The organism is Synechococcus sp. NB0720_010, assembly GCF_023078835.1.
GTDB lineage: Bacteria > Cyanobacteriota > Cyanobacteriia > PCC-6307 > Cyanobiaceae > Vulcanococcus.
Genome location: NZ_CP090898.1, coordinates 547125 through 998333 on the forward strand (window position 1 = coordinate 547125; position 451209 = coordinate 998333).

Here is a 451209-nt window from a genome sequence, read left to right on the forward strand (position 1 = left end):
CACCGCCTCCAGCAGCACTCCCATCAAATCTTGGTGCTGCAGGATCCAGCCGACGGGCTGATCGCCCCCAAGCCAAGGGAGATCAGCTGCTGTGAAGGGAACCTGCAGGTGCGTGGCCCGATCACAGAGTTCCAGGCGGCGAAAGGGCGCCAGGGCCGGCAGCAAGGCATCCCAGAGTCCAAGCCGTTGCAACAAGCTCTGGCTGGAATGGGTCAGGGCGTAGGCCCGATTCCGTTCCCGCAGTGCCGCAGCTGTGAGGGGATCGCAGAGCTCCACCTGCCAGCCCGCATCCGCCAGGGCCAAGGCGCTCAGCGTCCCGGTCGGGCCGGCGCCATTCACCCGAGCGCGCAGGGTTTGAGGCGATGTGGTGCTGCGCTGGGGCACGGAAGAAACGGCACAAAAAAACCGCAGCACGATTCTGTGCTGCGGCCTCGTTGAGATGAATTAGGGAGCGATCAGCCCAGACCCAGCAGACCGTGGGTGAAGGACTCACCACCGAGGGCAATCTCAGTAGCCAGCAGGGCGATAAAGCCGAGCATGGCCATACGGCCGTTCAGCTTCTCGGCGCGGTCATGGAAACCCCAGCCGCTCTCGACGTCCACCACTTCCATGCGGGGCTCGGTGGCGAAGGCGTTCAGACGACCGCCGTCCTCTTCGGTCACGGTGGCGCCGCGGATCACTGCGGGGGCGGAAGGATTGGCCTGGGTCATTGCGCTTCTCATCTGGACGTAACAGAACTGTAACGCAATATTGCGCGATGTAACAAGCCCCCGTTTGCCTGGCCTCAGCGCAGGCGCATCAGGCAGAGCTCCTCAAAGGCCGGACGCAGCAGAAAGGGGTACTCACCAACCCAAAGCTTCAGTTGGGGCAGCCAGGCATCACTGAGGGCACCCACCCGAGAAAAGTCCTTGCGCTCACTCAGCACCAGACAACGAACGACCGCGCCACGGCGAATCTGCTTGTGCTTTTTGTCGTAGGGGAAGCGGATGCTGCCGAGGTAACCGTCCTCGTCCTCCAGCTCCAGGCAGAGCCAGGTGCGGCGGTTCTCAACGGTTTCCAGGCGCCCTTGCTTGTCGGTGGTCTCCTGGCGACCCTCCACCAATTCCTTGGTGTACAGGTCAGCCACCTCCCCCTCGAAGATGGCGGCAGCTGGGTAGCGGCGGAGCGTCGCGTTCTTGCGGCTGGCCTCAACGATCGGCCCCCACAGCACATAGAGAAGGAAGATGAACCCCACCAACAGCAGGATCGGTGAGGCCTGGCTGTTGATGGCCACTCCTTGGCTGATCAACAGGCTGATCACCCCGCCGATCACCGAGATAAAGACCCGCTGCAGCAGCTTCTGGGGACTGCCACTGCAGAAGTTGAACTGAGGGCCAGTGGCCACCGCGGGGATCAGACGCGGCAGCTCACCGGGGCGAAGCGGGATGAGCATGGCGTCAGTGTCTGCTGCTGGAGGGATTAGAGCAAGCGCTCCAGCCCGTAAACCAGGCCATCGAGCTGCCGGACCTTGCGGGCCGTCAGCAGGACGCCGGGCATGTAGGCCGACCGATCGATCGTGTCGTGGCGCAACGTATAGGTCTCGCCGGCCGCGCCAAACATCACCTCTTGATGGGCCACAAGGCCGGGTAGACGGATGGAGTGCAGCCGCAGGCCACTCTCCCGCTGACCGCCCCGGCAACCGGAGAGTGTTTCGTGCTCTTCCACCTGAAGCGGGTTGAAGCTCTTGCCGAGCTCCTCCATGAGCTCGGCGGTCTTGATGCAGGTGCCGCTCGGCGCATCAGCCTTGCGGTTGTGGTGCAGCTCGGTGAGCTCCGCAAAGTCATAGAAGCGGGCTGCCGCAGCTGCGGCCTGCTGCAGCAGCACCATGCCCACAGAAAAGTTGGGGATGACGGCACCGCCGACGGAGGCCTTGGCGGCGAATTGGGCCAGCTCGCCCAGCTGCTCAGGGCTGAGGCCCGTGGTGCCAATCACGGGATGGACGCCGTAGGCGATGGCGGCACGGGTGTGCTCGTAAACCACCGAAGGGTGCGTGAAATCCACCAAAACCGCCCCCTGACCCGGCCCGTCATTGCGGACGGCCTGACTCGCTTGGCAGAGGGTTCCTTCGAAATCAGAGGTGATCGCGACCTCCAGTTCACCGAGGCCGAGCTCCAGACCCACATCGGCCCCTTCCTTGCCTGGGGTGGTGTCCACCGCACCCACCAATTGGCAGTCGGGCGCCGCCACGACGGTCTTGATCACCTCCGCTCCCATCCGGCCCAAGGCGCCGGCCACCACAACGGAGATGGGCTTGCTGGCGGCAGCCTGGGTCATGGGGGAGCGCAAGACGATCGCCCGAGCCTATGTCGCCCCTTAACACGAGTCGCAGAGTCCAGAGAACCCCCCGAGACTCCTGTTACAGGAGGGAAGAACCCTCGCGCAGACAGCGCACTCCTTCGTAGGCTTCTTCACAATGCTCAATCAGCGCGAATGTTCACGCAGGTCCGCTCCGCCTCCCGCCGCGTCAGCCCTGCGGAGGTGAACGGACGTGCCGTGATGAAGGCCGTCTACGTGGTGCTGGAGCCGCAGTACCAAAACGCGCTGACCCAGGCCGCCACCTCCCTGAACGACCAGAACGGTCCCCTGGCGGTTGATCTCAGCGGCTACTTGATTGAAGAACTGCGCGATCCCCAGAACTATGCGGACTTCTGCGCGGACATCGCTGAAGCCGACGTTTTCATCGCCTCGCTGATCTTCATTGAGGATCTCGCCCAGAAGGTCGTCGATGCCGTCGCACCGCACCGCGACCGGCTCAAGGCGGCTGTGGTCTTCCCCTCCATGCCGGAGGTGATGCGCCTGAACAAGCTGGGCAGCTTCTCCATGGCCCAGCTTGGCCAGAGCAAGTCGGCCATCGCCGGCTTCATGAAAAAGCGCAAGGAGGCCGGCGGCGCTGGCTTCCAGGACGCGATGTTGAAGCTGCTCAACACCCTCCCGACGGTGTTGAAGTACCTGCCGGTGGAGAAGGCCCAGGACGCCCGCTCCTTCATGCTCAGCTTCCAGTACTGGCTGGGCGGAACCCCGGACAATCTCCGGAACTTCCTGTTGATGCTGGCGGACAAGTACGTCTTCCCCCGCAGCAGCGACAACCGCCCCGAGATCCAGGTGGCCGACCCCGAGGTCTTCCCCGATCTGGGCATCTGGCACCCCCTGGCCCCCTCGATGTTCGAGGACCTCAAGGAGTACCTCAACTGGAATGCCAGCCGCCAGGACCTGAGCGAGAAAGCGCGCAAGGGCCCCGTCATTGGCCTGGTGCTGCAACGCAGCCACATCGTCACCGGTGATGAGGCCCACTACGTGGCGGTCATCCAGGAGATGGAGTACCGCGGCGCGACGGTCATCCCCGTCTTCTGCGGCGGCCTGGACTTCACCAAACCGGTCAACGCCTTCTTCTATGACCCACTGAATCCCGACCAGCCTCTGGTGGACGGCGTGGTCTCCCTGACCGGTTTCGCCCTGGTGGGCGGCCCGGCCCGTCAGGACCACCCCAAGGCCATTGAGGTGCTCAAGAAGCTCAATCGCCCCTACATGGTGGCGCTGCCTTTGGTCTTCCAAACCACCCAGGAGTGGGAAGAGAGCGACCTGGGTCTGCACCCGGTTCAGGTGGCCCTGCAGATCGCCATCCCCGAACTCGATGGCGCGATCGAGCCGATCGTGCTCTCCGGCCGCGACGACGCCACCGGCAAGGCCCACACCCTGCAGGACCGGGTGGATGCCATCGCTGAGCGGGCCATCCGTTGGGCTTCCCTGCGGGTCAAGCCGCGCCCTGAGAAGAAGCTGGCGATCACTGTCTTCAGCTTCCCCCCCGACAAGGGCAACGTCGGCACGGCGGCCTACCTCGATGTCTTCGGCTCCATCCACCGCGTGATGGAGGAGATGCGCGCGAAGGGCTACGACGTCAGTGGCCTGCCCCGCACCTCCAAGGAGTTGATGGAAGCGGTGCTCCAGGACCCCGAGGCCCTCGAGGGTGCACCGGAGCTGGCCATCGCCCACCGCATGAGCGTCGAGGAGTACGAGCGCCTCACCCCCTATTCCGAACGGCTGGAGGAGAACTGGGGCAAGCCCCCCGGCAACCTCAACAGCGACGGCACCAACCTCCTGATCTTTGGTCGCCACTTCGGCAACGTCTTTGTCGGCGTTCAGCCCACCTTTGGCTACGAAGGTGATCCGATGCGGCTGCTCTACTCCCGTAGTGCCAGCCCCCACCACGGCTTTGCCGCTTACTACACCTATCTCGAAAAGGTCTGGGGCGCCGACGCCGTCCTGCACTTCGGCACCCACGGCTCCCTGGAGTTCATGCCCGGAAAGCAGATGGGCATGAGCGAGACCTGTTACCCCGACTCGCTGATCGGCGCCCTGCCGAACCTCTACTACTACGCCGCCAACAACCCCTCGGAAGCCACCATCGCCAAACGGCGCGGCTACGCCGAGACCATCTCCTACCTGACCCCCCCTGCGGAGAACGCCGGCCTCTACAAGGGCCTCAAGGAGCTGGGTGAACTGGTGGGCTCCTACCAGCAGCTACGCGAAAGCTCCCGGGGTATCCAAATCGTCAACGCCGTTGTTGAGACCGCCCGTCAGTGCAACCTCGACAAGGACGTCGAGCTGCCCGAGGTGGATGCCTCTGAGCTGGACCTCGACGGACGCGATGGCGTGGTTGGCGCGGTCTACCGCCAGCTGATGGAGATCGAGAGCCGTCTGCTGCCCTGCGGTCTGCACACCATCGGCAAGCCCCCCACCGCCGAAGAAGCGATCGCCACCTTGGTGAACATCGCTGCACTGGAGCGCGAGGAAGAGGGCATTCGCTCCCTGCCTGGCCTGCTGGCCGAGAGCAAGGGCCGCACGATCGCCGAGGTCTACCAGGGCAACGACGACGGTGTGCTCGCCGATGTGGAGCTCAACCGCGTCATCACCGAGACCTCCCGTGCCGCCATCGGCGCCATGGTCAAGGCCGTGACCGGCAGCGACGGGCGAGTCACCCTGCGCCGCAACTTCGACTGGTTCTTCAACCTGCTGGAGCAATTCGGCTTCAAGCTCCCCAGCCCTTGGCTGAGTGCCTGCCGCAGCGCCGGATTCCCCGACGTAGACCAGGCCGAACTCGAGACCCTGTTCAAGTACCTGCAGTTCTGCCTCGAGCAGGTCTGCGCCGACCTTGAAATGGAGAGCCTGCTGAAGGCCCTCGACGGCGAGTACGTCCTGCCAGGACCCGGCGGCGATCCGATCCGCAACCCCAATGTGCTGCCCAGCGGCAAGAACCTGCACGCCCTCGACCCCCAGGCCATTCCCACCCGGGCAGCCGTCGCGGCAGCCAAGGTGGTCGTGGATCGCCTGATCGAGCGCCAGAAGGAAGAGCAAGGCACCTGGCCCGAAACCATCGCCTGCGTGCTCTGGGGCACCGACAACATCAAGACCTACGGCGAGTCCCTGGCCCAGATCCTCTGGTTCATTGGTGCCCGTCCTGTGCCCGATTCCCTGGGCCGGGTGAACAAGCTGGAGCTGATTCCGCTGGAAGACCTGGGCCGTCCCCGCGTCGATGTGGTGGTGAACTGCAGTGGCGTCTTCCGCGACCTGTTCATCAACCAAATGGCCTTGATTGACCAGGGCGTGAAGATGGCAGCCGAGGCCGATGAGCCCCTGGAGATGAACTTCGTGCGCAAGCACGCCCAGGAGCAAGCGGAAAAAGAAGGCATCTCCCTGCGGGATGCGGCCACCCGGGTGTTCTCGAATGCCAGCGGCAGCTACAGCTCCAACGTCAACCTGGCGGTTGAGAACAGCACCTGGGAAGAGGAGAACGAGCTGCAGGAGATGTACCTCTCCCGTAAGACCTTCGCCTTCAACGCCGACAACCCCGGCGAGATGAACCAGAAGCGTGAAGTGTTCGAGTCGGTGATGAAGACCGCCGATGTCACCTTCCAGAATCTGGATTCAGCGGAGATCTCCCTGACCGATGTCAGCCACTACTTCGATAGTGACCCCACCAAGCTGATCCAAGGCCTGCGGGACGACGGCAAGGCTCCCTCGAGCTACATCGCCGACACCACCACCGCCAATGCCCAGGTCCGCTCCTTGAGCGAGACGATCCGCCTGGATTCGCGCACGAAGCTGCTCAATCCCAAGTGGTACGAGGGCATGCTCGACTCCGGCTACGAGGGCGTGCGCGAGGTGGCCAAGCGCCTCAACTTCACCCTGGGCTGGAGTGCCACCAGTGGTTCCGTTGACAACTTCGTCTACGAGGAAGCCAACGAGACCTTCATTAACGATCCGGAGATGCGCAAGCGTCTGATGGATCTCAACCCCCACAGCTTCCGCCGCATCGTCGGAACGCTGCTGGAGGTGAATGGCCGGGGCTACTGGGAGACCTCCGACGAGAACATCGAGCAACTCCAGGAGATCTACCAGCAGATCGAGGACCGCATCGAAGGCGTCACCGAGTAATCCAGACGTCCAACGGATCTCTCAAAGGCTGGTGGCCTCCACCAGCCTTTTTTGTGAATACGTTGGGTGGAAAGGATAGAGGAACGAATTTGAGCTCTGCAGGCGTCATGAGTTTGAAATTCATCCTCAAGGATGATCCGCTGCTCCAAAAAGAGGTGAAGCAGTGCCAGAACCCTGCAGCAATCTGCGAGATGGCAAGAAAACTGGGGATCAAGCTGACGCAGGCTGACTTACTTCGCATCGAAGCCCAGACCACACTGTGTTTGACCGATGAAGAACTCGAACGGTGGTTTGAAACCCCATATCACGAGCGCTTCTTAATCAGCCTGGAAGTCAAGCAACTGAATTTGGCGGCGAGATAAACGGGAATCAGCCGTACTCACTGGCAACTGGAACAGGATCGAAGGGCTCTGCCATATCAGGAGGCATGAGTTCGTCAAAGGTCAGATCGAGGGCGGCGATCAGGTCAGCAGCATCGGCATTGCCCTGATCATCAATCTGGATGTCGACAGGCGAATCGGGATCGAGATCGTTGATCTGCTCAGAGAGCAAGTTGAAGACCTCCTGCTCGATCGCACCGTACTCATCAGCGGAAAGAGCATTGGCATTGAGGTAGTCGTTGACCGCAAGGTCAAGGCCACTGGCAAATTCCGATTGCGAGAGGTCCCCATTGCCGTCGAGGTCGCCGGCGCTGTGCATACTCTCGAGGTAGCTGCTCACCAAATCCTCGACGGAGCTGACCGCGGACGAGTCAACCGCGATGGGCTCCACCACAATTTCGGCCCGATCAACAGAAGCGACAGCAAAGGCCACGTCCTCCGCCAGGCCTGTGGTGCCGTCGTCATAGGTCACAGTCATCTGGCCATAAACCTGAACGTCGCCATCGGCGGCTGCATAGGAAGCGCTATCGGCGTCGTACTCCAGGGCAATGGATTCGATGCCCCAGTGATCAAGGCCGTAGAACTCGCCCTCTTGCTGAATACCGTCGATGTTCAGGTCCTGCCAAACACCGAAATACTCCCAGGCATCATCACTGGCATCCAAGAAGCCGTCACCAGTGCTGTCGAAGTAAGCGGCAAGAGCCTGCATATCACTCAGGACAGCAGGATCATCACCCCACATCGTGAAGACAAATTCCTTGGGCTCTGCGATTAAGCCATCTGCGTTGTAGTCGTAAACGAGCAGGCCGTCTGCTGGGGTAACCCAAGCAGCCAACTGGAAGATGCCTAAGGAGAAAGGTTCAGCGCTGGACTCAAGATGCAGATACTCAACCGTCGAATCTCGGTTGAGGTCAAGAACAACAGGGCCAACGGAGACGTCCAGCTCGTCGGACGTACCATCGGTGCCTTCCAGGACAACCGTTAGGGTCTCTGTAGCAGTGTCACCATCAGAGTCGATAGGCACGATATTGACAGCGAAGGTGAGACCATCGGCATTCTGCTCATAAGAGTTAAATGCTGCATTAGTCAGATTGAGCCCGCCCTTTTCACCGATGTATTGAATATCCACTTCTCTATAGAGGAGGGAGTAGTCAGTCACTGTGTGGCCTGCGCCTGTCACGATCACGGGAGGTGGGTCACCCGGATCAGGGTTGATGGCAACAAGACCGGTATCGCCAATAGTGATTGTGGCACCCTCAAGAAGGCCAGAAACAATCCAGAAGCCTACAGATCCATCAGAATAGAACACCTCAACGGCAAGCCTGGTCGAGGAAATACCGCCGGTATACTTAGAGGTTTGAAACTCGAAGTCAGTGACAAACTCTGACGTAGGCGGATCAACAAGTCCATAGTCCGAGAAATAGCTAAAGACAATAGACTCTCCAGGATTAATGTTTTGATTCCCTCCAACAGCCCAGCCATTGGAACTGTTGTTAACATGACCGCTACCAGTAACGACCAAATCCAGGCCCGCGGAGTTGATATCGATATACTCATAAACAGGCTGGGGACCGCCAGCAGCAGGCGTCAAAGAGTCAACGTCAACCAGAACCTTCTCAGTAGGCAACGAATAGACCTCGATTGAATCAGGCCCGTCCGCATCCAAATAAACAGAAGAAACCAACGAGGGTGCTATTCCATTGTCGTAGTAGACATCAAAGGAGAAATCGTAGTCGCCTTCGTAGATGATGTTGGAGACAGAGAAAGCGGTTGATGTGCCACTAGTCAAAGAAACATCAATTGAAGCAGCGGACAAAAGGGGCGATACAAGATCAGCACCATAACTCCAGTCATAAAATTGATATCCGTCCCATAGAACAGGAGTCGAAGAGCTGTTGTATGGTGCAGTCAAGGTGACAGTACCAACAGGATTTGGCAAAGGTCCGTCATCTCCAAACTTGACGTTCCCTCCTAAATCCAACGTCGCACTCGATCCGCTCGATACATCTCCTTCCGAATCACTCGTCGCTGACACACTCGCTCTCAGCTCCACAAGATCATTCGCAAGCACTGCTAGATCTTCGATATACGCTCCGTCATACGTATCCATCTGGCTGTGGTCGATCGCCATCGACTGCGTCAGCGTCACTACTCCGCTCGTGCTATTCACCTCAATCGTGAACGCCGTATTCCCTGCTGTAATGCCACCTTCTGTCGTCGAGGTCGATCCCGTGATCACTCCTCCTTCCTCATACAGACGGATCGCAACACCTCCACTCTCCAATCCAGATGCAGAGCCCTCCGGATAGGCACTGTCCAGGCTCAGCTCATAACTCACACTGCTTCCCACTCCAGCTCCGTCCGCTCCGTAATCACTCAGATTCCCGGTCGTAAACGCTCCCGAATAATCAACACTCGCAATCAACGCACTCGCATTCGTGTCGCCAGCTCCCTGATCGCCGACGAAATTGCCATCGCTTAAGCCGCCGTCAAACGTCAGCAGCACTGGCTCCGTTCCGCTCACAGTCACACTTGGATTACCTGGTCCGTCATCTCCAAACTTGACGTTCCCTCCTAAATCCAACGTCGCACTCGATCCGCTCGATACATCTCCTTCCGAATCACTCGTCGCTGACACACTCGCTCTCAGCTCCACAAGATCATTCGCAAGCACTGCTAGATCTTCGATATACGCTCCGTCATACGTATCCATCTGGCTGTGGTCGATCGCCATCGACTGCGTCAGCGTCACTACTCCGCTCGTGCTATTCACCTCAATCGTGAACGCCGTATTCCCTGCTGTAATGCCACCTTCTGTCGTCGAGGTCGATCCCGTGATCACTCCTCCTTCCTCATACAGACGGATCGCAACACCTCCACTCTCCAATCCAGATGCAGAGCCCTCCGGATAGGCACTGTCCAGGCTCAGCTCATAACTCACACTGCTTCCCACTCCAGCTCCGTCCGCTCCGTAATCACTCAGATTCCCGGTCGTAAACGCTCCCGAATAATCAACACTCGCAATCAACGCACTCGCATTCGTGTCGCCAGCTCCCTGATCGCCGACGAAATTGCCATCGCTTAAGCCGCCGTCAAACGTCAGCAGCACTGGCTCCGTTCCGCTCACAGTCACACTTGGATTACCTGGTCCGTCATCTCCAAACTTGACGTTCCCTCCTAAATCCAACGTCGCACTCGATCCGCTCGATACATCTCCTTCCGAATCACTCGTCGCTGACACACTCGCTCTCAGCTCCACAAGATCATTCGCAAGCACTGCTAGATCTTCGATATACGCTCCGTCATACGTATCCATCTGGCTGTGGTCGATCGCCATCGACTGCGTCAGCGTCACTACTCCGCTCGTGCTATTCACCTCAATCGTGAACGCCGTATTCCCTGCTGTAATGCCACCTTCTGTCGTCGAGGTCGATCCCGTGATCACTCCTCCTTCCTCATACAGACGGATCGCAACACCTCCACTCTCCAATCCAGATGCAGAGCCCTCCGGATAGGCACTGTCCAGGCTCAGCTCATAACTCACACTGCTTCCCACTCCAGCTCCGTCCGCTCCGTAATCACTCAGATTCCCGGTCGTAAACGCTCCCGAATAATCAACACTCGCAATCAACGCACTCGCATTCGTGTCGCCAGCTCCCTGATCGCCGACGAAATTGCCATCGCTTAAGCCGCCGTCAAACGTCAGCAGCACTGGCTCCGTTCCGCTCACAGTCACACTTGGATTACCTGGTCCGTCATCTCCAAACTTGACGTTCCCTCCTAAATCCAACGTCGCACTCGATCCGCTCGATACATCTCCTTCCGAATCACTCGTCGCTGACACACTCGCTCTCAGCTCCACAAGATCATTCGCAAGCACTGCTAGATCTTCGATATACGCTCCGTCATACGTATCCATCTGGCTGTGGTCGATCGCCATCGACTGCGTCAGCGTCACTACTCCGCTCGTGCTATTCACCTCAATCGTGAACGCCGTATTCCCTGCTGTAATGCCACCTTCTGTCGTCGAGGTCGATCCCGTGATCACTCCTCCTTCCTCATACAGACGGATCGCAACACCTCCACTCTCCAATCCAGATGCAGAGCCCTCCGGATAGGCACTGTCCAGGCTCAGCTCATAACTCACACTGCTTCCCACTCCAGCTCCGTCCGCTCCGTAATCACTCAGATTCCCGGTCGTAAACGCTCCCGAATAATCAACACTCGCAATCAACGCACTCGCATTCGTGTCGCCAGCTCCCTGATCGCCGACGAAATTGCCATCGCTTAAGCCGCCGTCAAACGTCAGCAGCACTGGCTCCGTTCCGCTCACAGTCACACTTGGATTACCTGGTCCGTCATCTCCAAACTTGACGTTCCCTCCTAAATCCAACGTCGCACTCGATCCGCTCGATACATCTCCTTCCGAATCACTCGTCGCTGACACACTCGCTCTCAGCTCCACAAGATCATTCGCAAGCACTGCTAGATCTTCGATATACGCTCCGTCATACGTATCCATCTGGCTGTGGTCGATCGCCATCGACTGCGTCAGCGTCACTACTCCGCTCGTGCTATTCACCTCAATCGTGAACGCCGTATTCCCTGCTGTAATGCCACCTTCTGTCGTCGAGGTCGATCCCGTGATCACTCCTCCTTCCTCATACAGACGGATCGCAACACCTCCACTCTCCAATCCAGATGCAGAGCCCTCCGGATAGGCACTGTCCAGGCTCAGCTCATAACTCACACTGCTTCCCACTCCAGCTCCGTCCGCTCCGTAATCACTCAGATTCCCGGTCGTAAACGCTCCCGAATAATCAACACTCGCAATCAACGCACTCGCATTCGTGTCGCCAGCTCCCTGATCGCCGACGAAATTGCCATCGCTTAAGCCGCCGTCAAACGTCAGCAGCACTGGCTCCGTTCCGCTCACAGTCACACTTGGATTACCTGGTCCGTCATCTCCAAACTTGACGTTCCCTCCTAAATCCAACGTCGCACTCGATCCGCTCGATACATCTCCTTCCGAATCACTCGTCGCTGACACACTCGCTCTCAGCTCCACAAGATCATTCGCAAGCACTGCTAGATCTTCGATATACGCTCCGTCATACGTATCCATCTGGCTGTGGTCGATCGCCATCGACTGCGTCAGCGTCACTACTCCGCTCGTGCTATTCACCTCAATCGTGAACGCCGTATTCCCTGCTGTAATGCCACCTTCTGTCGTCGAGGTCGATCCCGTGATCACTCCTCCTTCCTCATACAGACGGATCGCAACACCTCCACTCTCCAATCCAGATGCAGAGCCCTCCGGATAGGCACTGTCCAGGCTCAGCTCATAACTCACACTGCTTCCCACTCCAGCTCCGTCCGCTCCGTAATCACTCAGATTCCCGGTCGTAAACGCTCCCGAATAATCAACACTCGCAATCAACGCACTCGCATTCGTGTCGCCAGCTCCCTGATCGCCGACGAAATTGCCATCGCTTAAGCCGCCGTCAAACGTCAGCAGCACTGGCTCCGTTCCGCTCACAGTCACACTTGGATTACCTGGTCCGTCATCTCCAAACTTGACGTTCCCTCCTAAATCCAACGTCGCACTCGATCCGCTCGATACATCTCCTTCCGAATCACTCGTCGCTGACACACTCGCTCTCAGCTCCACAAGATCATTCGCAAGCACTGCTAGATCTTCGATATACGCTCCGTCATACGTATCCATCTGGCTGTGGTCGATCGCCATCGACTGCGTCAGCGTCACTACTCCGCTCGTGCTATTCACCTCAATCGTGAACGCCGTATTCCCTGCTGTAATGCCACCTTCTGTCGTCGAGGTCGATCCCGTGATCACTCCTCCTTCCTCATACAGACGGATCGCAACACCTCCACTCTCCAATCCAGATGCAGAGCCCTCCGGATAGGCACTGTCCAGGCTCAGCTCATAACTCACACTGCTTCCCACTCCAGCTCCGTCCGCTCCGTAATCACTCAGATTCCCGGTCGTAAACGCTCCCGAATAATCAACACTCGCAATCAACGCACTCGCATTCGTGTCGCCAGCTCCCTGATCGCCGACGAAATTGCCATCGCTTAAGCCGCCGTCAAACGTCAGCAGCACTGGCTCCGTTCCGCTCACAGTCACACTTGGATTACCTGGTCCGTCATCTCCAAACTTGACGTTCCCTCCTAAATCCAACGTCGCACTCGATCCGCTCGATACATCTCCTTCCGAATCACTCGTCGCTGACACACTCGCTCTCAGCTCCACAAGATCATTCGCAAGCACTGCTAGATCTTCGATATACGCTCCGTCATACGTATCCATCTGGCTGTGGTCGATCGCCATCGACTGCGTCAGCGTCACTACTCCGCTCGTGCTATTCACCTCAATCGTGAACGCCGTATTCCCTGCTGTAATGCCACCTTCTGTCGTCGAGGTCGATCCCGTGATCACTCCTCCTTCCTCATACAGACGGATCGCAACACCTCCACTCTCCAATCCAGATGCAGAGCCCTCCGGATAGGCACTGTCCAGGCTCAGCTCATAACTCACACTGCTTCCCACTCCAGCTCCGTCCGCTCCGTAATCACTCAGATTCCCGGTCGTAAACGCTCCCGAATAATCAACACTCGCAATCAACGCACTCGCATTCGTGTCGCCAGCTCCCTGATCGCCGACGAAATTGCCATCGCTTAAGCCGCCGTCAAACGTCAGCAGCACTGGCTCCGTTCCGCTCACAGTCACACTTGGATTACCTGGTCCGTCATCTCCAAACTTGACGTTCCCTCCTAAATCCAACGTCGCACTCGATCCGCTCGATACATCTCCTTCCGAATCACTCGTCGCTGACACACTCGCTCTCAGCTCCACAAGATCATTCGCAAGCACTGCTAGATCTTCGATATACGCTCCGTCATACGTATCCATCTGGCTGTGGTCGATCGCCATCGACTGCGTCAGCGTCACTACTCCGCTCGTGCTATTCACCTCAATCGTGAACGCCGTATTCCCTGCTGTAATGCCACCTTCTGTCGTCGAGGTCGATCCCGTGATCACTCCTCCTTCCTCATACAGACGGATCGCAACACCTCCACTCTCCAATCCAGATGCAGAGCCCTCCGGATAGGCACTGTCCAGGCTCAGCTCATAACTCACACTGCTTCCCACTCCAGCTCCGTCCGCTCCGTAATCACTCAGATTCCCGGTCGTAAACGCTCCCGAATAATCAACACTCGCAATCAACGCACTCGCATTCGTGTCGCCAGCTCCCTGATCGCCGACGAAATTGCCATCGCTTAAGCCGCCGTCAAACGTCAGCAGCACTGGCTCCGTTCCGCTCACAGTCACACTTGGATTACCTGGTCCGTCATCTCCAAACTTGACGTTCCCTCCTAAATCCAACGTCGCACTCGATCCGCTCGATACATCTCCTTCCGAATCACTCGTCGCTGACACACTCGCTCTCAGCTCCACAAGATCATTCGCAAGCACTGCTAGATCTTCGATATACGCTCCGTCATACGTATCCATCTGGCTGTGGTCGATCGCCATCGACTGCGTCAGCGTCACTACTCCGCTCGTGCTATTCACCTCAATCGTGAACGCCGTATTCCCTGCTGTAATGCCACCTTCTGTCGTCGAGGTCGATCCCGTGATCACTCCTCCTTCCTCATACAGACGGATCGCAACACCTCCACTCTCCAATCCAGATGCAGAGCCCTCCGGATAGGCACTGTCCAGGCTCAGCTCATAACTCACACTGCTTCCCACTCCAGCTCCGTCCGCTCCGTAATCACTCAGATTCCCGGTCGTAAACGCTCCCGAATAATCAACACTCGCAATCAACGCACTCGCATTCGTGTCGCCAGCTCCCTGATCGCCGACGAAATTGCCATCGCTTAAGCCGCCGTCAAACGTCAGCAGCACTGGCTCCGTTCCGCTCACAGTCACACTTGGATTACCTGGTCCGTCATCTCCAAACTTGACGTTCCCTCCTAAATCCAACGTCGCACTCGATCCGCTCGATACATCTCCTTCCGAATCACTCGTCGCTGACACACTCGCTCTCAGCTCCACAAGATCATTCGCAAGCACTGCTAGATCTTCGATATACGCTCCGTCATACGTATCCATCTGGCTGTGGTCGATCGCCATCGACTGCGTCAGCGTCACTACTCCGCTCGTGCTATTCACCTCAATCGTGAACGCCGTATTCCCTGCTGTAATGCCACCTTCTGTCGTCGAGGTCGATCCCGTGATCACTCCTCCTTCCTCATACAGACGGATCGCAACACCTCCACTCTCCAATCCAGATGCAGAGCCCTCCGGATAGGCACTGTCCAGGCTCAGCTCATAACTCACACTGCTTCCCACTCCAGCTCCGTCCGCTCCGTAATCACTCAGATTCCCGGTCGTAAACGCTCCCGAATAATCAACACTCGCAATCAACGCACTCGCATTCGTGTCGCCAGCTCCCTGATCGCCGACGAAATTGCCATCGCTTAAGCCGCCGTCAAACGTCAGCAGCACTGGCTCCGTTCCGCTCACAGTCACACTTGGATTACCTGGTCCGTCATCTCCAAACTTGACGTTCCCTCCTAAATCCAACGTCGCACTCGATCCGCTCGATACATCTCCTTCCGAATCACTCGTCGCTGACACACTCGCTCTCAGCTCCACAAGATCATTCGCAAGCACTGCTAGATCTTCGATATACGCTCCGTCATACGTATCCATCTGGCTGTGGTCGATCGCCATCGACTGCGTCAGCGTCACTACTCCGCTCGTGCTATTCACCTCAATCGTGAACGCCGTATTCCCTGCTGTAATGCCACCTTCTGTCGTCGAGGTCGATCCCGTGATCACTCCTCCTTCCTCATACAGACGGATCGCAACACCTCCACTCTCCAATCCAGATGCAGAGCCCTCCGGATAGGCACTGTCCAGGCTCAGCTCATAACTCACACTGCTTCCCACTCCAGCTCCGTCCGCTCCGTAATCACTCAGATTCCCGGTCGTAAACGCTCCCGAATAATCAACACTCGCAATCAACGCACTCGCATTCGTGTCGCCAGCTCCCTGATCGCCGACGAAATTGCCATCGCTTAAGCCGCCGTCAAACGTCAGCAGCACTGGCTCCGTTCCGCTCACAGTCACACTTGGATTACCTGGTCCGTCATCTCCAAACTTGACGTTCCCTCCTAAATCCAACGTCGCACTCGATCCGCTCGATACATCTCCTTCCGAATCACTCGTCGCTGACACACTCGCTCTCAGCTCCACAAGATCATTCGCAAGCACTGCTAGATCTTCGATATACGCTCCGTCATACGTATCCATCTGGCTGTGGTCGATCGCCATCGACTGCGTCAGCGTCACTACTCCGCTCGTGCTATTCACCTCAATCGTGAACGCCGTATTCCCTGCTGTAATGCCACCTTCTGTCGTCGAGGTCGATCCCGTGATCACTCCTCCTTCCTCATACAGACGGATCGCAACACCTCCACTCTCCAATCCAGATGCAGAGCCCTCCGGATAGGCACTGTCCAGGCTCAGCTCATAACTCACACTGCTTCCCACTCCAGCTCCGTCCGCTCCGTAATCACTCAGATTCCCGGTCGTAAACGCTCCCGAATAATCAACACTCGCAATCAACGCACTCGCATTCGTGTCGCCAGCTCCCTGATCGCCGACGAAATTGCCATCGCTTAAGCCGCCGTCAAACGTCAGCAGCACTGGCTCCGTTCCGCTCACAGTCACACTTGGATTACCTGGTCCGTCATCTCCAAACTTGACGTTCCCTCCTAAATCCAACGTCGCACTCGATCCGCTCGATACATCTCCTTCCGAATCACTCGTCGCTGACACACTCGCTCTCAGCTCCACAAGATCATTCGCAAGCACTGCTAGATCTTCGATATACGCTCCGTCATACGTATCCATCTGGCTGTGGTCGATCGCCATCGACTGCGTCAGCGTCACTACTCCGCTCGTGCTATTCACCTCAATCGTGAACGCCGTATTCCCTGCTGTAATGCCACCTTCTGTCGTCGAGGTCGATCCCGTGATCACTCCTCCTTCCTCATACAGACGGATCGCAACACCTCCACTCTCCAATCCAGATGCAGAGCCCTCCGGATAGGCACTGTCCAGGCTCAGCTCATAACTCACACTGCTTCCCACTCCAGCTCCGTCCGCTCCGTAATCACTCAGATTCCCGGTCGTAAACGCTCCCGAATAATCAACACTCGCAATCAACGCACTCGCATTCGTGTCGCCAGCTCCCTGATCGCCGACGAAATTGCCATCGCTTAAGCCGCCGTCAAACGTCAGCAGCACTGGCTCCGTTCCGCTCACAGTCACACTTGGATTACCTGGTCCGTCATCTCCAAACTTGACGTTCCCTCCTAAATCCAACGTCGCACTCGATCCGCTCGATACATCTCCTTCCGAATCACTCGTCGCTGACACACTCGCTCTCAGCTCCACAAGATCATTCGCAAGCACTGCTAGATCTTCGATATACGCTCCGTCATACGTATCCATCTGGCTGTGGTCGATCGCCATCGACTGCGTCAGCGTCACTACTCCGCTCGTGCTATTCACCTCAATCGTGAACGCCGTATTCCCTGCTGTAATGCCACCTTCTGTCGTCGAGGTCGATCCCGTGATCACTCCTCCTTCCTCATACAGACGGATCGCAACACCTCCACTCTCCAATCCAGATGCAGAGCCCTCCGGATAGGCACTGTCCAGGCTCAGCTCATAACTCACACTGCTTCCCACTCCAGCTCCGTCCGCTCCGTAATCACTCAGATTCCCGGTCGTAAACGCTCCCGAATAATCAACACTCGCAATCAACGCACTCGCATTCGTGTCGCCAGCTCCCTGATCGCCGACGAAATTGCCATCGCTTAAGCCGCCGTCAAACGTCAGCAGCACTGGCTCCGTTCCGCTCACAGTCACACTTGGATTACCTGGTCCGTCATCTCCAAACTTGACGTTCCCTCCTAAATCCAACGTCGCACTCGATCCGCTCGATACATCTCCTTCCGAATCACTCGTCGCTGACACACTCGCTCTCAGCTCCACAAGATCATTCGCAAGCACTGCTAGATCTTCGATATACGCTCCGTCATACGTATCCATCTGGCTGTGGTCGATCGCCATCGACTGCGTCAGCGTCACTACTCCGCTCGTGCTATTCACCTCAATCGTGAACGCCGTATTCCCTGCTGTAATGCCACCTTCTGTCGTCGAGGTCGATCCCGTGATCACTCCTCCTTCCTCATACAGACGGATCGCAACACCTCCACTCTCCAATCCAGATGCAGAGCCCTCCGGATAGGCACTGTCCAGGCTCAGCTCATAACTCACACTGCTTCCCACTCCAGCTCCGTCCGCTCCGTAATCACTCAGATTCCCGGTCGTAAACGCTCCCGAATAATCAACACTCGCAATCAACGCACTCGCATTCGTGTCGCCAGCTCCCTGATCGCCGACGAAATTGCCATCGCTTAAGCCGCCGTCAAACGTCAGCAGCACTGGCTCCGTTCCGCTCACAGTCACACTTGGATTACCTGGTCCGTCATCTCCAAACTTGACGTTCCCTCCTAAATCCAACGTCGCACTCGATCCGCTCGATACATCTCCTTCCGAATCACTCGTCGCTGACACACTCGCTCTCAGCTCCACAAGATCATTCGCAAGCACTGCTAGATCTTCGATATACGCTCCGTCATACGTATCCATCTGGCTGTGGTCGATCGCCATCGACTGCGTCAGCGTCACTACTCCGCTCGTGCTATTCACCTCAATCGTGAACGCCGTATTCCCTGCTGTAATGCCACCTTCTGTCGTCGAGGTCGATCCCGTGATCACTCCTCCTTCCTCATACAGACGGATCGCAACACCTCCACTCTCCAATCCAGATGCAGAGCCCTCCGGATAGGCACTGTCCAGGCTCAGCTCATAACTCACACTGCTTCCCACTCCAGCTCCGTCCGCTCCGTAATCACTCAGATTCCCGGTCGTAAACGCTCCCGAATAATCAACACTCGCAATCAACGCACTCGCATTCGTGTCGCCAGCTCCCTGATCGCCGACGAAATTGCCATCGCTTAAGCCGCCGTCAAACGTCAGCAGCACTGGCTCCGTTCCGCTCACAGTCACACTTGGATTACCTGGTCCGTCATCTCCAAACTTGACGTTCCCTCCTAAATCCAACGTCGCACTCGATCCGCTCGATACATCTCCTTCCGAATCACTCGTCGCTGACACACTCGCTCTCAGCTCCACAAGATCATTCGCAAGCACTGCTAGATCTTCGATATACGCTCCGTCATACGTATCCATCTGGCTGTGGTCGATCGCCATCGACTGCGTCAGCGTCACTACTCCGCTCGTGCTATTCACCTCAATCGTGAACGCCGTATTCCCTGCTGTAATGCCACCTTCTGTCGTCGAGGTCGATCCCGTGATCACTCCTCCTTCCTCATACAGACGGATCGCAACACCTCCACTCTCCAATCCAGATGCAGAGCCCTCCGGATAGGCACTGTCCAGGCTCAGCTCATAACTCACACTGCTTCCCACTCCAGCTCCGTCCGCTCCGTAATCACTCAGATTCCCGGTCGTAAACGCTCCCGAATAATCAACACTCGCAATCAACGCACTCGCATTCGTGTCGCCAGCTCCCTGATCGCCGACGAAATTGCCATCGCTTAAGCCGCCGTCAAACGTCAGCAGCACTGGCTCCGTTCCGCTCACAGTCACACTTGGATTACCTGGTCCGTCATCTCCAAACTTGACGTTCCCTCCTAAATCAATGGATGCCGTAGCGGATCGAACAATTCCCGATCCATAGTCATCGGTAACACTGACCAGGAGTTCCACTTGGCCATTAGCCAACAACGCCAAGTCCTCGATATAGGCTCCGTCATAGATATCCGTCTGGCTATGGTCGATCGGCTGCGACTGCGTCAGCATCAACACACCGCTGCTGCTACTGATCTCAATCGTGAATGTCGTATTACCCGCATTCACTCCACCTTCCGTCAATGACGTCGAACCCGTAATCACACCTCCTATCTCATAAAGACGGATCGGCACTCCAGCACTCGTCAATCCAGATGGTGATCCTTCCGTATACGCACCATCCAATCCAAGCGCATAGACAATTGTTCGTGTAGCACCAGGTCCTGGCGCCGTAATCGTGAAATTGGCGGCAAAATCAACACTGGCAACAACTGGACTGGCATTCGTATCACCAGCTCCCTGATCGCCGACGAAATTGCCGTCGCTTAAGCCGCCGTCAAACGTCAGCGCTTCACCCAAGTCAGAAGCATCGATGGTCGGCGGATTGGGATCAACTGGAGGATCGAGTGGAGGATCGGATGATGGAGCCGCCTCAACCGCATCGGCGGCAGCAGCTAAAGGCTGAAACGGTGTCGCTGCAACCCCCGTCGGTGGCTGACCAGGCGGCTGCTGCGGGACTAATGCCGGTTGGGACTCCTCAGTGGTGGTCGTGAGGAACAACGGGATGCCCCCACTGCTGCCCTGCGGTGCATACTGCGGACCAGGGATCGTGGGCTTGGCCACAACCTCTGGCGGTGGCGGCTGGTCCACCGTTTCCGGAATCCCTTCGTAGGGAATGTTCTGAAACGCCTCGGCCCCGCCTGGCAGAACAAACTCACCGTGTGGATCGGGCACCTTCCGGTCCTGGACATTGCCCGCCATGTCCCGATCGGTTTCTGCCGCCTGCGCGTCGCCACCGGGATTGAGAGCAAAACCGAGTCCTTCTTCTGCTGGCATCGATCCCTACGCCGAAGCGCACATCTATTGCCAAGGTATTGACGTCGGTTGCCGCCGGAAGGGAAAGCAGTAGCGCAGGTGGTTAAGAATCAAGGCGAATCTAAAGGAGATGAAAAGAGGACTGCCAGATCCCGCATGTAGGGCGGGATCTGAAGGAAGATGATCAAACGAGACAAGCAGAAGAGAGGTCTTTAGCGACTCTCCCGTAGTGCTGAATCCATCGTCCGAGTGAACGGCTGGAAGAGATAACGCAGGACGCTGCGGCGTTGCCCCTGGATATCCGCAACCAGAGGCATCCCCGCTTGAATCGGAAATGTCTTGCGGCGCTGATCCACAAACTGCCGGTCCAGCTCCACCCGTGCCAGGTAGTAGTAGGCACGGGTATCCGGATCTTGCACCGTGGTGCCTGCCAAACTCAGCACCTTGCCGGGCACAGAGCCATAAATGGTGGAATCAAACGGCTGGAGCTTCACGTCCACCCGCTGCCCCACCTTCACAAAGCCAATGTCTTTGGATGGCACCCGCACCTCCACCAACTTCTTACTGCCAGTCGGAACGACCTGCAGAACCACAGCACCTGGACCCACCACAGCACCCGGGGCCTTGTAGCGCAGGTCGCTGATCACCCCACTGACCGGGGCCGTGACCTTGGTGCGCTCGAGCTGGTTGCGCACTTTTTTGATGTTTTCTGCCACCACAGCCTCTTCGCTCACCAACTCTGCGATTTGTGAGTTGTTCTCGAAATGCAGGCCGGATTCCACGCCCTTCAGGTTGGCTTGGGCCTGGCTCAAGGCCTTGCGCGCTTCATTCCGCGCCCCCTTCATCTCCGCCAGCTGCGTCTTGGTATGGAGCAACTGCAACCTTGAGGCCCCGCCGGACTCCTGAAGCGACGCCCACATCGCAACCTGCTGGGTTTGGAGATTGATCTGCTCGTTCAACCCCTCGACTTCCGCCTGCTTCTGCTGCACCGTGGCCCGAGCAGCGGCCAGCTGATCAGCTCGATTGGCAAGGCGGCTGGTCAACAGCTGTTGCTGGGCAGCACTGACCTTGTTGCCCTGCTCGATCCCCTGGAGATCGCCAACCGAGAGGGTTGCGTCACCACGAATCGCCGCCTGTAGTTGCTTTTGCTGCAGCAACAGGTTCTTGAGCTTCTGCTCAGCTGCGTCATATTCGCTGCCCACCAACTTGGGGCTGAGCTCCAGCAACACCTGTCCCTCTTTGACCTCCTGGCCATCGCGGACATCCACCTTGGAGACAATCCCTCCCTCCAAGTGCTGGACCACATTCACCGCTCCCTCTGGCACGACCTCACCGGAAGCCTGAACGACCTGAGTCAACGGAGTCAGGGCCGCCCAGGGGACAAACAAAGCTGCTGCACCACCGAGGAAGTACAAGGACAGGCGCAGGTGACGGTTGTCCGGCTTTTGCTCGAGATCAAGGGCCTGGGATAAGCGCTGATGTCCAACCAACGCCGCCACGTCGGATTGATCCAAACCAGGAAGCTTGGCGAACCAGCCGGCAGAGGGGGGGGAGGATGCGCCCTCATCCTTGCTTGGCTCAGGGTTGGCGTTGACAGAGGAGGAAGTCATGGCATGAAGAGAAAATGGTGAACGGTGGATTGGATCTAGGGCCTGTTTTGAAGCCGTTGGCGTAACTCCTCGGGAGTGCCCTGGAAGGTGGTCACCCCTTTGTCGAGAATGCAGAGCTGATCGACCTTCTCAAGTAACAAGCGGTTGTCGGTGGCGATGACAACACTGCGCGGGTGGCCGCTGAAGAACGACACCCGAAAAGAGGGAAGGGCCTCGAGAAAGATTTGGAATTGATCCGGAGATAACCCCTGACTGAGGTCGTCGATCAACAGGATTGGGGTGTCTTTAATCAGGGCCTGCGCCAGGGAGAACAAACGCAATACCCCATGGGGCAGCTGATAAACAAATGCCTCATCCAGGGAGGTGTCGAGCCCGTCAGGCAATGATTCCAGATAGTCCAAGATCCCGATGCGTTCGCAAATCGAGCGCACGTGGGGTGGCGTCACGTCGGGATTCATCGCCATCAGGTTGGAGAGCACCGTCCCAGGCAGCAGCTCTGAGCGCTCCATCACGAAAGCGATGTTGCTTTGAATCAGATCAGGACTGAACTGGCGATAGTCAACACCGTCAAAGAGCAATGAGCCATTGGAGAGCGGATACAGCTGATCAATCACCCGCAACACCGCACTTTTGCCGCAACCGGCTTTCCCCGTCAGAGCCAGGATTTGGCCGGGTTCCACCGAGAGGGAGACCCGCGTCAAAGCCAAACTGCTGTCACGACCCAATCGACAGGTGCCGGAATCCAAGAGGACCGAGCCATAGAGCCGATGATGCGGTGATTCAGCCGCCATCCGGGTGGATTGACGAAGCTTGAAAAACTGATCCAGTTGAGCGAACTGCTTGCGCATCGAACTCAAACGCAACATCGCGTTCATCAACTGCTGGAAGGGTGTAAAGACCCTCCAGACGAAGAACATTGCGGCAATCAGAGTGCCCATGGCAGCGGCACCCTCTTCGCTGTTCGAAGCGAGCCAAACGCCAAACGCCAGAGTCAACACCCCGGCCAGCTGAGAGGCGGTACTGACAACCACCTGCAGGCGCCCCAATTGGCGGTTGATCGTCAGTGCGCTACTGGTGCTCTGAGCCGAGAGACCACGCAAACGCTGCAGCCAGACCCACTCCAAACTGGATTGCTTCACCTCCAAAAAGCGGCTCACCAACTCCTGCTGCGCCTGAGCAATTCCGATTTCACTGGAGAGGCTGAGATCAGCAGCGACGCCGTAATAACGAGACATCACCAGGACCAAGATGGCGGTGATGCCCATCAAGACCAAGGGGATCAAGACCAAGGGGCCTGCGATCAGTGCAATCGCACCCAGATAGAGCAGGACAAAGGGAAAGTCCAGCAGGGCCAGGGCAAGTGGTCCTTGCAAATAGACCAATAGCGCATCGAGGTTGCGCTGCCGATTGCGGTAGCTGCGAGTCCCTAAGGTTTCAGTCTGGTTGGAGTCCAGTCCGATCGTCTTCTCAATCAGCTTCACGCCCAATAAGGCATCAAGGCGTGCCGCCAGCTGCGCCAACTGACTGCTTCTCCATTGACGTAGGGTCCAATCCAGACCAAACAACAACAAGACGCCAAGGAACAGCCAGGCTCCCGTGAAGAGGTTTTCACTGGGAATCACGACGTTATAAACGGCCCGGATGTAAAAGGGCACGACCAGTGCCAATAGAGCAAGCGCAAAGCTGATTCCATAGAGCAGCGAAATGCGGTGACGGAAGCGATACAGAACCTGCTGCACCAAGGCCACGCGATCGCTGGGAGGCGCTTCGTAAAAAACAACCAGGCTGCCGCCGACCGGCACATCTGCAAGACCAACGCGACCGTCAGGATTGGCAGCCAACAGGAGACCTTGCCCGTCCCGCGACAACACATAGGGGTGCTGCTCTGGTGTCAGATAAAGCGCAGGTAGGCCGTAACCCTGTAACTGATCCCAGCTCTGAAGACGCTCCTGGGTGCTGCCGTAGCCCAACCGCAACAGCAGGTTCCGGGCTTCCACCAGGTCCATCTGACGGGGATCAGGACCAAACAGCTCAAACAGCTGCTCTGACCGTCCCATCCACATCAACTGCTGCAACAACAGTCGCAGGCAAAAGGCCAACGGAGCTTCGGGACTGAGCGTCAGGTCGCGAATCAACTGAGCGGGACTGCTGGATTCAGAGCCATTGCGGGACAAAGTCATGACCTGGCCTCCTGCAGGGCGGATTGGAGATCAAGTTGTTGATCAGCAAGCCCGGAGAGCACCAACCCCCGACCCGCAATCAACACGGTTAAGTGGCCGTGACAGCGGTGAAGGGCCCGTGTGAGTCCATCGATAAAAGCCTTCCCGTAGGAACAATCACTGAGATCAAGAAGCAGGAGGTGAGGATTACGAGTCAGAGCCGTCACCAGGTGCGCAAGGGCTTGAGCGTCACGCGAGAGGCCCGTTGGAAGCGTTCCACCCATGGCTGTTCCATAGCCGTGGGGCAAGGCACGAACCTGGTGATCCAAGCCAGTCAGGAAGGACCAGAACAAGGCTTTTCGCCTCAGGCGACTGGGCTGAAAACAGGTGATGTTCTCCAGCAACGTCCCCTGGAAAAAAGCGCGGGATGGATCGACGTAAGCAATGTCATCCCGTAGCTCAACGCGTCGATAGGACGCGATGGGCTCACCATCCAGGGACAACTCAGGGTTAGGGCTGACCTGAATTAACTCCAGAAACAACTGCCGTACATCAACGCCAAAACGCTGGTCCCGAAGCAACACAACAGAGCCTTTCTTCGCCTCGACCAATGGAGAACCGTGCCGCGAAATGGTAAGCAGACCCCCAGATGGAAGCTGCCGGCTGCCCCCAGGACCTTCGACAGGCAAGGCCATCAGTGCGTCGTATTCATCCCTCGAAAGGCTCAAGCGGCGATAGCTGTTCCATAGCCCCATCGCTTGCTGCCAAGGGGCGAGGATCTTGCCAAGCAACAGCAGAGCAGCCGCAAGGGCACCGACGAGTAGACGATCGTTCACGACCAACAGCGCACCCCAGGTGACGCCAGCGGCAAACGTGATCTGTCCCATCAAGGAACCAAAAGCCTGGTACTGCCCAGCGAAGGTGTTGTGCAGCATCCGGTCATAGGCCTGCTCTTCTTGAAAGCGCTCACTAGCCACCAAGAACTTCGAACCGAGGCCATTGGATTTGATCAAATCCATGGCATCGACCAACTTGTCTTGATAGGTGCGGGTCTCAAGCTCGGTTTGATCCCGACGTCGTGAGAGCCGCTCGTAGTCCCGAGCGAAGGCCAGAGCGCGAAAGAGGTAGACAATGATCGCGAGAACAGCGACCACTCCAACGCTGCCAGCGATCAAGAACAAGACGACCACAAACAACAGCGAGAAAAGCAAATCAATGGCAGTGGTCAGCGCCTGCAAAGCACTCTCATCGCGCAGAAGATTGATGCTGTTCAAACGCTGCAAATGCCGACCTGGGGATAGTGCCAAGAAATCCGGCAGTCCCAACTGCAAGAAATGGGACACAGCCTCGACCCGCTTCTGATGCTCGACGCGAGCTCCATCAGCACCGGTCAACACCAGACGCACACTTTTGAGCCAGCCCCCCAAGATCATCAACAGCACAACACCCACGCTCAAGACCACCAAGCTCGACATCGAGCCAGATGGGAGGACTGAAGTGAAGACGATATTGATGTAGAGCGGGGAAGCAAGCTCGAGAATATTGATCAGCACTGAAGCCACCAAGATGGGCTTGAGCTGGTAATCCGACCACTGAACATATCGCAAGGACTGGAAGAAGCGATGGGACATCGCTTCTTCCAAGAGGTCAAGTGCAGCATTCAGCGACTGTTTGCAGCGACGAATCGATGCCGAGAGAACATGCCGGAAGCTCTTGCGCGAAAGGACCGCCTCATCAAGGCTCGAAACCATGTGCCCCCAAAATTGCCTGCCAAAAACATATGCAGCTCCAAGCCCGCTGAAGGCGCCAGGGGAACTCTTAACAAAGGGAATCGTTTCGCGTCGCTTTTCGAAATATAAGCATCAAGCAACCTTCATCAGCCGGCGACAGGATTCAATCTGATTAGTCTTCGGGACAACCAAGCAAAGCGGTGAGGACCAGCTCGTGTTTCGTTTTCAGCTATCCACTGAGCGCAATCAAGTGGAATTGATCGCCAATGGACAAGGACAATCCATACCCTTTCAGGTGATCGGTCCGGCGACCGAGATAGCTTTTGTTGAGGAGTTAGTCGAACAGCACTTTGGCTCATTGTGTGTCAAGCCAGGGGATCTACTGGACTTTCTCCAGAATGACCCCTGGATTCAAGAAACCTTTCAGAGCCCAACTGTGATCGAAGGAGAACTCGAAGCAGCCCTACTCGATGCTGAGGCCGAGAAAGACTTCTTTCAGACGAAGCCCCTTGGCCAAAAGTTGGTCAGTGCAGGAGTGATCAATCTGGACGAACTCGAGCAACTCCTATTGGATTATCAACCATTTGCTGCCAACCAGCGTTTGGGTGAATTCCTCAGGTTGAATCTTAAAGTCTCTGGACCGATGCTGGAATTACTAATTAATCCGTCGCTCTATGCCGATCGAGGCTTCAATGACCAGCGCCTCGGAGAACGCCTGAAAGAGCTAGAGCTCATCAGCGAGGACAGACTCAATCAAGCCCTGGCCAGCCAGCGGATGAATGGCAAGCGACTTGGAGAGATCCTGGCCAACCAAGGGGTGATTTCAGAGCAGATGGCCAAGTTCTTTAGTGAGGCTCAACTCACACCAGCCGGCGAGATTGAATTCGCGAGTTAGGCCCAAAGCGCATCCGCCATGCGTGCCACCTGGACAATGGCCGCTCCATCGTGAACACGGACCACATCCACACCAGCCGCGACGCAACGGGCAACGACAGCTGCAGTACCCCAGAGTCGAGCCTTAGGGCGGGGCTCATCCAAAACAGCTCCGATAAAGCGCTTGCGCGAAGGCCCAACGAGAAGCGGGATGCCATCCGCCTTGAGCTGCTCAAGTCCCTTGAGCAGCTCAAGATTCTGTTCAGTGGTTTTGGCAAACCCCAAGCCTGGATCCCAAATCAAGCGCTCCATGCGAACACCCGCAGCAAGAGCGCGCTCGGTGGCATGCCGCAGCTCCCTGAGAACGACAGTAATCACACCCTCAGGGCCGTAGTCCGTCAACGAATCCATGGAGTGGCTGTCCCCTCTGGAGTGCATCAGCACATAGGGGCAGTCCGCTGCGGCGACAACAGCCAACAAATCGGGATCCCGAACGCCGCCGCTGATGTCGTTAATCCAATCCGCTCCAGCTTCAATGGCTCGCTGAGCGACGCAGGCCCGATACGTGTCCACCGAGATCAGCGGCTGACCCAATCCCGGCGGGAAGGCTGATCGAATCGCCTGGAGACTGGGGAGGAGGCGATTGAGCTCCTCTACACCGCCGACATCCTCTGCACCAGGACGGGTGCTTTGGGCGCCAAGATCCAAAACCCCCACACCTGCTTTGACCAATGTCTTGGCCTGCCGCAAGGCCTGGTCTGGAGAGCGAAAGCGACCACCGTCACTGAAGGAATCGGGGGTGAGATTGATCACCCCCATCACCTGGGTTGGTTGGCCCAAGGGCCTTGCCATCAGACCGGCTGGTAGTTCGCAATGCGAGCGAAGCCCTCTGGATCCAGGGAAGCCCCACCCACGAGAACGCCGTCGATATCGCTCTGGGCCATCAACTGGTCAATCGTTCCTGGATTCACAGAACCGCCGTACTGCACCACCACGTCGGAATAACCAACCCAGTCTCGAATCAGTCCGCAGATCCGATTGGCTTCAGCCGCTTCACAGGTTTTGCCCGTGCCAATGGCCCAAATCGGTTCGTAGGCAATGATCAATCGGCTGTGATCCAAGCCATCCACCCCTTGCTGCACCTGGCGGCGGATCACCTTCTCTGCTTCCCCTGCCTCCCGCTGCGAATCGCTCTCGCCAACGCACAGGATCGGGGTGATGCCGTGCTTCTGGGCACTACGGGCCCGAAGATTGATTTGCTCGTCAGTCTCGCTGTAGTACTTGCGTGGCTCACTGTGGCCAACAATGGCGTGACTCACTCCATGCTCGAGGAGCATGCCGGCAGAGACCATCCCCGTAAAGGCGCCCTTCTCTTGCCAGTGGATGTTCTGAGCCGCAATCCGTATCCCACTGCCCGCCAGGGAACTGCTCAAGCTGGCGATGGCCGTAAAAGGAGGCGCCAGAACCACCTCACGATCGCTAGGAAGGCCGGCCACCAGAGGCTTGAAGCTCTCAGCAAAGGCCTGCGCTTCAGCGCAGGTCATATGCATCTTCCAATTGCCCGCGATGACAGCCTTCCGCACTGCGTTCATAGGTCGACTAGCGATCCAACCTAAGGTCTGGGGTCCTCAGCGAAGGTCGAGCTGCTGAGGTACGAGAACTGTCTGACCAGCGAACTCGACCCGGTCGCCGGCTTTCAGCTTCCGACCACGCTGGGTCTCCTGGAAGCCATTGACCCGGACCTCCCCGCCCTGAATGCGCTGCTTGGCTTCACCGCCTGTGAAGACCAAGCCTTGCCATTTCAGAAATTGATCCAGGCGAATGGGCTCGGAGGTCCCCAGGGGTGTGGTCACGCTGTCAACTCATGCCAGTTGCATTGTCCAACCCTGAGTCCCCGCCTCTTTTGGTGGAACCAGGTTGTTTCCACCATTGCCTTTAGCCGCATAGAGACCCACGTCTGCAGCAGCCAAGAGCTCATCGATGTTGCAGACCCGTGCCAAACGTGAATCCGCCATGCCGATCGACAATGTGAACTGGACAAGAGACCCGTCATTCAGCCGCCAGGAACGGGCTGCAACCTGACGGCGTAAGGACTCCAGAACAGCAGCCGCTTCTTCAGCGGACTCCAGCATCAGAACAGCAAATTCATCGCCTCCGAGGCGACCAATCAGATCGCCAGAGGGAATCACGTCACGAAAGAGTGTGGATAACTGACAGATCACTTCGTCCCCGGCGGGGTGACCATAGGTATCGTTAATCGATTTAAAACGATCGATATCAATCAAAGCGACAACACATAGGCAGTGATTTTGGTTGAACTGTCCAATCTGCTGGGTAGCCATCTCAAAAAAGGAACGACGATTAAAAACGCCAGACAAAGAATCGACTTGAGCCAATCCCAATAACTCAGGCAAAAGGCGGCGACGCAAAAAGAACACCAGCGCCGTTTCCGTCAGAAAGAGTGGTGCAAAGCCTGCAAGAAAAACGAGCGCAATCCACCGGGACCAGCGCTGAGTCACTGGAGACAGATCAAGCTCGAGCACCAATAGCCCACGGGTCCCGAGATCAGGCCGCCCCTCAATCGCCAAGGGAGTCGGAGCAATGTGGACCAGTCGCTCACCACCGAAGGCCGGGATGAATCCTAGAAACTGATTAACCGGTTGAACAGAATGGCAAGCGGCAGCCGCATCTGCTGGACGAAGGCACGTCAACAAATCACTCGAGTTTTCTCCAAGCCTTATCCACCAGCTGAGGCCAAAGACTGAACTACCCAGCATCGTGTTGTCATTCGCGGCAATGACTCTTCCACCTGGACCGAGAAGAACAGCCGAGTGCAAGCCTCTAGAAGCGGCTTTGAGCTGGAGCTCTCGCTGGACTTCCTCGACGGGTTGATAACTGGTGACGCTACGAGCAAGGTCGTGCTCAATGGAGCGTGCCTGGAGTTCTGCCTCTCTCATAGCGGCATGCACAACCAGAAATCCGCTAACCCCAACCAAAAGGCAAGATCCCAAAGCGGTCACAAGTAGGGACAGGAAGATCAATTCCTGATTCACCCGTTGATGCAGAAGACCCTTGGTTGAGGGAACCAGTCGCTGGACTGATCGGAGGTGACTCATTGTGCCGCTTCTACATACGTAGAAGTCACCTTCGGTATGATCGAGCCTCGCGGAATGAGCTGCAGTTTCTCTTGCAAGTCACGCACCGCTTCAATATTGCGAGCGACCCGTCCCTCAGGCTGTAGCATTTCGACCTGATCAGACAAGCTGAAATAACGCAGACCCTGTTCCGCTGCACGAAACTCATCGACGCTCAGGCGTTCCCGTTCAGCCAGTAGTGGAAGGGCTCTCTGAGGCCGTAGCCTGGCTTCAGCATGGGCTGCAGACCAAGACCTCAACAGGGAAACAACGCTGTTTTGGTTGAGTTTGAGAAAGTTTTTTTCAACCACCAAGACAGTCAGGATCTCCCCCGGAATGACTGCACTATTGAAGAGTGGGCGTAAGGGAGCGCCTCTTAAAATGACACGGCTGGAGGGAGAGGGAAGTACTGCTGCATCGACAGAGCCAGTGAACAAGGCTTTTGGCATCAACCCAAGTTCCATCTTGCGCATCTTGATCTCACTGAGCGATAAACCATGAAGCTGAAGTGCCCGACCGAGGACAAACGGTCCAAAGTTGGAGCGCGAAACGGCAATCGACTTCCCCTTTAGATCTCGAATTGAGAGCAGTGACGGTACAGAAATAATCTGATCAGCCTCGACTGACTCATCCAGAACCAAGATGACAACCGGGCATCGCTCAGGCACTCGAGCACAAAGCTCAACCAACTCGATAGTGGTTAATTGTGCTATCGGAAGTTCTGCCCTGAGATAAGCATGAACAATGGATTGAGGGTCCGGATACTGCCGAGGAAAGATCTCAATACCCTCGACCCGATCAAACCCCAACTCGTGAGCCAAATAAAAGTACTCATAACCAGGCCAACTCGAAACAGGGACATCAATCGAGGGGCGACGTGAAGCGCAAGATCCGACGAACCAAACAAAGCAGGAAGCCAGCAGTAGGCCAGGAAGGGATCTCCGAGACATCCAAAGGGGCAGCCTGAGGCCAAGTTCAACCTAGTGACCAAGCCTGAGAAAAAAGCCTTTCACTCGAAGCAGATCTCACTCAGATCTGTGACTAGGGTTGAGCTGAAGAGTTGGTCCGTAGTGCCTTCTGTCCAAAGCAGTCAGTGATCCAGAGGCCATTCTTCAGCTGCTACTGAATGCCGAGTACCACCTCAAACTTGGCTCCTGGCTCCAGAAGCATGGTGGCGATGGGTCGATGCTCTGGTCGCCGCAGCTCTGTCAGATTCTTCGCTCGGAGGAAGGAGGTGGGCAGACCATGGACCAGTTACTCGCTGTCGTCGCCAAAGAAGATCGAGAGCGAGTCCGAACGGAACTCCAGCAATCGCAATTGAGCGGACAAGCCGGCCGAATCAGGCATCGACTTCGCTTGAAGGATGGCGATGAGTGCTTCGTCGATCATCGCTGCTTTACAAGCTATGACAACAAAGGACGCCCTCTCTACTCCATCGGGACCCTGCAGGAGTGCCCAGGAGTTCAAAGCACCAAAGGCGAAAGATTCGATCCAAACCAAACAGACAGGCTGACCTGTCTACCCAATCGCGCAGCAACAGACATCTACATCAGTGAGCTCATCCGTGACGTCATCAGTGGAGTCAGCAAAAACACCAGGATCACAGTCACCTGCCTAGACATCGATCACTTCCAAGAGATCAATGACACGTTTGGAATCGCCAATGGAAACAGACTTTTAGTCTGGATAGCGAGACATCTTCGCGATCAGATCACCCCGGAAGACTGGCTGGCAAGGCTCGAAAGCGACAGCTTTGTCATCATTCAGACAGACGGAATCCAGAGCACTCAGGACGCCATCCAGCATGGCAAACGGTTACAGAAGGGGCTTCGATTAACTTCGAGGAGCCTAGAAAAGCTGCCATCAATACACCTCAGTGCCTGCATTGGGATCAGCACTTGGCCTGGCATCACAACAGCCGATGACGATCCGATTCAATCCGCCAGAACAGCGCTTGCCGCTGCCCAACGACGCGGGCCAGGAAAAGTTCAGGTGTATTCAGAATCCCTCAGCGCGACGATTCGCGAGGCCCTTGACCTCGAGCAAAAGCTCTCGACTGCCATTGAAAGGAATGAACTCGAACTTCACTATCAGCTGCAGTTTGATCAGAGAGGCAGCCTCATGGGAGCAGAAGCACTGCTTCGGTGGGACCGTCACGGGGAAGCCTTTATTCCATGTAAACGATTTATCCCTGTCGCCGAGCAGAGTGGATTAATCGAAGACATTGGTAGCTGGGCTCTAAAGAATGCGGTTCAACAATTCGCCGAGTGGCAGCGCAACAACATCAACATCCCAAAACTATCAATCAACGTTTCAGCCGAACAACTCAACCCCGATGCTGAGCCGCTCGATGAGTTAATAACCGAAATCTGTCACCTGGAAGGGCTTTCCCCCAGTCACATCGAGCTGGAACTCACAGAAACTGCATTGCTCAAAAATCCCAATGACGCAGCAATGCGCCTTCAAAGGCTTCAAAAGCTAGGGGTTTGTCTTTGGGTTGATGATTTTGGCACAGGTTTTTCCAATCTGAAATCGTTGCAGAGACTGCCACTCAAGGGATTCAAGATCGACAAGAGCTTTGTGAGAGATATGGAGCAAGACCCTAATGATTATTCAATTGTTCGGGCCACAACCCAACTCGCCCATGGACTCGGATTGAAATCCCTAGCCGAAGGAGTTGAGTCGATCCAACAACTCCAGCAACTCAAGCGACTGGGATGTGATGGCTTTCAGGGCTTTCTTTTGGCAAAGCCGAAGAATGCCGAAGAGATGGCCAGAGAGCTCAACGACACCCTCAGCCATGCGAAGCGACTGTGCATGGCAGACGAGCCGGAATGAGTTGAGCCAGCCAGATCAAGAACCAATCGTGCAAGGCCCTAGGCCAGCAGCTCGACCAGCTTGCGTCGATACAACGACCAGCGACCCTTTCTTCCAACGGCAGTCGTTTTAAAAAGCGCTGATAGCTTGCCCCGATGCTTGCACCCTCATCGGCCGGCTTCCGGCGCCTGCTGCCGCTGCTGAAGCCCCACCGTCCCGCGCTGATCGCGGGTGGGGCCTGCATGCTCGTCTTTGTGGTCTGCTGGCCGCTCCTGGCCTGGTTGGCCGGTCAGCTGATTCCCGCGATCGGAGCCGGTGACTTCAACCGGGTGCTGCAGGTCATCGGCCTGGCCCTGACGGTCTTCATGCTGCAGAAGATCGCACAGTTTGGTCAGGACACCCTGCTGGCGGGACCGGCTCTGCAGGTCAGCCAGGAACTGCGCCGCCGGCTGTTCGCGCGGCTCCAACGTCTGGATTTCGGAGTGCTCGAGAAGCTCTCTGCTGGCGACCTGACCTACCGCCTGACAGAAGACGCCGATCGGGTGGGCGAGGTCATCTACAAGACGATCCAGGACACCACCCCCTCGGTGCTGCAGCTGGTGGTGGTCTTCGGCTACATGGTCTGGCTGGACTGGAAGCTCTCCATCGGCACCCTGCTGCTGGCCCCCTTGGTGGCCGTGCTGGTGAGCGTCTTTGGCGCCAAGGTCATGGGCGCCGCAGAAAAGAGTCAAAAACAGGTCAGCGAATTGGCCTCCCTGCTGGGAGAAGCGATCTCCGGACTCCCCCTGGTGCGGGCCTTTGCCGCTGAGCCCTGGCTGCAGCAGCGCTTTGAAGTTGAGATCGATCTGCATCGCAAGGCCCGCTACCGCACCCAGAAGCTGCTGGCCCTGCAGTACCCCGTCGTGGGCTTCCTGGAGGCCGCGGGCATCCTGGCGGTGCTGCTCATGGGCGCCGCCCGCATCCAAAGCGGTGACCTTGATGGACAGGGCTTCAGCAGCTACGTCGCCGCCCTGCTGATGCTGATCGACCCGATCAGCCACCTGACCACCAACTTCAACGAGTTCCAACAGGGCCAGGCCTCCCTCAAGCGCCTGCGGGAGATCGAGCGGGAAGCGGTCGAGCAACCCGATCGCCCGGACGCCCAACCCCTGGGGCGCGTCGCTGGCGAGCTGCTGCTCGAGCAGGTGAGTTTTGGCTACGACCCGCAGCAGCCCGTTCTGAAGAACCTCTCGCTCCAGGTCAAACCTGGCCAGGTCGTGGCCCTGGTCGGTCCCTCGGGGGCAGGCAAGAGCACCCTCTTTTCCCTACTGCTGCGCTTCAACACCGCCCAGGGCGGTCAGGTGCTGCTGGATGGGCGCAACCTGGCTGACCTCAAGGCCGCTGAGCTGCGCACGGCCGTGGCGCTGGTGCCTCAACAGAGCGCTGTCTTCTCTGGCACGGTCGCCGAAGCGATCGCCTTTGGCCGGCCGGCCACCCGGGAGCAGATCCAAGCGGCCGCACGCCTCGCCAATGCCGACGGTTTCATCGAGGCCCTTCCCGGCGGCTACGACGCCCGCGTCGAAGAGCGGGGCAGCAACTTCTCCGGCGGCCAACTGCAACGGCTGGCCATTGCCCGGGCGGTGCTCGGCAACCCGGCGGTGCTGCTGCTGGATGAGGCCACCAGCGCACTCGATGCCGAGGCAGAAGAAGCCGTGCAGAGGGGCCTCGATCAGGCCATGCAGGGCCGCACGGTTCTGGTGATTGCCCACCGCCTCTCCACCGTGCAGGAGGCCGATTCGATCCTGGTGCTCGAGAACGGCAAGATCGTCGATCAGGGCAACCACGACCTGCTGATCAGCCGCCCTGGTCGCTATCGCGACCTCTGCGAGCGCCAGCTGATTCGCGGTGCTTAACCTGGTCCCATGACGGACCAGGGCCCCACCGCCAAGCCACTCGGTGAGATGCCCGTCTGGGAATACCGGGTCATCCACATCAATGTGGACAACAACAATCCCCCGGCGCCCCCAGACCCAAAGGTGGCCAGTGAGCGGATGGGCGGGAAGCTCAGCCCGGAGTTCATCAGCCGGGAGTTCCCCCAGCAGTACGGACCGGAGCAGCAGGCCAAGGCCAAGGCCGCCCCGAAGCACCCCGCTGAGCAACTGCAGCACTTCCTGAACCTGCTGGGGAAGGAGGGCTGGGAGCTCACCACCACCACCCAGGTCGGGCAGCTGCTGATGTTCTTTTTCAAGCGACCGCTGCGGCCCCTGCCCAAGCAAATTGCAGCGGCAGAGAGCAAGAAAGACCCGTAAGGTGACCCGGTCTACCGCCTTGTGTCGTGACCGACTCCGCCGCCCAGATCCCCCCCGTCCTGACCTTTGAGGGGAAGCGCTACGACCTCAACACCCTGCCTGAGGAGGTCAAGGAGCTGGTGCGCGGCATGCAGGTGGCCGATGCCCAACTGCGCATGCACGAGGACACCCTCAAGGTCCTGGCCGTTGGCCGTCAGTCCATGGCCATGCAGCTCAACGACCGGCTGCAGGGCGTCACACCGATGGCGGACTGATCAGGCGATCGGCAGACCGCGCTCGTTGAAGATCCCCTCGAACAGGACCGAGCTGAGATAGCGCTCACCGGAGTCCGGGAGGACCACAACGATCGTCTTGCCGGCATGGGCTGGATCCTTGGCCAGGCGCAGGGCTGCCACCGCGGCGGCCCCGCAGCTGATGCCGGCCAGGATCCCCTCTTCTTTGGCGAGGCGCCGGGCCATCTCGACGGCCTCCTCATCGCTGACCTGCTCGACGGCATCGACCATGGCCAGATCCAGGTTGCCGGGAACAAAACCAGCACCGATCCCCTGAATCTTGTGGGGGCCGGGTTGCAGGGCATGGCCCCCCTTGGTCTGGCTGATCACCGGGCTGTTGATCGGCTCGACCGCCACCGTGTGCAGAGGCTTGGCCAGGGTGTTTTTGATGTAGCGGCTCACCCCGGTCAGGGTGCCGCCGGTGCCAACACCGGAGACGAAGACGTCGACGTTGCCGTCGGTATCGCTCCAGATCTCAGGGCCGGTGGTGTCGTGGTGGATCTGAGGATTCGCCGGATTCACGAACTGCTGCAGCAGCACGTAGCGATCGGGATCACTTGCGGCGATCTCCTTGGCACGGTTCACGGCCCCCGTCATGCCCAGCCGGCCCTCGGTGAGCTCGAGGTGGGCCCCAAAGGCCGTCAGCAGCTTGCGCCGCTCCAGGCTCATCGTTTCGGGCATGGTCAAGGTGAGCTTGATGCCCTTGCTGGCGGCCACAAACGCCAGGGCAATCCCGGTGTTGCCACTGGTGGGCTCAATCAGCTCCTTGCCGGGGCCAAGCAGACCGTCCCGTTCGGCGGCCGCCACCATCGCCGCACCGATCCGGCACTTCACCGAATAGGCAGGATTGCGGCCCTCGATCTTGGCCAGCACGCGCGCTCCGCAGCCCTCGGTGATGCGGTTGAGCTGAACCAGTGGGGTGCGCCCGATCGTGAGGCTGTTATCGCTAAAGATCGCGGCCATGGGGCTCGGAGCTGCACACATAACGGTGGCCGCACCCTAAGAACTGGGCAGGCAAATAGGGAAAACGTTTCTAGGGTTCGGATGATTTCGTAGTCCTGCTGTGGACCCCAAAAACCAGCGCCGCATCGCCGCCGTTCTGCTGGCTCTAGCGGGTGCGACCTCGATCGCACTGCCCTTCATTTCGGCCACGGCCCTGACCTTGAGCATCGGGGTGATCGCGGCGGTGGCTGGGGTCAGCCAACTGCTGCGCATCGGCCAAGCCGAGGACACCAAGGGCAAGGTCTTTCGCGGGCTCTCGGGTCTCTTCTATGTCGTAGCGGGCATCTGGGTCGTGGCCTACCCGGTTGAGAGTGAAATCAGCCTGACCCTCTTTGCCGGACTGCTGCTGATCTTTGAGGGGGTGATGGAGCTGGCCTCGGCCGCCGCCAGCCAAGCCCAGGCCCGCGGCCTGGTGCTCGCCGATGGCCTGATCACCGCCCTGCTGGGGGGGCTGCTCGTGGCGGAATGGCCCAGCGACAGCCTCTGGGCCGTGGGCACCCTCTTCGGGATCTCCCTGTTCTTCACTGGGTTCAGGCTGCTGACGGCTGAGTGACCCTCCCGCCCCGGTTCATCGTTGTTGGAGCGGGGCCCGCTGGATTGAGCCTGGCGCTCCAGCTCGCCGAAGGCGGAGCGCAGGTCGAGCTGATCGAAGCCAGTGAACGCTTTAGCCGGCAGTTCCGCGGCGATGCCCTGATGCCCAGTGGTCAGGAGGCCCTGGCCCGAATGGGACTGCTGCCGCTGCTGGAGCACCTGCCGCAGCGGCCCCTGGAGGGATGGAGCGTCTGGCTCGAGCGCCAGCGCCTCTTCCAGGTGGCAGAACCCCTGGGGTCGCTGCAACCCTGCCGGCTCGTACCTCAGCAGAGCCTGCTGGAGGCACTGCTCGAGCGAGCCCTGCGCTGCCCGACGCTGCGCTGGAGGCCAGGCCAGGCTGTCCGCCGGCTCCTCCGGTGCGATGGGCGCATCAGCGGCGTCGAGCTCAGCAACGGCGAGGCGCTGCAGGCGGATCTGGTCATCGGCTGCGATGGCCGCGGTTCACTGCTGCGTCAACAGGCCGGGATTCCACTGCGCCACTCGGGCAGTCCACTGGAGTTGCTCTGGTTTGCGCTGCCTGGACCGATCCCCAGCGACTGCGTCTGGGGTTTCCAGACCCTCGTGGCCGGCGGCCGCATCGGCAGTGCCTGCCTCAATGCCTCAGGGGATCTGCAACTGGCCTGGTTGCTCGAGCCCCAGGACAGCGCAGAGTCCCTCACCCCGCAGGAGTGGGCAGAGCGGTTGGCGGCGCTGGCACCGGAGCCCCTGGCCCATCTGCTGCAGGAGCGGGGGGAGAGGCTGAGCGCCCCCGTGCGGTTCAAGGTCCAGGTGGGCATGGCGGAGCGTTGGCAGCAACCGGGTTTGCTGCTGCTTGGGGATGCCGCCCACCCGATGAGTCCGGTTCGTGCCCAAGGCATCAACCTGGCGTTGCGGGACAGCTTGGTGGCGGCTGAGTTGCTGCTGGAGCGCTCCAGTGACCTCGATGGAGCAGCACAGGCCATTGAGAAACGCCGGCGGGCAGAGGTCAGCCAGATGCAGCAGCTTCAGCAGGCGGAAGCGAGGCAGGGCCATTGGCTTGGCCATCAGCGCATCCTCCGCACGGGACTGATAGGAGGACGCGCCATCACCGGGCCCTTGGCGCAACGGGTGTGGACCAACAGGCAAGGACCACTACGGGACGGTCGCTGGAACGCCTTGGCCGGGGCAAACCTTCAGCCCTAAGGATCAAGACAGGCCAGCGTCGCGCGATCTGCCTGGCCAAGCCCGGGGGTTGGAGCCAGAGTGTGATCAGCCGTCAGGAGATGGACGACCTGGGATGTCCGACAACCTCCAAGACGAACGTTGGATCGAGATCTGCCCCCATTACGGCGGGCCGAACTGCAACGAGCACTGTGCGGCCCGGCTTCGGGAGGTGTTTAAGCACTACGACGTCAATATCCCCACCGTTGATCAGTTCTGCCCCCTGAAAGGGGAACCAACAACCTCACCGCCAGAGAAGCCGCGGGATCGCTTTGAAGTGATGCACGAGCAGCCGAGCGATTGATCAACCCAAGGTGGCTGGGGACGGTCGCTCCATGGGATCCAACCACTCGGCACAATGCGTCACCGGAATCATCAACAGCATTGGCAAGGCGCAAACCGCCAGCTGCGAGCCACTCAGCGGGCTTGTGCCGAAGAAGGCATTCATCCAACCGGCCTGACTGAAGAGCCCTTGCAGGGCGAACGTGGCCATCACTCCCAGGGGGACGGCAGGTGCCTGGCGCAGATCCTGCAAGCGGAACGGCCAGACCTGGCGCCAATGGCTAATGGCCACGAGATACACCAAGTGCGACAGCACCAAACCCTGCACCGCCATCGTCCGGGCCAACGGAAGATCACCGAACTGATGCTGAGCCCAGAAGAACAGCCCGAAGATCACACACCAATTGAAGAGGGAGACCAGGATCACGCGTCGGATTAATGCCGGGTTCAAGAGGGGCTCTTCCGGCTGTCGCGGCGCCTGGTTCATCAACGCGGGGCTCAGCGGTTCAAAGGCCAGGGCGATGGACATGGTCAGTGAACAAACCATGTTCAGCCAAAGCACCTGCAATGCACTGACGGGCAAGGGGGTCCCAAGCAGACCCGCCATCAGGATCGTCATGGAGGCGCCGCCATTCACCGGAAGGACAAAGGCCAGGGTCTTCCTCAAGTTGAGGTAGACCCCGCGACCCTCTTCCACGGCCGCCTCGATCGTGGCGAAGTTGTCATCGGTCAGCAGCATGTCGGCGGCCTGACGGGCCACCTCCGTCCCACTGCGTCCCATGGCGATGCCGATGTCCGCTTGCTTCAGAGCGGGAGCATCGTTGACGCCATCGCCGGTCATGGCCACCACTTCGCCGTTGGCCTGCAGTGCCTCAACCAGCTGAAGTTTCTGGGCTGGGGCAACACGGGCAAAGACATCAACGGAATCCACCACCTCCGCCAGGGCGTCGGAGCTCAGGGCTGCCAAGGCCGATCCATCCATGGCCTGAACCTCTCCAGGGGAGCCAATTCCCATCAACCGAGCAATGGCGATGGCCGTTTGAATGTGATCGCCGGTGATCAACTTCACCTTGACCCCAGCGGCCCTGCAGGCGGCAACCGCTTGGATCGCCTCCGGTCGCGGCGGGTCCTGCATTCCTTGGAGCCCAAGAAAGGTGAAATCGCCGTTGAGGTGGTGGTGCTCAAGCCGCTGCTGCTGTGCACCCAGACCAATGGCAAACGCCAAAACCCGCTCGCCTTGGCCCGCCATGGCGGAGACCGCCGCCTGAATCGCCTCGGCATTGAGCACGCAACGCTGCCCCTGCGCGTCCAACGCATGACTGCAGCGCTGCAGAACAGCCTCCACGGATCCCTTCAGCAAGATGCGCTCGCTGCCGTGCAGGGTCGCCATGTATTGCCGTTCGGACTCGAACGGCAATACATCGCGCCGCGGGTGCTGGTCATGGGCTGAGCGATGGTTCATCCCAACGGAATGTGCGGCCGCCAGCAGAGCCGTTTCGGTGGGATCGCCTACCCATTGGTCATCGCTACCGGCCTGTGCGTCGTTGCACAACAAGCCGGCCAGCAGGGTCTCCTGAAGAGCGAGATTGACTCCCTTGCCCGCATCGTCCATGGGCCAGAGGTCCCGCAGTGGCTGGAGAACTCCGGCGGCATAGACATGCTCGACCGTCATCCGGTTCTGGGTGAGCGTCCCTGTCTTGTCTGAGCAGATCACGGTTGTACTGCCGAGCGTCTCCACGGCAGGCAACTTGCGGATGATCGCGCTGCGTTTGGCCATCCGATGAACGCCAATGGCCAGGATGATCGTGACAATCGCCGGGAGTTCCTCTGGGATGGCACCCACGGCGAGGGCCACGGCGCCATCGAACATCTCGGCCCAATCTCGTCCCTTCGCCAGACCCACGACAAAGGTGAAGATCGCGAGCAGAACGATCAGTCGCAGCAGCGTGCGACTGAAGCCCACCAACTTGCGGGTTAAGGGGGTGGAGAGGCTGACCGCCTGATTCAGGGCCACCGAGATCTGCCCCACCTCCGTGGCATCGCCAGTGGTCACCACAACACCTGTGCCCTGCCCTGCGGTGACAAAACTCCCGGCGTAGGCCATGCAACTGCGCTCAGCGAGGGGAACCTCTAGCTGCAACGCTCCGGTGGATTTCTCGACGGGCACTGACTCCCCAGTCAGGGCAGATTCATCGGTGCGCAAGGAGCGGACCTGCAGCAGCCGCAGATCCGCTGGAACCTTGCAGCCAGCCTCGAGCTGCACGACATCACCAGGCACCAACGCCTCGGAATCCAGCTGCAGGGCAGCGCCATCTCGGAGCACCAAGACATCGGTGCGGACGCTGTCGGCTAAAGCCGCAATCGCGCTCTCGGCTTTGCCTTCCTGAACGGTGCCGATCACCGCATTGATCACGGTGACGCTGATGATCACCAAGGCATCCTGCGGATCACCCATCGCGAGCTTGACGGCCCCGACGATCAGCAGGGTGATCAGTAGGGGATTGTCGAACTGCTGAAGGAACCGAAGCCACAACGGCTTCAGCGGTTCTGGGCTCAGGCGATTCGTTCCGACTTGATGGACGCGCCGTTGCACTTCCGCAGGGGAGAGCCCCCGTTTCGCGTCGGTCTCGAGTGCAGCAACAACCTCACCCCCGCTTGAGACGTAAGCAGGGGTGAGAAGCGGCTGCATCGCAGGGGCATCGAGCTAGCCCTAGCGATAGCTCAAATCAGCGGACGAAGAGCATCTCCTGGTAGGTGGGCAGCGGCCAGGCGGTGTCATCCACCAGACCCTCCAGGGCATCGGCGGCCTCCCGCAGTTCACCCATGCGGACCATCAGCTGGTCGGCACAGTGACGCATGTGGGCCTCGGAGCCGTGGGGCGCATTGCCCAGAGCGGTCTCCAGGGCGGCGGCACGGTCCAGCAGCTGCTGATTCAGGCCAGCGATTTGCTGGGCGAGCGCCTTGGAAGGATTCAGGCCGATGGCCTCCTGCTCCTGCAGCGATCCAGCCAGCTCGCCGAGGTAGGCGCTGACGGCGGGATAGAGCTGGGTGCGGGCGATCCGCACGGCCAGGCGGGCCTCCACCTCAATCGCCAGGCAGTACTGCTCGGAGTAGACCTCGTAGCGGCTCTCCAGCTCAACGGGGCTGAGCACGTTGTGGCGGGAGAACAGGTCGCGAATGGCCGGGCGCTGCAGCACCGGCAGGGCATCGGCGGTGGTGCGCAGGTTCTCCAGACCTCGCTCCTTGACGGCCAGCTCATGCCACTCGCTGGAGTAGCCGTCGCCGCCAAAGATCACGTTGCCGTTCTCCTGGGTGATCTGCTGCAGCACAGCCATGCTGGCCTTCTCGACGCTCTCGCCCTTGGCCGTGCGGGCCTCCAGCTGATCGGCAATCCAGGCCAGGGAATCGGCCAGCACCGTGTTGAGGACCACCAAGGGACCAGCCACGGACTGGCCGGAGCCCACGGCGCGGAACTCGAAGCGGTTGCCGGTAAAGGCGAAGGGTGAGGTGCGGTTACGGTCGCCGGCGTCCTTGGGGAACTCCGGCAGGCTGTCGATGCCCAGACGCATCATTCCGCCGGTGGCCGAGCTCTTGAGCTGGCCGCCCTTGATCTGGTTGAAGACGTCCTCGAGCTGGCTGCCGAGGTAAACGGAGATGATCGCCGGAGGTGCTTCGTTGGCGCCCAGGCGGTGGTCATTGCTGGCGGTTGCAATCGCCGCACGCATCAGCGGGCCGTACTGGTGCACGCCGCGGATCACAGCCCCGCAGAACAGCAGGAACTGCATGTTCTCGTGGGGGGTGCTGCCGGGATCCAGCAGGTTGCCCTGGGTGCTGTTGCCGATCGACCAGTTGACGTGCTTGCCGCTGCCGTTGACGCCGGCGAAGGGCTTCTCGTGCAGCAGGCAGGTGAAGCCGTGCTTCTTCGCCGTGCTCTTGAGCACGGTCATGATCAGCTGCTGGTGATCGGTGGCGACGTTGGCCGCCTCGTGCACCGGAGCGATCTCGAACTGGCCGGGAGCCACCTCGTTGTGACGGGTCTTGGCAGGAACGCCCAGGCGGTAGAGCTGGTCCTCCACGTCCTGCATGAACACCTGAACCCGCTCGGGGATGGCGCCGAAGTAGTGGTCATCGAACTGCTGACCCTTGGCCGGGGGAGCACCAAAGAGGCTGCGGCCCGAGAGCTGCAGGTCCGGGCGGAGCGCCATCAGGGCGTTATCCACCAGGAAGTACTCCTGCTCAGCGCCGCAGCTGGAGTTGATCGGGGCGATCTCGGTCTCGCCCAGCAGTTGCAGCACCCGCTTGGCCTGGCGGTTGACCGCGGCATTGGAGCGCAGCAGCGGCGTCTTCTTGTCCAGGGCCTCACCGGTCCAAGAGACAAAGACCGTCGGGATGCAGAGGGTGACGCCGTTGGGCGTGCGCATCAGCCAGGCGGGGCTGGTGGCATCCCAGGCGGTGTAGCCGCGGGCCTCGAAGGTGGAGCGCAGGCCACCGTTGGGGAAGGAGGAACCGTCGGGCTCACCCTGCACCAGCAACTTGCCGGTGAAGGCGGTGATGGCACGGCCATCACTCTTGGGGGTGATGAAGCCGTCGTGCTTCTCCGCGGTCAGGTTGGTGAGCGGGTAGAAGACGTGGGAGTAGTAGAGGGCGCCGCGGCTGGTCGCCCAGTCCTTCATGGCATTCGCCACGGAGTCGGCGATGGACGGGTCGATCGCACCACCTTCACGGATGGTTTTCTGAAGCGACTTGAACACCTGGCGAGGCAGGGCCTCCTTCATCCGAGCCAGGGTGAAGACGTCATCGGCCCAGATCTCATGCAGGGCCGAAGGCTTGGTCACCGCAGCGGGCTTACGCCGCTGAATGGTCTGCAGGGCAGCAAAACGCTCAGCGCTTGGCATGGCCACTTCGGTATCAGAGTGACACCATCATCGGGGACAGCAGGTCCGCTAACGCAGGGTGCGCCAGTCGCCACTGGGAGTCCGGCGCTCCAGGCCAATGAACTGAGTGATCAGTTGATCCTGCAGTTCTGAGGGGATCGCAGGATCGATCAGCCCTTGATGGACCAGCCAGGTCAGGGCCGCACTTTGGGCGAGCTCAAGGCTCTCAAAGCAGTCATCGAGGACTGGATGGGGTTCACCGCCACGGTCCGTCAAGCGGAATTCCACGGGGAAGGAATGGAGGAGTGTCATCAGCCCAAGCCTGGCGGCAACGGCGCAGCCGTGCGGCAGCGCAGGACACAGCTTCCGGTAGTCCGCTAGCTCAGCTCAAACAGCAGCAGATCCACCCCATCGGCTCCAGCCTGAGCAGAAGCCGGAGCCTCGCCGGCAGCCAGTCCCAGGCCATCACCCCGGGCCAAGGGCTGGGGCAGGGCCAAGCCACCCGTGATGATCTGCAGCCAACTGGCGCAGCGATCGGAGGCCGGCCAGGCCAGCTCGGTCCCCGCTGGGACCTGGGCGCGCCAGAGCCGCACGGAGCGATGAATCGCCATAGCCCCGTCTGCGGCCTGGGGGTCGATCAGGGGCGTCCAGCCCTCGGCCAAGGCGAAGGGCTTCTGTTCGTAGTCAGGCGGGATCCCCGCTGAGGCGGGTTCAATCCAGATCTGCAGCAGGCGGCAGGGGGCCTGGCCGCCATTGACCTCGCTGTGGACCACACCGGTGCCAGCGCTCATCCGCTGCACCTCCCCAGCCCGCAGCACCTCGGCATGGCCCATGGAATCGCGGTGGTGCAACTCCCCCTCGACCATCACCGTGATGATCTCCATGTCCCGGTGCGGGTGCATGCCAAAGCCCTTGCCGGCGGCAATGACGTCGTCATTGATGACCCGCAGCGGACCGAAGCCCATCCAGGCCGGGTCGTAATGACTGGAGAAGGAAAAGCTGTGCCAGCTGTCGAGCCAATCGAGCTGGCTATGGAAACGCTCAGCTGCGGGACGCAACAGCGGGGGCATTACTCGGGAGCTTGAAGCCGCTGCAGTCTGGCGAGCAGGTCCGCGATGCTGTCGTCCTTGGCCGGATGGCTGCCGTTGCTCACCAGCTGACGACCCACGACATGGGCGCCCAAGTGCGCCAATTGCAGCCGCAGGGCGGTCATCACCGTGTAGCCACCGCCGCCCGAGTGGGTCGCGATCACAACGGGCCGGCCATTGAAGAGGGCCCGGAAGTCGCTGCCCTGCACCGACAGCCAGGCGATGGCGCTGGTCAGCACCGGCGGGATCGAGCCGTTGTATTCCGGAGCACAGATCACCCAGCGGGGCGTGTCCATCAGCTTCTGCTGCAGCCCGGCGAGAGCGGCCGGGGGGCCCTGCTCCTGGGCGCGGGGCGTGAAGAGCGGCAGGTCAACGGCGGTGAGATCCAGCACCTCAGCACTGCTGCCTTGGCTCTGGGCGGCCGCCGCAAAGCGGTCGGCCAGCTTGAGGTTTTCGCCATTGCTGGCGCTCAGGACGAGAACGTCAGCCATTACTTCACACCAGGGATAAAACGACGCTCGTGGTCACCGCCTTTGAGCATCCGGTTCCAATAGACCCAGGGCAGCACCACGCTCTTCATGATCCACATGCTCCAGCGCTCCTTGGTGGGATCCAGGGGGAAGGAGGGGGTGGGCTGCTGCTCGTAGTTGAACTCGGCCATGATCGTCTTTCCGTAGCCGGTGATCAGCGGGCAGCAGCTGTAGCCGTCGTAGGACCCCTGACCCTGGCCGCCCTCAAGCTGAGCCAGCAGGTTGGTCACCAGGACCGGGGCCTGACCGCGCACCGCGGCGGCGGTCTTGGAGTTGGGCATGCCGCCCACATCACCGATGGCAAAGACGTTGGGGAAGCGCACGTGCTGGAGGTTGTGCATGCCCACCTCGACAAAGCCACTAGCGGCAGCCAAGGGGCTCTGAGCCACGACGTCCGGGGCCGCCATCGGCGGGGTGACGTGCAGAAGCTCGTAGTTGATGACCTCCTCGCGGGGCTCCTCGCCCTCTTTGCTGACCTTGAAGACCGCCTCTTTGCTCGCCGGCCTGACCTCGATCAGGGTGTGGGAGTAGCGGGCATCGATGCCCTTGCGGGCCACCACCTCCCGCAGGGGCGCGGCATAGGTGGGGACGCCAAAGATTCCAGGGGTGGCCGTGGCGTAGATGACCTTGCTCTTGGCCGCTATCGCGGGATCGCGCTTGATCGCGTCATCGGCCAGGTAGGCGATCTTTTGCGGCGCACCGGGGCACTTGATCGGCATGGGCGCGCAGGTGAAGACCGCGTTGCCGCCCTTGAAGTTCTGGATGCATTCCCAGGTGTAAGCAGCAAAATCCTTGGAGTAGTTGCTGCAGACCCCGCCTTTGCCCAGGGCCTCGGGCAGGCCCTTGATGGCCTCCCAGTTGAGCTTCATCCCGGTGGCCACCACCAGGGCGTCGTAGGTCAGGGTTTGACCAGCGCTGGTGCTGACGCTGTTGCTCTCGGGGGTGAAGCCCGCAGCGGACTCACGGATCCAGGTGACACCCGCGGGAATCAGGCTGGCCTCGTTGCGGCGGGTCTGCTCCAGGCTGAAGACCCCGCCACCGACCAGCGTCCAACCCGGTTGGTAGTAGTGGTCGCTCGAGGGCTCAAGGATCGCGATGTCCAAGGCCGGACGGGCCTTCTTCAGGCGAGCCGCCACCGTGATTCCAGCGGCGCCGCCGCCCACGATCAATACCTGGTGATGGCCCATGGCCGCTGAATCAAGACGCGCTTACCCCAGATCTAACCAGAAGGGGACCAACCCGGCAGCCCCGCCGCAGGATTCCAGACGGCAATGGACAAATAAAGAAGGACTCGGCCGCAATGAGGCCTAAGCAGAAATACTCAAAACCTATCCCGTACTCATAACGACTACGACTTAGCCCTTATGCTGGCCGCAGTTGATGCGAGTCGATGAACACCAGCAATCCCGGCACCCTCCAGAACCTCGAGGCGGCTTTTGGCGGCGAGAGCATGGCCAACCGCAAGTACTTGTTTTTCGCCGATCTGGCCAAGCAACTCGGCCATGGCGAACTGGCGCGGCTGTTCCGGGAGACCGCCCAGCAGGAAACCGAGCACGCCTTTGCCCACTTCCGCCTGCTGCACCCCGAATTAGTAGTGGAGAACCCTGAGGCCCTGAGCCAGGACGCCAAGGACGCACTACTGGCGCGCTGCCTCGAGCTGGCCATCGAAGGGGAGACCTACGAGTTCGAGGTGATGTACCCCGAGTTCGCCGCCCAGGCGCAGCGAGACCGCGACCAGGGAGCCGTGGCGGAATTCAACGAGCAGATCGATGAATCCAAGGAGCACGCCGGCGTCTTCAGAACCGCCGCCCGCAACTTCGGACTGCTGGCCCCCGTGGAGCAGCACCACGCCGGCCGCTACAGCCAGGCCCTGCAGTCCCTCACCGGCGCCGGCAGTGGAGGCAACAGGGCAACGCCCACCGCAGGGCGCTGGATCTGCAAGGTCTGCGGTGTGATCTACGACCCCGCCCAAGGGGACCCCGATTCAGGCATCGCCGCCGGCACACCCTTTGAGGCGATTCCCGAGGACTGGAGCTGCCCCATCTGCGGGACCCGCAAGGGGAACTTTGTGCCTTACCAGGGCTAGGGCTAGTCGTTCGGAGAAATCTCGATCACCCAGCTTCCGAGATAACCGGACACAGGACTATCTCCAGGGGCCTGACCGAGGGCATTGAACTGGTACATCCCCGCATCGGGGTTGAAGATCTGCAGGTGCAGACCAATGGTGCCGCCCACCGGAACGGGCCTTTGGGGGAACACCTCAATCGCAGAGCCATAGCCGGTCACCTCCACCGCAGCAGGAATCACCTCAAGGCAACGGGTCTTTCTGAGGGAGCCACCACGCTCCATCACGCAGAGCTCCACGTTTTCTGGCTTGATTTCAGCGTTGAAATAGTCAGGCACGGAGACCGCCAACTTGATCAAAGCGGTCTTGCGGTCTTTGGGGCCCAGAACCAGGTAGTAATCGGCACGGCCCGAAGCGCGGCCTGAAGAGGCGTAGTAATAGAGCTTGCGAAAATCGCTGTTGTTGTCCCAGCGAAACTCAAAGCCGGAGCTGCTCGAACCCTGAGCCAGCGCTGGACGCAGACCCATCGGAGAACTGAAGACGCCCAGAGCCGATGCCAGCCCGACGGCACTCCACTTCAGTGCAGACTTCATCCAAGCGAATTTTTTCATCACTAGATTTTAGTAGGCAAGATCATCAACGCCTGCCAGCACTGCTTTTCAGGAGCCTGAGCGAGATAACAGCACCCAATCTCCAAGCGCAATTAAGAACAGGTTAAGAGCACCTAAAGAATGAGTTATGCCCTATATATCCTCATTCAGCTACATAGTGCTGCAGCACACATAGCGATGAAATGAATCACACAAAGTGGTAGGTTTTTGCTGGTTAGTGTTTAGCCAGCCCGTTTGGGCTTCTCTCCTCTTTCGGTGTGAGGACCAATGAAACTGTTCCAGAAGCTTCTTCTGGCGCCTGCAGCTCTGGGCCTTCTGGCTCCTGTTGCTGCAAACGCCGCTGATGTCAACATCGCTGGCCTGAGCGCTTACAGCACCCAGGACCAGGTCACCTCGATCACCCAGTTCTCTGATGTGCAGCCCACCGATTGGGCCTATCAAGCACTGAGCAACCTGATCGAGCGCTACGGCTGCGTCGCTGGCTACCCCAACGGCACCTTCCGTGGGAACCGTGCGATGACCCGCTATGAAGCGGCCGCACTCCTGAACGCTTGCCTCGACCGGATCACTGAGGTGACCGACGAGCTCAAGCGCCTGATGAAGGAATTCGAGCGTGAGCTCGCCATCCTCAAGGGCCGCGTCGATGGCCTTGAGGCCCGCGTGGGCGAACTGGAAGCCACCCAGTTCTCCACCACCACCAAGCTCCAGGGTGACTACTACTGGGCGATCGGTGCCGTGGTTCCAACCGCTGGCACCAGCAACGCCGCCGGTACCGGCAGCGCTGACTGGTACAAGAAGAACTACAGCGCCACCAACTTTGTCTACGACGCTCGTCTGAACCTCAAGACCAGCTTCACCGGCAAGGACCTGCTTTACACCCGCCTGCGCGCCGGCAACTTCGGCAGCAGCCCCTTCGGCGGCAAGGGCTACAACATCACCTACCTCGACCGCGCCGAGTCCTCGGACGGCGTCGTCAAGATCAACCGCCTCTACTACCGCTTCCCCCTCGGCAAGGGCTTCTCAGTCCAAACCGGTCCCATCTCACGTAACACCGAGTTCCTGGCCGTCAAACCCTTCTATTACGGCGACGACTTCAAGGGTCTGGACTTCTTCCAGCTGGGCGGTGCACCCGCGGTCTACAACAAGGCCACCGGCAGCATGCTGGGCTTCAAGTGGAAGCAAAAGGTCAAGAAGGGTCAGCCCTACTTCGCCGCGTCCACCAGCTACGTCGCACCGGACGGCAACACCGGCAACCCTGAAGACGGTGGCATCTTCACCAGCGGCAGCAAGGCCAGCTGGCTGACCCAACTGGGCTATCAAGCCCAGCAGTGGAAGGGCACCTTCGGCTGGAACTACGAACAGTGCGGCAGCAAGATGTCCCGCCGAGGCACTGAAGCTGCTGGCCGGGTCCAGAGCCAAGCCTGTGACTACAACGGCGTGAAGACCGGCGGTGAGCGCAACTCCTTCGCTGTGGCTCTGGCCCGTCGTCCCAAGAACGGCGGCACCCTGATGCCCGCTGTGAGCCTTGGCTGGGGTTATCAGGCTGTCTCCTACGACAACCTCAACTACACCAGCTCTAGCCGTAACCAGACCGGCGCCGCTCTGACCAGCGATGGCGCAACCCAGATCGCTGGCAACCTCAAAGACGAAAACATCGCCGCCACCCAGTCCTGGACCGTCGCCCTCAAGTGGGATGACGCCTTCGTCAAGGGCAACAAGGCAGGCATGTCCGTGGGTCAGCCCACCTTCGTCACCAGCACCCGCAACGGCACCACCCCGTTCGACGCTGGTTACGTCTGGGAGTGGTGGTATCAGTTCCAGGTCAGCGACAACATCGCTGTGACCCCGATGCTGTTCTATTCCAGCAACCCCAGCTCCGCTGGCGCTGGCTACAGCCAGACCAGCACCCAGGGCGACAACCCCGGCGTGTTCGGCGGCATCCTGGCCACCCGCTTCAAGTTCTGATCTTCAGAACCACTCCTCACGCACGAGACCAACGGCCCCCTGCTTCGGCAGGGGGTTTTTTCTTGCGCTTACCAACCACCAAGTGAACGCCGCCGCTTTAGTGTGGGTTTCAGAACAAACCGACGGCATGGGGCCCGACAGCATCAGCCAGGACAGCCAGCAGCGCTCAGCCTCCAACACCAGCCTCAAATGGGGCAGCGATGGCGAGCTCTCTCCGGTGGATCTGCAGAAGGTGCTCGAGCGGCTGACCAACCCTGATCTCACCCAGTGCGAGCTCGAGCAGCAAAACCAGAGCTGATCCCGACAAGAAGGTGTCCTGGGCTACAGGGTCCGGCCGAGAGAATGGGCCCATGACCACGCCCTCACCAGCCAGCAACGCCGCGCGTCTGTTGGTGGTCGAAGACGACGACACCATCCGCGAAACCGTCTGCGAAGCGCTGGAGCTCGAGGGCTTTTCCGTCACCCCAGCCACCAACGGCCAGAGCGCCTGGGATCGGCTGAAACGGGACCCCTTCGAACTGATCGTTCTCGATGTGATGCTCCCTGGCATCAACGGGCTGGATCTCTGCCGCAAGTTGATTGATCTGCCGCAACGGCCCCTGGTGCTGATGGTGAGCGCCCGGGACACCGAAACCGATCGGGTGCTCGGCCTCGAGCTCGGGGCCGATGACTACCTGGTGAAACCCTTTGGCATCCGCGAACTCGTGGCCCGCTGCCGGGCGCTCCTGCGCCGCCACCAAGCCAGCGATCAACAGCCCAGCGAACTCAAAGCGGACAACCTCAGCCTCTTCCCGGCTGAATGCCGCGTCTGCCTCGATGGTCTTGAGCTGAAGCTCTCCCCCAAGGAGTTCAAGTTGCTCGAGCTCTTCATGCAAAACCCCAAACGCGTCTGGAGCCGCGAGCAACTAATTGAGCAGGTCTGGGGCTTCGACTACATCGGCGACAACAAAACCGTGGATGTGCACATCCGTTGGTTGCGCGAAAAGATTGAAGAGGACCCCTCCAACCCGAGCAAACTGGTAACGGTGCGGGGATTCGGCTATCGCTTCGGCTAGGCGATGACGATGCAGACCGCCCTACAGCTGGCCCTGGGTTTTGGGCTCGGCGCCCTCAGTGTGGGTCTCTGGCGCGAAGGGAATCGCAAAAAGAAGGTCATGGCCACCCGCCTGCGGCGGCGCCAACCGATCCCTGAACTGCAGTTGCGCGAATGGATCAGCGCCGCACCGCAGGGCTGGCTGGTGCTCGATGCCCAAAACCGAATCGAGATCATCAATGAGCGGGCTGAGTCCCTCTTGGTCAAAGAGAGTTCGCTCGCTCCCCAGCTCCAACACCTCAATGACCTGGAGCCCAGCGCCGAGCTGCTGCACCTGCTGGAGCTCAGCCGCAACACCCGCCTGGCCCAACGCGGGGAATGGAGCCTCGGGCGCAATGACCTCTCGGTGCGGGTGATGCCCGGCGAGAGGGGCTGGCTGGCCCTTCAGATCGACGGCAGCAATCCCCTGAAAAATCAGCTCAAGCAGCAGGAGCAGTGGGTCAGTGATGTGGCCCATGAGCTCAAAACCCCGATCACGGCCCTGCGGCTGGTCAGTGAGAGCCTGGCCCTCAGGGCCGAGGGCCGCCAGGCGGTCCTGGTGGAGCGACTGGAGAAGGAACTCGAGCGGTTGCAGCGGTTGGTGGGGGATCTGCTGGATCTCTCCAGACTCGACAACACCCTGGTGAGCCGCCGCAAGCGACCCGCCTGCATCGACCCAAGGGATGTCGTTGGCCAGGCCTGGTCCACCCTGCAGGAACTGGCTCAGCCCCGGGGCATTGGCCTCAGCGTTCAGCCGACGCGCGATCAGGCCAGACAGGTGGCCGTCGATCCGGCTCGCCTGCACCAGGCCCTGTTCAATCTGATCGACAACGCCCTGCGCTACAGCCCCGATGGCAGCAGCATTGAGCTCTCGATCGAGGAGCGGGACCGCTGGTGTCTGATTGCCGTGCGCGACCAGGGCCCGGGGCTCAGCGAAGAGGACCTCGAGCGGATGTTCGAGCGCTTCTACAGAGGGGATCCAGCCCGGGCCAGAGGCCCAAGACACGGAAGCGGACTGGGGCTTGCCATCGTTCGCCAGATCGCCCTCAGCCAAGGGGGACTGGTGCGGGCCCGAAACCACCCGGAGGGAGGAGCGGTGATTGAGCTGCTCCTCCCCAAGGCCTAAGCCTTAGGCGGCTGCGCTGATCGGCAGGTTGCTAATCACCAGCTGCCGCTGGCTGCTGAGCTTCAGCCAACCCTCCTCCTTCAGCAGACCCAAGACCCGAGTCACCGTGACGCGGGTGGTGCTCAGGGCACCGGCAATGTCCTGGTGGGTCAGGCGCAGGTTCAGGCGTAGGCCGTCGTCGCAGGGTTGGCCATACTCTTCCGCCAGCAACTCCAGAAAGCCCCGGACCCGGTCTTCGACGCGGCGCAGACCCAACAGGGAAATGAGCGCCTCGGACTGACGGGTCCGGCTGATCAGCGCCAGCATCAAGGTGCTGGCCAGGTGGGGGGTCTGCTGGATCTCGTCCATCGAGAGGCAGAGCAGATCGCAATCGCTCAGCGTCGTGGCTTCGTAGAGATCCAGGTTGCTGAGCGGTTCACCGAAGGGTTCATTCGGTCCCGCCAGGCCCAGGAGAACATCTTCGCCCTGCTCATTCATCGAGCTCAGCTTGACCATCCCGCGGGCCACCAGCCAGACGTGGTGGCGAAGCATGGGCACGCGACTGCCAGCCGTCAGGCTGACCAGATCGCGGCGCTGGAAGGTGTGTTCGAGGCTGCCGCGAAGACTTAAGGGCGGACTCGATGTCAAAGATATGGACGTCATTGCATCAAGAGTGATTGGGAGTCTGTCAAGAACAATGCGTGCATTCAGATCAGAAAAAGGGCAGATCAGACCTGCCCTTGAACCATCTGGATCACACTGAACTAACGAGAGATTTTGTTCACTGCAGCACGTGCCTTATTCAAGATTGAACCATTCAGAGGGACGAAGCCAAGGGCATCAGCCCTGGCCTGAGCCTGATCGCTCAGCATGTAATTGAAGGTCTTCTTGATGGTGTCGGTGTTGGCACCATTGCCCTTCTGATAAGCCAAAACCCAGGTCAGGGTCGCGATCGGGTAAGCACCCTTGGCGGTGGGGTTGGGGTTCGAGCCAGCCAGGTTCTGATCGAGCTTGATGCCGTTCAGGGCCTTGGCACCGGAGGTGTGGCTGGGCTTGATGAATTCACCCGACTTGTTCTGCAGCGCAGCGGCCTTGACAGCACCGCGGATGTACGACTGGTTGACGTAACCGATCGCACCCTGCTTGTTTTTAATCACACCAGCAACACCAGAGTTACCTTTAGCTCCAATTGAATTTGAGCCCGGCCAGCGGACGGATTTACCAGTCCCGAGCTTCCACTGTGGAGAAAAAGAAGCCAGGGATTCGGTGAAGGCTTTGGTGGTTCCAGAACCGTCCGAGCGGTGCACCCAGGTGATTGGACCAGCGGCGCAACCCAGGTCCTTCCAGTTGGTGATCTTGCCGATCGCCACTTGGACAGCCTGCTGCTGGGTGAGCTTCAGGTTGCAGCCGGGCTTGTTGTAACCGAAGGCGATGGTGCCGCCCACCATGGGGATCTGCACCAGACCGCGGGTCACCTTGGCGATGTCCTTGGCCTTCATCGGATCATCCGATGCACCGAAGTTGACGGTCTGGTCGATGAACGCCTTACGGCCAGAACCTGAGCCAACGGCTTGGTAGTTGACCTGGGGGCCACCGGCCTTCGCCAGATCAGCGAACCAACGCTGATAGATCTTGGCGGGGAAGGTTGCGCCAGCAGCACTGAGGCGATCTGCGGCGGAGGCGGACATGCCGGTGCCGACGGCCAGCAGGGAGCCGATCAGGAGGGCCTTCTTCGCGAAGGTCATGGATAAAACCTTGTGGTTCCCATCCATCTACGCAAGTGATGATCCGTCCTGCGTTAGGGGCTGGTTAAGGCCTCGTGAACGTTGCGTGAATCAGCAGCAGGACTGGGCTTTGAGGGGCCTACTGGTCTGCAAACGCTGAAGCCAATCACTCAATTCGGCCAGGGCCTGAGGGCTCAGGCGGTAGTAGACCCAGCGCCCCTGAACCCGGGACTCCAGCAGGCCCGCCTCGCGCATCACCTTGAGGTGAAAGGAGAGCTTGGACTGGGCCAGGCCCATCTGCTCGGTCAGCTCACAGACGCAGCGCTCACCCCCCGCCAGCGCCAGGGCCACCTCCAGGCGATGGGGATCCGCCAGGGCCTTGAACAACGCGCTGAGGGCTTTGGACACAGCTCGGAGCAGGCCTAACCGCACCTTAACCAATCAAGAAACCTTGATGCATCAAACTTTGTTGATCAGTTGATGGGGTTGGTCATGCGGATTGGCATCAACGGCTTCGGACGCATCGGACGACTGGTCTGCCGCGCCCTCTGGGGACGGCCAGGCATTGAGATCGTTCAGATCAACGACAACCAGGCCACGGCTGAATCAGCCGCCCACCTGCTCTGCTTTGACTCAGTCCATGGTCGCTGGGATCGCCAGGCCGAGGCCCTCAGCGAGAGCGAGCTGCTGATCGATGGGCGGCGCCTGAACTTCAGCCGCAACGGCACCCCCGCCGAGGTGACCTGGTCTGCCGCAGGTGTGGAGATGGTGCTCGAGTGCAGTGGCCGCTTCAAGACCACCGAGGCCCTCGAGCCCTACTTCAGCCAAGGCGGCATCCAGCGCGTGGTCGTGGGCTGCCCCGTCAAAGACGCACTGAACATCGTCTACGGGATCAACCATGACCTCTATGACCCCAACCAGCACCGGCTGGTGACCGCGGCGTCCTGCACCACCAACTGCCTGGCCCCGATCGTGAAGGTCGTGCATGAGCAGTTCGGCATCCGCCATGGCTCGATCACGACCCTGCATGACGTCACCAACACCCAGGTGGTGGTCGACGCCTTCAAAAGCGACCTGCGGCGCTCCCGCTCCTGCCTGCAATCGCTGATCCCCACCACCACCGGATCAGCCAAGGCCATCGCCATGATCTTCCCGGAGCTCGAGGGCAAGCTCAACGGCCATGCCGTTCGTATCCCCCTGCTGAATGCCTCCTTGACCGATGCGGTCTTTGAGCTCGAGCGACCCACCAGCGCAGAGGCAGTCAACCAGGCCTTCCAGCAGGCTGCGCAGGGGCCCCTCCAGGGAATCCTGGGCTACGAAACCCGGCCGCTGGTCTCCATCGACTACGTCAACGACAACCGCAGCGTGGTCATCGATGCCCTCTCAACGATGGTGGTCGACGGGACCCAGCTGAAGGTCTACGGCTGGTACGACAACGAGTGGGGCTACAGCTCCCGCATGGCCGATCTGGTCAGCCATCTCGTCCAGCTGGAGTCCCAAGGATGAGCGGACTCTCCGCCCTACAGCAGTACCAGCGGGTCACCGCCAATTACTGGGCCTTCACCCTCACCGATGGGGCCCTGCGGATGCTGGTGGTCTTCCACTTCCATCAGCTGGGCTACACCAGCCTGGAGATTGCCTTTCTCTTTCTCTTCTATGAGTTCTTTGGGATCCTGACCAACCTCTACGGCGGATGGCTTGGGGCCCGCTTTGGCCTGCGGCTGACGCTTTGGCTCGGCACCTGGATGCAGATCGGCGCCCTGCTGATGCTGATTCCGGTGGCGGACTCCTGGCCGAAGTGGTGGAGCGTTGCCTACGTCATGGCCGCCCAGGCCCTGAGCGGGATCGCCAAGGATCTCAACAAGATGAGCGCCAAAAGCGCGATCAAAACCGTCGTCAAGAGCCATGACGGTGACCAGCAACTCTTCCGCTGGGTGGCGATCCTGACCGGCTCCAAAAATGCCCTCAAGGGCGTTGGTTTTTTCCTGGGGGGCGTCCTCTTGACCGCCCTGGGCTTTAACGCGTCGGTGGGCGTGATGGCGGCGGGTTTGACCTTGGCCTTTCTGGTCACCCTGGGGCTGCCGGCCGACATGGGACAGATGAAACGCAAGCCCAAAGTCCACTCCCTGTTCTCCAAAAGCGAGGGCATCAACGTGCTCTCACTGGCACGGATGTTCCTCTTTGGGGCTCGGGATGTCTGGTTTGTGGTCGCTTTACCGGTCTTCCTGGAGACGACCCTGAACTGGCGCTTCTGGGAAGTGGGCAGCTTCATGGGCCTCTGGGTGATTGGCTACGGAATCGTTCAGGGATCCGCTCCGGCCCTGCGGCGCAGCTGGGGGCAAACCAGGTCCCCTGGCGCATCGGCCGTGCAGTTTTGGAGCGCCCTGCTGACGGCGATTCCCGCCTTGATTGCCATTGCCCTATGGCGACAGGTCGCCGATCCAGGTCTGGTGGTGGTGGCAGGTCTAACCGCCTTCGGGGTGGTCTTTGCGATGAACTCCTCGATTCACAGCTACATGGTTCTCGCCTACAGCGACGGCGAAGCAGTGAGCCTGGACGTGGGCTTCTATTACATGGCCAATGCCGCAGGACGGCTGCTTGGCACCCTGCTCTCGGGAGCGATCTTTCTGATCGGCGGGCTCCAGGCCTGTCTCTGGTGCTCGGCGTTGATGGTGGGACTGGCCTGGCTGTTCAGCCTGAAGCTGCCGCCAGTGCGAAGCGCCTAGCGCTGAAACAGCGCACGGATCTGCGGGCTGCGCTCCGGGCAGAGCATCGGCGTGTAATAGCGAACGGCGGCAGTTTCCACCTCCTCAGGCAGGATCCCGGCAAAGGACACCCCCTCCCGCTCAAAGGCCTCGCTGAGGCGCTGTTGCTGGGCCAAGAGCAGCGCGGGCTGATCAAACGAGTCGCAGAGCAGCTGGGCATAGAGCCGCGCTGCACAGCCGGTGTGGCCAAAGCGCCGCACGCAATCGCCCACAAGCTCTGGAGGCTGCGGCTGCGCCCAACCAGCACAGGGCCAAGCCAGCAGCAGCAAGGAGATCGCCTCCCCCAGGGGGGCACGCAGGCGGAATGCCATTAACGCTGGCGCTCCGCTGAGCAGGCCAGAAAGCGCTCCAACTCCTTGGTATCCAGGCTCGGTGGCTTGGCCTTGGTCAACAGGGCTGGATGAATCGTGCGCAGTTGATCCGCAAGCTGATCGCGCTCGGTCACCGCTGCCTCCTGGCGCTGTTGCAGGGCCTCCTGCCAGACCAGCCGGCGCTTGGCTTCACTGCGCCGCCACTCCGCCACGGCCTGCTCGTACTGCTCCTGCTCGGTCTGCTGGTCGTAGATCGTCAGTAGACGTTGCTCTTCGGGGTCCAGGGGCAGGGGCGCCAATGCTGAGGTGAACGACTCTTCCTCAAGCGCCTTCAACCGCGACTCGGTCTCGCGGTAGCGCTCCACCAGCGGCGGCAGGCTCTCGCGATAGCGCCGGCATTGCACTAGGGCCTGGCGCTGCGCCTCGCTGTCCTGCTGAGGAGCGTTCTTGCTTGCGGGCCCTGAACAACCGGCCAACAGCAGCAACACAAGTACCGCGGCCCCTAGCCGAGGGTGAGGCATCCGAACCATCCGGACGAGTGCGCCCATGCTCGCAGGACTCGAGCGACAACGACCCCATTTGGGGGTATCGAGGGACACGCGGCCAGATCTAGCTGTACACCGCAGCAAAGACCAGCTCTTGGACAGCATCGACGCCCACATCGCCCTGGACCGCAGCGAGCTGGAGAAAGCCCGCAACGAAGGCGACAAACCCAAGGCCGCTCACCTTGAAGCCGAACTCAAGGACCTCGAGACCTACAAGGCTCACCACCCCGGCGAGAGCAAAGACCCCAGCCCCATGGAGGTCTACTGCGACCTGAATCCTGAGGCGCCCGGCTGCCTCGTCTATGACGACTAGTGCGATGACCGCTACCGCGCCCCAACCACCCAGCATCACCATTGGTGAACTGGAGGCCAACTATCAGCTCTACTGCAAGGCACTGAAGATGCTGATTGCAGAGAAGCGCACCCTCAACAAGATCCAAAAAACCGTGTGTTGGGGAAAATTGGCCACCCTCCACCACTGTCTTCCTAGGCAGTACAAATCACCCGATTACCTGTACGCCCAACTGCTCAAAGCACAGTCCACACCTAAAGAGTGAGACCGGCTTTGTGTTCGATCTTGCGACAGAGGTCAATCACTCAATCCCGCACAAAAGCGCTGTGCGGGATTTTTTTGTTGAGCGCGCGATTGGATTAGACACGAAATAAGTCGAATTCACAGGATCCAACCGGCGGGGCCACCGCAGGTCGATGATGGATGCACCGCTCGGAGTGAGTGATGGATCTCACCCCCTATCTGGAGACGCTGCAAGGAAGCAACCTTGATGAGGTCCTGCTCTCGGTTGCCGTCAGCGGGAAGGTTGCGCTGGCGATGAAAGGGCGCTTTTTTCTGCGCTGCCTCTGCGAGAGCTTCCGTGAGACCGAGCTCATCGGCTGCGCCGTCACCGATGAAGCGAGCTGCCTGAACTATCTGAGCCAAGAGCCCTACGAGCTGCTGATCTGCACCGACTTTCTTGAAAGCGGCAGCGGCTTCGATCTCGCCCGCAAGGCCAAGGCACTACAACCCCAGCTCAAGGTGGTGATGCTCGCCTTGGGGGATGCGATTCCGGTGGAACATGCCGAGGCGTCCTGGCTGGAGGCGGTCGTGGCCGAGGCGGACTTCATCGAAGACCAAAAACCGCTGGAGGCTGCTGTCCTGGCGGTGATGGGCCATCACGCCTACCGCAGTCCCTCCCTGCGCTCTGGCCAGTTGCCGTACCTGAGCTGCCCGCGCCTGACCCCAAGGGAATATGAAGTCCTGGACCTTTTGGCCAGCGGCCTGACGGACCGTGAAATTGCTGAACAACTGGTGGTCAGCGAGGAGACCGCGCGCACCTACACCAAGCGGCTTCTGAAAACCCTGGAGGTCAACAACCGGGTTCAGGCGGTCCTGAAGGGAATGCGTTGCGGGATGGTGAAGATCTAGGCCAAAGCGTGGCTAGAACCCAACTATCTGATCGCGCCGCCTGCCATGGCCAGCCACACCATCACGCTTGAGGCGGCTGGCTCCTTTCCCTGCAACAGCGAGCAGTACATCCTTGATGCGGCGGAGGCTGCCGGCATCGACCTGCCCTTCTCCTGCCGGGCAGGCGCCTGCAGCACCTGTGCTGCCCAAGTCCTGCAAGGGACAGTGGATCAAGCCGATCAGAGCTTCCTCGATGGGCCACAAATCGAGCAGGGCTATGCCTTGCTCTGCGTCAGCTATCCACGCAGCGACTGCCTCCTGCGCACGGACGTAGCCGCCGAGCTGAATTAACACCAAGATGCGCCAAGCCATCCCGGGGAGTACGGCCATGGGCACCGCTCGCATTCTTCTATCTGCAGCACTGCTTGCCGGGGCAGTTCCGATGCATCCGCTTCAGGCCGCCGAGAGCCGTTGCCCGAGCAGTAGCGGACGCTTCGCCGTCTGGGGAGCTGGCGTGGTCACCACCAGCAAGACCCCAACCGCTCGCCTCATGGAGGAGCGCTGGTTGCCCGGGGGGCAAGTCGAGGGCCTACTGGTGGAACGACTGGGCAGCGAAGAACGTCGCAGTGCCTATCGGGGCCAGCGCAGGATCACGAACAACTGCGTGGCGGTGATCGAACGGCAACTGCCTTGGGGCATCGACCGCAGCGAGGTGGTGCTCGATGGTCGCGGTCGTCCGGTCTATGGCTTGATCCGCACCGAAGGCCGAGTGATCAGCAGCAGTTGGCTGCCCATGGCCACCGGGCGCTGCAACAGCGCCAACCTCAACGGCCTGGTGGTCAGCCGGCAGATGGGGCTCAGCCAAGTCCAAGGCGGCTGGAGTCCCAATGCCGTCGTGCAGCGCGAGCAGTGGAAAGACGGTCGGGTGGAGGGGCTGGCCCTCTCCAGCTATGGCGCTGACAGCGAAACCGCGCGCTACAGCGGCCAGCTCAGCCTCAACCCCAAGAGCTGCTGGGGCACCATCCAGGAAACCGACGAAAAGGGACGGGCCTACAACTACAGCGCCTTGATCGTGAATGGCCGCCGCAGCAATGGGGCCCGCGGCTACCTCTACCTCCAGCGCGATCCCGGGGACCTCACGGTCGGTTGGCTGGTGCGCGACTAAGCGATCAGCACCCTGGCGATCACCGCGGCCTGCGCAAAGCCCAACTGCCCCAGATGCTCCAGGGCTTCCTCAGCGCGGGAAGCCGGCAGAGCAGCCAACAGCGGACCGCAGGTCTGCGGGTCGATCCAGAGCTGCTGATCGACGGCGGAGGCTGGGGCGCTCAGACGCACCCCACCCCCGGGATCCAGCTGGGCCAGGGCCCTGGCGTTGGAGGGGGCCAAGGTGCTGGCCTGTCCCTGTTCCAACAGGGTGCGGGCACCGGCCAGAGCAGGAATGGCCCCCGGGTCTAACTCCACCTCTTGGCCGGCGCCGAGCATTTCACCGAGGTGGCCGAGCAGACCAAAGCCAGTGATGTCGGTGCAGGCACTGCAGCCGTAGTGCTGCAACAACTCCACCAGGGGAGCCTGGCTTTGCTGCATCGTCTCCAGGGCCGCGTCAATCCACTGGGGTTTAGCAACCCCGGCCATGGCCGCCGCGAAGAGCACCCCGGTGCCGATGGGCCGGGTCAAGAGCAACACCTGATCGCTCTGCAGGGGCCCCTTGGGCCAATGCCGCTGCGGATCAACCGATCCATTCACGCTCAGGCTCAAGGCCAAGCCCGCGCCATCGCGCCCCTCCAGGGTGTGACCACCCAGCAAGGGCACCCCCAGGGGATCAAGCACCGAACGCACCCCCGCCAGGGTCTGAAAGAGCAGCTCCTGTTGCAGCGGCGCGGCGGCCTCCGGCAGGGTCACCAGGGCCTGAACGCTCTGCAGCTGGGCGCCGCAGGCCCAGATGTCGCTGCTGGCATGCAGGGTGGTCAGCCGGGCATTGAGCCAGGGGTCATCCAGCAACGCTGGAAACCCATCGAGGCTTTGCAGCAACAACCCGCCGGTTGACGTGGCGGCCAGGACCGCGGCGTCCTCCGGCGGTGGGCAGTCCCCCCCCGGCTGCAGGCGGGCCAGTGCAGCCTCCAGCGGGTCGGCCGCAAGCTTGGCGGCGCAGCCACGGCAGGCCATCGCGGCCCCAGCGACCATGGCTCCGGTGCGGGCGAATCCGGCCATGAAGCGTCGGTCAATCGCCTCTTTCCAGCGCCAGAGCCAGCGGGAGGGACCCAAGGACCAGGGCCCGTAGAAGGCCACCGCCCGCCTGCGGCCATCGCCCAGCAACTGCAGGGCCCTGGCCTGGGGACGCCAAGGCCTCAGGGCTCGCTTGGGCTGCTCCAGGCTGCGTTTGAGGTTGATCGCCAGCAGCGGCGCCGCACGCACAGCCCAGACCCCGGAAGCCGGCCGAGGATCCCGGCGAATCAGCCCGCAGTCGCCGCTGGCAAAGATCCGGGGATGGCCCTCCACCGCCAGACTCGGCTCCGTCCAGATCCGCCCGGTCTGGGGATCGCAGGGCAGACCACTGGCCGCCAGCCAGGGCGGCGCCTCACTGCCGGTGCAGGCCAGATCCGCAGGCCGCTCGGGACCGACGCCGCGGTCCAGGGGGATGCCGGCCTCCGCCAACAGGCGCTCTCCGGCGCGGTTCGCCGCTGGCGATCCCAAGTGCAGCTGCTCACCGCGCAGCAGCAGCTCGGGCTGATGCCCCTGGGCCCGCAGGGCCAGGGCCACCTCCACCGCAGCGGCACCGCCCCCGCGGATGGTTAGCGACGGCGGTGCCTGCTTGAGCCACTGCAGGAAGGGCTCCAGCGGCTTCACCCCGAGTTGCCCCTCGGCGTGTTGGGTCTGACAGCCCAGATCCAGGCTGAGGCGATCGAACTGCAGCGGCGGCCGCCCGGCCAGCAGCAACTGGGAGCGCGGCAGGTCGAGTCCCGTGATCTCAGCGCGCACGAAGGCCACGCCCGCCCGCTGGCAGAGATCGCGCAGATCAATGGCGCAGTCCTCTTGGCTGTAAAGACCGGCCACCAGCCCCGGCACCATGCCGGAATACAGGGCGGTGCTGGCCCGATTGACCAGCACCACGGCGGTGCGTTTGGGCTTGAGCTGCGGCCGCATCAACCAGCGCCGCAGCAGCAGGGCATGGCTGTGGCCACCCCCCGCCAGCAGCAGCAGCTGATCGGGACCGCTCAAGGTCGCCCCTGGGCCGAGGCGCCCAGATCCATGCCCTTCGTTTCGCTGTAGGCCTGAACCTGGCGCGGTTGAGGGCTCTCCATTTAGGCAATCTGGCTCAGGAATTGCCGGGTGCGCTCGTGTTGCGGCGCAGTGAAGAATTGCTCGGGCGGTGCCATCTCCACCACCTCCCCCTCGGCCATCAAGACCACCCGACTGGCCACCTGCCGGGCAAAGCGCACCTCATGGGTGACGACCACCATCGTCATCCCCTCGCGGGCCAACTCCTGCATCACCTCGAGCACCTCCTGCACCATCTCGGGATCGAGGGCACTGGTGGGTTCATCGAAGAGCAGCACCCGCGGTTCCATGCAGAGGGAGCGGGCAATCGCCACCCGTTGCTGCTGACCGCCGGAGAGCTGCCCGGGGTACTTGTGGGCCTGCTCGCGGATGTTGACCCGCTCGAGGAGCGCCAAGGCCTCCTGCTCCACCTCCGCCTTCTTCCGCTTGCGCACCAGCACCGGAGCGAGACAGAGGTTCTCCAGCACCGTGAGGTGGGGGAAGAGGTTGAACTGTTGGAAGACCATCCCCACCTCCCGGCGGATCGCATCGATGTTGCGCACGTCATCGGAGAGGGTCATCCCATCGACGACGATCGATCCCCCCTGGATGTCCTCCAGGGCATTGAAGGTGCGAATGAAGGTGCTCTTGCCGGAGCCGGAGGGCCCCATGATCACCACCACCTCACCGCGGTAGACGTTCAGATCCACACCCCGCAGAGCGTGGTAGCCATTGGGGTACCACTTCTCGACCCCGCGGGCCTCGATCATCAGGTCACGATCCGTCATGGGGGACTCAGGCGGGTTGAGGGTTGGAGTTCAAGCGGGTTTCCAGGGCGCGGCTCCCCAAACCCAAGGCAGCGCAGCAGCACCAAAACAGCACCGCCAACACGAGATAGACCTCGGCGTCCTTGCCGAGGAACGCGGGATTGGCCATCACCGCCCGGGCCGTGCCCAGCAGCTCAAACAGACCAATCAGCGAGAGCAAAGTGGTGTCCTGCAGCAGGTTGATGAATTGCCCGACCATCGCCGGAAGGGCGACCCGGAGGGCCTGGGGCAGCACCACCTTGAGCATCGCCTGATGGACCGGCAAGCCCAGGGCGCGGGCTGCCTCCATCTGCCCCGGCGGCAACGCCACCAGACCAGAGCGGACGGCCTCGGCCACATAGGCCGCCGCAAAGAAGGTCAGCACCCAGGCCGCCCGCCAGACTCGATCCGGCGAGAAGCCACCGGGCAAGAGCAAGCCCAGGATGTTCTGCCCAAGGAACAGCAGGGTGATCAGCGGTGCCCCGCGGATGAACTCGATGTAGAGCACCGAGAGCCAACGCAAGAGCGGCAAACGGCTGCGCCGCCCCAGGGCCAGCAACACCCCCAGGGGGAAGCAGAGCAGGATCGCGAAACTGGCCTCGATCAAGGTCAAGAGCAGCCCCCCCCAGCGAGAGGGGGAGACCACCGGGAGACCCAATCCCCCCGCAATCAGGGTCATCCCCAGCAGGTACAGCAGCGGCCAGATCACGGGCCAGCCGCGGCGGACGGCAGCGGGAAGAGCCGGGCCAACGCGCCCGGCCCACCAGCGGCAGGCCAACAGCAGCGCCGTGATCCCCCACCAACGCTGGCTGATGGCAGCACTGAGCTGAAGAAACAGGGGCAGGAGCAACGCCAAGCCGGCGAGCACTGCAGCGGCCAGGCGGTCGTTCGCCGGCCAAAGCAGTGCCCGGCGATCGGGGCGAGGGAAGGCCCGCAGCCATCCCCAGCTCAACCCCGTGGCTGCCGCCAGAAGAACGCTCAGTAGCCAGAGACGCCACTGCTGATCCAGGGGATAGCGGCCGATGGCGAACAGGGTGCTGTTGGCCTGAATCACCGCCCACTGGGCCTTGAAGACCAACCAGTGCAGCAGGGCCTGGCCGCCGGCCAGCAAGGCCGCCAGCAGCACCACAGTGATCAGCCCATCGAGGCGAGAGGCGAACAGGGCGGCCCGTAGCCGTTGCAGAGAAGAGGAGTGCTCCATCAACGGCTCCTCAGCTGCACGGCGCGGTTCAGCGCATTCATCAGGGCAGAGATCACCAGGTCCATGGCCAGGTAGGCCCCCAGCAGGATCACCATTACCTCCACCGCCCGTCCGGTTTGGTTGAGGGTGGTCTCCGCCACCGAATAGAGATCGGCGTAGCCGCAGGCGATGGCGAGCGAGGAACTCTTCGCCAGGGAGATGTACTGGTTGTTCAAACCGGGAACGATCACCGGCAGGGCCTGGGGCAGGACCACCCGGCGCAGGGTTTGCAGGGGGCTGAAGCCCAGGGCACGGGCGGCCTCCCACTGCCCCTTGGGCACCGAAGCAATCCCGCCGCGCACCACCTCCGAGATGAAGGCCGAGATGTAGACGATCAGACCGGTCAGCAGGGCCGCGAACTCAACACTCAGGCGAATCGGTGCCTGCCAGACCCCATTCACCAACTCAGGCATCCCCAGGTAGAGGCCCGATTGGGCGAGGACGACGCCGGGCCACTGGATTGCCTGGGCACCACCCGGCAAGGAGAGGAAGACGACGAAATACCAAAACACCAACTGCAAGAGCAGAGGGATGTTGCGGATCAGCTCGACGTAGACCCGCGCCAGGCCGCGCAGCAGAGCGTTGCCACTAAAGGAGGCCACGCCGACGGCGGTGCCGACGATCGAGGCGCCAATCAGACCGATGACGACAACCCGCAGGGTGTTGACCAGTCCCGCCAGCAGCGCCCACCAGTAGGGCTGATCGGCGCTGAAGGGCAACCAACTGCCGGCGATGTCAAAACCGGCGGGGTTGCCGATCCAGCGCCAGGTCAGCAGCAACCCGGCCGCCGCCAGGTTCTGCACCAGGTTCCCCAGCAGGAAAGCCACCAGAACCAGCACCAGCAGACCGACCGCGGCCTGCAGCAACCAGGGGATCAGGCGGCGGTTGCGCCACCAAGGGGTGACAGGCGGAGCCATCAGCGGAAGGGCGGCGAATAGATCAGGCCGCCATCGGTCCACTGGCGATTGGTGCCCCGCTCCAGGTTGATGCGGGTGTTCACGCCCAGGTTGCGCTCAAAGATCTCGCCGTAGTTGCCGACGGCCTTGATCACTTGAACGACAAAGTCAGCCGGCAATCCCAGCTGCTGCCCCAGCTGGCCATCGACCCCCAGGAAGCGCCGCAGATCCGCCTGGTTGCTGTCGGCCTGGGCCTCAGCGAGCTTGGCCTCGACGTTGGCCTGGGTGATGCCGGACTCTTCCGCCTGCATCAGGGCATAGGCGATCCAACGCACCGCATCGGCCCAGGACGGATCGCCGTTGACCGTGCCCATGGCCAAGGGTTCTTTACTCAGGTCACCGGCGAGCAGGACATGGGCCTTGGGATCGGGAAAGCTGCTGCGCTTGGCGGCCAGCAGCGCCCGGTCACTGGTGACCGCCACGCAACGGCCCTGGAGGTAGGCCCCATAGGTCTGACCATCGTTTTGGAACTTCAGCGGCATGTAGGCGGCGTTGAGCTCCCGCATCCGATCCGCCAGGTTCAGCTCGGTCGTGGTCCCAGTGGTCACACAGATCGGCTTACCGGCTAACTGCTTCAAGGAGGTGATGCCGCTGCCCGCGTTCACCATCACGGCCTGACCGCCATAGAAGTGAATCGGCGCAAAGCTGAGGGCATTGCCCCCTGCCGCATCGCGGCTGAGGGTCATGGTGGTGCTGCGGGAGAGCAGATCCACTTCACCGCTATTGACCGCCGCAAAGCGCTCGCTGGCGCTCAGGTCGCGGAACTCCACATTGGCGGGATCTGAGAGCACCCCAGCGGCGACCGCACGGCAGAGGTCCACCTCAAAGCCCTGGTAGCGGCCATCGGGAGCGACAAAACTGAAGCCCGGCAACTTGCCATCAACGCCGCAGACCAATTGCCCGCGGGCTTTCACCGCGGCCAGTTTTTGGCTTTGGGGCCCCGAGCCCTCCACAGCGCAACCGGTGAGGACGAGGCCAGCCAGCAGAGGAAGCGCTCGAAGGACCTTGCGGGGGGAAAAGGGCATCAACCAGGGCTCATTTCGCGAATTGTGCCATCGGTTTTTAGGGCTGGGCCATCGCCAATGAGGCCATGAAGCCCCCGATCGGAGCATCAAAACGCCGACGCGCTCTGCCTAGGGTCACCCCACCTATCGCTGAACGCAACGCGTCGATGAGCTCCATCAAGCGCTTGAGCTGGGCCATTGAGAACGTCTTTGAGCGCTGGCTCTGGAAATTCCGTTTGATCGCGATCGTGCCCGTGGTGATGAGCCTGCTCGGCAGCGGGGCGACCTTCATCAGCGGCACCTCCGAGATCTGGCACTCGATGGGGCTGCTCCTCGATGCCTCGCCCGATGACAGCCGCACGGTGGCCCTACTGCTGGGTGAACTGGTCGGCGGCGTCGATCTCTACTTGATCGGGATCGCCCTGATGATCTTTGGCTACGGCGTCTATGAGCTGCTGATCTCCGACATCGAAGCGGCGCGAAGCCCCGGAGCTGGTGGCAATGGGCTTCTGGACATCCGCAGCTTGGATGTGCTCAAGGAAAAGTTGGTGAAGGTGATCCTGGTGGCCTTGATCGTGGCTGCCTTCAAGTCGATGTTGATCTTCCCGATCGACAACACCACCAACCTGCTGGTCTTCTCAGGCTCGGTGCTGCTCTTGGCCCTCTCGGCCTATCTGGTCTCCGGCGGTCCCAACCGCTCCACCTGGAATCAGCCCCGGGAAACCCCCTTTGAGTAGGGCTCGCGCATTGTGTAAAACGAAGGGATGAGCAGCACCCTCACGATCCGCACCCCGGATGACTGGCATCTCCACCTGCGCGATGGGGAGATGCTGCAGGCCGTGGTTGGACACACGGCGCGGCAGTTCGCCCGGGCGATCGTGATGCCCAACCTCAAACCGCCGGTGACGACGGTGGAGCAGGCACGGGCCTATCGAGAACGGATCACGGCCGCCCTGACAGCAAGCCAAGGGCCTGATGCCGCCGCGGCCTTCACGCCGCTGATGACGGCGTACCTGACCGAAACGATCGAGCCAGCCGAGCTGGAGCGCGGCTTCAGCGAAGGGGTCTTCAGCGCCGCCAAGCTCTATCCCGCCGGTGCGACCACCAACTCCGACGCCGGCGTGCGCGATCTCGCCCACATCAGCGCCGTGCTCGCCTGCATGGAGCGGATTGGCATGCCGCTGCTGATCCATGGCGAGGTCACCGATCCCGCCGTCGACATCTTTGATCGCGAGGCGGTCTTCATCGAACGGCAGTTGATCCCTCTGCTCCAGCGTCATCCGGCCCTGAAGGTGGTGCTGGAGCACATCACGACCGCCGACGCCGCCCAGTTCGTGGCGGAGGGTCCAGCCAACCTGGCGGCGACGATCACCCCCCACCACCTCCACATCAACCGCAACGCCCTCTTCCAGGGGGGTCTGCGGCCGGACTTCTATTGCTTGCCCATCGCCAAGCGGGAGCGCCATCGCCTGGCCCTACGGGCCGCGGCCACCAGCAGCAGCACCAAATTTTTCCTGGGGACCGACTCCGCTCCCCACCCCAGGGGCTCCAAGGAATCGGCCTGCGGCTGCGCCGGGATCTACAACGCCCCCTTCGCCATTGAGAGCTACGCCCAGGTTTTTGAAGAGGAGGGCGTTCTCGATCGCCTGGAGAACTTCGCCAGCGTGCATGGGCCCAACTTCTACGGGCTGCCGCTCAACACTGGAACGATCCAACTGGAGCGCAGCAGCGACAGAGACTTCATCCCAGGGTTAATGGAACTGGAGAACGGCAGCAGCTCGCCGACAACCCTGGTGCCCTTTCACGCCGGGGAAACCCTGAATTGGCGCCTGAAGCAGGCGCAATGGCGCGCGTCAGCAGCGTAAAGAGCTCGCAATCTTTCAACGACGGCTCAAAAGAATCCGCCTAATTTCCACGCGGCTGCGTGAATCACGCGCTTCTTCCATAGTCCGCCCGATCCACATGTCTCTTGTCATGGCGCCCGCTCTGGGTATCGAGAGGTTTGCAAACGGTCAGAACAAAGAACACAGGCAGCAGGCCTCCGATAGCGATAAGAGCACCATCATTCGTGCCGTCTACCAGCAGGTTCTGGGCGGTCAGCATGTGATGAAGAGCGATCGACTCGAAGGGACCGAGTCGCTCTTCCGCAACGGCTACCTGAACGTGCGCGAGTTCGTGCGCTTGGTGGCCAAGAGTGCCCAATACCGCGCTCGCTTCTTTGAGAGCTGCAACCCCTACCGCTTCATCGAGCTCAACCACAAACATCTGCTGGGCCGCGCTCCTCACAACAAAGAGGAGATGCTGCACCACTTCACGATCCTGCAGGAGCAGGGCTACGACGCGGAGATCGACTCCTACATCGATAGCGACGAATACAGCCGCAACTTCGGCAATGACCGCGTTCCCCACATGCATGGTTGGAGCTATTCGGTTGGCCACGAAGGGCGTCAGTTTTCCTATCTGATGCAACTGGCCCGGGGCGCCGCCGCCTCGGTCAAGGGCGACCGCAACGGCAGCCAGTTCAAGCTGGGCCAAGCCCTGCACCAAAACCGCGCCATCCCGGTGCCCGGTGCTGGCGCTGCGGTCAGCGTGGCCCGCTACGCCCACATCAGCACCGATGGTCCCTTCAAGGCCTCGATGTCCAGCGGGAGCGATCTGCCCAGCGGTGATCTGCCCAGCGCCCGCCGCATCGACGGCAGCCCCGCCTACGGCTTCCGCAGCAACGAGTTGCTGGTCTCAGCACCGAACAGCGGTGCGGCAGAAGGCAGCCGGGTGGTCACGATCACCGCGACGGGCATCGCCAACAACCGCTTCATCCGCCACGGCGCCTACACCACCCGCGTGCCCTACAGCCGGATGAACGAGGCCCTGCAACGGGTCCTGCGCCAGGGCGGCCGCGTCGTCAGCGTCGTCGTCAGTGGCGACAGCGACATCTCCTCGGCACCCGCCCCCGCGCCGACTCCTGCTGCCGACGAGCAACCCAAGGCCAAAGCCAAGGGCCGTGGCCGCTCCAAGGGCTGATTAAACCCTTCTCCATGACCTCTGCCCCTGGCCAAACGGCCGGGGGCTTTTTATTGCCAGTCCCCGCCAAGATGGGTCGACCTCTGCGTGAGCCACGGTGATCCTGCGGGGCCTTGCCACTGGATCGCTAACGCTCCTGCTCAGCCTGCTGCTTGGCGGCAACGGCTGGGCAAGCGAAGACAGCACAACACGCCCGAGCGAACAACCCCAACAGGCCTTCAGCCTGCAAGAGGCGCTGAAGCTGCCCGATTGGTTGTTGTTCTCGATCAGCTACACCGCCGAGCCCATGGCGAACCCCCTGGGAGGGGCTGCTCAAAGCTCGGCCTGGATCCAGGACACATCGCTTGATCTCCAACTGGGGACAGGTCTGAGCCGTGAGATCCAGGACTGGAGTGAGCCGGATCACTGGCACATCAACGCCAACATCAATCACGTCGCGGGCGATGTGAGCTATGGCACTCGCATTGGCGCGTTCTTATTCCCGCAAACCCTCGCGTACCCCGCTGGTTTCTATCCGACGGAACTGTCCTTGGAGCGCAGCGCCGGAGAGGGTTGGATCGGTGTCCGCGCTGGTGTGATTCCGATCAATGGTGATTTCGATGGAACGCTGCTGAGTGCGCCGATCCTCAACAACTACGTGCACTCGGCGTTGAACAACACCTACAACATCTTTGCCGGCAACCTACCGATCTCACCCTTTTCAAGCCTGGCCGCAAGGCTCGACATCCATCCCAACAAGGATGTTGACGTCTACTACGGCTGGTTTGATCTCACGACCGCCATCCCGATCATCCAAGCCTTCGGCGCGCCGGTCAACATCACGCCCACCAAGGTCGGAGACGCCCACATCCTGCAGCTGAACTACAGCCCTAAGCGCAGCCAGCCCGCAGGCAGCGTCCTACCCGGTGAGCTGTTCTCCATCGGCGGCTTCACCACGGACTACCAAGGCGAAGGACTGTTCGGCAGTGCGACCTGGAAAAGCGGTCTCCCCCTGGGCCTCGATGACCGGGTCTGGATCGGCGGGGCCTACTCGCCGGAGTTTGATCTCAACCAGGCACCAAGCTTCCTCGGCGGCGGCCTGGTGATCCAAGGGGTCTTCCCCAAGCGCCCCCAGGACCTGCTGATCCTCGGTGGCGGGCACGCTGGTCTGAGCGCCGCGGCCCCACCGGGCTACCCCAACCAGCCCTACGAGGGCGTTCTGGAGCTGGGCTATCGCCTGCAGCTCAACCCCAATCTGAATCTGCAGCCCACCCTGCAGTGGATCTTTAACCCCAGTGGCCGAGACATCCCCACACCGGGAATCCTGACCACCAGCGTCCAGATCAGTCTGAGCTTGTAAGCCGGCCGGAGGCCATGGCCTGCAGCAGCGCCCGATGGTCCTCTTCCACCTGATCGCTGTAGCCCAGGGCAAAGTTGGCCATGGCCCGATCAAAGCCCTTGTCATCCCCGAGGGCGCCATGGAGGGTTTGACGCTGACCACTGCGGGCGTGGGCCCGTGCCAAGACCATGGCGCAGAGCTTGGCGTAGGCCTTCAGGGAGGGGGGCTTCATCGAGGCGAGGGAGACCGAGGCCTTCCAGTCCCGCAGCTGCCGCCAGACCATCGGAATGCCTTTGGGCGTTGAGGTCCAGCCCAAGAAGGGATCGCAGACGCACTGGATCAAACGCTGGCCTTCGACAACCCGCTGTCCCTGATGCCCCGCCTCATTCCCCAGTTGCTGGTCGATGCAGGACGGCAGGGCCTGCTTGCTTTGCAGCAACAACCAGTCCTCCGGATGGGGCCCCTTCATCAGGCCAATGGCACAGCGGGTGCCAACCGAACCCACGCCAACGGCTTTGAGGGCGGTGTCGACCAAGGCAAAGTCCTGCAATTGGTAGCGGCGGTGGGGTGGCAAGCTCTCGCGATACCCCGCCAGTAGGAAGGCGATCGCTTCGCTGTGGCTGGGGATGGACGCAGGATCCAGATCCGGCTCTGAGGCCCACAGGGCGGTGGGATCCAACAGGGCATGGCGCCAGACCAAGGGCGGCTGATGACGAATCTGAGCGGTTCCATCCGGCAGGAACTCACAGTGCTTCTGAATGGCCTGGCGTCCCGAGCGCCGCAGGGCTTGGGCCACCGCCGCCTCAAGGTGGGAGCGGAAGGCCGTGGCCGGCAGCTCCTCCACGAACCGCTCGACATGGAGCAGGCAGTTCCAGAGTTTCAGGGTGGGGAGGTTGGCGTACTCCGCCATCGCCTTGCGATAGGCCGCGGCCACCTTGCGGGCGAGGCGGAACTGCTCCTCGCGATCCAGTTGCCACTGGCGTGCCACCAAGACGGCGCTGACCAGGAGGCGTTTGACATCCCACTCAAACGGTCCGGGTGCGGTCTCATCAAAGTCATTGATGTCAAAGACCAGGCTGCGCTCCGGCGAGGCATAAAAACCGAAATTCAGCAGGTGGGCATCACCACACAGCTGCACCCAATGGGGACTACGGGGCAAGGGCGCCAGATCGGCCGCCATCTGGGCCGCCGTTCCCCGGAACCAGGCGAAGGGACTCTCGGCCATGCGCCGATGCCGCTCGGCGATCAACCAGGGCAAGCGGGTGCTGTTCTGTTCCTCGATTCGGCTGATCGGATCCCGCCGATCAAGCAGCGGTTGCCAGAGCGAGAGGTCCTCCCATCCAGCCGCGTTGGGGTCGCTCGCACGCAACGGTCCTGGGAGGTGCACCTCCTACTGACTTAGCGAGCCGCCGGGCAAAACGGAAGAATCTCGCAAACATGGAGACAAGCGCCTCGCCCTATGGCCCTCTCCTTTCGGGAACTCCAGGCTCAACTGCAGCCGGGCTGGGGCTGCGAGCACAGCGGCAAGGGCGGCCAGTTCGACGTGCTGGTGGTGCCCTCCCTGAGCATGGACAGGGCGCTGATGGCCCTGGTCACCGGTGCGCACCATTACGAGGAGCGGCAGCTGTTTTCGCTGATTCGGCTTCGGGATCCCGGGGTCAGGGCGATCTATGTCACCAGCAAGTTGCTGCCGGAGCTGGTGGTCGATGCGGTCCTCGAGCTTCTGCCCGGTGTCCCCACCTCCCATGCCCGCCGGCGTCTCCAGCTCTTCGACACCGACGACGCCTCCAACCGGCCCCTGACCGAAAAGTTGCTGGAGCGCCCCGCCCTGCTGGCCCGCATCAAAGAGCAACTGCGCCCGGGCCGCAGCTTCATCAGTTGCTTTGTCGTGACCGAGCTCGAGAAACGTCTCTCCGAAGCGCTGCAGATTCCGCTACTTGGCACCGACCCCGCCCTGGGCCACTGGGGCAGCAAAGCCGGCAGCCGTGAGCTCTTTGCCCGTTGCGGGGTGCCGCACCCACCTGGGAGTGATCTGGTCCACAACCTCGAGGACCTAGCCGAAGTCACCGCCACGCTCTGGGAAACGCACCCTGAGCTCAGGCGCTGCGTGGTCAAGCTCAACGAGGGGATCAGCGGTGAGGGTAATGCCGCCCTGGATCTCGCCCCGTTGCAACTGCGGGAGCTCTCTGCCGCTGCCCGGCGCCAGCGGCTGCGGCAAGAACTGGAGCGCCTGCCCATGCCCGCCCAAGGCTGGCTCACCCTGCTGGCGGAGCAGGGTGCCCTGGTGGAGGCTTGGCTGGAGGGGGGCGATCAACTCAGCTCCCCAAGCGTGCAAGGAACCATCCACCCCGGGGGGCGCGTTGAGGTGCTCTCCACCCACGAACAGATCCTGGGGGGCAGCAATGGGCAGACCTATCACGGCTGCCGCTTCCCAGCGGACAAGGACTATCGCCTCACACTGATGCGCCATGGCCAGGCCATTGGCGAGGCCCTGGGAGCCGAAGGGGCCCTGGAGCGCTACGCCGTCGACTTCATTGCCCGCCTGATCGATGGGCAATGGGATCTACAGGCGATCGAGGTCAACCTCAGGCAAGGCGGCACCACCCACCCCTACATGGCCCTACGGGCCATCACCACCGGCAAGCTCGATCAGGGAACGGGTGAGTTTCTCTCCCCCACCGGTCAGGCCCTGCACTACATGGCCACCGATAACCTCACGCATCCCAACCTGCGGGGGCTGCTGCCGGCGGACCTGATCGACATCGTCGCCGAAGCCGATCTGCACTACGACCCGGCACGTCTACGGGGCAGCGTCTTTCACCTGCTGGGATGTCTCTCGGAGTACGGAAAGCTGGGGATGACCTGCGTGGGTCGCAGCGCCGCGGAAGCCAAGCAGGTCTACGGGGCCACGGCGGGGCAACTGATCCAACAGGCCACCAGCGTCCAGGGCGGGGGCTAGTCCTGCCCGCGGCCGGGATAGACCAAGACCGGCAACTCCGCGTGGGTCAGCACCCGTTGGGTTTCACTGCCGAGCACCAGGCCCGCCAAGCCGCGGCGGCCATGGGAGGCCATGAAGATCAGATCGCACTGGTGATCGCTGGCGGCCTCAAGGATCGCCTCATAAATCACGGCATTCACCGAGGTCGCCCCATCCGCCTCCACCCCCTTGGCACTGGCCTTGGCCTTGGCCGCCCCCAGTACCGATTCGGCGTAGTCCGCATTGGCCTTGCTGAACTGCTCGGTCATCAGCGGATCCAGGACCAAACCCTCGCCGTAGAGGGCTACATCGGGGCGACCGTAGTAGCTCGGTTGCACATGGAAAAAGGTGATCTTGGCGTCGATCTCACTGGCCATCTGCACCGCCTGATCCACCGCCAACTGGGACAGCTCCGAGCCATCGGTTGGCACCAGAAGATGACGAAACATCGGCTGCAGTCCTTTGCTCTACCCGAAAGCTAGTCAGGACGGCCCAATCCAACCGGCCAGCCGTGAGGCCGCCTGGGAGCGAGCCAAAGCCCGAGCCGCGGGCAGGGCCGGCTCCAGCTTTGCTGAGCTGAAGGGCGGCAGTTGGCGACTGCGCAACCAAGCCCCCCAGCGGAACTCATGAAAGGGAATCAAAGGCGCCGAGGTGATCACCTTCTCCCGCTTCAACTTCCAGACCAGGCTGCGGTAGGGATCGTCCTGGGTTCCCAGCAGCGTGGGGGGCAAGACCGACGGATGCTGGGGCCCCAGGCCGCGACCGTCATAGAGGTAGAGCCATCCCCGGCGCTGCAATTCAGCCAGCACCACCGCAGGATCGGCGCTGTCCACCTCCAGCGCCACATAGCCGAAGGCCGTGGCCTGGGGATCCAGCTCAAGCAGGGCGCGCAGGCGATGGTGACGATCCACCATCCAGAGCTCACCGGCGGCTGAGCGCACCAGCGGCGTGGGTTTGCGCTTTAAGTACTGACGCTGCTCTTTGGGGTCATCCTCAGCAAAATCCCTTTGGCGGCTGACGATCTCCGCCATGCCCACGCAGAGCTGAGTCGGATGCAGATCCTGAATCGGAACCTCGAGCAGCGCGTTCTTTCCGCCCTTCGGGGGCGGCAAGGGATGAAACGGAGGCAAACGCAGGGCCATGGACCGAACCTAAACCGGGTTTTTCAACTGCTGCTGTCACTCTTGGCCGTTTTTTGTGTCGGCGTGAACAGTGCCTGGGCTGCGGATTCAACCAGCTGCCACACCCTCACGGATCCCCAAGTAGCCGCTCTATTTGACCGCTGGAATGCGGCCCTGGCCACTGGGGATCCCGCCCAGGTCAGCGCCCTCTACCGCCCGGATGCGCTGCTGCTGCCCACCCTCTCGAACCAGGCACGCACCACGACGGCGGGAATCGAGGACTATTTCAAGGGTTTCCTGAGCAAACACCCCACCGGCCGCATTGATGAGCGGGTGATCCAAAGCGACTGCAACGTGGCCATCGACGCCGGCAACTACAGCTTTGAACTGGACGGTCAGGGCTGGGTTCGGGCCCGTTACACCTTTGTCTATGCCTACCAGGATGGAGCCTGGAGCATCGAGCACCACCACTCCTCGTTGCTTCCCTAGGCCGCGGCCTTGAGCATGTGCCGCAGTTCGCCCTTGGGGAATTCCGTCAGAGCGGAGGGCGAGGGGACCGGGGTGGACTTCAGCCGTGCTCCCTCTTGGTGCTCACGGATGGTGAGGCCATAAATCTCGAGGAAGAAATCGCGATCAGCCACCGAGCCCGTCAAACCACAAAGGCGGTAGAGCTCACGCAGAGGAGTCCAGGGCCGGTCCAGGACGAGGCTGTTGAGTTGATGCAGACGAAAACGTCTGAGGGCCTTGAGCGGTGGTTCACCGCAATGGCTATGGAAGAGGTTCTGCAGGGTGCGAACACTGACGTGAACATGGGACGCCAGATCCGGCATCCGCAGATCGCTGGCGTAATGCTCAGCGACATACAAGGCCAATGCGCGCATCACCGCCGCGTCGGCTGGATCCATCGCTCGCTGTTGAACAGAGCGCTCCAACCGAGGGGGAGTAAAAACTGCGAGAGGAAGTTAAGGGAGCCGGCTATCCCAAGAGGGCGAATGTCACGGAATCCAGCGCACCATGCAAAACCTGCATAACGCTCAGCGGGAACGGCCTCGAGCGGCGACGGTCCTCGGGGCCAACAGGCAGTGGGGTGCGCCGCGCCAGCGCCGCTGGCGGCGGCGCTGCAGCCAGGTCAACAGCAGCCGCAGGGCAATGAAGCCGTAGAGGCCAAGCAACACCAAGCTCGCGGCATCTTTGGAGCTCGCCATGACCAGGGTCAACGCGCAACCCCGTCATCCAAGCGGCGCCTGATCACCCGTCAATCGGCATTTGTGCCGAGGCTCAGGCGACCTTGACCCCCTTCCAGAACGCCACCCGTTCGCTGATTTCTGCGGCGGCGGGCTTGGGGGTCTCATAGCTCCAGGCGCAGTTGGCATTGACCTCACCATTGACCACCACATCCCAGTAGCGGGCGGTGCCCTTCCAACCGCAGCTGCTGGTGTGGCTGCTGTCGCGGAAGAACTCCTGCTTCAAAGCCGCCCGGGGGAAATAAGGGTTGCCCTCCACCACGACGATGTCGTCGCTCTCGGCGATGACGGTTCCGTTCCAGCTGGCTTGCATGCTTGAGGGGATGCCACTGCCGCCATGATCTCGCCTGAGCCAAGCAAGTCGGGGCCCCGCTGGTTTGTCAGCGGAGATCTGGATGGGTTTCTCGGCCTGAGCCTGGACAACCTGATCCAAATCCTGCTGATCCTGGGGCTCTGCCGCGGGGTGCTGGGTTACCCCGATGCCCTGGTCTTTGGAACCATCCTTCCTGCCACCGGCATCAGCCTGTTGATCGGCAATTGGGCCTACGCCCTGCAGGCCTACCGGCTGGCGCAACGGGAGGGACGCAGCGACCGGACGGCCCTGCCCTACGGCATCAACACCGTCAGCCTCTTCGCCTACATCTTTCTGGTGATGCTGCCGGTGAAACTCACCGCCCTGGGCCAGGGGCTGGATGAGGCCAGCGCCGTCCGCCTCTCCTGGCAGGCGGGCCTGGTGGCCTGCCTGGGCTCGGGCTTGATCGAGGCCTGCGGCGCCTTCTGCGCAGGCTGGCTGCGGCGTTGGCTGCCCCGGGCCGCCCTGCTCTCCACCCTGGCGGGGATTGCCTTGGGCTACATCGCCCTGGGCTTTTTGCTGCGCACCTATGCCCAACCGCTGGTGGGTCTGGCGGTGCTGGCGGTGATCCTGGCGACTTACTACGGCAAGGTCCGCTTCCCGATTCCAGGCGGCCTGCTGGCGGTGCTGGTGGGCAGCGCCCTGGCCTGGAGCAGTGGACTGATTGACGCCAACCCGGAGCGCTGGGCCCAGGAGGCCGCCCAGATCGGTTGGCGCTCGCCCCAGCTGCAGCTCGGGAGCCTCTGGGATGCCCGCGGCCAACTGCTGCCCTGGCTCGGGGTGATTGTTCCGATGGGGCTGTTCAACGTGCTCGGTTCACTGCAGAACATCGAGAGCGCGGAGGCCGCCGGCGATCGCTACCCCGTACGCAGCTCACTGTTGATCAATGGCCTGGGAACCATGGTCGCCGCTGGCCTGGGCTCCTGCTTTCCCACCACGATCTACATCGGCCATCCCGGCTGGAAGGGGATGGGGGCCCGCATTGGCTACTCCTGGCTGAACGGCCTGCTGATGGGCGCGGCCTGCCTCTTGGGGCTGTTTGGCGTGGTGGGCCAGATCGTGCCGATCGAAGCCGGGATGGCGATCGTGCTCTACATCGGCCTGGTGATCACGGCCCAGGCCTTTGAGGCCACACCCCGCGCCCATGCGCCAGCGGTCGCCCTGGGGCTGATGCCGGGCCTGGCGGGATGGGGGGCCCTGCTGATCAAGGCGGGGCTGCGGGCCGGTGGAGCCGGCAGTGCCGAGACCCCCTTTGGCCCTGGCTTGCTAGAGGGGCTGCAACAGGCCGATGTCTGGGCTGCGGGTGCCTTCGCCCTGGAGCAGGGCCAGATCATCACGGCCATGCTCCTAGCGGCGATGGTCGTCTACGCGATCGAGCAGCGCTTCAAGGCCGCCTGCCTGGCGGCCCTGGTGGCCGCCGCCTGCTCCTGGTTTGGCGTGATCCACGCCTGGCAATTCAGCGCCAGCGACACCACCCTGCAATTGGGCTGGGGCGTGGGCGCAGCCTGGGCCCAGGGTTATCTGGCAATGGCCGCGGTCTTCGCCGCCGCCAGCCTCAAGGGCCGCCTCACCAGAAACGGCTCATGATCTCCAGCCGCGCGACCCCCAGCGGTGCCGGCACCGGGTTGGGGCCAGCGGGCAGAGCCTGCACCGCAAAGACATAGGTGTCAGCCCAGGTGGGATTCAGCGGCGGGCGCAGGGCCAGGGTCACCTCCTGACCGGGTTGCGGCGGCTCCGGGAAGACCGCCCGCAGCGTGCGCGTGGCCTGATCAAAGGTGGCCTCCACTGGCACGGCAGCACCCTCCCGGCGGGGGCGACCGATGAAGGCATGGGCACGCTGGGGCGCCAAGGAGAAGTTGCGATCGACCCCGCGGATCTGGGTGATCACCAAGCCCCCCAGTCCGGCCCCGGCGTTCTCCGCCAGGGTGACGGTGAAGTAGTACTCCCCCTGGGCCTGGTTGACGTACCAGTAGTAGTTGGTGAAATCCACCTTCCAGGGTGGATTGGTGAAATAGGTCTGGCCCCGCAGCTCCAGGGCCGCCGCGGGCTCAGGCCGGATGCCGTCGGCCGCTGCACCAAGCAACAAACCAAGCGCCGTGCAGGCGGCGGCCGATGACGCTCTCCAGGCGGCCATAGCTGCATTGGTGTGGATGGTTGAACGCTAGCCAGCGTTTTTGAGAGCAGTTGATATCTTCAAAGCACTGCAGCGCACCTCGATGAACCGGGCTGAACTCGATGCCATCGAACTGATGCTGCGGGACCTCAACACCCGCCACGAAGAGATCCGCCACAGGGCGGCCTTCCGCGGCTGCACCCGCGAACTGGTCACCCTCCAGCAGGAACTGGTGCAGTACCTGATGGCCAAGAAGGCCCAGATCAGCGGCCGCTAATTCCGCCTAGGCCTCAACGAGAAAGGGAACGGGGTTCTGATCGCGGCGGTGCTGCACCGGCAGCGCTTCCGCTTGGGCGTTGCCATCGAGGGCGGCGGTGGTCTCCAGGGCGGCGCGCAGCAGGCGGCCGGCATGCAGGGACATGTCCCGCGGCACCGAGATCCGATCGCGCAGGTAACGCAGACCCGCGGCCGTGCCGGCGGGTGGAGTGATCGCGCCGTTGGCCGGCTTCAACAGCAGGGTCAGGGCCGCGCGCAGTGCCTGATCAAAAGCCGCTGAGGGGGCGGGATTGATCGCCAGCAAGCGCTCGCGGTGGCGCAGCACCCGGGCCACGGCCTCAAGGGCGGCCCCCTCGGGCGCCGGCTGGCGGGTCTCGATCACGGCCGGATCCTCCACGGGCCAGGGACCCTGGTCGATCAGCTCAGCGACGCGGCGTTGCTCGGCCGTGCCGCTGGCCAAGCAGCAACCCATCTGCGGCGGCAGGTCATGGGCATGGGTGTGGAAATCGCTCTGGGTACCCAGGTAGGTGCGGCGCTGCTCCAGCGCCGTGAACCAGCGGTCGATGGCCGGGTGCTGCTGGCGAATCCCGTAGCCCTTGTAGTAGGCGAGGGAGGCGTTCATCCGCTCGAGGTAGGGGATGAAGATCACATCGGCACTGCTGAAGCGCTCGAGGAAAAACGGACCAGGGGTGGCCTCCAGGGCCTCCTCCACCAGGGTCGCGATCCGGGCGAAGTGCTGTTCAGCCGGAGCGCTGTGCGCCCCTTGGCCCTCGCAGTAGCAGAGCCATTGGCACCAGGCGCGAAACAGGCGGCGCTCCAACTGCCGCAGGGGGAAGACATCGGGATCACTCAGGCCAGCCTCCAGCGGCCCAAAGGCATCCTCCAGGGCCTGAAGGATCACATCGCTCTCGGTGTAGAGACGCCCGTCGAGCTCCAGGGCCGGCAGCATTCCCGAGGGGACAACCTGCTTGTACCAGCGCTCCTTCTCGCCGTAGCAGAACATCGTCACCTTGCGGATCCGGTAGGGGATCCGCTTCTCCTCCAGCCAGAGCCAGACCTTCTGGCAATAGGGACACCAGGCGTGGTGATCGCGATAGAGGGTGACGCGCACCTCCGATTCCGGCCGGCCGAACAGCCTCAGCCGCGCCTGGGCGTTGGTGGGACCCTCCTGACGCAGCTGCAGCAGTTGCTCTTCGCTCTGCAGGGGCAGCAGCTCAGCCAGGTCCTCCCAGCTCAATGCTTGCGGGCCCGGGGAGCTGAACATCAACGGGAGGGCGGGACGGCCTTCTGTTTTAGGGAATCAAAGCGGCAGCGCGGGTGCCTCTAGGCAACACTTGGGGCAAGCAAGGGCGAGGGCATGAGCGACCACTTCGATCTGATCGTGATCGGCGCAGGCTCAGGCGGACTGGCCGCCGCCAAGCGCGCCGCCTCCTATGGCGCCCGCGTGGCCATCGTTGAAGGGGATCGGGTCGGCGGCACCTGCGTGATCCGCGGCTGCGTTCCCAAAAAGCTGATGGTCTACGGATCCGCCGTTCGCCACCAACTCAGCGATGCCGCCAGCTACGGCTGGAGCCTGGGCGAGGTGAGTCATGACAGCAGCGTCCTGCTGAGCAAGGTGCGCGCCGAGGTGGATCGCCTCAACCAACTGCACATTGGCTTCCTGGAGAAGGCTGGCGTTGAGCTGGTGCGCGGCTGGGGCCGTCTCGCCGACGATCGCAGCGTCAGCGTCCAGGACAGCAGCGGGAAGGAGACCCGGCGGCTGAGCGCCGAGCGAATCCTGATCGCCGTGGGGGGACGCCCCCATCGCCCGCAGATCCCGGGCGCCGAGCTGGGCTGGATCTCGGACGACCTGTTTGAACTCGAGCAGTTCCCCAAGCAGGTGGTCGTGGTCGGCGCCGGCTTCATCGCCTGTGAGTTCGCCTGCATCCTCAATGGCCTGGGGGTCCAGGTGACCCAACTGGTGCGCGGCGATCACCTGCTGCGGGGCTTCGATCGGGAGTGCGGCCAGGCCGTGCTGGAGGCGATGGAGGCCGAGGGCATCACGGTGCGCCTCGCCCACAGCCCCGCCGCCATCGAAGGCGAACCGGGGGCACTGACGGTGGTCACCCAAAGCGGCGAGCGCATCGCCTGCAACGGCGTGCTGCTGGCCACGGGCCGCCGCCCCTTCCTGGCGGGCCTCAACCTCGAAGGCGCTGGGGTGGCGATGGAAGGCCATCGAATTCCAGTCGACGCGGATCAGCGCACCAACGTGCCCCACATCTACGCCGTGGGAGACGTCACCGACCGGGTCAACCTCACCCCGGTCGCCATTGATGAGGGCCGGGCCCTGGCCGACAGCATCTGGGGGAACAAGCCGCGCCAGGTGGACCATGACCTGGTGGCGGCTGCGGTCTTCTCCCAGCCAGAGCTCTCCAGCGTTGGCCTCAGCGAAGAGGCCGCGGTCGAGCGCTACGGCAAGGACGGCATCAAGGTCCATCGGGCCCGCTTTCGTCCGATGAGCCAGGCCCTACCGGCCCGTGATCCCAAGGTGCTGCTCAAGCTGGTGCTCGAGGCCGGCAGCGGCAAGGTGCTGGGCTGCCACATGGTGGGCGAGCACGCGGCCGAGATCATTCAGATGGCGGCCATCGCCATCGGGATGGGAGCGACCAAGGCGGATTTCGATCGCACCATGGCGCTGCATCCGACGATCTCGGAGGAGTTCGTCACGCTGCCCAACTAAGGCCATGCGCACACTCTTGATCAGCGGCGCCAGCCGCGGCATCGGCAGGGCGATGGCCGAGCGGCTCCTCAGCGATGGCCATCGCCTGAGCCTGGGCCTGCGCAACCCAGGCGACCTCAAGGGCAGCCCCCTCGACCCCGAGCAGGCCGGCGCCGAGCGCGTGCTGCTGCATTCCTATGAGGCGGGCGAACCCACGAGCGCCGAGGCCTGGGTGCAGGCGACGCTGGAGCACTTCGGAGCGCTCGACAGCGTGATCCACTGCGCTGGGATCTTCTCGCGGGTGCCGCTGGTGTTTGAGAGCGGCCAGGAGCAGGAGATCCAGCGGCTGTTCGACGTCAACGTGATGGGGCCCTGGTGGCTGACCCGGGCCGCCTGGCCGCAGCTCCAAGCCCATGGCGCCGGGCGCGTCGTCGTGCTGGTCTCCATGAGCGGCAAACGCACCAAGGGCCGCCTGGCGGCCTACAGCACCAGCAAGTTCGCCTTGATGGGGCTCTGCCAGACCATGCGCAATGAGGGCTGGGAGAGCGGCATCCGCGTCACGGCGGTCTGCCCGAGTTGGGTCAACACCGACATGGCCGCCGCGGTGAAGGCCCTGCCCCCTGAGCAGATGACCCAGAGCGAAGACCTGGCCGCCCTCACCAGCCAGCTGCTGGAGCAACCCAACAGCTGCGTGCCCTTTGAGCTGGCGGTGAACTGCAACCTCGAGGCCTAGCGCTCGAACTTGTACTGACGGGTCAGCTGGAACACCGTGCCGCTCAGCAGCAGCAGGGAGATCAGGTTGGGGATCGCCATCAGGCCGTTGAGGATGTCGGCGACGGTCCAGATCAGATCAAAGCTGGCCACTGAGCCCAAGACCACCACGGCAACCCAGACCAGACGGAAGGGCTTGATGCCCTTCACACCCACCAGGAATTCGAGGCAACGCTCGCTGTAGTAGCCCCAGCCCAGGATGGTCGTGGCGGTGAAGAAGACCGTGCCGAAGGTCACCAGCCAGGCACCACCGGGCAGACCCCAGTCAAAGGCGGCCATGGTCAAGGCAACGCCCTGGGGAGCCGTTGCCCCTTCCATGGGCAGCCAGGCACCGCTGATGACGATCACCAGGGCGGTCATCGTGCAAACAATGATCGTGTCGATAAAGGTGCCGAGCATCGCGACGGAGCCCTGCAGCACCGGATCACCGGGCTTGGCCGCCGCCTGGGCGATCGGCGCGGTCCCCAGGCCTGCTTCGTTAGAGAACACGCCGCGGGCGATCCCCTTCTGGATCATCACGCCGATGGCACCACCGGCCACGGCCTGGGCCGAGAAGGCGTCTTGGATGATCAGCGCCAGGGCCGCGGGAATCTCACCCAGGTGAGCCAAGAGAATCGTCAGGGCGCCGCCGACGTAGACGATGGCCATGAACGGCACGACCGCCGAGGCCACCCGTCCAATCCGTTCGATGCCGCCGATGATCACAGCAAAGGTGATCGCAGCAAAGACCACACCGGTCACCAGAGGCGGGATCCCAAGACTCACGTTCAAGGCCTTGGCCAGCTCATGGGCCTGAACGCCATTGCCGATGCCAAAGCCGGCGAGGGTGCCAAAGAGCGCAAACAGAACGGCCAGCCAACCCCAGCCGCGGCCAAGGCCATTGCGGATCACGTACATCGGACCGCCAACGTGCTCGCCCAGCTCATCCACCTCGCGGTGATGCACCGCCAGCAGCGACTCGGCGTACTTGGTGGCCATGCCCACCAGGGCAATCAGCCACATCCAGAAGACCGCGCCCGGACCACCAACGCCAATGGCACCGGCGACACCGGCAACGTTTCCGGTGCCGATCGTCGCTGCCAGGGCTGTCATCAACGACTGGAAGGCCGTGACGTCACCTTCGCCGTCGGACTGACGAATCGAGGCCCAGGTCTGCCGCACGGCATAGCCGATCCGGCGGAGGGGCATGAAGCCAAGGCCCACCATCAGGTAGAGCCCCGTCAGGCCGATCAACCAGAGGGTGTAGGGCCCCCACACCACTGAGTTGATCTGATTGAGCAGATCCTGCATCCGATCCCGCCGGTCAAACCTGGCGGGATCGTGTCACATCTGCTGGCGTTCAGCTATTGGCGTTGAGGGCTTCGAAACGGAAGACCTGACGGCCGGCAGGGGTGTCACCGAAGGCCTCGGTTTCCACCACGCGCTCGCTCAGCACCCATGGGCCTTCACCGGCCAGCGGAACAAAGGTGTCGGTGAAACGACTCTTGCCGCCACGGGCCTCGCCGCTGGCGGGATCGGCGTACTGGCTGGTGTAGCTGTGGCTGAGGTAGCCGCTGCCGGTGTCGGTGGTGCTCTCGGTGAAGATCGTCACCACGGTGCCGTGGATGTGGCGGTGCACCATCGTCACCACGTCGTCCTTGATCCGGTAGCGGTCGCCGGCGTTCTTACCGCCGACGATCACCTCGGTCCCAACCGCATCGGTCTCGCCGGCGGTGAAGGTGTTCTCGCCGTGGGTCTGCTCGAAGCTGCGGCGCACGCGGTGGATGCAGACCTCCCAGAGCTGGGAGGCGATCGCCTTGTGGATCTCCTCGTTCTCGATGCCCTCCACCTGGGCCTTCAGGTCAGCGCCCACCTTGAAGCTGCCTTCGACGCGCTGGTCCTCCTGCTCCCAGATACAGCGGCCGCTGTAGCCGCCAAAGCCCGGGGCCCAGGTGTAGCGGTTCTCATAGGCCGCCCGGAAGGCAGCCGTGCAGTCGGAACCAGAGCTAACCGGGGCAGAGCTAGGGGCGACGGTCACGGATACGCATTCAGCAAGGAACCAGCGTAGGGGGATGAAGCGATCGGTGATTTCACGGACGACTTAGCTCAACGCAGCCCATAGCGTGGAAGTCATGGGAGCAGGAACCAATGCTTCTGCGGAACAGAACTAAGATGAACTGGTGATCCGCTCGTTTCGATGCGCAGACACCGAGCGACTAGCGCAGGGATGGCCGATCCCCCGCTTTCAGGCCTTCGAACGGGTGGCCCGGCGCAAGCTTCGCCAGCTGGACATTGCCTCGCGCCTGGAGGATCTGCGCATTCCCCCCGGCAATCGACTGGAAGCACTGCGCGGCGACCGAGCTGGAGAACACAGCATCCGGATCAACGACCAATTCCGCCTTTGCTTTGTTTGGTCAGATTCCGGCCCTGAAGCCGTTGAGATCGTTGATTACCACTGATGACTGCCACACATCGCCTAAGCCCCATTACCCCAGGTGAACTGCTCGTTGAGGAGTTTCTGGTTCCGCTTGGGGTCAGCCAGTACCGACTGTCGAAGGCCATCAAGGTGCCGGCATCCAGGATCAGCGAAATCGTCTCCGGTCAGCGATCGATCAGTGCTGATACAGACCTGCGACTCTGCCGCTTCCTGGGCCTCAGTCCCGGGTACTGGCTTCGTGCTCAAGCCGCCTACGACACAGAGATTGCCGGAGCGGAGCTCGCTGAGGAGATCGCCAAGATTCAGCCCTTGGTGAGCAGCTGAGTCCCTACCCGTGGATGTCCTGCAGGGCGCGCACCTGCATCTCCTGGGCCTGTAGAGCGGCGATGCCCTCAACTGCGGCACGGGCACCGGCCAGGGTGGTGACGGTCGTGACGGCGTAGTCGATGGCCGCGCGGCGCAGGTACTTGTCGTCGTGGGCGGCCTGACGACCGACCGGGGTGTTGATCACCAACTGGATCTCACCGGAGCGGATCGCATCCTCGATATTCGGGCGGCCCTCGTGCACCTTCAGGACGGTCTCAACCTTGAGGCCGGCCTCCGCCAGCGCACTGGCGGTGCCTTCGGTGGCCACCAAACGGAAGCCCATCTGATCAAGGCGCTGGGCGACGGGCAGCAGGGCTGACTTGTCGCGGTTATGGGTGGAGAGGAAGACCGTGCCGCTGGTGGGCAGGGCCTCACTGGCACCCAACTCCGCCTTGGCGTAGGCCAGGCCGAAGCTGGTGGCCGTGCCCATCACCTCACCGGTGCTGCGCATCTCCGGACCCAGGATCGAGTCGGCGCCGGGGAAGCGCTTGAAGGGCAGAACCGCCTCCTTGACCGCCTGCAGGGGCGGCTTGGGCTCGCTGGTCAGACCGATCTGATCGAGGGTCTTGCCCGACATGATCCGGCTGGCGATCTTCGCCAGGGGCGCACCGGTGGCCTTGGCCACGAAGGGCACGGTGCGGGAGGCCCGGGGGTTGGCCTCAATGATGTAGACGAGTCCGTCCTTGATGGCGAACTGCAGGTTGATCAGGCCGTTGACCTGAAGGGCCAGGGCCAGGGCTTCAGACCACTGGCGAATCGTGGCCAGGGCCTCCTGCTCCAGGCTGACTGAGGGCAGCGCGCAGGCCGAGTCACCGGAGTGCACGCCGGCCGGTTCGATGTGCTCCATCAGGCCGCCGATGACGACCTTGCCGGTGGCATCACAGAGGGCATCGACATCGACCTCGGTGGCGTTCTCGAGGTACTGGTCAATCAGCACCGGGTGATCCGGCTCGACATTCACCGCCTCGTTCATATAGCGGTTCAGCTCGTCCTCGCCGTAGACCACCTCCATCGCCCGGCCGCCCAGGACGTAACTGGGGCGCACCACCACGGGATAACCAACACGCTCGGCCACCACGCGGGCCTCCGCTTCGCTGCGGGCCAGGCCATTGCGGGGCTGACGGATGTCCAGGCGACGCAGGATCGCTTCGAACTGCTCGCGGTCTTCCGCCGTGTCGATCGATTCGGGCGAGGTGCCCCAGATGCGGGTACCCGTGGCCTGACCGGCGGGGGACTGCAGCCAGTTCAGCAGGGGAATCGCCAGCTTGAGGGGGGTCTGGCCGCCGAACTGAACAATCACCCCCTCAGGCTTCTCGGCCTCGATCACGTTGAGCACGTCCTCAAAGGTGAGGGGCTCGAAGTAGAGGCGATCGGAGGTGTCGTAGTCGGTGGAGACCGTCTCGGGGTTGGAGTTCACCATCACCGTTGCGAACCCCTCCTCCTGCAGCGCAAAGGAGGCGTGGACGCAGCAGTAGTCAAACTCGATGCCCTGGCCGATCCGGTTGGGACCGCCGCCCAGGATCATCACCTTGCGCCTGGACTCCGGCTGAACCTCGGACTCCGGAGCGATCAATTCCAGGCTGCCGTCGGCGAGCAGACGCTCCATCGGCCGCTCATAGGTTGCGTAGTGATAGGGCGTGCTGGAGGCGAACTCCGCGGCACAGGTGTCCACGGTTTTGAACACCGCATTGACGCCCAGGTTCTGGCGATGGGCGCGCACCTCCAGTTCCTTGCTGCCGGTGGCCCAGGCGATCTGACGATCGGAGAAGCCCAGCTGCTTGAGCTCCAGCAGGGCGGCGGCATCCAGGGCGGTCAGGTTCTGGCCCTTGAGCAGACGCTGCTCGCTCTCGATGATCCGGCGCAGCTTCGCCAGGAACCAAGGATCGATGGCTGAGATCCGATGGATGTCGGCATCGCTGTAGCCGTTCACCATCGCCGTGCGGACCGCAAAGATCCGATCGGGTGCAGGGGTGCGCAGTTCCCGGTCGAGGTCCGAGCGCTCGGGGCTGGGGTCCGGGCGATCGCAACCCCAGCCGGCGTGTCCGGTCTCCAGGGAACGCAGGGCCTTTTGGAAGGACTCCTCAAAATTGCGGCCGATGGCCATGGCCTCGCCCACCGACTTCATCGCGGTGGTCAGCACGGCGGGGCTGCCGCGGAACTTCTCGAAGGCAAAGCGGGGGACCTTCGTCACCACGTAATCAATCGTGGGCTCGAAGCAGGCCGGAGTCTTGCCTGTGATGTCGTTGATGATCTCGTCGAGGGTGTATCCGACGGCCAGACGCGCAGCGATCTTGGCGATCGGGAAACCCGTGGCTTTCGAGGCCAGGGCCGAACTCCGCGAGACGCGCGGATTCATCTCGATCACGATCACGTCGCCATTGGCGGGATTGATCGCGAACTGAATGTTGCTGCCGCCGGTGTCCACACCGATCTCGCGGATGATCGCGATCGACTGATCCCGCAGGCGCTGGTACTCGCGGTCCGTCAGGGTCTGGGCCGGGGCCACGGTGATCGAGTCACCGGTGTGCACTCCCATCGGATCGAGGTTTTCGATCGAGCAGACGATCACCACGTTGTCGGCGGTGTCGCGCATCACCTCCAGCTCGAATTCCTTCCAACCGAGCAGGGACTGCTCAATCAGGATCTGATTCACCGGGCTGGCGTCCAGGCCGCTCAGGCAGATCGCCCGGAACTCCTCGGGGTTGTAAGCGATGCCGCCGCCGCTGCCCCCCAGGGTGAAGGCCGGGCGAATGATCCGCGGATAGCTGCCGATCTGATCCCCGACAGCCTCGGCCTCCTCCAGGGTCGTCGCGATGCCGGAGGGGCAGACACCCACCCCAATGCGACCCATGGCCTGTTTGAACAGGTCCCGGTCTTCCGCCTTTTCAATCGCCTCGAGGTTGGCGCCGATCAGCTCCACCCCGTACTTCTCCAGGGTGCCGTCCTTGGAGAGGGCCACCGCCAGGTTCAGGGCGGTCTGTCCGCCCATGGTCGGCAGCAGGGCGTCCGGACGCTCCAGCTCGATCACCCGGCGCACCACATCAGGGGTGAGAGGTTCGATATAAGTGCGATCCGCCATGTCCGGATCGGTCATGATCGAGGCGGGGTTGCTGTTCACCAGCACCACCTCAAAACCCTCGGCCCGCAAGGCTTTACACGCCTGGGTTCCCGAGTAATCAAATTCGCAGGCTTGTCCGATCACAATCGGGCCTGACCCCAGCAGCAGGATGCGACGCAGATCCGTGCGACGGGGCATAGCAGGGGGCCGGCAGCCAAACCCATCCAGCCTCTCACGTGGCTGAAACCCCTTGCTGTTAAGCCAGACCCAGCCAACGATCCCGTCGTAGCTAGTGTTGTCTTCAACACGGCCGAAGCGTCCTCATGAGCGAACTCCAGCGCCTGAAGGGGCTGCTGCCTCCCGAGATGCAGAGCTGGGTGTTTGTGGAAGCAGCGGCCTCAGCAGACCCGCCGCTGATCACCATCGAGGAGATCGGCCGCGATGAGGTGGAGGTTCAGCTGGATCTCCAGAAGTGGGATGCCCTGGCGATCGACCACCGCAACCTGCTCTTCTGGCATGAGGTCGGCCGCATCCAGAACGACTCCGTCCCCCGGGACGGATGGGAGATGGCGGCCCTGGCCATCGGCCTGGGTGGCGCCATCGGTGAACTCTGGGTTCAGGACGGCCTGCTGCTGCTGATGGCCATGGGCCTATCCGGCTTTGCCGGCTACCGCCTCTATCTCAAGAACAACTCCGAGAAGCGTCTGCAGGACGCCATCGCCGCCGATGAGCGGGCGATTGATCTGGCCTGCCGCTTCGGCTACACCCTGCCCAATGCCTACAAGAGCCTCGGCGGGGCCCTCAAGGAGCTGGTGGAGCAGACCCGCAAGAAGAAAAAGCGCAGCTTCTACGAGGACCGCCTGGAGGCGCTGCGCAAGAGTGCAGGGAAAGCCCGGGCTGAGATGGCCCAGCAACAGGGCTCCCGACACTCCGTGAGCAGCGAGAACGTTTATGGCTGAGGCCCAAGCCGCCAAGCCCAGTCCCGACCCCAACCGACCCCGGCTCGACCTCGACGACAGCAAAGCCCTGGCGCTGCTGGCCGCCGATGCCTGTGACGACCGCAAAGCCACCGACATCGTTCTGATTCGGGTGGAGGAGATCTCCTCGATCGCCGACTGGTTCGTGATCGCCAGTGGCTTCACCGATGTCCAGGTGCGCGCCATGGGCCGCTCCGTTGAGGACAAGCTCGAGGAGCACACCGGCCGCCTGCCCCTGCGCAAGGAAGGGCAGAACGAGGGGCGCTGGGTGCTGCTGGATTACGGCGAGGTGATCGTGCACTGCCTCACCCCGGACGAGCGCAGCTACTACGACCTGGAGTCCTTCTGGGGCCACGGTGAGGTGGAGAGCTTCGTAGGCTCGGCCGAGGCTCCACCGGCCTGAGCCGGACACGCAATGGCTGCTAGCGATCCTTCGCCGGGGCTCAGCAACAGCACGCCCTGTCCGGTCCCGCCAGAGCAGCGCCCGCTGGAGCAATACAAGGAACTGCAGGACTCCCTGTTTTTTGCCTGGGCCCAGCAGAACATCGCCCAGCCCTTGATCCAGAGCTGGCTGATTGCGATGCCGCTGACGCTCTACCTGGCGACCGGCAGCTTTGCCCTACGCCACGACCCCGCAGCCCTCACCGCCGCCGGAGCCGCCGGCGCCTGCGTTGTGCCACTGCTGATGCTGACGCGCCAGTGGCTGGGCTGGAGAACCGTGCTGCGGCGCCTGACCTCCACCCAGGTGGAGTACGAAGAATCCGGTTGGTACGACGGGCAGGTCTGGGAAAAGCCTCTCGCCTGGAGACAGCAGGATCTGCTGGTGGCCACCCACGAAGTCAAGCCCGTCCTGCGCAAGATCCAACTCGCCCTGGCCGCGACCGGCGGACTGCTCTTGCTCTCGACGGGACTCTGTCAGGCTCTCTGACATGACCTTCTCCAGCAGCTTCGGTAGCCGTCCTGGGGTGCCCCCCCTGGAGGTGCGCCTCACCCGCAACGGGATCGGCGAATCGCTGCACCGCGTCCATGCCGTGGTCTGTGACCAACGCGGCCGGATCCTGATGCGCGCTGGTGATCCGCAGCAGCTGAGCTTCATCCGCTCCGCGCTCAAGCCCTTCCAGGCCCAGATCTTCGTCAGCAGTGGAGCGGCCGATCTGGGGCAACACGACGACCGCGCCCTCGCCATTGCCTGCGCCTCCCACGCCGGGGAGGCGGGCCAGGCCCGCGAGGCCTTCAAGATCCTCTGGAAGGCCGACCTCGAAAGCGAGCAGCTGCAGTGCCCCACCCCCGCCGGCAGGCAGAGCCCGCTGGAGCACAACTGCTCGGGCAAGCACGCCGCCTTTCTCGCCACCTGCCGCAAGATGCACTGGCCGCTGGAGACCTATCTCCAGATCGAGCACCCGCTGCAGCAGCAGGTCCTCAAGCGCGTCGCCGAACTGCTGGGGATGCCCGCCGCGGAACTGATCACGGCCCGCGATGACTGCGGCGCACCGACACTGCAACTGCAGCTGGCTCAGATGGCGCTGCTCTTTGCCCATCTCGGAGCCGGACAGAACCCCGAACTCGAGCGCCTCTGCCGCTCGATGCTCGCCCACCCCGACCTGGTGGCCGGCGAGGGGCGCTTTGACACCGCCGTGATGCGCAGCAGCCACGGCCAGGTGCTGAGCAAGGGGGGCGCCGAGGGGATCCAATGCCTCAGCCGAGTCGGCGAGGGGTTGGGATTGGCGATCAAGGTGGAGGACGGAGCCCGCCGCGCCAAGCAGGCCGTCGCCCTGCACCTGATGGAGCAGCTCGAGTGGCTCACGCCGATGACCCTCGAAGAACTCAGCACTCAGTTCCTGGTGCCCAACACCGCGGTCAAGCTCGAGGTCAGCGGCGAACTGCGCTTCGACAACGGCAACTAGAGGGCATCGCGCTCGAACTGGGCCGCCGCGGCCTCGGTGGCCTCAACGCTGAAGAGCGCCTGGGCGATCGCAGGGCTGATGGTGAAGGTGTTCAGGCCCTCGGCCGCCAGGCGCGGCAGATCTGACGCACTGCGCAGGCTGGCCACCAGCAGGCGCAGGGTCGAACCCAAGGCATCGATGCAGCGCTGCATCGCGATCAGCTCCCCATGGCCATCGCGGCCCAGGTCACTGATGCGCCCGAGGTAGGGGGCGATGTAGTCCACCCCCAGGGCTGCCGCCAGCAGCACCTGCTGGGGTTCGTAGCAGGCGGTGAAGGTGATCCGGCAGCCCTGCTGCTGCAGCTCCCGGGCAGCCTCCAGGCCAGGGCGGGTGATGGGCAGCTTCACCCAGATGCGATCGGGCGCGATCGCCGCCAGGGCAGCTCCGCAGCCCACCAGGTCCGCACCCCAGGCCTGCAGATGCAACTCCTGCACACCCATCGCCAGGGCCCGCTCGCTCAAGGCCCGGAGGTTCTCCAGGGTGCAGGACTGGCCCGCACGTTTCAGCAGCGTCGGGTTGGTCGTCACCCCGCCGAAGAGCCCCGTGGGCAGCCACTGCTCCCAGGCGCTGGGGTCGGCCGAGTCCAGCAGCAGATGCAGTGCCATAGGAGTCAGGGGCTGAGTCCATCCTGGCTCCATTGCCGGAGGGATCCGCTGTGCTGTAAGGTTTCTGGGTCGCCGCGGGGTAGAGCAGTCTGGTAGCTCGTCGGGCTCATAACCCGAAGGTCGGTGGTTCAAATCCGCCCCCCGCCACCAACTCCAAAAGCCCCGGCCTTCTCTGAAGTGCCGGGGCTTTTTTGATGGCTGAAACCCTGATGGCTGCTAGCAACCCTGACGCAATCGTCGTCGGCTCCGGGGCCACCGGCGGGGTGGCAGCCATGGCCCTCGCCCAGGCGGGCCTGCGGGTTCTGGTGCTGGAGGCTGGCCCGGAGCTCAGCGCCAAGCGGGCCTTTGGCAGCGAACCCCTCAACAGCCTCAAACGCCTGGCCAACATCAGCAGCGGCCGGCAGCGGATCGCCGCGAATCACCCGGGCTACTGGAAGGCCAACCCGGAGCTGTTCGTCGATGAGCAGCGCAACCCCTACTCCACCCCCGACGATCGCCCCTTCCTCTGGACCCGGGGGAGACAAGTGGGTGGCAAAAGCCTCACCTGGGGAGGCATCACCCTGCGGCTCTCCGACTACGAGCTCAAGGGGGCCAGCCGGGATGGCCATGGCCAGGACTGGCCGATCGCCCATGACGACCTGGCCCCCTGGTACAGCCAGCTCGAGACGCTGCTGGCCGTGAAGGGCCAGCGGGATGGCCTACCGCAGCTGCCCGATGGGGAGTTCCAGGAGCCAATGCCCCTGACCCCCGCCGAGGAGCACCTGGGCCGCTCGATTCGCCGGGACCTGGAGCTGCCCTTGATCCACTCCCGTGGCTTCGAGCTCAGCAAGAGCGCCCAGACCCCCTGGCCCCGTTCCTGCTCCCAGGGCGGAGCCCTGGCCATTGCCCTGGCCAGCGGCCGGGTGGAGCTGCGCAGCAACAGCGTGGTCAGCCACGTGCTGATCGACCGCGCCAGCGGCCGCGCCGAGGGCGTCGAGGCCATTGATCGCCAGAGCGGCGAGCACTTCTGCGCCAAGGCCCCCCTGGTGGTGCTCTGCGCCAGCACGATTGAGAGCCTCAGGCTGCTGCTGCACTCCCAGCAGCAGAGCGGCCTGGAGGACGTCAGCGGGAAGCTCGGGCAGGGGCTGATGGACCACATCTCCCGCAGCTGCTTCTTCTCGATCCCCGATCAACCGGCCGCGGGGAGCAGCGAACTCTCCGGTGCGGGCAGCTGCTTCATTCCCAACACCCTGGAATCACGGGACTTCAAACGGGGCTATGGCCTCTGGTGCGGCATCCAACGCTTTGATCCGCCCCAACTGCTGCAGCGCGAGCGCGGCAGCGCCGTGGGCTTCCTGATCGGCCATGGCGAGGTCCTCAGCCAAAGCCACAACCAGGTCAGCCTGCACCCCGAGCGCAGGGATGCCTGGGGGATTCCCATCGCCCATATCGACTGCCGCTGGGGCGAGAACGAGCAGGCCATGGTCAACCACATGGGCCAGCGGATGAAGGCGGTCGTGCACGCCGCCGGCGGCCAGATCAAACCGCTCGCCGACCTCTTTGTGATGCCCCTGATCGAGCCGCTTGTTCAAGGCAGCCTGGCCCTCTCGCCTGGGGCTGCCCCACCGGGCTACTACATCCATGAACTCGGGGGAGCGCCCATGGCGGAACGCGAGGAGCTGGGCGTTCTCAACCGCTGGAACCAGCTCTGGCGCACCCCCAACCTGCTGGTGACCGACGGCAGCTGCTGGCCCAGCGCCGGCTGGCAGAGCCCCACCCTCACAGAAATGGCCCTCACCTGGAGGGCCTGTGACCACGCTGCGGCCGCGATGAAGCGCGGGGAACTCTGAGGCGGGACTCAGGAGTCAGCTGCGCTGACGAACAGACCGTTGAGGTAGTGCTGGGTGACGGACTGATCGCTGCAGCCGTTCTGGAACAGGAAACCAGCCAGGGCTGAGGTGATCACCCGGTACTGATCCCAATCAGGTCGATTGCTCAAGAAGGACTTCATCCCATCAAAGAGGGCCTCCGGCACCTCGGCCTCAAGGCTGATTCGAGGCGCCCCCAGGGGCTGATCGCTCGCCGGCTCCGACTGCTCCAGGCAGCGGTTCAGATGCGCCCGCTCCGGGTCCTCACCAAACAAGGGGTGATCGGAAACCTCTCGCTCTTGCAGGCCTTCAACACCCTGGTGGTTCAAGCGGCTGGGCTCCAACAATTCACTCCTGCGACGCCAACCAGCAAGCCACAAAGCGACGGCCGCCGTCAAAGCGTGTTGCATCCACGACACCGTGGGAGAGACAGGCTGAGACAGCAGTCGCTGACTGGGGTCTTGAACTGATTCCCAGACCGCTCAGGGCGTCACCTAGCCAGGGTCACCCCCCTGTCAAGCGACCTGCGGACGAAAGCGCGCATTCCCCAGGAATGCCCTTACCGCGCGCAAGCAGGTCGCGCAAGTTGTGGAAAAGATCAATCCCCCCTGGGGAAAAGCTCAGCCCCCTGGGGAAAGCCGGAAAAGATAAGCAGGGCTTATGCGGACCAGTCTCGTGGGACGCGCCTGGATTCGAGACGGATGAGCGGGGTTATTCCGAGGGGTTTTCTTCCGATTTGGGACGCGGTTTGTAAAGGGTCTTCGGACCGAGGGGGTGCTCGGCGTGGGGATAGGGGGTGTGGGTATGCCCGTGATCGTGGCTGTGGTCATGGCTGTGACCGTGCTCGTGGGAATGGTCGTGGTCGTGATGGTGGTGGTGGCCCAGGGGAATCGGGATGCCATCGGGCTGACAGGCACCGGTGCACTCGAGCTCGCAGAGGGTGCAGCCCTCGATCAGGCCCTCGACGTGGTGGTGGTGGCTCTGCTGGGGAGCCCCGACCTCGGTCTCAAAGCCCAGGACCTGAGCCCGGTACTTGCAGAGCGAGCAGTTCATCTGGGTCTCGCCGCGCACGACCTCCTCAACCCGCTCCTTAAAGGTGTCGATCACCAGGGGGTGATCCCCTAAGTAGGAGGCTTCGACAAACTCCACCTCGGGATGGTCGGCGGCCACCAGCTGGGTGTGCTGGCGGATGCGACTGACCAGAACCCCAGAGAAGAGGAAATAGGGGAAGACGATCATCCGCTTGAAACCCAGGCGCACCACATGGCGCAGGCCGGGCTCCACCAGGGGGAAGGTCACACCGGAATAGACGGTCTCGCCCCAGCCGAAGCCAAACCCCTCGACGAGCATCCGCGTCACCTTGGAGACGTTGGAGTTGGCATCGGGGTCGGAGGAGCCCCGGCCCACCACCACCAGCAGGGTCTCGGCCAGGGGCACCTCGGCCTGGGCGTTCGCCCGATCGAGGGCTTCGCGGATCCGGGCGCCGGCGGCCTGGATCATCTTGAGGTCGACCCCCAGCTCGCGGCCGTAATCAATGCGCAGGCCGGTCTCAGCGGCGTAACTATTGAGAACCGAGGGGATGTCGTTTTTGGCGTGCCCCGCGGCAAAGAGCATCCCGGGTACCGCTAGAACCCGCTGGACCCCCTGGGAGCGCAGGCTGTCGAGGCCATCCCGCAGGATCGGGCGGGCAAATTCCAGATAGCCGTATTCGACCGGTACATCCGGCAGCTGGCGGCGCAGGCCCTGGGCCAACTGGGCGAATTCGGTGACGGCCTGTTTGTTGCGACTGCCGTGGCCGCAGATCATGACCCCGATCGGACCGCCGTCGACCGCCTGAAGATCCAGTTGCTGCGAGGGGTCTGTCATGGGAAGGCCTGCCTGCCTTGACCCTATCGGCCTAGGGTGACCCAAAGCCAAGCGTCAAAGCGTGCAGACGAGCGAGAACCACCGGTCCGGCGAGCTGAAGGAACTGGGCTGGAGCCCCGAAGACTGCCGTAAATACGAAGAGCTCTGGGAATACCGCCACCGCTGGGGCGCGATCAACCTGGAGCGCGAGGACCGGATCTTCCTGCGCAAGGCTGAGGCCGCCCTGCCCAAGATCGTCACCGGCAAGGCCGAGAAGAAAAAGCTCCAGGACAAGTCCTATTACCGCTGGCTCGCCTTCTACCGCGATGCCATGGCCAGCAGCGACAGCGCCGCTGGCCTGGGTGAGAGCGAAGTGGCCGCCTGGCCGATCCTGCTGCAGGAGGAACTGCGGGCGATCGACTACTACCAGCCCGTGCTGGGTCTGCCCGACACCCTCAAGGCCAAGGGACTAATCGCCGTGCGCGAGCAGCTCGCCAGCAAGGCGGCCGCCGCCGGCCGAGTCGCCCAGTTCGGTTTCGTCGATGTGCTCGAGGAACTCAAGCGCAACGAGAAGACCAGCTGGAAACCCCTACGCGGGGATGGCAACAGCGAGACCAGCTATCCGGTCCTGCCGGCCGATGCCGCTGAGGCCTTCCGCCAGGAAGCCCGCACCACCTTGACCGCAGCGATCCGCGAGCTCTTCCCTTCCCTGAAGGACAGCGACAAGGAACCCCCGGCTGCCGACTGGCAGCCCTGAGCGGGCGCCCCACGCTCCAGACAGCAAAAAGCCCCCGGTGCAGTGCACCGGGGGCTTTCGTTTGCCGATGTCTTCGGCGATCAGCCGAGGCCGATCTGGGTCAGGATGCCCTGGCCGGTCAGCAGTTCGGTGCCCAGGCCGATCACGAAGCCCATCATGGCCAGGCGGCCATTCCAGGTCTCAGCGAAAGCGACGAAGCCGAAACGGGTGTTGGAGTCAGCCATTGGAAGGCGTCGTTACGAAACGTGTAGGAACTGTAAAGCCTTGTGAAGCGACCTGGGGGTATTGGGGGGCGACGGTTTCCCGTGCTTTTCAAGCGGCACTCCCTGGCCTCAGGACTTGTCCTTGCGTAGCTCAATGCCCTCGACCCAGTGGCGGTAGACCGTCCGGCGGGTGCCATCCATCTCCTGGAAGCGCAGCCAGGCATTCCAGACCCCCGCCAAGGCGGCGCTCTTCCACGGCAACTGCCGGGCCGCCGGAAGACTTTTCAGCGGCTGGGGCACCAACAAGGTGAGGTTGGGCTGGAGCACGTTCCAGGACGCCCCCTGCTGCGCCGTGACCAAAACCGCATCCAGCCGGCCCTCCTGCAGCGCCTTCAGCAATGCATCGGTCCCCTGGGAGCTGATGAATTTGGCCTGGGGTAACCAGCCGGCAACGAGGCGCAGCAGGAACGGGGCTTCAAACCCCAGGCCCACCCGCAGGCCTTGGACCTCCACCAGATCACTCCACTGGCGCTTGCTGCTCAGGGCTGAGCCCTTGATCAGCAGGGCAACGCCGTAGGTCAGGTGCGCATCGGTGAAGCGAGTGCGGGCCGCCTGCATCGGCGCCATGACGTCACTGGAGAGCTTGAGGTCGCAGTAGCCCCGCTCCAGGGCCTGCAGCCCATCAGGGCGGGGGTCGTTCTCGTTGCCGATCCGGTCGATCAGGACGTAACTGGCCTTGAGGCCCATCTGCTTGGCAAAGAGCATTCCCATCTCCACATCGGCTCCCACCAGCTCGCCATCCGCATTGCGATAGGCCATCGGATAGTCCTGCTCATGGACGCAGTAGCGAATCGCCCGGGCCCGGCGAATCGCCTGCCAATCCCCCGGCTGATCCACGGGCGACCAGCCCTGCACCACAGGGGCGCGGCCCTTGGCCAGGGCAAAGTCCTGGTGCATCAACTGGTCGCGGGCGCTGTTGACCGGCTTGGGCAGCAGCTGGAAGCCCACACGGCTCAAGAGAACAAATCCCGGAAAGACCGCCAGGGCGGTCGCCGCTGGCACCAGGCGCGTGAAGCGCTTGGGGAACCCCTCAAGCGACACCCAGGTGCCGATGATCACCAGGGCGATGACGCTCATGCAGGCCAGCAGGGTGCCCAGACGCGCCACCGCCAGTTGATCAATGGCGATGTAGAGCTGCACCAGATCGCTCGGCAGGCCCATGCGATCCAGCAGAAAGGTCATCGCCAAAATCCCCTCAAGGAAGGCACTGGCCAGACCCGTCAGCAGGAAGCCCGGCATCTCCTGCAGGCTGATGGAGTTGCCCGTCAGCCAACCGGCAAAGGGCACAAAGGCGAGGGAGAGCAGGCGCCCCATGTCCGGAAAGACCAGGGCCAGCGGCGCCAGCACCTCAACGGGGAGGTCCACCTGATCCTTGAGCTCCTGCTCGCTCACCCCTGGAGCCAGGTGCGCCCCACGGGCCTCGTAGAGGAGCTTTTTGGAGAGCTCCACCAAGATCGGCAGCACCACGAGCATGTTCGCGGTGGCAAAGGCGATGGTCAGTGGCGTGCGGAAGCTGCGCAGCAACTGGCGCACCGGAATCGGCGTCACCCCGGCAATCACCAGGGGCAAAAACAAGCCGGCCAGCAGCAGCGCGATCCCGCCCTGCAGCACGACATAGACCGCCAGTCGCGGCAGCTGGGAGCTCTCGATCGAGGCGCTGGCTGTCGCCAGGATCGCGAACACCCCAAGCGGGGTGAAACGGGCCACAAAAGCGGAGATGCCGAGTAGGGCCTCGGCGATCCGGTCAAAGACGTCGATCAACGGTTGCCGTTTGGGAACGGCGATCAGGGCAATGCCAAGCGCTAGGGAGAACAGCACCACCGCCGGGATCTGGGTCTCCGCGAAGGCCGCAAAGGGGTTCACCGGAATGAAGAGCTCGGTGAGGTCCAGGGGCTTGGGGGCCTGCAGCAGGCTCGGCTTGAAGAACGAGGCGTCATGCCAGCTGGGGAAGCCCAAGGGCACCAGCAACACCGCCAGCAGCACCACCAGCCAAAAGCCGATCAGCACCAGGGCCGAGCGGCCCAGCAAGCGGCTGGCCTGAGCGAACTGCAGGCGCCCCACCCCGGCGATCAAGGACACGCTCAAAAAGGGCAGGACCGGCATCTGAAAGAGCCGAATGAAGCCATCCCCAAGGCCACTCAACGGCGCCAGGGCCGAGGCGGGCAGCAGCCGGCCCACCAGGATCCCGGCCACCAGGCCCTCCAGGATCTGAATGGCCAGGTTCTGGCGCAGAAACAGCCGCGCCGGAGCAAGCCAGGTGGCCCCTCGATCGATCCTCACCACACCCAAGTCCTGCCCTGCCTGCAGGATGCGCAGAGGCCGCGAGATCGCCAACCGCAGCCTCGCAACTGTTTAAAGAGCTGGTCTCTGGCTAGTTGGTGGATGTGGAACAGTCACCAACTAGGGAACGGCGAACGTCCTTCGTCGTGTTGCTGCTCGGTGCGGGCACGCTGATCGGCTTGCACGCCACGAACCTCCTGCCCTGGCTGCTGGAGGGAAGCGTCCTTCCACTGCTGCTGGGTCTAGCTGGGCTTGGAGGGGTCATCCTGCTGCTCGCCCTGCGGGTGGTCCATTACGCCGATGCCCTGGCGATTCGGCTGGGGGAACCGTTTGGAACGCTGATCCTGACCGGTTCAGCCGTGGTGGTGGAACTCGCCCTGATTGCCAGCACCATGGGCAGCGGAGAGGCCAACCCAACCCTGGCCCGCGATTCGATGTTCGCGGTGCTGATGATCGCCCTGACTGGAATCAAGGGCATCAGCGTCTTTGAGGCCGCTCGAGAACAGGAGAAAACGCTGCGGGAGCCCCTGCAAGACAGTGATCTGGCGGCCATGAACATCGGCGGGAGCATCACCTACGTGAACCTGATTACGACCATCAGTGTTCTGGCGCTCATCGTTCCGAACTTCACCACCCAAACCACAGAAGCCAACTTCAACGGCCCCGGAAATGTGGTTCTGATTGGTGCGGCTCTTGGGCTCTTCAGCGTCTTTATCGCCTTTCAAACCGGTAGCTACCGCGGGCTGTTCACCGAAAGCCGCGAGCAACGCCAATGGCTCGGGGCAGCGGATGGCGGCCATGAGGGCATCCCAGAGGTTGCCCCGGCGGTGGCTTGGCTCGCTGCTGGGCTGTTGATTCTCGTGATCAACGCGGAGTCCATGGGCGAGCTGATTGAGGCCAGCCTGAATGGACTCGGGTTGCGCAGCGCCATTGGCGGCACGCTGGTTGGCCTCTTGGTGCTGGCCCCTGAAGCACTCAACGCCCTCAGAGCCGCCTCAAGGGGACAAGTGCAGCGCTCCCTCAACACCCTCTATGGCTCGGTGCTCTCCACGCTCTGCCTGACCGTGCCTGCGGTCCTACTGATTGGGGAACTCACCGGAACCAAGGTGATCCTTGGACTTGATCCCCTCGAGATGGTCCTGCTGGGACTGACGCTGCTCTTGATCAGGCCAACCCTTGGCAAGTTCACCCAACTGGATGGCCTGATGCTTCTGGTGGTCTTCGTGTTCTGGATCGCGCTGCAGGTGATCTAAGGAGCCGGCTTGGACTGACTGCCCAGGGCTAAACCAGCCAGCACGCTCAGACCATGGTTGACCGCGGCATCAATCCGGCCATTGGGACGTCTGCAGGGCTCCAGGGGAACCGAGCGATGCAGTTGCACCCAGGTCAGGGCGGTGCAATTGAGCAGATCAAAGGCCAGAGCGAAGCCCTGGAAGCTCAAGATCCCAGCAGAGATCCAGACGACTAAACGGCGTGAGTCCATCGGTGTTCCGTGACTGAACACCGGAGGGTTCCGGGGCCCTGCTGATTCAGGTACTTCGGCTCATCGCTCCTGGCCACCGAGTTGAGCCATGACTGTTGTGTGCCTTGGCAAGCACAGGGAGAACAAAGCCGGACTGGTGACCGGCTTTTTTCATTGCGCCTCCCCGGAGAGTGGCAGTCAGAGCTCCGCACACAGGCGACTTGCCTCCGGCTGCTCGGGCGGGATAGTTCTGTTGTGTGAGGAGTGAGGAACTCCAATCCGGAGTCGAAACGAGGACAGACGCCCGGATCGTTCCTGACCCCTAGCCCTGCCTTCGGCGGGGCTTTTTTCTTGCCTACGGCTCGGCATAGACGCCCCAGGCGGGGCGCGTCTTGAGCCAACCCTGGGCCATCAAGCCTTCCCAGAGGACCCGGGCATCGGCGCGACGCAGGTGATAGCGCTCCTTGAGGAGCGGCAGGTGGTCAGGCATGGCCTTACCCGTGTCCACAAACACCCAGGTCTCACGGCCCCAGGTGCGCTGATCCTTGTGAAAGCGAACCTGCCAACCGGCCCTGGGATCCCGCAGCCAAGCCTCCTCCATCAATCCACCACAAGCAGAGTACAGGTGTACTACAGCAGGATGGGTTTTGCAAGGGACCAGGCGCAGGGATCAGCGGCTCACCATTCGCCCACAGGTCGCCTGATCGGCTTGGGCATCAGGCAATTGCGCTTCGTGGTGCTGGGTCGCTCATTGCGCCGGAGCACCTCCTCGGCGTTCCACAGGCCTTCGACGGATTGGCAGTGCCCCTGCGGGTCGCAGACCCTGAAGAAGTTCCCCCCCAACGAATCCAGGGTTGAACCCTTCGCCGTGTGCGCGATGCGTGATTCCGGCATCCGGAGCTGGCAGCTATCCCCGCCCTAACTCCCCCTGGGCGACAGAACAAGGGCAAACCAAGGGCGCTGACCGGCTCCACTGGCCAGCCGTGAGGCCACCACCGCGTTTGCGGCGGACCTTATGAAAAACAAACGATCAGTTGCCGCCGTTGCAGTAGCGGACGGCCTGGGCGTTGGTTTTGCCCTCGGCCACCACCTCTTCCACACATCCGTTGAAAAGCTTGCTCTGTTGCTTCAGCGCGCAGACGCCAACGGCGATCGAGGCCAGGGCGATAGCGGAGACGACCGTGGCCGAGATCTGAGCCACGCCGTAGACGAGCATCGCCTTCTTTTTGCCGCCGCAGTTCTGCTGGCTGTCGTTCGCTTCGCTCATCGCTCGGGTGTGACTGGCGCAACCCTATGGATCCGAAATCTGCTGGCGCGAGGCGGCCAGGACGAGATAACCGCCCAGGCGACATCCGCTCTCACTTCAGCTGAAACGGCCGAACCAACCTCGCCTTGAGACGCTGCAGAACTGTCGCTCCAGCCACCGTCTGGGCATCCAGACAGCTCGAGCAGAGCACCTGACCTTTGACGCTGCGGTAGTGCTGGGTGGAGCGCTCGATAAAGGTCCCGCAACGGCGGCAGGGAAAGATCGGACTCATGGCGCTGCGCTCGCTCGGACCATGCTGCAGGGCTGGGAGGGATCGCGTCTGCAACATCGATAGCCATGGGAGCCGGAACCCTTTGGGGTCCTTGCACCCCCTCGCCATGGAGATCAGCGCCGCCGGATTGGACCTGCTCAAACGCCTCGAGGGCTGCCGGCTCGAGGCCTACCCGGATCCCGGCAGCGGCGCAGAGCCCTGGACCATTGGCTACGGCCACACCGGAGCCGAGGTCCGGCCTGGTCTGGTCATCAGCCAGGCGCAGGCCGAACGCTGGCTGCTGGACGATCTACAGGACCGCGGGCGGGCCCTGAAGACGCTGCTGGCGGGCGTGCCCCTGAACCAGGGGCAATTTGATGCGCTGCTGAGCTTCTGCTTCAACGTCGGAGCTGGAGCCCTGGGGCGCTCGACCCTGCGCAGACGACTGCTGGCCGGGGAGCCCGCAGGGCGGGTGATCCGCGAAGAACTGCCCCGCTGGATTCATCCCCTGCCAGGCTTGATCCAGCGCCGCGCCGCCGAGATCCGACACGCTGAACGCCACAGCGCCACTGCCCTGGCGGTGCCCTACTGCTGCCAGAACAACAGCGCCACTGCGCACGGCCCGCGGATGTGCTTCAGCTCCAGCTGCGCCATGGTGGTGGAGTTTCTGCGGCCGGGCTGCTTCAGCGGTAGCGGCCAGATCGACGACCAGTACCTCGCGATCGTCCAGCGCTATGGCGAAAGCACGGAGGCCTCTGCCCAACTGCTGGCGATCGAGGCCTGCGGGCTGGCGGCCCGCTTCCGCCAAGACGGAACCATTCAGGACCTCATTGACCAGCTGGAACGCGGTATCCCGGCACCGGTGGGTTGGCTGCACCTCGGGCCAGTGGAGCAACCCACGGGCGTGGGCCACTGGAGTGTGGTCGTGGGCTGGGAGCCCAGCAGCCGCACCTTCTTGATGCACGACCCCAACGGCGAGGCGAATCTCGTGGGCGGCGGCTACGTCAAAACCGCCCTCGGCAGCGGAAAGGCCCAGCGTTATTCCGAGCGCAACTGGGGACGGCGTTGGCTGGTCGAGGGTCCGGGCAGCGGCTGGTGGATGGAATTTAACCAGCAATGAACTGCGACTTCTGCCTGCAGAGCGGGGAGCTGCACTACCGGATCCGCACGCAGGCCAGTGGCAGCTGGCGCTTCGCCTGTCCGGCCTGTTGGCAACGCCAGAGCCAAGAGCCCGGCTATCAGTACGGCGGCACCCGCAAGGCCAACCGACGCGAGCGGGACAAACGCAAACGGCGCTAGCTGCGGTAGGCGTCGATGAAGCTCGCACGCACGGATGCGATCAACGTCTCAGGCAGCTCCAGTCCCGCCCCCTGGAGGTACTGATCCAGTGCTGGCCCGAGCTGATCCTGCAAGGCCAGGCACTGGGCCGCCGAAAGGGCTAAGGCTTGTTGATAGAGCTCTTTGTTCGTCTTGCCGAGATGGAACAAGCGACAACCCTCATCGATGACCGCCGTCAGTTGCGGATCCCTGAGGCACTCGCTCTCGCTGCCGGCATAGGGAAGGCTGCGGTTGCGGATGACAGAACGAACCAGAGCAAAGGAGCGATGGGCCAATTCCGGGCCGACTCGATCCTCCGCTTCGCGGCGCTCCTTGATCTGGATCAAGGCATTGACCAACTCGGCAGCTTTGAAGAGCGCCAGACAGTGGCGTTGCTTTGGAGAGAGGGCCTCGAGTTGAACGAGAGAGTCCGCGACGGCCGCCAGAAAAGCCTCGTCTTTGTCAGCCAGGGCTGGGCAGGACCGCCAACGCTCCATCGCCCCTGCCACCGCTCATGCTGACCGTAGCCAGAGGGTGCCGCGATGACCGTTGAACGCCTGCAGATCCCAACACAACGCCCCTTTCAGTGCATCGCTCTCACCGAAGCCCTGGAGCACTTCATCGCCAAGCAAGGGGAGAAGGACGGAACGGTGCTGATCAGCGGGCAGCACACCACAACGGCCGTGATCATCAACGAGAGGGAGGAGCGTCTGATCTGGGACCTCGAGGCCTGGCTTGCTGAGATCGCCCCTGCCCAGCGCCCCTGGAAACACAACGACCTCGAGCTTCGACCCAACATCCCTGCCGATGAACCCCGCAATGCCCACGCCCACCTGCAGGCGCTGCTGCTCGGCAACCAGGTGATGGTGGCCGTCCAAGACGGGACGCCGGTGCTGGGGACTTATCAAGACGTGATCCTGGTGGAGCTGGACGGGCCGCGTCAGCGAACGGTCGCCCTGCAGTGGATTGCCTAGGGTCTGCGCCCAACGACATCCAGCCATGCCCAGCCGCGAACAGATCCTGGCCGCCTCCGCCGGCTGGGTGGCGGTGCTCTTGAACGTGGTGCCGGGCCTGGGGGCGGGCTACCTCTACCAACGGCGCTGGAAGGCCTACTGGATCACCTCGGCCCTGGCCACCGCTTGGTTTGTCGCCGGAGCGGTGCTCGGCCAGGACGCCGAACCCGCCGCCGAAGCCCAGAACCAGCTGGTGGGGCTGATCGGCCTGCTGCTGCTGGCCGGCGGCACTGCCACCGAAGCCGGTCTGGCGGTCAAGAAGGTGCGCGCCGGGCTGGAGTAGGTCCTCAGGTCTGCAGGGGGGCGAGCTCGCAGCGGCCCTCCTTGTCGACGGGCCGCACGGGCCGATCCGAGACCATCCGCAGCTGGGACGTCAGGCTCTTGAGGTTGAAGGTCTCATCGCTGCCCACCGGGGGATCCACGGCCTGCCAGCTGGAGGCGTCACCCTCACGGCTGAACTCACCCACCCGCGTCTCAATCCGCAGCTCATCACCCCGCAGGGAAGAGGCGGTCTGCACCGAGAAGCGCAGCTCGGGCGTCGGCCGGTAGGCGTTCAGGGGCTCAATGAATGCATAGAGGCGGCCGCTGCGCGCATCAAAGACGACCTCCTGGCGGCCGGGTCCACTGCAGACCAGGCGCTTCAAAGAGGGAGAGGGGGTGCACCCCCAGACCAGAAGCAAGGCCAGGGGAAGCAGGCCGCTCAGACGTTGCATCAGCCCTAGCCGAAGGTGCTGCCGTTCCAGCCCCAGCTGCTGGCTTTGACATCCTCGAAGGCCACATAGATGCGATTGGCCGGGATACCCGTTCGCGCTTCGATCAGATCGCAGAAGGCCGCAGTCATCGCCGGGGGCTTGAGGGCACCAATCGACTTGATCTCGACGTAGGCGCAGGGATCACTACTGCCGGCGAAGGTCATCGGCACCGCCGTCTCCAGCAGGGTCATCACGTAGGACTCCGGCTTGCCGGTCTGCTGGGCCAGAGCCGCCGAGAGTTCCTTGAGCAACCCAGCGGCATCGGCCAGCTCAGGCAACGAGGTACGCACGTTGATCAGGGGCATCGCAGCTCAGGGCAGTGCTTCAAATCTGCCACGACGATTTGGTGTGGCACCAACGCCAGCTCTCGACGTTGATCAGTAACCCCAGCACCAACATCACTGCCATCAGCAGCACCTGATCGGAGCGCGAATCAGGGATCAGGATGTCAACGACGAAATGGGCAGTGTTGGTCAGGGTGTAGACGACACTCAGACCGAACTGAAACCAGCGCCAGCGCCGCCAGCCCGGGGCACTGGAGGCGTAGCTGCTCAGGACATAGGCCCCAAGCGGAACGAGGAAGTAGAGCAACATCGCCCAGAAGACCAGGGGCAGACGTTCGGTGGCGACATGGCTCTCGATCTCAGGGGAGAGGCCATGGAAAAGCGGCATCAATCCCAGATCGGTGTGAAACAGCAGGCACAGAAACCAGGCTGTCCAGAGGCTCCGCACGCGCTGTGCGTGATCGATGGTCAGCGGCCTACGGGGTACAGGGGCCATCGGTCTTCACCTCCACCTGATCGCCGAGTTGCACCGAGGCGAGCATCGCCTTGAGGGTGGGTTCAGAGACGTTCAGGCAGCCGCCGGTGACCTGCTCGCCGATGCGCTGTTCGTTGTTGCTGCCGTGGATGGCGAAGCTGTACCAGCGGAATTTGCCGTCGTAGGTGTTGAAGGCAAAGGGCTGCTTGACGCTGTCGATCGGCTCCAGGCTGATGTAGCCGATTCCGTATTCACCGACCTCACCATCGCCCTTGAAGTCGATGGCGTTCATGTTCTTGAAGAGCGTCTCCTTGAGCTCCGCCTTGCTCTTGCCGGACTGGGCGATCAGCTTGGGATCCATCTCAAAGCGGTCCTTGCTGAGGATCGCGTTGACCTTGAAGGAACCCAGGGGGGTGTAGCCCTCCTCGAAACGGGTCTTGGCACAGGTCACCCCAAGCCGGCCAAAGCCCACCTGAAAAGTGGTGCGCTCATCACCGCGCACCATCACCCCTTGGCTCTTGGCGGGGATGTTCTGATCCAGCTCAATCGTGATCGGAGCCGTGATGGCCGGCGCGCCACTGGCCGTGGTCTTGGGAGAGCTGCCGCCGCAACCGCTCAGGGCCAGAGCCAGGCTGATCCCGGCCAGCGAGGGTAGACGTCGCATCCAAGACCAACCGCACTCACTCCATGTTGGCGAGGACGCCTGGATTTGCATGCAGCAACCCTGGACGGCCGGGGCCGCTGGATTCACCATGAGGGCAGGCACCCTGAACCGATGGACGACGCACTGCTGGCCCTCGTGGAAGATCTGGGATCGGGGAACGTGCTTGATGCCGAGACCCTTGAGGGCTGCACGGTCGAGCCCCATGAGCTCGATGAGATGGATGAGGACCAGGCGGCGATCGTCGCGGCCCATGTGTTTGAGCAGCTCTTTGACCACGACGTCTCCCAACAGCGCGGGGAGTCAGCCGACCCCGAGGAAGGGGTCTGGAGCGGCACGGTCGATTCCTTCAAGTTCACGATCGAGCGCGATGACGCCGGTGATCTGGTGCTGAACTTCAGCAGCGGGGACTAGGGCGATGGCACAGGCGACCTGGGCAGTGAAGCTGATCGATAAGGGCCGCACCCTGCAGGTTCAAGTGCAGGCCCACACCCAAGCCGAAGCACGGACCATCGCTGAACACCAGTACCCGGGCTACAAGGCCATGAGTGCCCAGCGGGCCTAGATCAGGAGGCTTCACGATGAACACTCCCGCCCCCGACTGGATGCCGGATGCCGCGAAAGGCACCTACCCGGGCTGGGTGCAGCGCAAGGCGGTGACGTTGTCCAAGCGAGACCAGAAACGCGGTGGCGTGGGCAACGTGCAGCAGTACCGCCTGGCGATCCACGAGGCGGTGCTGGCCTCAGAAGGCCGCGACCACTGGACCGGCGAATGGCTCGCCTGGGAGCTGATCGGCACCTACGACAACCGCGATGCGGCCACGGGCAAAGGTGAGAGCAAGAAGCGCTACGCGATGCTCCCCACCCTTGATCAACCCTCCAAGCAACCGGAACCCAACTTCGTGATCTGCGCCTGGCGCACCAATGACGCCAAGCACGACATGACGCCGCAGGAGCTGCTGGAGTTCTGCACTGCTGTGATCAAGCACAGCCCGAACTGGGGTGGCTCAGGCACAGCTGACGAGTAATCAATGCTTTCGGCAATAAAAGACCGCCGGTACTCCTACCGGCGGCGCTACATCCCGTACCCATGACCTGCGTTCCACAAGTTCTGGCTACGAACGCACGCTAGGGACCAGGAACAACACGTCCATCGGCCTTAGCAGTTCGTAGGACGCTATTGCGGTGAGGCAATCGCGAGCTTGCGCTTGAGGTCTTCGTTTTCATCTTCCAAAGCCTGAATCCGGGCCTTGAGCTGATCAACCTCTGAGGCTTTCTCGCTCAGGGTTGTGATCTTGGCGTGATAGGTCGAGGGGATTTCCTGAATCCAAGAATCAAGATCGCTGCGTTGCATGGTTCAACGTTCTTGCTGACCGCAAGCTAGGGCGGCTGCATGCCGATCACCAGGGGGCAGGCTCAGACCAACTGATGCCGGCTGCTCACCAGTTCACCGGTGCACTCCACCGGCAGAAGCTTGGAGCGTCCCTTGCCGTACCAAAGCTCCACTAAGGCCGCGCTCTTGATCTGGGGGTTTGCCCCAGCCAGCAGCCAGAGCTCGTCATGCAGCACCTGGGTCTGATCCGGCATTCCCACGTACCAAGGGGCCTCCGGATCCGCTGAGAGCTCCTCATGGAGCAGCAGCAGAGCCTCGAGAACGTCAGCAGCCAGTTCAGGCGTCATGCCTCCATCCAGGCACAGCGCCGGGGCCTAAAGCAAGCCGCAGAAGGACCTAGCGCACGGGAACGCCCTCACTGGGATTGAGCGTGCGCTGCAGCGCAGCCGGATGGCAGTGGGGATGGCGCATCACCTCCTCACGCCAGCTCCAGATGGCCTGCTGCACCGCAGGGCGATCGTGTTGGGAAGCAGGACGTGGGGACGCAGGCATGAGCGGTTGTCGGGGATGGTCTATTCAGCGTTGGCAGCGCAACAGCAGCGATCTGTCCGCTTTGAACACCTCTTGAAAAACAGGTAGAAGTGCGCACCGAGAAAGAGCGCAACTGCTGACGACTTTCCCCATCCGTAGCAACGACAACCGGATTCTGTGAACGGGGTTCAGATTGAACAAACCCAAAGGTCCATCGGGGGAGACAGTCACCTCACAACCACCACCTCACCCCCCTGCCATGGAAATCCTTGCCGTCATCGCCATCGTCGGTGCAGCCTTCGGCGGAGCCGCTGCCCTGACCAAGAAGTGAGCGACTGACGCTCCAGAGGAAACCGCAACCCCTGGGCTCGTTTGGGTCCAGGGGTTTTTGCTGGGCTATAGCAGGGACAACCGGCCCAGGAGCCATGCGCCGCTCAGCCCTGCCGCTCTTGACCCTGATCGGGATCGCCGCCCTGAGCCAGCTGCCTCCGGCCCGCGCCGACAACACGGTCGCCTACTGCCAGCTCAGCCGCCACGACCACACCATTGCCCTGGAGTCCGGTCCCTGCGCGTTCTCCCAACGCCAGGGGAACGTCAACGTTCAGATGGGCAAGCGCTGGGCCTTTCACTTCCCGGCCGATCAACAAGGACAGAGCTATCAGCGCAGCAACAGCGAGCAGGGCCTGCGCTTTACCCGCGAGGGGGACTACACCTTGAGCGTCTTCTGGCGGCACTCCCTGCAGTGCGCCGGCAGGAGCGAACCAGTCTCGGTGGCCTACACACCAACAGGGGCAGATCTGGCCATCGGCGATCAACACATCGCTCTAACCGGCAGCGGCGCCCGCTACACGGCGCCAGGCATTGAACTCTGGGAGCATCAAGGCACGACCCGGATCGATTGGTTGGGCCAAGTGATCAGCTGTCGATAAAGGCAAGAAGTGCAACAAGTGCGGCATTCGGCCGCACTTCTGAGGCGTATCCCTGGCATCAACCATCGATTGAACAGATGGATTGTGTTGACTAGCAATAGATCCAATTGGCCTAGCCCAATGAAAGCTCTATCAAGGCGTGATTTGCTAAAACATCGCCTGAATGCCGCCGTAAAACACAGCAAGAGCTTGACCTTGCTCACCGATGAACTGGCGCTGTCCATTGAAGCCATCCACAATGAGCTGATGGGCATTCATGGCTGGAGTGACGAAGACGCCGCCCTGTCACTGGTCGATACGTTGCGTGGCATTGAACACAGCCTGATGGAAGCACTCGTCCTTGTGGATGGATCCGAGGGCTAGTTCAATTCTGAATGAACCCAGACAGGTTCCCCTGACTCGGAGGAACTTGTCCGTCTCTAGAACTTGGTTTTCAACGCTGCAGCAGACGTGCTTGAGAACCCATGCATCAACCGGAGCAGTGCCTCGGCTCAATCAAAACCGAGGGCTGCATTGAAAACATCTGGCACGGTGATTAACAAGGCCGCCAGCACGGTTTCCTTTGCTGTATTGATCTGCGCATCCAGTTCTGAATCTGCAAGAGCTGCACGAATCAGGCGTGCCTCTTGATGGGTCAACCGCTCTTGCACCACATGCTCGATGGCCAGGGCCACCAGCAAACCAATCAGCTCATCGACCTGATCGCTTGAGACGCTCTCCATCAGCGCAACCGCTCCAACAGCGCCCGAGAGATCACCAGTGCGTCACGCATCAGCAATGGCACCATCGTCTCCAGTGCCGCATCCTCTGGCTCGGACTTCAGTACATCCCTCAATCGACTCAGGGCCTGCAGCATCACGCCGGCTCGAAACTCAGGCTTCTGCTCCAGCTCCAGCAGAAACCCTTGCAAGTCACCTTGATATCCACCCTGGCCGCAAAGGCAATCCCAGGCTGAACCGTCCTGATCCAATAGGAAGCGCCCCGGCAAGGCAGCGACTGGCTCGTCCCGTCTCGTCAGCGGATGACTCCCGCCGAGGAACGAATCGGCTGCGTCATGGGCTCCATCTGCAGACAGGCTCTGGTCCAGCTCCTCTCCATGGGACCTCGACCAGGTCAGCCGTGCTGGGGGCTCAGACGTTGGCGGAAGCTTTGGCGCACCTCCAGCACCAACTAAAAAAGAACCAGAGACACTCCAATCATCCATTGACCCACATTCATTCACCCCTCAACCTTCAGCAGTATCGAAGGCGTTGGCGTTCAATGCTGCACATCCACAGCAACATGAATCGCCCAACGGTCATCCTGCTGTTCTAGAGAAACAAAGGCCGATTGGATTCACCGCCAACTCAGCATCAAAGCTGCGTTCAGAGGAAGTGGTTCTCACTACTTTGAAGAGAGAGTGCAGTGACCGAAGTGAAAGCAATCCGTTCTCCAGCACTCCAGTTAGTCCTCCCGTTTGAGCAGGTTGGCCTCGAAGCCATCTCACTTGTAGGCGGCAAGAATGCGTCTCTCGGCGAGATGATCCGAGAGCTCTCAAACCAAGGCATCAAGGTCCCCTCGGGCTTTGCAACGACCGCTCACGCCTACCGAGTTCTCCTCGATTCCGCCCATCTCAGCCAAGGACTGCATGACTGCCTCGATGGTCTCGACGCAGAGCAGCTCCCCGCACTTCAACAAGCTGGAGCCGCCGCTCGCGACCTGCTTCTCAAGGCACCCCTGCCGATCGAGCTTGAGGAGCAACTGCTGCTCCACTACCGGGAGCTGGGATCACCTGCAGTGGCTGTGCGTTCCAGCGCCACTGCTGAAGATCTGCCACAGGCATCCTTTGCCGGTCAGCAGGAGACCTATCTCAATGTGGAGGGCGAGGCAGCACTGCTAGAGGCCTGCCGGCGTTGCTATGCCTCACTGTTCACCGACCGGGCCATTTCCTACCGGCAACTGAACGGCTTTGATCACTTCGATGTGGCCCTTTCGATCGGCATTCAGCGCATGGTGCGCTCCGATCTGGCCTGCTCGGGGGTGATGTTCAGCCTCGATACCGAGTCGGGGTTTCGTGATGTGGTTCTTCTCACGGCGGCCTACGGCTTGGGCGAGAACGTGGTGCAAGGAGCCGTCAATCCTGATGAATACCTGATTTTCAAACCGACCCTTCTCGAGGGTTTTGCACCGATCGTCAGCCAACGGCTGGGAGAGAAGGCCATTCGCATGGTCTACGCGCAAGCGGGATCAACCCGGAACGAATCGGTGCCGGCCTGCGATCGGCAACGCTTTGCCCTCGATCAAGCGGAGGTCCTGCAATTGGCCCGCTGGGCTTGCCAGATCGAGGCCCACTACAGCGAGCGACACGGGCAAGCCACACCGATGGATATTGAGTGGGCCAAGGACGGCAAGACCGGAGAACTCTTCATCCTTCAGGCCAGACCTGAAACGGTGAAATCTCGCCGAGACGTCAACGTGCTGCGGAGCTGGCATCTCGACCCCCATGACGCGGCGTTGCTTTGCAGAGGACGCGCCATCGGGACATCGGTCAGTAGTGGCGCAGCACGGATCCTGCATCACCCCAGTGAGATTCACCGTTTTCAAAGCGGTGACCTGCTGGTGACCGATCGCACCGATCCCGACTGGGAACCGGTGCTCAAGCGGGCCAGCGGGGTGGTGACCAACCGAGGCAGCCGCACCTGTCATGCGGCGATCATTGCTCGGGAAATGGGCATCACGGCCGTCGTCGGCGCGGACCAGGCGACAGAGCGCATCCTGGATGGAGAAACCATCACGCTGAGCTGTTGCGAAGGTGATGAGGGGCGCGTCTATCGCGGTGCCCTGCCCTTCCGGGTGGAGGAGAGCGCCGTGGGGGATCTGCCCGCGACTCGAACCCAGATCCTCATGAATGTGGGGAACCCGGAGGAGGCCTTCAACCTTGCGGCCATTCCATGCGATGGCGTGGGCCTGGCCCGGCTGGAGTTCATCATCGCCAACCAGATCCGTGTGCATCCGATGGCGTTGCTCCACCTCAACCGGGTGGTGAGCCAGGACGAGCAGCAGGCGATCCTCCAGCTCACGGCCGGCTACGCCAACCCCGCCGACTACTACGTCGATCGACTGGCGCAGGGAATTGGACGGCTGGCCGCAGCCTTTTACCCAAGGCCTGTGGTCCTGCGTTTCTCCGACTTCAAAAGCAACGAGTACGCCAAGCTGCTGGGGGGCAGCGGATTTGAGCCCGTCGAGGCGAACCCGATGCTCGGCTGGCGTGGTGCATCGCGCTACACCTCACCGGCCTTTCGTGAGGCGTTCGCCTTGGAATGCAAGGCCCTCATCGCTGTTCGCCAGCACATGGGGCTGAGCAATGTCATCCCAATGGTGCCCTTCTGCCGCACCCCGGAAGAGGGGGATCGGGTGCTGGAGGAGATGGCTCTCCATGGTCTGGTGCGAGGAGAGCAGGGTCTTGAGGTTTACGTGATGTGTGAACTGCCAAGCAACGTCATGGCGGCCGAAGCCTTTGCCCAGCGTTTCGATGGCTTCTCCATCGGCTCCAATGACCTCACCCAGCTCACCTTGGGCCTGGACCGGGATTCCGCTCTGGTGGCCGAGCTCTTTGATGAACGTCACCCAGCAGTGCTGGAGATGGTGCGCTTGGCCATTCGGACCGCGAAGCAATGCGGTTGCAAGATCGGAATCTGCGGACAGGCCCCGAGTGACTATCCAGAGTTCGCGGAGTTCCTGGTCAAGGAAGGCATCGACTCCATCAGCCTCAATCCCGATGCTGTGATCAAGACACGACTGGCCATTGCCAGCATTGAGCAGCAGCTCTGCTGAGGTTGCCGTTCGCCAGTCATCTCCTCAATACCTTGCGGAGATGAGCGAGCTGGGGCGATGTCGCCTGTTTTTGATGCGTTAGATCCAGTTCTGAGGCGTCACGGCTACCAAGCCGAGGCCCTGCTGGAGGTGCTCGCCGCCGCTCAACAGATCTATGGCCACCTCAGCCCCAGCCTGCTGCGCCATGTCGCCGGTCTCCTGCGATTGCCTTTGAGCCGCGTGCAGGGCACGGCGAGTTTCTATCACCTCTTTCGCCTCAGTCCTCCTCCTCGGCATCAGTGCCTGGTTTGCACCGGCACGGCTTGCCATGTCCAGGGCGCAGGCATCCTGTTCAAGGCACTCCAGACGACCCTCAAGCAGCCCTGGTGCGAGCTGGGCTCGGTGCGCTGCATCGGCAGCTGCAGTGGAGGACCACTGCTGGTTGTCGATGGCGACATCTGGACTCACCAGACCAGTGCCACAGCCCTTGCTGGTCTTCGAAAGCTGGAGCCATGAGAAGCGGCCTTCGTTTCTGCACGTCCACCAGCTGCCGCAGCCGAGGGAGTGAGGGCTTGCTGCAGCACTGCGCTGCCGTCGCCAGCCAGGATGAAGCAGGCCTATCGGTCAAAGGGGTCGGCTGCCTGGGCCCCTGCAGCGAGGGGCCGTTGATGGTCATCGATACCGAGGCTGGATCCCGGTTGATGGCTCTTGAGCACTCTGCGCTGGAGTCCCTCCCGACGGAGCTTGAGACAACCTTCAGTCGCGGTGCCCTGATCGGATGGCAACCCTCCGGGAGTCGAGAGATCCTGCCTGAGGAACCCTTCCTCGCCCTGCAGCGGCGCCTGGTGCTGGCGCAGTGCGGGCGCATTGACCCCGAGTCATTGGAGGAGGCCGAGGCAGCCGGTGCCTACCTCCAGCTGCGGTGGGTTCTGCAGGAGAACGATCCCCTGGCCATCATCGAGCGCGTCAGGCGCAGCGGGCTACGGGGTCGCGGAGGCGCCGGCTATCCCACGGGTTTGAAATGGGCCGCCGTCGCCGCCATGCCGGGGGACTCCAAGGTCGTGGTCTGCAACGCCGATGAGGGCGATCCCGGTGCCTTTATGGATCGCACGGTGATGGAGGGAGACCCCCACACCCTGCTTGAGGGGATGGTGATTGCAGCCTTCGCTGTGGGGGCAGAGCGGGGATGGATCTATGTCCGCGGTGAATACCCCCTGGCGATTGAGCGGTTGCGGCGGGGAATCGAGCAGGCCAGGCAGAGCGGTTGGCTTGGTGGCTCGGTGGGCGCTAGCGGCTTCCGTTTTGATCTGGAGCTTCGCGTGGGAGCCGGCGCCTATGTCTGCGGAGAGGAAACCGCCTTAATCCATTCGATCGAGGGACGGCGGGGTGTGCCCAGACCCCGTCCGCCCTTTCCGGCAGAGCAAGGGGTCCATGGATTCCCCACACTGATTAACAACGTCGAAACCTTCGCCAACATCCCTGCGTTGTTGCGTCTGGGACTGGAGGCCTACGGCCAAGGCACCAAGGTCTTCTCCCTGACAGGCCACGTGCAACGCAGTGGAGTCGTCGAAGTGCCCATGGGCACGAGCCTGCGCACGATTGTGGAGACGATGGCCGGTGGCCCAAAGAACGGCCATCAGATCAAGGCGGTCCAGACCGGAGGGCCATCGGGGGGCTGTGTTCCCGCCAGCCACCTGGACACCCCTGTGGATTACGAGAGCCTGCGTGAGCTCGGCACGATCATGGGCTCGGGCGGGATGGTGGTGATGGATGACACCACCGACATGGTGGATCTGGCTGCCTTCTTTATGGCCTTCTGCCGAGAAGAGTCCTGCGGCAAATGCATCCCCTGCCGCTGCGGCACGGTCCAGCTGGAGATGCTGCTGCGCAAGCTGCTGGCCGGCCATGGGACAAGCTCCGACCTAAGCCAGTTGGAGAGCCTCTGCCACACCGTTAAAGAGGCCAGTTTGTGTGGATTGGGCCAAAACGCGCCCAATCCAGTGCTGAGCAGCCTGCGTCATTACCGGGGCGACTTTCTCGCCTTGCTGCAGAGGGACCGGCGCCCATGAGCATCGTCACCCTGCGCATTGACGACCGCGATGTAGCGGTCTCATCCGGAACGACTCTCTTGGCGGCCATCCGCTCCGAGGGCCTCTCCGTTCCCACCCTTTGCGCTCTCGAGGGGGTGTCAGCGGTGGCGGCCTGCCGTCTCTGCCTGGTGGCGCTGGAAGGAACAGAGAAGCTGCAGGCCGCTTGTGTCACCAGTGTGCAGGAGGGGATGAGGGTCAAGACCAACACCCCGCAATTGGAGGAGATCCGACGTTCGGTGATCGAAATGCTGTTCACCGAGGGGAACCATGTCTGTGCGATCTGTGTCGCCAATGGGGATTGTGAACTTCAGGACCTGGCGGTGCAGGTGGGCATGGATCACAGCCGCCTCCCCTATCGATTTCCAGAGCGGTCAGTGGATCTTTCCCACGCGCGATTTGGCTTGGATCACAACCGCTGCATTCTCTGCACCCGTTGCGTTCGGGTATGCGATGAAGTGGAGGGCGCCCACGTCTGGGATGTGGGCTGGCGGGGCGAGCAGTGCCAGATCATCTCCGGCCTGGCTGAGCCCTGGGGGGAGGTCCAGGCCTGCACCGATTGCGGCAAGTGCGTGGAGGTCTGCCCCACCGGTGCCCTCTTCCACAAGGGGGACAACAGCGCAGAAAAGCACGGTCATCCAGAGCGGCTCCAGGCCCTGGTCGAGGCACGCACCCATCAGCACTGGCAGCCATGAGCACCTCCTCCCCCCGCAAGCGTCTGGCCACGGTTTGGTTGGCGGGTTGTTCGGGCTGCCATATGTCGTTTCTCGATCTCGATGAATGGCTCCTGGAGCTCGCCGAGCAAGCCGACATCGTCTACAGCCCGGTGGGATCGGACCAGAAGCTCTATCCCACAAATGTCGACATCGCCCTCGTGGAGGGAGGGGTCGCCAACGAGGACAACCTGGAACTGCTGCTGCAGGTGAGGGCCAACTCACAAATCCTGGTGAGCTTTGGCGATTGCGCCATCACGGCCAACGTCCCAGGGATGCGCAACATGCTCCAGGGCGCCGATCCCGTGCTCCGGCGCGGCTACCTGGATCTAGCCGACAGCAGCGCCCAACGCCCCCATGCACCAGGTCTCATCCCTGAGCTCCTCGATCGGGTCCTGCCAGTCCATGAGTTGGTCGCCGTGGAGATGTTCCTGCCGGGATGTCCGCCCAGTGCGGCGCAGATCCGATCAGCGCTAGAGGCACTGCTGCAGGATCAGCGGCCTCCGCTCCAGGCCAACCGGGAGATCCGTTTTGGCTGAAGCGAGCCAGCAACGGCGCCGGATTCAGATCGATCCAGTGACCCGAATCGAAGGTCACGCCAAGATCTCGATCCAGCTCGATGCCTCGGGGGCGGTGGAGACGGCCCGCTTCCACGTCACTGAATACCGCGGTTTTGAGACGTTCTGCGAGGGCAGACCCTTCACCGAGATGGCCGCCATCACGGCCCGGATCTGCGGGATCTGTCCGGTCAGTCATCTGCTGACCGCAGCCAAAACCGGAGACAAGATCCTCGGGGTCTCGATCCCCCCTACGGCGGAGAAGCTGCGCCGCCTCATGAACTTGGCGCAGATCACCCAATCGCACGCCCTGTCCTTCTTTCACCTCAGCAGTCCCGATTTCCTCTTGGGCTGGAACAGTGATCCGGCACGACGCAACATCTTTGGTCTGATCGCGGCGAACCCTGATCTGGCCCGCAGTGGAATCCGCCTACGTCAATTCGGCCAGGGCGTCATCGAGGCCTTGGGGGGGCGCAAAATCCATGCCGCCTGGGCCGTCCCGGGGGGAGTACGCAGCCCGTTAGCGATCGAGACCCGCGATCAAATCCGAGCCGGACTGCCCGAGGCCTTCGCCGTTGTCGAGCAGGGGCTGAGGGTGTTCAAAGAGTTGCTCGATCGTCAACTGCGTGAAGAACTCGAGGTCTTTGGCCACTTTCCCTCGCTCTTTGTGGGGTTGATCGGCCATGGCGATCGCTGGGAGCACACCAGTGGATCCCTCTGCCAGGGCATCCGGGTCATCGATAGCCAAGGTGGCGTGCTTGCCGATGGCTTGCGGGAAGACGACTACGCCTCCTTCATCGCCGAAGCGGTGGAACCTTGGAGCTACCTCAAATTCCCCTACTACCGGCCCTTAGGCCTGGAGGCCGGGAGTTATCGCGTCGGCCCCCTGGCCCGGCTGAACCTCTGCACGCGGATTGGCACGGAACGGGCCGATCGCGAGTTGCTGGAGTTCCGCCAACGGGGGGGGCGCGTGGTGACGGCCTCGTTCCTCTATCACCTGGCTCGCTTGGTGGAGATCCTGGCCTGCCTTGAGCAGATGGAGCAGCTGATGGATGATCCCGAGCTGTGCTCCCCCCACGTGCGCGCCCGAGCAGAGGTCAACTGCCTGGAGGCCGTGGGCGTGAGTGAGGCACCCCGCGGCACCCTGCTGCACCACTACCGGGTGGATGCCAATGGGCTGATTGAGAAGGTGAATCTGATCATTGCCACCGGCCAGAACAACGGGGCGATGAATCGCACGGTGACCCAGATCGCCAGGCATTACCTCACCCCAACGCAGACCCAGGCGGCCCAGCTCAACGAGGCACTGCTCAACCGCATCGAAGCGGGGATTCGTTGCTTCGATCCGTGCCTGTCCTGCAGCACACATGCCGCAGGAGCCATGCCCCTGCAGGTGCAGCTGTTGAGTGCAGAGGGAGATCTACTCCAGGAGCTGACACGCGAATGAGCACTGCGCTGAAGCCCCTTGTGATTGGCATCGGCAACCTGCAGAGGGGTGATGACAGCGCCGGCTATCGCATCGCTGCTGCCCTGCAGGACGAGTTAGCGGTGCCCTGCCGGGTGATTGCGAGCCACCAGCTCATGCCGGAGTTTGCGGAGCCGATTGCCACCGCAAGTCGGGTGTTGTTCATCGACTCCACCATCGATCCCGAACGATGTTCGCGCTGGTCCTCTCCCCAACTCGAGCCCCTGGGGTGCCTCCCCCTGACGAAGACGTCCTTGAGCCATCAGGGCACCCCCCACGATCTCTTGGCCCTGGCTGAGGCCTTGTACAGCTCGCGACCACCGGCCTGGCAGCTACTGATCCCCTCCCTGCATTGGGAGCATGGAATGGAACTCTCCCCCTTGACCTCAACAGCAGCGGCCATGGCCGTGCCCCTGGTCCGCGCCTGGGGATCAGGTCATGCATGAGTTAGCGCTGATCGATGAGCTCTGCCGCATCGCCCAACAGGCGGCCAGGGATCAGGGAGCCAGCACGATCCATTCGCTCCTGTTGCGAATCGGCAACCTCTCCGGCGTGGATGCGGAAGCGTTGCGTCAGGCCTTTGCCGTGGTGGCGACAGCCCCCCCCTGGAGCAGCACTCGTCTTGAGCTGGAGGTGGTGAGAACCCGTTGTTTCTGCGCTCACTGCCGCGAGGCCTTTCGGCCAACGGATCTGATTCATCAGTGCAGCCGCTGCGGTGCGCTCTCCATCGACGTTCTCGAGGGCCGCGAGCTTGAGCTGGTTTCGATGGAGGTCTCCTGATGTGTGGCCAGTGCGGCTGTGAGCAGGGTGCTCCACTCACACCAGAGCCAACGCGGATCGTTCTCCAACGCAACCTGCTGGAGCGCAATGAGCAACAGGCCTTGCACAACCGAATCCACTTCGAGCGACACGGTTTGCTCGCGGTGAATCTGGTCTCCGCACCGGGATCAGGCAAGACCGCCTTGCTCGAGCAGCTGGCGCGCCAGTGGCCGCGACCACCCATCGGGGTGATCGTTGGCGATTTGGCCACCGATAACGACGCCCAGCGTCTGAAGAGTGCAGGGGCACGCTCTGTGCAGATCCAGACAGGCGATCTCTGCCATCTGGAGGCTGATCTGGTGGCTCGCGCCTTTGATCAGCTGGAGACCAGGGGGATGGATCTCTTGATGATCGAGAACGTCGGCAATCTCGTCTGCCCCACGGCTTTTGCGTTGGGGGAACACCTGCGGATCGCCTTGATCTCGGTCACCGAGGGTGAGGACAAACCCCTGAAATACCCGACCCTCTTCAAAAGTGTCGATGCAGTGCTGATCAACAAGATCGACCTGGAGGAGGTGGTGGGCTTTGATCGCCGCGCCGCCCTCGCCAATCTCAGGGACACGGCTCCCCAGGCAGAGGTCTTTGCCATCTCTGCTCGATCGGGAGTCGGGGTAGAGGCTGTCATGGCCTGGCTGCAGGATGAGCAGCGGAACTGAGTGGGCGCTGCAGCTGCAGCTCAGTGGGCGGGTGCAGGGCATTGGGTTTCGCCCGGCCATCCATCGCAGGGCCACACGACTGGGGCTGGGTGGCTGGGTCGCTAACAACACAAGCGGCGTGATCCTGGAGCTGCATGGCTCGAGGCCTCAACTCGAGGTGTTTCTCAAACAGCTGCTGAGGGATCCCCCAACACACAGTCGGATGGACCAGGTGCAGCCGGGTTGGCGGCAGATCCCCTGCGGCAAGCGACCGTTCCGGATTGTGCCCTCCCAGCCGTCACCGGGTTCCTCGGCACTGATCGCACCAGATCTGGCCCTCTGCAGGGCATGCCTGGCCGAGCTTCTGGATCCGAGCAACCGACGCTTCGGCTATCCCTTCATCAGTTGCGCCCAGTGCGGACCGCGCTACAGCCTCCTGCAGACGTTGCCGTTTGAGCGGGACAACACCAGCTTCTCCGCCTTCCCGCCGTGCCCCACCTGCGCTGCGGAATACGCCAATCCCGAGGACCGCCGCTTTCATGCTCAGACGATTAGCTGCCCGGCCTGCGGACCAAGCCTGAGCTGGAACCAAAGGATTGCGGACTACGGGGAAGGCCTGCAGGCCGCGACGCAGCTACTGCGGGCAGGCGGCATCCTCGCCCTGCAGGGGGTCGGTGGCTTTCAACTCCTGGCTGATCCAACCCACGGCCAAGCGTTGGCCAGGCTGCGGAGCAGAAAGGGGCGGCCTGAAAAACCCCTGGCCCTACTGAGCAGCAGAGTAGCGCTCGAGGAGATCTGTCGACCATCAGAGCCTGAACTGGAGCTCTGGCAGTCCCCTCTCGCCCCGATCGTGCTGATGCGCCGTAGCCCTGATGCTGGTGTGGATGCACGGGTGGCGGGATCAAGTCCCTGGTTGGGGGTGATGCGCCCGGCCAGTGGCTTGCAACAGCTCTTGCTCGAGCACGTTGATTCCCCCTTGGTCTGCACCAGCGCCAATCGTTCCGGGGAGCCGATTGCGGCCGATGTCAACGCCGATGAGGCCTTGCTCGCCTCCCTGGCGGATGGTGTGCTGAGTCATGGATTGCGCATCGTCAACCGCATCGACGACAGCGTGATGCGCTGGGCCGCCGGTGCCCCCCTAGTGCTGCGGCTCGGGCGTGGTCTCGCGCCCCTCGCCCTTCCAACCCAAGCCCAGCCATGCTCCGCTCCGGTGCAACTGGCCGTGGGTGCACAAGTCAAAGGTGCTTTTGCGCTACAGCTGAAGACGCATCGGGTGTTGAGCCCCGATCTTGGTGATCTCTCCAGTCGCTGCGGTGCCGAGCATTTCGAGAGCACTAGCCGCACCTGGATGCGGCGCCACGCCGTCACTCCAAGGTGGATTGTGAGTGATCGCCACCGGAGCTACAGCTCCAGTGCCTACGCCGAACACCTCAGCCAGTCCCTTCCAGCGAGGCGACTGCAGGTGCAGCATCACCAGGCCCATCTGCTGGCGGTGATGGCCGAACACGGCCTGAGCGGAGCGCAATGCGGACTGGCCTGGGATGGATCTGGACTTGGAGATGACGGCACGATCTGGGGCGGGGAAGCCCTGGAGCTTGAAGGCGACGGCTACCGGCGGGTCGCCACCCTTCGCTCATTCCCATTGCCAGGAGGCGAGCGCGCCCTACGGGAACCGCGAAGGGCGGCCCTGGGGATGCTGCTGGAGGCCTATGGACCCAACTGGCGAGCCAGGCTGCAGCCACTGGAGACGCCCTGGTGGTCCGCATTCCCTGAGGCGGATCGTGCGCTACTGGAACAGAGCCTGGTCTGCGGTGTGAATCGCCATCGCTGCTCCAGCATGGGGCGGCTGTTTGATGGCTTCGCGGCCTTGCTTGGGGTGCAGCAAACCTGCAGCTTCGAGGCCCAGGCGGCGATGGCACTCGAGGGGTTGGCGACCCAGGCACTGGAGAGGGGAGAGGCCTCGCCGACTTACCCCCTGCCGCTGGAGTGGTCTGCCGCTGAAGGGATCTGGGTGTGGAACTGGGCGCCACTGCTCGAGGCCGTTCTGAATGGCTTGGGGGAGCACATCTCCCCGGCCGCGCTCTCACTGGCGTTTCACCAAAGCCTGGCCCAGGCGGTCGTGAACCTGGCGCAGTCCCAGGGCGTTGATCAACTGCTTCTGGCGGGGGGCTGCTTCCAGAACAAGTTGCTCTTGGAACGTTGCGTTCTGGGCCTGCAACAGGTCGGTGTCCGTGCGCTTTGGTGTCAGCAACTGCCCTGCAATGACGCCAGCCTCCCGATCGGTCAGCTGCTGGCTGTGCCGCAGATCTGAGGCAGCGGCCAACGGGCGCCAAAACCCCATATAGAACGAGCTGAACGCCACTAGGAAGGCATGTGCCTGGCCGTCGCTGGTGAGTTAGTCAGCAGCAATCACCACCCCGACCCCCTCTGGCGTGTGGGGGATGTTTCCTTTGCAGGGGTCCTGCGCCAGGTCAGCCTGGCCTGCGTCCCGACGGCTCAGATCGGGGACCAGCTGCTGGTGCATGTCGGGGTGGCTCTGAAGGTGATGGAGCCGGAGCGATGAGGCTGCAGCTGGGCAGATGAGTGAATGCGTCGCTTTGCTCGAGCAAATACGGGGCTGCTGCAGCCAGCGCTGGACAGTGATGGAGGTCTGCGGCGGTCAGACCCATGCCCTACTGCGCCATGGGCTGGATCGGCTGCTGGAGGACTCGATCGAGCTGATCCACGGGCCTGGCTGCCCGGTCTGTGTGACAGACAGCGAACGCATTGATCAGGCCATTGCTTTGGTCAAAAAGCCTGAGGTCACGCTCTGCTCCTACGGCGACATGCTTCGAGTGCCTGGTAGCGATGGGAGCAATCTGCTGGGGTGCCGATCGGAAGGTGCCGATGTACGCGTGATCTACTCCCCCCTTGATGTGCTGGAGATCGCAAGGCGGGAAACGGATCGTCAGGTGGTGTTTCTGGCGGTGGGCTTTGAGACCACGGCCCCCGCGACGGGCCTACTGGTTCAACAGGCCCATAAGCAGAGGCTCACGAATCTTCGACTGTTGATGGCCCATGTCCGGGTTGCGCCAGCACTGGATCAATTGCTCGGGGACCCGGCCTGCACTGTGCAGGGCTTACTGGCTGCTGGACACGTCTGTGCGGTCATGGGAGAGGCTGAGTACGTGGATCTGGCGGCGCAACACAGACGCCCGATCGTGATGACTGGGTTCAGCCCGGAGGCATTGCTACGAGGGATTTTGTGCTGCATCAAGCAGCTGGAGGAAGGACGCCATGACCTCAGGAATGCCTACGAGGCGGTCGTCGATCAGGGGGGGAACAGGGACGCTCGCCGGTTGATTGAGACCGTCTTTGAACCCGTCGACAGGGTGTGGCGAGGTCTCGGGGTCATCGGCAAAGGCGGATATCGGTTGCGTGACCCTTATTCAGCTCTGGCGATGGAGCCGGAGGAGCTGGACGGACAGCCCTACGGCAATGGGCAATGCCCAAGTGGTCAGGTTCTCAGGGGCTTGATGCGGCCAGGCGAGTGTCCAAGCTTTGGAGACGCCTGCACTCCCGCTCACCCATTGGGGGCACCGATGGTCTCAAGCGAGGGGGCCTGTGCCGCCTATTTCAGGTTTCATCACTGAGCGATGCAGCCACCCGACGGAAGAATCCAGATGGGGCATGGGGGTGGCGGCCGCCTAATGCGGGAGCTGATCACCGAGTTGGTGGTGCCAAAGCTCGGCCACCAGAAGAACGTCCTGCATGATGCGGCACTCCTCTACACACCCGGCCCGCAACTGGCGTTCAGCACAGACTCCTATGTGGTGAGGCCCTTGTTCTTCCCCGGGGGAGACATCGGACGACTTGCGGTCTATGGAAGCGTGAACGACCTGGCCATGGCGGGGGCAAGACCACTCGCCCTGAGCCTGTCGCTGATCATCGAGGAGGGTCTTGAAGTCGACTGTCTGGCTCGGGTGATCGATTCAGTGGGCGAGGCCTGCCGAGGCATCGGCGTGGAGGTGATCACCGGAGACACAAAGGTGGTGGAACGGGGAAAGGGTGATGGGTTGTTCATCAACAGCACAGCCATTGGAGTGGTGGAACACCCGCTGAACATCAGTCCAAGCGCCATCAGGCCAGGTGATGCCGTCATCGTCAGTGGCGACCTTGGGCGCCACGGAGTAGCCGTGCTGTCGGCGCGCGCTGAGTTGGGTTTGAGGAGCCCAATCGAGAGTGATCTGGCCTGCCTGCTGGAGCCGGTGATGGAGCTACTGGCAGCCGGAGTGGAGCTGCACTGCCTTCGTGATCTGACGAGGGGGGGCTTGGCGAGTGCAAGCGATGAGATCGCAAGAAGTGGTCAGTGCACCCTGCAGCTCGAGCAGCAGCGCATTCCAGTGCATCCAAGCGTGAACGCGGCCTGCGAGGTCCTTGGGCTCGATCCAATAGCAATGGCGAACGAGGGTCGGATGCTGGTGATCTGCCCTGCCGGGCAGGTGGGTCTTGCCTTGACGGTGCTTCAGCGATATCAACCAGAAGCAGCAAGGGTTGGCACGGTTGGAAAGAGATGGGCCGATGGATCATCTCTAGACGTGCGCTATCCGGTCAGCTTGATCAGCGAGCTGGGGGTGAATTGCCCAGTGGTTCTCGCTGAAGGGGAGCAGATACCGAGAATCTGTTGAGCGCAGAGGGACGTGAAACGGAGAGATCGGCTGCAGATGCAATGCAGATGTGATCAAAAACGAAAAGAGCAAAGAATCAAAGTCACACTTGAGTGATGCTTGAAGGACCTCGTGGACAGACCGATCACAGTGCAGCTCAACAAACAGGAAGCGCGACTACTCTTCAACACAATCCAGGCGAGATCACGTTATCGGCCAATAAAGCACCCCTACGGCCGGGTGGTATGGCAACCGTGGATGGGGGTGCTGCTAAAGAAACTCAGCCAGGCATTGGCCGAGGAAGGAGTCGTAGACGCAGCGTAGAAAGAAGCGTGGTGCCAACCAACATCAAAGAAGAAGTGAAAAGCTGACCACAAGCGAGCAGAAGGTAACGCTCAACGCCGCAATGATGCCGCGATTCCGGAAGGAAATAGGCGAGGCGAAGAATGAAACCAAGAAACAGAAGAACGCGTGCAAGACTGCCCGGGCTGGGCCAGGCAAAAGCACGTCCGAAGGCCAAGAAGACGAAGGTGCAGCAAATCAGATTCGATGGCGCGGGAGATCGGATACAGGGGAGGAGAAAGAGGGCGGTCAATGACTAGAAAGAAGTCGAGAGAGGATCGCTCATGTACAGAACGAACCTGTGCGACTACCACCATCACGTCACAAAGACAGGCCATAGCATTCACCACCGCGGCTACATAGAGTCCTTCCTAGTCAAGACAAACGGGCAACAAGGAAGCAGTGTCGACTTGAAATGGAGAAGGTCAAAGACGGCCCCGATCGGCCTCAATGACGAAAACCACAGAGCCCGTGGGACACAAACAGGGGCGCTCCAAACAGGGCGTCCAGGAAGACGCTGATCACCAAGAACCGTTGCGGTGCGATCGAACTCAAGGAAAGGCAGCGACGTCAGGGGAGCCTGCCGTGGCGGCAGGTCCCGCGGTGGTGCAGATTGGATGTAGACGCACCCAAGGGATGCCATGTCTGCGGCAGGGCTACGGGGAACAGCTAAAAACGGCTGGGGAATAACAGGGGTTCTTCTTGGCACATCGGTACTGGTACACACCCAGGTCGACAGCCGTTACCTGAGTGACTTCGCTCTGCGATCACCGCCATGGGCGTTCTTGGTAGCAGTTGCAGGGATATTGGTGCTGAACCATTGGCAGGAAAGCCTTCTCCTGATTGCGTCCATGGGCATGCAAGGATCGTTCCTGATCACTCAGGAAATCGACCTAACGCAAAACGAATGGACTCTGTTGGTCCTGCGCCGGCTTGTATTGGACGCGGTGTGCATCTGGGCTGCATATTTGAGAAGCCAACTGGAGCAGAAGCACTCCGAGCAGGTGAAGCAGCAAGGCCGCCTGCAATCAAAGCTGGAGCAAAGCCTGAGAGCCTCAATACTTGCTCATGAAATACGGCAACCGCTGAGTCACGTAATTATTGAGTGCAAATTACTGTGCTTCCGCACAGCACAGAAATCTGATTTACCAACAAAAGTCAGAACAGAGATCAGACAAATCCAGCAAAGCGCCGAGGAGGTCGATCAGCTGGTGGGAACAGTCACACGCCTATTGCGAGAGGACAAGAAGAGTTTCGAAACAGTCGACGTAACAAGTTTGGTTGAAAACCGCTTAAAAAGGTGGAAGCACAAAGAAGAGAATACCAAGATCGATATTGAGTTCAAACGCAGCATGAACCATCAATGTGTACACGGGGACAAGGATCAGCTCCTAATAGCGGTCGATAATCTACTGAAGAATGCAAGCGATGCCGCCAATAAGAACTACAGACGAAAACGTAGGATTCAAGTCTCGGTTACTCGAAAGAGAGGCAATGTCCTGTTGCAGGTCGCCGATAGCGGGAAGGGACTGCCAAGCAAGAGAAGTCAGGAACTACTCCTTGAGAGCAAGGGCGACAGTGGGATGGGCGTTGGAATTTTGTGTGTAGAGACAATTGCTTTAGGGCACAGCGGGGAGCTCATCCTGGGCAGCTCCAAACAACTTGGCGGTGCACAGATATGCCTGAGTCTTCCAGCTAATCCATGTGCCCCCAGCGCCAACAACGATAAAGCGTGGCAATCCGAACAAGTTCAGAACCACTGATTCCGAGCTTAGAAGCAACACCTTTACGATAAGTCTCAACGGTAGCCAATGACAGATTGAGCTCTACTGCTATTTCCTTATTAAGGAGGCCTCGGCCGAGGGCCTCGATGACACGCTGCTCCCTGGGGCTCAAGGTAGTGATCGCCCTAAGATGCTGCTCGCATCCCGGCAAAGGCAAATAGAGATCATCCGTTCGGTGGCGCCACCATGACTGGAGAACCTCGAGCATGGAGTCCCAAGCCTGTGACTTATTGACAATGCCGATTGTGAAAGGCTGTAGATCCGTTGGCGCCAGAAACTCTTCGGCCAGGGCAGTCACAAAAAGGAGCGCCGCGTTGGGATTAAGCTGAAGCAAGAGGTCCGCAGCGGGGCGGTAGGAATCGCCACCAAGCTGGACATCAATAACAAGAAGATCTGGAGGAGAGGCGCGAATCAGATCGCAGGCAGTATCAACGGTACAGCTAACCCCGAGAACATTAAAGCCAGCGACCTCTGAAAGGATCCCAGCTATGGCCTGACCAACCATCTGGTGGTCATCGAGAACAATAACGTCCAAGATTGGGGTGCACTTCGGTATCAGATAACACCATCAGGCGCCAGATGTCATGTCCCAATAGTGGGATGATTTACGGAGACGAGGAGAATGGCACAATTGAGTGAGAACAGAGAGATCACGGGGCAGTAGGCAGCCCATCACCCAAAAAGATTTGCAGCAGTCTGCTGCGAGGGGGGTCCCAATACAGGTGGCCCTGAATTGGGACCTTGAACAGGAAATATCAACAAAGCCAGACTAAAGAAAGTCTTAAGGAGGTGCAGATGGCGATCTATGCCGAGCACCAACGCCTAATGTTTCGATCGAGTCAACGGCTGACAATCACCGTGGCTCACTCGACACTCGAAGCACTTGTTGATCGCAGCCAGCAGGAGGGACGCTCCCTCAGCAACCTGGCTGCATACTTACTCGAGAATGCACTCGAAGATCACGAGAATTGATCGAGGCCAGACGACCCGTGGCTATTTCCAACTCAAGCGTTGAACCAACGCAAGAGAAAGTAAGGGAACGACAACATCTGATGGCAACAGAATTCCTTGTAGAGCTGCCATCGGGGATCGCGACTAAGCGAACGTTCCAAAAGGAATGGGGAAAGACGTAAATCGTCGATGGCTCGGCTGAGCAAACAAACTCGAGAAGCCAGCTGCACACATGAACCTGAGGCATCGATCATTCAAGGGTCGTCCTGCTCGAGTTCTGAGTAGATGGCCCAAAGAGATCGGTAAAGGGGCTTCATCTGATCCTGCAAGGTTTCGAGGCGATCAGGAGCACAGTGCTGGAGACGAGCTTCCTCGAGAAGTTGAATCAGCTGCCCCTGAAGAGAAGAGATCCGGAGGGAATAGCAGGATGTCGTGACAGGCAGTGAGGTCATTCCTAGACAAAAGAATTTGATGGTGAATAGGGGATGACAAAGCGGTAGGTAGATGGAGCCAACGTGCTATGAGCTGAAAGTCAAAGAGAAGGGACGATCAGCGAGAGGTACTAAGACTCCAACCAGGCTCACCATCAGGTTCGTGCACCATGCAACGTTCGCCATCGCGAAGACCATTACAGTCAGTGACACCCTTGAGGTAGCCTGCGAGAAACCAAAGCGTTGAAGCGGCTTGGTCGTTTTTGAGGAGCTCATCAAAGTCAAGCCCCCTAAATCCAACTTCCCAATCGGTATTGTCCATCGTTCAAGCAGATTTGGTATTGGCGTAAGCAATAATCGAATGTGACACTCAAAAGAGGCAACACATCAGAGACGCAAGTCGTCAGGAGAGATTACTAAGGCAATAGAGCCCTCAACTGATGGGCGACACCACTGCCGGTAAGCAATTCGGTAGCGATCGCAATCACAAAACCAAGCATCGCGAGACGGCCATTCAAGAGTTCGGCCTCGGCGGTAAAACCCCAGTTGCGAATTGAGTTCATTGGGCAATGAAGAAACCAACTCAATCAAAGCAACATTCTTGAACTCGACGGAAGAGAAAGCAAATATGACTCAAAGGTGCCGCAAACTCAATCGTCCTGATTCAGACTGTCGATCGCCTGCTCAAGCAAATAGGCGCACAGGTTGCTGAAGCTGCGGCCCTCCTGCTCCGCCAGGGTCGATAGACGTTCGTGAATGTCCGAACGGATGCTGATGCAAGCACGCACATTCTTTTGCGGGTTTGCCCGGGGCATGCGCAAGCAGCAAGCATGGGTCTACATATTCTATAGATCCCGATCGTGATGCTCTAGCGACCGGAGCCGTTGCTCAATCTGGTCCAAGCGTTCTTGGGTGGAAGGATCACCCATGCCGCTCCAGTTGAGGTCCTGCCGCACAAGCTGAATGATGTACGCAGTCACGGTGAGACTGAGCTCTCTGGAGCGCTGCTTGATGGCATTAAGCAGCATTGGCGGCAGAACCATCGAAAGCTGCTTGCGAGGTTCTGCTTTCAACGGGGGCCGTCCTCGATCGCCCATAGCAGGCACAGATGTGTCGGCCACTGGGAAGCTAAGCGATGCATGGTGATGCTAGGTGATGCAGCCTGATGCAGGAGGTCGAGAGGCCGGCAAAGGTCATATTGCGGCGGTAGCTAGACAAAGAAAGAGACATCAAAAGAGAAACGCAGGAGAGGAGATAATGGATTGAAGATGCAGGGGGAAACCAGAATCAGCGAGAAAGGTCATCAAGAAGAATGGACTGGCACCAAGACTTAAGAGAGAGTTTTAAAAGAGCGTGCGTCCTTTCAAAAGGTTCTACACAAGGAGGCAGAGGGTAGACGTCACGTCAGGCTGACGGGTAGGAAGTGCGACGGGCAGTGGTTGCAGCAAGAGCGATCAAAGATTGCAGCGAATCAACAGGGCCTCAGAGTAGTTCAATCGTGTGAGTCAACCTTGAATACAACGCAGGGGCCTTAGACGTGCGACACGCCTAACCAAGCCAGCCTTCTCGCTAAGGAGCGATCCATTGATATTCCAACAACTCGTCGACAATGATCTCTGTTCAGATGAATCAACACCGCAGAGAACCTCAGTAAAAGATCCCATTCCCCCACCCAAGAGAACTGGTTGACCAACCTGACGGTACAAATCTGGGACGTGGCCATGACAGGGGCCGAAAGCACGAGTGGAACCTTGTCGCTGCACCCAAAGATGACGGGGGTCATGACCGACAAGATGGGATTCCTCCTGAACACTGTTGTGCGAAGCATCAACAAGTAGGGGCAGACAGAGATCAGGCCAGTACTGGCGAAAAACATCTCGGACTAGGTGCGTCAGGATCTGTCGATAAGCAAGAGCGCAATTAAGAGAAACGTGGATGGAGGCGAGCAACTGGTGACCTAACTCTGAGTGCAAAGGTGTCCAGGTCAGACCATGCAGTGCGGAAAGGTTGTCTCGACAGGTCTGTTGACTGAGGCCAGCTGAACCAGCCTCGATCACGACAACGATAGAGGTGACGTGCAAGCCGAAATGGGATGCGGTTGCTAGGTCATAGACATCCTCTACCACGTGAAGCTCTACATGGTGGTTGCCATTTCCAAAATGTTTTAGACGCTGTCGTACGTAGTCTTTTGCATGAGCGGACACTGCGCCTGGGTCAGCAGAAGGCATCAAGCCTTGATGTTCGCAATATTGAAGATCCTCAAGAAAACCCCAACCCTCCTCTACAGCCCAATGGGCTCCACTTCGCAACATCAGATCAAAAGAGTCTTGATTGCAATGGGCGAGACCACGTTGAATCAATCCTGCAGCTAGTCCCGATTGCAACGTTTCAGAGAGGGACTCAAGCTTTGGCTCAAGTTGCGAGAGTTGGAGCCCCGTCTTTAGGCAGCGAACGCCGTAGGCATGATCAAGGTGAATGTCACCAGAAAGGATCGCACCGCCATGATTGGCATCGAAACCGACAACACAGCCGTTGGGCATTGCAAACCCTGGATGGGCATCGGGAAGCAGAGTCACAGAGGTTGAAAGACCAGGCAATTGAGACAGAGTCCAAGCCTGCTCAAGGACCTGAGGATGCATGCGGAGAAGGCACTGCTGGTCGCCATAGGCGATCAGTGGGAACGAACCAGCATCGGAATATGACCAGCAGTACTGGTCGATCTGCTTCCAATGAGTGAGATCCACCAAAGCCGTCCAACCAACACATGGAAGAGTGATCGAAAAGCAGTGACTAAAATGTGTACGCAACACATCAGAAGCAGATTAGGGCAGGTTCTGCAGCAGATAAGCGAATAACTGAATGAGACTCGTAATCGAGAATTAGCCTGGTCAGGCAAATACTTGCATCTTGGAGGAACAAGTGGATCTGACCAAGTGGGATTCATTGATGGACATTGAGAATATCGTTGATCGCGCTCTGAATTGGTCGAATGCACGATTCACACCTGCACTACCACTGGGCGGGTTTGGACCACGCGTGGATATCCATGAAAGCGACGACAGCTATATGATCAAGGCCGACATGCCAGGCGTAGACAAGGAAGCACTGTCGGTGGGCATCGAAGGGGAGATGCTGACCATCCAAGGCCAGCGTGGACGTGAAAGCTTAGAAGGCCGGTCTCGGATTCACCGCCTTGAGCGATATCATGGCACCTTCAGCAGAAGCTTTTCGTTACCGGAAGATGCAGACGGCAATACCGTGAATGCTGTTTACGAAAATGGAGAGTTGACCGTAACGATTGCCAAGAAGAGTGATGTTGAAAAGCCTAGAACACAGAAAGTTCCGGTGACAATAGGAGAGTCAAAGCATCAATAGAGTTGATCGTCAAAGCGAGTGGTCGAGAATCAAAACCATCGGCCACTCCATCGATCGTCAAATAATCCGAACGATCTGGTTTCTGCCATTTCCTTTGGCCATTGACAGAGCCTGATCAGCACGACCGAAGAGATCCGCAAATTCATTGTCGTTTGGAGAGAGGCTGACGAGACCTCCACTGATTCGTGGCCGGTAATCAGAATGATCGAAGATGCCCGGAAGGATCTCAAGATCATGTCGTATTGATTCGGACAGAGCAAGAGAATGACACTCATCGGCGTTCACAAACAAAACCGAGAGCTCTTCGTCGACAATCCGTCCGAATAAGTCTTCGATTCGCAGATGCTGCTTAACGGAGTTACAAACGTCAAGAAGGACCTGATCCGCAGCCTGGTGGCCCCAGCGATTGTTCACTTGATTAAAGTTATCGATATCAAGATTCAGAAGAGCCAGGGGTATGTCGTTACGACGAGCCCCCTCCAGTTCGATTGATGCGAGGTGGAAAAAGCTATTGCGAGTAAAAAGATGGGTGACAGGGCAAAGCAGACTCTGCTGACGGAGTTCAATCTCACGCATGACAAGTTCAGCCATTTGCTGCAGCATCGTCTGCTGATGATCATCGAATGGACGAGAGTCACGGTCAATCAGACAGAGCGTGCCAAGCCTATGCCCATCAGGAGAGAGCAAAGGTGCGCCTGCATAGAAGCGGATATAGGGCTCTCCTAAAACCAGTGGATTATTCGAAAAACGATCGTCCTGAAGTGCATCGGGTACGAGCAAGACTGAATTCTGGGTGACGGCGTGTGCACAAAAAGCAGCTTGCCGTGGGGTCTCCGTAGCGTTGAGACCATAACGTGCCAGAAACCATTGGCGGTTCTGATCAACGAGGGAGACCAAAGCGATGGGCACCTGAAACACGTCAGCGGCTAGCTTGACTAACCGCTGAAGATGGGGATCAGGTGGGGTATCAAGGAGGTCATGGCGTTGAAGATCGCGCAACCTCTGATCCTCATCAACTGGCATGGGAAAGTCGGGATAAGGGGTCATCGTGAGCCACTCTCATGAAGGACCCCGCCAGCAACTGAGCAGGTCATGTCTAAAAAAAAGACACTCAGAACAAGAAGAGAAGGCCATTGAGATAGGCCTAGCAACTGTGGAGTAGAAGCAAACTGCAGTACAGGTTTATCCAAACAGGAGAGATCCACTGCTGCGAAGAGCCTGAGAGGAGTTAGTCGGACAACATGTGCAGACAGCATGATTTGATTTTCCAGTGATGAAGTGCAAGAGGAGTCCTCCTCATTGTCAAGAGCCAAGGAAATCGACCCATGCAGATCAGGGCGCTTGGTTGTCAGATCAACAAGTGGTAAGTACGGCGTACATTCAATATGTTGATTCAAGAGCCGATGACGTAGTGCGTCAGATCAGCAGCAGATTGGGTGAGAGGACAACAAGATAAAGTGAAGATAAATGCAATAGATCACTTACTGTGACTACAGAGTGAAAGCCAAGGGGAGTAATCGCAAGAATGAGGAGGCAAAGGTGCGCCAGGATGAGGCAAGCCACATCGACTAGTCCTCAGAATGCACAATTGCGAGGTAGGTCGTAGCAACTTTGCAGCAGATCCGCATAACTAAGCAGAAGGAGTACGCAGTAGGACACGAATAGATCCGCTAATTTTGTTGTGGTGCTGGCAATTGACATTGTCTCCAAGCCGCTAAAGGTTCCGACTTCTGACGGTGATCTCAATGCTGTCCTACAGCAGCCCGTACGAGCCTTAGGACTGGTGCTGCTGGTTCATGGGCCTGGAGGCAACCGGCAGATGTTTAGAAGCAGAAAGGTCGGAAGAGCGCTAGCCGAACGGGGGTTATCAACTCTTCAGGTCAATCTCCTGCTGAATGCGGAAGGGCATACGAACGAGATTCCATGGGATCTGAACGTACTGACAGATCGCTTAGTCAGCACGCTCCAGTGGATCGGTCGAAATCAAGAGCTCTCTGCACTGCCTCTAGGGCTACTGGGAACAGGCAGCGGTGCAGCAGTCGTCATTGAGGCCGCAGTGAGAGAGCCAGGGAGAGTTGCCGCAATTGTCAGTTGTGCTGGCCGTCCTGACTTGGCATTCGAGTCATTGGCCACTCTGGAATGCCCGATCCTACTTTTAGTAGGCAAGCTGGATGTGGACCTTTTAGAGCTGAATGCCTGGGCCACGAGCTTCTTAAGGGCTAAGCACGAACTGGCCGTTCTCCAAGAGATGAGCGATCTTCTAGCGGAACCCAAAGCGACGGAGTTAGTCGCAGACTTAACAGCAGAGTGGATGCTGCAGGAAATGTGATGCACGGCGTTCGTCTCCGCGCTGCAGCAGATATGCGAAACAAACGAGGCGATCACCTGCAACCCGGATCAGACTCTTGCATTAATCTTGGTATAGAGAAACAATCATTTCTCTTTACCCAGTCTTGCTCAGTCCTTCAACATTAAATTCCAAATGAATGACCGTATTCGCGTAATGCAGCGTCAACCCCGGCGCATTTCAATTACGCTGAGCTATAATGTTCACGAGGATTTATTGAATCGCTCAGAGGAAGAGGGGCGGTCAGTGTCAAACCTGTGCGCTTTTCTATTAGAGGAGTCCCTGAAAGGTGCACATCAACAAAGAGTGCCAAACCAGCCTCAAGGCCATCCACCGAGCCAAGCGCTCAACGGAATACGACCTCAGTTGAAAGCTCGTTCCTATTAAACACAGCTTGCCCCGGCTACCTCCGTAGCCGGGGCTTCTCTAGGGAGACTCAGCCGATGAGGCAGCTCTCCTAACCAATAGGGAAGAGGACTGGGGTCAGTCTTGTCCTGAGCTTTGCAAGAGCTTTTCGCTCAAGTCTTTGGACCTGGTCTTTTGTGCGTCCAATCGTTCTTGCCACCTCGGCGAAGGAAGGTTGGTCTTCTGCGCCATAGCGCAGCTTGATAACATCTGCCTCTGGGCAAGACAGATGCTGCATAAGGCTATACATCCATGCGTAGTCGTCATGAATTTCGATCTCTTCTTTATCGGTTACGGTATCGAGAATCGTCATTGCACCGTCGGCACTTGCAATTTGCTGATCAAGAGACAAGGTGTTGCTACGGTAGTGCACATTGATTGCATGAAGCAAACGCTGAGGCGACTCATCCAAGAGGCGAGCCATCTCATCAACAGACAAGTATGTTCTGCTATTACTTTGCATAGAAGCTGCACGCGTCGCCAGATTAACAACATTCACTGGGAGACGGATACTTCCATTGTGTTCTTGCAAATAGCGATGAATCGACTGGCGAATCCACCAATAGCCGTACGTAGAAAACTTGTACCCTCGACTAGGATCGTATTTCTCAACTGCTCTTAGCAATCCAAGATTTCCTGCTTGCACAAGATCCATGGAATCGAAACCAAGATGCTGTAGGCGTCTTGAATAGCGCATTGAGACGGTGACGACGAGCCGCAGGTTTGCTGTAACGATCCGCTTTAAAGCCCTGCGTCCTCTGCGCTCGAGGGCAGCAGAGGGCTTTTCGTCATCCTTCCATTGCCTGACGATCGTTCCCAGATGAACTTCCTCTTGAGGGGTCAAAAGGGGGATACGACCGATTTGACGCAAGTAGTCACCGAATGCATCACTCATACAAGAGAGGATGAAGGCTCTACATCCTCATCCCTTAGGTTGAGTGCATTCAATTGATGCAGCACTCTTGCCCAGAGTCTGCTGCATCTTGCGGCGAAGATGTCGAGATCCATTCATCAGAACTTGGGCGAATGGATCGATAAGTGCTCTGTCGGTCAGCTCTGCTGAGAACCAATTGCCAGAGCTGTCCCTGCCTTGATCGGAAGTACCCCGCACAACTCAGCAAGTAGTAGCGCCAGAAGCGGTAAAAGTCTTGCCCTATCTCCTGACAGAGTCTTGGCCATGCCAATTCAAAGTTCTCCCACCAAGAGAGAAGAGTACGCTCATAGTCCTGTCCGAAAGATTCCCAGTCCTCTATCAGCAGAATCCCTTCAAGTCCCTTGCAGAGTTGCATTGCCGAGGGGAGTCGTCCTCCAGGAAAGATGTGAGTATCTATCCATCGATCGGTGCGATGAGTCGTTGAAGCAGAACCAATCGTGTGCAACAGCATCAACCCCTCTGGATTCAGGCAATCGTTCATCACCTGATGGAATGTCCGGTCATTACGACGTCCGACATGTTCAAACATGCCTATCGATGCCACCTTGTCAAAGGGTTCAAGATTGAGTTGAGGCAAACTCCTGTAATCACAGACTCCAACTGTGATTGGAGCATCAGAGAACTTCTCTCGAATATAGCTTGCCTGTCTGTTGGAGATAGTGATCGCCACCACCTCTGCTCCGTAGTGCTGTGAGGCGACCCGAGCTAGGGCTCCCCATCCACAGCCCACGTCAAGCAGACGATCACCCGGCTTGAGTTCTAGTTTCTTACAGACAAGGTGCAACTTTGCCTCCTGGGCATCATCGAGATTGGTGGCATGTCGCCAATATCCGCAGCTATAGGCCATCGAGGGACCAAGCATTGCTTCATAAACGCGTGGATCAATGTCGTAGTGGCGACGCCCCACTCGCAGTGATTGAGTAATTCCTTGCGGATTTAGAATCTGATCAGACAACCATTGAATGGATTCAACCAGCCTTCCCTGAAGAGCGAGAGGACGATTCGCACCCGACTTCAGGAGCCGGGAGATCATTTCACTTAAGTGCTCGCAGTCCCAGTCGCCGCGCACATAGCCATCACCAAGGGCGAGCGAGCCATTTCTCAAGAGTTCTCCATAGAACTGTCGCCGATGCACCTGAAGATCCCAGGGACGGTCGCCATTAAACTGCACATCGGCTGCACCAGTGGCGGCAAGCAGGGTGGCAGGAATGGCCATGAACTCTGATCAAGAGCTCCCAGGTAATCCAGGGTTTGTGCTGACATCTGACTGAGGATCTGATCTGCTGCACGATCCAGTCAGATTGCCGCAGGCGCCCGCATACTGCTATTTCGGTGCATTGTTGATTGAATCAAGGATCAAGAGCACAGGCCTCTTGACTTGTATGACATCCATCTGCCTATAGGGGCATCGTTGCCAGAGTCGTTTCTGAACCTGCCAAAACTGATGCTGACAATCATGTCAATCAACTGAATTGCTCCATTTGTGCAGCATCGCACATCAAATGGAGATTGTGGAGCGAGAGAACAGACTGGCAGATGCCAATGAACCCTAAGACAAAGATAGAACGAGCGATAACCCAGAGACTGAACACTGAGGACTGCCGCACTCCGCCTCATTAGATGCACAGTTCTACTGGTTTTTGAGCTCGCGATCGCTTCCATGCATACCGTCGCTAATACCCATCCAGACGAACAGAATGCGGCACCTAGTCACAGTTTGAGTCTTGCGTCGTCAGTTCCACCCTCCAACGCACTCCACTGCCAATTCCTCCATGCCTTTACGCCATCTCTGCATCAGAAGCTTTGTCCGCTGCGTCCGCCTAGATCCGTCTGAATGGCTCTTGATGCTCGCCCTACTCCCCTGGAGCTTGGCGAGGCCAGCATTGGCAGCAATTCCGCCTCTCTTCGGAATGGAATTGGCACCCAACGTTGGAGTGAGTGCCGGCCCGGGGCATTCCACTGTTTGTGAATCTTTCAGGAGTGAATGTGGATCACAGTGGAGATGTGGGCCGAGCAGCTGTGCTGTCACTGACCTGGGCTGGACGCTTCAGAACGGCCACCTTCTAAAGAGGACAGAAGACAAAGCAGCGAATACACCATCGCTGGTGATCCAGAGCTAGTGATGAAACAGAGAACCTGAAGGCAGCCGGGGGTCCCCTTCTTTCACTCTGTCGTGACAGAGACCCAAGCCAAGCACCAAAACCGCCTTCAAGACCTCTCGACCTCGTCCTTTCATGCAGGAACCCAGGCTCTGCGGCCAAGAAGCCGCGATCCGCGCCGCCATGGCCGAGCCCGGGACCTACTGGCGCGAGCACTCGCCCCTGCAGCTCGATCAGCTGCGCTCGGGCTTTGCCTGCGCGCTGCACATGCACCAGCCCACCATCCCAGCGGGCGCTGGCGGGGAGTTGATCTCCCACCTCCAGTACATGCTTGAGCACCCGGGGGAGGGCGATAACCACAACGCCGAGCCCTTTGCCCAGTGCTACCGCCGCCTGACCGATCTGATCCCTGAGCTGATCGAGCAGGGCTGCAGCCCGCGGATCATGCTCGACATCTCCGGGAATCTGCTCTGGGGAGCCGAGCAGATGGACCGCAGCGACATCACAGATGCCTGGCGCCACCTGGCCTGTGATCCCGAGATGCAACGGCACGTCGAGTGGCTCGGCACCTTCTGGGGCCATGCCGTCGCCCCCTCGACTCCGATCCCGGATCTACGGCTGCAGATCGAGGCCTGGCAGCACCAGTTCGCCTCAGCCTTTGGCCTGGAGGCCCTGCAGCGGGTGCGCGGCTTCTCCCTACCGGAGATGGCCCTGCCCAATCACCCCGACACCCTCTTCGCCCTGGTCGATGCCCTGCAGCAAGCCGGCTACCGCTGGGTTCTGCTGCAGGAGCACAGCATCGAGACCCTCGCTGGCGGCCCCCTCAGTGAGGCCCAGAAGTATCTGCCCAATCGCCTGATCGCCCGCAATGGCCAGGGCGAGCGCCGCGAGATCACCGCCTTGATCAAAACCCAGGGCTCCGACACCAAGCTGGTGGGCCAGATGCAGCCCTACTACGAAGCCCTCAGCCGGGATCGCCTCCCCCTGGGAGACATCAGCGTGCCGTCCCTGGTCTCCCAGATCGCCGATGGCGAGAACGGCGGCGTGATGATGAACGAATTCCCCCAGGCCTTCCTCCAGGCCCACCAGCGCAGCTCCGCTGAGCCGGGCACCGCCGCCATTAACGGCAGCGAATACCTCGAACTGCTGGATTGCGACCCCGCCGCCTTCCCCGCGATCCAGGCCGCAGGCCAAGCGGAACTGCTCCAGGGACTCGGGGAGCGCTGGTCAGCGCAGCAGCTGCAGGAGCGCATCGACGCCGGCTGCAACGTCGAGGGGGCCTCCTGGACCAACGACCTCAGTTGGGTCAAGGGCTACGAGAGCGTGCTCGAGCCGATGCAGCAACTCAGCGCCGCCTTCCACCAGCGCTACCCGACGGCCCTCCCCAGTGATCCCAGCTACCAGCAGGCCCTGCTGCACCTGTTGCTGCTGGAGACCAGCTGCTTCCGCTACTGGGGCCAGGGCACCTGGACCGACTACGCCCGCGAGCTCCATCGCCGCGGCCAGGCGCTGCTGAGCCACTCCAGCCAGAGCGCCTAAAAGCGGGAACACTCCAACCAGCTGGAGTGTTCCCATGCATCCATCCGTTCGCCAGTGGCTTGAGCGCAGCCGTCGCCATGCACCCCTGCCAGAGCGCACGGTGCTGGAGCTGGCCCGCACGATTCAATGCTGGCAGCAACATCCAGCCGGTCCCGCCCAGGCCCCGAGAGCGATTCAAAAGCGGGGCCTGCGGGCGCGGGATCGACTGGTGCGCCACAACCTCGCCCTGGTGGGATTCACCTGGAGAAAGCAACACAGCGGCCTGAGCCCTGAGGATGCAGCAACGGCCGATGCCCTGCAGGAGGCGGCCCTGAATCTGCTGCGGGCCGCAGAGAAATTTGACCCAACCCGGGGCTATCGCTTCTCCACCTACGCCAGCTTCTGGATCCGCCGCGGATTGCTGCGGTTCTGCCAGCGCAACCGGCGCTGCATTGCCTTCCCCCGCGAGCAGGCCGCGCTGGTGCTCAAGGCCGAGCAACTCAGTGAAGAGCGCATGCGCTGCAATGGGATTGGCCCCAGCCTGAGCTGGCTCGCCGCCCAGCTGAGCACGAGAAAACAGCCCATCGCGCCGGCGCAATTAGAAGCCTTGATCCGCAGCTGGAATCACACCCAGACCTGCTCCATTGAGGCCTTCGCTTTCTAAGTCAAATCCAAAGGATCAGCCCCTCATCAGCCATCGCCCCTAGAGCAAAGAGGGTGAACAAGGGGCCGTGAATCCGGCTGTACTCCGCCAACAGATTCAGGCGCTGCAGCGGGCCATCAGCACTCTGCAGCAGGACTGGAGCATTGCCGTCTGCGCAGCGGATGAACGGCTGATTGGGATCGTCTGCCTACTGCTCGATCGCTGCGACTTTGCTGCGGGGTCCATCGCAGAACTGCTGGCCCTGCCGCTGCCCAAGCAGCAGAAGTTGCTGCTGATTTGTGATGACGAGCTCGCCGATGGCGGCGCCCTGGAGTTGATCCAGCGCCTGCCGCAGGCAACGGTCCTGGTCTGCCTCGATGCCGCCATTCCGCAGGAACGCCTGGCCCTGCTCTGGCGCAGCGGCGCTGCGGGACTCTGCTGCCGCCAGCACTGCGGCGGCGGTCGTCTGCTCCAGGCGGTGCTGATGCTGATGCGGGGGCTGCAATCCCTCGATCCGCTGTTAGGGGAGCGGCTGCGCGGGCAACCACCGCGGCTGATCCCCCTACAAGGCAACGAGCAGCACCTGCTGGAGCTGCTCGCCCGCGGTTTCAACAGCCGGGAGATCGCGGCGCTGGAGCAACGCCGCAGCGACACCATCCGCCGTCAGCTCAGTGCGCTGTACCGCAAAGTCGGTGTGCGAGACCAGCGCGCCTTGCTCGCCTGGGGGCTCGGACAGGGCCTGGTGCGCCCCCGCGACCTGGCCTGCCGCACACCAGATCACTGAGCCGCCCGGCCTCCAGCACCGGTAGCAGGTCCAGCAGCTTGAACTGATCGCTCCGGCTTGGGAGCCATTCCGCCAGCACTTGGCGATCCCCCAGCGGCACCGGCCGGGGCAATGGCAACAGCCGCCCCAGGATCGGTAGCCAGCGCCCCTCAGACCAGGGTTCAAAGCAGCTGATCTCAGCGAGGGCGCTGATCGCCTCGGCCGCGGGAGCGAGCGCCGCCAAATAGAAGAGCGTTGGCAGCTTCTCCACCGGCAGGGGTAAAGGCAGCCACATCCCCCGTTCACAGGCGATTGCCATCGCCTGGTGGTGGTGGGCCGTCAACAGCAATTGGGTGGCCATGGGTTTCGGTCTCTCTGGGCCGGTTCTGGCTGCTGCCCGGCCCCCGGCGCCGCCCACAGCCGTGGCTCGTTGTTGCACAGCTGTGGGGAGCGCCCAGACGTCACTGGAGTCTTTCGGGCTCAGACGGCTCTGGTCTTTCGCCTTCTTTCGGTATTGGCAGGCGCGGGTAGCCTCCCGCACCTGTTTGAACGCCATGCCCACTCGCCTCAGCTCCGAGCAACGCCGTTTTGCCTGCCAGCACCTCGGTCTCGCCCACCAACAAGCCCACCGCTATGCGCGGCGCTGGGGCATGCCGATCGAGGAGCTACTCAGCCCGGCCTACGAAGGGCTCTGCAAAGGAGCAGCCCAGTTCGATGCCGCCAAGGGCTATCGCCCCTCCAGCTACCTGGTCAGCAAGGTCAAAGGGGAGCTGCTGCATCACCTGCGCGACACCGGCTTCGCCGTGCGCATCAGCCATCGCTACCGCGAGCTCTGGGTCAAGGCCCGCCGCTGGCTCGAGCTGGACCTCAGCGACGCCGAGATCGCCATCCGCCTAGGGGTGCCCCTGGCCCTCTGGCTGGACTGCCGCCAGGCCTGCGGACTGCGCCCCGGAACCCTTGAGGGCCTTTGACATGGACCCTTGCGACTCCAAGACCTCACCCACCTGCTCACAGGACTGCTGCCCCTCTTCAGCCAGCGGCGCCCAGCCCCCAGCCCCCGCCGCCGCTCCTTTGAGCAGGGGGACTGGCTGGCGGAGCTCGAGCTGCTGCAACTGGCCCAGGAACTCAAAGCCCTGGCCGATCAACGCGGCGGATTTGAAGCCGAGCTCTTCGATCTGATGCTCTCCATCGCCGATGTGCTCGAGCTCGACCACGGCTGGCAGCGCAGTCAATCCAACCAATGGCTCGTGCGCATGGGCCTTTGGGAGGAGGACCTCTCCGGCGAGGCCTAAAGCCCCTCGCAGTGCTGCAGGCTCAGAAGTAGAAGGCCCCATCCACCGGGGACTGCCGCACCGCTTTACAGCGGGTCGCCACACGCCAGAGGGCTTTGTGGATGGGCGTGGGGTCAAAGCGCACCAGCTGGGGGTAGCGCTGGCGCAGCAGCGCCGTCCCGCGCCAGGCGTTGTAGTGGGGGATGGCCGAGTTCACGTGGTGGCAGACGTGGGTTGAGCCAATGCCGTGGTGCAGCAGGTTGATCAGCGGGCCGTAGGGCCGATCAACGGTCTGCAGCGCCCCCTTCACCCAGGTCCAGTGCTGGGAGTCGTAGTGGGGAATCTCCACATCGGTGTGCTGCAGCCAGGTGTAAATCACCAGCCAGCCATTCACCACCAGATAAGGGAGGCCGTAGACCGCCAGCACCCGCAGCGGCGAGAACTGAATCGCGGCCACGACAAGGGCCGCCAGCACCACCACTAGGCCAATGTTGGAGCGCAGCATCCAGCGGCGGAAGGCCGCAGGGAAGAGGGGCCGCTTCAGGGGAACGCCCTGATCAGGCATCCGGAAATGGGAGACCGAACTGCCGTAGGCCTCACCGCCGGTGACACCAAACAGCAGATAGAGCGGCCAGCCGATGACGACGTGGTTGAACAAGGCCACCAAGCCCGCCATGGGGCGACCGAGCTTGCCGGCCAGTCCTTCGGTGAATAGCCCCATGGGCGAGCTCGCCCGCGGCGGCACATGGGTCTGGCCCCGCTCGAGCTCGTTGCAATAGGCGTGGTGCACCGCATGACTGCGGGCCCAGCAGTAGTAGGGGACCAGCAGCAGGCTGTGCAGCACAAAGCCCACCACACCCTCGACCCGTCGGTTCGGGTGGAAGGCGTTGTGACCGCATTCATGGGCCAGGACCCAACAGCCCATGGCCACGGTGCCGGTCCCCAGCCCGTAGACGAGCCAGAGCGGCAGGGCCGCCCAGCTCAAAGGAATCAGGGTGCCCAGCCCGTAGGCCAACAGGGACAGGCCCAAGGAGAGGGCCAGGCTCCCCCAGGACTTCAGCGGGTCATGGCGCAGCAACTCCTCCGGCAGCGCGCCGAGCAGTTCGGCCTTGCTGGGGAAGTCCTGATCGGCGGGGCTGATCGAACGCCGGGAAGGGGAAGAAACGGCCGTGGTCAAACGGACCACCTGGTCAAAAGGAACACAACGGCCTTCGGATTTGCTTAAGAATCTATGGACCGACGGTTCGCCCTGGCCAGAATGCCCGCCATGGACCATCCCCTGGTGTTTGTGATCGCTCCGCAGACGGGGCTTCCGCAGGGAGAGATCAGCTGGGCAGAACTCGTTGCGCTCCAGCACCAGGGCCCCAGCAGGGGCTTCGCCCTTCGCCTGTTTGTGGCTGGCGAAACGCCAAGCGATGGCCTCGCCCAATTGCCCTGGGACGGCCAGTTGGATCCAGGCGCCAGTGGATCCCTGCGCAGGCTGATCTGTGATGCGGTGGTCCCCGGCTTTGCTCCCCAGGAGAACGCCATCGGCGTCTACGAGCGCAGCAGCGATCCAGACGTCCTGCGCTGCATCGATTGCTTTGCGCTTCAGGACGCCGTCAATGAGACCTGCTGGTTCTATCCCACCCATGACGGTCGTTTTCTGAGCTGGCAGCGGGATCTAGCCCTCCGCCTCGAGCCCGGTGTGGTGGCCGCCGAGGGGGCCAGCCAGGTCCCCGAGAGCTATGAGCGCAGCCACCTCGCCCTGCTCTGGAGCCTGCTGGCCGATGACGAGAGCCTGACCTGCGTCGGCCTGACCTACGGCGGCCAACGGATCGAGTGGGGCATCAGCCAAGGAACGCCCGCTTGCCAGACCACCTGGAGCGTCTTCACCGTGGACACCGAGGCCGAGGTGAGCCTGACCGTGAATGCGCGCGCCCAGGTGCTGGAGCCCTGATGGGCAAAACCAGCCCCCCGGAGCGAAGGGAACTGCTGGAGCTCCTGCGCCAGAAACCCAGGGGCAGCGCCAACCGGCAGCGCCAGCGGATCGAGCAGCTCATTGGCGTCCTCGAGGGCGCCCAGCCCGCGGACCTCTCGGACCCGAATACCCAGCCGCTGTTGGAGGGAGTCTGGGAGTTGCGCTGGAGCAGCAGCCAGCAGCCCTATCTGAGAGTCGCCCCCTGGCTGGAGAACCTCCAGGGCCTGGCCCCCTCCCAAGGACGCGGCGTCAACCAGCTGCGCCTACCCGGGCCCCTGGGCGCCATCACCGTGGAAGCCCAGTTGACCCTGGACCCCGATCGCGCCCAGCGGGTCCAGGTGCGCTTTCGCCGCGGTGGCTGGGTTGGACCCAACCTGGGGGGGAAGCGTCTCCAGTGGCTCCAGGACGTTCAGCAGTCCTTCCCGGCCTGGCTGGACATCACCGTTGTCGATCGCGAGCTCAGGATCTGCCGCGGCAATGCCGGCACCCTCTTTGCCCTGCTGCGGCGGCCGGAGTTGAGCGTCGATCAACTGCTCAAGCCCTAAACCAAAAACCCCCGTGCCAAGCGGCCGGGGGTGATGGAATGCGCAGTTGGTTGAAGCGGCTGGTTTGGCGCCTGGGGCCGAACATTCCAGGTGTGGGGCTTTGTGCTCCTGGGGCACCTCAGGCGGTGCAGATGGAGTGTCGACGGCTCAGACGTCCCTAATCAGTGTCCGATCCGACGACCTGCCTCACGAATGGGTGAAGACTGTTGGAGCAGGGGCCAGAAGTCAGCGTGCTTCTGCTGCTAGCGAGGTGGCGTGTCGTCCATTGAGGACGCCTCCTGGGTTCGATGGACACAGCATCGCCGCGCCGGCGGGGCCAGGCAATCCGCCATTACACGCATTGCTCTAGCCCCAGAGATCGATCAGCTTGGTTGGTTTGGGGCCTTGCCATTGGCACCAACCCTGTCCCTGCTGGCTGGCTTTTGCCTGCTGGGCTTTGCCCTACTCCAACTGGTCTTCCGTTGGATGAGCTGAGCGCAGACAAAACGAAGGCTCGATTGCCGAAGCAACCGAGCCTTCAAAAAAATGGGTCGTCTCAGATTCGAACTGAGGACCAATCGGTTAAAAGCCGAGTGCTCTACCGCTGAGCTAACGACCCGCCCGAACGCAGGTTAGACACCGTTGTTGGGGGGCGCCCAAAACTGGGCACCGAGTGAACGTATCACCCAGAGGTGCCCGCCTTCAAACCCCGCGAGAATGCGGGCCTACCCCTCGTTTGCAGCACGCCCATGGCCAGCACTCCGTGGCCCACGCCATCGGTCCATCCCGACGCCTGGGTAGCGGACAGCGCCGTGCTGATTGGCGACGTCCAGCTGGCCGCGGGCGCCAGCCTCTGGCCCACTGCTGTCGCCCGGGCTGATGTCTGCCCGATCGTCATCGGCGAGGGCAGCAACGTCCAGGACGGGGCCGTGCTCCACGGGGATCCGGGCCAGCCGGTGCTGATCGGTGCGGACGTCACCATCGGCCACCGCGCTGTGGTCCACGGCGCCACCCTCGAAGACGGCTGCCTGATCGGCATCGGTGCGATCGTCCTCAATGGGGTCACCGTTGGTGCGGGGGCCTTGGTGGCCGCCGGATCCGTTGTGACCAAGGACGTGCCGCCCCGGGCCCTGGTCATGGGCGCCCCAGCCCAGGTCAAACGGGAGCTCTCTGAGGAGAAGGCTGCCGAGCAGCGCGAGCACGCCCGGCGCTACCGCCAGCTGGCCATGGCCCACGCGGGGCGATCCACGGACCTGGGCTTCCACTGAGGAGGCCAATTGCTGCGAATTCGATCAGCTCCCGGAGTTCAAGGAACAGAAGTTCGTAAGATCTCGGCACTCCTTTTCCCCCAGTCATGGACGCACGGCTCCTGCTTGTTGTGACCCCGATCCTTCTGGCCGCCGGCTGGGCTGTGTTCAACATCGGCCGCGCCGCCGTGGGCCAACTGCAGATGATGCTGAAGCGCGCCCAAGGCTGAGGCCAAGCGCCCACCCACCGGCTCCTAGCCTGATCAATTCAGGCGGAGCCGGTTTCGCGTGTCTCAATCCAGCTCCCAATCCGTCCTGGTGATCGGAGCAGGCCTGGCCGGAACCGAGGCCGCCTGGCAGATCGCCCGAGCTGGGATCCCTGTGCGGCTCGTGGAGATGCGGCCGGTGCGCCGCTCCCCCGCCCACCACAGCAGCGAGTTCGCCGAGCTGGTCTGCAGCAACAGCTTCGGAGCCCTCAGCAGTGATCGGGCCGCGGGCCTGCTGCAGGAGGAGCTACGCCGCCTTGGCTCCCTGGTGATCGGCACCGCGGACCAGCATTCCGTCCCCGCCGGTGGTGCCCTGGCGGTGGACCGCGGCCGCTATAGCGCCGCCCTGACGGAAACCCTCGAGCAGCACCCCCTGGTGACGGTGGTGCGCGATGAGCAACTGGCCCTGCCCGGCCCTGAGCAGATCACGGTGCTGGCCACCGGTCCCCTGACCAGCGAACCCCTGGCCGAGGACCTGCGCGCCTTCACCGGCCGGGGGGACTGTCACTTCTTTGACGCCGCCAGTCCAATCGTTGAGGGCGAGAGCATCGACCTCTCGATTGCCTTCCGCGCCTCCCGCTACGACAAGGGCGACGCCGACTACATCAACTGTCCGATGGACAAAGAGCAGTTCCTCGCCTTCCGCGAGGCCCTGCTGGCGGCCGAGCAGGCCGAGCTCAAGGACTTCGAAAAAGAGAACGCCACCTTCTTTGAGGGTTGCCTACCGATTGAGGAGCTCGCCCGCCGCGGCGAGGACACCATGCGCTACGGCCCCCTCAAGCCCATCGGTCTCTGGGATCCCCGCTGGGGCGATGTCAACGACCGGGACGTGCGCCGGGCCAAGCGCGCCTACGCCGTGGTGCAACTGCGCCAGGAGGACAAGGACGGCCGCCTCTGGAACCTGGTGGGCTTCCAGACCAACCTCAAGTGGGGCGAGCAGAAGCGGGTGCTGCGGATGATCCCGGGCCTGGAGAACGCCGAGTTCGTGCGCTTCGGGGTGATGCACCGCAACACCTTCCTGGAGGCGCCCCAGCTGCTGGATCCCACCCTGCAGTTCCGCAGCCGCCCGACCCTGCTGGCCGCCGGCCAGATCACCGGCACCGAGGGCTACGCCGCGGCCGTCGCCGGCGGCTGGCTGGCCGGCACCAACGCCGCCCGCCTGGCCCAAGGTCTGGAGCCGATCAACCTGCCGGCCACCACCATGAGCGGCGCCCTGACCCACTTCATCGCCGAGGCCCCCAGCGAGAAGTTCCAGCCCATGCCCCCCAACTTCGGCCTACTGCCCGAACTCCCGGAGCGCATCCGCGACAAGCGCCGCCGCTACGGCGCCTACCGCGACCGGGCCCTGGAGGATCTGGCGCCCTTCTGCGAACAAGGCCTAGTGGCGGCCTGACAGCTGGGGCTCGCTGCGCTTGATCCAAAGGGCCAGCGGAATGCCAGCGGCCGTGAAGACGCCATAGAGGCCCATCGCCAAGGGCAGTCCCTCGGCGCTGCTCAGCTGCAGCAACAGACCCGAGATCAGCATCATCAGGCCACCGCTGACGGTGCCGCAGGTGTTGACCAGGGCCACCACGAAGGCCGTTTTTCCTGGGGCTGCAGCCTCCTCGGCCATGGGGAAGGCCATCACGCTGGTCCCAATTCCAAGACCCAGGCCAGCACCCGCCAGCCGTTGCAGCTCACCACCACCGGCAGGGCTGCCCAAGGCAAACAACGAGATCGTCGCCAGCAGGCTGCCCACAAGCAGCAGACCAGAGCGCCTCTGGGGGCGCTTCGCCAGGGCGCCGCTGAGCACCATGCTGACGCTGATGCCAAGCGAGAGCAGCAGGGTCGCCTGCACCTGAAGGTCAGTGTTCCAACCGCGTAGGCGGGAGATCAGGGCGTACTGCCCAAGGCCAAACAGCAGCCCCCCGCCCCAGGCGTACATCAGTGCGCCCTGCAGCAGTTGGCGGGGGTTTGGCGATCCCTCCGGCTCAGACGTCGGAGCAGAACTGGAGCGCTTCAGCGAGGGCCGAGACCAGGCCAGCAGCGCCAAGGGCAACACCACCAACACCGCCAACGAGAGGCTTTGGACCTGCACCAGCAGCCGCCAGTTCTGGCTGCCGATCAGCAGGGGCATGAGTGCGGCAAAGGTGGCACCAAGACCGAGCAGGCTGTCGGTGAATCCCATCGCCAAGGCGAATCGCTCCTGGGGCAAGCTGCGGCGTGCCAGCAGTCCAGAGGCGGGAAACGCCACGGCACAGGCCAGGCCCATGCCGGCGCGGCTCAGCAGCAAGGCCTGGAACGACTCGCCTCGTGAGAAGACCAAGGTGAAGCTGGCGGCCGCGACTCCACCGAGCAGCAGCAGACGATCGACCTGCCTGCGATCGAGCAGCCAGCCCACTGGAATCTGAACCAGTCCGTAGGGAAGGAGAAAGGCACAGCCCAGGAGCGCCATAGCACCGGGCTGGAGGGCCGAACCCTGCGCCAGGTCGTGCTCGAAAAATTGAAAACTGGTTTCAGCCCAGACCATCCAGGCGATAAAGACCAGGCTCAGGATCCAAAGGATGCGATCGCGCAAAACACCGATCAGGCTCTTCCCGGTCCTCTAGCAAGAGTGAGGGACAGCGGCCAAAGGCCTGGCGATAGGGTTCCAAGCTGCTTCCGCCAGTCCCGCCGTGACCAAGCCCTCCTGGGACGTGATCGTGATCGGCTCGGGCATCGGCGGCCTGGTGACCGCCTCCCAGCTGGCGGCCAAGGGCGCCAAGACCCTGGTGCTGGAGCGCTATTTGATCCCCGGGGGATCGGGAGGCAGCTTCCGCCGCGAGGGCTACACCTTTGATGTGGGCGCCTCGATGATCTTTGGCTTCGGCGAGAAGGGCCACACGAATCTGCTGACCCGGGCCCTAGGCGATGTGGGCCAGCACTGCGAGACGGTGCCGGATCCAGCCCAGCTCGAATACCACCTGCCGGGCGGCCTGAACGTCGCAGTGGACCGGGACTACGAGGCCTTCATCGCCCGCCTCACGGGCCTCTTCCCCCACGAGGCCAAGGGCATCCGCGCCTTCTATGACACCTGCTGGCAGGTGTTCAACTGCCTCGATGCGATGCCGCTGCTCTCGCTCGAGGACCCGGCCTACCTGGCCAAGGTCTTCTTCAAGGCGCCCCTGGCCTGCCTGGGGCTGGCCCGCTGGCTGCCCTTCAACGTCGGCGATGTGGCCCGCCAGCACATCAAAGACGAGCAGCTGCTGAAGCTGATCGACATGGAGTGCTTCTGCTGGAGCGTGATGCCGGCCGACCTCACGCCGATGATCAACGCCGGCATGGTCTTCTCCGATCGCCATGCCGGCGGCATCAACTACCCCAAGGGAGGCGTTGGGGTGATCGCCGAGAAACTGGTGGCCGGTCTCGAGAGCCATGGCGGCGCGATCCGCTACAAGGCCCGCGTCACCGAGGTGCTGATCGAGAACGGCCAGGCCGTGGGCGTGAAGCTGGCCGATGGCGAGACGATCCAGGCCCGCCGCGTGGTGAGCAACGCCACCCGCTGGGACACCTTTGCCGGCGAGGGCTCGGTGCGCCAACCGCTGGTGGATGCCGCCCACACCCCCAAGGCCGAGCGCACCTGGCGCCGCCGCTACAAACCCTCCCCCTCCTTCCTCTCCCTGCATCTGGGGGTCGACGCCTCGGTCATTCCCGAGGGCTTCCACTGCCACCACCTGCTGCTGGAGGACTGGTCGGCGATGGAGGACGAGCAGGGGGTGATCTTCGTTTCGATCCCGACCCTGCTGGATCCCTCCCTGGCCCCCGAGGGCCGGCACATCGTCCACACCTTCACCCCAAGCGACATCCAGGCCTGGAAGGACCTGAGTCCAAGCGCCTACAAAGCCAAGAAGGCCGCCGATGCCGCCCGACTGGTGCAACGACTGGAAGCAATCCTGCCGGGTCTGGCCGGCGCGATCCGCCACCAGGAGATCGGCACGCCCCGCACCCACCGCCGCTTCCTCGGGCGCATGGGCGGCAGCTACGGCCCGATCCCCGCCCTGCGCCTGCCGGGCCTGCTGCCGATGCCCTTCAACCGCACGGGGCTGCAGAACCTCTACTGCGTCGGTGACTCCTGCTTCCCCGGCCAGGGCCTGAACGCCGTAGCCTTCAGCGGCTTCGCCTGCGCCCACCGCATCGGCGCGGACCTGGGCCTGAACCCCTGGGCCCTGCCGGACTAAGCCAAGAGCCGCCAGTCCTGGGGGGCCAGCTGGCTGCCATCGGGCAGCGCCAGCGCTGAATCCCGGCTGCGGTTGAGCACCAGCCGCCGCCGCTCGGCCCCGCTGCCGCGGATCAGCAGCAGCCCCTCCTCGCCAAGGAGCTCCAGCTCCAGTTCAGCCGAGCGCAGGGCGGAGTGCTCTCGGCGCATCTGGGCCAGAGCAGCGATGAAGTCCCCCAAGACCAGGGGCGCCCCCCAGGGGAAGGCCTCACGGCAGGCCGGCTCCTCACCGCCCGCGAGGCCAGCCTCAGTGCCGTAATAGAGCGAGGGCACCCCAGGCAGGGCAAAGAGCAGCACCAGGGCCAGCTTCAGGGCCGCCAGGTCCCCCTGGAGCATGTGCAGCGCCCGCGGCACGTCATGGCTGTCCAGCAGGTTGAGCTGAGCGCAGTTCACCTCGGGCCGGTACCAACCCAGGGTCTCGAGCAGCAGCGCGCGATAGTGCTCGCCACTGAGGCATTGATAGGGAATCGCCTCGCGGTGATGCCCATGGGCCAGGACCCCGGCAGCGACCCAACCGAGGGTGCCCCAGGCGAGGCGGTAGTTCATCACCCCATCGAAGTGCTGGCCGCCGAGCCACTGGCGCGCCTCACCCCAGATCTCGCCAACGATCCAGGCCTCGGGGTTGGCCGCGCGCACCTCCCGCCGAAACTCCAGCCAGAAGCTCGGCTCCACCTCATCGGGAACGTCCAGGCGCCAGCCGTCAATCCCGCGCTCGATCCAGTGGCGACCAACCGCCAGCAGGTGCTCACGCACCTGGGGATTGGCGTGGTTGAACTTGGGCAGGGCCGGATCAGACCACCAGGCGTGGTAGCCGCAGGACTCCCCCGCTGCGGGGTAGGGCCTCAGGGGCCAGTGCTCGCTGATGAACCAGTCGCGGTAGGGCGAGGCCGGCCCGTTCTCCAGCAGGTGATGGAAGGCCCAGAAACCCCGGCCGCAGTGGTTGAAGACCCCATCGAGCAGCAGGCGCATACCCCGGCGCTTGAGTTCGGCCAGCAGCGCCGCAAAGGCCGGCTCACCGCCCAGCAGCGGATCGACCTGGAAATAGTCGTAGGCGTGATAGCGGTGATTGGCCGCCGAGCTGAAGATCGGGTTGAGATAGAGGCAGCTGACCCCCAGACCCTGGAGATGGTCCAGGCGATCGAGCACACCCCAGAGGTCACCCCCTTGAAAGGCATGGGGATCGGGCGCGGAGCCCCAGGGCGCCAGAAGCAGGCCGCTCTGCTGGGGCGAGCGCCCACTGCGGCAGAAACGATCCGGAAAGATCTGGTAGACGACGGCCTCCGCGGCCCAGGCCGGCGGCAGGCAGAAACCCGAACTCGCAGAAGCCGAGACCATCTCCATAGGGTGGCCCCTCTTGACGCAAGCTGCCGAGATGCCGACTTCCGAGGAGCTGGCCCGCTACCTCGAGCAGCGGGGCGAACTCTCCAAACCCTGGATGCTGCAGCTGCTGCGGCTGACGAAGCTGAAGGAGGCCAAGGACACGATGAACCCCGAGGAGTACGAGCAGAAACTCCACGAGGCCCACGCCGATCTGATGCGCCTGGGCGAGTTCTGGAAGGGACGCGAGCAGGAGGTCTTCGGCGGGCGCTACCAACCCTCGGGCGTGATCGAACCGCTCCCCGGCTCCCCCGAGGACCGATGAGCGACCAGCGCTACCCGATGGCGCCGCTGATTCGCTTCACGCTGGTCAGCCTCTATCTGGCCCTGGTCTTCCCCCTGCCCTGGATGGCCCCGGCCAACCTTCAGCCCTGGCTGATCGCTGCACTGCCCCTGGGGCTGCTGCTGGTCTGGGCCCTAGTGAGCGAGGAGGTGAGCCTGGGCGAGGGCGGCCTGCAGGTGGGCTACCCGCGCTGGTGCTCCTGGCTGCTGCGCCGCGGTTGGTCCCTGACCTGGGAGCAGGTCAAGGGCCTGACGCCTGTAGCCACCAGCCAGGGGGGCCGTGTCTTCTACGTCAGAACGGAGGACGGCTCGGCCTATCTGCTCCCCCAACGGGTGCAAGCCTTCGAGGAGTTCCTGGGCCGCTTCAGCGAGCGGACGGGCCTGGACACCAGCTCCATCGGCCGGATCAGCCCCCCTTGGACCTATCAGCTCCTGGCGGGGCTCTGCCTGGCGATGCTGGTGTTTGAGGCGATGGTGGGCTGGGCCCTGCTCAGCGGGCGATGGGTGCTCCCGTCAGCGGCGCTGAGCTGAGGCCATCGGAGGGAATGGTGTCCAGGCTGAAGCGGTAGCCCTGCTGGCGCACGGTCTCGATGCCGCCGCCCTCGCCCAGGCCGGCCTGCTCCAACTTGCGCCGCAGGGTGAGCACCTGGGTGTCGACCGAACGGGGGCCACCACTGAAGGGGGGCCAGGCCATGCGCAGCAGTTCGCTGCGGCTGCGGATGATGCCGGGGGGCATCAGCAGGGCGCACAGCAGGGCGAATTCCCGGGGGCTGAGCTCAACGGGCTGATCCCGCAGGGTCACCTGGCGCAGCAGGACATGCACCTCGAGCGGACCGACGCAGACCCGCTCCTGCAGACCCGTACCACTGCGGCGCAGCAGCAGCCGGCAACGGGCGGCCAGTTCCTCCAGGCCAAAGGGCTTGCGCAGGACGTCATCGGCGCCGGCATCGAGCAGGGAGACCACCGGTTCTGAGCCGGAGCGGGCCGTGAGCACCATCACCGGACAGCGAAGCTGACCAGCCAGCTTCAGGGCTGAGGTTTCCTCCAGCAGTTCGGCGGCAACAAGCAGGTCGGGGGTGAGGTCCTCACAGAGGGCAATGGCCTCTGAGGCGGTGGAGACAGCGGCGGTGAGGTGACCGTCCTGCCGCAGACGCTGGGCCAGAACGGTGCGCAGGGTGGGGTGAGGATCCACCACCAGAACCCGTTTCAGATTCGATTCAGGACTTGGAGGTGTGGAGGACACGCCCTTCTCCTTGATTCTCTCTACGCTATCGGTAATTTCAGAGGCACATCGGTATCAAGCACTGCTTGATATCTGGCCACCGGGTCGAGGCCCTCTTCCCGAACCATGAACGGACTGCAGCACCCAGAAGCCATTCGCCATTTCCAGTCCCTCTGCGATGCCTGCCAGTCCCTGGCGGATCGCTACCACGGGCCCTCGGAACTGCGGCTGTACGCCGATGGCTACCTGCACGCCCTGCGGCGCTCGGCCCTGCTGGACCCCCTGGCCCAGCGCCGCCTTGAGGAGGTCGTGGACCGCTGGATCATGGATCCCTCCAGCTTCATCGGCCCCAACGGCGACATGAGCACCCTCTACGAGACCGGCCGCAACTAGGCACAAAAAAAGGGGCCCTCAGGCCCCTTGGAGATCTCAGCTGGCGAGGGCAATCGCGAGCTTTTCCTTGAGTTCCCCTGAGTTGTACATCTCGATCAGGATGTCGGAGCCGCCAATGAACTCCCCATTGACATAGACCTGGGGAATGGTCGGCCACTCGGAGTACTCCTTGATGCCCTGACGGATCTCCATGTCGGAGAGCACGTCAAAGGTCTCGAAGGGAACGGCCATGGCGTTGAGGATCTGCACCACGTTGTTGCTGAAGCCGCACTGGGGCATCAACTTGCTGCCCTTCATGAAGACGAAGATCGGGCTGCTGCCCACCAACTGATCGAGGCGCTGCTTGAGGGCGGAATCCATGGGATGAATCGTGAAATCAGGAGGGGGTTGAGGTCTGCAGGGCGAGGGCGTGAATCGCCTCGCTGGCCAGCTCCGAGCGAAGGGCGCCGTAGACCAGCTGGTGTTGCTTGATCCGGCTGAGTCCCTCAAACGCCGAGGAGACCACCTTCACCTGCAGGTGGTCACCGCCGCCGGTGAGATCTTCCACCTCAACGCAGGCATCGGGAAGGGCGACGCCAATGGCGGCCTTCACCTGGTCGGGATGAACCATGACCTCAGATCAGTGAGCTTGGGACTGTAAGAAGACGGACTGCGGAATCAATTGCCCGCGCCCGAACCACCGGCGAAGGGGGTGGTGACGAAGCCCAGCTCCAGCAGGCTCTGATAAGCCTTCTGGCCCATGGGGTTGGCCGGGGTGGTGATCTGAACCACTTCCACCAACAGGGGAACGGCAGCGGCGGGCTGGTTCATCCGGCGCAGCAGCGCCGCCAGACGCAGGTCGATCTTGGCCTGCAGCTCGAGGGCCTCCCGGCCTTTGGCATCCATCTCCCGGGGGATCCGGGCATCGAGGCCGCGGAAGGAACCGCTGAGGCTGCGATAAAAGCGGGTCAGGTTCTGGGCGCCTTCACGGGCCGAGTCGTAGTCGGCTTTGGCCTGCTCCAGATTGCCGGCGGCCGCAGCGGCATCACCGGCCGCCACCTTGGCCTCAATGGCGCTGAGGTTCAGACCCGAGCTGGGGGAAGCCAGGACCTTTTGGGCGTCCTGAGCCAGGGCGGATTGCGAGACCAGACCAGGGACAACCGCCGCCAGGGCGGAGAGGCTGAAGGCGGCGAGTTGCCGGCGCACAGGAGCACTTGCGAATTGGGGCAACTCTACGGGCGTTGCAAGGGGCGCCCAACCGCCTGGCGCGCCAGCGCCTCAGCAGCCTGAAGCTTCTCCGTCAGATCCAGCGTCAGGGCCTTGATCTGCTCCCGTTCCCCACCGGCCAGACGCAGGGGTTGACCGAAGCAGAGGGCGGCCTGATCGCCAAAGCGGGGCTTGGCATGGCCATAGGCAATCCCAACGGGCACCACCTGAACCGCCACCCCCTGGCCTTCCGCCAGGGCCGTCAGCCGCGCCAGCCCAGGCATCAGCCGCATGGCTGGATCGTCCTGGTTGATCTTCCCCTCCGGGAACATCACCAATTGATTGCCGCTCTCGAGCAGATCGACGGCGAAGCGCAGGGAGGCGGCGGCCGGCTTGCGCGGATTCACCGGGAAGCAGCCCAGGCGATGCAGGAACCAGCCCTGCAAACCGGTCATCTCATCGCTGGTGACCATGAAACGGCAGTCCCGTCCGCTCACCCGGCGCCCGGCGGCATAGGGGAGCATCAGCGCATCCCAGCGGGAGCGGTGGGTCGGCGCCAGCAGCACGGGCCCCTCATGGGGCAAGTTCTCGCGGCCAAGGACCCTCAGGCCACCACCAAAAAATCCCTTCAGGGCAACGTCCTGGGTGAGCACCATCGCCACCGGCGCCAGCCAGGGGTTGATGCCGTTGCAGAGACTCTTTTCCCGTTCCGTCAGCGCCACCGATGCCGTGCCTGCCGCCGCCATCGGACTGAACACCCTGACCTGAAGTCCCGGCAACCTAAGGGCGATCCCCTACCGAAAGCCCCTCAAGCAGGCAGTTGATCGAGCGGGCCTGGCGGCGCCATCCATAGGATCCGCCTAGCAGCAGCGATTGCCATGGCGAGCCTTGGCGTCAACATTGATCACATCGCCAATGTGCGCCAGGCCCGCCGCACGGTTGAGCCCGACCCGGTGAGCTACGCCCTGCTGGCTGAGCTCGGCGGCGCCGATGGCATCACCGTGCACCTGCGCGAGGACCGGCGCCACATCCAGGACCGCGATGTGGAGTTGTTGCGTCAGGTGGTGCGCAGCCGCCTGAACCTGGAGATGGCCGCGACCGCCGAGATGGAGGCCATCGCCCTGCGGATCAAGCCCGACATGGTCACCCTCGTGCCGGAGAAGCGCGAGGAGGTCACCACAGAAGGGGGGCTGGATGTGGCCTCGCAGCTCAGCACGATCAAAGGAATCTCGGGCCGTCTCCAGGACGCCGGCATCGGCGTCAGCCTGTTTGTCGACGCCGAGGCCGCCCAGCTGGAGGCCTGCCAGGCCAGCGGCGCCCGCTGGGTGGAACTGCACACCGGCACCTATGCCGAGGCGAACTGGCAGCAGCAGGCCAAGGAAGTGGCACGCATCACCGAGGGCACCTTCATTGCCCGCAGCCTGGGCCTGCGGGTCAACGCTGGCCATGGCCTGACCTACCAAAACGTGGAGCCGATCGCCGCCATCGAGGGCATGGAGGAGCTCAACATCGGTCACACCATCGTCGCCCGGGCCCTCGCAGTGGGCCTGGAGGAGGCCGTGCGGCAGATGAAGGCTTTGGTCCAGAATCCCCGCCGGGAACCCCTCTTCGGCAGCACCAGTTCATGACCCAGTACCACTTCGTGGCCGCCAGTGAGGCCTTCCTCACCGTGGAGGAGCCCCTCGATGAGGTGCTGCGCGAGCGTGTCCGTAATTACGGCGAGCAGGGCAAAGCGATCGACTTCTGGCTGGTGAAGCGCCCCGCCTTCCTCCAAGCCCCCGAGCTCAAGGCCATTGCCGAGCAGGTCCCCCAGCCCGCCGCCGCGGTGGTCTCCACCGATCCGAAGTTCATCGACTTCATGAAACTGCGTCTGGAGTTTGTGGCCAAGGGCAGCTTTGAGGCGCCCTCCAGCTCCATCCCCGACGCCCTGGCCAGCGCCGCCTGAGCTCAGAAGAGACCGAGGAACTTCTTGCGGGGCTCATCCCCATCAGATCGGCCCTGCGCTCCGTCCTGCTGGTAGCGGGGCTTGGCATCACCAATGGTGAGCACCGCTTCTTTGTTCTTCCACCAGATCCAGTCGCGGATCGGCGGGGTACGGGTGAGTTCCGCCTGGGTCAGCCCCAGACCCAACTTGGAGGAGGCGTTGAGGAGCACCTCCACCATCTCGTCGCCGTTGGCGCACTTAGCTAGGGCCTCATTGGTGCGCTTCGCCCCATCGAGGGCTTTCACCAGAATCTCCACCCGCCGACCCACCGAGAGGCTGCGCGGATCAACCGGCTTGGGGCTCTCCGGGGTCTGGCTGTCCATCCAGAGGGGCGTGGTTAAAGGGACGTTATCCCGTTTTCAACCTCTGCGAGGGGATGCGCAAAAGGGGCTGACAGATCGTCAAGGCTCCAGCCAAAGTGGGAGATATGACGACCGTCAGTCGCAAAGCCCGCCACTGGGTCATCGGTGATGTGCATGGCTGCTCGGGGTCCCTCGAGAGCCTGCTGGCGCAACTCCCGACGGGAGACCGTCTGATTTTTTGCGGCGACGCCATCAACCGCGGCCCCGACACCCCCGCGACGATGGAGCGCATCTGGGGCCTGGTGGAGAACGGCCGCGCCATCTGGCTGCGGGGCAACCACGAGCAGGATCTGATCGAGGCCCTGCGCAGCGATCAAGGGGCAAACAAACAGGCCGGCGCCGAGACACGCCGTCAACTCGGCAGCGACGGTTGCGCCCTATGGCTCAAACGCCTGGAGCAGCTGCCACTGGCCTACTGGGGCGAAGGTTGGGTGGCCACCCATGCCGGCTTCAACCCCAGCACCTGGCAACCGGACCTACGGGTGCGCATGGGGTTTTGGGAGCAGTACGACGGACGCTTTGGCGATGTGGTGATCGGCCACACCCCCGGCCCGAACGTCCGCCGGCTGCCCAACATCGTCATGGTGGACACCGGCGCCTGCTACGGCGGCGACCTCAGCGCCTACTGCCCCGAGAGCCGCGAGGTGGTGTCAGTTCCGGGTCTTGCCCATAGTCTGCAGTCGCCCAGCCTGAGCCCCGTCTGAGCCTTGCTCACGGTCTACCGCAGCAATCGCGCTGAGCTGCTGGCTCGCGTCCTGGCCACCAACCTGCAATTGCATCCGCCGGAGCTGCTCGAGGAGGCCCAGGTGGTGGTGAACACCTGGCCCACCAGCCGCTGGCTGGGGGAGCAACTGGCCCTGGCCAACCCCGCCGGCATCGCGGCGAACCTGCGCTTCCCCTTCCCCAGCAGCCTGCTGCGGCAGTTAGTCAACCAATGGATGGAGGACGCCCCACCACAGAGCGGCCCCGATCCCTGGCGCGCCCAGAACCTGGTCTGGCCATTACTGGAGTTACTGCCGGAGCTATTGCAAAGCCCAACGGCTCAGCCCCTGCGCCAATGGCTGGACGTTCGCTCCTCCGGACTGGACCGACTCGATCAGGCCCTCTGGCAATTGGCCCGAGCGATTGCCGATGCCATCGACGACTACGGCCTCTATCGCCCGGCAATGCTCGAGGCCTGGCTGAGCGAGCAACCCCAGACGCTGCCGGAGGGGTTGCAGTGGCAGCCGGAGTTACTGCGCCGTTTGGTCGAACGCCTGGGCTGCCTGCCCTTTGGCGTGCGGGCACGGCAGCTGATTCGCCGGCTCGAGGCCGGCTGGAGACCGGAGCTGACCAGCGCGCAACCGCTGCGGCTCCTCGGCTTAAGCAGCCTGGCCCCGGTCCAGGTGGAACTGCTGCAGGCCCTCTCGGCGGTGCGTCAGGTGGAGCTCTACATGCTCACCCCCTGCCGCGATCTCTGGCAGCGCAGCGGCCCGGCGGCCCTGAGTGATCCCCTGGCGGCGGACTGGTTGCTGAGCGTCCCGAGCCTGGAGGCCCGCTTTGGCCGGCTTGGGGCGGAATTTCAGCAGTTGCTCGAGGGAACCGGCGAGAGCCAACTGGGCCAATGGCAGGAGGGAGATCTGTTCTTTGCCCCCGCCACCGTCGCCCGACACGAGCAGCGGGAACCGTCCCTCCTGGAGCAACTGCAAGAGCAGCTGGTCTGCGGCGAACCGGAGGCCGATCACCCCCTGCATCGGGACCCGCAGGATCGCTCCCTGGAATTCCACGCCTGCCCGGGCCGGCTGCGCCAACTCCAGGTGGTGCGCGATCAGATCCTGCAGCTGCTGGCGGCGGACCCCAGCCTCGAGCCGCGGGACATCCTGGTGATGACGCCCCAGGTGGAGGCCTTCGCCCCGCTGGTGCCCGCGGTCTTCGGTGATGCCGAGGCCACCGGGGTGCGCCTGCCCTGGCGTCTGACGGACCGCAGCCAACAGAGCGAGGCGGGGATTGCCCAAGGACTGCTCACCCTGCTGCAACTCGGCGGCGAACGCCTGACGGCCAGCGCCCTGGAGAACGTGCTCTGCTGCGGGCCCCTGCTGGCGGCCCAGCAGCTCGAAGCCGGTGATGCCGGCGAGCTCACGGCCCTGCTGCAGCGGGCGGGGTTCCGCTGGGGACTGGATGGGCGAGACCGGGGCGGGGACCCCAGCCACAGCCTGGGTTGGGCGATCGATCGACTCGTGCTGGGCCTGGTGCTCCCGGATCTCCCGGGCCTCGCCCTCGGGGACACCGCGCCGATGGCCCTGGGCGGCAGCCTCGAGCAGCAGGGCCGCTGGATTGGCCTGTTGCGGCAACTGCTCAGCAGCCTGCGCTGGTTCGCCCAGGCGCGGCGGGTGCCGGAGTGGGTGGAGGGCCTACGGGAGCAGCTGCCCCTGCTCTTTGGCGATGGGGGGAGCTGGGCTTGGGAGCTGCAGACGATCCATGCGGCCCTGGCGGATTGGCAGGCGGTGGCGGGGGAGAGCCCCCTGGAGCTCGCCGCTCCAGTGGTGGCCGATGTCCTGGCGGAGCGCCTGAGCGAGGGCAGCGGCCGCTTTGGGCACCGCTCTGGGGCCCTGACCATCAGCGCCCTGGAGCCGATGCGCGCGATTCCGCACCGGGTGGTGGTGCTGATGGGGCTGGATGCCGGGGCCTTCCCCCGCCAGCGCCAACGGCCCGGCTTCCATCTGATGGAGCACCGCCGCGAGCTGGGCGATCCCAACAGCGGCGACCAGGACCGCTACGTCCTGCTGGAGGCCCTGCTCTCAGCGCGCCAGCACCTGCTGCTCAGTTGGAGCTGCCGCGATGAGCGCACCGGAGAAACCCTGGAAGCCTCGACACCGGTGCGGCAGTGGTTGGAGTTGCTGGGCCAACAGCTCGGCAGCAACGCCGTTCCCCTGCGGGAGCACGCCGCCAATGCCCTGGAACGCAGCAACTTCCTCGCCATGGCTCCCTGGCCGGCGGCGAGTTGCGACCAACGCCTCCTGCAGGTGCGCCAACAGCTCGAGCAGGGCGAGCTCCACTGCCAGCAGGGGCTGGCCTTCAGCACCCCGCCGCCGGCGCCGCCGCTTCCCCAGAGCACTCCCGCTGAGGCCTGGAGCGATCTACAGCGCTGGATCCAGGCCCCCCAGGGCCTCTGGCTGGAGCAACTGGGCATTCGCCCCAAGGAATTCGATCAGCCGGTGCTCGATCTCGAAGCCCTGCAACTGGGGGAGCGGGAGCGCGCCAGCCTGCTGCGCCGCGAATGGGACGAGGAGCCCGGGGCTGCGAGCCCCGATTGGCGCGAACGGGAACGGGGCCGGGGCCTGCTGCCCCCCCTGGCCGCCGGAGCCCTGGAGGTGGAGCAGTTGGAGCAGCGCTGGCAGAGCCTGCGCAGCTGTCTGGATCTGCTGGGGGAACCGGAGCAGCAGCCTGCGCAGTGGCAGGGCTATGCCGCGGAGTTGAGCAGCCGCGGCGGCCAGCTGGTGCTGGTTCACACCGCCAAACCCCGCACCCCCCAACGCCTGCAGCTCTGGCTGGAGTGCCTGCTGGCGGCGGCCGCCGGCCTGAACCTGCGGGGAGGGTCCCTGGTGGGCCGCGACCGCCATCGTTTCCGGGTGCTGGAGCGCGTTGAGGCCCCCGCCCCCGAGCAGGCCAGCGCCCTGCTGGAGCAACTGCAGAGCTGGCGCGAGGCGCACCGTCAGAACTGCTGGGCGCTGCCGCCGGAAACCGGCTGGGCCTACGCCAGCGCCGAGAGCAGCAAACCTGGCCAGGGGCGCGGTTGGGCCAAAGCCAAGGAGATCTGGGAAGGGGGCTATCAACTGCGGGCCGAGCGGGACGATCCGGTGCAGCGGGTCTGTTTTGGCTCGGACCTGCCCCTGGGGGACCTGCTCACAGCGGAGCTGCAGAGCCTGGCCCTGACGCTGCATGGGCCGCTGCTGGAGCGCCGCCAGGAGGTCAAGCCATGACCCGGGCCGCCTTTGACGCCAACGGCTTCAGCCTGGCGCCGGGGATCCGGCTGCTGGAGGCCAGCGCCGGCACCGGCAAGACCTTCGCCCTGGCTCACCTGGTGCTGCGGCTGCTCAGCGAGGGACGGCGCCCCCTCGAAGTGGAGGAGTTGCTGGTGGTGACCTTCACCGATGCCGCCGCCGCCGAACTGCGGGACCGCATTGCCCGCCGCCTGCAGGAGGCCCTGGTCCTGCTCGATCGCGCCAACCCCGAGGCCGACGAACCGCTGCAGCAGTGGCGCTTAGCCCTACAGGCCGATCAGGTCATCGCGATCAAGGGCCGCTTGCTCTTGGCCCTGGAGCGACTGGATCGCGCCGACATCACCACCATCCACGGCTTCTGCCGCCGGACCCTGCAGCGCCACGCCCTCGAGGCCGGCCTTGGCCCGGATGTCGCCCTGGAGAGCCAGGGGCGCGAGCGGAGACAAGAGCTGGTCCATGACTACTGGCAGCAGCAGGTGCTTCCCCTGCCGCCCCATCTGCTGGCGGGCCTGCAGAGCCAACAGGTCAACCCTGAGCAGCTGGTGAACCTGCTGGGCAGCCTTGATGGCGACCCGGCCCTCCAGCTCGCCCCCCTGCCCGAGGGCTGGAGCACGGACCTGACCCTGGCGGAGCAACTCGCTCCCCATTGGAGCCGCGTTTGGCAGCAGTTCCAGGCGGAGTGGGAGGCCCGCAGCGAGGACCTCGAGGAGGAGTTCGCCGCGGCCGCCGTGGAACTCAAGAGCCTGGGGGTCAAGTACGCCCCCTACCGGCTCAAGGCCAAACCCGACCGCCTGAACCGCGTTCAGACCTGGCTCTCCCAACTGGAGGCACCCGCCGGCTACGACGCCCTGCTTCAGCAGGAGGAGCTCAAGAAGTACTTCCACCCGGGCCCCTTCACCAAGGCGGCGGCCCCGGCCCACGGCGATCAGGTCTCCTTGCCCCAGGCCCCCCTGCTCCAGGCCATCGCCGCGGTGGTGGAGGGGCCTGCCGAGCTAGCCCTGCTGCACTTCTGCCACTGGGGGCGCGCCGAGCTGCAACGCCGCCGGGAGCGCAGCGGCGAGATCAGCTTCGGCCAACTGCTCGAGCAACTCGATCCGGGCCCGGAGCCCCGCGAGCCCTCGCCCCTGCTGCAGGCGGTCTCCCGCCGCTACCGGGCCGCCCTGATCGATGAGTTTCAAGACACCGACCCGATCCAGTGGCGGATCCTCAAGCGGGCCTTTGCCCAGGAGCCCAGCCGGCACCTGCTGGTGATGGTGGGCGATCCCAAGCAGGCGATCTACCGCTTCCGCGGCGGAGAGCTGCAGACCTACCGCCAGGCGGCCGCCGAGGCCGATGGCCGCTTTGGCCTGTTCGAGAACCGCCGCTCGAGCACAGCACTAGTGGCGGGCCTGAACGCCCTGATGCAACCCGGGTTGATCCAGAGCGCACTGGAGGTGCCCCAGGTGCTGGCAAAGGCCAACAAGGGACAGCTGGAGTGCCCCGGCAACCCAGCGCCGCTGCAGCTGCTGGAGCTGGATCCAAGCCAGGGGCTCGAGGCCCAGGTGGCTGGCCTCTGCCAGGACGTGCTGAGCCAAGGGCTCGTGCTCAACGGCCGGCCGATCGACCCGGGCGACCTCTGTCTGCTGGTCAGCCGCCACGAGCAGGCTGAGGCCCTGCGGGCCGCCCTGGAGCGCCGGCAGATCCCAAGCCGTCTGGTCAGCCGCGGCGATGTCTTTGAAAGCCTCGGGGCCAGTGCCCTGCAGCGTTTCCTGGATGCCCTGGCCCAACCCGGCCAACTGGGGCGCTTGAAATTGCTGGCGGCCTCGGCCCTGCTGGGCTGGTCCGCCGCCGAGATCGAGGCCAGCAGCTCCGCCCAGTGGGATCAGCTCGCGGCCGAATTGAGCACCCTGGCGGAACGTCTACCCAAACTCGGCTTAACCGCGGCCTTGGCTCACCTGCAGGGGACCGAGGGCCTGGCACGGCTCTCCCTACGGGGCCGGGCCCTGGCGGATGTGCAGCAGGCCGCCGAGCTGGTGCAGGAGCAGATGCACCGCCAGGGCCTGGGGGCCCAGGCGGCCGCGGACTGGCTCAGGCGACTGCGCCTCGAGGAAAACCGGGACACCCCCGAGGCCCATCTCTGCCGCAGCGATGCCGCCGAAGCCGCCATCGCCGTGGTGACCGTGCACCGCAGCAAGGGATTGGAGTACCCCCTGGTGATCTGCCCCTACCTCTGGAAGGGCAGCAGCAAAGCCAGCAAGCGCCTGGGCCGGCGCTGGAGCTCCTGCGGGCAACCCCAACTGGACCTGCACCTCAATCCCCACTGGGGCGTGGGCCGGCTCGCCGCCCAACAGGACCAGCAGGCGCAAATCGCTGAGGCGGAACGGCTGGCCTACGTCGCCTGCACCCGCGCCCAACACCTGCTGGTACTGGGCTGGCCCGGAGCGGATCAGGCCGACCCCGGCAACCCCCTGGGCAGCTGGTTAGACGAGCGCGAGACGGAGCTACCACTTGAGCGGATCCAGGCGTCTGCAGAGATTCACCGGCCCTGGCGGCCGGAGCCCGCCGAGGGAGTACTGAGCCTGGGCCCCCGTCCCAAGCGCTCCCTCGACAGCAGTTGGGGCAGGGCCAGCTACTCCGCCTGGGCCCACTCCCAGGTGAGCCTGCCGCCGGAGCAGCAGGAGGAGGGCCGTGACACCGATGCCTTGGGCGATGGCTTTGCGCAAGCCCTGCTGGAGGAGGGCAACGCAGCCCAGCCGACGACGTCCTGGCCCGAGCTGGGCCCCCTCGCCCATTTTCCCCGGGGTTCGGGCCCTGGCGATGCCCTGCACCGCATCCTCGAGCGCCTCGACTACGGCGCCGTGGCCCGCGGGGAACGGCAGGAGGCCGATGCGGTGATCGAGCAGGAACTGCAGCGGGCCGGCCTGGGGGGCGAGTCCTGCGAAGGCCTTTTCGAGGGTCTCCAGCAACTGATGCTTACGCCCCTGGGCGGCCCCCTGGGCGCCTGCCGGCTGGGGGACCTGAAGGCCGGGTCTTGGCTCAATGAGATGAACTTCGATCTCCCCTTGGCGACCGGAGAAGGGGAGGTCCGTCTGGTGCGCAGCAGCGGCCTGGCCCAGACCTTCGCCAGTCACCCCGGCGGCCGCTTTGGAGGGAGCTATGCCAAAACGCTGCAGAGCCTGGAGGTGGCCAGCCGGGGCTTCCTGACCGGCTCAATCGACCTGCTCTTCTGCTGGGAGGGCCGCTGGTGGGTGACGGACTGGAAGAGCAATTGGCTCGGTCAGCGCGATCGTCTCGGCAGCGTCACCCATTGCGGCCCCAACGACTACCTCGAGCCGGCGATGGAGACCCTGATGGCGAGCAGCCACTACCCGCTGCAGGCCCACCTGTACCTGGTGGCCCTGCACCGCTACCTGCTCTGGCGGCTACCGAACTACGACCCCGCCCAACACCTGGGGGGCTACGCCTACGTCTTCCTGCGGGGGGTGCCCGGCCCCACCCCCGATCCCACCGCCCCCACGCCAGGGGTGCTGGTGGATCAACCCAGCCTCGATCGGGTCCTCGCCCTAGATGCCCTGCTGCGGGAGGGCCAACCATGAGCAACCTGAGCGCCGCAGTCCTCGACAGCCTCCAGCGGCTGCTGCCGCCCCAGCGCGGCAGTGCCCTTCTGCAGCCCATGGTGCAGGCCCTAATCGAGGCACTCGAACAAGGCGAGCTGGGGCTTGATCTACGGGGCCCACAGCCCGATGGAGTCCCCCCTGAGGACTGGCCCGCTGCTGCGGTCTCGGCCCTGGAGGAGGCCGGCTGGCTCGCGGGCCCGGAAGCACCGATCGTTCAAGACGGACTGGTGCTGCGCTGGAGACGCTGGCATGAGCAACTCCAGCACTGCCTCAGCGCCCTGGAGCAGCGCGCCCAACGCCGGCGCCCCCTGCAGGAAAGCGAGCGGAAAGCGGCCCTGGCCGCGGCGGCGCAAGCGGGCCTGGACCCACGCCAATGCCAAGCCGTCTCAGCGGCCCTGGGGCAGGACCTGGTGCTGCTCACCGGCGGCCCGGGCACCGGCAAGACCTCAACCGTTGTGCAGATGTTGGCCGCCTGCCTGCACCAGACACCGTCGCTGCGGATTCACCTGGCGGCACCAACGGGGAAAGCTGCAGCCCGCCTGGCGAGCTCCGTCAGTCACGGCAGCCAGGGTCTCGATCCAACGCTTCAGAGCCTCCCCAGCAGCACCCTGCACCGTCTGCTGGAGGCCCAGGGGGAGCTGCGCTTTGGCCGCAATCGCCGCCATCCCCTGGAGCTGGATCTGCTGGTGGTCGATGAACTGTCGATGGTTGATTTGCCGCTGATGGCAGCTCTGCTGGAGGCCTTACCGGCGGAGGCGCGACTGCTGCTCGTCGGCGACGCCAACCAACTGCCGCCCGTTGGAACCGGAGCTTTACTGGAAGAGCTCTGCCGGCCGGAGCGACTCAGCCTGCTGGGGGCAGCCGCCGTCGAATTGCGCACCACCTACCGCAACGACGGCGCGATCGCCGAGCTGGCCGAGCAACTCCGGCAACAGCCGAATGCAGTGCAGGGGGACCTGCTCGCCGCCCTGCAACCCAGCCTCCAGGCCCTGACCGCCAGCGACAACGTGAGCTGGCTCGAGGCCTCCAGCCGCAGCCTGCCAACACCCCTGCTGGAGGCGCTGCAACAGCACGCCGCGGCCCTGCGTCAACGCTGCCAAGCCCTGGAGTGGCAAGGGGGAAGACCCAGCAGCGAACAAAGCGACGCCCTGCTGGCCCAACTGGAGGAACTGGTGGTGCTCAGTCCCCTCCGCCTCGGGCCCTGGGGGGTGGAGGCGGTGCACCGCGCTCTGCTGGGCGACCTCGCCAAAAGCGGTCCCCTGCACTGGCCCCCAGGCACCCCAGTCCTCAATCGCCTCAACCGCGCCGACCAAGGCCTTGCCAATGGCGACATCGGTGTCGTCGTTCAACACCACTCGGAGCGCCGGGTCTTGATGCCGGGCCAGCGGCTCCTGCACCCGGCGCAGCTCAGTGGAGCGGAGCCGGCCTTTGCGCTGACGGTGCATAAGTCCCAGGGCAGCCAATACAGAACCGTGCTGTTCCTGCTGCCGGCGAACCGGGCTCTGGATCCGCGCCTGATCTACACCGGCCTGACCCGCGCGCAACGGCAGGCCACCTTGATCACACCGGTGGGCGCAGCCAAGAAACCGACCTAGCCTGCGCCCATGGCGGAGCCAGGCATCGTTCAGCGGCCGTGGGGCTGGTTCGAAACCATCGGTTCCGGTCAGGGATACCTGGTGAAACGGCTCTGCATCCAGGCCGGCCACCGCCTCAGCCTGCAGCGCCACCAACACCGGCTGGAGCACTGGATCGTGGTCAGTGGTTCCGGTCAGCTGGAATGCGATGGAACCTCAATCGAGGCGGAGGCCGGCACCACCCTGCTGGTGCCCTGCGGTGCGGTGCACCGGGCTGCCGCAACGGATGAGAACCTGCTGATCGTTGAAGTCCAACGGGGCGAACACCTCAGCGAGGAGGACATTGAGCGCCTCGCTGACGACTACCAAAGGGTCAAGTGTTAGATTGATTCTTCACCCTTTGTGAAGGGCAAGGCAGTTTCTTCAACGGGTGTCTGCCGGCCTGTCGACGAAGGATTCAGGCCCAGACCAACTTTGACCAATACCTCTCTCGAGAGCGCTACCAGCTCTGTGGATCTCAGCGCGCTCGATTTGGCTAGCAGCCAGGACAGCGCCCCGAGCGAAAGCATCGAAATCACCACGGCAGAACCCAGTCAGAAGACTGGATTTGCAGCGTTTGGCTTCTCTCCCGAAATCCTCGAGGCCCTCGAGGAGATCGGCTACAGCGAACCCTCCCCGATCCAAGCGGCCGCCATTCCCGAGCTGATGCTCGGCCGCGACCTGGTGGGCCAAGCCCAAACCGGTACGGGCAAAACCGCTGCCTTCGCCCTGCCGATGCTGGCGGCCCTGGATGAGGCCCAACGCACCCCCAGGTGCTGGTGCTGACCCCCACCCGCGAGCTGGCCATCCAGGTGGCTGACTCCTTTAAGAGCTACGCCACCAAGCTGCCCCATCTGCGGGTGCTGCCGGTCTATGGCGGATCGGACTTCCGCGATCAAATCCACAAGCTCAAGCGCGGGGTTCAGGTCGTGGTGGGCACCCCTGGCCGGGTGATGGATCACATGCGCCAGGGCACCCTCGATGTCTCCGGGCTGCGCAGCCTGGTGCTGGACGAGGCCGACGAGATGCTGCGCATGGGCTTCATCGACGACGTCGAGTGGGTCCTGAGCCAACTGCCTGAGAAGCGTCAGGTCGTCCTCTTCTCGGCCACGATGCCCAGCGAGATCCGCCGGATCTCCCATCAGTACCTCAACAGCCCCGCTGAGATCACGATCAAGACCAAAGGGTCTGATTCCAGCCGCATTCAGCAGCGCTTCATCACCGTCAACGGTCCGATGAAGCTCGAGGCCCTGAGCCGGGTGCTCGAGGCCGAGACCAAAGAAGGCGTCATCATCTTTGCCCGCACCAAGGCGATCACAGTCACCGTGGCTGAAGCCTTGGAAGCCAAGGGCTATGGCGTCGCGGTCCTCAACGGTGATGTGGCCCAGAGCCAACGGGAGCGCACGATTGAGCGCCTGAAGAACGGCACCGTGGATGTGCTGGTGGCCACCGATGTGGCGGCCCGCGGCCTGGATGTGGACCGGATCAGCCTGGTCATTAACTACGACATTCCCTTCGACTCCGAGGCCTACGTCCACCGCATCGGCCGCACCGGCCGTGCTGGCCGCACCGGCAACGCGATCCTGTTCGTGACGCCGCGCGAGCGCCGCTTCATCACCGGGCTTGAGCGCGCCGTGGGTCGCCCCATCGAACCGATGGAAATCCCCACCAACGCGAGCATCAACCAGAGCCGCCTGGATCGCCTGCGCGAGCGCCTGAGCGAAACCGTGAAGGGGCTCAACAGCGAAGAGACCAGCAACCTCAGCGAACAGCAGGCCCTGCTCTCAGAAATCATCAAGCGGGTCGGCCAGGAAAGCGAGGTCGCCCCAGAGCAACTGGCCTTGGCAGCCCTGCAGATGGCCGTCGGCGATCAGCCCCTGCTGGTCCATGACGATGAGAACTGGATCCGCCAGCAGCCCCAGTCCCGTGATGGACGCCGCAACGACCGCTTCGGCGATCGTGACCGCGGTCCCCGCAACGCCCCCGGAGCCCGCCGCGGCCCCCGCGAGCAATCGGGTCCTCCGGAAGATCACATGGATCGCTTCCGGGTTGAGGTGGGCTGGCGCGACCGGATCAAGCCCGGAAACATCGTCGGCGCCATTGCCAACGAGTCCGGCCTAAACGGCCGCAGCATTGGCCGGATTCAAATCTTTGACAGCCACAGCCTGGTGGACCTGCCCAAGGGCATGCCCGAGGACGTCTTCCACAACTTGAAGCGTCTCAAGGTGTTGAATCGCGAACTTCAGATCTCTCGCGTTCAGGGCTAGTTCAAGCCCGCAGGCGGGCCTCAGGCACAGAGGCCCGTCACCGATTCAGTGGAGAGCGCGGTCAGCTCAGCCAAGCCCATGCTCTCCACCGCAACGACCAAAGACGGCTGCACCTCTTCGGTTTCGATCGCCACAAGGGTCTGAAACAGATCAAAGCGATCCTGGGGCGCGAGCTCCCCGGTCTTGCTCCAAGCCAAACTCCAGGGCACAGGTGCCGTCATCAGGCGCTCCCGATAGCGGGTGTTCATTTGCTGACAATGGGACATTAATCGGGGATCAACCCGTTTCTTTTGATTCCCTTCCGTCTTGCTTTAAGCCTCGTTACCGCCCAGACCCAAAGAAATCACTGGGACCTCGGAGCTGTAGGCTAACCCTGATTCCCAAAGCTTCCAGGCTCCACACGGAACCCCACAGCATCAACGAATCAGTTTTCAGGTTCCGTCTAAGGAATGACCATTTACGTTGGAAACCTCTCGTTCCAAGCTGAACAAGAGGATTTGCTTGACCTGTTCAGCCAGTACGGCGAGGTCAGCAAGTGCAGCCTGCCTCTCGATCGTGAGACTGGCCGCAAGCGCGGCTTCGCTTTCGTCGAAATGGCGAACGATGCTGACGAACAAAAAGCCATCGACGATCTTCAGAACGTCGAGTGGATGGGTCGCATGATCCGCGTCAACAAAGCAACCCCCCGCGAAGGCGGCGGCGGTGGCGGCGGTCGCGGCGGCTACGGCGGCGGCGGCGGCGGCGGCGGCGGTAACCGTGGCGGTGGCGGCGGCTACGGCGGCGGCGGCGGCGGCCGTGGTGGCTACGGCGGCGGTGGCGGCGGTGGCTACGGCGGTGGTGGCGGCGGCGGCTACGGCGGCGGCGGCGACAACCGCTGGTGATTGAGGCGCGCCCTGCATGCCAGGGCGCTACTCCTCCCCAAGCCCAAAGAAAAATCCCTGGATGGAGCCCGCAATGGGCTCACGTCCAGGGATTTTTTGCTGGTCAGACGGCGACTTCGACGTCCTCGTTCTCGATCAGATCCAGCAGCTGATCCCGTTGCCACTCGCGGCAACGGACTTCGGAGACGGGATGGATCGGCTGCAGTTCGCCTTCCCTGGGCTCAGGTAAGGCGCTGCGCAGGGAACGCCTTCTCAGCTTGGCTGTCCAGCGATGGAAGCGATGGAACGATCTCGAACGGGTCATAGACACCCTCCTGTTGGAGACACCACGGTTCTAACGCTGGTGAAACCCAGAAATCAGTTCCCAGTAAGCAGCTTCATATTGAATTCAGCCCGGCGCCTTTGAATGGCGCCATGACCCCAGCTCAACCCCCACTGCGCCGACTCCTGCGTGCCCTAAGGCCCCATCGCCGCTTGGTCCGGCTCGCAGCACTCTGCTCAGTCCTGAACAAGCTGTTCGACTTGGCTCCTCCAGTGCTGATCGCCCTGGCGGTCAATGTGGTGGTGCAGCAGGACACCTCATGGCTGGCCAGCTGGGGGGTGACGACGATTCCAGGGCAACTGGGCGTCCTGGCCGGACTGTCCTTTGTGATCTGGAGCGCGGAGTCGCTGTTCGAGTACCTCTACGCCCTGCTCTGGCGCAACCTGGCCCAGACGGTGCAGCACGAGCTCAGGCTGGAGGCCTACGACCATCTCCAACGATTGGAGATGGGCTTTTTTGAATCGAGCTCCAGCGGCCGCCTGCTGGCGATCCTGAACGACGACATCAACCAGCTCGAGCGCTTTCTTGACCACGGCGCGAACGAGGTTCTGCAACTGATCACGACCGTGCTGGCGGTGGGGGGCGCCATGGTCTGGCTCTCACCTGCGGTGGCTGGGGTCTCCTTCCTGCCCATCCCCTTGATTCTCTGGGGCTCCCTGCATTTCCAGAAGCGCCTGCAACCGCGCTACCGCGAGGTGCGCGAGCGGGCCGGAGACCTGGCCAGCCGACTCGCGAACAACCTCGGAGGCATGCTCACCATCAAGAGCTACGCCGCTGAGCAGTGGGAGACCGATCGTCTCTGCAGCCAGAGCCGTGCTTACCAGAGCAGCAACAGCCGGGCGATTCGACTCTCGGCGGCGTTTATTCCCCTGATTCGCTTCGCGATCCTGTTTGCCTTCCTGGCGATCCTGGTCATTGGCGGCCTCCAGGCCTGGCGCGGGGTGATCGATGTCGGCACCTATTCCTTCTTGGTCTTCATCACCCAGCGCCTGCTCTGGCCCTTGACCAGCCTGGGCCGCACCCTCGATGACTACCAGCGCGCCATGGCCTCCACCCAGCGGGTGCTGGACCTGGTGGACACACCAATCGCGATACCCAGCGGCCATCGCCCCCTGCCCAGCCAGAGCGTGCGCGGGCAGATCCGTTTTGAGCAGGTGAGCTTTGGCTACAGCGGCAGGGAGCTGCTGCTTCGCAACTTTGACCTGGAGATCCCCGCCGGCAGCACCCTGGGGATCGTCGGGGCCACGGGCTCAGGCAAAAGCACCATCGTCAAATTGCTGCTGCGTCTCTATGGGCTGCAGGGCGGAAGGATCCGCCTTGATGGCCAACCGATCGAAGAACTGGAACTGGGGGATCTACGCAAGGCGATCGGCCTGGTGAGCCAGGAGGTCTTCCTTTTCCACGGGACCGTGGCCGAGAACATTGCCTATGGCAGCTTCGAGGCCACGCGGGGCGAGATCGAGCAGGCCGCACAACTGGCGGAGGCCTCTCGCTTCATTGAGGAGCTGCCGCAGGGCTACGACACGGTGGTGGGCGAGCGGGGCCAGCGCCTCTCCGGTGGACAGCGCCAACGGATCGCCCTGGCCCGGGCCATCCTCAAAAATCCACCCGTCTTGATCCTCGATGAAGCAACGGCGGCGGTGGACAACGAAACCGAGGCGGCGATTCAGCGTTCCCTCGATCGAATCACCGCCGAGCGCACCACCCTGGTGATTGCGCACCGCCTGTCCACCGTGCGCCATGCCGATCGGATCGTGGTCATGGACCAGGGACGGATCGTCGAGAGCGGCAGCCACGAGGAACTGATCGCCGCCGGTGGGGCCTACGTCAATCTCTGGCGGGTCCAGGCGGGGCTACGCCAGGACGAGGCCCTAGCTCTCTAACCAGCCAAAGAAGTGGCACCAATGCAGGGATTACCACAAGATGGGGGTCAGAAAAAGAAATAAATTGTGAGAATGAAGAGTCCCACCCTGAAAACAGCCCCCGCCAGCCCGATGCCCCGCCGCCGCGATGAGCGCGCAGCGATGCTGACGGCCATTGGCTTTGGGTTGGGTGGTGGACTCCTGCTTGCCTCTCCCGTCGCGGACTACCTCAGCAGTCCCCAGGTGAGCGAGCGCCACCAGCTGGTCAATCCGTTCAGCAGCTGGAACAGCCTCAGTGACGCCGATGTGGTGATCCTGGGAACCGACGTCGGCGGCGGCAATACCGACGTGATGTACACGATGCGTGTGCAAAACGGCGTCACCAAGCTGCTGCAGGTACCCCGGGACACCTACATCAACTCCAGCAGCTTTGGCCCGGTGAAGGCCAACGCCCTCTACGCCTATGGCGGCCCCGATGCGGTCAAGGCGGAGCTCTCCAAGCACCTGGGACGTCCGGTGCGTCACCACATCCTGGTGAACCTGGCGGTGATCCGGCGCCTGGGGGATGCCCTGGGCGGCCTTGAGGTCAACGTGCCCAAGCGCATGTGGTATCACGACAACACCCAAGGCCTGCACATCGATCTGCAGCCAGGCCGCCAGGTCCTCAAGGGCCGAGACCTCGAGGGCTTCCTACGGTTCCGCCACGACGAGATGGGGGACATCGGCCGCCTGGATCGCCAGCGCCTGGTGCTCAAGGCCCTGTTCAAACAGATCACCCGCCCAGAGAGCCTGGTGCGGCTCCCCGCTCTGCTCGCTGTCGCCGGCAAGGACCTGCGCACGGACCTGGGGCCGATGGAGATTGGAGGCCTGATCAGTGCCATGGGCAGCACCGAGCTGAACGCCGAGCGCCTCGGCGGCCGCCCCTTCATGCATGAGGGCATCAGCTACTGGAAGGCCGAATGGCCCGAAGCCACCGCCGCTGGGGCCGCAGCCGCCGGCAGCTCCGAGCGCTTCAAGTTTCTCTTCTAGGGCCTCTTTTAAGGCTGGCCTTCCTCATCCCGGTAGGCCGCGGGAACGAGCACCAGAAACAGGCCCCACCAGGCCAACACAGCCACCGCCACCGGTGCGCTGATCCACCAGCGGTGCAACAGCAGCCAGCTGCCGGCGATCACCAGAACACCGGTCAACAAGATGGACCAGGGCTGACACCACCAGGGCTTGAGACTCCAGAACGCGGGCTTGGTCTCAGACATGGGGCCTCTTGGCGTGTTGAGAGAGCACCACGAGGGCCAGGAGCAAAGCAGTGATCGCCAGCACCGGAGTGGATGCCGCCACCGTCACCCCGAGGGCGGCTGTGAACCAGATCGATGCGGCACTGGTGAGGCCGTGCACCCGCGGTTGCTGCCCTGCAAACGACTCCCCGCCGCGATCCACCAGGATCTCCCCGGCCCCCAGGAAACCCACTCCCGTGGCGATCCCTTGAATCGCCCGGCTGCGCGCATCGGGTTGGTCCCCCGCCGCCAGAACCAATAAGCAGGCACTGAGACCGACCAGCACGTGCACCCGCAGCCGGTTCGTCTGGGGCTGAGCAAAGTGCTGGGCGCGGTTGTAGCCCACCGCCAGACCACACAAGACCGATAACCCCAGACGCAACAGCACCGTCAGGTCGACGTCCAGGGTCGAGGACCAGGCGTTCGCCAACAAGATTGAGCCCATCAGCGCAGACCTCCATAAGCTCCCCGCAGACCCAGAACGCCGCGGCCCGTGGACGCACTGCTGGTGCGCAACACCCTGAAGATGTTCACGGCGGTATTCCTCACGGCAGCGATTGCCCTGTGGTTTGAGCGCATTGAGTTTGTTTGGTATCCGCTAATGGCGGTGGTGATTGTTGTTGATGACAACGATGACCACACCGTCAAGGCCGCAACCGCTCGGGTGATGGGCACGGTGATCGGTGGCCTGGTGACCTTTGTGGTCCACACGATCCTCAGCGGCTGGATGGGGGTGCTGGTCTCGATCCTCTTGATGATCCCGGTCCTGCGCCTGTTCGGCTGGCAATCGGGCCTGAGCACCGCCGCCACCTTGAGCGTGATGTTCTTGATGATTCCCCGCTACGAGGCCCTCGATTGGGACTACGTCTTCAACCGCGGCCTCGACACCGTGGTCGGCTGTCTGGTGGCCTTGGGGGTGGGACTGCTGTTCTGGCCGCGCAACAGCTACCGCGAGTTGCAAAGCCTCGACAAGCACCTACTAGCTGATCTGCAGGGGCAACTCGAGCGCTACCAGGCCTGGCTGGATGGTCAACACGAGCGACCGGCGCCACTGAATACAGCCCCCCTGACCGGCAACCTGATGCGGATGACGGATCTGGTGGAGCGGGAACGCCGAGGCCCCCGCCAGAAGCGGCTGCGCTCAAGCCGCTGGCAGCAACGCCTGCGGCTCTGGCAGATCGTCCAGTTCCATTGGATTGCCTGGGAGCGACTGATCGAAGGCCTACCCCAACTCGACATCGCCCAAGCAACGCCGCTGCAGCAGAGCATCGCCGGCCTGCATCGACAACTCCAGGGGGGCACACAGGCCACACCGCGGCGTCAGCCGCAGCGCTGGCAACAGCTCGCCCAGAGCCAACGACTGCCGCTGCTGCAGTTGCTGGCCCTCGAGGAAGAAACCAGACCCCTGCACGCCAGCCTGGGCAGCTTGGCCCGGCGGCCATGCTGATCAGCCGCGCCGAACTGCGGTTGGCGGTGGCCGCCGGCCTGAGCAATGGCTTCGCCGCCATGACCGGCTTGGCCTATGGCTTCTATTCCCCTCTGGCGGTGGTGTCCGTTGGGACGGGCAGTTACGGCGGGGCGATCGAATTGGGCCGTCAGCGGCTCCTCGGCACAGTGCTGGGCTCAGTTCTGCTGCTGGTGGGCTACTGGGGTCTGCGCGATGTGCCCATGCCCATCGCCATCGCCATCACCCTGGCGGCCCTACGGCTCCTGGGGGGGTGGCTGAAGCTCTTGGTCGGCTACAAGGTCGGCGGCCTGATTGTGGTGATGGGCTGGCTCTCCCACTCCGCCAACCTTGGCACCTGGATTCCCCTGCGCTTTTTCTGGACGGTCTTTGGCGTGCTGGTGGGGCTCCTGAGCCTGCGATTGTTCTGGCCGACCCGCAGCCTCGATACGGTCCTGCGGCAGTACGGCGAGCTATTCGGCGACCTGAGGCGGACCTACCAGGCGCTGGCCCAGCGCCTGCTGAACAGCGAAGCGCAAGGGCCAGGCATTGAGGACTACAAGCGCCTGCGCGCTCGCCTGATCAGCCTGCGGGCCCTGCGCCCAGCCCTCAGCGTGGAACTGGGAGAAGGGGCAAACCGCCATCCCAGCGTTCAGCTGGTGCAGGGCCTGGATGACGCCTGCTCCCGTCTGGTCATGATGGTTGGCGGCATGGTGCGCCGGGCCCCGACCCTCAACGACAGCGCCCTGATCGAGCGGCTGCATGAGGGCGAAGCGGCCCTGCTGCAGGTTCTGGGCCAACGGCTCGAACAATGGGAGCAGCGGTTCAGCGCCCGGCGGCGAACCCTGCCGCAACCACCCAGCTCTGCGCTGGCCTTGCCCCAGCCCTGGCTGGATCTCAACCGGGAACTCGCGGACCCCAACCTCAACCGCATCCCTCTTGAGAGCTTGGAGCGCATCGCCGCTCGGCTGCTGCTCTGCAGGCAGGCCGAGCAGGCCATGCAGGATGCCGAGCGGACCTGGGCGAGCGTGCTGCCCCGCTAGGACTCAGGCCTCGACGCCCACCAGCGCTCGACGCGATAGCCCAGGACCACGAGCAAAACCACGAGCCAGAACCAAAGCTCGGGGGCGTTGGCGTTGAACAGGATCAACAGCAGAACCACCTCCGCCACCAACCAGGGCAACTCCTTGCGCAGGAGGGTGTTGCGAAGGGGAGGCAAGCGCCAGGCCTTGAGCTTCACTCCAAGGTTCCGGGCTGCCTGAGGAAAGGACGGTTCCATAGGGCGTCAATTCTGAGGGTGCGATAGCCACCGGTGAGGGAGCGAAGCCCCGGGAGCACATAACTCAAGGGGGAGCGCCATTCCACATAGCCGTAGGCGTTGAGGGTCAGGCCGTCGCGCACCGGAAAGACACCGCTACCGCCCGAGAGGGTCCAGCGGTAGCCGTCATTGCTCCAACGATCGCGGCCCAGTTCGATCTCGGCGCGCATCACCGGCCCCTCCTTGGTCAGGGCCTTTGCCAACTGGGGGTTGCCGGTGGTGGTGGAGACGTCGTCCTCGGTGGCTGGCAGGGTCAACACCTGGCTGACCTGGCCCACGATCCCGCCAAAGCGCCCCCGTTGTTTCCACTGCGGCACCAATTCCATCCGCAGTCCCAAGGGAAGGCGGCGGGCATCAGCCGGGGAGAAATAGGCCACGGCCCGCAGGGGCGGAGCCTTGGCACCGGGTTTCTGGGGGCGTCCAATCGTGCCCAGGCGCTGGCCGGTGGAGACGGTTTGCCCGGAGATCACCTGGATGTCGAGCAGGCTGCCGTCCCGGCCAGCCAACACCTCCCCGTCGTAGGCGATCTGCGCTTCGGTGACGCGAATCTGCCGCTTGAGATCGTCGATCTGGTAGCGGCGATTCAGCGCCTCGGTCTCAATCGTGAGCTTCACCTGCTCGTAGTCGGTCAGGACCTTCTTGCGCTGGATCTTCACCGCATCAAGGTCCACGCTGGTGTTGGTGAAACCCTGCTGAACGGCAACCACCTCGCGGGACAGCGGTGCCACCACTTCCCGGCGAGCCAGCCAGTCGAGGTTGCTGAGTTTGGAGCTGTAGGTGGACTGGAGTGAGGCGTAGCGGGCGCTGTCATCCGTCAACTTCGCCAGAGCCACCTCCACGGCGCGCTTTTCGGTCTCGAGCCGCCACAGATCGCGCTGGTCCAGATCGGCGTTGATCCGCTCCAGCTGCGCCAGGTTGCCCCGCTGCTGCGCCAGTTGTTTCTCTAGAACCGGCAGGTAGAGGGTCATCAAGACCTGTCCCTTGCGCACCGGCTCGCCAACCTTGACCTTGACGTCGAGGACCTGTCCTCCGGAGCGGGCATTCAGCACCCCAGCGTTATCGGGATAGAGAAAAACGCCCTGACCGCTCACCTCCGTCGGCACCGGCCAGAACAACGCCCAGAGCGCCAGGACCCCGCCGACCCCCGCCAGGCAGACGCCGACTTGGTTGTGGTCGCTCAGACCAACCCAACCCTGCTGGAGCTGTTGCCGCCGTTGCTGCCACATAGCGACAGGATGCTGGGCTAAGGCGATTCTGGCCAGATTCGGCAGACTGCATCACAACTTCCCCCGGACGTTGCGCCTCGCTGCGGCAAGCCGAATCTTGAGCCTGGCCGGCGGCCTGGCGTTGGCGAGCCTGTGGAGCCCGCTGGCACTCGGGCAACCCAACATCGAAGCCAGCTCCCCCGAGGTGGAGAAGCTCGAGCGCAGCTGGCGGGCCCTGGATCAGCAGCTGCGGGTCCTTGATGCCCTGATCCCCCCCGACCCCCAGGGGATTCCGCCACGGGAAGCCGTCACGGCCCCCATTCCCAGCACCCTGCTGCAGCCCAATCGAGCACCAAGCCAACAGCTGCAGCCGGGGCAAGCCGCTCCCCCCGCACCCCTGAGCCTTCCGACGCCCCAACAGCTCCAAAAAGGAGTCGTTGAGGGCTTGAGCCTGCTCGAGGCCCTTGCCCTGGGCTTCAAAAACAACCCGGAGCTCCTCGCCCAACGGGAGCGGGTCGCGGCCTCCCTCGATGAACTGCAGGCGGCCCTTGGCACCTACTGGCCGCGGATCAGTGCGGTCGCCGGCGGCAGCACCGGTCAAATCAGTTCGAACAACACCGCCTCCGTCGGCAACGGCAACCTGAACCTGGGGCCCCTGTTTGAGCCGGGGGGCGCCTTCTATGTCCCCACCGACGGGGGGGCCTACCTCAATCAATCCAGCAACGTCGGCGCCGCTGGGCTGCAACTGGACTACGCACTCCTGGACTTCGCCCGCACGCCCCGGGTGCAGGCGGCTCGCGCCGTGCTGGAGCGGGAGCGGCAGCTGTATGGCAACCAGCTCAGGCAACTGCAACTGAACATCAGCGAGGCCTACTACCAGCTGCAGCAGGCTGATCAGAACGTCCGCATCCAGGACGCGGCGGTGCGCGATGACCTGCTGATCCTGCAGGACTCCCTCGATCTGAAATTGGCGGGTCTAGTGCCCCGGGTCGATGTCCTGCGCCGCCGCGCCATTGAGGCCAGCGACCAAGAGGCCCTGATCCAGGCCCTGGCCGATCGCGCCATCGCCCGGCGCCGCTTGGCCCTGGTCCTGAACCTTCCCGCCACGGTCACCCCCAGTGCCAGCGATCCCATCGCCGTGATGCCCCACTGGCCCCTGGACCTTGAGCAGAGCCTGCTGGCGGCCTACCGCGGCAACCCCGAACTCGAGGCAATCCTGGCGACGCGCACCGCCCTGGCGCGGCAAAAAGATGCCACCGCCGCCCAACTGCTGCCGCGGCTGGCCCTGTTTGCCGGGGGCGGCAGCTACGGCCAGAACGTTAATCAGTTCAACATCACCACGAGCAATGGGGGCTGCTGCGGCTCCACCGTGATCCCCACCCTCAACACCAGTGGCTACGACTGGTCCCTGGGCCTGAGCATCCGCTGGTTGCTGTTTGATGCCGGCACCACCAGCGGCGAGACCCGGGCCCTGCAGCGCCGCGTCGAGGCCGCCGGGCAAGACTACGCGGCCCGGCGCAATGCGATTCGGTTGCGGCTGGAGGCGGCCTTCTTCAACCACGAGGCGAGCCTGGCCAAATTGGCCTCAGCCCGGCGCGGGGTCGCCGCGGCCCTCGAAGCCTTCCGCGACGTACGGCTCCGCTACCAAACAGGACTGTCGAGCGAGGTGGATCTTTCGATCACCCAGGAGCGCCTGATCAGTTCCCTCGTGCAGCGGCTCAACGCCACCGTCGGGGTCAACATCACCTACGCCCAGCTGCTGCGCGAACTGCTGCCCGTACCGCGCGATCCTGCCGCACCACTCACCCCGGAGCTCACCTGGCGGGCTGCCACACCTGCAGCTGCTCCAACTGCCCCTGCGCCGTAGGGCTGCCCGCCGCGAGCACCTCCGCCAGCAGCGGCGCGAGCACCGGGACCTGGGCGAAGCCGCCGCTATAGCCACTGAAGCCAAACAGTCCTGGGGCGTCCGCCAGGGGGCCAGCTAAGGGAATCCCCGTGCGGCTGAAGGCCACGGGGACCTGATGCCAGCGGCCAGGCGCCTCAGCGAGGTCCTTGGGCAACCCGGAGGCAGCGATGGCCTGCCTCAGCTCCTGCTCCAGCGCAGGCGGGGGGGCCTGCAAGGTCAAGCCGGGAGCAAAGCTGCTGATCTGCCCCAAGAGCGCCCCAGCGCCGCGGGGCACGAGCCCGGCATCCACGACGGTCCGAGGGACCTGGAGTTCCGCGCTCGATCGCTCCAGCGCCGGGCGCTGGAACTGGGCCGGCAGCCGCAGGCCATGGGCCGGCGCTTCGGGCAACTCCAGCACTCCTGCCCAGCTGCTGCGCAGCGCCTCAGGCCAGGCCGGCCAGAGGCGGCGGCAGCCCGCACCGGCGGCCAGCACCAGCTGAGGACTGGTGTGGGCGGAGCCATCGCTGCAACGCACCAGCCACTCACCCTGCTGACGCTCAACGCTCAGCGCCTCGGCGCAGGCGTAACGAACACCGACCTGCTTCAGCAGCTCAGGAAGGCGCGCATGGAAACGCGCACTGTCGACTTGGGATCCCGGCAGGGGCAAGAGCCGCGCCCAGGGCTTGCCGCCGTGGAGATGGATCCGCGCTCTAGACAAGCCGAGATCGCCATAGCGGCGTTGCAGATCGCGCCAGAGGCCAGCGGCCTTGGCAGAGCGGATCGCAAGAGCTGAGGTGCCCAGTGGCCAACCCGGGATCACCCCATAGCTCCACTCCGTCGCGGAGGGCTGCTGGCCGGCGATCAAACAGACGTCGACGCCGCGCTCCCGCAGGGCGAGGGCCAGCAGTCCACCCGCCAGGCCACCGCCAACGATCAGCACTCGATCAGATCCGCAGGGTGAAGGAGGTGATCACCTGATGGAACAGGCCCTTGACCTTCGGCCAGCGCATCTCGTTGGTGCTGGCGGCAAAGGTGTAGAGCCGGCCGCGGTCCACAACGACCGTCGCCAGCTCATGGCGATCACGGTCGGGAAGGTGAACGGCGTACTCCAGGTCGTAGAAGGTGCGCCCGCCGTCCTCACGCTCAGAGGCCTCCACCAGTTCCGCCTCGCGGCCGCTGCCGTCCGGGGCGATCACGACGCGGCGCAGCTTCTCGCCCACCGCCACTGCGCTACCGAGGTTCTCGAGGCTGTTGGTCTCATTCACATCGGAGACCACCAGGCTGAGGGTTTCATCCGCATTGATCAGGTCGTGGAAGACCACCTGGGGCCCCTCGGTGACCTGCACCCGGGTCCAGCCCGTCGGATAGAGGAAGGCGTAGCGTCCATCCGAGCTTTGGAAGGAGTTGAGACCGGCCGCGACCGCACTGCAGCTCACCAGCACCAGCACCAGGCCAAGGGCCAGGAACGAACGCAGTCCTCGGGAGATCCAGCGGGTCAGCACGGCCATTGATCAGCGCTTCAGCGCAGCCATTCTCACGCGCCGCCGCAGGTCTTGCGGTTCCTCTTAGATTCACGCCAGTTGCCTCAAGGGATCTGAGCGGCTTCACCAGACCCCTGGCACGGCTGATTGATCAGTTCGAGCGGCTTCCCGGCATCGGGCCGCGCACGGCCCAGCGCCTGGCGCTGCACCTGTTGAACCAACCCAGCGAGCAAATCCAGGCGTTCGCCGATGCGCTGCTGGCCGCCCGCAGCCAGGTGGGTCAGTGCCAGCGTTGCTTTCACCTCTCGGCCGACCCCCTCTGCGAGATCTGCCGCAACGAAGAACGCAGTACCGGGGTGCTCTGCGTGGTCGCCGATTCCCGTGACCTGCTGGCCCTCGAACGCACCCGCGAGTTCAAGGGGAGCTATCACGTGCTCGGCGGGCTGATCTCGCCCATGGATGGCATCGGCCCAGAGCTGCTGCACATCCAGCCGCTGGTGGAGCGCGTGGACCGGGACGGCATCAGCGAAGTGATCCTGGCCCTCACCCCCAGCGTGGAGGGGGACACCACCAGCCTCTATCTGGCCCGCCTGCTCAAACCCTTCACCCAGGTCAGCCGCATCGCCTACGGGCTACCAGTCGGCAGCGAACTGGAGTACGCCGATGAGGTCACCCTGGCGCGGGCCCTCGAGGGGCGGCGGCGGATGGAGTGAGCGCATGAGCCGCTACAGCCAAATTCCACCCAAGGAACGCCTACCGGACTGGATCCGCACCCCCATCGGCGCGGCCAGCGCCCTGGAGTCGGTCCAGGCCGTGGTTAAGCAGCAACGCCTCCACACCATCTGTGAGGAAGGCCGCTGCCCCAACCGGGGCGAGTGCTACGCCTCCGGAACCGCGACGTTCTTGCTGGGGGGATCGATCTGCACCCGCAGCTGCGCCTTCTGCCAGGTGGACAAGGGGCAGGCGCCGGAGCCCCTCGATGACCAGGAGGCCGAACGGGTGGCCGAGGCGGTCGAAACCCTGGGACTGCGCTATGTGGTGCTGACCTCGGTGGCCAGGGATGACCAGAGCGACCACGGCGCGACGCTCTTCACCCGGGCCATGGCCGCCATCCGGGCCCGCAATCCGCTGATCGCCATCGAGGTGCTCACCCCCGACTTCTGGGGGGGCCACCGCGAGGAAGCCGAGGCGATCACGGCCCAACGCCAACGGCTACAGACGGTCCTCTCGGCAGCACCCGTCTGCTTCAACCACAACCTCGAGACGGTGGAGCGTCTGCAGGGAGAGGTCAGGCGTGGGGCCACCTACAGCCGCTCCCTCGGCCTTCTGGCAGCCGCCCGCGAGCTGGCGCCACAGATCCCCACCAAGAGCGGGCTGATGCTCGGTCTGGGTGAAGGGTTCGAGGAGGTGGTCGAGGCGATGCGCGATCTCCGCGCGGTGGACTGCCAGCGGCTGACCATCGGCCAATACCTCAGGCCCTCCCTGGCCCATCTCCCGGTGGATCGCTACTGGACGCCCGAGGAGTTCGAGGAACTCGGGAGCATCGCCAAGGGGCTGGGCTTCAGCGATGTGCGCTCCGGCCCCTTAGTGCGCAGCAGTTATCACGCCGGAGACCAGGGCTAGCTGGCTTGATGGCGATCCTCCTGGCGCAATTCCAGGGCCAAGAAATAGTTCAAGAAGGTCCGAATCAACGCCACCGCACCCAGCTGGATCAGGGCATTGGGCTCGCGGCTGATCGTGGTCAAGACCACATCGGCGCCCAACTGAAACTCCAGCGCCAGGGCAACCCAGGAGCCAAAGGTCACCCGGGCCATCGTCACCGGCCCGCGTTGGATCAGATGGGGCGGAATCTCCCGCAGCCGCAACTTGCGCGCCCCACTGAGAACGGCCACCAGGCCAATCGCGACGGAAATCAGCGAGAGGAACTCCAGCAATTGGCGAAGCGCTTGAGCCGAATGAGTCAGCAGCAGCTCCATCCCATGCAGATCCATCGCCTCAGGTCACTCGTTGCTGACGGCAGTGTGGCGCGTGCGACCGGGCAACACCAGTAACCCGCCCTCGGGTTCGCCGTAGATCGCTGCCGCGGCCCCCTTGGCGATGCGCTGGGCGGCTAGGGCACAGACCGCCGCATCAATCCAATCGATGCTGCTCAAGCCACTCAGCGAAACGCCAAAGCGCTCCAGTAGCGCGGAACGTTGCTCCAGCTTGAACGCCGCTTTCACCTCGATCTGCGGCGAGAGGGCGACGGTGATGCCGTGGGGAAAGCTCTCAAAACAGCAGCGCCCGGCCAGCGCCTGTTCATCACGGGCGATCGGCACGCCGAACCGCTGCAGAGCTTGGTAGAGGGCCTCGCCGCGCAGCACCCAGCCATAGAAGTTGCTGCGGCTCGCCAGCGCCGCCTCCCGCGTCGGAGTCGCAAAGCAATGCACCCCCTTGGCCAAGAGCTGGCGTTCGCACAGGCGCGAGCGCTGGCCAGGCTGGGCCCAACCGCAGGGAGCGTCAATCGCGATCCGCTCGGCCCTCAGGCACCAGCGTGCCAACGCCTCCGGATCAGGCGTGTTGAGCTGGTCAGTGACGGTTTGCTCGTCAAGCAGGACGGCATGGAAGCCCTTGCGGGCGCCGCCCACATCAATGCCAGCGAAGATCACAGCCGACGGCTGACGCGCTCGAGCCCCTGAGCGATGTCTCCAGACATCAGCAGTCCGGCCCCACCCCAGACCAGGCGCAGGGGGAGATCCAGCGCCGCGGCCCCGACCTCCCGAGTCGGCTCAAACCCCAGCTGGCGGAAGTAACGCACCAGACGGCGATGCTGCTGATCGTTGTCGCGGATCGCCAGCAGACGGGCACGGCGGCAAGGGGTGGCCTCTAGTGCCCAGGCAAAGGTGGCAGCCCAGATCAGGGCACCCACTCCCTGGGTGTCCGCCCCCTGAACGCGCATCGTGTCGAGTTGCAGGCCATGGGGCTGCGGCAGCGCCCAGCCCTTGAGCTCACCCAGCAGCACAGGCGCCTGTCCCTGCCGCGGCCTGGCCACCACCACCCTCAGGGTCCTGACCGCCAAGACCTGCTTGACCTGCAGCCGCAGCAGCAGCCCCCGCGCCGCGGCCCGCTGCTCGATCTCCGCTAGCCCGGGAACACTCATCAACAGAACCGACCTAGGCTGATGTACAGAAGAGCGTACAAAGCGATGCAGGTGGTCAGCTTTTCAGAAGCGCGCCAGAGCTTCAAAGCCGTCCTGGATCGAGTCGAGGCCGATGCGGACGTCACCTTGATCACCCGGCGGGATGCCAGCAGCGCCGTCCTGATGTCCCTCGAGACCTACAACAGCCTGATGGAGACCGTGCACCTGCTGCGCAGTCCCGCCAACGCCGCCCACCTGCAACAGTCCCTCGAGCAAGCCGACCGCGGGGAGTTGGTCGATCACGCATTGATCGATGCCGAGCCTTGAACGACTCAGCTGGACCACTGCGGCCTGGGGCGACTACCTCTACTGGCAGGGACAGGACCGCAAAACCCTTAGGCGCATCAACCAACTGATCCAGGCCTGCCTGAGGCACCCGTTTGAGGGCATTGGCAAGCCAGAGCCCCTCAGGGAATCCCTCTCAGGTTGCTGGTCCAGGCGCATCGATGCAGAGCATCGGCTCGTCTACCGCGTCGACGGCCCTCTCCTGGTGATCCTGGCCTGCCGCTACCACTACCGCGTGTAGCGCTCCACCAGACAGATTGCATCCAAAGGCAACGGCCCATACAGATGGGGGAAGAGCTCGCCGCTACCCGGGGCCGCTTCGGGGCGCACCGCGATGCCATGGGCCGCCAGGCGTGTCGGATCAATCACCAACAGCCGCAGGTCCTCGAGATCGGCGTAGAAGCGCTGGTGGGTGGCCTCCAGCTGATGGGCATAGCTGGCGTGGATGAACCCCACCTGATCGAGGCTCTGCCCCCGGGTTGAGATCCGGTACTCACCCTGCTGGCGGGCCTGCTGCCAGTCCGCAGCCAAGGCCAGGTGATAGAGCCAACGCGGTGATCTCCAGCAGCGGCGCTCCGCCCAGGGGGACTCCATCACCCGCCGGAAGAGCGGTGACTCCTCAAAGCGCGCCAGCCACTCCCGCAGAGCATCGAGCCCTGGCTCCCCGTCAAAGCCCTCTGGATCTGCCAGGCGGAATTGACGCACAAACGGCAGCAGGGCCCAATCCACCAGCGTCGACCGTGCGCCCAGCAGCCATCCCCCAGCCTGGAGGCGCTGCTCCCACTCACGCAGGATCACCAGGACGGCCGAGCGGTGCTCCAGGCGGTGGACATCGGCGTAGCGATCGGGGTACTTGAAGCGATCCAAGTGCCGCTTGAACGGACCATCGTTCTGAGCCAGCAAGGCTGCGGTCTCAGCCCCGTCCCCCTCCAACCAACCCAGGGGATCGCACTGCTCCAGAGCCCAGCGCATGATCTCGAGGCTCTCCTCAAGCACCGGAGCGCCCGCTTGCACCAAGACCGGAACGGTCCCCTTCGGCGAAGCCTCCAGCAGCTCCGGGGCCTTGGCTTTTAAGGCCACCTCCCGCAGCTCCACCTCCTGGCCCGCCGCGGCCAGGGCCAAGCGCGCGCGCATCGCGTAGGGGCAGCGGCGGAAGCTGTAGAGAACCGGAGCCATCCGCCCTAGCCGAGGTGCCGCTGGCCGCGCTCGCGGGCCAGCTGCATCTGACGTTGGCGTTCAGCAAAGCGCTTGCGATCGGTCTCCGTAAAGCGCTCAATGCAGTGGGGACAGCTGATGCCTTCTCGGTAGCTGGGCTGCAGGCGCTGCTCAGGGGAGACCGGTAGGCCGCAGGCATGGCAGAGGCTGTAGCTGCCGGGCTCGAGCTGGTGGTTCACGCTCACCCGCTGGTCAAACACGTAGCACTCCCCTTGCCAGCTGCTGTCCTCCTCGGGGATCTCCTCGAGGTAACGCAGGATCCCGCCCTGCAGGTGATGCACATTCTCAAAGCCCTGCTGCAGCAGATAGGCCGTGCTCTTCTCGCAGCGAATCCCGCCAGTGCAGAACATGGCGATCGCCTTGGGTTGCTTCTCCTGCACAAGGGGCCGCAGGGTCTCCTCCACCCAGGCGGGGAACTCGCGAAAACTGTCAGTGCCGGGGTCAATCGCGCCGGTGAAGCTGCCCACCTCCACTTCGTAGCGGTTGCGGGTGTCCACCACCAAGGTCTCTGGATCGGCAATCAGCGCATCCCACTGAGCTGGCGGGACATAGGTCCCCACCTGCTCGGCTGGCTTCACCGTGGGGCAGCCCATGGTGACGATCTCGCGCTTGAGACGGACCTTCAGGCGATGAAAGGTCTGCTGCTCGGCGCGGCTGAACTTGGCCTCCAGGCCTCCGAGTCCGGGCAACTGTCGCAGCCGCTCCAGCACGGCCTGAACGCCCGCATCTGGACCGCTGATGGTGCCGTTGACCCCTTCTTCCGCCAGCAGGATCGTGCCGAGGACCGCTTCTTGCTCGGCCAAAGCCTTGAGCTCCTGCTGCAACCCAGGCAGGTCCTCCATGGCGGTGAAGCCATAGAAGGCCATCACCAAGGTGCTCACGCCGGCACCTGCTCCTGCCAGGGGTTCACGCCCGCCAGGGCCAACAACTGTTGGTCGGCCTCCACATCGGGATTCCCCGTGGTGAGCAGGGTCTCGCCATAGAAGATCGAATCCGCACCCGCCAGTAGGCAGAGGACTTGCCCCTCTCGGCTCATGGTTTCGCGGCCAGCGCTGAGGCGCACGCGGCTATGGGGCATCAGGATCCGGGCCACCGCCACCATCCGCACCAGATCAAGGGGGTCCACAGCGGGCTGATCCTCCAGGGGGGTGCCCTCCACCGCCACCAGGGCGTTGATCGGCACGCTCTCGGGATGGGGGTTCATCGAAGCCAGCACCTGCAGTAGCGAGGCGCGGTCGGTGAGGCTCTCGCCCATGCCGATGATGCCGCCGCAGCACATCGAGATGCCTGCCTTGCGCACCCGAGCCAAGGTCTCGAGGCGCTCTTCGTAGGTGCGGGTGGTGATGATCCGGTCGTAGTGCTCTGGGCTGGTGTCGAGGTTGTGGTTGTAGGAGGTCAGGCCTGCCTCGGCCAGGCGGGCGGCCTGGCTGTCCGTCAGCATCCCGGCGGTGACGCAGGCCTCCATGCCCAACTCGCGGACGCCGCGCACCATCGACAACATCGCCTCAAAGGGCGCCCCATCGCGGATATCTCTCCAGGCCCAACCCATGCAGAAGCGATGGGCACCGGCCTCCTTGGCCGCCCGAGCCCGGGCCAAGACGGGCTCCACCTCCAGCTCCGGTTGCCCCGTGACATCGCTGCTGTTGTGCATCGACTGCGGGCAGTAGGCGCAGTCCTCTTCACAGCCGCCGGTTTTGACGCTCAACAGGGAGGCCAACTGGACGCGATACCCCGGATTGGCCTCGCGGTGAACCGCCTGGGCCTGCCACAGCAGGTCCATCAAGGGCAACTCCAAGAGCGCCTGAATCTCAGAGGTGCTCCAGTCATGGCGCACCGAAACGGAAGAGGAGGTCACGCGATTAGGAGGAGACGGAGGTCACGCCACCAAAGCGACGTTGGCGGTTCTGGAAATCCATCAAGGCGCTCACCAGGGCCGTTTCATCGAAATCGGGCCAGAGAACATCCGTGATGTGCAGCTCGGCGTAGGCCAGTTGCCAGAGCAGGAAATTGCTGATGCGTTGCTCGCCGCTGGTGCGAATCAACAGGTCTGGATCCGGCTCCCCGGCAGTGAGGAGCTTGGAGGCAAAGGCCTGCTCATCAATCGAGTCAGAATCCCGTTCACCACTAGCCACCTCTTGCGCAAGCAGCCGCGCCGCGCGCACCAACTCGCGGCGACCGCCGTAGTTGGTGCAGACATTGAAACGAATGCCGGTGTTGGAGGCGGTGCGGTCCGTGGCGTCCTGGATCAGCTGTTGCAGTCCCTCGGGAAGCTGCTCGAGATCGCCCAGGAAGCGAATGCGCACCTGCTCCTGCTCCAGCGCCTTCAGCTCCTTGGCGAGGACCCGCTCAAACAGGGTCATCAAGAAGCTGACCTCCTCGCCAGGGCGGTTCCAGTTCTCGGTAGAGAAGGCGTAGGCCGTCAGCGAGCCAATGCCCCAGTCACTGCAAAGGCGCAGGGTGCGTTTCAGGGCTTCCACCCCTTCCCGGTGCCCCATCACCCGGGGAAGTTTGCGCTGCCCGGCCCAACGGCCATTGCCGTCCATGATCACCGCGACATGGGCCGGCAGCCGGCCCGGGTCAAGCCCAGGCGGGAGGGCGCAGCGCGAGGGCCTGTTCCCTTCGACAGTTAAGGCAGTCGTCAGGGAACGACTCATGCGAGAGGTTCGGACGAATCTACGGACACGCTACGACCCGCAGATTTACCAGAGGATTTCGGGGCCTGAGCCAGTGCTTCGCTCAGCAATTCCTGCAGGCGCGAGCTCGTGATCGGACGCTCCAGGCGCCCCTGCTTGGCCAGCGACAAGGTGCCGGTCTCCTCCGACACCACGATGCAGAGACAGCGATCGAAGCGCTCGGTGATCCCCAGGGCCGCCAGATGGCGGGTGCCATAGCGATTCAGTCCCTGGCGGGAGAGGGGCAGGATCACCCCCGCCGAGAGAATCCGATTGCCTTTGACCAGCACCGCACCGTCATGGAGCGGGGTGTCGATCGCAAACAGGTTCAGCAGCAGATCCACCGAGAGCTGAGCATCCAGGGCGATGCCGGGGTTGAGGAAGTCCTCTGGGCGCAGATCACTGCCCAGATCAAGGACGATCAATCCACCACGACGGATCTGGGAGAGGCGACCCGCGGCCTCACTGAGCACACCAACGGAACTCGAGGCGAGCTTGTCGGCCCGTTGGCTGCCAAAGAGAACATCCAGCCGACCAGTCCCCAGCAGTTCCATCAGGCGCCGCAGTTCCCCTTGCCAGAGGATGGCCAGGGCCAAACTGCAAGCCATGACCAGGGCATCCACCAGCTTGCTGGTGAGCGGCAGGTTGGCGTAGCGCTGAACCACCCAGGCCAGGGCCACCAAGGTGAGGTACCCCCGCAGCAACCAGAGGGTCCGCGGCTCGTTCACCCGAGCCAGGATGACCATGCCAAGGGCGGTGGCCAACAGGAGATCCAGCACGAAGCCCAGCTGGATTCCCCCGATCAACCCGAGCACCCTTGCTCTTATTCGCTGAGGCTCAGACTACCGGCCGAAGGCGTTCCGGCAGAACGTCGTAGCGCAGCAGTTCCTCTGGCAACTCCCTGCGTTGCACCAGCTCCGCCATGCCGTCATGCACCATCACCGCTGCAGGGCGAGGGATGCGGTTGTAGTTCGAAGCCATCGAGGCGTTGTAAGCGCCGGTGGCAAAGACTGCCAAAACATCACCTGCCTGGGCCGGAGGAAGGGCCAAGTCCTTCAGCAGAACGTCTCCGGATTCGCAGTGCTTACCCGCCAGGGTGACGGTGTCACTGGCTTCCGCCTCAGGGCGGTCAGCCAAAACGGCGGTGTAGAGCGATTGATAGGTGATCGGACGGGGGTTATCGCTCATCCCGCCATCAACGGAAAGATAGGTGCGGATCCCAGGGATCTCCTTGCGGCTGCCAACGCTGTAGAGGGTCACCCCAGCCGTGGCCACCAGGGAGCGACCGGGCTCGCAAAGAAGCCGCGGCAAATCCAGTCCCCGCTCCTGGCAGGCACCGGCAACGGCCTCGGCCACGGTGCGGACCCATTCGTCGATGGACGGCGGATCATCGGATGCGACATAACGGATCCCAAGACCACCGCCGACGTTCAAGTCCGAGACGGGATGGCCAAGTTCGCGCGCCAACTTCAGGGCGTCGGCCATCACCGCTGCCAAATCGCGGTGGGGCTGCAGTTCAAAAATCTGAGAACCGATGTGGGCGTGGAGGCCGCTGACCAACGCCCAGCTGCAGCCCTGAAGGTGGCGCAGAACTGGCTCGAGCTGGTCGGGATCAAAGCCGAATTTGCTGTCGAGGTGCCCGGTGCGGATGTACTCGTGGGTGTGGCACTCGATTCCAGGGGTGAAGCGCAGCATCAGGCGCACCGGCTGGCTCAAGCCCAGGGACGCCAAGAGCTCGAGATCCGACCAGTTGTCCGCCACCACGGTGACGCCCAAGTCGGCCGCCAAATGGAGCTCTTCCAGGCTCTTGTTGTTGCCGTGAAAGACAATGCGTTCAGGAGGCATCCCCCCCTGAACCGCCGTCAGCAACTCGCCCGCCGAGACCGCATCGAGGCCGAGCCCCTCGGAGGCGACCACAGCGGTGATGGCCAGGCTGCTGTTGGCCTTCGAGGCGTAAAGCGCCAGGGCCGAACCTGGGTAATGGGACGCCAGCGCCTTGCGGTAGGCCTGGGCATTGCCGCGAAGGGTGGCCTCATCCAGCACATACAACGGTGTGCCGTAGCGGCGAGCCAGATCACTCAGGCCGCAGCCCCCCACCTCCAATCCACCCTTCGGGCCAACGGCCGTCGTTACGGGGGTGAGATTGCGGTTGGGACTAGCGGTATCGCGGTTGCTCTCAAAGGGCCGGTTGCTCACTTGGAGATCGGCTGTCGCCATCGAAGTCGTCATAGGGTGATCCTAAAGAGGCCGCCTCCAGGCCCCTGTGCCGACGCACACTGCCGATCCCCAGGTCCGCCTTGAGGCGCTCAGGCCCGAGCACCTCAGCGCTTGCCTTGCCCTGGACCAAGCCGCCCTGGGCGGGCTCTGGAGCGAAAGCCAATGGGGCTCGGAACTCGCCGACGAACAGAGGGCAGGGCTGGGGCTCTGGCAAGGGGAGCAGCTGCTGGCCTTCGCCTGCGGACTGCTGGTCCTGGATGAACTGCAGATCACAACCCTGGCCGTGGATCCAGGCCACAGGCGCCAGGGCCTGGGACGGCGCGTGATTCAGGCGTTCCTGGAACAGGCCCGGGAGGCTGGAGCGCAGCGAGCGACCTTGGAGGTGGCCTCGGACAACACCGCCGCAGGGGCGCTCTACGCAGACCTGGGCTTCAGCACCGCTGGAATCCGTCGCGGCTACTACCGCAACGGAAGCGATGCCCTGATCCAATGGCTTGAATTACACGACTGAGAGGCGGTACGGATTGCCGCCCATTCCTGATAGCGAGAACCGGAAACTTTTAACCGCTTCGCTGTGACGATCGCGCGGGGCAATCCCTTTTGGGCATTGGGATTTGGCGCTTCTGAAATTGATCTCACACACCCCCAAGCAACCCTGATAAATTGGGGGAACATGCAGCCAGGCCCCGCCCCATGTTCGAGCGGTTTACCGAGAAGGCCATCAAGGTGATCATGCTGGCCCAAGAAGAGGCCCGCCGCCTGGGTCACAACTTCGTGGGCACCGAGCAGATCCTCCTGGGCCTGATCGGCGAAGGCACCGGCGTTGCCGCCAAGGTCCTGAAGTCCATGGGCGTCAACCTCAAGGACGCTCGGGTCGAGGTCGAGAAGATCATCGGCCGCGGATCCGGCTTTGTGGCCGTCGAGATCCCCTTCACACCTAGGGCCAAGCGCGTTCTGGAACTCTCTCTTGAGGAAGCGCGTCAGCTTGGCCACAACTACATCGGTACGGAGCACCTGCTGCTAGGCCTGATTCGCGAGGGCGAAGGCGTGGCCGCACGGGTGCTGGAAAACCTTGGGGTGGACCTGGCCAAGGTGCGCACCCAGGTCATCCGCATGCTGGGCGAGACCGCCGAGGTCGCCGGCGGTGGCGGCGGTGGTGGCAAGGGTTCCACCAAGACGCCAACCCTCGATGAGTTCGGCAGCAACCTGACTCAGCAGGCCTCCGACGGGAAGCTCGATCCGGTCGTGGGCCGCCAGCACGAAATCGAACGCGTGATCCAGATCCTGGGTCGCCGCACCAAGAACAACCCGGTCCTGATTGGCGAACCCGGCGTGGGCAAGACGGCCATCGCCGAGGGCCTGGCCCAGCGCATCAACTCCGGCGATGTGCCCGACATCCTCGAGGACAAGCGCGTCCTCACCCTGGACATCGGCTTGCTGGTGGCCGGTACCAAGTACCGGGGCGAATTCGAGGAGCGCCTCAAAAAAATCATGGAGGAGATCCGTGGCGCCGGGAACGTGATCCTGGTGATCGACGAGGTCCACACCCTGATTGGCGCCGGTGCCGCTGAAGGCGCGATCGATGCCGCCAACATCCTCAAGCCCGCCTTGGCTCGCGGTGAGCTGCAGTGCATCGGCGCGACCACCCTCGATGAGTACCGCAAACACATCGAACGCGATGCCGCCCTGGAGCGTCGCTTCCAGCCGGTGCAGGTGGGTGAGCCCTCCGTCGAGGACACCATTGAGATCCTGCGCGGCTTGAAGGAGCGCTACGAGTCTCACCACCGCCTGACCATTGCCGATGAGGCCCTGGTGGCGGCCGCCACCCTGGGTGATCGCTACATCTCCGATCGCTTCCTGCCGGACAAGGCCATCGACTTGATCGATGAGGCCGGTAGCCGCGTGCGCCTGATGAACTCCAAGCTGCCCCCAGCGGCCAAGGAGGTCGACAAGCAACTGCGCGAGATCGAGAAGCAGAAGGATGAGGCCGTGCGCGAGCAGGACTTCACCAAGGCCGGCGAACTGCGCGATAAAGAAGTCGAACTGCGCGAGCAGATCCGCTCGATCCTGCAGAACCGCAACGAGGAGAAGCCCGCTGCTGAATCCAGCGAGAGTTCTGCGGATACCCCAGTCGCCGTGGCCGATGCTTCCGTAGCTGCTGTGAGCGAGAGCGGTCCGATGGTGACCGAAGAGGACATCGCCCAGATCGTGGCCTCCTGGACTGGCGTTCCTGTTCAGAAGCTCACCGAGAGCGAATCCGCCAAGCTGCTGAACATGGAGGAGACCCTCCACCAGCGCTTGATTGGTCAGGACGAAGCCGTCAAGGCAGTGTCCCGCGCCATCCGCCGGGCTCGGGTTGGCCTAAAGAACCCCAACCGGCCGATCGCCAGCTTCATCTTCTCCGGCCCGACCGGTGTTGGTAAGACCGAGCTGACCAAGTCCCTGGCGTCCTACTTCTTCGGCAGTGAAGAGGCGATGATCCGCCTCGACATGTCCGAGTTCATGGAGCGCCACACGGTCAGCAAGCTGATCGGCTCGCCTCCGGGCTATGTGGGCTTCAACGAAGGCGGTCAGTTGACTGAAGCGGTGCGTCGTCGTCCCTACACGGTGGTCCTGTTCGACGAGATCGAAAAGGCACACCCCGATGTGTTCAACCTGCTGCTGCAACTCCTGGAAGACGGTCGCCTGACCGATTCCAAGGGGCGGACGGTGGACTTCAAGAACACCCTGATCATCATGACCTCGAACATCGGTTCGAAGGTCATCGAGAAGGGCGGCGGCGGCCTCGGTTTCGAGTTCTCTGGCGGCGATGCCGAAGAGACGAACTACAACCGGATTCGTTCTCTGGTGAACGAAGAACTCAAGCAGTACTTCCGCCCTGAATTCCTGAACCGCCTCGACGAGATCATCGTCTTCCGTCAGCTCAGCCGCGACGAGGTGAAGGAGATTTCCGAGATCATGCTCAAGGAGGTCTTCACTCGGATGCAGGAGAAGGGCATCACCTTGACTGTCACCGAAGCCTTCAAGGAGCGCCTAGTCGACGAGGGTTACAACCCCAGCTATGGCGCCCGCCCGCTGCGTCGTGCCGTCATGCGCCTGCTGGAAGATTCCCTGGCCGAAGAGTTCCTCTCTGGGCGAATTGGCGAAGGCGACACCGCCCTGGTTGATGTCGATGACGACAAGCAGGTGGTCATCCGCAAGGACTCAGCGACCCCTTCAATTCCCGAATTCGCCTCTGTCTAAGAGCAGTGCAGTTTCAACAAGTAAGCCCGGTCAGTGACCGGGCTTTTTTCTTGGGGAGGCGACAACAAAAGTGAGGCAAAGCGACATTGGCGCGCCCACATCTGCGCTGGCTGAGCGATGAATCAGTAGTGGTGAGCTACACCCGCCTGACACAGAAACTCGTCAATGGTGATCCGGTCACCGCCCGCTGCTGCGAAACCCGAATCTGGCAAAAGCTCAGCGGCAACTGGAAACAAGTGCACATGCACCTCTCCTGATTGCTCGAATCAGCTCTGATCGCGGGTTCTTTGCAATACCAAGGCCGCCGAGGAGTGATCCACGACGGCCTTTGTTCAGCGGAAGAGCAATTAATTCCAGGCACAAAAAAGCCACCCTTTTGGGGTGGCTTTCTCGTCTCAACCCATGGCTCATCTCATCAAAAGAGAGCAGCATGGATTGAGTTGTTGGAGCGAATGTTTTACCTGGCATCGACCTATTTTCTCAGGGGGCTACCCCCCAAATATCGTCGGCGCTACAGCGTTTCACAGCCGAGTTCGAGATGGATCGGAGTGGTTCCACTGCGCCATGGACACCAGGATAGAGATTCGCTCTCAGGTGAACCCTGAGAACTGCATAGGTTACGAGTTGATTGGCTGATTGACTTGCGTCAACAGCAAACTCTCGCTCTGGAAGTCAAAAGCTCTCCACATTGACTCTGCAGTCACTGTGTTTTGAGAGATGAGATTTGGTCAAGCCCTCGGTCTATTAGTACTCCTCTGCTTCACGCATTACTGCGCTTCCACATAGAGCCTATCAACGGGTGTTCTTCCCGTGACCTTACTGGCTTAAGCCATGGGAATACTCATCTTGAGGTGGGCTTCCCACTTAGATGCTTTCAGCGGTTATCCACTCCGCACATGGCTACCCAGCGTTTACCGTTGGCACGATAACTGGTACACCAGAGGTGCGTTCCTCCCGGTCCTCTCGTACTAGGGAGAAATCCTCTCAATATTCCTGCGCATGCACCGGATATGGACCGAACTGTCTCACGACGTTCTGAACCCAGCTCGCGTACCGCTTTAATGGGCGAACAGCCCAACCCTTGGGACCGACTTCAGCCCCAGGTTGCGATGAGCCGACATCGAGGTGCCAAACCTCCCCGTCGATGTGAACTCTTGGGGGAGATCAGCCTGTTATCCCTAGAGTAACTTTTATCCGTTGAGCGACGGCCCTTCCACTCAGAACCGTCGGATCACTAAAGCCTACTTTCGTACCTGTTCGACTTGTAGGTCTCACAGTCAAGCTCCCTTCTGCTTTTGCACTCGTCGGCTGATTTCCAACCAGCCTGAGGGAACCTTTGCGCGCCTCCGTTACCTTTTAGGAGGCGACCGCCCCAGTCAAACTGCCCACCAGATACTGTCCGGTTCCCGGATAACGGGTAACCGTTAGAACCCTAGCTCGCAAAGAGTGGTATCTCACCAGTGGCTCACCATCACCCACAAGCAATGGATCAAAGCCTCCCACCTATCCTGCGCATTGCGAGCCCGAGCACAATACCAAGCTACAGTAAAGCTTCATAGGGTCTTTCTGTCCGGGTGCACGTAGTCCGCATCTTCACAGACAATTCTATTTCGCCGAGCCTCTCTCCGAGACAGCGCCCAGATCGTTACGCCTTTCGTGCGGGTCGGAACTTACCCGACAAGGAATTTCGCTACCTTAGGACCGTTATAGTTACGGCCGCCGTTCACCGGGGCTTCAGTCGTTAGCTTCGCTTGCGCTGACCAACTTCTTTAACCTTCCGGCACTGGGCAGGCGTCAGCCCCCATACATCGTCTTGCGACTTAGCGGAGACCTGTGTTTTTGGTAAACAGTCGCCTGGGCCTATTCACTGCGACCAGCTCGCGCTGGCACCCCTTCTCCCGAAGTTACGGGGTCATTTTGCCGAGTTCCTTAGAGAGAGTTACCTCGCGCCCCTCGGTATTCTCTACCACCCCACCTGTGTCGGTTTCGGGTACAGGTAATCATGCCTTAACGGGTATAGGGCTTTTCTTGGAAGCTTGACGTCACCAACTTCGCTGCCGTAGCAGCTCGCACTCACGCCTCAGCTCAAGCTGTTTTCGCCAGCTCTCAACGCCTCGAACGCTTGGACCGGTAACCAACATCCGGATTGGCTAGCCTTCTCCGTCCTCCTTCCCAAAACATGATCAGTACAGGAATGTTGACCTGTTATCCATCGACTACGCCTTTCGGCCTCGCCTTAGGTCCTGACTAACCCTCCGCGGACGAGCCTGCCGGAGGAACCCTTAGGGTTTCGGGGAATGGGATTCTCACCCATTTTTTCGCTACTCAAGCCGACATTCTCACTTCTATGCAGTCCACGCCCGCTTACGCTAACGCTTCACCCCACATAGAACGCTCCCCTACCATTAAACAAGTTTAATCCGCAGCTTCGGTACAACACTTAGCCCCGTTCATTTTCGGCGCAGGATCGCTCGACCAGTGAGCTATTACGCACTCCTTTGAGGATGGCTGCTTCTAGGCAAACCTCCTGGTTGTCTCGGCAATCCCACCTCCTTTATCACTTAGTGTTGATTTGGGGACCTTAGCTGGCGGTCTGGGCTGTTTCCCTTTCGACCATGGAGCTTATCCCCCACAGTCTGACTGCCTAGTTACACACAGGGTATTCAGAGTTCGTCTCGATTTGGTACCGCTCTCGCAGCCCGCACCGAAACGGTGGCTTTACCCCCCTGCTGGAGCACTAGACGCTACGCCTCAACGTATTTCGGGGAGAACCAGCTAGCTCCGGGTTCGATTGGCATTTCACCCCTAACCACAGCTCATCCGCTGATTTTTCAACATCAGTCGGTTCGGACCTCCACTTGGTATCACCCAAGCTTCATCCTGGCCATGGTTAGATCACCCGGGTTCGGGTCTATAAACACTGACTAACGCCCTATTCAGACTCGCTTTCGCTATGGCTCCACCATTTCCGGTTTAACCTGCCAGTGCCTATAAGTCGCCGGCTCATTCTTCAACAGGCACACGGTCACCCTATCAGTAGGGCTCCCATTGCTTGTAAGCTCACGGTTTCATGTTCTATTTCACTCCCCTCCCGGGGTTCTTTTCACCTTTCCCTCGCGGTACTGTTGCGCTATCGGTCACACAGGAGTACTTAGCCTTACGAGGTGGTCCTCGCAGATTCACACGGAATTCCACGTGCTCCGTGCTACTCGGGATACAGCTAGCTCAGTTCAGTTTTCGAATACGGGGCTTTCACCCTCTATGGCGCGCCATTCAAACGCTTCCTCTAACATCCCTGATACACGTTGCTGTCCCACAACCCCGATAGTCGAAACTATCGGTTTAGGCTCTTCCCCGTTCGCTCGCCGCTACTTAGGGAGTCGTTTTTACTTTCCTTTCCTCCAGCTACTAAGATGTTTCAGTTCGCTGGGTTGGCTCGCGCCAGCCTATAGATTCAGCTGGCCGTTCTAGGGGTTGCCCCATTCGGAAATTCCCGGATCAAAGCGTTTTTCCAGCTCCCCGAGACTTATCGCAGGTAAACACGTCCTTCATCGCCTCTGTGTGCCAAGGTATCCACCGTGAGCCCTTTGTAGCTTGACCAATTAATCCTCCTAACGCTTCAGGCTGTTGAGGCCCATTCTCTCAAGTTTCTCTTAGTCAATCAGCAGATTTCTCTGCTCACTCACCAGTTAGAAACAAGGATCAAACTCCCCGCTCCTCGGCGGATTGGGAAGAACGCTAGAAGGTCTCGGCTCTCAAAAATAGAATTACTAGTTCTTGCGAACTAGCCTCTATGAGATGCTTTTGTCTTTCCAGACTCACCTATGCAGTTGTCAAGGTTCTGCTAAATCCTCTCCTTCTCAGGAGTGAATTCAGCATCAGCTCAATCCGTTATCGGACATGAGCTGAGGCTGAATACGACTGGACGAACCAGTGGATTCTTTGGAACAACGTCTAGTCACCAACCAAGAAGCTCTTCCTGGCTTAGGAGTTCAGTAGTGTTAGTGGAGGTTAGCGGACTCGAACCGCTGACATCCTGCTTGCAAAGCAGGCGCTCTACCAACTGAGCTAAACCCCCAAATGATCCAAAATGGATTTTGGAATGGGCCATCCTGGACTTGAACCAGGGACCTCACCCTTATCAGGGGTGCGCTCTAACCACCTGAGCTAATGGCCCAGGAAGTGAACCCTCTATGGGGTGACCTAGACAACGTTTAGGAACTAAAAATCAATCGTTGTGCAGTCTTGCGACTCACAGGATTGAAGTTGAGGTACCGATCGACCTAAGGTGACAGGATTTCGGCCTAAGAATAAAAGTACTCAGGCATCAAAATCGTTGTTTGTCTCCCTGTTAGGAGGTGATCCAGCCGCACCTTCCGGTACGGCTACCTTGTTACGACTTCACCCCAGTCATCAGCCCCACCTTCGACGTCCTCCTCCACAAGGGTTGGAGTAACGGCTTCGGGCGTGGCCAACTTCCATGGTGTGACGGGCGGTGTGTACAAGGCCCGGGAACGTATTCACCGCAGTATGCTGACCTGCGATTACTAGCGATTCCTCCTTCACGTAGGCGAGTTGCAGCCTACGATCTGAACTGAGCCACGGTTTATGGGATTTGCTAGCTCTCGCGAGTTTGCTGCCCTTTGTCCGTAGCATTGTAGTACGTGTGTAGCCCAGGATGTAAGGGGCATGATGACTTGACGTCATCCACACCTTCCTCCGGTTTATCACCGGCGGTCTCGCTAGAGTGCCCAACTAAATGCTGGCAACTAACGACGTGGGTTGCGCTCGTTGCGGGACTTAACCCAACATCTCACGACACGAGCTGACGACAGCCATGCACCACCTGTCACTGCGTTCCCGAAGGCACTCTCTCGTTTCCAAGAGATTCGCAGGATGTCAAACCCTGGTAAGGTTCTTCGCGTTGCATCGAATTAAACCACATACTCCACCGCTTGTGCGGGCCCCCGTCAATTCCTTTGAGTTTCACACTTGCGTGCGTACTCCCCAGGCGGAACACTTAACGCGTTGGCTACGACACCGAGGGGGTCGATTCCCCCGACACCTAGTGTTCATCGTTTACGGCCAGGACTACAGGGGTATCTAATCCCTTTCGCTCCCCTGGCTTTCGTCCATGAGCGTCAGTTATGGCCCAGCAGAGCGCCTTCGCCACTGGTGTTCTTCCCGATATCTACGCATTTCACCGCTACACCGGGAATTCCCTCTGCCCCTACCACACTCTAGTCTGTCAGTTTCCACTGCCGAAATGGAGTTAAGCTCCACGCTTTAACAGCAGACTTGACAGACCGCCTGCGGACGCTTTACGCCCAATAATTCCGGATAACGCTTGCCACTCCCGTATTACCGCGGCTGCTGGCACGGAATTAGCCGTGGCTTATTCATCAAGTACCGTCAGATCTTCTTCCTTGATAAAAGAGGTTTACAGCCCAGAGGCCTTCATCCCTCACGCGGCGTTGCTCCGTCAGGCTTTCGCCCATTGCGGAAAATTCCCCACTGCTGCCTCCCGTAGGAGTCTGGGCCGTGTCTCAGTCCCAGTGTGGCTGATCATCCTCTCAGACCAGCTACTGATCGATGTCTTGGTAGGCCTTTACCCCACCAACTAACTAATCAGACGCGAGCTCATCCTCAGGCGAAATTCATTTCACCTCGCGGCATATGGGGTATTAGCGGTCGTTTCCAACCGTTATCCCCCTCCTGAGGGCAGATTCTCACGCGTTACTCACCCGTCCGCCACTAACCCGAAGGTTCGTTCGACTTGCATGTGTTAAGCACGCCGCCAGCGTTCATCCTGAGCCAGGATCAAACTCTCCGTTGTAGATCAAATCCTATTGACTGCTCGCGCAGCCTCAATTTGATTTGCTTCACCCACTCCAGCACTGGCGCACTGTCGCAGTTGATGCCACTTCCTCTGACAGAAGCGTTCAAAGAGTGCAAAACAAAATTTCTTTCGTTCAGACTTTCCAGGATCTCAGATCCGGTCGTTGCTCCACTCACTGCACACCGACACAACCCTTGACCGTGAAATCAAAAGATCATGCAAGCAATGAGCTTCCACAACTAAAAAATTTTTGACGGGACCTCACACCCTCACTGCATCTTCGTTAACCATCAACCTCAGCCTCTCAGCTTCAGCTCGCGACTAACGCAGTGAAAGCGTCAGTTCCTAAACGTTCAGTTGTCCAGGTGCACCGATCACCACACGCTTCTCAGCTCGACCCTCTCAGGTCTTTCGGGCTCTCGGTCCGCGGCCTCGCGACCGCTTGTTGAACCTACATCACCGAGTTCCCTCGGCTTTCGGTTCACCGCTCGTGATCTCGCGATCGCTGAGCGGCCCACAAACATACCAGAGCCGCTGTCGCCTTCGCTACAGGTCCGCGTTCCCTGGGAGGCCTCAGATGTCCTCGTCGGACTCGGGGGCACTCAGAAAGGTCTCCAGGGTCGTCAACAGCAGGGCCAGGGCCGAATGACGGGCCAGTTCAGAGCCGCTGACGTGATCCAGCCACTGCCCTGAGAGTTGCTCGATCTGGGAGAACAGGGCCTGTCCCTCCCGAAGGCGCTCCATCACCCGATCGACGTTGGCCTCGTCGGTTTCCGGCAGGGGGCCAACGACATAGCGGCGACCGTCATCCCCCACATAGGTGAGGTTGCCGTCGGCATCAAAAATCGGGACCGCATGGGGTGTGATCGGTCTGTCCTCCACAGCTCCCCCTCCAACGGCTACACCCTCGTTAGCTCTGCCCAGGCCCAAGAGCAAGCTGCCAGGCTGCAGCCATGCTTCGCCTCGTTCTGGAACTCGCTCCCTGCCTCCTCGGTGGGTTCTGGCTGGGCCGGCGTTTCCCAACTCTCCCCAGCCGCCTGGCACAACCGCTCTTGCGCTGGGGCATGCCCCTCAGCCTCACGGGACTGCTCTTAAAAGGAGGCCTGCCCCTCAGCGCGATCCCCATGGCGGGGCTCATTGCCGGCTTGACCTTGGGCGGACTGATCCTCTGCCGCCAGGCCCCTGGCCTGCTTCCCACCCGCAGCCTGCAGCTGGGGGCGATGGTGGGCAACACCGGCTACTTCGGGCTTCCCGTCGCCATTGCCCTATTGCCCAGTGAGGCTCTGGGCTTCAGCGTCATCTATGACCTTATCGGAACCCTGATCACCTGGAGTGCCGGTCCGCTGCTGTTGTCGCCAGGGAAAAGCTCAGCCACGGCGATGACCCTGCTGAAGACACCCGTCGTTCAGGCCCTGCTCCTGGCCCTCCCCCTCGGACTCACCCCATGGGGGCCCCTCCTGGGGCAATGGCTCTGGCTCCCCGCACGAATCGTGCTCTGGATGCTGCTGCTTCTGGTGGGGATGCGACTGGGGCTGGTGCTGCAGCGAATCGATCAAGCGGACCAGGGCGAGAGGCCCTCATTGACCGGCGCCCTGGTGATCAAGCTGCTGCTGCTCCCCGCCTTGATGTGGCTCCTGAGCGGACTGCTGCAACTACCGGAGCTGATGCGACAGGCGCTGGTCCTCCAGGCCGCTGCGCCGACGGCAATGTCCGTGCTCCTGCTCGCTGAAGCCGCCGACGCCCAAAACAGAGGCGGCAAGGAAACCCTTCCCGCCGCCCGACTGGTGCTCTGGAGCAGTGGGGCCGCTGCCCTCAGCCTGCCGCTCTGGTTTCAGCTCACCGCGGCCATGTGAGTGATCAGGTCAATGCACTTGCAGCTGTAGGCCCACTCGTTGTCGTACCAGGACACCAGTTTCATAAAGGTGTCGCTCAGGGCCATTCCAGCGCCGGCATCGAAGACGGAGGTGCAGCTCTCACCCAGGAAATCATTGGAGACCACCTGGTCTTCGGTGTAACCCAGGATTCCCTTCAACTCCCCTTGAGAGGCGGCCCTCATCGCCGCCTTGACCTGCTCATAGCTGGCGGGCCTGGCCAGATTCACCGTGAGGTCGACCACGGAGACATCCGGGGTCGGGACCCGGAAGGCCATGCCCGTGAGCTTGCCGTTCAGTTCTGGGATCACCCGGCCCACAGCCTTCGCAGCGCCAGTGGAGCTGGGAATGATGCTCTGGCCGGCCCCGCGGCCACCGCGCCAGTCCTTTAGCGACGGGCTATCCACAGGCTTCTGCGTGGCCGTCGTGGCGTGGACCGTGCTCATCAAGCCACTGACAATGCCGAAGTTGTCGTGGACCACCTTGGCCAAGGGCGCCAGGCAGTTGGTCGTGCAGCTGGCGTTGGAGACGATGTCCTGGCCGGCGTAACTGCTGTGGTTCACCCCCATCACGAACATCGGGGTCTCGTCCTTGGAGGGGGCGCTCATCACCACCCGCTTGGCCCCGGCCTCGATGTGGGTGCGTGCCAGGGCATCCGTCAGGAAAAAGCCCGTGCTCTCGAGGACCGTGTCGACTCCAATGGCATCCCACTTGAGGTTGCTTGGATCCCGCTCAGCCGTAATCCGGATGGCGTTCCCATCGACCACCAGCTGACCGTTCTCCACCTTGACCTCGCCTTTGAAGCGGCCGTGGGTGGAGTCGTAGCGCAGCAGATAGGCCAGGTAATCGACATCAATCAAGTCATTGATGCCCGCCACCTCAACCCCGGGAGTGGCCATCGCGCGGCGGAAGGCCAGGCGGCCAATCCGACCAAAACCATTGATGCCGATCCGAACGGTCAAGGGAAGGGGCCCCGAATGCCACTCCCCAATACAGCGGGTGTTCCGGGTCTGTCGATGAAAAAACAGCAGACCTAGATCAAAAAGGCTGCCAATCAGCCCTCCTGGGGCTCCGTTTCAAATTGGTCGCTCAGCAGTCGACGCTGGTATTCCGCCGTCAGGGCATTGAGGTGCTCAGTGGCCGCTGCCGTCATCTCCTCATCGATCTGATCGAAAGCAGAGCCCTCTGGAACCGTGATCCCCAGCACCAACGCCAGGGCATCAAACAGACGCACCTGATCGTTCTGCCAGGCTTGGTAGTCGCCTGCGACCTCGATTAAGGCGTCCTGCTCCACCGTGCCGCGATCCACCTCCGAGCGGATGGTCTGGATCTGAGCCAGCCGCGCTGAGCTCACCACCGCATGGGCCGCCCCCAGGGCCGCCAGCGCATCGCTGGCCTCCCGCTTGAGAACACTCAGGTCCCTGTTGCGAACTGCCTTGTCGATCGTCAGGGGCGAGCGCAGGCCTGGCATCTGACTGACGGCCGAGCGCTTCTGCGGCGTCGGAACCGGGCGCGCCGGCGGCGCTGGTTTCAGGGCTTGGCCCCAACGGATCAGGGCATTGCCCAGGCGCCGCCTCCAGCTGCGTCTTGCCATCCCCCTCCGAGCCGACCTGTCTCCAATCTGATGGGCCAGGGGCGAAATGGGTAGGGGAAAACCGAATGGCCCTCAGGACTGGGGCTCAATCTGCAGGGTGCTGTGGTCGATGCCCAGCTGGCGTAGGCGCTCCTCGCCAAGGCGGAGCAGATCAACCGATGGCTCGCTCTGCACCTGCAAATGGGCCGTCAGCGCCACCCGGCGGCCACCCAGGCCCCAGACATGGAGTTCGCTCACGCGCAACACCCCCGGCAGCTCCCGCAAGGCCGCCTCAATGGACTGCAGATCGTGCCCCTCCGGGACCGCATCAAGGCTTGCCGCCAGGGCTTGCTTCAGCAGCCCATAGGCACTGACCATGACTGCTGCACCGACCGCAATGGCCGTGATCGCATCGAGCTCCGTGCGGCCGGTCAGCGCCACCAGGATCGCGCTGAGCAACACAGCGGCTGAGACCGCCGCATCGCTCAGCAGATGCAGCACCGCCGCGCGGCGATTGAGATCGAGATGGTCCTGCGCCCCAAACAACCGCGCGGACAGCAAATTGATCGCAATCCCTGCAGCGGCAGCAACGGCCACGGGCCCAGCCACCAGGGGTTCGGGCTGCTGCAGCCGGTCCAGGCCTTCCACCACCACCAGCAGGCCCGCACCAAACACCAGAAGACCATTGATCAAGGCCGCCAGGTGGGTGCTGCGGGCAAAGCCATAGGTGAAGCGACCGCGAGGGGGCTTCAAGCTCAGCCGCTCTGCGCCCCAAGCCAAGAGCAGGCCCACCACATCCCCGAGGTTGTGAATCGCATCGCCGATCAAGGCGAGGGAGCCAAAGCCAAAGCCGATCGCCAACTGCGCTCCCGTCAGGAAGGCATTCAGCAGCACGCTCCAGCGAAACGCCCCAGCGTGATGGTGGTGGTCGTGGTGACCCATGTCCCACTTTTAGAGTGGATTTCTGGAATCCGGTCCATGGCTGTCTCCGCCGTTCAGCAACACGCCATTGCACCCGCCAACGTGTTGCGCGGCGAAGGAGCCTGGGCTGAAGCACTGCCGCTGATCGCGGACCTCTGCCAAGCACCGCTGCTTCTCGGCCGCAGCGCGGCCACCCGAGAACTGCGTCTTGGGCTCGAAGCCGATCTCAAGACCCAAGGCCTACGGGCGGTCAGCGCGGAGCTCGAGTTCGACTGCTGCGAAGAGGACCTCATCCGTCTAGCGGAGCTGAGCCAATCCCAGGGCTGTGATGGGGTCGTGGCCTGCGGCGGCGGCAAGGTGCTCGATGCCGGCAAGTTGCTGGCCCACCGCCTGGGGCTCCCCTGCATCACCGTGCCCACCAGTGCCGCCACCTGCGCTGGCTGGACGGCGCTGGCCAATCTCTACAGCCCCCAGGGGGCATTCCAGGGAGATGTCGCTCTGGAGCACTGCCCGGAGCTGCTGGTCTTCGACCACGGCCTGGTGGCCTCAGCCCCCAACCGCACCCTGGCCAGCGGCATCGCCGATGCCATGGCCAAGTGGTACGAGGCTTCCGTCAGCAGCGGCGCCAGCCGCGATGGCCTAGTGCAACAGGCCGTGCAACAGGCCCGGGTGCTGCGGGATCAACTGCTGCTGGAGGCCGAGCAGGCCCTCGGGGAGGTCGGCGGCGAGGCCTGGGTGCGCGTGGCGGAAGCCAGCGGCCTGACGGCCGGCCTGATCGGAGGGATTGGCGGCGCCCGCTGCCGCACCGTCGCCGCCCATGCGGTCCACAACGGCCTGACCCAACTGGAGGCCAGCCACGGCCAACTCCACGGGGAGAAGGTGGGCTTTGGAATCCTGGTGCAACTGCGCCTGGAGGAAAGCGTCGGGGGTAGCCAGCTGGCGGCCCAGGCCAGGCGGCAACTGCTGCCCTTCTTCCAACGACTTGCGCTGCCCGTCAGCCTGAAAGACCTCGGGCTCGCCCAGGCCAGCCTCGCGGAGCTCCAGGAGGTGGCGGACTTTGCCTGCAGGCCTGGCTCAGATCTCCATCACCTGCCCTTCAGCGTCGGTCCAGCCGATGTCCTGGCGGCCCTGGTCAGCACCACCGCCGCCCTGAGCAGCGTGGATGCCTGAGCACCTGGATCAGCGGCAGCTGCTGGAGCGCGCCGCCAAAACCCTGCTGGATCCCAAAGGACAGGCCATCGCTCGGGCGGTGCAGTGGTGGGACCTGCCGAGCGCCTGCGACCAAACCCATGAACCCTGGCCCGTGGCGGTCCTGGGCTCTGGAGCGCCGGTGCTGCTGCTGCATGGCTTTGACAGTTCCCATCTGGAATTTCGGCGGCTCAGCCCGCTGCTCTCAGCCCACGCCCAACTATTCATCCCCGACCTCTACGGCTTTGGCTTCTGCCCCCGCCCCCAGGGCGGCGACTACAGCCCCGCGGGGGTGCTGCGCCATCTGGAAGCCGTGCTCGATGCGGTCCTCGAGCGCAGTGGCGCCCAGCGGGTTGGCCTGATTGGTGCCTCCATGGGCGGATCGGCCGCCGTGGAATTGGCCCGCCGGCGCCCGCACCAGATCGATCGCTTGCTGCTGCTTGCCCCAGCGGGTCTGACGGGCAAACCCATGCCGGTTCCGCCCCTGCTCAACCAACTGGGCGCGCGCTTTTTGGCCCTGCCGGCGATTCGGCGCGGGCTCTGCCGCAGTGCCTTTGCCCAACCCGACCGTGATGTCGGGCCCGCCGAGCTGGAGATCGCCTCGATCCATCTGCGCTGCCCCAACTGGGCCCCCGCCCTCGCGGCCTTTGCCGGCAGTGGAGGCTTCGGAGGCTGCGGGTTGCCGCTACCGCACCAGAGACTGCAGGTGCTCTGGGGCGCCAATGACCGGATCCTGCAGGGCAAAGCCAAGGCCGACACTGCAGTTCTGTTAGGAGAGCGCATCACCGAGCTGGGCGATTGCGGGCATCTGCCCCACATCGATCAGCCCGACACCGTGGTGCGCACCTGGCATGGCTGATCCCGTTCTGCAGCTGCTGGCCAGTGGTCTGCAGTTCTGGATTCGCCAGCAATGCGAGTCCGTCGATCAGCTCGAGCTCCAGCTGCACGGCTCCACCCTGGCCCTACTGCGGGGACGCCTCGAGGGGGTCAGCCTGGTGGCCCGCAAGGCGATCTTCAGTGCCCTTGAGATCGAGCGGGTGGAGCTGCGCAGCGGCGCGATCAGCATCCAGATCGGCCGGCTGATGAAGGGGCAGTCCCTGCAGCTGGATCAATCCTTCAGCGTGACGGGCAGCGCCGAATTCAGTGGCCCTGGCCTGAGCCGCTCGTTTAGCAGTGCCCATTGGCGCGGCCTAGGCGATCAAATCAGCGAGGCACTGCTGGGGCTGACGCCGCTGCAGGAGTTGACGATCGCAGGCGACCAGCTGCTGGTGCGCGCCCAGGGCCGGGAGATGGCGACCCAGCCGCTGGCGGAGGCTGGCTGCGTTGTCCTGCAGCAGAGCGATGGTCCCCAGCGCTATGCCCTGCCCGGAGACCCCAACATCACCATCGAACGGGCGGAACTGCAGTCCAGCCGGCTGCTGGTCAGCGGCAGAGCGACGGTCAGTCCCTAGGCCAGGAAGGTCACCACGGTGAAAAACACCGCCGGGATGAACAGATAGCTGTCGATGCGATCGAGGATGCCGCCATGGCCGGGCAGGAAATCGCCCGAATCCTTGACACCGGCATCGCGCTTCATCATTGATTCGGTCAGGTCCCCCACCAGGGCGAAAACCGTGACCATCGCCCCAAGCAGGGCACCAATCGCCCAGCCCCAGCTCCAGCCCAGCAGCACGCCAAATAGGGCTCCTAGCAGCATCGAGCAGATCAACCCGCCCAGGGCCCCCTCCACGGTTTTCCCCGGAGAGGTGGGCGAGAGGGGGGTGCGGCCGTAGCGGCGGCCAATCATGTAGCTGCCGATGTCCGTCGCCACGATCTGCAGGCAGGCCATCAGCATCAAGACCATCCCCGAGGTCAGCGGCAAAGGCCAGTGCTGAAGATTCGGCGCCAAGAGCGGATCGGTGAGATCACGCAGGCGAATCCAGTAGCTGGGCAGATAGCCCAAATAGAACAGGGCAAAGATGGAGGAGGCGATATCGGCGATCGTCCCGGTGACGGGCTGCAACAGCAGCCAGCCGCAGATGATCGCCCCGGCCACCGGCAGCACCGCAGCGGAGAGCTCCGAGGCAAAGCCGACCCCCGCCACATCGCCGCCATGGGCCCACTGGGTGGTAATCAGCAGCAGCTGCACCAGCACCAAGGTGGTCTTGCTGGCTGGCCGTATGCCCTTGGCCCGGGCCAGGTCGAAGTACTCCAGCAGGCCCAGGTGGACCATCACCCCCAGGGCGATGGTGAACCACCAGCCCCCCAGCCCCACCACCAACAAGCCAAAGGCACCGGCGGCGTAGCCGCTCAGCAGGCGCTGGGGGGAGGTTCGTGTGCGCGGGGGAGGAATCAAGGGCGTTCCGCGGCAATCAAAAACAGAGGTTCTGCGGCCGCCAAGCGGGCCTGACTGCCGCGGCGCTGCATCCGGTGAACCGTGGCTTGCACCACCTGCAGATCGACCGCCGCCAGTTGCCCCAAGGTATCGGTGGCGTCCACCAGCCCCTCCAGGCTGGCGGTACTGATCACCAGGCGCCCGGCTGGGACCAGGGCCTCCCAGACCTGATGCAGGACATCCCGCAGGGGACGGCCCACCTCCAGCAGCACCCGATCCGGGCGCGGCGGCAACTGCGCCAGGCCATCGGGCGCTTCCCCCTGGTGGATGTGCAGGTTCTCAATGCCAAAGCGGCGGCGGTTGCGCTCCAGCAGCTCAATGCCGTCGGGATCCCGCTCGAGGGTGTGGACCGCTCCGGCGGGCATCAAGCGGGCGATCTCCAGGGCCAGGGCACCGGTGCCGCCGCCCACATCCCAGACCAGGGAATCGCTCTTGGGCCGCAGGTGCGAGAGCAGCATCACCCGCTGCTCCATCGGGGTCGGGCTGAAGCCGGGGGCATCGGCAAAGGCCGCATCCGGCAAACCCGGGGTAACGAAGTCCCATTGGAAGGAGCCCTTCCCTGCCGCGGGCATGCTCCGCCTCACGCGATCAGCACCTTCACCGTATCAGCGATCTGATGGGGCCAAAGCCGCCGCTGCTCCTGCAACCAGGCGGCCCGAGGCCCATCGATGCGCTCGCCGGGAATCAACAGGGGAATCCCCGGGGGGTAAGGGCAGAGCGGTTCCGCCGCCAGGCGCCCGGCGGCCTGATCGAGGGGCACCGCGTCTGCCGGCGCCCGCCAGGCCTCGGCCAGGGGCCGCTCCGGGCTGGCCACCAGGGGCAACGGCGGAGGGTTAAAGGACAACACTTCATCGCTGCCAAGCGACCGGCGCAACTGGCGTAGGGCCGCAGGCAACTGCCGCAGCAGGCCCCTGGGCGGCTGCAATCCCAAACAGAAGGTCAGGCAACCCGGCTCAGGCAGCTCCGCGATCACCCCCCGCTGCATCAACCACTCATCGGCCTCCAGGCCATTGATGCCATCGGCGGCGCAGATCCAGCTCAGCCGCAGCGGGTCTTGGTTCTCCAGCAGTTGTAAGCCAAGAGCCTGGAGGCGCTGGCGCAGCCGCAGCCCCTGATCGAGGGCCCGGCGCAGTTGCTGGCGTCCCTGGGTGCTGCGCAGATGCAGCAGTGCCGCCTCCGTTGAGGCGAGCAGCAGGGCGCTGGGGCTGGAGGTTTGCAGCCAAAGCAGCGCCCGCTCGATCTGCCCGGGATCCAAATCACTATTTGCACCCTGCAGCAGCACAGCACTTTGGGCCAGACCACCGGCGGCCTTCTGCAGGGACTGCACCACCAGATCCGCCCCAGCGCCCAGGCCAGTCGCCGGCAGCCGCGGATCCAGACCCAAGTGGGCGCCATGGGCCTCATCGAGCAGCACCGGCAGCCCCTGCCGGTGGGCCAGCGCCACCAAGCCCGCCAGATCGCAAGCGAGGCCTTGGTAACTGGGGGAGACCAGCACCAGCGCCGCAAGAGGCCCCTCGGCCAGGGCCGCGCAAATCACCGCCTCCAGGTGTTCTGGACTCGGCGGCAGCCAAAGACCCGAGGCCGGATCAAAGGGCAGATCAAACAGAACCGGCTCCAACTGCCCGAGCAGACAGCCATGCAGCAGGGAGCGATGCAGGTTGCGCGGCAGCAGGACCCGCTCTCCCGGTTGCGCCAGGGCCAGCAGACCCGCTTGCAGCAGGCCACTGGCCCCGTTGACGCCGTACCAGCAGCGCTTGGCTCCCAGTAGATCCGCCATGGCCCGTTGGCTGTCCGCCACGGCGCCCTCGCCCTCAAGCGGTCCACCGATCTCAGGCAACTCCGGCAAATCCCAGCGGCCGGGGGCTTGGCGCAGCAAGCGGACCAGGGCCGGCGCCAGGCCCCGCCCGCGGCCGTGGGCCGGCAGATGCAGCGGCAACCGGGGCCGGCGCGCCTGAAGCAGCTGCTGGAGCAACACCATTCCTAGAGTTTGCAACTTGCTGGCGGATTGGATGAGCACCTACGACCCGGGGCGTGACTTGCGCTGGCTGCTGCTGCGGCCCTGGCAGCTGGTCGGCCGCTTGGTCGTGGTGCTCAGCAGCCTGCTGAGCCTGGCGCTGGTGCTGGTCTTCCAGGCCAACAATCCCGACCCGAAGGTGCAGCAGCGCCTGGGGCAGAAGATTTTCACCACCCTGACTGGGCTGGGGCCCTGTTTCATCAAGGTGGGCCAGGCCCTCTCCACCCGCCCGGACCTAGTGCGGCGGGACTGGCTGGATCAGCTGACCCAACTGCAGGACAACCTGCCGGCCTTCCCCCACGCCATCGCCCTGGAGACGATCGAGGCCGACCTGGGGGCCCCTGTCCAGCAACTGTTTGAAGAGTTCCCGGACTACCCGGTAGCGGCCGCGAGCCTGGGCCAGGTGTACCGGGCCAAACCCGTCGGCGGGAACTGGGTGGCCGTGAAGGTGCAGCGCCCCAAGCTCGAGCGGCAGCTGCGCCGGGATCTGGTGCTAATCCGGCTGCTGGGGGTGATGGCCGCTCCGCTGCTGCCCCTCAACCTGGGCTTTGGCCTCGGGGAAATCATTGATGAGTTCGGCCGCTCCCTGTTTGAGGAGATCGACTACCGCAAAGAGGCGGACAACGCCGAGCGCTTCGCGCGGATGTTCGAAGGCAATGCAGCGGTAATCGTGCCGCGGGTGGACCGCAGCCTCTCGGGCCAGCGGGTGCTGACGACCACCTGGATCAACGGCACGAAACTGCAGCAGCGTCAGGAGCTGGAGGCCCAACACCTCGATCCCGCCTCCTTGATCCGCACGGGCGTGATCAGCGGCCTGCAGCAGCTACTGGAGTTCGGCTACTTCCACGCCGATCCCCACCCCGGCAACCTCTTTGCCCTTCCAGGCAGGACTGGAGCCCTGGGCCATGTGGCCTACGTGGACTTCGGGATGATGGATTCGATCAGCAACAGCGACCGACTGACCCTGACCGGGGCGGTGGTGCACCTGATCAACCGCGACTTTGAGGGCCTGGCTCAGGATTTCGTCGATCTGGGCTTCCTGAACGCCAAAACGGACCTCACCCCGATCATCCCCGCTCTCGAGGAGGTCCTCGGCGGCGCGCTCGGGGAAAACGTCGGCTCGTTCAACTTCAAGGCGATCACCGATCGCTTCTCGGAGTTGATGTACGCCTATCCCTTCCGAGTGCCGGCCCGCTTTGCCCTAATCATCCGCGCAGTGGTCAGCCAGGAGGGCCTGGCGATGCGCCTGGATCCCAGCTTCCGGATCATCAACGTCGCCTATCCCTATGTGGCCCGGCGCCTGCTGGCGGGGGACACCGCCGAGATGCGCGAAAAGTTGATGGAGGTGCTGTTCGATCGCGACGGACGCCTGCAGCTGGAGCGCCTGGAGAACCTGCTGCAGGTGGTCGAGAACGACGACGGCGGTGGCGGTGCCACGGACCTGCTGCCGGTCGCCGGCGCGGGCCTGAAGCTGCTCGTCGGCGAAGAGGGCAAGAGCCTGAGGCAGCGGTTGCTGCTGACCCTGGTGCGCGACAACCGACTGAACACCGAAGATCTGCGCGGCCTGATGCAATTGCTGGGCCGCACCTTCTCGCCGCGCCGTGTCGCTGGCCGCTTGCTCACTCGGCTGAACCCGCTGGCCGCTTAGGCCAAAAACGGGAAGGCTGAACGGAGTAGCGCTCAGACCGCAAAGGTATGGATAGACTTTGGCTAGACGTAGCAACCCGGCAATGCGGGTCAAGGTTCAAGCGTGGGGAAACAGTCTCGGGCTACGCATCCCCAAGGCCTACGCCAGCGAACTCGGAGTGAGGGCAGGCAGTGAGATGGAAGTCAGCGTCGAGGCGGGAGCCTTGCGTGCTGAGCTGGCCCCTCCCGCTCAACTTGACGCGCTGCTGGCAAAGATCACCGACGAGAACCGCCATGACCAGATCGAGTGGGGCGAGCCCTCTGGAGGCGAGACATGGTGAGCGCACCGGAACGCGGTGACTTGATCTGGCTGAGCTTCACGCCTCAGCAAGGCAGAGAGCAGGCTGGGCGCAGGCCAGCACTGGTGATCTCACCGGCGGCCTACAACAGCAAGACAGGCCTCGCCCTGGTCTGCCCAATCACCAGCAAAGCGAAGGGTTACCCGTTCGAAGTGGTTCTGCCGAATCAGGGAACCGTGCAAGGCGTTGTCCTGACGGATCAACTCAGAAGCCTCGACTGGCGTGCTCGCCAGGCCGAACGCATTGAAAAGTCTCCGCCTGATGTCGTGGACCAGGCCGTGAAGCTCATCGGAACCCTCCTGACCTCCTAGGGTCGTTGCGATTTACCCTCGCACGATGTCCCTGGCCCCGATCAACCTGAGCGAAGCCGCCCAGGACCTGGCCACAGGGGACTTCGGCGACCTGGACCCCAGCGAGATCCTGCTGGAATTCGCCCCGATGTTCCAGCCTCCCTATGTGCTGTCGGGGATTGGCTTGGCCATGGGGATCCTCTGCGGACTGACCTTCGCCAGGCTGGTTCAGAACAAGCTTGATGGCTGGAAGCAGGACCGACTGGCACTGCTGCCCCTGGGGAACTTTGAGACCAACCTGCCCTACACGGGGATCGTCGTTGGCATCACCCTCTTCATCGGCGGCAGCCTCCAGATCTTCGGCTTCTCCTCGGGAGCGGCCCTACTGGTGGCCTTCGTGCTGTCGATGGCGACCGCCGGCGCGCTCTGGGTCCAGCTGGAGCGGCTAATGACCCAGGTGGAGAACGGCACGTTCAGCGCCGTCGACTTCGACAACTTCGACGAATTCTTCTAAGCCGCTAAAGCCGTTATGCAACTTCTGCATAGCGGACATCAGCAAAACGAAGGCCGAGCGCTTCCACCGAAAGGGGAGACCACGCCTAGTGCGCTCAGATACAGATTTTTTTAATGTAGTGAAAGCAAAAGTTCTGAGTCGCTGATCTCTACCCACAATCAGGCAGAGATGGCTGCCAAGAGATAGCGATCACATGCGAAGATGGGAGGAATGTCTTAAGGATCCAGCCGCATGGCGTCGCAGCTGAACCCATTTGAGGACCAGAACCAGCTTGGCCAGCAAGGACTCGAGGGCGGAGACCTCAGTCAGCGCCAGGCCGACGGGAGCCTGGAGCAAGGGGTCGGCGGCGCCGAGGACATCACACGCAGCCTGGAACGCGTGGCAGCAGCCGAGGCGTGGCTGAGCTCCGGTCAATCCGAAGGCGGCATCGATGCGCACCTCCTCGGAGACAGCCTGGCTGAACTCACCATCAGGCCGGAGGGAACCGGAGGTGGGAGTGGTGTGTCCAGCGGTCCGCCAAGAACCCTGGTGGCCCTCGACACCAGGGTCAGCAATTGGCAGGAGCTCACCGAAGAACTGCCTACCAACGCCGACCTGCTGCTACTGGATGAATCCCGCAGCGGCCTGGATCAGATCAAGGATGCCCTCAAGGCCAGCAAGAACAGCGGCCTGGGCTACGCCAGCCTTGCTGTGGTGGGCAATCAGGAAGATGGCGGCCTTCAGCTGGGCAGCGACAGCCTGAGCGCTAGCGAAGCCGACCTAGGCGACCTGGGCGGTGAGCTAATCGGCGACGCCCGCATCAAGCTCTTCAGCGACGCGGTAGCGACAGAAACGGCGACTGAACCTGAAATCAAGGCTATCGCCACCGAAGTCGGCGATAAGGCCAATGAACTGCTGGTAGATGCGCGCCTAACCCTGCGCACCGCAGTGGCAAACGGCACAGCGGAAGCTGCCGTCAACAAAGCCTTTGATGCGGCCAACAGGGAAGCTGTGTCCGCGAAGCTGCAGCAGTTCCTTGATGGGAAAACAGCACCCGAAATCAGCTGGGCCAACTTTGATTCGCCAAGCATTCAGGGTGCATTCGTTGGGAGCACCAACACAATTCTCATCAACGAGAGCCTAAAGAGCTCGGACGCGCTGATTCAAACCGTTGTTCTCGAGGAAATTGGACATTGGCTGGAATTTGACCTTGGTCTCGATAGCCAGGGGGACGAGGGTGAGAGCTTCAGCAAGGGACTAGAAGGCAACGAAAGCATTAGTCAGCAGATTGACAAAGTTTTTCTAGCCATTGGCGCAGATCTATTTGAAGCTGAACTTTCCGAGACCACACTGCCCGCGACAAGCGCAAGCCTGACAGAAGTCGATGGCAAATACATAATTGCAATTGAGTTAAACGAAGGACTCACCAATCGCACCCTGCTAGCAAGCCAGTTCGAACTAATCTCTAATTCCCAGCAGTTCCCGACCTCAATATCAAACTGGGATAACTTTGGGGTCAAAGTTGAAGGGACGAATCTCCTCCTAACCATTAACCCTAATCTCATTACAGGCAATAACTCAGAATCCCTAACACTTGACCTGACCGACCAAACCCTGCAAGTCCGGTACACAGCCAGTCAGACCGTTTCTTCGAGACGGCTAATTAATTCAGCAGGTGGTGAATATCCTGGATTCGAAACTGGCTTTGCACTTCTAGTCAGCGAAAACAATTCACCAGAACTAGTCACTGGAACCGTTGGTGACCTCAGCGTTGCTGAGGACTCCGGGCTCACCACACTCGGCCTCGCTGGTCTCACCTATTCACCTGGACAAGGCGAAACCAACCAAACCCTCTCCTATACCGTTACCGCCACTCCCTCCTCTGATCTCGGTCAGATCGGTTACCTCGATGCCAATGGTGACTTTGTCGCTGTTCAAACTGGAACTTCACTCACCCTCGAGCAGCTTCAGGGCCTGAATTTCAAAACTGAACTCGACGCCTTTGGAGACTCCTCCTTCTCCTTTGCTGTCACCGACAACGATCCCACTGCTGCATCTACCACCGATCCGATCCAAACGCTCTCCGCTCAGCAGGCCGCTGAGCTCGAGTTTGAAATCAAGGTTGATCTCGATGGTGATTCCGTCGTCGGCCTCACTGTCAATAACGAGGTCATCAGCAAGCAATACGACGCCTCCGGTAATTACATCTCGAATACCTCTGATCGCCGTTACCTCTACAACACCTCTGAGGGCTTCCTGCTCTCGGTCAATTCCCTATCGACAGGCTCTGACCTGCGCAACGCTTCCACAAGCACAAGCGCTTATGAAGGTCCCTACCTGCTCCTCCTTAAGGACGCCGATGGCAACTCCTTCTCCACGCCATCGGGTGATTCCGTTGTCTCGCTGACCGTCCTGCGCGATCAATCCACCAATAACGTCAACGGCTACGACCTCCTCTCCAAAGATTCAAGCGGCAACTTCACTGAATATTTCTTCAGCATCGCTGGTGAACTCACCGGCGAAAACACTCCTTCTGCCATCGAGCTTGCATCCCTAGAGCTGCAAACCAAAACCGACCTCGACGGCGATGGAGTTGTTGTCACCACTGTCAACACCAAAGTCTTCGACAAAGAGCGCGATGCCTCTGGCAACTGGGTCAACAACAGCAGCGATCGGCGCTTCCTCTACAACACCTCCTACGGCTTGCTGCTCTCCCGTAATTCCCTCACTGAGGGATCGGACCTGCGCAATGCCCCCAACTACAACAGCACTTGGGAAGGTCCGGATCTCCTAATCCTCAACGGGGCAGCTGGCGCTTCCTTCTCCATTCCGGCCGGGGACTCTGTCCTCTCTCTTCAGGTCAACCGCGAAACCAACGCCTCTGGTTACAGCTTCGCCTCGAGCTACACCCTCATCACCAAGAGCACCGCTGGCGCTTTCACTGAGTTCAGCTTTGACCTCAGCGGCTCGCTCACGGATCAAGCCACCCTCTCAGCCACTGAAGTCTCTGCCCTTGAGGTCTCACTCCTCAGTGATCTCAATAGCGATGGCGTGACTGGCCTCACGGTCAACACTCAGCTCTACAGCAAAGACACCACCGTCACCGATGCTTCCGGCGGCACCTACACCATTCCCGATAGCAATAAGCGACACCTCTACAGCACCTCAGCAGGTCTGCTTCTCTCCAACAACTCCCTGACGGTCGGCTCTGACCTCAGCAACACCTACACCATGGGGACGGGCTCCTATGACGGCCCAAGTCTGCTCCTACTCAAAGACTCCGCAGGCGCTTCCTTCTCCATTCCCGCCGGTGAGTCCCTTCTCACCCTCAGCGTCACCCGCAACAACTCGAACAACGCTGACGGCTACTCCCTGCTCACCAAAAACACTGCTGGCACCGTCACTGAATTCAGCTTCAACATCGCCGGTCAACTCAGCAGCCAAAACACTCTCGCAGCCGCTGATCTTGCCTCCCTTGAGTTCCAGCTGAAAACCGATCTCAACGGAGATGGTGTCGCTGGCGTCACCGTCAGCAGCAAGCTCTTTGACAAGGAGCAAGACGCTTCTGGCAACTGGATGATGAACTCCAGTGATCGGCGCTTCCTCTACGCCACCTCGGGCGGCACGCTTCTCTCCTACAGCTCACTCAGCGTTGGCGGCGATCTCAGCAGTGGCACATCCATGGGCAACCCTTCCAGCATGGATGGGCCCGCCTTCCTTCTGCTCAAGGACGCCAATAACAACAACTTCTCCGTTCCAGCCGGCGACACCGTTCTCAACCTCAGCGTTGATCGCGATGGCTCCAGCTCCGTCGCTGGCTACAACCTCTACACCAAGAACACAGCCGGCACCGTCAGCGCCTTTAGCTTCGATTTGACGGGTGATCTCACCGGTCAATCCACACTCTCAGCCACCGAGCTCCAAGGACTTGAGGTTCAACTCCTCAGTGACCTCAACAGCGACTCAACCGTCGGTGTCACCGTCAACACAAAGCTCTTTGATAAAGAGCTTGATGCCTCTGGCAACTATCTCTACGACTACGACCGCCGCTTCCTCTACAACACTTCCGGCGGCCTTCTCCTCTCAAACAACTCACTATCGGAAGGATCTGACCTCAGAAACTCGATGCCAACGATGTCGGGTTCCTATGAAGGCCCCAGTCGTTTGCTCCTCACCGATACCGCCGGTGATCCATTCTCCGTCCCTGCTGGAGACTCCGTCCTCAGCCTCAAGGTCACGCGCAACGCCTTCAACAACACCGACGGCTACACACTCCTCAGCCAAAACACGTCGGGTGGCGTCACCCAGTTCAGCTTTGATCTCACTGGCAGCCTGACGGCTGAATCAGCACTCTCTACAGCTGAAATCGCTGCGCTTGAACTCACACTCAAGACTGACCTCAACAGCGATAACGTCGTTGGCGTCAGCGTCAATACCAAACTCTTTGACAAGCAATACGACGCCTCTGGCTATCAACTCAGCAACACCTCTGATCGCCGTTACCTCTACAACACCTCTGGCGGCCTGCTGATCGCGCGCGATCAACTCACTCTCGGTTCTGACCTCAGATACAACAGCAACTCCACTGGTGCTTCCATGAGCACGTGGGAAGGACCAAGCCTCGTCGTTCTCAAAGACTCCAACGGGTTTAACTACTCCATCCCCGCCGGACAGGACGTCCTCTCCGTCAACATCGTTCGTGAAACCGATGCCTCCGGCTCGATTGCTGCTTCCGGCTTCCGTCTGACAACCAAAGAAGGCGACACCATTCGCACCATCGACTTTGGGCTTGATGGAAAACTGCCAACCGCATCCAGCTTTACCGCTAAGACCCTCACCCAGACTCTCAATATCACGGTTACTCCGGTCAACGACGCACCCGTTGCGACCTACAGCAGTACACAGACAATTACGCAGGGCTTTGACATCGTCACCGGTCAACTGACGCGCCGTGATGTCGACAACGCTGAACCTGGCACCTATGCCCTCGTTGGCGATGCGATTCCCGGACTAACGATCGACAGTGATGGTTCCTGGTCATTTGATCCCGCGGATGACGCCTATGCGGGAATGACCAGCACTGACAGTCAGCAGATTGTTGTCAACTACTCCGTCACTGATACCGCTGGCGCCACTGGTGCTGGTTCCTTCACCATTGACCTCAATGGCGATCCTTCCAAGAACTTCAGACCAGAACTAGTCACTGGAACCGTTGGTGACCTCAGCGTTGCTGAGGACTCCGGGCTCACCACACTCGGCCTCGCTGGTCTCACCTATTCACCTGGACAAGGCGAAACCAACCAAACCCTCTCCTATACCGTTACCGCCACTCCCTCCTCTGATCTCGGTCAGATCGGTTACCTCGATGCCAATGGTGACTTTGTCGCTGTTCAAACTGGAACTTCACTCACCCTCGAGCAGCTTCAGGGCCTGAATTTCAAAACTGAACTCGACGCCTTTGGAGACTCCTCCTTCTCCTTTGCTGTCACCGACAACGATCCCACTGCTGCATCTACCACCGATCCGATCCAAACGCTCTCCGCTCAGCAGGCCGCTGAGCTCGAGTTTGAAATCAAGGTTGATCTCGATGGTGATTCCGTCGTCGGCCTCACTGTCAATAACGAGGTCATCAGCAAGCAATACGACGCCTCCGGTAATTACATCTCGAATACCTCTGATCGCCGTTACCTCTACAACACCTCTGAGGGCTTCCTGCTCTCGGTCAATTCCCTATCGACAGGCTCTGACCTGCGCAACGCTTCCACAAGCACAAGCGCTTATGAAGGTCCCTACCTGCTCCTCCTTAAGGACGCCGATGGCAACTCCTTCTCCACGCCATCGGGTGATTCCGTTGTCTCGCTGACCGTCCTGCGCGATCAATCCACCAATAACGTCAACGGCTACGACCTCCTCTCCAAAGATTCAAGCGGCAACTTCACTGAATATTTCTTCAGCATCGCTGGTGAACTCACCGGCGAAAACACTCCTTCTGCCATCGAGCTTGCATCCCTAGAGCTGCAAACCAAAACCGACCTCGACGGCGATGGAGTTGTTGTCACCACTGTCAACACCAAAGTCTTCGACAAAGAGCGCGATGCCTCTGGCAACTGGGTCAACAACAGCAGCGATCGGCGCTTCCTCTACAACACCTCCTACGGCTTGCTGCTCTCCCGTAATTCCCTCACTGAGGGATCGGACCTGCGCAATGCCCCCAACTACAACAGCACTTGGGAAGGTCCGGATCTCCTAATCCTCAACGGGGCAGCTGGCGCTTCCTTCTCCATTCCGGCCGGGGACTCTGTCCTCTCTCTTCAGGTCAACCGCGAAACCAACGCCTCTGGTTACAGCTTCGCCTCGAGCTACACCCTCATCACCAAGAGCACCGCTGGCGCTTTCACTGAGTTCAGCTTTGACCTCAGCGGCTCGCTCACGGATCAAGCCACCCTCTCAGCCACTGAAGTCTCTGCCCTTGAGGTCTCACTCCTCAGTGATCTCAATAGCGATGGCGTGACTGGCCTCACGGTCAACACTCAGCTCTACAGCAAAGACACCACCGTCACCGATGCTTCCGGCGGCACCTACACCATTCCCGATAGCAATAAGCGACACCTCTACAGCACCTCAGCAGGTCTGCTTCTCTCCAACAACTCCCTGACGGTCGGCTCTGACCTCAGCAACACCTACACCATGGGGACGGGCTCCTATGACGGCCCAAGTCTGCTCCTACTCAAAGACTCCGCAGGCGCTTCCTTCTCCATTCCCGCCGGTGAGTCCCTTCTCACCCTCAGCGTCACCCGCAACAACTCGAACAACGCTGACGGCTACTCCCTGCTCACCAAAAACACTGCTGGCACCGTCACTGAATTCAGCTTCAACATCGCCGGTCAACTCAGCAGCCAAAACACTCTCGCAGCCGCTGATCTTGCCTCCCTTGAGTTCCAGCTGAAAACCGATCTCAACGGAGATGGTGTCGCTGGCGTCACCGTCAGCAGCAAGCTCTTTGACAAGGAGCAAGACGCTTCTGGCAACTGGATGATGAACTCCAGTGATCGGCGCTTCCTCTACGCCACCTCGGGCGGCACGCTTCTCTCCTACAGCTCACTCAGCGTTGGCGGCGATCTCAGCAGTGGCACATCCATGGGCAACCCTTCCAGCATGGATGGGCCCGCCTTCCTTCTGCTCAAGGACGCCAATAACAACAACTTCTCCGTTCCAGCCGGCGACACCGTTCTCAACCTCAGCGTTGATCGCGATGGCTCCAGCTCCGTCGCTGGCTACAACCTCTACACCAAGAACACAGCCGGCACCGTCAGCGCCTTTAGCTTCGATTTGACGGGTGATCTCACCGGTCAATCCACACTCTCAGCCACCGAGCTCCAAGGACTTGAGGTTCAACTCCTCAGTGACCTCAACAGCGACTCAACCGTCGGTGTCACCGTCAACACAAAGCTCTTTGATAAAGAGCTTGATGCCTCTGGCAACTATCTCTACGACTACGACCGCCGCTTCCTCTACAACACTTCCGGCGGCCTTCTCCTCTCAAACAACTCACTATCGGAAGGATCTGACCTCAGAAACTCGATGCCAACGATGTCGGGTTCCTATGAAGGCCCCAGTCGTTTGCTCCTCACCGATACCGCCGGTGATCCATTCTCCGTCCCTGCTGGAGACTCCGTCCTCAGCCTCAAGGTCACGCGCAACGCCTTCAACAACACCGACGGCTACACACTCCTCAGCCAAAACACGTCGGGTGGCGTCACCCAGTTCAGCTTTGATCTCACTGGCAGCCTGACGGCTGAATCAGCACTCTCTACAGCTGAAATCGCTGCGCTTGAACTCACACTCAAGACTGACCTCAACAGCGATAACGTCGTTGGCGTCAGCGTCAATACCAAACTCTTTGACAAGCAATACGACGCCTCTGGCTATCAACTCAGCAACACCTCTGATCGCCGTTACCTCTACAACACCTCTGGCGGCCTGCTGATCGCGCGCGATCAACTCACTCTCGGTTCTGACCTCAGATACAACAGCAACTCCACTGGTGCTTCCATGAGCACGTGGGAAGGACCAAGCCTCGTCGTTCTCAAAGACTCCAACGGGTTTAACTACTCCATCCCCGCCGGACAGGACGTCCTCTCCGTCAACATCGTTCGTGAAACCGATGCCTCCGGCTCGATTGCTGCTTCCGGCTTCCGTCTGACAACCAAAGAAGGCGACACCATTCGCACCATCGACTTTGGGCTTGATGGAAAACTGCCAACCGCATCCAGCTTTACCGCTAAGACCCTCACCCAGACTCTCAATATCACGGTTACTCCGGTCAACGACGCACCCGTTGCGACCTACAGCAGTACACAGACAATTACGCAGGGCTTTGACATCGTCACCGGTCAACTGACGCGCCGTGATGTCGACAACGCTGAACCTGGCACCTATGCCCTCGTTGGCGATGCGATTCCCGGACTAACGATCGACAGTGATGGTTCCTGGTCATTTGATCCCGCGGATGACGCCTATGCGGGAATGACCAGCACTGACAGTCAGCAGATTGTTGTCAACTACTCCGTCACTGATACCGCTGGCGCCACTGGTGCTGGTTCCTTCACCATTGACCTCAATGGCGATCCTTCCAAGAACTTCAGACCAGAACTAGTCACTGGAACCGTTGGTGACCTCAGCGTTGCTGAGGACTCCGGGCTCACCACACTCGGCCTCGCTGGTCTCACCTATTCACCTGGACAAGGCGAAACCAACCAAACCCTCTCCTATACCGTTACCGCCACTCCCTCCTCTGATCTCGGTCAGATCGGTTACCTCGATGCCAATGGTGACTTTGTCGCTGTTCAAACTGGAACTTCACTCACCCTCGAGCAGCTTCAGGGCCTGAATTTCAAAACTGAACTCGACGCCTTTGGAGACTCCTCCTTCTCCTTTGCTGTCACCGACAACGATCCCACTGCTGCATCTACCACCGATCCGATCCAAACGCTCTCCGCTCAGCAGGCCGCTGAGCTCGAGTTTGAAATCAAGGTTGATCTCGATGGTGATTCCGTCGTCGGCCTCACTGTCAATAACGAGGTCATCAGCAAGCAATACGACGCCTCCGGTAATTACATCTCGAATACCTCTGATCGCCGTTACCTCTACAACACCTCTGAGGGCTTCCTGCTCTCGGTCAATTCCCTATCGACAGGCTCTGACCTGCGCAACGCTTCCACAAGCACAAGCGCTTATGAAGGTCCCTACCTGCTCCTCCTTAAGGACGCCGATGGCAACTCCTTCTCCACGCCATCGGGTGATTCCGTTGTCTCGCTGACCGTCCTGCGCGATCAATCCACCAATAACGTCAACGGCTACGACCTCCTCTCCAAAGATTCAAGCGGCAACTTCACTGAATATTTCTTCAGCATCGCTGGTGAACTCACCGGCGAAAACACTCCTTCTGCCATCGAGCTTGCATCCCTAGAGCTGCAAACCAAAACCGACCTCGACGGCGATGGAGTTGTTGTCACCACTGTCAACACCAAAGTCTTCGACAAAGAGCGCGATGCCTCTGGCAACTGGGTCAACAACAGCAGCGATCGGCGCTTCCTCTACAACACCTCCTACGGCTTGCTGCTCTCCCGTAATTCCCTCACTGAGGGATCGGACCTGCGCAATGCCCCCAACTACAACAGCACTTGGGAAGGTCCGGATCTCCTAATCCTCAACGGGGCAGCTGGCGCTTCCTTCTCCATTCCGGCCGGGGACTCTGTCCTCTCTCTTCAGGTCAACCGCGAAACCAACGCCTCTGGTTACAGCTTCGCCTCGAGCTACACCCTCATCACCAAGAGCACCGCTGGCGCTTTCACTGAGTTCAGCTTTGACCTCAGCGGCTCGCTCACGGATCAAGCCACCCTCTCAGCCACTGAAGTCTCTGCCCTTGAGGTCTCACTCCTCAGTGATCTCAATAGCGATGGCGTGACTGGCCTCACGGTCAACACTCAGCTCTACAGCAAAGACACCACCGTCACCGATGCTTCCGGCGGCACCTACACCATTCCCGATAGCAATAAGCGACACCTCTACAGCACCTCAGCAGGTCTGCTTCTCTCCAACAACTCCCTGACGGTCGGCTCTGACCTCAGCAACACCTACACCATGGGGACGGGCTCCTATGACGGCCCAAGTCTGCTCCTACTCAAAGACTCCGCAGGCGCTTCCTTCTCCATTCCCGCCGGTGAGTCCCTTCTCACCCTCAGCGTCACCCGCAACAACTCGAACAACGCTGACGGCTACTCCCTGCTCACCAAAAACACTGCTGGCACCGTCACTGAATTCAGCTTCAACATCGCCGGTCAACTCAGCAGCCAAAACACTCTCGCAGCCGCTGATCTTGCCTCCCTTGAGTTCCAGCTGAAAACCGATCTCAACGGAGATGGTGTCGCTGGCGTCACCGTCAGCAGCAAGCTCTTTGACAAGGAGCAAGACGCTTCTGGCAACTGGATGATGAACTCCAGTGATCGGCGCTTCCTCTACGCCACCTCGGGCGGCACGCTTCTCTCCTACAGCTCACTCAGCGTTGGCGGCGATCTCAGCAGTGGCACATCCATGGGCAACCCTTCCAGCATGGATGGGCCCGCCTTCCTTCTGCTCAAGGACGCCAATAACAACAACTTCTCCGTTCCAGCCGGCGACACCGTTCTCAACCTCAGCGTTGATCGCGATGGCTCCAGCTCCGTCGCTGGCTACAACCTCTACACCAAGAACACAGCCGGCACCGTCAGCGCCTTTAGCTTCGATTTGACGGGTGATCTCACCGGTCAATCCACACTCTCAGCCACCGAGCTCCAAGGACTTGAGGTTCAACTCCTCAGTGACCTCAACAGCGACTCAACCGTCGGTGTCACCGTCAACACAAAGCTCTTTGATAAAGAGCTTGATGCCTCTGGCAACTATCTCTACGACTACGACCGCCGCTTCCTCTACAACACTTCCGGCGGCCTTCTCCTCTCAAACAACTCACTATCGGAAGGATCTGACCTCAGAAACTCGATGCCAACGATGTCGGGTTCCTATGAAGGCCCCAGTCGTTTGCTCCTCACCGATACCGCCGGTGATCCATTCTCCGTCCCTGCTGGAGACTCCGTCCTCAGCCTCAAGGTCACGCGCAACGCCTTCAACAACACCGACGGCTACACACTCCTCAGCCAAAACACGTCGGGTGGCGTCACCCAGTTCAGCTTTGATCTCACTGGCAGCCTGACGGCTGAATCAGCACTCTCTACAGCTGAAATCGCTGCGCTTGAACTCACACTCAAGACTGACCTCAACAGCGATAACGTCGTTGGCGTCAGCGTCAATACCAAACTCTTTGACAAGCAATACGACGCCTCTGGCTATCAACTCAGCAACACCTCTGATCGCCGTTACCTCTACAACACCTCTGGCGGCCTGCTGATCGCGCGCGATCAACTCACTCTCGGTTCTGACCTCAGATACAACAGCAACTCCACTGGTGCTTCCATGAGCACGTGGGAAGGACCAAGCCTCGTCGTTCTCAAAGACTCCAACGGGTTTAACTACTCCATCCCCGCCGGACAGGACGTCCTCTCCGTCAACATCGTTCGTGAAACCGATGCCTCCGGCTCGATTGCTGCTTCCGGCTTCCGTCTGACAACCAAAGAAGGCGACACCATTCGCACCATCGACTTTGGGCTTGATGGAAAACTGCCGGTTCAGTTCACGCCGAAGACACTGACGGAGACCGTTGATATCAGCGTTCAGGCTGTGAATGATGCACCGGTCATCACTGATCAGACCACCCAGATTCAAGCATGGGAGATTGGATCTGGGGAAAACCTGCTAAATGCGCAAGGGATACTCAACCTCGAGATCCAGGCAACTACTGATCTCAATTCTGACGGCATTGTCGGCGTCACCATCGACAGTCTGGTCTTCAACAAGTTTGGTGATACCTCCATTCCCTACTTCCTCAACAGCTCTGGTGGTATTGATAAATACACCTTCCATGAGTCAGGCGGCTGGTCTTCTAGTTCTATTCCTAACAGCTCAGGCAACACCGATTGGCAGGAATACCAGACCTGGCTCTCCGCAGGCAATACGCCCAATCCTCCAATCAACGGTCAAAACCGTTCGGTTTACTCCTCAGCAGATGGGCTCGTCATTAGCAGTTGGCAGGCTCTGACATCCGGCTCTGATCTCTCAGACACCAACGGCTTCGCTGGAGATGACAACATCGTTCTCCTCTCCGATTCTCTGGGCGGATTCTCCATCCCGCAAAACGAGACCCTGGTTCTCGCACGCCGGGCCAACAACAACCAATACGACGCAAGCGGCTACCAGCTACCGCTCACCTATGAGCTCTTCTCCAATGACGAAAGCGGAAACGTTATTAAACGCACATTCAGCAACACTGGCTCTCTGATCAGCACTCAGGAATCACTTTCCACAGGCGAAATCATCACTGCTGAGTTCTCCTCCTGGACCGACCTCGATGGCAATGGCATCATCGCCGCACGAGTTACTGGCGTCCTTTATGACGAGTCCGATGCATCCGGAAATATCTACAACAAGTCCGCCGTCTATCAAACCGATGCTGGACTGGTCTTCCATGCGCTGAACAACAATGACGCTCTCGCCATTGGAGATGACCTCCGCACAATCGCATGGAATAGCAGCAATAATTATATACCTGGCATGTATGGAGATGGTGGTGCAATCCTGACCACAGAGACTGGTAGTTTTACGCTCAACACCGGAGAGACCATCCTCAAAGCGCGCTCAGGCGAATACCTGGGTGGCGCTTCTGCTGCAAACCGTGGCAATACCTTTGAGCTCTACACAAGCACGGCAGAAGGGGAGATCAGAAAGACTGTCTTCAGTGCAGCTGGAGATTATCTAAGCGATACGCTCCTGGCCGATACAAACCTGAGCAGCTACGAGATTCGAACCGTAAGCGATCTCAATGCTGACGGCATTGTCGGCGTCACCATCGACAGCCTTGTCTTCAACAAGTTTGGCGACACCTCCATTCCCTACTTCCTCAACAGCTCTGGTGGAATTGATAAATACACCTTCCATGAGTCAGGCGGCTGGTCTTCTAGTTCTATTCCTAACAGCTCAGGCAACACCGATTGGCAGGAATACCAGACCTGGCTCTCCGCAGGCAATACGCCCAATCCTCCAATCAACGGTCAAAACCGTTCGGTTTACTCCTCAGCAGATGGGCTCGTCATTAGCAATTGGCAGGCTCTGACATCCGGCTCTGATCTCTCAGACACCAACGGCTTCACTGGAGATGACAACATCGTTCTCCTCTCCGATTCTCTAGGCGGATTTTCCATCCCGCAAAACGAGACCCTGGTTCTCGCACGCCGGGCCAACGACCAATACGACGCAAGCGGCTACCAGCTACCGCTCTCCTATGAGCTCTTCTCCAATGACGAGAGCGGAAACGTTGTTAAACGCACATTCAGCAGCACTGGCTCTCTGATCAGCACTCAGGAATCACTCTCCACAGGCGAAATCATCACTGCTGAGTTCTCCTCCTGGACCGACCTCGATGGCAATGGCATCATCGGCGCACAAGTTACTGGCGTCCTTTATGACGAGTCCGATGCATCCGGAAATATCTACAACAAGTCTGCCGTCTATCAAACCGATGCTGGACTGGTCTTCCATGCGCTGAACAACAATGACGCTCTCGCCATTGGAGATGACCTCCGCACAATCGCATGGAATAGCAGCAATGGATATATGCCTGGCATGTATGGAAATGGTGGCGCAATCCTGACCACAGAGACTGGTAGTTTTACTCTCAACACCGGAGAGACCATCCTCAAAGCGCGCTCAGGCGAATACCTGGGTGGCGCTTCTGCTGCAAACCGTGGCAATACATTCGAGCTCTACACAAGCACGGCAGAAGGGGAGATCAGAAAGACTGTCTTCAGTGCAGCTGGAGATTATCTAAGCGATACGCTCCTGGCCGATACAAACCTGAGCAGCTACGAGATTCGAACCGCAAGCGATCTCAATGCTGACGGCATTGTCGGCGTCACCATCGACAGTCTGGTCTTCAACAAGTTTGGCGACACCTCCATTCCCTACTTCCTCAACAGCTCTGGTGGTATTGATAAATACACCTTCTATGAGTCAGGCGGCTGGTCTTCTAGTTCTATTCCTAACAGCTCAGGCAACACCGATTGGCAGGAATACCAGACCTGGCTCTCCGCAGGCAATACGCCCAATCCTCCAATCAACTTTCAAAACCGTTCGGTTTACTCCTCAGCAGATGGGCTCGTCATTAGCAATTGGCAGGCTCTGACATCCGGCTCTGATCTCTCAGACACCAACGACTTCACTGGAGATGACAACATCGTTCTCCTCTCCGATTCTCTGGGCGGATTCTCCATCCCGCAAAACGAGACCCTGGTACTCGCACGCCGGGCCAACGACCAATACGACGCATGCGGCTACCAGCTACCGCTCTCCTATGAGCTCTTCTCCAATGACGAGAGCGGAAACGTTGTTAAACGCACATTCAGCAGCACTGGCTCTCTGATCAGCACTCAGGAATCACTCTCCACAAGCGAAATCATCACTGCTGAGCTTTCCTCCTGGACCGACCTCGATGGCAATGGCATCATCGGCGCACAAGTTACTGGCGTCCTCTATGACGAGTCCGATGCATCCGGAAATATCTACAACAAGTCTGCCGTCTATCAAACCGATGCTGGACTTGTCTTCCATGCGCTGAACAACAATGACGCTCTCGCCATTGGAGATGACCTCCGCACAATCGCATGGAATAGCAGCAATGGATATATGCCTGGCATGCATGGAAATGGTGGAGCAATTCTCGATATCAAAACGATGTGGGAGGGAGAAGAGATCCTCAAAGCAAGATCAAATGGATCAAGCATTGAGCTGTTTGTCAAGCAAACGATAAACGAAAAGAGCGTAATCTGGAAAGGAGTATTCGACAATTACGGAACGATCTACGATTACCAGACAACCGATTCAGTCATACTCGGTCGAGTGACTGGCAACGACGTTGAAGACGGAGCAGACCTTAATTTCTTCATCAGTGGCGAGGATGTCGCTGGATTCACACTGAATGCCGATGGATCGTGGGTGTTCGACCCTACAGACTCGGCCTATGATTATTTGTCCGAGAATGTGGTCTTGGATCTAGAGATTGAGATCTCCGCAACAGACAGTGAAGGGCTTGGCACTGAAGTCCACACGTTGACTATCAACCTGATAGGCACAAACGATGCCCCTGTTGCAAGCTTCACTACTGCTCAGTCAGCCATTGAAGCCGGAGCCTCTATTTCGGGTCAGCTCACTTCATCTGACGTAGATGCCTCCGGCATTCCCGTCTACTCACTGATCGGCTCAGAAATTCCAGGTCTCTCCATCAACTCTGATGGCTCCTGGTCTTTCGACCCAACGAATTCCGCCTACGACAGCCTCGCCAAAGACGACTCTCAAGCGATCACTGTCACCTACCTCGTCACTGACGACCAAGGCGCGACGGATCAAAACTCCTTCACTATCAACCTCACCGGCACCAACGACGCTCCTGTTGCAACTTTCACGACCGCTCAGTCAGCTACCGAGGCCGCAAACTCCATCTCTGGTCAACTCACATCCACCGATGTTGATGCTTCTGGCAGCCCCGTCTACTCACTGATCGGCGCCGAAATACCAGGGCTTTACATCAGCACTGATGGTTCCTGGTCTTTTGACCCAACGAATTCCGCCTACGACAGCCTCGCCAAAGACGACTCTCAAGCGATCACTGTCACCTACCTCGTCACTGACGACCAAGGCGCGACGGATCAAAACTCCTTCACTATCAACCTCACCGGTACCAACGACGCTCCTGTTGCAACTTTCACGACCGCTCAGTCAGCTACCGAGGCCGGAAACTCCATCTCTGGTCAACTCACATCCTCGGATGTTGATGCTTCTGGCAGCCCCGTCTACTCACTGATCGGCGCAGATATCGCAGGTCTCTCCCTCAGCTCTGATGGTTCCTGGTCTTTCGACCCAACGAATTCCGCCTACGACAGCCTGGCCAAAGACGCTTCTCAAACTATCACTGTCAACTACCTCGTCACTGACGATCAGGGTGCAACCGATCAAAACTCCTTCACTATCAACCTCACCGGCACCAACGACGCACCTGTTGCAACATTTACCACCGCACAGTCAGCAATTGAAGCCGGTACTTCCATCTATGGTCAACTGACATCCTCCGACGTCGATGCCTCCGGCATTCCCGTCTACTCACTGATCGGCGCAGAAATTCCAGGTCTCTCCATCAACTCCGATGGCTCCTGGTCGTTCGACCCCACTAACTCCGCCTACAACAGCCTCGCTAAAGACGCCTCTCAGGCGATCACCGTCAACTATCTCGTCACCGACGATCAGGGCGCAACAGGTCAAAACTCGTTCACCATCAACCTCACAGGCACAAACGACGCTCCTGTTGCCGCACCGAGCTACGACTTCAGCTCAGTTATTGAAGACGGGACGATTGATATCAGCAAAGAGCAGTTGCTAGCAGGTGCTAGCGATGTCGATGGCGACACTCTGACAGCGGACCTGCGCTATTCAGGTGATAAGGGACAACTTGTGACCACGAACGGGGGGTGGAGGTTCACACCCAACAGTAACACCAATGGAGTAATTAACTTTGAGGTGATTATTAGTGATGGAACTGATTCACTGCCCATTCCTGCGACACTGCTTATCAATGCAGTCAACGATAAGCCTGTCAGCACAGGTGCCGAAGTCACCGGCCATCTAATCCTCGAGGATGCGGACCCGTTCAAGGTTTTCAGTAGCAATATTGGCTTTGCACCTGCTCCAACCACAGCCACAGATGAGGCAAATCAGACACTTCAATACAAACTTGACTACATTGAAACAAGCTCGCTAGGAACATTTGAGCTAGAAGGCGCTCAGCTATCCGCTAGTCAGCCCCTCACGATTGAGCAGGTCAGGGACATCACCTTTAGGCCCTATGCCAATGCCAACGGGACAATTGCGTATACATTAGTTGTCGAAGACAGTGCTGGCGAAAAGATCTACCTCTCAAATACAATTCAAGTAACAGCCGTCAACGATGCTCCCGTTAGCGAAAACGGTCGACTGGTATCCATTCTTGAAGACAGTGGAATATCAAGCGTCGGCTTTGAATCAATCAATTTCACCTCTGGCGGAGGCTTAGACGAGGCAAATCAGGAAACCTACTTTGCTTTTGAGAAAGACAAGCTTGCTGCCTTCAACGCAGCAAATGCGCCAGGAAGGCTTGTCATGCTTGAGAACGGTAGCCAAACGATTGAGCTTGAGAACAAGCTTGCAATCGACGAGACGGTTCTTTTCCTAACTGTTGACGAGGCAAAACAGCTCCGCTACGTCACCAACGACAACAGCTTTGGTGTAAGGGGCCTCGAGTACTACGTCGTCGATAGCGACCTATTCGTCCATGGTGCAGATGGAGAAGTAGTGCCTTCGTCCGACTCTTTTAAAACTGGTATGGGGCTGGAGAACGGACTCAAGGAGACGTTGACCGTCAACGTGATCGAGTTCAATGACATTCCAGAGTTCCCTAGCGGGACTTATACCTACCAAGGCAATGAAGACAGACCGGATGCCATCCAAGGAAAACTATTAGCTCAGGATACGAATAAAGCCGCTGGGCTGAAGTATTCGCAGATAGGAACCCCACTGAATGGGTTCACGATCGAAGAATCTGGCGAATGGTCGCTAGACACAACCACCAGTAGCTTCCAGTCAATAAGAGATGGCGAGACATCCACGTTCAAAGCCTATGTACGTGTTAGCGATATCCATGGTGCGTCTTCCATCCAGGAGTTGACCTTTGAGATTACAGGCACCAACGACGCTCCTACCGCCACCTACACCACCAATCTCTCCGCTCTAGAAGGCGCTAACTCCATCTCAGGACAGCTCTCCTCCTCTGATGTCGATGCCTCTGGCAACCCCACCTTCTTCCTCTCTGATGCGTCCGGAAACATCCAAGATGCCTCCGGTAATTCCTTCTCCATCGACGGACTGACCCTCAATACCGACGGCTCCTTCTCCTTCGATCCCTCTAATCCCTCCTACAACTCTCTCCAAGACGGACAATCTCAGTCCCTCACTATTAACTACGTCGCTCAAGATGATCAAGGCCTGAATTCAAACGTTCAGTCCTTCAACATCAACGTCCTCGGCACTAACGACGCTCCTACTGCCACCTACACAACCGCTGACGTCCTCGACGCCTCTGGCAACGCCCTCGCTCCTCAAGAAGGCGGCGCCTCCGTCTCCGGACAACTCACCTCCTCTGATGTCGACGCCTCTGGTGCTCCCGTCTACTCACTCGTCGGTAGTTCCATCCCAGGCCTGACTCTCAGCGCCGATGGCTCCTGGACCTTTGATCCCACAAACTCCGCCTACAACCAGCTCCAAGGCGGTCAAACACAAACCATCGACGTCGACTACGCCGTCACCGATGACAAAGGCGCCTCCGCCAATGGCTCCTTCTCCATCACTCTCACAGGCACCAACGACGCTCCTACCGCCACCTACACCACCAATCTCTCCGCTCTAGAAGGCGCTAACTCCATCTCAGGACAGCTCTCCTCCTCTGATGTCGATGCCTCTTTCAACCCCACCTTCTTCCTCTCTGATGCGTCCGGAAACATCCAAGATGCCTCCGGTAATTCCTTCTCCATCGACGGACTGACCCTCAATACCGACGGCTCCTTCTCCTTCGATCCCTCTAATCCCTCCTACAACTCTCTCCAAGACGGACAATCTCAGTCCCTCACTATTAACTACGTCGCTCAAGATGATCAAGGCCTGAATTCAAACGTTCAGTCCTTCAACATCAACGTCCTCGGCACTAACGACGCTCCTACTGCCACCTACACAACCGCTGACGTCCTCGACGCCTCTGGCAACGCCCTCGCTCCTCAAGAAGGCGGCGCCTCCGTCTCCGGACAACTCACCTCCTCTGATGTCGACGCCTCTGGTGCTCCCGTCTACTCACTCGTCGGTAGTTCCATCCCAGGCCTGACTCTCAGCGCCGATGGCTCCTGGACCTTTGATCCCACAAACTCCGCCTACAACCAGCTCCAAGGCGGTCAAACACAAACCATCGACGTCGACTACGCCGTCACCGATGACAAAGGCGCCTCCGCCAATGGCTCCTTCTCCATCACTCTCACAGGCACCAACGACGCTCCTACCGCCACCTACACCACCAATCTCTCCGCTCTAGAAGGCGCTAACTCCATCTCAGGACAGCTCTCCTCCTCTGATGTCGATGCCTCTTTCAACCCCACCTTCTTCCTCTCTGATGCGTCCGGAAACATCCAAGATGCCTCCGGTAATTCCTTCTCCATCGACGGACTGACCCTCAATACCGACGGCTCCTTCTCCTTCGATCCCTCTAATCCCTCCTACAACTCTCTCCAAGACGGACAATCTCAGTCCCTCACTATTAACTACGTCGCTCAAGATGATCAAGGCCTGAATTCAAACGTTCAGTCCTTCAACATCAACGTCCTCGGCACTAACGACGCTCCTACTGCCACCTACACAACCGCTGACGTCCTCGACGCCTCTGGCAACGCCCTCGCTCCTCAAGAAGGCGGCGCCTCCGTCTCCGGACAACTCACCTCCTCTGATGTCGACGCCTCTGGTGCTCCCGTCTACTCACTCGTCGGTAGTTCCATCCCAGGCCTGACTCTCAGCGCCGATGGCTCCTGGACCTTTGATCCCACAAACTCCGCCTACAACCAGCTCCAAGGCGGTCAAACACAAACCATCGACGTCGACTACGCCGTCACCGATGACAAAGGCGCCTCCGCCAATGGCTCCTTCTCCATCACTCTCACAGGCACCAACGACGCTCCTACCGCCACCTACACCACCAATCTCTCCGCTCTAGAAGGCGCTAACTCCATCTCAGGACAGCTCTCCTCCTCTGATGTCGATGCCTCTTTCAACCCCACCTTCTTCCTCTCTGATGCGTCCGGAAACATCCAAGATGCCTCCGGTAATTCCTTCTCCATCGACGGACTGACCCTCAATACCGACGGCTCCTTCTCCTTCGATCCCTCTAATCCCTCCTACAACTCTCTCCAAGACGGACAATCTCAGTCCCTCACTATTAACTACGTCGCTCAAGATGATCAAGGCCTGAATTCAAACGTTCAGTCCTTCAACATCAACGTCCTCGGCACTAACGACGCTCCTACTGCCACCTACACAACCGCTGACGTCCTCGACGCCTCTGGCAACGCCCTCGCTCCTCAAGAAGGCGGCGCCTCCGTCTCCGGACAACTCACCTCCTCTGATGTCGACGCCTCTGGTGCTCCCGTCTACTCACTCGTCGGTAGTTCCATCCCAGGCCTGACTCTCAGCGCCGATGGCTCCTGGACCTTTGATCCCACAAACTCCGCCTACAACCAGCTCCAAGGCGGTCAAACACAAACCATCGACGTCGACTACGCCGTCACCGATGACAAAGGCGCCTCCGCCAATGGCTCCTTCTCCATCACTCTCACAGGCACCAACGACGCTCCTACCGCCACCTACACCACCAATCTCTCCGCTCTAGAAGGCGCTAACTCCATCTCAGGACAGCTCTCCTCCTCTGATGTCGATGCCTCTTTCAACCCCACCTTCTTCCTCTCTGATGCGTCCGGAAACATCCAAGATGCCTCCGGTAATTCCTTCTCCATCGACGGACTGACCCTCAATACCGACGGCTCCTTCTCCTTCGATCCCTCTAATCCCTCCTACAACTCTCTCCAAGACGGACAATCTCAGTCCCTCACTATTAACTACGTCGCTCAAGATGATCAAGGCCTGAATTCAAACGTTCAGTCCTTCAACATCAACGTCCTCGGCACTAACGACGCTCCTACTGCCACCTACACAACCGCTGACGTCCTCGACGCCTCTGGCAACGCCCTCGCTCCTCAAGAAGGCGGCGCCTCCGTCTCCGGACAACTCACCTCCTCTGATGTCGACGCCTCTGGTGCTCCCGTCTACTCACTCGTCGGTAGTTCCATCCCAGGCCTGACTCTCAGCGCCGATGGCTCCTGGACCTTTGATCCCACAAACTCCGCCTACAACCAGCTCCAAGGCGGTCAAACACAAACCATCGACGTCGACTACGCCGTCACCGATGACAAAGGCGCCTCCGCCAATGGCTCCTTCTCCATCACTCTCACAGGCACCAACGACGCTCCTACCGCCACCTACACCACCAATCTCTCCGCTCTAGAAGGCGCTAACTCCATCTCAGGACAGCTCTCCTCCTCTGATGTCGATGCCTCTTTCAACCCCACCTTCTTCCTCTCTGATGCGTCCGGAAACATCCAAGATGCCTCCGGTAATTCCTTCTCCATCGACGGACTGACCCTCAATACCGACGGCTCCTTCTCCTTCGATCCCTCTAATCCCTCCTACAACTCTCTCCAAGACGGACAATCTCAGTCCCTCACTATTAACTACGTCGCTCAAGATGATCAAGGCCTGAATTCAAACGTTCAGTCCTTCAACATCAACGTCCTCGGCACTAACGACGCTCCTACTGCCACCTACACAACCGCTGACGTCCTCGACGCCTCTGGCAACGCCCTCGCTCCTCAAGAAGGCGGCGCCTCCGTCTCCGGACAACTCACCTCCTCTGATGTCGACGCCTCTGGTGCTCCCGTCTACTCACTCGTCGGTAGTTCCATCCCAGGCCTGACTCTCAGCGCCGATGGCTCCTGGACCTTTGATCCCACAAACTCCGCCTACAACCAGCTCCAAGGCGGTCAAACACAAACCATCGACGTCGACTACGCCGTCACCGATGACAAAGGCGCCTCCGCCAATGGCTCCTTCTCCATCACTCTCACAGGCACCAACGACGCTCCTACCGCCACCTACACCACCAATCTCTCCGCTCTAGAAGGCGCTAACTCCATCTCAGGACAGCTCTCCTCCTCTGATGTCGATGCCTCTTTCAACCCCACCTTCTTCCTCTCTGATGCGTCCGGAAACATCCAAGATGCCTCCGGTAATTCCTTCTCCATCGACGGACTGACCCTCAATACCGACGGCTCCTTCTCCTTCGATCCCTCTAATCCCTCCTACAACTCTCTCCAAGACGGACAATCTCAGTCCCTCACTATTAACTACGTCGCTCAAGATGATCAAGGCCTGAATTCAAACGTTCAGTCCTTCAACATCAACGTCCTCGGCACTAACGACGCTCCTACTGCCACCTACACAACCGCTGACGTCCTCGACGCCTCTGGCAACGCCCTCGCTCCTCAAGAAGGCGGCGCCTCCGTCTCCGGACAACTCACCTCCTCTGATGTCGACGCCTCTGGTGCTCCCGTCTACTCACTCGTCGGTAGTTCCATCCCAGGCCTGACTCTCAGCGCCGATGGCTCCTGGACCTTTGATCCCACAAACTCCGCCTACAACCAGCTCCAAGGCGGTCAAACACAAACCATCGACGTCGACTACGCCGTCACCGATGACAAAGGCGCCTCCGCCAATGGCTCCTTCTCCATCACTCTCACAGGCACCAACGACGCTCCTACCGCCACCTACACCACCAATCTCTCCGCTCTAGAAGGCGCTAACTCCATCTCAGGACAGCTCTCCTCCTCTGATGTCGATGCCTCTTTCAACCCCACCTTCTTCCTCTCTGATGCGTCCGGAAACATCCAAGATGCCTCCGGTAATTCCTTCTCCATCGACGGACTGACCCTCAATACCGACGGCTCCTTCTCCTTCGATCCCTCTAATCCCTCCTACAACTCTCTCCAAGACGGACAATCTCAGTCCCTCACTATTAACTACGTCGCTCAAGATGATCAAGGCCTGAATTCAAACGTTCAGTCCTTCAACATCAACGTCCTCGGCACTAACGACGCTCCTACTGCCACCTACACAACCGCTGACGTCCTCGACGCCTCTGGCAACGCCCTCGCTCCTCAAGAAGGCGGCGCCTCCGTCTCCGGACAACTCACCTCCTCTGATGTCGACGCCTCTGGTGCTCCCGTCTACTCACTCGTCGGTAGTTCCATCCCAGGCCTGACTCTCAGCGCCGATGGCTCCTGGACCTTTGATCCCACAAACTCCGCCTACAACCAGCTCCAAGGCGGTCAAACACAAACCATCGACGTCGACTACGCCGTCACCGATGACAAAGGCGCCTCCGCCAATGGCTCCTTCTCCATCACTCTCACAGGCACCAACGACGCTCCTACCGCCACCTACACCACCAATCTCTCCGCTCTAGAAGGCGCTAACTCCATCTCAGGACAGCTCTCCTCCTCTGATGTCGATGCCTCTTTCAACCCCACCTTCTTCCTCTCTGATGCGTCCGGAAACATCCAAGATGCCTCCGGTAATTCCTTCTCCATCGACGGACTGACCCTCAATACCGACGGCTCCTTCTCCTTCGATCCCTCTAATCCCTCCTACAACTCTCTCCAAGACGGACAATCTCAGTCCCTCACTATTAACTACGTCGCTCAAGATGATCAAGGCCTGAATTCAAACGTTCAGTCCTTCAACATCAACGTCCTCGGCACTAACGACGCTCCTACTGCCACCTACACAACCGCTGACGTCCTCGACGCCTCTGGCAACGCCCTCGCTCCTCAAGAAGGCGGCGCCTCCGTCTCCGGACAACTCACCTCCTCTGATGTCGACGCCTCTGGTGCTCCCGTCTACTCACTCGTCGGTAGTTCCATCCCAGGCCTGACTCTCAGCGCCGATGGCTCCTGGACCTTTGATCCCACAAACTCCGCCTACAACCAGCTCCAAGGCGGTCAAACACAAACCATCGACGTCGACTACGCCGTCACCGATGACAAAGGCGCCTCCGCCAATGGCTCCTTCTCCATCACTCTCACAGGCACCAACGACGCTCCTACCGCCACCTACACCACCAATCTCTCCGCTCTAGAAGGCGCTAACTCCATCTCAGGACAGCTCTCCTCCTCTGATGTCGATGCCTCTTTCAACCCCACCTTCTTCCTCTCTGATGCGTCCGGAAACATCCAAGATGCCTCCGGTAATTCCTTCTCCATCGACGGACTGACCCTCAATACCGACGGCTCCTTCTCCTTCGATCCCTCTAATCCCTCCTACAACTCTCTCCAAGACGGACAATCTCAGTCCCTCACTATTAACTACGTCGCTCAAGATGATCAAGGCCTGAATTCAAACGTTCAGTCCTTCAACATCAACGTCCTCGGCACTAACGACAGACCAGTCAGGCTGGAAGGTGTCAACCAGACGTCATACGCACCAGGGAATGAAGATGAACAGTATCTGATTACACTTAGCTCGCTGACAACAGGCTTCGAGGACATCGAAGGTAAGTCACTTTCCATCCAAGGCATCACGGTCGCGAATGGATCACTAGAGGCAGTCGCGCAGACATCAGAGACCGAAGAGGGCTGGATATTCACGCCCAACAAAGACTTCAATGGAATAGCAGAAATCAACTACGTCATCACTGACACGGACAATGGCTACTACTTCGCGACAAATACTATTGAGATCAGAGCAGTCAACGACAGACCTGTATTAGCTACCGGGAACCTCTCCAACCTGAGCGTGCTTGAAGACTCTGGCACTACCAGCCTGGGGCTTGAGGGCATTAGCTACGACCAAGGCGGAGGAAATGACGAAAACCTTCAGGCTCTGAAGTATGTAATAACTGAATTGCCGGACGCAGAGATAGGCAAGATCAAGTACACATCCCAGAACAACCAAGAAATATACGCAGAGCTGAACGACGAATTCACTGACATTCGTGATATTCAGAGCTTTGCATTTGAAGCACTGCCGAACGCAGAGGGAAATACATCCTTCAAGTTCGAGGTTGTTGACTCAGCGAACACAGATGGCGACGGGACACTCCAGCAACAGATCAATATCAACGTTCGAGGCGTCAACGACATCCCAATCAAATCCAGGAGCAGCCTTGCCATCACAAGTGGAGAAGAAGATGTACAGCTAACACTGACGGAAGAGGATCTCTTAGCAGCGTTCGATGAACTCGACGCGAATGACACGCTTCGGGTCACAAACCTAGACGCCAAGGATGGCACGCTTGCAGAACAGGAGGACGAAAATGGCAACCGCCTCTGGGTGCTAACCCCAGACGCTAATTTCTACGGAACGACAGAAATCACGTACATCGTTGAGGACGAAAATGGGGGCAAAGTGTTCGAGCGTATTTCCTTCGATTTGGCAGCCGTCAACGACGCACCTGCATTAACAGGCTCGAAAGCGAGAATCGCCTCAGGTACGGAAGACTTCGACCTAACCATTTCGGCTGAGCAGCTTCTGGTCGGCTTCAGCGACGTGGACAACGACCCCATCGAAATCAGCGCAAATGGAGCCGAGCTGAGGATCATTGATGCGGAAGGCTCTGAGTCAAGTGCTGCTCAGTCAGCTCAACTCGAGCTCGAAACAGATGCTTCGGGCAAAACCACGGGATTCACGATTAAGCCAGTACAAGACTTCTTTGGAAAGCTGTTACTACGCTATGGAATTACGGATGGCAGCAGAACAACAACAGCTACAACGACATTCGACATCCTGGGAGTTAATGATGCTCCTGATCTCACCGGTCAGGTCAAAGTCCTTCCCACAGGTACTGAGGACACCGTCTACACCTTCACCGCTGCTGACCTCCTCAATGGCGTCACTGACGTTGAAAATCAAAACCAGCTGACCGTTCTCGCTGGCGTCACCGCCAATAACGGCACTCTCACCCGCAACGGTGACAATTTCTCCTTCACTCCTGACAACAACTTCAACGGCACCGTCAATCTCAACTTCGTCATCTCTGACACCGCTGGTGCAAACGTCTCCACCTCTGCCTCCTTCAATCTCGCTGCTGTCAATGACGCTCCGGGACTCACAGGACCGCAAACCACCCTTGCCGCTGGCTCAGAAGACCTCGCTTACACCTTCTCTAAAGCACAGCTTCTTGCTGGCTTTACTGATGTCGACAACACAAACCTCGACATCGTTGATGTCACGATCACTGACTCCAATGGTGATGACGCTGGCGTCTTGACATCGACCGCAACGGGCTGGTCCTTCCAACCTGATGCCGATATCAATGGAACCTTCACCGTCACCTACAACGTCTTTGACGGAATCAATAAAACCAGCGCTACAAATAACTTCAGCCTCATTGCTGTCAATGACGCTCCTGTTCTTGAACCTGATCTCAAGGCCTCGCTAGGTAACGCCGTAGAAGACTCCACCTACACCATCACCACGGCTTCTCTCCTGGCTGGCTTCTCTGATGTCGACAACACAGCCCTCTCCATCTCGGGCCTGAGCCTCTCGCCGACAAGCCCCATCAGTGGTTCACTGACTCGTAGTGCTGACGGCTCCTCATACACCTTCCGCCCTGACAACAATGTCAACGGTGTTGTTCAACTCTCTTACTTCGTCTCTGATGGCGCAGGTGGTAACACACTCGCTTCCAATCAGTTCACCGTTCTTCCCATCAACGATGCGCCGGTTCGTACAGCAGGTGCAGTCAATGACCTCTTCCTCCTCGAGGATTCAGCTACTGCTTCTCTGCGCCTGAACAATCTCAACTACAGCGCTGGTGGTGGAACTGACGAACTCACCGGTGAAAACGCTCAGACTCTCACCTACACCATCAAGGAGCTACCCACTACAGGCACAATCGCCCTTGCAGATGGAACGGCTGTTACCGCTAACTCCTCCTACACCCTGGAAGAGATCCGTGGTCTGACCTTCACTGCCACGGCCAACGCTGATGGGGACTCCTCCTTCTCCTTCTCTATTAGCGATAACGGCACTCCAACTAATACTGTGTCCGGAGATATCAACTCGATCACAGAATCGATCACCATCCGCATCCTTGCCGTCAATGATGCTCCTGATCTCACCGGTCAGGTCAAAGTCCTTCCCACAGGTACTGAGGACACCGTCTACACCTTCACCGCTGCTGACCTCCTCAATGGCGTCACTGACGTTGAAAATCAAAACCAGCTGACCGTTCTCGCTGGCGTCACCGCCAATAACGGCACTCTCACCCGCAACGGTGACAATTTCTCCTTCACTCCTGACAACAACTTCAACGGCACCGTCAATCTCAACTTCGTCATCTCTGACACCGCTGGTGCAAACGTCTCCACCTCTGCCTCCTTCAATCTCGCTTCTGTTAATGATGCTCCGATAGCCACATACACGACAAATCAATTCACATCTGAGGGCAACAGCACACTTACCGGGAAGCTAACGGCAACCGACGTCGACCACTACTCAACAGACGCTCCAAACAAAGAAGAGACAACCATATTTGCATTTAAGAGCGCACAAATCAATGAGCTCGAAATATTCGAAGTGCCTGGCCTCCAAATCGAAGGAGATGGATCCTGGTCCTTCGATCCAGGAAACGCTGCTTACAATTCTCTACCTACAGGCGAAGAACTCACTATTCAGGTAACCTACTCAGCGACTGATGCAGATGGGCTAGTCGCCACTAACTCGTTCACAATAACCGTTGAGGGCACGAATGATGATCCGTACTTGACGGATGAGGACTCACTTACTGAATTACTGGATAACGCAATCGAAGATCAAGGCAGAAACGGGAATCCATACACAATTGACCTCGATTTGCTAACATCTCCATTTGAGGATTATGACTACGCAGGAGGGACGAGTGAATCTCTAGAAGTCAAGGGACTTAATGCATACAAACAAAACGGCGACGTCGCTGGCACTTTCGAAAGGATTGGCAACACATTCGTTTTCAGCCCCTTTAAGGATGTAGAAGGACTAATCAAGATTGAATATATAGTTACCGACAATAATGGAGGAGGAGTCACCGCTGAGACAACTCTCTTCATTGAAGCAGTCAATGATGCTCCAGAACTTGGAGCATTACCCGATGGTGGGTTAGTCATGAAGAACGATGCTCAGGAAGACACTCCATTTACATTCACAGATGTTGACCTCATTAAAGGTTTCATAGATCCAGACAATGCTGCTGATGGACTCGCAGACCTAAGTCTAAATCTCGAAATTACTGCCATTCCGTCAAGTCCCAATGGCACAATCCAGGTTGCTTCTTACTCTGGTCAACTCACATCCTCTGACGTCGATGCCTCCGGCACCCCCGACTTCTCACTGATCAGCGCTGAAATACCAGGTCTCTCGATCAATTCCGATGGTTCATGGTCATTCGACCCAACAAATGCCGCCTACGACAGCATCGAAAAAGACGACTCTCAAACGATCACTGTCAGCTACAGCGTCACTGATGATCAAGGCGCAACAGATCAAAACTCTTTCACCATCAATCTCACTGGAACTGACTCCACCCCAATTGCGACATTCACTTCAGACCTGGAGGGGCCAATCCAGGCGATAGGGAGCTACATCTTTAGCCCAGACGAGAACTTCAATGGCACAACACAAGTTGACTTTGAGATAAGTGATAACGCTGGAGCGAAGACTTTCGGTTCAAAGTTTGTTGTCATAGCAGCAGACAATGATTCCCCAACAATCTCACTGCCCAATAATTCCTATGACGCATCTGTGGTTGCCGGCACGGCGCAGTTCTTAAGTACGAATGCTTTTGGTTATCAGGACATCGAGGGGGATCCCATCCAAGGAGTTCGGATTGAGATTCCAAATGCGTCAGTTGGTTTGTTGCAATCGAGCAGCAAGGCATTCAGTGTGGAGGGATCACAAAGTCTCCCGACCGAAAAGATAGGAGAAAAGACTTACGTTACTGTCAGTCGTGATATATTAGTCAACAACAGGCTGTATTTTGAGGCTAAGAATACTGCTATTGGCCTGAGCTCTACCTTGTCGTTCATGGTCAACGATGGAACAAACTGGTCAACTGAGGCAACAATTAAACTATCCGTCACGGGGGCTCCAAAATCGGCCGCCGAAGCCTTCAAAGAAGCCCAATACAAAGTCAACTTCGAGGAAATACTGGGAGACGATCGCTATTGGGCGATCAAACCAGTTGTTGCGGCAGCAGGCCTCACCAATGATGAAGCCATTACAGCTCTAAAGAAAGCTCCGAGCTACGCTAATTACGCAGCCAACGAAGTCGAGTATCTCAATGATATTGGTTGGTTCAATATTGTCTATCTCAACGAAGAAGGACTGCGAGAAGAAACGAGCTTGGATGATCTTTCAGCAGTTGATGCGATAAGCCTTGCGAATAGTCCGTTAGACACTATCTTCAATTCCGAGGAAAAGGAGTTCATCTCCGCACAACTTAACGATTCCCAAAACAAAACTATCGAAAGCACATTCTCTGCGATTGCAAATGTCACGATCGAGGGCTTTAGTAATGCAGTTAATTCTGATGGGCTATCCGAAAATGTTATCACTAGTGCCGTAGATAAGATTAGACTTATCGCATCAGGTTCATTTAGTACAGATGAGCAGTACCTCCAGTTCTCTGCCTCATCCGTTGCGTTACGCGCCACGATTGCATCGCTCAAGTCAGGCTCGCTTCTATCCTCTATATCTGATCAAGACCCACAGATTTTCAACCTTCTTGACGGGGTCAAGGAATCGAAGCTCGCCGGAATCGCTCAATCGCTGGGATCCCTTCCTGAGGGAGTCTCGTACACACCAGATCAATTAACTAGGCTCTCAAAGCTTGCTGACAAGGCAGCGAGTGTCGGAAACACGGAAGCTCTCAAACTCGCAACCCGGACTATTGTTGATGGCAAAAAGTATTCTTCACTCGCTGACGGGGATTTGGACGACCTTCCAGCTGACGAGAAAGCTAGAGCCCTTACTCTAAAAGATGAATATTTGAGCATCCAAGCACTGAAAGTTCAAGCAGGACTAAGCAACCTCAGCGTTAACACTGCAATTAACAGCGGAGCCATTACCTCCCTAGATAACGACGATGCCAAGCGACTTGTTCTGTCAGAGCTACAAAGTAAGTCTCTTGGTGTAAGCGAGAATTCAAACGAGTTGGCAAGCGTGTCGAACAGTGCTGCATACCTTAATTCACTTGATAGCCTGGTTATTGCTGCAACAAAGATAGAAGACAGTGGGAAGGCTGCTGAAATACTTGAACTAGCTCAGACGCTGGACAACGTCGCCCTTAGCTTCGCAGACAACCCAGAAGAACTAGACAGGGTGGTAGCACTTCAAGAACAGCTAGAAGAGGATTTCAAGTATTCAGTTACATTCAACGAGGATGAAATCCGCGCTCACTACGCTAAGAACTGGGTGACCATCAGTAGCATCTCCGGAAATGTCATTACTTTGGGAGAAGGTGACAACGCCCTCAAAGATGCCAATGGCACTCCTATCACTACCATAGGAGAAGAATATGTTCTATTCAAGGAAAATGTGAGCCGGGAAGATATTGCACTAGTGCTCATCAACTCACGGAAGTTCCAACCGAAAGCAATTTCATTGGATGGGAGCAATCCTGCAACAATCACGCGCGCCGACACAGCTATCTACTCAGCAACAGACAAGGATGGAGACTCCTATATCGGATCAATGGATGGCTCATATATTCTTAATGGCGAGACGTACTACTACAACACTGAAAACCCGACGGCCAATCGGTTCACTATCACCATTCCCGACGATTACGATGAAAATCTGGCCGAAGCTGGTACTCAGATGTCCTATTTGATGAATTACACAGCCGGCGAAATCGACTTCGACAAAAACACCGGAGCATTTACCTTTACCGCCTCAAGCGGTATAAGCCCGGACAAAGTTGGATACGACCCTGACTCAGTTGACACTGTCCTGAAATATGTCTCAGAAGCAGACCTGCTGAAGTATGGGGCAACTGCTGGAGATGGAGAAGTTGGTGAAAGAGAGTTCAGCTGGAACAAAACCAATGAGAACCCAAATATCTTCGGCGATGGCGAACCGCTGATTGATTTAGACGGCAACATCATTACCAAAGCCGGCTGGTACGACTTCACACGCCGTGTCAATGAATTTGGAGTCGCGACAGGCGATGGTGGAGAATACCTCTACGCCAACTTCTCCAATGGTGTGTGGACTGCAAGTACAGACATCAATCAACTAGGTGAGATCGGAACACTTAGAGTTATTGGTCTAAGGCTTCGTTTTACTGACAATAGGTTCGGCGACAAGGATCCAACTGCTGGGACAATTATTGACCCCTTCGGTACCGCAAAAGCAACCGGTAGCGAAGCCGAAGTCCTAGCTGGACGTGCAGCGATTTCCAATCCGGTCAAAGCCTCAACGATTACACAACAGGTAACACAGGTAACAACGACTCAGACAGTTTCTATCCCTTACAAACCAGAACTTGTTGATCTGAAGCCTGATTCTTCAGGTGTTGGATATGACGATCCAGGCAATGCACCAGGCCTTGGAATTGATGCCCGTGGAGAAGATCTCGATGCCATGTCTGTCGGAGATGGTGTCGGCACGGGCTATGGAGAAGGTTCAGGTCAAGGCGTCAACAACTCCAGTGGCTCCGGCGAGGAAGCCATGACCCTCACCCAGGCCCTCACCGCCTTTGCAGAGGGGGAGGGAGAAGGAAACTCCGAGTCCAACAAAGGTCAAAACGCTGAAGGCCAAGGCGCCGGTACTGGTGGTGAAGCTGCCCTTGGAGAAGACCAATCACCAAAAACCCAACGCAAGCGCGGTCTACTTCTGCAGCCCCTGGTCGATCAACTCGCCAGCGGCGCCGATGAACTCAAGACCAGCTCCACCCTGCTCAAGAACCTCAGCGAGGGTTCGGTCATGGGCACCAACCTGCTCGATGCCCTCGCCCTCGGTGCCGGCGTCCTCTACGTGCTCTATGCACCCAAGGCCGTTGAAACCGGTAAAAAGGGCTTCCGCGGATTGGTCAACCGCGTCATGAAGCGGGGTGGTGTCAATGCCGTCATTCCCGAGCAGAACCTACTCTCGGTCTTCGTCATGAAGATGCCCAATGGCGGCGAGCGCCTGATGGCCACCCGCGTCGGCTTGGGCGGCATGGAAGTGTTAGCCCAGCAGGATCTGCCGGCAGATGTCCGTGTCGATGCCGCAGGCAGCCAGACCCAGATCGACTACGCCATGAAGCAGTTGATCGCCAAGCTGGGCGCCCCCAATGCCGACCTGCTGCTGCTTGGTCCCAAGCTCAAGGGCCAAGCCGCGCTACTCAAGAACATGGCCAAGCAGACCCAACTGCTGAATACCCAGGACCTCACGAGCAGCCTCTCCTCCTGCAGCGCCACCGAACTGGAGGCCCTGCAGAACTGGCTCAACAAACCCTCCAGCACCCTGCCGGAGACCAGCCCGGTCTACGGCCAGATGCTGCAGCAGATCACCGCTTATGCCGGTGCCATGCCGGCAGAGCAGGCCAACATGGCCGGCCTGATTGAGCTCAGCGTCGCCATGGGCTGGAGCCAAACCGGCAAAGCGGCCTAGGACCACAGCGGGGGCTGCACCCAGCCCCCCCTCAGTCCTTAGCGGCAGCGTTCTTTTAAGGCCGCAATGATCAGCGGGAATGCCTTGGGGTTGCCCTGCATCGCGAATGCCTCACGCTCCACGTCGAACTTGGCGTGGGCATAGTTGCGGTAGAGGATTCCAGCCACCTCGCGGTCAACGGCATTCACCATCGACGTTGGCCAGCCGATGGTCTCCAGCTTCCCTGTCTTGCAGCCCTGGGCTCCATGGACGGCCTCATGAATCAAGGTTTGGCGGCCAATGCCCAAGTCCACTGCAATCGGTGCCACCCAAATGATCTTTTTGCGGGAGTTCGTTGCGCCATAGGCCCCCTGAATCGGCGGCTTTTCAAAACGCACTTGATAACCCGCCTGCTGCAAGGCCTTCACCAAGGGCAGCCAATCAGCCGGCCATTGGGGGGCCGCACTAGCACGGAGGGCCGCAGCACCACACAACAAAGCCAACGCTCCAAATGAGCAGGCCAGACGCCGAAATGGAATGATTGTCATGCGGTCATCAGCTCCCTACTGAACCGTGAGGTTGCGGCCGGAATTGCCCCAGAAATAGATCGGGTCGTCCTTGTACCAAGGCTCCCAACCGATCGGCACCTTGTACTCCAGCGCCTTGTTCTTGATGGCTCGGTAGGCCTCAAAGCCATCGTTCTCCAGCACAACAAACACCGCTTTTTTCTCCTTGGCCAAACGCTGCATCGTTTGATCCAGCCAACCTTCTTTCTTTTTGAGATCAGCCGCCAGGACCGTCGGCGGACCATTGCGGCGAATCAGGCCATTGGCATGGCTCACGCTCATGCCGATCGGTCCGACTTGGGCCTCGCGCTTCCAGCCATCCAATTCCCGATCACAAGCTTCCTTCTCTGGCGGCAGCAGTTGTTCGCAGCGGTTGACTTCACCCGCCCGCTGCCGGTCGAGCTTCACCATCTGCTCCACCGCAGGTTGCAAATCCCACAGACCCTCCTTCGCTGCTTGCAGCAGCACGAAGTTGCGGGAGCTTTTTTGCTGCATTGGCGCCTGAATGTTCAGGGCACTCGAGGTGGCGAAGATGCCGGTCAAAGAACCAATCAGCGCCATCACCCCCACCACGTTGGAGAGGATGTCCATCAGGCCGTCACTGCTGTCGCTAGTAACTCCTCCGCCACCACGGCGGCTACGGCGTCTCAGCAGGAGGGAACGCTGACCCATTAACCGGCTCCCTCTACTGCGGGCATCCCTACCGGCAGCTGCACTTTCAAGCCAGCCTCGAGGGGCTCATAGCCAATCGAGAGGCGTCGAGCCTCGGCCTTGGAGCGGATGGACTCAAAGTCGCGGAAGGCACTGGGACGCACGCCGATCACCAAGTACTGGGGCTTGGAGTTCTTGGCGATGGCATCGAGGAACTGCTCGAGACCCTGGTCTTTGAGATTCCAAGTCCGGCGCTGTCCTTGGCCGATCACCTCGACCTTGCCGCCGCCCTCACAAAGGATGTAATTCGCTTCTTTGCCTTTTCCTTCTCCCCCCGCGGGGAGCAATTGAATCGCCTGAACGCCGGGCTTGATCTGCAGCGCGCAGATCACAATCAGCAGGGACTGCACGCCAATCGTGGCGGCCATGATGTTGAGGAAGGAGAAGAGATCCACTCCCTCGTCATTCTTTTTTCCCCTGCGGCGCCCCATGAATCAACCCCGGCCAAACCAGCGCCGGCGGGCCGGTTCCAGCCGGGCCACGCTGGCGTTCAGGGTTTCAATCGAGCGGCGCAGTTCCACCAGCGCCTGCACCTGATCCACCCGCTCCGCCTCTGTGTAGCTGCCGGTGGACAGCCGCTCGAGTCGGCTCAACACAGGTTCGAGTGCCCGCAGGGATTGATTGAGCTCCTGGGAGAGACCATCCATGCTGCCCCGGATCACATCCGCTTGGTCCTGCAGGCTCAGCCGCGCCTCGGCCACGCCCTCAACCGAATCACGTACAAGATTGGTGAGCGGGGAGAGCTTCTCCAGCGTCGCCTCCGTCAGCTGATTCGCGTAGGCCTGGGCCGGCTCCACAAGAACCGAAGGATCCGGCAGGTGCTTCTCAAACGCATCACTGATCAACGCACCCAGGTCTTCTGAGGCGAGCCCGGTCAGCTGCTCAATCGCTTCAGCTTGGGGTTGCTGCTTCGTCCCCGTTGCTTCGGGGCCATCGGGGATCTCGCCATCGCCTGTGGGGCTGAGGGCCATCACGGCTTCGCGCACTTCGCCATCGATTTGGCTGAGCAGGCGATCCTCCAGGCGCTCACAGGCATTGAGCGGGAAGGTGAAGATCACCGAGACCACCAGAGCCAAATAGGTGGTGTCGAATGCCGTACCCAGACCCGAGGTCACCTTGGTCAAGCCATTCTTCAAACCATCGACGTTGTCGGCATTGCTGAGCACCGCATCAAAGGAACCAACGGCCGAGGACATCCCGATCACGGTGCCGATGAAGCCCAGCAACGGAATCGCCCAGAGCAGCACTTTCGGCAGACTGAAGCTGGATTGACTCGAGAGCTCATAGAGCTCCACGTCGGAATCGGCCGAGCGCTCCAACTGGAACGAGGAACCGGTACTGCGCCAAACATCCAGCAGCCGCAGCAAACGCTTGCCGACCAGCGAGGCCGAGCGCTCCGCTTGGTTGGTCAAGGCATCGAGGTCGCCACTACGGATCGCCTGGGCAATCGAGAGATCAAAGGCCAGATAGGCCTTCTTCTCGCGTTGAAGGATCCGCCATTTATTGATGATGAAGGCCAGCAACATCCCGCCCATCGCCAGCACGAAGACCTGGGTGGGGCCCCGTTGATGCAGAAAATCGTGGAAGGGCATCCCCTGGGGCGTGGCGATGGCCCAGAGCAAGAAGCCCCCAATCCCGCCCGGCACCAGCCAGCGCAGCAGCTTGGGATCCAGGTCATTGCCCAGGCCCAGGCTGACCGTGGGTGTGGCGGCAACGCTGGTGTTGGTTTGGGTTAAGGGCGGGAAATTAGCGACCACGAGCGGGGACTCAAAGGTTCGGGGAATTCAGGTCAAAGACGGGTCAGGCAGAGCGGGTGTTGTCCCACTCCTGCCACTCGACCTCCACATCACCCACACCAGCGCTGGCCGGGGGCGGGATGCGGGTCAGCAGATCGTTCGGCAAGCCCAGGCGTTGGAACACGGCCTTGCGCTGCTCAACGGGCATTGCTGAGAAGGAGCGGACGACGTCGCGCACCTTGTGCTCGTTGTACACCAGGCCCATCAACTCCTCCTGGTCCTTGGCCTCGAGGGCCTGGAACCAGCGCAGAAATTCATCAACGCGGCTGTTGAGATCAGTGGAACCAGTGGTCATGGGAGAGGCGGATGAGGTGAGAGAGGAGTGCTGCACAGAGCGCTAAGGGCCGTGCACCAAAAAGGGGAGCGGCTGGGTCATTTCGATGAGCGGATGCTGCGCAGGGAATCGAAGGCCTTCTGCACCGCATCGGTGAGCAGGGTGATCACCCGCTTGTCGCGCAGGACCAAGTTGGCCTGAACGCTCTGGCCTGCACTGATCTCGTAGCGATCGCGCCCCTTGGTGAGGTAATCGCGATCGAGACTGATGTAGGCCGGGAAGCGGGGCTGGGGGTTCTGCTGGTCCGGCTCCAGCGGCAAGGTGCCAACGGATTTGAGCTTCCCATCGATCGACCCGAACTGGGTGTAGGGGAAAGCATCGACGCGGACTTGGGCCGCCATTCCCTTGTTCAAGAAGCCCACATCGCGGTTGGTCACATAGACCTTCGCCTCAAGAATCCCGCCCGGAACCACCTTCACCAAGGTCTCGCCAGCCGCCGCGGCGTAGCCCGGGCTTGAGGGGACCAAGCCATAGACCACGCCATCAAGGGGGGCCCGCAGCACCTCTTTGTTCTGGGTGTCCTGAACCTCCACCAGCTGACGCTCCAGATCCGCCAGCTCCCGCAAAGACTCCTGCTTCATCTTCAGCAGCTGGGCTTGCACCTCCTGGAGGTTGGCCCGGGCCTGGGCAATCTCCGATTCCAACTGCTCAACCCGGTTGCGCTGCTGAAGCACCTGCATCCGCTGGATCCCCCCTTCACGCGCCAAGGGAACGATGTTGTTGTAGATCTCCTTTTCAGTGGAGAGGGCACGGCCCAAACCATTCATCCGCTCCCGCAAACTCTGCTCGCGGGACTGGATCGAGCGGCTCTCTTCGTTAAAGCGGGTGGTCTCGAGTTTGAGCTGTTTCTCGAGGGTCTCCGCCCGCTTTTTGGAGACCTCCGCATCGAGGCGAATCAGCGCTTCACCAGAGCTGACCTTCTGGCCTTCCTTCACCAGGATGTCCTTCACGACCCCCGCGAATGGCGCCTTAAGCGGGCGTTCCGCACCGAGGGGCTGCAGCTCCCCTTGGGCCAGCACCACCTCATCAATCTTGGCGAAGCAGGCGAAGACGAAACCAAAGGAGGCGCTGCCAATGATCGTCCAGGCCAAGGCGCGGCTCCAGACCGGTGCCGGACGCAGACGGACCTCCTGAGGGTCCATCGGCCTGACCACCAGGGCCGACATATTGGCCTTCACAAGATTGGACTTCGAGGGGGGCTTCTGATCCATCACTCAAACCTCCTGCTGGTGATACAACGTGGCATAACGACCATCGAGAGCCATCAACTCTTCATGGGTTCCCTGCTCAACAAGGGCTCCTTGATCCATCACCAAGATGTGATCGGCGGCTTTCAAAGAGGCCAGGCGGTGGGTAATAAAGAAGACCGTGCTGCCCTTGTAGAGCTCCATCAAATTGGCCGTCAGACGCCGCTCGGTGTCGACATCCAATGCGCTGGTGGCCTCGTCCAGCACCAGAAGGCGCGGACGCCGCAGGATCATCCGAGCAATGGCCAAGCGTTGACGCTGGCCGCCGCTTAGGCCTGCACCCCGCTCACCTACGGAGCTGCTGTAGCCCGACGGCATCGCCTGGACAAAATCGTGAGCGCAAGCCACCTGGGCGGCCAGAACCACCTCTTCGAAGGAGGCATCGGGACGGGTCAGGGCAATGTTGGAGAGGATCGTGCCGTCAAACAGCAGGCTGTCCTGCGGCACCACACCGATTTGAGCACGCAGGGAATAGAGGTCCACCTTGCTGATGTCGTTGCCATCAATGCGAATCAGGCCCTCTTCCGGTTCATACAAACGGGTGAGCAATTTGAGCATTGTGCTCTTGCCCGAGCCCGAGCTGCCGACGACCCCCACAAAGGAGCCGGGGGGAATGTCGCAACTGACATTGCTGAGCTGAAGTTTGCCCTGCTCGGCAAAGCGGAAGCTGACGCCGGAGTACTCAACCTGGCCGACGATCGGCGGGATCGGTGGTTTCTGCTCTCCAGTGATTTCCAGCTCCTGGGGGTGATCGACGATGTCCGCCAGGCGCTCCAGCGACAGGGCGGTTTCCTGGAAGTTCTGCCAGAGGTTGGCCATCCGCAGCAGCGGGCTGGTGACATAGCCCGCCAGGATCCGGAAGGCGATCAGCTGACCCAGGGTCATCTGACCTTTGAGCACCAGCGAGGCACCGATCCAGAGGACGATCAGACCGGAGAGTTGCTCCAGGAACTGACTGGCCGATCCGGCTGCCGTGCTGGTGACGACGTTGCGGAAGCCCGACTGGATCTGTCCGCCGTAGAGCTGTTGCCAGCGCCAACGGCTATGGATCTCCATGCTTTGGCCCTTGATCGTCTCCATCCCGCCGAGGGTTTCCACCAGATGGCTCTGGACCCGTGAATTGGCTTCGGCCTGCTCCCGCAGCTGCTTACGGATGATGGGTGCCGTCAGGGCGGTTAAGCCGACAAACAGCGGCACCACCGCCAGGGCCCAGAAGGTGAGTTGCACGGAATAGAGCAACATCACCGCGATGTAGATCACCGCGAAGACCGCATCCAAGATCACCGTCAGGGCCGTGCCGGTAAGGAAGCGTCGGATCTTCTCCAGTTCATTCAGGCGGCTGCTGACTTCACCCACCGGGCGGTCGGCGAAATAGCCCAGGGGCAGCCGCAACAGGTGATCGATGATCGTCGATCCCAGGCTGATGTCGATTCGATTGGTGGTGTCGGAGAAGAGATAGGTGCGCAGGGACGAGAGCACCGCCTGGGCCAAAGCCATCGCCACCAGCAGCGTGCCCAGCACGTTCAAGGTGCTGACGTTGCCCTGGCTGATCACCGCATCAATGATCTGCTGAATCAGCAGCGGGTTGAGCAAGCCAAACAGCTGCACAAAAAAGCTGGCGATCAGCACCTGAACCAGCACGCCCTTGTGCTGCTTGAGAGCCGGCAGGAACCAAGCCAGACCAAAGCGCTTTTTGGGGGTCTTGTGGCTGCGCTCAATGCAGAGCACCGGCAGGTTGCCCTCCTCATCGCGCCCCTCCAGGGCACTGATCGCTACCGGGCCCTGGCCCGAGGCGGGATCACTGATCAGGACTTGCCCGGCCATGTCGCTGGCCCAGATCACCACCGGACCACTGCCGCCCATCACCAAGGCTGGAAGCTGCAAGCGCGGGATCTGGGCGTCATTCACGCTCAGCTGCGAAGCGCGCAGCCCCATCAAATCGGCAATGGCCGCCAGCTGCAGCAGGCCAATGCCCGCTCCGGTGGTGTCCCGCTGGATCTGGTCTTCGAGGATCCGGGTCAGCACGTCCTTGCGGAAGGGCAGATCGAAGTAACGCGCCAGCATCCGCAGCGCCGCCATCGGCCCCTCCACAGGCCCCTCGCCGCTGAGATGGGGGAAGGTGCCGTCATCCCCCAGGCGGCCGTACCAGTCCTCAAGAGCCTCCTGTTGACGCTCCACAGCGACGATCGCGGCGGAGCTTTCCTGCCAGTCGGGCTCCAGGAGTTCAGCTTCAGTGGGCTCGGCCTCTTCCTCGCCGGCCTCCGGGGCCAGCACCATCACCGGTGGCCGCTCCATCGGCGGCGTGGCGCCCCCCTTGGCCAGCAAACGGGCGGGCAGCTTGCCCTTCACCGTCAGCTTCAGCGGGCCCAGGAGTTCTTCACCGGGGTTCGCCCCGGCCACATTGCTGCTGCTGACGAGCCAGGGCCCCCAGCTGGAGCCGAATTGATGCTCACCCGGGGGCAACAGCAACACCTGCTGCTCACCCGCCGCCTCTTCCAGTTGATTGCTAGCCCAGTCACGAAGGTCCCGGCGCTCGGGCAGCCGCGGCGCTGGGCTCGAAGACGCGACGGCGAACAACTCCTCGAGACTGGGCTGGGCCAAGGCCAACTGCAGTGGCGGGTGCTCCATCACCACCTGCAGGAAGACCGCCTGGGGCATCAGCCAGAGCTGGCTCGGCTGGGAGGCGGCCAAAGCCTGGCCCGTCACACCCCGCAAGAGTCCGATGTCGCCTGCTGTGTCACCCGGGGAAAGCCGGCGCAGCGTGAAAGGAACGTCCTGCTCATCGAGCGCCAACAGGCGCATCTGCCCCTTGGCCAGCAGGGCCACACCCGGCGGCAGAGCGTTGTAGTCGTACAGCTTCTGCCCCGGCCTCAGCTGGAGCGCTTGCAAGGACTCAGCAATGCGCGCCTGAGAGCTCTTCGGCAGCTTGGAGAAGGGCTCCCAGCTACTGACCAACCGCAATGCAAGGGTCAGCTGCATTCAGTGGCTGAGTACTCCGAAAAAACTATCAGAACGTGGGGCTACACCTGGCCGCCTGGGCTACCAACAGCAGACGATCTCAGCGATCTGCACGAAGCGAAATCATGCAGGTTTTGCATAAGTCCCCGATTACTTGGCCGGCGTAGCGCGCATCTGCTCCTGGAGCCACTGATCACCGAGCTCCAAAGCCAGGTCCCGGCGGTAGCCCTGGTTGAACACCGCTGGCTGCAGCTCATCCAGGCGAAGCAGCACCCAGCCCCCCTCCGCCGGACGCGGAGGCCAGATGTGGCCGGGCTTACTCACCCGCAGCAACTCACTGAGAGCCTCAGGGAGCTGGCCCAAGGGCGTCGGTCCCTGCTTCCCCGTTGGCAGTTGCCCCGTCACGCCAGGCAAGGTGCACCAGAGCTGCTCAAAACTGTTTTCCCGCTCTGAGAGCTGAAGAAAGAGCTCCTGGGCCATCGCCTCGTCCTCGACCCAGATCAGGGAATAGACCACCTGATCGAGTTGGCTCTTGCGCTTCAAAAACAAAGTGGAGGCCTGAGCTCGGAAGCGCTTCTCGCAGAGAAACTGCCAGCGCAGTTGCCGCTCAGCTAAGGCTTTGAGGTCCTCTTCGGAGAGGCCGTAGGACTGAATCCAGCGTTGGGCCTCGGCCTGGGTCTTCAATCCCTGGCGCTGCAGCCAGATGGGGATTGCCTGCTCCTGTTGCTCCGGAGTGAGGCCAGGCTCCTTGGCCAGCAAGGCATCGCGAGTGAGCTCCCGCTGGACCAAAGCGCCATAGCCCCAAGCCGCCAGCTGCTGCTGCGACTTTTGATCGATCACGGTCGAACCCGAAGGTGTCCTTTAACGGTAATTAAGCCGCCAGATAGGCGTGCATCTCCTCGGAGCGGCGGCGCAGCTCTTCGTGGGCCTTGCGCTCGAGGCTGCGGGCACGGTCGCGGCTCATCTCAAGCGCACGGGCAATGGAGCTCAGGCTCATGGGCTCCTCAACATCGATGCCGTAGCGCATCTTCAGCACGCGGCCCTGCAGGTCCGGCAGCTGGTCCAAGAGTCCCCGCATGTCCATGCGCAGGCACTCCCCATCCACCAGCTCTGACGGCTGGGTGCCATCGGCGGCCAGCAGATCCAGCAGCTCCGTGTCATCGCCGTCGCCCACCTTCGTCTCCAGGCTCACGGGCTGGCGCGCGCGGCAGAGCAGGTCCTTCACCTCCTCCTCAGGAAGGTCCACAAACTCGGCCAGCTCCGTCACCGTCGGCGTGCGGCCCAGCTCCTGGCTCAGCTCACGCTGCCCCTTCTTGAGCTTGTTCAGCGTCTCGGTGATGTGGATCGGCAGCCGGATCGTTCGGCTCTTCTCAGCAATCGCCCGCGTGATCCCCTGGCGGATCCACCAGTAGGCATAAGTCGAAAACTTGTAGCCCCGGGTCGGGTCGAACTTTTCAACACCCCGCACCAAGCCAATCGTTCCCTCCTGGATCAGGTCCAGAAGCTCCATGTTCCGCTTGGTGTACTTCTTCGCCACGCTCACCACCAACCTCAAGTTGGCGGCCACCATCCGCTCCTTGGCCCGCTGACCACTCCTCAGGCGCTTCTTGAGCTGAACCTGCGTCAGACCCGCTTCCTTCGCCAGCACCGCAGGCGAAGGCTTCTCCACACCCTCACGGCTCGCGAGTTCCTGCTCCAGCTCCTCCAGCGCCACCAGCTCTTGGACCTGGCGACCCAAGGTGATCTCCTGCTCGTGGGTCAGCAGCGGCACCCGGCCGATATCCCGCAGATACGAGCGCACCAGGTCCGTTCCACCGGCCAGCGCGGTGTCGCGGACAGCACGAAGGATCGGAACAGAGGGCATCAGCGAAAACGAATTACGAAACCCAGGTGTTTCGTAAAGCTGTTGCGGAACCGTATCACTTTTTTCTGATGAGCAAAATGCTTTTGGGCACAGCGCTGAGATGGCCGCCGAACGACTGCAAAAGCTGATTGCCCAGGCGGGGGTCTGCTCCAGGCGCCGCGCCGAGGAGCTGCTCAGGGACGGCCGCGTCACGGTCAATGGCCAGCGGGCCCAGCTGGGGGACAAGGCCGATCCCAACAGCGATGCCATCAGCCTCGATGGCCAGCCCCTCCGCGCCTCCGCCGAACCGATGGTGCTGCTGCTGAACAAACCCGCCGGGGTCCTCAGCAGTTGCTTTGACCCCGAAGGCCGGCCGATCGTGCTCGACCTGCTGCCGCCCGAGCTGGCCCGGGGCCAAGGACTGCACCCGGTCGGGCGCCTGGACTTTGAGAGCCGCGGCGCCCTGCTGCTCAGCAACGACGGGGCCCTCACCCTCCAGCTGACCCATCCGCGCTATGCCCACAGCAAGACCTACCGGGTCTGGGTGCAGGGACAACCCAGCCAACGGGTGCTGGATCAATGGGCCCGCGGCGTCAGTCTCGATGGCCTGCCCTCCCAACCGGTGCAGGTCAGAAGCCTCAGCAGCGAACAGGGCCGGACCCTGCTGGAGCTGGTCATGGGCGAAGGGAAAAACCGTCAGATCCGCCGCACGGCCGAGCTTCTGGGCCACCACGTCCTCGATCTGCAGCGCATCGCCATCGGCCCGATTCATCTCGGAGCACTTCCAGAGGGTCGCTGGAGACGAATAAACGACCAAGAATGGGAATAAGAAGCTGATCGGCCGGAATGCCTCGGTTCGCCCTGTCCATCCCAGGTCTGGCCCGTTTGATGGGCCGGGGTAACAGCGGCGGCGATGCCAGCCCTGACAGCCCTGAGGTGGAAGACCCCTTGCTGGAGGTCGGCCGGCGGCTCAAGAGCGAACGGGAATCCCGGGGCCTGAACCTGCGGCAAATGGCCCTGGAGACCAAGATCAGCACCCCCGTGCTCGAGGCGCTGGAGCGGGGTTGGCGCGATCGCCTGCCGGAGGGGGCCTACCTCAAGTCGATGCTGCCGCTGCTGGAGGAGTACCTCAACCTGCCCGGCGGAAGCCTGGCCGCAGCACTCCCACCGGAGAGCGAGAACGCCGCGGCCAACGCCAATCGTCTGCAGCGCTTCACCCCGGGCTCGATCGATGTCTTCAGCAGCTGGCAGGGAACGGTTCTCTACGGGGCCGTCACCCTGGGGCTGATCTACGGCCTGAACCTGCAGCAGCGCCAACTTGCCGCGGCCAACCTGCTGACCCTCAATCCGATCCCTGCCCTCAAACCGAGCGAGCAGGCCAAGGCGGTCCAAGCCGGAGACAACCTGCTGGTGGCCTATCCCGATCTACGCCCCCTCGAGCGCGCCCAGCGCGGCAGCAGTCAAAGCGCCCTGCGCCAACCACTACCGGCCCCCGAAGGCCCGGGGGTTCTGGAGCTGAACCTCAGTCAGGCCAGTTCCCTCAACCTCAGCAGTGATGGCGGACAACGCAGCCAGCTGAGCGGCAGCAAGGGACAGCTGGTGCTGCAGCTGCAGCCGCCCCTGCGCCTCTCCGTCTCACCGGCCCCGAAAACCGGCGAGGTGATCTGGAACGGCAAGCCCCTGGCGGCCCTGCCCAAACAGCCAGAGCAGTTTCAAGTGCCGGCTCCTCAGCCGCCGCGCCCGTAGCGCCGAGCCAACTCGGCGTAGCCCTGCAGTGGACCCTCCAGCGAAGCAATCGACTGGCCCAGGCGCCATTGCCAATTGCCCTCCGTCGTCCCCGGGGTGTTGAAGCGGGCCTCATCCCCCAGGTGCAGCAGATCCTGCAGCGGCACCAAGGCCCATCCGGCGCTGGTGGCCAGGGCCAACTCCAACAGCTGCCAACCCGGGGCATGAACCGGGCCGGTCAGGGCCTCCACCTGGGCCCGTTGCTCAGCGCTCAGCTGCTGCCACCAACCGATACAGGTGGCGTTGTCATGGGTGCCGGTGTAGACGACCCAGCGCTCTCCCTCGATGTTGCTGGGGAGATAGGGGTTTCCTGGATTGCCATCGAAGGCGAACTGCAGGATCTTCATCCCTGGCAGGGCGAAGCGATCGCGGAGGGCCTCCACCTCAGGCGTGATCACCCCCAGGTCCTCGGCAATCAAGGGCAGCGGAGCTTGCAACAGGCGCAGCAGGCTGGCTCCAGGGGTGCGCTTCCACACCCCCCGCTCCGCGGTGTCATCACCACCCGGAACGATCCAGGCGGCCTCCAGGGCCCGGAAGTGATCAATCCTCAGCAGATCAACCACCTGCAGCTGCCGCCGCAGACGCCGCCTCCACCAGCGGAAACGACTCAGGCGATGCAGGGGCCAGCAGTAAACCGGCGTTCCCCAGAGCTGGCCGGTCTCAGAGAAGTAATCCGGCGGCACACCGCTCTGCTGAAGCAGGTGTCCGGAGCGATCCAGCGAGAACAGGCGGCGGTGGCTCCAGACATCGGCGCTGTCATGAGCCACATAAAAAGGGATGTCACCGATCACCTGCACCCCGCGGTAGCGGGCGTGATCCAGCACCGCCTGCCACTGCTGCTGCAGCTGCCACTGGAGCAAGGCCTCCTGCAGCAAGGACGGCCCATGCTCCTGATCGAAGGCCTTCAGGGCCGATCGCTTGCGGCCGGCCAATGCTGCAGGCCAGGACCACCAGGGCTGGCCCCCATGGAGCTGCCGCAGCACGACAAAGCGGCAGTGATCCACAAGCCAATAGCGCTGCTGAACGCGCCAGGCCGCAAAGGCCTGCTGGGTGGGCTCGTCCCAGCTTGGGTAGTTCTGCAGGAGCGCGTCTGCCAGGGCTGCGGAGCGGCGCTTAGCAAGATCAAAGTCCAGTCGCCCGGGCTGCCCTCCAGCCGGGATGGCGCTGAGGTCCTGCTGCGGGAGCAGGCCGGCCTGCACCAGGGCATCGGCATCCAAACACCAGGGGTTCAGGGCGAAGGCGCTGGGGGCGCTGTAGGGGGAGCCCAGGCCGTCGGTGGGGGCCAGGGGCAGCACCTGCCAGGCCTGGATGCCCTGGCTGGCGAGGGCATCGACCCACTGATGGGCAGCGGCCCCAAAGGTCCCGCAGGCCGGTGTGCCCGGCAGCGCCGTGACGTGCAGCAGGACCCCAGCGCGCCTCATGGGTTGGGGAGCTCGTAGCGGCTGATGATCCGCTGGGCAAAAGCGGGGATATGGGCCTCCACCTTCTCGGGGTGATTGCGCCGCAGCCAGAGGGCATTGCGGGTGAAGTGCGAATCAATCGAGAAGCGGCCGTACTCCAGGCCCTGGGGTCCAAAGCGCCCGACGAAGCAGCCAATGATGTTGGCCAGCCAGATCGGCAGCTTCAGCGCCTTGTCGTAGGCCTCGATGCCCTGCTGCACGGCCGCCTGGCGTTGACCGCGACTGGTCACCGGAGCCACATCCAGTTCCGCCTCCACCAAGTCCAGCAACTGCTGACCGCGGGGGTTGCGCACCGTGAGCCATTGCCGGCCAAACGTCGCCCCCATGTAGCCAACCACCAGGTCCGCACCGGCGTTGGTGTAGTCAAAGCAGCTCAGACAGCTCGGCGCGAAGACGTTTTTGAGCTTGGGCGTATCCAGCCCGAAGAAGGGAACCGTCTCCTCGCGGCCATCGCTGTGGCGGAAGTGGATCCGGAAGTCCTGCATGAACTCGTAGTGGACCACGGTCTCCGGGGAGCTGACCGTGGTCTCCAGGAAGGTCTGAAGCCCCTCGCGCGAAACGTTGTCAGTGCAGGGAAGCCCCAGCACATAGAGCTGATCGAGGGGCAGGGTGGACTCCACCGCCCGCAGGGCCTGGATCTGGCAGCCCACACCGATGGCCAGCAGCTTGCGGATGCCACTGCCGGGGAGCTGCTCCAGTACCTCCAGGTTGGGGGAGAGGGTCGGCTTGTTCACCCGGGCACTCAGCACCTCCTCTGGGGTGCGGGCCAGCCGTGGCACCGGAGTGAAGCGATCGTCCTCGCTTTGCCCCACGCAGAGCACGGCATCCACTAGCCCGCTCTCGAGGGCCAGGACGCCAATGCGGCTGGCGATTCCGGTCCACTGGGCGCCGGCGATGGGCTGCTGCAAACGGGCGGTGAGCATCCGCTGCTGCACACCGAAATAGAGCTCGTCCTCGTTCTCCAGGTCGCGGCTGCGGCCATGGGCCGCGGTCTCCATCGCCTCAAAGCGCTGGTTCAAAAAGGCGCAGCTGTCCTTGACATAGGCCACCCAGCGGCTGTCGCAGAGACCGCATTGGCTGCAGAGGTCCCTCGCTGGATAGGTGCTGCCTTTCGCCAGGGGCCGGGCCCTGTCATGGGGCAGCGAGGAGCCTGGAGATGAAGCAGCGAGGGACAACGACTTGGCCGGGCGAGGCCACAACCTATCTGGCGTGAGCGCAACAACGGCGTCAGCCCCAGGCGACCTACGTCAAAGTGGTGCGTCTTTGAACGCCGCCCGTCCATGGCCACCGCTGGGAATCGCCCGCAGCGCAGTGCTCGCCAACGGGCCGCGATTCGCCTCCTGGCCGCCGGCGCGGGGATCGTCGCGGGCCTGGGTGCCCTGAGCCTGGTCTGGCCCCTGCAGGACCACTCCGCCAAAGAAGACGGTCCTCCCAGCGCCGAGGCCCTCGCCGAACAACCGAGCCAGCCCCTGAACGTGCTGCTGATTGGCTCCGATGCCGACCGTCAGGGGGCCATTTCCAACGGAGCCGCCCCGGCTGGCCCCGCCAACAGCGATGCCCTGCTGCTGGTGCATGTCGATCCCAACGGCCCAGTTCAGGTGATGAACCTTCCGATCGAAGGGGCCGTTCGCTTACCCGGTGACGCCACGCCGGTGCCCCTCGGCAGCCTCTACCGCCGCGGGGGGGCAGCCCTCGTGGCCAGCGCCAGCGCGGAACTGCTGGGTCTGGCCGATGGAGCGCCCGAGCGTTATGTGGTCATCCCCCGCACGGCCCTGCGGGAGCTGGTGGATGGGATGGGACGGCTGGAGCTGGCGCCGGATCGGGCGATGGCCTACACGGATCAAAGCCAGAAGCTCACCATCGCCCTGCAGGGGGGCCTGCAGCAGCTCAATGGCACCCAGGTGGAGCAGTACCTGCGCTTCAGGGACCCGATCAATGGTGAGGAGCGCCGGCGTGATCGCCAAGAGCAGGCCATCGCCACCCTGCTGCGGCAGATGGGTCAGGCCGCCCAGCTCAAGCGCCTGCCCTCCCTGATTGCCGAACTGCGGCCCCAGGTGGACACGAACCTCACGCCCCAGGAGGTGCTGAGCCTGATGGCGGTGGCCCTGCAGCCGGGGCAATCCGTGCAGTTCCAGAGCCTCAGCCTGCGGCCGGCCCTCAATGCAAAGGCATCGATGCGGGAGCTGGAGGAGCAGCGGCTGCAACCGCGCTGGCCGTAATCAGGCGCAGGCGCAACTCCGCAAGGGCCTCTGGGTCCGCCGGCGAGGACGGCAGGTGCCCCAACCAGGGCAGGCCTTCGGCGCGGCGCTCCGCCGGTCTCCAGTCCCCGCCCCACTGGATCATCCCGACCAGGGGAACCCGGTAGTGGCGGAGCAGTGCCCAGTGGCTGCGGGCTAGGCCGGCGGCACGGTCCGCCTCACTGCAGAGCAAGCAGGTGGGTAGGCGCCAGGCGCCCAGCAGTTCCGCCCAGCACTCCACTGCGCCCAGGGGCTGCGCGGGATCGATGTCCAAGGGCTGGAGCCAGCCTGGCGCTTCTGCGCTGAGGGCCAGCAGGGACGCTTGAGGATCCCGCTGATCGCTGTCCCAGGAATGCATTAGCCGACATCCCGTGAGGTCCGCCAAGGCGGAGGCCGAGATGCCCATGCGCCCCCCTGGAGCCACCAAACAGACCCCTGAGGCAGCGCTGGAGTTCGAGCGATTCATGAAGGGATCGGGCTCCAGGGTGCTGACCGCGTGCCGGGCGGCTTCTACGATCAGGGTTCTACCGTCCAGCCAGCGGCCCCGTGACCAGTTTCCTGACCGCAGAACGGGTCGATCAGGCAAGCATGGGCCATGACACCAAGCGCCTGCGGCTGTTCAGCGGCACCTCAAACCAGGCCCTGGCTCGAGAGATCGGTGCCTACCTCGGGGTCCCGGATGGCCCGCGGGTCATCAAACGCTTTGCCGATGGCGAGCTCTACATCCAGATCCAGGAATCGATCCGAGGCTGCGACGTCTTCCTGATCCAACCGACCTGCGCTCCGGTGAACGATCACCTGATGGAGCTGCTGGTGATGGTGGATGCCTGCAAACGGGCCTCCGCCCGCCAGATCACAGCTGTGATCCCTTACTACGGCTACGCCCGGGCTGACCGGAAAACCGCGGGCCGCGAGTCGATCACCGCCAAATTGGTGGCCAACCTGCTGGCCAAGTCCGGTGTGGATCGAGTGCTGGCGATGGACCTGCACTCCGCCCAGATCCAGGGCTACTTCGACATTCCCTGCGACCACATCTATGGGTCCCCGGTGCTGGTGGACTATCTGCGCGGCCGCGACCTGGGCGATGTGGTGGTGGTCTCCCCCGACGTCGGTGGCGTGGCCCGGGCCCGGGCCTTCGCCAAGCAGCTCAATGACGCACCCCTGGCGATCATCGACAAGCGCCGCTCCGGCCACAACGTGGCTGAAAGCCTGACGGTCATTGGTGATGTGGCCGGCAAGACCGCGATCGTGATCGACGACATGATCGACACCGGCGGCACGATCTGCGCTGGCGCGCGCCTGCTGCGTCAGAACGGAGCGACCCAGGTGCTGGCCTGCGCGACCCATGCGGTCTTCTCTCCACCGGCGGTGGAACGTCTCTCCGAGCCCGGCCTGTTCGAGGAGGTGATCGTCACCAACTCCATCCCCCTGAGCGAAGACCGCCGCTTCCCCCAGCTGCAGGTGCTCTCAGTGGCCAACATGCTCGGTGAGGCGATCTGGCGCATCCACGACGAGAGCTCCGTTAGCTCAATGTTCCGGTGAAGCGCAGGCTGGCCCTTGCCGTCAGCCTGGTGCTCTCAGGTCTGTTGGCCTCCATCGCCGTTGAGGCGAAAGAACCAGAGCCCCGGCGGATTGGGGTCTGGCTCACCAACAGCCCAAGCCCGCTGTATTACTCCAAACAGCGGATTCAGGAAGCTGTCGAAGAGCTCAGCGTGGCTGGCTTCAACACCCTTTACCCCAACGTCTGGAGCCGCGGCACCACCTTCCACCGCAGTCGCTGGGCGCCCATGGAGCCCGCCCTGCTGCAGAGCAACCCCAACATCGATCCGATTTGCCGCTTCACCGAAGCCGCCCACCGGCGCGGCCTGCGGGTGATCCCCTGGTTTGAGTACGGCCTGATGGAGCCGGCGGATGCCGCGGTCGTGCGGCAAAACCCGGAGTGGGTGTTGCAGAACAGCTCCGGCATCAGCACGGTCTCGATGCATGGCAAGGAGATGGTCTGGCTCAACCCGGCCCACCCCGGGGTCAAGGAACGGTTCCTGGGGCTGATCGGCGAGATCGTCCAGCGCTGCAAGGTCGATGGCATTCAGCTCGATGACCACTTCGCCTGGCCGGTCGAGCTGGGCTACGACCCCTACACCCGAGCGCTCTACCGCCAGGAGACCGGGCAAGAACCGCCCGAGCTGCACACCGATCGGGCCTGGATGAACTGGAGACGGCGTCAACTCACGGGGCTGCTGCGGGAGCTGCGCCGCACCCTGAAAGACAGCGGCCTGGGGAGCCCCTACGTCAGCCTCTCCCCCGGCCCCTTCCGGTTTGCCTACAACCATTGGCTCCAGGACTGGGAGATCTGGGCCCTGGGCGGCCTGATCGATGAGCTGGTGGTGCAGAACTACGCCTATTCCCTCAGGGGGTTTGAGAAGGATCTGCAACAACCTGCCCTGACCAAGGCCAGCAGTTGGGGCATCCCGGTGGAGATCGGCATCCTTGCGGGCTTTGGCGGACGCACGACGGAGTTCCCCGACCTGAGCGAACGGGTGAAATTGGCCATCGCCCGCGGCCACGGCGTCATCTACTTCTATTGGGAGGGGCTGTGGGGAGCCCACGCCGGCCCCGAAGGCGGAGCGCTACGGCGCGAAGGGCTGAAGCGGCTCCACCAGTCCCTGCCCTAGGCCGGCTGCAGGCACTGATCCACCACCTCGCGGCTATTCGGGGACAGCGGCGCCTCGGACAACTGCTTCAACGCTTCGCGCATGCGCTCTGAGCGCTCTGGGCCATAGCTCTGCCAGCGGCTGAAGACCTTCGCCATCCGCGAGGCGGTAATCGGATTGCGTTGATCCACAGCCGCAATCTGCTCGGCCATGAAGCGATAGCCGCGGCCATCGGCCCGGTGGAACTGGCTGACGTTGCCGGCAAAACCGCCCAGGACCGCCCGCAGGGAATTCGGTGCCGCCGGGTCGAAGCGCGGGTGTTCCAGCAACTGCTGCACCCGGGCCACCCCATCGCCAAAGGGGGTGGCGGCCTCCAGGCCAAACCAGGCATCAAGGATCACGGGCTTGTCCTGCCAGCGGTCGTGGAAGGCCTGGAGTGCCGCGCTGCGCTCCGGACTCTCAATGGACTGCAGGGCCCGCAGGCCAGCGCGGGCCAGCGTCATCGACGGCCCCGACACCGCCTCGGCGGCCTCGGCGCGGATGGCCGCATCCCCAGCGGCGACCCGCCAACTCCAGACAGTGGCGGTGAGGTCCCGGTCGCCCACACCCTCCGGCCAGCTCTTTTGCCATTGGTTGCGGCAGGAGGCCAAGACCGCCTCCAGGGGATCCTTGAGCTCGTCCCCAAAGCGAGCACGCAGGGCCAAGGCCGCCTCAAACAAGGCCGGCGGATCCACCTGGCCCTGTTGAGCGAGGGCCGCATCCTCCAGCTCCGGCAGGCCAGGGAAGGCCATCAAGGCACTGCGGTAGGAATCGCCCAGGTCTCCCTCCAGCAGGATTCGCTCAAAGGCGGCCACCAGGCCTTCTTCCAGCTCATCGTTGATCGAACCGGCCGCCCGCTCCAGCAGGGCCTGACGCAACAACACCTGGCCGGCATCCCAGCGGGAGAAGGACTCGCTGTCGCAGGCCAGCAGGTGGAGAAGCTCGTTGGTGGGGCGCTCCATCGCGATGCGAACCGGGGCTGAGAAGCCGCGGGGCAGTGACACCGCCGGTGGATGGGAGTGGGCCTCCAGCCCGACAAACAGCAGCGACTGCTCTTCGCGATCGATCACAAACAGGCGGCTGGCGCTGCCCCAGGCAGCGGGCAGTTGCGCGGCGGCCACGTCCTGGGCGTGCTCTCCCGGCAACTGCAGTGGCAGCGGATCGCCGCCCTGGCCCACCAGGCCCAGCACCAGGGGAATCACGACTGATTCCTTCTGGAGTTGGCCCGGAGTGGCGGGGGTGGACTGGCGAATCGTCAGCTGCAGGGTGCCGGCATCACCATCCCAGTGGCGCTCGATCTGCAGCTGGGGTGTTCCGGCCTGGCTATACCAACGCCTGAACTGCTGAAAATCAAACCGGGGCAGGTCGCCAGCCGTCTTCGCAGCATCCTCCATGGCCTGCACAAAGTCCTGGCAGGTGGCGGCGGTGCCGTCATGACGGCTCACATAGAGAGCCATGCCACGCATGAACGTCTCCTCCCCCAACAGGGTGTGCAGAACACGGATGACCTCCGCGCCCTTCTCGTAGATCGTCGTTGTGTAGAAGTTGTCGATGGCCTGGTAGTGATCCGGCTGGATCGGATGGGCCGTCGGACCGGCGTCCTCGCGGAACTGGGTGTTGCGCAGCAGCGCCACGTCTTCAATGCGCTTGACCTCGGGGGAATGCAGGTCTGCCGTGAAGCTGGCATCGCGGAAGACCGTCAGTCCCTCCTTCAGCGAGAGCTGGAACCAGTCCCGGCAGGTGATGCGGTTCCCCGTCCAGTTGTGGAAGTACTCGTGGCCAATGACGCTTTCGATGCGCTCCAGCTCGCCGTCGGTGGCGGTCTCCGCGTCCGCCAGGACCAACTTGGAATTGAAGATATTGAGACTCTTGTTCTCCATCGCGCCCATGTTGAAGTGGCGCACCGCAACGAGATTGAACTCGTCGAGGTCATATTCCAAGCCATAGCGACGCTCATCCCAGGCCATCGAGCGCTTCAGTGACGCCATCGCGTGGGCCGTGAAGCCCGCATCTCCAGGCTCGACGTGAATCCGCAGTTGAACCGTTCGGCCGCTGCAGGTCACGAATTGATCGCGCACCTCCTCCAGGGCACCCGCCACCAGGGCGAACAAATAGGAGGGCTTGGGGAAGGGGTCATCCCAGACGGCGTAGTGACGGTCGGGTTCGCCCGCAAGCGGACCGGTCTCCAGGCAGTTTCCGTTCGAGAGCAGCACAGGGCAGCTGGCCAGGTCCGCTTCGATGCGCACCCGAAAGCGGCTGAGCAGATCCGGGCGATCCGGGTGGAAGGTGATCCGCCGAAAGCCCTCGGCCTCGCATTGGGTGGTGAAGAGGCCGCCGCTGACGTACAGCCCTTCCAGGCTGGTGTTGGTCTGGGGCTGAATCTTGACCCGCGTTCGCAGCCGGCAGGCCTCTGTCGGTGGCTTGAGCAACACCAACTTGCTGCTCTCCAGGCGATAGGTCTCTGGCGCCAGGGGCTGGCCGTCGAGCTCAATCGAGAGCAGCTCGAGTTGTTCCCCCAAGAACTCCCAGGAAGCCGCATCCGCTGCAGCTCCTGCGGGAACCAGCTGGAACTCCGCCTCGACGACGGCATGATCGGCGTGGAGCTGGAACAGCAGCTCGGTGTGCTCGATCGTGAACGGGGCCGGGCGGTAGTCAGCGAGGCGAACGGTGGCCATGCGGGGGAAGAATCACCAAGGAACGGGACCCCGCCCCGTCGCCACGCTGCAGCCCATCTGGGAGCCGAGCAGAGCACCGAGGGGAATCGCCCATGCCCGACCATCCTGGCGGGAGAGGGCATAGGCCGCCGCCCCACCGGTTAATCCACCCCAAAGCCGACCGGTGTTGCAGGAGACCGCCGGGGTCTGCGCGACCGGAAGGGCTCTGGTTTGGCGCTCACGCCAGGTTGTTTCCTGTCGAGGCCTCCGGACCGGCCTCCAAACCTGATGGTGATGCTGCCTGTGCCAGCGCTCGCCATGGGCGAACGCTGGAGCAGGCAGAAGGCCCGACACGGGGGACAGCGCTACGCAGATCAGCAGCAGCGTCAACGGAGAACGAGAGGTCATCGAATCAGTCCAAAGGGGACCTCTTCAGACAATCTCCGGCGCTGCGGTGATCTCTGACTGAACGTCCCCTGAAGGACGACTAGATGCGACTCAGGGCTTCTTGGCCGGCTTCTGGGGTTGTGCAGCGCGGCCTTTAACCGCTTCCTCAACCTTGGCCTTCACATCGGCTGGGACCTCGTTGGGGCAGACCTCAACGGCACCCAAGACCGCCGAATTAATCGAACCGCGGCGCAGCTCTTCGATCGAGAGGGGTTTGTTACCCACCTGAGCGATCTGGGACTGATGCCCCCCTTGAATCACCTGCGCGATCGTCTCACCAGCAATCGCCACGGCCTTATCAAAGTCCGTATCTGCAGCCCGGGCGATGCAGACATTGAGTGCCGCAATGCGGGTGTAGAGGTTCATCTCTGCCTCGGTAGCCGGAGCCGCCTGGACCGGCAGTGGTGCGATCCAGAGCACCACGGGCAGGAGGACGAGGCCCAGGTGAATCCGAGACAGGCGCACGCGAACAGCAGCAATTGGCTCTAATCCTGATGCACGCCGCACCAAGGGGCACTAGTCGTCGCTGCGCAACGGCGGACCAGCCTCCTCAACCCGAATTTCGTGGTGGGTTTCCACCAGCTCCAAGTTGCCGTCACGCCAGGAATAAATCGAACGCGCCCGGAACTGGTCTTGGTTCACCAGACGGATGTGCTCAAGGATGTCCCACTCCTGGTAGTGCGACTCAAAGACCACCTCGTGCTCATCCGCCTGGCGGATCTGACTTTTGGTGGGGGATCCGCAGAGATAACCCCGGCTGCGGCGCAGCTGATGGCCGCAAAGGGTCGCATCCATCGTGCCCTCGCGGACATAACGGGGCTTGAGCTCAAAAAAGTCGTATTCCTTCTCTGGCCACCAGGTGAAGCGATAACGGGGTTCAGATTCGACCTGATCCTCAAAGGTCTGAACCCTGAGGAACATGTCCACCCGCAGGACTTCATCGTCCGGGAAAAAGTATTGGCGGCGCGAGCGCCATAGCCCCAGGTTTCGGTTGAACCAACGCCGCAGGGTGTTATCGAATTGGATAGGGCGCCTTCCTGGAGCAGAAGGCGCCCACGAGACCGGATGGACTCGCGTCGATAGCTCCCGATGATGGACCACTGGGACTAAGCGAACAACGACTCATCACAGTCGTCATAGCGAGGCCTGCAGGTCTTGAAAAACCCCCATAGGGTGAAACAACAATTTCTCCAGGTTTCATCCTCCGGTGCACCCTGTTGGGGATCCGATCCCCGCTGGCAACGATTTGATCCGTAGCGATGGCACGGAAGGCCTTGAGGCGCCCATCCAAGGCAGCGTTGATGGCTGGGCAGAACCCGATGACGATGACTCCCCGCAACGCCGCCGTCTGAAGTTGTTGCTGGTAGCCGGCACCCACCACCGGGCCAGCGCCGATGTGCGAAGCCTGGTGGCGTTTTTGGAACGGGAAGACTTTGGCTTCGAAGTCGGCCTGGAGCTGGCGGACCCTGCGCAACGTCCGGAACTGCTGGAGCTCCACCGGCTGGTGGCCACCCCAGCACTGATCAAGCTCGAGCCCGCTCCCAAGCAGGTCTTTGCGGGCAACATGCTGCTGCAACAGCTGCGCAACTGGTTGCCGCGCTGGCAGCAGCTGGAGGTCGTGAGCGGCCTGGGCATGAGCCTCAGGCCCGCGGAGAGCGATGGCAGCCGAACGCAGCGGGAACTGCAACTGGAAGACCAGGTCCTGGTGCTGCGCCAAGAAAACGAAACGCTGATCGAACGCCTACGCGGCCAGGAGCGTCTGCTGCGGATGGTCGCCCACGAATTGAGAACCCCCCTCACGGCCTCCAAGCTGGCGCTGCAAAGCCTGAACCTCGGGCAAATCGATCAAACCCGCTTCCGCGATGTCCTCGATCGGCGCCTCGACGACATCGAGCAGTTGTCGAAGGATCTGCTGGAGGTGGGAACCACCCGCTGGGAAGCCCTGTTCAACCCCCAGCGCATCGCCCTGGGCCCCCTCGCCGCGGAGGCCATTCTTGAGCTGGAGAAGCGCTGGGTGGGCCGAGGCCTCGAGCTGATCACCGATATCCCAAGCGACCTTCCCGATGTCTATGCGGACCAGCGTCGAATGCGACAAGTGTTCCTCAACCTGCTGGAGAACGCCTTCAAGTACACGCCCGACGCCGGGCAGGTGCGCATGTCCATCTTTCACCGCACCAGCCAGTGGATCGAGGTCAGCGTCTGCGATTCCGGCCCGGGGATTCCTGTCGATGAGCAGGAGCGGATTTTTCAGGATCGGGTACGCCTCCCCCAGACCTCATCCACCACCTCTGGCTTTGGGGTCGGCCTCTCGGTCTGCCGGCGCATCACGGAAGTGCACGGGGGCCGGATCTGGGTGGTTTCCGAGCCGGATGAGGGCGCCTGCTTCTACTTCACGGTGCCCGTCTGGGACGGCCAAGGGGCCAGTTGAGTGGCAGGTCATGACCTTGATTGACGAAGGGACCCTCCGACCCGTAATTTCTATCCATCGGACGCAGCGGTCAAACGCCAAGCGCTGCAAGGGAATCTGAATTCCTTTGTCATCCGAGTCCTAGCCCCCATCGTCTAGAGGCCTAGGACACCTCCCTTTCACGGAGGCGACAGGGGTTCGAATCCCCTTGGGGGTATCTCAAAGACAAGCGGCTTCGGCCGCTTTTTTTGTGTCAACCGCTCAGCGGATCAGACCAGCGCTTCTCGGCGCTGAGCCTCGGCCTGCACAGCACGCAAGTTGGCGGCCAGATCTTCCTGCAGGCGCTGTTCAATCAGCCCGATCGGCATCCCGACGCAGCCCTGAACCGTTAATTCGTAGAGCAGGGTTGTGGTCTCTCCGTCGAAACCAATAGTCCAAACCCCATCAAAGCGGCGAAAATCCCCCTTCAACATCGTGAAGGTCAGCTGCCGAGCCTCGGGATGTTCCGTGAGCTCGAGCTGCACCCTGGCCTTGAACTGCATCCCCATAAAGCGCTGGGCACCTTCCTGCTCGAGGCCAACGACGGACCCACGCCGCCAGAGCAAGCGTGAGGTCTGGAGATTGGGGATGAAGCGGCTCAGCTGGTCGTAATCCGTCAGGACCGCCCAGATCCAGGTCGGATCAATGGCCAGGCGAAGCTGAACCGCAAGCCGGCGGGTGCCGCCTGGCAAGCGCTCCATCTCCTGCTGGATGGTGTCAAGCGAGCAGGCACCCTGGCCTGAGGACGCTGCATTCAGCGGTTCACTCAGCGCAGAGGTCGAATCCGGTGGCACCGACAACTGTGTCAAGGAATGCGCCGGGAGGGCTCAAGCTCAAGAAGCGTCAACCTAGCCCGCTCCGGAATGCAACGGAGAGAGGCCTCTGGCGCTTGAAGCTCTGCGGATTACCTATGATCGCGCGCGTCCATAGGGCAGAAGAGATTCATGCGTGTTTCGACCGCTACATCCAGCCGCAGCGACTCCCGCATGTTCACTGTGGTTGTGCAGGGGTATGGCAGTGCCCACCCCCGCAATGCCGAGCGGACGATCAGCGTTCCCTTCTCTCGCCTGCAGGCACTGATGCAATCCATCAGTCAGATCGGTGGGACGATCGTTTCGGTCACCCCCTCCTCTGAGGCGCCTGCTGCACCTGCCCCCGCGCCCGCGGCCAAGCCGGCTCCCGCCGCTGCCGCCAAAAAAGCCCCCGCTAAAAAAGCTGCTTCTGTGTCACACGCTGCCGTTCCGGTCAATCTCTACAAGCCCAAGACCCCTTTCCTGGGCACCGTTACCGAGAACTACAGCCTGCTGGGCGAAGGTGCGATCGGTCGCGTGAACCACATCACCTTCGACCTCAAAGGTGGTGATCCCCAGCTGCACTACGTCGAAGGCCAGTCCATCGGCATCATTCCCGATGGCGAGGACGCCAACGGCAAGCCCCACAAGCTCCGTCTGTATTCGATCGCCAGCACCCGCCACGGCGACGACCTGGCTGATGACACCGTCTCCCTCTGCGTGCGTCAGCTGCAGTACGAGAAGGATGGCGAAACCATCAACGGTGTCTGCTCCACCTTCCTCTGCGACATCGAGCCCGGCGCCAAGGTGAAGATCACCGGTCCGGTGGGCAAGGAAATGCTCCTGCCTGACGACGAAGAGGCCAACATCATCATGCTGGCCACCGGCACCGGCATCGCGCCGATGCGCACCTACCTGCGCCGCATGTTCGAGTCCGCCGAGCGCGAGAAGAACGGTTGGAACTTCCGCGGTAAGGCTTGGCTGTTCATGGGTGCACCCACCACCGCCAACCTGCTCTACGACGACGATTTCAACCGCTACGAGCGTGAGTTCCCCGAGAACTTCCGCTACACCAAGGCCATCAGCCGCGAGCAGAAGAACGCCAACGGCGGCCGGATGTACATCCAGGACCGCGTCAGCGAGAACGCCGATGAGATCTTCGCCATGATCGAAGACCCCAAGACCCACGTCTACATGTGCGGTCTGCGCGGCATGGAGCCCGGCATCGACGAAGCCATGACCACGGCCGCCGCGGCCAAGGGTCTGGATTGGTCCGAACTGCGTCCCAAGCTCAAAAAAGCCGAGCGCTGGCACGTCGAGACCTACTGAGCCAACGCCTCAGGTCAGCCTTTGCTCAAAAGCCCGCCTCGGCGGGCTTTTTTTGTGACGTCCGGATGCGTCCCCCAGTCAACGCCGTTAAACCTGGGGGACGCGCGCATCGCCCATGCCGGCCCAGCAAACCAACCCTCTGCGGGTAGGCCTTCGACAAGAGCGTGTCATCTCACCCCAGTGCCTGGTGATCTTTGGTGCGAGTGGTGACCTCACCCATCGCAAGTTGATCCCGGCGCTGTTCGAGCTGTTCCGCCAACGCCGATTACCCACGGAGTTCGCCATCCTCGGCTGCGCACGCAGGCCCTGGAGTGATGAGGACTTCCGCGGGCGCATGGCCGAGGCGATGGCCAGCGAAATCCAGCAGCACCAAAGCGCCTGGGAGCAATTCAGCGGCTGCCTCTTCTACGAGCCGGTGGACCTGCAGAAGGACGAAGACGTCGTCAAATTGGGCACGCGACTCGAGGCCCTCGATCGGCTCAAGGCCACCCGCGGCAACCGAACCTTCTATCTCTCGGTATCACCGGCCTATTACGGCAGCGGTTGCCGGGCCCTGGCCAACGCCGGTCTCCTCCAGGATCCCGGCCGCAGCCGGGTTGTGATCGAGAAACCCTTTGGCACGGACTACAGCAGCGCCCAAACCCTGAACCGCATCGTCCAAAGCTGCGGCAAGGAATCCCAGATCTTCCGAATCGACCACTACCTGGGCAAAGAGACCGTCCAGAACATCCTGGTGTTGCGCTTCGCCAACGCCATCTTTGAGCCGATCTGGAACCGGAATTACATCTCCAGCGTCCAGATCACAGCGGCGGAAACCGTCGGCGTGGAAGAGCGGGCCGGGTACTACGAAACCAGTGGTGCCCTGCGGGACATGGTGCAGAACCACCTCACCCAAATGCTGGCCCTCACCGCCATGGAAGCGCCCGGGCACTTCGACCCCGAGGCCATTCGCAACGAAAAGGCCAAGGTGCTGCAGGCCGCCCGGCTCGCCAATGAAGACGAGCCATGGAAATGCTGCGTGCGCGGGCAATACAGCCGCGGCGGCAGTCCGGCCAGTCCCCTAGCGGGCTACCGGGAGGAACCGGGGGTGAATCCCGACAGCACCACCGAAACCTATGTGGCGATGAAGCTGTTCATCGACAACTGGCGCTGGCAAGGGGTGCCCTTCTACCTGCGTACGGGCAAACGTCTACCCAAACGCCTCTCAGAAGTTGTGCTGACCTTCCGCAAGGCTCCCGTGCAGCTCTTTGATGCGGCGGGTGGCACCCCGACCGCCAACCAACTGGTGCTGAGGATCCAACCGGATGAAGGCGCTGGCTTTGTCTTTGACGTCAAAGCACCCGGCTCGGGCATGCGCAGCCGACCGGTGGACATGCACTTCAGCTACGAGGAGAGCTTCGGTGAGCCCTCCGATGAGGGCTATGTCCGCCTTCTAGCCGACGCGATGCTCGGCGATCCCACCCTCTTCACCCGCAGTGATGAGGTGGAGGCCGCCTGGAGGCTCTACACCCCCTTGCTGGAACTGATTGAGGACGCCCCAGCCCGCCTGCCGGTCTACCCCTACGAAGCCCGGACCTGGGGTCCCGCCGCCTCCGATTCCCTCCTGGCCGAGGACGGCCTGATGTGGCGACGCCCGTAATTCCTGCTTTTCGACGTTCTGTTCTTCAGCACTTGCCATGGCTCCCCAACTCACCCTCCAGGCCCCCATCGAGATGGCTCCCCAGGAGGTCCCGGACTATCTCAACCGGCTCTGGAGTGACCATCTCAAGGACTCCAGCGGTGCCTCCACCTTCACCCTGGTGGTGTGGGAGCCCTCCTGGCTACAGCAGCAGCTGATTCGAACCGGCCGTGCGGATGGTCCCTTGAGCGGGCTGCTCAACGATCAACTGCTGGAGGCCGCACGGCGGGCGAGCAGCGAGCTGGGGCTTCCCACCGGCACGGCTCCCACCGCGCCCCAGGTGGCCTGGGCCCTCGGGCAAGAGCCCGGGCAACACAGCGCCGAGGATCTACGCGGGCAATTCGTTGACCGTGCCATCAGCGCCCACCAACCCCGGCGCCTGATCACCCTGGCCCCCACCCTGGCGGCGGATCAGCAGTTGCAGTCGATGGTGGCGGCCTACTGCCCCCTGCCGGAAGAGCGCGGCACCACGAGCGATGCCTGCGGTGATGTGGTGGTCCTGCGGGGTGGCATGGGAGCGATGTCCCATGGCTTGTCGATGCTCCAGGAGCTGATCCCCTCAGACCTGCCCTGCTGGGTCTGGTGGAACGGGAGCATGGATGAATCACCCGAGCTCCTCGAAGGGTTGGCAACCGTGCCGCGCCGTTTGGTGGTGGACAGCTCCATCGGAGAGCCCAGGCGCTGCCTCGATCTACTGGCCCAGCGCATTGCCCTTGGACAGGCCGTCAACGACCTCAACTGGCTGCGGCTGCGGACCTGGCGGGAATCGCTGGCGATGGTCTTTGACCCCCCGACCCGCCAGAGCGCCCTCGATCAGGTGGTTCAACTGGATATCGATGTCGAAGGGCAGCATCCGGTCAAAGGACTGCTGCTGGCCGCCTGGATTGCCGATCGGCTCGGCTGGCACCTGGTAAGCAGCTTCTGGATCGATGGATCAAGCCCAGCGGAGCGGGGGATCGGGGCTGAATTCCAGCGCTCCGATGGCCAAAGCGTTCAGTTCCGCCTGATGCCTGTCCCAGTCGGCATGAGCAAGGTCCATCCCGGGGCCCTGGTCGGCCTACGCCTGATCTGCGCACCGCCGAACCGCTCGCCCCTCTGCGTGATCCTCTGCTCGGAATCAGGAGGCTGCATGCGTCTGGAGGCCGGTGGCGTCGCCTCGATGGAACTGGCCGAGGAGGTCGTGCCCCTGCCCAACGAAAGCGAGGAGATGGAAATGGCCCGCCTGCTGGGGGGAGGACATGACAGCACCAACCCACTGATGGCCGCAGCCGTCGCCCTGGCTGCCAAGCTGCTGCCCAGTTAGGACGCACCATGCCCTGCCTGATTGCCGCTCCTGCCAGCGGCAGCGGCAAGACCCTGGTCAGCCTCGCCCTCGCCGCCCTGGCGCGTCGCCGCGGCCTCAACCTGCAGACCTTCAAGGTGGGGCCGGACTACCTGGACCCCCAGCTGTTGTCCCTGGCCAGTGGCCGGGCCTGCCGAAACCTCGACGCCCTGCTCTGCGGCGAAGACTGGCTGCGGCAGAGCTTCCAGCGCCACGGCAGCCAAGGGGATCTCTGCCTGGTGGAGGGGGTGATGGGCCTCTTCGATGGCAAGGGTCCCTCCGCCGAGGGGAGTTCCGCCCACGTGGCTGCGCTGTTGCAGCTCCCGGTGGTCCTGGTGGTGGAGGCCAGCCGGCAGGCCGGCTCCCTCGCCGCCCTGGTGCGGGGCTTCCGGGACCATGACCCGCAGCTGACCATCGCCGGGGTGGTGCTCAACGGGGTGGGCAGTGCCCGCCACGAAGCCCTGCTGCGGGAGGCCCTGGCCTCGATCGCCATGCCGGTGCTTGGGGCCCTGCCCCGGCACAGCAGCCTGGAATTGCCCTCGAGACACCTGGGGCTGCTGCCCGCCCATGAACTGGAGGATGTACAGACGCGACTGGAGGCCTGGGCGGAACTGGCCCAGGAGCATCTCGACCTCGAGCAGCTCTGGCCGCTGCTAAGCGCGCCGCCTCCAGCCGAACCCCCACCAACACCAGCCCCGCCCGGGCAAGGAGTACGAGCACCGATCAAGGTGGCCCTGGCCAGCGATGCCGCCTTTCACTTCCGCTACCCCGAGGCAATCGAGCTGCTGGAGCAGAACGGATTAACCGTCGAGGCCTGGTCACCGTTAGCGGATGAACCCCTCCCTTCGGATTGCCGTGGCGTGATCCTGCCGGGGGGCTATCCGGAACTGCATGCAGGCAGCTTGAGTGCAAGCCAACGCAGCCTCAGCGACCTACGGCAGGCGCGGGCGATGGGGCTCCCGATCTACGCCGAATGCGGTGGGTTGCTGCTGCTCGGGCGCGGCCTGGAGGACCAACAGGGCATCCTGCATCCCATGGCGGATCTGCTGCCCTTTCAGGCGAGGCGCGGGAGCTTGAGCCTGGGCTATCGCCAAGCCTCCCCGCTGGGCGATGGGCTGGTGCTGCGCCAAGGCGAGACGCTCTGGGGGCACGAGTTTCACCGCTGGCAGCTCGACGCTGAGAACTCCGAGGCCTCAAGCCTTTGGCAGCTGGAGGGCTGGGGCAGTCCGGCCCGCCGAGAAGGCTGGGGCGATGGCCAGCTCCATGCCAGCTGGCTACACCTGCATTGGGGGGGCTGCCCGGCGATCCCGCAGCGCTTTGCCGCCGCCGCCCGCCAGGTCTCACCACTGGTCCCTGATTAACCATGGCCGCCTTGCACCTTTGGCTGTTGCGCCACGGCGCTACCGAATGGGCACTGAATGGACGCCACACCGGCAACACCGATCTCCCCCTGCTGCCCCAAGGCGAAGCGGAAGCGCAGGGACTCGCGCCGGTTCTGGCCCAGCACCGCTTTACCGCCGTCTTAAGCAGCCCCCTGCAACGGGCCAGACGCACCTGTGAACTGGCAGGGCTTGGCGAGCAGGCCCAGATCGAACCCGATCTCAAGGAATGGGACTACGGCGACTACGAGGGGCTGACCACCGCCGCGATTCGCCAGAGCGTCCCGGACTGGACCGTCTTCAGCCACCCCTGCCCAGGGGGAGAGAGCAGCGATCAGGTGCAGCAGCGCTGTGAGCGGGTGATTGCCCGTGCCAGCGCATACGCCAGCGGTGCACCAGGGGAGCGCTGTGACGTGGCGCTCTTTGCCCATGGCCACATCCTGCGCAGCCTCGCGGGGTGCTGGCTGGGGCAGGGCCCCGCCGGCGGCGCCCGACTGGTGCTGGGTACCGGCAGCTTCTGCGTTCTGGGCTATGAGCGCCAGACCCGCGCCCTGATCCACTGGAATGCCCCTGCCAAACCGGCCTAAAGCCGGCCGTGGCCGAAAGCCAAAACCCATGCCACCTTGAAGACACCAGGCCTTCGCAGGGGGGGGTGGATGACGCGGGATGACAGCCCACAACGCCAGTCAGGGACACCGGGCTGGCTGATTGCCGATACGCGGCCCCTCACCCGAGGAAACCGCAGCGCCAAAGTGCGGCAATGGGTGCGCCAGGAGCAGCGCCACAACAGCCAAAGCGCGCTTCGGATTGAGCGCTGGCAGCTGCAGATCCGAGGCCATGTGCAAGGCGTCGGCTTCCGTGAAAGTTGCAGCCGCATGGCCAAAGACCTTGACCTCAGCGGCTGGGTGAGGAATTGCCCGGACGGCTCCGTGGAAGTGCAGGCCGAGGGCCAGCCCCATCATCTGACCCAATTGCGCCTCTGGTGTGAACGGGGTCCCAGGGAGGCGGAGGTGCTGAGCGTGAACCAAAGCCAGCTCCCGCCCCTCAAGGAAGACTGGTTCGAAATTCGCCGTTAGATGACCAATGGCACCCTCTGGGCCGAGTTGCTGGCCTACGGCAGTGGGATCGCCCTGAGCCCGCTGCATATCGGCCTGCTGCTGCTGCTCCTGCTCGGGCCAAACCCGCTGCGGCGCGGCGGGCTGCTCGTGCTCGGCTGGATGCTCACCGTCACCGCCATGGTGGTGCTGCTGCTGACCGTGGGCCATGGCCTCCTGCTCACGATGGAGAAAGGCACCAGCCATCGCACAGGCTTGGATTTGCTCGCGGCCGGTGCCTTGCTGGCCCTGGGGCTCAAAGAATTACTGGATCGCAAAGAAGACGGTGCCGAGGCCCCCGGCTGGACCCGTCAGCTCGATCGCTTCTGCGCCATGCCCCTGCCGTTGCTGCTGGGGGTGAGTTCAGCCCTGGAGGTCATCAGCCCCGACGATCTCTTCCTCTTTGCCAAAGCCGCCTCAGCCCTGCTGTCCTCTGGGCTGAGCCAACTGCAAGAGACGCTCTACACCAGCGGCTTCGCCCTGGCCTGCAGCACGGCGCTCCTGCTGCCCTTCCTCGCGGTGCTCATCGGCCGCGACCGGGTGTTGCCCCTGCTCGAGCGCGGTAAAACCCTGCTGTTCAACAAGGGGGATCTGCTGGTGGGGGGGCTGAGCTTGGTCTTGGCGGGCTACCTCGGCTGGCAGGGCATCGAAGGCTTGCAGCTCAGCTAGCACCCTTGAGCCAGCGGCTCCAGCGATCACGCTCCTGGGTGGCCCCGGCACTGGCCAGACGCTGATCGGCACTGAGCCAAACCGCCTGCGAGGCCCGGCTGACCGCCACATAGACCAACTGGCGCCGCAGGGTGTCATCACTGGGCCAGAAGACGTCACCAGCAATGAAGACCTCGCCAAAGGTGCTGCCCTGGCTGCGGTGCACCGTCAGCACCGCAGCGGGACCCAGGGAGGCGAAGGCATCGCGCACCAGGAAATAACGCCGCCACAGACTGCGGCCCTGCTGCTTGCCGGCTTCCCGGGCCTGGAGGCGCAGGGAGCGCATGACCCCATCGAGGGCTTGGCGTCCGGCACTGCCCACCGGCGGGAGGAGACGCAGGGTGAGCCGGGTCTCGCCAGCCTCCACCTCGGCATTGAGGGTGTCGATTACGGCCGGCGTCAGGCCGTCGCCGCTGCCCACCCCAAAGTCCGCCAGGTCACAGCGCTCGGGGGTGACATCGCGGACCACCAATTCACGGTTGGAGCCGAGCAGCATGTCGGGCTCCTCCGCGGCCTCCTCCCCGGCCCGGCACGCCGGGGCCATCACCGCCGAGCGTGTCATCAAGACCTCCCCCGGCAGGACGGGGAGCTGATCGGCCATCTCGCCATGGATGGCGCGGCGGGCCAGCGGAACCAACTGCTCCAGGGCCCGGTTTGTGTAGCAAAGGATCCTGGCGTGATCGGGGTTATCGAGCTCCGCGCCGCGCTTCAGGGCCGCCTGGGCCGCCTCCAGCCACTGGGAGCGGGGCAGGACCGCCACCTGCCCCTGGGGATCCCGAACCAGACCCAAGGCGGGGGGCTGACGGCAAGGAAGATCACCACTGCGCAGACCGGTGGCGAGCTGCAACACCGGACCTTGATGGCGCACTACCTCGGTCAAGCTGGCGTTGACGGAGCGGCCCATCGAGAACACCGGGCTCTGCGGCTCCCCCACGGGCGGCAACTGGGCCGGATCGCCGACAAAGACCAAGCGGGTCTTGAAGGGGTGGGCGCAGCGCAGGGCAATCTCCAGGAGGGCGCTGTCGACCATCGAGGCCTCGTCGATCAGCACCAAGGAGAGATTCTCGAGGGAGCCAGCGGTCTGCTCGGTTTCTTCGCACCGTTCCAGATCCCCCTGGCGCTTGAGCTTCAGCCGCAGCAAACGGTGGATGGTGCTCGGGTACCAGGTGGGCTGAAGGCCGGCCCAGGACAGCTGCTGCCGCAGGACACCCACCGCCTTGTGGGTGGGGGCCACCACGGTCCAACACCAATCCCTCTGCTCCACCAGAGCCAGCAGGTGGCAGGAGAGGAAGGTCTTCCCGGTGCCAGCAAAACCACTGAGGACAAACGGAGTGCCGTCGTAGGGGGCCTTGAGCCACTGCTCAAACGCCTCGGTCGCCGCCGTTTGGCCGCTGGTTAGCCCCCCCTCAGCCAATCGCCATCCAGCCCAAGTGCTGGGCCAGGGTCAAGGGAGAGCCCACCAGCACCAGCCCCGGCAAGGAAACCAGGGGGCCCATCAGGCTGCCGACCAGCACCTCCAAGGGGGTGTGGCCGAGCTTCTCCTTGAGCGGCGCCTGCTCCTCCCCCCCATCACTCAGGGCATTCACGCGGGCTGCCGTGAGCCCAGCGGAATAGCGGACGTGGGAGGCGTCATAGAGGACCACGAAGCACATGGTCGCCGCCAGGGCAAACAGGCCGGAATCAAACCCCTGCTGCCAGCCCAGAGCGGCGGCAGTCCCGGTCAGCAAGGCCGAATGGCTCGAGGGCATGCCACCGGTCTCGACGAGCACCTTTGGGTTCCAGCGTCGGTGCACCACCAGCTCAATCACCAGCTTGGAGAACTGGGCCGTGCCACAGGCGGCGAGCCCCCACCACAGGGCCCCGTTGTCCAAAAGAGCGTTCATCGATCGCGGCTGGTGATGTAGTCCGCCAGGGCAAGCAGCGGAGCCGCCGAGCCATTGCTGTTAAACGGCTCCAGCGCTTGCTTGGCTTCCGCCACCAGGGCATCAGCCCGCTGGCGGGACTCCTCAAGACCAAGAAGCTTGGGATAGGTGGTCTTATCGGCCGTCAGGTCCTTGCCGGCGGTCTTGCCCAGCACTTCGCTGCTGGCGGTGACATCAAGGATGTCGTCAATGATCTGGAAGGCCAGACCGATGCCGCGGGCATAGGTCGTCAGGGCCGCCAGCAGGGCCTCAGAGGCGCCAGCAATCAGGGCGCCGGTCAGCACGCAGGAGCGCAGCAGCGCTCCGGTTTTGTGGAGATGGATGTACTCGAGGGTCTCGAGGTCAACGTCCTTGCCTTCGCACTCCAGGTCCACCACCTGACCGCCCACCAGGCCGGGGGCACCGGAGGCCAAAGACAGCTCGCCCACCACCTTGATCAACTGCTCGGCAGGGACCCCAGGGCTGCGCAGCGCCACCATCTCAAAGGCGCGGGTCAGCAGGGCATCGCCAGCAAGGATCGCGTTGGCTTCGCCGTAAACCTTGTGGTTCGTCGGCATTCCCCGGCGCAGGTCATCGTTGTCCATGGCCGGCAGGTCGTCATGGATCAGCGACATGGTGTGGATCATTTCCAGAGCCACAGCCGTTGGCATCGCCAAGGCCGCATCACCGCCGGCCAACTCGCAGGCCGCCAAGCAAAGGATGGGACGCAGGCGCTTGCCCCCCGCCAGGAGTGAGTAGCGCATGGCCTCCCGCAGGCTCTCGGGGCGCTCCGGCCCCAGGGAGCCATCAAGGGCCTGCTCCACCTGCTGCCGGGATGACTCCAGGTAGGCAGCGAAATCAAAGTGGCCCGGCTCCCCCGTGGAGGTGCTGTCAGTCGTCGTCACCGCCGCGCTCATGGGAGATCTGGGCCCAGGGCCATCGCTCGGGCGGATTCTCTCAGGCCGCGCCCCGCTATGGGAGCAAATCCGCCAAGGGCTGATCCAAACCGCAGCGTTGACACCAACTGGCAACGGTGTTGACCAGCAGGAGGGTCACGGTCATCGGACCGACGCCGCCCGGGACGGGGGTGATGGCGCTGGCGATCGGCTCGACCTCCTCAAAACGCACATCACCACACAACTTGGCCTTCGCTCCCGGCTCGCTGGGCAGGCGGTGAATCCCCACATCAACGACCACAGCGCCTGGCTTGACGTGCTCGGCGCCAATCATCCGGGGACGTCCAGCGGCCACCACCAGCACATCGGCCTGACGGGTGAGTTCCACCAGGTCCTTGGTGCGGGAATGGCCAATGCTCACCGTGGCGTTGGCCGCCTGCAGCATCAGGGCCATGGGCTGCCCCACCAGGATGCTGCGGCCGACCACCACGGCCCGCTTGCCCGAGAGCTCAACGCCACCCGCCGCAAGCAGGGCCATGACGCCGGCGGGGGTGCAGCTGCGGGGGCCGGGCTCCCCCTTCAGCAGGCGGCCGAGGTTGAGGGTGTGCAATCCATCGGCATCTTTTTCGGGATCGATCGCCGCCAGGAGGGGACCTTCGTCCAGTCCGTCCGGCAGCGGCAGCTGCAGAAGGATTCCATCGACCGCAGGGTCGGCATTGAGGCGTTGGATTGTGCTCAACACCTCCGCCGCCGGGGTCTCGGCGGGCAGATGGGCGCCCAGGTTGGTGATGCCAATGCGACCGCAGGCCTTCTCTTTATTGGCGACATACACACCGCTGGCCGGGTCATCCCCCACCCGCAGCACCGCCAGGCCCGGGGGCCGGCCGGCCTGGGCGAGACGTTCGGCCACGACGCGCTCGAGGCGCTCTTCCAACGCAGCTGCCAATTGACGGCCGTCGAGACGCTGAGCCATGGCGAGGGGCAGGCAATCTCCTCTCAGCATGCAACGGCAGGGCTAGCGTGGGGACCTGTCATGCCCTCGCCGTGACTCGCCTGAGCACCCTGCCCCAGCTCTGGCGAAGGATCCAGCGTCTCTGGAGGCAGTTGTTGCGGCTGGAGATGCCGCGTCAGGTGCTGACGCCCTGGAAGCGCGGTGCGAGCGCAAGCGTCGTCCTAATGGCCCTGGTGGTGGCCCTGGTCTCCAGCTGGCCCTGGTTGGTGGAACCAAGCCTGCGGCCGGGCATCCCTGCCCCCTTCACCGCTAAAGCGCCGAAGGCCGCCACGGTGGTGGACTCCGATGCCCTGGAGCAGCGCCGCTCCCAACTGGGCCTGCGGACCTATGTCCAGGTGGTGGATGAGCGCCAAAGCCAGGACCTCGAGGCGCGGCTGGAGCGCCAACTCGACGCCGTCAACCGTCTTGCTGCGAGCGATCAAGAGCAGGTCGCTCCAATCGACATCAACCCACAGGAGCGGGCTTGGCTGAGGCGCTCGAGTCGCCGGCAGCTCCTGCGCTGGGAGCAGGAACTGCGCCAGGCCCAATCGCGGATGTTGCGCCAAGGGGTGGTGGGCAATGTCGCCCGGCAACAGCTGGTGAAAGCGGCCCGCCATCAATTGGAGGGAATGCAGGAGCCGGAGCTAGGCCTCGGCGCACGCCTGATCGCTAATTCCCTGCAGGGGCGCACCAACCTCCGCATCGACCCGGCCCTCAGCCAGCGGATGTTGGAGGACCTGCTCACCCAGCAGGGGATCCCCACCATTCAAGTCAGGAAGGGTGAACTGATCGCCCGGCAGGGAGAACCGATCAGTCAGCAGGCCTATGCGGTCCTCGACTACTTCGGCCTGGTGAACCGGCGCCCCCTGATTGGCGCCTGGTTGCAGCACTTCGCGGAAGCCCTGGCCGCCTCCAGCGTGATGGTGCTGCTGATCCGAAACCGCCGGGTCAGCCTGGAGCCCCGTCAGGCCCTCCTCGCCCTGGGCCTGCTGGCGCTCGTCCAAGGCCTGAAGCTCTGGCTCGGTGCGGCCGCCAGCCCCCTGGCACTGCTCGTTCCGCCGACGCTTCTGCTCGCCCAGGGACTGGGAACCACCGCCGGACTGGCCTGGCTGGCGATGGCCAGCCTGCTCTGGCCGCTTCCCCTCTCTCCCTTTTTTGACCAGCGGATTTTGATCGCGGCGGCCGTGGCCGCCATCACCGCCGTTCTGGCCGATCGCCAACGCAACCGCGCCCAGCTGCTGCAGCTGGCCCTGCTGGTGCCACTGGGTGCGCTCCTGGCTGAATGGTTGCTGCTGCAGCTGGAGCTCTTCCGCGGTGTTCGGGAGGGGGGCCTCCCGATCGGATCGGACCTCACCGGAGAAGCGCTGGTGCTGGGCGGCCTGCTGCTGGGGGTCCTGCTGATCGGCCCGATGGTCGAGAGCTTTTTTGACCTCCTGACCCGCAGTCGCTTGATGGAATTGGCGGATCTGGAGCGGCCACTGCTGCGGCGTCTCTCCTGCGAAGCCCCTGGCACCTTCGAGCACACCTTGATGATTTGCGGCCTAGCCGAAGAGGGGGCCCGCTCCATCGGCGCCGACATCGACTTGACCCGCACGGGGGCGCTGTATCACGACGTGGGCAAACTCCATGGCCCCCAGTGGTTCATCGAGAACCAAGAGGGGGGTGACAACCCCCACGACCAACTCGATGACCCCCAACTGAGTGCGGGGATCCTCCAGGCCCACGTGGATGAGGGCCTGAAGCTGGCGAAGCGCTACCGGCTGCCGAAACCCCTGGCGGACTTCATCCCTGAACACCAGGGGACGTTGAAGATGGGCTACTTCCTCCATGAAGCCCGCCGGCGTGATCCCCAGATCCGCGAGGAGGATTACCGCTACCGCGGTCCAACACCCAGGAGCCGGGAGACGGCGGTGCTGATGCTGGCCGATGGCTGCGAGGCGGCCTTGCGTTCGCTCCCCCCCGACACCAGCGAAACCCAGGCCCGCGATGTGGTGCGCAGCATCGTCGAGGCCCGCTGGCGCGATGGCCAACTCACAGACAGCGGCCTGACCCCTGCAGAGTTGGAGCTGTTGGTCCGCGCCTTCGTTCGGGTGTGGCGGCGGATGCGCCATCGCCGCATTCCCTATCCAATCCCCGCCCGCAAGAGTTTCAGCGCCTGATGTCCTCCAACCGCTGGCAGAACGCCTGGTTCCCCGTGGCGTTCCTGCGCGACCTGGACCGCGACCGCCCCACCCCCTTCACCCTGGTGGGGCAAGACCTGGTGCTTTGGTTCGACCGCCAAGCCGATGAGTGGAGGGCGTTTGCGGATGTCTGCCCCCACCGGCTGGTGCCCCTTTCGGACGGCCGTCTCAACGCCGCCGGAGAACTGGAGTGTCCCTATCACGGCTGGAGTTTTGACGGGTCGGGGCGCTGCACACTGCAGCCCCAGGCGGAACCGGGCAGCAGCATCAGTGGCCGCAGCCACTGCCGCAGCTACGCCACGGCCTGCGCCCAGGGGTTGTTGTTCGTCTTCAGCGGGCCAAGCGAGCAGGCAAGGGAGCAGCCCCTACCGCTGGTCCCGGTTCTCGATGAGGCCGGCTGGGTGGTGCAGGACACCTTCCGGGATCTGCCGATGGATGCCCTGACCCTGCTGGAGAACGTGCTCGACGCCAGCCACGTTCCCTTCACCCACCACGCCACCGTTGGCCGCCGAGAGAACGCGGCCCCCGTCGCACTGGCCCTAACGGGGTTCGATCGCGACGGCTTTAGCGGACTGTGGGAAGAGGGCCCCAGACGCGGAAAGCTCGGGAGCCAGCACACCCGATTCCTGGCCCCGGGGCTGATGTGGCACGACCTCACCGCCAAAGGGTTCGCCCGCATCCTCACGGTCGTCTATGCCGTCCCCACCCGTCCTGGGGAATGCCGATTGATCGCCCGCTTTCCCTTTCAATTCAGCTCCCCCTGGCCGGGACGCCTGCTGCGGCTGCGCCCCCAATGGCTCCAGCACATCGGCAACCACACGGTGCTGGAAGACGACCAGCTCTTCCTGCACTGGCAGGAGCGGGTCATCGAACAGCGGGGCGGCCGCCATGACGCCCTGCGCCAGTACCACCTCCCCACCCAGGCGGATCTCTACGTCAGAGCACTGCACGACTGGGTCAATCGCTACGGCGGCGAGCCATTCCCAGGCCAACCGCTACCGCAGCGGCAAAACCGCCAGGCCTTGATGGAGCGGTTTGAGGCCCACACCCGCCATTGCCGCAGCTGCGCCGGCGCCGATCGGCGGCTGAAGCGCCTGCAGCCGCTCTGCTGGATTCTGGTGGCCCTTGCAGGACTGGGCGCGGCCTGGAGTGGTCCGGGCTGGGCAGGCGGCATCGCCCTCGCCTTCGGCGTTGCCCTGGCCTTTGGGGCCTGGCGCATTCGGCGCTGGCGCCAGCTGCTGCGCTTTGGCAGCGGGCTGCCCCCCCGCAACCACTAGGGCAAGACAAACGGAACGGGAGAGTCGAAGTGCATCCAGCGGCCATCGCTTGGATGGCTGAACTCCAGGCCGCAGGCATGCAAGTGCAAGCGCGCCGCAGAACGCTCGCCGTAGAGGGGATCACCCAAGATCGGATGCCCCAGCGCCTGCAGATGCACGCGCAGCTGATGGGAGCGTCCCGTCAGGGGCTGCAACGCCAAGCGACTGCAGCTGGAGTGCTGAGACGACAGGCGCCAGTGGGTTCGGCAGGGTTTACCGGCGGGGTCGACGCCATAGAGCGGAGGCCTGTGTTGTCGCTTGGCGATCGGATGATCAATCCAGCCCTCCTCGCCATCGGGCACGCCGGAGACATCGGCGACGTAGCGCTTCTCAACCCGCCGCTCGGCAAAGGCCTGGCTCAAGGCGCGGTGGACCAGCGCTGAACGGGCGACGACGATCAAACCGGAGGTGTCCCGGTCGAGGCGATGCACCAAACGGGCTTCGGGCCACTCGGACTGGACCGCCGTGATCAAGGAGGCCTTCAGCTCGGGGCCGAGTCCGGGTTGAGACAACAGGCCGCTGGGTTTCTCGAGCACCAGCAAGGCCGCATCCTCGTAGACCAACCAAAGCGGATCAAACAACGCAGGCAAGAACGCTCGACCCTGGCCACACTGGCCCTAGTAGTAGCCGGGCCATGGCACTCGATCAGTTCAAACGGGCGCTCTCCGCCCTGCTCGAGCAGGCCCCCGAGGATCCCCTCGAGCGCGATGAGTACTTCGAGCTGAACACCCTCCCCAGCTACGGCGGCAGCGGCTTTGAAGTCGTGATTTGCGATGAAGAGCACGAGATCTTTGCCGTGATCTACACCGATCGCCTGTTCGACGAGGGGGAAGAGGGCCAGGATGCGGTTGAAGCACTCGTGCCCCCATTCCTTGAGGCCGCCTACGGCCTGACGCCCGAGGAATGGCAAAGCACCGAACCGTTTGATCTCGGCTGGCGGAGCCGCGAATACCTCTGGTTCATGGAATTCAGCGTGCCCGGGCTCAAACCCACCTGCAGCTACTGAGGCTCAAGCGCTCCACTGGAGCAGCTGCAGCTCACTTGAGCGCCGGCTGATCAAAACCAACTGATCGCCATCCACCGCAACAGGCAGTCCCGTCACCCGGCGCAGTTGTTGGCAATCCACCAAGGCCACACCACAGGTCTCCACCAGCAGCGCGGGCATCAACCCAGGCCCACCCCGCATGCCCAACAGATCCAAGGCCTGACGGACGGCACGGGCCGAGGTGTCGGCTCCCAGCCGCTCCACCAGCTGAGGCCAAAGATGGTTCACCGGCTCAAAGCCAGAGAGATCGACGTCAAACACCTGCATCGATTCACTGTCTGCCGCCGGCTGGACCGCGGTCAAGCCCGATTCAGTTGGACGTAGTGCGGGGCATAGAGAAACACCCGCTCCCCCAGGCGCACCTGTTGGGCATCCAAGGCCACCGCTGCACCCGCCAGAAAATCGACGGCCCGCTGCAGCTGGTCTTCGGCCAAGGCGCTGAAGTTCACCACAACCGTGGCCTGATCACGCAGGGCCGTAATCGCCTCTTGAACCGCATCAAAGCTGGGCGGATGGATCACGATCACCTCCGGCCCCCAGCCGGGAGCGTCCTGCTCCGATGGCGGAAAAAATGGATCCATCAGCCGCTCGGCTCTTCAGAGGATTCAGGTTCCTCCTGGGGGCGGAAACGCTCAAGCATTTCGGCCGTCGGATGAATCGTCTCCAGGGCATCCTCGTTATCCAGGAAGGCCTCAAAGGAGCGGAAGCGACAGATTGTGGGCTTGATCTCAGGGTCACTGCAGACCTCCTGCCAGCTCAGATGCTTCGGTCTGAGCTCCTGGAAATGGACCAAGGCCTCCTCCAGATCACCCGCGTCACCGCAGTTTTCTCCCTTCCAGAGCAACTCAAAAAAGGTCACGGCCCGTTGCGCTCGGTTGCCCTGAGCCTACGAAGAACCAAGCACAAAAAAAGCTGGACCACAGATGCGGTCCAGCCAGGAATCGAAGCCTTGTAGAGAGGGATCAGTCCTCTTCCGCCTCAGCGCCGGCGGGGATCAGCTTGATCTGCTTACGGCCGAGTTTGATCTCAAACTCATCGCCGGGCTCCAGACCCAGCAGCGCGGTGTAGGCCTTACCCACCAGCAGGTTGCCGTTGCCCTGAACCGTGGCCACATAGCTGAGCTTGCGGCCGCCCTTGCCGGTACCACCACCGCCGCCGCCAATGCTGAGACCTTTGGCCTCCAGCAGAGCCTCATAGAAGGCAGTGAAGTTCAGACGCTCTGAACCATCTTTTTTGTTGCTGACATACCCGCAGGAGCGAACAAGATCAGACTTGCTGACATCACCCAACTCTTTGACCTTGGCGAGAAGATCAGATCCGGTCAGCATTGAATAGAAATTCGGTTGCGGGAAAGATAGCGGGCCAAGCCACACTCACCAAGGGGGATGGTGTGCATGAAGAGACATTGCACACTCAAGCAACATCAAACGAAATCCCTAGCGTCAAACCAGACACAGGCGTTCACCATGTTCGTTGGCGAAGTTTTCCTCGAGAGTGTCTCGACCGGCGTCATCACAGCTGAAGAAATCGCCTGGATCGCGGCAAAGCAAAGCCAGTTCGACCGGCAAGAAGAGGCGATGGCCCTCAAGCTGGGGCGCTTGCTCGATGAGGGCGTGATTCAAATCGGCTGCCGCATGCTCGGCGACCACGCCTGCTCGGCCTAGATCAATTCCGGATGACGGGGGTCCCCTTTAAACGGACCCTCAACGGCTGAGGTGATCCAACCGCCGTAGAAGCCACCCGGCTGGGGAATCACCAGCTCCTGATCAATCCAACAGCCATCCATCAGCGCGGGGTAGAGCGCGATCCACCCTGCGATCGGCGCAAACGATGCTGTGGGTTGGACATAGGTCCAGGCCGCCTTGGGCAAGCAGCGATCGCCCAAGACGACGTCGAAGTAGCTCGCGACCCCCTTCCACTCACAAAAGCTGCGTCCGCCAGCGGGCACCAAGGCACCGGCGGTAAACGCCTCCGCCGGCAGGTAGTAGGTGGGCGGATGGAAGGTTTCCAAGACACGAAAACTCTGCTGGGTCTCCGCCAACAGGGCTCCGAGGGCCCGCACCTGAATGTGCTGTGCGGAAGCCTGCAGGGCAGGAGGCCTGGGGTAATCACAAACCCGCTCTGGAGTGGGGGCCATCAAGCTTCAGCCTCAACCAGGAATGAAATTGCGCAATTTCCGAGCCTCTTCTCCGGCGCGGTGCTGGAGCTCGGTATCGCTGAGCTGTTCGTCCTCGCGCACCATGGCCGCAATCACGTCGGCCTCCTCGACCTGGAACTGAAGCTCCGCAGCCCAGCCCAGGAGTTCCGCCAGATCCATCGGTGTCTTCAGCCGTTCAGCCATCTGCGGCTGCGAGCGGGCATACGCAAGAAAGGCATCCAACTGCTGCAGCGACACGACCCTTTTTCGAAAGCACCGGTCTAACGGAACCCAGCCCTCGTCAAAGGACCGATCGCGCATCAAACTTGCCCCAGACGCGTGCATCGGCATGTCCACCCCCCTCCCTCAATGGATGCGCCTGCTCGGTGCGGGGCTCACGGGGCTGCTGGCCGTGCTGTTTGTCGTGGTGCTGCAACAGACCCGTGAACAGGGTCAACGGCTGCAGCAACTGCAGGACAAGGTGCAGACGATCGAAAACGCCAACGACCTGGAGCGCACCAACGCCCTCGAAGAGCAACTGCGCTCGACGGTGGAACGGCTGCAGGCCCTGGAGGGCATCGAGCAAAAAGTCCAGAGCCTCAGCAGCCAGGTCCAGACCCTGCGGGATCTGCAGCGGTCCCGCTCCTCACTCTTCCCCTATGAGTCAGGCGGGCCTTCGCGGCCCCTGCCTGCGCTTCCGCAGCTGCCTTAATGGCGGCCGCTCAACGCTTCGATCAGATCCAGACACCGGTCATCCCCGTGATGGCCCAGTTGATCGCGGCCACCCCAGGAACCCTCTCCCTCGGGCAAGGCGTGGCCCCCTGGGCGCCACCGGAGGAGGTGCTCCAAGCTATGGCGGCGGCACTGCGCAACGATCCCGACCTGCATCGCTATGGACCGGTGGCCGGGGATCCAGAGCTTCGCGCCGAGCTACGGCACTGGCTTGAGCAGCAACACCAGATCGACTGCAGCGCCAGCGAGATCCTGATCACAGCCGGCAGCAACATGGCCTTTCAGGCGGTGGTGCAGGCGCTGTGCGATCCAGGGGATGAGGTCATCCTCCCGGTCCCCTACTACTTCAACCACGAGATGGCAGTCCGCATCGCCGGAGGACATCCGCGAGCGGTTGAGGCGGGGGTCATCCCTGATCCCGCTCTGCTGGAGGAGGCCATCACGGAGCGAACTCGGGCGATCGTGACCGTCTCACCCAACAACCCCAGCGGCGCGATCGTTCCGCGGCCGGTTCTTGCGGCTATCAATCAGCTCTGCGCCCGCCGCGGCCTGATCCACATCAGCGATGAGGCCTACGCCCTGTTCCATTACGGAGCGGAGCGCCCCTGGAGCCCCGGTGCCAGAGCCGGCAGCGGCGGGCACACCATCACCCTGGGATCCCTCTCCAAAAGCCATGGCATGGCGGGCTACCGCATCGGCTGGGCCGTGGTGCCGCCGGAGCTGATGTCAGCCCTGACCAAGGTGCAGGACACCTCCTTGATCGGGCCGCCCAAGCTGAACCAATGGGCCGCCCGGGCCGCCTTAGCCGTGGGACCCCAGTGGTGCCGGGACAAGATCCAGACCCTGGCGGAGCGGCGGGAGCAGGTCCTCGGTGCCCTTGGGCCAGCGAGCCCCAAGCGACCCTGGCGTCTGTTGAACCAACCGGAGGGTGCCTTTTATGCCCTGCTTGAACTGGACAGCAGCCTGAGCGCAGACCAGATGATGAAGCGCCTCATCGTTGACCATCAAGTAGCCCTGGCCAGCGGCAGCAGCTTTGGGCTGAAGGGTGCCTGCCTGCGGCTGAGTTACGGGATGCTCAGCGGAGACGACCTCGCCGAAGCCCTAAGGCGACTCGAGCGCGGGCTCTTGGCCTTGAGCTAATCAGCCCTTCACCGCATCGCCGGTGGCGCTGGGGAGGATGAAGCGCTGGAGTCCAATGAACAACACCAGCACCGGCACGATCGAGACGACCGCACCGGCGGCCACCAGGCGCCAATCGAGGGAAAAACTGCTGGCCAGTTGTTGCAGCCCCAGGGGCAGGGTGTAGAGGTTCCGGTCATCCAGGATCACCAGCGGCCAGAGGAAATCACTCCAGGTGCCGATAAAGACAAACATCGCCAGGGTGATCAAATCCGCCTTGGCCGCAGGGATCATCACGTTCCACCACTCACCCAGGCGACTGCAGCCATCAATCCGAGCCGCCTCCTCCAGTTCCACTGGCACGCCAGCAAAGCTTTGCCGCAGCAGAAAAATGCCAAAGGCCGTTGCCGCCTGGGGAATGATCAGGGCCCAGAGGGTGTTGCGTAGACCCAGCTGCACCATCAGTAGGTAGAGCGGGATCATCACCACCTGAAAAGGAATCAGGATCGTCGCCACCACCAAAGCCAGCACCAGGCCTCGCCCGGCAAAGCGCATCCGCGCCAAGGGGTAGGCGGCCAGGGAGCAGAACAGCAGGTTGGCGAACACCGCGCAGCCGCTGACGATGGTGCTGTTGAGGATGTAGCCCCACATGGGGTTGTCCTCGAACAAGCGCAGGTAGGCCTCCAGGCTCGGTTGGCTCGGGAAGAGCGCCGGGGGGCTGGTGAAGATGTCTTCGGCCGGCCCCTTCAAGGACGTGCTCACCAGCCAGAGCAGGGGCACGAGCATCGCCACCGCAATCAGCAGCAGCGCAATCAACTGGAGGCCGCGGAGCAACACAGACCGCCGGCGGCCGCTGATGGGCTCAGCCATCAGAGGCGAGGGCGATCGGCAGGGGCCATCTCACCCACCGGCAAGGGTGCTTTCTGGGGGTGCAGGGGTGAGTGTTGACTGCCCGCCACCAAGCGATTGAGGGCATTCACAAAGGCCTGGGCAGAGGCCACGACGATGTCGGTGTCGGCGGCATGGCCCGAGTAGAGCACCCCATCCGCCCGCAGGCGAATCGTGACTTCCCCCATGGCGTCAATGCCTTCGGTGACCGACTTCACCGAGAACTCCACAAGCTCATTCGGCACCTGGGCCAGCTGGTTGAGGGCCTGGCAGACGGCATCCACCGGACCGGTGCCAATGGCGGCTTCGGTCAGCTCTGCACCCTCGCTGTTCAGCAGGGTGACCGTGGCCGTCGGTTGCAGGCTGGTGCCCGTGCTGACCTGCACCAACTTCAGGCTGTAGGTCGCCTGATCCTGCTGCTGCACCTGCTCGCTGACGATGGCCTCGAGATCGCGGTCGGAGATCTCACGCTTGCGGTCGGCCAACTCCTTGAAGCGGGCAAAGGCATCGTCGAGGTCCTCGCGCTCGAGGTTGTAACCGAGCTCCTCCAGGCGGGCGCGGAACGCACTACGGCCGCTGAGCTTGCCCAAGGAGATGCGGTTATCGGCCAGACCGATGGTGCGGGCATCGATGATTTCGTAGGTCAGGCGGTTCTTCAGAACGCCGTCCTGGTGGATGCCGCTTTCGTGGGCGAAGGCATTGGCACCGACGATGGCCTTGTTGGGCTGTACCGCCATGCCGGTGAGGTTGCTCACCAAACGGGAGGTCTTGTAGATCTCCTCGGTGCGGATGCCGGTGAGGGGTTCGCTGCTGCTGACGTCGCGGCCCAGGAAGGGGTTGAAGTAGCTGCGGCGCACATGCATCGCCATCACCAACTCCTCCAGGGAGGCGTTGCCGGCCCGCTCACCAATGCCGTTGATCGTGCACTCCAACTGGCGGGCACCGTTTTTCACGGCCTCGAGGAAGTTGGCCACGGCCAAACCGAGGTCGTTGTGGCCGTGCACCGAGATCACCGCTTGATCGATGTTGGGCACATGGCGGTTGATCCCATCGATCAGCGCACCGAACTCCGAAGGCGTCGTGTAGCCAACGGTGTCGGGGATGTTGATCGTCGTGGCTCCAGCGGCAATCGCAACTTCGATCACCTGATACATGAACTCCGGATCGGAGCGGCCAGCGTCCTCGCAGGAGAACTCGACGTCATCCACCAGGGAGCGGGCGTAGGCCACCATCTCGCCGGCGATGCTCAGGACCTCCGCGCGACTTTTGCGGAGCTTGTGCTCCAGGTGGATGTCGCTGGTGGCAATAAAGGTATGGATGCGGCGATGGGCCGCCGGAGCGACTGCATCCGCGCAGGCCTTGATGTCGCCCTTGGCGGCCCGCGCCAAGCCACAGATCACCGGACCCTCGGCGGTACCGACCGTCTGGGCGATGCGTTGCACCGCATTGAAGTCACCAGGGCTTGCGAAAGGGAAGCCCGCCTCGATGATGTCGACGCCAAGCCGGGAGAGCTGCTGAGCGATCGCCAGCTTCTCCTCCAGGTTGAGGCTGGCCCCAGGGGACTGCTCACCATCACGCAGGGTGGTGTCGAAGATCAATACCCGGCCGGGATCGCGGGCCATGGCGGCTACAAGTCGGAATGGTTATGAGTTAGGCCCACTCTAGTCGGGTGGGCCTGGATGCGGCTCAGCCGCTTCAGTGACCGTCGGTCTTCTCGAGCTGCGGCTTCAGGCTGGAGAGATCCACAAACCGATCCGCCGCATTACGCAGCTCCCGCGGAACCATGCCTTCGGTGCTCATCAAGACCACCTTCAGCCCCCGGATCCGCAGGACCTCCAACAGACGCTCCAGATCACGGCTACCGCTCATCACCCAGACCTCATCGATGCGATGGGCCACGGCCATCAGATCAATGGCGATTTCCACGTCCAAATTGGCGCGGGCGAACTGCCGTTGATCGGAGTCATGCCCAACTTCCCTCAGGGGCTTGGTGCGAACCGTGAAGCCCAGGCTGGTGAGGGCATCACGGAAGGGACGCTGATCGGTCGCGTCCTTCAGGCCCGTGTACCAAAACGCTGAGCCGAGCTCGACGCCGGATTGCGCCGTGGCGTACTCCAGCAGCCGACGGGGATCGAAAAACCAGCCGAGTTTTTGCTGCACGTAAAACATGCTGTGGCCATCGACCGCCAGAGCCAGCTGCATCCGCACCCCTTCACTCCGTCGAGCCTAGAAGTTGCACCTAAAGTCGCCTCACTCTGAGCAGGGGCGTTGGCCGCAGGACCCGCTGACGCTGGCGATCTAGCGCTTGTTCTACACGCGCACCTGCCGTACGTGCACTCCAGCGCAGCGGGATCCCTGGAGGAGGACTGGTATTTCCAGGCCCTTCTCGAGTGCTACCTGCCTCTGCTGGACACCCTCGAGGCCGCCGCCGCTGACCCCAGCCAGCGACCGCGGCTGACCATGGGGCTCTCGCCCACGCTGCTGTCCCTACTGAGCAACAAGGTCCTCAGTCAGCGCTTTATCCCCTGGCTGGAGGTCCGCCAAGAGCTCTTGCGCCAGGCACCCCAGGACCATGCGGCAGCCGCGGCCGGCCTCGGGCTGCAACTCCAGCGGGCCAAGCAGGCCTGGAAGCAGGCGAAGGGTGATGTGTTGCCGCGCTTTCAGGCGCTACAACAGCAAGGGGTCCTCGACCTGCTGACCTGCGGTGCCACCCACGGCTATCTGCCACTGCTGCGGGATTGCCCCGAAGCCGTGCGGGCGCAGCTATTGACGGCTGTGCGGGAGCACGAACGCCTGCTGGGGGTGCGGCCCCTGGGGATCTGGCTTCCGGAATGCGCCTACTACGAGGGGCTTGATCGGCTGCTGGTCAGCTGCGGGCTGCGCTACGCGATCCTCGATGCCCACGGCCTGCTGCATGGACAGCCGCGGCCCCGCTATGGGGTCTATGCACCGATCTGCAGTCCCGGCGGGATGGCCTTTTTCGGCCGGGATAGCGAATCGACCCTGCCCGTCTGGAGTGCCCGGGAGGGCTACCCCGGCGATCCCAGCTACCGCGAATTCCACCGCGATCTGGGCTGGGATCTCTCCGAACAAGAGCTCCAGCAACGCGGCATCACCAGCCCGCGCCCCCTTGGGCTCAAGCTCCATCGCGTCACCGGGAGGCAGTGCAGCCTGGAGGCCAAGCAGGCCTACGACCCGGCGCAGGCCGCAGCCACCGTGCAGCGCGATGCCCAACACTTCCTGGCGGGCCGGGCGCAGCAACTGCAGGACCTCAGCGGCTCGATGGAACGTCGACCGCTCCTGGTCGCCCCCTTTGATGCGGAGCTCTTTGGCCATTGGTGGTTTGAAGGTCCCCAGTTCCTGGCGGAGCTGTTCCAGCAGGCGCCGCGTCAGGGGGTAGGTCTGGCAACCCTGCGGGAGACCCTGAGCCGAGGCGATGCGCTTCAGCTCTGCCAACCGTCCCCCTCCAGCTGGGGGCAGGGGGGCTACCACACCTATTGGCTCAACGAGAGCAATGCCTGGGTGATCCCCGAGTGGAACCGGGCCTCGCGGGCGATGGTGGATCGGGTCAGCCGCGGAGTCGGCAGCGAGCAGGCCAGGGACTGGCTGCAGCAAGCGGGCCGCGAATTGTTGCTGGCCCAAAGCTCAGATTGGAGCTTCATCCTGCGGGCCGGCACCACCACCGAACTGGCCAAGGAGCGGATTGAACGCCATCTCAAACGCTTCTGGTGCCTGATCGAAGCGATCAACACCAACACCCCTCCACCGGAGGGGTGGCTTGAAGCCGTGCAACGGGAAGACGGCCTCTTTCCCCTGATCAACGCCGCCGACTGGGCCAGGCTGCCGGCCCCATGAGCGATCCCCGTCCGTCCCTGCTGGAGCCCCAGGCCCAGCGTGAGCTGCTTATGGCGGCGCTGCCCGCCGAGTTGGCCTTTGAGCGGAGCTTGGCGGGCCAGGCCGCTGCCGAGCCGGAGCACGACCGGCTACGGGTGCTGCAGCTGAATCTCGGCAAGCTCTGCAACATGCAGTGCTCCCACTGCCATGTGGATGCTGGCCCCCATCAAGGCCACACCCAGATGGGCGATGCGGTGGTCGACGCCTGCATCGCCGCCATCGAGCGACTCCGCCCTGCGGTGCTTGACCTCACCGGTGGAGCACCGGAACTGCACCCGCGCTTTCGCGATTTGATTCGTGCGGCACGCCAACGGGGCTGCCACGTGATCGACCGCTGCAATCTCACGGTGCTGCTCCTGCCAGCCCTCTCGGATCTGGTGGGTTTCCTGGCGGAGCACCAGGTGGAGATCGTGGCCAGCCTGCCCCAGCCGGAGGAGACCAGCACCGATGCGCAACGGGGCGATGGCACCTGGGAGGCCTCGATTGAAGCCCTGAGACGTCTCAATGCCAACGGCTACGGCCAGGGGCAAAGCGAGCGTCAGTTGACCTTGATGAGCAATCCGTGCGGCACCCAACTGCAACAGCTCACCGCCTGCGACGAGCTGCGCTGGAAACGGGAGTTACAGGAGAAAGCCGGAGTCCAATTCGATCGTCTGATCGGCCTGAACAACATGCCGATCGCCCGCTTCCTGCAGCAACTGCAGGCCGATGGTCACGTCAACTGTTATTTGAAGCTGCTGCAGGGCGCCTTCAATCCCAGCGCCCTCGCCGGTCTGATGTGCCGCGACACGCTTTCAGTGGCCGCCGATGGCTCGATCTACGACTGCGACTTCAACCAGATGCTGGACCTACCGCTGAGCGGAGGGGCCGACATTCGCTCCATCGATCTCGAGCAGTGGAAGGCACAGCCGATCCGTTGGGGCAACCACTGCTTTGGCTGCACCGCAGGCCAAGGGAGCTCCTGCGCAGGCGCTACGGCTTAAGCAGACGCAGCACCAAGGGCAACTCACGCCCCTGCTGCTGCATCAAGCCCCAACGGACAGTCCAGGGGGCGACGGCAAACAGCCGCAGCATCGCCGCGATCAACGCGGGAAGGGTGAGGGTATTGGTCAAGAACCCATACCACTGCTCACTGGGCAGGGCGAAGAACGTGGCAAAAAACTGCCGGAGTTGGTCTTCGGGATAACGCATCAGCTTCTCCAGGCCAAAGCGATAGAGGGCGTGCTTGCGCTGCAACTCGAGCGGCCACAGCGCCTGCCAGGCCTCACGCGCGAGGGACGGCGCAGAACGGTTGCCATCGGCAAGGCCAACGGCGATGGCCTCTGCCAGCAGCGGTGCCCGCCGCAGCAAGGAGCCCACCATGTAGCCCGAGGCGGGATGGACCAAGGTGGCGGCGCCTCCGAAGGCCAGCAACTGCTGCTCCAAATCCGGCAGGGGCATGTTCATCGGGAAGAGGCAGAACTCCTCCTCCTCCATGGCGAGCAGCTCAACACCGCGATGGGCCAGCCGCTTCAGCAGACGATCCTTCAAAACCGCGTAGGGAACGGCCGGGGCCAGGGCCAAGGAGGTTTCCTCCACGAAAAAGCGACCTTCGCCGAAGTCCATCGCATACAAAAACGTTGGAGCTCCGCAGCGGCGCTCCGCCTCACTGAGGTGATCGCAGCGGTAATCCATCAGGACAAATTGGCCGGGCTCCACCGGGGGCTTGGAGAAGCGCCCAACAATTCCGTAGGCCGCCTGCCCCGCCACCGGACCTTCATCCGGGCGCCTGAGGAACGGGCTGTGGTGGCCGCTGCAATCAATCACCAGGCGCGCTTCGAGGCGCTCCCCTTGATCCATCGTCACCACCGAACCCTGGCTGTGGTGCTCAATCCCGGTGACTGCAGCGCAGGTCCAGGGCACACCAGCGGCTTGGCAGGGGGTCAGCCAGTGGCGCTGCAGCGCAGCCTTGTCGAAGAGGCCGTAGTCGATGCCATGGGCAAAGGCCTCGGTCCCGAGCGCTGCACCGAAGTAACTCGTGGTGTGGCTCCAGCGGTGTCCCAACAGATGGGCCATCCCCAAAGCATCCACCTCCGGTCCCCAGATGCCGTAGGTGTTCCGCCATGGCGCTTCGGGCGAGGTAGGAGCCACACCCGCCACACTGACGCCCCGCTCAACCAGGGCTGCGGCGATGCAAAGGGCCGCAGGGCCAGCGCCGATGACGAGGACGTCAACACCCATGAATCAGGCCATTCACCCTGTGGGCGATCGAACGATCGCCCCGGTGATCAGACATCCGCGCTAACGGCCTCGCTGCTGGCGTCCTCGCCCGACTCCTCGTCCTCCTCCAGGGCTGGCGGAACCAGCACCACTTCGGAGAGGCGATCCCCACTATCGAGGCGTTGCAGCTTCACGCCCGTGGCGGCACGGGACTGCTGGGGCACCGCGTCGGCTTGCATCCGCACGATCACACCGCGCTCGCTGACCAGCAGCAACTCCTCACCAGCACCAAGCACCCGCAGGCCCACGAGCACATCGCCGTCCCGGCGGAACTTCATCGCCCGCAGGCCCATGCCGGCGCGCTTCTGGAGGCGGAACTGATCCACAGGGACCCGCTTACCCAGGCCGCTGGCCGAGGCCACCAAAACCCATGGCCCCTCGCTGGGCGCCACATCCTCTGCATCGTCCTCGTCGCTCGCAGCACTGCTGCCCTCGACACGGTCGGCAAGTTCCACCGGGAGCACGTCCATGCTCACCAGCTGGTCCCCAGGCCGCAGGTTCATCGCCCGCACGCCCCGGGCGGTACGGCCCAAAGGCCTCAGCTCCTCATCGCTGAGGCGGAAGTGGATGGTCATGCCATTGCGCGAGCCGATCAGGACGCTGTCGCCCGGCTGGGCAAGGCGGACCCAGGTCAGGGCGTCGCCCTCTTCCAAGGAGATGGCAATCAAGCCATTGGAGCGGATGTTGGCGAAGGCCGAGAGACGGGTGCGCTTGACGTAGCCACCGCTGGTGAGCATCACAAGAACGGCGTCCTCAGTGAACTCACTCACCGCCAGCAGTGAGGTGATCTGCTCCTCCCGCGGGATCGGCAACAGCTGGACGATGGGCGTGCCCTTGGCCGCACGACTGCACATCGGCACCCGGTAGGCGGGCACGGTGTAGACGACGCCACGGTCGGAGAACAGCAGCAGCGAGTCGTGGTCGTTGCAGCTGATGAACAGACGGACCGCCTCTTCCCCTTGGGTTTTGGTGCCGGCCTTACCGCGGGTGCCGCGGCTGGTGGCCTCGAACTCACTGACCGGCATCCGCTTGAGGTAGCCGTTCTCGGTCAGCAGCACGACGGAGCGCTCGTTGGCGATCAAATCGATGTCTTCGAGACCGCCTTCGACATCGAGAATCTCGGTGCGGCGTGGGGAGTCGTAGCGGGAGCGGATGACGCCCAGCTCGTCGGTGATCAGGCCATAGACCCGCTCCTTGCGGGCCAGGATGTCCTTGTAGTCCGTGATCTTGGCGAGCAGATCCTCGTGCTCGAGGCGAATCTTGTCGGCCTCAAGGGCGGTGAGGCGGCGAAGCTGCATCTGCAGGATCGCGTCCGCCTGAACTTCACTCAGTCCAAATTGCTCAACCAGCTCCAATCGGGCGCTGGCGGTATCTGCAGCACCGCGAATCAGGGCAATGATGGCGTCGAGATTGTCGAGCGCAATCAGCAGGCCCAGCAGAATGTGGTCGCGCTCTTCGGCCTTGCGCAGCAGGTATCGCGTCCGGCGCTCAATCGTCTCGACCCGGAAGTCGAGGAAGACCTGCAACATCTTTCGCAGGGTGAGCAGCACGGGCTCGCCATTGACCAGCGCCAACATGTAGGCACTGAAGTTGCTCTGCAGCGGCGTGAGCTTGAACAGGTTGTTCAGCACCACCTGGGGGTAGGCATCCCGACGCAGCTCAATGACGATCCGCATCCCGTCGCGGTCGGATTCATCGCGGATATCCGCGATGCCTTCGAGCTTTTTGTCATTGACCAACTCAGCAATGCGCTCAATCAGCGCCGCTTTGTTGGTTTGGTAAGGCAGCTCGGTGATGATCACCGCATCGCGATCGGGGCGCCCCTTGGCCTCAACCGTCTCAATCGCAGCGACGCCACGCATCGTGACGGAGCCGCGGCCCGTTTCGTACATCTCACGGATGCCGCGGCGGCCAAGGATTTGGCCACCCGTGGGGAAGTCGGGTCCCGAGACGTAACCCGTTAACTCGCGATCGGTGAGTTCAGGGTTGGCGATGAGGGCCAGCAGGCCATCAATCAGCTCGGTGAGGTTGTGGGGAGGAATGTTGGTGGCCATGCCCACCGCAATTCCTGTCGATCCGTTCAGCAAGAGCTGGGGGATGCGCGCAGGCATCACCGTTGGCTCTTGCTGCGAACCGTCAAAGTTGTCGATGAAATCGACGGTTTCGCTCTCGATGTCCTCGAGAAGGCTGTCGGTGGTGAGAGCCCTAAGCCGCGATTCGGTGTATCGCATGGCGGCCGGGGGATCGTTATCCACCGAACCGAAGTTGCCGTGACCGTCGATCAGCGGCATGCGCATGGAGAAGTCCTGCGCCATGCGCACCAGCGCGTCATACACAGCCGTATCGCCGTGGGGGTGGTACTTACCCAGCACCTCCCCCACAACACGGGCGCACTTTCTGTAGGGCCGATCGCTCGTCAGGCCCAGCTCGTACATCGCATACAGGATGCGGCGATGCACAGGTTTGAGACCGTCGCGGGCATCGGGCAGGGCCCGTCCCACGATGACGCTCATCGCGTACTCCAGATAGGAGCGCGACATCTCGTTGCGAAGGTCAGCCTGAATAATTCGGCCGTCGGATCCGCCTGGTCCTTCTCCGTCCCCCGCGGGCATCTCACGGGGTTCGGTTGGATCCGCCATTCGTGACAGCTTTGATTAGAACGCATTTTATCGGTACTTGCGCCTGTGTCTGCCTCCCCTGGGTCAACCCCCACTCGGAGCGAGACAGAACTGCTGCAACTGCAACGGGACGGGGAACTCCAGGTCCGCAGCGCTACGCAATTTCGTGAGCTGGCCCAGGCGCGAGGACTGGAGCAGGCCTACCTGGAGACCCACGTCGTCGTTGCCAGCGACGCCGAGCTGATGCAGCAGGCCACGCTGGTCCTGCACCTAGGGCCAAGCGATCCACCGATCCGGATTCGTCAGTTCCGTTTTGGCCCTGCTGAAGGCCACGGCGGTCACGGCAATACCGATCTCGTGATCCCGATGGGGACCGGGGGCGCGGCCCTGCTCAGCGCACTGCTTGCGGGGCAACGTCTGCCCCTCTCCATTGGCGGGACGCCGAGTCAGCAGCAGCCGAAGGTTGAGCTGGAGACCGAACTCGGCCTGGAGGACATCCCGTGTGGCCGCCTGCTGCTGCACCGCGGCATCAGCGAAAACGGCGTAGTGGCGGTCAGCAGTCGAGAAGGCCTCACCCCAACCCCCTGGGGGCCCGTGCTCGGCCCATGGACCAGCGCGCTCTACAGCTGCCGCGGTCCAGGAAGCATCGGTCTGAGCATGCCTGGCTTGACGGCCCTTGGAGCGGGATCCCCCGTCCTGGTAGGGGGAGCCATCGGCTGGGTCAGCGGCCCTGGAAGCGGCCACAACCCCAAAACGAAACGAAGCAGGGACGGGTTTGCGCTCGGGCCCGGGGCCTGCTGTGCCCTGGAGGTGGACCTGCATGGACTCAGGCCATCGGCCATCCGGGCGACCCGACTTGCCGACGGCAGCAGCGGCCTGCTCGTGGCCATCGCCGCCCCCATCCCGCTGTTGAGCCTCAGCACTGCGGAGCAACTGACAGCAACAGCCGAAGAACTGTCAGCGCCGGTCTTGGACTACGGCATCCCCAGGCGGGTGCGTCCCTCCCCCGCAAGCGCCCGCTACAGCGAGCTGCACAGCGGATCCATTCGGCTCGGTGATCGGCAACTCACGGCCGCACCAGCCCACAGCCCCCGGCTCGCGGCGGAAGCCGAAGCGCAACTGGCGGAGATGCTGCAAAGCGATGCCTTCCCCCTGCGCCTGCCCCTCGCACCACTGCCCAGCGACCGGACTGTGCGGGCGCTGAACTAACACCAACCGAACCGACAACGATCAAAAACGGCCGTAAGCTCCCGGACCATTGATCTCAAACCCCAAGCCATGGCTGATGCTCCTGCCCCCCAGCCGGACGCCGAGCAGCAGCCCGAAGTCGAGGCTCTCGAGGTCCAAGCCACTGAAACCGTCGCAACGACTGAAACCGTCGAAAGCGAGCTAATCGAGACGGCAGCAGAGACCGCCGCGGAAGCCACAGTCGAGGTCGCACCGGAGCCCGAACCGACTCCAGCGCCGGAGCCGGAGCCCGTTCCTGCTGCTGAACCGGTGAATGCCTGGACCCCCCAGGTCGCCAGTACCACCGATGTGCCGGCCAGCCCAGCGGCGGTGGCCACCGCGAACGAAGGCGAGGGCGGCGAATGGGAGTTGCTGGTTGAGAAGGTCAAGCAGTGGATTGCCAGCGGCCAACTGCAGCAGCAGTGGCAAACCGCTCGCACCCCCATCACCCTGGTTGCCGGCCTGATCGGCCTTCTGCTCGTTCTGCGGATCTATGGCGCCCTGCTGGGCGTGGTGGAAAGCGTGCCCCTGCTGCCTGGGTTGCTGGAGCTGGTGGGTGTGATCAGCGTCGTGAGATTCAGCCTGACGCGCCTGGTCAAGAGCGACGATCGCCATCAGGTGATCGACGGCCTGAAGCAGCGCTGGAGCAGCTTCCGGGGTCAGCGGTAGCAGACGATTGAGGGCCAGAAGCAGTCAGGCCGGTTGATAGCTTGGCTTGATTGCTTCAAAAGGTCTCAGGTGGACATTCAGCTCGGCCGTTCCCGTACTGTGCGCCGCGCCTACGGCATCGATGAAATCGCCTTGGTGCCAGGCGGTCGCACGGTCGATCCGGCCGTCACCGACAGCAGCTGGACCCTGGGGGGCATCACCCGTGAGATTCCGATCATCGCCAGCGCCATGGATGGCGTGGTTGATGTGGGGATGTGCGTCGAGCTGGCCAAGCAGGGCGCCCTGGGCGTTCTGAACCTTGAAGGGGTTCAGTGCCGCTACGACGACCCCAACCCTGCGCTCGATCGGATCGCCTCGGTGGGCAAGGAAGAGTTCGTGCCCCTGATGCAGGAGCTCTACAGCCAGCCCGTGCGGGAAGACCTGATCCGCAAGCGGATCGCTGAAATCAAAGAGCGCGGCGGGATTGCCGCCGTCAGCGGCACGCCCGTGGCCGCCCTGAAGTTCGGCAAGGCCATCGCCGAGGCCGGTGCTGATCTGTTCTTTGTGCAGGCCACGGTGGTCAGCACGGAACACATCGGACCGGAGGGCCAAGAGAGCCTGGACCTCGAGGCCCTGTGCCGCGATTTCGGCGTTCCCGTGATCATCGGCAACTGCGTCACCTATGACGTGGCCCTCAAACTGATGCGCGCCGGCGCCGCTGGCGTGATGGTGGGCATCGGCCCTGGAGCCGCTTGCACCTCCCGCGGCGTCCTCGGCATCGGCATTCCCCAAGCCACCTCGGTCGCCGACTGCGCTGCAGCCCGCGACGACTACATGAAGGAGAGCGGCCGTTACGTGCCGATCGTTGCCGATGGCGGCATCGTCACCGGCGGTGACATTTGCAAGTGCATCGCCTGCGGCGCCGATGCCGTGATGATCGGTTCACCGATCGCCCGCTCCGCCGAAGCCCCCGGTCGTGGCTTCCACTGGGGGATGGCCACACCCAGTCCCGTTCTTCCCCGCGGCACCCGCATCAAGGTGGGAACAACCGGCAGCCTCGAGAAAATCCTGCGCGGCCCGGCCTCCCTCGACGACGGCACCCAAAACCTGCTGGGCTGCATCAAGACCTCGATGGGCACCCTGGGGGCACGCACCCTCAAGGAGATGCAGCAGGTGGAGGTGGTTGTCGCCCCCTCCCTGCTGACCGAAGGCAAGGTTTATCAGAAGGCCCAGCAATTGGGCATGGGTAAGTAAGCGACCGCGTTAGCCTCCGGAGTGTGTGGGGCCAAAAGCCCTCACACTCCTCACACCCCCCGGCTCGGCGCGTCCGAGCTTTCATTCTTTGGCCGGGACTGGCGGCATCGCCGCCGGCTCCACTCCACCCAGTTACGAGTTCCTCCAGGCCTCAGCCGAAGCCGAAAACTCGTTGCTACATTCCGAAAACACTGATCCTGACCGGATGTCCAGCGCCGCAGCCGTCACCGACGCTTCCTTCGAGCAAGACGTGCTCAAGAGCGATGTACCCGTTCTTGTGGATTTCTGGGCGCCCTGGTGCGGCCCCTGCCGCATGGTCGCTCCGATCGTCGACGAAATCTCGAAGGAGTTCGAAGGCAAGATCAAGGTCTTCAAACTCAACACCGACGAGAACCCCAACGTCGCCAGCCAGTACGGGATCCGTAGCATCCCCACCTTGATGATCTTCAAGGACGGGCAAAAGGTCGACACCGTTGTCGGTGCTGTGCCCAAGACCACCCTCTCCGGCACCATCTCCAAGTACCTCTGAGCGTCAGCGGCACCGCCCAAGACCTCCCCTCAAGCCCGGCCTTTGGCCGGGCTTTTCTGTCCTGATCCCAAACGATGGCGATCGAGCGAAGCCCCCTGGACGCGTTGGCCGATGCCCTTGAGGGCCATCCCCAACGCCGCTCCATCGAGCGCAGTGTGGTTCAGCTGCTGGAGATCTCACGCAGTAGCCGTGATGCCGATGAGTGGCGACTGATCACCGGTGCCCTGGCGGACATCCGCGATGGCTTCAACGTCTTTGCCCCCCATCGCCAGACCCGCAAGGTGACCGTGTTTGGGTCCGCCCGAACCCAGCCGGAAGAGCCGGCCTATGCGCTGGCCGAGGAGCTCGCCCGCGAAGCAGCCCGGCGCGGGTTTGAAGTGATGACGGGAGCCGGCGGCGGCGTCATGGAGGCGGCGAACCGCGGCGCGGGCTGCGAGAGCAGCATTGGCCTGAATGTGGACCTGCCGTTTGAGCAGCACGCCAATCGCTACGTCAATGCCTGCGACGGGCGCCTGCTCCACTTCCGCTACTTCTTCACCCGCAAGCTCTTCTTCCTGCGTGAAAGCGACGCCCTGGTGGTTATGCCCGGCGGTTTCGGGACCTTCGATGAGCTGTTCGAATCGCTGACCCTGATTCAGACCGGACGAACCCCGCCGATCCCCCTGGTCCTCCTGGCTCCAAAGGACGACAGCTTCTGGAGCGATTGGCTCAAGACCATTGACGGCACCCTGCAGGACAGGGCGTTGATCTCTAGCGAGGACACCTCCCTGTTCAAACAGGCCCGCAGTGCCGCCGAGGCCCTGGAGCAGATCAGCCGCTTCTACCGGGTGTTCCACGGCGCTCAACTCGCGGGGGAGCAGACGGAGCTGCTGCTGCACTGCCCTCTGCCTGCCGCCACGGTGGCCGAGCTCAACCAACGCTTTGATCTCCTGGTGGATGAGGGGAACATCAGCCAAGGGGAGAGCTGCGACCCCAACGGCATCCTTCGGCCCTGCCTGCGTTTCCAGCTCGATCGCCGCAAGGTCGGGCTGCTCTACCAACTCATCGACGCGCTCAATGGCCTGCCGCTCGAGCTGCCCCCCTCGATCGAGCAACCTGGACAACGTCTCTGCTCGCTCCCGCCCACCCCATGACGCGCATCGGCCTGATCGACTACGGGATGGGCAACCTGCATTCCGTGCAGCGGGCTCTAGAGCGCCTGGGCTGTGAAGTGCGGATCCTGCAGCAGGCCGAAGCCCTGGAGGACTGCCAGGCCCTGGTCCTGCCCGGGGTGGGGGCCTTCGACCCAGCCATGGAGCGTCTCCATGCCTCCGGGCTCGTGCCCGCGATCAAGGCCTGGTGCAATGCGGGGCGCCCCCTCCTGGGGATCTGCCTGGGCTTGCAACTGCTCTTTGAGAGCAGTGATGAGGGTTCAGCCTCCGGCCTTGGACTGCTCGCAGGTCACATCGCAGCGCTGCCAAAGGTTCCGGGTCATCCCATCCCCCACATGGGCTGGGAAGCCCTGATTCCTGGAACACCCTCCCCGCTACTGCCCGAGGGAGCGTCAGACAGCTGGGTCTATTTCGTCCACTCCTTTGCAGCCCAGCCCAAGGATCAGAGCTGCATCACCGCCTCGGTGTCCTTTGCCGGCCAGGACGTCACCGCAGCCGTCTGGCAAGGCAGCGTCGCGGCCTGCCAGTTCCACCCTGAAAAATCCTCAGAAGCGGGTGAGCAGCTGCTTCGCCGCTGGCTGCACTGGGTCGAGGAGCAGGCATGAGCCTGCGACTCAGTGGCGGACGCAAACTGCTGAGTCCCCCTGGAGACATCGCTCGCCCCACGGCCTCTCGGGTGCGCCTAGCCGTCATGAACATGCTGGCGACCGAGCTCCCTGGAGCCCACTGGCTTGATCTCTTCTGCGGGAGCGGAGTGATGGGCTGCGAAGCGCTCTTGCGCGGTGCAGCCAAGGTGGTGGCGGTGGAACAGGACCGTCGCGTCGGCGCCACAGCCCGCAGCAACCTGGAGCTGGTGGCCTCCAGCCTGCAACCGAGACCTTCGGTCCAGGTGATCCAACAGGAGGCGATCCGTTGGCTGGGATCAGCCCAAGGGGAGAGCTTTGATCTGGTCTATGCCGATCCGCCCTATGCCGCTGGCCTCTATGGCGCGTTGCTTGAGCGCCTGGCTGCCGGAGATTGGCTCCATCCACAGGCCCTTGTGCTGCTGGAGCACGCAACAAAAAACCCGCCGGAGATCCCGGCGGGCTGGGTGGTCGAGAAGCAAAAGCACTACGGCAGCTGCGGCCTTCTGGTGCTCGCTCGCTCTTGAGATCAGCCGCCCAGGGCGCTGCCGCGGCGGTATTGGTTCCAGGCGGCCACGAACAGACCCAGCAAGGTCACGGGAATCAGACCGAGCACGATGCCGCAGAGCAGGGGTTCGATCATGGACGGAGCAACCAGCTTTGGTTGCACAATTCTCCCACGCCCATGGCTGGGTTCGTGACCGATCTCCATCAACCGTGACTGCAGAGACCCCCACCCCCGCGCAGCAACCCCAGCGGGGCCTGATCTCGGCGCTGGTTCTGTTGACGGCGATCTGCGTGACGATCGTGATGCTGGTGGTCGTGATCCCAGCTGCCCGCAGCGATCCCTACACCCGAACCACCCTGCAGCTCAGCGGCTCCGCCGAACAAGGCGAGCAGCTGTTTTTACTGAACTGCGCTGGCTGCCATGGCATCGCCGCCCAGGGCTTGGTGGGGCCCAACCTCCACAAGGTGGATAACCGCAAGAACAATCGCCAGTTGATTCAGCAGGTGGTCAGCGGACGAACGCCGCCCATGCCGCGCTTCCAACCGGAACCCCAAGCCATGGCGGATCTCCTGGCCTACCTCCACAGCCTCTCGTGAGCCTGGCGGTGGTGCTGGTGGAGCCGGCGGGCCCCCTGAATGTGGGCAGCGTCGCGCGCCTCTGCGCCAATTTCTCGGTGGATGAACTGCGGCTGGTTGCCCCCCGCTGCGATCACCTGGGCGATGAGGCCCGTCTGATGGCCGTGCATGGCGAGGCACTGCTGGAGCAGGCCCAACTCTTCCCCACCCTTGAGGCCGCCCTTGCCGATTGCCGCCGCGTGGTGGCCACCAGCGGCCGCATCGAGGAGGAGGCCTTGCCCCTGAACGGTCCTGCAGAAGCCCTCTCCTGGCTGCAGGCCTCCGACACGGATGCCTCCTCCGCCCCAGCGGCGCTGGTCTTTGGCCGAGAAGACCGCGGCCTGAGCAATGCAGAACTGCTGCAGGCGGGGCGAATCCTGCGCCTGGAGACCAGCGAGGCCTACGCCTCGATGAACCTCTCCCATGCCGTTGCGGTCTGCCTGCATGAACTGCGGCGCTGCCCCGCACCCACCGCCCCCCAGCCGGAGCCCTGCCAGCGGGAGCAACTGGAGGCCGCACTCAGCGATGCGGAAGACCTGCTGCTGGAGGTGGGCTTCCTTTATCCCCATACCGCCCAGGCGCGCATGGCCAAGCTGCGGGCGCTGCTGCAACGCGCTGAGATCCGCGACGAGGAAGTCGCCCTGCTGCGGGGAATGGTGCGTCAATTGCGCTGGGCATCACAGCGAGACTGCCCCTAACGTCTGAGCCCAAGCTTCGATCGCTTCCGTGGGCGCAGGTCGGTCACAACGTTCAAACCGCTCCAGCTGGGGAGCACCGCTGCGCTTGGTCCTCCGTCTCCTGGTGATGGGGCTGGGGCTGGGGGTGATTGCCGGAACCGGCCTGAAACTGCTGGCTCCAAAACTGGGGCAAGGGGCGGCCCAAGTCGCCAAACCCCAATCGCTGCTCGCACCCCCAGGACGGCCGCTTCCTCGCGGCCTGGATCTCGGCCGCTTTGAGCCAAGGCTCGAGCTGACCGCCCTGAGCAAGCGCTGGGCCCAACTCGCCGCGCAATACAAGGACCTGACCGTCAGCGGCTATCTGCTGGTGCTCGATGACGGCCGCTTTGCCGAGCTCTCCCCACAACGGCCCCTGCCCGCCGCCAGCTCCATCAAGACCCCAATCCTGCTGGTGGCTCTTGAGGATCTCGATGCCGGGAAACTGCGCTGGGACGAACGGCTACCGATGACCAAAGAGGTGGTCGGCGGCGGCGCGGGCTGGATGGCGAACAAGCCCGTCGGCACCACCTTTCCCTTCTGGGAAGCGGCCAACGAAATGATCCGCGTCAGCGACAACACGGCCACCAACCTCTTGATCAAACGGGTGGGCGGCAAAGCCGTCATCAACGCCCGCTTCCAGGCCCTGGGGCTCAGCAGCACCGTCGTCAACAACTGGCTGCCGGACCTCGACGGCACCAACACCACCAGCGCCTACGACCTCGCCCGCTCCATCGCCCTGGTGGATACGGGCGAAAAACTCAGCCCGCGGGCCCGCGATCTCTTCCGTGAGGTCATGGGCCGCTCCCGCACCAACACCCTCCTGCCCCTTGGGATGTTGATGGGCCTTGGGGGAGATTCGGCGACCCCCGACAGCGAGCTGATGGCCCACGGGGTGACCGTCTACAACAAGACCGGTGACATCGGCATTGCCTACGCCGATGCGGGCCTGATCGAATTGCCCGACGGCAAACGGGCCGTGGCCGCCTTCATGGTCAAGGGGCCGTTCAACGACCCGCGCTCCACCAACTTGATCCGGGCCATGGCGGGGGAGATCTCCAAAAACCTGGTGCGCAAACCAGCGCCTGCGCCTGCCAAGCCAAAGAAAACCACCGCCTGAGGACTCCTTCGATGCTTCCTGTCCTTCTGGCGGCAAGCCCCCAAGCGGCACCCATCCTTCGCCCGCAACAGGTCCACCCCCTGCCGGGGAGCCTCGATGCGGTGTTGATGCTCAACGACAACAATCCCGAGTTGATCAGTGGGCCAGGGATCCTGCTCTCGACCTTCGCCGACCCGAGGCACAGCGACGCCCACCTGGATCTGCCGTTGAACGGTCGCTTCGACCTCTTTAGCCACCACGTCTATGCGGGCACCCCAGAGAAACCGGACTCGACCATCTGGCTGGCGGTGGTGGCCCAACCCAGAGGCGAGCAAGCGGTTGAGCTCTCGCTCTTGAGTGGCTCCACCGCCCTCTCCCAATCCACGGACGGACGCGAACCCCAGGCGCCCTTCCTGCCCCTACCGGAGCGGATGCGGCAGGACGGCTCCACCTACGCAGGCCCTGGAAGCCGGGTGGCCACGGAACTGCTGCTGCGCCAACGCAACCCCAACCTGCCGAAACGCTGGACATTGCGCCCGGGGTCCCCCACCACCCTGCTGCTGCTGCCGATTCCGGTGCAGGGACTCGATCCACTGCTGAATGGCCGCAATCTGCAACTGCGGCTCCAGGCCAGCGGTGCGATCAGCGTCGCCACCCTGGCGGCCTTCGGGAACGGAAACGAGCCGCCAAACCAGCAGGCACTCGCACAAATTCTGAGCTCGGGCGTATTGAGCCCCAAGGAGCACAAACCCACCCCAAGGGGCGCCCGGGGGCGCATGGTCTATTCCCGCGTCAGCGGCGTGCAAATCGGGAGTACCTGGAGCGCCACCGTGAGCGATCCGGGCAAGAGCTGCCTCTCCACCACCTCGGCCCCCATCTCCTGGCCGATTGCCTCGCTGGAGCGTGGGCGCCTCGGAACCGGCCAGGTGCAGACCGCCGAGCTCAAGGCGCACTATCCGGGCACGGCCTGGGCCGCCCACGGCAACTACGGGGTCGCCTACGACATTCGGATTCCGCTCTGCAATCGCTCCAAGAGCCCCGCAGCGCTGGCCGTCGCCCTGGAGTCACCACTCAAGACCGATAAGGCCGTCGGCGGACTGCAGTTCAACAGCCGTCCATCGCGCTCCGTGATGTTTCGCGGCACGGTGGAACTCAACGGGCTCGACGGTCAACCCAGCCGCCAGAGCTTCCATCTGGTCCAGCGGGCGGGCCAGCAAGGTCCTGAACTGGGCCGCATCAGCCTGACGCCAGGGGAGACGCGGGAGCTGCGCGTGCGTCTGATCTACCCCGCCGATGCCACCCCGCCGCAGGTGCTCAGCCTGCTGCCTGTGAAACAATCGCCAGCACCGCCAGACAGCCGCCAGCCGTGACGCAAGCCCGCAAGCGCAGGGTCTTTCCCTTCACCGCCATCGTGGGTCAGGAGGAGATGAAGCTGGCCCTGCTGTTGAACGTGATCGACCCCCGCATCGGCGGGGTGATGATCATGGGAGACCGCGGCACCGGCAAGAGCACCACCATCCGCGCCCTGGCTGATCTGCTACCGGAGATCGACGTCGTCGCCGGCGACCCCTACAACAGCTCCTCCAGCGACCCTGACCTGCAGAGCAGCGAGGTGCGTCAGCGGGCCGAACAGGGTGAGCAACTACCCACCGAGAAGCGCCAGGTGCCCATGGTGGACCTGCCCCTGGGGGCCACCGAAGACCGCCTCTGCGGCACCATCGACATTGAAAAGGCCCTCAGCGAAGGTGTTCGCGCCTTTGAGCCCGGCCTGCTGGCGAAAGCCAACCGCGGCCTGCTCTACGTCGATGAGGTCAACCTGCTGGACGACCACCTGGTGGACGTGCTGCTCGACTCCGCCGCCTCCGGTTGGAACACCGTTGAGCGCGAGGGCGTGAGCGTTCGCCACCCTGCTCGCTTCGTCCTGATTGGCTCCGGCAACCCGGAAGAGGGTGAACTGCGTCCCCAGCTGCTGGACCGCTTCGGCATGAGCGTCGAGGTGCGCACCGTGCGCGACCCTGAACTGCGGGTGCAGGTGGTGGACCAACGCACCGCCTTTGACAACGACCCCGACGGCTTCAACAACGCCGTTCAGGGAACACAGGACGGCCTCCAGGCCCGTGTTGTTGAGGCGCAGAACCGTCTCCCTCACGTTCAAATCGACGACGACCTGCGCATTCGCATCTCCGCCATCTGCGGTGAGCTGGATGTGGATGGCCTGCGCGGCGACATCGTCACCAACCGGGCCGCCCGGGCCCTGGCCGCCTTCGAAGGGCGCACGGAAGTCACCGAAGACGACGTGGCCCGCGTGGCCGCCTGCTGCCTGCGCCACCGCCTGCGCAAGGACCCCCTCGAGCAGATCGACTCGGGCGATCGCGTGGTCAAGGTCTTCTGCAAGGTGTTTGAGCGCCCCGAAAGCAGCGACAAGGCCGCCTTCGAACTGGCCCTCGCCGCCTAAGGCCGTTGCGAATCCTCGGCATCGATCCCGGCCTGGCTCGCGTGGGCTACGGAGTGATTGATGTCGAGGAGGGTCCTGGCGGGGCCCAAACCATGCTCGATTGCGGGATCATCCGCACCGACCCGGGCCGCAGTGATGGCGAGCGGATGGTGGAAATCGCGAAGGATCTACGGGTCCTGATCCGCAACTGGGAGCCTGATCTAGCGGCGGTGGAGAAGTTTTTCTTCTACCGCTCCAGCACCACGATCTCGGTGGTGCAAGCCCGGGGGGTGCTGATGATGACCCTGGCCCGCTTCAGCATCCCGGTGGTGGAGTTCCCGCCCATGCAGATCAAGTTGGCCTTGGCCGGCCACGGCCATGCCGACAAGGACGATGTGCTCGATGCGGTGATGCGAGAGCTCAACCTCGAGACCCCGCCGCGGCCCGATGATGCCGCCGATGCCCTGGCGGTCGCGCTCACCGGCTGGTTTCAGCGCTGATGGAGGGTCAGAAAGGGCCCTTACGCCAAACCTTCAAACAGCGGCGGCTGAACCTGCACGCCAGCTGCGCCCCCCGGCTTCAGGCCCAGGCGATCCAGCACCTACCCGGCCTGCTTCCCGAAGGACGCCTGCTCGGGCTGTACTGGCCCTTGCCCGGAGAGGTGGACCTGCTGTGCCTCGCTGATCTTCCGTCGCTCAGCGGCCGGATCGCCCTGCCCTGCATCGCCGGGGGCCGTTTGCAGTACCGGCGTTGGCGTCCCGGTGATCCCACCGCAGCGGATGAGACCGGGATCCCCGCCCCCAGCGACGCAGCTTCAGTCCTGGAGGCGGAACAACTTGGACTCCTGCTGGCCCCTGCCCTGGCCTTCGATCAATCCGGGATCCGCCTGGGCTACGGCGGTGGCTGGTTTGACCGATTGAGGCAGTCCTCCCCCTGGAGGGACATCCCAGCCCTGGCGGTGGTTACGAGCGGATGCCTGGTGGAGCACCTCCCCGCTGAGGCCTGGGATGTGCCCTTCCCAGGCTGGCTGGATGAGGAGGGGGTGCACTGGCGGCCTGGGTTGCAACCTGTTGAGCAACCGTGAAGTCCAGGCGCACCGGCGCGCTGGATTTGGCAGGATCGGAGCAGTTCAGGGCGGCACCGGTGGATCTGGCTGGCAACGACGCATTCCTCTCCGCCATCACTGCCGGGCGTCAATCTGCCTCCGAGGAGCAGCGCCGCGGACCAAGCATTGCCATCAACCGCGGCACGGCAGCCGAGCAGGTCATGGCCTCGGAGCTCAAAGGGCGCGATGAGAGCAGCGACGCCCTCTCGATGATGGTGAGCTCCATGGTTCACATGGTTCAGGCCGGCAAAACCAAGACAGACAGCCGCTGGTCCGCTTAATCCAGATGCGAGCCGCTGCTGTCCTCTGCGCCGCCACCCCAGTTCTGATCTGGGCCTCAACGCCGCCAGCCAGGGCCCATGGCATTGAGACAAGCATCAACCGGCTCGAGGCTCTCAATGCGCAGCTGGTGCTCCAGAGCCAGTTCTCCACCGGAGAGCCCACCCAAGATGCCCTCGTCCGGCTGATTGGCCCGGACGGAAGCAGCCAGGAGCTGGGCCGCACTGACGCGAGCGGTCGACTGAGCTTTGCCCTGCCCCCTGGCAGCCAAGGCTCCTTTGAACTGCAGGTGGATGGGGGACCAGGCCATCGCGACTACCTGGAGATGCCGGTCCAGGGCGGTCAGGTCCAGCTCGATCAGATCAGCGCAGGGCCCCGGCAACGTCCGCTGCTCTGGCTCAGTGCCCTGGGTGCAACTGCCATGCTGCTGGGACTTCAGCGCACCAGACGCAACCGTTAATGGCCACCGGCAGCCAGAAGCTCGATCAAATCGTTGACCGCCTCAAAGGCACGGCCGACCCCAAGCGCCGCTACGAATACGTGCTCTGGCTCGCCAAGAAGTTGGAGCCCCTTCCGGAGGAGTTCCGCAACGACGTCTTCAAGGTCAAGGGCTGCGTCTCACAGGTGTACGTGGTCGGTCAGCTCGTGGATGGAAAACTCCACTGGCAGGGCGATTCCGATGCCGCCATCACCAAAGGCCTCCTCGCTCTATTGATTGAGGGCACCGAGGGCCTGGATCCCTCGGCCATCGCCGGCATTGACCCGGCCTTCTTGAGTGAAACGGGTCTGCAGGCCAGCCTGACCCCCTCGCGGGCCAATGGCTTTCTCAACATCTTCAAGATGATGCAGGCCCAGGCCAGCGCCCTCAGCTCAGCCGACTAGGTCGATTTCTAGGATCAGTCGTTTCGGAACGGCGTCAGGATGACCATCGGCATCGGCTTGCTCGGGCTCGGCACTGTGGGAGCAGGCGTTGCGGAAATCCTGCAGACCCCTGACGGTCGCCATCCACTGGTGGGAGAACTGGCTCTGAAACGGGTCGCCGTAAGGGATCTGAACCGCCCTCGGCCCATCGATCTCCCCAGCGACATCCTCTGCACCGACCCTGAAGCGGTGGTCCAGGACCCCGCGGTCGACATCGTCGTTGAGGTCATGGGCGGCCTCGAGCCCGCCCGCAGCCTGATCCTGGCGGCGATTGCAGCTGGCAAACCCGTAGTCACCGCAAACAAAGCGGTCATTGCCCGCCATGGCGAAGAAATTGCGGCTGCGGCCGCCGAACAAGGGGTTTATGTGCTGATCGAAGCCGCCGTTGGCGGCGGGATCCCGATCATCGAACCCCTCAAGCAATCCCTAGGGGGCAACCGCATCCAACGGGTGAGCGGGATCATCAATGGCACCACCAACTACATCCTCAGCCGCATGGCCGATGAGGGTGCGGCCTATGCCGAGGTGCTCGCTGATGCCCAACGGCTGGGCTATGCCGAGGCCGATCCCGCTGCCGATGTGGGTGGTGGCGATGCCGCCGACAAGATCGCCATCCTCTCGGGCCTGGCCTATGGCGGACCGATCGAGCGCGCGGCTATTCCAACCGAAGGCATCGATCGCCTGGATGGCTGCGATGTGACCTACGCCGAGCAACTGGGCTACGTCGTGAAACTGGTGGCCCAAGCCCAGAATCTGGGCACCGCCAGCGATGGCACCGTGCAGCTGGATGTACGCGTCAGCCCCACCCTGCTGCCGAAGGATCACCCCCTCGCCGGGGTGCATGGCGTGAACAACGCCATCCTGGTGGAAGGCGACCCGGTGGGTCGTGTGATGTTCTACGGCCCTGGAGCCGGATCCGGGCCCACCGCCTCCGCCGTGGTGGCTGACATCTTGAACATTGCCGGGATCCGGGCGGCCACCGGCAACAGCGGCGGACTCGACCCGCTGCTGGCGGCCAGCCGTTGGCGCAATTGCGCCCTGGTGGATGCGGGCGAGACCCTGCAGCGTCACTACGTGCGTCTGCAAACCGGTGATGAAGCCGGAGTGATCGGCCGCATTGGCAGCTGCTTTGGCGAGCAAGGGGTCTCGATCCGCTCCATCGTCCAGTTCGAAACCACCGGGGATGCGGCCGACGCCGAGATCGTGGTGATCACCCATGTGGTGAAGCAGCAGCACTTCGCGGCGGCACTCGCCGCCATCAAGGCCCTACCAGAGGTGAAAGCCGTGGCCGCCTGCCTACCCACGCTCTAGTGGCAGCGGAGCTGGCACCTGGGCCAGAGTTGGGGGATCGATTCGTGCCGTTCCCCTGACCCAAGCGCAGTTTTGTAGCCCCACAAACGTTTTGAGCGCAAACAAGGCGGAATTCTTGGCGGGTCAGTTGGTTTGAGCCTCGGCCTCTTTGCTCTGTTGGCCATGAACCCATCTCGCGCCTTCCATCAAGGCGATTGCGTCAACCTGATCAGTGATTCCCACACCTATCAAGTGGTGGGAATCGATGACAGCCACGACCGCTGCTGGGTGCGGCGCTGGCCCCTGGCCCGCCATGGGTGCCCGGTGTTTGAGATTTCCCTGCAACAGCTCGAGCCCCGCAAATCGATGTCTTAGGGCTTGAATAGGGGCGCTCAGCCAAGCGCCCCATCACTCGCCTTCCCGCTGCTGCCGGCCTGCTCGCCTTGCTGCCGGCCCTGCAGCTGCTGATGGGCTGCCAACCACCCCATCCCGCTGGCCAGCTGGTGGTGGCCAACAAGAGCAGCCTGGACTCCGTCGACCCGGTGGACGTCTATCTGCTGGCCGGAACGCAACTGCTGAGCGCAGTCGGCGACCCGCTTTACACCGCCGATCGCCAGGGGCAACTCCAACCCAGGCTGGCCACGGCCCTGCCGCAATTCAGTGCGGATGGACTCAGCGCCCGGATTCCACTGCGCCAAGGCGTGCTCTTCCACGACGGAACCCGCTTCGACGCCGAGGCGATGGTCTTCAACCTCAACCGCTTTCGGCGCCTGGGGAAACTCAGTTACCTACTGGATGATCGGATCGAATCCGTCCGCAGCGTTGGGCCCTACGCGATCGAAGTCCGCCTGACGCGGCCCTACCGCGCCCTGGCGGCGCTGCTGAGTTCGATCACCTTCACCCCGGTTTCCCCGACGGCCTACCGGGACTACGGCGAGCGCTCCTTGACGGGCCGCTTTGTCGGCACGGGGCCCTACCGCTTGGTGAGCTTCAGCCCGCGCAAACAGCAGTTGCTCCCCTTTGCGGACTACTGGGGCGAGCCCGCCAAGAACGCGGGGATCCACCTCATCACCCTGAGCAACTCCACGGCCCTCTTTGGCTCCCTCATCAGCGGAGAGGTGGACCTGCTGATCTCCAGTGGCCTCGAGAGTGACCAGCAGCAGGCCCTCGATGCCCGCGTGGCGCGCGGTGAGCTGGTGAGCGGAGAAGGGCCGGCGATCGAGATCGCCCTGATGGCCCTCAACAGCCAACGCCCTCCCTTCAACCGCAGCAGGCTGCGGCAGGCGGTGACCCTCAGCCTGGATCGCCGGCTGATCAGCCAACGGGTCAGCTTTGACATGAGCGAACCCCTGCGCTCCCTGGTGCCCCCACCGCTGGCCGGCTCGAGGCCCCCCAGCTGGCCGGCCTACGACCCCAAGGCTGCTCGGGCCCTCTACCGGAAGGAGGGCTACTGCTCAGGGCAACGGCTGACGCTGCCGCTGACCTTCCGCTCGAACCATGCCTCGGATCGTCTCTTTGCCCTGACCTGGCAAGCCCAGCTGCGCCGGGACCTCGGAGACTGCGTGCGCCTGGAGATCACAGGGGTTGAGTCCACCAGCGCCTACCGGCAGCTGTCCCAGGGTGTCTTCCCCATGATCATTTACGACTGGATTGGCGATTACCCCGACCCCGACACCTACCTGGCCCCCCTACTGGGCTGCCGCAGGAGCAAGGGCGACCAATGCCTCTCAGGCAGCAGCGTCGATTCCGGTAGCTTCTGGACCAGGCCAGGCCTGCAACAGCAGCTCCAGGCCAGTGAGAGCCGTACGGGTGCGGCGCGCCAATCCACCCTGTTGACGATTCAACGGGAGGCGGCGGATGGGGCCTCCTTTGTTCCGCTCTGGCAAGTCAATGCGCGCGCCTGGGGGCAGCGAAACCTCAGCGCGCCAAAGTTCGATGGAAGCGGTCGGGTGATCCTGCAGCAGCTGGAGCCGGTGAAGCGATGAGCCGACGCCATCACCTCTGGGGCTACCTGCTGAGCCGCCTGGCCCTGGTGCCGGTCATGCTCTGGCTGATCGCGAGTCTGGTCTTTCTCCTGCTTCGGGTTGCCCCTGGCGATCCCATCGATGCCCTGCTTGGCCCGCGGGCACCGCAAAGCGCTCGAGAAGCCCTCCGGCAACAACTGGGCCTCGATCAAAGTCTTCCGGTCCAGTACGGCCAGTACCTGAGCGACCTGCTGCACGGCCAGCTCGGGACCTCCTTGACAAACCAAGAGCCTGTGACGGCGGTGATTGCCCGCAGCCTGCCCGCCAGCCTGGAGCTCGGCCTGACGGCCCTGCTGATCGCTGCGGTCGTTGGCCTGGCCGTTGGCTTCAGTGGCATTGCCAGGCCCGAGGGGAAGCTCGATCTCTCCGCCCGGCTCTATGGGATTGGGACCTACGCCATGCCGCCGTTTTGGGCGGCGATGATGGTCCAGCTGGTCTTCGCGGTCTGGCTGGGATGGCTGCCGGTCGGCGGACGCTTCCCCGCCACCTTGATCCCACCGGATGGAAGTGGCTTTTATCTGCTCGACAGCCTGCTGCAGGGGAACGGCCAGCAGTTCTGGGGAGCGATCCGGCATCTCGTGCTGCCCGCCAGCACCTTGGGGATCCTGCTCAGCGGGATCTTCGCCAATGCCCTGCGCCTCAATCTGCGCCGGGCCTTGGATTCCGACTACGTGGAAGCGGCCCGCAGCCGCGGCCTGAGTGAACGCCGGGTCGTGCTTCGCCATGCCCTGCCCAACGCCCTGCTGCCGGTCCTGACCATCGCCGGGATCACCGTGGCCTCCTTGATCGGTGGAGCCCTGTTAATCGAGGTCACCTATTCCTGGCCTGGGGTGGCCTTCCGTCTGCAGGAGGCCATTAGCCAACGCAACTACCCCGTTGTCCAGGGGATCGTCGTGGTGGTGGCCAGCCTGGTGGTGGCGGTCAGCGTGCTGGTGGACCTGCTGGTGGCGCTACTCGATCCACGCGTGAAGTTCTGACCTCGATGCGTTCCTGCCAGAGCTTGGCCAGGTCGTGGTCAAGCACATAGGCACTGACACCACCAACGTGCCGGCGCTGGGGCGGTAGGTCCCGCTTCAGCCCCCCTTGATCGAGGCCCCAGAGAAACTCACTGCTCAAGCTCAAGATCAAGTTCTGCACCCGGGCGGGATCAACCCCAACCCACTCCTCGCCGAACTTGAACAGGGGGGCCTCGCCTCCGGCCTGCATCCGAACCGGGGAGAAATGACTCGCCCCCTCCAACAACACCAAACGGCTGCGGGGATTGGGATCAGGCAAAAACAGATGCAGCTGCTCACTGAGCGGCGGCGTAATCAAGTCCAGGCTTCCGCCGACCATCAACACCGGCGCCTCCAGGCCACGCAGACCCCGATGGGGCCAAAGCAGGCTGCCGAAACCGTTGAGGGTCACCACCCCTGCAATCGGCTGGGCCAGCGGTTGGACCGGCGGCAGGGGCACCTCGGGGAGCTGGCACTGGAGCAGCCGCGAGAGGTTGATTAGGGGTAGATCCGCCAGGGATCGCTTGCAACGGCGCTGCAGTCCTGGTTCCGGACGCAGCCCTGCCGCCAACAGGCTCGTCAGCCCCGCCAGGGAGTGACCCATCAGGACCACCCGCTGCCCCAGTTGCGGCAATCCCCCGGTTTGCGCCGCGGCCACCACGGCCTGCAGGTCTTGCACCCGGCCGGGAAGGGTCTCAGCTCCAGGGGGGAGACGTCGCCCCTGGACCAACTCCCGCACCGCCAGTTCGTTACTACCGGGGTGATCGAGCAGGACCACGGGCCAGTCCCGTTCATGCAGGGCCTGGGCCAACCAGCGCAACTGATCGGTACTGCCCCCCAAGCCAGGCATGAGCAACACCCAGGTCTTGGCATCAGGGACCGGCCAGAGCTCAAGCCCCAGGGGCTGCTGGCGATGGGGAACCGGCAAACGCCAGCGCTGGGGAGCCTGATCAGCCGCAGAGGATTGCTGATCCAGCAGCACGCCATCGGAGAGCGGCAGCAGCGGGGTCCCCTGCGGCAGCGGCAAGGTCTGCAGGGCCTTGAGCGCCAGCTCCTGATCGAACAACTGCTGCTGCCAACCGCGGGCGAGCAGCTGGAGTCCATCGAGATTGATGGTGAGCTGCTGGGCCGGCAGTGCCCGCATCAGCTCGATCACCGTCACCTGCCGCTGCTCTTTGAGCAAGGTGTTGAGGGTGCTGAGAACCAGCGGACCGGCATTGCCGTTCTCGGTGCTGATCAAGACGCCCAGTTCTTCGGCGACCCGCTGGCCCGCCCAACTGCGCATCATCTGTTGGGTGAAGCTGCGCTCCCGCACCAATGGGGCATTGAGCAGCTGATGCAACTGCTGCTGGCTTTGGGGATCGAGCAGGTTGAGCCAGACCACCAGCTCCCCAGCGCGCGTGGACGGATCCCTGCTCCAGCGTTCCAGTTCCACCAGGTTGAGGGGCAGGTCCAACCCCTCCAGGTGGATGTCGAGTTGCTCAGCGGCCCGCAGTGGCGGAGCCAGCAGGGAGCCCAAGGACAGAACGCCAGCCAGCAGACTGCTGGTCAGTGCACGGCGGCGACGCAAGCGGGTTGGCTCAACCACGGATGCAGGCAACAGGCTGGAGCTGGTGGCACCAGTTTCCCCCGGCACTCCGGGAACTGGCCAGTGTTCGATTGGTCGCGAGTTTTGGCGCCGGTGGGATTTTGTATCTCACCCCGATGGTGTTTCACCAGCAGGGCTTCAATGCCGCCTCCATAGGCCTGGGTTTGGCCCTCGCTGCGCTGGCTGGCACCGTTGGGCGCTTCATCAGTGGAGCCCTCCTGGATCAGGGCCGCAGTTGCGGGACCCCGGTGCTGATGGCGGCGGCCTGTGGATTTGCCGGTGACGCTCTGCTGCTACAGGCCAGCAGCATGGGGGGCTACATCGCTGGCCAGGTCTGCATCGGCATGGCCGGAGGCCTCTACTGGCCAGCGGTTGAACTCGCTGTGCCGCAGTGCGCGAACCCACTGCCGTCGGCGAAGGGCTACGCCCTGGTGCGCAGCAGTGATGCCCTCGGTGTGGCCTCAGGAACCCTCTGCGGTTCGCTGCTCGCGGCCGCCGGGCTGTTGCGCGGGGTCTACTGGATCGACATCGCGGCGGTCCTCGCCCTGGCGGCGCTGCTGTTACTCAAACCCCTGCCCAAAGCCGCCAAGGCCAGCGAGTACGCGGAGGGGCAACGTCCCCTGCGGCAATGGCTGCCAGCCCTGGTGCCGATGCTTGGCATCTCGGTGGTGGCCACCTCCATCCCAGCGCTGATGCAGAGCGCACTGCCGCTGGATCTGGTCCGCGGCGGCCTGAACCGAGCTGGCCAGACAGAAAGCCTGAGCGCCCTGCTGATCGGTCTGCAACTGGGTCTGCTGGTGTTGATCCAATGGCCCGTTGGCCGAGCCCTGGCCCTGCGGCCAGTGGGGACCGGCCTGGGGCTGAGCCTGATCTGCTTCAGCAGCGGGACCCTGCTCCTGGCCGCCTCAGCCCTGAGCCACTCCGGCCTCGTTCTGGTGGTCATCGCCCTCACGATCATCGCCCTGGGCGAAGCCGCCTTCCTACCGACAGCCACGGAGGCGGTGATTGAGCTCAGTCCCCGTGGCCACGGCGGCCTGGCGATGGCCCTCTTCTCTCAGTGCTTCGCGCTCAGTGCCTTCGCCGCACCGCTGCTGGCGGGGGTTTTGCTGGATGGCCATGGCCATGGCGTGGGCCTGTGGTTCGCGACAGCGGCGATCTGTGCGCTGAGCTTGCTGCTGGTCAGACCGGTGCAGAACCGCTCGAAGCGGCGGGTGGGTTAAGAGGCCTTGTCTTTGGCGTTCTTTGCAGCCCAGGCCTCGTGGGGCAGGGGCTCGGTGCCGTACTCCCAATCGTCGTAATCGGGATCGTTGCGGATCTGCTTATGCAGCTCCTTCTGGCGATCGAAATCGTGGGCCTGACGGTCGTCACCGGTGGTTTCAGGGGAGGGCTGAGCCGTCATGGCAGACCTGGAGCTGACGCCATTGTGGAACAGCTACTTGGATTTGGAAGGCAAGAGCCGCAACCAAGCCCAGAAAAGCAATCCCACCGGAAGGATGGCGAGCAGCAGCAACGTCAGAACAAAGCGCAGTTCCTCGTCCACCAGATCAGGAGCCATTTCCGCGAGACTGATCGTGCCCGATCACCCATGGACCTGATGCATCAGCTCTGGCTGCTGGTTCCCTGGGTCGTCTTCGCCCTGGCCGCGGGGGTCAAGTTCTGGCGACTCACCCAGCCCTTCCGCCGCCAGCTCGCCGAGCCCAGCACGGAGCAGGTCCGTGCCTCCCTAGAGCGCAGCTGGAACAGTCGCTGAGGGGCGCTGGCCAGAGCAGGCCAAGCAGCCTCCGTTGATGCGATAGGGAGCCAAGTGATCACGCAGGCAGCGCGTGCCACGAAAAAACAGCACCTGACCCTGTTCGCGGGCATGGGCATCGGTCAGGGGCAAGGCGAGCCAGCTCTCTGGGACAAGGCCCTTGAGCGCCTGGCGGTTGGCCAAAGCCTCACGACGCCGTTGCCGCTCCTCACGGTCGTTCTTCTCGCAGACCGCCTCGACTTGAAGTTCACGGGAGCAGGCCGCACAGGCCTGAACTGTGGGCTTTTGGCGCGCGAGGTTGTGGGAGAGCTTGTCGCTCGGCACCTCGCGCTCCTGACCGCAGCTACAGCGACACCACCAGTAGGCATTGCCCGCCTTGGAGCGCTTCTCTGACGCGCGTACAACGGTGAGCTGGCCATACACCTCACCGATGCGATTGCGCGGCTTGGAAGGCATTCACCCCAATGAACTCTGCTAAAAACCCTACGGAGGGAATTGCAGAAAACAAAGAAGCGATGACGCGACGCAACAGCGCATTGATTCGACTGCTGCTCTCGGCCCTCTGGATCTTGCTCTGGCTGTTTGCCTTCTTGAGCCTCACCAGAGTGTTGCTCTGGGGCCTGAGTTGGTATTTCATCCGAGCCGCCATCGCCATCGGCTTGGCGTACTACCTGATCGATCGCCTACGGCGCCTGCGTCAGGTCCAGCACCTACGCGCCCTGACTTTCCGGGCCTGGCTGGAGGAGGACTAGCTCCCAACCGTGGCCCTTGAGCTTGTGATTCATCCACGGCTGGTCATTCCAGCGGCGGATTTGACCTGGTCCTTTCGCCGCAGCGCTGGCCCGGGAGGACAAAACGTCAACAAGCTGGAAACGGCTGTTGAGCTCAGTTTTGACATCGAAGCCTGCTCAGTTCTTGGACCATTTCAGAAACAACGACTGCAGGCACGACTGCCGCAGCTGAAAGGCTCGAGCGTGCTCAGCATTCAGGCCTCCGAGCACCGTTCCCAGTACAAAAACCGCTGCCTCGCCCTTGAAAAGATGGCCTCGGTGCTGCGCGAGGCCCTGAAGCCAGACCCCAAACCACGCCGCGCCACCAAGCCCTCGAAAGCAGCCACTCGCCGGCGTCTGGACAGTAAAAAAATGCGAGGTGATGTCAAACGCAACCGGCAACATCGGCCGCGCCTGGATGACTGATCTCTCGAGGACGAAGGCCTAGACGTAGCGCCCCGGGTATTCCCCCGGATGGTCAATGCGGGTCACCCTCACACCAGATGCCGATTGCCCCGAGAAGCGCAGGATGTCACTGCCCGAGACCTCAAAGCCAAGGTCCTGGGCCAAGCGGGCGACATCGTCGGCAGTCATCGCCTCCTCCAGCGCTTGCCGCAGTGCTGGCTCAGCCTGAACCCGCACAAAAAACTGCTGCAACTGCTGGAAAGACAACGTGCTCTATCCTCAGGAGGTCAGGCTAAAAGCTGTCGGCTCGAGCACAGCCGCCGGTGGCCTAGAGCGCAACGGAATCCAGTCAGATCAGGCACTCTGAGGCCGCGAATGCCATCTCGGCCTGAATGGAAGCCACCCTCCCCGTGGTCATCACCCCGGATCACGAGACCCGCGCACTGTGGCCGGAATGGCCGGAGCACACCTTCTCCATTCCCGCTCGAATCCTCCAGAACGATTGGCTGAGTTGGGATGAGCTGCTGGGGCAGCGCTGAAGACCCCAAACTGGTGCGACTGCGCCTCCATCGCCCCATGCCAGGCCCCACCGCCGTCAGCGCGAAAGACAAAAACGAGTGGGCAAACTTTGTCGTTCAGGAAGTGGTGAGCTTCCTTGGTGCGCGCAAAGAAGAGATCTACGCCAACTACGCCGCGCAAAGCGAGGGAAAGCTCAGCCGAGAGACCATCGAAGAGGCCGGACTGATGGATTTTGAAATCGCCCTGACCTATCTGCAGGACCGCAGCTCAGGTCTGGGCCGCGGTTTTCTTGGGATGAATCTGATTCGCTAACGGCTCGACTTATACGTTGAAGAGGCACTCCATAGGCTCCAGTCATTACAATGGATCTCAGCCACAAAATGCCAGTAGACTTTTGGTGGACTTTTAGCCGGCTGAAACGGTAGACAAACCGTCTTATCTACCGGCGTAGAGCGGGGTAGTCATACAGGACCGAGTGACACCCCTCGTATTTGCATTTTCGTTACAGGGGCACCTGAGCAGCGGCTTCTGACACTCAAGCTCCAGCTGATCCAAGCAAGTGCGTACCGCTGGGTTCATTGGAGGGCTGCCCAGTTACCGGCTATCGCTGGCACTAGATGTAGTGGGAGTACGAGATAGGGGCTTGGAAATTTGCGGTGGCAAATTGTCGTGAGAAGCTCACTCATCCAGGATGACGCTGGAAATGGCTCACTGGCTCTGCAAGCTTTCCGGCACAAGAGGCTGACCAGCAAATCAATGCAACGCTGTGCTTTTGATTACATCTGCTGCTTACTGGTCAATCAATTATGTGAAGCAGTGCCTTCGGATGAAACTGCAGTTGAGTAACACTTCTGATCTGGCGCCGTAATTAAGTTTACCGTCTTTTGATTATTGACCAACCTTTTTATATCGCTCAGATTTGACCACGTACTGGTCTCCAGACTCAATCAGCATGAGTTGAATGACTCCACCTGAGACCAACCTACCCCTAAACGCCCCACGCTCTACCGTTTCTGCTAACCCAATCTGACAGCTACCAGCATCTATGACGCCAACCACACGTTCGCGGTCCGCCTTTGTTTTAACGCCATCTTTGGTAAATCCATAGCTATTGAGAGACTGCCATGATCGCCACCCACTAATTACACCATTTTTATCAACCTTTAAATCTAACTTGGATGATCCCATTGTAGACCCTAACCTGTTAACACCTTTTCCTTCCCCAATGTAGGAGCCAGATAGCCGTGTCAGATCGGATGGAGCACTGCATAGCGGCCCGTCAGGGCGAACTTGATTGCCACTAGAGCATGCGGCCAGGGCAGCAACCACAACTGGCATTACAAAAGACTTTCTCTTCATGCTTGATTCGCGGCTGCCAATTATGGCGCATTCATCTCCGACTTGCAACAAATAAGCCAGGCTTTCTTGGTGATTGATGCTTTCATGAATCAAATCTAGCCGTCGCTGAACAACTCAAGTCACGGACTCAGAGCAAGGAATTGAACTTCGTCGTTGTTAGGCAGATAGAGGATGGCGATCTGACAACTGGACTAGAGAGCAGCGGTAGTGCCGCTGACGTTCTGCTGCCGGAGTAGAGAAGTAGCCAGTGACGATTTAGCGGGAGTGTGAGCCCTAGAACAGAGTCGTAGCTAGAGACGCTGAATAAAGACTCTGCTCAAGTTTTACACGTTGAAGAGGAACTCCATCACGTCACCTTCTTCAACGACGTACTCCTTCCCTTCAGCGCGCAGCCAACCTTTATTACGGGCTTCAGAGAGTGAACCCGCTTCAAGCAACTGCTTGTAGCCAATGGTCTGGGCCCGAATAAAGCCGCGTTCGAAGTCGGTATGAATCACACCAGCGGCCTGGGGAGCGGTCATGCCGGCTTTGATCGTCCAGGCACGGGTTTCCTTTTCACCGGTCGTGAAATAGGTCCGCAGGCCCAGCAGGCTGTAGGTGGCCCGGATCAGGCTCTGCAGACCACCCTCTTCAACGCCCAGTCCTTCCAGGAATTCAGCACGGTCCTCTTCAGGCAGCTCAATCAGTTCCGCCTCCACCTGCGCGGAGATACGCACGGTTCCTGCACCCTCTTTCTCCGCCAAGACCGCGACTTCCTCGCAGTAGGCATTGCCACTTGAGAGGTCGTCTTCGCTGACGTTGGTGGCGTAGATGATTGGATTGGCCGTCAGCAAGCCCAGGGGCTTGATCATCGCGGCCTCTTCTTCGCTGAGGCTGACGCTGCGGGCGGCACCGCCCTGCTCCAGCACCGCCTGGATACGCTCAAGCGCCTCGTCTTCGGCCTGGGCTTCTTTGCTGGTACGCGCTTGCTTTTTCAGACGCTCGCGCCGCTTCTCCACCTGGGACAGGTCCGCCAGGCCCAGCTCAAGGTTGATCACCTCGGCATCGCGGGCCGGTCCAACCGATCCACTCACGTGGATCACGTCGTCGTCCTCGAAGCAACGCACGACGTGGACGATGGCGTCCACTTCCCGGATGTTGGCCAGAAATTTGTTGCCCAGTCCTTCCCCTTGGCTGGCGCCCTTCACCAGGCCGGCGATATCGACAAACTCCACCCGCGTCGGGATGAGCTCCTTGCTCTTGCTCAGATCCGAAAGCTGCTGCAGACGGGGATCTGGAACCGCCACCACACCGGAGTTCGGCTCAATCGTGCAAAAGGGGTAGTTGGCGGCTTCGGCTTGAGCATTGGCCACCAAGGCGTTGAACAGGGTCGACTTGCCCACATTGGGCAGCCCCACGATTCCGGCTTTAAGCATCGATGAAATCTACGGTTTGCCCTCGATGGCGGTGATCCCTCCCTGACCGAACCCCCGCCCGCTGCCCGCCACCAGGAAGACTGGGGTGACACCGGGAGCCAGGCAGGTCAACGCGATGCTCCAAGACCGTCGTCGAAAACAACCTGTTGCGACCTGGCTGCAAGGCAACACCTTGAGCCTCAAGAGACTGGCGGCTGATCGCCCCTGGCTGGCCCGTCGTCGCTTCTGGGCCGCCGCCCTGGCCGGGACCGTTTTGATTGCCGGTGGAGCAACGGCGCTCAACCTCAGCCGTAGCGCCAAGCAAGCCCGCAGCCTGAGCACCTACACCTCAATCGCCGAGGAAGGCTCCCTGCCGGGCCTGATCACGGCCAGTGGCGAACTGGAGGCCTTCCGCCTGGTCAACGTCAGCCCCAAACGCCAAGGGGTACTCAAGACCCTTTATGTAGAAGAGGGCGACAGCGTCAAAGCCGGCCAGGCCCTGGCCCTGATGGATGGGGGTGACCTTCAGGACCGGCTCGAGGAGCTCTCCGCCCAACTGCAATCGGCCAAAGCCCAACAGGCGCGTAGCCAGAGCGAACTGCAACGCCGGGAAAACCTGGTGCGCAACGGCGCCATTAGCCAGGACAACTACAACAGCGCCAAGGCGGCCTACCTCGTCGACCGCGCCGCCGTCGAGGCTGCCCAACAGCGGCTGGAGCAGCGCGAGATGGAGCGCAGTGAATTGGTCGTCCGAGCGCCCTTTGCAGGAACCATCACCGCGCGGTTTGCCGACCCTGGGGCCTACGTGACCCCCACCACCTCGGCCTCCGCCTCCGCCGGTGCCAGCAGCTCCTCCATCGTCGAGTTAGCCCAGGGCCTCGAGGCCGTGGCCAAGGTGCCCGAAAGCGACATCGGTCGGATCAAGCTCGGACAAACCGGCTCGGTGCGCGTCGATGCCTTCCCGGACCGTCGCTTCAAGGCCCAGGTCCGTCAGATCGCTCCGCGCGCCGCCAAGCTCAACAACGTCACCTCCTTTGAGGTCACCCTGAAGTTCGTCGAGCCGGCGCCTGAACTGCGCATCGGCATGACCGCCGACATCGACTTCAACACCGGAAACCTCCCCCCGCGGACGCTGGTGCCAACCGTGGCGGTCGTGACCGAGCGGGGTAAGCCTGGTGTGCTGCTGGTGGGCCCGGGCAACCAGCCCAAGTTCCAAGCCGTGACCCTCGGAGCCAGTAGCGGCCGCAACACCCAAATCCTTGACGGCATTAAGCCCGGGACACGGGTCTTTATCGACCTGCCCCCCTGGGCAAAGCGCAAAGGCGATTCGAACTAAACCTGCGCCTCATCCGCCGCATGGCGGCGCTCGTTGAGGAAGCTGCGGCAGGCCTCCAGGATGCGCGTGCTGGCCTGGCCATCCCCGAAGGGGTTGTGCGCCCTGGACATCTCTTCGTAGGCCTCGGCGTCATCCAGAAGCAGCGAAGCCTCCCGGAGAATGTCAGCGGAATCCGTGCCGATCAGCTTGGCGGTGCCGGCATCCACGGCCTCGGGCCGCTCGGTGGTGCGCCGCAGCACCAAGACCGGCTTACCCAGGGCCGGAGCCTCCTCCTGCAGTCCACCGGAGTCCGTCAACAGAAGCGTCGCGCCGCGCATCGCCGCCACCAGACGGTCGTAGTCCAGCGGTTCGGTCAAGAACGCCCGGGGGTGATCGCCCAGGAGTGCCTGCAGGGGCTCCCGCACCGTTGGGTTGCGATGCAGCGGAAGCAGCAGCGCCGTATCGGGGTAGCGCTCCAGCACCGCCAAAAAGCCCTTGCCGATCTCCTGGAGCCGCTCGCCCCAGTTCTCCCTGCGGTGGACCGTCGCCAGGATCACCCGCTGCTTCTCAAAGTCCAACCCCGGCAGCTCAAACGGGGGAGCTTTTTTCGCCATCAACAACAGCGCATCAATCACCGTGTTTCCGGTGGTGATGGTTTGGCCCACCACCCCAGAGGCCGCAAGGTTGCGGGCCGAGACGTGGGTCGGAGCAAAGTGCAGCAAGGCCACCTGGGAGATCAGACGGCGGTTGGCCTCCTCGGGGTAGGGATCAAAAATATTGTCGGTGCGCAGGCCCGCTTCCACGTGGCCCACAGGGATTTGCTCGTAGAACGCCGCCAAAGCGGAAGCAAAGGCCGTCGTGGTGTCCCCCTGCACCAAGACCAAGTCAGGGGGGAACTGCTCAAACTCAGCCTTCAAGCCCTGCAGCGCCGCGCAGGTGATGTGGGTCAGGGTTTGCTTGGGGGCCATCAAGGCCAGGTCGTGGTCGGCCTGCAGGTCAAACAGGTCCATCACCTGGGTCACCATCTCCCGGTGCTGACCGGTCAGCACCACCCGGGTGTTGAAGTCATCGGACTGCTGGAAGGCCTGGATCACCGGAGCGAGCTTGATCGCCTCCGGACGGGTTCCCAACACGATGCAGACGTTGTGGGGAGCGCTCACTCAGGTGCCGTTGGCAGACCTCTGGATCCTAAAGATGGCGGGCAAAAAAGCTGCCCCTGGTCGGATTTGCAGCAACAGTGACGGCAGCGCGCCTGCGGGCCAGTGAGCAACAGTTCGCCCTTCCCCATCGGGCTGTTCCCAGAGCAGGCAACGGCAGCAGCAGAAAGCCCGACTAAGCCACTGGATGGAGCCCTCCAAGGGCAGCAACCCAGCTCACTCGAAGGCATCGTCAAACTTGCTGCGGAGCAGGGCTTCTCCGATGTCCACCTTGGGGTGGGCGAGGAACCCCGCTACCGCGATCGCGGCGAGATGCTGCGCACGGGCTGGCCCGTCACCGATGTCGCGGGCTTCCAGCACTGGCTCAGAGAAATGCTGAGCCCAGCTCAGATCGATGCCTTCCAGCGGGACAAGGAATTTGATGGCTCCCACGCCTTCCCCTTCGTCAGGGTCCGCATCAACCTCCTGGACTCCCTGCGGGGACCCGCGATGGTGCTGCGGCTGATTCCGCAAACCATCGCCAGCCTTGAGGAGCTCCAGCTCCCCCCAGTGCTGCAGGAGCTGGCCTCCAAACCCAAGGGCCTTGTTCTGATCACAGGTCCCACCGGGTCAGGCAAGAGCACAACCCTCGCCGCGATGATCGATTGGATCAATCGCAACCGGGCCTGTCACATCCTCACGATTGAGGACCCGGTGGAATTTGTGCACCGCAGCCAGCAGTCCTTGATTCGCCACCGCGAAGTCGGGCAGCACACCAAGCACTTTCCGAGTGCCCTCAGGGCTGCCCTCAGGGAAGACCCCGACGTGATCCTGATTGGGGAAATTCGCGACGGCGAGACCCTGACCACTGCCCTTGAGGCATCCCAGACCGGTCACCTGGTCTTCGGCACCCTGCACACCAATTCGGCCGTCAAAACCGTCGAGCGGGTTCTGGGGATGGTTCCGCCCCAGGACCAAGGCAGTCTGCGGCGCTCCCTGGCGGAAAGCCTGCTCGGGGTGGTCGCCCAAGGGCTGATCAAAACGAGCGACGGCAAACGCGCCGCCTTTCACGACATCTTGATCAACACCGACGCCTGCAAGGACTACCTCGAGCGCGGTGAGCTTGAAGAGATCGAATCGATCATGGCCCGCAGCGGCTTTGATGGCATGCAAACCGCCAATCAGGCCCTAATCGCCTTGGTGGAAGGGGGAAGGGCTTCAGCCGAGGCGGCCCTCGCCCAAAGCCTCAAGCCCAACGAACTTGGCCAAGCCCTGCGGGGCAAGGACTAGACCTTGCCGGCGAGGCGGGCAATCAGCAAGACACTCAAGCCAACGGAGAGGCCCACCATCGCCATGCGGCCGTTCCAGATTTCAGCCTGAGGCGTAAAGCCGCGCTTCCACTGGTTCAGCTCCTCAGGAGCCGCTTCAACAACCTGGTCTGGGGTAGGGGCGGAGTCTGCAGTGGCCATCGCCTCTGCCTTCAAACTCCAAGCAGCCTACGGAAATCAGAAGGGCGCCTGGGGTTCATAAAGAACCGGAGCCTGCTCGAGGGGCAGCCTGGGCGTCACAGCCAACTCGATCGAGCTTTGTGCGCCAGCACGGAAGCGCTGTTCGGCCGCCACACCGATCATTGCGGCGTTATCGGTGCAGTAGGCCAGAGGCGCTACCCGCCACTCGAGCGCAAGCGCCTGGCAACGCTCCTCCAACCGCGCGCGCAAACGCTGGTTTGCCGCGACTCCACCCACCATGACGATGGTCTTCAGTCCCTGATCGCGGGCGCAGCGGGTCGTGCGCTCGACCAGGACGTCGGCGACCACCTGCTCAAAGCTCGCCGCCACATCCGCCAAGGGAAACGGCTCACCGCCGGCGGCTTCCTCGGCCCGCAGTTGATTGACCAGCCGCAGAACCGCCGTCTTGAGACCGCTAAAGCTGAAGTCGTAGGGATGGAAGCCCCCTTCGGGCCGTGACACCCGGCCCTTGGGAAGGCTGAAACGCTTGGAATCGCCACTGGCAGCGGCGGCCTGAACGGCCGGGCCTCCCGGATAGCCCAACCCCAACAGACGGGCGACCTTGTCAAAGGCCTCACCGGCGGCGTCATCGCGACTGCGAGCAAGACGCGTGTAGTCACCAGGACCATCCACACGGATCATCTCGGTGTGCCCACCGCTGACCAGAAGCACCAAATAGGGTCCCGGCGGCAGGGGATCTCCCAGCTGGACCGAGCAGAGGTGCCCCTCCAGGTGATGGACCCCCAGAAACGGTTTTCCGTGTAGGCGAGCCAGACTCCGCCCGGTCACCGATCCGATCAACAGCGCACCGACCAACCCGGGGGCCGCGGTCGCGGCGATGGCATCGAGCTCCTGGTAACTGACGCCGCTCTGCGCCATCACCTGTTCAATCAGATGGGGCAGCGCCTCCACATGGCGTCTGGAGGCGATTTCCGGAACGACGCCACCCCAACGGGCGTGCTCCTCCATTTGCGTTGCAACCGCGCTCGCGAGCACCGTTTGATTACAAACAACGGCTGCGGCTGACTCGTCACAACTTGTTTCGAGGGCCAGCAGCGTGGGCATTAGGTCTGGAGAGCTCTCTTACTGTCCGTAAGTGACATCCTGCCGTGCAGCAGCTGGACCTGACGATGCGCCGCCTTTTTGCAGTTCTCATTTCTGCCCTGCTGATCTTCGGCTTCGCCCCCGTGGCGAAAGCTGATGTTGCAGGCCTGACCCCCTGCGCTGAAAGCGCACGCTTCCAATCCCGGGCCGCCGCCGCCTCCACCCCCCAGGCCAAGGCGCGCTTCGAGATGTACAGCCAGGCCTCCTGCGGCGCTGATGGCCTGCCCCACCTGATCGTGGATGGTCGCCTCAGCCACGCTGGTGACTTCATCATCCCCGGCATCGCCTTCCTCTACATCGCGGGTTGCATCGGCTGGGCTGGTCGCAACTACCTGATGGCCATCCGTGGCAGCAAGGACGCCGCCATGAAGGAAATCCAGATCGACCTTTCTCTGGCCTTCAAGAGCACCCTGGCTGCAGCCACTTGGCCCATCGCTGCCTTCGCTGAACTCAGCGGCGGCAAGCTGACCGAATCCGACGACAAGATCACCGTCTCCCCCCGCTGATCGCGGCGGGTTATCTCCACTCTTTCAACGTCATTCCGATGAAAAAGTTCCTGACCACTGCCCCGGTCTTCGCCGCGATCTGGTTCACCGTCACCGCTGGCATCCTGATCGAATTCAACCGCTTCTTCCCCGATCTCCTCTTCCACCCGATGTGATCGGCAGTTGCCATTGAGAAAGGCCCCAATCGGGGCCTTTTTTATTGCCCAGCGCCCCTAGCCAAGCCCCATCAACTGCTCCAGCTGCTGCAAGGCCTCCGTCAGATCGCCATTGACGATCACCGCATCGAATTCGGACTCGGCCTGCAGCTCCACCCGGGCTCGCTCAAGCCGCCGAACAATGGCCTCCTCGCTATCGGTGCCCCGTCCGCGTATGCGCCGCTCGAGCTCCTCAAAGGAGGGGGGCTTGATGAAGATCTGGAAACCGCTGGGGAAGCTGCGGCGCACCTGACGCGCCCCTTCCAACTCGATCTCCAGCAGGACTGGCCGGCCCGCTTGAAGCTGAGCCTCCACGGGCTCTCGGGGGGTGCCGTAGCAGTTACCGGCGAACTCGGCCCACTCGAGCAAGCCCCCTTGGGAGACCTTGGCGTCGAAATCAGCACGGTTCAAAAAGAAATAGCTCGTGCCCTCCACCTCACCGCTGCGGGGGGAGCGGGTGGTCGCTGAAATCGAAAGCCAGATCTCGGGATGACGCTCCAGCAGGGCAGTCACCAAGGTCCCCTTGCCGACTCCACTGGGGCCCGTGATCAGAAACAACCGGCCGCTGGAGGAGGGCTCTTCCGCCATTAGGACTCAACCATGGCCCTGCAGAGTAAGAGTGCCTCCGCAGCGAATCGGCGCAGACCATGGCCGCCCAGTCCCTCCAGGCCATGGACCTCACCAGCCTTCGTGCGGTGTTGGCGGAACTGCGGCCGCAACTGGTGCCCAGCCGCTTTGAGAAAGCCCAACAGGCCGACGGGCAGACCCTTCACCTGGGGTTCCGCACGCTGGAGCGGCGGCTCTGGCTCGAGCTCAGCTGGCTGGCCGAAGCACCGCGCCTGCTGGAGATCCCGCCTCCTCCCAAACAGGGCGATGGCAGCACCCTGGCGCAACAGCTCCAGCACGGACTGAGCGGGCTAGCGCTCACCGGCCTCCAACAAGACGGTTGGGAGCGGGTGGTGGAACTGGACTTCGCCACCAGGCCGGGGGAGCCGGCCCAGCGGAGCCTGGTCCTGGAGTTAATGGGACGCCACAGCAATGTCTTCCTGCTGGATCAAGACCGCAGGGTCGTGGCCGTGGCCCGGCAGGTCCGCGATAACCAGTCCCGCCTAAGGCCGATCAGCACAGGCGATCTCTACAGCGCCCCACCGCCCATGGGCGGTCGCTGCCCCAGCCGCAGCGAGAGCTTTGAGCACTGGAAAAGCGAACTGCAACTGCTGCCGCTGCCGCTAAAACGCGCCCTGCCCAGCGCCTATCAAGGCATCAGCCCAGCGCTCGCGCGCCAATTGGTCGCGGGACTCGGCGATGACCTACTCGATCAACCCGCACAGGGCCTCAGCCCGGTGACCTGGGACCAGCTCTGGCAGCGCTGGCAGCTCTGGCTCGAGGCCCTGGAGGAGGAACGTTTCGTATTCCGCCTGGACGAGGGCGGGGGGTATTGCTGTTGGAGCAGCGAGCGCGCACCAGAGCAGCCAGACAGCCTCAACGCCCAGCTCGCGAGCTATCACCGCGATCGCTTACAAGCCAGGGCCTTCCAACAGCGGCAGCAGGCCCTCAAGCAGCGGCTCGAGCGGGCCTTGGAGCGCGAACGGCAGCAACAGCAGCAACAGCAAGCGCTCCTTGATCAAGTCGGCAACAGCACTGGACTCCAGGAGCAGGCCGACGCCCTGCTCTGCCAAGCCAACCCCAGCCGAGACACGGTGAACGAGGCCCAGAAGCTCTACAAAAAAGCGCGGCGTCTGCGGCGCTCCGTGGCCGCCATCACCCCCCGACTGGCCCAGCACCAGCAGCAACTTGAGCAACTGGAGGCAAGCCTGACCTTTCTTGAGCTCATCCAGCTCGAGTGCCAATGGGACCCCGCCAACGGGCTCCTGCAACTGCAGGCCCTCGAAGAGGACAGCGAGAGGCTCTGGCAACGCCAACCCAGCAACCGCAAGGAACGCAGGCGAGCGCAGGAGGATCCCAGCCCCCTATCCGTCACCAGCCCAAGGGGACTGACGATCCAGGTTGGCCGCAATCACCGCCAGAACGAATGGATCAGCCTCCAACAGGCCCGCAAGGGGGATCTCTGGTTCCACGCCCAGGAGTGCCCCGGTAGCCATGTGGTGCTGAAGAGTTCAGTCGCCCCTGCGGAGGACAGCGATCTGCAGGCGGCGGCCAGCCTGGCGGCCCACTTCAGCCGTGCCCGCGGCAATCGCCAGGTGGCGGTGGTCATGACCCCCTGTGAGCAGTTGCAGCGGATCCCGGGGGCGGGTCCAGGAACCGTCAGACACCGCGGTGGTGAAGTCCTCTGGGCCGACCCCGACGCTGCTGAGGCACTACTGCGCGGCAAACCCCTTAGCCTCAGTGGGGAGCAACAGTCATGAGCGATCAACCCCAGGGCCCTGACGGTCGCCCCGCTGGAGTCGCGCCGCCGCCTCCCATCAAGATTCCGGCCGCTGAAGTCCAAGAGGACTTCCCCTCCGAGGTGGAGATGACCCTCGTTGGGCACCTCGAGGAGTTGCGCAGCCGAGTCCTGCGCAGCCTGCTTGCGGTGGTCGTCGGCGCGGCCGCGTGTCTGCTGTTTGTCCGGCCGCTGGTGCGCCTGCTCGAGGTACCCGCCCACGGCATTCACTTCCTGCAGCTGGCACCGGGGGAATTCCTGCTGGTCTCTTTGAAAGTCGCGGGCTACGCCGGTCTCACCCTGGCCCTGCCCTACGTCCTCTACGAAGGCCTGGCCTTCGTCCTACCCGGCCTGACCCGCAGGGAACAAAAGCTCGTGGCTCCAGCGGTCGCGGGGTCCGCGGTGCTCTTTCTGGCGGGCCTGGCCTTTGCCTGGTGGGCGCTGGTTCCAGCCGCCCTGAACTTCCTCGTGAGTTACGGCGCGGATGTCGTTGAGCCGCTGTGGTCGATCGAGCGCTATCTGGACTTCGTGCTGCTGTTGATGGTGGCCACCGCCTTGGCCTTCCAGCTACCCGTGCTGCAGATGCTGCTGGCGGCCCTTGGACTCGTGCGCTCAGAGTCCATGCTCTCGGCCTGGCGTTTTGTGGTGATGGCCTCCGCCCTGGCCGGGGCTGTGCTGACCCCCTCGACGGACCCGATCACGATGCTGCTGCTCAGTGGCGCCATCACGGCGCTCTATCTCGTCGGTGTTGGCTTGGCTCGGGTGGTCCAACGGCCGGCCTAGATCAGAGCAGGAACTCACTCGCACGCCCCTCAGGAAGCTCCAGGGCCAGGTTCATCGCCTTACCCAGGCGGGGTTTGTCATTGGTAGTGGTGAGCCATTGGCGCACCTGTCCCGCCACACCAAGTCCATTGAGGGTGGCCACAAGCTCGTCGAGCTTGGCGGTGTACTGCTCGGCATCCAGGGGAAAGGATTGCTGCTCGAGGTACGCCCACATCACCTGCAAATAAAGGCGACCGCGCCGGGACGTCAGCTGTAGGTCGTAGGAGGCCTGCCAACGGCCCCGCAGGGTCTCAAGGATCTCCGCAGTGGCCAGGGGAGCGGCAGGTGACTCAGTCACAGCAAGGCAAAGCAGGACGCCCTCGCAACAGCATGTTGCAGGCTTCGGCCACCTGCCTGCAGTTCGGGCCCGTTGCGGGAACGACAAGGTCCATAATGGCCCCCACGTCGATGTGGCTGCAGGCCGCCCCGTATGACCCAAATCCCAGCGAGCGCCTCGAGCGGTGATGTCCCCGGAATGGGTCGCCGGCAGTTCATGAACCTGCTGACCTTCGGTTCGGTGACCGGAGTTGCCCTTGGCGCCCTCTACCCGGTGGCCAACTACTTCATCCCCCCGAAGGCCGCGGGCTCCGGCGGTGGTACGGCCGCCAAGGACGAGCTGGGTAACTCCGTCACCGCCAGTGGCTGGCTGAGCGACCACCGCGAGGGTGATCGCAACCTGGTGCAAGGCCTCAAGGGCGACCCCACCTACCTAATCGTCGAAGGCAGTGATGCCATCGGCAGCTACGGCATTAATGCCATCTGCACCCACCTGGGTTGCGTTGTGCCCTGGAACGCAGCGGCCAACAAGTTCATGTGCCCCTGCCACGGCTCGCAGTACGACAACACCGGCAAGGTGGTGCGCGGCCCTGCCCCCCTCTCCCTGGCCCTTGCACACGTCTCGGTCGAGAACGACAACGTGTTCCTGAGCCAGTGGACCGAAACTGATTTCCGCACCGGCGAGAAGCCCTGGTGGGTCTGATCTCCTCCCCAACCGTTTCCCTCTCGCCCCCACGCCCCATGCGTCGCTCCTTCTCCCTGCTGCTGAGTTCGGTTCTGGTTCTCGGCGCACTCTTCTTTGCTCCTCAGGCCAGCTGGGCTTATCCCTTCTGGGCACAGCAGCAATACGACTACCCCCGGGAAGCCACCGGCAAGCTGGCCTGCGCCAACTGCCACCTGGCGAAGAAGCCCACCCACGTGGAACTGCCCCAAGCGGTCTTCCCCGATGAGGTCTTCAAGGTTGAAGTCGAGATCCCTTACGACACCAGCGTTCAGCAGGTGTCTGGCGATGGCTCTCCCACCGGCCTGAACGTGGGTGCTGTCGTGATGCTTCCCGACGGTTTCAAACTCGCTCCCGCTGATCGTCTGACCGACGAACTCAAGGAAGAGACTGAGGGCGTTTACGTCACCACCTGGGACGAAGAGAACCCCAACATCCTGTTGGTCGGTCCCCTGCCCGGCGATGACCACCAGAAGATCGTCTTCCCGATCCTCTCGCCTGACCCCGCTGCCGATAGCAACATCCACTTCGGCAAGTTCCAGCTGCACGTCGGCGGTAACCGCGGCCGCGGTCAGGTGTACCCCACCGGTGAGAAGAGCAACAATGGCGTCTTCAACGCTTCTGCTGCTGGCACCGTTGAAGCAATCAATGCCGGTGACGCCGGTGCCTCCGTTGTCGTCATCAAGACCGCTGACGGCAACAGCGTGAGCGACACCATCCCCGCTGGCCCCACCGTCACCGCCCAAGTGGGCGATGTGGTCGCCGCTGGTGCAGCCCTGACCAATGACCCCAACGTGGGTGGCTTCGGTCAACTGGATGCTGAGGTCGTTCTGCAGAACCCCGTGCGCATCTACGGCTTGCTGGCCTTCTTCGCCGCCGTGGCTCTTGCCCAGATCATGCTTGTTCTGAAGAAGAAGCAGTTCGAGAAGGTGCAGGCCGCCGAAGGCCTTTGATGCCCTTCGCTGTGTTCACCTCTCCTGGCCCCTTGCTGTTTCAGCTGGGGCCATTTTCTTTGCGTTGGTACGGGCTGCTCATCGCGATTGCGGTGCTCTGCGGACTCGCCCTGGCCACGCGCCTGGGCAAAGAGCGGGGCATCGATTCGACGTTGATCGCCGATCTGCTGCCACTGCTGGTCCTGGCGGCCGTCGTTGGTGCCCGGATCTACTACGTCACCTTTGAGTGGCGTCAGTACCGCTTCAACTGGCTGGATGCACTGGCCATCTGGCGCGGCGGCATTGCCATCCATGGAGCCCTGATCGGTGGGACCTTGGCGGTAATCCTCTACAGCCGTTGGCGCAAGATCGCCTTCTGGAATCTGCTGGATGTCCTGCTTCCCTCGGTGGCACTGGGCCAGGCCATCGGGCGCTGGGGGAACTTTTTTAATTCCGAGGCCTTCGGTCTTCCCACGGACCTTCCCTGGAAGCTGACCATCCCGTTTTCGAACCGACCGGTTGAATTTCTCGATCAATCGACCTTTCACCCGACCTTTCTCTACGAGTCGATCTGGAACCTGGGCGTCCTACTGCTGCTGCTCTGGATGTTTCGGCGGGGAATGGAAGGGCGGATCGCACTGCCTGCTGGCGCCCTGAGCTGCGTCTATCTGATGAGTTACAGCTGCGGTCGCCTTTGGATTGAAGGACTGCGGATTGATCCGCTTTGCCTGATGGGGACACCGCCCTACTGCGCCGGTGGACTGCGCATGGCCCAGCTGATCAGCCTGGTCTTGATCGCGCTGGGTGGCTTGGGCCTCTACTGGCTCTATGGCCGCAAACGCCCCCTACCCGACCCCAGCGGAGTGAAGCCATGAGCACGACCACGGGAAAGGTCTGGATTGTTGGAGCGGGCCCAGGCGCTCCCGATCTGCTGACCCTGCGGGCAGCCAGAACGATTGAACAAGCGGAGGTCCTGATCTGGACCGATTCACTGGTCAATCCTCAGCTGGCGGCAATGGCGCCTCAGGACTGCGAGCGGATCCGAACCAGCACCCTGACCTTGGAGGAGGTGATGCTGCTGATGCTCGACCGCGTCAAGCAGGGCAAGCGCGTGGTGCGCCTGCATGACGGAGACACTTGCCTCTACAGCGCCCTCAACGAACAGCTCTGTCGCTTGCTCGATGCCGATGTTGCCGTGGAGGTCGTCCCCGGACTCAGTGCTTATCAGGCCACTGCCGCCCGCCTGAACAGCGAGCTCACCATTCCCGGACTGGTGCAGACGATTGTGCTTGGACGGGCAGGGGGGCGAACCGGCGTGCCAGAGAGCGAGTCCCTGGAGCGTCTGGCATCGCTCAAGGCCTCCCTCTGCCTGTACCTCAGTGCTCGTCACGTCGAGGAGGTGCAGCGTGAACTGCTGCTGCACTATCCAGCGGACACCCCTGTGGCCATTGGCTATCGCGTCAGCTGGCCCGATGAGTGGATCAGCGTTGTCCCCCTGAAGGACATCGATCGGGTCAGCCGCGAGCGCGAGCTGATCCGCACGACCCTCTACGTGGTGAGCCCCGCCCTCGCGGCCCCTGGGGGCCCCCGCTCCAAGCTCTATTCAGCGAGCCACAACCACCTCTTCCGCGGCGGCGCTGAATAAGCCCACCGCGCGGGCCATGATCTAAGCTCTGTCTGCGCGAGCGACGAGCGCACGCGGGCGATTAGCACAGCGGTAGCGCACTTCCTTCACACGGAAGGGGTCACTGGTTCGAATCCAGTATCGCCCACTTGTTTGAACCCCTTGGCCGGGCGCAACAGACTGCGCCCGGCTTTTTTGTGTTTCGGGGCACATGGCCATAAGCCGGGCTGATCACTTCCATCACAAGCCGGCATCGGAAGCGGGCACGGCGAGCGTGAGCAACGCTTAAAGTTTCGTTGCTGGATATGTCCAGCTCTTCATAAACCGCCAGGCGTTCGCGCACGGCACTTCTTTCCCGTACTCATGACGACCACCCTCCAGCAGCGCCAAGGCGCTTCTGCGTGGAACCAGTTCTGCGAGTGGGTCACCAGCACCGACAACCGCCTCTATGTGGGTTGGTTCGGCGTTCTGATGATTCCCTGCCTGCTGGCCGCCACCATCTGCTTCATCGTTGCGTTCATCGCAGCACCCCCCGTCGACATCGACGGCATCCGTGAGCCTGTTGCTGGCTCCCTGATCTACGGAAACAACATCATCTCTGGTGCTGTTATCCCCTCCAGCAACGCCATCGGCCTGCACTTCTATCCCATCTGGGAAGCCGCCAGCCTCGACGAGTGGCTGTACAACGGTGGTCCTTTCCAGCTGGTTGTTTTCCACTTCCTCATCGGCATCTACGCCTACATGGGTCGTGAGTGGGAACTCTCCTACCGCCTCGGCATGCGCCCCTGGATCTGCGTTGCTTACAGCGCACCCGTGGCTGCTGCTTCCGCTGTGTTCCTGGTGTATCCCTTCGGTCAGGGCTCCTTCTCGGACGCCATGCCCCTCGGCATCTCCGGCACCTTCAACTACATGCTGGTGTTCCAGGCTGAGCACAACATCCTGATGCACCCCTTCCACATGCTTGGTGTGGCTGGTGTCTTCGGTGGTTCCCTGTTCTCCGCCATGCACGGCTCCCTGGTGACCTCCTCCCTGGTGCGTGAAACCACCGAGAGCGAGTCCCAGAACTACGGCTACAAGTTCGGCCAAGAGGAAGAGACCTACAACATCGTGGCTGCCCACGGTTACTTCGGTCGCCTGATCTTCCAATACGCCTCCTTCAACAACAGCCGCAGCCTTCACTTCTTCCTGGCTGCCTGGCCCGTCGTTGGCATCTGGTTCACCGCCCTGGGCGTCAGCACCATGGCCTTCAACCTGAATGGCTTCAACTTCAACCAGTCGATCCTGGATTCCCAGGGTCGTGTGCTGAACACCTGGGCTGACGTGCTGAACCGCGCCAACCTCGGTATGGAAGTGATGCACGAGCGCAACGCTCACAACTTCCCCCTCGACCTGGCTGCTGCTGAGTCCACCCCCGTGGCTCTGACCGCACCTGCCATCGGCTGAGGTTGATCCTCAAACCAAAAGGTTCAATCTCGGTTGAACCAGAAGCCCCCGCGAAAGCGGGGGCTTTTTGTTGTGGGAGCTAACTCACCTGCAAGGTGAGGCCCAGCGATTCTTCGACATAGCTCTCGCAGGACCGCAGACTCCAGCGCTCCAGGTTGAGATCCACCTCAGCCGTCAGCGGCAACAACTGGATCGCAATGCCGTTCTCAGCGTTGGCCTGCAGAACACAATCGGCAATCACCTTCTGGGGACGGCGATCCATCGCCACCGCCAGACGCAGCAGCAAGGCCATCGCTGAGACCGTGCGGCGTTGCTCCCGCCCTTCTATGAGTTGCCAGGACTCATGGCGTTTTTTCGGCAGGGAGCGGCGGTGGTAACGGGCAATCGCCGCCACCATGAGCTGCTCGCTATCGGAATAGCCCAGGAGGTCACCGTGGCGAATCAGATACCAGGTGTGTTTGTGATACGCACCGACATTGATGTGCTGTCCGCAGCTGTGGAGCATCGCCGCGGCCCACAGCAACTGACGCCCCTGGCCATCGTCTTGATGCAGCAGGCCGTGGCTTTGGTCGTAGAGACGAATGGCGAGGGCCGCGACCCGCTCAGATCGGGGCACATCCACCCCATAACGCTGGGCCTGATGCAGCACCGTGCGTTGACGAATGCTGCTTTGAAAGGCAAAGCGATCAACGATCAAGTCGTTGCGCAGCATCCAATCAACAATCAAGCCCTCCCGCAGGGCCCGTTCGCTGATCACCAGCTCCTCCGCCCCGATCATCCCCATCGCCGTCTGCAAAATCAGGGCGCCAGGAACGATGATTTCCGCCCGGCGTTCATTCAGGGCCGGGTGAGCCTTGCGCTCCGCAGGCGTCATCCCCAAGAGCCGTTCGACGATCTGATCGAGTTTTTGCCGCGAGACCCGGTAGCCCTGCATGCGCAGGGGCGGACGCGCCTCATCCGCGGCGGCCATCGCGGCGATCGCCATCGCCGTTCCACTGGTGGCGACCATCACCGGCTGATCACCGAGCCGCTTCAAACCTTGGCGGACCTTGAGCACCGCAGGCTCCAGCGCCCCCTGGATGAAGGCCCGCAGGAAGGTGACCCGCTTAGCAGGGATCGGGTCGTCCTGGACGAAATCCCGCTGCAGCCTGACCGCACCAATCCGGGTGCTGGTGAGGGCATGGGAGTCCGAAGCATCGGCCAGCACCAACTCGGTGGAGCCACCACCGATGTCGATGATCACGTGGGGCTTCTCGCCGAAGGACATCCCAGAGAGGACACCCAGATAGATCAAGCGCGCCTCCTCAGGGCCGCTCACCAGATCAACCGCCAGGCCCAGCTGCTCTTGGATCGATTGCAGAAACTCCCGACCATTGGGTGCTTCACGAACGGCACTGGTGGCCGCCGTGACGACGTCCCCGGGATCCACGCCATGGCTGGCCGCCAGCTCACGGCAGTGGCGCAGGGTCGTGAAGGCCCGCTCAATCGCCTCAGGCGAGAGATCGCCACTGACGGGATCGCGCTCCCCCAGGCGGGTCGTTGATTTTTCAGTGAGCAGCACCGAGAAGCTGCGCAGCTCAGGATCGACGCTGGCGATCAAGAGGTGAATCGAGTTGGTGCCGATATCGATGCCGGCCACCGGCCGTAGGGCACCACTGCGGGGCTCACTCACGGTCCAATCCCTGGAGCTGAGCCACTTTGGCACCGCCCCTCAGCCCTAGGGTGCGGGCACTTTTCCCCTGCTGAACGTGGCTGCCGACAGCAAGGGCCTTGGATCGCTGCTCCGGGCTTGGCTGGGTCTACTGCGCTGGGACAAGCCCAGCGGACGCCTGATCTTGTTGATCCCTGCCGGCTGGAGTCTCTTCCTGGAGGGCCAGGCTCCCCCCAGCCTCCACCTGCTGGCGGCCATCGTCATCGGCGGCCTGGCCGTCAGCGGTGCGGGCTGTGTCGCCAATGACCTCTGGGATCGGCGGATTGATCCCCAGGTGGAGCGAACCCGCCAACGGCCGCTTGCCAGCGGCCAGATCGGTGTTCCGGGGGCCGTTGTGCTGCTGCTGTTCTGCCTGATCGCTGCTCTTGCCGTCGTGCTCTGGGGGCTGCCAGAAGCCAACAGAACCCTTTGCCTCCAACTGGCCATCGCCGCCCTGCCCCCGGTGCTGCTCTACCCCTCAGCGAAGCGCTGGTTTGCCTACCCGCAGGCGGTCCTGGCCCTCTGCTGGGGCTTTGCTGTGCTGATCCCCTGGGCGGCCTCCCGCGGCAGTCTCCAGGGGGGCTGGCCCCTGCTCTGCCTCTGGCTGGCGACCCTGCTGTGGACCTTTGGCTTTGACACGGTTTACGCCATGTCCGACCGGGAGGATGACCGCCTGGTGGGCGTGCGCAGCAGCGCGCTGAGCCTTGGGGAGCAGGCCCCCCTGGCCGTGGCCCTCTGCTACGCCAGCGCTGGAGTGTTGCTGGCGATGGCCTCGGCCCTGCAGGGGGTTCAGCCCCTGTTCTGGCTGATCTGGCTGGTGGTCGTCCTTGGGCAGCTCAAGGAAGCCTTGGCCTTACGGCAGCCGCAGCTGCCGCGCTCGGCCTATGGCCGCCATTTCAAACACCAGGTGCTGCTCGGCGCACTCCTGCTGCTGGGCCTAGCCATCGGACGGATCTGGGCATGAACGCGCGCGCCTGGCCCCGCCCGCTCCAAGCCGGCGATCGCGTCCAACTGGCCGCCGCCAGCTCCGCGCTCCAGGGCGATGCCATCAGCCGCCTGGAGGTGGGAATCGCTGTCCTTGAGCGCTGGGGACTGGAGGTCGAACCCCATCGCAACCTGCAACGGCACTGGGGCTACTACGCCGGCACAGACCTCGAACGCCTGGAGGACCTCCAACCCAATGCGCCTTTGGTGGCGTGCATGCGCGGCGGCTGGGGCTCTGCTCGACTGCTGGAGCGGCCCCTTGCGGCTGAGGAGCACTGGCTGCTGGGCTTCTCCGATGTCACCTCCCTGCTCTGGGCGCGGCAGGCCGCTGGCCTACCCGGGGGCATCCATGGGCCCATGGTCACCACCCTGGGGGCCGAACCGGAGTGGAGCCAAGAGCGGCTACGGGCTCTGCTCTTTGGCGAGGCTCTACCGCCCCTGCAAGGGACGGTCTGGAACCCGGGCCAAGCCGAGGGCCCCTGCCTCGCCGGCAATCTCACGGTGGCGACGCACCTGCTGGGGACGCCTCACCTCCCCGACCTCAGTGGATCGATCCTGCTGTTCGAAGACATCGGCGAGGCCCCCTATCGAATCGATCGGATGCTCTCCCACTGGCGTCTCAGTGGGGCTCTCCAGCAGATCGCGGGGCTGGGCTTTGGCAGCTTCAGCGACTGCGAGGGGGATGAGGATGACGCCCGTGATCCCCAGCGCTCCTTTGGTCTGCAGGCGGTGCTTCAGGAGCGCTGCGGCGACCTCGGCATTCCGGTGATTGCCGACCTGCCTTTTGGCCATCGCTGCGGCAACGCCGCCATTCCCATCGGCCGCAGGGCCCGTCTGGACGGCGAGCGCGGCCAACTGCTGCTGCTCTAGCGAGCCGAGAGCACCGCCTCAGCAATCGTCAGATCGAAGGGCGTGGTGATCTTGATGTTGGAGGGGGAGGACTCCATCACCCGCACGGGCCAACCCAGCCGTTCAAACAGGGAGGCGTCATCGGTGACACTCCAACCCTCCCCGCGCGCCTGGGCATGGGCCTGGCGCAACTGCTCGACCGGAAACCCCTGGGGGGTTTGGGCGCCCCAGAGAACGGAGCGATCCGGGGTGTCTTGGATCACGCCGTCGCCATCGACCCGCTTGATCGTGTCGGTGACCGGTGCGGCAGCAATCACCGCAGCGCCAGCGTCAACAGCCGCGGAACAGCGATCGATCAGAGCTGGATCGACCAAGCAGCGGGCTCCGTCGTGGATCAGAACCGATTGGGCCGCCGGCGGCAGCGCAGCCAGGCCATTGCAGACCGAATCCTGGCGGGTGTCCCCACCCTGAATCCACTGGACCGGGATCCCTGGGTTGGCTGCCTTCAGCAGGGCTTCGATGTCCGGCCGGTCGATCTCCTGGCCGACCACGCCGATCCAGCGCACACTCTCGGAGGCCAGGGCCGCATCGAGAGTCCAGGCCAACACAGGCCGGCCGCTGACCTCCAGGAGCAGCTTGTTGCGCTCCGCCCCCATCCGCCGACCGCTACCGGCACAGGCAATCAGCAGATGCATCGCGCGCTCCTGAGGACTAAGTAATCCGACCTACATACAATCAGCCAGCGATCTGCTGCACACCCCCGCAACCATGCGAGTCCTCTTTTTGGTGCCGGGTGGTGTCAGTGCACAGCTGCAGGCCATTCCGGCCGCAGCGCAGGTTGCTCAAGACCTCAAGGCCCAGGTGCAAGTGGCCTGCTCCCCAGCGGCGGCAGCCGCCTGGTCACTGCTGCCGGCGGTGGAGAAGGTGATTCCCTTCGCCTTTGATGACGGGCCGAGCCTCGCCGACTGGGCCAACCTCCTGGGCAACGTGCGCGAGCCCGACTTTCAGGCCTGCATCAACCTCGCCAGCGGCCGCCAGGTTGATCTGATGCTGTCGATGAGTCACATCCCCAATCGCGTCGCCGCCGCTGGGTTCTCGGCCACGTCAACCGTCACCCCTGAAGCCGGCTGGGGGGCACAAGCGCTGTCGGCCTTCCTGCGCCCACTCGGCGTCACCCTCGACGCCAGCCAATTCCGCCTGTCCTTGCCCAAAGGAGCACTGGAGCAAGCCGCAGCGTCCATGCCCAGTGGCCAGGGACCCGCCCTGTTGCTTGCCCCGTCAGGGAACCGTCAGGACTGGCCCGCCGACCACTGGCGAGTACTGCCCGAGGCCATCCGCAGCAAGCTGCCGGACCTGCGGGTCATCCAGGCCGGTGGCGCCAATCTGCTGCAGCGGGCCGCGCAACTGGCCAGCTGTGATGTGGTCCTCAGCAGTGACCCCATCACCAGCCAACTGGCCCTGCTCAGTGGCATGCCTCTGGTGGCCCTCGGCCAGGACCCCGCCTCCCTGCCACAACGGGAGGGCGTGCAAGCGGTGGGTCAGGCCGGAGCCCTTGAGCAGCTGGGCACCCCTGAGGTCTTAAAAGCCCTCGGCTTGGGATGACACCGATGCGGCAGCGACCCCGTTCACTGCCGCGCCGCCGCGGCCTCCTCAGCCCCATTCGCACGCAAGTGGCCAGGCGCCCCTGGGCAGGCCCGATCCTGGCCCTGGCCACGGTCGTCAATGCCGGCGCCGTTGGCTACCGACTGGCGGAGGGCTGGGACTGGGGTGATTGCTACTGGATGGTGCTGATCACCCTCAGCACCCTGGGGTTTAGCGATGAGCACACCCAGCTGATCCACACCGGCGGCCGCATCGTCACGGCGCTGCTGTTGGTGGGCGGCCTGGTGGTGGTCCAGCAAACCATCCAGAAACTGCTGGAATTAACCAACTCCGGCTACTTTCGCCGCATCCGCCAGCGGCGCTACCGCCAACAGCTGCAGCGATCGATGAATCAGCACGTCATCCTCTGCGGCTACGGCCGGATGGGCCGCGAAATCGCGGATCAACTGAATGGAGAAAACGTCCAACTGTTGGTGGTTGAAAACGATAGCGACCGCATTGAGGAAGCACAGCAGCGAGGCCTGACGGTCCTTCAGGGAGACGCCACCCTCGATGAAACCCTGGAGGAGGCCGGCATCCACCGCTGCCGAGCACTGGTCGCCGCCCTGCCGAGCAACGCGGCCAACCTCTACGTGATCCTCAGCGCCCGGGGATTGGCGCCGAGCGCCCGGCTGATTGCCCGCTCCGACAGCGAAGAAGCGGAAGGGAAACTGCGTTTAGCCGGAGCTGACCAGGTGGTGAGCCCCTATGTGGCCGGCGGTCGTGCCATGGCCGCCACCGCCCTGAGGCCCCTGGCGGTGACCTTCATGGACCTGCTGGCCGGCAGCGAGTGTGAGGTGGACGAATTTCTGCTGAGCGAGCATCCCGAGGATCTCGGCGACCTCAACGGGGCCAGTCTCTCGGAACTGCAGTTGGGACGCCGCAGTGGTGCCCTGGTCCTGGCGATCCGAAACCCCGCGGCAAGCCAACTCAGCACCGGAGCGCCGGAACCACTCATCGCCAACCCCGGCGGTGATGTCCGCCTGGGTCCCGGTCAGTTGCTGGTGGTCATGGGCAGCAAACGCCAGTTGCAGCGCTTTGGGGAACTGCTTGGCCCCGCCTTGGCTGAAGTCAAAATCATGCCCGCCTAGCCTGGTCCGACTTTTCAGCGTTCTCCATGGCGGACAGCACCCCCCTGGCCGGTCAGGTTGCTCTGGTGACCGGAGCCAGCCGAGGCATCGGGGCCTCCATTGCCCGCGAGCTGGCCCAGGCTGGCGCAACGGTGGTAGTGAACTACGCCAGCTCCCCCGCCGCGGCTGAGGCTGTGGTCGCTGAGATTCAGGCGGCAGGCGGCCAAGCCTGGTCCCACCAGGCCAACGTGGCCGAGGAAGAGCAGGTGGAGACCATGGTCAAAGCCGTCCTGGAGAAGGAAGGGCGCCTGGACGTGCTGGTCAACAACGCGGGCATCACCCGTGATGGCCTGCTGATGCGCATGAAGAGCGCCGATTGGCAGAGCGTGATCGACCTGAACCTCAGCGGCGTCTTCCTCTGCACCCGAGCCGTCAGCCGGGCGATGTTGAAGGCCAGAAGCGGCCGGATCATCAACATCACCTCGGTGGTGGGACTGATGGGCAACCCCGGCCAGGCCAACTACAGCGCCGCAAAAGCTGGGGTGATTGGCCTGACCCGCAGCAGCGCTGCGGAATTCGCAAGCCGCGGGGTCACCGTGAACGCTGTGGCCCCTGGCTTCATCGAGAGCGACATGACCGCGGAGCTCGACAAGGAGCCGATCCTCAAGGCCATTCCCCTGGGACGGATGGGGCAACCCACCGAGGTCGCCAGCGCCGTTCGCTTCCTCGCGGCCGATCCCGCCGCTGCCTACATGACCGGCCAGGTCCTGCAGGTGGATGGCGGCATGGTGATGCGCTGAGGTCTAGCCCTCGACCGGTTGGGTGAGTTCCTCCCGCAATCGCCGGATGCGCTGCAGCAGGCGTAGCCGGCGACTGCGGGCGGTCACGGTCAGAAAGACCCGCAGGGGCACATAGATCAAGGCCATTCCCAAGCCCAGGCCGGCCACGATCAGAAACGCCATCACGTTGCTGCCGGACGTTGGATCGGCCAGGCCCTGGACCAGGGTGTCGCTGATGCTCTCCTCCATGGCGCGAACCCTATCGAGCAGATCGAGCGGGCGATAGGGGTGAGCTGCGATCCATTCGGCTTTCCCCACAAGCCAAGGGCCACCTCTGCATGGGAGCCTGTGGCCACTACAGCGCGATCAGCCTCCGCGATGGCCAAGCTGCTCTCCTTCTCCGATGAATCCCGCGCCTATCTCGAGCGCGGCGTCAATGCCCTCGCCGATGCGGTCAAGGTCACCATCGGACCCAAGGGCCGCAACGTCGTTCTTGAGAAGAAGTTCGGGGCTCCCGATGTCGTCAACGACGGCGTGACCATCGCCCGGGACATCGAACTGGAAGACCCCTTCGAGAACCTCGGCGCCAAGCTCCTGCTGCAGGTCGCGACCAAAACCAAGGACCAGGCCGGTGATGGCACCACCACCGCCACCGTCCTTGCCCAGGCCATGACCCGCGAAGGTCTACGCAACGTCGCCGCTGGCGCCAGCCCCGTGAGCCTGCGCCGCGGCATGGAGAAGGCCACCGCTCAAGTCGTGGCGGGCATCCAGCAGCGTTCCACCCCCGTTGCCGGCGAGTCCATCGGCCAGGTGGCCACCGTCAGCTCCGGCGGCGATGAGGAAGTCGGCCGGATGGTCAGCGAGGCGATGGAGAAGGTGAGCGTCGATGGCGTGATCACCGTCGAGGAGAGCAAGAGCCTCGCCACCGAACTGGAAATCACCGAAGGCATGGCCTTCGATCGGGGCTACAGCTCCCCCTACTTCGTCACCGACAACGACCGTCGCGTCTGCGAATTCGAAGATGCGCTGCTGCTGGTCACCGACCGCAAGATCAGTGCCATCAACGACCTCGTTCCCGTTCTGGAGGCCGTGTCGAAAGCTGGCAAGCCCCTGGTGATCCTCTCGGAGGAAGTCGAGGGTGAAGCCCTGGCCACCCTGGTGGTCAACAAGAACCGCGGGGTTCTGCAAGTTGCCGCCGTCCGCGCCCCTGGCTTTGGCGATCGCCGCAAGGCCATGCTCCAGGACATCGCCATCCTCACGGGTGCCACCTTGATCAGCGAGGACCGTGCCATGGCCCTCGATCAAGTGGGTCTGGAGGATCTCGGCAGCATGCGCCGCATCACGATCAGCAAGGACGACACCACCATCGTGGCCAGTGACGCTCACCAGGCTGCCGTCCGCGACCGTGTCGCCGCCATCAAGCGCGAGCTCGAGAACACCGACTCTGAGTACGACCGCGAGAAGCTCACCGAGCGCATCGCCAAGCTGGCCGGTGGCGTTGCCGTGATCAAGGTGGGTGCTCCCACCGAAACCGAGCTGCGCAACCGCAAGCTGCGGATCGAAGACGCCCTCAACGCCACCCGCGCCGCGGTGGAAGAGGGCATCGTCGCCGGCGGTGGCAGCACCCTGGTCCAGCTCGCCGCCGACCTCGATGGCCTGGCTGCCCAGCTGGAGGGCGACGAGCGCACCGGTGTTGAGATCGTGCAGCGCGCTCTGTCTGCGCCCCTGCATCAGATCGCAGCCAACGCGGGCTATGACCCCAACGTTGTGGCGGACCAAGTGGCCTCCACTGGCAACGGCTTCAATGCCGCGACCGGCACCTACGAAAACCTGCTCACCGCAGGCATTCTTGATGCCGCCAAGGTGGTCCGCCTGGCCCTTCAGGACGCCGTCTCGATTGCTTCCCTGCTGCTGACCACCGAGGCGGTGATCGCTGACAAACCCGAGCCGGCTGCCGCAGCCGCACCGGGCGGTGGCGGCATGGATCCCATGGGTGGCATGGGCGGTATGGGTGGAATGGGCGGCATGGGCATGCCCGGCATGATGTGATGCCGGCCTCGGCCTACATCACCCGAATCAAGCGGGCGTGAATCCGGCAGACGGCAAGGGCTTCCGGGGGTGGGTTGCGGCACAGGCGGCCCAGCTCCCGGTTGAGCGCTTCGAGCTCAGCTAGGGGCAAGCCCGCTATGGGTGTGGCCAAGAGCGTCACGCCCGCCACCACTGAAAAAAACGGCAGCCCACGCTGGGAGCTCATCGACTTTCCTCCCATTCGAGACAACCGAGACACGCTCAGTTTGAACTCGCCTGGGCTGCAGGTCCTGCTCCTTCAGAAAGCTTTTGGACCGCTAGGACTCCAGGGCCCGGCGATAGGCCGCCACCTGCAGATCCACGCCGGTAATCGCCGTCCCCACCACCACCGCATCGGAACCCCCATCAAGGGCCTGTCTGGCCTGCTGGGCTGAAGCGATTCCACCCTCACAGATCAGCATGACCGGATCCGGGAGCTGCTCGCGCAGTGGACGCAACAGAGTCCAAGCGGGAGGCTTGAGGGAGGCGGTGGACTCGGTGTAGCCGTAGAGGGTTGTGCCAACCCAATCACAGCCGAGCTCCGCGGCGCGCAACCCGTTCTCCAGACTGTCGACATCCGCCATCAAGCAGGCTCCAAGCTCCTGCTTGGCGCGCTGCACCAAATCGGGCAAGAGGGCCCCAGCGGGGCGAACCCGATCAGTGGCATCCAGGGCGATGACATCGGCACCGGCGGCCCAAACCGCCTGAATCTCTTCCCAGCCGGGGGTGATGTAGACGGAACTATCGGGGAACGTGCGCTTCCAGAGGCCAATAATCAAAGCCTCCGGGCAGCGGCGGCGCACCGCCCCAATGTGTTCAGGACTCTCCAGGCGGACACCCACCGCGCCGTTGTTGAGGCTGGCCTCAGCCATGGCCGCAATCACCTGCGGGTCCCGCATCGGTGAGCCCTCAGGGGCCTGAACCGAGACGATCAGCCCGCCACGGAGCAACGAGGGATCAGGCAGCACGGGAGTCTTGCGAACCGGGAAGCCAAGCACGCAATTCCGCCAAGTCGGGATGGCTGGGGGCCGGAGCAGGGCGTGACGCAGCGGCTCGACGACGCACGACGGGCTTGAACGCCGTCTGAGGGATCGGAACCGGAGCCGCTACAGGTTCAGGCTCAGCCATCACAACCGGTTCGGGCTCAGGTTCAGGTTCCGGCTCGACTTCAGGTTGCGGTTCAGGTGCCATCTCCTCTTGCAGGGCAACGACGAGGGGCTCGGGCTCAGCCTGAGGAGTTCGCCACCAGTGGAGTCCTTCTGAATCCTCGGCTTCCAACTCCTGAAGCAGGGGCTCAAGAGCATCGACCCCGTGGCGATGGACCCACTGGCCGAGCAACCCATCCACGCTCGAGCGATCACGCTCGGACAAGGCCTGGCGCAGGGCCAAAACGTGGGCCTGGCGGCGGGCTTGCGGTGACGGCGGAGGAGAAGGGCGCTGGGGCACGATCGCTGCGGGAAAAGATCAGGCGAGCTTGCGATCCAGCAAAGGGCGGATCAGCAGAAACAAACCCAACGCCAAAGCGGCCAGGACCCCTAAACAAGCGGCAGCGCTGAGGTCCCCATAGGGGGCATGCAACACCACAGCTGAGAGGGAGAAATGACCGGCGTAAGCGGCGCGAATCGGCTCAATCGCGAAGGTAAGGGGATTTACGGCCGCTAGCCAGCCCAACCAGGCCGGCATAAAGGAAATCGGAGCCAGGGCCGTGCTGGCAAACAGCAGGGGCAAATTGGCCACAAAGATCACGGCGATCAGCTCGATGTGACCTGGCAGTGCGAAGGCCAACCCCAAGCTCAGGCCCGTCACAGCGAAGACCAACAGCAACAGGGTCAGCAGCACCAGGAGCAACCCAGAACCGCCGGGCCAGCCGTACCCCAAGACCCAGGCGGTGGCCATGATCGCGACGCTCTGCACCAGGCTCAGGGCCGTGATGTAGAGCACCGAGGCCAGGACAATCGAGCTGCGGGAGCGCAAGGGGGCCACCAACAGGCGATTGAGGAAACCAAACTCCCGATCGAACATCACCGGCAAGCCGGCATTCAAGGCAGCGCTGAAGGCCGTGAAGACAATCACGCCGGCACCGAGGAAGCGGCCGTAACTCATGCCCTCGGGCAGCAGACCCTCAGGGGCATTGGCGAAGAGGGCCCCAAAGAGAACCAGCCAAATCAGGGGTTGCAGGACCCCCGCCACCAGGGTCGACGGACGGCGCGCCAGCTGCAAAAACAGACGGCGGGTCAAGGCCAGGGTCTCCTGCGTCAGGTCAGCCAGGGCTGACCGCGGGGCGCTGGCGCTGGGGGCCGGGCTGAGCAAAGAAGAAGAAGCGCTGGTCATCTCAAATAACAGAAAAGTCCATCCACGGGAAATCCCGAACCAAAGCCACGGTCAACGCATGGACTGCTTGCGCTCCGCCTTGGCATCACGGACACCGGCCACCGCCAGCTCGGCATCCATCAAGGTCCGACCCGTGGCCTGGAGGTAGACGTCATCCAGGCTGGGGCGGCTTTGGGCAAGGGCAAAAACAGGGAGCTGGGCTTCAGCCAGCTGACGGCGCAACTGCTCCACCACCCCGTCGTGTTCAACCACCAAATTCAAGGAGAAGCCCTGGGCTCGGTTGACCACCACCTGCCGCACCCCCGGACAGGCCTGCAGCAGCTGCTGAACCCGTAGGGCCTCGGGTTCATCGCTGAACTCCCTCACCCGCAGGGTGACGCGGTCACCGCCGAGGGCCGCCTTGAGTTCGGAGGGGGGTCCCGCAGCAATCACCCGACCGTCCTCAATGATCGCCAGCTGATCCGCCAGGGCATCGACCTCCTCGAGGTAGTGACTGCTCAGCAGCACCGTGGTGCCCTGGTCGCGCAGTTGGCGCAGCACGGTCCAAATGGCCGCGCGACTCTCGATATCCAGACCAACGGTGGGCTCATCGAGCACCAAGACATCCGGACGGTGCAGCAGACCGGAGGCCAAATCCAAACGCCGGCGCATCCCACCGGAGTAGGTGCCGCTGCGGCGGTCAATCCAGTCCGCCATCCCCAGCAGATCAATCAGCTCAGCAATGCGCTGGTCCCGGGCTGAACGGGCCAGGTGATACAGATCGCCCTGCAACTGGAGCAGCTCACGGCCGCTGAGAATCTTGTCGAGGGCAACCTCTTGGGCCACATAACCCAAACGCTCGCGGACACCGCGGGGGTCTGTCAGCGCGTCGAGACCAGCAACCTGGACACGGCCGCTGGACGGGGCCAACAGGGTGGCGAGGATGCGCAGGGTCGTTGTTTTGCCCGCCCCGTTGGGACCCAACAAGCCGAACAAACTGCCACCAGGGACCTGAAGATTCAGGCCGTTCAAGGCATCAACGGCCTTCTCACCTTTTCCGTAGCGCTTGGAGACGTTCTCCAGATCAATCACTGGATGAGTCACCGCCGCCGACCTCGCTGGAGCACTAGAGAAATCGACTCTAGAAAGCGCCGCTCACCAGCGATGCCACCAGGGTGAAACCTGCGTTGCCGGACCCACTCCAACCCAGCAGGGCAAAGCCCTGCTGCGAAAACTGCTCCCCGGCCGGCATCCGAGCCATCAGCAGCAGCAGACAGACGCCAAAGAGATAGAAGATCGACCAGCGAAACAACCCCTTGGCCCGCTGCAGATCATCCGGGTCTTGGTGCAAATTCCAGGTCATCTGCAAGAGCCGGGCATTGAAGGGGAGCAGCAGGAGCCCGTAGAGCAACCCCCCACCGGGCAAGGCCCAGACACCCACCAGGCTCAGCACCACCGTCGCCAGGGCATACCAACGAATGGCCTCAGCGGTGGCACCACTGCCCTTCACCACAGGGAGCATGGGGATCCCGACGGCGCGGTAGTCCTCCTTCAGCAGCAGAGCGAGGGCCCAGAAATGGGCTGGCGTCCACAGCATCACCAGGGCAAACAACCACCAACTCCCCAGGCCCAGATGGCCCGTTGCCGCGGCGGCACCGACCAGGGGGGGAATGGCTCCAGCCACACCACCGATCACGATGTTCTGGGTGGTGCGGGGCTTCAGCAGCACCGTGTAGAGCAGGACGTAACTGCACAGACCCAGCAGCGACAAGCTGGCGGCCAGACAATTCACCCCGCCCACCAGCAGCGTCGCCGCCGTCAGCGCGAGGGTGACGGCAATGGCAAAAGCCGTCGTGATCGAGAGGCGACCGGAGGGGAGGGCCCGGCCGCTGGTCCGCTGCATGCGGCCATCGAGCTCCTGCTCCCAAAGACAATTCAGGACACCAGCCGCTGCGGCGGCCAAGGCGCCACCACCCAAGGTGCAGGCCAGGCGGAGAGGAGGCAGGGGCCAGCCTTCCGACATCGCCATCCCGCCAAGGGTGGTCGCCAGCAACAGGGGGATCAAACGGGGCTTGGCGATCTCCAGCCAGGGGGGCAGCTTCAGCCGCTTCCTGGAGGGAACGATCTCCTCACGGGTCAGGGGCAAGGCATTAACCACGAAGCACCTCCGGCCAACTACGAACGGTCAAGGCCGCCAGAACGGCCACCAAGAGAGCAGCGCCCAGCTGGTGTGCCACGGTCACCGCTGGAACGGACAGGCTGAGACGCAAACTCAGCACGCCCAGGGCGATCTGCAGCAGAACCAGCAGTGCCGCAGCCAAGGCAAAGGGGCGCTCCGCCGGCCGCTTCCAAAGCAGCAGTCCCGAACCCAGGAGCACCAGCAGACCCACCGGCCGAGCACCCAGGCGGTGCATCAAGAGCCAGGAGCAACCCTCCCCAGCGCTCAGGCACCGGCCTGCCGCCCACTGACTGGCCATGAGTCCGCCCAAGAGGCACTGCACCAAGACCGCAGTCGCCAGGAATGCGGTGAGGCCAGCCCAAAGCAGAGAGCGTCCTGACGACGAAGCCAGGGAGCCGGCCCTCAGCAACTCACTCAAACCGCTCAGCAGAGCAACCAACACCAGGGCGGTGAGCAGGTGAGCCGTCACCACAGGGAACGGCAACAGCAGGGTCACCGTTAGGGCACCCAAGCCCGCCTGAACAGCCACCAGCACCAGGCTCAGGCTGGCCAGGAGGGGAAAGCCCTTGGGCAACTCCCGCCTCCACCACCAACTGACCGCGGTGAGAACCAGAAGGCCCACACCGACGACAAAGGCATCCAGGCGATGGAACCACTCCAGGAAGACCTGCAGGTTCATCTGGCGCCCCGGCAAGAGGGAGCCGTAGCAAAGGGGCCAGTCTGGGCAAGCCAGACCTGCCTCCATCACACGCGTCGCCCCGCCGATGACCACCAGCGCAATCAGTGCGACCAACAAGTGGGCGCAGAGTGCGGCGAGGCCGTCTCGTTTGTTGGGCTGCATGGCGCCGAACATCTCTGCTGGAGAAGGGCGGGTGGCGTCAACCTAATGACGTCACACCGGCTTCGCAGACGTCCGTCACGCGCCACCCAAAAGCGACACCAACAGTGATCAATGGGTGAGCGTTCCCTCACCAAGAAGCGGCGGATTGCTGCAAACAACCACGAACAACACGTCGACGATCAAGCCTCCATAAGCTGACCTCGATTGATTTCAGGACGATGCGGATACCAGCCGCAATCCTCACCCTGATCACCGGAATGGCCCTGGTGTTGATGGGCCTCTGGATCGGGCAGAACGTCAACCTCCTGCCGGTTGACGCCAGCGCCAACGCGCCTGTTTATGACGAGCTCTTCAAGGTGCTCTTCAGCATCGGCACCATCCTGTTCGTCGGGATTGTCGGGCTGATCCTCTACAGCCTGGTGAAGTTCCGGCGCAAGCCAGGCGAGAGCGGTGATGGCGAAGCCGTCGAGGGGAACCTCCCGCTCGAGATCCTGTGGACCGCCATTCCCGCCGTGGTGGTCTTGTTTGTCGGGATCTATAGCTACGACATCTATGACCGGATGGGCGGCATGGCTCCGCTCAATGACCACAGCATGCATGCCATGGGCGGGGAGATGGAGGAGTCCCGCACCTGGGGCGGCATCAGCCCCGTGAGCCTGGAGAGCGACGACGCCCTAGCCCCACTGCCGATCGATGTGACGGCCATGCAGTTCGCGTTCATCTTTCACTACCCGGGGGCTGAGATCACGAGCGGCGAGCTGCATGTGCCCATGGGGCAGCCGGTGGCATTGCGCATGAAGGCCAATGACGTCATCCATGCCTTCTGGGTCCCGGAATTCCGCCTGAAGCAAGACGTCATCCCCGGTCAGCCCACACTCTTAAGTTTCACCGCCACGAGAACTGGCCGTTATCCGATCGTCTGCGCAGAGCTCTGCGGCCCGTACCACGGCGGAATGCGCTCGACCGTGATCGTCGATGAACCCGAGACCTTCGAGGCCTGGGTCAACCAGAACAGTCCGATTGCCAGCGCAGCCCCACAAACCCCGGTGCAGTCATGACCATCAGCCTGACCCCTGAGCACCGCACGCCGCTGCAACCCCAAGGCTGGCTGCGCTACCTAAGTTTCAGCACCGACCACAAGGTGATCGGGCTGCAGTATCTGGTTTGTGGCTTCATTTTTTATCTGATCGGTGGCGCCCTCGCTGGAGCGATTCGAACCGAGCTGCTGACCCCGATTTCTGACTTCCTTCCAAGGGAGACCTACAACGAAGTCCTGACCCTGCACGGGACGGTGATGATCTTTCTCTGGATCGTCCCGGTGGTGAATGGGGCCTTCGGCAATTACCTGATTCCCTTCTATGTGGGAGCGCGCGACATGGCGTTCCCAAGACTGAACGCGGTGGCGTTTTGGCTGATCCCTCCAGCCGGGTTGCTCCTGATCAGCAGTTACTTCATCGCCAGCGCTGCCCAGTCGGGCTGGACCGCCTATCCACCCCTGAGCATCACGACCCCGGCCACCGGTCAGATCATCTGGATCTTGAGCGTGCTGCTTCTGGGCGGCAGCTCCATCTTTGGCGGGATCAACTTCATCGCCACCATCCTCAAACTGCGGCGACCGGGGCTCAAGCTGATGCAGCTCCCGATGTACTGCTGGGCGATGCTCGGCACCAGCATCTTGGTGGTGCTCTCCACCCCAGTCCTGGCCGGCACTCTGGTGCTACTGAGCTTCGACATCATTGCCCACACCGGCTTTTTCAACCCAAGCCTGGGCGGCAATGCGGTGGTTTATCAGCACCTGTTTTGGTTCTATTCCCACCCCGCGGTTTACATCATGGTGCTGCCGGCCTTTGGCCTGGTGAGCGAAATCCTGCCGATCCACTGCCGCAAGCCGCTCTTCGGATACACAACGATGGTGTATTCGATCATGGGCATCGTCGTCTTGGGCCTGATCGTCTGGGCCCACCACATGTTCACCAGCGGCACGCCTCCCTGGATGCGGCTGTTCTTCACCATCGCCACCTCCTTTATCGCCGTCCCGACAGGGATCAAGTTCTTCAACTGGCTCGCCACCATGTGGGGAGGCCGCATTGCCCTCAACAGCGCGATGCTCTTCTCCTGCGGCTTCATCATCAACTTTGTCTTCGGGGGAATCACGGGCGTCGCCCTCGCTCAGGTCCCCTTTGACATTCACGTGCACGACACCTACTTCGTCGTCGCCCACTTCCACTACATCGTCTACGGCGGCACGGTGTTTGTGATCTTTGCCTCGATCTACCACTGGTATCCCAAGGTGACCGGCCGATTGCTCAACGAGGACCTGGGACGGCTGCACTTTCTCTTGACCTTTGTCGGCTTCAACCTCTGCTTCGCTCCGCAACACTGGCTTGGCCTCAATGGCATGCCGCGCCGCGTTGCCGAATACGACCCGCAATTTGAGTTGATCAACCAGCTCAGCAGTGTTGGGGCGCTGCTGATGGCCATCAGCACCCTGCCCTTCCTGCTGAACGTCGTCATGAGTGCCTTCAACGGCGCACCAGCCGGAGACAACCCCTGGAATGCCCTGACCCCCGAATGGCTCACCAGCTCCCCTCCACCGGTGGAGAACTGGAAGGGAGAGGCCCCCTTGGTGAAAGAGCCCTACGGCTATGGCACCCCCGCCGGCGAACTGCCGTTGGCCGCCACCTCGGGCTCTGAGCTGTGGAAGCTCGGCAACTCTGACCAGCGCTCCTGAATGCCATGACAAGCCTGAGCACAAGCGAATCCCTGAATCAAGAACAGGGCACCGAGCACCAGGAGCACCACGGCGACTTCCGGATGTTCGGCCTCGCCACCTTCCTGGTGGCCGATGGCATGACCTTCGCCGGTTTCTTTGCCGCCTATCTGACCTTCCGAGCCGTTAACCCCCTGCCATCCGGGGCGACCTACGAATTGGAGATGGTGCTACCCACCATCAACACCCTGTTGCTGCTGATCAGCAGCTTCACCTTCCACCGGGCTGGCGCAGCGCTGAAGCGCAACCAAAAAGCCCTCTGCCAACGCTGGCTTTTGATCAGTGCCGCCCTGGGTTTTGCCTTTCTGGCCGGTCAGATGAAGGAGTACTTCGAGCTGCCCTTTGGCCTGACCGACAACCTCTTTGCCAGCACCTTCTACGCCATCACGGGCTTCCACGGCCTGCACGTCACCTTGGGCGGCTTGATGATCCTGATCGTCTGGTGGCAGTGCCGTGAAGGGGGCCGCGTCAGCTCTGACAACCTCTTTCCCCTGGAGGCCGCCGAGCTTTATTGGCACTTCGTCGATGGGATCTGGGTGGTGCTCTACGGAATCCTTTATCTGCTGTAGGGCAGCTGTTTGATCACAGTTCTTGCAAGTTGCCCTTGCGAAGCATTGCAAGTGATCGGCACAATCGGGCCGCCAGCGACCCACTGCAGCGGTGTTCGTCGAAGAGAAGACAACCAAGCCGACCCAGATGCTGGAAGGCAAGGCGCTACTGGACAAAGCCCGGTCGCTCAGCAATCGGCCTGAAGATCAGATCGCTCGGGCCTGTGGCTATGTCGGTCCCAGTGGCCGTCTTCTCAAAAAAAGCTTCTATCGCGCCCTGGTGGAAGCCAAGGGCTACAAGCTCCCCAGCCAAAGCGGCGGTGGCAGCGGCACCAAGGGGCGGCAAGCGGAATTCCGCACCAAGGTCCATGGCAACGGCAACCTCCTGATCGGCAACGCCTACACCAGGCGCATGGGGCTAGAACCCGGCCAGGAGTTCAAGATCGAAGTCCACAAAGAAACGGGCTCCATTTGGCTGCTGCCCGTGGAACAGGACGGCAGCGCAAACGAAGCCCTCTAAGGGAGATCCCCTGCGCGATTCAGCGCTCGTCTGGACCGTGGAACGCGGCACTGAAGACCAGAAGGTCAATGCCGCTGAAGAGGAAGCTGATCCCCACCAGGATGCCGATCACGCTCAGCAGACCCAGGCCCTTCATCGAAACGATGATCAGGCCAAGGATCAAGGTGACGATGCCATTGGCCAAACCCCAGCCCCAGCCGGCCATCTCCCGATGGGACAGGGAAACGATGCTGGCCACCGCACCCTCCACCAAAAAGACGATGCCGATGGCGAAGGCCAACGCCGCCACTTGAGCGGCAGCCGGTTCAACCCCAGCACTGAACTGCTGGATGATCCAAGCCCCGGTGACCACAAACAGGGTCGAGACCACGAGGCGCCAGAAGCAGTGCCATTGGCTCAGTTGCCTCGAGCGGTTGAGGCTGTTCACCCAGCCGATGATGCCGCCGACCAAAAAAGCCAGGGCTACCACCACCGTCACCCAGGCGGAGGCAATCATCGGGAAGATCAGGGCAAGGACACCCAGCACCAGCAGGAGGATGCCCTCGGCCACGGTGAAGCTGCGCAGGGCGCCCACCATCAGACCGGAATTGTCGTCAGAAGCCATGAAGTGTTCAGCGGGAACACGAACCCCCGGAACGTAGGCATGGCATCTGGTGTTGTCAGCTCCAGCCGTGTTCCTTCAACCAGGCGTCACTGATCGGGGCCGTCGACGCCGTCCCGTGCTGCAACAAGCGTTCGGTGTACTTCGCCAGCAGGTCCGCCTCCAGATTCACCGCCGTGCCGCGCTGCAGATGCTGCAGGGTCGTCGTGCCCCAGGTGTGGGGGATCACGGCGATCCAAAACTCAGCCCCGTCCTGACTGCAGCCAGCCACCGTCAGGCTGATGCCATCGACAGCAACGCTGGCCTTCTCGCAGATGTAGCGACCAAAGGAGGGATCCTGCCAACGCAGCGTGAGCTTCCAAGAGGCGCTTTGCTGCTCCACCCCCACCACCTCGCCCAAGCCGTCGACGTGGCCGCTGACCAAATGGCCGCCCAGTCGATCCTGAAGACGTAGGGCCGGCTCCAGGTTGACCCAGCCCCCACGGTCGGCCTTGGTCGAAAGGGTGGTGCGGCTGAGGGTCTCCTCACTGACATCGGCCGAGAACCCACTGGCGGAGCGCTCGGTCACCGTCAGGCAGACCCCATCAACCGCCACGCTGTCCCCGAGGGCCAGCTGGGCCGGATCGAGCTCAGAGCCCCGGGGGATGCGCAGCCGCAAACCGCCGCTGCTGCGCTGCAGCTCTCCGGTGGCCTGAACCAGCCCAGTGAACATGCGGTGGCCTGATCAACACTGGCCATAATCGGGCAGAAGGGAAAGCGGGCAAGCCATGGTCGAAATGCGAGTGGCCGGCATTGCCCTCGACGCCGCCAGTCGAAGTCCGATCGTGCTGCTCCGCGATCCATCCGGGCGGCGTCAGGTGCCCATCTGGATCGACCAGGCCCAAGCCCAAAACATCATGGCCGGGCTCAGCGACCAGACCCCGCCCAGGCCCCTGAGCCATGACCTGATGGTGGAACTGCTGCAGGCCGGGGGGCTGGAGCTGAGCAAGGTGATCGTCCACGCCATCGAAGACAGCACCTTTCGTGCCGTGCTGAAACTGCGCACCGAGGGCGACGAGGAGCTGGAGCTCGACGCCAGACCCAGCGACGCCATTGCCCTGGCCGTCCGCACCGGCAGTGGGATCTGGATGCTGGAGGAGGTCGTCGCTGATGCCTCCATCCCCGTGGATGCTGAGGCCGATGCGGAAGATGCCGCCGATTTCCGCCGCTTCATCGATGGCATCAGTCCCGCCGAGCTCGTGAGGCACATCAACCAAGCCCAGACGGAGGCGGAGGAAGACCCTGGCTGAACGCCGCCCCTTTGGCCAAGGACCACGGGTCTCCCCGTTCTGCCTGGGCACGATGCGGGCCACCAGCAGCCCGCAGCAGATGGCGGAGGTGCTCGATGCCGCCCTGGCCGCAGGCATCAATCACATTGAGACCGCCCCGGCCTACGGCCCCGCAGAAGCCTTCCTGGGCCAGGCCCTGCGTTCACGCCCCCCTGGGGAGCTGGTGCTCACCAGCAAGCTGCTGCCGGGGATCAGCCTGGAGGAGGGACAGACGCAGCTCCGCGGGATCCTGCAACGCCTAGGAGTGCAACAGCTGGACAACCTTGCGGTCCATGGCCTCAACCGCAGGGCGCACCTGGATTGGGCCCTCGAGGGGGCCGGAGCGGATCTGCTGCAGTGGGCCCTGGGGGAGGGACTGGTCACCCAGGTGGGGTTCTCGAGCCATGGCGAGCTCTCGCTGATTGAGGCCGCCCTCGCCTCTGCCCGCTTCAGCTTTTGCAGCCTGCACCTCCATTGGTTCGATCAAACCCGACTGCCCATGGCCCAGGCGGCCCTGCGGGAGGGAATCGGGGTCCTGGCCATCTCGCCAGCCGATAAGGGGGGCCGGCTCTACGCCCCACCTGAGCAACTGCGCGCCGACTGCGATCCCTTTGAGCCCTTGGAGTTGGCCTATCGCTTCCTGCTCGATGCGGGCATCTCCTGCTTGACCCTGGGGGCCGCCCAAGCCAGCGACCTGGACCTGGCCCAACGCCTCATGGTCGACAGGGAGATTGGTCTGGAACCGAGCCATCGCCAAGCCCTGGAGCGCGCCTGGCAGGCCGGCCAGGGTCGACTGGCTGAGACCGCCTGCCAGCAGTGCCGGGCCTGCCTGCCCTGCCCCAACGAGGTACCGATCCCGGAGCTGCTGCGCCTGCGCAACCTGGACCTCGGCCATGGCCTCAGCGCCTTCGCCCAGGAGCGCTACAACCTGATCGGGAGAGCAGGGCACTGGTGGGAGAGCGTGAATGCCTCCGCCTGCGAAGGCTGTGGCGATTGCCTACCGCGCTGTCCCCATCAGCTCCCCATTCCTGAACTCTTGGCCGAAACCCATCAACGCCTGGCGGCCGCACCCCGGCGCAGGCTTTGGGGTTAGCGGCTGAGGGCCTGATCCCACAGGGTCTGCCAGCGGCTGCGCTCCGCGGGCGTGAACACCGGCAAGTTGTTGCAGCGTTGCAGCACCGCCTCACTGGGGAGCAACAAAGGCCGCAGTCGCTCAGGCCAGCGCTGCAGAACAGGCTCCAAGCGCTGACGCGGAAGAGGGGGCACCCAACCCGCCGCCAACAGGCGATCCACCAGGGGCAGGCTGAGGCCATCGCGCACCCACTCCAGGGGAAGTGGCGGATCCACCCCCGCAGTGTCCTGGGGGGGAAGACGGAGCAGCAGCTGCCACCAGAGCGGAGAGCCTGACTCCGGTAGGAAGGCCAAAAGCCGCGGATCTTTCTTCAGCAGGGGAATCGCCCGATGGCTGGGAACCACCGCCGCATCCGCCTCACCGGCCAACAGCAGATTCAGGCCATCGCGCTCATCCAGCGCCAACGCCTGCCCCACCAACTGGGACAGCTGCTGCGGCAGCGCTGGGTTGCTCAGGGCCTTGGGATCTCCGCTGGAGAGACCCAACTGACGCAGGGCCAGCTCGATCACCACCCGCGGACTGGAGGGCAGCACGACCTTGCCGCGAAGGCTGGGATCGAGCAGCAACGACCAACCCAACTCGCGCTGCCGCCAGAGGTCCGGGCGACTGCGGAGCACCAACAACCAGGTGCCAAAGGCCCACGGGAAAGCCAGGGGAACAGCGCCCTCAGCCGCAAACAACCGACTGGGGGCCTGGGCCATGGGCGCCAGCTGCTCCAGCAGGGCCGGAGCCTCGAGGGGCTGGAGCCGGGCACGATCGAGCTGCTGGGCCCAGCCGTCTCCAAGGGCCAACAGGGCAGCCCCCGCCAGGGGCTGCTCCTGCAAGGCGGAGCGATCCACCAGGCTCAGGAGCTGCTCCGGGCTCTCCAGGGCGCGGGGCTGCCAGGGCGATGGCAGCTCCTGCAGCCAGGCCTTGGGCAAGTCCCCTTTCACGCTCAACAGCTGCGGCTGGCCAGAGCGCGCCGGTGCACAGCCGGCAGCCGCGCCCAGGGCCGCCACTGAAGCCATCAGTTGCAGAGCGTGGCGGCGGGAAGTCACAAGCGCAGGCTAGGCCGGGTGCTGCAGCTGGTCACAGGCCTGCTCACAGGCGTCCTGCAGCGCCTGCAGCGAACGCCCACTGAGCTGCCAGAGGGCGGCCAAGCCCCCAGCGCCCACTCCCTCTTTGACGTAGCCGCGCTCGTAATCGAGCAACTCCGGGCGGCGGCTCTCCGTGAAGCGCAGGCCCGTGGCAAAGGCCAGCGGCTGCACCGCAAAGCGCTGGGCCAGTTGCAGCATCAGCCCTGGGAAATCGCTGGCCACCTCATGGGCCACCCAGGCGGTGGTCACCACCGCCGCCTGCTGGCAGAGCTGCTGGCGCTCAGGCGGTGTACACGCCGCCAAGGCCAGGGCCAGAACAGCCGCCATCTGACTGCCGCCCGCCAAGAGCAACGGCGTTCCCGCCAAGGCCGCCTGCTTCAGCAGGGCCGCCGCAACCACCTGCATCGGGTCACCCACCGCAGCCAACACAGCCTGGGGGCTGGCATCGGCAGCCAATTGAGCAGCCGCCAATCCCCGTTGAACCAAGCGCGCCTTGAGCTGGTGATCTGGCTGGCGAACGCTGCCACTGACTAAGCCCATGGAGGGAATCCCCAGGGCCTCCAGGACCGCCAGGGCGGTGGTCGTTCCCCCAGGCACACACTCGCTGAGCAACACCGGTTGACCGGAGCGGGCCAAGCCGCGGCCCCAGCGCTCCCCCCAGCCCCAGAGGGCTTGCACCCGCTCGGGATCCATCGCCCGTCCGCCGCTGAGGCAGCGCGCGGGCGACGGGTTGAGCTGGAGATGGGGGATGACCGGTGCGACGGGCGCCCCCAGATTCAGCACCAAGGGCTCCAGGGCCAAGCCCTCCAGAACCGCCCAGGCAATCAAGGCGGGAGAGACCCCCGCCGGCAGGGGCGGCAAAGCATGGGGTCGCCGAGCGGTCGGGCCCTGCCAGAGCAACTCGGCATCGGCGGCGGCCGTGAAGCGGCGGGATTCAGGGGTGGCCCCGGCGGCCGAGATCCCCGGCACCGCCGCCGTATCCGTGCCAGCCAGCAGCAACAACACTCGGGTCTCGCTGGCAGCGGCCCTGAGGCGCTGGCACCACTGCTCCGCCCAGGCCGCCTCGCCGCTAATTCGCTCCAGTGTCAAAGCGGATCCAGGGCCAATAGGGGGCGCAACAAAGCCGGAGGCTCGCTGATCGGACTCTTCAGGCGGGGAAAGATCCAGAGGGCCACCGCATGCAGGGCCAGCACATAGATCAGGTTTTGCACCAGCACCAGGGCGAGGGCCATCAGCTGCACCTGAAACAGATCCGGTCCACCGCCGATCTGGACCAAGCCAAGAAGCCGCTCCAGCACCTGGGAGGCGGCGGAGGTGATCAGGACCCAAAGGTTTTCGCCGAGGAGGATCGAGAGCACCGCCACCCGCACCAGGAAGCCACCGGCGCCAATCAACACACCCACGCCCCAGCTCAGGTACCAACTCAGACCCCGCCGCCAGCACCAGCCCAGCCAAAGGGCCAGGAAGCCATAGGGGAAGAGCACCAACGGACCGCGAATCGGCCCCATCAAGGCCACCAAGAGCAGGGCCGCCACGGCCACACCCTCCACGGCGCAACGGCCGTTGTGGCGAAGCTGCAGCAACGCCAGGGGCAAGGGCAGCGCCAGGCGAAACAGGGCACCACCCACCGGGAGGTAGTAGAGGCCCACCCAGAGCAAGGCTGTGGCCGCCGCCAGATAGGCCGTATCGGTGAGCTGTCGGGCCTGACGGCGACTCAAGGACATGGGATCGGGCCGGCCTAGCGCGGTTCAGGCGCAGCGGTGCGTGTGGGCGTCGTCCCGTTGGGGACGCGCTCAATGGTCTCCACTTCAAAGGCCAAGCCAGCGGCGCGCAAGGCCTGGGTCAGCACCTCCGCAGGGGCGGAAGGGTCAGCGGCGGGCAACTTGATCGTCACCCGATAGGGGGCCGGTGGTGCGCTGGGGCGAGGAGCCGCTGGCGCTTCAGGGGGTTTCGGCGCCGGCTTTTGGGCCACCGGTTTCTTCTCCTCCTTCTTGGGCTCGGCGGGCTGAGTCGGGGCGGGCGCAGCGGTTTTGTCCGCCGGCGCTGCGGCGGGGAGCGGACTGGAAAAACTCCGCGACAGCTGGTCGCCAAGGGGGGTGCCCTGGCAGCCGGCCAAGGCCGCTGCGAGCAACACAAGCGAACCCCAGCGCAGTGGCGCCATCAGCTGTCGGCCGCCTTGATGATCCTCACTGCGCTAGCCCGAAGCCGACCCGTTTTGGTGGTGGCCGGAGCTTTTTTCGCCGCGGGCTTTTTGGCGGCTGGTTTCTTGGCGGTGCTGGATTTCGCTGCGGTCTTACGGCCCTTGCCTTTGCCCGAGGCCGCCTTCGCGGCCAGCAACTCCACCGCCTGCTCAAGGGTGATGGTGTCTGCTGTTGTTCCTTCCGGCAGCGAGGCGTTCACCTTGCCCTGCTTGACGTACAGGCCATAGGGACCATCAAAGAGCTGGATGGCTTCATCGCCGCCCTCAGGGGTGCCGAGATCCTTCAGGGCCGTGCGGCCGCCGCGACCCCGCTTGGGCATCGCCAGCAACTCGAGAGCACGGGAGAGGCCCACCATCAGGACATCGTCCTCAGCCTTGAGGGAGCGGTAGTCCTTCTCGCCCTTGCCCTTGTGGTGAACGACATAGGGGCCAAACCGACCCAGACCGGCCTCGACCTTGCCGCCATCGGGGTGTTCGCCCAGGTGCCTGGGGAGACGCAGCAGCCCCAGGGCGTCCTCCAGGGTCAGGTCCTCTGGCTTGGTGCCCTTGGGCAGGGAGGCCCGCTTGGGCTTGGGATTCTCGTCACTGACCTGACCGCGCTGCACATAGGGCCCGTACTGGCCAAACAGCAGATAGACCAAATCTCCGGTCTCGGGATCTTCACCCAACGCTTCGGGCCCATCGGCCTTCTGCTTGAGGATCAATTCCGCTTTGTCCGCGTCGAGATCCGCTGGAGTGATCTCGTTGGGGAGGGTGGCCTTCAGGAGCTCTTCGCTGCCGTCGTCGGCCACGCGCTTGGTTTCCAGATAGGCCCCAAAGCGACCAATCCGAACCACACAGGGCAGCCCCTCCAGGGCAATGGTGCGGGAGGCGGTGGGGTCGATATCCCCTTCCCGCTGCTGAACCTGGGTCTCGAGCCCCTGATCACCCTTGTAGAAGCTCTCCAGGTAAGGGAGCCACTGCACCTTCCCGGTGGAGATGTCATCGAGGGTGCCCTCCATCCGAGCCGTGAAGCTGGTGTCCACCAAATCGGGGAAATGCTCCTCCAGCAGGGCCGTCACAGCGAAGGCCGTGAAGCTCGGGGTCAGGGCATTGCTCTGCAGGGTCGCGTAGCCGCGGTCGACGATCGTGCCGATGATCGAGGCGTAGGTGGAGGGGCGACCGATGCCCTCCTTCTCGAGCATCTTCACCAGGGCCGCTTCGCTGTAGCGAGCGGGGGGCTGGGTTTGGTGGCCCAGCGCCTCCACGCCTTTGCAGCTGGGGCTATCGCCGCTCTTCAGGCTTGGCAGCAGGACTTCCTGGCCTTCCAGCGCCGCATCGGGGTCATCGCTTCCCTCGACGTAGGCGCGGAAGAAACCGGGGAAATCGATGCGCTTGCCGTTGGCCTTGAAGCTGGCGGGTCCGAGGCTGCCGCCATCCACCTCCAACTCAACGCTGAGCATGGTCAGGCGGGCTTCCGCCATCTGGGAGGCGACGGTGCGCTTCCAGATCAGCTCGTAGAGGGCCAGGTCCCGGCCGTCCAAGCCAGTGGTGGAGGGATCACGGAAGCTCTCACCGGCGGGGCGAATCGCTTCGTGGGCCTCCTGGGCGTTGCGGGCCTTGGTGGAGAACTGACGGGGTGAGCCGCTGAGGTAGTCCTTGCCGTATTTATCGGCGACACAGTTGCGGGCCGCATTGATGGCCTGGTCACTGAGATGCACCGAGTCGGTGCGCATGTACGTGATGAAGCCCCGCTCGTAGAGCCCCTGGGCCGTGCGCATGGTCTCGCGGGCCGAGAGACGCAGCTTGCGGTTCGCTTCCTGCTGCAGGGTGCTGGTGGTGAAGGGGGCAACCGGCTTGCGGGTGGAGGGCTTTTCCTCCACGGACGACACCCGCCAGGGCGCAGCCAAGACGGCCTCGCGCAGGCTGCGGGCATCGGCCTCGCTGAGCAAACGAACCTTGCTGCCGGCCTTCAGTCCACCGGTGTTTTCGTCGAAATCGGAACCACCAGCAATGCGCTCGCCCTTCAGGTGGGTGAGCTTGGCGTCAAAGGGGGAACTGCCTTGAGCCAGCTGGGCTTTGAGATCCCAATAGCTGCCGCTCTTGAAGGCACGGCGGGCCCGTTCCCGTTGGACCAGCAGCCGCACGGCCACGGACTGGACCCGTCCGGCGCTCAGGCCCCAGGCGACCTTCTTCCAGAGCAGCGGGGAGAGGGTGTAACCCACCAGGCGATCGAGGATCCGCCGGGTTTCCTGGGCATGGACGAGCTCCATATCGAGCTCTCGGGTCTGCTCCAGGGCGCGACCGATGGCCTCCTTGGTGATCTCGTGGAAGACCATCCGCTTCACCGGCACCTTCGGGTTGAGCAGCTGCAGCAGGTGCCAGCTGATCGATTCCCCTTCCCGGTCTTCGTCGGTCGCCAGTAGGAGTTGATCGGCGCCCTTGAGGGCGTCCTTGAGTTCCTTGACCACCTTCTTTTTGTCCTTCGGCACCACGTAGAGCGGCTCGAAGTCGTTGGTGGTGTTCACGCCGAGATTGGCCCACTTCTCGCCCTTGTGGGCAGCGGGGATCTCGCTCGCGTTGTTGGGCAAGTCGCGCACATGCCCCATCGAGGCCTCAACCTTGAAGTCCTTCGGCAAGAACCCGCGGATGGTGCGGGCCTTGGTGGGGCTTTCAACGATGACGAGGGTGTGCGCCACAGGCAGGCGGTGAACCGCTTCCCTCTTTATCGCACCGGCGGTCAACCCCGGCGAGAAAGTCCGAAGGACGACGCCAGCGCGGCTACAGTCCAGCCCATCGGGCGTGATCCAACAGCTGTGCTCTCTCTCCTGGCTGCCGCCGAGACCGTTTCCACTGCGGCTGCTCCCCTGGTGAGTGGCATCACATCGCTGCAGCTCAATGCAGGAGCCATTGCACCGGAGGGTGCAGTCCTGCTCGCGATGCTGGCCTGCCTGCTGGTGGACCTAGCGGGGGAAAAAGCAGCTGCACGTTGGGTCCCCCTCTTTTCCTATCTCGGACTGGGCAGCGCCCTGGTCCTGCTCGCCCTGCAATGGGACGCAGCACCGCTTGAACCCTCCTTCCTCGGCTCTTTCCTGGCCGACAACCTCGCCATTGCCTTTCGCGCAGTGGTCGCCGCCTCGACCCTGGTCTCCCTCTTAATCAGCTGGCGCTACGTCGAGCGGGCCGGCACCCCCGTTGGTGAATACGCCTCGATCCTCTTGGCCGCCACCCTTGGCGCGATGCTGCTTTGCGGGTCCACAGACCTGGTCAGCATCTTTGTGTCCCTCGAGACCCTCTCGGTCGCGAGCTATCTGCTGTCGGGCTACATGAAGCGCGATGCCCGCAGCTCCGAAGCCGCACTGAAATATCTGCTGGTGGGGTCCGCCGCTGCTGCGGTGTTTCTCTATGGCGCCTCCCTGCTCTACGGCTTGACGGGCGGCAGCACCAGCCTGGAAGCCGTCGGCATTGCACTGCAAACCAGCGCTTCGCCGGTGGCAGCCCTGGCCTTGGTGTTCGTTCTGGCCACCGTCGCGTTCAAGATCGCAGCGGTGCCCTTCCACCAGTGGACCCCTGACGTCTATGAAGGCTCGCCCACCCCAGTGGTGGCCTTTCTCTCGGTCGGCTCCAAAGCCGCTGGCTTTGCCCTGGCCCTGAGGATCCTGGTGGGTTGCTTTGAGCCCTTCGAGGCCCAGTGGAAGCTTCTCTTCACCGTCTTGGCCATCTTGAGCATGGTCCTGGGCAACGTCGTCGCCCTGGCCCAGACCTCGATGAAGCGGATGCTGGCCTACAGCTCCATTGGTCAGGCCGGCTTCGTGATGATCGGCCTGGTCTGCGGAACCGAAGACGGTTACGCGGCAATGGTTCTCTACATGGCCGCCTACCTGTTCATGAACCTGGGGGCCTTCGCTTGCATCATCCTGTTCTCCCTGCGCACGGGCAGTGATCGCATCAGCGACTACGCCGGTCTCTACCAGAAGGATCCACTGATCACCCTGGGCCTGAGCCTCTGCCTGCTCTCCCTCGGTGGCATCCCTCCGATGCTGGGCTTCTTCGGCAAGATCTATCTCTTCTTCGCCGGTTGGGCAGACCACCAGTACCTGCTGGTCGTGGTCGGCCTACTGACCTCCGTGGTCTCGATTTACTACTACATCTCGGTGATCAAGATGATGGTGGTCAAGGAGCCCCAAGAGGCCTCTGAGGTGGTCAAGGCCTACCCAGACCTCAACTGGAACCTTGCTGGACTGCAGCCCCTTCGGGCCGCCCTGGTGTCCTGTGTCGTGGTCACGGCCGTTGGCGGCATCCTGTCCAACCCGCTGTTCACCTGGGCCAGTGGTGCGGTCTCCGGCACCCCGATGCTTCAGAAAGCCCTCGCTTCGGCCGCGGGCCTGCCTGTGGGTTGATGGCAAGCGGCACCGGGCCCGTCGTTGCCGAACTCGAGCACATTCGCAAGACCTACGGCAGCGGTGACACCACAGTCATTGCCCTCGATGACCTGACCATGAGCGTGCGACGCGGTGAGTACGTCGCCGTCATGGGCACCTCGGGCTCAGGCAAGAGCACCGCAATGAACATCCTGGGCTGCCTCGATCGGCCCACCAGCGGAAGCTATCGCCTCAACGGCACCGCCGTTGAGCAACTCTCCGACGATCAACTCGCCGACCTCAGAAACCGCGAACTGGGCTTTGTCTTCCAGCAATTTCACCTGCTCCAGGAGCTGACGGCCCTAGAGAACGTGATGTTGCCCATGGTCTATGCGGGCGTTCCGGCTGAGGAGCGTGAGCAGCGGGGAATCCGTGCCCTTGAGCGCATCGGCCTTGGAGAGCGCCTCTACAACAAACCCAACCAGCTCTCCGGCGGACAACAGCAGCGTGTCGCCCTCGCCAGGGCGATCATCAACCAACCCAACCTGCTGCTGGCGGACGAACCCACCGGGGCCCTCGATTCCCGCACCACCTCCGAGGTCCTGGATCTGTTTGATGAACTGCACCAGCGGGAGGGGGTGACCATCCTGCTGGTGACCCACGAACACGAGGTGGCGGCGCGGGCCCAGCGGGTCGTGCACTTCCACGATGGACGTCTGGTGAGTGCAGGCGCTGGATCCCAGCCCTAGCCCCCAGGTCGCTCCAGGCTGCTGATCAGTTGCCCCATCAACAGGGCCACCGCATCGCTGCCGCGCAGGGCTGAACCGGGATCGAACTCACCCGGATCAACGGCCACCCAGCCACCGGAAACCGGTTGACGCAGCTCGAAATGCAGGTGGGGCCCTGTGCTCAAGCCGGTGCTGCCCACCCGGCCGAGCACCTCCCCCTGCAGCACCCGATCACCGGCGCGGACATAGAGCTCAGAGAGGTGGCCGTAAAGGCTGCGGCGGCGCGGCCGTTGGTGCTCCACCTCCACCGCCAGGCCATAGCCACCGGCCAAGCCACTGCTCACCACCCGACCGGCCAACGCCGCCACCACCGGGGTGCCCTCCGGGGCCGCCAGGTCATCTCCGGCATGAAGACGCCAGCCCCCAAGCAGGGGATGCAAACGCCAGCCAAAACCGCTGGACTTGAAGGCCGAACCAATGATCGGCAGCAGCAACCGGCGGTTGCCATTACCCGCCACTGGTGCCGGCCGAGGCGTCACCCGAAACACCTTGGCCAGGTCAAAGCGGCCGCCCAGCAAGGCCGACACCGGAACCGACAGGGGAGGACGCCGCGAACCCTCACGCCGCAGACCCCAGCGCAAGGCAATGCCACCGCTGCATTCACGGGCGGAAAGCGCACCGCTGCGACAGGCCTGTTGAAAGGCCCCCACATCCAGGGGCCGGAGCTCCCCTCCGCCCCCCCGCAGGGCCCGACGCTCCGAGGGGGTGACGATGCCCTGGCGCACCAGCGCATCCAGGGACTGATCAAACCGCTTCGGCGGCGGCAGCGCCTGAAGCTGTGGCAGGGAGGGCCGCAGGGGCGCCTGCTGCGCCGGCAGGGGCGGCGGCTCCAATGGTCCACTGGGCTCAGACGCAACCGGTCCAGCCAGAAGCACCGGCGTCAACAGCAGCCAACGGAGCCGTGGAGGGCGCATCACATCCGCATCCTAGGAAGCCCTAGAAACGGCGCCTGAGCACCAGCGAGCCGGACTCGTTCTGCAGCTGCAGACCACCGTCCTGGCTGAGGCCGGCGATGCTCCAATGCTGGCCGTCATGCTCAACGCCACCGGGGTCCCAGAGGCGTTGCTCGGCCTGCCGCCGCACCAGCTCCGGCTGGTCCGCCGCGGCCACGGCCCATTCCAAGGCCCGCAGTACACGCGCCCCCACGGCAGCCGGCTGCTGCCTGCCCAGCAGTTGTCCCAGGCTGATCGCCCCCATCGGTACGGCATTGGAGCCATTGAGGCCCAAACCAATGCGGGCGTGGCGAACGGCGCCGGAACGCCAGGCCAGGCGCGGCAAAAATCCACAGAGCTTGCGGCCCGAGACCAACAGATCGTTCGGCCATTTGATCGCCGGCGCCAAGCCCAGCCCCTCCAACTGCAGGGCCAAACCGACGGCCACCGCCAGGGCCAGGGAAGCCGCTCGATCCCCCTCGCAAGGCCAGGGCAAGGCGGCACTCAACCAGATCCCACCGGCGGGAGAAGACCAAGAGCGTCCCTGCTGGCCCTGGCCAAATCCCTGGCGACGAGCTAGCACCACGCGGGCGGCTGAAGCCATGGGATCACGCCGGAGCCACTGATCCAGCTCCCGTTCCGTGCTCGCGCAGATCGGCCGCACCTGAATCCGCCAAGGCAGCGGATAGTCCCCTGGGGTTTGGCGCAACTGCCGCGCCAGAGCCGCGGCGCTTAAAGGCTGCTCAGCCATGCCCCCATGCGCTGGGCGCCGGCCTCCAGTGCCGCTGTGTCATGGACCAAGGCCAAGCGCGCAAACCCCTCGCCCCCCTCGCCGAAGCCGTTCCCGGGGGTCAGGCAGACGCCTGTCGCCTCCAGCAACTGGCCGCAGAACTGCTCGGAGGTCCAACCGCGCTGGCGGGCCTGCTCAGGCAAAGCGAGCCAGAGGTAGAGCGCCATCGACGGGCGCTGCACGGGCCAACCGGCCGCCGTCAACGCCGCGATCATGCGGTCGCGACGCTCCCGGTACACCGGTTTGAGCTGCTCGGGCCAATCGGGCGCCTGCTCGAGGGCCGCAATCCCCCCCGCCTGCAGCGCTAAGGACTGGTTGAAATCCACCACCCCCTTGAGCTGGCGCAGGGCCTGGATCAAGGGGGCAGCACCAATCGCAAAGGCCATCCGGAATCCACCCAGACACCAACCTTTGGAGAAGGAGAAAAACTCAATGCCGCACTCGCGCCAATGGGGGGAGCGCAGCAGAGACGGAGCCTCCCCCTCGAGGGCCAAATCGACATAGGGGTTGTCGTGGGCGAAGACCAGGCCATGGCGAACGGCCCGCGCGGCCGCTTCATCCACCCAGCCCTGCTCTCCCGTGGTGGCCGTTGGGTTGTGGGGAAAGCCCAGGACCATCAACTTGAGCGCATCCCACTCCGCAGCGCTCAGCTGATCAAAGTTGGGGGCAAAGCCCCGCTCCCGCTCCAGACGCAGGAAGCGCGGCTGCGCGGATGCCAAGCGAAGCCCCCCCAGGTGGGAGGGATAGAAGGGATCCAGCAGGAGCGCGGAATCGCCGGGATTGAGCACCGCCAAGGGCAGGTGGGCGGTGCCTTCCTGGGATCCCACCAGGAACAGGACCTCGCTGGCGGGGTCCACCGCCACCCCAAAGCGCCGCTCGGCCCAGGCCGCGACGGCTTCACGGAGCGGGGCCGTCGCGCCGTGTAGGCAGTAGGAAGCGCTATCGGGATGGCCGAGGCGTTGGCGGATGGCCTCGATCGCCACCGGCGGTGGTTGGAGATCGGTTGACCCCAAGGACAGGTCAAGTAGGGGGGCCAGCCCGGCCTCTGACCGGGCCCGATAGGCCACCTTGCGTTGGTCATTGCGGGCAAAAACGCCGCTACCTAGCCCACGAACCCGTTCGGAAATCGAGAACGGATCAGAGCTGGGCATCCAAGAAAGCCTGGAGCTGGGGCTTCGCCATGGCGCCCTCGTGACGGGCGATCTCTTGGCCGTCCTTAAACAGCACCAGAGCGGGCAGGCCCTGCACCTGCATCAAATCGCGGCTCGCTGGGTTGGGGTCAGCCTCCAACTTGCCCACGGTCAGACGACCGGCGTACTCCTGGGCCGCCCAATCCATCATCGGCGCCATCAGACGGCAGGGGCCGCACCAAGTGGCCCAAACGTCGACGAGCACTGGGGTCGAGCACTCCAGCACCTCGGCCTGGAAGTTGGCATCGGTGAGCTGAAGAACGGACACGGCGGCTGTCATGGGTCTGGCGATTGTATGGAGAGCTCAGAGCTTGTCGATGGAACGCCTGAGCTCTTCAAGCTCCGTATCAACCTCGCTCACCTTGACCGGCTGCACCCCCTCAGCACCGGCGGGCAGGGACGGGGCCTCGGAAGAACCCGAGAGCTTGCCCTTCAGGGCCTCCAGCTCGGAATCAACCTCAGGTGCGCCCTCCAGGGCGGCGAACTGGCTTTCCAGATCTGCGCCGGCCAGTTCAGCGGCGGCCTGACTGCGGGCCTCCAGGGCTTGGACCTTCTCCTCCATCTTCTCGAAGGCAGCCATGGCGGAATTTGTCCCGAGGCTGCCCACTGCGCTCTGCAGCTGCTCCTGGGCTTTGGCCGCCTGGGCCCGCGCCTTGAGCATGTCTTTTTTGGTCTTGGCTTCGGCGATCTTGCTTTCGAGCTGCACCAAGCTCTTCTTCAGCTGATCCACCTGGCCGCACTGGCTCTGCAGCTGGCCCTGCAGTGCGGTGGCGGTGTCCTGACAGGTCTTACGGCGCCCCAGGGCCTCACGGGCCAGGTCCTCTTCGCCTTTTTTGAGGGCCAACTCGGCACGCTCGTACCAGGTTTTGGCCTGGGCATCGGCCTGATCGGCCTGGTTCTGAATCCGCTTCTGGCTGGCGATCGCCGTGGCGACGGCCTGGCGCAGTTTCACCAGATCGGCCTGCATGTCCGCAACCGACTGGTCGAGGATCTTGACGGGATCTTCAGCCGCACTCAGGGCTGCGTTGGCGTTGGCACGAACCAACCGGCCGAGGCGATCAAAAAAGCCCATGGAGCAAGCAGAGCTGAGGCCGAGACTAACCAGCGCAGGCCGCCCTGCACAGCGCCAATTCCCCTAGGGTCACCCCATGGGCATCGCCCCCCGCAACCAAACGCGACGCCAAGGGGACGTGAACCTCTTGGTGCCGCCGCCCAGGCCACCGATTCAAGGGCTGGGGGACTCCCTGAGCAGCCTGCAGAAGGAGTGGAAGGACGAGGGAAGCTTGGCGGGGCTCTGGCAGGCATGGCCGCGGATCGCCGGCCCCCAGCTCGCACCCCACTGCCGGCCGCTGCGCCTGCAGGGCGGACGACTTGTGGTGGGAGCCCAGCACCCCCAATGGCTCCAGGCCCTTCGCTTTAACAAGCACCAACTGCTCGGCGCCTTGCGAGGCGCTGGATTTGCGGTCAAGGACCTGCAGTTCCAGCAGCACCAAAGCACGCCCTTGCCCCCAGCGGGCAGTGGCCTTGAGGAGGAGATTTGGGCGCAGCATCCCAGCCGTGTGGACGTCTTTGGCATGGGGTCCTGTCCCACCTGCAAACGCCCTTCACCGGTCGGGGAACTCCAGCGCTGGGGGCACTGCAGCTTCTGCCAACGGGACACGATGGACCAAGGGGTCGCCATGGGCACCCCCAGCGAGACCGATCAGTAGCGCTCTGGGCGGGGCTCCTGCCAATCCGGAGCCAAACCCGCCCGTTCCGCCAGGTCCTTAGACCACTTGTTCAGGGCTGGACGGGGAACTCGCCAAAGCTCGTAGAGACCGATCGTTCCCAGGCGCTGGTGCGGCACCCCACGCCAGTGAGGCAAGGTCGCGGTATTGCCGTCGATCACCACCAGAACGCTGGCCCCTGGAGACGCCTGAGACGGTTGCTGGCCGCGGCGCTGTTCCTTGGCCAAACGGTCATTGAGGTTCAGCGGGCCATTGGGCTGCACCCCCTCGTAGACCACCACCTGTTGGGTGTAGTAGTGCAGCGACGGCTTGAGGATGCCCACCATCGCCAGGGGCTCCTGCGGACGCTGCTGCTCCAGCGCCAGGGAGGCCATACGGCGAATTGGGAGCTGACGTAGGCGGTCCCCCAACTCGACCATGGGCACCAGGGCTGTCACGACAAATGCCCCCATGCCCAATTGCTGAACCAGCAGCCAGCCCCGGCGGGCACTGGGGGGGCCCCACCAGAGCAGCAGTGCCGCCACCCCACCCGCGCCAAAGCAGAGCGAGGCGCGCGTCAGCGCTCCACTGGCCAGCAGGGCCGCGGACAAGGTCGGCATCTCCGGCTCATTAATCAAGGGAACCCAGAGGTTCCCGGCGGCGAGACCGGCCGTCAGAACCCCCACCAGGGCCAAGGTGCTCCCCCTTAGGACCGCGGAGCGCCATCCCGGCCGCAGGTTTTGCGCAGCCAAGGCAATCAAAAGCCCTGCGGCTGGTGTCGCGGGGATCCAGTAGCTGGGGAGCTTGGTGGCCGCTGCGGTGAAAAAGACAAAGACCGCCAGCAGCCAGCAGGCCGCAAAGCGCTGCAGGGACTGCTCGGGGGGGGCCGGTTGGGGACGAAGGGCCCCCACCAGACCAGCCAGCAGCAAGGGGGTGAAGGGCAGCGATGCCACCACCAGAACGGGGAAGAAAAACCACCAGGGCTGGAGGTGGTTGTTGACCACGCCGGTGAAGCGCTGAAGGTTGTGGTAACCGAAAAAGCTGTCCCAGTAGGGCTGCCCTTCCACCAACAGCTCAAGGACGTACCAGGGCAAGGCCAACGCCGCCGTCAGGGCCAGGCCACGCCAGGGTCTCCAAAGGGCCCATAAACCCGGGAGATCACGCTGCAGCAGGGCAAACAGCAGCGCAGTCAGCCCAGCCAGGACCACCGCCACGGGCCCCTTGGCCAGCACGGCCAGACCCAGCACCAACCAGGGAACCCACCAACGGCAGAGGCCGGCGTAGCGCCACCAAAACAGCAGCAGTGCCGCCGACAACAAGCCACTGAAGAGCGCATCACTGACCGAAATGCGGCTCCAGAGCAGGACCAGTGGCGAGAGGGCAAAGGCCAAGGCCGCCGTCATGGCCGTGACGGCCTGCTGGGCCCCATCAGGCTGGCCCTGGGGGCGGCGCAGCAGGGTGAGGGCCATCAGCAGCATCAAACCGATGGAACTGAGTGCTGATGGGAGCCGCGAGGCCCAGGTGCCGAAGGGATTCCAGAGGTCCTGAGCGGGCAGGGCATAGCCCAACCCCATCAGCCAATAGACCAGGGGCGGCTTGTCGTAGCGCGGTAAACCGTTGACCCGCGGCGTCAGCCAATCACCGGTCTCCGCCATGGCCTTGGCGGACGCAGCAAACAGCGGGGGGGTCTCATCCACCAGGCCCGTCATGCCGAGCCGCCAAACAAACAGCAGCAGACCGGCAACCGCCACCAGCAACAGCACCAACCAGGGCTTGCGGTTGCGCACGTTGCTGGATCGAAGCAGGCCCGACCCTATCGCCCTTTCCCCATCAGACCGGCTTCCAACCACTGCTCCAGCCGTTCTGCCAGAACGGCCCTGGAGGCCTGGCGCTCCACCCAGTGCCGGCACTGACGGCGATCGATCTGATCGACCCTCTCCAGCGCCTCTGCCAAGGCGCGGGGCTGGTCGGGTTCCACCAACCAACCATTGAGGCCGGGCTGAATCAATTCACCAGGTCCGCCCCTGCGGTAGGCCACCACGGGCACACCGCAGGCCATGGCCTCGACCACAACATTGCCGTAGGCCTCATTCCACTTCGGGGTGTTCAGCAAGGCCCGGCAGCGGCCCAATTGCGCCTGAAGGGCAGCCGTGGGCAGAAACCCCCGCCAATCCAGGGTGCCCGAGGGAACAGAGGCTTCAACCCGCTGGGCGTAAGCGGGGTCCTCCACCAGGCCCCAGACGGCCAGGCGCTGCCCCAGCTGAGCCGCGGCGGCTGCCGCATCCTCCAAGCCTTTTTCAGGCGCCACCCGGCCGACCCAGCCCAACAGGGGCTCGGGTTCTAGGCAGAGGCCATAGGCGGAGAGATCAAAGCCATTGCCGACCACAACGGGGGGCTGCGGCAGGGCGAAATCAGCGGCCTGGGTGGCGGTGTGGAAGGCCAGCCGGCGTTGATCCCAGCGGGCCACTTCGGCGATGGCCGCATCCATGGCTTGGTTCACCGAGCCCATGCTCACCAGGTGAAAGATCGGCACCTCAACCAGAGGGGTCAGCCAAAAGGGGAGCCAGTCGTAGCCCAGGTTCAACACCAGATCGCAGGGCTCCCGCAGGGCCCTTTGCCAAAGCCGCGGCAGCAGTCCCTCAGCTGGCATCAGCACATCCGAAGCCCTTGGGGCGTGCTGGCAACTCTCCTGGGGCGCTCCTGCTTCAGCCAGTAGGGCGGCCCCATCGCAGCTCGGGGGCAAGCGGGAGCCCTCGGCCGCCACGACCGTCAGTTGATGGCCCCGCTCGAGCAGCCCACTCACCAGGCTGGTCAAGGTGAGCTCCACGCCCCCCGCCTTGCCGCTGCCCAGCGCGCCCAGGGCAGGAGCCACCACCAGGATCGAAAGAGAGCGCGCGCTCATGGGGTGACCTCCTGCTCCATCGAGTCCGGCTGCCACAACTGGGTGCGGCGGTTGATCAAAACCACGCTCAACAGGGCCAAGGCCGCGCCGAGCCACTGCAAGGCACTCAGGCTCTCCTCGAGCAGAGCCACGCCGCAGAGCAGCGCGAAAACGGGGGTCAAGAAGGTCAGCGCCGTGAAACTGGTCAGCTCTCCATGGTTGGCGAACCAAAAGAACAGTCCGTAGGCCAGGGCGCTGCCGAAGAGGGCGGCGTAGGCCATCAGCAGCCAGCCGGTGCCTGACCACTGCGGCCAGGGGCCCAGGGCTGCGGGGTTCCAGAACGGCTCCAGGGCTGCCCCCGCCAAAAGAGGCAGTGCCCCCAGGGCCAGGTGCCAGCCGGTGACCGCCACTGGATCGCTGTGGCGGCAGGCATAGCGGCTCAAGACCGTCCCCAGGGCCATGGCCAACGCCGCGGCCAACATCCAGAGCTCACCGTGGCTCCAGGCGGTCTCACCGAAGACCTCCGGGCCCATCAGCCACCACTGCCGCAGCAGGGATTCCGGCAGCCCGAGGCAGAGGATGCCGAGCAAGCCCACCAGCAGGCCCACCCAACCCACAGGATTGATCGCCTCGCCAAACAGGCTGCGGGCCAGCAGGGCCACCAGCAGCGGCTGGGAGTCGATCAGGACTGAGCCCAAGCCCGCGCCGGTGCCGCCCAAGCCCCGCGCCAGCAACCCCTGAAAGGCCGTGGCATCCACCACGGCGAACAGGGCAAACCAGAACCAATCGCGGCGATCGACCGCCATGGAGCGACCCAGGACCTGGGCCGCCAGCAAGACCACCAGCCCCGCAGGCAGAAGCCGCATCCAAGCCAAGGTGAGGGGGCCCGCCCCATCCAGCAGGGGCCGCATTGCCGCCATCGCGGTTCCCCAAAGCGCGAAGGGGAGGACCATGGCCAGCCAGCGCAGATTCACCGGCTCCAATCGCCCACAGGCTCCTTTTTAAGATCCAGCCACTGCAGATCGACTCGATGCCCTGGCCCTGGCGACGCAAGTCACGCCGCAAACTCGCGCGGATTGCCATTGAAGGGCCCATTGCCTCCGGCACACGCAAACGGGTGCTGAAGGCCCTGCGCGAGGTCGAAAAACGCGAATTCCCGGCCCTACTGCTGCGCATCGACAGCCCCGGCGGAACCGTGGGAGACAGCCAGGAGATTCATGCGGCCCTGCTGCGCCTGCGGGAGAAGCAGTGCAAGGTGATTGCCAGCTTCGGCAACATCTCCGCCTCCGGTGGCGTCTACATCGGTGTGGCCGCCGACAAGATCGTCGCCAACCCGGGCTCCATCACCGGCTCCATCGGTGTGATCCTGCGGGGCAACAACCTCTCGCGCCTGCTCGAGCGGATCGGCATCCAATTTGAAACCGTCAAAAGCGGCCTCTATAAGGACATCCTTTCCCCGGACCGGGCCCTCAGCAGTGGCGAGCGGCAGGTGCTCCAGGAGTTGATCGACTCCAGTTACGGGCAGTTCGTCAGCGCCGTTGCCGAAGGCCGGGGACTCAGCGAAGACGAGGTCCGTCGCTTTGCCGATGGACGCGTCTTCAGCGGTGCCCAAGCCCAAGAGCTGGGTCTCGTCGATGCCCTGGGCGATGAAGAACAGGCCCGGCGCCTGGCCTGTGAACTGGCCGAGTTGGACCTGGAGAAAACCAAGCCCATCACCTTTGGGCAGGAGAAAAAGCGCTTCGCAGGGGTCATCCCTGGACGGTCCCAGATTTCCCTGGCCCTGCAGTGGCTCAAGCTGGAGCTGAGCAGCAGCGGCCAACCCCTTTGGCTGCATCGCCCATGAGCCCTGAGCAATCGCTCCGCGCCCTGAGGGGCGCCACCACCGCGACGGCCAACAGCCGTGAAGCCATTCAGGAGGCGGTTAACGAGCTGCTCGACGCTCTGGTGGAGCGCAACAACCTCGAAGGCGCTCAGATTCTTTCGCTGACCTTTTCGGTCACCGCGGATCTGGACGCCTGCTTCCCGGCGGCCATCGCACGGCACCGGGCAGGCTGGGATGGGGTCGCCCTGCTCGACTGCCAGCAAATGGCCGTGGCAGGTGATCTGGAGCGCTGCATTCGCCTCCTGGCCCACGTCTGGCTCGAGCGACCCGCTCGCCATGCCTATCTGCGGGAGGCCGCACGGCTCAGGCCCGACCTCGCCGCCTCCTAAGGCAGTCGCATCTGGTCACAACTGCCAGCTGCCTGGCCGCCCACCGGGCCCGACCTGAACCCCTACCCCCCTGAGAATGGGCCAAACGGGTCAAGTTTCAGGCGCAATGATCAATCGCAAGCGGATCTCTTTGAAACGAATGTCCCTCAAACAGACAGCGATCAAGCTCGCCGCCGCCCTTGGCTGCGGAGCTGCCCTCGCCGGAGCTCAGCTTGGACTGGCTCCCAAAGCAGCCCTGGCCCAGGGAACACCCAGCATCATGGAGTTCCGCTGGGATAACACCAAGGATTACCGCAAGCTCTACTACTTCACAACGAACACCGTTCGTCAACAGCGCGCTGAATACTATTTTTTGCTCAAACCGAAGGATCGCAAAACCGCGATCTTGAAGCTGGCCATCTCGATTCCCCAGAGCTTCGACACAACGATTGATCCGCAAAAGATCAAGCTCTGCTACATGAAGTCGGGCAGCATGACCAAGCGCACCCGCTGCGAGGAGACCATTCCGGCGACCGTGGAGGTCACAACCGATGGCCGCTCGATTGAGATCTTCCCGGACACCCCCGTGCCCGTCGGCAAGACCATTGGCGTCTACATGCAGGTGATCAATCCGCCCAGCGCAGGCATGTTCCAGCTCAACGCCCTGGCGCAGGCCCCAGGCGCAGTGCCGATCTCGGGTTACCTGGGCAGCTGGCTGATCCAGGTGGACGCCACCGCCGATTTCTGAGTCACCCCAGCTGATAAATTGGGCGATCGACGTTGAAGGCGCAGCCGAGCCGGACCCATGACCAAGCGCACACTTGAAGGAACCAGCCGTAAGCGCAAACGGGTGTCCGGTTTCCGTGTTCGCATGCGGAGCCACACCGGCCGTCGCGTGATCCGCTCCCGCCGTAAGCGCGGCCGGGCCCGTCTGTCGGTCTGATCCCCTGAAGCCCTTGCTCTCGACGAGCGAGGGCAGCAACGCCCCCTCAGCCAACCCCGCGTAGCCCCAAGCCATGGCGCTCTCTCGGGAACACAGGCTGAGGGGGCGTTTTGTCTTTGATCGGATCTACCAAAAGGGTCGGCGGATCCATGGCCAGTGGATGGTCCTCAGAACCATGGCCGCCAAGCCCGAACTGCTGAAAACCGATCCACGGGACCACACCCCCTTGAGCTGCCGCCTGGGGGTTGTGGTCAGCAGCAAGGTCAGCAAACGCTCCGTGGAACGCAACCGGTTGCGTCGTCTGCTGCATGGCCATCTCAGCCAACTGATCGCGAATCAGGGCGAGGGGATTTGGCTGTTGATCTCGCTCAAACCGGGTAGTGCGGACACGGAAGAGCAACTCCTCCTGGGAGAATGTTCCGAACTCGTTGCCAAGGCAGGACTGAGACCATGAGCGCTGCCTCCCAACCCGCTCCCGTCGCCCCGGGGGCCAGCATCAATGAGGAGGTCTTCTATGAAGGCGGTCCTGCCAAGGGTGATCTGATCACCAACCTGCTGTTCGGGCTCACCCTGATCGGCATCCCCTTCGCCGTGGGCGCCCTGGTGCGCGCCCTCTGGCTGCGCTTCCGGATCACCAGCCGCCGGGTTGAAGTCACTGGCGGCTGGCTCGGCCGGGACCGCACCCAGGTGGTCTACAGCCAGATTCGCGAGGTTCGTTCGGTCTCCCGCGGCTTCGGCTTCTGGGGTGACATGGTGCTCGTCCTGAGCGATGGCATGAAGTTGGAGATGCGCGCAGTACCCCGCTACCGCGAGGCCCAAGCCTTCATCGAGGCACGGCTGAAATCCGGTCCCGCCGCCAAGAGCTCTGGCACCGCCGGATTCGGTGGCGACGCCGCCGCCTGAGACACTGACTCACACCTCCCAACCCCACCGTTAGCGACGCCGTGATCGGATACATCTCCGACAACCTGCTGCTGCCAATCCTGGATTTCTTCTACGGATTGGTACCGAGCTACGGGCTCGCGATCATTGCCCTCACGGTGGTGATTCGCCTGGCTCTCTTCCCCTTGAGCGCCGGCTCGATTCGCAATGCCCGCCGCATGCGGATCGCCCAGCCGGTGATGCAAAAGCGCCAGGCTGAGATCAAGGCCAAATACGCCAACAACCCGCAAAAGCAACAGGAGGAACTGGGCTCCTTGATGAAGGAGTTCGGCAGCCCCCTCTCCGGCTGCCTGCCACTGCTGGTGCAGATGCCGATCCTGTTTGCGCTCTTCGCAACCCTGCGTGGATCACCGTTTGCCGATGTTCCCTACACCCTCAATCTGAAGGTCCTGCCGGCTGATCAGATCGCTGCTGTTGAACCCAAGCCCTTCAACAGTGCAAGCCACTCCATTTTTGTGACCAGCACCGATCACGTTCCCGTGATCGCCAGCTTGGAGAAGGGAACCAAGCTCGGCGTAGGTGACACCGAGACCGTCAGCCTGCACACCAAGGATGGCGCCAGCTTTGCCTCCGTCCTCAGCGGCGTCGAGAACGGTTCCGCCTTTGCCCCCACCTGGTCTGTGACCAAGGGCGAAGGGCTTGTGAGCGTGGACCAAAACGGCGCGATCCATGCCATCGCCCCAGGTGATGTCACGGTTGAAGCCAAGATTCCTGGCTTGGCGGCCCGCAGCGGCTTCCTCTTCATCAAGGCCCTGGGACAGGTTGGCTTCTACACCGATGGCGCCATCAACTGGGATATCGCGATCTTGGTGGGCGGTTTCGGCGTCACCCTCTTCCTGAGTCAGATCCTCTCGGGCATGGGCATGCCCGCCAATCCCCAACAGGCCACGGCCAACAAGATCACCCCCGTGATGATCACCGGGATGTTCCTGTTCTTCCCCCTGCCCGCCGGGGTTCTGCTCTACATGGTGATCGCCAACGTCTTCCAGGCGGTTCAGACCTTCCTGCTGACCCGCGAGGCGCTTCCCGACAACCTGCAGTCGATCCTCGATCAGCAATTGGCTGCCGAAGCCAAAACGGTGACCGCCACGGTCACAGGTAGCAGCCGCATGCCGTTCGAACCAAAGGGCAAGAAATAGGGCATGGGCGACCGTCTCCAGACCGGTGACCCCCTCACGCCCGTACCACTCCAGGAGCTCAAGCTGCTGGAGCAGGGAAAGCACTGGACCATCGACCAACGGCTCGGCGAACTCGACAGCCTGACCCCGGTGCGCGGCCAACTCCTCGCCGTGCATCGCGGCAATGTCCTCGAACTGGACGGCGAGGCCAACACCATCGTCACCCTCTGCTGTGACCGCTGCCTGCAGCAGTTCAACCACCCCCTGAGCTTCCAAACCCGCGAGGTGCTTTGGCTGGGGGAGCAGGCCCGGGAGCAGGGGATGGATCTGGAGACCGTGCTGGAGGCCGGCAGTGAGGTGCTGGAACTCGATCCCGATGAACTGACCGAAAGCATGGACCCCCGGGCGGATTTCGATCCAGAGCACTGGGTGTTTGAGCAACTCAACCTCCAGCTGCCGGTCGTGAATCGCTGCGGCGCGGAGTGTCCTGGCCCCAACCTGAAGACGGAACCGGACGATGGACCCATCGATCCCCGCTGGGCTGCCCTGAAGAACCTGCAGCCATGAGCCAGGCCTGGGCGGATCACCTTGATCTCTTGATCCGGGCCCGGACGCCGATCCTCTGGATCCGGAGCCAGGAGGAGGAGAGGATCGCGAACCTCTTGGGCGATGCCGCCAAGCGCCTCGACCAGCGAGCGCTGGCCCGCTGGGATTTCATCAGTGGGCTCAAAGGCTGGCCTGGCCGGGACGGAGAAGCCGCGCGCAATCCGTTGGCAGCCCTGGAGAGCCTCAGCGCCCTCCCCGCTGAGCAGCCAGCCCTGCTGGTGCTGCACGACTTTCACCGCTACGCCGACGACAGCAGCATCTGCCGCAAGCTGCGCAACCTGGCCTCAAGCCTGCGCCAACGGCCGCAAACCCTGGTGATCACCGCGGCGGAATGGCAGCTGCCGCGGGAGCTGGAGGAATGCATCACCCTGCTGGACCTTCCACTGCCCAACCAACAGGAGATCCAGGCCCTGCTGGGAAACATCGCCCAAGCCAGTGGCCAGGCCATCGGCGCCGATCTTCTGGAGCTGCTCACCCACAGCTGCAGCGGGCTCAGTGAGCAGCGGATCCGCCAGGTGGCCGCCCGCGGCCTGGCCAGTCGGGGACAACTCGGCAGCGCGGACCTCGATGAGGTGCTCGAAGAAAAGCGCCAGGCCATCGCCCGCAGCGAACTGCTGGAGTACTGCCCAACAGAAGCCACACCGGCTGATATCGGCGGGTTGGATGCCCTGAAGCGCTGGCTCGAGCAACGGCACATGGCCTTCAGCGATGAGGCGCGCCGCTACGGGCTGCCGCTTCCCCGCGGGGTCCTACTGGTGGGTCCCCAGGGGACCGGCAAGTCACTGACGGCCAAGGCCATTGCCCACAGCTGGAGCATGCCGCTGCTCCGCTTGGATGTCGGCCGGCTGTTTGCCGGGCTGGTGGGAGCCTCGGAAGCCCGCACCAGGGACATGATTCAACGGGCCGAGGCGATGGCCCCGTGCGTGCTCTGGATTGACGAGATCGACAAAGGCTTCGGCAGCGCTGATGGCCGCAGCGATGGAGGCACCAGCCAACGGGTACTGGCGAGTCTGTTGACCTGGATGGCGGAGAAAACGACAGCGGTCTTTGTGGTGGCGACGGCGAACGGTGTGGAGAAACTGCCGGCCGAGCTGCTGCGCAAAGGACGGTTCGATGAAATTTTCCTCTTGGATCTTCCCGATGCCCAAGAGCGTCGAACGATCCTCGATTTGCAACTCCGCCGACGACGTCCCCAACACCACATTCCATTGGATGTGGTGGTTGATCGCACTCAGGGGTTCTCTGGGGCAGAACTCGAGCAGGTGGTGATTGAAGCGATGCACCAGGCCTTCAGCGAATCCCGGGAATTCGCAGAGGCCGACCTCACCAGCGCCGCGGCACAACTCGTACCCCTCTCGCGCACGGCCCGTGAACAATTGGAGCAACTGCAACAGTGGGCCAGCAGCGGCAGGGCCCGCCCAGCTTCAACACATTGCGGCGGGTAAAGAAGATCAACTGCAGGTAAAGAAGTCCGCGGTTCGCTCTCGCCCTTTTTGAAGACAGGCCCAAGCTGCACGGAACGCACCCAAGCGGCAATGGATCAACGCCCCGCCCTGGCTACACAACTGATGGTTGCTGGTCTTGGGGCCGGCGTGATCACCAGCTACGCGGTCGCCCAGGGACAGAATCCCCTGACCGCCCTCAGCATTACGGTGTTCTCAGCCCTGGCAGCCGTCCTGGTGGGCCAGGTCCTCTAGACCCGAGCGCAAGGCCATGCCCGCAGACACGCTTTCAACCAGTCAGCGGGAAAGCCTGATCGATGCCCTGCGTTCCTGCCGGAGCACCCAGGAACGCCTGGCCTTTGCCAAGGACTACGCCCAGACCGGCCGTGAACCGCTCTGGGAATTGATCTGCGACCTACTGATCAGCCGTTCGATCTCCAGGGCCGTGGCTGCCCATTGGCTCAAGGACCTGATCGAAGAAGGCAAATCCTCCTAGCGGGCGCAGCGCTCGGCATCGGCCTTGATCGAGGCCTCGAGCTGGCGGCGCTTGTCTTCAATCAAGTGCGCGCTGCTGACAAAGGCGCAGGCCGTATGGCCATCTTTGGTCAGGCAAACCTTGTAACCGAGACCATCGGTTGTGGGTTCAAAGTCCATCAAATCCATGCCGATGCGCCATTAGAGCTCGCACGTTGGCGGCCCACAAGGGATTGTCACCAGTAGTGTTCAAACCCTCAGGGGATGGTCGGCCATGGACGGGAGATTGGTGGTCATTGGACTCTTACTGGTGTTCGCTGGGTTGTACGTCTCGGTGTACTTCGTCACCCAGGGCATCACGCCTCCCACCTAGGTCGCCATGCAACCTCCAACGGCTCGCTCCTGGCGCAACTTCGCCATCAAGATTGCGCTCTATTGGCTCGGGAAGTTGTGGATTTGCCAGGTTGATGCGACCAGACCGATCTGCCACATCGTCGAGCGCGGCTTCCTGCCCTGCCTGCTGACCTTTGCGCTGATGGATTTCCTGCTATTGCCGTGGCTAAGGCAACGCCTCCAACGCAGGCGCTAGCAAGCCCCCACAGCAACCGTTAAAACCCAAAAGCCCAGGCCAACCGCCGCATGTTCAAGATCTACCGGAAGGTCTCGGAGTTCCTGGCTCGTTTTCTGACGGTCGGTCATCCCCTGCGGATCCCAGCGCTGTTGATCTCGCTGTTGTTTTTCTGCCTGGCCGCCACCTGGACCTTCTGGGCCACCTGGGCCGTCCTCAGCGGTGTGCTCGGCCTCTCCAACCTGATCGGCATCAGCGCTGGCGTGGGGATGAATATCGCGGTGTTGAAGCTGCCCGCCTAAACCCGGCTGAAACGCGCATAGGCCAGGTAACAGAGCAGGGTCAACACCAACACTTGAGCGAACGACGGCACAAAGAAACACGCCACCAGAACGCCAAGCGTCAGTCCCAGAAGACCGGAGGGTTTCATCGAACGGGGTCGGCTCCTCCCCCTTATCCAGCAGAAGTCAGGAGTCGACCAGGGGAAGAAATACTGATGAAACTATCGGCCTTGACATTGCCGCCGCTTTGGCTTGGATCGTCCCTAACGGGAACGGGGCCATGGGCAGTTACTGGTACCAGTTCAACAACGGCGATCTGCTGCGCTCCGAGGTTCTCCCCTCTGAGGTGGACTGCCAGCCCGCACCGGGAACGCAGGGGCAGCGCGTCTACCAGGTGTTCAGCAGCCGCGAGCGCTTCCGGCTCCTCCGCCTCCATCGCAGACAACAAACCGCGGGCGTGGAGTGGGATCAGGCTGCCTAGGCTGATGGGATGACAGCCAGCGGACGGGCCTTCCGTTTCATCCTCTTGATCGTGGGCATTGGCCTCTTGGTCTGGATAACGAGGCAACAACCGCGTCCGACACCCAGCGGCGGCGGCGGACTGCCGGCATCTGGCATGGGCTCTCCCCGGCCCGGACTCCGCAGCTTGGGCTATTAGCAAATGAAGACTGGAGGCATCAAACAGCCCTTAATGTCCCTGCATAAAAGGCTGCGAAAGCATTAGAAGTTGCCACCGGATCAAGCGAGCCAGAAAAGGACCCATGGGTGCAGAGATAATTCAACAAACCCCTCTCCTGATCATCAACAATACGATCAGCAAAAACAAGATGAGCACTGACCGCGATAATCGTGTCGTGATGCTTGGGATCAAGGCATGCCAACGCCTGATCAATAATTAGCTTCGGGTCCTCTTCTTCAAATCGCTTGGCAACTCGCGACGACAACTCCGACATACCCGCTGCACCTAGAGACGAGAATAACTCCCTATTCTCAAGAAGTCGCCTTAAAGCTGCCGCTTCATCATTTCTCATCCTGCCATCACAAGCAAGCGTAGCGATTGCAATCGAAAGGAATGCTTCCTGGTCATTCACAAGGCAATTATGATCGGCTCACCAAATTTTAATACCCGCCAAGACGAGAAGACAAAAAACCTAATACCCAGATTAGCGGTGCACCAAAAGCCGCCACAAACATTGTGCCCACGCGAGAGACACGAGTGAACGTCAGCGGAATAGCCTGACGCTCATCGGCCAGAAAATGCGAGGCAATAATAAACTCAACAAATGCCGCAAGTGTCGCAACATATGCCAGCAAGTAGTAGTAATCAAGCAGCATAGGCTGCCCTAGATCAGGCACGTCGGTCAAAGCACCTTGCTGCAGAAAGACCAACGAGAGAAGCACAGTGGGAGGAATCGCAAGTCTAACTTCGACATGCTCTTTTGGTATGTAAGAAGCAACTACCAGAGACACTAACAGCAGTGATACGGGGAATACAAACCTAAGCCAGGTTGTCGAGAGCTGCCTCTTCAAGGTCAAAGTCCAAGACGCGACTGAAAAAGGACCAACCTCATTCGAGAAATACGCCTTTTCCAACTCCCGAAGAGACTCACCATTAGACCCGAAAGCACCGGTCTTACCATCAACAACCACGTCACCTAAGCCCTTAAAAAACGGAGCGCTAAAGAATGACGGAGAACTTTTAAAGTCCGATATCCGGTAATTAGAAACCGATTTTTGAGCATTAAGATCCTTCAGATTCTTCTTGGTCGGAGCAAGCTTCAGTCTGTAAGATGGCATCAAGTCGTGGAAGACTTTAATGTCAATTTTCTGGGAGTCGACAGGATAATCGAGCAGCCTAGGTGCAAAGGAGTAGTTACCGGAAAAAGCATACTCGCCGACCCAATACTTGCCATTCCTGCCACTTTTCTGCTGAAGCAAAACAGGTTCATAGGAGTAAAAGTCATCCTGAAGAAGCCCATCAATAACAAGATCAGCCATCAAGTCTTCGCTTGCCTTGATTTTCCCTAGACGCGCACTGGCAAATGAAATCTTAGGAGCAATTGACTCCTTCCCAAGAGAGTCTTCAGACCAAACGCCTCTAATCGTGCCTGAGATGAAGACCGTCTGAGAAGCAAAGTCAATTGGGCGCACTTTCTCAATGTCGAGATCTAAATACATAGGCGCCGATGGCGCAACGTAATCACCCCTTCTATTTGCAATGGCGATAACGTTTTCCAATCTATTGAGCGACTTAAACTGATACTCATAGCGATAGTCAGATGCCCCTTGATCGCCATAGAACGAGCTATCAACAACAGCAATCACAAGCGGCGTAATGACGACGGCCAAAAAAGCAATAATTCCGAGAAGAGGAGTAAATAAGTTCCGCCTCAGAAGTGAGCCAATAAAATGCTTCATACACACTACTAGCGGCAGGAGGTGGGGCCCGAGACCAGGCAGTTGATACAATAATATATCGATTCACGCGAATCCAGGGTGCCGCATCAACCAAGGACGCTTATCAGAGAGCTTTGGAGCGACAGCAACCAGGTCGACCTACACCACACCTCCCCGCCAGAGACATCACTGCGTGAGTATCCAGAAGTCATTGCCCAAGTAATACGAAGGACGACGGCAGACATTCTTTCACTCATAATATTAGCTCTCTTACTTGGCACCATTGAGACTCCAGAAAGAATCTTCTTGAGCAGCAAAGCCATTTCAATCCTTGGCATTGCAGTCGCAGTTTTTATTGGCTTTAGAAACACCCAAGCCATAGATCGCTGGTGGGAAGCCCGAAAACTATGGGGAGAATTAGTCAACTCAAGTCGGTTATGGAAAGACAGTCTGATTACATATTTGGATAAAGAGACCCTGCACAGCGATGGCCATCTTCTGCTTACATCTCAAGCGGCTTTACTGTGGGCTCTCAACTTTGAATTACGAAACTTTGCTCGCAGAGATGATTTAAGACTATTCCATGAACTACTAGACAAAGGCCAGCTTTCTCAATCCGAATCGACCACTCGGCTGATTTCTGAAAACATGATGAGAAGAGTTAACAGCCTCCACTGTGCAGGGAAACTAGACGACTGGGGACGCAATCAGATGGTCTACAACTCGAGCCTCATCACCGCATCAATTGGTGGATTACAAAGGATTCGCAATACACCAATACCACCTCCATACGATGTTTTTGTTAGAATACTTTCATGGATATTTGGGTCTCAGCTGATATTAGCATTTAAGGCCGATGGCTCAATCATTACAGGAGCATTTCTCACAGCAGGTTTTATTTTTGCCGAGCGAATTGGTTCTTACATCGAGGGTCCTTTCGACAAAGACGGATCAACGTTTTCAATTCGCCAAAATGAGCTATGCCATCTAGTCACAGATGAACTTACCTTCAAGAAAAGCATTTAGCAACTTTCGAACAATATCCAACTAGTCAAGAACTGAGCAAATCTTCAAATTCAAACATAAGCTGACATCAGATGAGCAATTTTGGATTCTGACTCGATGGCATCCAATGTATTGCGCGATCTCTGTCCAGCACTGGCCAACAAGACCTACTTCAACTACGGCGGTCAGGGGCCTCTGCCCACCCCATCGCTCGAGGCCATCACAGCCAGTTGGCGCACCATTCAGGAGCTGGGGCCCTTCACAACCGATGTCTGGCCCTTCATCGAGCAGGAAACCAGCCGCCTACGCCAGAGCCTGGCGAGCTGGTGCGGGGTCGGCCCCCATCGCATTGCCCTCACCGAGAACGTCACCAGTGGATGCGTCTTGCCCCTCTGGGGCTTGCCCTGGGAGGAGGGCGATGAGCTGCTGATCAGTGACTGCGAGCACCCAGGCGTGGTCGCGGCCTGCCAAGAACTGGCCCGCCGCCACAACCTAACCCTGGCCACCCTGCCGGTGCTGGAGCTCTGCCAGGCCACCGCCCAGCGGGGCCTTGAGGGGGCCGTTCTGGAGCAGCTCCAGACCTGCCTGAAGCCCAGAACCCGGCTCCTGGTCCTCTCCCACCTGCTCTGGAACACCGGCTCCGTGATGCCCATCGCTGCGGTGGCCCAACACCTGCAGGCGCATCCCCAACAACCCTGGCTCCTGGTGGATGCGGCCCAATCCATGGGCAGCCTTCCCGTCGCCGCAGCGGCGCAGGCAGCAGACATCTACGCCTTCACCGGTCACAAGTGGTGCTGCGGCCCAGAGGGCCTGGGGGGAGTTGCCCTCTCCGAGCGGCTCCTGGATCAAGGCCAGCCCACCTTGATCGGCTGGCGCAGCCTCGAGCAGGAGAGCAGTGCCGGCAGCAGCTGGCACCGCGATGGTCGACGTTTTGAGGTCGCCACCTCCTGTGTGCCCCTCTTCAGTGGACTGCGGCAATCCCTGGAGTTGCTCAGTGCAGAGGGGAGCGAGACGGAACGCCTCGAGAGGATTCGCCAGGGCAGTCACCAGCTCTGGCAAAACCTGCAAGCACTCCCCGGCTGCCGCACCCTCTTGAGCGAACCCCCGCCAGCTGGTCTGGTCAGCTTTGGCCTGGAGGGGGTTGAGACCGCGCAGGCGGTTGAGGCCTTGGGTCAAGCCGGGATCTGGATCCGGCGACTGGATTCACCGGATTGCCTCAGGGCCTGCACCCATCTCTGCACCCTCCCCACAGAAATCGAGGCCCTGAGCGCAGCCGTGAGTGAGCTGCTTCCCTAACAGGGCCGACTGCGCAGCGCCTTCTCGGCCTCCTCGCGGTCGTCGAAATGGACCTTCTTGGTCCCCAGGATTTGATAGTCCTCGTGGCCCTTGCCGGCGATCAAGACCAAGTCCTTGGGACCAGCCATGGCGATGGCCGCAGCGATGGACTGGGCCCGATCCACGTCCACTTGGACTGGGGTCCCCTCAGGGATCCCGGCCAGCACATCCTTGAGGATTTGCTCGGGGTCTTCGGTGCGGGGGTTATCGGAGGTCACCAAGACCTGATCGGCCAAGCGGGCGGCGATCGCCGCCATCTGGGGACGCTTGGTTCGGTCACGATCTCCCCCGCAACCAAAGACACAGATCAGCTGCCCTTCCACAAAGGGGCGGCAGGCCTTCAGAGCACTCTCCAAACCGTCGGGGGTGTGGGCGTAATCCACCAGCACCGCCGGAGCAGCGGCGTCGCCGCAGTCGGCGCGAGCCACCTGAACACGCTCCATCCGGCCGGGAACGCCCTTGAAGCTGCCCAGGGCCTCCAACATCGCCCCCAGGGGGAGTCCCTGCTGCAGCAAGACACCAACGGCCTCCAGCAGGTTCATCAGGTTGAACTTGCCTAGCAACGGCGAGCTGAACGCTCCGCGACCCAGCGGGCTGATCAGGGTTCCGCTGACCCCCTGCGAACCCATCTTCAGTGCCTCCATCCGTAGATCGGCGTCAGAGTCCGGCTCCAAGGAGGCCCGCCAGCAGCGATCCCCCAGGCGCTCGGCCAATTGCTTGCCCCAGGGGTCGTCGACGTTGACCACGGCCCGGGCCTCAGGGGCCAGGAAGGGCGCTGCAAACAACTTGGCCTTGGCCTCGAAGTAGGCCTCCATTGAGGGGTGGTAGTCGAGGTGGTCCTGGGTCAGGTTCGTGAAGATCGCCCCGGCAAACCGGCAGCCACTGATCCGCTGTTGATCAAGAGCATGGGAGCTCACCTCCATGGCCGCAATCCGTGCTCCGGATTCGGCCGCCAGGGCCAACTGCGCCTGCAGCTCATCGGCAAAGGCCGTGGTGTGCTGCGCCGTGATGCTGTGGCCGGGCCAGCGGTTGATCAAGGTGCCAAACAGCGCAGCTGGGTACCCGCAAGCGCTGGCCAGGTGCTCCAGCAGATAGGTCGTGGTGGTCTTGCCGTTGGTCCCCGTGACCCCGATCAAAGCCGTGCGTTGACTGGGCTGCTGCCAGAACTCCGCCGCCAGCAGGCCGGCCCAACGGGAGACGGGATCGGAGACCACCAACACCGGATCACCATCGGCCGGGGGCCTGGCCTCCGCTGCGGAGCGGCCAATCACCGCCAGGGCCGCTCCCAACTGAAGTGCCTCAGGCCAAAACGTTCCCCCATCCACCGTGGCGCCGGGCAGCCCCACAAAGACAGTCCCCGGGCCCACACGACGCGAATCGCAGCTCACCCCCTGCACGTCGCCATTGCCCAGCCCTGGGGGGACAGCCAGCCCGACCTCTCGCAGCAGGGAGTGGAGCCGTTGGGCCATGGGTGGGCGCGCGTTACCGCTGTTTTAAGTCGGTTCTGCGCTGAAAACGTCGCCGCTGAGACCAGTCCCGTGAGCCTCAATCAAGACACCCCCAGCAGGCGGGCTACTGAACCCCCTGTTGAGCCAGCCACAGGGCCAACTGAGGCGCACCCAACCGCGGTGAAACGCGGGGCAGAACCCTCTCTGCGCCGGTGCTTCGATCCAGCAGCACCGGCACCTCCAGGTCAAAGCGCGCCAGCAGTTGGGGGTCGAGATCGACATCCACCGCCTCGAAGGACACCCCAGCAGCACGCAACTTCTCCTCAAGCCCCTCGCAGAGGCAGCAGCCCACACGGGTCACCAGCACCAGAGCTGTCATCAATCGGGCACCGGGTCACACCCGCAGGGCGTCCAGGGGTGACAGCGCAGCAGGCGCTTGATCGTCAGCCAACTGCCGCGCCAGGGGCCATGGCGCTCGATCGCCTCCAGGCCATAGGCGCTGCAACTGGGGATGAAACGGCAGCGGGGAGGGCCCAGCAGCGGCGAGATCGCCAGGCGATAGAAGCCGATCAGGGCCAGCAGCAGGCGTTGAAGCAGGCTGTTCATTGGTGCTTCGGGCCGAGCGATAGGATCAACAGCTGGCGTGGCGTTAAGCCTTGCAGCGGAGTGGGGGTCCCTGGACCACAGCTCCATGCTCTCAGGCAAGCCATGTCTGGATCAACCTGAACATCCGCACCTATGTCTCGCTACCGCGGCCCTCGCCTGAGGATTACGCGGCGCTTGGGAGACCTTCCTGGTCTCACCCGTAAGTCCGCCAAGCGGTCTTACCCCCCCGGTCAGCACGGCCAAGCCCGTCGCAAGCGCTCCGAATACGCCATCCGTCTGGAAGAGAAGCAGAAGCTTCGCTTCAACTACGGCATCTCCGAGCGTCAGCTCGTGCGCTACGTGAAGAAAGCGCGCGCCCAGGAGGGTTCCACCGGAACCAACCTGCTGAAGCTGCTCGAGAACCGTCTCGACAATGTTTGCTTCCGCCTCGGCTTCGGCCCCACCGTCCCCGGTGCCCGTCAGCTGGTGAACCATGGCCACGTGACCGTGAACGGCCGCGTCGTGGACATCGCCAGCTACCAGTGCAAGGCCGGTGATGTGGTCGCCATCCGCGAGCGCAAGCAGAGCAAGAAGCTGGCTGAAGCCAACCTGGAATTCCCGGGCCTGGCCAACATCCCGCCCCACCTCGAACTCGACAAGAACAAGCAGGTCGCCAAGGTGATCAGCAAGTGCGAGCGCGAGTGGGTCGCACTCGAAATCAACGAACTGCTGGTGGTGGAGTACTACTCCCGCAAGGTCTGATTCCGATCAGACGCCTTCAACAGCTCAGCCCCCGCTTCGGCGGGGGCTTTTTTATGCCGACCTGCTAGGAGCAGGCCTCAGCCCCCGATCAAGGTCTCCAGGGCTTGGGTGACGTCGTCCTGGCGCATCAGCGATTCGCCCACCAGCACGGCATCGGCTCCGGCGCTCTGGACGCGGTCGAGATCCTCGCGGCTAAAGAGACCCGATTCGCTGACCAACAGGCAGCCCTTGGCACGCAGTTGCTCGCCGTAGCGCTCCATCAACTGCTCGGTCGTCGCCAGATCGGTGTGGAACGTGGCGAGGTCGCGGTTGTTGATACCGATCAGCTCAACACCATCGAGGGCCAGCACCCGCTCGAGTTCAGCCGCGTCATGCACCTCGACCAAGGTCGTCAGCCCCAGGCTCTTAGCCACCTTGAGCAGGTAACCGAAGTCTTGATCGGTGAGGATCGCCGCGATCAGCAGCGCCGCATCGGCCCCGGCCGCCCGGGCTTGATAGAGCTGATAGGGCGTGAGGATGAAGTCCTTGCAGAGCAGCGGCAGGTCCACCACCTGACGCACCTGCACCAGGACCTCAAAGCCCCCCTGGAAGAACGGCTTATCCGTCAACACCGACAGGCAGCTGGCGCCCCCAGCGGCATAGCCCTGGGCAATCGCCTCGGGATCGAAGTTCTCGCGGATCACGCCCTTGCTGGGGCTGGCTTTCTTCACCTCAGCGATCACCGCGGGCTTGCGGCAGGAGGCCTTCAGGGCCGCCAGAAAATCGCGGGGGGCTGGAAGATCGGCTACCTGTTTTTTGAGTTGCTCGAGGCTGACGCGCTCGCGGGCCGCCGCCACTTCGCGGTCCTTCTCCCAGACGATCTTCTCGAGGATGTTGCGGGGCTCACCCTCCTCGTGGGGAACGGCGTACTCCAGGTGGGCCACCTTCACCTTGGGGTTCGGGGGCCTGCGGCGGATCTCCATGGTCGTCTCCTCAGGCGGCGATGGCCATGGCGGCCTGCTTGTAGGCCACTTCCACCACCTCGCTCAAGGTCGGGTGGGTGTGCACCTCATTCGCCAGTTGCTTCACGCTCTGGCGGCGGGCCACGGCGTTGGCGATCTCCTGGATCAGATCGGCCGCATGCAGTCCATAGATGTGGGCGCCCAGCACCTCACCGGTGGCCTTGTTGAACAGGAGCTTCATCAAGCCATCGCTCTCCAGCTCGGCCAGGGCCTTGGAGTTGGCCTTGAAGTAACTGCGAACCGAGCCCAGTTCAAAGCCCTCCTTGGCCGCCAACTCCTTGGCATCGGCTTCACTCAGACCCACCGAGCTGATCTCGGGGTGGGTAAAGGTCGCCGCCGGGATCGAGCGGTAATCAATCGTGCGGGGGTGGCCCAGGATGTTGTCGACGGCCACCGTGCCTTGGGCCGCTGCGGTGTGGGCCAGCATCATCTTTCCGGTCACATCGCCCACTGCCCAGAGGTGGGGCAGGGGAGCACCGTTCACCAGAACCCGCAGCTGGTCGTCCACGGGAATGAAGCCTCGGTTGGTCTCGATGCCGCAGGCCTCAAGGTTCAGTCCCTTGCTAGTGGGAACCCGGCCGGTAGCCACCAGGACCGCATCAACCTCAAGGGTCTCAACGGGCTCGCGGGTTTGCATGTCCACCAGCTCGATCTGCACCGGAGCACCGGGCTTGATCGACTTGGCCAACACGCCGGAGCGCGCATCGATATCGCGGCCATCGATCAAGTTGCGGGCGGCGATCTTGGCGATGTCGGGATCGAAGGTGGGCATCACCCGATCCAGAGCTTCGATCATCGTCACCTCACAGCCCAGGGCCGTGTAGACGTCAGCGAACTCCAGGCCGATGTAGCCGCTGCCGACGATGGCCAGCCAGCGGGGCAGCCACTCGAGGTTCACGGCCTCATCACTGGTAAACACCGTGCGGCCATCGGTTTCGATGCCGGGGGGAACAAAGGGATCTGAGCCGGTGGCGATGATCACGTCACGACCGCTCAGCACCCGATCAACGCCGTTGATCTCGCGCACGCCCACCTTCTGGGGACCCTCGAGGCGGCCGCCGCCACGGATGATCGTGACGCCAGCGCGCTCCAGGGTTTTGGTGAGATTGGTGCGGATCGTCGCCACCAGCTGGTTAGCGTGATCGGCGATTTTCTGACGCTCAAAGCGCACGGGAGCGGCATGGATGCCAAACCCCTTGAGATGCTCGGCATCGGCCAGCTCGCGCACTCGGCCGCTGGCGGCGAGCAGTGCCTTGGAGGGAACACAACCGCGGTTGACGCAGGTGCCGCCCATGTCGCGGCTCTCGATGATCGCGGTGCGCAGCCCGTGTTCAGCGGCGTGCTTCGCAGCATCAAAGCCGCCGTAGCCCGCGCCAATCACGATGACGTCAAAGTCGAAACTGCCGTCGCTCACCTGAGGCCTGCCCAATTGGGGGGCATTCTCCCCTGTCAGCCCCCCAATCCCAAGTTGTGTTGCTGCCGCCATCGCTCAAGCAGCAGGGGAGCCGCCGCCACACCGACGTTGAGGGACTCCACGGCCGGGCTGTGGGGAATGGTGACGCGATGGCTGGCCAGGGCCGCGAGCTCGGGATGCAGTCCAGCCCCTTCATTGCCAAGAAGCAGCACCGTCGGGCGGGTCCAATCCAGCTCCCAGTAGGGGATGGCCCGATCTGGATCCACCAACGTGGCCACCAGCTGGTGTCCCGCGGCGGCCGCCTCAGCCAGGCGCGCGACCAGTCCCGTTCGATCGAGATCACGCCAGTGCGGCAAAGCCAGGGCCGCCCCCGCTGAAGCCCGCAGGACCTTCGGCTGGCAGGGGTCAGCGCCGCCCCCGAGCCAAAGATCGTTCACCCCTGCCGCCAGGGCCGTGCGCATCAAGGTGCCAAGGTTACCGGGATCCTGCAGCTGATCCAAAGCCAGCAAAAAGGAGCCGATTCCTTGCGCCTTCGGCAAGGCGTCCCGCTTGAACGTCGCTACCACCCCGTCGGGGGTTTCAGTCGTGGCAACAGCGGCCAGAACGGTTTCCCCGACGGGCTGGAGACGCTCATTCAGGTCCCCCAAAAGGGACCCATGGCGCTCCAGCCAGGCCGGGGTCGCCAGGAGCTGCTCAGGCGCGAGCCCCAACCGCAGCAGCTCCTGGAGCTGGTGGGTGCCCTCAAGCAGAAGCAGGCCCTGTTCGCGGCGTCCCTTGGACTGGTGCAGAGCACGCAACCGGCCAACCAGGGGATTGCGGCGGCTGGTGATCAGCTCCATCAGAAGGTTTCGTGGCGCCTCACGTGCAGGCCGTCGCCCACAACGAGGCTTTTGTCGTCGAGGTCCAGGCCCCGCACCGCTGCCACCTCGCCCTTGAGACCCTCCGCCTGCAGATTTTTGATCAGCTCCTTGATCAGGACGTCTTCAATCGTCTTCTGGTCGAAGGCATCGGGCGTGAGGGCCTCAAGGAAGCGCCCCATCTTCGAGGCCATCACTTCCGGGGCATTGGAGATCTTCAGGACGAGCATCGACTCAAAAACAGAAGGAAGCGCTGAGTGGGCACCGACCCAAAGCTGGCAACAGCCGCCTGGATCAGCAATAAAAAAGCTCCTCCCCGAGGGGAGGAGCCTTCAGTGCGGATGGGGAGACTTGAACTCCCACGACATTGCTGCCACTAGTACCTGAAACTAGCGCGTCTACCAATTCCGCCACATCCGCGAGGTGTGGGGCGTCGCTCGGCGCGACCAGCGAAATGTACCCCATCAAGGGACCCGGCCTGGGGAGGGAAGAGATCGGCCACAAACCAGGCCAGCAATGGCCTCGAGCCAGTTCGAATGCCGGCCGTCTTGCCGGTCTCATTCGTTGTTGTCAGGATAGGGCCCCTCAGGCGGGACGCCTTTAGCCATGACCGCGACTCTCGTCCCGTCTCAACAGATTCTCACCCCGCAACTGGAAATTGCCGGTGGTCGCCGACTCGCAGGCGAGCTCCGTGTCAGTGGAGCCAAGAATTCAGCCCTGGTCTTGATGGCCGCCAGCCTGCTCACCACCGAGCAGCTGCGCCTGCGCAACGTGCCTCCCCTCACCGACATCGGTGGGATGGCCGAGATCTTGGTCTCCCTGGGTGTCGCCACCTCTCACCACGGCGACACCCTTGAAATGGATGGGTCTGGACTGAACCAGTCCGCTCCGCCCTACGAGCTGGTCAACAGCCTGCGGGCCAGCTTCTTCTGCATCGGCCCCCTGCTCGCCCGCACCGGCATCGCTCGAGTGCCTCTGCCCGGCGGCTGCCAGATCGGCACCCGCCCCGTGGTGGAGCACGTCAAAGGACTCAAAGCCCTCGGCGCCCAGGTCACGATTGAGCACGGTGTTGTCTCCGCCGTCGTCCCGGGCCGCAGCCACCGCCTCACCGGCGGACGAATTCACCTGGACTGCCCAAGCGTTGGTGCCACCGAGACCTTGATGATGGCCGCAGCCCTGGCCGAGGGCGAGACCGTCATTGAAAACGCCGCCCTCGAACCCGAGGTGGTGGACCTCGCGGGACTCCTCCTGGCCATGGGCGCCAAGGTGCGCGGCGCCGGCACCCCCACGATCACCATCGTTGGCGTCGAGCGTCTGCACGGCGCCGACTACGCCGTGATCCCGGATCGCATCGAAGCCGGAACCTTCCTTCTGGCTGCCGCCATCACCCGCTCCTGCCTCACCGTGGCACCGGTCATCACCGATCACCTGGGTGCCGTACTGACCAAGCTCGAAGAGGTGGGCTGCAAATTGGAGATTGATGGCACCAACGTGACCATCAGTGCTGACGACATTCAGGGGGTGGACCTGCGCACCCAGCCCTTCCCGGGTTTCCCCACGGACCTGCAGGCACCGTTCATGAGCCTCTTAGCCACCGCCAACGGCAACAGCGTCGTCACGGAAAACATCTTCGAGAACCGGCTGCAGCACGTCGCCGAGCTCCAGCGCATGGGAGCCGCGATTCGCACCCAAGGCAACACCGCTTTCATCGAAGGGGTCCCTCGGCTCAGCGGAGCACCGGTGCAGGGCTCCGACCTGCGGGCCTCCGCCGCGATGGTCCTCGCCGGCCTGGCCGCTGAGGGCATCACTTCCGTCCAAGGCCTGGAGTACCTCGACCGCGGCTATGCCGATTTCGAGGGCAAGCTGAACGCGGTTGGCGCCTCGATCCGCCGACTCGGCTGACCCCTAAAGTCACCTACGCGGGAGCGTGCCGGAATTGGTAGACGGACTCGACTCAAAATCGAGCGCCTTCGGGCATGTGGGTTCAAGTCCCACCGCTCCTATTTCTCCCCCACCGACCACATCGCCGTCTGAGACGGCGGTGATGAACACCTACGGCCGTTTCCCCCTGGAGCTCGTCCGGGGACGCGGCGTGTGGGTCTGGGACAAGCAGGGCCGCCGCTACCTCGATGCGGTCGCCGGCATCGCCGTCTGCACCCTCGGTCACAGCAGCCGCGTGATGCGCAAGGCCCTGGAGCGCCAGCTGCGCAAACTGCAGCACGTCTCCAACCTGTATCGGATCCCCGAGCAGGAGCAACTGGCGGGCTGGATTCGAGACAACAGCTGCGCAGAGAGCGTCTTTTTCTGCAATTCCGGCGCCGAAGCCAACGAAGCGGCCATCAAGCTCGCCCGCAAGCACGGCCATCAGGTGCGGGGCATCGACACCAGCCACGAGCGGGGCCCGCTGATCCTCACGGCCCACGCCAGCTTCCACGGCCGCACCCTGGCGGCGGTCACCGCGACCGGTCAACCGAAGTACCACCAGGGCTTTGAGCCCATGGTCCAGGGCTTCCGCTACTTCCCCTACAACGACATCTCCGCCTTTGAGGCGCTGCTGCATCGCTGCGAAGCCGCAGGCCCCCGCGTCGCTGCGGTCCTGCTGGAGCCCCTTCAGGGTGAAGGGGGCGTGAACCCCGGAGATGTGGCCTTCTTCCAGCGGGTTCGTGATCTCTGCGATCAGTACAAAATCCTGCTGATCTTTGATGAGGTCCAGGTGGGTGTGGGGCGTACGGGCCGCCTCTGGGGCTACCAAAAACTGGGGGTTGAACCGGATGCCTTCACCCTGGCCAAGGGCCTCGGTGGTGGCTTCCCCATCGGCGCCCTCTGCGTCAAAGCCTCAGCAGATCAGCTCAAACCAGGCGAGCACGCCAGCACCTTCGGCGGTAACCCCATGGCCTGCCGCGCCGGCCTGACGGTGGCCTCCGAACTGCAGCGCCGAAACCTGCCGGCCCATGCCGAGCAGATGGGTGCGTTGCTGCAGAACCTCCTGTTGGAGCTGGTCGAACGCCATCCCCAACTGGTCAAGGGCGTGCGCGGCTGGGGACTGCTGCAGGGCCTGGTCCTGCAGGCAGGCGGTCCCAAGGCGATTGACGTCGTCAAGGCCGCGATGGACCAGGGTCTGCTGCTGGTTCCAGCCGGCACCGATGTGGTGCGTTTTGTTCCCCCCCTGACGATCCAACCGCGGCACCTGCGCTTGGCGGTCAAGCGACTCGAGAAAGCCCTGCTGGCGTGTCCCTCCCCGACCCCTTCAGCGAGCTGATTGCTCCCTTCAGCCGCCGGGGTGTGGACCTCGGGCTGAACCGCATTCAGGCGGCTCTCGCTGAACTCGGCCATCCCGAAGGGCGCTTCAAAGCCGTTCAGGTGGCCGGGACCAATGGCAAGGGGTCCATCGCCACGATGATCGAGCGGATCGTCAGCGCCGCTGGGACGCGCTGCGGGCTCTACACCTCCCCCCACCTGCTGAGTTGGTGTGAGCGCATCCGCCTGCCCGAGGGCCCCATCGGCGAAGAGGCTCTCAAAACGCTGCTGCAACGGCTGCAACCGCTGGCGCTGCGCCATGACCTCACCCCCTTTGAACTGATCACCGTGGCGGCCTTTGTCGCCTTTGCTGAAGCGGAGGTGGAGCTGGCCATCCTCGAGGTGGGGCTCGGGGGGCGACTCGATGCGACCACAGTCCACCCCCAGCGGGACGTTCTGGCCTTCGCATCCATCGGCCTGGATCACGTCGAACACCTCGGCCCCACCCTCGAGGCGATCGCCCAGGAGAAGGCGGCGGTCATGGCGCCTTCGGCCATCGCCGTCAGCGGCCCCCAGGCCCCAGAGGTCCAGGCCGTGCTGCAGGCGCAGGCCGAGGCACGCGCCTGCGAACTGCGCTGGAGAGAACCTGTCGCCAGCGCAGCCAATGGGGGACCGCGCTTGGGGCTCAGTGGCGCGCTGCAACGCAGCAATGCCGCCGTGGCGATCGCCGCCGCGGAGGCCCTCAGGGAGAAGGGGTTCGAGGTCACAGATGAGGCCATCCGCCGCGGCCTGCTGCAGGCCCGCTGGCCCGGCCGACTGGAGCAGCGCCAGTTCCGCGGCCAGCCACTGCTGATCGATGGCGCCCACAACCCGCCTGCCGCGGCCGCCCTACGCCGGGAACTCCAACCCGGTCAGCGGCGCTGGTTGATCGGGATGCAACGGCACAAGGACGCACCCGATCTGCTGCGCCATTTACTGGAGCCCGGTGATCTGGTCCGGGTCGTGACCCTGCCGGAGCACAGCAGCTGGAGTGCCGCTGAACTGCGTCAGGACGTCCCTGGCATCGAAGAGGGGTCCAGCGACCTGAGCGAGAACCTGGAGTGGCTGGTGCAATCAGAGCGCCTGCCGGTCGCCTGCGGCTCCCTGTATTTGGTGGCGGCCCTCCTGCCGCTGCTTGACCCGACAGACTGAAGTCCCGGCCCCACCACCGCCATGACCTTCACCCGTCTCTTTAGCTGGCTGTGGGCCGTGGTGATCCTGCTGGGAGCCCCAGGCCTGACCCAGGCCCTCGACACCTCAGCCGGAGTGGGCCTCCAGGATCGAGCCCTGTTCCAGGACACCGTCGACTACACGCTCACCAACCAGAGCGGCAAGGACTTCTCCGGCCAGCAACTGGCCAACACCTCCTTCGCCGGCGCCGTGGGTAAGGCCGCCAACTTCAGCGGCGCCGATCTCCATGGCGCGATCTTGACCCAAGGGGCCTTCCCCAACGCCAACTTCAACGGCGCCGACCTCTCGGATGTGCTGCTGGATCGCACCGACATGAGCGGCACGGACCTGCGCAATGCCGTCCTGGTTGGGGTCATCGCCTCCGGCAGCACCTTCACGGGTGCACAGGTGGAGAACGCCGACTTCACCGACGCCCTGCTCGATCGCGCCGATCAGCGCAACTTCTGCATCAGCGCCTCAGGCACCAACCCGACAACGGGCGCCAACACCCGCGCCAGCCTGGGCTGCTAGGTCCAGCCGCGCAACTTGCCCGGGTTCATCAACCCAGCTGGGTCATAGGCCCGCTTGGCATCCACCTGATCCGCATCCACCACCCCGAGGCCTCCGTCCTCCACGCTGATGACGTGGGGGTTGAACAGCAGGCAGCCCAGATCACGGGCCTGGTCGATCAGCTCCTGCAGGGCTTGCGCTCCCCGCCAACGCACCAGGGGCAGACAGGCGAAACGCTGACGACCCTGGCTGCGAACCGCCTCCAGGTGCCACAGCAGATCCTCGCCCCAGCGCTCCCGCAGGGCCTCCAGTGCGGGCGCCTCCGGCTGCGGCAAGAGCAACTGCAGATAGGTCCAACCTGAATCCTGACTGCGTACATGCAGGGTCGTGTGGTTCCAGGTGAGCTCCCGCAAGGGAACGCCGCGGCTCTGCCCTTGGGGAGCGCTCCAACTCAGCCGTCCCCCCAACTCCTTGATCCACGACTCCAGGACGGCCGTGGCATCCGGTGCCGCCAGGAGCAACAGGCGATGGGCGCCGCCACTGCCGTCCGGACAGCCCTGGGGCCAGGGCAAGCGTGCGGCCACGGCGGCCTCCAGCACACACAGCGCTTTGAGTTCCAAGGCCGAGCCAGAGAGCTGCTGGGCCGCCGCCAGGGCCGTAGACCAATTCTCAAAATCGAGCACCCACTGCTGCCAGACCACCGCCGGCGCCGACGCCATGGTCAAGGCCGTGAAGATTCCATTGGTGCCATAGGCGTGGTTCAGGGGACGGGCGGCGCTCGCCTCGAGCTGCAGCAGCCGTGGCTGCGCCTCGAGCGTCACCATCTCCACCCCAAGCAGGTGGCCGGGATCCCGCAAAAACCCCCAGCGCAGCGAGCCAATCCCGCCGGATCCCCCCGCCACATAGCCGCCGAGACTGGCGGTACGCACGGTGCTCGGCAGCAGCCGTTGCTCCCGTCCATGGGCGAGCAACTGGCGATCCAGCTCCGCCAAGACAATCCCGGGTTCCGCCGTAAACACCCCGGAACTGGCATCCACGTGCCGCAGGCGGTTCAGGCCGCTGGTCTCCAGCAGCAGGCCACCGGCCAGGGGAATGCACTGGCCATAGTTCCCGGTCGCCGCACCCCGCACCGTCAGGCTGACGCCATGGCGACTGCAGGCTGCGGCCACCTGGAGCACCTCCTCGGGGGCCTGCACCCGCACCCCGATCTGAGCGCGCAGGCCACAGAGCAGCGGTTGCAGCACCGGCGAATAGACGAACCCATCGGCCGCCAGGCTCTCCAGCTCACCGGCACTGCGCATCAGCGGCAATCCAGCCGCCCGCAGATCCGAAGCCAAGGCCTCCAGCTGAGCGGCGCTGGCGGGATCGGGGAGCCCCTGGGGCAGGGAGCCTGGGAGATCGGGGGTGCTCTGCATCAGCCCAAATTGGCAAGCCGAGGATCGGGATGGGCCTGATCCGGCGGCGGCAGCCAACGGCCCTGCCGCAGGACCCGACGCTGGGGGGAATGGGCCAGAAGTTCCGACCAACTCCCGGAACTGGTCAACAGCAGATCCGCGGGTCCACCCACCCGCAGCACCCCGTCCCAATCCAGGCCGAGCAGGCGGGCGGGGGTCGTCGTGAACGGCATCAGTCCCTGACGTTCCCAAGGGGGGGTGTGGGTGGCGCGGAAGCTCAGCCGCAGCAAATCCAATGGATCAAAGTCGCCACCCGGGTACCAGGGGTCCTGGACGTTGTCGGCCCCCAGGGCCACCGCGACCCCCTCCTGCTGCAACAGCCGCAGGGGGGCCAGGGGACGGAAGCCGGAACTCACGCTCTGCTCGCGCCCCAACAACCAGAAATTGGTGGTGGGCAAGGCCACAACCGCCACCCCCAGGCGCTGCAACCGCCGGGCCAAGGGCCGGGCCTGGGCTGCACTCAAGAGCCCCATGCTGCTGGCATGACTGCAGGTGATCGGCACCCCAGGGTGGAAGCGCTCGAGCCTCTGCACCAGCAGTTGCACTCCGGCGGCGGGGGCCTCGGAGGACTCATCGATGTGCAGATCAATGCCACACCCCAACCTGCCGGCCAAGCGCAGCAGCTGATCCAGTTCCGCCCCATCGCGGCCACTGCTGGGGAAGGGAGGTCCCAAGACCCCACCCAGGAGACCGCCCGCAGCCGCCACCCGCTTGGCTAACGCCAAGCCCTCACTGGAGCCCCAGTGGGCCAGGGGAGCCAAGGCCACCAGCTGCAACTGGACCCGCTCCTGCCAGCGCTGCTGCAACTGCAGGAGCGCATCCCAGCTGGGGCGCGAACAGGGGCCACCGCTGTCGATATGGCTGCGCAGGCCCCGCAGGCCATAGCGCCAGGCTTGATCGAGGGCCCGCTCACCCCGCTCCAGCACCTGCTGGGCACTGCGCTCTTGTCCCTCTACAAGGTTCAGCTCCAGGGCCGCCTGCATCCGGCCGCTGTAGTTAGGAAAGCCTGGCCAGCTGAAGGCCTTGTCGAGATGGACATGGGGATCCACCAAGGGGGTCAGCGCCAACGGCAACCCGCTCTGCCGGCAGGGTTGGATCGAGCGGAGCTGAGTGCCCTGCCACGCCAACTCAACCGGGAGCAATCCCTGGGCATCGCCGCAGGGCAAGTCCCTGCGCTCGGGATCAAGCAGGGCCCGCGGCACCAAACACTGCAGCCGCTGCTCGAGGCCTGACTCCATCTCCAAGGCGATCAACGCTGCGCCAAACCCTGCGCCGCTTGTTCTGAACTCTGAATCACCAGGAGCTGACCCGCGCCAGCCAGGGTCACGGCCCGGTAGCGGGGGATCGTGAGGCCGGGCAACAGGGTCTGACCGCCCAGTTCAGTGGTGTAGACGCTGAACAGACCAGCGTTGTAGCGGCGGCTGGAGGCGGCCGCCAACTGACCCAGCACCGTGCGCTGACTGGCCACAAGCTGGGGGCAGTCCTGAATCACCAAACGTGCCAGGAGCGGTAGGGATCCAGGGGCGCAGAGCTCCCTGGAGGCGGCCCGCACCAACTGATCGCCGGCAAAGGCCTCGAAGTCCTCTGTCCCGGGGTTGGTCACGGCCAACGCCAGGAGGCCGACACCGGCTGCCGCCACCCAAGTCCAGCGACCATCACCCGTGGAGGCAGTCATCGATCGAGAGCCGTTGCATTGGTAAGATCGGGGCGCCCTGGCGGGCGTAGCCAAGTGGTTAAGGCACCGGGTTGTGGTCCCGGCATTCGGGGGTTCAAGTCCCCTCGCTCGCCCCTTCCAGAATCCCCTGATTCTCTCTGAGGATCAGGGGATTCGCCCTATTTGGAGCAAATCGCAGCCTCCAGCAAGGCTGCCAACAAAGACGAGGCTCCATGGCGAACGGGATCCCAGACGGGAAGACCCGTCTGCGCCTGCAAAGCCGAGCGTTCCTGCTCGGCCTGCTCCTCCGTCAGCAGGGCGGTGTTGAGGCAGATCGCCCGCACCTTGGGACGCGCGCCATCGGGGCGCGCCAGGGCGGCCAGGGCCTCGTTGGCCGCAATCACCTCAGGCACTGGCGGTATCGCCACCAAAGCCGCCCCCGGCCGCGTGCGCACATGGGTCTGCCCCGCCCGGTGCACCAGCAACAGGGCCGTCGGCTGACTGCCCCGAATCAAGGGCAAAGTGGCCGTCGAGCCGGGATGACAGAGGGAGCCCTGCCCCTCCACCAGCACCAAGGTCTCGGCCGTGGCTCCCTCGGCCGCCTTCAGCACCGCCGTTTCCACCGCGCCGGCGGCGTAGTCGACGCGCACCGCATCCAAGGCCACGCCCTGGCCACTGATCAAAATCCCCGCCTGACCGGTGCCGACAAAGCGCACGTCCTGGCCCTGCTGCTGGCCGCAGCGCTGCAACTCCAAGCAGGCGCTCATCTTGCCCACGGCCATGTCGGAGCCGACCGCCAGCACCCGCCGGCCCGGCAGGGCGGCGCACCGGGCGGTGGCCACCTCTAAATCCGCCGGCTCATGGCGTAGATCCCAGATCCACTGGCCTGCCGCCAGGGGAATCGCCGCGAACTCAGGGTCATCCGCAAGGCGGCTGTGCAAACCACTGGCGAGGCTCAATCCCGCCCGCAGGGCCTGCACCACATCAGCCCGCATCTCCATCGGTAGGCGGCCGCCGGAAGGCGCCAGGCCCACCACCGCCACCTCGGGTCCATAGGGCAGCGCCGCCTCCAGATTCGCCAGCACCGGGACGGGGCGCTGAATCCCGGTCACTGCTTCGAGGGACTCACCCGCGTGGGCCGGGTCCACCACTGCCACGATCGGGCCAGAGCGGTAGCGCAGCATCGCCAGGCCGGTCTTGCCCGAGAGGTTGTCCAGCCCGCCGTGCTGCAGCAGCACCACCGGACGCTCAGCAGAAAGCATCAGCCCACCTCCTGGACACCCAGGCCGGGCAGGGCCGCCGGAAGCAGCCGGTCCCCGTGGCGCTCGGGCCCCGAGAAGGGGTCATCCACCAAGTTGAGGTGGCTATCGAGATCCGGCCAATGCACCAGGGGCAGCAGCTGGGCTGCACCGCTGTTGAGCAATCCGCCATCGGAGTAGCAACCGAGCATCACCTTCAACCCCAAGCGATGGGCCGTGCGGGCCATCAGCCATCCCTCGCTGAGGCCGCCGCACTTCACCAGCTTGATATTGATGCCATCGACATGGGGGGCCAGACGCAGGAGATCACCCAGATCCCAACAGCTCTCGTCGGCCACCAGTGGAATGGGCGCCAGGCCATGCAGCGCGGCAAAACCCGCCCGGTCGGCTTCTAGATCGAGGAGAGGCGGCAAGGGTTGCTCCACCAGCACCACGCCTTGATCGGCCAACCAGGGAATCATCTGGCGAGCGCCATCCAGCGTCCAACCGCCATTGGCATCGATCTGCAGTTCATCGCCTGGGCGCAGGGCCGAGCGCACCCCTGCCACCAACTGACGGTCATGGTCCAGGCCATCGGGGGATCCCAACTTCAACTTCACCCGCGTGGCGGGCAGCTGCTGCCGCCAACGCTCCAGCCGCGCCAACACGGACTCCAAGGCGCCCAATCCCAGGGTGACGCTGGTAGCGACGCAGGCCGCTGGATCCAGCCCCCAAAGCCGATGCAACGGTTGCCCCAGCCGCTGCCCCCACCAGTCGTGCAGGGCCAAATCCAAGCCGCAGCGGGCCGGGGGGCTGAGGTCCTTGAAAAGGTGCTCCAGGGCCTGCAAGGGCTGGGGCTCCAGGGACTCCAACTGGGGGGCCAGGGCCTCGAGTTCCGCGGCAACCGCGCCGGTCTCGTAGTGCCGGTGGCCTGTATCAAAGCCGCCGGTCTCGCCCCGGCCCGAGATGCCGCCATGCTCCAGTTCCAGCAGCAGGTGCTCGACAGCGGCGGTCGTGCCGCGGCTGATGGCCAAGGGCACCGCTTTGCTGAGGCGAAAACGGCTCAGACGGAGGCGCATCGAAGGACAGCTGCCCCTTCAAGCTGGCACGGATCGCACCCCCGCGCCGCCCATACCGGAAACTGGTGGCATGACGGCGACACAACTGAGCGCTCCCCAGTCCACGACGGGACGCGGCAGCTACTGGATCACCACCTTCGGCTGCCAAATGAACAAGGCGGATTCCGAGCGCATGGCCGGGATCCTCGAATCGATGGGCTACAGCGAAGCCACAGCTGAACTCGAGGCCGATCTGGTCCTCTACAACACCTGCACGATCCGCGATAACGCCGAGCAGAAGGTCTACAGCTACTTGGGCCGCCAAGCCCAGCGCAAACGCATCAACCCCAAGCTGACCCTAGTGGTGGCCGGCTGCGTTGCCCAACAGGAGGGGGAATCGCTGCTACGCCGGGTGCCGGAACTGGACTTGGTGATGGGGCCGCAGCACGCCAATCGCCTCGATGTCCTGCTCAGCCAGGTGGAGCAGGGCCAACAGGTGGTGGCCACCGAGGAGCACCACATCCTTGAAGACATCACCACCGCCCGCCGCGACAGCAGCATCTGCGGCTGGGTGAATGTGATCTACGGCTGCAACGAGCGCTGCACCTACTGCGTCGTGCCCTCGGTGCGCGGCAAAGAGCAGTCGCGCCTGCCCGAGGCCATCAAGCTTGAGATGGAGGGTCTGGCCGCACAGGGCTTTAAAGAGATCACCCTGCTCGGGCAAAACATCGATGCCTATGGCCGCGATCTGCCTGGGATCACGCCTGAGGGGCGCCGTCAGCACACCCTCACGGATCTGCTGCAGTTCGTCCACGACGTCGAGGGCATCGAGCGGATTCGCTTCGCCACCAGCCATCCCCGTTATTTCACCGAGCGCCTGATCGACGCCTGCGCAGATCTCCCCAAGGTCTGTGAGCACTTCCACGTCCCCTTCCAAAGCGGAGACGACGACGTGCTCAAGGCCATGGCCCGGGGCTACACGATTGATCGCTACCGCCGGATCATCGACCGCATCCGCGATCGCATGCCCGACGCCTCGATCAGCGCCGATGTGATCGTGGCCTTCCCCGGTGAGACCGATGCGCAGTACCGGCGCACCCTCGATCTGATCGACGAGATCGGCTTTGACCAGGTCAACACCGCCGCCTACTCGCCCCGCCCCAACACCCCGGCGGCCGACTGGCCCAACCAGTTGAGCGAAGAGGTGAAAGTGCAACGGCTGCAGGAGATCAACGCGCTGGTGGAGCGCAAGGCCAAGGAGCGCAGCGCGCGCTACGCCGGCCGCACCGAACAGGTCCTCGTTGAGGGGGTGAATCCCAAACAGGCGGACCAGGTGATGGGGCGAACCCGCACGAACCGCCTGACCTTCTTCCCCGCCGCCCGCGCCTCTGGAGGCCAGTGGCAAGCCGGCGATCTGGTGGAGGTTCGTATCGAGGAGGTCCGGGCGTTCTCCCTCAGCGGAATCGCCCTGTCCTGACGCTGGCTAAGGGCGGAATCACTGATACGTTTGGCCCCTGATCTGACGCCCCTATGAGCTCCGAAACCATCAATTTGGGTTTGGTGTTTGGGGGTGTCTCGGGCGAGCACGCCGTCTCGATTCGCTCGGCCAACACCGTCGCCGCTGCCCTGCGCTCCGGAGCCAACGCCCAGCGCTATCGGCTCGACTGTTTCTATATCGACCAATGGGGCCATTGGTGGCCGCCTACGGTGGCCGATGCCGTGCTGGCCAAGGGCACACCCGCCGAACGCAGCGAACTGCCCGCAGCACCCCTGCGGCCTGGTTTTCAAGGGTTCCCAGAAGGGGCCCTGGACGTTGAACTTTGGGTGCCTGTGCTGCATGGCCCCAACGGAGAAGACGGGACGATCCAAGGGCTCTTCAGCCTGATGCAGGTGCCCTTTGTGGGCTCAGGAGTCCTGGGCTCGGCCGTCGGCATGGACAAACAGGCGATGAAGGCCGCCTTTGCTGCGGCGGGACTGCCCCAGGTGCCCTACGCCTGCGTCGATGCCCAGGAGCTCGAGGAGCAACCGGAGGCGCTGGTTCAGCAGCTGGAAGCGCAGCTCGGTTATCCCTGCTTCATCAAGCCCGCCAACCTGGGCTCATCCGTTGGCATCAGCAAAGCGAGCAACCGCGCTGAGCTGATGCAAGGCCTTGCCCTGGCGGCCCAGCACGATCCGCGCATGGTGGTGGAGCAGGGCATCCAAGCCCGGGAACTGGAGTGCGCGGTCCTTGGGGGGCAGCAGATGCGCGCCTCCGTGCTCGGCGAGATCTGTTTTGACGCCGACTGGTACGACTACGACACGAAATACAGCGACGGCAAAAGCCACACGGTGATTCCTGCGGAGGTGCCCGAGGCCCTCAGCGAGCGGGCCCGAACGATGGCCATCGCCGCCTGCCGTGCGGTCGGCGCCTCCGGATTGGCCCGGGTGGACTTCTTCTATGAGCAGGCCAGTGGCGCCCTTTGGCTGAACGAAATCAACACCCTGCCGGGCTTCACCAGCCAGAGCATGTACCCGATGCTCTGGGCCAAAACAGGGTTACCGCTTGAGGAGTTGGTGCACGAATTGGTGCAACTGGCGCAAGAATCGGCGCAGCCCAGCCACTCCAGGAGGACCGAAGCGGCATGAGTCACGGTCTGATCTGGTTGCCTCTGTTGGTGATCTTTCCGTTGATCACCGCCCTCGGTTGGCTGGAGCGCCGCCGCCAAAATTTGTTTCGGGCCTGGGCTGAGGGTGCCGAGCTCTCCAAGCTGGACGACGGTGGCGGCGCTCGCTTGATTGACGGGACCATCGCCTGGTGCGTCTTCGAGTCGGGAAAGCTCAACGAGAAGGGCAGCTTTGAGGTCAAGGGACTCGATCAGGTCGATCTCTTGGCCTTGGGTTCCGGGGAAGCGCCCCTGACCGAGGAAGCGCAGGGTGCCTGCCGACTGCGGCTGATGGGCGGTGGCCAGCAAGCGGATGTGCCCTTTGCCGATGCTGAGCGCGCACGCCGCTGGCGGGATCAGCTGATGTCCCGCTCCCGCTGCGAGTTGTGAGCGCAGCCTCCTCGCGCTCGGGCCAAGCCCTCGAGCGCAGACGCCAGCTCCGGCAGGAACGGCGGCAAGAGCGTTTGAAGCAGATCTGGCGCGTGACCGTGCTGGCCGGCAGTGCCGGGGCCCTGGGCTGGGGTCTCTTGCAACAGGGCTGGGTGGTGCGGGATCCAGACCAAATCGAAGTCCTTGGCAGCCGGCAGGTCAGTCGAGCCCAGGTGATCCGTGAGGGGGACCTTCAACTCCCTTTGCAACTGCTGACCTTGCAGCCCAAGCGATTGGCCCAACGCCTCTCGGCGGGCCTGCCTGTCGAGCAGGTCCAGGTCAACCGCCTGATGCTCCCCCCTCGGCTCCAGATCTCTCTGGTGGATCGAGAGGCCGTTGCCCAGGCCCAACGCCGAACCCGCAAGGGCTTTGAGATGGGCTACGTCGATCGCCTGGGGAACTGGATGACCCGCCGTCAGCAATCCGCTGGCGCCCCGGCGGCCGCACCCACGGTGATGGTGCTGGGCTGGCAGGAGCGTCTCCGTCCTTCACTCTCGCGGGTCCTGGCCGAGCGGGATGCCCTGGGCAGTCCGCTGCTGCAGGTGCGCTTTGAACCCAATGGCAGCCTCTGGCTCCGCACCGCGGCCCTGGGGGACATTCACCTCGGGCCCACCGATGACAAGTTGGCCAAGCGCCTAGATGTCCTGCGCCACCTCTCCTCAGAGCTCCCCGGTCAAATCAACAATCTGAAGCTGAAGTCCATTGACCTCAGCGATCCGGATCAACCCGAACTGGGCCTACCGGCCAAACCGGTACCGAAGGCGGACAAAACACCCCCGCCCGCAGCGGACTGAAGCTCCGGGGCAAAAACCCGTAAACGGTGACAGGGCATTGCGCTAAAGCCCTTTGCCGGCAAAGGTATGTCGATCTAGGCCTGTGATTGGCAGGAACAACGACATAATGCAGCGAAGCACCAACGGCACTGCACCGGCTATGGAGATCGCACCCGAGGGCCTGAGTGCCGTCACCAGCAATGGTTCTGCGGGGATCGTGCCTAGTCAGTCCGCTCGCATCGAGGTGATCGGCGTCGGCGGCGGCGGCAGCAATGCCGTTGGTCGCATGATCCTCTCGGATCTCGAGGGCGTTGGATACCGCGTACTCAATACAGATGCCCAAGCCCTGCTGCAGTCGGCAGCTAAACAGCGCGTTCAGCTCGGCCAAAAGCTGACCCGCGGCCTGGGTGCAGGCGGCAACCCGGCCATCGGCCAAAAAGCGGCTGAAGAATCCCGCACCGATCTGGCGCAGACCCTCCAGGGTGCCGACCTGGTCTTCATCGCCGCTGGCATGGGCGGTGGCACAGGAACCGGTGCCGCTCCGGTTGTGGCCGAAGTCGCCAAGGAATGCGGCGCCCTGACCGTGGGCATCGTCACCAAGCCCTTCGGCTTTGAAGGTCGCCGCCGCATGCGTCAGGCCGAAGAGGGCATCGCCCGCCTGTCCGAGCATGTGGACACCCTGATCGTGATTCCTAACGACCGGCTGCGGGAAGCCATTGCTGGTGCACCCCTGCAGGATGCCTTCCGCGCCGCCGATGACGTCCTGCGGATGGGCGTGAAGGGCATCACCGACATCATCACCAAGCCCGGCCTGGTGAACGTTGACTTCGCCGATGTGCGCTCGGTCATGAACGACGCCGGCACCGCACTGCTGGGTCTGGGCGTCGGCTCCGGCCGTTCCCGCGCCAGCGAAGCCGCCCAGGCCGCCATCAACAGCCCGCTGTTGGAGTCCGCACGGATCGACGGCGCCAAGGGCTGCGTCATCAACATCAGCGGTGGCAAGGACATGACCCTTGAGGACATGACCACCGCCTCTGAGGTGATCTACGACGTGGTCGACCCCGAGGCCAACATCATTGTTGGTGCCGTGGTGGACGAGAAGCTGGAAGGCGAGATCCACGTCACGGTGATCGCCACGGGCTTCGAAGGCGGCGGCGCCTATCGCCCCGAGCGGCCCTTGAACAGCTTTGTGGCCGGCGACAATGGCGAAGGCGACCTGCCCGGTGCAGCCATCCCCTCCTTCCTGCTCAACCGCCAGAACAACAACTGAGTTCTGGAACGAGAACCAGCAAAAAGGGGCCCCAGGGGCCCCTTTTTTATTGCGGTTGAAATGGGGTGACCCGGAGTCCACGCCTGCCAAGAGCATCCCGTGTGGCTGCTCCCTTCCGGTCCTGACCAGATTTGGGCGTCCGGGCCGCATGGGTCCGAGTCCGTCGGATGCTAGCAATGAGCCCCCGTCCATGAGGTGATCGCCGGGTGCGACCTGCTGATCTACTCACCTGCAAGCAGGAGGGCCGGCCCATCGCCGTGCTCACAGCCTGGGATGCCCTCTCAGCGGCCCTCGTGGAAGAGGCCGGGGCGGACGCCATCTTGGTGGGCGACTCTCTGGCGATGGTGGTCCTCGGCCATGCCACCACCCTCCCGGTGACCCTGGAGGAGATGGTGATGCACACCCGGGCCGTGGGCCGCGGGCTGCAGCGCCCCGCCAACCAGCAACCGCTGATCATCACGGATCTGCCCTTCCTCAGTTACCAGTGCGGCCTCGATCAGGCCGTGGCCGCAGCAGGACAGGTGCTGAAGAACAGCCCCGCTGCCGCCGTCAAACTCGAGGGCGGGGAACCGGAAACCCTGGCCGTTGTCGATCGGCTCGTGCGCTCCGGCATCCCTGTGATGGGACACCTGGGGCTCACCCCCCAGTCGGTCCATCGCCTGGGCTACCGGCGCCAGGCCCAGGACCCCATTAGCCAAGAGCGCCTGAAGCGCTCAGCCCGCGACCTCCAGGCCGCCGGCTGCTTCGCGCTGGTGCTCGAACATGTGCCCGCCGAGTTAGCCGGCGCCCTCAGCCAAGAGCTCCAGATCCCCGTCATTGGCATTGGCGCCGGAGAACAGTGCGACGGGCAGGTGCGGGTGACCGCCGACCTCCTGGGGCTCACCGCCAAACAACCACCGTTCTGCCCGCCCCTGCTCCAGGGCCGCGAGCTCTGTGTGGACGCCCTCAGGGGCTGGGTGGGGGGCCTTCAGCCTGCTCCTCCCACCAGTCCAACCACTCCCGCAGCACCGCATTACTCAGAGCCAAGCCCTCTGGATCACTGAGCCGCCAACGCTGGCCTTCCCGGCGGAGCAGACCACGCTCCAGATAGGGCTGCCAGCGCTGCATCAGTCCCGCCGGATCGAGCCCTGCCAGAAGCGGCGTGAGCAGGACACCCTCACGCCGGCGCAAACCGACCATCACCCGCTCATCGTTGGGCATGGGCTGGGGAGGCCCAAGCTCGCCAGGGTCCTGTTGCAGCCAGGCGGCGTAGCCCTCACGGGTGCGGGGGCGCGGCTGCCGCACCCCCCAGGGGGCAGCCGTCGCCCCCATGCCGAAGCCCCACCAGCCCGCACCGCTCCAGTAGACGCGGTTGTGGCGGGAGGCATGGCCCGGCAGGGCGTAGTTCGAGATCTCGTAGTGGCCAAAGCCAGCCGCCGCCAAGGTGCCGGCGGTCAGCTCCATCAAATCGGCAGAGAGGTCCTCCTCAGGCAGCTGCAATTCACCGCTGGACTCCAGCCGCTCAAACACCGTGCCGGGCTCCACGATCAAGTCGTAGACCGAGAGGTGGGGGGGCTCCAGCGCGAGGGCCTGCTCCAGCTGCGCCCGCCAGTGCTCGGCCGTCGCCCCCGGCAGGCTCTGGATGAGATCCAGGCTCCAACTGCTCAGTTCCCCCTGGACGCATGCCTGCTGAAGCCAGGCAGCTGCCTCAAGGAGATCCCTGCGGCGGTGCCTGCGCCCCAGACGTCCCAGAACGGCGTTATCAAAACTCTGACCGCCCAGGCTGACCCGATTGACCCCCGCCCTGAGATAGCCCTGCAGGCGCGTCTGATCAAAGCTGGCGGGGTCCAGCTCCAGGCTGATCTCCGCCCCCGACGCGAAGCCATAGCGCCTCTTCAAGCTCCGCAGCACAGCCTGCAGCTGCTCGGCCGTCAGCATTGAGGGGGTACCGCCCCCGACATAAATGGTGGAAAGCGGCGGTCCAGCCGGCGAAGCCTCAATCTCCCCGCAGAGCAGCTCCAGATAGGCCTCGATCGAGCGACTGCCGGACTGCCCGGGCGCCCCACCGGCTCGATCCCCCAGGGGCACCACCGGGAAGTCGCAATAGAAGCAACGGCGATGGCAAAACGGTATGTGCAGGTAGGCGCTGCGCGGGAGAGGCCGGTTACCTCCCTGGGCCAAACCCGCCGCAATAGGGCATGCTGCTTCCGAGCGACTGGCAGCCACAGCACCCGCCATGGTGGACACCCTCATCCTGGTGCTGTTCGTGATCTCCGGAGCCGCCGCGGGCTGGCTCGGGGTGGATCTACTGCCAGAGCAACAGTTAATCCGCATCCAGAACCTGGAGCAGCTGAGCTGGATCCTGGGGGGTGGCGGCGCCTTAGCGGGCCTCTTCGCGGGCTTTGTCTTCCAGCGCCTACGGCGCCGGCTGATGGAGCAGGTGCGCACCATGCCCACCGATCTGCTGGTGAGCCGGGCCGTGGGTCTGATCCTGGGCCTGCTGGTGGCCAACCTGCTGATCTCCCCCATCCTGTTCCTCTCCCTGCCTTGGGAGCTGGTGCTGGTGAAGCCGCTGGCGGCCATTGCGGCCAACGTCTTCTTTGGTGTCTCGGGCTACAACCTCGCCGAGGTCCATGGCCGCACCCTGCTGCGCCTGTTCAACCCCAACAGCACCGAAGCCCTGCTGGTGGCCGATGGGGTGCTGATGCCCGCCAGCGCCAAGATCCTCGACACGAGCGTGATCATCGATGGCCGCATCCGCGGACTGCTTGATTCGGGGCTTTTGGAAGGTCAGGTGATCGTGGCCCAGGCGGTGATTGATGAGCTGCAGGCCCTGGCCGACTCCTCCAACACCGAGAAACGGGGCAAGGGACGCCGCGGCCTCAAGCTGCTGAGCAACCTGAGAGAGCGTTACGGGCGTCGCCTGGTGGTCAACACCACCCGCTACGAGGGCAACGGTGTCGACGACAAGCTGCTGAAGCTGACCGCCGACACCGGCGGCACCCTGCTGACGGCCGACTACAACCTCGCCAAGGTCGGCGAGGTGCAGGAGCTGAAGGTGATGAACCTCAGCGAACTGGTCATCGCCCTTCGCCCTGAGGTGCAGCCGGGCGATGAACTCAGCATCAAGGTCGTCCGCGATGGCAAGGAATCCCACCAGGGGGTGGGCTACCTGGAGGACGGAACGATGGTGGTGGTCGATGGTGGCCACGGCCTCAGCGGCGAGCGCCTCCAGGTCACCGTCACAGGCGCGCTGCAGACCCCGACCGGCCGGATGGTCTTCGCCAAGCGCGATGGCTGGGAGGGAACCGAGAGCGCAGGCCCCACTCCTCCAAAGGGAAGCGGTAGCAATGCACGCAATCGCAGCAAGGCCAGCGGGAAACGCGGCGGCAAAGGCGATCAGGACCCCGCCAACCCCCGCTAGGCTCCGGCTTCATGCCAGCAGTGGATCCGCGGATGTCGGTGTCAGCCCCCTACTACGGCGATTCGGCCGTGATGCGCACCCCACCGCCTGACCTTCCCTCCCTCTTGCTGAAGGAGCGGATCGTCTATCTGGGTTTGCCCCTCTTCAGCGATGACGATGCCAAGCGTCAGATGGGCATCGACGTCACCGAGCTGATCATTGCCCAGCTCCTCTATCTGGAGTTCGACAACCCGGAGAAGCCGATCTTCTTCTACATCAACTCCACCGGCACCAGCTGGTACTCAGGCGATGCCATCGGCTTTGAGACCGAGGCCTTCGCCATCGCCGACACGATCCGCTACGTCAAGCCGCCGGTGCACACCATCTGCATCGGCCAGGCGATGGGCACCGCGGCGATGATCCTGAGCGCCGGCACCAAGGGCCACCGGGCTGCTCTGCCCCACGCTTCGATCGTGCTGCACCAGCCCCGCAGCGGCGCCCGCGGCCAGGCCAGCGACATCCAGATCCGGGCCAAGGAGGTGCTGCACAACAAGCGCACCATGCTCGAGATGCTCGCGGCCAACACCGGCAAGAGCACCGAAGAACTCTCCAAGGCCTCCGATCGGATGACCTACCTGACCGCGGAGCAGGCGGTGGAGTTCGGCCTGATCGATCGGGTCCTGACGAGCCAAAAAGACCTCCCCTCACCCGTGCCAGGCGGCATCGGCTGATTTCTCTTTCCCCGTTCTTCACTCACCCGAAAAGCCATGCCCATCGGTACCCCGAGCGTTCCTTACCGCCTTCCCGGCAGCCAGTACGAGCGTTGGGTCGACATCTACACCCGCCTCGGTGTGGAGCGCATCCTCTTCCTCGGCTCTGAGGTCAACGACGCCATCGCCAACAGCCTGGTGGCGCAAATGCTGTACCTCGACTCCGATGACAACAGCAAGCCCATCTACCTGTACATCAACTCCCCCGGTGGCTCGGTGACCGCGGGCCTGGCGATCTACGACACGATCCAGTACGTCAAGAGTGACGTGGTGACCATCTGCGTGGGCCTGGCGGCCTCCATGGGTGCCTTCCTGCTCGGCGCCGGCACCAAAGGCAAGCGGCTCGCCCTGCCCCACAGCCGGATCATGATTCACCAGCCCCTGGGCGGCACCAGCCAGCGCCAGGCCAGTGACATCGAGATCGAGGCGCGGGAGATCCTGCGCATGAAGGACATGCTCAACAACAGCATGGCGGGCATGACCGGCCAACCGGTCGAGAAGATCGAGAAGGACACCGACCGGGACTACTTCATGAGTGCCGAGGAGGCAATGAACTACGGCCTGATCGACCGCGTGATCGCCCATCCCAACGAAGCCTGAGGGAGCCGGCCGGCGCTTTCGTAAGCTCGATCCTTGCTTAGCGCTGAACCGAAGCCCCTGATGGCCAAGCTGTACTACGACACCGACGCCGATCTCAGCCTGCTGAACGGCAAAACGGTGGCCATCATTGGCTACGGCTCCCAAGGCCACGCCCACGCCCTGAACCTCAAGGACAGCGGCGTGAACGTGGTGGTGGGTCTCTACGAAGGCAGCCGCTCCGCCGAGAAGGCCAAGGCCGATGGCCTGGAAGTGCTGAGCGTCAGCGACGCCTCGGCCAAGGCTGACTGGATCATGGTGCTGCTGCCCGATGAGACCCAGAAGGCCGTCTACGACGCAGAAATCGCCCCCCACCTCAGCGCCGGCAAGGTGCTGAGCTTCGCCCACGGCTTCAACGTCCGCTTCGAGCTGATCAAGCCCCCCGCCGACGTTGACGTCGTGATGATCGCCCCCAAGGGCCCCGGTCACACCGTCCGTTGGGAGTACCAGAACGGTCAGGGCGTCCCCGCTCTGTTCGCCATCCACCAGGATGCCACCGGCAATGCCCGCGGCCTGGCCATGGCCTACGCCAAGGGCGTCGGCGGCACCCGCGCCGGCATCCTGGAGACCAACTTCAAGGAAGAGACCGAGACCGACCTCTTCGGTGAGCAGGCCGTTCTCTGCGGTGGTCTCTCCGAGCTGGTCAAGGCCGGTTTCGAGACCCTCGTGGAAGCCGGTTACCAGCCCGAGCTGGCCTACTTCGAGTGCCTGCACGAGGTCAAGCTGATCGTTGACCTGATGGTCAAGGGCGGCCTGACCGCCATGCGCGACTCCATCTCCAACACCGCCGAGTACGGCGACTACGTCAGCGGCCCTCGCCTGATCACCGCCGAGACCAAGGCCGAGATGAAGCGCATCCTGGGCGACATCCAGGACGGCACCTTCGCCCGCAACTTCGTGGCCGAATGCGAAGCCGGTAAGCCTGAGATGCAGAAGATCCGCGACCGCGACAGCCAGCACCCGATCGAGAACGTGGGCAAAGGCCTGCGCTCGATGTTCTCCTGGCTGAAGTCCGCCTGATTCAGGCCGCTCTGCAGCCATGACGCTGCTCGCTTCAGGGGTGGATTCCTTCTCGGGGATCCACCCTTTTTTATTGGTCCTCGCCGCGGCCGGTCTCGACCGACTGGTGGGGGATCCGCGCTGGTGCCTGCACCCGGTTGTGGTGATGGGCTGGTGGATCAGCCGGCTGCGCCAGCTGGCGGAGAGCTGGGCCAAAGGATCCCCGAGGCGCCTGCGGCTGGCGGGCTGTGGCATCACCCTGCTGTTGGTGCTCGGCAGCGGCGGCGCCGGCTGGTGGCTCGAGGAGATCTGCCAGACGCGCTCCTGGACCTGGCCGCTGCTGGTGATCGCGCTGGCCAGCGCCCTGGCCGGCCGCAGCCTGGAGCAGGCGGTGCAGGCCGTCCTGGCGGCGCTCAAAACGTCCACGGAACTCGGGCCAGCGCGAACAGCCTTGGGTTGGATCGTTGGGCGAGACACGACGGAGTTAAGCCGCCAGGAGATCCTGCGAGCCGCCGCGGAGACCGCCAGCGAAAACGCCGTTGATGGGCTGTTCGCGCCGCTGTTCTGGATGTTGATCGGGGCTGCCCTTTGGCCGTATGGGGGGCCTGGCCCGTTGGCGTTCGCCTGGGGGTTCAAAGCCGCCAGCACCCTCGATTCGATGCTCGGCTACCGCCGCGGGAGCCTGCGCTGGCTAGGCACCGCCGGAGCCAGGCTCGATGACCTGCTGGTCTGGCTGCCCTGCCGGCTCGTGGCCCTGAGCTTGCCGCTGGTGCAGGGACGCACCGTCAGACGGACCCTGCCCCTCGCCCAGCTGGCCTTGCAGGAAGGCAGGCCCGATCCCTCACCCAATGCTGGGGTGTCCCAGGCGATCTATGCCCACTGCCTAGGCGTTCAACTGGGTGGGGTCAATCGCTACGGGGAGCGGGAGGCCCAGAAACCGCTTCTGGCAGCGGGAGCTCCGGCCCCCGAGGCCAGTGATGTGGAGCGGCTCCTGGGCCTGAGCCGCCGGCTTGAGGTCCTGTGGTTGGCGGCAGCGCTGTTAGTAGGCGCCGCGGTCCATCGGTAGCAGCACCACTCCAATCGTGCGCAGCACTATGCCTAGATCGAGCCAGAAATTGCGGTTGCGGGCGTAGAAGAGATCAAGCTTGACCCGGGTTTCGTAGGGCAGGTTGTTTCGGCCGGAGACCTGCCAGAGGCCGGTCAGACCCGGGCGGACCGCCAGCACCTCATCCATCGTGCGGCCGTAGCGCTCCAGCTCATCCCAAACGATCGGTCTGGGGCCCACCACGCTCATCTCGCCCTTGAGCACATTGATGAACTGGGGCAGCTCATCGAGGCTGGAGCGACGCAGGAAACGGCCGATGGGCGTGATGCGGGGATCATTCTTGAGCTTGAAATCCCGCTCAAATTCAGCCCGCAGCACCGGATCGGAAGCCAGGACCGATGCCAAAACGCGATCGGCGTCCTTGCGCATTGTGCGGAACTTCAGGCAGCCAAAGCCCTTGTAGCCGCGGCCAATGCGGCGCTGGCAATAGAAGACCGATCCCTTGGAGCTGAGCTTGACCAGCAGGGCCAAGAGCAACAGAAGCGGCGAACCCAGGATCAAGACCAACAGCGAAAAGCTGATGTCACCGACACGCTTGAGGATGCGTCCGCGCTTTGACTGAGCCCTCAGCCAAGAACTGGCCGTGGATTCAGCGGGAATCGAGTCAACGGCGGACAAACGGCGCAGTGATTGGGCAGCTTCCAGCTGTCATTAAAGAAGTCGAGTGTTCGCAGCGACACCCCGCCGCGGTCACTCAAGCCATAGGCACAGGCAAGGCTCGGCTGCGTTCCTGCCGGGTCCGTTGATGGCGGTTCCAGCTCTGCTCAATCACCGCCTCCATCCGCGCGCGGAAACGCAGGGGGCTGAAGCCCTCCGCCCAGCGCCGGAGCCGTTCAGCGGGGAGTTGCTGCCAGAGCCGCCGCTGCTCAAAGATCTCGAGGGCCGCAACGAGCGAGGCCACCTGCTGGTCCGGGAAGAGCAGGCCCGTGGGCTGGCTGTCCCCGCGTTGGATGCAGCGGACCGTATCCAATAGGCCGCCCTGCCCCAAGGCAATCACCGGCGCCCCAGCCGCCATCGCCTCCACCGGAGCGATACCGAAGTCCTCGAGGCCGGCGTAGACATAGGCGCGGCAACGGCTCAACCAAGCGTTGACGTCGTCCTGGGGAAGGCGACCCAACAGGCGAACATTGGGGCCAGCCATGGCCTGCAGGCGAGCGCGCTCAGGCCCATCACCGATCACCACCAAGGGGAGCCCGGTGCGGTTGAAGGCCTCGACCACCAGATCCACACGCTTGTAGGGAACCAGCCGGCACAGGCAGAGGTAGACGTCATCTCGGGGTTGATCCCAACGGAAACGATCAACCTCCACCGGGGGGTGCACCACGGTGGACTCGCGGCCCCAGTAGCGGCGGATGCGCGAGGCCGTAAAGCGGGAGTTCGCCAGCAGCTGATCCGGTCGCTGGCCGCTCAGGACATCCCACTGACGCAGTTGATGCAGCTGCGCGCGAATCAAGGGCCCCAGACCACGCCGGGCCAGGGCGGACTGGCGCAGGTAGGCGTGCATCTGATCCCAGGCGTAGCGCACGGGGGTATGGACATAGCTCAGATGGCACTGATCCGGACCGGTCAGCACACCCTTGGCCACCAGATGGCTGCTGCTGAGCACCAGGGGGTAACCCGTCAGATCGAGCTGCTCAATCGCCATCGGCAGCAGCGGCAGGTACTGCTGAACGTGACTGACCCCAAAGGGCAGGCGCTGAACAAAGGAGCTGGTGATCGAGCGACCGGCGAGCCAACTGCCGCGGCGACGACTCTCCCCATCCACCAGGGCAAACAGTTGGGGCTGCTGCAGCAGGGCATCGAGCTCCTGCACCACCAGCTCAGAGCCGCCCACCGACCGGGGGGTGAACCACTCGTGCACCAGGGCGATCGGCCCAATTCCAGCAAGCATGGGCCGAAGCCTAAGGGCGTTCCCTTGAAGTTTGATTGCCCGTCAGGTCACGAAACCTCTCAGCTGATTGCCGGCGAACGGCGAACTCTGAATGCTGAGAGGACTGTTCCTGAGCCATGGCCATCCGCGAGCTACTGGAAGACGAGCTGAAGGCTCCCTCCATTGGCACAACCGATTGCTTTAGCTGGCACGCCACCTCGGTGGGAATCGCCGCCCTCTGGACCGCCGGTCAGGCGCCGACGCCACCCCCCTATGACAACGCCCTTAAGGAGGGTCTCCAGGTCGGACTCGATCTGAGCCGCGAAGAACGGGAATTTCACCAGGTCAGCCAAGGGCTGGTCCTGGTCTTCCACAGCTGATCGATAACAACGGAGAGGGTGCTCTTCCATTTGGGTTGCAAACAGGACTCCAGAGGACGCTTTGCGACGAAGTTTCCAGACGGGAGTCCGATTCCACCCACACTTCCACCCACACATTTATCGGGACCTCTGAGGACTTTTATGGCCCAATCCAGTGGGCAGCACTAAGGGCACCAACACTTTCATCGCTCCCCCTGACTGCCATCAAGAGACTTGCCCACGCCGTTTGAGTTGGCTCTGCGGCCATATCAGCGGCACATTGATAGAGGACCTGCGCGGCATCAGGGGCATGCAGCTCCTCCTGAGAAGACTTGTAGTCCTGCTGGGCTGCTGCCTGCTGGCCTTTGGGTCCGCCTATCGGCTTGAGGCAGCTTCCAGCGGCACTGGAGGAGCTGATCTGAGCCCGATTGAGTACTCCATCCTCAAAAACTTCTCAGCTGAGTTCTGTGAGGCCGTTGAGGACGGGGTATCCGTGCCCAGCGCCTACGAAGTCGCGATGCAGGCGGCTCTTTGGAAATCCGCTGGAAGCATCGTTGGTTACGTGCTGGGAAGCATTGGACAGGAGAGCGACCAGGCAGAGGCAGACGCCCCATCAACCACCGACGATCAGTTCCAGGAGATGGTCCTCAAGAAGACTCATAAGTGCCTCACCACCGCTCAGAGCGAGGAGCTGAGGATGGTCATGGCCGAGCAGTGGAATCCGCAAGAAACCGGCTAACCGACTGCAGTAACTGGCTTTTCGATGCAGATCACTGGGTTGAAATAGCCTTTAAGAAGCCAACGCAGCAGGTATGACCTCCTCTCCCTCAGCACCCAAAGAGGCGAAGACAGGAGCCGGCCGCTTTCCCCTGGTCCACAAGCTCGTTCAGTTCGCCGACCTGCGGCGGTACTACGCAGAAATGCGGGAGGCACTAAAGGCCTCTAACCGGCAAGCAGGTGCCTACAAGGGCTGGGTCACCCGCTGGAAGAACAAATACGAGGGAGTCGAACTCGAGAAGAAGCGACTCGAGGTCGAGATCGAAAGTCACCTCCACGACAAGAAGGTCCTGTCTGATCAGCTCCAAAAGATCAGTACGGACTACCAAGCAATGGGCAACACCCTGGCCAAGCTCGAGCATTTCGAAAATGCGATCAACGAGCTGCGCCGCCTAAAGCTGATTGCTGACGAACAGGGCCTCACAGCCGGCTACTGGTCTGCCAATGCCCAGAGCGACCTACGGGCCGGTGTGGACGACTTCCTAGAGGCTGTCGACGAAATCATGGACGACGACTGGGTCGCACCAGAGCAGCCCTCCTCTGACGCGTAGTGGCTAAGAGGCCTCTATCGGAGCAGTTTCGCGAGCAACTGCAGGAGCTGGGCTCGAGCCTTGCTGCTCACACCCGTTCACTCGAGCAGCACTTCGAGACCCAAGAGGCCTTCCTGACGCTTCGGCATCAGGAGCTGGAGGAAGCCCAACAGGCATTGCCAGGGTCTGAGGAAGCCCTGGAAAACCTCGAAACAGCACTTGCCCCCCTGGTCAATGGCGACTTGGGATCCATGACCATCCCAGAGCTAAGGAAGCTTTGCTCCAAGGCTGGGCTGAGCGGCTACTACAAGTTCAAGAAGGGCGAGCTGGTCGCGTTCATGCAGGCCAAGGAGATTGCAGCCCCACCGCTACCCGTGAAGAAGCTCAAGAAGGACCAGCTGGTGGCAATTGTGGAAGCCCTTCTTGCAGCTCGTACATAGGCACCTGCTTTAGCCACGCAACCACTGCAGGATGGGATCAGGACCATCCCCTGCCTTGGCCGACACCAACCTCTCAGCCTTTATCTGGTCAGTCGCTGACCTGCTGCGCGGCGACTACAAGCAGAGCGATTACGGCAAGGTCATCCTTCCCTTCACGGTCCTGAGGCGCCTTGACTGCGTTCTTGAGCCGACCAAAGCGGCAGTCCTGGAGGAGAAGGCCCTTAGGGAAGGGCAGGGACTGGATCCAGAACCATTCCTCCTCCGCAAGGCAGGACTGAACTTCTGCAATACCTCGCCGCTCGACATGAAGCGGCTGATGGGCGACGGGGACAACATCGGCGAGAACCTCCGCACCTACATCCAGGCCTTCACCCCAGCGGTACGGGACATCTTCGAGAGCTTCGAGTTCCACCTCCAGGTGGACCGCCTCGAGAAAGCCAACCTCCTCTACCTCGTCACCGAGAAGTTCTCCCAGATCGACCTGCACCCAGAACGGGTCAGCAACGCGGAGATGGGTCTGGTCTTCGAAGAGCTGATCCGGAAGTTCGCGGAACTCTCCAACGAGACAGCAGGGGAACACTTCACGCCGCGTGAGGTGATCCGCCTGATGGTGAACCTGATCTTCATCGAAGACGACGACGCCCTCACCCAACCCGGCATCGTCCGCAGCCTCTACGACCCAGCCTCTGGAACGGGAGGAATGCTGAGCGTGGCGGAGGAGCACCTCGTCCACCACAACCCCTCAGCTCGCCTGGTGCTCAGTGGTCAAGAACTGAACCCCGAGTCCTACGCCATCTGTAAGGCGGACATGCTGATCAAGGGGCAGGACATCAACAGCATCTGCTTCGGCAACACCCTCTCGGACGACCAGCTCTCAGAGGAGAAGTACGACTACATGCTCTCCAACCCACCTTTTGGCGTGGAGTGGAAAAAGATCCAGAAGGAGATCCAGGCTGAGCACCAAGCCATGGGCTTCGCTGGGCGCTTTGGGCCAGGGCTCCCGAGGGTCAGCGATGGCTCACTGCTGTTCCTGTTGCACCTGATCAGCAAGATGCGGCCTGCCCAAGAAGGTGGCTGCAGGTTCGGCATCGTCCTGAACGGTTCGCCCCTCTTCACGGGAGGCGCTGGATCAGGTGAAAGCGAGATCCGTCGCTACGTGCTGGAGAACGACCTGCTGGAGGCGATCATCGCCCTACCAACAGACATGTTCTACAACACAGGAATCAGCACCTACATCTGGATCCTGAGCAACAAGAAACCTTCTGAGCGGAAGGGGAAGGTTCAGCTGATTGATGGGAGCGGTTCGTTTCAAAGAATGCGGAAGAGCTTGGGTAGCAAACGCAAGGAGTTGAGCACGGAGCACATTGCGGAGATCACGAAACTATTCGGCGACTTTGAGGAGGCCGAGCAGGACGGCAAGCCCATCAGCAAGATCTTCCGAAACGAAGACTTCGGCTACCGAACCATCACGGTGGAGCGGCCGCTACGTGACGAAGCAGGCAGTGTTGTGCTGGGGCAGAGGGGCAAAACGAAAGGGAAGCCCCAGGCCGACAGCAGCTTGAGGGACACGGAGAATGTGCCTCTGTCGGAAGAAGTTGAGGATTACTTCGAACGAGAGGTGCTGCCGCATGTGCCTGACGCATGGATTGACCACGACAAGACCAAGACTGGCTTCGAGATTCCGTTCAACCGGCACTTCTACGTGTTCACTCCCTCAAGACCACTGGAGGAGATTGACGCAGAGCTGAAGCAAGTGACAAACAGGATTCTGGAAATGATTGGAGGGCTATCGTCATGAGCTTTCCGAAGCGTAACCGCGGGAAGGCTATCCAGACACCCTGGTTCAGCGAAATACCGGAAGAGTGGGAGACCAAGCCAATCAAAGCGGCCCTCACGGCTGTAAGCCGACCAGTCGGGGACTCCTGGAGTGACACCACTCTTCTCTCGTTGACACAGTCTGGGATTATTCCGCGAGATATTGAATCAGGAAAGGGCAAGTTTCCCACGGACTTCTCCAGCTATCAGCATGTCAAGCCTGATGACCTTATCTTTTGCCTGTTTGACATTGACGAGACCCCTCGCGCCGTAGGCCTCTCTAAGCTGGATGGCATGGTTACGGGAGCGTATAGCGTTTTCGAGGCAAATAAAGGCAACTCCCCAGGCTACCTAAGCTACTTTTTTCACTGGATTGACGATGGCAAGCTTCTTAGGCCTTACTACACAGGCCTCAGAAAGGTTGTAAGGCCCCAAACATTTGGAGCCATAAATATCCCCTTGCCTCCTTTTTCCGAGCAAGGGCAGATTGCAAATTTTCTCGACCGCGAAACCGCGAAGATTGACGCCCTTATTGCCGAGCAGCAACGCCTGATAGAGCTACTGCAAGAGAAGCGGCAGGCGGTCATCTCCCATGCGGTGACCAAGGGGCTGAACCCGAATGCACCGATGAAGGACTCGGGAGTGGAGTGGCTGGGAGAGGTGCCGGAGCATTGGGAGGTCAAACCAATGCGCTACACGCATACCAAAAAGAGTGGCGGAACACCGTCCAAGTCGGAAGAACGCTACTGGCTAGGCGGTGAAATCCCTTGGGCATCTTCAAAAGACCTGAAGCAGGAGAAGATTGACGACACAATTGACCACATAACTGACGCGGCAGTCTCGGAAGGAGCAGCCGAACTTCGTCCAGCTGGGATGGTACTGATATGCGTCAGAGGGATGATTCTTGCTCACACCCTCCCAGTAAGCATATCCACAGTCCCGATGTCAATCAATCAGGACCTTAAAGCGCTTATCCCTTGCGAGGGAGTAAGTGTTGAGTACTTAGCCGCAATGCTAAGAGGTGCATCCAAAGAAATTTTAGCAAGGGTAGATGAAGCCGCTCACGGCACAAAGGTACTTCGCATGAATGACTTCGATTCCTTTGTCGTTGCGATTCCCCCTTTAGAGGAGCAAGAAGAAATCATCCAATTCATCAACCAAGAGTTGGATGCCATTGCAGCTCTTCAAGCAAGCAGCATCAAGAGCACTCATTTACTAATTGAACGCCGCTCGGCCCTCATCTCCGCCGCTGTAACCGGCCAAATAGATGTCCGAGGACTGGCAACGGAGGAGGAGGTGGCATGAGCACTCCCATCGGGAAACTCCAGAGAGTTCATCTGCGTGAGGTCTGGCGCCATGAGGCCTACGACTTCACCCAGTGGCTACAGGAAAACATCGAGATCCTCAACGAGTCCCTGGACCTCGAACTGGTGTCAGCTGAACGCGAACAAGCGGCTGGTTCCTTCAGCATCGACATCGTCGCTGAGAGTAGTGACGGCGATACCTACGTGATTGAAAACCAGCTGGAGAAAAGCAACCACGACCACTTGGGGAAGGTCATCACATACCTCACAGCCATGAAGGCTCGTGGTGCCATCTGGATCGTCTCTGAACCGCGGCAAGAGCACGTCAATGCAATGGCCTGGCTCAACGAAGCCAGTAGTGCTGACTTCTACCTCGTAAAGGTCGAGGCTGTTCGCATTGGCGACTCACCCGCAGCACCGCTACTCACGTTGATCGTTGGACCATCGGCAGAAGCGAAGGAAGCAGGCCGTGCCAAGCAGGAGATGGCAGAGCGCTACGACATCCGTAAGCAGTGGTGGTCCCAGCTCGTCCAGCTACCTGGGGCCAAGCTTCATGCCCACATCACTCCTGGCCAATACGCCTGGATCGGGACCTCGAGTGGAGTGCGTGGACTCAACCTCAACTACGTGGTCACCAAGACCGAGTCAGGCGTTGAGCTGTACATCGACCGCGGCAAGGACTGCGAGGAAGAAAACGAAGCCATCTTTGATCAGCTCCTGGAGTCGAAAGACAAGGTCCAAGCTGCTGTGAAGTTCCCTTTGAGCTGGCAACGGCTCGATGGCAGAAGGGCATGCAGGATTCGCATAGACCTCCCAGGCGGCTACAGGTCTCCAGACTCCGAATGGCCTGAGATCCAGCAACGGATGACAGACGCTATGACTCAGTTGGAAGCGGCCTTCAAACCCGTGCTCAGAGGCCTCAAGCTCGGGAGCTAACCAGCAATGGCACTGCATAACGAGATCGAGTTCGAAAAGGAGATCTGCGAGTACCTAGGCAGTAACGGCTGGCTGTACCAAGAAGGTGTCGCTGATGACTACGACCGCAAGCTCGCGCTCTATCCCCCTGATCTCTTCTCCTGGCTCGAGTCATCGCAAGAAGAGGCCTGGCAGACCTATCGGCAGAAGAACGGCTCCAAAGCAGAAGCCCAACTGCTGCAACGCATTCGCGATCAGCTCAACCAGCTCGGAACGCTGGATCTCCTGCGCCAGGGGATCGAAGTCATTGGCCTCTCCAAGCCCCTAAAGCTGGCGGAGTTCAAACCCGCCCTTGGGCTGAACCAAGAAATCCTTTCCCGCTACAACGCCAACCGGCTGCGCGTCATCCGCCAGGTCCGCTACTCACTCCACAACCAGAACAGCATCGACCTGGTGCTCTTCCTCAATGGAATCCCTATTGCCACCGTCGAACTCAAGACCGACAACACTCAGTCCATCGCCGATGCGATCTGGCAGTACAAGGACGACCGCAACCCCAAACCACCAGGCCAAACCCCAGAGCCGCTGCTGACCTTCGCTAGCGGTGCGCTCGTGCATTTCGCGGTCAGCACGCGAGAGGTGGAGATGACCACCAAGCTGTCTGGACGAGCAACACGCTTTCTTCCCTTCAACCGCGGATCGGATCCAGGCGGGAACAACTGCGGTAAGGGGAACCCGACTCCAGCAGACGACTACCCGACGGCCTACCTCTGGAAGGAAGTCTGGGAACGCGAAAGCCTGCTTGAAATCCTGGGTCGCTACTGCATCGCCGAGCGCGACAAGAAAAAGCAAATCTCCCGGATCCTCTTCCCCCGCTATCACCAGCTGATCGTCACGCGCCTGCTGCAACGGGCTGTTCTTCAGGAGGGACCAGGGCAGAAGTATTTGATCCAGCACTCCGCTGGTTCAGGCAAAACCAACTCCATCGCCTGGACTGCTCACTTCTTCTCAGAACTGCACGACGCCAACGACGAGAAAGTCTTTGATTCCGTCCTGGTGGTCAGCGACCGCAACGTGATCGACACCCAGCTCCAAGAAGCGTTGGAGTCCTTCCAGCGCCGTAAGGGAGTCGTCGCCTCCATCACCAGTGACGAGGGAAGCAAAAGCGCCAAGTTGGCGGCAGCCTTGAGCGGCGACAAGAAGGTGGTCGTCTGCACAATCCAAACCTTCCCCTATGCCCTTGAGGCAGTCAGGGAGCTTGCAGCGACAGGCGGAAAGCGATTCGCCGTCATCGCCGATGAAGCGCACAGCTCGCAAACGGGGGAGGCGGCAACCAAGCTCAAGCAAGTCCTCAGCTCGTCTGAAGTGGGGGATCTGGAGGATGGGGGAGAGGTGGATGTTGAAACCATCCTCCAAGCCCAAATGGCTGATCGCGCCAAGGAAAGCGGGATCACCTACGTCGCCTTTACCGCCACACCCAAGGCGAAAACGATGGAGCTGTTTGGCAGAAGGCCGAACCCATCGGAGCCTGCGGGCGAAGGGAATCTGCCGGAGCCGTTCCATGTTTATTCGATGCGGCAGGCCATCGAAGAAGGCTTCATCCTCGACGTTCTGCAGAACTACACCTCCTACAAGCTGGCTTTCCGTTTGGCTCAAGACGGCCAAGCCATCTCAGACGAAGAAGTCGAACGCAGCTCTGCACTCAAAAAGCTGATGGGCTGGGTGAAGCTCCACCCCCACAACATCGCTCAGAAGGTTCAGATCGTTGTCGAGCACTACCGCCAGTTCGTCTGGCCGCTGCTGGATGACAAGGCCAAGGCCATGGTCGTGGTGGGCTCCAGGAAAGAAGCTGTGCGCTGGAAGCTGGCGATTGATCAGTACATCGCCAAGCAGGGCTATCCCATCGGAACACTGGTTGCCTTCAGCGGCGAGGTCAACGACAAGGAGTCAGGACCTGAGCCGTTCACTGAACGCAGCGCCAACCTCAACCCGGGGCTGAAAGGAGATATCCGGGAGGCCTTCAAAGGTGATGACCGCCAGATCCTTCTGGTGGCTAACAAGTTCCAAACAGGCTTCGATCAACCGCTCCTCTGCGGCATGTACGTCGACCGCAGGCTGGCTGGGATCCAAGCAGTGCAGACCCTCTCGAGGCTGAACCGCTGCTACGACAACAAGACCACAACCTACGTGGTGGACTTCGCCAATGAACCCAGCGAGATCCTGGAAGCCTTCCAGACCTACTACCAAACGGCGCAGCTCTCAGAAGCCACCGATCCAAACCTGATCCTGGATCTGAAGACCAAGCTGGATGCCCAGAACCATTACGACGAGTACGAAATCGACCGCGTGGTGAAGGTGCTGCTGGATGCAAACGCAAAGCAGAGCCAGCTAATCAGTGCATTGGAGCCAGTCGCGCAGAGGCTGATGAACACCTACAAGGAAGCCCGTCAAAAGCTGAGAAATGCCGAGGACTGCAACGATGCCGATGGCACCAAAGAAGCCAAGGAAGAACTGGAAGCACTGACCCTCTTCCGCAGGGACATGGGGACCTACGTGCGCTTCTACACGTTCCTCTCCCAGATCTTTGACTACGGCAACTCGTCCCTTGAGAAGCGGGCGCTCTTCTACAAGAGGCTGCTGCCTCTGCTGGAGTTCGAGCGGGAGGTCAACACCGTTGATCTCTCCAAGGTGGTCCTCACCCACCACCATCTCCGCAACCTGGGCCAACGGGACTTAGCCCTCGGCGGAACCAAGCCCTTGCCCCCTTCCAAACCAGGAGAAGGGTCTGTTCAAGAGAAGGAAAAGGCGCTGCTCTCTCAGATCATCTCCAAGCTGAACGACCTGTTCCAGGGAGAACTCACCGACGAAGACAAGATCACCTACGTCGGCACCGTTATCAAAAACAAGCTGCTCAACTCCGAAAAGCTCCAGCGCCAGGCAGCAAGCAACACCAAGGAGCAGTTCAGCAGTTCACCGGACTTGATGCCGGAGCAGCTGGATGCGGTGATCAGCAGCCTCGACGCTCATCAGTCCATGAGTGCCCAGGTCGTCAACGACCAAACCCTGCAACGTCGAATGCTGGAACTCCTCCTCAACAACTTCAACCTCTACGAAGACCTCAAGGCCAGGGCAGGGCAAGCATCCTGAAGCAATGAGCCACGGAAGCGTTGGATACGGATGGAAGTGGAACTCCGCTAGGAAGTCTTTCTCAAGGGTTGCAGGTTGCTTCGCAATCGGTACATGCCTCAGCTGCGGAGTTGCTCTCGATCAGGGACTAAGCGAACCGTTGGCAATACGAAACTGCTATGCGGCAATTCGCGATGGGAAGTACAAGTCGACAAAGGACTGCAGCGAATACGCGAGGTTCCATTTGGCGCTATACACAGAAATCGATCAGAGCACTCCTTATCGCGCAGCCTGCGGCTTCTCGCAACACAGACTGGACTACGTAAGGAGCATGCACCCCAAAGAAAAGAATCTGGTTAGCGAAGCAGAGAAGCTAAGAGACGAGGACTGCCTCGGGATCTTCAAAAGAGAAGAATTACAGACGGGGCAGAGGCCAGAAGGAATGAAAGGAGAAGCCAGGAGGGGAGAAGAGGATAAAGACGAGTAGCCAAGATCCAGCCATGCCTCAAAGACCACAAAGAACAAAAAGGATGACTTCCGACGCAGAGATCAGAGAGCACAACGAGAAGGTTAGAGTGAAGTTTCGATCACTACTAGAAGTTTTAGTCCTCGAAGACGGCTCACCTCTTGAAGCAAGAGACGAGAGCAATCAAGAAGAAACAAGAAAACTTTTCAAGGAAGAAGGCAAGAGCGACTTTGAACACCAATCCTGGAGAGAGACCGAGATGCTGCCTGAGATGATCAGGCTGCACATAAACAAATATCTAAAACTCAACCCCGCGGAAAGACACGCTTTCTACACCGGTTTAGGCCAGAGTCTCAGCTTCGAAGAAAAGATGAGATTTGAGGAAGACGTCGATGCAGACGGTCTGAGCGACAGTGAACGGTTGAAAGGCAGAAGGCTTATCGCTCCCACACACTCCCGACGGCAACTCGAGACCTGGGCAGCCGAGATTTTTTTAACGCGGGAGAAGAAGAGTCACACCAGACAAAAAGCAGGCAACGACCCGACTCCAGCAGGAAACAGGAATCCGGAACTCAATTACGAGGAACTGATGAATAAGGCTGTAATCGTGAAAGGCACCCGCGAGGAGAAACGCATGAATACCAGAGGGACAGCAAACAAAGCCATAAACAGAGCCCTCAAAGGAAAGAACAAATCAGATCTCCCAATCAAGATTCAGAACTGCGGCAACCTAGACAAATACGAGATAAGCAGTCTTGGCGAGCCAAAGCCATGTGGAACGAATGGTGAAATGCAGATATCTCCAACAGATTGCTTGTACCGAAAGATTTCCAGCAAGCCCCAGGATCAAGACTGAATCAGCGAAACGCTTGTTTTGATTGCGACTGGCTGAGCACCGTTCAGCCAGCGAAGAGCAGACACCGGATTAACGAGATAGCGCTTGCGCTGAGAAGAGGATGAAGACCGATCCATAAAATCAATCCCAGGCCGCAAGACCCCAGACTTGATCTGTGCAACCAACCAGTCTCTTCCACAGTGGAGGTGGCGGACGGCCTCGTTGATTGGAACAAAACGGTCTGGGACTTTCTGCTGCGAGAGCCTTGAGACATCCGACTGAAGACGATCAAGCCTCTTTGTGATGTCAGACAAAGCTGCAGCAACCCTTGAAGACGAATCCATATAAACAAGACTTTCTCCTACTAATTAATTCTAAATCAGTTAATCCACAGAAAGATAGGAGCGCTGCGCTCGTAGAAGTCTGAAGTCAGACATGCTGGCAGCGAAGAAGGAAGTTTCTATAGAAGGCCAAAAAGAGCACAGCGGCACCTGAGACATCTCCAACACCTTGCCCGATCAGGAAGGTGGAAAGAAAAAAAAGAAAGGGGGGGGTTAGTGAATTAATTGCGTTCATAAAAGAAGTCTTGATGAATAAAGCATTCATGTGCTCTTGGCTCCATGGCGGCCTTCGCCATAGATAAGTCCAAGGCCATTGCCTATCGGCACAACCAATCTCATTACAACCATGAAACTACTTACCGCAATCAGCGCTCTACTCCCCCAAGTACATGCCTTCCTCGATGAAGAAGGTTTCTACCAACTGGGGGCCACGTGGATCGCCGCAGATGGCCTACGCGAACAACACAATCTGGAGATGCGCTACACGCACAACTCTGAACGTCTTGCGTTGCAGGGAGAACCAATGCCAAATGGCAGTTGGCGATACGTCTCAGCCAATGGACGTGCACACACCATCTCCGCGAAGCGAGCCAGGGAGTTTATGGAAACAACCCACCGTCACGCAACGGTGATGGTGGGAATGCTGGATCGCCTCAAGGAAGCAGGTATCGCAGCTCCCACCTTTGAAGCAGAGCCAAATCTCTGAGGCACTGCCTTAGCAAGAAACACCAGACGAACTTCTGCATTGCGCTTGCGGGTGCAGAGGTTCCTGATACCAAACCCATTTAAAACTTCCGAACATGAACATGATCACCAACATCTCGACCAGCGGAGCTGCTGGACCAATCACGCCAAACCTGATCACACCTGCGATGTTGGGGTGGCGCCACCCGCGAAAGGTGGCGTACATCCATCGCCATCCACAGCTCAATGACCACTGCTTGTACTTCTGGGACCACCAGGAGAACATCCCAGTGCCCACGGACTCCCAGGATCTGAGCTTCCTGCTGGAAGACATCTACGTTGAGGAGCGCGGGCAATTCAAAGCCAACAAGCTGATTATTGACGCCGACTTGGGACTCGATGGCCGACTGCGATTAGTCGTTGGGTTTTCCACTGCCTGCGCCACAACCTTGATGGCATCGCTTTCAGCACTCTCACCAGCGCTGCTGAATGGTCCACTGGCCCTCAGACTCCGGGCCGGCAGTAGTCAGGGTGTAGTCCTACCAGCGATCTACATCGATAACGAATGGATTGATGGCCGCCCACTCTCTCGTGATGACAAAGGAAATGCACTCCCGCCAATCGATCTCCTAACTGAGGTTCAGACCCTGCTACGACACGGCATGGAAGTAGAGATGCTTCCGCATCAAATACGTAAAGCCCAGCGGAGCATCCCTTGATTCGGCAATAGCCAACGTCCTTAAGAGCAACTCAGGGGGCAGCTTGAAAAGAATGCTTAAACAGTGACTAGTCCGGAGTGGAAGAGTCATCAAAACCAGCCAACTCGGTGAGCAAACGATTAAGGACTGCATTTCTGGAACGCAGCCCAAGCTCAACTCGAATATCTTCAATCCACTCAATGAGACGGGGCTCGAGAGAAACGGTGACCTTAACGAGATCCTGCTCCACGATTCAGAAAACGAAACCAGGAGGAACTATAAAGTCCATATAATAATAATCAAGTGGGTCGTCTTGGTATCGGAAGACCTTTTTCTGAGAAGCCTCAACATCATGACCTGAAATGGTCAACTTGATATCAGTTGTCAAGCTATGAGCTGGAGCGTGAAAGTGCGAATAACGCCGAAGTAGCTTAATCGAATCATAATTAGGTTGCTGCCTTTCTATACCAGCCGCAAACGGCCGATAAAAGTATGAGTTGGAATCAATTTTGAAGACTTGAAGAGGTAGGACACGTTGCCCCTGCGTGACCAGGGCTGGCAAGAGCCGGAAGTAGATATTGCCATCATCTCTCTTCATCCTTGAGAATATAAGTCGACGAAGCCTAGGTGCCATAACTTGCGCTCTAGACCAGGATAAGAAGGAATGTTCATCCTGATAGAAGAGCAGATGAGGGTCTGGCAAAAACTCCTCAACTCTTTTCCCGCGGTCCGTTTCAATTCGCCCCATATTTCTTCCGAAAAACGGGGCGAATGGATTCATAGTAAAAACACCAAGCAAGGAGCCGACGATGGTTCCAAGGCGGGCATTTTCTTTGGCCAACAAATCCTTTTTATCTCCAACTTCGGCCAAAGTAAAGCGATGCATCTCCTTGACAAGCCTTGAATACATATCCTCATCAAAACACGGGAGACTTAAGACATCATCATTAAGTCCGGAGTCAACAATCAAAGGAAGGTCATTAAAGAATGACTGAAAAGAGATCTCTGGATTAGCAAGTGCAAACTTCAAATCAGCCTCATGAGAGCCAGTGGGAGTAAAACCCGCAGGAATGGATGCTAAAGACGCAGAGAAAACAGGCAGTACACCAGCAACTGGCGCCAAAGAACCATTGGCAACGGCTTTAGCAGTTGTGATATTTGCTGAGCAAGCTGCAGATGAGGATGTTATCTCCGATTGATTACGTGAAAGAGTTGTATCAGAAGTTGAGAGTGGAGAACCTGAAATGCGTAACTTCGCGACAACTTGTCCAGAAACAACCCAGGAGTCTTTTGGACAGAGGATGGACTCCAAGGTTCCATCAAATGAAGATCTGACAAAGATTCGTTGACCAGCCCAATCAACGGAAAAGACGGCATCTCCCTTTTTAACCGAAGCACCTTCGAATGCGATCCAAGAAGAGATAAAGCCCGTATATGTTATATCGTGCACCTTTGGCATTTTGACATCCAACAATCCGCCAGAGTCGGCGCCCTCCTGATTACTTGAAGTGCGCGCAGAATAAGCCTGCAAAATAGACTTCGGATGCCGCTTTTCTTGATACTGATAACGCAGAAAAGGAGAGGACCCCACGGTAAAGTCGCATTTCAGCCTGACAATGCTGTCAAAGTTGCACAAGGTATTTAAAAAGTCGCTAGGTATAGCGACTGATGCACACTTTATGTATGTAAGGATGGAAAGACAAAAGTCTTTCGCAAGCGGGTCGGAGTTTCTTTGCCACTCCAGAAGACAGATTTGTGCAATATTCGCCCATATTTCACATGCCTGAAAATGAGGACGAGTGCAAAACATCCTCACAACTGATCCGTCCGCAAGAACTAAGTGCAGGAATTCTTCTTCAACAGCTAGTGAATCAAGATCCTGATAACCCCACCCTAGGGCCTCAGAATTTGCACCATCATTAAGGCCAAGAAGGAAACCTGAGTCAGTAAGACTTAGTTTTATTCTAAGGCCCTTAGAATTCAGAAACTTTCGGAGAGCAGACTCAGAAGATGCGCGAAAAATGCGACCCCCAAACGTAGGCTCATATTCATAGATAACCCGTACATCATCCACGAGCAAATACGAAGATGTTCAGGAAATATGGACTAGAGATAAGAATTGGCTATCTCACTATCCAGCTGCAAGTCCAACTGATCATGCAAGAAGTCTCCATTCGTATATGCTCCATCCTCAACTACTGATTGAGCTACTTTTGCCTCTAGGATTTGGTGCTCGACATCGCTTAAAGAACCATCTGTAGTTAGTGCCATACTCGCTGCAAGATCAGCAGTCATCGCCGCATCCGCGATGACTGAGTGGGTCAGCTCTTCGCCAGCTATAACATGGCCCATCAGCTGGCCACCAAAGACAGCATCAGCAAGGTCACTCATACCCAAGTCTCAGCTTCGGACCAGACTACCTCAGTTCTGGAGTGCGGGCCGAAATCGGCCCAATGCAATTCCTGCATCAAAGGCCAAAGTCCGTAGCTCCTGCCTTTGATCGTCAGACAGGCCGTCCCAGAACGCATCGAAGAGATCCAAGGTCGCTTTACCTGTTCCGACCAGGCCTAGGACTGAAAGCGGGAATGCCATCCAGGGAAATACGAGCAAAACCACCGCGAGGACAGCGCTGACAGCTGCTCCTTCCTTTACTGAAGCCCATACAGTCTGAGCGACCAGCTTGATTTGGATGGTTCTGCTCAATTCCCCTCTGCGGCGCATGGCCTCTGTACGAAGACCGGTTAAGAGGGCTTGGTAGATGGCATAGACCGCCATGCCACCAAGGGTGGATTCACCTAAAAACTCAGTTGCCGGAACGGGTCCAATGCTTCCGTTGACGTTAATAGAGGCCAGGCCCGCGAGTGGTGCAACCTCAAATCCCGCTTTGGGTATCTGAAACGGATCCATGGATCGCATAAGTCATGCCACCAGTGGTAGCAGGCTAGCCAGTTGTGGAGGGGGAGCCAGCTTCCCTTATGGGAAGTCCTGCGCTGGTATGGATCTAAGCGGCAATAGAGGGGGAGAAGAGGAACCTGTTGACGCCTCAGCCACATATGCGACAAATGCCATATTGCTGACCTGTGCTTCTTCTCCCATAGCAACAGATCAGTTGATCACCGGCATCCAACACCGCGTCACCAGGTCCAACCCATTCGCCATACATCGAGCCCCATGGAGTAGAGGCCTCAACCGTCTTACCACCTGATGGATAGATTCGAATCGTTGAACCCGAAAACATATTCCCCCAGTCATAACAATATCCTCCACCTCTCCACGCAGTTAATGCACATTGAGCCTTGGCAGGCAAAGCCAAGAGGACTACTGCGACCAAGGCAACTAATGCTCTTATAAAAAGGCTTTTGCTCAGAAGCCGCATTATCACAAAACCACTACAAGGTGGTCAGACTGACAGCAACCGCAGTCATCCTAATCCAAGGATTATTTGACATGTAGAGAATATCTGATGCACAGCTCCCTCATCCCCCACAGGTGAGAATGACTGCAGCGCAGTGGCTCTGATAGGGGAGTAAAGCTCCCCCATCAGACCAGGCCTCCACTTAAGGGAGAGGCTTCAGGACCTGGTATGAAAGCCCACCACGACCACCATTCACAATCTTCCCGACTCCGGCCGCTTCAAGTTCCTCCATAGATTTACGAGCATCATCAACTGTCTTTCCCTTTCGCTCCATTGAATTCATTTGCTTTCGGATGTCAGCCCAGGTGACTGGCAGCTTTGACTTCGATGCAAGCTCATGAATCCTGCGTGTAAAGGCTGAGAAACCCGTAGTTGTTTTTGATGCAACCTTTGAATGCATGGCAATAGTATTTGCATCCATCAAGTCGCTCAACCTAATTGCCACCTGTAGAATCCAAATAGGGATATATTGACTAGGAATCCTGTTACTCGCATAACTCCAAAGGATGTGCAGTATCCCCGAATATCGAAGAACCTTTCCGGCAGACTTGCCAAATAAGGATTTGTGGGCAGACAGCTTAGAAGCCCGAGCATCCTTCTGCTTTTGGAATTCGTACTGACTAAACAACTGCAGTGCATGAGAATCCAGGAAATAAGTACGAGCCTCTAAGGCATAGAGCCATGAAGCAACCTTTTTCAGATCTCTTTCTGCCTTTTCACGTGCGAGTATCTCCTCTTGGGTCACCTTAGTAGGCAAAGGCTTGACGACATCAGGAAGAATTACAAATGCAAAGCGTGCCCACTTACCACTATCGTCTCCATTCTTGATCAGACTGTCAAGAACACCAGGTTGTATTGCTCCCAGGATACTAACTGCTGCTCTGCTATAACCACGATCAGCATCACCAATACGGAGCGAGCGACAAGCCGTACCGTCATACAACTCCAGCAACTGCTGCTCATCAGCTCCCCGACCTGCTCGATAAGCATTGAAATTAGAGAATAGGGCACTGATCTCATCTCTTTGGATCAATAGTGCACGGCCATACTCATCAGACTTTTTAAGAGCATTTACAAGTGCTTCACCTGTATAGTCATTAATTCGCAGCTCAAGTGGAACTGGCCTTGGGGGACGCTGATCCTTGCTTTTTCCTAGACACGACTGCTCCCATGATTTGATGAGTCTGGTATTACGTGCCGCATTCTCAAGGAGAACATCTTTAACCGGTTCATCAGAAAAGATCTTAAGAAGAGGCGTCTTCTTTTGCCCGGAATCTCCAACAGCAGCCGTAAATGTATTAATCGGTACTTCATAGTTAGTTGCTTGACTGCCATTAACGCGAGTCTCAAGGCGAAGCATGTTGACCATGCTGGTCATGAAGACCATGGCCATACTCACATCGTCGTAAGGGAGGTGCTCTCCAATCAGACGAAGAGCATTGGCGATTACAGGAGGAAAAATCTCAGGAAGCGTAATTTCTTCTAGATGATCAGAAGACGGAGCATCTGCTGGTTGATCCTTCCCTTGCGTAGAACCCTTTAAGGGATGGCGAGACCCACTTGCCTCAGACGATTCAAACCGTCGTACAGCCTCTTCAAAGAGGTGTTCTTCTTCATCAGGATCTGGTACGTAATCATCAAATCCATTCAGTTCCGCATCCTCGAGTTCTTCATCAATGCAGAGATCATCTGATTCATCCTCAACGTCAAAATGAATGCCAAGCTCTTCTGACGCAGCAGCCCACATGAAGTGCTTAGAAGTCTCTGGAGAGATCAGCCTTACCTGCCGATCCAGTACATAGGAAGGAGAAAGAGGAACGAACCGATGCTTAAACACAGCACCAGCTGCAGTATTTGACCCGTTAAGAGCAAAGGACTGACAACTGCCATCAGCAAAGATCTCCTTGAGTTCTTCGTTGTCATCAAAAGGAAGATGCACATAGCACCAAAGACTTGATCCGTTAGTCTCCAGCCGCCGTTTGAGTGGCCACCGCAAAGTCCTTATGACATCACTCGATGTATAGAAGACGGCATTTGGTCGTGAAGTACTGGGATCATTGAGATAAGAGATTGAGTGCATCTGAGCCGCAAGACCCAATGCGATTTGGTTGTCTTCAGCCAGCTGGATTTGTTCATGAACAGAAGCCACACTGATCTCCTTGGACAGTGGATGAACAACAGTCCAGCCACCATCTTTCGATATGTGTGTTCGAAAGAATCCATAGAACCTTTGCCCATCTTCAGACCAACGACCTCGGATCTCTGTTCCCTCAAGGCCAAGCTGGAAGTGTGCAAGGTCGATATCTGAGCAGTCACCAGATTCAACAAGGTCCTGAAAGTCGGAGAAACCCGTGTAGTCGTCACGGCTGAAGGTCGCATTGATGCATGGAATCACTGAAAGATTCATCTCAGCCAATGCATCAGCCGAAAGACGAAGCTGCTCGTAATACTCAGGCGTGAGGTCGTACTGCAAAACCAAAAGGCAACAACAAAGAAGCCTTGCTTTATTGCTCAAAAAAGTCCAGATCTTTTGAGCGACAATTACAGCGACATGAGCGACAAAATTGTCGCTGGTTTGTCGCTGCGACATGCCACCACAGACCAGGCTTTCCTGTAATCATGTTTTTCGTTGGCACAAAAAACCAATGAGTACTTCTCAAAATCAACTTCGACTTCTTCGGCTTCCTGAAGTCAAGAAGCGCACAGGACTCTCCAAGTCAACGATCTACGCACGTATCGCCCAGGGTTCATTTCCAAAGCAGGTCGTCTTGGGACCACGAATTGTCGCTTGGTCTGAGAAGGCGATTAATAACTGGATTGAAGAGCAGATCGAGTTGTTTTCCTAGTTGATCAACTTCAACGAGTGTTGTTGATCAACCAAGTCAGCCGAGGCCTGCATCATCGTGGTTCTTTGCTCCAGGTACTCGACACGGTTGTAGGCAGCCATCACCTTGTTCTTCTCGACATGAGCCAGCTGTCGATCCACCACTCATAAATCGACCTTCAGTTGTTCCACGACATTAGTTAGAGCAAAGGACCGGAACCCATGACCGCACATGCGGGCATCGAATCCCATCCGTTTCAGGGTCATGTTCAAGGTGTTGTTGCTGAGGTAACCGCTATTGGTTCGGCAGTCCTTAAAGAGCAAGAGGAATCTCCTCACAGATTGCTGAACTTCATGCCCTGTTCGAGCAGAGCATCAGACCACGCTTCCATGAACTTACGACGCTCATCAAGGAAGTCGTGCTTGTCGTAAATACCTCGAATCTTGTCCTTCACCTGGTGTCCGATTTGGAGTTGGATGATTTGAGATGAGAATCCCAGTTCCCTCTGTCCATAGGTCAAAACAGTCTTGCGTATCCCGTGACCCACGAAGTCACTCCCAAACCCCAGGTTTTTGATGTGCTGAGTGATGGATGAGGGATTGATGTGCCTGGTGTCGGTCCTGGGAGAAGCAAAGACGAACTCAGTTGCCCCATTCACTGCCTCCATCTCCGTCAGCAGGTCCTTGATGGGACCTGTGAGCGGGACCAGGTGGTTCTTCTCCCCTTCATCCCAGGTCTTCATCCGAGATGCAGGAACCAGCAGGAGGTCCCTCTCCGAATCAACCTCCTCCCATCGCATCGCAGACACCGCCCCAACCCTCAACCCCGTCAGGAAGGTCATGAGAAGAGCACCACGAGTGCTCACCTGACCATTGGGTTCATTGCGGTCAAAGACTGCAAAGACCTCAGGGAGTTGCTCCCAAAGCGGATAAGGGTGCCCTTGGGTCTTGTGAGATGCCTTGTCTTTGGGGGAGGTGATGGAGACCGCTGGGTTCTGGTCTCGCTTCATCCATCCCTTGCGGATTGCGTTCTCAAAGACCCCTTTGAGGACCATCTGCTGTTTGCGTGCTGATGTCGGTGCCTTTGCCCTGACCTTGCTCAGGTAGTCGGTCATCAACTCCCGCCCCGTCTTCCCCCCTGGGTGCTGGTGGTCCCACGACAGGAACTCCACAGGGGTCTTGTGCCCGAAAGCAGGAAGCACCTGGTTCCACAGCAGGTTCCTGTATTCCCGCTTCCCTTGCTCAGAGCAAGAAGTCCATTCAGAGAGATACGACTCGCATGCCTGCTCCAAAGAGGGTGAGGTCGTCTGCTGGATGAATGCCTTCTGCTTATCCCGCTTCCTGTCCCTGGGGTCTCTTGCGTTCTCCTTGCTCCACGCCCGAATCAGGTCCCACTCATCCCTTGCTTCTTTGAGGGACCACTTCCCTGGTCCCTTTCCATAGACACCGATTCGCACATCCACCACAGGATTTCCCCGTCCAGGAGGGAAACGAGTGCGACCGACAAAGGACTTCCCACCTCCCTTAGAGATGGGTTCCACCACCAGGAAGAGAGAGTCCCCACAACTTTGCTTCTGACGCTTGTCCGTCGCTTTGTAAGCACGAACCTGCGAGTCAGAGAGGGACATCTCAGCATTCCACCCACACGCATTTTATCCACCCACACAAGGGTCATTTCCACCCACATTTCCACCCACACATTTATCGGACACTCTGGTTTTTCCTGGGACCAACCAGGACAACAGAGCACCAAAAAAGTCCCTCACCGCAATGGGTTTGGGACTTCCAGGGTCTTGTCGGGACCTTCTCTGAACGGAGAGGGTGGGATTCGAACCCACGGAAGGTTGCCCTTCAAACGATTTCGAGTCGTTCGCTTTCGACCACTCAGCCACCTCTCCAGGCGACCCGGCCAGTGTACGGATCAAGCCGCCAGCTCAGCTCTGGTGCCATCCGCTGGTGGAACCGGCAGGGGGCCACCAGGCCGTAAGCCCCCGGCGCTGTTGGAGCTCCTTGCGCTCGCGGGCCGTTGGCACAAAGCCAAGCCAGAGCGAGCCGCCGCTGCGGCCCTGGCGACGCCAGCTCCACCAGGCCTGCCGATCGGGCAGCACCTGCCAGCGCTGCCGCCCAGCGCTCAGCAGAAGGCCCTGGCTATCGGCGCTGAGGCGGCTCACCTCCAAGCCCGGACTCCTCAGGCGCTGCTGCGGCAAGAGCCGATCGACCGTCGTCAGCGCCAGACGCGACCAACAGCCCTTGGGCTCGGCCGGCAGCGGATCCAGCAGGAGCAGCCAATCGAAGCGGGCAATCCCCAGTCCCTGGGCCAGTTGCTCCGCGCGGCGGCAACTGCTGGCGTCGGCCTTCAGGCTCACCAGGCCTGCCCGGCCCTGGTGGCGCGCCACGATCCACTGACGCGGGGCCTGACGCACCAGCAGCAACTGGTCTCGGCTCTGCTGCCAGAGGCGCAGGCCGAGGGCCAGCGGCAGCAGCAAGAGGCGCCAGCGGCGTGCCGCCGGCAGCCACCACGGCAGCAGTCCAACCAGGGCCAGCAACAGCAACAGCGGTCCGAGCCGGCCGATCGGCAACTGGGCCAGCGGCAAGCCCGCCATCAGCTGCGTCAGGGCCAGCAACAGCTGGGCCAGCGGCACCAGCAGGAATGCCATGGCCGCGAGCAGCGGCGGCAGAAGCACCGCCGTCAGGGCCATCGCCATGGCCCCCAAGGTCAGGGGCGTCAGCAGCGGAGCGGCCAGGACATTGGCCAGGACGGCGTAACTGGGCACCACCCCGAAGTGCAGCAGCTGCAGCGGCAGGGTCCAGAGCGAGGCGGCCAGAGGAATCGCCAGTGCGCCGGCGGCCCAGCTCGGGAGCCCAAGGCCTAACCGCTCCTCCAGCGGGCCGGCCGAGAGGATCAAACCCGCTGTGGCTGCCGCGCTCAGCTGAAAGCCCACATCCAGCAGCCAGCTGGGGCGCCAAAGCAGCATCAACAGCAGACAGAGCAGCAACAAGGCCAAGGGCCGCGAACGCCGGCCGCTCTCCTTCAGGACAAACGCCATCGCCCCCATCAACAGGGCCCGAACCACCGAGGCCTGACCACCCGCCAGCAGGCCAAAGAGCGCCATCGCCCCGAAGGCCGCCGGCCAGCGCACCAGGGCCGAAACACGGCGCGTCAGCAGCAGCACCGCCCCAAGCAGAACGCTCAGATGAAACCCACTGGCCGCCAGGGCATGGGAGAGCCCCGCCGCGCGGAAGGCCTCCTTGACGCTCAGCGGCAAGGGGACCATCGCCTGCCCCAGGACCAACGCCGCCAGCAGCCCCCCCTGTTGCTCTCCGCCAACCCGCCGCAGTTCCGCCGCAATCCGTCGCCGCAGATCCGCCAGGGGTGTGGGCGGGCGGGCGATCAGGCTCCAGCGCTCGACCTGGAGTTCACTCCACACCCCTTTGCCGGCCAAACGCTCCGCCGCCCCAGGCAGCAGGGGGTGCGGTCCCGAACGCAAGCGCTGCAGGCGTCCCTCAAGTTGCAGCCGCCAGCCCTGGTGGAGCTGCGGGCAGTCCAGAAAGCGCAAACGCAGCCGCCCCTGCGGCAGCTCCGCCAACACCGCACAGCCCTCGCCCATGGGACGCGTGTCCTGGAGCAGGCCGGCCTGGAGCTGAACCGGGACGGAACGCTGCGCCGCCGGGATCCAATGCACCGGGTCCGCCGCCAAGGGATGGGGACGGCCGATCCAGCCCCAGGTCCCCAGAAGCAGCAAGGCCAAAAGCAGGGCCAGCCGCCTCAACAACGGCCAGCCCCGACGGCTGCAGCCATAGAGCTGAAGCAGCCCCAGCAGAACAGCCAGAGCTGTTCGAGCAGCGAGCGGAAGGGGCAGCACCCCAAGCGACAACGCCGCCAGGGCTCCGCTCAACAGCAACAGCGGCAAACATCACCCCAGCCAGACTGGGGTGAGCGTTCCCGCAGTTAGGCCGCGACCGCCGTCTCTTGCTTGAGCAGCGGGAACCCCAACGCCTCGCGCTCCTCCAGCCAGGCCTCGGCGACTTGACGGGCCAGGTTGCGGATCCGGCCGATCGTCGCGGTGCGCTCGGTCACCGAGATCACGCCGCGGGCCTCCAGCAGGTTGAAGGTGTGGCTGCACTTCAGCACAAAGTCCAGGGCCGGAGCCGGCAGCTTCTTGGCCACCAGATCCGCGGCCTCGGCCTCATAGATCGCGAACAGCTGCTTGAGGCGCTCGGGATTGGAGGCCTCAAAGTTGTAGGTGCACTGGCCCTTCTCAAATGGCAACCAGATGTCGCCGTAGGAGCGGTTGCCGTCCCAGGAAAGATCCCAGATGCTCTCGACGTCCTGGAGATACATGGCCAGACGCTCCAGGCCATAGGTGATCTCAATCGACACCGGCCGGCAGTCGATGCCACCGCACTGCTGGAAGTAGGTGAACTGGGTCACCTCCATGCCATCCAGCCAGACCTCCCAGCCCACACCCCAGGCGCCCAGGGTGGGGGACTCCCAGTTGTCCTCCACAAAGCGGATGTCGTGCTCCTTGGCGCGGATCCCCAGGGCTTCCAGCGAGGCCAGGTAGGTCTCCTGGATTGCATCCGGGCTGGGCTTGATCAGCACCTGGTACTGGAAGTAGTGCTGCGCTCGGTTGGGGTTATCGCCATAGCGGCCATCGGTGGGCCGGCGGCAGGGCTCGGGATAGGCCACAGCCCAGGGCTCCGGCCCGATTGCCCGCAGCACCGTGTGGGGGCTCATCGTTCCCGCACCCTTCTCCGTGTCGTAGGGCTGAAGGATCAGGCAACCCCGCTCGGCCCAGAAACGGTTCAGGGTCTGGATGATGTCCTGGAAGTGCACGGATGCTGTGGCGACTGGGTGGGCAGGGCTGCCTTGGGGGATTGTCGCTAACCGCCCGCCAGCCCGACCGCCTCTAGCCCGCGCTGGGCCGTCACCTGCAGCACCACATCGGGTGAGCGGCCGGCCACCAGTGCCGCTTCCGGCATGCAGACCTGAAGACTGCGCGTCATCGCCTCGAGCTCTGAATCACTCAGGCCAGCGCCCGTCTGCTGCTGCTGGGTCTGGTTCTGCTGACGCTTCCAGGCCATCACATGGGAGAGGGCCGTGGACCTGAGCTGCCAGAGGCAATCGAGCTCGCGCCAGAGCGCTTGGTAGGGGGCGAGGTTCCGCTGAATCACCGGCCGATAGGCCGATTCCGAGGGGGCCAGGGACGTCAGCTCAGGCTCGCTCGCCGGCCATGGACCCGCCCCGACAAACCAACCCTCCAGGATCAGCAGATCAGCCTTCAGCGCTCTCCAGCCGGCGCGATCACCGCGGCCCTGCCGCAGGGCCTTCTCAAACACGGGGGACTCAAACGCACCGTCGCTGCGCCACTGGCCAAGGCAGCGCTGCAGGAGCTCCACGTCATGGCTGCCGGGAATGCCCCTGGGCGCCCGCCATGGGTTGTCCCGCATCGCCGCGTCCAGCGCCGTGCCCTCGAAATAGAAGTCATCGAGGGACAGCACCTCGACGGCCAGGCCCTGGGAGGCCGCTGCCCGCTTGAGCCAGGCACAGAGCGTTGTTTTGCCGCAACCCGGCATCGCCGCCAGACCGAGCAGGGAACGCTCTCCAGCGCGATCGAGCCGCTGGAGCTGATCCAGCAGCGGCAAACCCACCGCTGCGATCCAGGCCGGATCAACGCCGGGCGGCCAGAGCTCCTGAGCAATGCTCAGGCCACCTCTGGCGCTCCAACTGGCGATCCACTGATCCAGCGAGCTGTAGCCCAAGGCGATGACCAGGGCCTCAAACCCCGCAATCTCCCTGCAACGCTCGAGGGGCAAGCTCAAGGGGTGGGCTTCACCAAGGCACCGCCATTGCAGAAGCGTGCGGACCAGGCCTTCTGTTCATCCAGGCTCAGGCTCGGTTGATTGCGCTGATACCACTCCAGCGAGGTGTTGAAGCACTTGTTCCAACGCACCGACTGCCCGCCAATCGCACCGAGGGACAGGGCAATCGACACCGAACTGGCCGTGGCAATCAGGGCCAGCACCGGAAAGAGGTGGGCGTTGATCATGTCCCGTGCCTTGCTCATGAACCGTCAGCCGATCACTGCCCAGAGAGTAGTGATCACAGAACTGAATGGACAGAGCACCTCAGCAATCCCAACGCCGCAGCAGGTTGCTGTAGCTGCGGCTGATGAGATCAAAGACCTCGTCTTTTCCCGTCCTCGAGAACAGTGCCCTGCGCGCGGTATCGAGCTCAAACAACAGCTCCCGCTGCTCCGCCTGGCGAATCCGGCTTTCAATCCAGCCCACCAGCACATAGCGCTCCCCTGCCAAGACCGGCTCGACGCTGTGGAGTTCGGTGCTGGGATAAACCAAACCATGTCCCGCAGGCAGGCGGAAGCTCTCGCTTCCCCCAGGAGTCTCCAGCGTGAGGGCACCCCCGTCGTAGTCAGCAGGCGGGCTTAAAAAGACGGTGAACGAGAGGTCGCTCCGTCCTCCCTCCATCCAGGCGTTGTCGATGTGACGCCCATAGCCCTCGCCAGCGGTGCAAGGGCTGAACAGCAAGCTGTGGATCGAGCGCGGAAAGGCCGCAGCCTGAACTAGGGGATGCGCGGCCAAGCGCGGTTCAATCGCAGCCACCAGCTCCCGGTGCAGCGGGCTGGAGCGATCCAACTGCTGATTGTTTTTCACCCCCCGGGCATGCCAACCCGCGCTCTCCTGCCCCGAGCGCCAGTCCGCGGCGCGGCGCAATCGCCCGCAAATCTGCGCTGCCTGTTCAGGAGACAACAGGGGCTCCAATGAAAAGCGCATCGCGTGACGACAGCAGCGACTGATGCATGATCGAGCAAGCCGCGCCGATGCGCTGGATCCCTCTCTCGCGACGGGTTGGTCACGCCGGCGCCTCCTGCAGCTGGGAACCCTGGTGATCGGCTGCGGAACGCTCGCTGGCCTTGGCTTGAAGTCTTCGGCGCAAGCGAAGCAGGAACCCGTCCCGCCGTTTGATCCCACCGAGGCCCTACGGGCGTTCAACCGCGGGACTCGCATCGAGGAAAACGGACGCAGCATCAGGGTCTTTGAGGTGGAAGCGCAAAGCACCACGGTCCCCCTTGGAGCGGGCGTGTTGTTTCGGGCCTGGACCCTCGAGGGCCGCATCCCTGGACCGACCCTGCGGGCCCAACAGGGCGAGCGGATCCGGGTGGTGTTCCGCAATGGAGACAGCACCTCCCACAGCCTTCACTTCCACGGGGTCCATCCAGCGGCCATGGATGGGATCGAGCCGGTGCGCCAAGGGCGCAGCACGATCTATGAATTCGACCTGGATGAGGCCGGGCTATTCCCTTATCACTGCCACATCGCCCCAGTCACCCGGCATGTGGGCAAAGGTCTCTTTGGCCTGCTGCTGGTGGACCCCATCGTTGCGAGAGCACCAGCCGATGAACTCGTGCTGGTCATGCATGGCTACGACCTCAACAACGACGGGCAAAACGAGCTCTATGCCTTCAACGGGCTACCTGACTGGTATCACCATCACCCCATCCAGATCCAACAGGGACACCTCGTGCGCCTCTTTCTGTTGAACATGACCGAACTGGAAGCGCCGTTGACCTTCCACATTCACGCCAACAGCTTTGATGTCCTCCGCTCAGGATTTCGTGAGCGAACCGATGTGGTGACGCTTGGAATCGCGGAACGCCAAATTCTCGAATTCCGCTATCCCTTCTCAGGGCGCTACATGTTCCATCCCCATCAAGATCAAATCGCTGAGCGGGGCTGCATGGGACTGTTTGAGGTGACCCCTGCACGGGATCGCCAACCCAGTGCCATTTGATACGACCTGGCGTGACCTGAGGGCCTCGACAAGGGGCCGCAGGACGACAAAGTCGGTGCTCAACCTGGCGCGACATGGCCGCTCCCCGCAAAGCCCTTGAGCTGTTTCTCAGCCTCAGCATGAGCACTGGGGCGGTGCTGGCACCCTTCAGCCCAGCGCTGGCCGCCCCCGCTGACCACCATGGCCACAGCACCAGCCTGGGAGAGGGGGGTGAAGGCGGTGAAGGGGAGCGCACCATCGACTCCGAGCTCGATCTGCTGGTGGTCCTCGAGCAGATGCGCGGTCACCTGCTCATCGCCGAAGAACTGCTGGCCAGCAACGACCCCAGCGGGGCTGAGCCCCATGTGGGACACCCAGTGGACGAGCTCTATGGCGCCGTGGAGTCCCCCTTGCAGGAGCGGCAGATCCCGAGCTTCAAATCCCAGCTCGAGGACCTGCGCCAGCAGGTGCGGCTCAATCCTGAGCCAGCTCTGGTCAAGGCAAAGCTCGGCACTGCGCGCCAAGGGATTCAACAGGCGGAACGGGCCCTTGCGCCGGCACCCCTCAGTAGCCCCCAGGCGATCGCTGTTGCTCGCGCCCTGGCCGCTGTCGCCGCCTCGGAATACACCGCCGCAGAAGCGGGGGGCCAGATCGTCGAGACGATCGAATACCAAGATGCCCGCGGTTTTCTGCTGGCTGCCTCCGCCGTCATCCAAGCGGCCCTGGCGCAACCCAATACGGAGCGCTCAACGCTGATCCAGGCCCAAACCACCCTGCAAGCGATGTTGCAGGCCCTGCCCAGTGCCACCCCGCCGCAACGGGTCGGCGTGAGCCCCCTCCAGCTGCAAAGCCTCGCGGGCCAACTCTGACCCTGCCATGACGATGATCACGCGGCTGAGTCCGCTCCTCCTGGCTGGCCTTTTGGGACTGAGCCAGCCCAGCCCCGCGGCGGAGCAGGAACGGGTCAACACGCTGAGCCAGTTCTCCGATCTTCAACCCAGCGATTGGGCCTATCAAGCACTCAGCAACCTGATCGAGCACTACGGCTGCGTCGCCGGCTACCCCAACGGCAACTTCAGCGGGACGCAGGCACTGAGCCGCTACGAGGCCGCCGCCCTGCTGAACACCTGTCTCGATCGAATCACAGAGGTCACAGATCAACTCAAGCGACTGACGAAGGACTTCGAGCGGGAGCTGGCCGTCTTACGAGGCCGGGTCGATGCCCTTGACGCCAAGGTGGGCGTGCTGGAGGCCAGCCAGTTCTCCACCACCACCAAACTCTCCGGCCTGGCGGTCTTCGTGGTCGGTGGCAACCAGTTCTATGGCAATGCCCAAAGCCGGAACGTGAGCCGCTGCCCCGAAACCCTGGACGTCGAAAAACAAAACGACGACCCCCAGTTCCTGCAGTACGGCATTGAACAATCCAGGCGCTGCTTCGGCGCCGCCTCCTTCAACTACGAACTCGAGCTGTACTCCGACACGAGCTTCAGCGGCAAGGACCTGCTGCGCCTGGTGATGCGGACCGGAAACTTCACGCTCTCCAGCAATAGTTTTGGAGGCCCCTTCCCCGCACCGACCCACCTCTCGCAACTGGAGGTGGCCTTCCAAGAGATCGGGAAGCCCAACGAGATCTCAATCGACCGGCTCTTCTATCAATTCCCTGCCGGCGACTTCACCGTCTCACTCGGTGGGCGCATCGGCCAGGACGACATGCTGGCCATCTGGCCCAGCGTCTACCCCAGCCAGACAGTTCTCGATGTCACCAGCGTCAACGGTGCACCCGAGGCCTACAACAAGAACCTCGGCACCGGGGCGGGACTCTGGTGGCAGAAGGATGGATGGTCCGTCAGTGCGAACTACGTCGCGGACCGCGGCGGCCTGGGCGATCCAGCCATGGGCGGCATCGCCACCGCGGGATCTGGCGGAACCGGCACGGTCCAGGTCGGCTACGGCCGCGATCGCTTTGGCCTGGCGGCGATCTACTCCCTCCTCCAGAACCAAACACCCTGGATTGGCTACAGCACCAACTTCGTGACTGAAAGCCAGCTCCACCATGCCGGCAGCACAGCGGCCTATGGCCTCAGTGGCTATTGGGTCCCCGCCCAAGACGGCTGGATCCCGTCGGTGAGTGCCGGCTTCGGCCTCAACACCACGACCTATGCCGCCGATGTCGAGCGCGACGGACTCGCCAAGAACAGCCGCTCCTGGACCGTCGGGCTCCAGTGGACCAATGCCTTCGTGCAAGGCAACAGCGCCGGCATGGCGGTGGGACAGGCCACCTATGCCACCAGCCTCTATGGGGACCTGGGCGCCAACGACGCCAACTACGTCTGGGAGTGGTGGTACGCCTTCCAGGTCAGCGACAACCTGGCGGTGACGCCGGCGCTCTTCTACCTGAGCCGGCCGCAGGGAGCCAATACCCCGAGCGGCGAGAGCTTCAACCAGCTCGGGGCCCTGGTCAAAACCACCTTCCGCTTCTGAGCCCTAGGCGATCAGTTGCAGCAGCCCCATCTGGCCGCCGGCCAGGAGTTGATGCCGCGCGTGGCTGAAGCCAGCCTCGATGGCCAAACGCTCCTGCTGGGGGCCGGTGGGGAAGCGCGCCAGGCTGTCCTCCAGGTAGGCGTACTGGGCCTCCAGGCCAGCGCGTTTCGCCAGGGGCACCACCAACTGACGCAGGTACACGCGCTGGAACTGGGCCGTCAGTCCCTGGGGATTCAAGGCGCGGTTGAAATCGAGCACCGCAGCGCGACCACCGGGACGGAGCAAGCGCCGCAGTTCCTGGAGACCAGCGGCGGGGTCCGCCAGGTTGCGCAGGCCGTAGGCCATCACAGCACCGTCAGCCCAGGCGTCGGACAGCTCGGTGGCCTGGGCATCGGCCTGGCGGAACTCCAGGGGTAGCCAGGGGCAACGGGAGGCCCGGCGCCGGGCCTGCTCCAGGGGCGCCGCCGCCGCATCCAACCCCAGGACCAAGCCCGCGGGGCGCACCTTCTCGGCGAGCAGCAGCGCGAGATCCCCCGTCCCGCAGCAGAGGTCCAGCAAGCGCTGCCCCGGGGCTGGCTGCAGCCAAGCCACGGCCTGACGCTTCCAGAGGCGATGGAGCCCCAGGCTCAACAGGTCATTCAGCCGGTCGTACTGCGGAGCGATCCGGTCGAACAACTCGCGCACCGCCTCGGGATTGCCAGGCGGGATGGCAGCGAAGGACTCAGGGCTCGGCGGCATCCCAAGGCAGCGAGATCGAGTCGAGACTGACACCCGCCGCCATTAACTCGGACTCATTCGTTTCAAGGGCCGAGAGATAACCCTGGGCCTCCAGACGCTCTGCACTGGTGAAGGTCATGACCATCACCGTCGCCAGACCAATGGCCGCGGAGCAGACCATGCAGCCCGCCAACATCAAGGAGAATTCCTTGCGATCACTGGCGGCCTGCATCAACTGCAGGGCCCAGGCCACCATCACGATCACCACGAGCACGATGGCTCCGGCCAGCACTGGGGAATGGCTCTGATCGAGGGCCAGCACTGGTGCGCGAGGGAAAGCTGAGCGGATTGTAACGGCGGGTTAAGCGGCGCGCGACCCGGCCTCCAGCGGCCGAATGTTCAGGCCCCGGCCGAGCAGGTCGGTCTTGATCTGCTCCACCGTCAGCACCCCGTCATGGAGCAGAGACGCCAACAGAGCGGCAGAGGCATGGCCACCGCCTGGTGAGGTATCGAGGGCCTGGGCGATGTGGTCGATGCAGCCGGCGCCGCCGCTGGCAATCACCGGCACATCCACGGCATCGGAGACCGCCCGGGTGAGGTTCAGCTCGTAGCCCGCCTGGGTGCCATCCCCATCCATCGAGGTCAACAGAATCTCCCCGGCGCCCAGCTCCACCACGCGGCGCGCCCAGGCGACCGCATCGAGCCCCGTGTTCTCGCGGCCACCTTTGACATAGACGTCCCAGCCGTCCTCACGGCGACGGGCGTCGATCGCCACAACGATGCACTGGCAGCCAAAGCGTTCCGCGCCACGGGCCACCAGCTCCGGATCCCGCACGGCCGAGGAATTGAGGCTGACCTTGTCGGCCCCTGCCCGCAGCAGTTCAGTGATGCCCTCCACAGAACTGATGCCTCCACCCACGGTGAAGGGGATCGTCACCGCCTCGGCAGTGCGCCGCACCAGATCCACCAGGGTGGCCCGCCCCTGGTGGCTGGCGGCGATGTCGAGAAAGACCAACTCATCGGCCCCGGAGGCGCTGTAGCGGCAGGCCAGCTCGACGGGATCACCGGCATCGCGCAGGCCAACAAAGTTCACCCCCTTCACCACCCGACCGTCGGCCACATCCAGGCAGGGAATGATCCGTTTGGCGACCATGGGGGCAAGGCTTGCAGCGGGTTAGCCTGGCGCCACTTTTTCGTCGCGCCGGACATGTCCCAGGCTGCCATCACCGTCGGCTCGAAGGTGCGGGTCACCCGGGTGCGCGATCGCATCCCCGCCGACTTGGTTTCCGCCCTGCAGAGCGATGCCACCGGCACCGTCAAGGACTTCAAGGTGACCGATGGCAAGGGCATCGGCGTGGTGGTTGAGCTGAGCAACGGCACCACCACCTGGTTCTTCGACGACGAAATCACCGCCGCCTGACGCCCCTTTCGTGAGCGAATCCCCCAACCCCACCGCCGCCACTGGTGGCGGTGCCCGGCAACTGCTGGGCATGAAAGGTGCCAGCGGCACCACCAACATCTGGAAGATCCGGCTTCAGCTGATGAAGCCCGTCACCTGGATTCCCTTGATCTGGGGGGTTCTCTGCGGAGCCGCGGCCTCAGGCAACTTCCACTGGAGCATCTCTGAGGTCGGTGCCTCGATCGCCTGCATGGTGATGAGCGGCCCGCTGCTGGCTGGGTTCACCCAGACCATCAACGACTACTACGACCGCGAGATCGACGCGATCAACGAGCCCTACCGGCCGATTCCCTCCGGAGCGATCCCCCTCTGGCAGGTCAAGGCGCAGATCTGGGTGCTGCTGCTGGCCGGACTCGGCGTGGCCTACGGCCTCGATCGTTGGGCCAACCACGACACCCCCGTGCTCTTCCTCCTGGCTCTGGGGGGCTCGTTTGTCAGTTACATCTATTCGGCTCCCCCGCTGAAGCTCAAGCAGAACGGCTGGCTGGGGAACTACGCCCTGGGCGCGAGCTATATCGCCCTGCCCTGGTGGGCCGGCCAGGCCCTCTTTGGTCACCTGACCTGGACCACTGCGTTCCTGACCCTGGCCTACTCCCTGGCGGGCTTGGGCATTGCCGTGGTGAACGACTTCAAGAGCGTCGAGGGAGATCGCGCCCTTGGTCTGCAATCGCTCCCCGTGGCCTTTGGCATCGAGAGGGCCAGCTGGATCAGCGCCGGAATGATCGATGTTTTTCAGCTGGCGATGGTGGCGGTGTTGATTGCCATCGGCCAACATTTCGCTGCCGTTCTGCTGGTGCTCTTGATCGTTCCTCAGATCACCTTCCAGGACATCTGGCTGCTGCGCGATCCGGTGGCCTTTGACGTGAAGTATCAAGCCAGCGCCCAGCCCTTCCTGGTGCTCGGCATGCTCGTCACCGCTCTGGCCATCGGCCACAGCGACCTGGTGGTGATGTGAAGCAGCGGCGCCGGCGGCAGCTGATCTCAGCCGGTCTCGTCGGAGCCGGTGCCGGCCTAGCGGTGGGGCTCACCCAGGCCGTCGTCACCCGCAGCGTCGACAGCCTGCTGCCGAATGTGCGTGGCGTCAGCAGCTACAACCGCCCTGGCACCTTGACCCTGCTGGCCAGCGATGGCCAGGTGATTCAAAAGCTCGGTCCGGCGACCCGCGAGAAGCTCGTCACCGGCCAGATGCCCCTGCTGGTGCAGCGGGCCTTCATCGCCGCTGAGGACCGCCGCTTCTACCAACACGACGGCATCGATCCAATCGGCATCAGCCGGGCGATGGTGCGCAACATCTCCAGTGGCTCGGTCGAAGAGGGTGCGAGCACCATCACCCAGCAGCTGGCGCGCACGGTCTTCCTCAGCCAAGACCGCACGATCATTCGCAAGCTCAAGGAAGCGCTGCTGGCCGGCAAGCTTGAGCGCCAGCTGAGCAAGGAGCAGATCCTTCAGCAGTACCTCAACTACGTCTATCTGGGCGCCGGGGCCTACGGGGTCTCGGATGCCGCCTGGATCTACTTCTCCAAAACGCCCTCCGAGCTGAACCTGCCTGAGGCGGCCCTGATTGCCGGACTACCGCCGGCCCCCTCGATCTATTCACCGCTGGTCAATCCCGACCTGGCCCTGCAGCGCCGAGCGATCGTGCTGCGGCGCATGCGCGAGGCCGGCTTCATCGATGACCTGCAGCTCGAGAACGCCAACAGCTCCCCCCTGTTGCTGAAGCCGGCGGAGCCGAAGTACTTCACCAGCCGCGCCCCCTACTTCACCAGCTGGGTCGCCCAGGAACTGCCCAACGTGCTCTCCAAGGAGCAACTCGAGGTGGGTGGCCTGACCATTCGCACCAGCTTGAACATCGACTGGCAGGAGAAGGCCCAAAGCACGATTAACCGCCACGCCCCCGGGGCGATGGAAGGGGCAGTTGTCTCGATGGAACCGGGGACCGGCTTGGTTCGCTCGATGGTGGGCGGCAAGGACTTCAACGCAAGCCAGTTCAACCGGGCCTCCCAAGCACTGCGCTCCCCCGGCTCGACGTTCAAGCTCTTCGTCTACCTAACGGCCCTGAAAGAGGGCATGAAGCCTGAGGACAAGATCACCGACCGCCAGGTTTGCTACGGCGGCTACTGCCCGAAAAACTTCAAGAACAAGTACTACGGGACCGTGCCGCTCTGGGTGGCACTGCAGAACTCGCTCAACACGGTCTCGGTCAGCCTGCTCAAGCAGGTGGGCTTCGACAAGGTGATCGCCACGGCCAACAGCCTTGGAATCACCAAGGAGCTGGGCCGCTTCTACCCGTTGGGGGTGGGCGCAACCGAGCAGACGATCCTGGACATGACGGCCGCCTATGCCGGCATCTTCAACCGCGGCGTCTACATCAAGCCGACGCCCTTTGAGGAGATCCTGGGCCCGGGCGGTGAACTGCTCTGGAGCCGACGCGTCAACGGCGATCCCGGCAAGCGCGTGGTCCCAAGCGACATCGCCGACGCGATGCTTTGGATGCTGCAGAAGGTCGTCAGCGGCGGCACGGGCTATGGCGCGGTCCCCCCGGGCCGGCCGGCCGCCGGCAAGACGGGCACCTCAGAAGGGGGCCGGGACCTCTGGTTCATCGGCGGCGTTCCCCAACTCGTCACCGGCCTCTGGCTGGGCTACGACAACAACAAAGAGACCAAGAGCACCAGTTCCCGCGCTGTGGTGGCCTGGTCGGAATACATGGCCCCGATCCTCAAGGAGCTGCCGGTGGAGCAGTTCCCGCCCAAGCCGGTGCTCAAGGGCAAGTTCAATCCACTGAAGGCCCTCACCAAAAACCTCAAGCTGGTCAAGCCGGACGAGGAGGAGACTCCCGTGGAGGAGACGACGGAGGAAACCACGGCACCGACCACACCCAGCCAACCCAGCGTGAGCGCACCGGCTCCAGCACGGCCGGCCAAGCGCCAGGACCCCTGCGGAAGCATGCAGACCAACCCCCGCTACGTCGACTGCCGCTTTGATCTGCTGGATCGCCGCCGCAGCACGCCGAACCCCTAGTTCAAGACGAGCCGCGCCGCGAAGAAGCCATCCCCCCCGCCATCGAGTTGCCCGGGCCAGAGCTGGAAGCTCTGCTCCAACCGCAGCTGAGGCTGATCCTTGAGGAACGCCTCCAGCAAGTCTCCGTTTTCCTCGGGATGGACCGTGCAGGTGGCATAGACCAGGCGACCGGCGGGCTTGAGCAGGGGGAGCAATCTCTCCAGAAGCTGCCGCTGCAGCGTCACCAGCCCCTCAATCGCGGCCGGGTCAATCCGCCAGCGGGCATCGGCATGGCGAGCCAGGGTTCCTAGCCCTGAGCAAGGGGCATCGATCAAGAGCGCATCAAATTGCCCCAGGAGTTCAGGGGCTTCCGAGGCCAATTCCACGGCGTCCCCATGGCGGGTCTCGATGCAACCCAAGCCCAGGCGCTCGCTGTTGCGGGCGACCCGGCGCAGACGCGCCTCACCGCGATCGAGGGCCAGCACCTGCCCCTGATCACCCATGAGTTCCGCCAGGTGGGTGCTCTTGCCCCCCGGGGCCGCGCAGGCATCCAGAACCCGCTCACCGCGCTTGGGATCGAGCAACGGCGCAATGGTTTGAGCCGAGCGGTCCTGAACACACCAGTGCCCCTCGTCGTAACCGGGCAGATGGCGCAGATCACCGGAGCGACCCTTGATGGTCAGACCCATCGGCAGACCCTCGAGCGGTTCGGCCACCACCCCCGCCGCGGCCAGGGCCGCCTGAACCGCCTCGGGTGTGGAGCGCAGGCCATTGACCCGCAGGTCGAGAGCAGGCGGCATGTTGCAGGCCCGGGCGTAGGTCTCCGCCTGCTCTGGGGTTTGCCACTGCAAAAGCGCAGCCGCGAGCCAATCGGGCAGGGACTGGCGAATGGCCAGGGCCGCCGCCGGATCACCCGGCAGGGGCAGGGCCTCACCGGCCTCCTGGCGGCGAAGGAAGGCCCGCAGCATGCCGTTGACCACCGGTGCCAGCCGGCTCAGGCCACCGCGCTTGGCCAACTCCACCGTGGTGCTGACGGCGGCTGAGGCGGGGATGCGATCACTGCTCAGGAGCTGGTAGAGCCCCAGGTGCAGAAGCCAGCGCAGCTTCGGGGGTTGGCGCTCGGCCGGGACCTTGCCCAGTTGGTCCAGCCAGGCATCCAGCAGGCGCCGCTGCCGGATCGCCCCATAGGCCAATTCCGTCGCCAAGCCACGGTCCTGAGGCGAGAGCGAGACCCGGCCCAGCTCCCGCTCGAGGGCCCCATCGGCATAGGCCCCGGCGGCCACGGCCTGCAGCACCTGCCATGCCACCTGGCGGGAGGCCAATCCGGGGGGTGCGCTGCTCATCCCCCACAACTAGCGCCCGGTGACCAGCGATACTGGGCCAGGGGAAGCCGGCCGTCGGCATCGACAGGAATGCCCTCGGCGATCAACAGGTCCCGCTGCATCCAATCGGAGCCCTCTCGGCTCAGGCTGAGGGAGATGCAGCCCTTGGCATTCACCACCCGTTGCCAGGGAATCTCCGAGGGCAGGGGCAGGCGGCGCAGGGCCCAACCCACCTGCCGCGCGCAGCCATAGGCACCGATCAGTTCCGCGATCTGGCCATAGGTGGCAAGGCGCCCCGGGGGGATCTGGGCGACGGCCCACCAGACCCGCTGATCAAAGCTCCGCTCCATGGGCGGCGAACGGCCATCAGACACGATGGATGTTGGCCCCTGCCAAGCCAATGCCGCTGCTTCCTCGCCGCTTTGAGCGCCTGAAATCCGTGCTGAACCACCGGATGGGCGATCTGACGGTGGTGATGGAGCAGGTGGACAAGCCCCACAACCT

At 62.4% G+C, this 451209-nt stretch carries 444 protein-coding genes, 10 tRNA genes, 3 rRNA genes, 1 other RNA gene and 1 pseudogene (2 of these 459 running past the window's edge); 245 read left to right on the forward strand and 214 right to left on the reverse strand.

Going from position 1 to position 451209, the window contains the following annotated elements; all coding sequences use genetic code 11:
- The 4 genes from LY254_RS03020 to dapB all read right to left on the reverse strand — a co-directional run.
- Positions 1–384 carry the start of an FAD-dependent monooxygenase gene (locus tag LY254_RS03020; RefSeq protein ID WP_247478814.1) on the reverse strand. Its footprint begins 783 nt before the window's first position, so the window shows 384 of its 1167 coding nt (coding positions 1–384); the start codon lies at positions 382–384; its stop codon lies off the left edge, out of view.
- Between the two features lie 71 nt (positions 385–455).
- Positions 456–710, reverse strand: coding sequence for a hypothetical protein (locus LY254_RS03025; RefSeq protein WP_010317569.1), 255 nt, complete (start codon positions 708–710; stop codon positions 456–458).
- Positions 711–784: 74 nt separating this feature from the next.
- Positions 785–1432 carry a hypothetical protein gene (locus tag LY254_RS03030; protein WP_247478816.1) on the reverse strand — a complete coding sequence of 216 codons (648 nt, stop codon included), beginning with the start codon at positions 1430–1432 and terminating at the stop codon, positions 785–787.
- A gap of 26 nt (positions 1433–1458) precedes the next feature.
- Positions 1459–2313 carry a 4-hydroxy-tetrahydrodipicolinate reductase gene (dapB, locus tag LY254_RS03035; protein WP_247478818.1) on the reverse strand — a complete coding sequence of 285 codons (855 nt, stop codon included), beginning with the start codon at positions 2311–2313 and terminating at the stop codon, positions 1459–1461.
- A 156-nt stretch (positions 2314–2469) separates the two neighbouring features.
- On the opposite strand from dapB, the gene LY254_RS03040 reads away from it, so the two are divergent.
- Together LY254_RS03040 and LY254_RS03045 are read left to right on the forward strand one after the other, a co-directional pair.
- Entirely contained in the window at positions 2470–6471 is a 4002-nt protein-coding gene (locus tag LY254_RS03040) for a magnesium chelatase subunit H (protein WP_247478820.1), read from the forward strand.
- An 89-nt stretch (positions 6472–6560) separates the two neighbouring features.
- Entirely contained in the window at positions 6561–6833 is a 273-nt protein-coding gene (locus tag LY254_RS03045; protein ID WP_247478829.1) for a Nif11-like leader peptide family natural product precursor, read from the forward strand.
- Positions 6834–6840: 7 nt separating this feature from the next.
- Here the strand turns inward: LY254_RS03045 and LY254_RS03050 are convergent, their stop codons facing one another.
- From LY254_RS03050 to LY254_RS03065, 4 genes are all read right to left on the reverse strand, one after another.
- Positions 6841–20670, reverse strand: coding sequence for a DUF5801 repeats-in-toxin domain-containing protein (locus tag LY254_RS03050; RefSeq protein WP_247478831.1), 13830 nt, complete (start codon positions 20668–20670; stop codon positions 6841–6843).
- 191 nt (positions 20671–20861) lie between these two features.
- On the reverse strand, positions 20862–22259 hold the full coding sequence (locus LY254_RS03055; protein ID WP_247478832.1) for an HlyD family type I secretion periplasmic adaptor subunit: 1398 nt from the start codon (positions 22257–22259) through the stop codon (positions 20862–20864).
- A gap of 35 nt (positions 22260–22294) precedes the next feature.
- A complete protein-coding gene (locus LY254_RS03060) occupies positions 22295–24439 on the reverse strand; it encodes an ATP-binding cassette domain-containing protein (RefSeq protein ID WP_247478836.1) in 2145 nt (714 codons plus the stop codon).
- Positions 24436–26169: an ABC transporter transmembrane domain-containing protein gene (locus tag LY254_RS03065; RefSeq protein WP_247478837.1), complete on the reverse strand. Its 1734-nt coding sequence runs from the start codon at positions 26167–26169 to the stop codon at positions 24436–24438. Before LY254_RS03065 ends, LY254_RS03060 begins: the two co-directional genes overlap by 4 nt.
- 229 nt (positions 26170–26398) lie before the next feature.
- Between LY254_RS03065 and LY254_RS03070 the strand changes: the two genes are divergently transcribed.
- A complete protein-coding gene (locus tag LY254_RS03070) occupies positions 26399–27043 on the forward strand; it encodes a hypothetical protein (RefSeq protein ID WP_247478839.1) in 645 nt (214 codons plus the stop codon).
- On the opposite strand, the gene folP is transcribed toward LY254_RS03070, so the two are convergent.
- Genes folP through LY254_RS03095 form a run of 5 tightly spaced genes read right to left on the reverse strand, consistent with a single transcriptional unit; the run spans position 27040 to position 30964 of the window.
- Positions 27040–27873 (reverse strand): dihydropteroate synthase, encoded by an 834-nt coding sequence (gene folP / locus LY254_RS03075; RefSeq protein ID WP_247478841.1) that lies wholly within the window; start codon positions 27871–27873, stop codon positions 27040–27042. The two genes, LY254_RS03070 and folP, sit on opposite strands and share 4 nt — an antisense overlap.
- Positions 27873–28604, reverse strand: coding sequence for a triose-phosphate isomerase (gene tpiA / locus LY254_RS03080; RefSeq protein ID WP_010317608.1), 732 nt, complete (start codon positions 28602–28604; stop codon positions 27873–27875). The genes folP and tpiA overlap by 1 nt, the downstream gene beginning before the upstream one ends.
- Before the next feature lie 45 nt (positions 28605–28649).
- The gene (locus LY254_RS03085) at positions 28650–28874 is read right to left on the reverse strand and encodes an RNA-binding S4 domain-containing protein (RefSeq protein ID WP_247478842.1); all 225 of its coding nucleotides are present in this window, start codon (positions 28872–28874) and stop codon (positions 28650–28652) included.
- 9 nt (positions 28875–28883) lie between these two features.
- Positions 28884–30074 (reverse strand): diguanylate cyclase, encoded by a 1191-nt coding sequence (locus LY254_RS03090; protein WP_247478843.1) that lies wholly within the window; start codon positions 30072–30074, stop codon positions 28884–28886.
- A gap of 59 nt (positions 30075–30133) precedes the next feature.
- Positions 30134–30964 carry an ABC transporter substrate-binding protein gene (locus LY254_RS03095; RefSeq protein WP_247478844.1) on the reverse strand — a complete coding sequence of 277 codons (831 nt, stop codon included), beginning with the start codon at positions 30962–30964 and terminating at the stop codon, positions 30134–30136.
- Positions 30965–31400: 436 nt separating this feature from the next.
- Between LY254_RS03095 and LY254_RS03100 the strand changes: the two genes are divergently transcribed.
- From LY254_RS03100 to LY254_RS03115, 4 genes are all read left to right on the forward strand, one after another.
- Positions 31401–32993: a GGDEF and EAL domain-containing protein gene (locus LY254_RS03100; protein ID WP_247478845.1), complete on the forward strand. Its 1593-nt coding sequence runs from the start codon at positions 31401–31403 to the stop codon at positions 32991–32993.
- Positions 32994–33127: 134 nt separating this feature from the next.
- Positions 33128–34864, forward strand: coding sequence for an ABC transporter ATP-binding protein (locus tag LY254_RS03105; RefSeq protein WP_247478846.1), 1737 nt, complete (start codon positions 33128–33130; stop codon positions 34862–34864).
- Between the two features lie 9 nt (positions 34865–34873).
- Positions 34874–35260, forward strand: coding sequence for a hypothetical protein (locus LY254_RS03110; RefSeq protein ID WP_247478847.1), 387 nt, complete (start codon positions 34874–34876; stop codon positions 35258–35260).
- A 26-nt stretch (positions 35261–35286) separates the two neighbouring features.
- Positions 35287–35514, forward strand: a complete 228-nt coding sequence (locus tag LY254_RS03115) for a DUF6447 family protein (RefSeq protein ID WP_010317799.1) — start codon at positions 35287–35289, stop codon at positions 35512–35514.
- Here the strand turns inward: LY254_RS03115 and cysK are convergent, their stop codons facing one another.
- Complete coding sequence (gene cysK / locus LY254_RS03120; protein ID WP_010317798.1) at positions 35515–36495, reverse strand: cysteine synthase A; 981 nt, start codon at positions 36493–36495, stop codon at positions 35515–35517.
- Positions 36496–36595: 100 nt separating this feature from the next.
- On the opposite strand from cysK, the gene LY254_RS03125 reads away from it, so the two are divergent.
- From LY254_RS03125 to LY254_RS03135, 3 genes are all read left to right on the forward strand, one after another.
- A complete protein-coding gene (locus tag LY254_RS03125; RefSeq protein WP_010317797.1) occupies positions 36596–37087 on the forward strand; it encodes an HdeD family acid-resistance protein in 492 nt (163 codons plus the stop codon).
- The gene (locus tag LY254_RS03130; protein ID WP_247478848.1) at positions 37084–38286 is read left to right on the forward strand and encodes an FAD-dependent monooxygenase; all 1203 of its coding nucleotides are present in this window, start codon (positions 37084–37086) and stop codon (positions 38284–38286) included. The genes LY254_RS03125 and LY254_RS03130 overlap by 4 nt, the downstream gene beginning before the upstream one ends.
- A gap of 94 nt (positions 38287–38380) precedes the next feature.
- Positions 38381–38608, forward strand: coding sequence for a hypothetical protein (locus LY254_RS03135; protein WP_010317795.1), 228 nt, complete (start codon positions 38381–38383; stop codon positions 38606–38608).
- On the opposite strand, the gene LY254_RS03140 is transcribed toward LY254_RS03135, so the two are convergent.
- From LY254_RS03140 to LY254_RS03165, 6 genes are all read right to left on the reverse strand, one after another.
- Positions 38609–41275, reverse strand: coding sequence for an HAD-IC family P-type ATPase (locus tag LY254_RS03140; protein WP_247478849.1), 2667 nt, complete (start codon positions 41273–41275; stop codon positions 38609–38611).
- Between the two features lie 37 nt (positions 41276–41312).
- Positions 41313–43481 carry a glutamine synthetase III gene (locus LY254_RS03145; RefSeq protein ID WP_247478851.1) on the reverse strand — a complete coding sequence of 723 codons (2169 nt, stop codon included), beginning with the start codon at positions 43479–43481 and terminating at the stop codon, positions 41313–41315.
- A gap of 48 nt (positions 43482–43529) precedes the next feature.
- Positions 43530–43772: a hypothetical protein gene (locus LY254_RS03150; RefSeq protein ID WP_247478852.1), complete on the reverse strand. Its 243-nt coding sequence runs from the start codon at positions 43770–43772 to the stop codon at positions 43530–43532.
- A 65-nt stretch (positions 43773–43837) separates the two neighbouring features.
- Entirely contained in the window at positions 43838–44530 is a 693-nt protein-coding gene (locus LY254_RS03155) for a pirin-like bicupin family protein (RefSeq protein ID WP_247478855.1), read from the reverse strand.
- A complete protein-coding gene (locus LY254_RS03160) occupies positions 44530–45039 on the reverse strand; it encodes an NADPH-dependent FMN reductase (protein WP_247478857.1) in 510 nt (169 codons plus the stop codon). Before LY254_RS03160 ends, LY254_RS03155 begins: the two co-directional genes overlap by 1 nt.
- Positions 45039–46265, reverse strand: coding sequence for an FAD/NAD(P)-binding oxidoreductase (locus tag LY254_RS03165; protein WP_247478865.1), 1227 nt, complete (start codon positions 46263–46265; stop codon positions 45039–45041). Before LY254_RS03165 ends, LY254_RS03160 begins: the two co-directional genes overlap by 1 nt.
- Before the next feature lie 203 nt (positions 46266–46468).
- Here LY254_RS03165 and LY254_RS13020 point away from each other — a divergent pair, with 203 nt between their 5' ends.
- Positions 46469–47164, forward strand: coding sequence for a rubrerythrin family protein (locus LY254_RS13020; protein ID WP_247478866.1), 696 nt, complete (start codon positions 46469–46471; stop codon positions 47162–47164).
- A 2-nt stretch (positions 47165–47166) separates the two neighbouring features.
- Here LY254_RS13020 and LY254_RS03175 read toward each other — a convergent pair whose 3' ends face one another.
- Positions 47167–47736 (reverse strand): DUF2808 domain-containing protein, encoded by a 570-nt coding sequence (locus LY254_RS03175; protein WP_247478867.1) that lies wholly within the window; start codon positions 47734–47736, stop codon positions 47167–47169.
- A gap of 285 nt (positions 47737–48021) precedes the next feature.
- Between LY254_RS03175 and LY254_RS03180 the strand changes: the two genes are divergently transcribed.
- From LY254_RS03180 to LY254_RS03195, 4 genes are all read left to right on the forward strand, one after another.
- Positions 48022–49719, forward strand: a complete 1698-nt coding sequence (locus tag LY254_RS03180; RefSeq protein ID WP_247478869.1) for an iron uptake porin — start codon at positions 48022–48024, stop codon at positions 49717–49719.
- A gap of 127 nt (positions 49720–49846) precedes the next feature.
- A complete protein-coding gene (locus LY254_RS03185) occupies positions 49847–50017 on the forward strand; it encodes a hypothetical protein (protein ID WP_247478871.1) in 171 nt (56 codons plus the stop codon).
- Between the two features lie 52 nt (positions 50018–50069).
- Positions 50070–50774, forward strand: coding sequence for a response regulator transcription factor (locus LY254_RS03190; RefSeq protein ID WP_247478873.1), 705 nt, complete (start codon positions 50070–50072; stop codon positions 50772–50774).
- Between the two features lie 3 nt (positions 50775–50777).
- Positions 50778–51917 (forward strand): cell wall metabolism sensor histidine kinase WalK, encoded by a 1140-nt coding sequence (locus tag LY254_RS03195; protein WP_247478874.1) that lies wholly within the window; start codon positions 50778–50780, stop codon positions 51915–51917.
- A 3-nt stretch (positions 51918–51920) separates the two neighbouring features.
- On the opposite strand, the gene LY254_RS03200 is transcribed toward LY254_RS03195, so the two are convergent.
- The 3 genes from LY254_RS03200 to LY254_RS03210 all read right to left on the reverse strand — a co-directional run bounded on the left by LY254_RS03200 (position 51921) and on the right by LY254_RS03210 (position 54028).
- Entirely contained in the window at positions 51921–52559 is a 639-nt protein-coding gene (locus tag LY254_RS03200) for a Crp/Fnr family transcriptional regulator (RefSeq protein ID WP_247478876.1), read from the reverse strand.
- Positions 52560–52660: 101 nt separating this feature from the next.
- A complete protein-coding gene (gene pstS, locus LY254_RS03205) occupies positions 52661–53641 on the reverse strand; it encodes a phosphate ABC transporter substrate-binding protein PstS (protein WP_247478877.1) in 981 nt (326 codons plus the stop codon).
- Positions 53642–53731: 90 nt separating this feature from the next.
- Complete coding sequence (locus tag LY254_RS03210; RefSeq protein ID WP_247478880.1) at positions 53732–54028, reverse strand: helix-turn-helix transcriptional regulator; 297 nt, start codon at positions 54026–54028, stop codon at positions 53732–53734.
- Positions 54029–54112: 84 nt separating this feature from the next.
- On the opposite strand from LY254_RS03210, the gene LY254_RS03215 reads away from it, so the two are divergent.
- Entirely contained in the window at positions 54113–55126 is a 1014-nt protein-coding gene (locus LY254_RS03215; protein WP_247479715.1) for an ArsJ-associated glyceraldehyde-3-phosphate dehydrogenase, read from the forward strand.
- Positions 55123–56346, forward strand: coding sequence for an organoarsenical effux MFS transporter ArsJ (gene arsJ, locus LY254_RS03220; RefSeq protein WP_247478881.1), 1224 nt, complete (start codon positions 55123–55125; stop codon positions 56344–56346). The genes LY254_RS03215 and arsJ overlap by 4 nt, the downstream gene beginning before the upstream one ends.
- Here the strand turns inward: arsJ and LY254_RS03225 are convergent.
- Together LY254_RS03225 and LY254_RS03230 are read right to left on the reverse strand one after the other, a co-directional pair.
- A complete protein-coding gene (locus LY254_RS03225; RefSeq protein WP_247478883.1) occupies positions 56343–56696 on the reverse strand; it encodes a hypothetical protein in 354 nt (117 codons plus the stop codon). The genes arsJ and LY254_RS03225 overlap by 4 nt on opposite strands.
- Positions 56696–57244: a hypothetical protein gene (locus tag LY254_RS03230; RefSeq protein WP_247478885.1), complete on the reverse strand. Its 549-nt coding sequence runs from the start codon at positions 57242–57244 to the stop codon at positions 56696–56698. The genes LY254_RS03225 and LY254_RS03230 overlap by 1 nt, the downstream gene beginning before the upstream one ends.
- A gap of 91 nt (positions 57245–57335) precedes the next feature.
- On the opposite strand from LY254_RS03230, the gene LY254_RS03235 reads away from it, so the two are divergent.
- The 5 genes from LY254_RS03235 to LY254_RS03255 all read left to right on the forward strand — a co-directional run bounded on the left by LY254_RS03235 (position 57336) and on the right by LY254_RS03255 (position 59808).
- Positions 57336–57554: a CP12 domain-containing protein gene (locus tag LY254_RS03235; protein WP_247478886.1), complete on the forward strand. Its 219-nt coding sequence runs from the start codon at positions 57336–57338 to the stop codon at positions 57552–57554.
- Between the two features lie 4 nt (positions 57555–57558).
- Positions 57559–57798 carry a DUF3136 domain-containing protein gene (locus LY254_RS03240; RefSeq protein WP_247478888.1) on the forward strand — a complete coding sequence of 80 codons (240 nt, stop codon included), beginning with the start codon at positions 57559–57561 and terminating at the stop codon, positions 57796–57798.
- A 179-nt stretch (positions 57799–57977) separates the two neighbouring features.
- Entirely contained in the window at positions 57978–58664 is a 687-nt protein-coding gene (locus LY254_RS03245) for a response regulator transcription factor (RefSeq protein WP_010317762.1), read from the forward strand.
- A 45-nt stretch (positions 58665–58709) separates the two neighbouring features.
- Positions 58710–58994 (forward strand): 2Fe-2S iron-sulfur cluster-binding protein, encoded by a 285-nt coding sequence (locus LY254_RS03250; RefSeq protein WP_247478889.1) that lies wholly within the window; start codon positions 58710–58712, stop codon positions 58992–58994.
- A gap of 7 nt (positions 58995–59001) precedes the next feature.
- A complete protein-coding gene (locus tag LY254_RS03255) occupies positions 59002–59808 on the forward strand; it encodes a hypothetical protein (protein WP_247478891.1) in 807 nt (268 codons plus the stop codon).
- On the opposite strand, the gene selD is transcribed toward LY254_RS03255, so the two are convergent.
- The 5 genes from selD to LY254_RS03280 all read right to left on the reverse strand — a co-directional run bounded on the left by selD (position 59805) and on the right by LY254_RS03280 (position 65925).
- Entirely contained in the window at positions 59805–61859 is a 2055-nt protein-coding gene (selD, locus tag LY254_RS03260) for a selenide, water dikinase SelD (RefSeq protein ID WP_247478892.1), read from the reverse strand. The genes LY254_RS03255 and selD overlap by 4 nt on opposite strands.
- Positions 61860–61942: 83 nt before the next feature.
- Positions 61943–62686, reverse strand: a complete 744-nt coding sequence (locus tag LY254_RS03265) for an amino acid ABC transporter ATP-binding protein (RefSeq protein ID WP_296421256.1) — start codon at positions 62684–62686, stop codon at positions 61943–61945.
- 7 nt (positions 62687–62693) lie between these two features.
- Complete coding sequence (locus LY254_RS03270) at positions 62694–63905, reverse strand: amino acid ABC transporter permease (RefSeq protein WP_247478894.1); 1212 nt, start codon at positions 63903–63905, stop codon at positions 62694–62696.
- Positions 63905–64861 carry an ABC transporter permease subunit gene (locus LY254_RS03275; RefSeq protein ID WP_010317755.1) on the reverse strand — a complete coding sequence of 319 codons (957 nt, stop codon included), beginning with the start codon at positions 64859–64861 and terminating at the stop codon, positions 63905–63907. The genes LY254_RS03270 and LY254_RS03275 overlap by 1 nt, the downstream gene beginning before the upstream one ends.
- Positions 64861–65925 carry an amino acid ABC transporter substrate-binding protein gene (locus LY254_RS03280; RefSeq protein WP_247478895.1) on the reverse strand — a complete coding sequence of 355 codons (1065 nt, stop codon included), beginning with the start codon at positions 65923–65925 and terminating at the stop codon, positions 64861–64863. The genes LY254_RS03275 and LY254_RS03280 overlap by 1 nt, the downstream gene beginning before the upstream one ends.
- Before the next feature lie 146 nt (positions 65926–66071).
- Here LY254_RS03280 and LY254_RS03285 point away from each other — a divergent pair, with 146 nt between their 5' ends.
- From LY254_RS03285 to LY254_RS03300, 4 genes are all read left to right on the forward strand, one after another.
- The gene (locus LY254_RS03285) at positions 66072–66641 is read left to right on the forward strand and encodes a YqhA family protein (protein ID WP_010317753.1); all 570 of its coding nucleotides are present in this window, start codon (positions 66072–66074) and stop codon (positions 66639–66641) included.
- Between the two features lie 27 nt (positions 66642–66668).
- Complete coding sequence (gene pyrC / locus LY254_RS03290) at positions 66669–67769, forward strand: dihydroorotase (RefSeq protein WP_247478896.1); 1101 nt, start codon at positions 66669–66671, stop codon at positions 67767–67769.
- 97 nt (positions 67770–67866) lie between these two features.
- Positions 67867–68925, forward strand: a complete 1059-nt coding sequence (locus LY254_RS03295) for a phycobilisome rod-core linker polypeptide (protein WP_371820503.1) — start codon at positions 67867–67869, stop codon at positions 68923–68925.
- Positions 68926–69022: 97 nt separating this feature from the next.
- Positions 69023–70264: a carbohydrate porin gene (locus LY254_RS03300; RefSeq protein ID WP_247478898.1), complete on the forward strand. Its 1242-nt coding sequence runs from the start codon at positions 69023–69025 to the stop codon at positions 70262–70264.
- Here the strand turns inward: LY254_RS03300 and LY254_RS03305 are convergent.
- Entirely contained in the window at positions 70248–71612 is a 1365-nt protein-coding gene (locus tag LY254_RS03305) for a DUF2252 domain-containing protein (protein WP_247478899.1), read from the reverse strand. The genes LY254_RS03300 and LY254_RS03305 overlap by 17 nt on opposite strands.
- A gap of 90 nt (positions 71613–71702) precedes the next feature.
- Between LY254_RS03305 and LY254_RS03310 the strand changes: the two genes are divergently transcribed.
- Entirely contained in the window at positions 71703–73202 is a 1500-nt protein-coding gene (locus LY254_RS03310; protein ID WP_247478907.1) for a peptide ligase PGM1-related protein, read from the forward strand.
- Here LY254_RS03310 and LY254_RS03315 read toward each other — a convergent pair.
- A complete protein-coding gene (locus tag LY254_RS03315; RefSeq protein ID WP_010317747.1) occupies positions 73199–73669 on the reverse strand; it encodes a universal stress protein in 471 nt (156 codons plus the stop codon). The genes LY254_RS03310 and LY254_RS03315 overlap by 4 nt on opposite strands.
- Positions 73670–73702: 33 nt before the next feature.
- The gene (locus tag LY254_RS03320; protein ID WP_010317746.1) at positions 73703–74362 is read right to left on the reverse strand and encodes a ParB-like protein; all 660 of its coding nucleotides are present in this window, start codon (positions 74360–74362) and stop codon (positions 73703–73705) included.
- 42 nt (positions 74363–74404) lie between these two features.
- Between LY254_RS03320 and LY254_RS03325 the strand changes: the two genes are divergently transcribed.
- Positions 74405–74830, forward strand: a complete 426-nt coding sequence (locus LY254_RS03325; RefSeq protein ID WP_247478909.1) for an SgcJ/EcaC family oxidoreductase — start codon at positions 74405–74407, stop codon at positions 74828–74830.
- On the opposite strand, the gene LY254_RS03330 is transcribed toward LY254_RS03325, so the two are convergent.
- The 3 genes from LY254_RS03330 to LY254_RS03340 form a co-directional block, all read right to left on the reverse strand.
- Complete coding sequence (locus tag LY254_RS03330) at positions 74827–75246, reverse strand: helix-turn-helix domain-containing protein (protein WP_247478910.1); 420 nt, start codon at positions 75244–75246, stop codon at positions 74827–74829. The two genes, LY254_RS03325 and LY254_RS03330, sit on opposite strands and share 4 nt — an antisense overlap.
- A gap of 129 nt (positions 75247–75375) precedes the next feature.
- Complete coding sequence (locus tag LY254_RS03335) at positions 75376–75546, reverse strand: hypothetical protein (protein WP_247478911.1); 171 nt, start codon at positions 75544–75546, stop codon at positions 75376–75378.
- 73 nt (positions 75547–75619) lie between these two features.
- On the reverse strand, positions 75620–75898 hold the full coding sequence (locus LY254_RS03340; RefSeq protein ID WP_247478913.1) for a DUF427 domain-containing protein: 279 nt from the start codon (positions 75896–75898) through the stop codon (positions 75620–75622).
- 24 nt (positions 75899–75922) lie between these two features.
- Here LY254_RS03340 and LY254_RS03345 point away from each other — a divergent pair, with 24 nt between their 5' ends.
- On the forward strand, positions 75923–77524 hold the full coding sequence (locus tag LY254_RS03345) for an NCS2 family permease (protein WP_247478914.1): 1602 nt from the start codon (positions 75923–75925) through the stop codon (positions 77522–77524).
- On the opposite strand, the gene LY254_RS03350 is transcribed toward LY254_RS03345, so the two are convergent.
- Positions 77505–78071, reverse strand: a complete 567-nt coding sequence (locus LY254_RS03350) for a DUF2808 domain-containing protein (protein ID WP_247478916.1) — start codon at positions 78069–78071, stop codon at positions 77505–77507. The two genes, LY254_RS03345 and LY254_RS03350, sit on opposite strands and share 20 nt — an antisense overlap.
- A gap of 82 nt (positions 78072–78153) precedes the next feature.
- Between LY254_RS03350 and LY254_RS03355 the strand changes: the two genes are divergently transcribed.
- On the forward strand, positions 78154–78327 hold the full coding sequence (locus tag LY254_RS03355; protein WP_010317739.1) for a hypothetical protein: 174 nt from the start codon (positions 78154–78156) through the stop codon (positions 78325–78327).
- A gap of 6 nt (positions 78328–78333) precedes the next feature.
- Here LY254_RS03355 and LY254_RS03360 read toward each other — a convergent pair whose 3' ends face one another.
- A complete protein-coding gene (locus tag LY254_RS03360; protein WP_029626378.1) occupies positions 78334–79590 on the reverse strand; it encodes a glutathione S-transferase family protein in 1257 nt (418 codons plus the stop codon).
- Positions 79591–79683: 93 nt separating this feature from the next.
- Between LY254_RS03360 and gorA the strand changes: the two genes are divergently transcribed.
- Together gorA and LY254_RS03370 are read left to right on the forward strand one after the other, a co-directional pair.
- Entirely contained in the window at positions 79684–81045 is a 1362-nt protein-coding gene (gene gorA / locus LY254_RS03365) for a glutathione-disulfide reductase (RefSeq protein WP_247478917.1), read from the forward strand.
- Between the two features lie 4 nt (positions 81046–81049).
- Positions 81050–81757: an SDR family NAD(P)-dependent oxidoreductase gene (locus tag LY254_RS03370; protein WP_247478918.1), complete on the forward strand. Its 708-nt coding sequence runs from the start codon at positions 81050–81052 to the stop codon at positions 81755–81757.
- On the opposite strand, the gene LY254_RS03375 is transcribed toward LY254_RS03370, so the two are convergent.
- Together LY254_RS03375 and LY254_RS03380 are read right to left on the reverse strand one after the other, a co-directional pair.
- Positions 81754–83085, reverse strand: coding sequence for a sodium:alanine symporter family protein (locus LY254_RS03375; protein ID WP_247478920.1), 1332 nt, complete (start codon positions 83083–83085; stop codon positions 81754–81756). The genes LY254_RS03370 and LY254_RS03375 overlap by 4 nt on opposite strands.
- A gap of 49 nt (positions 83086–83134) precedes the next feature.
- Positions 83135–83812 (reverse strand): DUF3386 domain-containing protein, encoded by a 678-nt coding sequence (locus LY254_RS03380; RefSeq protein ID WP_247478921.1) that lies wholly within the window; start codon positions 83810–83812, stop codon positions 83135–83137.
- A gap of 142 nt (positions 83813–83954) precedes the next feature.
- On the opposite strand from LY254_RS03380, the gene LY254_RS03385 reads away from it, so the two are divergent.
- Together LY254_RS03385 and LY254_RS03390 are read left to right on the forward strand one after the other, a co-directional pair.
- The gene (locus tag LY254_RS03385) at positions 83955–84233 is read left to right on the forward strand and encodes a type II toxin-antitoxin system RelE/ParE family toxin (RefSeq protein WP_305852547.1); all 279 of its coding nucleotides are present in this window, start codon (positions 83955–83957) and stop codon (positions 84231–84233) included.
- Complete coding sequence (locus LY254_RS03390) at positions 84233–84535, forward strand: HigA family addiction module antitoxin (RefSeq protein ID WP_010317730.1); 303 nt, start codon at positions 84233–84235, stop codon at positions 84533–84535. Before LY254_RS03385 ends, LY254_RS03390 begins: the two co-directional genes overlap by 1 nt.
- Before the next feature lie 4 nt (positions 84536–84539).
- Here LY254_RS03390 and carB read toward each other — a convergent pair whose 3' ends face one another.
- Positions 84540–87833 carry a carbamoyl-phosphate synthase large subunit gene (gene carB, locus LY254_RS03395; RefSeq protein WP_247478922.1) on the reverse strand — a complete coding sequence of 1098 codons (3294 nt, stop codon included), beginning with the start codon at positions 87831–87833 and terminating at the stop codon, positions 84540–84542.
- A gap of 125 nt (positions 87834–87958) precedes the next feature.
- Here carB and LY254_RS03400 point away from each other — a divergent pair, with 125 nt between their 5' ends.
- From LY254_RS03400 to LY254_RS03415, 4 genes are read left to right on the forward strand one after another with little or no spacing between them, the layout of a single operon-like run.
- Positions 87959–88594, forward strand: coding sequence for a DUF3318 domain-containing protein (locus tag LY254_RS03400; RefSeq protein ID WP_010317727.1), 636 nt, complete (start codon positions 87959–87961; stop codon positions 88592–88594).
- On the forward strand, positions 88587–89015 hold the full coding sequence (gene rsfS, locus LY254_RS03405; RefSeq protein ID WP_247478923.1) for a ribosome silencing factor: 429 nt from the start codon (positions 88587–88589) through the stop codon (positions 89013–89015). Before LY254_RS03400 ends, rsfS begins: the two co-directional genes overlap by 8 nt.
- Before the next feature lie 12 nt (positions 89016–89027).
- A complete protein-coding gene (locus LY254_RS03410; protein WP_247478925.1) occupies positions 89028–89540 on the forward strand; it encodes a CGLD27 family protein in 513 nt (170 codons plus the stop codon).
- 1 nt (position 89541) lies between these two features.
- Positions 89542–90516, forward strand: coding sequence for an asparaginase (locus LY254_RS03415; RefSeq protein WP_247478927.1), 975 nt, complete (start codon positions 89542–89544; stop codon positions 90514–90516).
- On the opposite strand, the gene LY254_RS03420 is transcribed toward LY254_RS03415, so the two are convergent.
- Positions 90513–91160, reverse strand: coding sequence for a transaldolase family protein (locus LY254_RS03420; protein ID WP_247478929.1), 648 nt, complete (start codon positions 91158–91160; stop codon positions 90513–90515). The genes LY254_RS03415 and LY254_RS03420 overlap by 4 nt on opposite strands.
- A 73-nt stretch (positions 91161–91233) precedes the next feature.
- On the opposite strand from LY254_RS03420, the gene LY254_RS03425 reads away from it, so the two are divergent.
- Together LY254_RS03425 and LY254_RS03430 are read left to right on the forward strand one after the other, a co-directional pair.
- Positions 91234–91310 (forward strand) — tRNA-Met (locus LY254_RS03425).
- Positions 91311–91369: 59 nt separating this feature from the next.
- Positions 91370–92989 carry a GMC oxidoreductase gene (locus LY254_RS03430; RefSeq protein ID WP_247478930.1) on the forward strand — a complete coding sequence of 540 codons (1620 nt, stop codon included), beginning with the start codon at positions 91370–91372 and terminating at the stop codon, positions 92987–92989.
- A gap of 8 nt (positions 92990–92997) precedes the next feature.
- On the opposite strand, the gene LY254_RS03435 is transcribed toward LY254_RS03430, so the two are convergent.
- On the reverse strand, positions 92998–93351 hold the full coding sequence (locus LY254_RS03435) for a DUF2811 domain-containing protein (protein WP_363155435.1): 354 nt from the start codon (positions 93349–93351) through the stop codon (positions 92998–93000).
- Positions 93352–93718: 367 nt separating this feature from the next.
- On the reverse strand, positions 93719–94873 hold the full coding sequence (locus LY254_RS03440; protein ID WP_247478932.1) for a sirohydrochlorin chelatase: 1155 nt from the start codon (positions 94871–94873) through the stop codon (positions 93719–93721).
- 61 nt (positions 94874–94934) lie between these two features.
- Here LY254_RS03440 and LY254_RS03445 point away from each other — a divergent pair, with 61 nt between their 5' ends.
- Complete coding sequence (locus LY254_RS03445) at positions 94935–95609, forward strand: hypothetical protein (RefSeq protein ID WP_247478933.1); 675 nt, start codon at positions 94935–94937, stop codon at positions 95607–95609.
- An 80-nt stretch (positions 95610–95689) separates the two neighbouring features.
- Here the strand turns inward: LY254_RS03445 and LY254_RS03450 are convergent, their stop codons facing one another.
- Together LY254_RS03450 and LY254_RS03455 are read right to left on the reverse strand one after the other, a co-directional pair.
- Positions 95690–95833: a chlorophyll a/b-binding protein gene (locus tag LY254_RS03450; protein ID WP_010317717.1), complete on the reverse strand. Its 144-nt coding sequence runs from the start codon at positions 95831–95833 to the stop codon at positions 95690–95692.
- Positions 95834–95941: 108 nt separating this feature from the next.
- On the reverse strand, positions 95942–98206 hold the full coding sequence (locus LY254_RS03455; RefSeq protein WP_247478934.1) for a cation:dicarboxylate symporter family transporter: 2265 nt from the start codon (positions 98204–98206) through the stop codon (positions 95942–95944).
- 92 nt (positions 98207–98298) lie between these two features.
- Here LY254_RS03455 and LY254_RS03460 point away from each other — a divergent pair, with 92 nt between their 5' ends.
- Positions 98299–99405 (forward strand): calcium:proton antiporter, encoded by a 1107-nt coding sequence (locus LY254_RS03460; RefSeq protein ID WP_247478935.1) that lies wholly within the window; start codon positions 98299–98301, stop codon positions 99403–99405.
- On the opposite strand, the gene LY254_RS03465 is transcribed toward LY254_RS03460, so the two are convergent.
- From LY254_RS03465 to LY254_RS03480, 4 genes are all read right to left on the reverse strand, one after another.
- Positions 99402–99635 carry a hypothetical protein gene (locus LY254_RS03465; RefSeq protein WP_247478936.1) on the reverse strand — a complete coding sequence of 78 codons (234 nt, stop codon included), beginning with the start codon at positions 99633–99635 and terminating at the stop codon, positions 99402–99404. The genes LY254_RS03460 and LY254_RS03465 overlap by 4 nt on opposite strands.
- Positions 99636–99969: 334 nt before the next feature.
- Positions 99970–100215: a DUF1651 domain-containing protein gene (locus LY254_RS03470; protein ID WP_247478937.1), complete on the reverse strand. Its 246-nt coding sequence runs from the start codon at positions 100213–100215 to the stop codon at positions 99970–99972.
- Positions 100216–100644: 429 nt separating this feature from the next.
- Complete coding sequence (locus tag LY254_RS03475) at positions 100645–100881, reverse strand: hypothetical protein (RefSeq protein ID WP_010317711.1); 237 nt, start codon at positions 100879–100881, stop codon at positions 100645–100647.
- 91 nt (positions 100882–100972) lie between these two features.
- On the reverse strand, positions 100973–101152 hold the full coding sequence (locus tag LY254_RS03480; protein ID WP_247478938.1) for a hypothetical protein: 180 nt from the start codon (positions 101150–101152) through the stop codon (positions 100973–100975).
- Between the two features lie 106 nt (positions 101153–101258).
- Between LY254_RS03480 and LY254_RS03485 the strand changes: the two genes are divergently transcribed.
- Complete coding sequence (locus LY254_RS03485) at positions 101259–102251, forward strand: glycoside hydrolase family protein (protein ID WP_247478942.1); 993 nt, start codon at positions 101259–101261, stop codon at positions 102249–102251.
- Positions 102248–102430, forward strand: coding sequence for a hypothetical protein (locus LY254_RS03490; RefSeq protein ID WP_010317708.1), 183 nt, complete (start codon positions 102248–102250; stop codon positions 102428–102430). Before LY254_RS03485 ends, LY254_RS03490 begins: the two co-directional genes overlap by 4 nt.
- On the opposite strand, the gene LY254_RS03495 is transcribed toward LY254_RS03490, so the two are convergent.
- Entirely contained in the window at positions 102427–102945 is a 519-nt protein-coding gene (locus LY254_RS03495) for a hypothetical protein (RefSeq protein ID WP_247478943.1), read from the reverse strand. The two genes, LY254_RS03490 and LY254_RS03495, sit on opposite strands and share 4 nt — an antisense overlap.
- A 45-nt stretch (positions 102946–102990) precedes the next feature.
- Between LY254_RS03495 and LY254_RS03500 the strand changes: the two genes are divergently transcribed.
- A complete protein-coding gene (locus LY254_RS03500) occupies positions 102991–103422 on the forward strand; it encodes a secondary thiamine-phosphate synthase enzyme YjbQ (protein WP_247478945.1) in 432 nt (143 codons plus the stop codon).
- A gap of 25 nt (positions 103423–103447) precedes the next feature.
- Positions 103448–103744, forward strand: a complete 297-nt coding sequence (locus tag LY254_RS03505) for a hypothetical protein (RefSeq protein WP_010317705.1) — start codon at positions 103448–103450, stop codon at positions 103742–103744.
- Between the two features lie 4 nt (positions 103745–103748).
- On the opposite strand, the gene LY254_RS03510 is transcribed toward LY254_RS03505, so the two are convergent.
- The 4 genes from LY254_RS03510 to LY254_RS03525 form a co-directional block, all read right to left on the reverse strand.
- Complete coding sequence (locus tag LY254_RS03510; protein ID WP_247478946.1) at positions 103749–104174, reverse strand: hypothetical protein; 426 nt, start codon at positions 104172–104174, stop codon at positions 103749–103751.
- Positions 104175–104179: 5 nt separating this feature from the next.
- A complete protein-coding gene (locus tag LY254_RS03515) occupies positions 104180–104518 on the reverse strand; it encodes a phenylpyruvate tautomerase MIF-related protein (protein ID WP_247478947.1) in 339 nt (112 codons plus the stop codon).
- 19 nt (positions 104519–104537) lie between these two features.
- Positions 104538–104885: a hypothetical protein gene (locus tag LY254_RS03520; RefSeq protein ID WP_247478948.1), complete on the reverse strand. Its 348-nt coding sequence runs from the start codon at positions 104883–104885 to the stop codon at positions 104538–104540.
- Between the two features lie 88 nt (positions 104886–104973).
- Positions 104974–105636 carry a L,D-transpeptidase gene (locus LY254_RS03525; RefSeq protein ID WP_010317694.1) on the reverse strand — a complete coding sequence of 221 codons (663 nt, stop codon included), beginning with the start codon at positions 105634–105636 and terminating at the stop codon, positions 104974–104976.
- Positions 105637–105747: 111 nt separating this feature from the next.
- On the opposite strand from LY254_RS03525, the gene LY254_RS03530 reads away from it, so the two are divergent.
- Genes LY254_RS03530 through LY254_RS03540 form a run of 3 tightly spaced genes read left to right on the forward strand, consistent with a single transcriptional unit; the run spans position 105748 to position 106661 of the window.
- Positions 105748–106047 carry a hypothetical protein gene (locus LY254_RS03530; protein ID WP_029626373.1) on the forward strand — a complete coding sequence of 100 codons (300 nt, stop codon included), beginning with the start codon at positions 105748–105750 and terminating at the stop codon, positions 106045–106047.
- Between the two features lie 4 nt (positions 106048–106051).
- Positions 106052–106198, forward strand: a complete 147-nt coding sequence (locus LY254_RS03535; RefSeq protein WP_010317690.1) for a hypothetical protein — start codon at positions 106052–106054, stop codon at positions 106196–106198.
- A 16-nt stretch (positions 106199–106214) separates the two neighbouring features.
- Positions 106215–106661 carry a hypothetical protein gene (locus LY254_RS03540; protein WP_247478949.1) on the forward strand — a complete coding sequence of 149 codons (447 nt, stop codon included), beginning with the start codon at positions 106215–106217 and terminating at the stop codon, positions 106659–106661.
- 149 nt (positions 106662–106810) lie between these two features.
- On the opposite strand, the gene LY254_RS03545 is transcribed toward LY254_RS03540, so the two are convergent.
- The 3 genes from LY254_RS03545 to LY254_RS03555 form a co-directional block, all read right to left on the reverse strand.
- The gene (locus LY254_RS03545; RefSeq protein ID WP_010317686.1) at positions 106811–106987 is read right to left on the reverse strand and encodes a hypothetical protein; all 177 of its coding nucleotides are present in this window, start codon (positions 106985–106987) and stop codon (positions 106811–106813) included.
- Between the two features lie 62 nt (positions 106988–107049).
- Positions 107050–107313, reverse strand: coding sequence for a hypothetical protein (locus tag LY254_RS03550; RefSeq protein ID WP_247478950.1), 264 nt, complete (start codon positions 107311–107313; stop codon positions 107050–107052).
- Between the two features lie 49 nt (positions 107314–107362).
- Positions 107363–107518, reverse strand: coding sequence for a hypothetical protein (locus tag LY254_RS03555; protein ID WP_247478951.1), 156 nt, complete (start codon positions 107516–107518; stop codon positions 107363–107365).
- A gap of 404 nt (positions 107519–107922) precedes the next feature.
- Here LY254_RS03555 and LY254_RS03560 point away from each other — a divergent pair, with 404 nt between their 5' ends.
- Complete coding sequence (locus LY254_RS03560; RefSeq protein ID WP_247478952.1) at positions 107923–108426, forward strand: MliC family protein; 504 nt, start codon at positions 107923–107925, stop codon at positions 108424–108426.
- A 189-nt stretch (positions 108427–108615) separates the two neighbouring features.
- Positions 108616–108789, forward strand: coding sequence for a hypothetical protein (locus LY254_RS03565; protein WP_247478955.1), 174 nt, complete (start codon positions 108616–108618; stop codon positions 108787–108789).
- Positions 108790–108917: 128 nt separating this feature from the next.
- On the opposite strand, the gene LY254_RS03570 is transcribed toward LY254_RS03565, so the two are convergent.
- Positions 108918–109148, reverse strand: coding sequence for a hypothetical protein (locus LY254_RS03570; RefSeq protein WP_010317676.1), 231 nt, complete (start codon positions 109146–109148; stop codon positions 108918–108920).
- On the reverse strand, positions 109148–109336 hold the full coding sequence (locus LY254_RS03575) for a hypothetical protein (protein WP_247478956.1): 189 nt from the start codon (positions 109334–109336) through the stop codon (positions 109148–109150). Before LY254_RS03575 ends, LY254_RS03570 begins: the two co-directional genes overlap by 1 nt.
- Before the next feature lie 569 nt (positions 109337–109905).
- Between LY254_RS03575 and ppsA the strand changes: the two genes are divergently transcribed.
- The 14 genes from ppsA (at position 109906) to LY254_RS03645 (ending at position 125245) form a co-directional block, all read left to right on the forward strand.
- Positions 109906–112239 (forward strand): phosphoenolpyruvate synthase, encoded by a 2334-nt coding sequence (gene ppsA / locus LY254_RS03580; RefSeq protein ID WP_247479723.1) that lies wholly within the window; start codon positions 109906–109908, stop codon positions 112237–112239.
- A 57-nt stretch (positions 112240–112296) separates the two neighbouring features.
- A complete protein-coding gene (locus LY254_RS03585) occupies positions 112297–112734 on the forward strand; it encodes an NAD(P)H-dependent oxidoreductase subunit E (RefSeq protein WP_247478957.1) in 438 nt (145 codons plus the stop codon).
- Positions 112731–114287, forward strand: coding sequence for a NuoF family protein (locus LY254_RS03590; protein ID WP_247478958.1), 1557 nt, complete (start codon positions 112731–112733; stop codon positions 114285–114287). Before LY254_RS03585 ends, LY254_RS03590 begins: the two co-directional genes overlap by 4 nt.
- Positions 114284–115000: a bidirectional hydrogenase complex protein HoxU gene (gene hoxU / locus LY254_RS03595; protein WP_247478959.1), complete on the forward strand. Its 717-nt coding sequence runs from the start codon at positions 114284–114286 to the stop codon at positions 114998–115000. Before LY254_RS03590 ends, hoxU begins: the two co-directional genes overlap by 4 nt.
- A complete protein-coding gene (locus LY254_RS03600; RefSeq protein WP_247478960.1) occupies positions 114997–115557 on the forward strand; it encodes an oxidoreductase in 561 nt (186 codons plus the stop codon). The genes hoxU and LY254_RS03600 overlap by 4 nt, the downstream gene beginning before the upstream one ends.
- Entirely contained in the window at positions 115550–117022 is a 1473-nt protein-coding gene (locus tag LY254_RS03605) for a Ni/Fe hydrogenase subunit alpha (RefSeq protein ID WP_247478962.1), read from the forward strand. The genes LY254_RS03600 and LY254_RS03605 overlap by 8 nt, the downstream gene beginning before the upstream one ends.
- Complete coding sequence (locus tag LY254_RS03610; RefSeq protein ID WP_247478964.1) at positions 117019–117486, forward strand: hypothetical protein; 468 nt, start codon at positions 117019–117021, stop codon at positions 117484–117486. The genes LY254_RS03605 and LY254_RS03610 overlap by 4 nt, the downstream gene beginning before the upstream one ends.
- Positions 117479–117820, forward strand: coding sequence for a hydrogenase maturation nickel metallochaperone HypA (locus LY254_RS03615; protein WP_247478965.1), 342 nt, complete (start codon positions 117479–117481; stop codon positions 117818–117820). Before LY254_RS03610 ends, LY254_RS03615 begins: the two co-directional genes overlap by 8 nt.
- A complete protein-coding gene (gene hypB, locus LY254_RS03620) occupies positions 117820–118515 on the forward strand; it encodes a hydrogenase nickel incorporation protein HypB (protein ID WP_247478967.1) in 696 nt (231 codons plus the stop codon). Before LY254_RS03615 ends, hypB begins: the two co-directional genes overlap by 1 nt.
- The gene (gene hypF / locus LY254_RS03625) at positions 118499–120805 is read left to right on the forward strand and encodes a carbamoyltransferase HypF (RefSeq protein ID WP_247478970.1); all 2307 of its coding nucleotides are present in this window, start codon (positions 118499–118501) and stop codon (positions 120803–120805) included. Before hypB ends, hypF begins: the two co-directional genes overlap by 17 nt.
- Positions 120806–120865: 60 nt before the next feature.
- Positions 120866–121057 (forward strand): HypC/HybG/HupF family hydrogenase formation chaperone, encoded by a 192-nt coding sequence (locus LY254_RS03630; RefSeq protein WP_010317651.1) that lies wholly within the window; start codon positions 120866–120868, stop codon positions 121055–121057.
- A 16-nt stretch (positions 121058–121073) separates the two neighbouring features.
- Positions 121074–122126 carry a hydrogenase formation protein HypD gene (gene hypD / locus LY254_RS03635; protein WP_247478974.1) on the forward strand — a complete coding sequence of 351 codons (1053 nt, stop codon included), beginning with the start codon at positions 121074–121076 and terminating at the stop codon, positions 122124–122126.
- A 57-nt stretch (positions 122127–122183) separates the two neighbouring features.
- Positions 122184–123161, forward strand: coding sequence for a hydrogenase expression/formation protein HypE (hypE, locus tag LY254_RS03640; protein ID WP_247478976.1), 978 nt, complete (start codon positions 122184–122186; stop codon positions 123159–123161).
- A gap of 962 nt (positions 123162–124123) precedes the next feature.
- On the forward strand, positions 124124–125245 hold the full coding sequence (locus LY254_RS03645; RefSeq protein ID WP_247478977.1) for a HAMP domain-containing sensor histidine kinase: 1122 nt from the start codon (positions 124124–124126) through the stop codon (positions 125243–125245).
- Here LY254_RS03645 and LY254_RS03650 read toward each other — a convergent pair.
- Positions 125178–125801: a response regulator transcription factor gene (locus tag LY254_RS03650; RefSeq protein WP_247478979.1), complete on the reverse strand. Its 624-nt coding sequence runs from the start codon at positions 125799–125801 to the stop codon at positions 125178–125180. The two genes, LY254_RS03645 and LY254_RS03650, sit on opposite strands and share 68 nt — an antisense overlap.
- 290 nt (positions 125802–126091) lie before the next feature.
- On the opposite strand from LY254_RS03650, the gene LY254_RS03655 reads away from it, so the two are divergent.
- Positions 126092–126238 carry a hypothetical protein gene (locus LY254_RS03655; RefSeq protein WP_232197321.1) on the forward strand — a complete coding sequence of 49 codons (147 nt, stop codon included), beginning with the start codon at positions 126092–126094 and terminating at the stop codon, positions 126236–126238.
- 826 nt (positions 126239–127064) lie between these two features.
- Here the strand turns inward: LY254_RS03655 and LY254_RS03660 are convergent.
- From LY254_RS03660 to LY254_RS03675, 4 genes are all read right to left on the reverse strand, one after another.
- Entirely contained in the window at positions 127065–127211 is a 147-nt protein-coding gene (locus LY254_RS03660) for a chlorophyll a/b-binding protein (protein ID WP_247478981.1), read from the reverse strand.
- Between the two features lie 87 nt (positions 127212–127298).
- On the reverse strand, positions 127299–127436 hold the full coding sequence (locus LY254_RS03665; protein ID WP_247478983.1) for a hypothetical protein: 138 nt from the start codon (positions 127434–127436) through the stop codon (positions 127299–127301).
- 57 nt (positions 127437–127493) lie between these two features.
- Complete coding sequence (locus tag LY254_RS03670; RefSeq protein ID WP_247478985.1) at positions 127494–127721, reverse strand: hypothetical protein; 228 nt, start codon at positions 127719–127721, stop codon at positions 127494–127496.
- A gap of 432 nt (positions 127722–128153) precedes the next feature.
- Positions 128154–129392, reverse strand: a complete 1239-nt coding sequence (locus tag LY254_RS03675; protein WP_247478987.1) for an RtcB family protein — start codon at positions 129390–129392, stop codon at positions 128154–128156.
- A 175-nt stretch (positions 129393–129567) separates the two neighbouring features.
- Between LY254_RS03675 and LY254_RS03680 the strand changes: the two genes are divergently transcribed.
- On the forward strand, positions 129568–130023 hold the full coding sequence (locus LY254_RS03680; protein WP_247478989.1) for an Hsp20/alpha crystallin family protein: 456 nt from the start codon (positions 129568–129570) through the stop codon (positions 130021–130023).
- A gap of 57 nt (positions 130024–130080) precedes the next feature.
- On the opposite strand, the gene LY254_RS03685 is transcribed toward LY254_RS03680, so the two are convergent.
- Positions 130081–131046: a sensor domain-containing diguanylate cyclase gene (locus LY254_RS03685; RefSeq protein ID WP_247478990.1), complete on the reverse strand. Its 966-nt coding sequence runs from the start codon at positions 131044–131046 to the stop codon at positions 130081–130083.
- A 760-nt stretch (positions 131047–131806) separates the two neighbouring features.
- On the opposite strand from LY254_RS03685, the gene LY254_RS03690 reads away from it, so the two are divergent.
- Both LY254_RS03690 and LY254_RS13055 read left to right on the forward strand, forming a co-directional pair.
- On the forward strand, positions 131807–132352 hold the full coding sequence (locus LY254_RS03690; RefSeq protein WP_247478992.1) for an alpha/beta hydrolase: 546 nt from the start codon (positions 131807–131809) through the stop codon (positions 132350–132352).
- 174 nt (positions 132353–132526) lie between these two features.
- A complete protein-coding gene (locus LY254_RS13055) occupies positions 132527–132757 on the forward strand; it encodes a hypothetical protein (RefSeq protein ID WP_371820507.1) in 231 nt (76 codons plus the stop codon).
- Between the two features lie 70 nt (positions 132758–132827).
- Here the strand turns inward: LY254_RS13055 and LY254_RS03695 are convergent, their stop codons facing one another.
- Entirely contained in the window at positions 132828–133670 is an 843-nt protein-coding gene (locus LY254_RS03695; protein WP_071778007.1) for an RNA polymerase sigma factor RpoD/SigA, read from the reverse strand.
- Between the two features lie 49 nt (positions 133671–133719).
- On the reverse strand, positions 133720–134925 hold the full coding sequence (gene cfa, locus LY254_RS03700) for a cyclopropane fatty acyl phospholipid synthase (protein WP_247478994.1): 1206 nt from the start codon (positions 134923–134925) through the stop codon (positions 133720–133722).
- A 1018-nt stretch (positions 134926–135943) separates the two neighbouring features.
- On the opposite strand from cfa, the gene LY254_RS03705 reads away from it, so the two are divergent.
- The 5 genes from LY254_RS03705 (at position 135944) to LY254_RS03725 (ending at position 140024) form a co-directional block, all read left to right on the forward strand.
- The gene (locus LY254_RS03705) at positions 135944–137347 is read left to right on the forward strand and encodes a glycosyl hydrolase family 57 (protein WP_247478995.1); all 1404 of its coding nucleotides are present in this window, start codon (positions 135944–135946) and stop codon (positions 137345–137347) included.
- Between the two features lie 34 nt (positions 137348–137381).
- Positions 137382–137990: a sigma factor gene (locus tag LY254_RS03710; protein ID WP_247478996.1), complete on the forward strand. Its 609-nt coding sequence runs from the start codon at positions 137382–137384 to the stop codon at positions 137988–137990.
- A gap of 67 nt (positions 137991–138057) precedes the next feature.
- On the forward strand, positions 138058–138753 hold the full coding sequence (locus LY254_RS03715) for a DNA-binding response regulator (RefSeq protein WP_247478997.1): 696 nt from the start codon (positions 138058–138060) through the stop codon (positions 138751–138753).
- Between the two features lie 533 nt (positions 138754–139286).
- Positions 139287–139703 carry a sigma factor gene (locus tag LY254_RS03720; protein ID WP_247478998.1) on the forward strand — a complete coding sequence of 139 codons (417 nt, stop codon included), beginning with the start codon at positions 139287–139289 and terminating at the stop codon, positions 139701–139703.
- Positions 139704–139712: 9 nt separating this feature from the next.
- Positions 139713–140024 (forward strand): hypothetical protein, encoded by a 312-nt coding sequence (locus tag LY254_RS03725; RefSeq protein WP_247479000.1) that lies wholly within the window; start codon positions 139713–139715, stop codon positions 140022–140024.
- Positions 140025–140046: 22 nt separating this feature from the next.
- On the opposite strand, the gene LY254_RS03730 is transcribed toward LY254_RS03725, so the two are convergent.
- Positions 140047–141189: a fatty acid desaturase gene (locus LY254_RS03730; RefSeq protein ID WP_247479002.1), complete on the reverse strand. Its 1143-nt coding sequence runs from the start codon at positions 141187–141189 to the stop codon at positions 140047–140049.
- An 81-nt stretch (positions 141190–141270) separates the two neighbouring features.
- Between LY254_RS03730 and LY254_RS03735 the strand changes: the two genes are divergently transcribed.
- The 3 genes from LY254_RS03735 to LY254_RS03745 all read left to right on the forward strand — a co-directional run bounded on the left by LY254_RS03735 (position 141271) and on the right by LY254_RS03745 (position 142982).
- On the forward strand, positions 141271–141942 hold the full coding sequence (locus LY254_RS03735) for a hypothetical protein (protein WP_247479003.1): 672 nt from the start codon (positions 141271–141273) through the stop codon (positions 141940–141942).
- Positions 141942–142508: a PAP/fibrillin family protein gene (locus LY254_RS03740; protein WP_247479005.1), complete on the forward strand. Its 567-nt coding sequence runs from the start codon at positions 141942–141944 to the stop codon at positions 142506–142508. Before LY254_RS03735 ends, LY254_RS03740 begins: the two co-directional genes overlap by 1 nt.
- 255 nt (positions 142509–142763) lie before the next feature.
- Complete coding sequence (locus LY254_RS03745; RefSeq protein ID WP_010317812.1) at positions 142764–142982, forward strand: hypothetical protein; 219 nt, start codon at positions 142764–142766, stop codon at positions 142980–142982.
- Positions 142983–143034: 52 nt separating this feature from the next.
- Here the strand turns inward: LY254_RS03745 and LY254_RS03750 are convergent.
- A tRNA-Lys gene (locus tag LY254_RS03750) sits at positions 143035–143106 on the reverse strand.
- A gap of 130 nt (positions 143107–143236) precedes the next feature.
- Here LY254_RS03750 and LY254_RS03755 point away from each other — a divergent pair.
- From LY254_RS03755 to trmFO, 3 genes are all read left to right on the forward strand, one after another.
- A complete protein-coding gene (locus tag LY254_RS03755; protein WP_247479006.1) occupies positions 143237–143755 on the forward strand; it encodes a gamma carbonic anhydrase family protein in 519 nt (172 codons plus the stop codon).
- Between the two features lie 86 nt (positions 143756–143841).
- Complete coding sequence (locus LY254_RS03760) at positions 143842–143964, forward strand: photosystem II protein Y (protein ID WP_010317814.1); 123 nt, start codon at positions 143842–143844, stop codon at positions 143962–143964.
- A 58-nt stretch (positions 143965–144022) separates the two neighbouring features.
- Positions 144023–145393: an FADH(2)-oxidizing methylenetetrahydrofolate--tRNA-(uracil(54)-C(5))-methyltransferase TrmFO gene (gene trmFO / locus LY254_RS03765; RefSeq protein WP_247479008.1), complete on the forward strand. Its 1371-nt coding sequence runs from the start codon at positions 144023–144025 to the stop codon at positions 145391–145393.
- Here trmFO and LY254_RS03770 read toward each other — a convergent pair.
- Entirely contained in the window at positions 145379–146557 is a 1179-nt protein-coding gene (locus LY254_RS03770; protein WP_247479010.1) for an MFS transporter, read from the reverse strand. The two genes, trmFO and LY254_RS03770, sit on opposite strands and share 15 nt — an antisense overlap.
- Positions 146558–146654: 97 nt before the next feature.
- Here LY254_RS03770 and crtH point away from each other — a divergent pair, with 97 nt between their 5' ends.
- Complete coding sequence (crtH, locus tag LY254_RS03775; protein WP_247479012.1) at positions 146655–148196, forward strand: carotenoid isomerase; 1542 nt, start codon at positions 146655–146657, stop codon at positions 148194–148196.
- Here the strand turns inward: crtH and LY254_RS03780 are convergent.
- On the reverse strand, positions 148193–149575 hold the full coding sequence (locus LY254_RS03780) for a glycoside hydrolase family 13 protein (protein ID WP_247479014.1): 1383 nt from the start codon (positions 149573–149575) through the stop codon (positions 148193–148195). The two genes, crtH and LY254_RS03780, sit on opposite strands and share 4 nt — an antisense overlap.
- 31 nt (positions 149576–149606) lie before the next feature.
- Between LY254_RS03780 and LY254_RS03785 the strand changes: the two genes are divergently transcribed.
- Together LY254_RS03785 and LY254_RS03790 are read left to right on the forward strand one after the other, a co-directional pair.
- A complete protein-coding gene (locus LY254_RS03785) occupies positions 149607–149876 on the forward strand; it encodes a hypothetical protein (RefSeq protein WP_247479015.1) in 270 nt (89 codons plus the stop codon).
- A complete protein-coding gene (locus LY254_RS03790) occupies positions 149873–150424 on the forward strand; it encodes a hypothetical protein (RefSeq protein ID WP_247479017.1) in 552 nt (183 codons plus the stop codon). Before LY254_RS03785 ends, LY254_RS03790 begins: the two co-directional genes overlap by 4 nt.
- Here the strand turns inward: LY254_RS03790 and LY254_RS03795 are convergent.
- Positions 150384–151136, reverse strand: a complete 753-nt coding sequence (locus LY254_RS03795; RefSeq protein ID WP_156797984.1) for a response regulator transcription factor — start codon at positions 151134–151136, stop codon at positions 150384–150386. The two genes, LY254_RS03790 and LY254_RS03795, sit on opposite strands and share 41 nt — an antisense overlap.
- Positions 151137–151241: 105 nt before the next feature.
- On the opposite strand from LY254_RS03795, the gene LY254_RS03800 reads away from it, so the two are divergent.
- A complete protein-coding gene (locus LY254_RS03800) occupies positions 151242–151508 on the forward strand; it encodes a DUF6761 family protein (RefSeq protein WP_010317822.1) in 267 nt (88 codons plus the stop codon).
- A gap of 36 nt (positions 151509–151544) precedes the next feature.
- Here the strand turns inward: LY254_RS03800 and grxD are convergent, their stop codons facing one another.
- The 4 genes from grxD to LY254_RS03820 are packed head-to-tail and all read right to left on the reverse strand — an operon-like array spanning position 151545 to position 153439.
- Positions 151545–151868: a Grx4 family monothiol glutaredoxin gene (gene grxD, locus LY254_RS03805; protein ID WP_010317823.1), complete on the reverse strand. Its 324-nt coding sequence runs from the start codon at positions 151866–151868 to the stop codon at positions 151545–151547.
- 16 nt (positions 151869–151884) lie between these two features.
- Positions 151885–152118 carry a BolA family protein gene (locus tag LY254_RS03810; RefSeq protein WP_010317824.1) on the reverse strand — a complete coding sequence of 78 codons (234 nt, stop codon included), beginning with the start codon at positions 152116–152118 and terminating at the stop codon, positions 151885–151887.
- Positions 152119–152165: 47 nt separating this feature from the next.
- Positions 152166–152717: a hypothetical protein gene (locus LY254_RS03815; RefSeq protein WP_247479019.1), complete on the reverse strand. Its 552-nt coding sequence runs from the start codon at positions 152715–152717 to the stop codon at positions 152166–152168.
- Positions 152718–152719: 2 nt separating this feature from the next.
- Positions 152720–153439: a 1-acyl-sn-glycerol-3-phosphate acyltransferase gene (locus LY254_RS03820; protein WP_247479021.1), complete on the reverse strand. Its 720-nt coding sequence runs from the start codon at positions 153437–153439 to the stop codon at positions 152720–152722.
- Between the two features lie 132 nt (positions 153440–153571).
- Between LY254_RS03820 and LY254_RS03825 the strand changes: the two genes are divergently transcribed.
- Entirely contained in the window at positions 153572–154321 is a 750-nt protein-coding gene (locus tag LY254_RS03825; protein ID WP_247479023.1) for a pyridoxine 5'-phosphate synthase, read from the forward strand.
- Positions 154318–154638 carry an MgPME-cyclase complex family protein gene (locus tag LY254_RS03830; protein WP_010317828.1) on the forward strand — a complete coding sequence of 107 codons (321 nt, stop codon included), beginning with the start codon at positions 154318–154320 and terminating at the stop codon, positions 154636–154638. The genes LY254_RS03825 and LY254_RS03830 overlap by 4 nt, the downstream gene beginning before the upstream one ends.
- A gap of 2 nt (positions 154639–154640) precedes the next feature.
- Here LY254_RS03830 and LY254_RS03835 read toward each other — a convergent pair whose 3' ends face one another.
- Entirely contained in the window at positions 154641–155000 is a 360-nt protein-coding gene (locus tag LY254_RS03835) for a hypothetical protein (RefSeq protein ID WP_247479025.1), read from the reverse strand.
- A gap of 104 nt (positions 155001–155104) precedes the next feature.
- Here LY254_RS03835 and LY254_RS03840 point away from each other — a divergent pair, with 104 nt between their 5' ends.
- The 6 genes and pseudogenes from LY254_RS03840 (at position 155105) to LY254_RS03865 (ending at position 166495) form a co-directional block, all read left to right on the forward strand.
- Positions 155105–155743: a metallophosphoesterase gene (locus LY254_RS03840; protein WP_247479027.1), complete on the forward strand. Its 639-nt coding sequence runs from the start codon at positions 155105–155107 to the stop codon at positions 155741–155743.
- A 3-nt stretch (positions 155744–155746) separates the two neighbouring features.
- Positions 155747–158998 carry an exodeoxyribonuclease V subunit gamma gene (locus LY254_RS03845; protein ID WP_247479029.1) on the forward strand — a complete coding sequence of 1084 codons (3252 nt, stop codon included), beginning with the start codon at positions 155747–155749 and terminating at the stop codon, positions 158996–158998.
- Entirely contained in the window at positions 158995–162594 is a 3600-nt protein-coding gene (locus LY254_RS03850) for a UvrD-helicase domain-containing protein (protein ID WP_247479031.1), read from the forward strand. Before LY254_RS03845 ends, LY254_RS03850 begins: the two co-directional genes overlap by 4 nt.
- A complete protein-coding gene (recD, locus tag LY254_RS03855; protein WP_247479033.1) occupies positions 162591–164210 on the forward strand; it encodes an exodeoxyribonuclease V subunit alpha in 1620 nt (539 codons plus the stop codon). Before LY254_RS03850 ends, recD begins: the two co-directional genes overlap by 4 nt.
- 9 nt (positions 164211–164219) lie before the next feature.
- Positions 164220–164573 carry a phosphomannose isomerase type II C-terminal cupin domain gene (locus LY254_RS03860; RefSeq protein ID WP_247479035.1) on the forward strand — a complete coding sequence of 118 codons (354 nt, stop codon included), beginning with the start codon at positions 164220–164222 and terminating at the stop codon, positions 164571–164573.
- A gap of 90 nt (positions 164574–164663) precedes the next feature.
- Positions 164664–166495 (forward strand): annotated as a pseudogene (locus LY254_RS03865) (DEAD/DEAH box helicase).
- 20 nt (positions 166496–166515) lie between these two features.
- Here the strand turns inward: LY254_RS03865 and LY254_RS03870 are convergent.
- The gene (locus tag LY254_RS03870) at positions 166516–166716 is read right to left on the reverse strand and encodes a hypothetical protein (protein ID WP_247479037.1); all 201 of its coding nucleotides are present in this window, start codon (positions 166714–166716) and stop codon (positions 166516–166518) included.
- Positions 166717–166944: 228 nt separating this feature from the next.
- Between LY254_RS03870 and LY254_RS13025 the strand changes: the two genes are divergently transcribed.
- Complete coding sequence (locus LY254_RS13025) at positions 166945–167376, forward strand: RNA recognition motif domain-containing protein (protein WP_371820509.1); 432 nt, start codon at positions 166945–166947, stop codon at positions 167374–167376.
- Positions 167377–167479: 103 nt separating this feature from the next.
- Here LY254_RS13025 and LY254_RS03880 read toward each other — a convergent pair whose 3' ends face one another.
- Complete coding sequence (locus LY254_RS03880; protein WP_156797985.1) at positions 167480–167680, reverse strand: hypothetical protein; 201 nt, start codon at positions 167678–167680, stop codon at positions 167480–167482.
- A 110-nt stretch (positions 167681–167790) separates the two neighbouring features.
- Here LY254_RS03880 and LY254_RS03885 point away from each other — a divergent pair, with 110 nt between their 5' ends.
- Together LY254_RS03885 and LY254_RS03890 are read left to right on the forward strand one after the other, a co-directional pair.
- A complete protein-coding gene (locus LY254_RS03885) occupies positions 167791–169581 on the forward strand; it encodes an ABC transporter ATP-binding protein (RefSeq protein WP_247479038.1) in 1791 nt (596 codons plus the stop codon).
- Between the two features lie 111 nt (positions 169582–169692).
- Entirely contained in the window at positions 169693–170589 is an 897-nt protein-coding gene (locus tag LY254_RS03890) for an LCP family protein (RefSeq protein ID WP_247479724.1), read from the forward strand.
- An 8-nt stretch (positions 170590–170597) separates the two neighbouring features.
- Here the strand turns inward: LY254_RS03890 and LY254_RS03895 are convergent, their stop codons facing one another.
- Both LY254_RS03895 and LY254_RS03900 read right to left on the reverse strand, forming a co-directional pair.
- Positions 170598–170813, reverse strand: a complete 216-nt coding sequence (locus LY254_RS03895; RefSeq protein WP_247479039.1) for a DUF6737 family protein — start codon at positions 170811–170813, stop codon at positions 170598–170600.
- A complete protein-coding gene (locus LY254_RS03900; RefSeq protein WP_010317841.1) occupies positions 170806–171276 on the reverse strand; it encodes an MgtC/SapB family protein in 471 nt (156 codons plus the stop codon). Before LY254_RS03900 ends, LY254_RS03895 begins: the two co-directional genes overlap by 8 nt.
- 48 nt (positions 171277–171324) lie before the next feature.
- Between LY254_RS03900 and LY254_RS03905 the strand changes: the two genes are divergently transcribed.
- On the forward strand, positions 171325–172278 hold the full coding sequence (locus LY254_RS03905; RefSeq protein ID WP_247479040.1) for an aromatic acid exporter family protein: 954 nt from the start codon (positions 171325–171327) through the stop codon (positions 172276–172278).
- Positions 172272–173318, forward strand: a complete 1047-nt coding sequence (locus LY254_RS03910; protein WP_247479041.1) for an FUSC family protein — start codon at positions 172272–172274, stop codon at positions 173316–173318. The genes LY254_RS03905 and LY254_RS03910 overlap by 7 nt, the downstream gene beginning before the upstream one ends.
- Here LY254_RS03910 and LY254_RS03915 read toward each other — a convergent pair.
- Together LY254_RS03915 and LY254_RS03920 are read right to left on the reverse strand one after the other, a co-directional pair.
- Positions 173315–173515 (reverse strand): hypothetical protein, encoded by a 201-nt coding sequence (locus LY254_RS03915; RefSeq protein WP_247479042.1) that lies wholly within the window; start codon positions 173513–173515, stop codon positions 173315–173317. The genes LY254_RS03910 and LY254_RS03915 overlap by 4 nt on opposite strands.
- A complete protein-coding gene (locus tag LY254_RS03920) occupies positions 173512–174819 on the reverse strand; it encodes an NHLP bacteriocin system secretion protein (protein ID WP_247479043.1) in 1308 nt (435 codons plus the stop codon). The genes LY254_RS03915 and LY254_RS03920 overlap by 4 nt, the downstream gene beginning before the upstream one ends.
- Positions 174820–174889: 70 nt before the next feature.
- Between LY254_RS03920 and LY254_RS03925 the strand changes: the two genes are divergently transcribed.
- The gene (locus tag LY254_RS03925; protein WP_247479044.1) at positions 174890–176665 is read left to right on the forward strand and encodes a TolC family protein; all 1776 of its coding nucleotides are present in this window, start codon (positions 174890–174892) and stop codon (positions 176663–176665) included.
- Here the strand turns inward: LY254_RS03925 and LY254_RS03930 are convergent.
- Both LY254_RS03930 and psbP read right to left on the reverse strand, forming a co-directional pair.
- Positions 176613–177623 carry an FAD-dependent oxidoreductase gene (locus LY254_RS03930; RefSeq protein ID WP_247479045.1) on the reverse strand — a complete coding sequence of 337 codons (1011 nt, stop codon included), beginning with the start codon at positions 177621–177623 and terminating at the stop codon, positions 176613–176615. The genes LY254_RS03925 and LY254_RS03930 overlap by 53 nt on opposite strands.
- Before the next feature lie 4 nt (positions 177624–177627).
- Positions 177628–178191 carry a photosystem II reaction center PsbP gene (gene psbP / locus LY254_RS03935; protein WP_010317848.1) on the reverse strand — a complete coding sequence of 188 codons (564 nt, stop codon included), beginning with the start codon at positions 178189–178191 and terminating at the stop codon, positions 177628–177630.
- 116 nt (positions 178192–178307) lie between these two features.
- Between psbP and recR the strand changes: the two genes are divergently transcribed.
- Positions 178308–178877, forward strand: a complete 570-nt coding sequence (gene recR, locus LY254_RS03940) for a recombination mediator RecR (protein WP_029626389.1) — start codon at positions 178308–178310, stop codon at positions 178875–178877.
- Between the two features lie 4 nt (positions 178878–178881).
- Positions 178882–179787 (forward strand): lipoyl synthase, encoded by a 906-nt coding sequence (gene lipA, locus LY254_RS03945; protein WP_247479725.1) that lies wholly within the window; start codon positions 178882–178884, stop codon positions 179785–179787.
- On the opposite strand, the gene LY254_RS03950 is transcribed toward lipA, so the two are convergent.
- The 3 genes from LY254_RS03950 to LY254_RS03960 are packed head-to-tail and all read right to left on the reverse strand — an operon-like array spanning position 179784 to position 181303.
- Positions 179784–180155: a DUF1622 domain-containing protein gene (locus tag LY254_RS03950; protein WP_247479046.1), complete on the reverse strand. Its 372-nt coding sequence runs from the start codon at positions 180153–180155 to the stop codon at positions 179784–179786. The genes lipA and LY254_RS03950 overlap by 4 nt on opposite strands.
- A 9-nt stretch (positions 180156–180164) precedes the next feature.
- Positions 180165–180812, reverse strand: a complete 648-nt coding sequence (locus tag LY254_RS03955) for a DUF429 domain-containing protein (RefSeq protein WP_247479047.1) — start codon at positions 180810–180812, stop codon at positions 180165–180167.
- Positions 180809–181303 (reverse strand): hypothetical protein, encoded by a 495-nt coding sequence (locus LY254_RS03960; protein WP_247479048.1) that lies wholly within the window; start codon positions 181301–181303, stop codon positions 180809–180811. Before LY254_RS03960 ends, LY254_RS03955 begins: the two co-directional genes overlap by 4 nt.
- Positions 181304–181348: 45 nt before the next feature.
- Between LY254_RS03960 and LY254_RS03965 the strand changes: the two genes are divergently transcribed.
- Positions 181349–181609, forward strand: a complete 261-nt coding sequence (locus LY254_RS03965) for a type II toxin-antitoxin system Phd/YefM family antitoxin (RefSeq protein ID WP_247479049.1) — start codon at positions 181349–181351, stop codon at positions 181607–181609.
- Positions 181596–181868, forward strand: coding sequence for a Txe/YoeB family addiction module toxin (locus LY254_RS03970; protein WP_247479051.1), 273 nt, complete (start codon positions 181596–181598; stop codon positions 181866–181868). The genes LY254_RS03965 and LY254_RS03970 overlap by 14 nt, the downstream gene beginning before the upstream one ends.
- Here LY254_RS03970 and LY254_RS03975 read toward each other — a convergent pair.
- The 6 genes from LY254_RS03975 to lysA all read right to left on the reverse strand — a co-directional run bounded on the left by LY254_RS03975 (position 181856) and on the right by lysA (position 187743).
- Positions 181856–182803 carry a DUF952 domain-containing protein gene (locus LY254_RS03975; protein ID WP_247479056.1) on the reverse strand — a complete coding sequence of 316 codons (948 nt, stop codon included), beginning with the start codon at positions 182801–182803 and terminating at the stop codon, positions 181856–181858. The two genes, LY254_RS03970 and LY254_RS03975, sit on opposite strands and share 13 nt — an antisense overlap.
- Positions 182804–182808: 5 nt before the next feature.
- Positions 182809–183723 carry a rhodanese-related sulfurtransferase gene (locus LY254_RS03980; protein WP_247479057.1) on the reverse strand — a complete coding sequence of 305 codons (915 nt, stop codon included), beginning with the start codon at positions 183721–183723 and terminating at the stop codon, positions 182809–182811.
- On the reverse strand, positions 183720–184622 hold the full coding sequence (bioB, locus tag LY254_RS03985) for a biotin synthase BioB (RefSeq protein ID WP_247479726.1): 903 nt from the start codon (positions 184620–184622) through the stop codon (positions 183720–183722). The genes LY254_RS03980 and bioB overlap by 4 nt, the downstream gene beginning before the upstream one ends.
- Positions 184623–184701: 79 nt before the next feature.
- Positions 184702–185496, reverse strand: a complete 795-nt coding sequence (locus LY254_RS03990) for an isoprenyl transferase (RefSeq protein WP_247479059.1) — start codon at positions 185494–185496, stop codon at positions 184702–184704.
- A complete protein-coding gene (locus LY254_RS03995; RefSeq protein WP_247479727.1) occupies positions 185493–186260 on the reverse strand; it encodes a diadenylate cyclase in 768 nt (255 codons plus the stop codon). The genes LY254_RS03990 and LY254_RS03995 overlap by 4 nt, the downstream gene beginning before the upstream one ends.
- 91 nt (positions 186261–186351) lie before the next feature.
- A complete protein-coding gene (gene lysA, locus LY254_RS04000; RefSeq protein WP_247479061.1) occupies positions 186352–187743 on the reverse strand; it encodes a diaminopimelate decarboxylase in 1392 nt (463 codons plus the stop codon).
- Between the two features lie 34 nt (positions 187744–187777).
- On the opposite strand from lysA, the gene rimI reads away from it, so the two are divergent.
- The 3 genes from rimI (at position 187778) to LY254_RS04015 (ending at position 191231) form a co-directional block, all read left to right on the forward strand.
- A complete protein-coding gene (rimI, locus tag LY254_RS04005) occupies positions 187778–188242 on the forward strand; it encodes a ribosomal protein S18-alanine N-acetyltransferase (RefSeq protein ID WP_247479063.1) in 465 nt (154 codons plus the stop codon).
- A gap of 182 nt (positions 188243–188424) precedes the next feature.
- Complete coding sequence (locus LY254_RS04010) at positions 188425–190974, forward strand: ATP-dependent Clp protease ATP-binding subunit (RefSeq protein WP_247479065.1); 2550 nt, start codon at positions 188425–188427, stop codon at positions 190972–190974.
- Positions 190975–191060: 86 nt separating this feature from the next.
- Positions 191061–191231, forward strand: a complete 171-nt coding sequence (locus LY254_RS04015; protein WP_247479067.1) for a hypothetical protein — start codon at positions 191061–191063, stop codon at positions 191229–191231.
- Positions 191232–191433: 202 nt separating this feature from the next.
- Here the strand turns inward: LY254_RS04015 and rrf are convergent.
- From rrf to LY254_RS04045, 6 genes are all read right to left on the reverse strand, one after another.
- Positions 191434–191550 (reverse strand): 5S ribosomal RNA (gene rrf / locus LY254_RS04020).
- 148 nt (positions 191551–191698) lie between these two features.
- Positions 191699–194574 (reverse strand): 23S ribosomal RNA (locus LY254_RS04025).
- A 405-nt stretch (positions 194575–194979) separates the two neighbouring features.
- Positions 194980–195052: transfer RNA gene (locus tag LY254_RS04030), tRNA-Ala, on the reverse strand.
- 25 nt (positions 195053–195077) lie between these two features.
- Positions 195078–195151, reverse strand: a tRNA-Ile gene (locus tag LY254_RS04035).
- A 174-nt stretch (positions 195152–195325) separates the two neighbouring features.
- A 16S ribosomal RNA gene (locus LY254_RS04040) occupies positions 195326–196810 on the reverse strand.
- The 16S, 23S and 5S rRNA genes sit together here with 2 tRNA genes alongside, the layout of an rRNA operon.
- A gap of 576 nt (positions 196811–197386) precedes the next feature.
- Positions 197387–197695 carry a hypothetical protein gene (locus LY254_RS04045; RefSeq protein ID WP_247479069.1) on the reverse strand — a complete coding sequence of 103 codons (309 nt, stop codon included), beginning with the start codon at positions 197693–197695 and terminating at the stop codon, positions 197387–197389.
- Positions 197696–197766: 71 nt separating this feature from the next.
- On the opposite strand from LY254_RS04045, the gene LY254_RS04050 reads away from it, so the two are divergent.
- Positions 197767–198666: an AEC family transporter gene (locus LY254_RS04050; protein ID WP_247479070.1), complete on the forward strand. Its 900-nt coding sequence runs from the start codon at positions 197767–197769 to the stop codon at positions 198664–198666.
- On the opposite strand, the gene gap is transcribed toward LY254_RS04050, so the two are convergent.
- The 3 genes from gap to LY254_RS04065 all read right to left on the reverse strand — a co-directional run bounded on the left by gap (position 198645) and on the right by LY254_RS04065 (position 201199).
- Positions 198645–199646: a type I glyceraldehyde-3-phosphate dehydrogenase gene (gene gap, locus LY254_RS04055; protein ID WP_247479071.1), complete on the reverse strand. Its 1002-nt coding sequence runs from the start codon at positions 199644–199646 to the stop codon at positions 198645–198647. The two genes, LY254_RS04050 and gap, sit on opposite strands and share 22 nt — an antisense overlap.
- A 92-nt stretch (positions 199647–199738) precedes the next feature.
- A complete protein-coding gene (locus LY254_RS04060; RefSeq protein WP_010317866.1) occupies positions 199739–200278 on the reverse strand; it encodes a hypothetical protein in 540 nt (179 codons plus the stop codon).
- 72 nt (positions 200279–200350) lie between these two features.
- Positions 200351–201199 carry a cation diffusion facilitator family transporter gene (locus LY254_RS04065; RefSeq protein WP_247479073.1) on the reverse strand — a complete coding sequence of 283 codons (849 nt, stop codon included), beginning with the start codon at positions 201197–201199 and terminating at the stop codon, positions 200351–200353.
- A 36-nt stretch (positions 201200–201235) separates the two neighbouring features.
- Here LY254_RS04065 and LY254_RS04070 point away from each other — a divergent pair, with 36 nt between their 5' ends.
- The 3 genes from LY254_RS04070 to LY254_RS04080 are packed head-to-tail and all read left to right on the forward strand — an operon-like array spanning position 201236 to position 203817.
- A complete protein-coding gene (locus LY254_RS04070; protein ID WP_247479074.1) occupies positions 201236–202348 on the forward strand; it encodes an iron-containing alcohol dehydrogenase family protein in 1113 nt (370 codons plus the stop codon).
- Positions 202341–203225, forward strand: a complete 885-nt coding sequence (locus LY254_RS04075) for an alpha/beta fold hydrolase (protein ID WP_247479076.1) — start codon at positions 202341–202343, stop codon at positions 203223–203225. Before LY254_RS04070 ends, LY254_RS04075 begins: the two co-directional genes overlap by 8 nt.
- Complete coding sequence (locus LY254_RS04080) at positions 203218–203817, forward strand: LmeA family phospholipid-binding protein (RefSeq protein WP_247479078.1); 600 nt, start codon at positions 203218–203220, stop codon at positions 203815–203817. The genes LY254_RS04075 and LY254_RS04080 overlap by 8 nt, the downstream gene beginning before the upstream one ends.
- Here LY254_RS04080 and LY254_RS04085 read toward each other — a convergent pair.
- The 3 genes from LY254_RS04085 to LY254_RS04095 are packed head-to-tail and all read right to left on the reverse strand — an operon-like array spanning position 203814 to position 206718.
- A complete protein-coding gene (locus tag LY254_RS04085; protein ID WP_247479080.1) occupies positions 203814–204701 on the reverse strand; it encodes a phosphatidate cytidylyltransferase in 888 nt (295 codons plus the stop codon). The two genes, LY254_RS04080 and LY254_RS04085, sit on opposite strands and share 4 nt — an antisense overlap.
- Positions 204698–205312 carry a precorrin-6Y C5,15-methyltransferase subunit CbiT gene (gene cbiT, locus LY254_RS04090; RefSeq protein ID WP_247479082.1) on the reverse strand — a complete coding sequence of 205 codons (615 nt, stop codon included), beginning with the start codon at positions 205310–205312 and terminating at the stop codon, positions 204698–204700. The genes LY254_RS04085 and cbiT overlap by 4 nt, the downstream gene beginning before the upstream one ends.
- Before the next feature lie 8 nt (positions 205313–205320).
- Positions 205321–206718, reverse strand: coding sequence for an aminotransferase class I/II-fold pyridoxal phosphate-dependent enzyme (locus LY254_RS04095; protein WP_247479084.1), 1398 nt, complete (start codon positions 206716–206718; stop codon positions 205321–205323).
- A gap of 31 nt (positions 206719–206749) precedes the next feature.
- On the opposite strand from LY254_RS04095, the gene LY254_RS04100 reads away from it, so the two are divergent.
- The 5 genes from LY254_RS04100 to LY254_RS04120 all read left to right on the forward strand — a co-directional run bounded on the left by LY254_RS04100 (position 206750) and on the right by LY254_RS04120 (position 242024).
- Positions 206750–208402, forward strand: a complete 1653-nt coding sequence (locus LY254_RS04100) for an AarF/ABC1/UbiB kinase family protein (protein WP_247479086.1) — start codon at positions 206750–206752, stop codon at positions 208400–208402.
- 82 nt (positions 208403–208484) lie between these two features.
- Positions 208485–208721: an AbrB/MazE/SpoVT family DNA-binding domain-containing protein gene (locus LY254_RS04105; protein ID WP_247479088.1), complete on the forward strand. Its 237-nt coding sequence runs from the start codon at positions 208485–208487 to the stop codon at positions 208719–208721.
- Positions 208715–209050 carry an endoribonuclease MazF gene (gene mazF, locus LY254_RS04110; RefSeq protein WP_247479090.1) on the forward strand — a complete coding sequence of 112 codons (336 nt, stop codon included), beginning with the start codon at positions 208715–208717 and terminating at the stop codon, positions 209048–209050. The genes LY254_RS04105 and mazF overlap by 7 nt, the downstream gene beginning before the upstream one ends.
- A 25-nt stretch (positions 209051–209075) precedes the next feature.
- Positions 209076–209543 carry a hypothetical protein gene (locus LY254_RS04115; protein ID WP_247479092.1) on the forward strand — a complete coding sequence of 156 codons (468 nt, stop codon included), beginning with the start codon at positions 209076–209078 and terminating at the stop codon, positions 209541–209543.
- 231 nt (positions 209544–209774) lie between these two features.
- Positions 209775–242024 carry a tandem-95 repeat protein gene (locus tag LY254_RS04120; protein WP_247479093.1) on the forward strand — a complete coding sequence of 10750 codons (32250 nt, stop codon included), beginning with the start codon at positions 209775–209777 and terminating at the stop codon, positions 242022–242024.
- Between the two features lie 38 nt (positions 242025–242062).
- On the opposite strand, the gene LY254_RS04125 is transcribed toward LY254_RS04120, so the two are convergent.
- The 9 genes from LY254_RS04125 to LY254_RS04165 form a co-directional block, all read right to left on the reverse strand.
- Positions 242063–242551, reverse strand: a complete 489-nt coding sequence (locus LY254_RS04125; RefSeq protein ID WP_247479095.1) for a hypothetical protein — start codon at positions 242549–242551, stop codon at positions 242063–242065.
- A gap of 15 nt (positions 242552–242566) precedes the next feature.
- Positions 242567–243241: a hypothetical protein gene (locus LY254_RS04130; RefSeq protein WP_247479096.1), complete on the reverse strand. Its 675-nt coding sequence runs from the start codon at positions 243239–243241 to the stop codon at positions 242567–242569.
- Positions 243241–243711 carry a hypothetical protein gene (locus tag LY254_RS04135; RefSeq protein ID WP_247479097.1) on the reverse strand — a complete coding sequence of 157 codons (471 nt, stop codon included), beginning with the start codon at positions 243709–243711 and terminating at the stop codon, positions 243241–243243. Before LY254_RS04135 ends, LY254_RS04130 begins: the two co-directional genes overlap by 1 nt.
- A gap of 3 nt (positions 243712–243714) precedes the next feature.
- Positions 243715–245037 (reverse strand): MotA/TolQ/ExbB proton channel family protein, encoded by a 1323-nt coding sequence (locus LY254_RS04140; protein WP_247479098.1) that lies wholly within the window; start codon positions 245035–245037, stop codon positions 243715–243717.
- 43 nt (positions 245038–245080) lie between these two features.
- Entirely contained in the window at positions 245081–245371 is a 291-nt protein-coding gene (locus tag LY254_RS04145) for a hypothetical protein (protein WP_247479100.1), read from the reverse strand.
- A gap of 77 nt (positions 245372–245448) precedes the next feature.
- Entirely contained in the window at positions 245449–246621 is a 1173-nt protein-coding gene (locus LY254_RS04150; protein ID WP_247479108.1) for an HlyD family efflux transporter periplasmic adaptor subunit, read from the reverse strand.
- A 3-nt stretch (positions 246622–246624) separates the two neighbouring features.
- A complete protein-coding gene (locus LY254_RS04155) occupies positions 246625–249636 on the reverse strand; it encodes a peptidase domain-containing ABC transporter (RefSeq protein WP_247479110.1) in 3012 nt (1003 codons plus the stop codon).
- Positions 249637–249765: 129 nt separating this feature from the next.
- A complete protein-coding gene (locus LY254_RS04160) occupies positions 249766–250455 on the reverse strand; it encodes a peptidylprolyl isomerase (RefSeq protein ID WP_247479111.1) in 690 nt (229 codons plus the stop codon).
- Positions 250456–250486: 31 nt separating this feature from the next.
- Positions 250487–251479, reverse strand: coding sequence for an RpoD/SigA family RNA polymerase sigma factor (locus tag LY254_RS04165; protein WP_247479112.1), 993 nt, complete (start codon positions 251477–251479; stop codon positions 250487–250489).
- 100 nt (positions 251480–251579) lie between these two features.
- Here LY254_RS04165 and LY254_RS04170 point away from each other — a divergent pair, with 100 nt between their 5' ends.
- Positions 251580–252287: a pseudouridine synthase gene (locus tag LY254_RS04170; protein WP_247479113.1), complete on the forward strand. Its 708-nt coding sequence runs from the start codon at positions 251580–251582 to the stop codon at positions 252285–252287.
- 17 nt (positions 252288–252304) lie between these two features.
- Positions 252305–253204, forward strand: a complete 900-nt coding sequence (locus tag LY254_RS04175) for a RodZ family helix-turn-helix domain-containing protein (protein ID WP_247479114.1) — start codon at positions 252305–252307, stop codon at positions 253202–253204.
- Here the strand turns inward: LY254_RS04175 and malQ are convergent.
- Together malQ and LY254_RS04185 are read right to left on the reverse strand one after the other, a co-directional pair.
- Positions 253186–254664, reverse strand: a complete 1479-nt coding sequence (gene malQ, locus LY254_RS04180; protein WP_247479115.1) for a 4-alpha-glucanotransferase — start codon at positions 254662–254664, stop codon at positions 253186–253188. The genes LY254_RS04175 and malQ overlap by 19 nt on opposite strands.
- Positions 254661–255878 (reverse strand): Coenzyme F420 hydrogenase/dehydrogenase, beta subunit C-terminal domain, encoded by a 1218-nt coding sequence (locus LY254_RS04185; protein WP_247479116.1) that lies wholly within the window; start codon positions 255876–255878, stop codon positions 254661–254663. Before LY254_RS04185 ends, malQ begins: the two co-directional genes overlap by 4 nt.
- A 105-nt stretch (positions 255879–255983) precedes the next feature.
- Here LY254_RS04185 and LY254_RS04190 point away from each other — a divergent pair, with 105 nt between their 5' ends.
- On the forward strand, positions 255984–256922 hold the full coding sequence (locus LY254_RS04190) for an LCP family protein (protein ID WP_247479117.1): 939 nt from the start codon (positions 255984–255986) through the stop codon (positions 256920–256922).
- On the opposite strand, the gene LY254_RS04195 is transcribed toward LY254_RS04190, so the two are convergent.
- A complete protein-coding gene (locus LY254_RS04195) occupies positions 256861–257406 on the reverse strand; it encodes a hypothetical protein (RefSeq protein ID WP_247479118.1) in 546 nt (181 codons plus the stop codon). The two genes, LY254_RS04190 and LY254_RS04195, sit on opposite strands and share 62 nt — an antisense overlap.
- Before the next feature lie 80 nt (positions 257407–257486).
- On the opposite strand from LY254_RS04195, the gene LY254_RS04200 reads away from it, so the two are divergent.
- Together LY254_RS04200 and LY254_RS04205 are read left to right on the forward strand one after the other, a co-directional pair.
- Positions 257487–258482, forward strand: coding sequence for a ribose-phosphate pyrophosphokinase (locus LY254_RS04200; RefSeq protein ID WP_010317880.1), 996 nt, complete (start codon positions 257487–257489; stop codon positions 258480–258482).
- Entirely contained in the window at positions 258479–259612 is a 1134-nt protein-coding gene (locus LY254_RS04205) for a glycoside hydrolase family 10 protein (protein WP_247479119.1), read from the forward strand. The genes LY254_RS04200 and LY254_RS04205 overlap by 4 nt, the downstream gene beginning before the upstream one ends.
- Here LY254_RS04205 and pepN read toward each other — a convergent pair.
- From pepN to LY254_RS04225, 4 genes are all read right to left on the reverse strand, one after another.
- Positions 259609–262305: an aminopeptidase N gene (gene pepN, locus LY254_RS04210; protein ID WP_247479121.1), complete on the reverse strand. Its 2697-nt coding sequence runs from the start codon at positions 262303–262305 to the stop codon at positions 259609–259611. The two genes, LY254_RS04205 and pepN, sit on opposite strands and share 4 nt — an antisense overlap.
- A gap of 12 nt (positions 262306–262317) precedes the next feature.
- On the reverse strand, positions 262318–262692 hold the full coding sequence (locus LY254_RS04215) for a hypothetical protein (protein WP_247479123.1): 375 nt from the start codon (positions 262690–262692) through the stop codon (positions 262318–262320).
- Between the two features lie 90 nt (positions 262693–262782).
- Complete coding sequence (locus LY254_RS04220) at positions 262783–263196, reverse strand: cAMP phosphodiesterase (RefSeq protein WP_247479124.1); 414 nt, start codon at positions 263194–263196, stop codon at positions 262783–262785.
- Positions 263197–263247: 51 nt separating this feature from the next.
- Positions 263248–263658, reverse strand: a complete 411-nt coding sequence (locus LY254_RS04225) for a hypothetical protein (RefSeq protein ID WP_363159473.1) — start codon at positions 263656–263658, stop codon at positions 263248–263250.
- 358 nt (positions 263659–264016) lie between these two features.
- Between LY254_RS04225 and LY254_RS04230 the strand changes: the two genes are divergently transcribed.
- Both LY254_RS04230 and LY254_RS04235 read left to right on the forward strand, forming a co-directional pair.
- On the forward strand, positions 264017–265159 hold the full coding sequence (locus LY254_RS04230; protein WP_247479728.1) for a histidine kinase: 1143 nt from the start codon (positions 264017–264019) through the stop codon (positions 265157–265159).
- Between the two features lie 123 nt (positions 265160–265282).
- Positions 265283–265355 (forward strand) — tRNA-Glu (locus LY254_RS04235).
- Between the two features lie 52 nt (positions 265356–265407).
- Here LY254_RS04235 and LY254_RS04240 read toward each other — a convergent pair.
- Entirely contained in the window at positions 265408–265878 is a 471-nt protein-coding gene (locus LY254_RS04240; protein WP_247479729.1) for an SRPBCC family protein, read from the reverse strand.
- Between the two features lie 243 nt (positions 265879–266121).
- Here LY254_RS04240 and LY254_RS04245 point away from each other — a divergent pair, with 243 nt between their 5' ends.
- The 7 genes from LY254_RS04245 to LY254_RS04275 all read left to right on the forward strand — a co-directional run bounded on the left by LY254_RS04245 (position 266122) and on the right by LY254_RS04275 (position 273438).
- Entirely contained in the window at positions 266122–267297 is a 1176-nt protein-coding gene (locus LY254_RS04245; protein ID WP_247479125.1) for a phycobilisome linker polypeptide, read from the forward strand.
- 115 nt (positions 267298–267412) lie between these two features.
- The gene (gene zwf, locus LY254_RS04250; RefSeq protein WP_247479126.1) at positions 267413–268936 is read left to right on the forward strand and encodes a glucose-6-phosphate dehydrogenase; all 1524 of its coding nucleotides are present in this window, start codon (positions 267413–267415) and stop codon (positions 268934–268936) included.
- Positions 268937–268973: 37 nt separating this feature from the next.
- Entirely contained in the window at positions 268974–270278 is a 1305-nt protein-coding gene (locus LY254_RS04255) for a glucose-6-phosphate dehydrogenase assembly protein OpcA (RefSeq protein ID WP_247479128.1), read from the forward strand.
- An 8-nt stretch (positions 270279–270286) separates the two neighbouring features.
- Positions 270287–271657 (forward strand): cobyrinate a,c-diamide synthase, encoded by a 1371-nt coding sequence (locus LY254_RS04260; protein ID WP_247479130.1) that lies wholly within the window; start codon positions 270287–270289, stop codon positions 271655–271657.
- Positions 271658–271659: 2 nt separating this feature from the next.
- Entirely contained in the window at positions 271660–272262 is a 603-nt protein-coding gene (locus LY254_RS04265; protein WP_247479132.1) for a histidine phosphatase family protein, read from the forward strand.
- 69 nt (positions 272263–272331) lie between these two features.
- Complete coding sequence (locus LY254_RS04270; protein WP_296421681.1) at positions 272332–272751, forward strand: acylphosphatase; 420 nt, start codon at positions 272332–272334, stop codon at positions 272749–272751.
- Positions 272752–273438, forward strand: coding sequence for a GAP family protein (locus LY254_RS04275; RefSeq protein WP_247479133.1), 687 nt, complete (start codon positions 272752–272754; stop codon positions 273436–273438).
- Here the strand turns inward: LY254_RS04275 and LY254_RS04280 are convergent.
- From LY254_RS04280 to folD, 4 genes are read right to left on the reverse strand one after another with little or no spacing between them, the layout of a single operon-like run.
- Positions 273431–274891, reverse strand: coding sequence for an ATP-dependent RecD-like DNA helicase (locus LY254_RS04280; protein WP_247479134.1), 1461 nt, complete (start codon positions 274889–274891; stop codon positions 273431–273433). The two genes, LY254_RS04275 and LY254_RS04280, sit on opposite strands and share 8 nt — an antisense overlap.
- Positions 274884–275360, reverse strand: a complete 477-nt coding sequence (locus LY254_RS04285; protein ID WP_247479135.1) for a divergent PAP2 family protein — start codon at positions 275358–275360, stop codon at positions 274884–274886. The genes LY254_RS04280 and LY254_RS04285 overlap by 8 nt, the downstream gene beginning before the upstream one ends.
- The gene (gene crtE / locus LY254_RS04290) at positions 275357–276295 is read right to left on the reverse strand and encodes a geranylgeranyl diphosphate synthase CrtE (protein ID WP_010317896.1); all 939 of its coding nucleotides are present in this window, start codon (positions 276293–276295) and stop codon (positions 275357–275359) included. Before crtE ends, LY254_RS04285 begins: the two co-directional genes overlap by 4 nt.
- A 55-nt stretch (positions 276296–276350) precedes the next feature.
- Positions 276351–277247, reverse strand: coding sequence for a bifunctional methylenetetrahydrofolate dehydrogenase/methenyltetrahydrofolate cyclohydrolase FolD (gene folD, locus LY254_RS04295; protein WP_247479137.1), 897 nt, complete (start codon positions 277245–277247; stop codon positions 276351–276353).
- Between the two features lie 146 nt (positions 277248–277393).
- Here folD and LY254_RS04300 point away from each other — a divergent pair, with 146 nt between their 5' ends.
- Complete coding sequence (locus tag LY254_RS04300; protein WP_247479731.1) at positions 277394–279424, forward strand: HDIG domain-containing metalloprotein; 2031 nt, start codon at positions 277394–277396, stop codon at positions 279422–279424.
- Positions 279424–280722: a Rieske 2Fe-2S domain-containing protein gene (locus tag LY254_RS04305; RefSeq protein ID WP_247479139.1), complete on the forward strand. Its 1299-nt coding sequence runs from the start codon at positions 279424–279426 to the stop codon at positions 280720–280722. The genes LY254_RS04300 and LY254_RS04305 overlap by 1 nt, the downstream gene beginning before the upstream one ends.
- On the opposite strand, the gene LY254_RS04310 is transcribed toward LY254_RS04305, so the two are convergent.
- Positions 280719–281351 (reverse strand): RluA family pseudouridine synthase, encoded by a 633-nt coding sequence (locus LY254_RS04310; protein WP_247479141.1) that lies wholly within the window; start codon positions 281349–281351, stop codon positions 280719–280721. The genes LY254_RS04305 and LY254_RS04310 overlap by 4 nt on opposite strands.
- Before the next feature lie 44 nt (positions 281352–281395).
- Between LY254_RS04310 and LY254_RS04315 the strand changes: the two genes are divergently transcribed.
- Positions 281396–281767, forward strand: a complete 372-nt coding sequence (locus LY254_RS04315; RefSeq protein ID WP_247479142.1) for a hypothetical protein — start codon at positions 281396–281398, stop codon at positions 281765–281767.
- 3 nt (positions 281768–281770) lie between these two features.
- On the opposite strand, the gene LY254_RS04320 is transcribed toward LY254_RS04315, so the two are convergent.
- The 4 genes from LY254_RS04320 to LY254_RS04335 all read right to left on the reverse strand — a co-directional run bounded on the left by LY254_RS04320 (position 281771) and on the right by LY254_RS04335 (position 283134).
- Positions 281771–282073, reverse strand: a complete 303-nt coding sequence (locus tag LY254_RS04320) for a hypothetical protein (protein WP_247479733.1) — start codon at positions 282071–282073, stop codon at positions 281771–281773.
- Positions 282074–282105: 32 nt separating this feature from the next.
- Positions 282106–282387: a cell division protein SepF gene (locus tag LY254_RS04325; protein WP_247479143.1), complete on the reverse strand. Its 282-nt coding sequence runs from the start codon at positions 282385–282387 to the stop codon at positions 282106–282108.
- Positions 282387–282665 (reverse strand): hypothetical protein, encoded by a 279-nt coding sequence (locus tag LY254_RS04330; protein WP_247479145.1) that lies wholly within the window; start codon positions 282663–282665, stop codon positions 282387–282389. The genes LY254_RS04325 and LY254_RS04330 overlap by 1 nt, the downstream gene beginning before the upstream one ends.
- 103 nt (positions 282666–282768) lie before the next feature.
- Positions 282769–283134 (reverse strand): AbrB family transcriptional regulator, encoded by a 366-nt coding sequence (locus tag LY254_RS04335; protein ID WP_247479146.1) that lies wholly within the window; start codon positions 283132–283134, stop codon positions 282769–282771.
- Positions 283135–283272: 138 nt separating this feature from the next.
- On the opposite strand from LY254_RS04335, the gene LY254_RS04340 reads away from it, so the two are divergent.
- Positions 283273–283470 carry a hypothetical protein gene (locus LY254_RS04340; RefSeq protein ID WP_247479149.1) on the forward strand — a complete coding sequence of 66 codons (198 nt, stop codon included), beginning with the start codon at positions 283273–283275 and terminating at the stop codon, positions 283468–283470.
- On the opposite strand, the gene LY254_RS04345 is transcribed toward LY254_RS04340, so the two are convergent.
- Both LY254_RS04345 and LY254_RS04350 read right to left on the reverse strand, forming a co-directional pair.
- On the reverse strand, positions 283467–283943 hold the full coding sequence (locus tag LY254_RS04345) for a DUF427 domain-containing protein (protein WP_247479151.1): 477 nt from the start codon (positions 283941–283943) through the stop codon (positions 283467–283469). The two genes, LY254_RS04340 and LY254_RS04345, sit on opposite strands and share 4 nt — an antisense overlap.
- Positions 283944–283955: 12 nt before the next feature.
- Complete coding sequence (locus tag LY254_RS04350; RefSeq protein WP_247479154.1) at positions 283956–284147, reverse strand: bacteriocin; 192 nt, start codon at positions 284145–284147, stop codon at positions 283956–283958.
- A gap of 145 nt (positions 284148–284292) precedes the next feature.
- Here LY254_RS04350 and LY254_RS04355 point away from each other — a divergent pair, with 145 nt between their 5' ends.
- Together LY254_RS04355 and LY254_RS04360 are read left to right on the forward strand one after the other, a co-directional pair.
- A complete protein-coding gene (locus LY254_RS04355) occupies positions 284293–284655 on the forward strand; it encodes a hypothetical protein (RefSeq protein ID WP_010317909.1) in 363 nt (120 codons plus the stop codon).
- Positions 284655–285815 (forward strand): aminotransferase class I/II-fold pyridoxal phosphate-dependent enzyme, encoded by a 1161-nt coding sequence (locus tag LY254_RS04360; RefSeq protein ID WP_247479157.1) that lies wholly within the window; start codon positions 284655–284657, stop codon positions 285813–285815. The genes LY254_RS04355 and LY254_RS04360 overlap by 1 nt, the downstream gene beginning before the upstream one ends.
- Here the strand turns inward: LY254_RS04360 and LY254_RS04365 are convergent, their stop codons facing one another.
- The 3 genes from LY254_RS04365 to LY254_RS04375 form a co-directional block, all read right to left on the reverse strand.
- The gene (locus LY254_RS04365; RefSeq protein ID WP_010317911.1) at positions 285816–286664 is read right to left on the reverse strand and encodes a carbohydrate ABC transporter permease; all 849 of its coding nucleotides are present in this window, start codon (positions 286662–286664) and stop codon (positions 285816–285818) included.
- Positions 286664–288304: a 2-isopropylmalate synthase gene (locus LY254_RS04370; protein ID WP_247479158.1), complete on the reverse strand. Its 1641-nt coding sequence runs from the start codon at positions 288302–288304 to the stop codon at positions 286664–286666. The genes LY254_RS04365 and LY254_RS04370 overlap by 1 nt, the downstream gene beginning before the upstream one ends.
- Positions 288305–288377: 73 nt before the next feature.
- A complete protein-coding gene (locus tag LY254_RS04375; RefSeq protein ID WP_010317913.1) occupies positions 288378–288884 on the reverse strand; it encodes an NYN domain-containing protein in 507 nt (168 codons plus the stop codon).
- Positions 288885–289013: 129 nt separating this feature from the next.
- Here LY254_RS04375 and LY254_RS04380 point away from each other — a divergent pair, with 129 nt between their 5' ends.
- Both LY254_RS04380 and arsS read left to right on the forward strand, forming a co-directional pair.
- Entirely contained in the window at positions 289014–290537 is a 1524-nt protein-coding gene (locus tag LY254_RS04380; protein ID WP_247479161.1) for a 1,4-alpha-glucan branching protein domain-containing protein, read from the forward strand.
- The gene (arsS, locus tag LY254_RS04385; protein WP_247479163.1) at positions 290534–291559 is read left to right on the forward strand and encodes an arsenosugar biosynthesis radical SAM (seleno)protein ArsS; all 1026 of its coding nucleotides are present in this window, start codon (positions 290534–290536) and stop codon (positions 291557–291559) included. Before LY254_RS04380 ends, arsS begins: the two co-directional genes overlap by 4 nt.
- Here arsS and crtL read toward each other — a convergent pair.
- Together crtL and gyrA are read right to left on the reverse strand one after the other, a co-directional pair.
- Complete coding sequence (gene crtL / locus LY254_RS04390; RefSeq protein ID WP_247479165.1) at positions 291549–292796, reverse strand: lycopene beta cyclase; 1248 nt, start codon at positions 292794–292796, stop codon at positions 291549–291551. The genes arsS and crtL overlap by 11 nt on opposite strands.
- A 47-nt stretch (positions 292797–292843) precedes the next feature.
- Positions 292844–295474, reverse strand: coding sequence for a DNA gyrase subunit A (gene gyrA / locus LY254_RS04395; RefSeq protein WP_305852548.1), 2631 nt, complete (start codon positions 295472–295474; stop codon positions 292844–292846).
- Positions 295475–295519: 45 nt separating this feature from the next.
- Here gyrA and LY254_RS04400 point away from each other — a divergent pair, with 45 nt between their 5' ends.
- The 7 genes from LY254_RS04400 (at position 295520) to rsmD (ending at position 301412) form a co-directional block, all read left to right on the forward strand.
- Positions 295520–296662 carry a homocysteine biosynthesis protein gene (locus tag LY254_RS04400; RefSeq protein WP_247479167.1) on the forward strand — a complete coding sequence of 381 codons (1143 nt, stop codon included), beginning with the start codon at positions 295520–295522 and terminating at the stop codon, positions 296660–296662.
- A gap of 69 nt (positions 296663–296731) precedes the next feature.
- Positions 296732–297349 carry a CAAD domain-containing protein gene (locus LY254_RS04405; protein ID WP_247479169.1) on the forward strand — a complete coding sequence of 206 codons (618 nt, stop codon included), beginning with the start codon at positions 296732–296734 and terminating at the stop codon, positions 297347–297349.
- A gap of 69 nt (positions 297350–297418) precedes the next feature.
- A complete protein-coding gene (locus LY254_RS04410) occupies positions 297419–298582 on the forward strand; it encodes a GuaB3 family IMP dehydrogenase-related protein (RefSeq protein ID WP_010317920.1) in 1164 nt (387 codons plus the stop codon).
- Between the two features lie 205 nt (positions 298583–298787).
- Entirely contained in the window at positions 298788–299111 is a 324-nt protein-coding gene (gene trxA, locus LY254_RS04415) for a thioredoxin (protein ID WP_010317921.1), read from the forward strand.
- A 74-nt stretch (positions 299112–299185) separates the two neighbouring features.
- Positions 299186–300244, forward strand: a complete 1059-nt coding sequence (locus LY254_RS04420; RefSeq protein WP_247479170.1) for a TIGR00730 family Rossman fold protein — start codon at positions 299186–299188, stop codon at positions 300242–300244.
- Positions 300241–300867, forward strand: a complete 627-nt coding sequence (gene hisH / locus LY254_RS04425) for an imidazole glycerol phosphate synthase subunit HisH (protein ID WP_247479172.1) — start codon at positions 300241–300243, stop codon at positions 300865–300867. The genes LY254_RS04420 and hisH overlap by 4 nt, the downstream gene beginning before the upstream one ends.
- Complete coding sequence (rsmD, locus tag LY254_RS04430) at positions 300864–301412, forward strand: 16S rRNA (guanine(966)-N(2))-methyltransferase RsmD (protein ID WP_247479174.1); 549 nt, start codon at positions 300864–300866, stop codon at positions 301410–301412. The genes hisH and rsmD overlap by 4 nt, the downstream gene beginning before the upstream one ends.
- Positions 301413–301414: 2 nt before the next feature.
- Here rsmD and petG read toward each other — a convergent pair whose 3' ends face one another.
- Complete coding sequence (gene petG / locus LY254_RS04435) at positions 301415–301528, reverse strand: cytochrome b6-f complex subunit V (protein WP_006041770.1); 114 nt, start codon at positions 301526–301528, stop codon at positions 301415–301417.
- A 74-nt stretch (positions 301529–301602) separates the two neighbouring features.
- On the opposite strand from petG, the gene LY254_RS04440 reads away from it, so the two are divergent.
- The 14 genes from LY254_RS04440 to LY254_RS04505 all read left to right on the forward strand — a co-directional run bounded on the left by LY254_RS04440 (position 301603) and on the right by LY254_RS04505 (position 312849).
- A complete protein-coding gene (locus tag LY254_RS04440; protein ID WP_247479176.1) occupies positions 301603–301989 on the forward strand; it encodes a cytochrome c in 387 nt (128 codons plus the stop codon).
- Complete coding sequence (locus LY254_RS04445) at positions 301986–302705, forward strand: RNA methyltransferase (RefSeq protein ID WP_247479178.1); 720 nt, start codon at positions 301986–301988, stop codon at positions 302703–302705. Before LY254_RS04440 ends, LY254_RS04445 begins: the two co-directional genes overlap by 4 nt.
- Positions 302706–302733: 28 nt before the next feature.
- Positions 302734–303840 (forward strand): serine hydrolase, encoded by a 1107-nt coding sequence (locus LY254_RS04450; protein WP_371820510.1) that lies wholly within the window; start codon positions 302734–302736, stop codon positions 303838–303840.
- 11 nt (positions 303841–303851) lie between these two features.
- Positions 303852–305189: a DUF3370 domain-containing protein gene (locus LY254_RS04455; protein WP_247479184.1), complete on the forward strand. Its 1338-nt coding sequence runs from the start codon at positions 303852–303854 to the stop codon at positions 305187–305189.
- Positions 305186–306274 (forward strand): magnesium chelatase ATPase subunit I, encoded by a 1089-nt coding sequence (gene bchI / locus LY254_RS04460; protein WP_010317938.1) that lies wholly within the window; start codon positions 305186–305188, stop codon positions 306272–306274. The genes LY254_RS04455 and bchI overlap by 4 nt, the downstream gene beginning before the upstream one ends.
- A 5-nt stretch (positions 306275–306279) precedes the next feature.
- Positions 306280–306753 (forward strand): crossover junction endodeoxyribonuclease RuvC, encoded by a 474-nt coding sequence (ruvC, locus tag LY254_RS04465; protein WP_247479187.1) that lies wholly within the window; start codon positions 306280–306282, stop codon positions 306751–306753.
- The gene (locus LY254_RS04470) at positions 306753–307337 is read left to right on the forward strand and encodes a 5-formyltetrahydrofolate cyclo-ligase (RefSeq protein ID WP_247479189.1); all 585 of its coding nucleotides are present in this window, start codon (positions 306753–306755) and stop codon (positions 307335–307337) included. The genes ruvC and LY254_RS04470 overlap by 1 nt, the downstream gene beginning before the upstream one ends.
- A complete protein-coding gene (locus LY254_RS04475; RefSeq protein ID WP_010317941.1) occupies positions 307334–307639 on the forward strand; it encodes a hypothetical protein in 306 nt (101 codons plus the stop codon). The genes LY254_RS04470 and LY254_RS04475 overlap by 4 nt, the downstream gene beginning before the upstream one ends.
- 5 nt (positions 307640–307644) lie before the next feature.
- Entirely contained in the window at positions 307645–308097 is a 453-nt protein-coding gene (locus tag LY254_RS04480) for a hypothetical protein (protein WP_247479191.1), read from the forward strand.
- Complete coding sequence (locus tag LY254_RS04485; protein ID WP_247479193.1) at positions 308097–308519, forward strand: SufE family protein; 423 nt, start codon at positions 308097–308099, stop codon at positions 308517–308519. The genes LY254_RS04480 and LY254_RS04485 overlap by 1 nt, the downstream gene beginning before the upstream one ends.
- 39 nt (positions 308520–308558) lie before the next feature.
- The gene (locus tag LY254_RS04490; protein ID WP_247479195.1) at positions 308559–309869 is read left to right on the forward strand and encodes a homoserine dehydrogenase; all 1311 of its coding nucleotides are present in this window, start codon (positions 308559–308561) and stop codon (positions 309867–309869) included.
- A 162-nt stretch (positions 309870–310031) separates the two neighbouring features.
- Complete coding sequence (locus LY254_RS04495) at positions 310032–310223, forward strand: hypothetical protein (RefSeq protein ID WP_050778503.1); 192 nt, start codon at positions 310032–310034, stop codon at positions 310221–310223.
- A gap of 68 nt (positions 310224–310291) precedes the next feature.
- On the forward strand, positions 310292–311833 hold the full coding sequence (locus LY254_RS04500; RefSeq protein WP_247479196.1) for an ABC transporter substrate-binding protein: 1542 nt from the start codon (positions 310292–310294) through the stop codon (positions 311831–311833).
- The gene (locus LY254_RS04505) at positions 311830–312849 is read left to right on the forward strand and encodes an ABC transporter permease (RefSeq protein ID WP_010317952.1); all 1020 of its coding nucleotides are present in this window, start codon (positions 311830–311832) and stop codon (positions 312847–312849) included. Before LY254_RS04500 ends, LY254_RS04505 begins: the two co-directional genes overlap by 4 nt.
- On the opposite strand, the gene LY254_RS04510 is transcribed toward LY254_RS04505, so the two are convergent.
- On the reverse strand, positions 312794–314467 hold the full coding sequence (locus tag LY254_RS04510) for an alpha/beta fold hydrolase (RefSeq protein WP_247479198.1): 1674 nt from the start codon (positions 314465–314467) through the stop codon (positions 312794–312796). The two genes, LY254_RS04505 and LY254_RS04510, sit on opposite strands and share 56 nt — an antisense overlap.
- Here LY254_RS04510 and LY254_RS04515 point away from each other — a divergent pair.
- On the forward strand, positions 314458–315675 hold the full coding sequence (locus tag LY254_RS04515; protein WP_247479199.1) for an MFS transporter: 1218 nt from the start codon (positions 314458–314460) through the stop codon (positions 315673–315675). The two genes, LY254_RS04510 and LY254_RS04515, sit on opposite strands and share 10 nt — an antisense overlap.
- On the opposite strand, the gene LY254_RS04520 is transcribed toward LY254_RS04515, so the two are convergent.
- Together LY254_RS04520 and LY254_RS12965 are read right to left on the reverse strand one after the other, a co-directional pair.
- On the reverse strand, positions 315672–315854 hold the full coding sequence (locus tag LY254_RS04520) for a hypothetical protein (RefSeq protein ID WP_010317955.1): 183 nt from the start codon (positions 315852–315854) through the stop codon (positions 315672–315674). The genes LY254_RS04515 and LY254_RS04520 overlap by 4 nt on opposite strands.
- Positions 315855–315887: 33 nt before the next feature.
- Positions 315888–316010 (reverse strand): hypothetical protein, encoded by a 123-nt coding sequence (locus LY254_RS12965; RefSeq protein WP_010317956.1) that lies wholly within the window; start codon positions 316008–316010, stop codon positions 315888–315890.
- Positions 316011–316049: 39 nt separating this feature from the next.
- Here LY254_RS12965 and LY254_RS04525 point away from each other — a divergent pair, with 39 nt between their 5' ends.
- Positions 316050–316205 (forward strand): hypothetical protein, encoded by a 156-nt coding sequence (locus LY254_RS04525; RefSeq protein ID WP_247479201.1) that lies wholly within the window; start codon positions 316050–316052, stop codon positions 316203–316205.
- Here LY254_RS04525 and LY254_RS04530 read toward each other — a convergent pair.
- Positions 316179–316661 (reverse strand): hypothetical protein, encoded by a 483-nt coding sequence (locus LY254_RS04530; protein WP_010317958.1) that lies wholly within the window; start codon positions 316659–316661, stop codon positions 316179–316181. The genes LY254_RS04525 and LY254_RS04530 overlap by 27 nt on opposite strands.
- Before the next feature lie 59 nt (positions 316662–316720).
- Here LY254_RS04530 and LY254_RS04535 point away from each other — a divergent pair, with 59 nt between their 5' ends.
- Positions 316721–316957, forward strand: a complete 237-nt coding sequence (locus LY254_RS04535) for a hypothetical protein (RefSeq protein WP_247479203.1) — start codon at positions 316721–316723, stop codon at positions 316955–316957.
- Positions 316958–316966: 9 nt separating this feature from the next.
- Entirely contained in the window at positions 316967–317401 is a 435-nt protein-coding gene (gene arfB, locus LY254_RS04540; protein ID WP_247479205.1) for an alternative ribosome rescue aminoacyl-tRNA hydrolase ArfB, read from the forward strand.
- 18 nt (positions 317402–317419) lie between these two features.
- Here arfB and LY254_RS04545 read toward each other — a convergent pair whose 3' ends face one another.
- On the reverse strand, positions 317420–317632 hold the full coding sequence (locus LY254_RS04545) for a Nif11-like leader peptide family natural product precursor (RefSeq protein ID WP_247479208.1): 213 nt from the start codon (positions 317630–317632) through the stop codon (positions 317420–317422).
- Positions 317633–317772: 140 nt separating this feature from the next.
- Here LY254_RS04545 and LY254_RS04550 point away from each other — a divergent pair, with 140 nt between their 5' ends.
- Together LY254_RS04550 and LY254_RS04555 are read left to right on the forward strand one after the other, a co-directional pair.
- On the forward strand, positions 317773–317919 hold the full coding sequence (locus LY254_RS04550) for a hypothetical protein (RefSeq protein ID WP_247479210.1): 147 nt from the start codon (positions 317773–317775) through the stop codon (positions 317917–317919).
- 13 nt (positions 317920–317932) lie between these two features.
- Complete coding sequence (locus tag LY254_RS04555) at positions 317933–318211, forward strand: hypothetical protein (RefSeq protein WP_371820511.1); 279 nt, start codon at positions 317933–317935, stop codon at positions 318209–318211.
- Positions 318212–319581: 1370 nt separating this feature from the next.
- On the opposite strand, the gene ychF is transcribed toward LY254_RS04555, so the two are convergent.
- The gene (ychF, locus tag LY254_RS04560; RefSeq protein ID WP_247479213.1) at positions 319582–320673 is read right to left on the reverse strand and encodes a redox-regulated ATPase YchF; all 1092 of its coding nucleotides are present in this window, start codon (positions 320671–320673) and stop codon (positions 319582–319584) included.
- A gap of 115 nt (positions 320674–320788) precedes the next feature.
- On the opposite strand from ychF, the gene LY254_RS04565 reads away from it, so the two are divergent.
- Entirely contained in the window at positions 320789–321988 is a 1200-nt protein-coding gene (locus LY254_RS04565; RefSeq protein WP_247479216.1) for an efflux RND transporter periplasmic adaptor subunit, read from the forward strand.
- Here the strand turns inward: LY254_RS04565 and wecB are convergent.
- Positions 321985–323127, reverse strand: a complete 1143-nt coding sequence (wecB, locus tag LY254_RS04570; protein ID WP_247479219.1) for a non-hydrolyzing UDP-N-acetylglucosamine 2-epimerase — start codon at positions 323125–323127, stop codon at positions 321985–321987. The genes LY254_RS04565 and wecB overlap by 4 nt on opposite strands.
- A 102-nt stretch (positions 323128–323229) precedes the next feature.
- On the opposite strand from wecB, the gene LY254_RS04575 reads away from it, so the two are divergent.
- Complete coding sequence (locus LY254_RS04575; RefSeq protein ID WP_371820512.1) at positions 323230–324393, forward strand: type IV pilus twitching motility protein PilT; 1164 nt, start codon at positions 323230–323232, stop codon at positions 324391–324393.
- Here the strand turns inward: LY254_RS04575 and LY254_RS04580 are convergent.
- Entirely contained in the window at positions 324390–324572 is a 183-nt protein-coding gene (locus LY254_RS04580; protein ID WP_010317973.1) for a high light inducible protein, read from the reverse strand. The two genes, LY254_RS04575 and LY254_RS04580, sit on opposite strands and share 4 nt — an antisense overlap.
- 36 nt (positions 324573–324608) lie before the next feature.
- A complete protein-coding gene (gene tsaD / locus LY254_RS04585; RefSeq protein ID WP_247479222.1) occupies positions 324609–325676 on the reverse strand; it encodes a tRNA (adenosine(37)-N6)-threonylcarbamoyltransferase complex transferase subunit TsaD in 1068 nt (355 codons plus the stop codon).
- Positions 325677–325741: 65 nt separating this feature from the next.
- Between tsaD and LY254_RS04590 the strand changes: the two genes are divergently transcribed.
- Both LY254_RS04590 and psaJ read left to right on the forward strand, forming a co-directional pair.
- A complete protein-coding gene (locus LY254_RS04590) occupies positions 325742–326221 on the forward strand; it encodes a photosystem I reaction center subunit III (RefSeq protein WP_010317975.1) in 480 nt (159 codons plus the stop codon).
- Positions 326222–326259: 38 nt separating this feature from the next.
- Positions 326260–326376 carry a photosystem I reaction center subunit IX gene (gene psaJ / locus LY254_RS04595; protein ID WP_010317976.1) on the forward strand — a complete coding sequence of 39 codons (117 nt, stop codon included), beginning with the start codon at positions 326260–326262 and terminating at the stop codon, positions 326374–326376.
- Positions 326377–326433: 57 nt separating this feature from the next.
- Here psaJ and gmk read toward each other — a convergent pair whose 3' ends face one another.
- Positions 326434–327003: a guanylate kinase gene (gene gmk, locus LY254_RS04600; RefSeq protein ID WP_247479224.1), complete on the reverse strand. Its 570-nt coding sequence runs from the start codon at positions 327001–327003 to the stop codon at positions 326434–326436.
- Between the two features lie 59 nt (positions 327004–327062).
- Here gmk and LY254_RS04605 point away from each other — a divergent pair, with 59 nt between their 5' ends.
- Both LY254_RS04605 and tatC read left to right on the forward strand, forming a co-directional pair.
- Positions 327063–328781 carry an NFACT family protein gene (locus LY254_RS04605; protein ID WP_247479225.1) on the forward strand — a complete coding sequence of 573 codons (1719 nt, stop codon included), beginning with the start codon at positions 327063–327065 and terminating at the stop codon, positions 328779–328781.
- Complete coding sequence (gene tatC, locus LY254_RS04610) at positions 328778–329581, forward strand: twin-arginine translocase subunit TatC (protein WP_247479227.1); 804 nt, start codon at positions 328778–328780, stop codon at positions 329579–329581. The genes LY254_RS04605 and tatC overlap by 4 nt, the downstream gene beginning before the upstream one ends.
- Position 329582: 1 nt before the next feature.
- Here tatC and LY254_RS04615 read toward each other — a convergent pair whose 3' ends face one another.
- Positions 329583–329918, reverse strand: a complete 336-nt coding sequence (locus LY254_RS04615) for a DUF3067 family protein (RefSeq protein WP_247479229.1) — start codon at positions 329916–329918, stop codon at positions 329583–329585.
- Positions 329919–330050: 132 nt separating this feature from the next.
- Here LY254_RS04615 and petC point away from each other — a divergent pair, with 132 nt between their 5' ends.
- The 6 genes from petC (at position 330051) to psbA (ending at position 334616) form a co-directional block, all read left to right on the forward strand.
- A complete protein-coding gene (gene petC, locus LY254_RS04620; protein WP_010317981.1) occupies positions 330051–330599 on the forward strand; it encodes a cytochrome b6-f complex iron-sulfur subunit in 549 nt (182 codons plus the stop codon).
- A 38-nt stretch (positions 330600–330637) separates the two neighbouring features.
- A complete protein-coding gene (petA, locus tag LY254_RS04625; protein ID WP_247479742.1) occupies positions 330638–331570 on the forward strand; it encodes a cytochrome f in 933 nt (310 codons plus the stop codon).
- A gap of 11 nt (positions 331571–331581) precedes the next feature.
- Positions 331582–332424 (forward strand): prolipoprotein diacylglyceryl transferase, encoded by an 843-nt coding sequence (lgt, locus tag LY254_RS04630; protein WP_247479745.1) that lies wholly within the window; start codon positions 331582–331584, stop codon positions 332422–332424.
- Complete coding sequence (gene cobM, locus LY254_RS04635; protein WP_247479231.1) at positions 332421–333194, forward strand: precorrin-4 C(11)-methyltransferase; 774 nt, start codon at positions 332421–332423, stop codon at positions 333192–333194. The genes lgt and cobM overlap by 4 nt, the downstream gene beginning before the upstream one ends.
- 55 nt (positions 333195–333249) lie before the next feature.
- Positions 333250–333321, forward strand: a tRNA-Val gene (locus LY254_RS04640).
- 215 nt (positions 333322–333536) lie between these two features.
- Positions 333537–334616, forward strand: coding sequence for a photosystem II q(b) protein (gene psbA / locus LY254_RS04645; protein WP_247476282.1), 1080 nt, complete (start codon positions 333537–333539; stop codon positions 334614–334616).
- Between the two features lie 79 nt (positions 334617–334695).
- Here psbA and LY254_RS04650 read toward each other — a convergent pair whose 3' ends face one another.
- Positions 334696–336288, reverse strand: coding sequence for a Ppx/GppA phosphatase family protein (locus LY254_RS04650; RefSeq protein ID WP_247479233.1), 1593 nt, complete (start codon positions 336286–336288; stop codon positions 334696–334698).
- Positions 336289–336364: 76 nt separating this feature from the next.
- On the opposite strand from LY254_RS04650, the gene LY254_RS04655 reads away from it, so the two are divergent.
- Entirely contained in the window at positions 336365–337270 is a 906-nt protein-coding gene (locus LY254_RS04655) for a 4-hydroxybenzoate polyprenyltransferase (RefSeq protein ID WP_247479234.1), read from the forward strand.
- The gene (locus tag LY254_RS04660) at positions 337267–338160 is read left to right on the forward strand and encodes an LD-carboxypeptidase (protein ID WP_247479236.1); all 894 of its coding nucleotides are present in this window, start codon (positions 337267–337269) and stop codon (positions 338158–338160) included. Before LY254_RS04655 ends, LY254_RS04660 begins: the two co-directional genes overlap by 4 nt.
- On the opposite strand, the gene ispD is transcribed toward LY254_RS04660, so the two are convergent.
- Positions 338157–338834: a 2-C-methyl-D-erythritol 4-phosphate cytidylyltransferase gene (gene ispD, locus LY254_RS04665; RefSeq protein ID WP_247479238.1), complete on the reverse strand. Its 678-nt coding sequence runs from the start codon at positions 338832–338834 to the stop codon at positions 338157–338159. The genes LY254_RS04660 and ispD overlap by 4 nt on opposite strands.
- A gap of 73 nt (positions 338835–338907) precedes the next feature.
- Here ispD and LY254_RS04670 point away from each other — a divergent pair, with 73 nt between their 5' ends.
- Genes LY254_RS04670 through fabG form a run of 3 tightly spaced genes read left to right on the forward strand, consistent with a single transcriptional unit; the run spans position 338908 to position 341650 of the window.
- Positions 338908–339741 (forward strand): glycosyltransferase family 9 protein, encoded by an 834-nt coding sequence (locus LY254_RS04670; protein WP_247479241.1) that lies wholly within the window; start codon positions 338908–338910, stop codon positions 339739–339741.
- Positions 339738–340871 (forward strand): TrkA family potassium uptake protein, encoded by a 1134-nt coding sequence (locus LY254_RS04675; protein ID WP_371820513.1) that lies wholly within the window; start codon positions 339738–339740, stop codon positions 340869–340871. The genes LY254_RS04670 and LY254_RS04675 overlap by 4 nt, the downstream gene beginning before the upstream one ends.
- A 26-nt stretch (positions 340872–340897) precedes the next feature.
- Positions 340898–341650 carry a 3-oxoacyl-[acyl-carrier-protein] reductase gene (fabG, locus tag LY254_RS04680; protein ID WP_247479248.1) on the forward strand — a complete coding sequence of 251 codons (753 nt, stop codon included), beginning with the start codon at positions 340898–340900 and terminating at the stop codon, positions 341648–341650.
- 3 nt (positions 341651–341653) lie between these two features.
- On the opposite strand, the gene LY254_RS04685 is transcribed toward fabG, so the two are convergent.
- Positions 341654–341947, reverse strand: a complete 294-nt coding sequence (locus LY254_RS04685) for a hypothetical protein (protein ID WP_247479976.1) — start codon at positions 341945–341947, stop codon at positions 341654–341656.
- Between the two features lie 60 nt (positions 341948–342007).
- Between LY254_RS04685 and groL the strand changes: the two genes are divergently transcribed.
- The gene (groL, locus tag LY254_RS04690; RefSeq protein WP_247479251.1) at positions 342008–343678 is read left to right on the forward strand and encodes a chaperonin GroEL; all 1671 of its coding nucleotides are present in this window, start codon (positions 342008–342010) and stop codon (positions 343676–343678) included.
- Positions 343679–343691: 13 nt separating this feature from the next.
- Here groL and LY254_RS04695 read toward each other — a convergent pair whose 3' ends face one another.
- The 7 genes from LY254_RS04695 to LY254_RS04725 all read right to left on the reverse strand — a co-directional run bounded on the left by LY254_RS04695 (position 343692) and on the right by LY254_RS04725 (position 349038).
- Positions 343692–343883 (reverse strand): hypothetical protein, encoded by a 192-nt coding sequence (locus LY254_RS04695; protein ID WP_247479254.1) that lies wholly within the window; start codon positions 343881–343883, stop codon positions 343692–343694.
- Between the two features lie 91 nt (positions 343884–343974).
- Positions 343975–344694, reverse strand: coding sequence for an N-acetylmannosamine-6-phosphate 2-epimerase (locus LY254_RS04700; RefSeq protein WP_371820514.1), 720 nt, complete (start codon positions 344692–344694; stop codon positions 343975–343977).
- Positions 344654–345142, reverse strand: a complete 489-nt coding sequence (locus LY254_RS04705) for a hypothetical protein (RefSeq protein WP_247479256.1) — start codon at positions 345140–345142, stop codon at positions 344654–344656. The genes LY254_RS04700 and LY254_RS04705 overlap by 41 nt, the downstream gene beginning before the upstream one ends.
- Positions 345143–345160: 18 nt before the next feature.
- A complete protein-coding gene (locus LY254_RS04710) occupies positions 345161–346027 on the reverse strand; it encodes an ABC transporter permease (RefSeq protein ID WP_029626413.1) in 867 nt (288 codons plus the stop codon).
- A 51-nt stretch (positions 346028–346078) separates the two neighbouring features.
- Positions 346079–347098 carry an ATP-binding cassette domain-containing protein gene (locus tag LY254_RS04715; protein WP_371820535.1) on the reverse strand — a complete coding sequence of 340 codons (1020 nt, stop codon included), beginning with the start codon at positions 347096–347098 and terminating at the stop codon, positions 346079–346081.
- Positions 347099–347147: 49 nt separating this feature from the next.
- Positions 347148–348152 (reverse strand): heme o synthase, encoded by a 1005-nt coding sequence (locus LY254_RS04720; RefSeq protein ID WP_247479259.1) that lies wholly within the window; start codon positions 348150–348152, stop codon positions 347148–347150.
- A gap of 4 nt (positions 348153–348156) precedes the next feature.
- Positions 348157–349038: a heme A synthase gene (locus tag LY254_RS04725; RefSeq protein WP_247479261.1), complete on the reverse strand. Its 882-nt coding sequence runs from the start codon at positions 349036–349038 to the stop codon at positions 348157–348159.
- Positions 349039–349244: 206 nt separating this feature from the next.
- On the opposite strand from LY254_RS04725, the gene LY254_RS04730 reads away from it, so the two are divergent.
- The 4 genes from LY254_RS04730 to LY254_RS04745 all read left to right on the forward strand — a co-directional run bounded on the left by LY254_RS04730 (position 349245) and on the right by LY254_RS04745 (position 352864).
- Positions 349245–350084, forward strand: coding sequence for a cytochrome c oxidase subunit II (locus tag LY254_RS04730; RefSeq protein WP_247479262.1), 840 nt, complete (start codon positions 349245–349247; stop codon positions 350082–350084).
- Complete coding sequence (gene ctaD, locus LY254_RS04735; protein WP_010318028.1) at positions 350081–351757, forward strand: cytochrome c oxidase subunit I; 1677 nt, start codon at positions 350081–350083, stop codon at positions 351755–351757. Before LY254_RS04730 ends, ctaD begins: the two co-directional genes overlap by 4 nt.
- Positions 351758–351762: 5 nt before the next feature.
- Positions 351763–352365: a cytochrome c oxidase subunit 3 gene (locus LY254_RS04740; protein ID WP_010318030.1), complete on the forward strand. Its 603-nt coding sequence runs from the start codon at positions 351763–351765 to the stop codon at positions 352363–352365.
- A gap of 127 nt (positions 352366–352492) precedes the next feature.
- A complete protein-coding gene (locus LY254_RS04745) occupies positions 352493–352864 on the forward strand; it encodes an AbrB family transcriptional regulator (protein ID WP_247479751.1) in 372 nt (123 codons plus the stop codon).
- A gap of 19 nt (positions 352865–352883) precedes the next feature.
- Here LY254_RS04745 and LY254_RS04750 read toward each other — a convergent pair whose 3' ends face one another.
- Both LY254_RS04750 and LY254_RS04755 read right to left on the reverse strand, forming a co-directional pair.
- Positions 352884–353468 carry a DUF308 domain-containing protein gene (locus tag LY254_RS04750; protein ID WP_010318034.1) on the reverse strand — a complete coding sequence of 195 codons (585 nt, stop codon included), beginning with the start codon at positions 353466–353468 and terminating at the stop codon, positions 352884–352886.
- 55 nt (positions 353469–353523) lie between these two features.
- Positions 353524–354177: a riboflavin synthase gene (locus LY254_RS04755; protein ID WP_247479264.1), complete on the reverse strand. Its 654-nt coding sequence runs from the start codon at positions 354175–354177 to the stop codon at positions 353524–353526.
- A 55-nt stretch (positions 354178–354232) separates the two neighbouring features.
- On the opposite strand from LY254_RS04755, the gene LY254_RS04760 reads away from it, so the two are divergent.
- Together LY254_RS04760 and LY254_RS04765 are read left to right on the forward strand one after the other, a co-directional pair.
- Positions 354233–354754: a bifunctional nuclease family protein gene (locus LY254_RS04760; RefSeq protein WP_247479266.1), complete on the forward strand. Its 522-nt coding sequence runs from the start codon at positions 354233–354235 to the stop codon at positions 354752–354754.
- Between the two features lie 52 nt (positions 354755–354806).
- Complete coding sequence (locus tag LY254_RS04765; protein WP_247479267.1) at positions 354807–355865, forward strand: aldo/keto reductase; 1059 nt, start codon at positions 354807–354809, stop codon at positions 355863–355865.
- Here the strand turns inward: LY254_RS04765 and LY254_RS04770 are convergent.
- From LY254_RS04770 to topA, 5 genes are read right to left on the reverse strand one after another with little or no spacing between them, the layout of a single operon-like run.
- Positions 355862–356911: a hypothetical protein gene (locus LY254_RS04770; RefSeq protein ID WP_247479268.1), complete on the reverse strand. Its 1050-nt coding sequence runs from the start codon at positions 356909–356911 to the stop codon at positions 355862–355864. The two genes, LY254_RS04765 and LY254_RS04770, sit on opposite strands and share 4 nt — an antisense overlap.
- Before the next feature lie 39 nt (positions 356912–356950).
- The gene (cobT, locus tag LY254_RS04775) at positions 356951–358069 is read right to left on the reverse strand and encodes a nicotinate mononucleotide-dependent phosphoribosyltransferase CobT (protein WP_247479270.1); all 1119 of its coding nucleotides are present in this window, start codon (positions 358067–358069) and stop codon (positions 356951–356953) included.
- Positions 358066–358704, reverse strand: coding sequence for a DUF2232 domain-containing protein (locus LY254_RS04780; protein ID WP_247479273.1), 639 nt, complete (start codon positions 358702–358704; stop codon positions 358066–358068). Before LY254_RS04780 ends, cobT begins: the two co-directional genes overlap by 4 nt.
- Before the next feature lie 14 nt (positions 358705–358718).
- Positions 358719–359141 carry a hypothetical protein gene (locus LY254_RS04785; protein ID WP_247479275.1) on the reverse strand — a complete coding sequence of 141 codons (423 nt, stop codon included), beginning with the start codon at positions 359139–359141 and terminating at the stop codon, positions 358719–358721.
- Positions 359141–361858, reverse strand: a complete 2718-nt coding sequence (gene topA / locus LY254_RS04790) for a type I DNA topoisomerase (protein ID WP_247479278.1) — start codon at positions 361856–361858, stop codon at positions 359141–359143. Before topA ends, LY254_RS04785 begins: the two co-directional genes overlap by 1 nt.
- Positions 361859–361987: 129 nt before the next feature.
- Here topA and LY254_RS04795 point away from each other — a divergent pair, with 129 nt between their 5' ends.
- Together LY254_RS04795 and LY254_RS04800 are read left to right on the forward strand one after the other, a co-directional pair.
- The gene (locus tag LY254_RS04795) at positions 361988–363559 is read left to right on the forward strand and encodes an NAD(P)H-quinone oxidoreductase subunit N (RefSeq protein ID WP_232197342.1); all 1572 of its coding nucleotides are present in this window, start codon (positions 361988–361990) and stop codon (positions 363557–363559) included.
- Entirely contained in the window at positions 363559–364269 is a 711-nt protein-coding gene (locus LY254_RS04800) for an ABC transporter ATP-binding protein (protein ID WP_247479280.1), read from the forward strand. Before LY254_RS04795 ends, LY254_RS04800 begins: the two co-directional genes overlap by 1 nt.
- On the opposite strand, the gene LY254_RS04805 is transcribed toward LY254_RS04800, so the two are convergent.
- The 5 genes from LY254_RS04805 to LY254_RS04825 are packed head-to-tail and all read right to left on the reverse strand — an operon-like array spanning position 364266 to position 368292.
- Entirely contained in the window at positions 364266–365222 is a 957-nt protein-coding gene (locus tag LY254_RS04805; RefSeq protein ID WP_371820515.1) for a M23 family metallopeptidase, read from the reverse strand. The genes LY254_RS04800 and LY254_RS04805 overlap by 4 nt on opposite strands.
- 22 nt (positions 365223–365244) lie before the next feature.
- On the reverse strand, positions 365245–365991 hold the full coding sequence (locus LY254_RS04810; RefSeq protein WP_247479285.1) for a biotin--[acetyl-CoA-carboxylase] ligase: 747 nt from the start codon (positions 365989–365991) through the stop codon (positions 365245–365247).
- On the reverse strand, positions 365973–367181 hold the full coding sequence (locus LY254_RS04815) for an aminotransferase class I/II-fold pyridoxal phosphate-dependent enzyme (RefSeq protein WP_247479287.1): 1209 nt from the start codon (positions 367179–367181) through the stop codon (positions 365973–365975). The genes LY254_RS04810 and LY254_RS04815 overlap by 19 nt, the downstream gene beginning before the upstream one ends.
- Positions 367168–367500, reverse strand: coding sequence for a co-chaperone YbbN (locus LY254_RS04820; protein WP_010318066.1), 333 nt, complete (start codon positions 367498–367500; stop codon positions 367168–367170). The genes LY254_RS04815 and LY254_RS04820 overlap by 14 nt, the downstream gene beginning before the upstream one ends.
- A 24-nt stretch (positions 367501–367524) precedes the next feature.
- Complete coding sequence (locus tag LY254_RS04825) at positions 367525–368292, reverse strand: PspA/IM30 family protein (protein WP_247479288.1); 768 nt, start codon at positions 368290–368292, stop codon at positions 367525–367527.
- Between the two features lie 76 nt (positions 368293–368368).
- Between LY254_RS04825 and LY254_RS04830 the strand changes: the two genes are divergently transcribed.
- Entirely contained in the window at positions 368369–368929 is a 561-nt protein-coding gene (locus LY254_RS04830; RefSeq protein WP_010318068.1) for a DUF721 domain-containing protein, read from the forward strand.
- On the opposite strand, the gene LY254_RS04835 is transcribed toward LY254_RS04830, so the two are convergent.
- The 3 genes from LY254_RS04835 to LY254_RS04845 are packed head-to-tail and all read right to left on the reverse strand — an operon-like array spanning position 368923 to position 372760.
- Complete coding sequence (locus tag LY254_RS04835; RefSeq protein WP_247479290.1) at positions 368923–370713, reverse strand: glycosyltransferase family 39 protein; 1791 nt, start codon at positions 370711–370713, stop codon at positions 368923–368925. The genes LY254_RS04830 and LY254_RS04835 overlap by 7 nt on opposite strands.
- Positions 370714–370739: 26 nt before the next feature.
- The gene (locus LY254_RS04840; protein WP_247479291.1) at positions 370740–371828 is read right to left on the reverse strand and encodes a glycosyltransferase family 4 protein; all 1089 of its coding nucleotides are present in this window, start codon (positions 371826–371828) and stop codon (positions 370740–370742) included.
- The gene (locus LY254_RS04845; RefSeq protein WP_247479754.1) at positions 371825–372760 is read right to left on the reverse strand and encodes a DMT family transporter; all 936 of its coding nucleotides are present in this window, start codon (positions 372758–372760) and stop codon (positions 371825–371827) included. Before LY254_RS04845 ends, LY254_RS04840 begins: the two co-directional genes overlap by 4 nt.
- 77 nt (positions 372761–372837) lie before the next feature.
- Here LY254_RS04845 and sppA point away from each other — a divergent pair, with 77 nt between their 5' ends.
- The 11 genes from sppA (at position 372838) to LY254_RS04900 (ending at position 379544) form a co-directional block, all read left to right on the forward strand.
- Positions 372838–373650 carry a signal peptide peptidase SppA gene (sppA, locus tag LY254_RS04850; protein WP_247479293.1) on the forward strand — a complete coding sequence of 271 codons (813 nt, stop codon included), beginning with the start codon at positions 372838–372840 and terminating at the stop codon, positions 373648–373650.
- Positions 373647–374018: a chorismate mutase gene (gene aroH, locus LY254_RS04855; protein WP_247479295.1), complete on the forward strand. Its 372-nt coding sequence runs from the start codon at positions 373647–373649 to the stop codon at positions 374016–374018. Before sppA ends, aroH begins: the two co-directional genes overlap by 4 nt.
- Before the next feature lie 139 nt (positions 374019–374157).
- Positions 374158–374745 carry a DUF2808 domain-containing protein gene (locus tag LY254_RS04860; protein WP_247479297.1) on the forward strand — a complete coding sequence of 196 codons (588 nt, stop codon included), beginning with the start codon at positions 374158–374160 and terminating at the stop codon, positions 374743–374745.
- Between the two features lie 57 nt (positions 374746–374802).
- Positions 374803–374940, forward strand: coding sequence for a 50S ribosomal protein L34 (gene rpmH, locus LY254_RS04865; protein WP_071778002.1), 138 nt, complete (start codon positions 374803–374805; stop codon positions 374938–374940).
- 73 nt (positions 374941–375013) lie between these two features.
- Complete coding sequence (gene rnpA / locus LY254_RS04870) at positions 375014–375394, forward strand: ribonuclease P protein component (RefSeq protein ID WP_029626418.1); 381 nt, start codon at positions 375014–375016, stop codon at positions 375392–375394.
- Positions 375391–375843 (forward strand): PH domain-containing protein, encoded by a 453-nt coding sequence (locus LY254_RS04875; RefSeq protein ID WP_247479299.1) that lies wholly within the window; start codon positions 375391–375393, stop codon positions 375841–375843. The genes rnpA and LY254_RS04875 overlap by 4 nt, the downstream gene beginning before the upstream one ends.
- Before the next feature lie 41 nt (positions 375844–375884).
- On the forward strand, positions 375885–377021 hold the full coding sequence (gene yidC, locus LY254_RS04880) for a membrane protein insertase YidC (RefSeq protein ID WP_010318079.1): 1137 nt from the start codon (positions 375885–375887) through the stop codon (positions 377019–377021).
- A 3-nt stretch (positions 377022–377024) separates the two neighbouring features.
- Positions 377025–377567, forward strand: coding sequence for a DUF177 domain-containing protein (locus LY254_RS04885; protein WP_247479300.1), 543 nt, complete (start codon positions 377025–377027; stop codon positions 377565–377567).
- Positions 377564–379051 (forward strand): AAA family ATPase, encoded by a 1488-nt coding sequence (locus LY254_RS04890; RefSeq protein WP_010318082.1) that lies wholly within the window; start codon positions 377564–377566, stop codon positions 379049–379051. Before LY254_RS04885 ends, LY254_RS04890 begins: the two co-directional genes overlap by 4 nt.
- Before the next feature lie 90 nt (positions 379052–379141).
- Positions 379142–379303, forward strand: coding sequence for a hypothetical protein (locus LY254_RS04895; RefSeq protein WP_010318083.1), 162 nt, complete (start codon positions 379142–379144; stop codon positions 379301–379303).
- Positions 379304–379319: 16 nt separating this feature from the next.
- Positions 379320–379544, forward strand: coding sequence for an RNA recognition motif-containing protein (locus tag LY254_RS04900; RefSeq protein WP_247479301.1), 225 nt, complete (start codon positions 379320–379322; stop codon positions 379542–379544).
- On the opposite strand, the gene LY254_RS04905 is transcribed toward LY254_RS04900, so the two are convergent.
- Complete coding sequence (locus LY254_RS04905; RefSeq protein ID WP_247479302.1) at positions 379541–379702, reverse strand: hypothetical protein; 162 nt, start codon at positions 379700–379702, stop codon at positions 379541–379543. The two genes, LY254_RS04900 and LY254_RS04905, sit on opposite strands and share 4 nt — an antisense overlap.
- 199 nt (positions 379703–379901) lie before the next feature.
- Between LY254_RS04905 and LY254_RS04910 the strand changes: the two genes are divergently transcribed.
- From LY254_RS04910 to LY254_RS04925, 4 genes are all read left to right on the forward strand, one after another.
- Positions 379902–380111 (forward strand): hypothetical protein, encoded by a 210-nt coding sequence (locus LY254_RS04910; RefSeq protein WP_010318087.1) that lies wholly within the window; start codon positions 379902–379904, stop codon positions 380109–380111.
- Between the two features lie 50 nt (positions 380112–380161).
- Positions 380162–380392: a hypothetical protein gene (locus LY254_RS04915; RefSeq protein WP_010318088.1), complete on the forward strand. Its 231-nt coding sequence runs from the start codon at positions 380162–380164 to the stop codon at positions 380390–380392.
- A gap of 259 nt (positions 380393–380651) precedes the next feature.
- The gene (locus LY254_RS04920; protein WP_247479303.1) at positions 380652–380852 is read left to right on the forward strand and encodes a hypothetical protein; all 201 of its coding nucleotides are present in this window, start codon (positions 380652–380654) and stop codon (positions 380850–380852) included.
- Between the two features lie 9 nt (positions 380853–380861).
- Positions 380862–381029: a hypothetical protein gene (locus LY254_RS04925; protein WP_247479304.1), complete on the forward strand. Its 168-nt coding sequence runs from the start codon at positions 380862–380864 to the stop codon at positions 381027–381029.
- A 19-nt stretch (positions 381030–381048) separates the two neighbouring features.
- Here LY254_RS04925 and LY254_RS04930 read toward each other — a convergent pair whose 3' ends face one another.
- Both LY254_RS04930 and LY254_RS04935 read right to left on the reverse strand, forming a co-directional pair.
- On the reverse strand, positions 381049–381462 hold the full coding sequence (locus tag LY254_RS04930) for a tellurite resistance TerB family protein (RefSeq protein WP_247479305.1): 414 nt from the start codon (positions 381460–381462) through the stop codon (positions 381049–381051).
- Between the two features lie 28 nt (positions 381463–381490).
- On the reverse strand, positions 381491–382789 hold the full coding sequence (locus LY254_RS04935; protein WP_247479306.1) for a hypothetical protein: 1299 nt from the start codon (positions 382787–382789) through the stop codon (positions 381491–381493).
- Between the two features lie 78 nt (positions 382790–382867).
- On the opposite strand from LY254_RS04935, the gene LY254_RS04940 reads away from it, so the two are divergent.
- Together LY254_RS04940 and LY254_RS04945 are read left to right on the forward strand one after the other, a co-directional pair.
- The gene (locus LY254_RS04940) at positions 382868–383794 is read left to right on the forward strand and encodes a bestrophin family ion channel (RefSeq protein ID WP_247479307.1); all 927 of its coding nucleotides are present in this window, start codon (positions 382868–382870) and stop codon (positions 383792–383794) included.
- A 96-nt stretch (positions 383795–383890) separates the two neighbouring features.
- The gene (locus LY254_RS04945; protein WP_247479308.1) at positions 383891–385069 is read left to right on the forward strand and encodes an aminotransferase class V-fold PLP-dependent enzyme; all 1179 of its coding nucleotides are present in this window, start codon (positions 383891–383893) and stop codon (positions 385067–385069) included.
- Here the strand turns inward: LY254_RS04945 and LY254_RS04950 are convergent.
- From LY254_RS04950 to yidD, 3 genes are all read right to left on the reverse strand, one after another.
- Positions 385066–386577 carry a UDP-N-acetylmuramoyl-L-alanyl-D-glutamate--2,6-diaminopimelate ligase gene (locus LY254_RS04950; protein WP_247479309.1) on the reverse strand — a complete coding sequence of 504 codons (1512 nt, stop codon included), beginning with the start codon at positions 386575–386577 and terminating at the stop codon, positions 385066–385068. The genes LY254_RS04945 and LY254_RS04950 overlap by 4 nt on opposite strands.
- A gap of 103 nt (positions 386578–386680) precedes the next feature.
- Positions 386681–386935 carry a glutaredoxin family protein gene (locus LY254_RS04955; RefSeq protein WP_247479310.1) on the reverse strand — a complete coding sequence of 85 codons (255 nt, stop codon included), beginning with the start codon at positions 386933–386935 and terminating at the stop codon, positions 386681–386683.
- Entirely contained in the window at positions 386935–387162 is a 228-nt protein-coding gene (gene yidD / locus LY254_RS04960) for a membrane protein insertion efficiency factor YidD (RefSeq protein WP_010318096.1), read from the reverse strand. The genes LY254_RS04955 and yidD overlap by 1 nt, the downstream gene beginning before the upstream one ends.
- A gap of 132 nt (positions 387163–387294) precedes the next feature.
- On the opposite strand from yidD, the gene rpsD reads away from it, so the two are divergent.
- Positions 387295–387903 (forward strand): 30S ribosomal protein S4, encoded by a 609-nt coding sequence (rpsD, locus tag LY254_RS04965; protein ID WP_010318097.1) that lies wholly within the window; start codon positions 387295–387297, stop codon positions 387901–387903.
- Positions 387904–387980: 77 nt separating this feature from the next.
- Here the strand turns inward: rpsD and trpC are convergent, their stop codons facing one another.
- The 5 genes from trpC to LY254_RS04990 form a co-directional block, all read right to left on the reverse strand.
- Positions 387981–388865 (reverse strand): indole-3-glycerol phosphate synthase TrpC, encoded by an 885-nt coding sequence (gene trpC, locus LY254_RS04970; RefSeq protein WP_010318099.1) that lies wholly within the window; start codon positions 388863–388865, stop codon positions 387981–387983.
- Between the two features lie 10 nt (positions 388866–388875).
- Complete coding sequence (gene lpdA, locus LY254_RS04975) at positions 388876–390318, reverse strand: dihydrolipoyl dehydrogenase (RefSeq protein WP_247479311.1); 1443 nt, start codon at positions 390316–390318, stop codon at positions 388876–388878.
- Positions 390319–390353: 35 nt separating this feature from the next.
- Positions 390354–391157: an RNA methyltransferase gene (locus LY254_RS04980; protein WP_247479313.1), complete on the reverse strand. Its 804-nt coding sequence runs from the start codon at positions 391155–391157 to the stop codon at positions 390354–390356.
- Positions 391157–391405 carry a hypothetical protein gene (locus LY254_RS04985; protein WP_010318105.1) on the reverse strand — a complete coding sequence of 83 codons (249 nt, stop codon included), beginning with the start codon at positions 391403–391405 and terminating at the stop codon, positions 391157–391159. Before LY254_RS04985 ends, LY254_RS04980 begins: the two co-directional genes overlap by 1 nt.
- 106 nt (positions 391406–391511) lie before the next feature.
- A tRNA-Leu gene (locus LY254_RS04990) sits at positions 391512–391595 on the reverse strand.
- Positions 391596–391781: 186 nt separating this feature from the next.
- Between LY254_RS04990 and murA the strand changes: the two genes are divergently transcribed.
- From murA to LY254_RS05015, 5 genes are all read left to right on the forward strand, one after another.
- The gene (gene murA, locus LY254_RS04995) at positions 391782–393077 is read left to right on the forward strand and encodes a UDP-N-acetylglucosamine 1-carboxyvinyltransferase (RefSeq protein ID WP_247479314.1); all 1296 of its coding nucleotides are present in this window, start codon (positions 391782–391784) and stop codon (positions 393075–393077) included.
- Positions 393078–393096: 19 nt separating this feature from the next.
- Positions 393097–393178, forward strand: a tRNA-Leu gene (locus tag LY254_RS05000).
- Between the two features lie 41 nt (positions 393179–393219).
- Positions 393220–394434: an aspartate aminotransferase family protein gene (locus tag LY254_RS05005; RefSeq protein ID WP_247479316.1), complete on the forward strand. Its 1215-nt coding sequence runs from the start codon at positions 393220–393222 to the stop codon at positions 394432–394434.
- Positions 394404–395603, forward strand: a complete 1200-nt coding sequence (locus tag LY254_RS05010) for a folylpolyglutamate synthase/dihydrofolate synthase family protein (RefSeq protein WP_247479318.1) — start codon at positions 394404–394406, stop codon at positions 395601–395603. Before LY254_RS05005 ends, LY254_RS05010 begins: the two co-directional genes overlap by 31 nt.
- A gap of 21 nt (positions 395604–395624) precedes the next feature.
- The gene (locus LY254_RS05015) at positions 395625–396152 is read left to right on the forward strand and encodes a pentapeptide repeat-containing protein (RefSeq protein WP_247479319.1); all 528 of its coding nucleotides are present in this window, start codon (positions 395625–395627) and stop codon (positions 396150–396152) included.
- Here the strand turns inward: LY254_RS05015 and LY254_RS05020 are convergent.
- From LY254_RS05020 to LY254_RS05030, 3 genes are read right to left on the reverse strand one after another with little or no spacing between them, the layout of a single operon-like run.
- Positions 396149–397546: an FAD-binding oxidoreductase gene (locus LY254_RS05020; protein WP_247479321.1), complete on the reverse strand. Its 1398-nt coding sequence runs from the start codon at positions 397544–397546 to the stop codon at positions 396149–396151. The genes LY254_RS05015 and LY254_RS05020 overlap by 4 nt on opposite strands.
- On the reverse strand, positions 397546–398823 hold the full coding sequence (locus LY254_RS05025; RefSeq protein WP_247479323.1) for an amidohydrolase family protein: 1278 nt from the start codon (positions 398821–398823) through the stop codon (positions 397546–397548). Before LY254_RS05025 ends, LY254_RS05020 begins: the two co-directional genes overlap by 1 nt.
- A gap of 11 nt (positions 398824–398834) precedes the next feature.
- On the reverse strand, positions 398835–399260 hold the full coding sequence (locus tag LY254_RS05030; RefSeq protein WP_247479325.1) for a DUF4359 domain-containing protein: 426 nt from the start codon (positions 399258–399260) through the stop codon (positions 398835–398837).
- Positions 399261–399300: 40 nt separating this feature from the next.
- Between LY254_RS05030 and LY254_RS05035 the strand changes: the two genes are divergently transcribed.
- Positions 399301–399373 (forward strand) — tRNA-His (locus LY254_RS05035).
- 45 nt (positions 399374–399418) lie between these two features.
- Here the strand turns inward: LY254_RS05035 and LY254_RS05040 are convergent.
- Both LY254_RS05040 and LY254_RS05045 read right to left on the reverse strand, forming a co-directional pair.
- Entirely contained in the window at positions 399419–400501 is a 1083-nt protein-coding gene (locus LY254_RS05040; protein WP_247479327.1) for a DUF1611 domain-containing protein, read from the reverse strand.
- Positions 400501–401556, reverse strand: coding sequence for a dipeptide epimerase (locus tag LY254_RS05045; RefSeq protein WP_247479330.1), 1056 nt, complete (start codon positions 401554–401556; stop codon positions 400501–400503). The genes LY254_RS05040 and LY254_RS05045 overlap by 1 nt, the downstream gene beginning before the upstream one ends.
- 70 nt (positions 401557–401626) lie before the next feature.
- Here LY254_RS05045 and miaB point away from each other — a divergent pair, with 70 nt between their 5' ends.
- The 5 genes from miaB to ftsZ all read left to right on the forward strand — a co-directional run bounded on the left by miaB (position 401627) and on the right by ftsZ (position 406649).
- The gene (miaB, locus tag LY254_RS05050; protein ID WP_247479332.1) at positions 401627–403012 is read left to right on the forward strand and encodes a tRNA (N6-isopentenyl adenosine(37)-C2)-methylthiotransferase MiaB; all 1386 of its coding nucleotides are present in this window, start codon (positions 401627–401629) and stop codon (positions 403010–403012) included.
- 53 nt (positions 403013–403065) lie between these two features.
- Entirely contained in the window at positions 403066–404160 is a 1095-nt protein-coding gene (locus LY254_RS05055) for a D-alanine--D-alanine ligase family protein (protein WP_247479334.1), read from the forward strand.
- Entirely contained in the window at positions 404157–404567 is a 411-nt protein-coding gene (locus LY254_RS05060) for a hypothetical protein (protein ID WP_010318124.1), read from the forward strand. The genes LY254_RS05055 and LY254_RS05060 overlap by 4 nt, the downstream gene beginning before the upstream one ends.
- Entirely contained in the window at positions 404564–405400 is an 837-nt protein-coding gene (locus LY254_RS05065) for a cell division protein FtsQ/DivIB (protein ID WP_247479336.1), read from the forward strand. Before LY254_RS05060 ends, LY254_RS05065 begins: the two co-directional genes overlap by 4 nt.
- Positions 405401–405506: 106 nt before the next feature.
- Positions 405507–406649 (forward strand): cell division protein FtsZ, encoded by a 1143-nt coding sequence (ftsZ, locus tag LY254_RS05070; protein WP_371820516.1) that lies wholly within the window; start codon positions 405507–405509, stop codon positions 406647–406649.
- 64 nt (positions 406650–406713) lie between these two features.
- Here ftsZ and ffs read toward each other — a convergent pair.
- An RNA gene (gene ffs / locus LY254_RS05075) (signal recognition particle sRNA small type) lies at positions 406714–406810 on the reverse strand.
- Between the two features lie 45 nt (positions 406811–406855).
- On the opposite strand from ffs, the gene panB reads away from it, so the two are divergent.
- Entirely contained in the window at positions 406856–407692 is an 837-nt protein-coding gene (gene panB / locus LY254_RS05080; RefSeq protein WP_247479339.1) for a 3-methyl-2-oxobutanoate hydroxymethyltransferase, read from the forward strand.
- Here the strand turns inward: panB and LY254_RS05085 are convergent.
- Positions 407595–408719, reverse strand: coding sequence for a coproporphyrinogen-III oxidase family protein (locus LY254_RS05085; protein ID WP_247479760.1), 1125 nt, complete (start codon positions 408717–408719; stop codon positions 407595–407597). The genes panB and LY254_RS05085 overlap by 98 nt on opposite strands.
- 145 nt (positions 408720–408864) lie before the next feature.
- Between LY254_RS05085 and LY254_RS05090 the strand changes: the two genes are divergently transcribed.
- From LY254_RS05090 to cbiB, 5 genes are read left to right on the forward strand one after another with little or no spacing between them, the layout of a single operon-like run.
- Entirely contained in the window at positions 408865–410052 is a 1188-nt protein-coding gene (locus LY254_RS05090; RefSeq protein ID WP_247479341.1) for a PIN/TRAM domain-containing protein, read from the forward strand.
- 32 nt (positions 410053–410084) lie between these two features.
- A complete protein-coding gene (locus LY254_RS05095; RefSeq protein ID WP_010318134.1) occupies positions 410085–410762 on the forward strand; it encodes an ATP-dependent Clp protease proteolytic subunit in 678 nt (225 codons plus the stop codon).
- A 36-nt stretch (positions 410763–410798) separates the two neighbouring features.
- Complete coding sequence (locus LY254_RS05100; RefSeq protein ID WP_010318135.1) at positions 410799–411401, forward strand: ATP-dependent Clp protease proteolytic subunit; 603 nt, start codon at positions 410799–410801, stop codon at positions 411399–411401.
- 60 nt (positions 411402–411461) lie between these two features.
- Complete coding sequence (ilvC, locus tag LY254_RS05105; RefSeq protein WP_247479342.1) at positions 411462–412457, forward strand: ketol-acid reductoisomerase; 996 nt, start codon at positions 411462–411464, stop codon at positions 412455–412457.
- A gap of 19 nt (positions 412458–412476) precedes the next feature.
- Positions 412477–413502 carry an adenosylcobinamide-phosphate synthase CbiB gene (cbiB, locus tag LY254_RS05110; protein WP_247479344.1) on the forward strand — a complete coding sequence of 342 codons (1026 nt, stop codon included), beginning with the start codon at positions 412477–412479 and terminating at the stop codon, positions 413500–413502.
- Here cbiB and LY254_RS05115 read toward each other — a convergent pair.
- Positions 413476–414159 (reverse strand): sugar transferase, encoded by a 684-nt coding sequence (locus LY254_RS05115; protein ID WP_247479346.1) that lies wholly within the window; start codon positions 414157–414159, stop codon positions 413476–413478. The two genes, cbiB and LY254_RS05115, sit on opposite strands and share 27 nt — an antisense overlap.
- 76 nt (positions 414160–414235) lie before the next feature.
- Positions 414236–415432, reverse strand: coding sequence for a glycosyltransferase (locus LY254_RS05120; RefSeq protein ID WP_247479347.1), 1197 nt, complete (start codon positions 415430–415432; stop codon positions 414236–414238).
- 116 nt (positions 415433–415548) lie between these two features.
- On the opposite strand from LY254_RS05120, the gene LY254_RS05125 reads away from it, so the two are divergent.
- The 12 genes from LY254_RS05125 (at position 415549) to LY254_RS05180 (ending at position 427722) form a co-directional block, all read left to right on the forward strand.
- Positions 415549–415791: a hypothetical protein gene (locus tag LY254_RS05125; protein ID WP_247479349.1), complete on the forward strand. Its 243-nt coding sequence runs from the start codon at positions 415549–415551 to the stop codon at positions 415789–415791.
- 289 nt (positions 415792–416080) lie between these two features.
- Entirely contained in the window at positions 416081–416509 is a 429-nt protein-coding gene (locus LY254_RS05130) for a hypothetical protein (protein WP_247479350.1), read from the forward strand.
- 73 nt (positions 416510–416582) lie between these two features.
- Positions 416583–417098 carry a hypothetical protein gene (locus tag LY254_RS05135; RefSeq protein WP_247479352.1) on the forward strand — a complete coding sequence of 172 codons (516 nt, stop codon included), beginning with the start codon at positions 416583–416585 and terminating at the stop codon, positions 417096–417098.
- Entirely contained in the window at positions 417098–417517 is a 420-nt protein-coding gene (locus tag LY254_RS05140; protein WP_247479354.1) for a Rho termination factor N-terminal domain-containing protein, read from the forward strand. Before LY254_RS05135 ends, LY254_RS05140 begins: the two co-directional genes overlap by 1 nt.
- Positions 417518–417572: 55 nt before the next feature.
- Positions 417573–419315 carry a class I SAM-dependent DNA methyltransferase gene (locus tag LY254_RS05145; RefSeq protein ID WP_247479356.1) on the forward strand — a complete coding sequence of 581 codons (1743 nt, stop codon included), beginning with the start codon at positions 417573–417575 and terminating at the stop codon, positions 419313–419315.
- The gene (locus tag LY254_RS05150) at positions 419312–420637 is read left to right on the forward strand and encodes a restriction endonuclease subunit S (protein ID WP_247479358.1); all 1326 of its coding nucleotides are present in this window, start codon (positions 419312–419314) and stop codon (positions 420635–420637) included. Before LY254_RS05145 ends, LY254_RS05150 begins: the two co-directional genes overlap by 4 nt.
- Positions 420634–421572, forward strand: a complete 939-nt coding sequence (locus tag LY254_RS05155) for a DUF4268 domain-containing protein (protein WP_247479361.1) — start codon at positions 420634–420636, stop codon at positions 421570–421572. The genes LY254_RS05150 and LY254_RS05155 overlap by 4 nt, the downstream gene beginning before the upstream one ends.
- A gap of 6 nt (positions 421573–421578) precedes the next feature.
- Positions 421579–424698, forward strand: a complete 3120-nt coding sequence (locus tag LY254_RS05160; RefSeq protein WP_247479364.1) for a type I restriction endonuclease subunit R — start codon at positions 421579–421581, stop codon at positions 424696–424698.
- A gap of 4 nt (positions 424699–424702) precedes the next feature.
- Complete coding sequence (locus tag LY254_RS05165; protein ID WP_247479367.1) at positions 424703–425164, forward strand: hypothetical protein; 462 nt, start codon at positions 424703–424705, stop codon at positions 425162–425164.
- 43 nt (positions 425165–425207) lie between these two features.
- Positions 425208–425999 (forward strand): hypothetical protein, encoded by a 792-nt coding sequence (locus tag LY254_RS05170; RefSeq protein ID WP_247479368.1) that lies wholly within the window; start codon positions 425208–425210, stop codon positions 425997–425999.
- Positions 426000–426665: 666 nt separating this feature from the next.
- On the forward strand, positions 426666–427025 hold the full coding sequence (locus LY254_RS05175) for a hypothetical protein (RefSeq protein ID WP_247479369.1): 360 nt from the start codon (positions 426666–426668) through the stop codon (positions 427023–427025).
- A 94-nt stretch (positions 427026–427119) separates the two neighbouring features.
- Positions 427120–427722, forward strand: a complete 603-nt coding sequence (locus tag LY254_RS05180; RefSeq protein WP_247479370.1) for a hypothetical protein — start codon at positions 427120–427122, stop codon at positions 427720–427722.
- Positions 427723–427954: 232 nt separating this feature from the next.
- Here the strand turns inward: LY254_RS05180 and LY254_RS05185 are convergent, their stop codons facing one another.
- The 4 genes from LY254_RS05185 to LY254_RS05200 all read right to left on the reverse strand — a co-directional run bounded on the left by LY254_RS05185 (position 427955) and on the right by LY254_RS05200 (position 433706).
- On the reverse strand, positions 427955–429292 hold the full coding sequence (locus tag LY254_RS05185; RefSeq protein WP_247479371.1) for a biotin/lipoyl-containing protein: 1338 nt from the start codon (positions 429290–429292) through the stop codon (positions 427955–427957).
- 515 nt (positions 429293–429807) lie between these two features.
- A complete protein-coding gene (locus LY254_RS05190; RefSeq protein ID WP_247479372.1) occupies positions 429808–430092 on the reverse strand; it encodes a hypothetical protein in 285 nt (94 codons plus the stop codon).
- Positions 430093–430122: 30 nt separating this feature from the next.
- On the reverse strand, positions 430123–430608 hold the full coding sequence (locus tag LY254_RS05195) for a hypothetical protein (RefSeq protein ID WP_247479374.1): 486 nt from the start codon (positions 430606–430608) through the stop codon (positions 430123–430125).
- Positions 430609–431258: 650 nt separating this feature from the next.
- Complete coding sequence (locus LY254_RS05200; RefSeq protein ID WP_247479375.1) at positions 431259–433706, reverse strand: DUF3987 domain-containing protein; 2448 nt, start codon at positions 433704–433706, stop codon at positions 431259–431261.
- 55 nt (positions 433707–433761) lie between these two features.
- Here LY254_RS05200 and LY254_RS05205 point away from each other — a divergent pair, with 55 nt between their 5' ends.
- Positions 433762–433962, forward strand: coding sequence for an AlpA family transcriptional regulator (locus tag LY254_RS05205; RefSeq protein WP_247479762.1), 201 nt, complete (start codon positions 433762–433764; stop codon positions 433960–433962).
- A gap of 313 nt (positions 433963–434275) precedes the next feature.
- Here the strand turns inward: LY254_RS05205 and LY254_RS05210 are convergent, their stop codons facing one another.
- The 7 genes from LY254_RS05210 to LY254_RS05240 form a co-directional block, all read right to left on the reverse strand.
- A complete protein-coding gene (locus LY254_RS05210; protein ID WP_247479376.1) occupies positions 434276–435568 on the reverse strand; it encodes a site-specific integrase in 1293 nt (430 codons plus the stop codon).
- Between the two features lie 185 nt (positions 435569–435753).
- Positions 435754–435838: transfer RNA gene (locus LY254_RS05215), tRNA-Ser, on the reverse strand.
- A 36-nt stretch (positions 435839–435874) separates the two neighbouring features.
- Positions 435875–437842, reverse strand: a complete 1968-nt coding sequence (locus tag LY254_RS05220; protein ID WP_247479378.1) for a ComEC/Rec2 family competence protein — start codon at positions 437840–437842, stop codon at positions 435875–435877.
- Between the two features lie 47 nt (positions 437843–437889).
- Positions 437890–438777, reverse strand: coding sequence for a glycine--tRNA ligase subunit alpha (glyQ, locus tag LY254_RS05225; RefSeq protein ID WP_247479380.1), 888 nt, complete (start codon positions 438775–438777; stop codon positions 437890–437892).
- Positions 438778–438824: 47 nt separating this feature from the next.
- Positions 438825–439763, reverse strand: a complete 939-nt coding sequence (locus LY254_RS05230; RefSeq protein WP_247479382.1) for a hypothetical protein — start codon at positions 439761–439763, stop codon at positions 438825–438827.
- The gene (locus LY254_RS05235; protein WP_010312864.1) at positions 439760–440008 is read right to left on the reverse strand and encodes a hypothetical protein; all 249 of its coding nucleotides are present in this window, start codon (positions 440006–440008) and stop codon (positions 439760–439762) included. Before LY254_RS05235 ends, LY254_RS05230 begins: the two co-directional genes overlap by 4 nt.
- Before the next feature lie 61 nt (positions 440009–440069).
- A complete protein-coding gene (locus LY254_RS05240) occupies positions 440070–440732 on the reverse strand; it encodes a Fe2+-dependent dioxygenase (protein ID WP_371820518.1) in 663 nt (220 codons plus the stop codon).
- Between the two features lie 22 nt (positions 440733–440754).
- Here LY254_RS05240 and LY254_RS05245 point away from each other — a divergent pair, with 22 nt between their 5' ends.
- From LY254_RS05245 to LY254_RS05255, 3 genes are all read left to right on the forward strand, one after another.
- The gene (locus LY254_RS05245; protein WP_247479388.1) at positions 440755–441750 is read left to right on the forward strand and encodes a multicopper oxidase domain-containing protein; all 996 of its coding nucleotides are present in this window, start codon (positions 440755–440757) and stop codon (positions 441748–441750) included.
- 74 nt (positions 441751–441824) lie between these two features.
- Positions 441825–442598 carry a hypothetical protein gene (locus tag LY254_RS05250; RefSeq protein ID WP_247479390.1) on the forward strand — a complete coding sequence of 258 codons (774 nt, stop codon included), beginning with the start codon at positions 441825–441827 and terminating at the stop codon, positions 442596–442598.
- A gap of 7 nt (positions 442599–442605) precedes the next feature.
- Positions 442606–444210 (forward strand): iron uptake porin, encoded by a 1605-nt coding sequence (locus tag LY254_RS05255; RefSeq protein ID WP_247479392.1) that lies wholly within the window; start codon positions 442606–442608, stop codon positions 444208–444210.
- Between the two features lie 3 nt (positions 444211–444213).
- Here the strand turns inward: LY254_RS05255 and ubiE are convergent, their stop codons facing one another.
- From ubiE to hisF, 3 genes are read right to left on the reverse strand one after another with little or no spacing between them, the layout of a single operon-like run.
- Positions 444214–444948, reverse strand: coding sequence for a bifunctional demethylmenaquinone methyltransferase/2-methoxy-6-polyprenyl-1,4-benzoquinol methylase UbiE (gene ubiE, locus LY254_RS05260; RefSeq protein ID WP_247479395.1), 735 nt, complete (start codon positions 444946–444948; stop codon positions 444214–444216).
- A complete protein-coding gene (locus tag LY254_RS05265; RefSeq protein ID WP_247479397.1) occupies positions 444932–445249 on the reverse strand; it encodes a hypothetical protein in 318 nt (105 codons plus the stop codon). The genes ubiE and LY254_RS05265 overlap by 17 nt, the downstream gene beginning before the upstream one ends.
- Positions 445250–445288: 39 nt before the next feature.
- Positions 445289–446080, reverse strand: coding sequence for an imidazole glycerol phosphate synthase subunit HisF (gene hisF, locus LY254_RS05270; RefSeq protein WP_247479399.1), 792 nt, complete (start codon positions 446078–446080; stop codon positions 445289–445291).
- 54 nt (positions 446081–446134) lie between these two features.
- Between hisF and LY254_RS05275 the strand changes: the two genes are divergently transcribed.
- The 3 genes from LY254_RS05275 to LY254_RS05285 all read left to right on the forward strand — a co-directional run bounded on the left by LY254_RS05275 (position 446135) and on the right by LY254_RS05285 (position 449404).
- A complete protein-coding gene (locus tag LY254_RS05275; RefSeq protein WP_010312876.1) occupies positions 446135–446347 on the forward strand; it encodes a DUF2862 domain-containing protein in 213 nt (70 codons plus the stop codon).
- A gap of 70 nt (positions 446348–446417) precedes the next feature.
- Positions 446418–447341 (forward strand): chlorophyll synthase ChlG, encoded by a 924-nt coding sequence (gene chlG, locus LY254_RS05280; RefSeq protein WP_247479764.1) that lies wholly within the window; start codon positions 446418–446420, stop codon positions 447339–447341.
- Positions 447338–449404, forward strand: coding sequence for a transglycosylase domain-containing protein (locus LY254_RS05285; protein WP_247479401.1), 2067 nt, complete (start codon positions 447338–447340; stop codon positions 449402–449404). The genes chlG and LY254_RS05285 overlap by 4 nt, the downstream gene beginning before the upstream one ends.
- Here the strand turns inward: LY254_RS05285 and LY254_RS05290 are convergent.
- Positions 449401–450726, reverse strand: coding sequence for a 16S rRNA (cytosine(967)-C(5))-methyltransferase (locus LY254_RS05290; RefSeq protein WP_247479402.1), 1326 nt, complete (start codon positions 450724–450726; stop codon positions 449401–449403). The genes LY254_RS05285 and LY254_RS05290 overlap by 4 nt on opposite strands.
- Positions 450723–451055 (reverse strand): MGMT family protein, encoded by a 333-nt coding sequence (locus tag LY254_RS05295; protein ID WP_247479403.1) that lies wholly within the window; start codon positions 451053–451055, stop codon positions 450723–450725. The genes LY254_RS05290 and LY254_RS05295 overlap by 4 nt, the downstream gene beginning before the upstream one ends.
- 50 nt (positions 451056–451105) lie before the next feature.
- Between LY254_RS05295 and trmH the strand changes: the two genes are divergently transcribed.
- Positions 451106–451209, forward strand: partial view of a tRNA (guanosine(18)-2'-O)-methyltransferase TrmH gene (gene trmH / locus LY254_RS05300; RefSeq protein ID WP_247479404.1) — the beginning only. The gene runs 592 nt beyond the window's last position; only the first 104 of its 696 coding nucleotides appear in the window; it begins with the start codon at positions 451106–451108; its stop codon lies beyond the right edge, outside the window.

Excerpts from the sequence above, each read along its gene's own strand:
- LY254_RS03025 (WP_010317569.1), bottom strand. The coding sequence starts at position 710 with ATGACCCAGGCCAATCCTTCCGCCCCCGCAGTGATCCGCGGCGCCACC.
- LY254_RS03030 (WP_247478816.1), bottom strand. The coding sequence starts at position 1,432 with ATGCTCATCCCGCTTCGCCCCGGTGAGCTGCCGCGTCTGATCCCCGCG.
- dapB (WP_247478818.1), bottom strand. The coding sequence starts at position 2,313 with ATGACCCAGGCTGCCGCCAGCAAGCCCATCTCCGTTGTGGTGGCCGGC.
- LY254_RS03040 (WP_247478820.1), top strand. The coding sequence starts at position 2,470 with ATGTTCACGCAGGTCCGCTCCGCCTCCCGCCGCGTCAGCCCTGCGGAG.
- LY254_RS03050 (WP_247478831.1), bottom strand. The coding sequence starts at position 20,670 with ATGCCAGCAGAAGAAGGACTCGGTTTTGCTCTCAATCCCGGTGGCGAC.
- LY254_RS03055 (WP_247478832.1), bottom strand. The coding sequence starts at position 22,259 with ATGACTTCCTCCTCTGTCAACGCCAACCCTGAGCCAAGCAAGGATGAG.
- LY254_RS03060 (WP_247478836.1), bottom strand. The coding sequence starts at position 24,439 with ATGACTTTGTCCCGCAATGGCTCTGAATCCAGCAGTCCCGCTCAGTTG.
- LY254_RS03065 (WP_247478837.1), bottom strand. The coding sequence starts at position 26,169 with ATGGTTTCGAGCCTTGATGAGGCGGTCCTTTCGCGCAAGAGCTTCCGG.
- folP (WP_247478841.1), bottom strand. The coding sequence starts at position 27,873 with ATGGCAAGGCCCTTGGGCCAACCAACCCAGGTGATGGGGGTGATCAAT.
- LY254_RS03100 (WP_247478845.1), top strand. The coding sequence starts at position 31,401 with ATGGACCAGTTACTCGCTGTCGTCGCCAAAGAAGATCGAGAGCGAGTC.
- LY254_RS03105 (WP_247478846.1), top strand. The coding sequence starts at position 33,128 with ATGCTTGCACCCTCATCGGCCGGCTTCCGGCGCCTGCTGCCGCTGCTG.
- LY254_RS03110 (WP_247478847.1), top strand. The coding sequence starts at position 34,874 with ATGACGGACCAGGGCCCCACCGCCAAGCCACTCGGTGAGATGCCCGTC.
- cysK (WP_010317798.1), bottom strand. The coding sequence starts at position 36,495 with ATGGCCGCGATCTTTAGCGATAACAGCCTCACGATCGGGCGCACCCCA.
- LY254_RS03135 (WP_010317795.1), top strand. The coding sequence starts at position 38,381 with ATGTCCGACAACCTCCAAGACGAACGTTGGATCGAGATCTGCCCCCAT.
- LY254_RS03140 (WP_247478849.1), bottom strand. The coding sequence starts at position 41,275 with ATGCAGCCGCTTCTCACCCCTGCTTACGTCTCAAGCGGGGGTGAGGTT.
- LY254_RS03145 (WP_247478851.1), bottom strand. The coding sequence starts at position 43,481 with ATGCCAAGCGCTGAGCGTTTTGCTGCCCTGCAGACCATTCAGCGGCGT.
- LY254_RS03150 (WP_247478852.1), bottom strand. The coding sequence starts at position 43,772 with ATGACACTCCTCCATTCCTTCCCCGTGGAATTCCGCTTGACGGACCGT.
- LY254_RS03155 (WP_247478855.1), bottom strand. The coding sequence starts at position 44,530 with ATGCCCCCGCTGTTGCGTCCCGCAGCTGAGCGTTTCCATAGCCAGCTC.
- LY254_RS03160 (WP_247478857.1), bottom strand. The coding sequence starts at position 45,039 with ATGGCTGACGTTCTCGTCCTGAGCGCCAGCAATGGCGAAAACCTCAAG.
- LY254_RS03165 (WP_247478865.1), bottom strand. The coding sequence starts at position 46,265 with ATGGGCCATCACCAGGTATTGATCGTGGGCGGCGGCGCCGCTGGAATC.
- LY254_RS13020 (WP_247478866.1), top strand. The coding sequence starts at position 46,469 with ATGAACACCAGCAATCCCGGCACCCTCCAGAACCTCGAGGCGGCTTTT.
- LY254_RS03175 (WP_247478867.1), bottom strand. The coding sequence starts at position 47,736 with ATGAAGTCTGCACTGAAGTGGAGTGCCGTCGGGCTGGCATCGGCTCTG.
- LY254_RS03180 (WP_247478869.1), top strand. The coding sequence starts at position 48,022 with ATGAAACTGTTCCAGAAGCTTCTTCTGGCGCCTGCAGCTCTGGGCCTT.
- LY254_RS03185 (WP_247478871.1), top strand. The coding sequence starts at position 49,847 with ATGGGGCCCGACAGCATCAGCCAGGACAGCCAGCAGCGCTCAGCCTCC.
- LY254_RS03190 (WP_247478873.1), top strand. The coding sequence starts at position 50,070 with ATGACCACGCCCTCACCAGCCAGCAACGCCGCGCGTCTGTTGGTGGTC.
- LY254_RS03195 (WP_247478874.1), top strand. The coding sequence starts at position 50,778 with ATGACGATGCAGACCGCCCTACAGCTGGCCCTGGGTTTTGGGCTCGGC.
- LY254_RS03200 (WP_247478876.1), bottom strand. The coding sequence starts at position 52,559 with ATGACGTCCATATCTTTGACATCGAGTCCGCCCTTAAGTCTTCGCGGC.
- pstS (WP_247478877.1), bottom strand. The coding sequence starts at position 53,641 with ATGACCTTCGCGAAGAAGGCCCTCCTGATCGGCTCCCTGCTGGCCGTC.
- LY254_RS03215 (WP_247479715.1), top strand. The coding sequence starts at position 54,113 with ATGCGGATTGGCATCAACGGCTTCGGACGCATCGGACGACTGGTCTGC.
- arsJ (WP_247478881.1), top strand. The coding sequence starts at position 55,123 with ATGAGCGGACTCTCCGCCCTACAGCAGTACCAGCGGGTCACCGCCAAT.
- LY254_RS03225 (WP_247478883.1), bottom strand. The coding sequence starts at position 56,696 with ATGGCATTCCGCCTGCGTGCCCCCCTGGGGGAGGCGATCTCCTTGCTG.
- LY254_RS03230 (WP_247478885.1), bottom strand. The coding sequence starts at position 57,244 with ATGGGCGCACTCGTCCGGATGGTTCGGATGCCTCACCCTCGGCTAGGG.
- LY254_RS03240 (WP_247478888.1), top strand. The coding sequence starts at position 57,559 with ATGACCGCTACCGCGCCCCAACCACCCAGCATCACCATTGGTGAACTG.
- LY254_RS03245 (WP_010317762.1), top strand. The coding sequence starts at position 57,978 with ATGGATCTCACCCCCTATCTGGAGACGCTGCAAGGAAGCAACCTTGAT.
- LY254_RS03250 (WP_247478889.1), top strand. The coding sequence starts at position 58,710 with ATGGCCAGCCACACCATCACGCTTGAGGCGGCTGGCTCCTTTCCCTGC.
- LY254_RS03255 (WP_247478891.1), top strand. The coding sequence starts at position 59,002 with ATGCGCCAAGCCATCCCGGGGAGTACGGCCATGGGCACCGCTCGCATT.
- LY254_RS03265 (WP_296421256.1), bottom strand. The coding sequence starts at position 62,686 with ATGACGGATCGTGACCTGATGATCGAGGCCCGCGGGGTCGAGAAGTGG.
- LY254_RS03270 (WP_247478894.1), bottom strand. The coding sequence starts at position 63,905 with ATGGAGCACTCCTCTTCTCTGCAACGGCTACGGGCCGCCCTGTTCGCC.
- LY254_RS03275 (WP_010317755.1), bottom strand. The coding sequence starts at position 64,861 with ATGGCTCCGCCTGTCACCCCTTGGTGGCGCAACCGCCGCCTGATCCCC.
- LY254_RS03280 (WP_247478895.1), bottom strand. The coding sequence starts at position 65,925 with ATGCCCTTTTCCCCCCGCAAGGTCCTTCGAGCGCTTCCTCTGCTGGCT.
- LY254_RS03285 (WP_010317753.1), top strand. The coding sequence starts at position 66,072 with ATGAGCTCCATCAAGCGCTTGAGCTGGGCCATTGAGAACGTCTTTGAG.
- pyrC (WP_247478896.1), top strand. The coding sequence starts at position 66,669 with ATGAGCAGCACCCTCACGATCCGCACCCCGGATGACTGGCATCTCCAC.
- LY254_RS03295 (WP_371820503.1), top strand. The coding sequence starts at position 67,867 with ATGTCTCTTGTCATGGCGCCCGCTCTGGGTATCGAGAGGTTTGCAAAC.
- LY254_RS03310 (WP_247478907.1), top strand. The coding sequence starts at position 71,703 with ATGGCCCTCTCCTTTCGGGAACTCCAGGCTCAACTGCAGCCGGGCTGG.
- LY254_RS03315 (WP_010317747.1), bottom strand. The coding sequence starts at position 73,669 with ATGTTTCGTCATCTTCTGGTGCCAACCGATGGCTCGGAGCTGTCCCAG.
- LY254_RS03320 (WP_010317746.1), bottom strand. The coding sequence starts at position 74,362 with ATGGCCCTGCGTTTGCCTCCGTTTCATCCCTTGCCGCCCCCGAAGGGC.
- LY254_RS03330 (WP_247478910.1), bottom strand. The coding sequence starts at position 75,246 with ATGGATCCAGCCGACGCGGCGGTGATGCGCGCATTGGCCTTGTATGTC.
- LY254_RS03335 (WP_247478911.1), bottom strand. The coding sequence starts at position 75,546 with ATGGCGAGCTCCAAAGATGCCGCGAGCTTGGTGTTGCTTGGCCTCTAC.
- LY254_RS03340 (WP_247478913.1), bottom strand. The coding sequence starts at position 75,898 with ATGCAAGCCAGCTGGAACGGAACCGTCATCGCCGAGAGCGACGACATC.
- LY254_RS03345 (WP_247478914.1), top strand. The coding sequence starts at position 75,923 with ATGATCTCGCCTGAGCCAAGCAAGTCGGGGCCCCGCTGGTTTGTCAGC.
- LY254_RS03350 (WP_247478916.1), bottom strand. The coding sequence starts at position 78,071 with ATGGCCGCCTGGAGAGCGTCATCGGCCGCCGCCTGCACGGCGCTTGGT.
- LY254_RS03355 (WP_010317739.1), top strand. The coding sequence starts at position 78,154 with ATGAACCGGGCTGAACTCGATGCCATCGAACTGATGCTGCGGGACCTC.
- LY254_RS03360 (WP_029626378.1), bottom strand. The coding sequence starts at position 79,590 with ATGTTCAGCTCCCCGGGCCCGCAAGCATTGAGCTGGGAGGACCTGGCT.
- gorA (WP_247478917.1), top strand. The coding sequence starts at position 79,684 with ATGAGCGACCACTTCGATCTGATCGTGATCGGCGCAGGCTCAGGCGGA.
- LY254_RS03370 (WP_247478918.1), top strand. The coding sequence starts at position 81,050 with ATGCGCACACTCTTGATCAGCGGCGCCAGCCGCGGCATCGGCAGGGCG.
- LY254_RS03375 (WP_247478920.1), bottom strand. The coding sequence starts at position 83,085 with ATGCAGGATCTGCTCAATCAGATCAACTCAGTGGTGTGGGGGCCCTAC.
- LY254_RS03390 (WP_010317730.1), top strand. The coding sequence starts at position 84,233 with ATGACTGCCACACATCGCCTAAGCCCCATTACCCCAGGTGAACTGCTC.
- carB (WP_247478922.1), bottom strand. The coding sequence starts at position 87,833 with ATGCCCCGTCGCACGGATCTGCGTCGCATCCTGCTGCTGGGGTCAGGC.
- LY254_RS03400 (WP_010317727.1), top strand. The coding sequence starts at position 87,959 with ATGAGCGAACTCCAGCGCCTGAAGGGGCTGCTGCCTCCCGAGATGCAG.
- rsfS (WP_247478923.1), top strand. The coding sequence starts at position 88,587 with ATGGCTGAGGCCCAAGCCGCCAAGCCCAGTCCCGACCCCAACCGACCC.
- LY254_RS03410 (WP_247478925.1), top strand. The coding sequence starts at position 89,028 with ATGGCTGCTAGCGATCCTTCGCCGGGGCTCAGCAACAGCACGCCCTGT.
- LY254_RS03415 (WP_247478927.1), top strand. The coding sequence starts at position 89,542 with ATGACCTTCTCCAGCAGCTTCGGTAGCCGTCCTGGGGTGCCCCCCCTG.
- LY254_RS03420 (WP_247478929.1), bottom strand. The coding sequence starts at position 91,160 with ATGGCACTGCATCTGCTGCTGGACTCGGCCGACCCCAGCGCCTGGGAG.
- LY254_RS03430 (WP_247478930.1), top strand. The coding sequence starts at position 91,370 with ATGGCTGCTAGCAACCCTGACGCAATCGTCGTCGGCTCCGGGGCCACC.
- LY254_RS03440 (WP_247478932.1), bottom strand. The coding sequence starts at position 94,873 with ATGACAGACCCCTCGCAGCAACTGGATCTTCAGGCGGTCGACGGCGGT.
- LY254_RS03450 (WP_010317717.1), bottom strand. The coding sequence starts at position 95,833 with ATGGCTGACTCCAACACCCGTTTCGGCTTCGTCGCTTTCGCTGAGACC.
- LY254_RS03465 (WP_247478936.1), bottom strand. The coding sequence starts at position 99,635 with ATGGACTCACGCCGTTTAGTCGTCTGGATCTCTGCTGGGATCTTGAGC.
- LY254_RS03470 (WP_247478937.1), bottom strand. The coding sequence starts at position 100,215 with ATGGAGGAGGCTTGGCTGCGGGATCCCAGGGCCGGTTGGCAGGTTCGC.
- LY254_RS03475 (WP_010317711.1), bottom strand. The coding sequence starts at position 100,881 with ATGAGCGAAGCGAACGACAGCCAGCAGAACTGCGGCGGCAAAAAGAAG.
- LY254_RS03480 (WP_247478938.1), bottom strand. The coding sequence starts at position 101,152 with ATGAGTCCGATCTTTCCCTGCCGCCGTTGCGGGACCTTTATCGAGCGC.
- LY254_RS03485 (WP_247478942.1), top strand. The coding sequence starts at position 101,259 with ATGGAGATCAGCGCCGCCGGATTGGACCTGCTCAAACGCCTCGAGGGC.
- LY254_RS03490 (WP_010317708.1), top strand. The coding sequence starts at position 102,248 with ATGAACTGCGACTTCTGCCTGCAGAGCGGGGAGCTGCACTACCGGATC.
- LY254_RS03495 (WP_247478943.1), bottom strand. The coding sequence starts at position 102,945 with ATGGAGCGTTGGCGGTCCTGCCCAGCCCTGGCTGACAAAGACGAGGCT.
- LY254_RS03500 (WP_247478945.1), top strand. The coding sequence starts at position 102,991 with ATGACCGTTGAACGCCTGCAGATCCCAACACAACGCCCCTTTCAGTGC.
- LY254_RS03505 (WP_010317705.1), top strand. The coding sequence starts at position 103,448 with ATGCCCAGCCGCGAACAGATCCTGGCCGCCTCCGCCGGCTGGGTGGCG.
- LY254_RS03510 (WP_247478946.1), bottom strand. The coding sequence starts at position 104,174 with ATGCAACGTCTGAGCGGCCTGCTTCCCCTGGCCTTGCTTCTGGTCTGG.
- LY254_RS03515 (WP_247478947.1), bottom strand. The coding sequence starts at position 104,518 with ATGCCCCTGATCAACGTGCGTACCTCGTTGCCTGAGCTGGCCGATGCC.
- LY254_RS03520 (WP_247478948.1), bottom strand. The coding sequence starts at position 104,885 with ATGCCGCTTTTCCATGGCCTCTCCCCTGAGATCGAGAGCCATGTCGCC.
- LY254_RS03525 (WP_010317694.1), bottom strand. The coding sequence starts at position 105,636 with ATGCGACGTCTACCCTCGCTGGCCGGGATCAGCCTGGCTCTGGCCCTG.
- LY254_RS03530 (WP_029626373.1), top strand. The coding sequence starts at position 105,748 with ATGGACGACGCACTGCTGGCCCTCGTGGAAGATCTGGGATCGGGGAAC.
- LY254_RS03535 (WP_010317690.1), top strand. The coding sequence starts at position 106,052 with ATGGCACAGGCGACCTGGGCAGTGAAGCTGATCGATAAGGGCCGCACC.
- LY254_RS03540 (WP_247478949.1), top strand. The coding sequence starts at position 106,215 with ATGAACACTCCCGCCCCCGACTGGATGCCGGATGCCGCGAAAGGCACC.
- LY254_RS03545 (WP_010317686.1), bottom strand. The coding sequence starts at position 106,987 with ATGCAACGCAGCGATCTTGATTCTTGGATTCAGGAAATCCCCTCGACC.
- LY254_RS03550 (WP_247478950.1), bottom strand. The coding sequence starts at position 107,313 with ATGACGCCTGAACTGGCTGCTGACGTTCTCGAGGCTCTGCTGCTGCTC.
- LY254_RS03555 (WP_247478951.1), bottom strand. The coding sequence starts at position 107,518 with ATGCCTGCGTCCCCACGTCCTGCTTCCCAACACGATCGCCCTGCGGTG.
- LY254_RS03560 (WP_247478952.1), top strand. The coding sequence starts at position 107,923 with ATGCGCCGCTCAGCCCTGCCGCTCTTGACCCTGATCGGGATCGCCGCC.
- LY254_RS03570 (WP_010317676.1), bottom strand. The coding sequence starts at position 109,148 with ATGGAGAGCGTCTCAAGCGATCAGGTCGATGAGCTGATTGGTTTGCTG.
- LY254_RS03585 (WP_247478957.1), top strand. The coding sequence starts at position 112,297 with ATGTCGCCTGTTTTTGATGCGTTAGATCCAGTTCTGAGGCGTCACGGC.
- LY254_RS03590 (WP_247478958.1), top strand. The coding sequence starts at position 112,731 with ATGAGAAGCGGCCTTCGTTTCTGCACGTCCACCAGCTGCCGCAGCCGA.
- hoxU (WP_247478959.1), top strand. The coding sequence starts at position 114,284 with ATGAGCATCGTCACCCTGCGCATTGACGACCGCGATGTAGCGGTCTCA.
- LY254_RS03600 (WP_247478960.1), top strand. The coding sequence starts at position 114,997 with ATGAGCACCTCCTCCCCCCGCAAGCGTCTGGCCACGGTTTGGTTGGCG.
- LY254_RS03610 (WP_247478964.1), top strand. The coding sequence starts at position 117,019 with ATGAGCACTGCGCTGAAGCCCCTTGTGATTGGCATCGGCAACCTGCAG.
- LY254_RS03615 (WP_247478965.1), top strand. The coding sequence starts at position 117,479 with ATGCATGAGTTAGCGCTGATCGATGAGCTCTGCCGCATCGCCCAACAG.
- hypB (WP_247478967.1), top strand. The coding sequence starts at position 117,820 with ATGTGTGGCCAGTGCGGCTGTGAGCAGGGTGCTCCACTCACACCAGAG.
- hypF (WP_247478970.1), top strand. The coding sequence starts at position 118,499 with ATGAGCAGCGGAACTGAGTGGGCGCTGCAGCTGCAGCTCAGTGGGCGG.
- LY254_RS03630 (WP_010317651.1), top strand. The coding sequence starts at position 120,866 with ATGTGCCTGGCCGTCGCTGGTGAGTTAGTCAGCAGCAATCACCACCCC.
- hypD (WP_247478974.1), top strand. The coding sequence starts at position 121,074 with ATGAGTGAATGCGTCGCTTTGCTCGAGCAAATACGGGGCTGCTGCAGC.
- hypE (WP_247478976.1), top strand. The coding sequence starts at position 122,184 with ATGCGGGAGCTGATCACCGAGTTGGTGGTGCCAAAGCTCGGCCACCAG.
- LY254_RS03645 (WP_247478977.1), top strand. The coding sequence starts at position 124,124 with ATGTCTGCGGCAGGGCTACGGGGAACAGCTAAAAACGGCTGGGGAATA.
- LY254_RS03655 (WP_232197321.1), top strand. The coding sequence starts at position 126,092 with ATGTTTCGATCGAGTCAACGGCTGACAATCACCGTGGCTCACTCGACA.
- LY254_RS03660 (WP_247478981.1), bottom strand. The coding sequence starts at position 127,211 with ATGAACTCAATTCGCAACTGGGGTTTTACCGCCGAGGCCGAACTCTTG.
- LY254_RS03685 (WP_247478990.1), bottom strand. The coding sequence starts at position 131,046 with ATGCCAGTTGATGAGGATCAGAGGTTGCGCGATCTTCAACGCCATGAC.
- LY254_RS13055 (WP_371820507.1), top strand. The coding sequence starts at position 132,527 with ATGCAGCGTCAACCCCGGCGCATTTCAATTACGCTGAGCTATAATGTT.
- LY254_RS03695 (WP_071778007.1), bottom strand. The coding sequence starts at position 133,670 with ATGAGTGATGCATTCGGTGACTACTTGCGTCAAATCGGTCGTATCCCC.
- cfa (WP_247478994.1), bottom strand. The coding sequence starts at position 134,925 with ATGGCCATTCCTGCCACCCTGCTTGCCGCCACTGGTGCAGCCGATGTG.
- LY254_RS03705 (WP_247478995.1), top strand. The coding sequence starts at position 135,944 with ATGCAGGAACCCAGGCTCTGCGGCCAAGAAGCCGCGATCCGCGCCGCC.
- LY254_RS03710 (WP_247478996.1), top strand. The coding sequence starts at position 137,382 with ATGCATCCATCCGTTCGCCAGTGGCTTGAGCGCAGCCGTCGCCATGCA.
- LY254_RS03720 (WP_247478998.1), top strand. The coding sequence starts at position 139,287 with ATGCCCACTCGCCTCAGCTCCGAGCAACGCCGTTTTGCCTGCCAGCAC.
- LY254_RS03735 (WP_247479003.1), top strand. The coding sequence starts at position 141,271 with ATGGACCATCCCCTGGTGTTTGTGATCGCTCCGCAGACGGGGCTTCCG.
- LY254_RS03740 (WP_247479005.1), top strand. The coding sequence starts at position 141,942 with ATGGGCAAAACCAGCCCCCCGGAGCGAAGGGAACTGCTGGAGCTCCTG.
- LY254_RS03755 (WP_247479006.1), top strand. The coding sequence starts at position 143,237 with ATGGCCAGCACTCCGTGGCCCACGCCATCGGTCCATCCCGACGCCTGG.
- LY254_RS03760 (WP_010317814.1), top strand. The coding sequence starts at position 143,842 with ATGGACGCACGGCTCCTGCTTGTTGTGACCCCGATCCTTCTGGCCGCC.
- LY254_RS03780 (WP_247479014.1), bottom strand. The coding sequence starts at position 149,575 with ATGGAGATGGTCTCGGCTTCTGCGAGTTCGGGTTTCTGCCTGCCGCCG.
- LY254_RS03785 (WP_247479015.1), top strand. The coding sequence starts at position 149,607 with ATGCCGACTTCCGAGGAGCTGGCCCGCTACCTCGAGCAGCGGGGCGAA.
- LY254_RS03790 (WP_247479017.1), top strand. The coding sequence starts at position 149,873 with ATGAGCGACCAGCGCTACCCGATGGCGCCGCTGATTCGCTTCACGCTG.
- LY254_RS03800 (WP_010317822.1), top strand. The coding sequence starts at position 151,242 with ATGAACGGACTGCAGCACCCAGAAGCCATTCGCCATTTCCAGTCCCTC.
- grxD (WP_010317823.1), bottom strand. The coding sequence starts at position 151,868 with ATGGATTCCGCCCTCAAGCAGCGCCTCGATCAGTTGGTGGGCAGCAGC.
- LY254_RS03810 (WP_010317824.1), bottom strand. The coding sequence starts at position 152,118 with ATGGTTCATCCCGACCAGGTGAAGGCCGCCATTGGCGTCGCCCTTCCC.
- LY254_RS03820 (WP_247479021.1), bottom strand. The coding sequence starts at position 153,439 with ATGGCGGCGGCAGGCACGGCATCGGTGGCGCTGACGGAACGGGAAAAG.
- LY254_RS03825 (WP_247479023.1), top strand. The coding sequence starts at position 153,572 with ATGGCGAGCCTTGGCGTCAACATTGATCACATCGCCAATGTGCGCCAG.
- LY254_RS03830 (WP_010317828.1), top strand. The coding sequence starts at position 154,318 with ATGACCCAGTACCACTTCGTGGCCGCCAGTGAGGCCTTCCTCACCGTG.
- LY254_RS03835 (WP_247479025.1), bottom strand. The coding sequence starts at position 155,000 with ATGGACAGCCAGACCCCGGAGAGCCCCAAGCCGGTTGATCCGCGCAGC.
- LY254_RS03840 (WP_247479027.1), top strand. The coding sequence starts at position 155,105 with ATGACGACCGTCAGTCGCAAAGCCCGCCACTGGGTCATCGGTGATGTG.
- LY254_RS03850 (WP_247479031.1), top strand. The coding sequence starts at position 158,995 with ATGACCCGGGCCGCCTTTGACGCCAACGGCTTCAGCCTGGCGCCGGGG.
- recD (WP_247479033.1), top strand. The coding sequence starts at position 162,591 with ATGAGCAACCTGAGCGCCGCAGTCCTCGACAGCCTCCAGCGGCTGCTG.
- LY254_RS03860 (WP_247479035.1), top strand. The coding sequence starts at position 164,220 with ATGGCGGAGCCAGGCATCGTTCAGCGGCCGTGGGGCTGGTTCGAAACC.
- LY254_RS03870 (WP_247479037.1), bottom strand. The coding sequence starts at position 166,716 with ATGACGGCACCTGTGCCCTGGAGTTTGGCTTGGAGCAAGACCGGGGAG.
- LY254_RS13025 (WP_371820509.1), top strand. The coding sequence starts at position 166,945 with ATGACCATTTACGTTGGAAACCTCTCGTTCCAAGCTGAACAAGAGGAT.
- LY254_RS03880 (WP_156797985.1), bottom strand. The coding sequence starts at position 167,680 with ATGACCCGTTCGAGATCGTTCCATCGCTTCCATCGCTGGACAGCCAAG.
- LY254_RS03885 (WP_247479038.1), top strand. The coding sequence starts at position 167,791 with ATGACCCCAGCTCAACCCCCACTGCGCCGACTCCTGCGTGCCCTAAGG.
- LY254_RS03890 (WP_247479724.1), top strand. The coding sequence starts at position 169,693 with ATGCCCCGCCGCCGCGATGAGCGCGCAGCGATGCTGACGGCCATTGGC.
- LY254_RS03895 (WP_247479039.1), bottom strand. The coding sequence starts at position 170,813 with ATGTCTGAGACCAAGCCCGCGTTCTGGAGTCTCAAGCCCTGGTGGTGT.
- LY254_RS03900 (WP_010317841.1), bottom strand. The coding sequence starts at position 171,276 with ATGGGCTCAATCTTGTTGGCGAACGCCTGGTCCTCGACCCTGGACGTC.
- LY254_RS03910 (WP_247479041.1), top strand. The coding sequence starts at position 172,272 with ATGCTGATCAGCCGCGCCGAACTGCGGTTGGCGGTGGCCGCCGGCCTG.
- LY254_RS03920 (WP_247479043.1), bottom strand. The coding sequence starts at position 174,819 with ATGTGGCAGCAACGGCGGCAACAGCTCCAGCAGGGTTGGGTTGGTCTG.
- psbP (WP_010317848.1), bottom strand. The coding sequence starts at position 178,191 with ATGGCCGTGCTGACCCGCTGGATCTCCCGAGGACTGCGTTCGTTCCTG.
- lipA (WP_247479725.1), top strand. The coding sequence starts at position 178,882 with ATGAGCCGCTACAGCCAAATTCCACCCAAGGAACGCCTACCGGACTGG.
- LY254_RS03950 (WP_247479046.1), bottom strand. The coding sequence starts at position 180,155 with ATGGATCTGCATGGGATGGAGCTGCTGCTGACTCATTCGGCTCAAGCG.
- LY254_RS03960 (WP_247479048.1), bottom strand. The coding sequence starts at position 181,303 with ATGAGTGTTCCCGGGCTAGCGGAGATCGAGCAGCGGGCCGCGGCGCGG.
- LY254_RS03965 (WP_247479049.1), top strand. The coding sequence starts at position 181,349 with ATGCAGGTGGTCAGCTTTTCAGAAGCGCGCCAGAGCTTCAAAGCCGTC.
- LY254_RS03970 (WP_247479051.1), top strand. The coding sequence starts at position 181,596 with ATGCCGAGCCTTGAACGACTCAGCTGGACCACTGCGGCCTGGGGCGAC.
- LY254_RS03975 (WP_247479056.1), bottom strand. The coding sequence starts at position 182,803 with ATGGCTCCGGTTCTCTACAGCTTCCGCCGCTGCCCCTACGCGATGCGC.
- bioB (WP_247479726.1), bottom strand. The coding sequence starts at position 184,622 with ATGGACCTGCTGTGGCAGGCCCAGGCGGTTCACCGCGAGGCCAATCCG.
- LY254_RS03990 (WP_247479059.1), bottom strand. The coding sequence starts at position 185,496 with ATGAGTCGTTCCCTGACGACTGCCTTAACTGTCGAAGGGAACAGGCCC.
- LY254_RS03995 (WP_247479727.1), bottom strand. The coding sequence starts at position 186,260 with ATGGTCATCCTGGCTCGGGTGAACGAGCCGCGGACCCTCTGGTTGCTG.
- lysA (WP_247479061.1), bottom strand. The coding sequence starts at position 187,743 with ATGACGACTTCGATGGCGACAGCCGATCTCCAAGTGAGCAACCGGCCC.
- LY254_RS04010 (WP_247479065.1), top strand. The coding sequence starts at position 188,425 with ATGTTCGAGCGGTTTACCGAGAAGGCCATCAAGGTGATCATGCTGGCC.
- LY254_RS04050 (WP_247479070.1), top strand. The coding sequence starts at position 197,767 with ATGCTTCGCCTCGTTCTGGAACTCGCTCCCTGCCTCCTCGGTGGGTTC.
- LY254_RS04060 (WP_010317866.1), bottom strand. The coding sequence starts at position 200,278 with ATGGCAAGACGCAGCTGGAGGCGGCGCCTGGGCAATGCCCTGATCCGT.
- LY254_RS04065 (WP_247479073.1), bottom strand. The coding sequence starts at position 201,199 with ATGGGTCACCACGACCACCACCATCACGCTGGGGCGTTTCGCTGGAGC.
- LY254_RS04070 (WP_247479074.1), top strand. The coding sequence starts at position 201,236 with ATGGCTGTCTCCGCCGTTCAGCAACACGCCATTGCACCCGCCAACGTG.
- LY254_RS04075 (WP_247479076.1), top strand. The coding sequence starts at position 202,341 with ATGCCTGAGCACCTGGATCAGCGGCAGCTGCTGGAGCGCGCCGCCAAA.
- LY254_RS04080 (WP_247479078.1), top strand. The coding sequence starts at position 203,218 with ATGGCTGATCCCGTTCTGCAGCTGCTGGCCAGTGGTCTGCAGTTCTGG.
- cbiT (WP_247479082.1), bottom strand. The coding sequence starts at position 205,312 with ATGCCCGCGGCAGGGAAGGGCTCCTTCCAATGGGACTTCGTTACCCCG.
- LY254_RS04095 (WP_247479084.1), bottom strand. The coding sequence starts at position 206,718 with ATGGTGTTGCTCCAGCAGCTGCTTCAGGCGCGCCGGCCCCGGTTGCCG.
- LY254_RS04100 (WP_247479086.1), top strand. The coding sequence starts at position 206,750 with ATGAGCACCTACGACCCGGGGCGTGACTTGCGCTGGCTGCTGCTGCGG.
- LY254_RS04105 (WP_247479088.1), top strand. The coding sequence starts at position 208,485 with ATGCGGGTCAAGGTTCAAGCGTGGGGAAACAGTCTCGGGCTACGCATC.
- mazF (WP_247479090.1), top strand. The coding sequence starts at position 208,715 with ATGGTGAGCGCACCGGAACGCGGTGACTTGATCTGGCTGAGCTTCACG.
- LY254_RS04115 (WP_247479092.1), top strand. The coding sequence starts at position 209,076 with ATGTCCCTGGCCCCGATCAACCTGAGCGAAGCCGCCCAGGACCTGGCC.
- LY254_RS04120 (WP_247479093.1), top strand. The coding sequence starts at position 209,775 with ATGGCGTCGCAGCTGAACCCATTTGAGGACCAGAACCAGCTTGGCCAG.
- LY254_RS04125 (WP_247479095.1), bottom strand. The coding sequence starts at position 242,551 with ATGACAATCATTCCATTTCGGCGTCTGGCCTGCTCATTTGGAGCGTTG.
- LY254_RS04130 (WP_247479096.1), bottom strand. The coding sequence starts at position 243,241 with ATGGGTCAGCGTTCCCTCCTGCTGAGACGCCGTAGCCGCCGTGGTGGC.
- LY254_RS04135 (WP_247479097.1), bottom strand. The coding sequence starts at position 243,711 with ATGGGGCGCCGCAGGGGAAAAAAGAATGACGAGGGAGTGGATCTCTTC.
- LY254_RS04145 (WP_247479100.1), bottom strand. The coding sequence starts at position 245,371 with ATGACCACTGGTTCCACTGATCTCAACAGCCGCGTTGATGAATTTCTG.
- LY254_RS04150 (WP_247479108.1), bottom strand. The coding sequence starts at position 246,621 with ATGGATCAGAAGCCCCCCTCGAAGTCCAATCTTGTGAAGGCCAATATG.
- LY254_RS04155 (WP_247479110.1), bottom strand. The coding sequence starts at position 249,636 with ATGCAGCTGACCCTTGCATTGCGGTTGGTCAGTAGCTGGGAGCCCTTC.
- LY254_RS04165 (WP_247479112.1), bottom strand. The coding sequence starts at position 251,479 with ATGCCCTCTGTTCCGATCCTTCGTGCTGTCCGCGACACCGCGCTGGCC.
- LY254_RS04170 (WP_247479113.1), top strand. The coding sequence starts at position 251,580 with ATGGCCGCCGAACGACTGCAAAAGCTGATTGCCCAGGCGGGGGTCTGC.
- LY254_RS04175 (WP_247479114.1), top strand. The coding sequence starts at position 252,305 with ATGCCTCGGTTCGCCCTGTCCATCCCAGGTCTGGCCCGTTTGATGGGC.
- malQ (WP_247479115.1), bottom strand. The coding sequence starts at position 254,664 with ATGAGGCGCGCTGGGGTCCTGCTGCACGTCACGGCGCTGCCGGGCACA.
- LY254_RS04190 (WP_247479117.1), top strand. The coding sequence starts at position 255,984 with ATGGCCACCGCTGGGAATCGCCCGCAGCGCAGTGCTCGCCAACGGGCC.
- LY254_RS04195 (WP_247479118.1), bottom strand. The coding sequence starts at position 257,406 with ATGAATCGCTCGAACTCCAGCGCTGCCTCAGGGGTCTGTTTGGTGGCT.
- pepN (WP_247479121.1), bottom strand. The coding sequence starts at position 262,305 with ATGGCCACCGTTCGCCTCGCTGACTACCGCCCGGCCCCGTTCACGATC.
- LY254_RS04215 (WP_247479123.1), bottom strand. The coding sequence starts at position 262,692 with ATGACCTCTCGTTCTCCGTTGACGCTGCTGCTGATCTGCGTAGCGCTG.
- LY254_RS04240 (WP_247479729.1), bottom strand. The coding sequence starts at position 265,878 with ATGGAGCGCTTGCCAGGCGGCACCCGCCGGCTTGCGGTTCAGCTTCGC.
- LY254_RS04245 (WP_247479125.1), top strand. The coding sequence starts at position 266,122 with ATGCGTGTTTCGACCGCTACATCCAGCCGCAGCGACTCCCGCATGTTC.
- zwf (WP_247479126.1), top strand. The coding sequence starts at position 267,413 with ATGCCGGCCCAGCAAACCAACCCTCTGCGGGTAGGCCTTCGACAAGAG.
- LY254_RS04255 (WP_247479128.1), top strand. The coding sequence starts at position 268,974 with ATGGCTCCCCAACTCACCCTCCAGGCCCCCATCGAGATGGCTCCCCAG.
- LY254_RS04260 (WP_247479130.1), top strand. The coding sequence starts at position 270,287 with ATGCCCTGCCTGATTGCCGCTCCTGCCAGCGGCAGCGGCAAGACCCTG.
- LY254_RS04265 (WP_247479132.1), top strand. The coding sequence starts at position 271,660 with ATGGCCGCCTTGCACCTTTGGCTGTTGCGCCACGGCGCTACCGAATGG.
- LY254_RS04270 (WP_296421681.1), top strand. The coding sequence starts at position 272,332 with ATGACGCGGGATGACAGCCCACAACGCCAGTCAGGGACACCGGGCTGG.
- LY254_RS04275 (WP_247479133.1), top strand. The coding sequence starts at position 272,752 with ATGACCAATGGCACCCTCTGGGCCGAGTTGCTGGCCTACGGCAGTGGG.
- LY254_RS04285 (WP_247479135.1), bottom strand. The coding sequence starts at position 275,360 with ATGAACGCTCTTTTGGACAACGGGGCCCTGTGGTGGGGGCTCGCCGCC.
- crtE (WP_010317896.1), bottom strand. The coding sequence starts at position 276,295 with ATGAGCGCGGCGGTGACGACGACTGACAGCACCTCCACGGGGGAGCCG.
- folD (WP_247479137.1), bottom strand. The coding sequence starts at position 277,247 with ATGGCTCAGCGTCTCGACGGCCGTCAATTGGCAGCTGCGTTGGAAGAG.
- LY254_RS04300 (WP_247479731.1), top strand. The coding sequence starts at position 277,394 with ATGCCGCGTCAGGTGCTGACGCCCTGGAAGCGCGGTGCGAGCGCAAGC.
- LY254_RS04305 (WP_247479139.1), top strand. The coding sequence starts at position 279,424 with ATGTCCTCCAACCGCTGGCAGAACGCCTGGTTCCCCGTGGCGTTCCTG.
- LY254_RS04315 (WP_247479142.1), top strand. The coding sequence starts at position 281,396 with ATGGCACTCGATCAGTTCAAACGGGCGCTCTCCGCCCTGCTCGAGCAG.
- LY254_RS04320 (WP_247479733.1), bottom strand. The coding sequence starts at position 282,073 with ATGCAGGTGTTTGACGTCGATCTCTCTGGCTTTGAGCCGGTGAACCAT.
- LY254_RS04325 (WP_247479143.1), bottom strand. The coding sequence starts at position 282,387 with ATGGATCCATTTTTTCCGCCATCGGAGCAGGACGCTCCCGGCTGGGGG.
- LY254_RS04335 (WP_247479146.1), bottom strand. The coding sequence starts at position 283,134 with ATGCTGACCGGATCTGATCTTCTCGCCAAGGTCAAAGAGTTGGGTGAT.
- LY254_RS04340 (WP_247479149.1), top strand. The coding sequence starts at position 283,273 with ATGTTCGTTGGCGAAGTTTTCCTCGAGAGTGTCTCGACCGGCGTCATC.
- LY254_RS04345 (WP_247479151.1), bottom strand. The coding sequence starts at position 283,943 with ATGGCCCCCACTCCAGAGCGGGTTTGTGATTACCCCAGGCCTCCTGCC.
- LY254_RS04350 (WP_247479154.1), bottom strand. The coding sequence starts at position 284,147 with ATGGCTGAACGGCTGAAGACACCGATGGATCTGGCGGAACTCCTGGGC.
- LY254_RS04355 (WP_010317909.1), top strand. The coding sequence starts at position 284,293 with ATGTCCACCCCCCTCCCTCAATGGATGCGCCTGCTCGGTGCGGGGCTC.
- LY254_RS04360 (WP_247479157.1), top strand. The coding sequence starts at position 284,655 with ATGGCGGCCGCTCAACGCTTCGATCAGATCCAGACACCGGTCATCCCC.
- LY254_RS04365 (WP_010317911.1), bottom strand. The coding sequence starts at position 286,664 with ATGGCTGAGCCCATCAGCGGCCGCCGGCGGTCTGTGTTGCTCCGCGGC.
- LY254_RS04370 (WP_247479158.1), bottom strand. The coding sequence starts at position 288,304 with ATGGCCCGCGATCCCGGCCGGGTATTGATCTTCGACACCACCCTGCGT.
- LY254_RS04375 (WP_010317913.1), bottom strand. The coding sequence starts at position 288,884 with ATGCAGCTGGCTCTGGCGGTCGATGGCCACAGCATGTTTTACGTGCAG.
- arsS (WP_247479163.1), top strand. The coding sequence starts at position 290,534 with ATGAGCGATCCCCGTCCGTCCCTGCTGGAGCCCCAGGCCCAGCGTGAG.
- crtL (WP_247479165.1), bottom strand. The coding sequence starts at position 292,796 with ATGGGTGTTGACGTCCTCGTCATCGGCGCTGGCCCTGCGGCCCTTTGC.
- gyrA (WP_305852548.1), bottom strand. The coding sequence starts at position 295,474 with ATGGCGGATCCAACCGAACCCCGTGAGATGCCCGCGGGGGACGGAGAA.
- LY254_RS04405 (WP_247479169.1), top strand. The coding sequence starts at position 296,732 with ATGGCTGATGCTCCTGCCCCCCAGCCGGACGCCGAGCAGCAGCCCGAA.
- trxA (WP_010317921.1), top strand. The coding sequence starts at position 298,788 with ATGTCCAGCGCCGCAGCCGTCACCGACGCTTCCTTCGAGCAAGACGTG.
- LY254_RS04420 (WP_247479170.1), top strand. The coding sequence starts at position 299,186 with ATGGCGATCGAGCGAAGCCCCCTGGACGCGTTGGCCGATGCCCTTGAG.
- hisH (WP_247479172.1), top strand. The coding sequence starts at position 300,241 with ATGACGCGCATCGGCCTGATCGACTACGGGATGGGCAACCTGCATTCC.
- rsmD (WP_247479174.1), top strand. The coding sequence starts at position 300,864 with ATGAGCCTGCGACTCAGTGGCGGACGCAAACTGCTGAGTCCCCCTGGA.
- petG (WP_006041770.1), bottom strand. The coding sequence starts at position 301,528 with ATGATCGAACCCCTGCTCTGCGGCATCGTGCTCGGTCTGATTCCCGTG.
- LY254_RS04455 (WP_247479184.1), top strand. The coding sequence starts at position 303,852 with ATGCTTCCTGTCCTTCTGGCGGCAAGCCCCCAAGCGGCACCCATCCTT.
- LY254_RS04470 (WP_247479189.1), top strand. The coding sequence starts at position 306,753 with ATGGAGGGTCAGAAAGGGCCCTTACGCCAAACCTTCAAACAGCGGCGG.
- LY254_RS04480 (WP_247479191.1), top strand. The coding sequence starts at position 307,645 with ATGCGAGCCGCTGCTGTCCTCTGCGCCGCCACCCCAGTTCTGATCTGG.
- LY254_RS04485 (WP_247479193.1), top strand. The coding sequence starts at position 308,097 with ATGGCCACCGGCAGCCAGAAGCTCGATCAAATCGTTGACCGCCTCAAA.
- LY254_RS04490 (WP_247479195.1), top strand. The coding sequence starts at position 308,559 with ATGACCATCGGCATCGGCTTGCTCGGGCTCGGCACTGTGGGAGCAGGC.
- LY254_RS04495 (WP_050778503.1), top strand. The coding sequence starts at position 310,032 with ATGAACCCATCTCGCGCCTTCCATCAAGGCGATTGCGTCAACCTGATC.
- LY254_RS04505 (WP_010317952.1), top strand. The coding sequence starts at position 311,830 with ATGAGCCGACGCCATCACCTCTGGGGCTACCTGCTGAGCCGCCTGGCC.
- LY254_RS04515 (WP_247479199.1), top strand. The coding sequence starts at position 314,458 with ATGCAGGCAACAGGCTGGAGCTGGTGGCACCAGTTTCCCCCGGCACTC.
- LY254_RS04520 (WP_010317955.1), bottom strand. The coding sequence starts at position 315,854 with ATGACGGCTCAGCCCTCCCCTGAAACCACCGGTGACGACCGTCAGGCC.
- LY254_RS12965 (WP_010317956.1), bottom strand. The coding sequence starts at position 316,010 with ATGGCTCCTGATCTGGTGGACGAGGAACTGCGCTTTGTTCTGACGTTG.
- LY254_RS04525 (WP_247479201.1), top strand. The coding sequence starts at position 316,050 with ATGCATCAGCTCTGGCTGCTGGTTCCCTGGGTCGTCTTCGCCCTGGCC.
- LY254_RS04530 (WP_010317958.1), bottom strand. The coding sequence starts at position 316,661 with ATGCCTTCCAAGCCGCGCAATCGCATCGGTGAGGTGTATGGCCAGCTC.
- LY254_RS04535 (WP_247479203.1), top strand. The coding sequence starts at position 316,721 with ATGACGCGACGCAACAGCGCATTGATTCGACTGCTGCTCTCGGCCCTC.
- LY254_RS04550 (WP_247479210.1), top strand. The coding sequence starts at position 317,773 with ATGGAAGCCACCCTCCCCGTGGTCATCACCCCGGATCACGAGACCCGC.
- ychF (WP_247479213.1), bottom strand. The coding sequence starts at position 320,673 with ATGCTTAAAGCCGGAATCGTGGGGCTGCCCAATGTGGGCAAGTCGACC.
- LY254_RS04565 (WP_247479216.1), top strand. The coding sequence starts at position 320,789 with ATGCTCCAAGACCGTCGTCGAAAACAACCTGTTGCGACCTGGCTGCAA.
- LY254_RS04580 (WP_010317973.1), bottom strand. The coding sequence starts at position 324,572 with ATGGCCACTGCAGACTCCGCCCCTACCCCAGACCAGGTTGTTGAAGCG.
- tsaD (WP_247479222.1), bottom strand. The coding sequence starts at position 325,676 with ATGCCCACGCTGCTGGCCCTCGAAACAAGTTGTGACGAGTCAGCCGCA.
- LY254_RS04590 (WP_010317975.1), top strand. The coding sequence starts at position 325,742 with ATGCGCCGCCTTTTTGCAGTTCTCATTTCTGCCCTGCTGATCTTCGGC.
- psaJ (WP_010317976.1), top strand. The coding sequence starts at position 326,260 with ATGAAAAAGTTCCTGACCACTGCCCCGGTCTTCGCCGCGATCTGGTTC.
- gmk (WP_247479224.1), bottom strand. The coding sequence starts at position 327,003 with ATGGCGGAAGAGCCCTCCTCCAGCGGCCGGTTGTTTCTGATCACGGGC.
- LY254_RS04605 (WP_247479225.1), top strand. The coding sequence starts at position 327,063 with ATGGCCGCCCAGTCCCTCCAGGCCATGGACCTCACCAGCCTTCGTGCG.
- tatC (WP_247479227.1), top strand. The coding sequence starts at position 328,778 with ATGAGCGATCAACCCCAGGGCCCTGACGGTCGCCCCGCTGGAGTCGCG.
- petC (WP_010317981.1), top strand. The coding sequence starts at position 330,051 with ATGACCCAAATCCCAGCGAGCGCCTCGAGCGGTGATGTCCCCGGAATG.
- petA (WP_247479742.1), top strand. The coding sequence starts at position 330,638 with ATGCGTCGCTCCTTCTCCCTGCTGCTGAGTTCGGTTCTGGTTCTCGGC.
- cobM (WP_247479231.1), top strand. The coding sequence starts at position 332,421 with ATGAGCACGACCACGGGAAAGGTCTGGATTGTTGGAGCGGGCCCAGGC.
- psbA (WP_247476282.1), top strand. The coding sequence starts at position 333,537 with ATGACGACCACCCTCCAGCAGCGCCAAGGCGCTTCTGCGTGGAACCAG.
- LY254_RS04660 (WP_247479236.1), top strand. The coding sequence starts at position 337,267 with ATGAACGCGCGCGCCTGGCCCCGCCCGCTCCAAGCCGGCGATCGCGTC.
- ispD (WP_247479238.1), bottom strand. The coding sequence starts at position 338,834 with ATGCATCTGCTGATTGCCTGTGCCGGTAGCGGTCGGCGGATGGGGGCG.
- LY254_RS04670 (WP_247479241.1), top strand. The coding sequence starts at position 338,908 with ATGCGAGTCCTCTTTTTGGTGCCGGGTGGTGTCAGTGCACAGCTGCAG.
- LY254_RS04675 (WP_371820513.1), top strand. The coding sequence starts at position 339,738 with ATGACACCGATGCGGCAGCGACCCCGTTCACTGCCGCGCCGCCGCGGC.
- fabG (WP_247479248.1), top strand. The coding sequence starts at position 340,898 with ATGGCGGACAGCACCCCCCTGGCCGGTCAGGTTGCTCTGGTGACCGGA.
- groL (WP_247479251.1), top strand. The coding sequence starts at position 342,008 with ATGGCCAAGCTGCTCTCCTTCTCCGATGAATCCCGCGCCTATCTCGAG.
- LY254_RS04695 (WP_247479254.1), bottom strand. The coding sequence starts at position 343,883 with ATGAGCTCCCAGCGTGGGCTGCCGTTTTTTTCAGTGGTGGCGGGCGTG.
- LY254_RS04710 (WP_029626413.1), bottom strand. The coding sequence starts at position 346,027 with ATGACCAGCGCTTCTTCTTCTTTGCTCAGCCCGGCCCCCAGCGCCAGC.
- LY254_RS04725 (WP_247479261.1), bottom strand. The coding sequence starts at position 349,038 with ATGTTCGGCGCCATGCAGCCCAACAAACGAGACGGCCTCGCCGCACTC.
- LY254_RS04730 (WP_247479262.1), top strand. The coding sequence starts at position 349,245 with ATGCGGATACCAGCCGCAATCCTCACCCTGATCACCGGAATGGCCCTG.
- ctaD (WP_010318028.1), top strand. The coding sequence starts at position 350,081 with ATGACCATCAGCCTGACCCCTGAGCACCGCACGCCGCTGCAACCCCAA.
- LY254_RS04740 (WP_010318030.1), top strand. The coding sequence starts at position 351,763 with ATGACAAGCCTGAGCACAAGCGAATCCCTGAATCAAGAACAGGGCACC.
- LY254_RS04745 (WP_247479751.1), top strand. The coding sequence starts at position 352,493 with ATGCTGGAAGGCAAGGCGCTACTGGACAAAGCCCGGTCGCTCAGCAAT.
- LY254_RS04750 (WP_010318034.1), bottom strand. The coding sequence starts at position 353,468 with ATGGCTTCTGACGACAATTCCGGTCTGATGGTGGGCGCCCTGCGCAGC.
- LY254_RS04755 (WP_247479264.1), bottom strand. The coding sequence starts at position 354,177 with ATGTTCACTGGGCTGGTTCAGGCCACCGGAGAGCTGCAGCGCAGCAGC.
- LY254_RS04760 (WP_247479266.1), top strand. The coding sequence starts at position 354,233 with ATGGTCGAAATGCGAGTGGCCGGCATTGCCCTCGACGCCGCCAGTCGA.
- LY254_RS04765 (WP_247479267.1), top strand. The coding sequence starts at position 354,807 with ATGCGGGCCACCAGCAGCCCGCAGCAGATGGCGGAGGTGCTCGATGCC.
- LY254_RS04770 (WP_247479268.1), bottom strand. The coding sequence starts at position 356,911 with ATGGCTTCAGTGGCGGCCCTGGGCGCGGCTGCCGGCTGTGCACCGGCG.
- LY254_RS04780 (WP_247479273.1), bottom strand. The coding sequence starts at position 358,704 with ATGTCCTTGAGTCGCCGTCAGGCCCGACAGCTCACCGATACGGCCTAT.
- LY254_RS04785 (WP_247479275.1), bottom strand. The coding sequence starts at position 359,141 with ATGGCGCCACTGCGCTGGGGTTCGCTTGTGTTGCTCGCAGCGGCCTTG.
- LY254_RS04800 (WP_247479280.1), top strand. The coding sequence starts at position 363,559 with ATGGCAAGCGGCACCGGGCCCGTCGTTGCCGAACTCGAGCACATTCGC.
- LY254_RS04805 (WP_371820515.1), bottom strand. The coding sequence starts at position 365,222 with ATGCGCCCTCCACGGCTCCGTTGGCTGCTGTTGACGCCGGTGCTTCTG.
- LY254_RS04810 (WP_247479285.1), bottom strand. The coding sequence starts at position 365,991 with ATGGCTGAGCAGCCTTTAAGCGCCGCGGCTCTGGCGCGGCAGTTGCGC.
- LY254_RS04815 (WP_247479287.1), bottom strand. The coding sequence starts at position 367,181 with ATGCCCAGCTCTGATCCGTTCTCGATTTCCGAACGGGTTCGTGGGCTA.
- LY254_RS04820 (WP_010318066.1), bottom strand. The coding sequence starts at position 367,500 with ATGACAGCCGCCGTGTCCGTTCTTCAGCTCACCGATGCCAACTTCCAG.
- LY254_RS04825 (WP_247479288.1), bottom strand. The coding sequence starts at position 368,292 with ATGGGCTTTTTTGATCGCCTCGGCCGGTTGGTTCGTGCCAACGCCAAC.
- LY254_RS04830 (WP_010318068.1), top strand. The coding sequence starts at position 368,369 with ATGGGCATCGCCCCCCGCAACCAAACGCGACGCCAAGGGGACGTGAAC.
- LY254_RS04840 (WP_247479291.1), bottom strand. The coding sequence starts at position 371,828 with ATGAGCGCGCGCTCTCTTTCGATCCTGGTGGTGGCTCCTGCCCTGGGC.
- LY254_RS04845 (WP_247479754.1), bottom strand. The coding sequence starts at position 372,760 with ATGGTCCTCCCCTTCGCGCTTTGGGGAACCGCGATGGCGGCAATGCGG.
- sppA (WP_247479293.1), top strand. The coding sequence starts at position 372,838 with ATGCCCTGGCCCTGGCGACGCAAGTCACGCCGCAAACTCGCGCGGATT.
- aroH (WP_247479295.1), top strand. The coding sequence starts at position 373,647 with ATGAGCCCTGAGCAATCGCTCCGCGCCCTGAGGGGCGCCACCACCGCG.
- LY254_RS04860 (WP_247479297.1), top strand. The coding sequence starts at position 374,158 with ATGTCCCTCAAACAGACAGCGATCAAGCTCGCCGCCGCCCTTGGCTGC.
- rpmH (WP_071778002.1), top strand. The coding sequence starts at position 374,803 with ATGACCAAGCGCACACTTGAAGGAACCAGCCGTAAGCGCAAACGGGTG.
- rnpA (WP_029626418.1), top strand. The coding sequence starts at position 375,014 with ATGGCGCTCTCTCGGGAACACAGGCTGAGGGGGCGTTTTGTCTTTGAT.
- LY254_RS04875 (WP_247479299.1), top strand. The coding sequence starts at position 375,391 with ATGAGCGCTGCCTCCCAACCCGCTCCCGTCGCCCCGGGGGCCAGCATC.
- LY254_RS04885 (WP_247479300.1), top strand. The coding sequence starts at position 377,025 with ATGGGCGACCGTCTCCAGACCGGTGACCCCCTCACGCCCGTACCACTC.
- LY254_RS04890 (WP_010318082.1), top strand. The coding sequence starts at position 377,564 with ATGAGCCAGGCCTGGGCGGATCACCTTGATCTCTTGATCCGGGCCCGG.
- LY254_RS04895 (WP_010318083.1), top strand. The coding sequence starts at position 379,142 with ATGGATCAACGCCCCGCCCTGGCTACACAACTGATGGTTGCTGGTCTT.
- LY254_RS04900 (WP_247479301.1), top strand. The coding sequence starts at position 379,320 with ATGCCCGCAGACACGCTTTCAACCAGTCAGCGGGAAAGCCTGATCGAT.
- LY254_RS04905 (WP_247479302.1), bottom strand. The coding sequence starts at position 379,702 with ATGGACTTTGAACCCACAACCGATGGTCTCGGTTACAAGGTTTGCCTG.
- LY254_RS04910 (WP_010318087.1), top strand. The coding sequence starts at position 379,902 with ATGCAACCTCCAACGGCTCGCTCCTGGCGCAACTTCGCCATCAAGATT.
- LY254_RS04915 (WP_010318088.1), top strand. The coding sequence starts at position 380,162 with ATGTTCAAGATCTACCGGAAGGTCTCGGAGTTCCTGGCTCGTTTTCTG.
- LY254_RS04920 (WP_247479303.1), top strand. The coding sequence starts at position 380,652 with ATGGGCAGTTACTGGTACCAGTTCAACAACGGCGATCTGCTGCGCTCC.
- LY254_RS04925 (WP_247479304.1), top strand. The coding sequence starts at position 380,862 with ATGACAGCCAGCGGACGGGCCTTCCGTTTCATCCTCTTGATCGTGGGC.
- LY254_RS04935 (WP_247479306.1), bottom strand. The coding sequence starts at position 382,789 with ATGAAGCATTTTATTGGCTCACTTCTGAGGCGGAACTTATTTACTCCT.
- LY254_RS04945 (WP_247479308.1), top strand. The coding sequence starts at position 383,891 with ATGGCATCCAATGTATTGCGCGATCTCTGTCCAGCACTGGCCAACAAG.
- LY254_RS04950 (WP_247479309.1), bottom strand. The coding sequence starts at position 386,577 with ATGGCCCAACGGCTCCACTCCCTGCTGCGAGAGGTCGGGCTGGCTGTC.
- LY254_RS04955 (WP_247479310.1), bottom strand. The coding sequence starts at position 386,935 with ATGACAGCTCTGGTGCTGGTGACCCGTGTGGGCTGCTGCCTCTGCGAG.
- yidD (WP_010318096.1), bottom strand. The coding sequence starts at position 387,162 with ATGAACAGCCTGCTTCAACGCCTGCTGCTGGCCCTGATCGGCTTCTAT.
- rpsD (WP_010318097.1), top strand. The coding sequence starts at position 387,295 with ATGTCTCGCTACCGCGGCCCTCGCCTGAGGATTACGCGGCGCTTGGGA.
- trpC (WP_010318099.1), bottom strand. The coding sequence starts at position 388,865 with ATGGAGATCCGCCGCAGGCCCCCGAACCCCAAGGTGAAGGTGGCCCAC.
- LY254_RS04980 (WP_247479313.1), bottom strand. The coding sequence starts at position 391,157 with ATGGAGCTGATCACCAGCCGCCGCAATCCCCTGGTTGGCCGGTTGCGT.
- LY254_RS04985 (WP_010318105.1), bottom strand. The coding sequence starts at position 391,405 with ATGCTCGTCCTGAAGATCTCCAATGCCCCGGAAGTGATGGCCTCGAAG.
- murA (WP_247479314.1), top strand. The coding sequence starts at position 391,782 with ATGACCGCGACTCTCGTCCCGTCTCAACAGATTCTCACCCCGCAACTG.
- LY254_RS05005 (WP_247479316.1), top strand. The coding sequence starts at position 393,220 with ATGAACACCTACGGCCGTTTCCCCCTGGAGCTCGTCCGGGGACGCGGC.
- LY254_RS05015 (WP_247479319.1), top strand. The coding sequence starts at position 395,625 with ATGACCTTCACCCGTCTCTTTAGCTGGCTGTGGGCCGTGGTGATCCTG.
- LY254_RS05020 (WP_247479321.1), bottom strand. The coding sequence starts at position 397,546 with ATGCAGAGCACCCCCGATCTCCCAGGCTCCCTGCCCCAGGGGCTCCCC.
- LY254_RS05025 (WP_247479323.1), bottom strand. The coding sequence starts at position 398,823 with ATGGAGTCAGGCCTCGAGCAGCGGCTGCAGTGTTTGGTGCCGCGGGCC.
- LY254_RS05030 (WP_247479325.1), bottom strand. The coding sequence starts at position 399,260 with ATGACTGCCTCCACGGGTGATGGTCGCTGGACTTGGGTGGCGGCAGCC.
- LY254_RS05040 (WP_247479327.1), bottom strand. The coding sequence starts at position 400,501 with ATGCTTTCTGCTGAGCGTCCGGTGGTGCTGCTGCAGCACGGCGGGCTG.
- LY254_RS05045 (WP_247479330.1), bottom strand. The coding sequence starts at position 401,556 with ATGCGCCTCCGTCTGAGCCGTTTTCGCCTCAGCAAAGCGGTGCCCTTG.
- miaB (WP_247479332.1), top strand. The coding sequence starts at position 401,627 with ATGACGGCGACACAACTGAGCGCTCCCCAGTCCACGACGGGACGCGGC.
- LY254_RS05055 (WP_247479334.1), top strand. The coding sequence starts at position 403,066 with ATGAGCTCCGAAACCATCAATTTGGGTTTGGTGTTTGGGGGTGTCTCG.
- LY254_RS05060 (WP_010318124.1), top strand. The coding sequence starts at position 404,157 with ATGAGTCACGGTCTGATCTGGTTGCCTCTGTTGGTGATCTTTCCGTTG.
- ftsZ (WP_371820516.1), top strand. The coding sequence starts at position 405,507 with ATGCAGCGAAGCACCAACGGCACTGCACCGGCTATGGAGATCGCACCC.
- LY254_RS05090 (WP_247479341.1), top strand. The coding sequence starts at position 408,865 with ATGGTGGACACCCTCATCCTGGTGCTGTTCGTGATCTCCGGAGCCGCC.
- LY254_RS05095 (WP_010318134.1), top strand. The coding sequence starts at position 410,085 with ATGTCGGTGTCAGCCCCCTACTACGGCGATTCGGCCGTGATGCGCACC.
- LY254_RS05100 (WP_010318135.1), top strand. The coding sequence starts at position 410,799 with ATGCCCATCGGTACCCCGAGCGTTCCTTACCGCCTTCCCGGCAGCCAG.
- ilvC (WP_247479342.1), top strand. The coding sequence starts at position 411,462 with ATGGCCAAGCTGTACTACGACACCGACGCCGATCTCAGCCTGCTGAAC.
- cbiB (WP_247479344.1), top strand. The coding sequence starts at position 412,477 with ATGACGCTGCTCGCTTCAGGGGTGGATTCCTTCTCGGGGATCCACCCT.
- LY254_RS05120 (WP_247479347.1), bottom strand. The coding sequence starts at position 415,432 with ATGCTTGCTGGAATTGGGCCGATCGCCCTGGTGCACGAGTGGTTCACC.
- LY254_RS05125 (WP_247479349.1), top strand. The coding sequence starts at position 415,549 with ATGGCCATCCGCGAGCTACTGGAAGACGAGCTGAAGGCTCCCTCCATT.
- LY254_RS05130 (WP_247479350.1), top strand. The coding sequence starts at position 416,081 with ATGCAGCTCCTCCTGAGAAGACTTGTAGTCCTGCTGGGCTGCTGCCTG.
- LY254_RS05135 (WP_247479352.1), top strand. The coding sequence starts at position 416,583 with ATGACCTCCTCTCCCTCAGCACCCAAAGAGGCGAAGACAGGAGCCGGC.
- LY254_RS05150 (WP_247479358.1), top strand. The coding sequence starts at position 419,312 with ATGAGCTTTCCGAAGCGTAACCGCGGGAAGGCTATCCAGACACCCTGG.
- LY254_RS05155 (WP_247479361.1), top strand. The coding sequence starts at position 420,634 with ATGAGCACTCCCATCGGGAAACTCCAGAGAGTTCATCTGCGTGAGGTC.
- LY254_RS05160 (WP_247479364.1), top strand. The coding sequence starts at position 421,579 with ATGGCACTGCATAACGAGATCGAGTTCGAAAAGGAGATCTGCGAGTAC.
- LY254_RS05165 (WP_247479367.1), top strand. The coding sequence starts at position 424,703 with ATGAGCCACGGAAGCGTTGGATACGGATGGAAGTGGAACTCCGCTAGG.
- LY254_RS05170 (WP_247479368.1), top strand. The coding sequence starts at position 425,208 with ATGACTTCCGACGCAGAGATCAGAGAGCACAACGAGAAGGTTAGAGTG.
- LY254_RS05175 (WP_247479369.1), top strand. The coding sequence starts at position 426,666 with ATGAAACTACTTACCGCAATCAGCGCTCTACTCCCCCAAGTACATGCC.
- LY254_RS05180 (WP_247479370.1), top strand. The coding sequence starts at position 427,120 with ATGAACATGATCACCAACATCTCGACCAGCGGAGCTGCTGGACCAATC.
- LY254_RS05190 (WP_247479372.1), bottom strand. The coding sequence starts at position 430,092 with ATGAGTGACCTTGCTGATGCTGTCTTTGGTGGCCAGCTGATGGGCCAT.
- LY254_RS05195 (WP_247479374.1), bottom strand. The coding sequence starts at position 430,608 with ATGGATCCGTTTCAGATACCCAAAGCGGGATTTGAGGTTGCACCACTC.
- LY254_RS05200 (WP_247479375.1), bottom strand. The coding sequence starts at position 433,706 with ATGTCGCAGCGACAAACCAGCGACAATTTTGTCGCTCATGTCGCTGTA.
- LY254_RS05205 (WP_247479762.1), top strand. The coding sequence starts at position 433,762 with ATGAGTACTTCTCAAAATCAACTTCGACTTCTTCGGCTTCCTGAAGTC.
- LY254_RS05210 (WP_247479376.1), bottom strand. The coding sequence starts at position 435,568 with ATGTCCCTCTCTGACTCGCAGGTTCGTGCTTACAAAGCGACGGACAAG.
- LY254_RS05235 (WP_010312864.1), bottom strand. The coding sequence starts at position 440,008 with ATGAGCAAGGCACGGGACATGATCAACGCCCACCTCTTTCCGGTGCTG.
- LY254_RS05240 (WP_371820518.1), bottom strand. The coding sequence starts at position 440,732 with ATGCGCTTTTCATTGGAGCCCCTGTTGTCTCCTGAACAGGCAGCGCAG.
- LY254_RS05245 (WP_247479388.1), top strand. The coding sequence starts at position 440,755 with ATGCATGATCGAGCAAGCCGCGCCGATGCGCTGGATCCCTCTCTCGCG.
- LY254_RS05250 (WP_247479390.1), top strand. The coding sequence starts at position 441,825 with ATGGCCGCTCCCCGCAAAGCCCTTGAGCTGTTTCTCAGCCTCAGCATG.
- LY254_RS05255 (WP_247479392.1), top strand. The coding sequence starts at position 442,606 with ATGACGATGATCACGCGGCTGAGTCCGCTCCTCCTGGCTGGCCTTTTG.
- ubiE (WP_247479395.1), bottom strand. The coding sequence starts at position 444,948 with ATGCCGCCGAGCCCTGAGTCCTTCGCTGCCATCCCGCCTGGCAATCCC.
- hisF (WP_247479399.1), bottom strand. The coding sequence starts at position 446,080 with ATGGTCGCCAAACGGATCATTCCCTGCCTGGATGTGGCCGACGGTCGG.
- LY254_RS05275 (WP_010312876.1), top strand. The coding sequence starts at position 446,135 with ATGTCCCAGGCTGCCATCACCGTCGGCTCGAAGGTGCGGGTCACCCGG.
- chlG (WP_247479764.1), top strand. The coding sequence starts at position 446,418 with ATGAAAGGTGCCAGCGGCACCACCAACATCTGGAAGATCCGGCTTCAG.
- LY254_RS05290 (WP_247479402.1), bottom strand. The coding sequence starts at position 450,726 with ATGAGCAGCGCACCCCCCGGATTGGCCTCCCGCCAGGTGGCATGGCAG.
- LY254_RS05295 (WP_247479403.1), bottom strand. The coding sequence starts at position 451,055 with ATGGAGCGGAGCTTTGATCAGCGGGTCTGGTGGGCCGTCGCCCAGATC.